Consider the following 456,788-nt stretch of genomic DNA (forward strand, 5'->3'; position numbering starts at 1 on the left):
TCAACCGGATGTGCCGTCGCGTGCTGGTCATGTCCGAAGGCCGGGTCGTCGAGGAGGGCGACACCCACCAGGTGCTCACCGCCCCCGCGCACCCCTACACGCAACGGCTGGTCGCCGCCGCCCTGCCCGGCCCGCCCGCGCAGGTGCGCGAGACGCGCGAACCGGTGCTCGCCCTCGACCGGGTCACCCGGCGCTACGGCACCACCCTGGCGCTTGACGACGTCTCCCTGGTCGTCCGCCGCGGCGAGCGCCTCGGCGTGGTCGGCGGTTCCGGCTCCGGTAAGACGACGCTGCTGCGCCAGTTCGCCGGCCTGGACTCCCCCGACTCCGGCACCGTGGCCGTCGACGCCGGCGTGCAGGTGATCTTCCAGGACCCGCAGGGCTCGCTCAACCCGCGGCTGCGTATCGGCCGCTCCGTCGCCGAGGGGATGCGCCGCCCGGACCAGACCCGCGTGGCGGAGGTCCTCGCCGAGGTGGGGCTGCCCGCCGATACCGCCGGGCGCCTCCCCCACCAGTTCTCCGGGGGCCAGCGCCAGCGCATCTCCATCGCCCGTGCGGTGGCCGGCAAGCCAGAGATCCTGCTCGCCGACGAGCCCGTCTCCGCCCTCGACGTCTCCGTCCGCGCCCAGGTCCTCGACCTGCTGGACCGGCTGGTCGACGAGTACGGCCTGACCCTGGTGTTCATCTCCCACGACCTGTCGGTGGTGCGGGAGGTGTGCTCGACCGTTGCGGTGATGCACCAGGGGCGCATCGTCGAGCACGGCCCCACCGAGCAGATCTGGGCCGACCCGCAGCACGAGTACACCCGTTCCCTGCTGGCGGCGATCCCGCGGATCTGAGAACTTTTGGGGCGCCCCTTGCGGAATGGGACCGTGTGTTCTAATGTGGGGTTCGAACATACGGGCTAAGGGGGCCGGGGTGAAAACACTAGAATCAGTTGTCGAACGCGAACTTCAGCAGCTGCTGCGCCCCAGGAATTTCTACTCGCTCTGCTCAACGGAGGACTCCGCCGCGATCCGCAGCACCCGGATCCGCCGCGCCGACCATGAGATGTGGCAGTCGGTTCTCCCTGTACAGCTCGAGGATGTCGATCTCGTCCTCGCGGACCTGGGTGCGAGTACCGGTCACGGTGACATGTACATTCAGTCGGCTCTCCACGCCCACATGCGGTTACTCGAGCTACCGGGGCTGAAAGCACTACAGGAGCGCATGTTCCACCTTGATCTGAATCGGTTGAAGACAATTGACTCGGTCCTGTGCAAGATCGACGCGAACAACCGGGAACACCTGGCCGTCATCGATGCGGAACTCACCGAATATCTCACCCCCACCCGCCCGAACCAGACGCTGCCCACAGCTCATGCGATCCGGACGAGGCTCAACGCCATCATCCAGACCCTCGATGACTCCGTGTCCGACGATGACACCCCGGAAAAGAAGAACGAGGGGCACTTCTCTGTCTACATCGACGGGAACCAGGGCTTCATCGAAGTGATCACCGATGCGGTGACCGCCCATGAGATCAATGAGCGGGTGCGTCAGCACGCAGCCTCGCAGAACATCAGCCATCCAGAGGCATTCAACCAACTCGTCCGCGGGGAGGCGGTCACGAACGTCACCCTCAACGTCTACCGTGCCAAGGACACTCCGGGGGCCCCGTCATGGATCCCGGGAGTCGGCTGGACCAGCCCCGACACTGCCGAGCAGCTGACCGGTGCAGCCACCGAGATCCGGGACATGGACGACATCCGCGACAAGGTCTCGGCGGCCTATGCCACGCCCGCCGACATCCGGGCGGTGGTCATTGGCCGGGACGGTTCCTGCAGCTACCCGGGGTGCACTCTCCCCGGAATCAGGACACAAATGGACCACCGGGTGGATTTCGCCGACGGGGGACCCACCACCGCCGCGAACTTGTCCGCCCTGTGCCAGAGGCACCACAACATCAAGACCGATGGTCGGGTGCGCTACATCATTGATCCCCACACGCAGGAAAAATACTGGCTGTTCGAGAACGGTCGCTGGGTCATCGATGAACCCACCGGGCCGTTGGCCCCGAAACAGCGGCACTGGGTGCAGACAGTCGAACAGCGGCAACAGAACCGGCGGGAACGGATCCGGATGGAATCGCAGGCCAGACGGGTGCGGGAAAAGCAGAAGCGACCACCACCCTCCTAACCCAGGCGGATGCGCTCGAGAACCTCGTAGCGGGAGCCACCGGAGCGGCCCTCCCCCAGCCTCGACTCCATGAGCACCAGTTCCTCGCAGAGGAACTCCGGCCCCTCGTAGACCAGCAGCGCGTGCACCAGCTCAGCCACCAGCCAACGCTCCCGGGTGCGGGCAATGGTGACGTGCGGCTTCTGCGCCGGCGGAGGATTGTCCAGGTCGATGACGGTGTCGGCCATGAGCGCCTTGAGCGGTGCAACCTCGCCGCCCACGCCAATCCACAGCACCCGGTTGGCGAAGGACCCCGCCCCGCGCAGCCGGAGCCGCAACGGCCCGGAAGCGCCCGCCGCCTGCGCGAGGTGCCCGGTCAGGTCGGTGTGGTCGTTGGGCTGGTTGCCGTAAAAGGACAGGGTGATGTGCCAGTTGTCGGGGTCCGTCCACCGCAGACCCTGCCGGTGGTTCTCCCGGATGGGCCTGAGTGCGTGGACGAGGTGCTCGCGGGCTTCGTCGGATATCAGCAGCGCGGAGAAGAGTCGCTTCATTACGCCAGGTTACCGGGTGACGTCGAACTCCCCGGCGCGGTCGAAGTGCAGGTGGACGGTGTCCCCCTCCGCCACCGCCAGATCCGCCAGGAAACGGGCGATCGAACCGGTCCGCACCTCGATCTCGTCCATCATCACCGCCTGCGGGCCCAGACGCGAGGACAGGGAACGGTGGCCGTGCCTGTGCAGCTGGACCAGCGCGCCGACGGCGCGGGGGACGGCCACGGCGGCGTCGTCAAGCATGCCGGCGGTGACCGTCACCGGCAGGGACCAGCGGCCCTCCCCGGCGGCGGTGAGCGCCGGCTCGATCTGCGGGAACCACGTCGCGGGGCTGGGGACCGGGGCGCGGCGGACATGGCCGTCGACGATCTGGAAATCGCCGGAGCCGGCGACGGTGCGCACCGCGGCGCGGTCGAAGGGCGCCGAGTCGAGCATGGGTTGCAGATGGGAGCGGCCGGCCTCGAGTTCGGCGGCGATCCAGTCCGGGATGAGTGTGCGGGGCATGGTCCTGGACGCTACCCGGGTTCACCGTGCCGGGCAGGGCGACTAATCCTTCGGCTCGATCTTGTTGACGACCGCTCCGAGCCCCCTCGCCGCAGTTCTGCGGCCGGTGTTGATTGCGTCCACACCGCGGTTCCGGAAATGCCCGAAGGCATCCTTGAATCCTGCGTGGTCGGCCAGCTCCCAGTCCTCCGACTGCGCCTCCCGGTAGCGGAGGAACTGCTCGACAACCTCGGCCAGGACCCTGCGGTTCGCATCCAGCGAGCGGCGGGTGAACAGGTCAAAGCCCTCCGAGGGGTGTAGGACGGCGGCCTGGTTGAGCACGCGGCGGAACTCCTCCGCAAGGTCGGTGTCCAGTCTGAGGTTCTCATCCAGGATCCGGCTGATGCTGGACAGGGTCTGCTCGATGGCCTCCGGCTCGCGGTCGATCACCCGCTCCAGGCGGACCCGCTGGTACATGGCCAGCGATTCCTGGGCGGTGACCAGCAGTTTGAGTAGATTACCCACCCTGCCCCTGTCCACCAGGCGTTTGAGTTCCTTGGCGCGGTCACGCGGGGAATCCTCCGCCGACAGACCGTCCAGCTGTGTCAACAGGTACTGACGGAGCTTCTCAGTACCCACCTCCAGGATCGGCCCCTGGGAGGCGATAGCGTCCCAGTCGGTGGTGGTGAGCACGTGCCCTTTCTGCAGCTCGGTGACCATACGGACGAGAATGCGGTGTCGCCCGTACACGTCCCCCAGACGCTCTGCGTCGGCCGCCCGCAGCAGTTCGTCGACACCTTCCTTGACCTCGTCGAGGGTCTCACGGATCTCGCCGAGTTCCTGGGTCACCGCCTGGATGGCCGCCTGCACGATGATCAGCTCGGGTGATGAGGCGAGTACGGCCAGTTCCAGAGGATTCACCAGGGTGTTGGAGGTGTACCGGCCGTCCGCCCCGCGTGTGACCCGGCGCAGTTCAGCGCTGGAGTTCTTCGCCGCGGTGCCGGGCAGGAAGACTGCCGACGCCTGAAGCACGCCCGGGAGCAGATCACCCGCAAGACCGAGGATGCGATTGTCCGGCCGCGTCATCAGCGTGGCCCGGGCGACACCCTCCGAGGCCTGCCACTCCTGCAGGGCATCCGAGGGGCCGATGGCGAGAATCCCTTCGGCTCCTTCAATGAGAACCAGATCATTCGCCGCGTCAACGTCTTGAGTCATGGGAGCATCCTAACGGAGGGCGGGGACAGGGCTACATCAACCATGCAAGTCGTTGTCCAGGACAGTCTGCTCCTTCAGACCCCGCCCGGCAGCCTTCTGCCAGGCATAGAGTGGTAGACACAACGCACCGAGCAGGAGGCCCTCCCGTGAGCAGCGACCCCACCAGCCCCGTCGACATCGTCGTCGTCGGTTCGATCAACGCCGACCTCACGGTCCGGGTGCGCCGTCACCCGCACCCCGGTGAGACTCTCCTCGGTTCGGGCGGCGGAATCACCCCGGGCGGCAAAGGTGCGAACCAGGCGGTCGCCGCCGCGCTGCAGGGCGGCGCGGTGGCGATGGTGGGGGCGGTGGGAACCGACGCCTACGCTGAACCCGCCACGGAGTACCTGCGTTCCTCCGGGGTGGACATGTCGGGCGTGGCCAGCGTCGACGAGACCACCGGACTAGCGGTGATCACCGTCTCCGATGACGGGGAGAACTCCATCGTCGTCGTCCCGGGCGCCAACGCGACCGTCACGGCGGACTTCGTCGAGGAGCGGGCCCCGCTCATCGAGTCCGCCCGGGTGGTTCTGCTGCAGGGCGAGATCCCCGCCGACGGTTTCGCCGCGGCGGTCCGCCTGGCAACCGGCCGGGTGGTGGTCAACCTGGCGCCGGTGATCGAGGTCGACCGGAAGTCCCTGCTCAGGGCCGACCCGATCATGGCCAACGAGCACGAGGCAGGCCTGCTGCTCGAGCAGCTGGGCGCGGGCATCAGCTCGGACATCCCGGAGGAGCTGGTGTCCGCGCTTCTCGACGCCGGCTTCCCCTCCGTCGTCCTCACCATCGGCGCCCGCGGCGCGTTGGTCGGCGACACTTCCGGGTTGACGAAGATCCCCACTCCCCGCATCACGCCGGTGGACACCGTCGGTGCGGGGGATGCCTTCGCCGGTGCTTTCGTGGCCCGGCTCGTCGCGGGGGACGACCTGGTCACCGCCTCGCGCCACGCGGCCCGTGTCGGCGCCTTCGCGGCCACGGGCCACGGGGCCCAGACCTCCTACCCCGGGATGGGCGACCAGCTGCCGGAGGCCTGATCACGACCACGTCACAATAGTGTGGCCAGAGTGACGCAGGATACACAATCCCCTGTCCGGTAGATATGATTTTTTCATGTCAACCATCAACCAGTTGCTCGCTGATGATGCGGTAGACCTTGAGGCCAGCGCCGCCGACTGGGAGGACGCGGTCACTCAGGCCGGCCGCCTCCTGGAGTCCACGGGCGCCATCGACCCCGCCTACACGCAGGCCATGATCGACAGCGTCCACGCCAACGGCCCCTACATTGTCGTCTCCCCCGGTTTCGCATTCGCCCACGCCCGCCCCTCGGAGGCGGTGAAGCAGACCGCCTTATCCTGGCTCAGGCTCACCGAACCCCTCGAGTTCGGCCACCCGAAGAACGACCCGGTGTCCCTCGTCGTCGCCCTCGCGGCCGCCGACGACAAGGCGCACACCACCGCCATGGCGGAACTGGCGAAGGTCCTGGGCAACCGTGCGAAGAGGGAGGCGCTCGACTCCGCGACCTCCGTAGCCGAGCTGCGGGAGGTCCTCGACGGCGCCGGAACACCCGGGCGAAGCCGGGCGGATTCCCCCGCCCCCGCAGAGGGCGCCGCCACCCGCAACAAGATCCTGACCGTGTGCGGCAACGGACTGGGCACCTCCCTGTTCCTCAAGAACACCCTCGAGCAGGTGCTCGACACCTGGGGCTGGGGACGGTTCATCACCGTCGAGGCCACCGACACCATCTCGGCGAAGGGCAAGGCCAAGGAGGCCGACCTCATCCTCACCTCCGGGGAGATCGCCCACACCCTGGGGGACGTCGGCGTGCCTGTCCACGTGATCGAGAACTTCACCTCCACCGATGAGATCGACGCAGCGATGCGCGAACTCTACGACATCTAACCCCCGCGCGGGAAGGACAACCTCATGGACTGGCTCATCGCCATCCCACAGTTCCTGGTCAACGAGATCCTCTCGGTGCCCGCATTCCTCATCGGCATCATCACCGCCATCGGTCTGGCCGCCCTGCGGCGCACCGCCGGGCAGATCATCGGTGGGGCCATCAAAGCCACGCTCGGCTTCCTGCTCATCGACGCCGGCGCGGGCCTCGTCGTCGCCTCACTCGAACCGCTCGGCTCCATGATCCAGGGCGCCACCGGCGCACAGGGTGTGGTGCCCACGAACGAGGCCATCGTCGGCATCGCCCAACAGGAGTACGGCTCCCAGGTCGCCTGGGTCATGATCCTCGGCTTCGCCGCCTCGTTGATCCTGGCGCGCTTCACCCCGCTGCACTACGTGTTCCTCACCGGCCACCACGTGCTGTTCATGGCCACGATGCTCACCATCATCCTCGTCACCGCCGGCTTTAACCTGGATCCGCCGATGGTCTTTCGGTGATCGGTTGATTTCGGCTGCGGGCACCACCAAGATTTTCGGGCAGGAATGATCCCCAGATCACGTCGTCGTCTGGTTGTTCCACGAATTGGTAGGTCGGCTCGGGCCGGAGGGTTTCGGCTCAGGTGGTCAGGAAGAAACAACAGCCGGTGGCGAGTGACCGTGCTCGAACAGCTTCCGCCACTGCGGCTCCCATTTCCAGCCCTGCGGTAGGTGCAGGACCAACCGTCGTGCCCTACGAGCAATGCGGGCCGCCACCATGACGATCCGACGCCGGATCGTCGCAGTCGTAGCCCTGGCCAGTGCCCCGGCCGCGATGGTCCCGGCAGCCCTGGTGAGGTTGAAGGCCATGACCGCCACCACCAACCACGCCGCGTTCGCGGTGAACACACCTGAAGGCATATGCGCCAGCGCACTGTTCTTCAGATCGGCGTTGACCTGCTCGATGACCGCATGCTGCCGGTGGGTCTTGTCCGCGGCCACGGTACCCAGCAGGTCTGGGTCGGCGGTGGTGAATACCGCGTGGAAGCGGTGCAGATCAAACAGGCCCGGCTGATCGATATTCTTCTTGTTCAACTCCGGGATCCGGCGCACCACCAGCCGACCGGGAACCTGATCAGCTGCCTTCTTCGACGCAAACGCGATGAAGGGGACTTCCGCGACTTCCGCTGAGGAGATCCAGGTCTGGGTGTCCTCATCAAAGAGCGCGTCGGTGTACTCAATTGTTTCCCAGGACGTGTCCGGGATCGTGGCAATCGCGTTCTGGATGTTGGGCGTCATCCGCGCGGTGATGGACACATCCGCACCGGCGGTGAGTGCTGCGTGGATGCTGGGCCGGCCGTAGAAAGCGGAGTCCGCGCGTACGAGGATTTTCTGCTGGGCCATGGCGGGTAGGCGTCGGGTGGTGGTGATGGCATCGGCAATCAACCGGCCTGCCCCACGCGCCGAACCACAGGACCCTCGGCGCAGGCGCTGGGCTACGACCACCGGGGCAGACTCTGTCGTGGTGACCGTCGCCAGCAGAGCATTGAGCCCACGGACACCGGAGTAGCCGAAGCCGGCGCCTTGTTTCTGGTGGCCGTGGACTTCGATGATGGTGTCGTCGACATCGACGAAGACATACCCGCTGGTGGCAGCTGGGGGTGCGGGTACCAGGCCCGGTGACTGGTCAGCCAGGTTGATCAGGAAGCGGGAGGCCACGGCATCCAACTGGCGCACGTGCCCGAAGGTGAAGGCCCGGAGGAAGGATCCCAGGGTCGACGGCGCGTAGATCCGGGTAAAGAGTCGGTTCATGCCGCCGTGGCGCAACAGGTCCATGTCGTCAATCGAGTCGGCACCGGCGACCATGCCTGCGACCAGTGAGGAGATCTTCGCCCCGGCGTTGGCACCCTTGTCGCCTGCGATACTCATCCTGTGCTGTGCCAGGGTCGACAGGCCAGCAGTGTCGGCCAGGCGCATGGCTGGGACCAAGCCGGCGGCCGACACGAGGTTGGGGTCATCGAATGAAATAGAGAGTGCCGCGGGAGTGTGAGATAGTTGCACCTGAGAGATGCCCTCCTGGATGGGGAATATAGACCTTCGACAAGTCGTATTATCCCAGTTCAGAAGGGTATTTCTCTTTTTCCCACGCCGCTACCCCAAAATCACATCGGTGGATCCAGGTTTAACACCTGGACCGTCGTCCTCGTCAGCGCACTGCTGCTGGGCATCCTCATGGTGTCGTTGCCGGCCATCGCCCACCCGTGGACCCGTCGGATCACGGGCGACGACTCCATCGCCATCGGCCACTTCGGCACCGCCGGCTACGTGGCGGCCGGTGCAGTCGGCAAGCTCGTCGGCGGTAGGGGCGAGAAGGCCAGCGCCTCCACCGAGGACCTCACGCTGCCCGAGGGGCTGCGCTTTCTGCGTGACTCGATGGTGGCCACCGCCCTGTCGATGGCGCTGATGTACATCATCCTGGCCATCCTGTTCATGCTGCGCGCCGGCACCGACGAAGCTTTCACCGCCTTTGACGGCGGTGCCACCGGCGTGGGCGACTACCTGATGCAGTCCTTCACCCAGGGCCTGAGGTTCGGTGTCGCCGTCGCGGTCATCCTCTTCGGCGTCCGTACCATCCTCGGCGAACTCGTCCCCGCTTTCCAGGGCATCGCGGCCAAGGTCGTTCCGGGCGCGATCCCGGCTCTCGACGCCCCGATCGTCTTCCCCTTCGCCCAGAACGCGGTTCTCATCGGATTCATCACCTCCTTCGTCGGCGGCCTGGCCGGCCTGGCGGTGCTGTCGCTGTGGCTCAACCCGGCCTTCGGCATCGCCCTGATCCTGCCCGGACTGGTCCCCCACTTCTTCACCGGTGGCGCGGCCGGCGTATACGGCAACGCCACCGGCGGCCGGCGGGGCGCGGTGTTCGGCGGTTTCGTCAACGGCCTGCTGATCACCTTCCTGCCGGCGTTCCTCCTGCAGGTGCTGGGGGCCTTCGGCTCCGAGAACACCACTTTCGGCGATGCCGACTTCGGCTGGTTCGGCATCCTCGTCGGTTCCGCGGCGAAGGCCGGCGCCGTGGTCGGCCTCGTCCTCATCCTGGTCATCGGCGCGGCGGTGCTGGGAGCGGGCATCTGGTCCCAGAAGAAGCTCGTCGACGGCAACTGGGATCCCACCCCGTACCGGCCCCACCCCAAGGGTGAGGAGAGCTCCGCCAGTGCCGGGCAGTCGACGCAGGCGGCGACGACCCGCCGGCATCCTAAGATCTCGCCCCCGCGGGGTGCACCGGCCCCGCCCCCGCCGCCCCGGGGTTAGTTTGCCCGGCCGCCGGAGAACTGCACGGCCCCGACCCGGGCCCCGGTCAGAAAAAGGGCCCCCCACTGTGACAGTGAGGGGCCCCAGGGCAATATCGGTAGCCCTTAACCTCCGTAGACCTGGGTGAGAATTCCCGGGTGGAGGATGTGTTCCTCGGAGACCTCGAAGATCCCGAGCTCCTGGGACAGTCGGTCGAACTCGGTGACCTCCGTCGTGGACAGGGCCACATGCTCACGGTTTTCCGGCAGCTTCATGCTTCTCACCGTACCTCACGGTCGACTCGATTCCAGTGGACCAACCTTAGCCCACCCGGGAGGTTTCTAGGAGACGGCCACCTTCTCGGCCGCGGGTTCCGCGGCGGCCGCGTCGGGGTGCTGCTCCCCGGGCAGGGGGAACCTGCGGGCGATGGAGGCGTAGACCGCTCCGGTGATGTTGTGCAGGACTGCGGCGACGGCACCCGGGAGCGCCGCCTCCGGGCTGAAGAACTTGGCGGACATGCCCGAGGCCAGGCCTGCGGACTGGGTGCCCACCTCGACGGCCATGGTGCGGTTGGCGGACGCGGGCATGCGGAACAGCTTCCCGGTGAAGTAGCCGAGGGCGAAGCCGAAGACGTTGTGCGCCAGCACCGCGGCGAAGAGAATCAGCCCGACGGAGGCGAGCCGCTCTGCGTTGTTGGCCACGGCCGGGAAGACGACGCCGCCGATGCCGAGGATGGAGATCCACGGCAGGACCGGGGTGATCAGGGAGATCCACTGGTCCGCGAAGTAGCGGATGACCAGGCCGCCGACGACCGGCAGCAGGACGGTCTGAACGAGGGTGAGTGCCATGCCGGCACCGTCGACGTCGGTGCGGGTGTCGGCGAGCGTCAGCATGAGCATCGGGGTGATGATCGGCGAGAGCAGCGTGGACACCGAGGTCATCGCCACAGACAGGGCGACGTCGCCCTTGGCCAGGTAGGTGATGACGTTGGAGGAGGTGCCGCCCGGGACGGAGCCGAGCATGAGCAGGCCGACGGCCAGCGCCTCGTTGAGGCCGAGCATCCGCGCCACCGCGACCGCGCACAGCGGCATGATGACGAACTGGGCAACCACGCCCAGCAGGATCGGCCACGGCCGGCGGGCGATCTCCTGGAAGTCCGGCAGGGTCAGCGTCAGGCCCATGGCGAACATGATGATCATCAGGAAATAGGTGATGTAGTTCGACAGCGGTTGGAAGGGCGCCGGAAAGAAGAAGGCGAGGGCGGTGCCGGCGAGGATGAACAGAGGGAACGCGGTGACCGCGATCGCGGCCGAGCGGTCCTCCTTTGATCGGGAGGTGGTGGTCATGAACGACTCCTTGAGTGAGACTGCTTATTCACGGGGGGAGGGTCGCACGGGGGTGGGCACGGCCCGGTGCTTGGCCGGTGGGCTCGCAGAAAGTTTAGATCACACCTTCCTGGCCAGTTCCTTCAGGCCTCGGAGCGCACCATGCCGTGCAGCCGGCGGAAGATGGCGGCACCGTCGACGCGCAGCCCGTCGTGCTGGTGCTCCGCGGTCTGCCACACCCGCATGTCGCGGAATACGGCGGCGGTGGCCAGCGAGAGTTCCCGGGGTACGTAGATGTCGTCGCGGTAGACCGCCGCCGCGCACACCGCCGCCGATCCGCTTATCGACGCCGCGTCATAGGGTCTGTCCCACTCCCTCGCCGCGAGCTTGCCCGCCGCCGGCTGGAAGGCGTGCAGGGCGGGGTCCTCCTCGAACTGCCAGGGGTAGACGTGTTCGCCGGTGAGGAAGAACTGCGCGTCCCGGACAGGGTCGAGGTTCTCCTCGAAGCCCTCGGACTCCTCCCGGACGCAGTGGGCCGACCAGGCGGTGGGGCCGGGGACCACGCCGCCGTAGATCGTCTCGTGGACGGCGGCGTAGAGGGGCGCGGCCTCGAAGGACAGACGGGAGGAGAGCTCTGCCAGGGTGTCGCCGCGCAGGCGTTTCTCGCCGCGGACGTGGTGGAAGGGGGCGTCGAGAAGCGCGGCGAGGTTCTCGAATCCGGCGGCCCGCCCCAGCTCGATGCCGATGGTGCGGAAGCGCCGCGAGCTCAGGTGCTCGCCGGTGGGCAGGCGCTCGTCGGCGTTGTTGAGATGGTGACAGATCTCGCGGACCCGCGACTGCGCGAAAGGCACCTCATCGTAGAAGGCGCGGTGGCGCTCCCCCAGCTTCCGGTAGGTGGCGCGGTAGGTCTCGTCCGCGTGATTGCCGATGCCCGGCAGCCCGCCGGTGAAATACGCGTAGCGGATCGACTCCGGATGCCGCGAGAGGTAGGTGGTGATGCAGAAGCCGCCGAAGGACTGCCCGAGCACGTCCCAGCGCCCGGCGGAGGTCCTCGGCGTCGTCGACGATGTGCTCGGCGCGCAGGAGGGCGAGGTGGGCGGCGTCGAGAAGCAGTGGGTCGGCGAAGCGGTCGATCCGGGTGGAGCGCCCCGTGCCGCGCTGGTCGAGCAGGAAGACGCGGTGATCGCTCAGCGCCTCGGCGAGCCAACCGTCGAGGGTGGTCGGGCGCGGGGCGGCATGCCCCGGGCCGCCCTGGAGGAAGAGCAGCGGCGGGAGCGAATCGTCCGGCGAGAGTTCGCGGACGAACACCTCGAGGCTCTCCCCCGGGTGCGCGCGGTCCCAGGGGACGGTGAGGGTGTGGTCCCGGACGGTGATGCCGTGGACGGTGCGCGAGGTGGTGGACAACATTGTGACCATCTTAATGGTTAACCTGGGGAGGCATGGACGACCTGTTGACCGCCGGGAGCATGCGCATGTGCCCCTCCGGCGCACACCTGACCAGCACAGACACCGACTTCGGGGAGCTGTTCTACCTCTCCTCCGCCACCGGCTCCGGACCCGGGACGGCGATCCGCGGCGGGGTGCCCGTCATCGCCCCCGCCTTCGCGGACCTGATCGCCTCCGCCCCGCGGCACGGCTGGGCGCGCACTGCGGAGTGGAAGGTGACCACCGACGGCCGCGACTTCCACGCGGAGGTGGACAACGACGGCATCCGCCTGCGGCTCGACGTCCGGGAGTTTGCCGACGGCGTCCGCCTCGAGCTCACCGCCCGCAACGAGTCGCGGGAGGACCGGAAGATCCAGTTGGCCTTCCACCCCTATTTCCGGGTCAGCCACGTCGCCTCGGTCGCGGTCGCGGGCCTGGACGGGACCCCCGTTCTCGACCGCGCCACCGGCGGGCAGACCACCCAGTCCGGGGACGTGACCGTGTCCGGGGAGTTCGACCGGATCTTCCGGGAATCGCGGGAGGTGTCCATCGTCGACGCGGACCGGGTGATCACCGTGGCCGCCGAGGACGCCGACTCCACCGTCGTGTGGAATCCGGGCGAAGAAGCCGCCGCCGACATGGGTGATGTCGGCGGCGGCGAGTGGTCGGAATTCCTGTGCGTGGAGCCGGCGCTGCTGGGGCCGGATCTGACCGGGGTGACCCTGGTGCCCTCCGGGGAGCGGCGCCTGGCCATGACGGTGACCGTGCGGGGAAGTTCCGGCTAGTTCTTGCGGATGGCGATCTGCCAACCGGCGTCGCCGGTCTGGCGGAAGTCCGTGACCTCATGACCGTTGTCGGCGGCCCAGCGCGGGATGGTCTCCGTGCCCTGGGTGCAGTCGAAGTCGATGACGAGCTCCTCGCCGACGTCCAGGGTGTCGATGACGTCCTTGGCCTCGATCAGCGGGAAGGGGCAGACGGCGCCGAGGGTGTCCAGGGCGTAGCGGCCCTGGCCCAGCGGGCGGGCCTTCTGGGTCTTCGGGGCGGCGGTCTTCAGCGCGACGGCGCCGGTGGCGACGGCGAAGCCCGGGGTGAGGACCTTATCCTCGGCGGAGGTCGGGGCCTGGTCCAGGGACTCCTCGGTGGAGTAGGTGCCCGCCGTGACCGGGGCGGTGGAGGGCTTGAGCCACAGCTTGGCGCCGGCGCCGACGCCGAGTGCGATGAACAGCAGGGCGATCCAACCCTGGTAGCTGAACAGGGCGGTCTGGACCATGCCGTTGCCGACGGTGCAGCCGCCGGCCAGCGCCGCGCCGACGCCCATCATGGCGCCGCCCGCGACCGCGCGCACGGCGGTGGTGGCGTCCGGCACGCGGAGGCGGAACTCGCCGGTGGCCTTCGCGGCGGCGAAGGCGCCGATGAACAGGCCGAGGACGAGCATGACGCCCCAGTCGACCTTGGCCCCGTCGCCGGTGACGATGAAGTTGGCGATGTTCCCGGACGGGCCGGTGATGCCCAGGCCGGAGTTGCGGCCGGCGGCGGCCGACAGGGGCCAGGCGATGACGCCGATCAGACCGACCAGTGCACCAGCGGTGTAGATGTGCAGCGGGCGGCGCCACCACGGGCCGTTGAGGCGGGCGACCTTGGGCTGCGCGGCTTCCTTGACCAGGAAGTGGCGGGCAGCCAGGGCGGTGCCGATGGCCAGCGGGATGGCGAAAAACCACACCGAGACACCGAAGGAGGCCGGCAGGGTGGTCAGCGAGGTGTCGTAGGACTTGACTCCCGCGTTGAGCCAGTTGAGGGCGCCGGTCTGCATGGCGGACGCGGACAGCGCGTAGAAGATGAGTGCGATCCAGGAGCCCACCAGGCCCTCGGCGGAGCGGAACCAGGTGCCGGAGGCGCAACCACCTGCGAGGATGATGCCCAGGCCGAAGATGAAGCCGCCGCCGATGACGGCGAGCGGGGCGAAGTTGCTGTAGGTCGGGGCGATGACCCCGGCGCTGGTCAGCGCCGCGATGCCCACGGCATGCACGGAGATGACGATGAGCAGGGCCACGAAGCTCCGCCAGGTTTTCTGGAGGAAGATGTCGCGGAGCATGCCCGTGACGCAGAAGCGTCCGCGCTGCATCACGATGCCGAGGACTGCGCCTACGGCGAGGCCGGTGAGGATCATGGATCCGCCTTTCAAGGAGGTTCAGCTGGTGTCGGGTCTCGAAGTTACCCCGCGCGAACCTTTTTGTCTACCACATACAGACCGAGTGGTTCAGTTTTCGAAGAGCACCTTTTCCACCGCGAGCTGACGAACCGGCTTCATCCCCCACGCGTCGAGCCCCACGTCCACCAGCCCGTACCCGGATCGGGGCTGCGGCGAATGCAGGTGGCCGTGGACCAGATAATCGACGTCGAGCCGCACCTCGTCGTGACGCGACGCCATCCCCGGATGGTCCATACCCGGGCGCGGAAAATGGCAGAGATGCACGTTACGGCCCCGCCACCGCAGCCGCTGGAACGGCTGCACCGACTCGAACACCTCGAGGAACTCCCGCTGCATCCGGAACGAGGAACGGTGGATGGGGTGGCACGAGTCGTGGTTGCCCGGCACGAGGTGCATCTCCAGATGGGCCCCGTGTTCGCGGAGGAGGTCCAGCGCACGCCGCTCCCCGTCGGCCGCGCCCCGGGACAGGTCCCCCAGCACCCACAGCCTGTCCCCCGCCGGCAGGTCGCGGATGCCGCGCAGCACCCGCCGGTCGTGCTCCTCCACCTCCAGCCCGCGCAGACGGGCCACAGACTGGTGACCGAGATGCAGATCAGAGGTGAACCAGACGTCCATGGACTCCACCGTAGTCGTCCCGCGCAACAGAAAACGGCGCCCCGACCCGGGGGCGCCGCACTCTACTCTGTGGCCCTTCCTTATCCCTGCCGCTCCCAGACCCGGTGCCCGCGCATCAGCGGGATGAGCTGGTCCACGGCGCCGGAAAGCGAGGACACCGTGACCACGCCCGGGGCGGAGGTGTCCACGCGGACGTTCTCCAGGCTGTCGAGGAGCACGATGGCCTTGCACTGGTGGAACACCTCGGCCCGCATCACGTCGACCTCGTAGCGGTCCGGCGTGTCGGCGACCACGACGGCGTCGAACTCGACGGACCGGGCGGTGTCGTAGGTGCGTGAGATCGGCACATCTCCCAGCTTTCCACCGTGCTCGCCGACAACCAGCGGCACCATGCCGGCGGCGTCGATCGCGGCGACGAGCTCCGCCACCTCCTTCGGCGGGGTGCCGGCGGTGGTGAGGATGCCGACCTGCCGGCCGTCGACGGGCCACTCCTGGCCGATCTGCGAGAGCGCCGGACTCGGCTCGACCTTGGCCAGCTTCGCCTTCGCAGGGGCGGGCAGGCCGAGCTTCTCGGCCACGGCGGCGGCGAGATCCGTGTCGATCTGCGCCAGCGCGGCCAGCTGACGGGTCTTGATGTTCTCCTCGTAGCACTTGCCCAGCTCGAAGGAGTACGCGTCAGCGACGTGCCGCTGTTCCACCTCGCTCAGGGACAGATAGAACAGGCGCGCGTGCGAGAAGTGGTCGTCGAAGGTGGCGGGCTGCTCCCGGACGATCGCAGATTCGGGCAGGGGCACAGGGACGTCGATACGCGCCCCCTCGGCGGCGGTGGCGGGGAACGGGTTGCCGCCGTCCAGCGAGTTCGGCCGGTACGGCGCCACGCCCGCATGGCTGGCGTGCTGGTGGAAGCCGTCGCGGAGCATGTCGTTGACGGGCGTGTGCGGGCGGTTGATCGGGATCTGGTTGAAGTTGGGGCCGCCCAGGCGGGTCAGCTGGGTGTCGATGTAGGAGAACAGGCGCCCCTGCAGCAGCGGGTCGGCGGTGACGTCGATGCCGGGCGGGAGATGGCCGGGGTGGAACGCGACCTGCTCGGTCTGCTCGAAATAGTTGGTGGGGTTCGCCACCAGGGTCATCGTGCCGATGACCTGCACCGGGGCGAGCTCCTCCGGGACGAGCTTCGTCGGGTCGAGCAGGTCGATGCCCTCGAACATCTGCTCCTCGGTGTCGGGGAAGACCTGCACGCCCAGGTCCCACTGCGGGAAGGCACCGGCCTCGATGGCGTCGGCCAGGTCCCGGCGATGGAAATCCGGGTCGACGCCGGCGGCGATCTGGGCTTCCTCCCAGACCAGCGAGTGCACGCCCAGCTTCGGCTTCCAGTGGAACTTGACCAGGGTGGTCTCGCCCTTGGCGTTGCTCAGGCGGAAGGTGTGGACGCCGAAGCCCTCCATCATGCGGTAGGAGCGCGGAATGCCGCGGTCGGACATGTTCCAGATGGTGTGGTGCTGCGCCTCGGTGTGCAGGGAGACGAAGTCCCAGAACGTGTCGTGGGCGCTCTGCGCCTGCGGGATCTCCCGGTCCGGGTGCGGCTTGGCCGCGTGCACGACGTCCGGGAATTTGATGCCGTCCTGGATGAAGAACACCGGCATGTTGTTGCCCACCAGGTCCCAGGTTCCCTCGTCGGTGTAGAACTTGGTGGCGAAACCGCGGGTGTCACGCACGGTGTCGGCGGAACCGCGGGAGCCGAGCACCGTGGAGAAACGGACGAAGACCTCGGTCTCCTTCCCCTTCCCGAACACGGCGGCCGAGCAGATGTCGCCGGCGGCGCCGTTGCCGACGAACACGCCGTGGGCGCCCGCGCCGCGGGCGTGGACCACGCGCTCCGGGATGCGCTCGTGGTCGAAGTGCGTGATCTTCTCCCGCAGGTGGTGGTCCTGCAGCAGCACCGGGCCGCGCGGGCCGGCCTTGAGGGAGTGATCGGTGTCCGGCACCCGCTGGCCGGTGGAGGTGGTCAGGTACTCGCCCTGCTGGGCGCGCGGGTCCGGTCCGGCGTCCGCCCCGGCGGTGAAGGGCGAACCGGTGGCGGTGACGTTCGCCAGATGCTGCTGGTCTTCCTTGGGCGGCAGGGGCTTCACCGGGGAGGTCGGCTCCCCCAGGCTCGGGGGCTGCGCCGCGGGGGCGCCGGGGATCACCGGCAGGGAATCACTGGCCCGGTCTTTAGCGGGCTTCTTCTTTGGGGTCATGGGAGTTCCTTGTCCTTGAGGGTCAGTCAGGGTCAGTCACAAGTCCGTCACGTCGCCTGCGTGATCGCCAGGCGCACCGGCCTGTCACCGGTGCGGCCACGCTACTACTCCCCGCATAAGCCCGCCGTTATGCCTGGTGACGGCGCCGGGCATTCCTCCCCGGCCCCGAATCGCCGTCGCGCCCGACGTGACCCGGGACACATCTTCGCCCGGGTCAGCCCTCCGCGGCAGCCTGTTCCAGCGCCTGGGCGAAGACCTCGACCGGCTGTGCGCCGGAGACCGCCAGCTTCCCGTCGAAGACGAAGAAGGGCACGCCCTGCACGCCGATCTGGCGGGCGAGCGCGATGTCCTCCATGACCTCCCGGGAGTAGGCGGACTCGTCCGCCAGCGCGGAATCGACGTCCCCGGGCCGCAGGCCGACCTCGGCGGCGAAGGCGCGCAACTGGTCGTGGTCGGCGATGTTCCTGCCTTCCGTGAAGTAGCCGCGTTTGACCAGTTCGTCCCATTCGACGCCCTTGCCGTCCTCGCGGGCCAGTTGGCCCAGCCGGTGGGCGTCCATGGTGTTGACCATGTGGGATTCGCGCCAGTTGAATTCCAGCCCGACCTCCGCGGCGCGGGCCGCGAGGCCGTCGTTCATGGCGACGACCTGCTCCTCCCCCATGCCCTTGACCCTCACCAGGTACTCGAGGGCGTTGCCCGCGGACTCCTTCGGTGCGTCCGGGTCCAGCTGGAAGCTGCGCCAGACGACCTCAACGTCATCCTTCCCCGGGAAGTCTTCCAGGGCGAGGTTGAGGTGGCGCTCGCCGACGGTGCAGAAGGGGCAGATGTAGTCGGACCAGATATCGATTCTCATGCCCGGTCAACGGCCGGGGGCCCCGTGATGTTCCCCGTATGTATCAAAGCGGCAACTTCCTTTACGCCGTGACACTCTCCCCGTAACATGTGACACACACCACTATCCCGGCGGTGAAAGGAGCGGGCAGTCGTGGAACTCAAGCAGAGCATCATCACCCAGCAGTTCACGGTGGAATTCGTCCGTGCCCTGCCCCAGTTCAGCATCCCCCAGGCGGTGTCCGCGGCGATGCAGCTCGCGGACTCCCTCGAGCTCTCCCGCTTCGAGGACTTCGGGGCGCTCGTCGGCATGGTGAACGGCCTGCAGCTCCGCCCGGCCGATGAGTGGGAGGCCTTCGGGTACGAACCCACCGAGCAGGCCGTCCCGGTCCGGCTGGAGGTGCCGCACGAGTCGGCGGCACCGGTGCCCGGCGGGAAACAGCGGCCGGACCGGGGCCGGGACGGGCGCATCCGGTTCGCGGACCACTACCTTTCCGCCCACACCCGGCGCGCCCACCAGTCGAGCGTGCACTTGAGCAGCTACCGCGATGCCGTGGGAGGGTGGCGCAAACGCCTGGGTTACGTCACTGAACCCTCCCTCGCCTACGCCGAGTTCACCTCCGCCGCCGCGGACCGGAAGATGCCGATGCGGCGGGTGGAGATGCTGGGCAACCTCTGGAAGATCGGGGCCGTGGCGACCTGGGAGACGGACTGGGAGGGGGAGACCTCCTGGTGCTACGTCGACCAGCGGCCGGTGCCGGGAGAATCGCCCGACCCCATGATCAACGAGTCGGACGCGTGGTACCGCCTGCGGATCCACCCGGACGTCGGGCGGGACGTCATCGTCGAGATCGCCCGGTGCCTGGCGGAGATTCACCTGGGTTACGTGGAAAAGCTCTGGGGTACGTCGGTCGAGGGGGGCTCGCAGCGCGGGCCGGAGTCCGAGGCCGCCGCCTACATCGCACTCGAGAGGCTGTGGATTCCGCAGCGCAGCCGCCGGACCGACTGGTACCACCGCTACGTCGCGCGGGAGCCGATGGCGGCCGAGTTCCGCTGGAGCGAGGTGTTCCGCGCCGCGGAGGCCGTCGAAGATCTGTTACGCGGGGACACCGCGCCCGTGACCGCCTAGGATGGAAGTCTGACCACCCACACATAGTCAACTCAAGGAGCGGTGCTGGAGTGCAGCGCTACACCGCCGGCGAGCAGAATCTGGCGGTGAGCTTCGCGTTCATCGCCGGTTTCGTCGATTCGATCGGCTTCCTCTTCCTCGGCGGCGTTTTTCTGTCGTTCATGTCCGGCAACACCACCCGCATCGCGACGGCCGCCGTCGACGGCAACCCGGATCTCGCGCTGCTGGCAGGCTCGGCCGTGGCGTTTTTCCTGCTCGGCGTCATGGAGGGTGCCCTCATCCGCCGCCTGGCGATGCGCCGCGTGCGCCCGGACCGGGTCCGCGAGGTGGTGATGGTCAACATGTGCGTCCTCTTCTCCCTCTCCTCCCTGCTCGTGCTTCTCGACGCCCCGCGGGCCGCCATCATCGTCGCCTCGTTGGGCATCGGCGCGATGAACTCCATCTTCGAACGCGCGGGGGAGGTCGCCATCCCGCTGACCTACATGACAGGGACCCTGGTGAAGATGGGCCAGCGTTTCGTCGACGCGTTCTTCGGCGGTTCCCATGCCGCCTGGCTGGGCCACCTGAAGATGTGGGCGGGGTTGACCGTCGGCGCGTTCACCGGGGCCCTGACGTACCGCTACCTGGGGATCGCCTCGCTGCTCCCCGTCACCCTGCTCACGTGGACGGCCACCGGGATCGCGATGCTGGTGCGCATGTACGGCCGACGTCACGGGGCAGTAGTGAAAATTCAGGTTGAACCCAGTTGATGCTAAGTTTTTGTTTATGCGTCATCTATCTCTCCGCTTTCTGACCGCCGCCGCAGTGGCCGCGCTCAGCGTTCCCGCCGTCGCCGCCGCCCAGGACCTCCCCGAGATTCCGGCCGGTTCCGACAACGCCCTGCGCGACCTTGTCGTCACGGCGAACTCGAGCCCGGCATCCTCGGGTTCCTCTCTCAACGGTCTCCTCAGCTCCCTGTCGCTCATCGGCTCCTCCGAGCTACCGCTCGGCGGCCCGCTGCTGTCCAGCGACGACCGGTATCCGCTGGCAATCGACGAGTCCATCGACGAGGTCGAGATCCTCGAGAAGAAGATCGAGCGGGCGGACGAGCGCGTCGAGCGCTGGTTCGTCACCTCCCCCTCGATGGCGCGCGTCGTCGAGGTCCAAATCAAGAAGGCCGCTGATCCGGCCGCCCCCGCCCCGATGATCTACATGCTCGACGGCATCGGCGGCTCCACCAACAACTCCGGCTGGCTCAACCACGGCGAAGCTGAGCGCGTCTTCGGCGGGGAGAACGTCACCCTCGTCATGCCCACCCAGGCCGCCGGCTCCCTCTACTCCGACTGGGAGCAGGACGACCCGGCGCTGGGCCGCCACATGTGGGAGACCTTCATCACCGAGGAGCTCGCACCCGCCCTGGAGGCGGAGGATGAGCTGAACTTCAACGGCAAGCGCGGCATCGGCGGTCTTTCCATGGGCGCGATCGGCGCGGTGCACATCGCCAACACCAACCCGGAGCTTTTCGACGCCACCTTCGGCATCTCCGGCTGCTACTCCCCCAACGACGCGGTCGGCCGCCAGATGGTCAACCTGGTCGTCGGTTCCCGGGGAGGGGCCGTGGAGAACATGTGGGGCCCCTACGGCTCGGATCTGTGGGATTTCCACGACACCACCGCCAACCCCGAGGGTCTGCGCGGCATGGCGGTCTACCTCTCCGCCGCCGACGGTTCCTTCACCGAGGAGGACCGGGCCTCCTATGACGATGACCCCTTCTTCAACATGGCGGCCGGCGCCACACTCGAACGCGGTGTACTGCACTGCACGGAGCAGCTGGACGAGTCGATGCGCGATCTGGGCATGAACCACCAGGTCGTGGACTACAAGGGTCCTGGCGTGCACAACTGGGACAACTACAACGAGCAGCTGCAGCCGGCCTGGAACGCCATCAAACCGGCGCTGCTTCCCTGACCTCAATACCCCACGGGGCATGTGAAGGAAAATGGCTAGTGGGGTAAGTTTTCTCTGTGTGAAGACACAATATTTCCCTCAACTCATCGCCGTAGCCGCGACCGCCTCGCTGGCGCTGTCCGCCGCCTCCCCCGCCCTGGCACAGAGCGAAGAGGGCGGGGCCTCGAGCGAGCTGATCGGTGAAGCCGTGGTCGGCTCCAGCCAGAACCCTGCCTCTTCGGGGTCCTCCCTCGACGCCACCCTCAGTTCACTGTCCCTCCTCGGCTCCTCCGAGATCCCGATCGGCGGCCCCTTCCTGTCCAGCAACCCGGAGTACCCGCTGGCCACGACGCCGATCGACGGGCCAGCGCGGATCGTGCGCGTCGAGCGCACACCGGGCGAGCGGCTCGAGCGTTGGACCATCGCCTCGCCGAGCATGCAGCGCGAGGTCTCCGTCCAGATCTACCGGGGAGCGAACGAGACCGCCCCCGCCCCGCTGCTCTACCTGCTCGACGGCATCGACGCCCCCTACAACTCCGGCTGGCTCGGCCCGGGCAAGGTCCAGGAGGTGTTCGAGGACGAGAACGTCACCCTCGTCATGCCCACCCAGGCCGCCGGCTCCTGGTACTCCGACTGGGAGCAGGAGGACCCGGCGCTGGGCCTCAACAAGTGGGAGACCTTCATCATCGACGAGCTCGACCCGCTGCTGAAAGATGACGCGGAGCTCAACTTCAACGGCGAGCGCGGCATCGGCGGCCTTTCCATGGGCGCCAGCGGCGCGGTCCACATCGCCAACACCAACCCCGAGCTTTTCGACGCCGTCTTCGGCATCTCCGGCTGCTACTCCCCCACCGATGCCATGGGCAGGCAGATCGTCAACATCGTCACCGGTTCCCGCGGCGGCGACGTGGAGAACATGTGGGGCCCCTTCGGCTCCGAGGAATGGCAGCGGCACGACGTGGTCGACAACCCGGACGGGTTGCTCGGCATGGACGCCTACCTCTCGGCCGCGAACGGCGAAATCACGGAGGCCGACCGCGCCTTCTACGGCGACGACGTGGTCAACATGACCGCCGGCACCGTCCTCGAGCGCGGCGTGCTCAGCTGCACCCAGGATCTCGACGCCGCCCTGCAGGAGGCCGGCAAGACCGACCACGTGGTGAACTACAAGGGCCCCGGAGTGCACGCGTGGAGCAACTTCCGCGAGGAGCTGCAGCCCGCCTGGGACACAATCGGGGACAGCCTGTTCGACGGGGTCTAACCTCAGCTCCATGGGCAGCCTGGATTCCGCGCGCGCCCGGGCCGCCGAGCGCCTCGGCGCCGGCGGCGGAGCCCGCGCCCGGTGAAACCTGCGGCAGGTTCCCTCCCTGGAACCCCCGGGCGAGGGCTGGGAGTTCCACGGCCAGTCCAACTACGATCCGTGCGCGGATCTCTCCTACGCCCTGGTGTGGGTCACCGGTTCCACGCATCCGTTGAAGCAGAACCAGCTGATACCCTTTCACCGTGGCGAGTACCTGGGGGTGGGCCTGCTGGAGCCGCAGTCGATGTATGTCGCGGACGCCGACGCAGATTCGGTGCGCACCCGCGTGATCGATTTCGAGGCGATGGAACGCGATGAGGCCCCCTCCGCGGCGGCCGAACTGTACCGCTCCGACCTGATCTTCCGGTGGAACGGGGAGCGGGTGGAGACGGCCGGAAAGATCCCGCGTCAACCGGTGGCCGGGAGCATCCTGTATTGACACAGTCTGCGTTATGTCGCGTATCCCCAAACTGCCACTTGCCCTTACTGCGGTCACAGGGCTCTGCCTGGGTCTCGCCGCCCCCGCCGCCGCCCAGTCCCTCACGGGCAGCGCCCTGGAACAGGCGGTGATCAGCTCCAACGCCGATCCCGCCTCTTCCGGCAGCGCGATCGACTCCACCCTCTCCGTGCTCGAAGGCCTCGGTTCCGCCGAGGTGCCCGTCAGCAGTCTGCCGGGGAGCAGCTTCGGCGGCGTCAACCTCCCGCTGGATGAGTCGATCAACGAAGTGAGGATCGTCGATAAGGCCACGGAGAACGAACAACTGCGCCAGGAACGCTGGACCATCGCCTCCCCCGCGATGAAGCGCAACATCGAGGTGCAGATCGTTCGTGCCGCCAACCCCACTGCCGACACCCCCATGCTCTACCTCCTCGACGGCATCGGCGCCCCGCGCGACAACTGGTGGCTGGGCGTCGGCGGCGCCCACGAACAGTTCGGCGGCGAGAACGTCCACCTCGTCCTGCCCACCCAGGCCCAGGCCTCCATGTACGCCGACTGGCTGCGCGATGACCCCTCGCTGGGGCGCCACCAGTGGGAGACCTTCATCACGAAGGAGCTCGCGCCCCTGGTCAAACGGGAACTGGGAACCACCGGCCGGAGTGGCATCGGGGGCCTGTCCATGGGTGCGACCGGCGTGGTCCACATCGCCAACAAGCACCCCGATCTCTTCAGCGCCACCTTCGGGCTGTCCGGCTGCTACTCCCCCATGGACCCGATCGGGCGCCAGAACGCACACCTGACGGTGACCACCCGCGGCGGCAACCTGGACAACCTCTACGGCCCCTACGGCACCGACGGCTGGATCTACCACGACACCGTGGGCCACCCGGAGGGCCTGAAGGACCAGAAGGTGTACCTTTCCGCCGCCAGCGGCGCCTTCGCCGCCGATGACGTGGCCAACTACGCCAACGGCAACTGGTTCGACATGTCCTCGGGGGCCGCCCTTGAGCGCGGCTCGTTGGAGTGCACCAGGCTTCTCGATGCCGCCCTGACCGAACGCGGTCACACCGACCTCAAGGTGGACTACGCCGAGACCGGAACGCACGACTGGCACACCTTCAGGGAGACACTGTCCGCCGCCTGGGAACACATCAAGCCGGCGCTGTACAGGTAGGTCCGGGATCACGCACAGTCGCGGCCGCCGCCCCATTCCGGGCCGGCGGCCGCGACTGTGTGCGTGCGGCTAGTTCTCGTCGGTCGACAGGGCGGCGACGAACGCCTCCTGCGGAACCTCCACGGAGCCGATGTTCTTCATCCGCTTCTTGCCGGCCTTCTGCTTCTCCAGCAGCTTGCGCTTACGGGATATGTCGCCGCCGTAGCACTTGGCCAGGACGTCCTTGCGCAGGGCGCGGATGTTCTCGCGGGCGATGACCTTCGAGCCGATGGCCGCCTGGATGGGTACCTCGAACTGCTGGCGCGGGATGAGTTCGCGCAGCTTCTTGGTCATCTTGTTGCCGTACCACTGGGCGTTGTCCTTGTGGACGATCGCGGAGAACGCGTCCACCGGCTCACCCTGCAGGAGGATGTCCACCTTGACCAGATCGGCCTCCTGCTCGCCGGACTCCTCGTAGTTCATGGAGGCGTAACCCTTGGTCCGGGACTTGAGCATGTCGAAGAAGTCGAAGATGATCTCGCCCAGCGGTATGGAGTAGCGCAGCTCGACGCGGTCCTCGGAGAGGTAGTCCATGTTCTTCATGACGCCGCGCTTCGTCTGGCACAGCTCCATCGTCGTGCCCACGAACTCGCTCGGCACGATGAGGGTGAGGTTGACCGTGGGCTCGTAGATCTCGCGCAGCTTGCCGCCCGGCCAGTCGGAGGGGTTGTGCACCCGGTGCTCGGAACCGTCCTCGGCGATGACGCGGTAATCGACCGACGGGGCGGTGGAGATGAGATCCAGGTCGAACTCGCGCTCCAGCCGGTCGCGGGTGATCTCCATATGGAGCAGACCCAGGAAGCCGCAGCGGAAACCGAAACCGAGGGCGACCGAGGTCTCCGGCTCCCAGCTCAGCGAAGCATCGTTGAGCTGGAGTTTCTCCAGCGCCTCCCGCAGAGCCGGGAAATCGCCCTGGGACACGGGGAACAGGCCCGAGTAGACCATCGGCTTCGGCTCTGCGTAGCCCTTCAGCGCCTGCTCGGCGCCGTTGTGCGCCCAGGTGACGGTGTCGCCGACCTTGGATTGGCGGACGTCCTTGACGCCCGTGATCAGGTAGCCGACCTCGCCGGGGCCCAGGCCGTCGCACTTCTTCGGGGTCGGCGAGACGATGCCGATCTCCAGCAGGTCATGGGTCGTGCCGGTGGACATCATCTTGATGCGCTGGCGCGGGGTCAGCTTGCCGTCCATCATGCGGATGTAGGTGACCACGCCGCGGTAGGTGTCGTACACGGAGTCGAAGATCATGGCGCGGGCAGGCGCCTCCGGCCCGAATTCAGAGGTCGGGGCGGGCACCAGCTCGGCGACCTTGTCCAGCAGCGCCTCGACGCCCTCGCCGGTCTTACCGGAGACGCGCAGCACGTCCTCCGGCTCGCAGCCGATGATGTTGGCGATCTCCAGGGCGAACTTGTCCGGGTCGGCGGCCGGCAGGTCGATCTTGTTGAGGACCGGGATGATCTCCAGGTCGTTGTCCATCGCCAGATACAGGTTGGCCAGGGTCTGGGCCTCGATGCCCTGCGCGGCGTCGACAAGCAGAATGGCACCCTCGCAGGCGTCCAGGGCGCGGGAGACCTCATAGGTGAAGTCCACGTGGCCCGGCGTGTCGATCATCTGCATGACAATCTCTTCGCCCTCGTGCGGGCCGGAACGCGGAACCCACGGCAGGCGGATGTTCTGCGCCTTGATGGTGATACCGCGTTCCCGCTCGATATCCATGTTGTCGAGGTACTGGTCACGCATGTCGCGCGCATCGACGACGTTCGACAACTGCAGGATGCGGTCCGCGAGCGTCGACTTGCCGTGGTCGATGTGCGCGATGATGCAGAAGTTCCGGATCCTCGTCGGATCGGTGAACGTCTTCTCTACGAATTTCTTCGGCATGGTGTGGTGGGAGTTCCCTTCTGATAAGACTTCCCCACTCTACCCAAGACAGGCCCGATACTTAAGTGGCCTGGCCTGATCGCCCACACCTTTACTACACTGGGCCGACAGGAACACGTGTGGAAAGAGAGCAGGCGAACACCATGGGCACCACCGGTCACGGCCACAAGGGGGTTCACCGCCCTGCACTTCCCGAGACCGATCGCCCGGGCCTCGGCGAACGCATCCGCTCCTACTTCCTGGGCACCTACGGCTCCCCACTGGACCACGGCCTTTCCCGCATCAACGAGCGCCTCGGCCTGCACGCCGACCAGCAGCCCGAGGCCGCCCGCGCCGCCGCCTACAACATCCGCGTGGAAGCCACGGAACGGGTGAGCCGGAACATCTACTACGCACCCGACATGGACGGCCAGGCGGAGCCCGGCGAAGTCGTCTGGATCTGGGCCCCCTCCGACGGGGCCGACGCACCTCCCCGGGAGCGCGCCATGCTCGTCATCGGCCGGGACCGGCACACCATCCTCGGTCTGCTCATCTCCCCCAACCCCCGGCACGCGGGCGCGGAATCCTGGCTGGACATCGGCGCCGGAGAGTGGGACCCCGCCGGCCGGCAGTGCTGGGTGCGCCTCGACCGGGTCCTGGAGGTCTCCGAACAGGGCGTGCGCCGCCAGGGAGCACTGTTCCCGCAGCGCCGCTTCGACCGCATCGCCACGCGCCTGCGCAACCATTACCACTGGGGCTAGCTTTTCTGCGTCCTCCGCCGGCAAACAGTTTGGGTTTCCGCTGGTTGGACTGGTAGGATTTCGCTGTTATTCACTTTCGGGCGCGTCGGTCGGGGCGGGCAGGACCTTGCGTCCGCTCTTCGAACACCGACGCCGAGTGGCCGCACAGCCGCGGGACATGTCCGCTGGTGGGTTACCGACACCGTTTCTTCGACACCAAGAGGTATTTTCATGGCAAACATCAAGTCCCAGCAGAAGCGCATCCTCACTAACGAGAAGGCCCGCGTCCGCAACCAGGCCGTCCGCTCCGCCGTCCGCACCGAGATCCGTAAGCTCCGCGCGCTGATCGAGGCCGGCGACAAGACCGCCGCCGAGGCTCAGCTGCGCATCACCGGCCGCACCCTGGATAAGGCTGTGACCAAGGGCGTGTTCCACCGCAACAATGCCGCGAACAAGAAGTCCTCGCTGGCACAGGCCGTGAACAACCTGGGCTAAGCCCCTTCCGCCGAAACCCGGCCCCCCGTCCGCGGGGGGCCGGGTTTTCTGCTTCCCGACGCCGCCCTGGATCCGCCCGGCCCGGCACTTCCCCGGCCTCTCTCCGGCCTCTCCCCGGCCTCTCTCCGGCCTGGTCGAGATCAGGGGGAGGAAACGAGTGGTCCCCAGGTCGAGATCAGGGGTGAATTCCCCTCCCTGATCTCGACCTGGGGACACAGCCGACCCCCGCGACCCTCGCAGCCCCCCGGCGGTTCTACCCCAGCAGGTCGACGAACCCGTTGTAGGCGAGCACCGCTCCCGCCGCGACGAAGAACACCCCGGACACGATGTCGATCCACGGTCCGGCCCGCAGGAATTTCCGCCGCATCCCCGGCGTGGAGACCATCAGCGCGATGCTCACCTGGAGGATCAGTGCCGAGACTGACAGCATCACGACCACCCCGACCGCCAGCAGCGCCGACGGGGACGCCGGCAGCAGGGGCGCGATCAGCGCGGAGAGGAAGAGCACGATTTTCGGATTCGACAGGTTCGTCGCCAGTCCCTGCCGGAAGGACTGCCGCATGCGGCCCAGGCGGGCGACGGCTTCCTCCAGGTCGACGGGCGGGTTGCGCCGCTCGCGCAGACCGCCGAGAATCATGCCGCGCCCCATCCACACGAGCCAGCTGCCGCCGATGAGCTGGAGGAAACCCAGCAGCGCCGGGAAGGCGTTGAGCAGCGCGGCGAAACCTAAGACGGTGAGGGTGCACCAGAACATCACGCCGATCTGGATACCCAGCACCGTCGCCAGCGCGTGGCGGCGGGACCGGATGGCGGTCCGCGTGATCAGCAGGATGTCAGGCCCCGGGGAGGCGGCGCCGGCGAGGTTGAGCAGGAGCAGGGTGCCCCACTGGGCCGGTGTCACCCCTCCGCGCCGAGCCGGGCGAGCATGTCGTCCAGCTGAAAGTAGCGGGCGGTCTCCAGGGCGGAGGGGGCCCCGGCGTGGGGGTCGGCGCCCGCGTCGACCAGCTTCTCCACGACAGCGCCGTACTTCTTGAATACTGCGCCGGCCAGCGGGGTCTGCCGGCGGTCGTTCTGCTTGTCGACGTCCGCGCCCCGCTGCGCCAGTGCCCCCACCAGGTTCTCGTGGCCGGAGTAGGCGGCGAGCATGAGCAGGGAGTTGCCGTCCTGATTGGTCAGGTCGGGGTTGACCCCCTGGTCGATATACTCCAGGAGAGCCTCGTCGCCGTTTCGGGCCATGTCGAAGAGTCGGGTGGCCAGTTCGCGCACGTCGTCAGGAATCTCGGTCATGCCGTCAGAGTTTAGCCCGCCAGCTCGGAGACCCGCCGCACCGCATTCTCGATCGCGTAGTGGGGGTCGCCGCCCTGGCCCTTGACCTCGGCGTCGAGGTCAGCCATGAGGATCACCGCCTGGGAGACGGCGTCGCCCGACCAGCGGCGGGCGACTTTGGAGGTCTTCTCCGCCAGCCACGGCGGCATGCCGACGCTCCCGGCCATGGCGTTCCAGTTGGTGGTGCGCGTGGAGTACAGGCGGGCGATGCCGGCGACCTTCATGCTCAGGGCCGTCGCCAGGGCCACGGGGTGCATGCCCAGCTGCAGGGCGCGGCGGGTGCTGGCGACCGCGCGGGCGGTCTGGCCCGTGACGGCGAGATCGGCGATGTCGAAGCCCGACACCTCGGCGACGCCCTCGTGGTAGGCGCGCACGGCGGCGACGGTGACGTCCCCGTCGGTGTCGGAGACCAGCTGGGAGACCGCGGAGGCGAGCTCGCGCAGATCGGACCCCACGCCCTCCAGCAGCGCGTGGACGACGTCCGGGGTGGGCCGCACGCCGTGGACCCGGAACTCGTTGGTCACCCACCCCGGCCGTGCCGCCGCCTTGAGCGGGTCGGCGGCGTGGACCTCGGCCAGCTTCCGGAACTTGGCCACCATCGCCTTCTGCCGCCCGCCGCCGGTGTGCTGGATGATGATGTGGATCCCCGGCGCGACGTCCCGGCAGGTCTGCAGGAGCAGGTCGAGAGGGTCCTTCCCCGCCAGTTCAGTGTGGGTGATCACGATTGCGCGGTCCTCGCCGAAGAGGGAGGGGCTGGTGGCGTCGATGAGCTCCGGGCCGGTGATCTCGGAGGCGCGCAGGACGGTGGTCTCCAGCTCGCCGCGGTCACCGAGTTCGGCGCGGAGCGCGTCGATGATGGAGCGGCGGGTGCGCTCGGCGATGAACTCGTCCTCGCCGAGGATCAGGTGTACGGGGGCCACAGGCATGCCCACCATCCTAGAACCTCCCGTCGCGGGCGTGCTGGGTGCCGTCCACGTGGAGGCTGACCTTCCCGTCCCGGTTCGGGAAGAGCACCGGCACCCCGTCCCGGGTGACGCTCGGACGGTCGGCGGGGGCGCCGGCCGGATCCCGCACGACGATCACCTGCGTGCCCGGCGGCGCCCGGTCCACCTCCGCCACTTCCTGCACGACATGCACGCGGAGGGTCTCCAGCGGCACCTCGGCGGGCAGCCTGGTGAAGTCCGCGCTCCATAACCACCAGCCGAGCACCACCGCCAGAGTTTTCCAGGGGTGCCCGCCCACCAGGCCGGCAATGATCCAGCCGTATGCGACAAGCACCCACTCCGGATCTGCGGGCACGCTGGCCAGGGGCAGTCCGGCGCACCAGGAGGCGACGGTGTGGATCCACCACGTGCAGGGTTCCAGGAGCTTCAGGGGCAGCCACGCCAGTGGTCCCGGGAGCAACGCCAGCCCCGCCGCGAACAGGCCCAGCACCGTCACCGGCGCGACCGCGGGGGCGACCAGCACGTTCGCCAGGACGGAGACCACCGAGACCTCCCCCGCCATGAGGGCGATGAGGGGCATGGTGACGATGTCCGCGCTGACAGCCACTGCCAGGGCCCGCACCACGATGTCGGGGAGCCTGGTCCTCGCCAGCGGACGGTAGAGCAGCGGATGAAGAGCGATGATGCCGGCGGTGGCGGCGACCGAGAGCGCGAAACCGAAGGAGACTGCCAGGTCGGGGTCCCACAACAGCAGGCCCGTCACCGCCAGGCAGAGCCCGTGGACCGGTTCCATCCGGGTGGAGCCGAGCACCGCCAGCAGCCCCACCAGGCCGGTGACCGAGGCCCGCAGGACCGACGGCTCGGCGCCCACCAGCCCGGCGAAGCCGAGCAGCGCCGCGGCGGCCGCCGCCACCTGCACCCGAGGACCGAGGGTGAGCAGCCGGCACGCGACGACGGCGGCCGTGGTGACGATCGCGACGTTCGCCCCGCTGACCGCGCTCAGGTGCGACAACCCGGTGTCGATGTAGAGCTGGAGTTCCGCGGCCGTCTGGGCGGACACGTCGCCGAGCACCATGCCCGGGACCAACCCCCGGGAGGACTCCCCCACCGTCTGGTCCACCGCCGCCCCGAGGGCGTCGCGTACCGTCGCCGCGAACAGGTCCATCCCCTGCGGCCCGGCGACGACGTGCAGCTCCCCGTTGCCCGTCTGCACCCCCACCCCGGGCCGGCCGGCGGTCGACCAGGCCGCCTCCACCACCACGCGGGAGCCGGCGGGCACCTCACTTCCCCCGAGGTCGGTGAACACGGGCAGCGGGGCGGGGTGGCCGGGGGCGTCGACACGCACGAGGTGCCCTCCGGACTCCAGCTCGACCGGGGTGCCGGACACGGTCCCCGGGAGGCGCTCCGGCGGGTCCCAGGCCGCGGCGGTGCGCTGCCGCCACCGGGTCAGCGCAGTGGCGGAGACCCCGAGCACCGCCACGAACGCGGCCTGTCCGGCCTGCCTGCACCACGCCAGGCCCACGCACCCGGCCACGAGCGCCAATCCCGCCAGGAGCGCCGAGCCATGCAGGAGCAGGATGAGCGTGGCCGCCCACACCGCCACCGCCCCGGGGACGAGCCGGAGTTCGCTCACAAGGTGACCGCGTCGCGGAGGGACTCGAACTTGGCGGGGCCGATCCCTTTGACGTCGAGAAGCTGCTCGATGTTCCGGAAGCCTCCGGTGGCCTCCCGGTGCGCGACGATCGCGGCGGCGGTGGCCGGGCCCACGCCCGGCAGGGCGGTCAGTTCGACGGCCGAGGCTGAGTTGAGCGACACTCCCCCGCCGCCGGTCTGCGCCGCCGCGGCCTCCGGCGCGGCCTGATCCCCGGGGACGGGGACCACCAGCTGCTGCCCGTCCGTGAGGCGCTGCGCCAGGTTGAGCGAGGCGAGGTCCGACTCCGGCAGGGGCCGGGCGGGGCCGAGGGCGTCGTCGACGCGCGCGCCCGGGGCGAGGGTGACCAGGCCGGGATGCTCCACCGCGCCGACGACGGAGACGACCATGTCCTCGGTGCCGGCCTCCGGGGACATCGCGGACATCTCGGACACCTCAGCTACAGCGGGCAGCTCCGGGTCGGGGGCGGGCGAGGCCCCCTCGGCCTGCAGCACCACGATGCCGGCGACGAGGACCACCACCGTCGCCGCAGCGAAAGCGGCGTGCCGAAGGGTGAGGTGGAGGCGCGGGGCGGGGTAGGCGACGTCGAGAAGCTCTTCCTCGCCGGTGGGGCGGGTGAGGTCCTTGAGGCGGTTCAGCGTGCTCATGACCCTGAACCTAGGGCTGTGCCACCGCGGGGGACAGTGCCGGCGGGTCAGCCTGTGGACAACTTTGTCCGCGTGTCACCCAACTGGGGAAGGATCCTCCGGGCGGGACATGAACACGGCCGACACGCCGATCGCGCCGGCCCCGGTGTGGACGGCGAGGGTGGTCTCCATCGGCATGGTCATGATGCTCGACCCCTCGCTGAGGACCTCCCGCAGCATGTCCTCCAGGTGGGCGGCGGATTCGGCGGCGTCGTTGTGCTGGATGGCCGCGAACACCGGCCGCCCCCCGGCCCGCTCGATGACCAGCTCGATGAGCCGGGTGAACGCCTTCTGCTGGGTGCGGGTCTTGCCCACCAGCTCCAGACGTCCCTCCTTGACCTGCATGATCGGTTTCGTCGCCAGGAGCGTCGCCGACAGCGCCGTTCCGGTGGAGATGCGCCCGGACCGGCGCATGTCCTCGATACCGTGCAGGTAGACCCACGTGGCGGAACGGCCCAGAGTATCTACCGCGATCTCCTCGCAGGTGTCCAGGTCCGCGCCTTCGGAGGCGAGCTTCGCCGCGGTCATGGCCGCCGCCCCCACAGCCATGCCCACGGAACCGGTCTCGACGACCCGGACCTGGCCCTCGGGGAACACCGCGGCAGCCTGGACAGCCGCCGACCAGGTGGAGGACAGCTCCTTCGCCAGATGCAGGGCGAGCACACCCTCGTCGTCGCCGCGCTCCAGCTGCCGGGCGTAGGCGGCGACCAGCTCCAGGGAGGACAGGCCGGCGGTCGAGGTGTCGGGGCCGTCTTCCTCATGCATGACATGCAGGTCGACGACGGTGATGCCGAGTTCCTCGATCACCTCGGGGGGCAAACCGGCGGAGGAGTCGGTGACGATGCGTACCGGCATTTAGCCCATGTTCCATCCGTCGAGGTACCACTGGGCGTCGGAGACCGTCGCGGGGGTGAAGTCCGGGGCGCCGACGGGGCCGGCGGTGCCGTTGCCGGACTCCACGCCGTGGGAGACGTCGTCGAGGGCGTCGCGGCTGCCCGGCCGGTAGCGCGGGCGGGCGGTGAGCTGGGAACGGCGGGTGTTCTTCAGCCCCGAGAACATCGGGTACATGCCCACCTCCAGATCCAGCAGGCTGGAAGTGAGTGCGGAGATGGTGCCGCCGTGGGCGACGATGAGCACCGAGTGGTCGTCCCAGTCCCCGTAGGAGACCATCAGTTCCTCGATCACGGGGCGGGCCCGCACGGCGACCGCCACACGCGATTCCCCGCCCGGCGGGGCCCAGGTGGCGTCGTGGCGCCAGGCGGCGCGCGCCCCGGGCAGTTCCTCGTCCACCTCCATGGCGGTCTTCGACTGCCATTCCCCCAGGTGGGTCTCCCGCAGGCGGGGGTCGGTGGAGACGTCGAGACCGAGGACCCGGCCGATGATCAGGGCCGTGTCGTGGGCGCGCGAGAGGTCAGAGGAGATGATGCGGGTGATGTTCTCGCTGAGGAGCTGCTCCCCGGCCGCGGCCGCCTGTTCCCTGCCGAGGTCGGACAGGTGGGTGTCCAGCTGTCCCTGCATGCGACGGGTCGCATTGTAGTCGGTCTGTCCGTGTCGGATCAGGATCAGGCGGCGGGTCATGTGGTCAGAATTCCTCTTCCGCGTCGCCCGGAGCCTCCGAAGCGAGCGGAATCTGGTCGATGGAGGAGACGTTGCGGATGTCCACGTCATCCTCGGTCCAGCTGCCCGGACGCTCGGGCGCCTCGATGCCCTCGACCTCGATGAGGGGGCAGTCGCGGTACAGCCGGTCCAGGCCGTAGAACTCCCGCTCGGCGTCACGCTGCACGTGGACGACGACCCCGCCGTAGTCCAGGAGCACCCAGCGGTTCTCGCGGTTGCCCTCGCGGCGCAGCGGTTCGGCGCCGGCTGCGCTGAGCTCGTCCTCGACCTCTTCGACGATGGCGGCGACCTGGCGTTCGGTGTCGGCGGACGCCACGACGAAGACATCGCTGATGGCCATCACGTCGGAGACGTCGATGACGGCGATGTTGCGCCCCAGCTTCTCGTCGGCGGCCAGTGCCGCGATGGTGGCGAGGCGGCGGGAATCGTCAGAAACAGTCACACAAGGTCCTTATTTTCAGGGGGAGGTGGGGAAACTTCCTTGAGTTTCCCACGGATGACGCACTTTTTCCTAGTCGTCGCGCCGTCCGGTGTCTCAGTCTACAGCGGGGATCGGACGGTAGAGGTCGTTCTTGGCGATGTACTGCACGACCCCGTCCGGCACCAGGTACCAGACGGGACGACCCGTGGCGGAGCGTTCGCGGCAGTCGGTCGAGGAAATCGCCATCGCCGGCACGTCGATGAGGTGGACCCTTTCCTGGTGCACCGCGGGCAGCATCTCCTCAGTGAGTTCGTAACCCGGGCGGGTGACGCCGACGAACTGCGCCAGCTCGAACATCCGGTCCCAGTCCCGCCACGTGACTATCGACGCCAGCGCGTCCGCGCCCGTGATGAAGAACAGCTCCGCGTCCGGGTACTGCTTGCGCAGGTCCGCGAGCGTGTCGATGGTGTAGGTGTCCCCGCCACGGTCGATGTCCACGCGGCTGACCCGGAACCGGGGGTTCGAGGCCGTCGCGATCACGGTCATCAGGTAGCGGTCCTCCGCCAACGAGACCTTCTTCTCGGCCTTCTGCCACGGCTGCCCGGTGGGGACGAAAATCACCGTGTCCAGGTCGAAACGGGCCGCCACCTCGCTCGCGGCCACAAGGTGTCCGTGGTGGATCGGATCGAAGGTGCCGCCCATGACACCGATGCGCTCAGTCATGGACGCGAAGTATATCCCGTGATCTGCTCCCGGAAGCGGTCGGCGACATGTACCTCAGCCTCCGCCGGATCCCCGTCCGTGTCCAGGAAGTACAGTCCGTGCACCCCGCCGCCGTCGCCCAGGGCCGCCTGCCCCGCGCTGGACGTGGGGTGGCAGACGACGTCCCCGTCGGCGCAGTAGTAGACCGCACCACTTTCTGACGCCAGCGGGTGCAGCGCGTGCAGCGGGTTCCCGAAGTAGAACGAGCCGGCCAGTTGCCCCCGCCGCGCCAGCTCCTGCTCCTGCGCGAGGAGCGCCATCGCGCCCTGCGAATAGCCCACGAGGAGGTATCCCGGCCGGCAGCCGGTCCCCGCCTCCCAGGCATCGATGTAGCCCATGGTCCCGTTAATCCCGGAGTGCAGGCTGCCGACGAAGCCGTCGAACGCGTCCCGGGCGATGACATGCGCCGGGGTCTCCCGCAGGATCCCGCCGAGCCGGCTGCTCGTCTGCGCCGCGTCGAGCTCCTCGCCGGGTTCGGCGATGGCCGGCAGGGGCAGGCTCGCCGGGTAGACGGTGCCGTCCAGCGCCAGGACATGCACGTCCGCGAGCAGCGATTCACCGGTCTCCGCCAGGTGCCGCGCCTCCGTGAACCGCAGGAAGGCCCGGATGTTGCCCGCCTCGTAACCGTTGGACACCCACGGCGAGGCATCGCTGTAGGAGGTCGGCTCGAGGTCCGCATTCTGTTCGCTGCCGCGGGCGGCGAGGACCACGACCTCCGGGCACTCCTGCTGCGGTTCGGCCGGACCGGCCGCGGCGGCGGGGGTGACGGCCAGCGCCGCCATTCCCGCCACCGTCGCCCATGCCGACCATGCCATCTTCCGTCCGAATTTCCCCATGTCCCCGCACGCCTTCCTGTGGTTCCCGCGCGGTGGTCCCCGCGGCCGACAACCCGAGCTTAATTGCCGCAGCAGACAACGGGGGCTCACCGGCAAGATACGGCAGGACGAAAAACCCGGCATCCACCCCCTCACGGGGACGCCTGCCGGGTTCGTGCTCTGTTACGGGCGGGTCTGTCCCGTGCCCTGCAGGATCCACTTCGTGGAGGTCAGCTCGGGCAGTGCCATGGGGCCGCGGGCGTGCAGCTTCTGGGTGGAGATGCCGATCTCCGCGCCCATGCCGTACTGCTCGCCGTCGGTGAAGGCGGTGGAGGCGTTGACCATCACGGCCGCGGCGTCGACCTCGTCGGCGAACTTCTGGGCGGTGACGATGTTGCTGGTGGCGATCGCCTCGGTGTGGCCGGTGGTCCAGCGGGCGATGTGCTCGATGGCGCCTTCCACGCCGTCGACGACCTTGGCGGCGATATCCATGGACAGGTACTCCTCACCCCAGTCGGTGTCGTCGGCCTGGCGGATGTCCTGCGCGCCGAAAGCTGCCAGCTCCTCGACGTCGCCGTGGACGGTGACGCCCGCCTCCTGGAGTGCCTGGATGATGGCGAGCTTGTCTGCGTCGGGCAGGGCGGCGTCGATAAGCACGGTCTCGGTGGCGTTGCACACCGAGCAGCGGCGGGTCTTGCCGTTGAGCATCATGTCGATGCCCTGCTGCAGGTCGCCCTCGGCGTCGATGTAGAAGTGGCAGTTGCCGGTGCCGGTCTCAATGGCCGGGACGGTGGCCCCGGTGACCACGGCCTCGATGAGCTTCGCGCCGCCGCGCGGGATGACCACGTCGACCAGGCCGCGTGCGGTGATGAGGTCCTGGACGGAGTCGTGGGACTGGCAGGGCAGCAGCTGCACGGTCTCGCGCGGCAGGTCGAAGGACTCGACGACGTCCTGGAGGATCTCCACCAGCTTGGCGTTGGAGTGCTTCGCGGTGCGTGAACCGCGCAGCAGGGGCACGTTGCCGGACTTCAGCGCCAGGCCGAAGGCGTCGACGGTGACGTTCGGGCGGGCCTCGTAGACCATGCCCATCACGCCGAGAGGGACGCGCACCTGGCGCATCTGGATGCCGTTGGGCATGACACCGCCGGCGAGCACCTCCCCGACCGGGTCCTTCAGGCCGGCGACCTGGCGGAGGCCGCCGGCGATTCCCTCGATGCGGGACGCGTCCAGGCTGAGGCGGTCGACGAGAGACTCGCTCATCCCCTCCGCCCGGCCGGAGTCGATGTCCTGCTGGTTCGCGGCCAGGATGTCGTCGGTGGCGGCGACCAGCGCGTCGGCCGCGGCGAGGAGGATCTCGTTCTTCCGGATGGTCGGCAGCTGGGCCAGGATCGGGGCGACGGCCTTGGCCGCACGGGCCTTGGTCAGTACTTCTTCACGTTCAATGGCACGGCTATCAGTCATGGCAACGAGGGTACCTGAGCGACCGGAACAGAACAGGGAATGCCGGTTCCCGCCCTCCAGGGGCGACCATGTGCCGGAAACCACCTGCCGGTCCTGAGCGAGGGCACACCGGACCCGACGGATCGAATGAGCGGAATGATGACGGCCCTCTTCCCGACAAAAAGAGCCACCACTCCTGACACAGTCAGGTGATAGCAAACTAGTTCGAAAGATGGATGTCGGGGCAGTGGGTCGGCGCTACTATAGAACACATGAACGAGGGGGTGTCATGGCCAGGCTGAGCGTCCAGGAAGCGGTGGACCAGATCGAGGCCGGAATGAGCGCGCTCTCAGCACTCATGGCGGATCCCTCTCTCGTATCCTTCGACGAGGTGGCGGGTGAGTTCGAGCGGCTCGAACAGGCGCTGGTCGCCCGGGGGCGTGTCGACGCCGCCTTCGCCTGGCTGGCGGAGTCCGCCGACGCGGGACGGCTGGTGGGATCCACCAACGTCATCGACTATCTCACCGCGCAGCTGGGAATTTCCCGGAAAGAAGCCTGGTCAAGGCTGCGGACGGGCACCTCATTGTTCAGCCCACCACCCCCGCCCCCGCCTCCTGAGCCTTCGGAAACGGAGGAGGAACGCCGGGCCCGGGAACAGTCGGAGTCCGAACGTGCGGAAAAGGCCCGGAAAGAGCGGAAGGAGGCACAGTGCAAGTCGAAAAAGGCGTCCGCCGAGATCCTGCGCATCATCGACCAGGAGCTGACCGATCTCTCCGACGCCGCCGACCCTGACCGCAGCCAGCTCTACAACCGGGCACTGAGTGAAGCCAGGCGGCGACGGCCGGAGGACCTGCGCACATGGCTTCGCCGCCAGGTCACCCTGGCCAACCAGAAAGGCGCGCCAGACCTGCTCGCCGCCTACCGCCGACGCTTCCTCACCATCGGCGAACCCGAGGCCGACGGCTCCTGCACAATCCGCGGACGGCTCCCGGCCGCGATCGCCGCCGCGCTCAAAGCGGCCCTGGCCCCGGGGGAGCGTCCCGGCGCCAACCTCAACGACGAGGAGTTGGAGGACACCCGTACCCGGGGGCAACGCCGCGTGGACCAGCTCATGACCATCCTGGGCGCGCAACCGTCATCCATCGGCCACGGGATGGGCTCGGTGCTGCTGTCAGTCACCGCCGAGGACATCGACAACCTCTCCCCGACCTCCGAGTTCACCACCAACACCGGCGATCGCCTCAACCTCATGGATATCCTGCGCCTGGGCGCCGCCAAGTTCGATGCCATGGTTCTCCACGACACCGACGGTCAGCCCCTGGCGCTGGGTCGGGGCAGGCGCACCGCGAGTTTCAGCCAGCGGCTGGCGCTGTTCGCCGCTCAGGGGGTGTGCGGCTGCCCGGACTGCGCTACCGCCGCCATCCACAATGATGCCCATCACATCACCGCGTGGGAGCAGGGTGGGCCCACCGACCTGATCAACCTGACCCTCGTGTGCCCACCGCACCACGCGGCCAATGACGATTCGCACACAGGCGCCGGCGGCAGAGGGCACCTCGACCGGTGCCTGATCACCGGGCGAGTCGGTCGGCGGGCAGGGCCCGGTCAGCCCCTCCGGTTCAACGAGACGCAGGCGGCCTCCGAATCAGCGGGAGATCGGATAAGAGCACGACAGAAACCACCACCCGCGGAAGACGACGCAGCCTAGTATCCGGTCTCCAGATTCACCTCGTTGGGCATCCGCTCCCCCGCCTCGAAGGCGGCGGCGTTGGCCACGACCAGGCCGCCCATCCGCTGCTCGATAACGGTGAACGTGTTGGCCGTGTGCGGGGTGATGAGGCACTGCGGCAAGTCCCAGAGCGGATGGCCGTCCGGCAGGGGCTCCGGGTCGGTGACGTCCAGGGCCGCGCCGCCGATCTGGCCGGAGCGCAGCGCCTCGACCAGGTCATCGGTGTGCACCAGCGGGCCGCGAGCGACGTTGACCAGCACCGCGGAGGGCTTCATCAGGGCGAACACGTCACGGTTGATCATGTGGCGGGTCTCATCGGTGAGCGGGGCCAGGACGACCACGATGTCCGCCTCGCCCCACACCTTCCCGGCGTCGGCCATGGCGAAGGACTCGTCCGCACCGGCCACCTCCCGCCCCGAACGGGTGACGGCGATGATGTGCACCCCGAAGACCGGGAGCATCTCGATCAGTTTCGCGGCGATCCGGCCGGCGCCGATGATCGCCACGGTCTTGTCGTCGAAGAGCCACTGCTTGCCCGCGTCGATCTCCCGGCGCACCGAGAAGGACTTCGCCAGCGTCACCGTCTTGTGCATGTGCATCTGGGCGAGGATGAGGCCGATGGTCGATTCGGCGACCGTGTCGTCGTAGAGCCCCGAGGCGCATGCCCAGCGGACACCGCCGGGGCGGATGAGGCCTGCGTCGTAGAGGGCGTCCACCCCGGCGAACGCCGCCTGCACGTAGCGGATGTTCGACGGGAGGGGGTCCGGGAACGTGCCCGGCCCGCCGTTGAAGACCAGGAAGTCCGCGTCGTAGACCTCCTCGACGTACTCGTGCCCGGCCGCCTCGATCTCGGCGATGGCGTCCGGCCACTGCTTGGGCTGGAAGGCGAACTTCACGGCGGGCTCCTCGAACTATCGGGGTGATGGGTGTCACCACGCTACCGGAAGACCCGCGGTCAGTACCCTCGTTCCACGTCGACCTCGGTGGGCATCCGCTCCCCCGCTTCGAAGGCCGCGGCGTTGGCGATGATCTGCGGCGCGATCATGCGTTGCGCGATCCGGCCGGTCGCGGCGATGTGCGGGGTGATGGTGCAGTTGGGCAGGCGCCACAGCGGGTGGCCGTCCGGCAGGGGTTCCGGGTCGGTGACGTCCAGCGCGGCGCCGGCGATCTCCCCGCCGCGCAGGGCGTCGACCAGGTCGTCGGTGACGATCAGTTCGCCGCGGCCCACGTTGACCACGACGGCGGAGCTTTTCATCGCCTGGAACTTCGACGCGTCCACCAGCCCGGCGGTCTCCCCGGTCAGGGGCATGGCCAGGACGAAGGCGTCCGCCTCGCGCCACACGTGGTCGGCCGCCGACATGGGGTGCGTCTCGTCGGCGCCCTCGACCGGGTGTCCGGAGCGGTTCACCGCGACCACCTTCACGCCGAAGGGCCGGAGCATGGGGATCAGCGCATCCGCGATGCCGCCGGCGCCGACGATGGCGACCGTGGCGGCGTCGAAAAGCCAGCCCTGCGCGGCGTCGATGGGGCCGCGGGCGCGGAAGGAACCGGCGAGCGAGGCTGCTTTAACGTGGTGGAGCTGGGAGAGCAGCAGGGTCAGCGCGATCTCGGCGACCGGCTTCCCGTAGACCCCGGCGGCATTCGCCCAGCGGACCCCGCCCGGACGCATGACCCCGGCATCGATGAGCCGGTCAATCCCGGAGAACACGAACTGCACGAAGCCGATGTTGGCGGGCAGCGGGTCAGGCAGCTGGCCGCCGGCGTAGATGAGGAACTCGGCGTCGTGCAGATCGGTGGTGAACTCGTGGCCGGCGGCCTCGACCTCCCCGACGACCGGATCCCAGACGCCGGGGTACATGGTGAACTTCAACGTGCGGAGCGCTCCTAGAGACGTGAGGCGTAATTGGACAGGTAATCGGCGTGCACGACCGGGCGGCGCTGCCCCTCGGGGAGGTCCTCGGTGTGCTTGCCCACCATGCCCGCCAGCACGTCCGAGTCGTAGGCGACTTCGCCGCGGCCGATGACCTGACCGTCCGGGCCGATGATGTCGACGATCTCGCCGGCCTGGAATTCACCTTCGATGGAGGTGATGCCCACGGCGAGCAGTGAGGTGCCGCCGGCGGTGACGGCGGAGACCGCGCCGGCGTCGAGACGCAGGGTGCCTCCGACGTCGGCGGCGTAGAGCGCCCAGAACTTCCAGGCGGAGAGGCGGTTCTCCCGGGGATGGAAGACGGTGCCCACGCTGGCGTCGTCGAGCGCGGGGCCGATGTTGGCGGCCGAGGTGAGAAGGACCGGTACGCCACCGAGCGAGGCGAGGCGGGCGGCAGAGACCTTGGACGCCATGCCACCGGTGCCGACGAGGCCGCCGTCACCGGCGACGACGCCCTTGAGGTCGTGACCGGTGCGCACCTCGGAAACGAACCGGGCGTCCGGCTCAGCTGGGTTGCGGTCGTAGAGCCCGTCGACGTCGGAGAGCAGGACCAGGGCGTCCGCGCTGACCAGGTGGGACACGATGGCGGAGAGGCGGTCGTTGTCGCCGAAGTGGAACTCGGAGGTGGCCACCGTGTCGTTCTCGTTGACGATGGGCACCACCCGCAGCTGCCGCAGACGGTCGATGGTGCGCTGGGCGTTGCGTGCCCGGTCGCGGCGGCCCGCATCCGAGGCGGTGAGCAGCACCTGGCCGATGGTGCGGTGGTAACGGGCGAAGGACCTGCCCCACTGGTGGGCGAGGTGAACCTGGCCGACTGCGGCGGCCGCCTGCTTCGTCGCCAGGTCCGTGGGTCTCTGCACGAGGCCGAGCGGGCCCATGCCGGCGGCGACCGCGCCGGAGGAGACCACGATGATGTCGGAGTCGTACATGCGCGCCTGGAGGGCGTCGACGATGTGGTTGATCTTGTTCGGGTCGACGGTGAAGTCGTCGTTGGTCAGAGAAGACGAGCCGATTTTGACCACGACTCTCTTAGCGTGCGCGATCCGCTCGCGCATCTCGGATTCGTGGCCGAAGGCCGGATGACCCTCCGGCTCGACGACCGGTGCCGGGTAATCCATTCCGACGTCGTCGTCGTCGTGGTTCCGGTACGGGGACAGGGGCAGTCCTTGTGAGCGTGTCGTCATGTCCACCCAGTCTACAGACCCACCCCCGAACGGGTCAGCCCTCCCAGCGCTCGCGGGAGGCGACCTCGTCCTCCCCGTAGTCGAACTCGTCGATGAGGCCGCGGCGCGCCTGCGAGGCGCGTTTGCGCTCCGCCGCGGACACGCGCTCGGTGGACAGCAGGCGGGCATCCTGGCCGCGGCCGGCCACGGTCGGATCGACACCGGAACCGGTCATCGGCTCCCAGTCGAAGGTCACGTCGCCGATGGTCACGTGCGCGCCCTCACGGGCACCTGCCTTGAACAGGGCGGCTTCGACGCCGACGGCGGCCAGACGGTCGGCGAGGTAACCGACGGCCTCGTCGTTCTCGAAGTCGGTCTGGGTGATCCAGCGTTCGATCTTGTCGCCGGTGACGATGAACCCGCCGTCGATCTCCGGGTCGGGCGCGACCGCGAACTCGGGGGCGCGGCGGCGTCGGGAATCGACGGCCTGCGGGCGGATGACCGTGTGCTCGGTGTCCACGGCCGCCTTCGGACGGCGGCGGCGGTCCTTCTTCACGATCTCCAGAAGCTTGTACTTCAACGGGTCCAGACCCTTGCGGGCGACCGCGGAGATAATGAAGACGGGCCACCCGAACTTCTCCTCCAGGTCCTCCTTGACGAACTCGGCCAGTTCCTCCGCCTCGGGGAGGTCCGCCTTGTTGAGGACGATGATGCGCGGACGGTCCCGCAGATCACCCAGGCCGATGTCGCTGTCGAGCACGGACTGGTAGGCGGCGAGCTCGGCCTCGAGGGCTTCGATGTCGCTGACCGGGTCGCGGCCCGGGTCCATCGTGGCGGCGTCGACCACGTGCACGAGCACGGCGGTGCGCTCGATGTGGCGCAGGAAGTCCAGGCCCAGTCCCTTGCCCTCCGAGGCGCCGGGAATCAGGCCGGGAACGTCGGCCATGGTGAAGGACTCGTGCCCGACGTTGACCACGCCCAGGTTCGGGGCCAGCGTGGTGAAGGGGTAGTCGGCGATCTTCGGCTTCGCGGCCGAAAGCACCGAGATGAGCGAGGACTTGCCGGCGGAGGGGAAACCGACGAGGCCGACGTCGGCCATCGTCTTCAGCTCCAGGACGACGTCGTGTTGCTCACCCGGTTCGCCGTTCAGGGCGAAACCGGGGGCCTTGCGCTTGTTCGAGGCCAGGGCCGCGTTGCCCAGACCGCCGAAACCGCCCTGGGCGGCGATGAAGCGGGTGCCCGGCACGGTCAGGTCGGCGAGGACGTCGCCCTTCTCCGACATGACGACGGTACCCACCGGCACCTCGAGGATGAGGTCTTCGCCGCGGGCGCCGTTGCGGTGCGAGCCCGCGCCGTTGCCGCCGCGCCCCGCCCTGATGTGCGGACGGAAGTGGAAGTCCATCAGGGTGTGTGCCTGCGGGGACACCTCGAGGACGATGTCGCCGCCATGCCCGCCGTTGCCTCCGTCGGGTCCGCCGAGCGGCTTGAACTTCTCGCGGTGGACGGACACGCAGCCGTGGCCACCGTCACCTGCGGCGAGGTGCAGGACCACGCGGTCTACGAAGCGGGACATGGGGGGTCTTCCTTCTGTTGTGTTTCAGGTAGCAGTCAATTCTACCCGTGTAATACGAAGACCCGCCGCTCCCCAACGGGGTGCGGCGGGCTCCATATGCTTGAACGCTGCTTAAGCGTCGACGGTCTCGTTCTCGACGATGTTGACCAGGCGACGGTTGCGCCTGATGCCGAACTCGACGGCGCCGGACTTGAGGGCGAAGAGAGTGTCGTCGCCACCGCGACCGACGTTCTCGCCCGGGTGGAACTTGGTGCCGCGCTGACGGACCAGGATCTCACCGGCCTTGACCTGCTGGCCACCGAAACGCTTCACGCCGAGGCGCTTGGCCTCGGAGTCGCGGCCGTTGCTGGAGCTGGATGCGCCCTTCTTAGTTGCCATTGGTTACCCTCCTTGGCTTACTTGATACCGGTGACCTTGATGACCGTCAGCGGCTGACGGTGACCCTGGCGCTTCTTGTAGCCGGTCTTGTTCTTGTACTTGAGAATGTGGATCTTCGGGCCCTTAGCGTGCTCGACGATCTCCGCAGCGACGCTCACCTTGGCGAGGTCCTCGGACTTGGACGTAACGTTGGAACCGTCGACGAGCAGAACCGGGGTGAGAGCCAGGGATGCACCCGGCTCACCCTCGATCTTCTCGACCTTGACGAGGTCGCCTTCGGCAACCTTGTACTGCTTGCCGCCGGTCTTGACGATCGCGTACATAGGAGGGTTACCCCTTATCTAAACTCGGCTCAGGCACGCGACTGCGCACCTGAATGGACGTATTTCAATGGCGTTTCCAGGGCCTGCAGGCTCGCTGGAACCTGTTAAGATCCAGCGGCGCAATATCCCTAAAACAGCGACTGTCAAAGACTACCGCGTGAGGCGACGAAAAGACAAACCGCTGCTAGCGACCGGTTGTGCGCCGCGTGACGCGTCGACGGCCTCGCGAGCTCCGCCTCTCGACGCCGCCTTCCGGCACGCTCCGCTCCTTCTCCGGCTTCTGCTCGCGGGCCTGCTCACGGGCCTGTTCAGGGACCCGGTCAGCTTCGTCGGCGGCCGACATGGTGCGGCGCACCGCGCGGCGACGCCCGCGGGTAGCGGCCGGCGCCCCGGAGGAGAGCTCCGAGGGGCGGTTGCGCCGCGGCTTCTCCTCCGCGACGGTGGCGGTCTCGGGCGCGACGGGCGCCTTCGCCTGCTGCTGTGCCTCCTGTGCCTGCGGGGTCTCCTCAACCCGGAAGCTGCGGCCCGCACGACGGCGTCCGCGGGTTCGGGCGGACGGACGCCCGGCGTCTGCCGGAGCCTCCACCTTCTTATCCTCCTCGACTTCGCGGACCTTGATCATGGTCTCCTCCGCCTTGGCCACGGGGCCGGTGGCGGCGGAACCCGGAAAGTCCTCCGGCTTCGGACGACGGTCCGAGCGGGAGTTCCCGCGGGTGCGGCGACGGCGGCGCGGTGAAGCCTCGAACTCGGCGATCGCCTGCTGGAAGGTCTTCTCGCCCGAGCCCTCTCCGGAGCCCTTCCCGGAGACCTCGTCGGAGACGTAGTCCGCGCCGGAGGGTTCGTCCGGATCAATCTCGGCCGCGCGCTCGACGGCGGCGGCGACGATCGCCTCGATGTCGTCGACCGCCGGAGCAGCCGGGGCAGCCGGGGCAGCGGGGGCAGCGGGAGCCTGCCTGGTCGCAGACGCCTCAGACGCCCCGGGCACTGCGGCAGCCGCAGCTTCAGCAGCCTCCGTGGCGTCAGCGGCCCGGCCGCGGCTGGTTCCGCGTCGGCCACGACGGGAGCGGTTGCGCTGGGAGGAGGACTCCTTCTCCGGAGTCTTCTCCGGGGCCTTCTCCGCCTGCTCATCCTCATCGGAGGTGACCACCACGGCGGCGGCGAGTTCCTCGATGTCGGAGGACTCATCCTCACGCTTGATGGCCACGGCCGCCGGGTGGCGGCCGGGATCGTGCGCGGCCTTCGCCTGGGAGCGGCGCGGCCGCTCCTCGAACTCGACGGGCTCCTCGACCGGATCCTCGTGCAGGATCAGGCCGCGGCCGCCGCAGTGCTCGCATTCGGTGGAGAAGGTCTCCAGCAGGCCGGTGCCCAGGCGCTTGCGGGTCATCTGCACCAGGCCGAGGGAGGTGACCTCGGAGACCTGGTGGCGGGTGCGGTCGCGGCCGAGGGCCTCCTTGAGGCGCCGGAGCACCAGCTCCTGGTTCTCGGGCAGGACCATGTCGATGAAGTCGACGACGATCATGCCGCCCAGGTCGCGCAGGCGCATCTGGCGGACGATCTCCTCGGCCGCCTCCAGGTTGTTGCGGGTGACGGTCTCCTCGAGGTTGCCGCCGGAGCCGGTGAACTTGCCGGTGTTGACGTCGACGACGACCATCGCCTCGGTGCGGTCGATGACCAGCGAGCCGCCGGAGGGTAGCCACACCTTGCGGTTGAGCGCCTTCTGCAGCTGCTCGTCCACGCGGTACTGGGCGAAGGCGTCCTGGCCGTCGTTCTCGTCGCGGTTGAAGCGCTGGACGCGGTCCAGCAGATCCGGGGCGACGGACTTGACGTAGGCGTGGACGGTGTTCCAGGCCCGCTCACCGTCGACGACGAGCGCGGTGAAGTCCTCGTTGAACAGGTCGCGGACCACCTTGACCAGCATGTCGGGCTCTTCGTACATGGTGACGGGCTTGGAGCCGCGGGTGTGCATCTCCTTGTCGGAGCGCTCCTGGATGTCCTCCCACAGACGGTGGAGACGGTCCACGTCCGCGGCGATGGCCTCCTCCGGCACATTCTCGGCGGCGGTGCGGATGATCGCGCCGCCCTGGCCCGGTACCACGCGGCCGAGGATCTCCTTGAGGCGTCGACGCTCGGGCCCGGGCAGCTTCCGGGAGATTCCGGCGCTGCGTCCGCCGGGCACGTACACGAGGTAGCGGCCGGCGAGGGAGATCTGCGTGGTCAGGCGGGCACCCTTGTGCCCCAACGGGTCCTTGCTCACCTGCACCAGCACCTGGTCGCCCGACTTGAGGGCCTGCTCGATGCGGCGGCTGCGCCCGCCCAGTCCGGCCGACTTCCAGTCGACCTCACCGGCGTAGAGGACGCCGTTGCGCCCCTTGCCGATGTCGATGAACGCCGCCTCCATGCTCGGCAGGACGTTCTGGACCCGGCCGAGGTAGATGTTGCCGATCATCGAGGCCTGCGCCTCGCTGGTCACGAAGTGCTCGACCAGCAGGTCGTCCTCGAGCACGCCGACCTGGGTCACCAGGCCGGGGTGGTCGTGCCGGGGCCGCTCCCGCACGATCATGGTGCGCGCCACGGACTCCCGGCGCGCCAGGAACTCCGCCTGGGAGACGATGTGCTTCTTCCGGCGGCCCTCCTCACGCATCTCCGCGCGGCGACGGCGCTGCGACTCCAGCCGGGTCGAGCCCTTGAGCGCGACGGGCTCCTCCGGGAGGTCCTCGTCTTCCTCGTGGTCCAGGTAGTCTTCCTCGTGCTCCTGCGGGCTGTCCTGCTTATCGACGCCCTCCTGCTCGACCTCGACCTCTTCCTGCTGTTCTTCGCTCCCGCGGCCGCGGCCGGCGCCGCGGCGGCCCCGGCGGCGGCGTCGAGAAGCAGCCGATTCCTCGTCCTCGTCCTCGTCCTCCGCCGCGGCGGGCGCGGTACCGGGGGCGCGGAACAGGGGCACGAACTGCTCGACGACGGACTCCTCCGCCGGGATCGGGGTGATCACCGGGGCGATCTCCTCGACCGGCTCGTCCTCCGGCTGCTCCTGGATGAGTTCCGCGAGGTCGGCATCGACCCGCTCCTCGATCTGGGAGATCTCGTTGGCCACGTTCTTGCGCACCCGGGTGCGGATCGTGTCTTCGTCGCGGGGCTCCTCCGCCGCCGCGGGTTCCGGCTGGGGCTGCTCGGGCGTGAGCGCCTCGACGACCCGCCGGGCCTCTTCCGGGGTGAGCGTCGACTGCGCGACCTTCTTCAGCCCCAGGCCGGCGGCCGCCTCGACGAGCTCCTTCGAGGTCCTGCCCAGCGATTTCGCCAGGACGTGCACGCGCACCTTGTCCTCGCGAGCCTTGGTCTCGTCCTGCCCGGTGGGCTGCTCGGTGGGCTGCCCCGCCTCCGGGGCGGCGGCCTTCGCGGTGGCCCTGCGGGTGGTCTTGCGTGTCGACCGGCGCTTCTTCGGCGCCTCGTTCCCCATGTCTTCTGCGGTGTTACGGTCGGTGGGTTCGGTGGATTCAGCCACGGATTCTCCTGTTGTTGTGACGGGCCGACTCCCCGGGCGCTGGCGAATGATCATCGCCGCCGCCGCACAGGGGTCGCCTGCAAAGTCCTGTTGATTGCTGCTGTATTGAGTTGTGCAATTTCTGGGTTGCCGCCTCTGCGGCCCCGGCCATGCCAGGGGGGCGACGACACAGCCCGGACACCATTGTCGCACACCGCGGCCCCCCGATGCCTCAACGCATACTCGCGGAGGCCGATGACTGTTGAATCGGCGGGGCACCGGGAGTGCGGCGCGGTCCGATTACACGGCACATCGATCCCGGCCCTGACCCCCGCAAAGTCCAGGAACGACGAAGGCCCCCGCCGGTCGGCGGGGGCCTTGAGGTCCGGCGAACTAGAGGTTCGGGAACCAGATGGAGATCTCGCGCTCGGCCGACTCCGGGGAGTCGGAACCGTGGACGACGTTCTCGCCGACGGTCAGAGCGAAGTCGCCGCGGATGGTGCCCGGGGTGGCCTTGGAGACCGGGTCGGTGCCACCGGCCAGCTGGCGCCATGCCTCGATGGCGCGCTCACCCTCGACGATGCCGGCGATCAGCGGAGCGGAGGTGATGAACTCGACGAGCTCCCCGAAGAAGGGCTTGTCGGAGTGCTCTGCGTAGTGCTGCTCTGCGGTGGCGCGGTCCGCGACACGCAGGTCCAGGGCGGAGAGCTTGAGGCCCTTGCGCTCGATGCGGGCGATGATCTCGCCGACGTGTCCGTTGGTGACGCCGTCCGGCTTGATGAGGATGAGGGTGCGTTCAGTCATGGCGGAAAGCCTACCCGAGAGATTCCCGCCCGGCGCGCTGAGGCCCCGGCCCCTGCCCGGAGCAGTCCTCAGCGCAGATCGAGAACCGCCCGGCGGGCCTCCTCCGGGGAGGCGTCGCGGAACCAGAGCTGCATCTGGCGGACGGCCGCGCCTTCGTCTCCACGGTCGAGCATGGCGCGGACGGTGGCACGCTTGCCGTCGTCCAGCTCGATCTGCCGGGGGACGCGCCGGTCGGCGGTGACCTTCAGTCCCAGGACGAGGAAGATGCCCGCCACCAGGAGGCAGGCCACTGTGGCGAGGTTGGAGACGCCGAAGAGTTTGAGGGCGAGGGCCGCCACGCTGAACGCGGCGGCGAGTCCGAGGTACAGGGCGCGCATGTGCCACAGCATAACGCCCTCACAACGCACAAGTTGTAGATATATCAACATAAGGTGCTGTAGAGTGGCCCCCATGTCCGTGACTGATCAGTTCCCGGTGGAGCAGGTGCTCTCCCCGGCGCCCCCGCACTGCACCGACGGCGCCAAGGTCGAGATCATCACCTCCCGCGAGGTTCCCCTCGGCGGCCCGCGCGCCATGACCGTCTACCGCACCCTGCCCCAGCGCCAGCGCAGCCTCATCGGCGCGTGGTGCTTCGTCGACCACTACGGCCCCGACGACGTCTCCGCCACCGGCGGCATGGACGTCGCCCCGCACCCGCACACCGGCCTGCAGACCGTGTCGTGGCTCTTCGAGGGCACCGTCACCCACCACGATTCCGGCGGTCAACACGCCGTCGTCCTGCCCGGCGAGGTCAACCTCATGACCGCGGGCGCGGGCATCTGCCACTCGGAGGTCTCCACCCAGGACACCACCACCCTCCACGGGGTGCAGCTGTGGACCGTGCTCCCCGACGCCGACCGGCACGGCCCCCGCCGCTTCGACCACCACGCCCCCGATCCCGTGCTTTTCGACGGCGGCAGCGCCCTCGTCTTCCTCGGTTCCCTCCTCGGCTACACCTCCCCCGTCCGCACCTTCAGCCCGCTGGTCGGCGCGGAGCTGCGCATAGAGCCGGGCGCCCTGCTCGAAGTGGAGGTCGACCCCTCCTTCGAGCACGGTCTGCTGGTCGACGCCGGCGACGTCGACCTGGAGGGCGTAGCCGTCGCCCCCACCGAGCTCGCCTACACCGGCACCGGCGAGACGGTGCTGCGCATCCGCAACAACGGCCGCACCCCGGCCCGGATGCTGCTCATCGGCGGCGAACCCTTCGACGAGGAGATCGTCATGTGGTGGAACTTCATCGGCCGCGACCACGCCGAGATCGAGCAGTACCGCACCGAGTGGCAGGAGCAGGACGAACGCTTCGGCACGACCCGCGGCTACATCGGCAAGGACCCGCAGGGGCCCACCTGGCTGCCCGCCCCCGCCCTGCCGCACGCCGCGATCCGGCCGCGGAAGAACCCCGCGCCCGTCGCCCGCCCCGAGGAGAGGATCTGACGTGATCACCCGCACCCCCGACCGCTTCACCATCGACGTCGACGGCGCGAACGCCGGCCACACCGCCTACCGTGACCGCGCCGGAGACCGCATCTTCCACCACACCGAGATCGGCGGGGAGTTCGGCGGCCGCGGCCTGGCCGGTCAGCTCGTCGAGGCGGCCGTGCGCGAGACCGCCGAGGCCGGTCGAACCGTGGTCGCCGTGTGCCCCTATGTGCTGACATGGTTGACGGAGAACGACCCCTCCGGCGTGACCTGGCGCAAACCCACCCCCGCCGACCTCACCTGGCTGAAGAAGGAGCTGGCATGACCCGCCGACCCCCGTACCTGGACAAGTTCTACCCCGACATCTACCGGGCGCTCAACGACGTGAACCGGAAACTGCGCATGCTCTACCCGGACGTCGATCTGCCGACGAGCCTCATCGAGCTGGTCTCCGTCCGCGTCAGCCAGATCAACGGCTGCGGCACCTGCCTGTCCATCCACGTCCCCGCCGCGCGGAAAGCCGGCGTGCCGGAGAACAAACTCGACGCGCTGCCCGCGTGGCGGATGGTCAACGAGTTCACCGAGCAGGAGAAGGCCGCACTCGACCTCGCGGAGACCCTGACCACGCTGCCCCAGGGCCGGGACAACTCCCGGGCCGGCGCCAGCGCCTGCGACGTCTTCGCTGAGGAGCAGGTCGCGGCGCTCGAGTGGGCGATCATCATGATCAACACCTACAACCGCATCTCCATCGCCTCCGGGCACCCGCTGATTTCCAGGTAGGTCCCGGGCCGCGCCCGATCCTGCCCCGCCCGGCCCGGCCACAGGTCGCAGGCTAAAGGTCGCAGGCTAAATGTCGCGGCCGCGCCATCCGGCAACGACAAAGGTCGCAGGGAGCAGTCCCTGCGACCTTTACCCTGCGACCTGTGGGCCGCGCTACATGTGCTGGGTGGTCAGCCAGCCGCGTTTCATGCGTTCGACGAGCGTGGAGCGCAGGTGCAGCAGGTACCACCACACGATGATGAAGATGATCGCCACAACGCCCACCGAGTAATGGACGAAGAACCCGCCCAGCAGCACCACCTGCAGGGCAAGGTTCGCCGGCAGCGCCCAGCTGAAGCGCTGGAGGAACGCCATGACCACGTGGGCGAGGCCCACCGCTGTGATGAACACCCAGTTGAAGATGGTCCAGTACACGCCGTCGTCGATCTTGAGGATCACGGTCAGCGCGAGCAGGATCGTGATCGCCTCGAGGATGAGCGTGCCGGCCATGACCCCGCGGATCCCCTTGAGGGGGTCCTTCTCGGGGGTGTGGCCGGGACCGAGGGGGCTGAACTCGGCCGGTCCTGCGGGGGGCTGGGTCATGCGGGGTCCTTTCCGAACAGGGTGCGTGCCTCACCTGCGGTGACCACCGATCCGGTGACCACGACACCGGCGCCGGACTGGATGTCGGCGTCCTCGGCCAGCTCCACCGCCAATGCGTAGGCGGAGGCGAGGTGTGCGTCGACGTGGACGCGTTCTTCGCCGAAGATGCCGCGCGCGTACTCCGCCAGATCGTACGCGTCGAGCGCGCGCGGGCTCGTGTTCTGCGTGAGCACCACCTCGGAGAGGTAGGGCTCCAGGGCCACGAGGATGCCGCGGGCGTCCTTGTCGTCGAGCACACCGACGACGCCGATGAGGCGGTTGAAGTTGAAGTCGCGTTCGAGCGCCTCCCCCAGCGCCTTCGCCCCGTGGGGGTTGTGGGCGGCGTCGATGAAGGTGGTCGGGGTCGAACGGACCCGCTCCAGGCGGCCGGGGGAGGTGACCTGGGCGAAGCCGGCACGCACCGTGGCGATGTCCAGCGTGCGGCCGGCACCGGCACCGAAGAACGCCTCCACGGCGGCCAGCGCCACCGCGGCGTTGCGCGCCTGGTGCTCGCCGGACAGCGGCAGGAAGATGTCCTCGTACTCGCCGCCCAGGCCGCGCAGGGTCAGCTGCTGCCCGCCGACGGCCACGGCCGCCTCGACGACGCCGAATTCCGCTCCGGCGCGGGCGACGGCGGCGTCGACATCCACGGCACGCTGCAGGATGACCTTCATCGCGGCGGGGTCCTGCTCCGCCACGACGGCGACGTTGTCCGGCGGGGTGAGCAGGTCGTCGGCGTCCCAGCGGGACTTGATGATGCCGGCCTTCTCCGCCGCGATCTCCTCGATCGTGCCGCCGAGGTAGTCGGTGTGGTCGAGGCCGACGGGCATGATCACCGCAACGTCCGACTGGATGACGTTGGTGGCGTCCCAGGTGCCGCCCATGCCGACCTCGACGACGGCGACGTCGACGGGGGCGTCGGCGAACGCGGCGTACGCCATCGCGGTGAGGACCTCGAACTTGGACATCCGGATGCCGGACTTCTCGTCGACGAGCTCGACGTAGGGCTGGATCTCGCGCCAGATGCGGACGTAGTCGCGCGGGTGGACGGGCACGCCGTCGATACCGATGCGTTCGGTGACCAGCTGCAGGTGCGGGCTGGTCGTGCGCCCGGTGCGGCGGTGGAAGGCGCGCAGGAGCGACTCGATCATCCGCACGGTCGAGGTCTTGCCGTTCGTGCCGGCGACGTGGATCGAGGGGAAGGAGTTCTGCGGGGAGCCCAGCAGGTCCATGAGCAGTTCGATGCGCTCGAGCGACGGGTCGATCTTCGTCTCGGGCCAGCGGGTGTCCAGCTCCGCCTCGACGACCGCCAGCTCGGCGAGGTCAGCCGGGGTGACCTCCACGGCGGGCGGGGCGGGATGGTCCTTGTCGCCGAGGTCGATGTTGAGTTTGAGGCCCTGCTCGGTGATCTCGACGGCCTCGTTGAGGTCGGCGATGTCGGTCAGGTTCTCGAGGTCCTCGAGGTCCTCGTCGTCGGCGGCGTTGTTGAGGATCCCGTCCTCTTCTTCCCGGCTCACTTGAGCGCCTCCAGACGGGCGGCGATGCGCTCGACCTCTTCCTGGGCGACCTGCTGCCGGGAGCGGATCTTATCGACGACCGCGTCCGGCGCCTTGGCCAGGAACGCCTCGTTGCCGAGCTTCTTGGCGGTGCCGTCGAGCTCCTTGTGGGCGGCGGCGAGGTCCTTTTCCAGACGCTTGCGCTCGGCGGCGACGTCGACGGTGCCGGAGGTGTCCAGGCCCACGGAAACGGTGGCTCGGGACAGGCGCAGCTCGATGGAGGCGGACTCCTCGAAGCCGTCCTCCGGTGCGGTGACCTTCGCCAGCGCGCGGATGAACTCCTCCTGCCCCGCCAGGTCGGCGGCGGCGAAGTCGAGGGCGGCCGGGACCTTCTGGGAGGGCTTGACGCCCTGGTCGGAGCGGAAGCGGCGGATCTCGGTGATGAGCTTCTCCGCGTCGGCGATGCGGCGGACGGCGATCTCGTCCACGGGGGCGCCGCCGTTGGTGTCGTCGACGGTCGGCCACGGCGCGGTGACCAGGGTCTCCCGCCCGGTCAGGGCCTTCCACAGGACCTCGGTGACGAAGGGCATCGCCGGGTGCAGCAGCCGCAGGACGACGTCGAGGACGCGGCCCAGGACGACCTGGGTGTTGCGGCCGCGCTGGTCGATGTCCTCGCGCGGGATCTGGGTCTTGGCGATCTCCAGGTACCAGTCGCAGACCTCGTCCCACGCGAAGTGGTAGAGCTCCTCGTTGGCCTTGGCGAACTGGTAGTCGTCGAGGAAGCCGTCGACGTCCGCGCGGACCTGCTCGAGCCGGTCGAGGATCCAGCGGTCCGCGTCGGTCAGCTCCGCGCGCTCCGGCAGCTCGCCGACGCGGGCGCCATTGAGCAGGGCGAACTTGGTGGCGTTGAAAAGCTTGGTGGCGAAGTTGCGGGAGGACTGGGCGGCGTCGGCGCCGACCGGCAGGTCCACGCCGGGGTTGGCGCCGCGGGCCAGGGTGAAACGCAGGGCGTCGGCGCCGTACTCGGCGACCCAGTCCATCGGGTCGATGCCGTTGCCCAGGGACTTGGACATCTTGCGGCCCTGCTCGTCGCGCACCAGGCCGTGGAGGAAGAGGTCGGTGAAGGGGACCTGCGGGCGGCCGTCGGCGCCCTCCCCCAGCAGCCCCGGGGTGATCTTCGCGGCGAAGGTGCCGAACATCATCATGCGGGCCACCCAGAAGAACAGGATGTCGTAGGCGGTGACCAGGACGGATGTCGGGTAGAACTTGGCCAGCTCCGGAGTCTTCTCCGGCCAGCCCATCGTGGAGAAGGGCCACAGCGCGGAGGAGAACCAGGTGTCCAGGACGTCCGGGTCCTGGGTGTAGCCCTCCGGCGCCTGCTCGTCCGGGCCGACGCAGACGATCTCGCCCTCGGGTCCGTACCAGATCGGGATGCGGTGGCCCCACCACAGCTGACGCGAGATGGTCCAGTCGTGCATGTTGTCGACCCACTCGAAGTAGCGGGGTTCCATCGACTTCGGGTGGACGGTGGTGTCGCCTTCGCGGATGGCGTCGCCGGCCATCGCCGCCAGCTCGTCGACCTTGACGAACCACTGCAGCGACAGGCGCGGCTCGATGGCTTCGCCGGAGCGCTCGGAGTGGCCGACCGAGTGCAGGTACGGGCGGACCTCCTTGACGATGCGCCCCTGCTCCGCCAGCGCCTCGCGCACCTTGACGCGGGCCTCCTCGCGGGTCAGGCCGTCGAAGCGGGTGCCGGTGCCGGCGATGCGGCCGGTGGCGTCCATGATCGTGGGCATGTCGAGGTCGTGGCGCAGACCGAGGGCGTAGTCGTTCGGGTCGTGGGCCGGGGTGATCTTCACGGCGCCGGAGCCGAATTCGGGGTCGACGTAGTCGTCGGCGACGACGACCATCTTCAGGTCGTCGCGGAACGGGTGGTCCAGGGTGGTGCCCACCAGGTGGCGGTAGCGCTCGTCCTCCGGGTGGACGGCCACGGCGACGTCGCCGAGCATGGTCTCCACGCGGGTGGTGGCGACAACGACGTGCGGCTCTGCGTCGTCCAGCGAGCCGTAGCGGAAGGAGACGAGCTCGCCCTCGACGTCCTTGTGGACGACCTCGATGTCGGAGACGGCGGTCTCCAGCACGGGCGACCAGTTGACCAGGCGGTTCGCCCGGTAGATCAGGCCCCGGTCGAAGAGCTCCTTGAAGATGGTCTGCACGGCGCGGGAGAGGCCCTCGTCAAGGGTGAAGCGTTCGCGGGACCAGTCGACGGAGTCGCCGATGGCGCGCATCTGCCCGGCGATGGTGCCGCCGTACTGTTCCTTCCACTCCCAGACCTTCGCGATGAACTCCTCGCGGCCGTAGTCGTAGCGGTCCTTGCCCTCGGTTTCCCGGAGCATGGTCTCGACCTTCGTCTGCGTCGCGATGCCCGCGTGGTCCATGCCCGGCAGCCACAGCACCTCGAAGCCCTGCATGCGCTTGCGGCGCGCCAGGGAATCCATGAGGGTGTGGTCCAGGGCGTGGCCCATGTGCAGCTGTCCGGTCACGTTCGGGGGCGGCAGCACGATCGAGTACGCCGGCTTCCCGCTCTCCGGGTCGGCGGTGAAGTACCCGGCGTCGACCCACCCCTGGTAAAGCTCAGCCTCGACGGACTGGGGATCCCAGGACTTCGGAAGGGCTTCCACCCCACTGGCGCGGTTCATCTCGTTCTGCTCAGTCACGCGCACCATCCTAGCCGGTCGACGGCGGCGCACCGCACACGCCCGGACCCCGGACGGTCACTCCCCCACGTTCACCGTGGCGGTCACCTCGAAGCCGTCCTCGGGGCACTCGATGCGGATGGCGGCGATGCCGTGGGCGTCGACGGTGACGGTCTCGACGACCTCGGGCCCGTTCTCGGTGCGTTCGACGGGGACGGCGGCCAGTTCGGCGTCGGAAAGCTGGCGCAGTGCGGGATCGAAGGGGACGAGGACCTCCGCCAGCAGCGTGAAGTCGCCCGGGTCGTCGCTGCCCGCGTCGAGGGCCGAGTACTCCACGTAACGGAACCAGCCGACGTTGTGGGCCGCGCGGTACCGGCGGGTGATGGTGATGCCCTCACCGGATCCGGCCTCGGCGTCGGGGCCGACCAGGGCGTCGAAGCTCACGGCCGCACCGGCGTCGCGCTCGCGGAACACGCCGATGCCGCGGGAGAGTCGGTCGCGCAGATGGTAATGGGAATCCGGGTCGGCCGCGATGGCCAGGCCCACGGCGGTGGAGGCGGTGGGCAGCGGCGAGCGGTGGACGCGGCGCCCGAAGCGCTCGCGCAGCATCCGGGGGACCAGCGGCAGGGCGCTGGCGCCGCCGACGAGGTACACGCCGGCGATCTCGGTGTCGGCGAGCGACTCGGAGGCGCCGATGAGCGGCTGCATGATCTCCAGGGACTGCTCGACGAGCGGGGTGACCTCGTCGTAGAACTCGGCGACCGGGACGATGACGTCGTCGTCGCCGAGCTCGAGGACCATGCGGCGCGACTGCGGCTTGAGCTGCTCCTTGGCGGTGCGTGCCTCGTCGAGAAGCTTCCGGCGGGCCCGCCGGCCGAAGACGTCGCCGGCCCGGCCGGCGGCGGCCAGGGACAGGTCGGCGAGGGCCTCGTCGAAGTCGTCGCCGCCGAGGAGGCTGATGCCCAGGGAGGTCTCCACGTTGTGCTCGGGACCGTCGATCCGCATGAGCGTGACGTCGAAGGTGCCGCCGCCGAGGTCGTAGACGATGACGTTGGAGCGGCGGGAACTCAGCGTGCGCGAATGGAGGTGGGTGTACTCGAACGCGGCGGCGCTCGGCTCGTTGACCATGCCCAGCACGGTGGCGCCGGCCCGGGTGAAGGCGTCGAGGGTGAGCAGCCGCTGCGCGGAGCGGGCGTTGGCGGGGACGCCGAGGACGATCTCGATGTCCCCGTCGCCGACATGCTCGCGCAGGTGCTCCACCACGACACCCGCGAACGCCGCGAGCACCTCGCCCAGCGGGCGTTCCTGCTCGCCCAGACGCACCGGGGTCTCCGCGGTCGCGTCGCCGGCGGAGAGCAGCCGTTTGAAGGAGCGGACGAGGGTGGAGCTGTCCAGGGCCAGCGCCTCCCAGCCGCCGACGAGCCGGTCGCCGTCCAAGGCGACGACCGAGGGGATGTACTCCTGCGGATCCCCCTCAGGGTCGGTGACGGGGAGCACGGGATAATTCCCGCGGTCGACCGCCGCAATGACAGTACGGGTGGTGCCGAAATCAATCCCGAAGCGCATGCGGACGAGAGTAGCGGAATTACGGCCGGATGCTAGTTCAAGAGGTCCGCCACGGCGTGGCGTTCCGCCTTGAGCTCATCGACGTTCTTCGCGATCATTCCGCGCTGGAAGTCGTCGAGCTCCAGTCCCCGGACGATTTCCCAGGAACCGTTGCGGGAGACCACCGGGAATCCGGCGACCAGCCCCTCGTCGATGCCGTAGGAGCCGTCGGAGGGCAGGGCGACGGAGACCCACCGGTCGGTGCCCCGGATCCAGTCGCGCATGTGGTCGACGGCGGCGGCGGCCGCGGAGGCGGCGGAGGACCTGCCCCGGACCTCGATGATCTCCGCGCCGCGCCGGGCCACGCGCGGGATGAACTCGTCGACGTACCAGTCCCGGTCGAGCTTCTCCATCACCGGCTCGCCCTTGACCGTGGCGAAGGTGAGGTCCGGGAACTGGGCCGCAGAGTGGTTGCCCCACACCGCGACGTTCTCGAAGTCGGTGGTGAGGACCCCGAGCTTCTCCGCCAGCTGGGACAGCGTCCGGTTGTGGTCCAGCCGCATGAGCGCGGTGAAACGGTCGGCGGGCACATCCGGGGCGGACTGCTGCGCAATGAGGGCGTTGGTGTTGGCCGGGTTGCCGACGACGACCACGCGGATGTCGTCCGCGGCGTGGCCGTTGATCGCCGCGCCCTGCGGACCGAAGATGCCGCCGTTGTTCTTGAGCAGGTCCGCGCGCTCCTCACCCTTGGCGCGGGGCTTGGCGCCGACGAGGAATGCGGCGTTCGCCCCCTCGAAGGCCGTCTCGGCTTTGTCGGTGACTGTGATGCCGCGCAGCAGCGGGAACGCGGAGTCGTTGAGCTCCATCGCCACGCCCTCCGCCCCGCCGACGGCGGCGGGGATCTCCAGCAGGCTCAGCTCGACGGGCGTGTCGGGGCCGTACACGTCGCCCGCGGCGATACGCCACAGGAGGGAGTAGGCGATGTTTCCGGCGGCACCGGTCACCGTAATCTTGACGGGGTTCTGGGACATGCTGAATCCTTTCGGGACCAGTTCGGGCGGATAGTGAACAATCATCGTCCAGCCTAGCTGTCGCCGGCCTTGCTGGAAACCACCCCCAGAAGGGCGTGACCGACTGCCTGAACGACCGTTTCACCTGGCATTTCACCCCCGATCCGGGTGGGTGGCGGTACTTTTTCCGGAAACGACCGCGCCGGCGAGTCCAGATTCAGGCACGATAGTTGGCAGCGCCCACCAGCGTCCCACCCCCAGACCTTTTCGGAGGGCTCACGCAGCCATGTACGACGCCGACCACACCGGCCCCGACGAGAACAGCACCGTCGCCGGTGTCGTCGAAGTCGCGATCGAGCAGTTCTCCGAGCACGGCTTCATCGAGGCCCGGCTGGACACCATCGCGAAGATCTCCGGCATGTCGAAACGGATGATCCACTACCACTTCGGCGACAAGAAGGGCCTCTACCACCGCTGCCTGGTCGAGGCTTTGCAGCGGATCACCCCGGCAGGCGATGAACTCATCCTCGACTCCACCATCCCCGTGGAGGGGGTGAGCAAGCTCGTCGACGTCGTGTACCTCCGCATGGTCAACCATCCGGAGTCCATCAGGCTGCTGGTGACGGAGAGCCTGCACAAGGTTCTCAACATCGGGGAACTGGCCAACCTGAACAGCCAGGCGGAAATCTCGCTCCACCTCGACCGGCTGCTCATGCTGGGCCAGGACGCCGGCGCCTTCCGCCCGGGCATCTCCGCGGAGGACCTCTTCTACCTGATCGGCGCGCTGGCCTTCTACCGGGTGACCAACCGGGACCTGATGGCCAACATGCTGGACCTGGACCCGACCAGCGAGGCGAACACCGAAGGCATCCACCGGCTGACGGTCGACGCCGCCCTGTCGTTCCTCACCGCCAACATCCCGGACAGCGGGCACGACAGCTACCTGAAGATCGACCGCGCGGGCGACCATGAGCCGCAGTCGGCACTGGAGATCTACGACCCGGAAGAGTTCGAGTAGTCCCACCCGCGCCCCCGACCATCCCGCCAGACCCCAGTTCCCGTTGCCTTCCCCGGCAACCCGAGCCGGGGTCTTCCTGATTCAAAGGGGCCTCGGCGGGCCGCCTACCAGCAGTTTTATATACCCCCCGGGGCATCACTTGATACCTACCGGGGTATATGTCAAGATGGGTCGCGTTCAACAAAACCATCCCGACTTACGGAGTGAACCCCATGCTGCTGCACCGCTTCTACGACGAAGACCTCGCCCAGGCCAGCTACTTCATCGGCTGCCAGGCACAGAACACCGCCGTCGTCGTCGACCCCCGCCGCGACATCACCGACTACCTCGAGCTGGCCGAGCACCACGGGATGACCATCACCGGCGTCACCGAAACCCACATCCACGCCGACTACCTCTCCGGCACCCGGGAACTGGCCGCGGCCACCGGCGCCGAGATCTACGTCTCCGGCGAGGGCGACGAGGACTGGCAGTACGGCTTCGACGGCACCCGCCTGCACGACGGCGACACCATCAAGATCGGCAACATCACCATCGAGGCCAAGCACACCCCCGGCCACACCCCGGAGCACCTGTCCTTCCTGGTCACCGACGGTGCTTTCGCCGACACCCCCGGATACCTGCTCTCCGGCGACTTCGTCTTCTCCGGCGATCTCGGACGCCCCGACCTGCTCGACGAGGCCGCCGGCGGCGTCGACACCCGCTTCGGCGGCGCGAAGCAGATCTTCCGGAGCCTCAAGGAGGTCTTCCTGGCGCTGCCCGACCACGTTCAGGTCTACCCGGCCCACGGCGCGGGTTCCGCCTGCGGCAAGGCGCTCGGCGCCCTGCCGTCGACCACCGTCGGCTACGAGCGCTCCTACGCCTGGTGGGCCCCCTACCTCGCCAACGACGACGAGCAGGGCTTCGTCGACGAACTGCTCGACGGCCAGCCCGACGCCCACGCCTACTTCGGGCGGATGAAGCGCCAGAACAAGACCGGCCCGGCCGTCCTCGGCTACCCGCTGGCCCCGCTGCCCGAGCTGAAGGGCGGCGACATCGCGGACGAGGTCCGCTCCGGCGGAAAGATCATCGTCGACACCCGCCACCACTCCGAGGTCCACGATGGCACCGTCGAAGGTGCGGTCAACGTCCCCGGAATCGACAAGGCCGCCAGCTACATCGCCTGGGTCTTCGACCCGGAGTCCGATACCGCCGATCTGGTCGTCCTCGCCGAGGACCAGGAGAAGGCCGAGGACTTCCGCAACCACTTCATCCGCGTCGGCGTCGACGAGACCGTCGGTTACGTCACCTCCTTCGAGGGCCTGCCGACCACCTCTCCGGAGGTCCTCGCCCAGGACAAGCTCGAGGGCTTCAGCTACGACATGCTGCTCGACCTGCGCAACAAGACCGAGCACGCCGACGGCCACATCCCCGGGTCCGTCCAGCTCTCCGGCGGCCGCGTCCTGTGGAACCTCGACCAGCTGCCCGACGCCGACGCCACCATCGTCACCTACTGCCAGTCCGGCGTCCGCAACTCCGTCGCAGGCTCCGCGCTGCGCCGCAAGGGCTACAACATCGTCGAGCTCGAGGACTCCTACCTCGGCTGGCTCGACCACACCAACAAGTAACCACCGCCTGCACCTCCAGCAGACCCCTCCCACAGACAGGAATTCACCACCCATGACGGCCCCCACCACCACGATCACCTCCCTCGAAGCAGCAGATCTCAAGGCACACCTGGCCAACGGCGAGCAGCCGATCATCATCGACGTCCGCACCCCCGCCGAGTTCGAGTCCATGCACATCCGCGGCGCCTACAACGTCCCGCTGTCCATGCTCGCCGAGCACACCTCGGAATTCGCCTCCCGCTTCGAGGACGGCGTGGTCCTGGTCTGCCAGTCCGGCATCCGCGCCGAAGAGGCGCGCGAGCGTCTCGCCTCCGCGGGTCTGGAGACCGCCAGCGTGCTGGCCGGCGGCACCGCCGCCTTCGCGGACGCAGGCGGCGACGTCGTGCGCGGCAAGCGGCGCTGGGCCATGGACCGCCAGGTCCGCATGGTCGCAGGTTCGCTGGTGCTCGCCGGTTTCGTCGGCTCCCGCGTGGTCTCCCGCCCCGTCGGTTACCTCTCGGCCGCCGTCGGTGCCGGCCTGACCTGGTCCGCGCTCAGCGACTCCTGCGCCATGGCCTCCGCCCTGTCGAAGATGCCGTGGAACCAGGCCTCGGTGACCCCGACCCTGGCGTCCACCGTCCAGGACATCCCGGTCGCCACCGGCAACGTCACCCTCCCCTAACCACCCAGCGGGCTGATCTCGGCCCCAAGTCTCGAAGACAGGAAATCATGAGCATCACTCTCATCGTGGTCGTCCTGCTCGCTATCGTGGTCGGGCTCAGCCTCGGGCTGCTCGGCGGCGGCGGCTCCATCCTCACCGTCCCCCTGCTGACCTACGTCGCGGGGATGGACCCGAAGGAAGCCATCGCAGCCTCGCTGTTCGTCGTGGGCACCACCTCCGTGGTGAGCACCTTCGCCCACGCGCGCAAGGGCAACGTGCAGTGGCGCACCGGACTGATCTTCGGCGCGGCCAGCATGGCCGGAGCCTTCCTCGGTGGCCTGGCCGGCGGATTCATCCCGGGAGTGGTCCTCATGATCGCGTTCGCCCTGATGATGATCGCCACCGCCGGGGCCATGCTCCGCGGCCGGAAGAAAGCGTCCGGCACGGGAGAGAAGAAGTCGCTCCCCCTGGGCAAGATCATCCTCGAGGGCCTGGTCGTGGGCCTGGTCACCGGCCTGGTCGGCGCCGGCGGCGGTTTCCTCGTGGTCCCCGCCCTGGCGCTGCTCGGCGGGCTGGCCATGCCGGTCGCGGTGGGCACCTCTCTGCTGGTCATCTCCATGAAGTCCTTCGCGGGGCTGGCCGGCTACCTGACCTCCGTCAGCCTGGACTGGCCGCTGGTCCTGTCCGTCACCGCCGCCGCCCTGGTCGGCGCGCTCATCGGCGCGCGGCTCACCTCGGTGGTCCCGGAGCAGGCGCTGCGCAAGGGCTTCGGCGTGTTCGTCCTGGTGATGGGCGTGTTCGTCCTCTCCCAGGAACTCCCCCAGCCCTGGGGACTGGTGGTCGCCGGAGTCGCCGCGGTCCTCGCGGCCGGTTACTTCGCCACCCGACGCCGCGCCCGCGCCAAGAGCGCCACGAGCACGGAGAACCCGGTCAGCGTCTGAGACGCAGCCTGACCCACAACACGCGGCAACCCGCGGGGACATTCCCCGCGGGTTGCCGCGTTTCCGGCCTTCCCGCCCGTTCAGGCGGAGATGCTAGGCCGTCTCCTTCTTCTCGCTGTCCAGGATCATCTTGGGTTCCGCCTCGCCGAGGACGACCTCGGCGGTGATGACCACCTCGTCGACGTCGTCGCGGTCCGGGATGTCGTACATCAGCGGGACGAGGAGCTCCTCCATGATGGCGCGCAGACCGCGGGCGCCGGTGCCGCGCTCCAGCGCCTTGTCGGCGATGACCTCCAGGGCGTCCTCGGAGAAGGTCAGCTGCACGTCATCCATCTCGAAGAGCCGCTGGTACTGGCGGACCAGGGAGTTCTTGGGCTCCGTGAGCACCCGGACCAGGGATTCCTGGTCCAGGTTGTCCACGGTCGCCACGATGGGCAGCCGGCCGATGAATTCGGGGATCAGGCCGAACTTCACCAGGTCCTCGGGGCGGACCTGGTCGAAGAGATCCATCTTCTCCCGGTCGGAGGCGGATTCGATCTCTGCACCGAAGCCGATGCCCTTCTTGCCCACGCGGTCCTGGATGACCTTCTCCAGGCCCGCGAACGCACCCGCCACGATGAACAGGATGTTGGAGGTGTCCAGCTGGATGAACTCCTGGTTGGGGTGCTTGCGCCCGCCCTGCGGCGGGATGGAGGCGGTCGTGCCCTCGAGGATCTTCAGCAGCGCCTGCTGCACTCCCTCGCCGGAGACGTCGCGGGTGATCGACGGGTTGTCGGACTTCCGCGAGATCTTGTCCACCTCGTCGACGTAGATGATGCCCCGCTGGGCGCGCTGGACGTCGAAATCCGCGGCCTGCAGAAGCTTCAGCAGGATGTTCTCCACGTCCTCGCCGACGTAGCCGGCCTCGGTGAGCGAGGTGGCGTCGGCAATGGCGAAGGGCACGTCCAGCATGCGCGCCAGGGTCTGCGCCAGGTACGTCTTGCCCGAGCCGGTGGGGCCGAGCAGCAGGATGTTCGACTTGGCGAGCTCCACCTCGTCCTTGCGCCCCCGGCGCGACGTGGTCGACGGGGCGGAGGTCTCCTCGGTCCGGATGCGCTTGTAGTGGTTGTACACCGCCACGGCGAGAATGCGCTTGGCCTTGTCCTGGCCGATGACGTACTTGTCCAGGAAGGAGGAGATCTCGGAGGGGCGCGGGAGCTTGTCCTCCTTCTGCTCGGCGGCCTGGGCGGCCCCGAGCTCCTCCTCGATGATCTCGTTGCACAGCTCGATGCACTCGTCACAGATGTACACTCCGCCGCCGGCGATGAGCTTCTTGACCTGCTTCTGGCTCTTTCCGCAGAAAGAGCATTTCAACAGGTCGGCGCTTTCTTGCATGCGTGCCATGAAGTGGAAGTCTCGCTTCGTGTAGGGAACGTGTCTCTTCACTCTAGTAAAGAGGTCAAACTAGTGCGCCGTCGGCGACTGAGCTGGGCATATTCAAGGTATCGGCACCCCCCGACCCGCCCCATGCACATGCCCGCCGTCGACGGCCGGCACCGGGAGTGCTGGCCGACGACGGCGGGCAGGTTCCGGGGACACACCCCCGGTACGCGGGTAGGTGAGTCTAGGCCACGCCCTCGGCGACCTTGAACGGCGCGTCGGTGACGGCGCGGACCGATTCGACGGTCTCGCCCTCGGCGACCTGCAGCAGGGTCAGGCCCTCCTGCGCGTCGACGCCGAAGACCGCGTAGTTGGTGACGATCATGTCGACGCACTTCGCACCGGTCAGGGGCAGCACGCAGGCCGGCAGGACCTTGGAGCCGCCCTTCTTGGTGGTGTGGTCCATCATGACGATGATCTGCTGGGCGCCGTGGACGAGGTCCATCGCCCCGCCCATGCCCTTGACCATCTTGCCGGGGATCATCCAGTTGGCCAGGTCACCGAACTGGGAGACCTCCATGGCGCCGAGCACGGCGACGTCGATCGCGCGGGAGCGGATCATGGCGAAGGAGTCGGAGGAGGAGAAGTAGGAGCCGCCCTCGGTGATGGTGATGGTCTCCTTGCCGGCGTTGATGAGCTCAGGGTCGAGCTCCTCCTCGGTCGGGTACGGGCCGACGCCGAGGATGCCGTTCTCGGAGTGGAGGACCACCTCGAGGTCCTCGGGCAGGAAGCCCGGGATGAGGGTCGGCATGCCGATGCCCAGGTTGACGTACTGGCCGTTTTCCAGTTCCTCGGCCACGCGGGCGGCCATCTGTTCCTTGTTCCAGGTCATTACTTGGTCACCGTCCTGTTCTCGATACCGGTCTCCTGCGGGCCGACCTCGACCACGCGGTCGACGTAGATGCCCGGGAGGTCGACGTCCTCGGGGTCGATCACGTCGACGAGGTGCTCGACCTGCGCGATGGTGACCTTGCCGCTCATGGCGGCGTCCGGGTTGAAGTTCATGGCGGTCTTGTTGAAGACCAGGTTGCCGTAGCGGTCACCCTTGTGCGCGTGGACCAGGGCGTAGTCGGCGCGGATGGACTCCTCGAGCACGTAGAGCTTGCCGTCGAACTCGCGGGTCTCCTTGGGCTTGGAGACCACGGAAACGGTGCCGTCCTCGTTGTAGCGCTGGGGCAGGCCGCCCTCGGCGACCTGGGTGCCCACGCCTGCGGTGGTGTAGAAGGCGGGGATGCCGGCACCGCCGGCACGCATACGCTCGGCGAGGGTGCCCTGCGGGGTGAACTCGACGGTGAGTTCGCCGGACAGGTACTGGCGCGCGTACTCCTTGTTCGATCCCAGGTAGGAACCGATGGACTTGGCGATGCGCTTGTCCGCCAGCAGCAGGCCGAGGCCGAAGCCGTCGGTGCCGAGGTTGTTGGAGATGATCGTCAGGTCAGTCGCGCCCTGCTCACGGAGGGCGTCGATCAGACGGGCGGGGATACCGACCAGACCGAATCCACCGACGGCGATGGACGCACCGTCGTGGATGTCGGCAACGGCCGCATCAATTGTCGGGAGAGTCTTGTCAAGCATGTCCCAGACTGTACACTGGGGTTCACTCACTGCACAAGGGTTCACATTCCGAACCGGAAAGGAGTTGAACGTGGCCGCCCCCGAGACACCGAACGTCCAGTCCCTGGTACGCGGACTGTCGGTCATCCGCACCTTCAACGCCGACCGCCCCCGCCAGACCCTGGCCCAGGTCGCCGAGGCCACCGGCCTGGCCCGCGCGACCGCCCGCCGCTTCCTCCACACACTGGTCACCATAGGCTACGCGGGCACCGACGGCACCGAATTTTGGCTGACCCCCCGGGTCCTCGAACTCGGCTACAGCTACATGTCCGGCCTGGGCCTGCCCGCCATCGCGCAGCCCCGTCTGGAGGAACTCTCCCGCCGCATCGGCGAATCCAGCTCCCTGTCGGTGCTCGACGGCCCGGACATCGTCTACGTCAACCGCGTCCCGGTGCGGCGCATCATGACGGTGTCCATCACCATCGGCACCCGCTTCCCCGCCTACGCCACCTCGATGGGCCGCGTCATCCTCGCGGGCCTGCCCCAGGATGACCTCGACGCGTACCTCGCCGAGGTCGACTTCAAGGCCTACACCCCCTCGACGATCGTGGATCTCGAACAGCTGCGCGCCGAGATTGCCCGCGTCCGCGAGCAGGGCTTCGCCATCGTGGACCAGGAGCTCGAACCGGGTCTGCGGTCTCTGGCCGCCCCGGTCCACTCCCCCTCGGGCAAGGTGGTGGCAGCGGTGAACGTATCCACGCAGACCGTGGTCCACCACCTGGACGAACTGCACAACAGCTTCCTCCCGGCCTTGATCGACACCGCCGAGCTCATCTCCGCCGACCTCGCGGCCACCGAACTCTTCTGACGAAAGGATCTTCCTCATGACCAACCCCACCGACATCGTGATCTGCTCCCCCCTGCGCACCGCCGTCGGCGCCTACGGCGGGCAGTTCACCACCGTGCCCGTCCAGGACCTCGCCGCCACCGTCATCCGCGCCATCGTCGAGCGCACCGGCCTCTCCCCCGAGCAGGTCGACGACCTCATCCTCGGCCAGGCCTCCCCCAACGGCGCCGCCCCGGCCCTGGGCCGCGTCGTCGCCCTCGACGCCGGCCTGGGCGAGTCCGTCCCAGGCATGCAGCTCGACCGCCGCTGCGGCTCCGGCCTGCAGGCCGTGGTCACCGCCGCCGCCCACGTGGCCGCCGGCGCAGCCGACCTGATCATCGCCGGTGGCGCCGAGTCCATGTCGCGCACCGAGTACACCGTCGACGCCGACGTCCGCTGGGGCAAGAAGGGCGGCAACATGGTCTTCCGCGACCGCCTCGCCGAGGCCCGCGAGACCGCCGGCGGAAAGAACCACCCGATCCCCGGCGGCATGATCGAGACCGCCGAAAACCTCCGCGAGGAGTACTCCATCCCCCGCGAGGCCCAGGACGAGATGTCCGTGACCTCCCACGCCCGCGCCGTCGCCGCGCAGGAGAACGGCACCTTCGCCGAGGAGATCGTCCCCGTCGCCGTCCCGCAGCGCAAGGGCGACCCGCTGATGGTCGACACCGACGAGCACCCCCGCCCCGGTTCCACCATGGAGAAGCTGGCCAAGCTCCGCCCGATCATGGGCCGACAGGACGCCGACGCCACCGTCACCGCAGGCAACGCCTCCGGCCAGAACGACGGCGCCGCCGCCATGATCGTGACCACCCGCGCCAAGGCTGAGGAACTCGGCCTGACCCCCGTGGTCAAGCTGCGCGGCTGGGCCGTCGCCGGCGTGGCACCGGAGACCATGGGCATCGGCCCGGTCCCGGCCACCAGGAAGGTCCTCGACCGCCTCGGTCTGACCCTGGACGACATGGACCTCATCGAACTCAACGAGGCCTTCGCCGCTCAGGCCCTGTCCGTGCTCTCCGAGTGGGGCATCTCCGCCGAGGACCCGCGCCTCAACCCGCTGGGCTCCGGCATCTCCCTGGGCCACCCGGTCGGCGCCACCGGCGCCCGGATGCTCGTCACCGCCTCGCACCAGCTGCAGCGCACCGATGCCAAGACCGCCCTGATCACCATGTGCATCGGCGGCGGCCAGGGCCTGGCCGCCGTGATCGAGAAGGAGGGGAACTAACAGCATGATCCTCCACTCCGTCGAATACGGCTCCGACAACCCCGGCGACCCGGTCGTCCTCCTCGGCTCCATCGCCTCCACCACCGACATGTGGCTCCCCCAGCTGGACGCCCTGTCCGCCACCCGCCGCGTGATCGCACTCGACCACCCCGGCCACGGCGGTTCCCCGGACCCCGACGCCCAGCCCGGTGAGACCTCCATGTCCGACCTGGCCGACAACATCCTGGCCACCCTCGACGAGCTCGGCGTGGAGCAGTTCGCCGTCGTCGGGCTGTCCCTGGGCGGCGCGCTGGCGCAGTACCTGACCGCCACCTCCGGGCGCGTCACCCGCGCCGCCTTCCTGTGCACCGCCGCGTACTTCGGCGGCACGCAGAAGTGGCACCCGCGCTCGGAACTGACCCGCGCGCAGGGTCTCGAGCCGATGGCCGACGGTGTCATCGGCCTGTGGTTCACCGAACAGTTCCGCGACACGCGCCCGGCCACCACCGCGTTCTACCGCCGCATGGTCACCTCGACCCGCGGTGTGGGCTACGCCGCCTGCTCCGACGCCCTCGCCCACTGGGACTTCTCCGGGCAGCTCAAGGAGATCACCGTACCGGTGCTCACCATCGCCGGCGCCGAGGACGAGTCCACTCCCCCAGCTACCGTGCAGGCCATCGCCGAGGGCGTCAGCGGTCTGGTCACCTCCGTTGTGGTGTCCCCTGGTGCGCACGTGCCCACCGTCGAGGTACCCGAGCAGGTCAACCAGGCTCTGGTGGAGTTCTTCGCCTAGCCGCTCGCTTTTCGACGCCGCCGTTTCCCCCTCACTGGAGGGGGACGGCGGCATCTGTCGTTGCCGTACACCGGTGGAAAGCATTCACTCCGACAGGCTCAGAATCACAAAGGTTCCTCCCCAACTTGTCCTATTCAGTTCCCACTGGGATGAGATATAATTATATTTTTATACCTCAACCGGATAGGAATTATTTCGTGAACGATTCTCGCTTGCTCGTATGGAAGTTTATCCCGCTTATTCTTCAGATAAGCGAAGATAGAAAGCTCCACAGGCACAAGGATCTACTCAGCTCTCTCCTCAATACAGCGGAACGAGACTTCCCCGATGCCGTCGCGCATATCTCCAACAGTGGTTCAAACAGGGCCCGGGACGCTGGCACCTGGGCCATCCAGTACGCGTATGATTTCGGTCTCCTTGAGCGGCCATCAACAGGCATGTACCGCTTGTCAGAGGCAGGCTGCAGCTACATTGAAAAACACCCCTATCCGCCTTCGCAGGAAGATACCGACAACCTCATTTCCTGGGGGCGAACGCAAAGAAAAAAGAGGAGGAGTTCAGCTCTTTCTTCCAGACAAGTGTGGGTGGTCCGCGCAGGGAAGGACGGCGAAAGAGAGGAATTCTCACGCAACAATGGCTTGATTGCCCCGGGCATGGATAATGTCCCCGACCTCACCGATCTGCACGACCCTAAATCAATTCTTGAAGGTGTCGTTCGACAGAACCCCGAGTACAAGAAAGCCACGGCGCAGAATTTTGCCTCGCAAGCTAACGCGCTCCGCAACCGCATCAAACTCGGCGACCATATTCTCCTCCCTCTTAAGACAGACCGAGAACTGATCCTCGTGGGAACCCGCTCCGGCGACTACTTCTTCCGTGAGGACGAGCCCGACTCGGAGAAGCGTCATAGACTCCCCGTGACCTGGGACGGCGTTATCGCCCGTAAGGACCTTCTCCCCGATCTGCTTGCGTCCATTAACGGGTCACAGACCATTTTCGAGGTCAAACGAAACAGCGCTTTAGAACGTCTGGAGTCGGTTCTGGACGGTGAGCTCGACCCCGGTGATCCCGACGAATCCACCGCCGTTGATTACGCCGAGCTGTATGCCCCGGCAAGCCAGGACTGGGTCAATTTTCACGCACAACTGGCTAATGCCCTCCGTCCTTACGCTTCTGATCGACAGGCTCTGCTCACCAAGCTTCATGAGGTCGCAGAAAAGTCCGAGCGCCCCCAGCTATTCAGGTATCTCTTCCAGTGGAAGGACCAGGGTACGGACGTCCGCGGGACGGATATTGATCCCTTCACCATTTTCGGGGCCATGAACCGCGGGATCACCTTCGACGCCCGTATCGCGGCCCGGCGCGGATTTAAGGAGGTCTTTGACCTTGAAGCACCTGTGCCGGAGGATTTTGCAGGCATCCCGGTCCTCAACAACATGCGGTCCCGTTTCGAAAGTGCCGGCGATTCGCCGGAGTCGGGATTCTATGACCGAATGTGGAACCTGTTTGTTGCAGCGCTCAACTATTCGCACGCGCCGGAAACCAACCGGGATGTGTTCATCGAGGCGTTCGACGCAGCGACTCAATCACGCAGACCCTGGATGTTCACGATGGGCCTCTACTGGGTTCGGCCGGAGACCTTTCTCAACCTTGACAGCGTGAACCGACGCTTCCTCACGTCTGACGAAGTGATTCTCCCAGAAGGCGTCTCTCCCTCCACTCCACCCGATGGTCAGACGTATCTCCAGCTCAACGATGCTGTACAAGAATGGCTCGAAGATTCGGCACTTGAGCCCCCAACACTTCCTACCCTGTCCATGGCTGCGTTCCGCTACGCCAATATGGAGGAAAGCACGGAGCCAGCGGAACCGTCCCCTGATCCATCACCGGACCCGGCCAACGACACTCCCATCAAGGAGCCTGCCGCTGAGAAAAAATACTCGACGGCGTCCATTGTCGAGGATGGTTCCTTCTATTCGAAGCCAGTCCTCGATGAGATGCTATCCAGTCTGCGGGACAAAAAGAATCTGATCCTGCAGGGTCCTCCTGGAACAGGCAAGTCCTGGCTCTCGAGGCGTCTCGCCAAAGCCTTGACAGGTGACGAGAGCACCATCATGTCCATGCAATTCCATCCCTCCACGTCATACGAGGACTTCATCCAGGGTTGGCGCCCCGCAGGGCAGAACTCACTGGAGCTCACCAACGGGCCGTTCCTTGAGGCGATCGAAGCTGCCGCAAGCCAGGATGACTCGAAGTACGTCATCATCATCGACGAAATCAACCGAGGCAATCCGGCCCAAGTGTTCGGAGAGATGCTGACGCTCTTGGAGGCAGACAAACGAAGTCCCGAAAACGCTATGTCGCTGCTTTACTCGACCAATCCAGCGGACACGGTATTCATCCCCGACAACCTGTTTGTGATCGGAACGATGAACCTGTCTGACCGTTCCTTGGCGATGGTGGACATGGCATTCCGACGTCGATTCGCCTTCTACAACCTGGAACCTCAGCTCAATGATGCGTGGTTGGAACACTGCACCACCCTGGGACGTGATCGCGACACCATGTTGGAGATCCGCCGGAGAATTGAATCGGTCAATGAGATGATCGCTGGCTACGCAACCCTTGGCGACCAGTTTGTAGTAGGCCACAGTTACGTGACCCCCGTGAAAAATCTCAAGGATCCCTCGCCACAGGCAACCTGGGACTGGTTCAGGAAGATCGTGCGGACTGAGCTGATTCCGTTGCTCCAAGAGTACTGGCTTGACGATCAGATAGCCCTCGAGCAAGCTACCTCGGTACTCACAGCGGCGAACCCTCTTGCCGAAACCGATCCAGAAGAACTCACGGACCAACCATGACAACTGTCCCCGGCCCCAGTTCGTTTGTTCCGATCCGGAACATCTGGCTGCTGCAGGTGTACGCCTCGAAGCTGTATCAAGACGGACTCATCCGAAATACCGAGATTGAGGATCCTGGTGTAGATCTCCCCCACCTTGCGACAGCCTTACTCTGCGACGCTGTCCAACGATCCCTGAGAAAAGGGTTGGCCCGTGACTTCGTGGACGCTTCGGATGATATATCGAGAGTACGAGGGAGGATCGACCTCCTGTCCACGAAACGGCGGAGCCTTCTTCAGAAAGGGAGGGTGGCGTGTACCTTCAACGAATTGAGCGTTGATACTCCTGAGAATCGGCTCCTGCGCCATGCCCTCGACAGCGCGACCCGGCTCGTAGAACGAGCCCACCACACCGCTACTACGACTGAACAATCGTCTCTCATCCAAAGGTGCCGTCACCTCTCGAGAACGCTGGTGGATATCGGTGTCCATCCACGAGACATCCCCGCAGTGATTCCTCCTGCGGTTGGCCGTCGAACGCTTGCCCACCATGCCGCAGCGTTAGCTGCCGCGCGCCTCGTCCTGGACATGGCTCTTCCTGACGACTCTGCTCCCGGAACCCACCACCTACAAAGGCCCGTCTACTCCGAGGAATCCCTCCGGAAATTGTTTGAGAAAGCTCTCGTGGGCATCTTTCGACACCACCTGCACCCGGAAGGATGGACGATCAAAGGGGCTGAGAGGCTCTACTGGAATGCCACAGGACAGACGGAGCTTCTTCCCTCCATGAAGACGGATATTTCCATGTACACGCCCGAAGGGAACAAGATCATCGCCGATGCGAAGTTCACGGGCATTACCTCCCTTCACAACAAAAAAGAAATCCTCAAGTCAGAGAATCTTTATCAGTTGCATGCTTACCTGACGCAGTCCCCAACTGTGCCTGGAAAACCTCCGACAGCAGGCGTCCTGATCTATGCGTCCATGGGCGCCGACCTACACGCCACCATGCTAATCGGTGGCCACCCGTTCCGATGTGCAACGGTGGATCTCACTGCCGACGGACCAACGATCCGCAAACAAGCCATTGCAGCCGTAACGCAGCTTTAGACAAGCATATGATCCTCGCAGGTTCTTACCCCTCGAGTGCTGTGGGATCGAGCAGCTCCCGGACCTGCTCGAACTTAATACCGACGACGCGACCGGTGGAGTCAACATCAACAATAACCTCGCCGGACATGCCTTAGAGAGCCAGTCCGCCGACAACGCAGAGACTGGGCTGAATTGAGGAGCAGGAGAGAGGCAGGCATTGTCTGCCGTGAGGTCAATGGAAAGGTCCCTGACCCCACGGCAGCGTCGACCAGCACTTAAAACGGGAACTGTGCCTCGCCCGGTGCCACGCCGACCCAGTGGTCGGTGGTGAACTCCTCGATGGCCCACTCGCCGTTGAAGCGGCCGAGGCCGGAGTTCTTCTCGCCGCCGAACATGACGTGCGCCTCGTCGTTGACGGTGATGTCGTTGACGTGGGTCATGCCTGCCTCCACGCCGCGGGCGAAACGCATGCCGCGGGCCAGGTCGCGGGTGTACACCGCGGAAGCCAGGCCGAACTCGGTGTCGTTGGCCAGCTCGAGGGCGTGCGCCTCGTCCTCGGCCTTGACGATGCCGACCACGGGACCGAAGATCTCCTCGCGGAAGATCTCCATGTCGGGGGTGACGTCGGCGAAGACGTGCGGGGCGATGACGCGGCCCTCGATGGGGCCGGCGACGACCTCGCGGGCACCCTCGGCGCGGGCCTGCTCGATCTTGGCGGTGACGGACTTGACCTGGCTGTCGTTGACCAGGGGGCCGACGACGGTGGCGTCGTCGAGCTGGTCGCCGTAGGCCAGGGTCTTGACCCGCTCGGCGTAGGCGGCGACGAACTCGTCGTAGACCGGCGCCTGGACGATGATGCGGTTGACGGACATGCAGATCTGGCCCTGGTGGAGGAACTTGCCCAGGGTGGCACCGCCGACGGCCTGCTCCATGTCGGCGTCGTCGAGGACGACGAGCGGGGCGTTGCCGCCGAGCTCGAGCGAGACCTTCTTCATGTGCTCGCCGCCGACCGCGGCACGGCCCACGCCCTTGCCCACCGGGGTGGAGCCGGTGAAGGAGATCAGGCGCGGGATCCGGTGCTCGACGAAGTGGTCGCCGATCTCCGAGCCGGCGCCGACGACGACGTTCAGCACGCCCTCGGGCAGCCCGGCCGCCTCGAAGATGGTGGCCAGCAGCAGTCCACCGGTGAGCGGGGTGTCGGACGCCGGCTTGAGTACCACGGCGTTGCCGCAGCCCAGGGCCGGTGCGACCGAGCGCATCGACAGGGTGAAGGGGAAGTTCCACGGGCTGATCACACCGACGACGCCGAGCGGCTCGCGGAAGACGTAGTTGGTCTTGCCAGGAGTGTTCGACGGCAGGATCTGGCCGGTGATGCGGGTGGGGAAGGTCGCGGCCTCGCGCAGGGAGCCAATCGCCAGGCCAGTCTCGATGTTGGCCTTGATGGCGGTGGAGCCGGACTCCGCGCGGATCAGCGCGACCACGGCCGCGCGGTTCTCCTCGATCCAGTCGGCGGCCTTGTTGAGGATCTGCGCGCGCTTCTTCGGTGCCAGCGCGGCCCACCCGACCTGGGCTGCCTGGGCGGTCTCGTAGGCGGCGTCGACGTCCTCGCGGGAGGCCTGGCGGATGGTGGCGATCGTCTCGTCGTTGAAGGGGTTGGTGTCGGTGGCGGTGCGCTCGGAGGTGCCCTCGCGCCAGCCACCGATGTAGAGCTGCTCGGTCACGAGCGAGGAGTACGGGGCGGTGGTGACGGTCATGATGTCTGTCTTCTTTCTGTTCGGGAAAACGGTTACTGGTCGGCGTCGGCGATGCGCAGGACGGCCTTGACGGTGCCGCCCTCATGGGCGTCCGCGATGGCCCGGTCGATCTCGTCGAAGCCGTAGGTGGTGATCAGGCGGTCGAAGGGGAAGCGGCCCTGCTTGTACAGCGCGATAAGCGCCGGGATGAGCTGCTGGCTCGTCGAACCGCCACCGAGGGTACCCACCACCTTCTTACCCCAGAGGGCGCGCAGGTGGTCCAGGGAGAAACGGGCTTCAGCGGGGGCGCCGCCGACGAGGATGAAGGTGCCCAGTAGGCCGACGGCGTCGGCGGCCTGCTCGATGACCCTGATGCTGCCCGTGCAGTCGAGGACGTAGTCGGCCGGGCCGCCGCAGATTTCGTTGACCGCCCCGACGATGTCACGCTCGCCGGTGTTGACGGTGTGCGTCGCACCGAACTCCCGGGCCAGCTCGAGGCGGGAATCCTGCAGGTCCATCGCGATGATCGTCGCCGCGGGGGTGTTTCGGGCTGCCATGACAGCGCCGAGCCCGACCGCGCCGGCGCCGATGATCACGATCGACTCACCCGGCTCCGGCTGGGCGGTGTTGAACACCGCTCCCGCACCGGTGGTGATGCCGCAGGCCAGCGGACCCAGCAGTTCCAGGTCGACATCCTTGTCCACCTTGACCACCGCGTTCTCCCGGGTCAGGGAGTAGGTGGCGAAGGAGGACTGACCGAAGAAGTGCCCGGACAGCGGCGTTCCGTCGGCTCGGGTGTAGGCGGAGGAACCGGCGTCGGGACCGTGCAGACGAACGCCCGCCAGCAGCTCCGCGCCGATGTTCAGGCAGTAGCGGTGCTCGCCGCGCACACAGTTGCGGCACTCACCGCACCAGGGCCAGCCCATGATGACGTGGTCGCCCGGAGCCACCGAGGTCACGCCCTCGCCGACGGACTCCACCACGCCGGAACCTTCATGGCCGAGAACGCCCGGCAGCGGCAGCGGCATGTCCCCGCCCTGGGTGTTCAGGTCCGTGTGGCATACGCCGGTGGCCACCACGCGGACGAGCACCTCCCCGGGGCCGGGTTCATCCAGGGTGAGTTCTTCGCGGGTGAAGGGTCGGTTGATCCCCTCCACGACATAGGCATCTATCTTCATGTCGACGATTCCTCTCTACATTTTCCCGCCGCTGTCCTGCGACGGCGGCCTTCGGGGCGGGTCTCCGGTTTCGTTGGCTGGCCCACCCCACAAATCTTGCCAGACGTGACATGGAACACTTCAGGACTGCAGCGCACGATGCTGCGGACTGCAGCGCAGGCGCTCAACATCCGCGGTCGCGGAACCTGCTCGGCGCGCACCCGAAACGCCGGCGGAAGCTGCGGGCGAAATAGGAGGGGTCCGCGAACCCGGCGCGGCGCACCACCTCCGCCACGGGCAGGCCGGGGTGACGCATCAGCAGCTCCCCCGCGAGCGCCAGCCGGCGCCCGCGGACCACCTCCCCCACCGTGGTGCCGACCTCGGCGAAAAGGCTGTGGAGGGTGCGCGTGGACATGAAGTGCTCCGCGGCGATCCTCCCGGGCGAGAGATCCTCGGCGAGAAGGTTCCGGCCGATCCACTGCTCGACGGCGTCGCGTTGCCGGGCGCGCCGGTCCTCCGCTTCCGGCGGTGCGGTCCCCAGGGCGGCGCCGAAGAGCATGGTGAGCATGTCCACCGTGGCCCGGGCGATCTGGTGGCCGTGGCCGCACCCGACCTCGTCGATGCCGTCTGCCAACCCCCGGAGGTAGGGCAGTGCCACCCGCCCCGGCGTCCCGTTACGACGAGATCGTGGACATGGTGGCCGGCACCATCGCCGCCGCGCCCCAGGGCGACCCCCTGGATCCGGCTACCGTGTTCGACCCCGTGGCCACCGCCGCCCAGTTCGATTCGGTGTCGGGTTTCCTCGACTCCGCACGCGTGGAAGGCGCCCGCGCCGTCACCGGCGGCCGGCCGGCGGTGCTGGGCGGAGACCTGGCGGACGGGGTGTTCATCGCACCGACGATGCTCGCGGACGTCACCCCCGATATGACGGTGGCCAGGGAGGAGATCTTCGGCCCCGTGATCACGGTCCTGCGTTACGACGACTCCGACGGCACCGCCGACGAAGCCGTCGAGCTGGCCAACAACACCGCATTCGGTCTCGGCGGTCTGGTGTTCGGAGCCGACGAGAAGGCGGCGCTGGCGGTGGCCCGCCGGGTGGACTCCGGATCCGTGGGCATCACCTTCTTCGGGTCCAACCACGCCGCCCCCTTCGGCGGCCGCCACGACTCAGGCATGGGCGTGGAATACGGCATCGAAGGCTTGAGCGCCTACCTGTCCTACAAGTCGATCCACCGGCGCATTTCCTGACCCGGCGCTGGTGGTAGCGTCATCCGCACCATGAGCACGCTTTATCTGCGCCACATCCACCGGCGGCTGCTGGACCGGGCCTCGATCCGCTCGGCCGCGGCCGGCGGGCAGATCCTGCTGGTCGACGGCCCCACGGGATCGAACCGCACGGGCGTGCTCGACGCGCTCGCCTCGCAGCTCGCGGACCACGCCCAGACGCGTATCACGCTCTTCCCCTGGCACGCCGGACAGAGCGAGTACCTCCGGGGGCTGCTGCCCACCCGGTTGGACGAGCACGTCCTGCTCATCGACGACCTCCACCACGCCGACGAGTCCTCGCTGCGGTACCTGGTCTCCCGGGTGCGGCGGCCCGATTCCACGACCACCGTGATCGCCTCGGTCGACGGTCCCGGACTCAACCATCTGGCCACGGAGGTCCTGCAGCTTCCACCGCTGACCTTCGCGGAGACCGCCGGTTACCTACAGGTGTCCACCGGGTACCGGATCCCCGCGGACACGGTGCAGGTCGTGCAGTCGATGACGCGGGGCCTGCCCGAGTTCATCGACGACCTCGTCGCCGCCTGCCCGGCGGGCCATCTCGCCGAACCCGGCGCGGCGGTGTCGGTGCCCGAGTCCTGGCGAACCCGGTGGGCCCGGATTACCGGGGACCTGACGTCGGCCGAGATCGACCGGCTCGTCGCAGGCGACCTCGATGTCGCCTCCGCCTTCGCCGCCGGGATCGTGCATGCGGTGGCCGCCTCGCCGCACGGGCGCATCGATTTCCTCGACCCCCGCGACGCCGCGGAGGCCGCGAGCCGCCGCCCCGGGGTGCCGCCGGGCGCTCCCCGCGGGCCGGAGGACCCGGCGGAATACGAGACCCGCCACCTCACCCGTGCGCTGGATCTCGCCGCCCGGCTGGAACTCCCCGCCGCGGAGGTCCACCTCAACGAATGCCGCGGGCTCGTCGACCCGGCCGAGCAGGACAGCCTGCGCGGATACCTCGCACTCAACCGTGGCCGGCGCCGGCGCGCCCAGGTGTTCCTCTCCGGGACCGGGGAACCGCCCAGACACGCGGTCCGCGGTGTCCTCCTGTCGCTCGCCGACTGGGACCTGGCGGGGATGCGGGAGAAGGTGGCGCAGATGGGCGGGCCTGTTCCCGCCGCGCAGGACGTCCGGGACGCCGACGCCCTGATGGAGGCCCGCATCCTCGGCCTCATCGCCGAGGCGGGGCTGTCGGGCACGATGCCGCCGATCGAGCTGGCGCCGCGGGACCCGCTCAACCGGCAGCGGCTCGACATGGTCCACGGTTGGCTGGCGCTCACCTTCGACGACCCTCTCACCGCCCGGGAGAAACTGCAGTTCTTCCCCGGGCAGTCCCCGTCGCTCGGGCTGTGGCAGGACGCCTGGCTCTCCCGGACCCTCTACGTCCTGGGGGAATGGTCCAACGCCGCGAGGATCGTGGAGCGCGGCCTGGCCACCGCGGAAGTCCACGGCATGCACCTGCTCGAACCGATGCTGCTGTGGACCGGCGTGCAGATCGCCGCCATGCAGGGCGACCGGGAGCTGGCGCGCGACTACCTCCAACGGCTCACGATCGGCGAGGACGCCTTCCTGCTGCAGGCGCTGCCCGCGGCAATGGGCCGGATGATCGTGTCGGCGACCAACGCCGACCTGCCGACCGCACTGCGTGCCGGTGAGCTGCTGGCCAGGACGGTGTCGTCCACCGACACGCAGCACCCCGGCTTCTGGCCCTGGGAGGACGTCTACGCGCAAACCCTCATCCGCGCCGGGCGCATCGGGCAGGCGGACGAGGTGATCACGTCGGCGGAGGCGCGCCACAGCCCCTCCGGGCTCGTCTCGCTCATGGCCAAGAACGCGGTGCCCAGGGCGACGATCCAGTTCCAGCGCGGCGAGACCGCCGCCGGTCTGCGGACCTTCGAGTCGGCCGTCGAGGCCATCGCGCGGACACCCATGCCCGCCTACGAGGCGCGCATCCTCTTCGAGTACGGAAAGGTGCTGCGCCGGCACGGGCGCCGGTCCCGCGCGGACGAGGTGTTCGCCCACGCCGCCGAGCTCTTCGGGCAGATGGGGGCGACCGTGATGGTCGGGCGCTGCCTGACGGAAAGGAAGATCGGCGGCGTGCACGGCCCCGCAGGAGGTTCCGGAGCGGGAACGCACAACCCGCACGGGCTGACCCCCCAGGAGGAGCAGATCGCCGTGCGGGTGGTGGAGGGGGCGACTAACGCGGACGTCGCCAGGGAGCTGACCCTGTCGACGAAGACCGTGGAGTACCACCTGACGCGGGTGTACCGGAAGCTCGGGGTGAGCTCCCGGTCGCAGCTGCGCGGGCTGCTCGAGCGGTAGCGCGCCGGGAGTGTCAGGACCGGGCTGATTCTCTCCCCTACCCCGTCGTTTTCCGGCGGCGCCCCGGAGAGATCAGCTCAATTCCGACAACCCCTACAGATCAGACCTTCCCCCGCACGTAGATCGGCCTGGTGAGGTCGAAGATCCCTGCGCCGAGGGGGCCCACGGCCGCACAGGCAAAGAATCTCAACGGATGCCGGTCAAACCTCGAAGCTGGGCAGGTCGAGGCCGACGTACTGCTCGGCCAGGTACTTGCGGCCCGCCTCGGTGGCCAGCACGGAACGCAGCTCGGCGCGGCTGCGCTGGGTCTCGAAGTAGGGCTCCTCCGGGACGGTGTGGAGCATGGAGGACATCCAGTAGGAGAAGTGCTGGGCCTTCCACACGCGCGGGACCGCCAGGGCGGAGTACCGGTCGAGCAGGTCGGTGTCGTTCTTCTTGATCGCCCGGGCCAGGCCCGGCGCGAGGACGGAGACGTCGGCGACCGCGAGGTTGAGCCCCTTCGCGCCGGTCGGGGGCACGGTGTGGGCGGCGTCGCCGGCGAGGAAGAGGCGGCCGCGCTGCATCGGGTCGGTCACGGCGGAGCGGAAGCGCAGGACTGCCTTGTCGAAGATCTCGCCCTCGGACACGCGCAGTTCATCGGTGCTCACGCGCTTGTGCAGCTCCTCCCAGATATGCTCGTCGGGCCACATGTCCTCGGAGTCCTCCGGGTTGCACTGGAGGTAGTAGCGCTGGACGGTGTCGGAGCGGGTGGAGATCAGCGCGAAACCGTCGGGTGAGTTGGCGTAGATCAGTTCCTTCTGGGTCTTCGGGGCGTTGACCAGGATGCCGAACCAGGCGAAGGGGTACTCGTGCTTCGAACGCACCGCCCCGGGCAGCTCGGTGACGAGCTTGCGGTTCGGGGAGGCGGAGCCGTCGCCGGCCATGACGTAGTCGGCGGTGAGCTGCTGCTGCGTGCCGTCATCCGCGGTGTAGGTGATGGTGACCTGGTCGCCGTCGTAACCGGTGACCTCGTCGACGGTGGTGTTGAACAGGATCGGCTGCCCGTCGGCCAGTCGCCGGGCGATGAAGTCCTTGAGGTACTCGTGCTGGGGGTAGACGGCCATGTGGTGGCCGGTCAGGCCCGCCAGGTCGATGCGGGTGCGTTCGCCGTCGATGGCGAGCTCAATGGCGTCGTCGATGTCGGCTTCGCGGTCCATGCGGTCCCCGACGCCGGTCTCACGCATGAGGCGCATGGTGCCCTGCTCGAGGACGCCGGCGCGGACGGTCTCCTCGACCTCCCGGCGGGAGCGGGACTCGAAGACCACGGACTCGATGCCGTAGTTGTGGTGCAGCAGGTGCGCGAGGGTCAGACCGGCGGGGCCAGCGCCGATGATGGCTACTGGGGTGTGGGTCACGTCAATTGTCCTTAGCGTTCGTTGGTGTCGTCGATGTCAGCCACGGCCGCCGAGAGCAGCTTGAAACCGTGGTTGGAGTTAGGCACGCCGGCGTAGACCGCGGTGTGCAGAAGGACCTCGCCGATGGTGTCGGCGTCCACGCCCGCCCGCAGCGCGGCGCGGATGTGCATGTCCAGCTCGCCGTCGTTGCCCACGGCCGTGAGGATGGCGATGGTCAGCAGCCGGCGCTGGGTGTGGTCGAGAGCGTCGCGGTTCCAGATGTCGCCCCATGCGGTGCGGGTGATGAAGTCCTGGAACTTCTCGGTCACCGGCGTCTGCTTTGCGACGGCCGCGTCGACGTGCGCGTCGCCGAGCACCGCCCGGCGGTTGCTCATCCCGACCTCGTGGGCCGCGGCACGGCCGTCCTGGTAACGGTCAGTCATCTCGGAGTCCATCGTGGTGTCCTTCCTGCTGGCGGAGAGCGGCGTCGACGATGTCGCCGGCGTGCCCGGTGTCGATGTTGTTCAGGTCATGGCCTGTCAAGGCGATGTTGCGGGCCATGTCGTCGGTGTCCACGCGGATGCCGTCGAGGCTGGCCCGGATGCGGGAGACCGCGGAGGCGGTGGCGGCGAGCAGGTCGCGCAGGGTCTGCCATTCGGCGTGCCAGCTGCCCACCCCGCGCTGCCAGCGGCAGTCGAGGGAGTCGAGCAGGGTGGACGCCAGGGCCGGGGTGCGGCGGGCGTAGCCGTCGCAGGCGACCGCGGCGGCCGGGTTGGCCTTGTGCGGCATCGAGGAGCTGCCGCCGGGGGCGGCCTCGGCGAGTTCACCGATCTCCGTCGCCGAGTATGCGACAACGTCGCCGGCGATCTTGCGCACCGCGCCCGCCACCTGGGCGGCGGTGAGGCCGACGTCCACGAGCGGTTGGCGGTTGGTGTGCCACACCACCGGGACGGCTGCCAGACCGAGGCCTTCGGCGAGCAGGTCGTGGACCTTCAGTCCGTCCGGGTGGGTGGCCACCAGGTTTCCGGTGGCGCCCGCGTACTGGACGGGCAGGGCGTCGGCCGCGGCGCGCAGCCGCCCGGCGGCGTGGCTCAGTCCCTCCAGCCAACCGGCGGCGACCGCGCCGAAGGTGGTGGGCAGTGCCTGCTGGCCGAGGGTCCGGCCCATGACCGGGGTGTCGCGGTGGGTCCGGGCGAGGTCGGCGAGAAGCTGCTCCACGCCGTGGAGCGCGGTGTCCATCCGGCCTACCGCACGACGGGCGCAGAGGACCAGTGCCGTGTCGACGGCGTCCTGGCTCGTCGCCCCGACGTGGATGCCGCCGGTGTTCTCCCCCGCCCGGCGCTTGAGCTCCGCCGCGATCGGGATGGCCGGGTTACCCCCGGCGGCCGAGGCCGCGGCGATGTCGGTGAGGGTGACGGAGTCAATCTCGAAGCCGGCGACGGCCTCCCGGGCTGCCCGGGCGGCCGCGGGGTCGATGACGCCGGCGCGCTCGGCGGCGTCGGCGAGCGCGCCTTCGAACTCGACGATGGCGCCGAGGAAAGCGGCGTCGGAAAGGTGCTCGTGCGCGGCGGTGTCCCCGCCGGCGAGATCCCCGTAGAGGGAACGGCTCAGGTCCATGTCTGTGGTCCCCGTCCTTTCAGTCAGATGCGGAAGAACGGGGTTTCCTGCGCGGGGTCCTCGTGCTGCACGACGATGGTCAGGCGGTAGCCGGTGCCGTCCTGCTCCGCGACGAGGAGGCCGCGGCGCGCCTCGTCGACCAGCTGCAGAACCGGGTCGGCGGCGTTGGCGTCTGTGTTCTCGGGGAAGTAGAGGCGGGTGTAGAGGCGCTCGAGCATGCCGCGGGCGAAGACGCCCAGCTTGAGGTGCGGGGCCTCGGTGTCGTGGCCGTCGACCTCGATCGCGCCGGGCAGCAGGGTGGTGAAAGTGACGGATCCGGTCTGGTCGACCATGCCGCGGCCGAGCCCCCGGAAGCCCTCGGCGGTCGCCTTGCCGCCGGTGCGGGGATCGAGCGGGGAGTTGAACACGCCCGCGCTGTCGGCCTGCCAGATTTCGATCATGGCGTCGGCGATGGGGTCGCCGTTGCCGTCGACGACGGCGACGGTCACATCCACCGCGCCTTCAGTCCCCTCGGGGACGATCTTCTCGGAGTCCTCGAGGGTGAGCCCGATGTGGACGTACGGGCCCACCGTCTGAGAGGGGGTGAGGCCGAAGCCCGCCTCGTCCTGGTCGCGGATGTCGGAGACCGGGTAGCGGAACTCGCCGGTCTTGTGGGTGTCGATCATGGTGGGTGCTCCTCGTTGCTGGGGCGTTGCTGTGGGGCGTTGCTGTCTGGGCGGGGACTACTCGAAGGGGGTGGCGTGGCGGCCGCGCAGCACGATGTCGAACTTGTAGCCCAGCGCGTAGTTCGGGCGGGTCTCGTCGTAGTCGAAGACGGCGATCATGCGCTCGCGGGCGCCCTCGGGGACCGAGTTGTAGATGGGGTCCTGGAAGAACATCGGATCCCCCGGGAAGTACATCTGGGTGATCAGGCGCTCGCCGAACTGGCGGCCGTAGAGGGAGAAGTGGATGTGCGCCGGGCGCCAGGCGTTGTGGTGGTTGCCCCACGGGTAGCAGCCGGGCATGACGGTGAGGAAGTTGTAGTGGCCGTTCTCGTCGGTCATGGTGCGCGCGATGCCGTTGAAGTGCGGGTCGAGCGGGGCCGGCCAGGAGTCGTTCTTGTGGCGGTAGCGGCCGGCCGAGTTGGCCTGCCACGCCTCGACGAGGGTGTGGGCAACGGGCTTGCCGTCCCAGCCGAGGACGCGGCCGTGGACGAAGATGCGCTGGCCGATGGCCTCGCCGCCGTTGGCCTGGGTCATGTCGTTGTCGGCGTCCCCGAGGTCGCGGTCGCCGAAGACGGGGCCGCTGAGCTCGCCGAGCCGTTCGGGGACCAGGATGAGGTCGTTGCCGGGGTTGCGCTTGATGGTGGTGCGGTACTCCGGGAAGTGGAGCGGGGCGAAGAATCCGTCCGTCGCTGCGTTCAGTGTGTCGGAGGTAGCCATGGTGGAGCCTCTCTGGATGCGGGCCGTTTAAGTGATGACGGTCACGTTAGGCCAGAAATTCACCCAGGGACAACAGGTTCGCCATGCGAACATGCAGGGCGGGGCGGCGGCCGTGCGAACTGGCCTTTTCCCAACTGTCCGACCCAGGGGTTTATTAGGGGTGGGGGCCAGGGACGCCAGCAGCTCGCGCGCCTGCACCGTGGGTTCGTGCCGGTCGTGGATGTGGAACTTCCCGTCATGGTCGCGCCAGGACAGGCTCCACAACCCGGCCGTGCCGGTGTAGCGCAGGCGGGGCCACCGGATGGGTGGACCACTCGTCCAGCCCCTGCCAGAACGGGCGGCGCTGGACGATGGTCACATGCCGGCCGGCCACCTGCACCTCCACCCGGGCCGTCTCCCACCGGAATTCGGGGGCGAGAGTGGAGCACCGTCCGAGAATCCGGGCGGCGCCGAGTTCAGGCACGGCCATGGCGGCGTTCTATGACGGCGGCTGCAGCTTCTTCCCGATGAGCGCCTTGACCTCCTCGACGTCGAGGACCTTGCCGGAGCTGACCACGGCCCCGTCGACGACCAGGGCCGGGGTGGTCATCACGGAGTACGCGGCGATCTGCGCAAAGTCGGTGACGTGGTCGATGGGTTCGGTGCTGCCCATCTCCGCCAGGGCCCGGGTCACGGACGTCTCGAGCGCCTGGCATTTCCGGCACCCGGGGCCGAGAATCTTCACCCGCGCGTAGCCGGCCGCCGGGGCGGACATGCCGACCTGGACGGTTTCCTTCTTCTTTCCGAACAGTCCCATGATGGTGCCTCTTTCCTAGATGAGGAGGTGTTGAGTGAGGTTGAAGAAATACCCGACGGTGATGATGCCGACCACGCAGATGCCGATGAACACGGCGAGCAGCCGGCCCGAGATCACGCGCCTGAGCATGATCATCGACGGCAGGCTCAGGGTGGTGGTGGCCATCATGAACGCGAGGATCGTGCCCAGCTGGGCGCCCTTGCCCAGCAGAGCCTCGGCGACGGGCAGGGTGCCGAAGATGTCGGCGTACATCGGCACGCCCAGCAGGGTGGCGATGATGACGCCGAAGGGGTTGTTGCTGCCCAGGGCGGTCTCCACCCAGCTGGCCGGGATCCAGTTGTGGATCACCGCACCGATGCCGACACCGATGAGGATGTAGGGGATCACGGAGACAAACGTCTCCCCGGTCTGCTGGACGGCATAGTCGGTCCGTTCGCGCCGGCTCAACTCCGGTCCATCCTCCACCGCCGGCTCCGGTCCGGCGCCTGGAACGGCGCCGGCCGCCATGGCCTCCCGGACCACGGGCGCGGCGAACTGCACGACGTGGGATTCCATCCGCAGCTTCTCAATGACCGTGCCGCCCACCACCGCGATGACCAGTCCGAGGATGACGTAGGCGAAGGCGGTCGGGAAACCGAAGATGCTGGCCAACAGCACGAGGCTGGCCAGATCCACCATCGGCGAGGAGATGAGGAAGGAGAAGGTCACGCCCAGCGGCAGGCCGGCGGCGGAGAAACCCATGAAGATCGGGATGGATGAGCAGGAGCAGAACGGGGTGACCGTGCCCAGCAACGCGCCCACCGCGTTGGCCCGGAGCCCGCGGAAGCGACTGAGGATCCGGCGGCTGCGCTCGGGCGGGAAGTAGCTCTGGAGGTAGGAGACCGCGAAGATGAGCACGCACAGCAGCACGGAGATCTTGATCAGGTCGTAGATGAAGAACTGCACGCTCGCGCCGACGCGGGTGGCCGGGTCGAGCCCCGCCGCGGCCAGCCCGCGGCCGACCAGCTGGTTGAGCCACGCCATGCCCAGGACCTGGCGCTGCAGGAAGTCGAGGAGTTCGCCGAGGAAGGTCATCTCACACGCCCCTCACGTTCCGCAGGGGACGGTCGGGACGGAGTCGAGCAGGCGGCGCATCGGATCCAGCGCCCCGGGGATCACCGAGAAGTGGGCCCACCGGCCGACCTGTTCGCGGCGGACGAGGCCGACGTCGACAAGCTTCTTCACGTGGTGGGAGAACGTCGGCTGACTGATGCCGAACGTCTCCGGCATCCGGCAGGCGCACACGGTCGAGCAGCAGTTGGCCGCCAGGTGCGAGAAGATGCGCAACCGGACGGGATCCCCGAGCGCCTTGGCGATCTCCGCGCAGCGCCGGGTCTGCCCCTCCGGAATCAGGAGCGGGCCGGATTCCTTGTCCATGAGTGCCACGCTACTCGTCGTATTGATGGTTACCAATACGTTTGAGCCGGAACGGACGGACATCACACGTCCGCCCCTCCACCGGCCCCGCAGCCCGGGACCCCGGACCCCTCCCCGCCCGCCGGACAGTCCCGAGATACTATCAAAACACCGCCCCACCAGCGCCGTAGATGCTTCGGCCTGCTGAATATAATTCCGGGATAACGGCGGACCCTGCCGTAACGTCCATGCAGTTCCCGCACGCACCCGCCGCTCTCCTCCCCGCGCCCCGGCGCCTGAGGACCGGCGGGACAATCCCCGAAAGACAGAAGAAACCGTGGATATCCGACAGCTCATCGACACCTCCCGGATGACCTCCTACCAGTGGTTCATCATCGGGCTGGCCTGCTTCCTCAACGCGCTCGACGGCTACGACCTCGTCGCCATGGCCTTCACCTCCACCTCCGTGTCGGAGGAATTCGCCCTGTCCGGCGCCCAGCTGGGCTGGCTGCTCTCCTCGGCGCTGATCGGCATCGGCCTGGGCTCACTCCTCCTCGCTCCGCTGGCCGACCGCTACGGCCGGAAGAAGCTCATCCTCCTGGCGCTGAGCATCGACCTCGTCGGCCTGACCATGTCCGCCCTCGCCGACAGCTACGGCGAGCTGCTGGCCTGGCGCGTGATCACCGGCATCGGGGTCGGCGGCATCCTGGCGTGCGTCACCGTCGTGGTCGCCGAATTCTCCAACCTGCGCTTCCGGGGCCTGGCCATCGCCATCTACGCCTCCGGCTACGGCCTCGGCGCGGCCGCCTGCGGCATGCTCGCCGCCCAGTTCATCCCCGATTACGGATGGCGCTCCATCTTCGTCATCGGCGCAGTCCTGACCGCCGCCGCCCTCGTGCTGACGATCTTCACCCTCCCGGAGTCCGTCGACTTCCTGCGCTCCCAGGGCCGCGACGAGAAGGTCCGCTCGATCGCGCACCGCATCGGCGTCCGTGAAGCCTTCACCATCACCCCCGCCGGCCCCGCGCCGCAGAAGTCCAGTCTCTCGGAGATCCTCTCCGGGCCGTACCTGTCCACCACGATCCGGCTCTGGATCGCCTTCTCCCTGATCACGGCGGCGTTCAACTTCGCCAACCAGTGGACCCCGAAGCTGCTCACCGAGTCCGGTCTCTCCGCCCAGCAGGGCATCATCGGCGGCGTCATGCTCTCCTTCGGCGGCACCATCGGCTCGCTCATCTTCGGCGCACTGACCACGCGCATCGACGCCCGCCGCCTCCTCACCGTCTTCTCCCTGCTCTCCGCGGTCGTCCTGGTGGTCTTCATCTCCGCGGCCTCCCTGCCGATGATCATGTTCGCCACCGGTGTGGCCGTGGGCATGCTCCTCAACGCCTGCGTCACCGGCATGTACACCGTCACGCCGCAGGCCTACCCCACGGCGCTGCGCACCACCGGCGTCGGCTCCGCGATCGGCGTCTCCCGCGCGGGTGCGGTTCTCGCCCCCATCGTCGTCGGATACCTTCTCGACGCGGGCTGGTCCCCCACCGCCCTGTACGTCAGCGCCGCAGCGCTCGTCTCGCTGACCGCGCTGGCGCTGATCGGCGTGCGGGAGTACACCGCCCCGCGCGAGGCCCAGGCCCCGGTCCCGGCGAGCGTCGGCTAGAAACCCGGCCGCAGGGCGGTCACTTCCACCCGCAGGAAGGGGAAGAGGGGCCGTTCTGCCAGCAGTTCATGCAGCCCCTCGTGGCCGGCAGACTCCAGCACGAGGAACTCCAGCTGCTCCCCCGCCGCCCGCCACTCATGGAGCAGCGCCCCGGTGTCGCGCAGTCCGGCCAGGTGCAGCCGGTCGCGCTCGAGGAAGTCCGCGCGGACCTCCGGGTCCATCCCGGCGGGCAGCTCCGCCCGGATCCGGCAGTGAAACTGAGCCATGGCGTGGGTGTCTCCTGTTCTTGTCCGCTTCGCACCCCGATGCTACGTGCCCGGCGCTACGTCGCCAGGACCCGGCGCAGATCCACCAGGACCTCCCGCAGCTTCTCCCGCTTGTGCGCGCCCAGCCCGATGACGATGCCCGCCCGGTCCGAGGCCGTCCAGTAGCTGCCCAGCCCCTCGACCGCCAGGCCCTGCGCCCGGCAGCGCTCGACGGCCCCGTCCTCGTCGCCGTCGAGTTCGATGACCGCGTGGAGTCCGCCGTTCATGGGGATGCCCCGCGGGAAGACCTCGGCGAAGATCTCCCGGCGCCGTCGGTACTCCCGGCCCATCCGCGCGGTGTGGCGGCGCACCCCGTCATTCTCGAGGAAGTTGGCCATGGCGTCCTGCACGATGCCGGAGACCGGGAGCGCGTGCGCGAGAACCTCCGCCCGGAGCCGCTCGGGCACCACCAGGTACCCCAGGCCGAGAGCGGGGGTGAGGGTCTTGGCGAAGGAACCGAGCATCGCCACCGACCCGTGCGGGTCCAGCGCGGCCAGCGCCGGGTGGGTGTGGCGCAGCTCCGAGTCGTAGTCGTCCTCGACCAAAACGGCGCCGCTGCGCCGGGCCCACTCGATCAGCTCGAAGCGGCGTGCGGCCGACATCTGGGAACCGGCCGGGTACTGGTGGTTGGGCATCACCAGCACCACCTCCGGTGCCAGCTCCGCCAACCGGCGCACGCTCAGGCCCTCCTCGTCCACCGGCACCCGGACCACCTCGCGGCCCAGGTTCCGGGGCACGCGGTGCAGCGTCGGATAGCCGGGGTCCTCCACCGCGACGACCCCCTCCGTGGCCATGAGGATCAGGCGCAGCCCGTCGCGGGCCCCCAGGGTGACCACGAGCTGCTCCGGGCTGACCGCCACCGACCGGGTCGTCCGCAGGTGCTCGGCGAGCAGCCGGCGCAGCCGCGGCGATCCCTGACCGGGGTGCCCGGCGGGCTCCGCCGCCGCCGCCCGCCACGCCTGCCGCCACAGCGTCGACGCCAGGACGGCGGTGTCGGGCACCCCGGGGCGCAGATCCCCGCGCAACCGCGGCGGGGCGGCGGCCCCGGCCGCGGGGAGTTCCGGGCGAGGGGGCCTGGGCAGGTCGGGGTTGACCCGGGTGCCGCCGCGGGTGGCCACCAGGTACCCCTCGCCCGTCAGCTGCTCGTAGGCGGCCACCACGCTGCCCCGCGATATCCCCCGCTGGCGGGCCAGCACGCGGGTGGCGGGCAGCGGGTCCCCGGGGGACAGGGTTCCGGCGGTGATGCGGGCGCGCAGGTCCTCGACGATCTGGCCGGGGAGGCTGCGGAAAGGTTCGGTAGGCATGGTGGTCCAAAATTATGGCAGGAATGTGGACTTCACGGTAGTCCAGCCGGAATGCCACGATAGACGCCATGACTGAAACTCAAGGTTCCCCACTGGTTAAGCGCGGACTCGCCGACATGCTCAAGGGCGGCGTGATCATGGACGTGGTCACCCCGGAGCAGGCCCGCATCGCGGAGGACGCCGGCGCCGTCGCCGTCATGGCGCTCGAGCGCGTCCCCGCCGACATCCGCTCCCAGGGCGGCGTCGCCCGCATGTCCGACCCGGACCTCATCGAGGCCATCATCGACACGGTCTCCATCCCGGTCATGGCCAAGGCGCGCATCGGCCACTTCGTCGAGGCGCAGATCCTGCAGACCCTCAAGGTCGACTACATCGACGAGTCCGAGGTGCTCTCCCCCGCCGACTACGTCAACCACATCGACAAGCAGGGCTTCACCGTCCCCTTCGTGTGCGGCGCCACCAACCTAGGCGAGGCCCTGCGCCGGATCGCCGAGGGCGCGGCCATGATCCGCTCCAAGGGCGAGGCCGGCACCGGCGACGTCTCCGAGGCCACCCGCCATATCCGCACCATCCGGGCCGAGGTGGCCGCGCTGGCCGCCGCCTCCCCCGACGAGCTCTACGTCCGCGCCAAGGAACTCCAGGCCCCCTACGATCTGGTCAAGGAGGTCGCCGAAACCGGCAAGCTTCCCGTGGTCATGTTCACCGCCGGCGGCATCGCCACCCCGGCCGACGCCGCCATGATGATGCAGCTGGGCGCGGACGGCGTGTTCGTCGGATCCGGCATCTTCAAGTCCGGCAACCCGGCCGCGCGCGCGGCCGCCGTGGTCAAGGCGACCGCCGCCTTCAACGACCCGGAGGTCGTCGCCGAGGCCTCCCGCGGCCTGGGCGAGGCGATGGTGGGCATCAACGTCGCCGACCTGCCCGCCCCGCACCGGCTCGCCGAGCGCGGCTGGTGATCGTCGGCGTCCTCGCACTGCAGGGCGGGGTGGCCGAACACGCGGAGATGATCCGGGGTCTTCACCACCTGCCCCGTGAGATCCGCCGGGCCGGCGACCTGGCGGACATCGACGCGCTCATCCTGCCCGGGGGCGAGTCGACGTCGATGAACAAGCTCATCGACATCTTCGGGCTGCGGGAGCCGCTCGCCGACGCCGCTCGCCGGGTGCCCACGATGGGCACGTGCGCGGGCCTGATCCTGCTCTCCCAGCTCGGGGTGCTCGATGTCGATGTGGAACGCAACGCCTTCGGACCGCAGGTGGACTCCGAATCCCTCGCCCTGCCCTGGGGGGAGGGGGAGATCACCGCCGCCTTCATCCGCGCTCCGGCGATCACCCGGACTGGCCGGGACGTCGAGACGCTCTCCACCTACCGCGGCCGCACCGTCGCGGTGCGGCAGGGCGGCGTGCTGGGGATGTCCTTCCACCCTGAGTTGACCGGGGACACCACCGCGCACCGCGCGCTTCTCGACGCCGCGCGGGACCCCGCAACGAACTGATCCCCGCCCCGGCCATGAGTGGCCGGGGCGGGGATCTCCGCCGTCATTCCCGCCTGGGTGTCAGGCGCGGGTGAAGTGGTTGATCTTGTCCCAGTCCGGCTCCAGGCCCAGGCCCGGGCCCTGCGGCAGGCGCGCGACGCCGTCCTCGTAGACGATGTCGGTGGTGGTGTAGGACTCCTTGAGCAGCATCGGGCCGAAGAGTTCCGAGCCGTAGGAGATCGCCTTGGTGGAGCACGCGAAGTGCAGGGAGGCCGCGGTGCCGAAGGGGCCCTCGAGAGAGGTCGCGCCATGGCAGGCCAGGCCGCCGGCCTCGGCGATAGCGGCGGTCTTCTTGGACTCCAGCAGGCCACCGAGCTTGGTGGTCTTGATGGCGATGACGTCCGCCGCCTGCGCCTTGACCACGGCCAGGGCGTCTGCCGGGGAGCACACCGACTCGTCGGCCATGACCGGCACGCCGATGCGGGTGGTGATCTCGCGCAGGGTTTCCAGGTCGTGGGCCGGGGTCGGCTGCTCGAAGAGGTCGAGGCCGGCGTCGGCAAGCCTGGGCAGGTACTTCAGGGCGGTGATGCGGTCCCAGCGGGCGTTGACGTCGATGCGCAGGCTCACCTTGCCGTCCAGCGCGCCGGCCAGCTGGACGATCCGCTCGGTGTCCACGGCCGGGTCGCCGGAACCCATCTTCAGCTTGAAGGACTTGTGGCCGTGGGAGGTGATGCGCTCCTCGATCTCGTTGACGGCCTCGTCGAGCGGCAGGACGCCGAGGGCCCAGGTCAGGTCGATCTCGTCGCGCACGCGGCCGCCGAGGAGGTCGCGGACCGGGATACCCAGGGCGCGGGCCCAGGCGTCGTGCATGGCAACGTCGCAGGCGGCCTTGGCGAAGCGCATGTTGGCCACGGACTTCTCGAAGTCCGCCATGATGCCGCCGAGCTCGTTGACCTCGCGGCCGACCATGATGGGGGCGAGGTTGCCGTCGATGATGACCTTCATGGTTTCGGCGTTCTCGCCGCCCCACCAGGCGCCGCCGGGGACCACACCCTCGCCGTAGCCGGTGACCCCACCCTCGAGCACCACGGAAACCAGCAGGATCGGCTGGGCGGTCGCGGTGTAGGTGGCGAAACCGTGCGGGCGGATGAGGGGGACGTCGAGAAGCCGGGTCTCAACCTTGGCGATCTTCAGATCAGACATGTCTCTTCTTTCACTAGGTGCTGATAAACGGGGAAAAGCCCCACGCCCCAGATGACTCTAGGGACGTGAGGCGGATTCCGGGAAAAACTAGTCTTCCTTGTCCAGTGCGAAGCCGTAGTTGACGACGTTGTTGCCCTGGTCGTCGGTCTGCGGGTCGAGCAGCAGCTCCGGCTTGACGGCGGTTGCGACGTCGTTGTCGGTGTAGTCGCCGCCCTGGAAGTACAGCTGGGTGGTGATCTCGCGGTAGCCCGGGTTCTTGACCTTCAGGTGCAGGTGGGCCGGGCGCCACGGGTGGCCGCCGTAGGAGTCGATGAACCAGCCGGTCGGCCCGTCGGACGGGATCTGGTACGGAGCCGGCTGGAGGGTCTTGATCTCGTACTCGCCGTTCTCGTTGGTGACGATGGTGCCGCGCAGGTTCCACTCCGGGATGCCCGGGGCGAACTGGGAGTAGTAGCCCTCCTCATCCGCGTGCCACAGCTCGATGGTGGCGCCGGCCAGACCGTTGCCGTCGACGTCGGTGACCTGGCCCTTGAAGATCAGCGGGGTGGCGGCCTTGTCCTGCTCGCGCATCGGCATCTCGCCGTTCCACGGCAGCTCCGGGGCGTTCTCCACGTAGTAGGGGCCCTCGATGGAGCCCTTGGTGCCGGTGTAGTTGTGGCGGTCGTAGTTGATCTTCTCGATCTCGTGCTCGACGAAGACGTCCAGCCACAGCGGCCACTCGCCGTACTCGCCGACCTGGATCATCCAGTTCTTCAGGACGCGGTACTCGTCGTAGGTGATCTGGTGCTTGTGGGCGACCTCGGCGATGGCGGCCAGCAGGTCGGTGTAGATCGCGTTGGCGCGCTCCTTGGAGGTGTCCGACTTGACGGCCTCGTGCTTGAACTTGTCGGTCGCGGCGTTGCCGGACCCCTTAGCGGAGGGGTCGCCCTGAACGCCGGCGAGGTTCTCGAAAGACATGTGTGGATCTCCTAGTGAATGTGGATCAGCCTGAGAAGGGGCCCAGCAGGCGATGCGGTGATGCCCCGTACTGGAGTAAGACCACTGTGTCCCACCTCACCTGTGCAGCGCAAGGGGTTCCCGTGCCGTCATGCCGGCCCCCCGCGAGCCACCCGGCCGACCCGGAACCGTCCACCGCAGGTCAGGGGCCCGCCGGGGGATGTCGGAACGCAATGGGAACAGCACCCCCTGACAATAACCTAGGAATACCCCTAATCAGCGACAGTGCCTCCGGGGGTAAATTCGGAAAAGAAAACCACCCTCTCCACCCCCGAACACCCCCGAACCACTCCCGAACCACTCCCGGCAGGGCCCCTACCCCGGGTCCGGGGCGTGTAATCCCTGCTCAACCGGGGACCCGATAGACGGGCAGCGTCAGACCACCCCCCTTCCCCACCCCCGACAGGATAAAGTTTCCTCCTACCCGACCCCGGGGACGGGCCCGTCGAACGCGCAGGCCATGGCCACTATGAGAACTTTATTCGCGTTAAATGAACGATACCCCCCTAAGATGTCCTAGGACTTACCCAGGTGTGTCTCAGGGCACAGGTGACGCATGATGGGCGTCACTGCATAACGTGCCCCTTTTCCTCCCAGATCGGAGAACCACCATGACCACCGCACTCACTGCGACGTCCACCACCCGCGAGATTCTCTCCCGCGCCCTGGAGAACCGCCCTTCCGAGGGCATCGTCCGCGTCAACCGCGAGATTTTCACCGACCAGGAGATCTTCGATCTCGAGATGAAGTACATCTTCGAGGGCAACTGGATCTTCCTCGCCCACGAGTCCCAGATCCCCGAGGTCGGCGACTACTTCACCACCAACATCGGCCGCCAGCCTGTCGTGATCACCCGCGGCAAGGACGGCGAGCTCAACTGCCTCATCAACGCCTGCTCCCACCGCGGCGCCATGCTGTGCCGCAAGAAGGTCGACAACCGCACCACCATCACCTGCCCCTTCCACGGCTGGACCTTCTCCAACGACGGCACCCTGCTGAAGGTCAAGGACGAGAAGGACGGCGGATACCCGGAGAACTTCAACACCGACGGCTCCCACAACATGCGCCGCGTCCCGAAGTTCGAGTCCTACCGCGGCTTCCTCTTCGGTTCCCTCAACGCCGACGTCGTCCCCCTCGAGGAGCACCTCGGCGACGCCCGCGTCATCATGGATATGCTCATCGACCAGTCCCCCGACGGCCTCGAGGTGCTCAAGGGCACCTCCACCTACACCTTCGACGGCAACTGGAAGCTCCAGGCGGAGAACGGCGCCGACGGCTACCACGTCTCCTCCACCCACTGGAACTACGCCGCCACCACCTCCCGCCGCTCCACCGGCGAGTCCAAGAACGAGACCAAGGCCATGGACGCCGGCAAGTGGGGCGAGCAGGGCGGCGGCTACTTCTCCTTCCCGAACGGCCACCTTGTGCTGTGGACCGACTGGGCCAACCCGGAGGACCGCCCGATGTACGACCGCCTCGACCAGCTCAAGGAGCTGCACGGCGAGGAGCGCGGCAACTTCATGGTCGGCGCATCCCGTAACCTCTGCCTCTACCCCAACGTCTACATCATGGACCAGTTCTCCACCCAGATCCGCCGCCTCGAGCCGGTCTCCGTGGACAAGACCGAGGTCTCCATCTGGTGTATCGCCCCCAAGGGCGAGTCCGACAAGTCCCGCGCCACCCGCATCCGCCAGTACGAGGATTTCTTCAACGCCACCGGCATGGCCACCCCGGACGACCTCGAGGAGTTCCGCTCCTGCCAGAAGACCTACCAGGCCTCCTCCTTCCCGTGGAACGACATGACCCGCGGCCTCCACCAGCAGGTTGAGGGCCTCAACGACAAGGCCCGCGAGCTGGGCCTGACCTCCGTGCTCTCCTCCGGTGCACGCACCGAGGACGAGGGCCTCTACCCGATCCAGCACGCCTACTGGGAGAACGTCATGGAGGCGGCTGTCGAGGCCGAGGACCGCGACGAGTCCAAGCACGTCACCGACGACGCACATTCCCAGGCCGCCACCGCCGAGTTCGCCAAGGCGCGCGCAGCCGCCCGCCTCGCCGCCAAGGGTGACGCACCGGCCGGCCGCCGCCGCCGCCGTACCCGCGACTGATCCCTCCCGCCCCACACCCGCACACCCCAGAAGGAGAACAAGACCATGACCGCTTCGCTTGCCGAGATCACCCGTTCCGAGATCGAGGATTTCATCTACTACGAGAACCGTCTCCTCGACGACCGGAAGTTCGAGGAGTGGCTCGAGCTGTACCGCGAGGACGCCGAGTACTGGATGCCGGCCTGGGACGTCGACGACACCCTCACCGAGGACCCGCAGCGCGAGATCTCCCTGATCTACTACCCCAACCGCGGCGGCCTCGAGGACCGTATCTTCCGTATCCGCACCGAGCGTTCCTCCGCCACCTCCATCCCGGAGCCGCGCACCGGCCACTACTCCACCAACATCGAGATCCTCGAGCGTCGCGACGGTGAGGTGGACGTCCGCTACAACTGGATCTCCTACTACTTCCGCTACAACACCACCGACCACTACTTCGGCACCACCTGGCTCACCCTCGACGTCAGCGGTGAGACCCCGAAGATCACCAAGAAGAAGATCGTCCTGAAGAACGACTACATCCACCACGTCGTGGACATCTACCAGGTCTAGGAGTACTCAGACATGACCCATCAGATTGCCCTCGCTTTCGAGGACGGCATCACCCGCTTCATCGAGTGCGCCGAAGACCAGACCATCGCCGACGCCGCCTACCAGGCGCGCATCAACGTCCCGTTCGACTGCCGTGACGGTGCCTGCGGCACCTGCAAGTCCTTCTGCGAGTCGGGCGACTACGACGAGGGCGAGTACATCGAGGACGCGCTCTCCGAGGACGAGGCCGCCGAGGGGTACATCCTCACCTGCCAGACCAAGCCGTACACCGACATGGTCGTGCAGATCGCCACCACCTCCGTGCTGGCCAAGACCGGCGCATCCACCCTCATCGGCACGATCACCGAGCTGGAGCGCCTGTCCGAGTCCACCGTGAAGTTCGCCGTGCAGATCGAGGACCGCGAGACCCTCAACTACCTGCCCGGCCAGTACATGAACATCGCTCCCCCGAACTCGGACTTCCACCGCTCCTACTCCTTCTCCTCGGGCCCGAGCGAGGACATCGTCACCTTCCTGGTGAAGCTGACCCGGGGCGGCCTGATGTCGGAGTACCTCACCGACACCGCCAAGGTCGGCGACCGCCTCAACCTCACCGGCCCGATGGGTTCGTTCTTCCTGCGCGAGCCGGTCAACCCGATCCTGCTGCTGGCCGGCGGCACCGGCCTCGCCCCGATCACCTCGATCCTGGAGAAGCTGTCCGAGGACGAGCTTCTCGACGTCCCCGTCCGCCTCATATACGGCGCCACCTTCGATCACGACCTCGTCGAGCTGGAGAAACTGGACGCCTTCCGCGACCGCCTCCCCGACTTCGACTATTTCACCGTCGTGTCCGACCCGGAGTCCACCAACGAGCGCAAGGGTTACGTCACCCAGCACATGGACATCGAGGAGCACCTGCACAACGGCGAGGCCGACGTGTACCTGTGCGGCCCGCCGCCGATGGTCGAGGCCGTGCGCACCTTCCTCAACGACCAGGAGAACCCGCCGCAGAACTTCTACTACGAGAAGTTCTCCTCCGCCGCCGGCACCACCGGCGACTCCTCCGTCACCGCGACGACCACCTCCACGGACACCTCCGCCGAGGTCACCATCTCCGCACCGGGTGTGGAGACCGGCCAGGTCCACCGTCTGGACGACACCACCCGCAGCATCTTCGAGGCCCGCATGGCCCTCGAGGTGGGTGTGGCCACCCTGGTGGCAGGCATCCTCGACGAGGAGGACTTCGTCGCCTTCCGCGAACTGGCTGACAAGGCGAACTCCTTCATCGAGGGCGACAAGGTCACCGACCTGGCCGGCTACATCACGGCCAACGACGCGTACCACGAGTTCCTCTTCAAGCGTTCCGGCAACGACGCGATGCTGCAGGCCTACCGCAACCTGGAGGTCCCGAAGGCCATGGACCGCGAGCTCGAGAACGAGGGCTTCATGCACGCCGACATCGCCAAGGAGCACCACGAGATCATCGACGCGCTCGAGGCCAAGGACCTCACCCGCGTTCGTGAGCTGCTGGAGCTGCACAACACCCACGCCATCGAGACCATGACCCAGGTCGGGGCAGCGAGGACGACGGCATGAGCAGTGACCCGAAGGGGGCCATGCCGACCGGCGAGGGCGTCTCCGGTCCGCCGGAGTTCTTCACCCCCGACCGCTTCGCCGGGCAGAACGTCCTGATCACCGGCGCCGCGCAGGGCATCGGCCAGGCCGTCGCCCACCGGATCGCCCACGAGAACGGCTCGCTCTTCCTCGTCGACCGGGCGGAGATCGTGCACGAGGTCGCCGCGGAGCTCGCCGAGGTCACCACCGGGACCGTCGGGTCGGCCACTGCCGACCTGGAGACCTGGGAGGGCGCTGAGGCGATGGTGGCCGCGGGCGTCGAGAAGCTCGGCTGCATCGACGTGGTCATCAACAACGTCGGCGGCACGATCTGGGCGAAGCCCTTCGAGCACTACACGCCGGAGGAGATCGAGAAGGAGATCCGCCGCTCCCTGTTCACCACCCTGTGGTCGGTGCGCGCGGAGCTGCCGGCACTGATCGACAACGGCGGCGGCACCATCGTCAACGTGTCCTCGGTGGCCACCCGCGGCGTCAACCGCGTGCCCTACGCGGCCGCCAAGGGTGGGGTCAACGCCCTGGTCAGCGCCCTGGCGCTCGAGGCGGCGGAAAAGAACGTCCGTGTCGTCGCCACCGCCCCCGGCGGAACGCTCGCCCCGGCCCGCAAGGTCGAGCGCGGTCCCGGGCCCGAGGGTGAGCGGGAGAAGGAGTGGTACCAGCAGATCGTCGACCAGACGATCGACTCCTCCCTGTTCAAGCGCTACGGCACCCTCGCCGAGCAGGCCGCCCCGATCGTCTTCCTCGCATCGCGGGAAGCCAGCTACATCACGGGCACCGTCGTTCCGGTCGCAGGCGGAGACCAGGGCTGACGATGACGGGCAGGTGTTAGCGTGGGGGCTGTGTACTCCTCCCACCATTTCGGCTCCCAGCAGACCTCCGGCAGGATCCTGCACACGATGATCGAGGAGGTCACCGACCTCGAACCCGGCGGCGGGCTGCTGTTCCTCGCCACGGGTCCGGTCGGTTCCGGCAAGTCCTCCCTCGTGCGGGAGATCGCCCGGTCGTTGCCGGGCTGGTCCGGCATCATGGTCTCCGCGTTGTCGTGGCAGGCAGGCAACGAGGGCGCGCTCATCGAGCACATCCTCGACCGCTCCGGCCACGACGGCACCTTCACCGACCTCGTCGACCGGGAGGGCGCGCGCACCGCGATCGTCATCGACGACACCCACTGGGCCGACGTCGCGTCCCTGCGCGCGCTCGTCGAGGCTTCCCGCCGCCTGCGGCGGGGCCGTCTCGCCGTCATCATGACCGCGTCCGACACGCACGACGCATCCGACGACCTGCCCATGTCCCGCCTCCGCGAGCTGGCGGACCACGCCGTCACCCTCGCACCCCTCGACGTCGAGGACGTCGCCGCGCTGGCGTTGTCCAGCATCGGCGCACACCTGTCCCCTCTGGCGGCCGCGGAACTGCGCGACCTCACCGGCGGCCGGCCCGGCCGGATCCAGGAGGTCCTGCAGGCCGCCCCCGCCGACCACTGGCGCCTGTCCAACCCGCAGATCCCCATCCCCGCCCCGTGGCGCGCCGCGCTCGACCGCCGCACCCGCGGCCTCGACGTCGGCGCGGTGCTCACGGCGATGTCCATCCTGCCCGGCACCGGCACCGGCAGCCCCGGACTCGTCCGTTTCCTCGCCGACGACCTCGACGGCTCGCTTGTCGACGCCGCCGTCACCGCCGACCTCCTCGAGCTCCTGCCGAACGCCGGCGAACCGGTCCTGCGTTTCACCCACCCCACCGACCGCGCCGTCGTCCGCGCCACCACCGGCCCGGCCCAGGTCACCCGCCTGCACCGCCGGGCCGCCCAGTACCACCGCGCCTCCAAGCACATCGACGCCGCCCTCATCCACGAGGCCCTGGGCATCGAGGGGACCGACGACGACACCGCCGAGCGGCTCTCCCGGCGCGGCGAGGAGCTCGGCGCCGCCGGGCGGTGGCTCGACGCGGCGGACGCCTTCAACCTGGCGGCGAAGGTCGCGTCCAACCCGGACGTCTCCCACGACCAGCACCTCAACTCCATCGAGGCGCTCATCGCCGCAGCCGACATCCCCCGCGCACGCCTCCACGCCGGCTCCATGTCGCGCGTGGTCCGCGACGTGAAGGTCGACTCCATGCGCAGCTACCTCGCCCTCCACGAGGGGCGCCGCTCCGAATCCGTCAGCCTCATCGACCGCGCCTGGGACACCCTCGAGGAGACCCACTCCACCGACGCCGCCATGCGCACCCGCGTCGCCTCGCGCAAGGTGCTCGTCCACCTGGCCAACTGGGAGCCGGAGAAAGTCGTCGAATGGGCGAAGATCACCGACGACTGGGCCCCGGAGACCTCCCCCACCCGCATCGAGGCGCAGTACATCTCGATGATCGGCCGCAGCGCACTGACCCGCTCCATCCCGCCGGATGTTCCGCTCCCCGGGGAGACCCCCACCCTGGCGCAGCGCCGCAACATGGCCGCCGGCTGGATCCACCTGGTCCACGACGACCCCGTCGCGGCCCGCCGCTACCTCCAGTTCAACCCCGGCAACGAGGGTTCCGAGCGCATCAGCCTCTGGATGGACGGCTGGCTCGCCCGCACCCAGTTCATCCTCGGCGAGTACCGCCAGGCGGAGCGGACCGTGGAACGCGGCCTCGCCCGCGCCGAACGCTTCGGCATCCGCTTCCTCGAACCCATCCTCCTGTGGACCGGGGCGCAGGTCGCGGGCTACAAGGGAGACCGGGAGCTGTCCCGCGCCTACATCAACCGGCTCACCCTCAGCCACGACGCCTTCGTCATCCAGCGCATCCCCTCCGCGATGTGCCGCATGTTCGTCGCGGGAATCGAGGGCGACGTCTCCGGCATGAACCGGGCCGGGGAGGCCCTCGTCGCCATCGGCCAGGAGACCGACATCTCCCAGCCCGGCTTCTGGCCCTGGGAGGACGTGTGGGCCCAGCACCTCGTCCTCTCCGGGCGCATCGACGAAGCCGACGAGATCACCACCCTCGCCGAGGAACGCGCCGCCGAGTCCGGCATCGGCTCCCTGCACGCCAAGCTGGCCGTGCCCCGGGCGGGCATCCTCATGCAGCGCGGCGACATCGAGGGCGGCATCCGCCGTTTCGAGGAGGCCATCGAACTCATCGAAACCCTCACCATGCCCTCCTACCAGGCCCGTGTGCTCTACGAGTACGGGCGGGTGCTGCGGCGTCTCGGGCGCCGCCGCCAGGCCGACGAGATCTTCGCCCGCGCCGGCGACGTTTTCGCCGCGATGGGCGCCACCGAGTTCGTCAACCGCTGCAACCGCGAGCGTCGCGCCGGCGGCCTGGGCACCCGCACCACGGGCGCCGGTGGACTGACCCCGCAGGAGGAGGAGATCGCCAAGCTGGTCGCCGAGGGGGCCACCAACCGCGAGGTCGCCCGCGAGCTGTTCCTGTCCTCCAAGACGGTCGAGTACCACCTCACGCGCGTGTACCGGAAGCTCGGCGTGCGCACCCGCAACGAGCTGCCCCGGGTGCTTGCCGAGCTCTAGGCAGGTTCCGTCTGTGGTCCCCGTCCGGTTCGGCCCCCTTTAAGCCCGGGCGACGGGTCCTGCCCGACCGCTGAGGGGGATCGAAGGGGAAGCCGGCTCCCGGAAGAAGGCGCAGAAAGAGGGGCCCGGCCGGAAAATCCCGGTCGGGCCCCTCTCGCGCAGGTGGAGAAATTAGCCGTTGAGCTTGCGGTAATCAAAGACGGTGTCGATGATCCCGTACTCCTTGGCTTCCGCGGCGGTGAGGATCTTGTCGCGGTCGGTGTCGATGCGGATCTGCTCCGCGGTCTTGCCGGTGTGGCGCGACAGGGTCTCCTCCATGAGGCGGCGCATGCGCTCGATCTCGGCGGCCTGGATCTCCAGGTCGGAGACCTGGCCCTGGGTGCCCTGGGTGGAGGGCTGGTGGATGAGCACGCGCGCGTTCGGCAGGGCGGCGCGCTTGCCCGGGGCGCCGGCGGCCAGCAGCACGGCGGCTGCGGAGGCGGCCTGGCCGAGGCAGACGGTCTGGACGTCCGGGCGGACGTACTGCATCGTGTCGTAGATGGCCATCAGCGCGGTGAAGGAACCGCCGGGGCTGTTGATGTACATGGTGATGTCGCGGTCCGGGTCGAGGCCCTCGAGCACGAGCAGCTGCGCCATGATGTCGTTGGCGGAGGTGTCGTCGACCTGGGTGCCCAGGAAGATGATGCGCTCCTCGAAGAGCTTCGCGTACGGGTTGGTCTCTTTGGTCCCGTAGGCGGACTGCTCGATGAAGCTCGGCAGGACGTAGCGCATCTCGGGCATCTGGAATCCGTTGTTCATTTTTTCTGTCCTCACAATTCCCTAGTTGCTGATCGGGCCCTCGGCGTGGCTGATCACATGGTCGACGAGTCCGTAGTCCTTGGCCTGCTCGGCGGTGAACCAGCGGTCGCGGTCGGAGTCCCTGGTGATCTGCTCGAAGGTCTGCCCGGTGTGCTCGGCGATGAGCTCCGCCATTTCGCGCTTGGTCTGGGCGAACTGCTCTGCCTGGATGGCAATGTCAGCCGCGGTGCCGCCGACGCCGGCGGAAGGCTGGTGCATCATGATCCGGGCGTGCGGCAGGGCGTAGCGCTTGCCCTTGGTGCCGCCGGAGAGCAGGAACTGGCCCATGGAGGCGGCCAGGCCCATGCCGTAGGTGGCGATGTCGCACGGGGAGTACTTCATCGTGTCGTAGATCGCCATGCCGGCGGTCACGGAACCACCCGGGGAGTTGATGTAGAGCGAGATTTCGCGGTTGGGGTCCTCGGCGGACAGCAGCAGGATCTGGGCGCAGATCTTGTTGGCGATCTCGTCGTCGACCTGCTGTCCGAGGAAAATGATGCGCTCGCGCAGCAGTCGCTCGTACACCGAGTCGCCGAGGTTCATGCCCGCTCCCGGGGACGTCATCCGGATCTGATCAGTCATGTCAGTCAAACTCCTGTGTCTGAAAATTGTCGATGGATCCCAGGGTACTAGGGCTCATCCCCGTACCGCCCTTTTGTTCGCTCACAGCGTGCCCGTGCTTCCCGACGCCCTCCCCTCCCCCGCCGCCGGGGATAGACTGGCGGAGGTACCCCCAGCCGAAACCCGAGGAGAATCCCCCCATGAAGGCATGGCAGTTCACCAACACCCACGAGCCGCTCGTTCTCAACGACGTCCCCGAGCCCGTCGCCGCCGAGGGCGAGGTCGTCCTGGAGATGAAGGCCGCCGGCCTGTGCCACTCAGACGTCGGCCTCCTGGAGGACGAGGGCTGGCTGGCGCTGCTGGCCAAGCGCCCCATCACCATCGGCCACGAGAACGCCGGTGTCGTCATCGAGGTGGGTGACGGCGTGACGGAATTCCAGGTCGGCGATCGAGTCGGAGTGTGCCCCACCGCGGACGGCGTCGGCGCACCCGGCTACGCCTTCGACGGCGGCTTCGCCCCGAAGATGGCGGTCGACGCCCGCGCGCTGGTTCCGCTGCCCGACGAGGTGGACTTCCTCTACGGTGCCGCGGCGACGGACGCGGGAATGACCTCCTACCACGCGATCATCACGGAGGGCGGCGTCAAGGAGGGCGACACCGTCGGCATCATCGGCCTCGGCGGCCTCGGCCAGCTCGGCGCCATGGCGGGGATCCTCGCCGGCGCGGACATCTATGTCGCGGAGATCAACGAGAAGGTCTGGCCGATGGCGAAGGAGCTGGGGGTCACGGACGTCAAGAAGTCGATCACCGAGTTCGAGGGCGTCGAGTTCGACGTCATCGTCGACTACGCCGGTTTCGGCAACACCACGGCGGACGCGATCGAGATGGTCCGGCCCGGCGGCACCGTCGTCCAGGTGGGAATGGGCCGCCTCGAGGCCACCATCAACACCCGCACGCTGATCACCCGGAGCGTCACGCTCAAGGGTTCGGTCGGCGGCACCAAGGAAGACGTCGCCGGCGTGTACGCGTACATGGCCTCCGGCAAGATGAACCCGCAGATCACCACGATCTCCTTCGACGAGATCCCGGAAGGTCTGGAGCGGCTGGAGCGGGGCGAGGTAGTCGGCCGTCTGGTCGCCTCCTACGAGTAACCCGCACCATGCGAAACGCCCCGACCAGTTTTGGTCGGGGCGTTTCGCATGAAAGGTGGAGACTAGGCGTCGGTCTCTGCCTCGGTCTCGGCGGCCTCGTCCTCGTCGCCGAAGTACTGGGCGGGGTCGACGTCGTTGCCGGCCTCGTCCTTGACGGTGACGCGGCAGATGGCGGCGGCCAGGGCCTTACCGCGACGGACGTCGGCGAACAGGTTCGCGATCTGGCCGGACTGCTGCAGCTGGCCGATGAACTGGTTCGGGTCCATGCCGTAGGACTGCGCGGTGAACAGGATGTGGTCGGTGAGCTCCTGCTGGGAAACCTCCGGCTCCTCCTGCTCGGCGAGGGTGTCCAGGAACAGCTGGGTGCGGACGGCTTCCTCGGAGTCCTTGCGGGACTGCGCGTCGAACTCATCGCGGGTCAGGCCCTGAGACTCCAGGACGCGGTCCAGCGCGGACTCGTCGTGGGCCATCTGGCCGAGCAGCTGGTGAAGCTGCTGGTGGACCTGCTCGTCGACGATGGACTCCGGCAGTGCGAACTCGGTCTTCGCCAGGGCGGCCTTGAGGACCTCGTCGCGGATGGCGGCGGCCTGCTCGCCCTTCTTGGACTCCTCGACCTGCGCCTTGGTGGCCTCGCGGAGCTCCTCGGCGGTGTCGAACTCGGATGCCATCTGGGCGAACTCGTCGTCGAACTCCGGAAGCTTGCGCTCCTTGGTCTGCTGGACGCGGACGGAGACGACAGCTTCCTTGTCCTTGTGATCGCCGGCGACGATCGTGGTGGTGAACTCGGTTTCCTCTTCGGACTTCAGGCCGCGCAGGGCGGTGTCCAGGCCGTCGATCAGGTCGCCCTGGCCGACCTCGTAGGACAGGCCTTCGGTGGAGGCCTCGTCGACGACCTCGCCGTCGACGGTGGCCTTGAGGTCGATGACGGCGAAATCGCCGGTCTTCAGCTTGCGCTTGGTGTCCTTGAGCTCGCCGAAGCGGGCGCGGAGACGGTCGATCTCCTCGTCGACGGCGGCGTCGTCAACCTCGAGGGCCGGGACGGTGATCTCGAGCCCGGAGAAGTCCGGAACCTCGATCTCGGGGCGGACGTCGACCTCTGCGGTGAACTCGACGAAGTCGTTGTCCTCGATCTTGGTGATGTCGATGCTCGGCTGGCCGATGGCGACCAGCTCGTTCTCCTCGACCGCGCTCTGGTAGCGGGACGGGAGCATGTCGTTGACGACCTGCTCGAGGATGGGGCCGCGGCCGTAACGGGTGTCGATGAGCTGGCGCGGGGCCTTGCCCTTACGGAAACCCGGGATGGACACCTGCTGGGCGATTGCCGAGTAGGCCTGGTCAATCTCCGTCTTCAGGTCCTCGAAAGGAACATTGACGGTGAGCTTGACGCGGGTGTCGCTCAGCTTCTCGACGGAACTCTTCACGAGTAACTCTCCTGGTTTCACATTGAATGTCAGTTCACTTGAGACCGGCGCGAACCGGCCCTACGTCGGGGCGACAGGATTTGAACCTGCGACCCCCTGCTCCCAAAGCAGGTGCGCTACCAAACTGCGCCACGCCCCGTAGGTGTGATGTGCATACTACCGACAGGCCGAAGACGTGGCCGTCATTGGGGTAGGGAAACCGCGTCGGCGCGTCTACGGATACGGCAGGGCACCCCCGGCGCCCGGCCCAAGAAAGATGCCCCGCCGCCGGTTGGAACCCGGCGGCGGGGCATCACGTGGAGGGAATGACGGGAATCGAACCCGCGTCTTCAGCTTGGAAGGCTGAGGTATTAGCCACTATACGACATTCCCCTGCTTGTGCCGGATCAGTTTAGCGCACTTACCCCGATTCCTGAAAACCGGAACTTTCCGCACGCCAGATACGTTCTAATGGGTGACAATCAATGCTGAAACCAACGAGTAACCGAGTACGGAAGTGACTTGACCCAGTGGAACTCCTTCTCCTCCTGCTGATCCTCGGCGGCGGCGCCGCCTACTTCATGAACCGCTCCACCAAGCAGAAGAGTGCCGAGCTCGAGGCCACCCGGCTTGCTGACGCCCAGGCGGAGGCCCGCCGTTGGATCGAGCGGCTCGGTTCCCAGGTGCTCACCCTGGCAGGTTCGGACGCGGCGTCGACGCAGGCCATCGCGGACGCCTCCGAGCGTTACAACGCGGCCTCCTCCGCCATCTCCCAGGCGACGACCGTCAAGCAGGCGAACCTGGCGCGTGAGTCGGCGCTGGAGGGCCTGCACTACATGAACGCGGCCCGCGAGATCATGGGCATGAACCCGGGTCCCGAGCTCCCCCTCCTGGAGGGGCAGCGCAACGCCGGCAAGGTCACCGAGCGCCGCACCATCGAGCAGGACGGCCAGACCCTGACCGCCTCCCCGGTCGCGTCCGACGAGACCCCGAACTACTACCCCGGCGGCAACGTCGCGGGTCGGCCGGTGCCGGCCGGATGGTACTCCCGCCCGTGGTGGGCTGACGCGATGGCCACCGGCATGTGGACCGCAGCGTCGATGATGATGTTCTCCGCCATGTTCTCCGGCATGGCCGGGGTCAACTACGGCGCCGACCAGTTCGCGGACGGTTCCGGCGACGGCACCGAGCCCGTCGACGGCGGCGGCGAGGACATGGGCGGCGAGGACATGGGCGGGGAAGACATGGGTGGCGGTGACGACGGCGGCGGATTCTTCGGCGGCGACGGCGGCGACGGCGGCGGATTCTTCGACGGAGGCTTCGACTTCGATTTCTAGGCGCACGCACCGCACGCCCGCAACGACAGCACGCCGATCCCCGTACGGGGATCGGCGTGTTTCACGTTCCGTCGGCCGGGGACGGAGGGGACGCCGTCATTTCACCGGATGAGGGGGAAGCCGGTCGCCCGGGGCCGCACCCGCCGGGCGCGGAGTCGTGGCCAGCTTCGAGTTCACGGCGGACCATCGGCCGTCATGGAAGATCAGCGCCCCCTCGTCGGCGAACTTCTCCAGCCAGCCCCTCATGGGCCAGAAACCCCAGATCCCGTGGAAGCGTTCTGCGTTGCGGAGGATGTCGTGGAAGTGCTCCCACGGCGGGTCGGAGACCGGGTGCCACTGGTGGTAGGCGTCCGCGCCGCCGACCCAGATGAGCGGGATGCCGTGGTGGCGCAGGTGCTGGCCGAAGTCGGTGTCCTCGGCCCCGTAGCCGGTGTAGCCCTTGTCGAAGCCGCCGAAGGTGCGCCGGATCCGGCGCCACGTCTGCGCGGTCAGGGCGAAGGACAGGGACCAGAAGAGTTCGTAGCCGCGGTCGTCGGCAGGCACGAGACTGCCGGGCAGTGGGCACGGCCGGGCCGGGTGCGGGTCGGGGCGGCTGGTGCGCGTGTCCCCGTCGGCGAGGTAGGTGACGGGGCCGGCGACCACGGCGTCCGGGCGGGCGTCGAGCGCCTGGCGGTAGTGGTTGATCAGATCGGGCCCGGGCATACAGTCAGCGTCGAGGAACACGATCATGCCGTCGCCGCCGGAGTCCCGCTTGGCCGCCACGTCCCCGCCGAGGTTGCGGGCCGCGGCGAGGGAGAACTCACCCAGTTCGATGACCTCCGACTCCGGGAGCGCGTCGGCGAGGACATCCGCGTCGGCGAGGGCGACGACGATGTGCCCCACACCACGCGGGAGTGCGGCGGCCTGGCGGAAGACGTGTGTCAACCGGCCGGCGTCGGAGAGGGTCACCACGGTCACTGCAGGATTCACTGCCCAGCCACCTTCCGGATCACGTCGGCCGCCCGCGCGGCCGCACCGGAAGTCTGCCACCGGGGCCACCTGCTGTCCAGCGATTCCGCCTGTTCCAGAAGCGCCGGCCACTCCCCCGCCGCGGGGAAGGCGTCGGCGGCGACGGCGATACCGGCGGCGTCGAGAAGCTGGGCGGTGGCGTGCTGCTCCCGGAACGGCCGCTCCTGCGGCAAGAGGATCGTCTTCGCCCCCGCGACGGCGAGGTCGGCCACCGAATTCTGCCCCGCCGCGGACACGACGACGCGGGCGGAGCTGAGATAGGGCATCGGGTCGTCGACGAAGGCGTCCCCGCCGAGGAAGAGGAAGTCCCGGTCGGGGCAGGCCGCGCGGACCTGGTCCCACTGCGCCTCGGTCCAGCCGGTTCCGCCCCGCCCGGAGAGCACCACCACATCGCAGTCCGGGCCCGGCTCGGCGGGCACGTCGAACCGGGAGATGCCGCCGACCTGATGGAGGAAACCGCTGTGCGCCCGCAGATGCGGGGGGACGGGCACCCAGTTCGGCCAGGCCGCGATGAGGGCGCTGGCCTGGCGGTACCCGAGCTGGTGGGGATCGTCGAAGCGTTCGCCGGGCATGGCCAGGGTGACCACGGGCACGCCCATGAGCCGGGCGAGCAACGCCACCTCGACGGAGACGTCGACGTAGAAGGCGGACGGGCGGTGGCGGTGGATCCATTCGGCGATCATCGCCATCCGCCGGGTGAGCCCCGTGTGGTGGTGCGGCACATAGTGCAGGGTCCCGTTGGCTGTGGGGTCGCCGCCGGAAGCGCCGGACTCGGCGGGAGCGTCGTCGGGGAGGACGACGTCGGCCCGGGGGTCGGTGGAGAGCAGCCGGGCGTCCCGGTCGAGGTTGGCCATGACGGCCCGGCAGCGCTGGATGTGCCCGCTGCCGTGGTGGTGGGCGTAGAAACCGATCATCGGGTGGTGACCTCGCTGTAGAGTCCGGCGTATCTTCGGGCGACCTCGGTGAGGCTGTGGTGGTTGATGACCCACTGGCGGGCGAGGGCGCGGTCGATGCCCGCGGCCACCAGGACGGAGGCCGCCAGGGACTCCACGTCATCGGGTTCGGCCAGGGAGGCGGGCGCGTCGGCCAGCAGCTCGCCGAGGCCGCCGCGGCGGAACGCCGCGACCGGGGTGCCGCACGACATGGCCTCGAAGGCGACGAGTCCGAAGGGTTCCTCCCAGCGGGGGGTGACCAGGCAGACGCGGGAGAGGCTGACCAGCGCCCTGAGCCCGCGGTGGTCGAGTTCGCCGACCCAGGTGGCGGCCTTGCCGGTCATCCGGGGCACGATCTGGGTGGAGAAGTACCGGTGGTCGCCCACCCGTCCCGCGAAGACCAGGGGGATGCCGACGAGGCGGCAGGCGTCCATCGCCAGGTGAAGACCCTTCTCGGGGACGATGCGCCCGAACCACACCGCAGACCGTCCGCCGGGCCCTTCCCGCCAGGCCAGGGTGTCCACCCCGTTGGGGATGACCGTCGCCGGGGCGGGCAGCTCCCAGTCGGCTGCGGTGGTGGCGGACACCGCCGCGAAGCGCCCCGCCCGCGGGCCGGCGGCGGCGATGGCCTCCTGCATCTCGGGCAGTGCCGGCGTGTGCAGGGTGGTCAGCATCGGCAGATCGACCTCCGTGCTGAACATGCGCGGGGTGAGACTGTTGTTGTGGACCGTGTCGTAACCGGCGACCGCCAGATGCCGGAGGAGAGCAACGAAGGCGGCGTCCTCCGTCTCGCGGGCGCCGGGCGGGTAGCCGGTGTCGCTGGCGGACAGGGGCTGGCCCGCCCAGTCGACGCCGGGCAGCTCGTGGCCGACGACGTGGCCCTGCGAACCGCGGGCGGCGTACAGGTCCACGCTGTGCCCCAGTTCCCGCAGCGCGCGCACCAGGGTGTGGCAGAAGGCCTCGAGCCCGCCGGCGTAGGGCTCGCGGATGGGGTAGCGGGCCGGCGCGATCAGCGCGATCCGGCGGCGCGGGGAGGCGATGGTCGTCATCGGCCGGTCACCTCCCGGTACACCTCGCGATGGGCTTCCCGGATCTGCCGGAGCTGCCGGGTGCGGTCGCCGGCGTAGGGCACGGGTCCGCGCCCGTGGAGGAGGGTCAGCGCCCGGGCGGCGTCCAGCGGGTCGCCCGTGCGGTACTTCTCGACGCCGCGCGGGTCGTCCGCCTGCCCCTCGTACATCCCGCAGTCGGGCACGGCGACGGTGACACCGAGATCGCGGCACATCTCGAGCCAGCCGGAGTGCGTCCCACGCAGGTACGCCAGCAGCACGGTGCGGCACTCCGCGACGGCGGCGTGGAGGGCGGCGTCGGGCATCGGCGGATGGACACGCAGGTCGACGGCCCCGCCGGCCTGGTCCGCGCGCAGGCCCCGGACGAGGTCCGTGGAGGCGGAGTCCTCGTGCACGTGGATCCGCAGGGGTAGTCCGAGCTCCTCGTGCACCTTGCGGGCGAGGATGCGGTAGAAGGAGGGATCGGAGACCACGTTGCCGCGCAGCGACTTGAGGAACACCCCGACCGCCGCCCCGGAGTCTGCGCCGGGCGGCGGGTCGGCCACCACCCGCGGGTGCAGGATGACGCGGGTGCCCGCCGGCAGCCGCGCGGCGGCCAGGTCGGTGAGGGTGATGCGGGCGGCGGCGGCCTCGACGAGCAGCCGGACCTTCTCGTGGTGCTCCGTCTGGTCGCTCAGGTGCGGGTTGTCCAGGTCGTGGACGGTGACCACCAGCGGGACACCCCGGCGCCGGAGCACGCCGGTGAGGTCGGCGATCTGCCCGGGGCTGAGATGGTCGAAGCCGAAGTGGAGGTGCACGAGGTCGGGCAGTTCCGCGGCGGGCAGATATTCCCACCATGCGGCGTCCAGCGCGGGATGCGGCCACCAGTTGCCGTCGATGTCCGGGTCGGGCAGGTACTCCACGTCCTCCGGCCGGATCGCCGCGGTGTAAACGTGGCCCGCCGGGATGGACAGCACCCGTAATCCTCGGCCGCCTTGATGCATCCCATTCCCTTCTCCGTGAAACACATAAGCAGGAGTTAATTTCTCCGCAAAGATCTACTGTAGCCAGTATCCCCCACGGGCAGCGCGCGAAGAGAGTATTTCATGCCGGTTTGTTGATAAATTGGCGCCATGACCTCCCCACCCGATCTGGCCCGTCGACAGCACTACGGCGACTTCTACCGGATCAGGACCACGCCGCGCGACGCGGACCGGCCGTTCGTAACAGTGCTGGGCAACTGCCAGGCCGAATCCCTGCGCATCCTGCTCGACTCCTCCGGCCGGGTCGACTCCTTCCGCATCCCGGCGGTGCACGAATTCACCGCCGAGGACGCCGAGCTGCTGCGCGGCATCCTCGCCCGCACCGACGTCCTGGTCTCCCAGCCCATCCGGGACGACTACCGCGGCCTGCCGCTGGGCACGGCGCAGCTGGCGGAGCTGCTGCCGCCCGGGGCCCGCACGGTGACCTTCCCGGTCCTGCGGTGGGACGGCCTCATGCCCTATCACGCGATCGTGCGCGACCCGGCCGATCCCTCCCTCACACCCCCGGTGGTCCCGTACCACGACCTGCGGATCCTGGTCGCCGCGTCCCGGGGCCTCGACCGGCCCGTCGAAACGCAGCCTTCCGCAGCCGCCCTGCGGACCGCCGCGGGGCTGTCCGTCGGGCAGCTGCGCACCCGCGAGCAGCACCACGGGACCGTCGCCGTGTCCGACGTACTGGAGACGGCCCCCGTCTGGCACACCATCAACCACCCCTCGAACGCCACCCTCGCGGCGCTGGCCCAGCGGGTACTCGACGCGGTCGTCGCCGGCGGGACCGTCATCGCGCCCGCCGACCGGGAGATGCTCGGCGGGTTGAGCGCCCCGGTGGACCCCGGCGCGGCGGCCGCCCTGGGGGTGGACGTCGCCGGGCGGGAGCAGTGGCGCGCCGGCGGGGTGCCCGTCGACCCGGAGCTGCTGGTGCGCGAGCAGCTGGAGTTCTACCGCCGCCACCCCGGCGTCGTCGAGGCGGGCATGGCGCGCCACGCCGAACGCATCGAGCTGCTGGGGCTCGACCGGTGAGCGCCGCCGTCACGCACCTGATCGTCGGCCCGGACGGGCACGGGGTCACCGAGTACGCGCTCGCCCTGGCCCGTCACGCCGGCGGCGCCGTGGTCCGGGACACCGGCCCGCTGCCGCCCGGCCCCGTGCACGTCACCTTCACCGACCATCTCTTCGGCCCCTCCCCGGACGAGGCCGTCGACCGGGTGCTCGCCCGGTGCGCGGGGCATCCCCTCAGCATCAGCCTGCACGACATCCCGCAGCCGGAGGAGGGCGCGGAGAGGTTCGCCCGGCGCTCCCCCGCCTACCGCCGGCTGGCGGAGGCCGGGGACCTGGTGGCCGGCAATTCGCGGCACGAGGCCTCCTTCTTCGACTCCCCCGTCGAGGTCATTCCGCTGCCCGTGCCCGTGATCGAGTCCCGCTACGAACCGGAACCCGGCACTGTGGGGGTCCTCGGTTTCATCTACCCGGGCAAGGGCCACGACGATGTCATCCGCGCGTTGGCGGGCACGGGGCTGAAGGTCCGCGCGCTCGGGGGAGTGAGCGCCGGCCACGAGAACTGGGCCCGCCACCTGCGGGAGCTCGCCGCCGAGTGCGGCGTCGACCTGCACATCACCGGCTACCTCTCCGACGCCGATCTCGCCGCGGAGATGGGCCGGATCGCGGTGCCCGTGTGCGCGCACCGCCACTACTCCGCCTCCGGCTCGCTCATGACGTGGCTGGGCGCCGGCCGCCGGGTCCTGGTCAGCGATTCGCCCTACACCCGCGAGATGGCCGGGCAGTGGCCCGGGCGCATCGGCATCGTCTCGGACTGGCGCACCTCGCTTCTCGACGCCGCCTCCTCCCCCACCCCGCCCATCGGCGCCGCCGCCGGCTGGGACTGGCCCCAGGTCGCCGACGCATGGGCGCAGGCCTGGGTGGATCTGTGGCCTGCGGTGAGTGTGGTCATCCCCTACTACAACAACGCCGACGGTCTGCGGGAGGTGGTCGCCGGCGTGCGCGCCCAGGACTACCCCGGGCCGGTGGAGATCGTCGTCGCCGACGACGGTTCCTCCATCCCGCCCCCGGAGCTGGGCTGCGTGGTGGTGCGCCAGGAGGACCTGGGTTTCCGGGCGGCGGCCGCCCGCAACCTCGGCACCGCGGCGGCGCGGGGCGAGGTGCTCGCCTTCTTCGACGGCGACACCGTCCCCGCCCCCGGCTACCTGCGCGCCGTGGTGCCCCACGTGGTGGCGGACCGGCGGGCGGTGGTGGCCGGCACACGGCTCACCGGCCCCGGGCGGACCGAACCCGCCTGGCTGAGGCAGGCCTGGGACCGGACGGGGCACCTGTCGCGACCGGATGAAACCAGCTGGCGCTTCATCATCTCCGCCGTGCTGACCTGTGCGAGGTCGTTCTTCGACGAGGTCGGGGGCTTCGACGCCACCATCGTCGGCTACGGCGGGGAGGACTGGGAGTTCGGTTTCCGCGCCTGGCATGCGGGGGCGGTCTTCATCCACGAGCCCCGGGCCGTGGCCACCCACGACGAACCAGACTGGGGCGGCCGCTCCCCGGACGCAGCCCAGAAGAACGCCGAATCGATCGCGCTCGCCCACCGGGTCACGCATCCCTCAGCCCGCCCTGCGGGCGTGTTTTTCGAAGCCGCCGACATCTGCGTCCGCGTCCCCTCTTTCGTCGCCCCGGGGGTGGCGGAGACCGTCATCGCCGGGTGGTTGCGGGCCGGCGATGTCTTCGTGATCACGGACACGGTGCCGGAACTCTTCCGCGCCGACCCGCGGGTGCGCACCGGCGCACAGGGCCAACGCATCACCTTCACGCTCGCCCTGCCCGCGGTGCCCGCCGGGCCGGTCGCGGACCTGGTCGAGCGGATCTGCGCGGCGGGAGGCGACGCGGAACTCACCGTCGGCCAAGAGGTGGCGGCGGCGGCGCGCACGCGGCGCCGGGAAGCACTCGGCGGGGAAACCGTCACCCTCCCGGTCGACTGGGAGATCGTCGAGGGACCCCGGCGCCTGGAACGCGACTTCGCCGGGTGGTGAGGCCGGGAAGGTGAAACGGCCCCGCATACAGGTGCGGGGCCGAGGTTCTGGGGGGTGCGTGCTATTCCTCCGGGAGTGCCGGGGGGATGCCGGTGCGCTCGTAGTCGGCGAGGATGTCGATGCGTCGCTGGTGGCGCTCCGCCTTCGACCACTCCTGATCCAGGAAGGCGTCGACGATGGCGATGGCCTCCTCCTCGGAGTGCATCCGGCCGCCGAGGCCGATGAGCTGGGCGTTGTTGTGCTCGCGCGCCAGGCGGGCGGTCTCCGGGGACCAGGCCAGGGCGCAGCGGGCGCCCTCGACCTTGTTGGCGGCGATCTGCTCGCCGTTGCCGGAACCCCCGAGGACGATGCCGAGGGAACCCGGGTCGTTGACGGTGCGGAGGGCTGCCTCGATGCAGAAGGCCGGGTAGTCGTCCTCGGCATCGTAGGTGTGGGCGCCGCAGTCGATGACGTCGTGGCCCTGCTTCTTCAGGTGCTCGGCGATGACGTTCTTCATGTCAAAGCCGGCGTGGTCTGCTCCAAGGTATACGCGCATGGCACTGACTCTACCTGGCAGGCAGACACCTGAAGGTTAGACCTGCGGGTTCTCCGTGCGGGAGCGCTTGATCTCGAAGAAGTAGGGATACTCGGCGAGGCGCACGGCGGCGTCGAAAAGCTCGCCGGCCTCCTCACCGGCGGGAACACGGGTGATCACGGGACCGAAGAAGGCGGTGTCGCCGAATTTGATCACCGGGGTGCCCACGTCGTCGCCGACGCCGTCGATGGCGGCCTGGTGGAAGTCGCGGAGCTGCTCGTCGACCTGCTCGGAGTTGGCCACCGTGGCGTAGGTGGCGTTGAGGCCGGCCTCGTCGAGCGCCTGCTCGATGACGCCGTCATAGGCGCCGAAACCCTTCTTGCCGCTCTCCTTGCCGGCGTGGACGATGGTGCCCATGGCGGTGTAGAGCTCGTCGACCTTCTCCGGTTCCTCGGCGGCGACCTTGGCGAAGACGCGGGCGGGGCCCCAGGCGGCCTTCATCATCTCGGTGTAACCCTCGTCGAGGTCGCGGCCGTCGTTGAGCACGGCCAGGGACATCGGGGTCCACTGGACGGTGATGTCGCGGACCTTCTCCACCTCCTTGATCCAGCGGGAGGTCTGCCAGGCGAAGGGACAGGTGACGTCGAACCAGAAAGTAACGGTGTTGGTGGTCATGGCTCCCCACGATAGCGCCGGATTAGGCTGTGGGTGATCCCACACGGCCCAACGAGCAGGAGACCGCCCCATGACCTCAACGAACCTCACCCGCGACGAGGCCGCCCACCGCGCCCGGCTGCTGGAGGTGGACAACTACGACATCGCACTGGATCTGACCGGTTCGGACACCGAGTTCTCCTCCGTCACCACCGTCTCGTTCACCGTGCGGGAAGCGGGTTCGACGTTCCTCGACCTGCGCGCCACGAGCGTCGAGGGCGTGCATCTGGACGGCCGGGACATCCGCCGCGAGGCACTCACCCTCGACGAGCAGGGTTACGACGCCACCCACGGCATCGCGCTGGAGGATCTCGCCCCGGGACGGCACACACTGCGGGTCACCGCGACCTGCCTCTACTCCCGGACCGGCGAAGGGCTGCACCGTTTCGTCGACCCGGCCGACAACCTCACCTACTTCTACACCCAGTTCGAGACGGCCGACGCCAAGCGCGTGTTCGCCTGCTTCGACCAGCCGGACCTCAAGGCGACCTACGACATCGCGGTGACCACCCCGGACGACTGGCGGGTCATCTCCAACGCGCCGCAGCAGACGAGCTCCTCCGGCGGGCGCACGCTCCACCGCTCCCGCATCGACTATCCGCTGTCCACCTACCTCATCGCCCTGTGCGTCGGCCCGTACCACGAGGTCCGCTCCACCTGGCGGGGCACGCTCACCCACCACCCGGAGACTCCGGCCGGCCAGCCGACGGACGTCACGGTGCCCATGGCGATCTACTGCCGGCGTTCTCTGGCGGAGCACCTCGACGCCGACCGCCTGTTCACAGAGACGAAGCAGGGCTTCGACTTCTTCCACGCCCACTTCGGCATGGCCTACCCCTTCGGCAAGTACGACCAGGTCTTCTGCCCCGAGTACAACATGGGCGCGATGGAGAACGCCGCGTGCGTGACCATCCGCGACGAGTACGTCTTCACCTCGAAGGCCACGCACTACAAGTACGAGCGCCGCGCGGAGACGATCCTCCACGAGCTCGCCCACATGTGGTTCGGCGACCTGGTGACCATGGAGTGGTGGGACGACCTGTGGCTCAACGAGTCCTTCGCCACCTGGTCGGCCGCTCTTTCCCAGGCCGAGGCCACGGAGTACGACACCGCCTGGGTGACCTTCGCCAACGTGGAGAAGTCCTGGGCCTACAGCCAGGACCAGCTGCCCTCGACCCACCCCATCCTCGCCGACGCCACCGACATCGAGACCGTGGAGCAGAACTTCGACGGCATCACCTACGCCAAGGGGGCGAGCGTGCTCAAGCAGCTGCAGGCCTACGTCGGCCGGGACGCCTTCCTGTCGGGTGTGCGCCGCCATTTCGCCGACCACGCCTGGGGTAACGCCACTTTCGACGATCTGCTCGGCGCGCTGCAGACCGCCTCCGGCCGCGACCTCTCCGGCTGGGCCGACCAGTGGCTCAAGACCACCGGCGTCAACCGTCTCTCCCCCGCCTTCGAGGTCGCCGACGGCAGGTACACCTCCTTCGCCGTCGAGCAGGCCGGCGCCGAACCCGGCGCGGACGAGCTGCGCACCCACCGCATCGCCGTCGGCCTCTACTCGCTTGTCGACGACCGCGTCACCCGCACCCACCGCGTCGAACTCGACGTCTCCGCGGCCGCGACGCAGGTGCCGGAGCTGGTCGGCGCCGCGAAGGCGGACCTGGTCCTGGTCAACGACGACGACCTCACCTACTGCCTCATGCAGCTCGACGAGGAGTCCCTGTCTTTCGTGGTGGACAACATCGACCGCATCGACGACCCCATGGCACGCACCCTGTGCTGGTCCGCCGCCTGGGAGGCCACCCGCGACGGCGCCATGAAGGCCCGCGACTTCGCCCGCCTGGTGGCCCGCGGAGCCCGGGCCGAAACCGAACTGGCCGTCCTCGAGCGCATCCTCGGCCAGGCCACTACCGCGCTGCGCACCTATGCGGATCCCGCCTGGGCGCACACCGAAGGCCGGGATCTGCTGGTCGACGCTTTCCTGGCCGGCGAGCGGGAGGGCACCGAGGAGACCTCGCTGGTATTCGCCCAGGCAGTGACCAGGCTCCCGCTCAACGACGCCGCCGCGGACCACCTCGAGCAGGTCCTCGCCGAATCCGACGACGCCGAACTGCGCTGGCTCGCACTGGCCGCCCTGGCCGCCTACGGCCGGGCCGGTACGGCGGAGATCCAGGCCGAACGCTCCCGCGACCGCTCCGCCACCGGCACCCAGGCCGCCCTGCGCGCCGAGGCCGCAGTGAACGACCCGGCCGTGAAGAAGCGCGTGTGGGAGGAGGTCGTCGCCGGCGACCTGGCGAACCTCGATGCCCGCCACAAGATGGCCGGCCTGGTCTACCCGGGCTCCACCGAGCACCTCATGCCGTTGGCGGAGGCCTATTTCGACGTGGCACCCAAGGTGTGGGAGCACCCCTCCCACGAAATGGCCCTGTCCACGCTCAACGGCCTGTACCCGGTGTGGGACATCTCCACGGAGGGTCTGGCGCGCGCCGACGCCTTCCTCTACCACGACCTCCCCGCGGGCCTGCGCCGCGTGATCGCGGAGCAGCACGACCGGGTGGCCCGCGCGCTGCGCAACCGGGCGGTGGACGCGGAGTAGGACGGCCGGTCCCGCATCAGATGCGGGCGGCGCTAGGCGTACTGTGCCTCGGTGACCACCCGGACGTGTGCGATGTCGGGGCGCAGCACGTCCCGGGAGTACTCGACGGGCAGCCCGCCCTCGGTCAGGAGGGTTCGGCAGATGTGCAGCAACGGCAGGTCCCGGTCCACGGCCAGGGCCTCGGCCTCGTCGTCCGCGGCCAGGCCTGGGGCGATGACCTCGGTTTTCCGGGTCAGCCGGAGGTTCCAGCGGGTGTGGAGGAGCTCCGGGATCGACTGGGAGAGGTCCTCCTCGAGCAGTCCCGGCACGAGCGCGGGCGGATAGAAGGAGTGCTGGATGATCAGCGGGGTCCCCTTCACCGAACCGAGGCGGGCGACGCGGTAGACGGGCTCGCAGGGGGCGATCTGCAGGGCTGCGGCGACGCAGGGGTCCGCGTCGACCTGACCCGCGTGGAGCACCCGGGCGGTGATCTCCAGGCCGTCCCGGCGCAGCTGCTGGGGCAGCCCTTCCATGCAGTTGAGTTCCACCACGGACGGGACAGTGCGGACGAAGGTGCCTCCGCTGCGGCCTCGTCGGCGTTCGATCAGCCCCTCCTGCTGCAGGACGTCGAGCGCGCTGCGGACGGTCATCCGGGCGACGCCGAACTCCTCGACCAGTTCACGTTCGGTGGGGAGCCGGTCCCCGCCGGTGAGCCCGCACCGGCTGATGCGTTCGCGGACGGCATCGGCGATGGCCAGGTAGGCGGGGCGTCGGGAGAGCGGGAAGTTCACGCGACCATCTTAGTTGCATTAAAACTGGGTTATGTAATTACCTCAGCCGCGCGGGGGTTTCCGGTCCCCCACCTCGATGCGCGGGCGCACGGAGATGTCGGTGATCTGGGCGCTCGGGCCGGCGTCGACGACGGTGCGGACCGCGCGGGCGACCTCCACCGGTTCGATGTAGTGCTCAGCGACGTACTCGGCGCCGCTCTGCGCCTGCAGCCGCTCGAGCATCGGGGTGTCGGTGGGCCCCGGGGCGACGGTGCTCACGCGGACGCCCGCCCCGGATTCGGCCTTGCGCAGGCCGTCGGCCACCGCGTAGAGGGCGTGCTTGGTGGCGGCGTAGACGATGTTGTCGCCGTAGGACCCGCGGCCGGCACCGGAGTTGATGAACACCACCGTGCCCCGGGCGGCGCGCAGGGCGGGCAGCACCCTCCGGGTGAGCTCGGCGGGCACCACGACGTTGATGTCCAGTGCGGTGCGCCAGTCGGCGACCCGCGCGGATTCCACGCTGAACTTCGTGGCGACGGCGGCGGCGTGCACGACGACGTCGATACGCGTGAGGTCCAGCAGCCGGGCCACCGGGGAGGGCGCCTCCGTGCCGCCGAGCAGGTCGGTGACCAGGTCGGTGGACACGGGGGTGACGTTGGAGAGCGCACCAAGTTCGGCCAGAGCGTCGTCGTTGCGCCCGAGGGCGTAGACGTGGTGGGTGCGGGCGAGTTCGGCGACGATCTCGCGCCCCATGCCGCCCGTGGCTCCCGTGACGATGGCGATTGCTTCGGTGGTCATACCATGGACTCTAGCCGGGGCCCCGTGCGCGCGGTCTCATCTGTCCGAAAGAGGAGGAGCATGTTCGGAGTCTTGTTCGGCATCCTGGTCGGGCTGGTGATGCCCGTGCAGACCAACGCCAACTCCCGCCTGCGCTTGTCGGTGGGTTCGCCGTTCCTGGCGTCGCTGGTGTCCTTCACCGTGGGTTTTCTCACCCTGCTGGCCGCGGCCCTGCTTCTCGACGGCCGCCTGCCCGACCCCGCCCTCACCGCCGGGCGGCCGGCCTGGTTGTGGTCCGGCGGGCTGCTCGGCGTGGCCGTGCTGACCGGAAACATCTTCCTCTTCCCCCGGCTCGGCAGCGTGCAGACGGTGGTGCTTCCCGTCACAGGGCAGGTGATCATGGGCCTGCTCATCGACCACTTCGGCTGGTTCAACGCCCCGCAGGCCGCACTCGGCGCCACGCGCATCCTGGGGGCGTTGCTGCTGGTCTCCGGCGTACTCGGCGCGATCGGCCTGGCGGACGCCCTGCTGCGCCGGGACCGGGTGGTCGGCACCGGGTCGAGCGCAGGCCTGAGCCTGTGGGCCTGGCGGTGTGCCGGCGTCGTCTTCGGTATGTTCTCCGCCACCCAGACCGCCGTGAACGGTCAGCTGGGCGTGGTGCTGGGCACCGCGACCGGGGCGGCACTGGTCTCCTTCACCGTCGGGGTGGCCGTCCTGCTGCTCATTGTGCTGGGCACGCGGGCGACGTGGGGGCTGGGCGTGCCGGCGGGCATGGACCGCAACCCGTGGTGGATGTGGATCGGCGGTTTCCTGGGCGCGGCGTTCGTGTTCGGCAACGCTTTCCTGTCGCCGGTCATCGGCACCGGGCTGACGGTCATGACGATCCTGCTGGGCATGATGGCCGGCAGTCTGCTCATCGACCACTTCGGGCTGCTGGGGGCGCGCAGGAAGCCGACCACCCTGCTGCGGGCCCTGGGGCTGGCATGCATGGTGGCCGGTGTGGCCGTGATCCGGCTGTTCTAGGCGGGGTGGCCGTCGGTGGACCCGGCATTCCTAGTTGCCCCCGGCGCAGAAGCACCGGGGGCAACCAGGAATGCCGGGGGTAAGGCCCCCGGGGAACCTGCCCGTCACCCGCGGAGTCCAACTACGGCGAAGAGATTTCCGCAACCGTCGAGGGGGATCATGCCCACACCTGCCGCAACCAGACTGCTCCACCAGTGCACCAGACGCCCCGATGGGCTGATTCTGAGCCGGGACCACCGGTATCTGGCCGACGCCGCCGGAATCTTCCGCACACTGTTGCGCCACGGGGTGCTGCTCAAGCTCAGCCGCGGGGCGTTCGTGGAGGCCGAGAAGTACCTCCCGCTCCCGGACTGGGGCAGATACAACCTGGATGCCCGGGCCGTCGGGGCCACTGAAGGGAGAATCCTGGCCGGGTACTCGGCCGCGGCGGTGCACGGACTATGGCGTTACCTGCCGGTGCCCGCCTCGCACACGATCTACCGGCGCAGCACCGGCCACCGGATCCGGACCGGTCCCGCGCTGGTGGAACTCCATGCGGAACTGCCCGGCCACCACCGCACCACGGTGGACAGTCAGCCCGTCACCACCATCGAGCGCACCATCGTCGATCTGACCCGGGTGCACGGTTTCGGGGCGGGCTTCGTGGCCGCATGCGGGGCGCTCCGGGCGGGCCTGGCCAGCATCGACGGCATCCGCGCGCACGCGCAGGGCCGGCGCGGTGTTACCCACCTGCCGTTACTCCTCGAACACGCCACTCCCCTGGTGGAGTCCGCCCTGGAGTCGATCTTCCTGGCGCAGACGGTGTTCTTCGGGGGTTTCGAGGTGATCCCGCAGGTCGAGGTCGAGGGGGAGAGCGGTCGGAAGTACCGGGTTGATTTCCAGGTCGAGGGCACCGACCAGTTCGTCGAGCTCGACGGCGGCGGAAAGTACGGCTCGGCTGAAGCAGAGCAACGGTTCGTCCTCGCGAAGGAGAAGACGCGCTCCGACGAACTCGTCCGGGCCAGCGTCAGGATGAACCGTTTCGGGTACCGGGACGTGGTGGGGTTCCATGCCTACCGTGGCATGCTCCACCGGCTCGAACTGCCACCGAGGCCGCACCTGCCGCCGATCCACTTCCCCTGAAGCACACACGGCCCCGGGGTTTCTGGTTGCCCCCGGCGCAGGTGCACCGGGGGCAACCAGGAATGCCGGGTCAATCGGAGGCGACTCTGGACAGGTCAGGCGTCCGCGGAGACCCCGGCGCTGGCCTCGACCGCGCTGACGGCGGCCAGTGCGACATCGATGTCGGCGAGGAGGTCCTCGATGTCCTCGATGCCGATGGAGATGCGCACCAGGTCACGCGGGACCTCCAGCTGGGAGCCGGTGGCCGAGGAGTGGGTCATGGTGGCCGGGTGCTCGACGAGCGATTCCACGCCGCCCAGTGATTCCGCCAGGCAGATCAGCTTGGTGTTGAGGCAGAACACACGGGCGGCCTCCTCGGAGTGGAAGCGCACGGAGATCATGCCGCCGAAGCGCTTCATCTGACGCTTGGCCACCTCGTGGCCGGGGTGCGAGGGCAGGCCCGGGTAGAGGACGGTGGACACCAGGTCGGAGGCCTCCAGATGCTCGGCGACGGCCTCTGCGTTGTCGCAGTGGCGGTCCATGCGCACGGCCAGGGTCTTGATTCCGCGGGCGGTGAGGTAGGCGTCGAAGGGCGAGGGGATGGGGCCGACGCCGCCCTGGAACCACAGCAGCTGCTCGTCGAAGGATGCGTCGTTGGTGACCACCACGCCGCCGACCACGTCGGAGTGGCCGCCGAGGTACTTGGTGGTCGAGTGCAGGACGTGGTCGGCGCCCAGCGCCAGGGGATTCTGCAGGTAGGGGGAGGCGAAGGTGTTGTCGACCACGAGGGCGGCGTCGCCCTTGATGGCCGCGACGGCGGCGATGTCGGTGATGCTCAGCGCCGGGTTGGTGGGGGTCTCCAGCCAGATCAGCCTGGTGTTCTCCCGCACGGCGCCGGCGACGGCGTCGACGTCGGTGGTGTCGACGACCGTGTACTCCACGCCCCACGGGCCGAAGGCCTGGTCGATGAGGCGCCAGGTGCCGCCGTAGGCGTCGTGGCCGAGGACAAGGTGGTCGCCCGGGCGCAGGAGGATGCGCAGGATGACGTCGGTGGCCGCCATGCCGGAGGAGAAGGCGCGGCCGTAGTCGGCGCCCTCCAGGTTGGCGACGGTCTTTTCCAGGGCGTCAATCGTCGGGTTGCCGCAGCGGGTGTACTCGAACCCGCCGCGCAGTTCGTTGAGGCCGTCCTGCGCGAAAGTCGTCGACGCGTAGATCGGGGTGTTGATCGGGCCGTAGAGGCTGTCGGGCTCGTATCCGGAGTGGATGGAGCGGCTCGAGAAACCATTGAGTCCGTGAGTCATGACGGCCACTATAGACCAAGCGGTCCATAGGTCCAGCACTGCTCCGGAATTATATGCAGAGCGCGAACCAGCGCCCGGAGACGGTCTCCAGGGACACCGGCAGGTCGTAGAGTTCGGAGAGATTCTCCGACGTCAGCGTCTCCCCCACCGGGCCGGCGGCCAGGATGCGGGCGTCTTTCATCAGCAGGACATCGCTTGTCGACGCCGCGATCTCCTCCACGTGGTGCGTCACCAGCACCGTGGTCAGGTCGGGGCGTTCCGCGCGCAGCTCGTCGATGACGCGCAGGAGCAGTTCCCGGCCCGGGAGGTCGAGGCCGGTGGTGGGCTCGTCGAGAAGCAGCAGCTCCGGTTCGGTGATCAGGGCCCGGGCGATGAGCGTGCGGGCGCGTTCACCCTGGCTCAGCTCCATCCACCGGCGCTCCGCCCGGCCGGCCATGCCGGTCAGTTCCAGCAGCTGCGCCAGCCGCCCGAGTTCCTCCGCCGACGGCGTCCAGCGCGGGAGCAGGCCGTTGGATCCGGCGACTCCGCTGAGGACGAGGTCGGAGACCGTGTGATCGCCGAGACGCTGGCGCGGATCGACCCAGCCGATGCACCGGCGCAGCTTGAGCAGCTCCACCCGGCCCAGGCGCCGCCCGAGGATGTCGACGGTGCCGGTCGTCGGGTACCACCAGCCGCCGGCCAGCTTCAGGGCCGTCGACTTGCCCGCCCCGTTCGGGCCCAGCACCGCCCAGTGGGAACCGGTGGGCACACGCCACGTCAGCCTATCGACGAGGCGGGCGCTCCCCCGCCGGACGGTGACGTCGTCGAGGACGAGTGCGTGGTCGCTCATGCGGGCCAGTCTAGGCTGGGGACCATGAGCACCGAGACGTCCCTCTACGAAGCGGTCGGCGGCGACGCCACCTTCTCCCGGATCGCAGCCGGGTTCTACGAGCAGGTCAAGGAAGACGACATCCTCGGCCCCATGTACCCCGACGACGACTGGGAGGGGGCGGAAAACCGCCTCAAGTGGTTCCTCGCCCAGTACTGGGGCGGACCCACGACCTTCAACGAGCAGCGCGGCGCGCCGATGCTGCGCCGCCGCCACTTCGAGTTCCCCGTCGACCGGGCCGCCGCCATCCGGTGGCTGGAAATGATGAAGGTCTCCCTCGACCGGATCGACGACGAGACGATTCCGCCCGCCTACCGCCACCAGATGTGGGACCACATGGAACGGGTGGCGGCGATGCTGATCAACCGGCCAGATCCGGGAACGCCCGGCGCACCGGCTCACTGACCAGGCTTCCCGCGCTGGTCATCAGGCCCGGGGCAAGCCCCGGGAACCGTGCGGTCGCGCCCTCGACGCCGAGCTCCGCGATGCCGCGGACATAGGGCAGGGTCGCGCCCGTGAGCGCCCGGGTGGAGGTGTTGGCCACCGCGCCGGGCATGTTGGGCACACCGTAGATGAGGGTGTCGTGGACGCGGAAGGTCGGCTCCTCGTGGCTGGTTTTGCGGGAGGACTCGAAGCAGCCGCCCTGGTCGATGGCGACGTCGACGAGCACCGCCCCCTTTTTCATCCGGGACACCAGATCGTCGGAGACCAGCGTCGGGGCCTTGGCGCCGGCGACGAGGACGGCGCCGATGACCAGGTCGGCGTCGAGAAGCTCCTCCTCGACGGTCATGGGATCCGAGAGGATGGTGCGGACGTTGCCCTGGTAGAGGTCGTCGAAACGCTCCAGCACCCGCGGGTCGAGGTCCATGACGGTGACCGAGGCACGCGCGCCCTGCGCCATGGCGACGGCCGACGCCCCCACCTGGCCCCCGCCGAGGACGACCACCTTCGCCGGCGAGGTGCCGGGCACGCCCGCCAGCAGCACGCCGCGGCCGCCCTTGTGGCTCATCAGGTGGTGGGCGCCCTCCTGCACCGCCAGCCGGCCGGCGACCTGGCTCATCGGGGTGAGCAGCGGCAGGCCGCCGCGGGAATCGGTGACGGTCTCGTAGGCCAGCGCCGTGATCCTCGAGTCGATCAGCGCCTGCGTGCACTCGCGGGAGGCGGCCAGGTGCAAGTAGGTGAACAGGACGAGGTCCGCGCGGAGGTACCCGTACTCCTCCGGCAGCGGTTCCTTCACCTTGAGCACCAACTCCGCCCGCTCCCAGGTCTCGGCGGCGGTCTCCACGATGCGGGCGCCCCGCTCCGCGTACTCCGCGTCCGGGAAGGAGGACCCCTCCCCGGCGCCTGTCTCGACCAGCACCTCGTGGCCGTCCGCGATGAGGGTGGCGGCACCGGCGGGACTCAGCGCCACGCGGCCCTCGTGAATCATGATCTCTCTGGGGATACCGATGCGCATGGCGTGACTACCCTCTCTGTGGCCGATCGATGTGACCGTGGTTTCAGAACGTTCCGACCATTGTGCCACGTCAACCCGGGCTGGCCGACAGGCGGCACCCGGCGGGTGGGGCCCCAACCGCCTAGCATGTGGGCGGTGAACAGGGAACAGGCATCCGGCCGGAATCTCGGCGAAGTGATCCGCAGTTTCGGCCTCCTGGGCGTGACCGCCTTCGGCGGTCCGACAGCCCACCTCGGATACTTCCGCGAGGAGTTCGTCACGCGGCGGAACTGGCTGAGCGAGCGCAGTTACGCCGACATCGTGGCCATCGCACAGTTCCTGCCCGGCCCCGCATCATCCCAGGTGGGCATGGCCCTGGGTTACCACCGGGCCGGCTGGGCCGGGATGTTCGCCGCCTGGGTGATGTTCACCCTCCCCTCCGCGGCGATCCTCACGGCGTTCGGCCTGATCATGTCCACCTCCGCGGTCGACGGCGGGCAGGGCTGGATCAGGGGGCTGCTCGCCGCGGCCGTCGCCGTGGTCCTCCACGCGGTCGCGGGCATGGCCCGGGGCATGGCGAACACGAGGATCACCGCCACCGTCGCGGTGATCGCCGGCCTGGTCGTGCTGGCGGTGCCGAGCCCGCTGACCCACGTCGCGGTCATCCTCGCCGCCAGCGCGGCGGGCGTCCTGCTGCTGCGGGGAAAGGGACCCGGGGACGGTGACGGCGGCGGCCTCGACCAGATCCGGCCGGTGTCCTCCCGCGCGGCGGTGGTCAGCCTGGTGCTGTTCTTCACCCTGCTGGCCGGCCTGTGGCTCGGCGCCGCCACGCTGGGCGGCGGACTGCTCGACCGGGCCTCGGCCTACTTCCAGACCGGCGCTCTGGTCTTCGGCGGCGGGCACGTCGTGCTGCCGCTGCTCGAACAGCAGACCGTGGTCACCGGCTGGGTCACGCAGTCCCAGTTCCTGGCCGGCTACTCCGCCGCCCAGGCGGTGCCCGGGCCGCTGTTCACCTTCGCGTCCTTCCTCGGCGGCGTCGACGGCGGGGTCGGGGGCGCCGTCCTGGCGACCGTGGCGATATTCGCCCCCTCCGCCCTGCTCATGACCGCAGGTCTGCACTTCTGGGGCCGCTGGCGTCGTTCCCCCGTGCTGCGCGCCGCGTTCACCGCGGTCAACGCCGCGGTCGTGGGTCTGCTCGGCGCGGCACTGTGGGACCCGGTGCTCACGCACGGCGTCACCGGGACCGCCACCCTGGCCATCGCGGCGTTGTGCTGGCTGGGGCTGGCGAAGTGGCAGCTCCCGCCGTGGTCGATCGCGCTGTTCGCGGCGCTGGCCGGCTGGATCCTGCTCTAGAAGAGCGACAAGGTCGTGGAGCGGTAGACGGTGCCGAAGGGGGCGTCGACACGCACCCACCGACCGGACACCGACACCCGCAGGTGGCGGGGGATGTCCATCGGCGCGGAGAAACCCGGGATCAGGCCGAGCGAGGTGCAGGTGAAGATCATCCGCATGGTGATCTCCGCGGTTCCTGCCTCGCCCTCGACGGTGAGCACCGTCTGGTCCAGCAGGCTGGCCGGGGGGCCCAGGGGGCCGGAGAACTGCCGCGCCAGGGCCTGGCCCTTGTCCGCGAGCTCCCGGACGACGCTGACGGGAATGTTGTCCACCAGCGTGAAACCCTCGGCGGGCGGCAGCGCGCCGGGCCAGTTCGGATCCCGGGCGGCGCCGATGGTCTCGGTGCCGGCGCGGAGGGCGTCGATGAGCTCCACTGCGGAGACCACCGCGCCGTCACGGGAGGCAGTGCCCTCGATCCGGCGGGAGGCGACGACCTGGAACGGGGTGGTGACGAACACGTCCACCCACTGGCCGAGCTGGCGGAACCGCACGGACGCGGAGGCGTCGAGATCGGCGGCGCGGCCGATCAGCGACTGGAGCCCCGGCGCGCCGTCGAGGATCCGCAGCGACTCGGTGATCACTTGCCGACGTCGCCGGACTCAAGCTGGTCGACGTCCTCGGCGCGGGTGAGGATCTTGACTTCCTTCTGGGTGATCGAGCGTGGCCGCTCGGTCGTCATGTCGATGGCAACCTGCACGCACTCGACGACGCAGGCGACACGGCCCTGCCGGTCCTTGATCTCCTGGCGGGTGGTGAAGGAGGTGTTGCCGATCTCCACGACCTGCGTTTCGATGAGCAGTTCCGTGGTGTCGGGCAGCACCGGACGCAGGTAATCGACGTCGAGGTGGCGGACGAACACGGCGAAGTCGTGGCCCCGGGCGGTGAACTCGTCCTCGGCGAACTGCAGGCGCGCCTCCTGTGCGACCTCGACGTAGTTCGCGTTCATGATGTGGCCGTAACGGTCGAAATCGGACCAACGGACCGGCACGGTCGTCACATGCAGGGCGGAGTTCTGGTCGGCGTTCATGTGGGGGCTGTTCCTCTTCAGGTGTTGCTCGCGGGATTAATCACGGAGTTGATCACGGTGTGCGCGGATTGTTCCCGTCCAATCTATACCGGATCGCCGGCAGGTGGGCCTCGGGCTGCGCCGCTCCGCCGGGAGACACCGGGAAAACGAAGGAGCGGGCCGGCTGATCCGGCCCGCTCCCCCGCTGATTGAGCATCTTCTAACGGACGGTCTGCCAGAGACCCTTCACGCGCTCGTCGATCTCATCGACGATGGCCTCCACCTGCTCGCGGCCCTGGTCGGCCGGATCTGCCAGATCCCAGTCCAGGTAGTGCTTGCCGGGGTAGATCGGGCAGACGTCGCCGCAGCCCATCGTGATGACGTAGTCGGCTGCCCGCACCACGTCGTCGGTCAGCGGCTTCGGGTAGGCGCCGGTGAGGTCGAGTCCGCGGTCCCGGAGGACCTCGACCGCCATCGGGGAGATCTCGTCGCCGGGGGTGGAACCTGCGGAACGCACCTCCACGCCGTCACCGGCGTAATGCTTCAGCAGGGCGGCGGCGATCTGGGAGCGTCCGGCGTTATGGACGCAGACGAACAGTACCTGCGGCACCACGGAGGCGATCTTGCCCTCCGCCTGGGCCAGCGCCCGCAGGCGGTCCTTGGCGAAGCGCTCCGCGAGGACCGGAAGGTAGGTCTGGACCTTGGCCGTGCGGGCCAGTGCCGTGTAGGACTCGTAGACGTAGCGTTCGATGGTCTCGGCGGAGAAAACCCCCCGGTAGGTGTCGGTGAGGTTGCCGGTGATCCGCTTGAGGAGGTTGGTGTGCAGCGCAGAAGCGTCGGTGGACATGCCGTGCCTTTCCTGGAGCATGCAGGTGACGGTGGGTGGGGTGGTCAGGGGATCAGTTCAGCGAGCAGAGCGGTGACACGGCCCTTGATGTCGTCGCGGATGGCGCGGACAACCTCGAGGTCCTTGCCGGCCGGATCCTCGAGCTGCCAGTCCTCGTAGCGTTTGCCGGGGAAGACGGGGCAGGTGTCGCCGCAGCCCATGGTGATGACCACGTCGGAGGCCTGGACCGCCTCGGTGGTGAGCACCTTCGGGGAGGCCTGCGTCAGGTCGATGCCCTCCTCCGCCATGACGGCCACCGCGGCCGGATTGAGCCGGTCACCGGGTTCGGAGCCGGCCGAGAGCACCGACACCTTCCCGCCGGACAGCTCCTGCAGGTAGGCGGCGGCCATCTGGGAGCGGCCCGCGTTGTGCACGCAGACGAACAGGACGCTGGGCCGGTCGTTTCCGGTGGCGGCCACGGCTCAGCCCGCGAGTTCCGCGACGAGCTGCTGGACGCGGGCGTCGATGTCGTCGCGCACCAGGCGCATGCGCTCGACGCCCTCGATGCCGCGTTCCGACGGTTCGTCGGTCACCCAGCGCTCCAGCGTTCCGCGCGCGTCCGCGGGCAGCTCAAGCTCTGCGTCGGCGCCGAGGATGACGGTGAGGTCGACCCCGCGCAGCAGCTCGGGGTCGATGCCCTTCGGCGTCCCCTGGGACATGTCCGCGCCGACCTCGGCGATGGCTTCGACGGACTGGGCGTTGAGCTTGCTGCCCGGCTTCGTGCCGGCGGAGTGGATCTCCAGGCGGTCGCCGGCGTGCTTGGCGGCGAGTGCGGCGGCCATCTGGGACTTGCCGCCGTTGCCGACGCAGACGAACAGGACGGAAGGTGCAGTGGTCATGATGCGACGGTTTCCTTTGCAGTGGTGTGGTTGGTGGAAGGCGTCCTGCCGGTCGGCAGGGTGGGATCGTTCGGGAAGAGCTTCGGTCCCACCCACAGCATGACGTAGACGAGGCCGACGAGCACGGGGATCTCGATGAGCGGGCCGATGGTGCCGGCCAGCGCCTGGGCGGAGGTGGCGCCGAAGGTGCCGATGGACACCGCGATGGCGAGCTCGAAGTTGTTGCCCGCGGCGGTGAAGGACACCGACGCGGACTGGGCGTAGCCCATCCCGGACGCCTTCGAGGCGAGCAGCGCGATGGCGAACATGCCGACGAAGTAGGCCAGCAGCGGGATCGCCACCCGTGCCACGGTCCAGGGCTGGGAGGTGATCTGCTCACCCTGCAGGGAGAACAGCAGGACAATGGTGTAGAGCAGACCGATCAGCGCCAGCGGCGAGATCGCGGGGATGAACTTCGACTCGTACCAGCGCCGGCCCTTGATCTTCTCGCCGATCACCCGGGACAGCACACCTGCCAGCAGCGGGATACCCAGGAATACGAGGACGGAGGTGACGATGGACCAGAAGGAGAACTCCGCGGAGGTCGTCTCCAGGCCCAGCCAGGAAGGCAGGACCTGCAGGTAGAACCAGCCCAGGACGCCGAACATGAGGACCTGGAACACGGAGTTGATGGCCACGAGCACGGCCGTGGCCTCGCGGTCGCCGCAGGACAGGTCGGACCACACGAGCACCATGGCGATGCAGCGTGCCAGGCCGACGATGATCAGGCCGGTGCGCAGCTCCGGCTCATCGGGCAGGAAGATCCAGGCCAGGGCGAACATCAGGGCCGGGCCGACGATCCAGTTGAGGATCAGGGAGACAGCCATCAGGCGTTTGTCTGCGGCGATCTCGCGGGTCTTGTCGTAGCGGACCTTGGCCAGCGGCGGGTACATCATCACCAGCAGGCCGAGGGCGATCGGCAGCGAGATGCCGCCGACCTCCAACGCACCAAGGGCGTCGCCGATCCCGGGGACGGTGCGTCCGATGATAAGGCCGGCGGCCATAGCGAGGATGATCCATACCGGGAGATACTTGTCGAGGAAGGACATACGAGGGGGTCTGACTGGTGCAGTCATGCGACACCTTTCAAGATATTGACGATTATCAATAAACAAGATACTTCCCTTATCGACATCCGTCAATATATGCTGGCCTACATGACCGCCGTGCAGATTCTCCCCCTGGCCGACCTCTCCGCATGCTGCTCGCTCGGCACCGACCCGCTCACCGACGACGAGGCCAACCGCTATGCCGCGCTGTTCAAGGTGCTCGCCGAGCCCGCCCGGCTGCAGATCCTCTCCCAGTTGGCTGCCGGGGGCTGCGGCCCGGTCAGCGTCAACGAGCTGACGGACCTCATCGGGTTGAGCCAGCCGACGGTCTCCCACCACCTGAAGAAACTGACCGAGGCGGGGCTGCTGGAGAGGATCCGGGAAGGCCGGACCGTCACCCACCGGGTCCGTCCCGAGCTCTTCGCCGAGCTGCGCACCGTCCTGCAGATGGATTAGGCGTCACGGGGACCGGTTAGTGGGGTCCGACCCCCCGGCCTTCCCGGTTGGCCTGGTTGGCCCGATTGGCCTGGCCGGCCAAACGGCGCGATCTCAACTACGCGATCGCGCCTTCTGTCACCACTATGTGCGCAATAGGCGTCATGGATGAGTGATCGCGTAGTTGAGATCGCGTCTTTTAGTCCCGTCCCGCCCCCTCGCCCCTCAACCCAGATCCACCCAGCCCCGGCCCGCACCCCGGGAACGCCGAAGGCCCGCACCCCGGATGGAGTGCGGGCCTCGCCCAAAAAGTCGTGTTAGCGGCTCAGGCGGCGGTGGGCGACGCGCGACGGACGGGCGGCATCGATACCGAGTCGCTCGACCTTGTTCTTCTCGTAGTCGCCGAAGTTACCCTCGAACCAGAACCACTGGCCCTCTTCGACGTTGCCCTCCCAGGCGAGGATGTGGGTACACGTGCGGTCCAGGAACCAACGGTCGTGGGAGATGACCACTGCGCAGCCCGGGAACTCGACCAGGGCGTTCTCCAGCGAACCGAGCGTTTCGACATCGAGGTCGTTGGTCGGCTCATCGAGCAGGATCAGGTTGCCGCCCTGCTTCAGGGTCAGCGCCAGGTTCAGCCGGTTGCGCTCACCGCCGGAGAGCACCTTGGACGGCTTCTGCTGGTCGGCGCCCTTGAAACCGAAGGCGGAGAGGTACGCACGCGACGGCATCTCGTTCTGGCCGACGTGGATGTAGTCCAGCCCGTCGGAGACGACCTCCCAGACGCTCTTTTCCGGATCGATATTCTCACGGCCCTGGTCGACGTAGGACAGCTTGACGGTCTCGCCGATGTCGACGACGCCGGCGTCCGGCTGCTCCAGACCGACGATGGTCTTGAACAGAGTGGTCTTACCCACACCGTTCGGGCCGATGACGCCGACGATGCCGTTACGCGGCAGGGTGAACGACAGGTCCTTGATCAGGATGCGACCGTCGAAGCCCTTCTCCAGGTCCTTGACCTCGACGACCTTGTTGCCAAGGCGCGGCGGGGTCGGGATCTGGATCTCCTCGAAGTCCAGTTTCCTGTACTTCTCGGCCTCGGCGGCCATTTCCTCGTAGCGCTCCAGACGGGCCTTGTTCTTGGCCTGACGTGCCTTCGGGGAGGAGCGGACCCAGGCCAGCTCGTCCTTCAGGCGCTTCTGCAGCTTCTGGTCCTTCTTGCCGGAGATCTGCAGGCGCTCGGCCTTCTTCTCCAGGTAGGTGGAGTAGTTGCCCTCGTAGGGGTGCAGCTTTCCGCGGTCGACCTCACAGATCCATTCCGCGACGTGGTCGAGGAAGTAACGGTCGTGTGTGACGGCCAGGACAGCACCCTTGTAGTCGGCGAGGTGCTTCTCCAGCCACAGGACGGACTCGGCGTCCAGGTGGTTGGTGGGCTCGTCGAGCAGCAGCAGGTCCGGCTCGGACAGCAACAGCTTGGCCAGGGCGACGCGGCGGCGCTCACCGCCGGAGAGGTTGGTGACCGGTGCGTCGGACGGCGGGCAGCGCAGCGCCTCCATGGCCTGCTCGATCTTGGAGTCGACCTCCCAGGCGTCGGCGGCGTCGAGCGCCTCCTGGAGGACGCCCATCTCCTCCATGAGCTCGTCGGTGTAGTTGGTCGCCATTTCCTCGGCGATGGCCTCGAAGCGCTGCTTCTTCTCGAAGATTTCGCCGAGACCCTCCTCGACGTTCTCGCGGACGGTCTTCTCCTCGTTCAGCGGCGGCTCCTGCAGCAGGATGCCCACGGTCGCGCCGGGCTGGAGGAAGGCCTCGCCGTTGGAGGGCTGGTCCATGCCAGCCATGACCTTGAGAACGGAGGACTTGCCGGCACCGTTGGGGCCGACGACGCCGATTTTGGCGCCCGGGTAAAAGGCCATCGTGACATTGTCCAGAATGACCTTGTCGCCGATGACCCTTCGCACATTCTTCATCGTGTAGATGAACTCGGACATTTCTCCCCTTGCGTGTAGTGCGTCAAAGACACTCCACAGGGTACATCACCGGGGGTGATCTGCTAGAACCCCGGATGGTCCCCCTCCGGAGACTGCGGCTCGTCCGGCACCGGCACACTCATGGCGGTGATGTTGACGACCCCCTCAGAATCATCTTCCCCCTCCCCTGCTCCCAGCGCGGGCGCGGGCGCCTCGACGATCACGTCGTAGAGCTTGTCAACCTCGTAGGCGGGGATATTCAACCCCTGGACCCGTTTGTCCTCCGGGTCCGTCTTCCGCGAGGACGCGATGTGCCAGCTGAGGTCCAGTCCGACGTGGGTGGCCTTGAGAATGACCTGGGTGCGGGGATGCTTCTCCCCCTCCACCTGCCACTGGGAGGGCACGAGGTGGCCGGTGGCGACGATGGGCATGCCCCGGATGAGCGAGATCTTGCAGTTGCGGGCCAGCTGGCCCCACACCTCGACGCTGATGAACAGCGTCGGGCCGTCCTCCCACTTATCGCCCTTGCGGATGCGTCGGTTGACGGCCACGCGGAGCCGGCCGCTCTCGGTGCCGGATTGCTGGAAGTACTTGAGTTCCGGGTCCCTGGTCAGGTTGCCGGTGATGGTGGTCGTTGATTGTGCCACGGTGAATTCCCCCCTTGGGTGTCATGCGGATGATCGTGACACCCCGGACACTGCCACTGACCTGGGGCGGCGGCAAGGGCGGCGCCGTCACGCCTGTGGATGAACCCCCTCCATCCACAGGCACGGGTGCGGCGTCCGGGTCAGCGCTTGCGGAATTCCCCTTCTTCCTGTCCGGGATACCCGCCGCGTCCCTCGGCCATGCGAGCGAGCATCTCGTTGTAGACCTCGTATTCATCGGACTCGCCGGACTCGACCCTCTTGTCGTACTCGACCTCGGTGACCCGGTCATCGCGGCGCCAGCCCAGGAAGAGCAGGAAGAAGACCAGCCCCAGCGGGAAGGACCCCGAGGCCCAGCCGATGCCGCCGCCGACCCGCTGGTCCTCCAGCAGGTTCAGCTCCCACGGCAACCCCAGGCTCAGGTAGAACTCCTCGCCCATGATGGTGGTCAGCTGCATGAGGTAGATGCCCGCGAACAGGTGGAAGGGCATGGAGCCCACCAGCCACGCGAGACGGATCGCGGTGGGGCGCTTCACCGGAACGGGGTCCGGCCCGACCAGCTCCCAGAAATACAGGTAACCGGAGAGCAGGAACACCCAGTTCATCGACAGGTGGCCGGCGTGCTCGGAGATCATCAGCTCGTAGAACGGGATGAAGATGTAGAGCACATAGAAGAAGAACAGGAACTGCAGCGTGTTCACCAGCGGGTGGGTGAGGAACTTCAGCAGCGGAGCCCGGGTGATCGCCACCACCCAGTCGTGCGGGGAGGGCCGGCCGGGCTCGCCCGGATCGTAGGCCGCCATGATCAGCGAGAGCGGGCCACCGAGCGCCAGGAACAGCGGCACCACCATTGACAGGATCATGTGCACGATCATGTGCATGGAGTAGGTCGCCGGCATGTTCATGCCCAGGCCGGAGCTGGTGGTCACGAGCAGCGAGAGAGTGCCGGCCAGCCATGCCGCGGTGCGCAGCCACGGCCACTGCCCGCCCCGGCGGCGGACGCGCCACACGCCGTAGAGGTATCCGGCGGTGATGAGGATGGCGATGGTGCCGAACATGACGTCGAAACGCCACATCGTGAACACGTTGGCCAGGGTGGGCTTCTCGTAGAGGTCGTAGCCCATCTGGATGGCCATCTGCGAGAGGTTCGGGTCCCGCGGCGGGGGCGGTGGGGTGCGGCCCATCGTGATGGCCACGCCCGTCACCGCAGCCATGACCAGCGCCTCCACGACCGCGAAACGCAGGAACATCCGCGGCTGCGAACCGATCCGCGGGATGGTCACCGACCGGTGCGCCCACCCCAGGAAACCCAGCGCCAGCAGCCCGACTGTCTTCGCCACCAGGATGTAGCCGTACGTGGTGGTCAACCAGTCGGACCACTCCACCCGCACCGCCGCGTTGACCAGACCCGACACGGTCATCACGATGATGGCGAACAGCGCGATCCGGGAATAGCGGCGCAACCCCAGCTCCATGTCCGGGCCGAGCCGCCGGCCGTGGGCGATCAGCGCCAGCAGACCGCCCACCCAGATCATCATCCCCACCAGGTGCCACAGGTAGGAGTTCGTGCCGTAGTCGTGCGCGCCGCCGGCCGCGGCGTGGCCCTCCATGCCCAGCGGGACGATCATCAGGATCGCGCCGACCAGCAGCAGCGGCTGCGCGATCCACTTGCGGAAGACCAGGCCCCCGAGGCCGACCACCAGGGAGAAGCCCGCCACCACGGCCCACGCCTGCGCGGTGGACACCTGGTTGATCGCCACGCCCCACATCTCCAGCGCCAACGCATCCTTGAACGGCGTTCCCGACACGTCCGAGAGCACCAGCGGAATCATCAGCAGCGCGATCAGCCCGAAGCTCAGCGCGGAGAACGCGCCCGTCCGCGCCGCGATGTCGCCGTCGACCGTCAGCGGGGCCCGGACCAGCCGCGAATTGTCATTGTCCGGCACCTTCGGCGAAATGTAGAACGCCGAGAACATGAAGGAACCCACCGACAGCGCCGCGAGCATCCATCCCACGGCACGGAAGAACGGCAGCCCCCAGGTGGTCACCGGGCCCGGATCCGGGATCCCCAGCGCCACCAGGGAGTCCGTGAGCAGACCGAAGGAGATCGTCGCGCCCACCAGCCCCGCGACAGCAAAAAACAGCAGGTAGAGCGGCCATGTCGGCCGCACCCTGCTCCCCTTGCTTATCGACGCCGTCGCTTCCCGAACTTCTGCCGTGATCTGCGGTGCTGACATGCGATACACCCTAATGCCCGCCCCGTGCGCGGCCTAGCCGGTGTGAATTGACTTACCACCAGGGAACTTTTCTGCTTCTGCGGCGTGGTGCGCTAATATCCATCCCGCATGCCTCCGTAGCTCAGTGGATTAGAGCAGTCGGCTTCTACCCGATTGGTCGCGGGTTCGAATCCTGCCGGGGGCACCGATGAAAACCCCAGGCAGAGGCCACCTGCCTGGGGTTTCTCCGTTGTCCGGGCCCGGATCCGTCGAAGGGTGGTCTTCGACGCCCGGATCCGCCGATTCTTGTCCCGAGGTCCACTCTGCGGCGGATCCCGTTCTACCCCGCCACCGGAAGTTTCTCGTGGGAGGCGGCGGCGAAATCACCGTGGTAGTACTCGGCTTCGCCGTGGACGGCGAGGGTCGCGAGCATTTCGCCCAGCGCCGGGGCCATCTTGAAGCCGTGCCCGGACAGGCCGGTGACCACCACGGCGTTGCCGAAGACGTCGATGATCGGGTCGCGCGAGGAGGTGAAGGTGTCGTAGTGGACGCTGAATCGGTTCGGCTCGGGCTGGACACCCGGGAACATCTCCGCCACCCGGGCGCCGAAGGCGGACAGCTTCGCGCGGTCGAGGCGCAGATCGCACTCCTCGATGTACGGTCCCTCCGGCCCTCCCCAGATGTCCATGCCGGAGATTTTGACGGAGTAGCCGTCGACGCTGGGGGCGCCGAAGACGTGGAAGCCGTCGCGGTCCCGGATGAAGCAGGGCAGGCGTGCCGGGTTGAAGTCAGCCAGGACGTGGGGCAGGAACCAGGTGAGTACCAGTTTCCGGATCTCCACCAGGTCCACGACCTGTGGAACGAGCTCCCTCACCCAGGCGCCGGCGGTGACGACGATCTTGTCCACGGTCACCTGCCGTTTGGCGGTGGTGATGGTGACGTTTTCGTCGTCCTCGATACGCAGGATCTTCTCGTTCTCGAAGATCGTCGCGCCGTTCGCGCGGGCCTGTTCGACGGCGCTGAGTACGGCCGACTCCGGGCGCATCGCTCCGCCGAGCAGGTCGATGATGCCTGCCTCGTCGTCCCGGAAATCCATGCCCGGGTAACGGCGGCGCATCTCCTTCGCCGTGACGCGTTCGTGGGGCAGGTCGTAGGTGTCGATGGAGTCGAGCATGCGCTGGAACGGGGCGCCGTCCTCGGGGCCGACCGTCAGGCAGCCGAACGGGTGCAGGAGGGTGCGGCCGGAGGCCTCGCCGAGTTCCTCCCACAGTTCCCGGGCGCGCACCAGGAGCGGCACGTACTTGGAACCCTCGTGGTAGGCGGTGCGGAAGAGCCGTGATTCCCCGGTGAAGGCGCCGTAGCTGTGGCACAGGCCGAACTGTTCGAAGCCGGTGACCTCGACCCCGGGAATGCGGCTGAGTTGCCAGGCGGCCATGGACCCGGTGGTCCCCAGGCCGATGACGGCGATGCGGGTGGTGGACATGATGGGTGCTCCTTAAGCCAGTTCCGGTTCGTCCCAGAGCGTGAGTTCGGTGCCGATCCCGCGCTCCATGGCGTTCAGGTAGATCTCCGTCGCCCAGGCGACGTCTTCGACGGGCATGCCTCCGACGGAGTAGAGGAAGATCTGGTCGTCGCTGGTCCTGCCCGGGAGACGCCCGGCGGCTATATCTCCGATGTTTACCAGCTTCTCCGCCGGAATCTGCCCCTCTTCCTTCATGTCCCACCAGCGGTTGCCGGGGATCCCGAAGAGATCCTCGTAGGCGACCCCGGGCCCGTTCTCGTGGAACCATTCGGCATAGAGGCCGTCATAGTCGATGACCAGGTTCGCTTCTTCCGAGGTCAGGAAGCGATCGTCGAAACGCGCGGCCGCCGGGGCGAGCACCAGGGCGCCGGGCTTGAGCCACTCCCGTTTGAAGTACGGGAATCCCGCCGGACCTTCCGGGGAGGTGGAGGTGCCGGCGATGAGGATGTCCGATCCCTCGATGGCGGCCTGCTCGGAGTCGACCACTTCGACGGACTCGAGCTGCGGGTATTTCGCCCGCAGCCACCCGGCGGCGCGCTCGGTGGAGGCAGCGGAGCGGCCCTTGATCTTCACGTGGCGGATGCCGGGGCGCTGGAAGATCGCGGAGTCGAAGCAGGTACGGGACATGACGCCGGGGCCGATGATGCCGACGGTGGTGGCGTCGATAAGCGCGAGGTGCTTGACGCCGACGCCGGGCACGGCACCGGTGCGGTAGGCGGAGAGCAGGTTGGCGGACATGATCGCCTTCGGTGCGCCGGTGACAGTGTCGTTGAGGATGAACAGGTGGATCGAGCGCGGCAGGCCGGTGGCGCGGTTGTCCACGTTGGAGCCGTACCATTTCACGCCGGTGGCATTGAAGCGTCCGCCCAGGTAGGCGGGCATGGCCATGAAACGGCGGTCGGGGCCGTCGGCGGGCATTCCGGCGTGGACCGGGTCTGCGGGGAAGTTGATCTGGGAGCCGTGGGAGTTCGCCGACTGGCCGGCCATGCGGTAGTCGCCCTGCGCCAGGAGGATGAGCGTCTCCTCCATGACGTCGACGCAGCGGGCGGAGTCGGTGACACCGGCGGCGATCATCTCGGGCTCGGACAGGTGGAGGTAGGTGATGGCGGTGTCCGGGGCGGTGGTGGTCATTTCTGCTCCTTCAGGTCTGCCTGGGCGGTGGTGACGACGGGGGCGGGGGCGGCGGCGCGGCGGTCGGAGACGGTGTCCGCCGGATCCTCGGCGGGGCGCGTGCTCAGCCCGAAGGCGGAGGTCATGCGCAGGTCGTAGCCGTACTCGGAGTGGACGGCGCGGTCGATGCCGGCGTCCTCCTCCTCGCGGGAGATACGGATGTCGATGACCAGGCTCATGGCCTTGGCCAGGAGCCAGGTGACGCCGAAAGACCAGGTGAGCGTGACCAGGATGGCCAGCGCCTCGCGCCAGATCTGGCTGACCTCGCCGCCGAGGAGGACGCCACGGATGCCCGCCGGTGCGCGGTCGTCGCCGAGGAAGGTGACGAACAGGACTCCGGCGATGCCGGCGATGCCGTGGACGGCGAACACGTCGAGGGAGTCGTCGATGCCGTGGCGGTTCTTCCAGGTGATGGCCCACGCCGCGGCAGCCGCGGCGAGGATGCCGACGGCGACGGCCCCGAAGGGGTTGACCGCGTCGGCGGCCGGGGTGATGCCCACCAGACCCGCGATGACGCCGGTGGCCAGGCCGAGGAGGGTCGATCGACCGTTGCGCAGCTTCTCGACGACCGCGAACCCGAGCATGCCGCCGCCCGCCGCGAGCAGGGAGGTCAGGACGACGTAGGTGGCGGTGAAGTTGGCGCCGCCGGCGGTGCCGCCGTTGAAGCCGAGCCAACCGACCATGAGCATGCCGGCCCCGAAGAGGGTGAGGGGGAGGTTGTGCGGGCGGGCGGGGCCGCCCCGGCGCGGGCCGAGGACGAGCGCGAGGGCCAGGCCCGCCGCGCCGGCGTTCATGTGGATGGCGGTGCCGCCGGCGAAGTCGTGGAAGCCGATGCGGTTGGCCAGCCAGCCACCGACGGTGCCGGCGTCCGGGTCGTCGAAGGCGAATACCCAGTGGGCGAGCGGGGCGTAGACGACGAGGATCCAGACGGCGCCGAAGATGAGCCAGGCCCAGAATTTCATGCGCCCGGCGGCTCCGGAAGCCACCAGCGCCAGGGAGATCCCGGCGAAGAGGATGTTGAAGGCGCCCCACAGGGCGGCGCCCGAGCCGTCGTCGGCCATCGCGTTGCCGAAGAAGAGCCACTCCCCCGGGTTTCCGATGAGTCCCAGGCCGCCGACCGAGTCGCCCACGACGAGGCCGTGGCCGACGGCGACGTAGACCACCGTGGCCACCGCCAGGGAACTCATCACCATCATGAACATGTTCAGTACCTGCCCGCTCCCGAGCATCCCTCCGTAGAGGAATGCCAGCCCGGGGAACATGATCGCCACGAGCGCAATTGCCGTGAGGATCCAGGCGATATCCGCTGCTTGCATAATTCCTCCCAATCGACCAGGTCAGGCTCTTGCCTGACGTCCTTTCTATCGGACAACAGAAACGCTAGTGGGTTTCTACCTGTCATTCAATTGGTATTGAGGAAATGTGCCGACAGTCACCTGACAGTCGGCCGGAGGCCCCCGTTGCCCCGTCGGCACTCCCCCGAATCCGTGTCCGCGCCGACCTCGACGGGAAAAGCGACGGTTTCTGCCACCGAGGTCAGCGCGAGCACCGATTTCCCGGCAGGACCCGCAGTCCCTGCGCTCGCCCGACCACGGCGTCGATTAGCGTGTAGGACATGACTCTCCCCTCCCCCAGCCCGCAGACTCATGCGCTCGTCACGGGCGCCAGCCAGGGCATCGGCATGGCCATGGCGCGCGACCTCGCGTCGATGGGCCACAACCTGATCGTGGTCGCCCGCCGAGAGGCGGTGCTCAAGGACTTCGCCGCCGAGCTCGAGGCCGCCCACGGCGTGGACGTCGAGGTGTTCGCGGCCGACCTGAGCAAGCACGACGAGGTCACCCGCCTCATCGGGCTCATCGACGCCCGCGAGGTCTCCATCCTCATCAACTCCGCCGGCATCGCCACCTTCGGCCCGCTGGTCAAGCAGGACTGGGACCACGAGGTCGATCAGTTCAACCTCAACGCCACCGCCGTCTTCCGCCTCACCCGCGCCGTCCTGGGCGGCATGATCGAGCGGAAGTCGGGCGCAATCTGCAACGTCGGTTCGGCGGCCGGCAACGTGCCCATCCCCAACAACGCCACCTACGTGTTCACCAAGGCCGGCGTCAACGCCTTCACCGAGGCGCTGCACTACGAGCTCAAGGGCACGGGCGTGACCTGCACCCTGCTGGCCCCCGGTCCGGTCCGCGACGCCGTGGTCCCGGAGGACCAGAAGTCCATCGTCGACCGGGTCGTCCCCGATTTCCTGTGGACCACCTACGACTCCTGCTCCCGCGAGACACTCGAGGGCATGTCCAAGAACCAGCGCCGCGTGGTCCCCGGACCGCTGAGCAAGGCGATGAACATCATTTCAAAGGCCGCGCCGACGGGGCTCATCGCTCCGCTGGTGGGCAAGTTCTACTCCAGGATGGGTGAATAAACAGTGATCGAGAACAATGTCGCACCGAAGAACGACCGCCTCGTGTGGGTCGACCTCGAGATGACCGGCCTCGACCCGGAGCGCCACGTCATCGTCGAAGTCGCCGCCCTGATCACGGACGCCAACCTCAACATCATCGGCGAGGGCGTCGACCTGGTCGTCCACGCCACCGAGGAGGAGCTGGCGGAGATGGACGCCTTCGTCACCAACATGCACTCCACCTCCGGCCTGACAGAGCAGATCCGCCGCTCCACCGTGACCATGGCCGAGGCCGAGACGGCAGTCCTGGCGCTCATCGCCGAGCACTGCTCCCCCGAGCACCCCGCGCCGCTGGCCGGCAACTCCATCGCCACGGACCGCGCGTTCATCCGCCAGCAGATGCCGCGTCTCGACGCCGCCCTCCACTACCGCATGGTCGACGTCTCCTCCATCAAGGAACTCGCCCGCCGATGGTTCCCCAAGGCCTACTTCTGCCAGCCCGACAAGGGCCTCGCCCACCGGGCCCTGGCCGACATCGTCGAGTCCATCCGCGAGCTCGACTACTACAGGCGCACCGTTTTCGTCCCCTCCCCCGGGCCGGACTCCGCCGCAGCACGGGAGCAGACGGCCGCCGTCAACGAGCACTACCAGCAGTTTTTGTAAAAACCCGGTCATAGGTTAATCTGTAGTCCGCTGCGCTTGAGCAGCAATGGTGGCTGTAGTTCAGCTGGTAGAGCACCAGGTTGTGATCCTGGGTGTCGCGGGTTCGAGCCCCGTCAGCCACCCCGAATAAGTACCCTTGCCTGCACAAACAGGTAAGGGTACTTTTCATGTCTGTGCCAGTTCGGCTTGACGCTACGCTTAAGCATTCAGGGTTAAGGGAAGAAATGTGTGCTTTTGCGGCGTGTCGGGTTAAGGGAAATTTCGTGTGCTCGCCGTCCCCGGCCACTGACCCCGGATAGTGGGTGTGAGCAGCCGGGACAGCTTATCTACCTAGCCAACCGCGGCGGATGCCCATAGAGTTCGTCGGTGTGGCATCGATACCGGTGTCATAGGTAGCCGGTCGACCGTCTTCACGGCCGACGTCAGGCTGCTGCTGGTTGATCAGGTCGGTGACTTTGGCGAGTCCGACCTTGCCCCACTGCTGCTGCCTGGCGATGCTGATCGGGTCGTCAGGCAGCTGCGTATGGGTGTACAGCCACCAGTCCACCGCGATGCGTTGATGTTCATCGAACATGCCGCGGTGGTGACGCGCCAACGCCTTGATCTGCGCGTTGACCCCGCCTTCCAGGCAGTTGGTCGTCGCCTTGACCGGGGTGGTGACCCCTTCCGGTGGGGTGAGGAAGGTGAACAGGTGACCGCTGGTGGCTAGTTTCTCCAGCAGTTTGTAGGCGCGGCGGTGTCGGTGGTGGGTGAACCACCAGGCCTTGTTGGTGCGTGCGAACGCCGGGACCTGGTCGGCAGGGACATCTGCCTTGTAGGTCTTCTCGTTCAACCAGGGGCCGTAGACGCCGTGGAACTGCTGCAGCAGCACCAGCCAGGTGGCGGCCTGTTCGGGCGTGGTCACCCGTAGAAGTTTCAGCGACAGCTGTCGTAGTGCCTTGCCGGCCGGTAGCTGGGGGCGGAGGGTGACGTGGGTCTGGATGTTGCGTTTGACGTGCACGATGCAGCGCTGGATGGTGGCCTGTGGCCAGGTGTCCCTGATGGCTTTGAGCGCTCCTTGTTGGCCGTCGGTGGTCACAATCAACGGGGCTGGGATCTGGTCGAACAGGCGGGTGTAGCTGTCGGAGTCCTCCCGGGTGCACCAGTGCCAGGCCACGACGTGTTCGGCGGTGCACACCACCAGCAGGCACGTGGTGTTGAAGTAGGTGCCGTCGATGAACAGCTGGTCGTGGACGCGGCGGGTATCGGTCGGGCCTGACCCCCGTTTAGTGGACACGCTGGAACTGGTCCAGACTGGACCGGAGAAAGCAGAGACACTATGCCGAAAAACACTTACTCCGATGAATTCAAAGCCGACGCGGTCCGGCTCTACGAGACCACCGAGGGAGCCTCGTATTCCTCGATCTCGGAAGACCTCGGGATCGCCCGCGGCACGCTGAAGACCTGGGTCCACAAGGCCCGTCGGGACCGAGGGCAGATTCCCTCGACGTCCCCCGCTGGTGCCGACCAGGGGCTGGACCCCGAGGATGAGCTGGTCCGCCTGCGGTCAGAGGTCCAACGCCTGAAAGCCGAAACAGCGAAGCTGACGACCGAGCGCGACATCCTGCGCAAGGCGGCCAAATATTTCGCGGGAGAGACGACCTGGTGAGCCGCTTCCAGTTCGCCTGCGACCACCACACCACCCACGGGGTGAAGCGGTTGTGCCAGGTACTCGGCCTGAACCGGTCGAGCTTCTACAGATGGCGGGCCGGACGCGACGCCCGCGCCGCCCGCCGAGACGCCGACAAAGCGCTGGTTAAGCGCATGCGCGAGTACCACCAGGAATTCGACGGCACCATCGGAGTCAGGAGAATGACCATCGAACTCAATGAGAAAGCAGATCAGCCGATCAACCACAAACGCGTGGAACGGCTGATGCGCACCCACAACATCGTCGGTGTGAACCTACGTAAACCGAAGAAGACCACGGTCAAGGACCAGGGCGCACGCGTTGTCGACGACTTCCTCAAACGCAAGTTCCGGGCTGAGGCACCGAATCAGGTCTACGTCGGCGACATCACCTACCTGCCCTGTGGCCAGGGGCAATTCCTCTATCTGGCCACCGTCATCGACGTGTGCTCCCGGCGTCTGGTCGGCTGGTCGATCGCCGACCACATGCGCACCAGTCTCGTCGAAGACGCCCTGGAAAACGCGGCCCGGGCGCGGGGCTCGTTGGCCGGGGCCGTATTCCACTCCGACCACGGACGGCAAGGCGGATTCAACTGGTCGTCGCAACACCCCTTTTGATGGAGGTGTTCAGCTGTGGCGACGAAGGATTGGATCGGCTCGAGTGCGGATAATGCGATGGCCGAGTCGTTCAACGCCTCCCTCAAGCGAGAAACTCTCCAAGGTGCTCGTGGGTGGGACTCTGCCGAGGTGTGCCGTCGCGAGGTCTTCCGGTGGGTCACCCGCTACAACACTCGCCGGCGCCACTCAGCCCTGGACTACCGCTCGCCCCTTGCCTTCGAGACCGCGACGACGGCTGCTACCGTAGGCCTCGTTGCCTAACCCGGATCTTTCACGGGTCTTGTCGTCCAGTTCTCGGCGTGGGGATGCCCGACCGTAGGGTCGGCTGAGTCCCGGCGGGTGCTGGGCCGGGGAACCGAGGGGTCCAAGTTCATCTCGTGGGCGGGGCGTGAAGGACTGCAGTGACACAAGCGCGGGGCCGGACAGGTCCAGGATCAGACTGACTGTCTGATCCTGGACAAACCGTGCTCCAACAACTCACGGTGCGGTGCAGCGGCATCACACCGCAGGATGACCTGCCGGGCGTGACGGACCACAACAGCAGCGATCGACAACATCCGCGCCCGTAGAGTCTTCGGCTCCCATACCCACCACCGCGACCGCTGGCGGGCAGCATCACCATCGGCAGCGGTAATCAACCCGGCCCAGGTGATCAGGCTCAGACTCAGCACCGCCACGTGACACCACACCTGATTCATCCGGAAGCCTTCGTGCGGGAGTTTCCCCAACCCACAGTCCTTGAGATCCCGGATCCGTTGCTCACACCGACCTCGTGCCCGGTGGATGACATCCAACCTGTTGGCATGCCCGGGCTGGTTGGTGACAAAGGCCTGCACACGGCGGCCGTCCACGTCGGTGATGCGCAGCTGCGCACCAGAGGCAGGATGCTCCACGCGGATGATGATCCGCATATCGTCGGGATAATTGTTCAAGTCGGTGCCAAGCGGTTCACCTGCCCAGGAGCCCGACTTTTATCAAATTAGTGCGGAAGTCAGTCGCCCTGGATCCCGGCGATCAGTTCGGCAATGTCTGTGGGCACCGGTGACGCCGCGTGGATCGTCTGCCCCGCGACCTGCACCTGGAAGGTCCGGTACTTCCTCAACGTCCGCACCAGCCGCTTCAACGACAACCCCGAGCGTTCCTCCAGCAGATGGCCCACAGCCATCGCGGCCATCACCACGCTCAGGTGTGCCTCGATGGATTCTCGTTTGTGGTGGTAGATCGGCCGGGCCTTGAGATCGGACTTCGACATCCGGAAAGCCTTCTCGATCTTGAGCAGCTGCCGGTAGGCGTGGATGACCTGTTCCGCGGGCAGGTCCACCCGGGAGGTCTCGTACCCCCTTGATCCCTGCCAGGGCTTTGTTCTTGTCCACCAACGTCCAGTTGACCTGTTTGTTCGGTGCCTTGAGGTCCACGAACCGGTTGCGCTTGACTGGCAGCTTGCCGGCCACGGCCTTCTCAGCTTTGGCGACCTGCTCATCAATACCCTTGAGCGTGCGGCGTGCCCTGTCCCAGGAGTACTGGTAGTAGGTAACCGAGTGCGGCACGCCGTCGGGGCCACGCCCTGTCCGGTCGGCGTAGGTCCAGATCTGTTTGTCCTCGTAGTCCTGGCCGGGATGGTGTTTACGCCACTGCGCCACCGGGTAGGGGATGTCTTTGAATTTCACACCGAGGATGTAGTGCAGGCCGGCCTCGATGATCGCGGCCTTGTTACCGGCAGAGAACATCCCGGCGTCCGCGACGACGGTGACATCCTCCACGCCGTAGGCATCCTGGAAGTTTCTGATCATGGGCAGCATCGTGCGGGTTTCGGCCATGTTCCCTTCAAACGCACCCACGGCCAGCGGAAAGCCGTGGGCATCGGAGAGCAGGCCGACGGTGATCTGCGGTTCGAGTCGGCGTTCCTTGGAAAAGCCTGGTTTGCGGAAGTCATCACCTTCGTCGGTTTCGAAATACAAGGTGGTGACATCAAAAAGAACCAGGACTCCGGGGCCGATACCGGCATGCGTGGCGCAGGCCCGGGTGAGCGCATCCCTAAAGCCACCGGTCGCGTAGGCCGGTAGCCGCCGGTTGATAGTGGGATAGCTGGCAGAGGCCACGCCGAGTTCCGCGAGGGTTTCGATGCTGTCGAATGTTGAGCCTGGCTGCACGATCCGGGCGATGAGCAGATCCCGGAACACCTGGTCACCGCCGGTGGCTGTATCCAAACCCAGTTCGGTGTAGGCATGGTGGATGACGTCGAGGAGGTGACCAGCGCGTTCCGAGGTGATCGGGACCGGCGCATCCACCGACCCGCTGCCGGAAGGTGTGGTGTCCACACCAAGAGCCAGGCTCATCTGATCGCCGTCGACCAGGCGTCGGGCCTGGGCCTTCAACAGGGCAAGATCTTCGTCGGTGTGCGCCGAGCCGAGGTGCTTCATGCTCTTAGCCTGGATCCGCCGATGGTCTTTCGGTGATCGGTTGATTTCGGCTGCGGGCACCACCAAGATTTTCGGGCAGGAATGATCCCCAGATCACGTCGTCGTCTGGTTGTTCCACGAATTGGTAGGTCGGCTCGGGCCGGAGGGTTTCGGCTCAGGTGGTCAGGAAGAAACAACAGCCGGTGGCGAGTGACCGTGCTCGAACAGCTTCCGCCACTGCGGCTCCCATTTCCAGCCCTGCGGTAGGTGCAGGACCAACCGTCGTGCCCTACGAGCAATGCGGGCCGCCACCATGACGATCCGACGCCGGATCGTCGCAGTCGTAGCCCTGGCCAGTGCCCCGGCCGCGATGGTCCCGGCAGCCCTGGTGAGGTTGAAGGCCATGACCGCCACCACCAACCACGCCGCGTTCGCGGTGAACACACCTGAAGGCATATGCGCCAGCGCACTGTTCTTCAGATCGGCGTTGACCTGCTCGATGACCGCATGCTGCCGGTGGGTCTTGTCCGCGGCCACGGTACCCAGCAGGTCTGGGTCGGCGGTGGTGAATACCGCGTGGAAGCGGTGCAGATCAAACAGGCCCGGCTGATCGATATTCTTCTTGTTCAACTCCGGGATCCGGCGCACCACCAGCCGACCGGGAACCTGATCAGCTGCCTTCTTCGACGCAAACGCGATGAAGGGGACTTCCGCGACTTCCGCTGAGGAGATCCAGGTCTGGGTGTCCTCATCAAAGAGCGCGTCGGTGTACTCAATTGTTTCCCAGGACGTGTCCGGGATCGTGGCAATCGCGTTCTGGATGTTGGGCGTCATCCGCGCGGTGATGGACACATCCGCACCGGCGGTGAGTGCTGCGTGGATGCTGGGCCGGCCGTAGAAAGCGGAGTCCGCGCGTACGAGGATTTTCTGCTGGGCCATGGCGGGTAGGCGTCGGGTGGTGGTGATGGCATCGGCAATCAACCGGCCTGCCCCACGCGCCGAACCACAGGACCCTCGGCGCAGGCGCTGGGCTACGACCACCGGGGCAGACTCTGTCGTGGTGACCGTCGCCAGCAGAGCATTGAGCCCACGGACACCGGAGTAGCCGAAGCCGGCGCCTTGTTTCTGGTGGCCGTGGACTTCGATGATGGTGTCGTCGACATCGACGAAGACATACCCGCTGGTGGCAGCTGGGGGTGCGGGTACCAGGCCCGGTGACTGGTCAGCCAGGTTGATCAGGAAGCGGGAGGCCACGGCATCCAACTGGCGCACGTGCCCGAAGGTGAAGGCCCGGAGGAAGGATCCCAGGGTCGACGGCGCGTAGATCCGGGTAAAGAGTCGGTTCATGCCGCCGTGGCGCAACAGGTCCATGTCGTCAATCGAGTCGGCACCGGCGACCATGCCTGCGACCAGTGAGGAGATCTTCGCCCCGGCGTTGGCACCCTTGTCGCCTGCGATACTCATCCTGTGCTGTGCCAGGGTCGACAGGCCAGCAGTGTCGGCCAGGCGCATGGCTGGGACCAAGCCGGCGGCCGACACGAGGTTGGGGTCATCGAATGAAATAGAGAGTGCCGCGGGAGTGTGAGATAGTTGCACCTGAGAGATGCCCTCCTGGATGGGGAATATAGACCTTCGACAAGTCGTATTATCCCAGTTCAGAAGGGTATTTCTCTTTTTCCCACGCCGCTACCCCAAAATCACATCGGTGGATCCAGGCTTAGAGCCACGCTTTTCCGAGTAGACGACCTGCACGGCAGTCGCCCCGGAGGTGGTGCGCACAGTGCGGATGTACGGGCTCATGAAAATCAATCTAACCGCCCACCCCGAACCCCACCCCCTTAGTGCGGCAATTTCTTCCCGGAGCACGCGAATCTACTGGCCTACGCGTCAATATGTTCCGCGTCACACCATTTTGATAAAAGTCGGGTTTATCGGAACCGTGCCCACAACTAGATGTCTAGCGGTCTGTGAGTTTCGGTTGAGTCATGGTCTGCAGGTTCATTGAGTACTGCTCTCGAGCGGTTTAACAAAACATCCACAGGCCCGTCACTTTTACAGAGTTTCAGGGTCTGGCGGCATCTACTTCTTGTTGGCGGTACCCGATTCTCGAAGATCCCTTTAAGGAGTATATTTAGTACCGTCTGCCCACAGCCTTTCAATCTGCGCACGGAAGTGATCGAACCATTTGCCATCATCAGCTTCCAAGAGGAAGACGGGAGCACGTTCAGTACCGTCGGGTCTGTATTCATACATCTGAACCATGATTTTTCCTGCTGGATGTTCTATGTCCCAGCCGTTGATACTTATATGAGGCATGATGTCGGTGGTGCGTAGTTCGAGATTTCCACCTGCGTTGCGGCATTCCTGTGCCAGTTCGAAAGAGTGCTTGATAGAGCTTTTGATGGTTGCGGCGCTCCTGTCGGAACGGCCCTTTGCGATGGCTTTCATCAATTCATGATTGTCTGGGTTCGGTAGAAGTATTCTTGTTGAACCTCCCTCCCTGAGGACGCGACGAATATGACGTTGCATCGCAGTCATAGTGCGCCCCATCGTTTCCCCGGCATAAAAGTAGCTCTTAGATACAGTTCTTTGCGCGTCTCCATAACCAGGTGGAAAATCATCCCAGAAGATTTCCGTCCTCGCGCGGTGCCATGTATCTACCACTTCGTCGACTTGGAATCGATTCATAAGCTGGGAAAAGGCAAGAACTCCGAGTAGAACAACAACGACGGACCTTAAAATTTCATCCGAAAAAGAGCCAAAAATACTAAATCCTGCCACAACGAAAGAAGCGATGGTTAAAACATATGTGTCAGGATTATCTTTTATTGATTTCCAGGTAAATACTTTTCTTAGTCTGGTCATTCCGTGGCCCCTTTATTGAGCACAGTTTGCCGCTCTAAATGATGAAGCAAGCTCATCTTCTCATCTGAAGTCAACGCTGGACGATGGTAACTGCTGGGGTTGATCTCCTCAGGCGAATAAACGTGGACCTTCTCCAAGATCGGCGGGGAAGTGATCAGAAGAGTCGCAGTGAACTCTCCATCGCTGATAGATGTTTCATGCGGAATCCCAGCGGCAACCTCATGGTATTTCCCCTCAGTCGCTTCCACCTCGATGGTCGGCTTGAGCAAGGAGGTCCCAGGATCGGTGACGGAATTCTTGTCTTTCAGGTATTTGATGGTTCCCCTGTAATAGTGTCTGGTCCCGACCGTTTCGGAGACAGCCTCTTCGTAGATCGTTTCTGTGTAGGTACCAGCTAAAACACGACTACATAAATGCCATGCATGCGTATGGATTGGTGCCCCATCAGGTCTGCTGACTCGTCTAGTGTCGGGCCAAATATGGAGCCGTAGGTTCCCAAGTTCGTGATGGTCGTTGAGATGGAAAACGGCAAATCCGTTTGGGTGCCATCTACTTTCCAGGGAGGAAAACTGCGCAAAGCCCTGCTCGAGCAACCGGTTTGCTTCCTCCTCGAGAACGCTTCGCGCTAACTCTCGGAATGCTTGATAATTTACTTGGTTAGGATCGTGGGTCATTCGTGCTCCGAGGTCAGGGTACAAGTAGATCGTGCGGAAAAGTTTCCTTGAACCTGTAAATATAACGAGGGTGATCAGTAATGCCACAAAGTGGTGGTCAATCTGAAAGGTTCCCCTTCCTGCCCTCAGGTCTCCTGCAATTCGGGCGCTGATCTATGCGTGTGCTTCACGGTTATCTGGTGGCCTTCCCATAGCATTCCCTACCCAGACCGGTCGGCTACATGGGCTTACTGGAGGGCTTCTTCTGCCGTGTAGGTAGTGTCCCGGCTTCTTTGCGTAGTGCCCGGTAGACGGTGGTGCGGCTGACACCGAGGACCTCGCCGATCTGGGCGACGGTCATGTCTTTTTGCTCGTAGAGTTGGCGCGCGGTGCGCAGCCTGTCCCCCGACAGCAACGGGGGCCGGCCACCCACCCGCCCCCTCGCCCGGGCGGCCTGAAGCCCGGCGTTGGTGCGTTCCCGGATGAGGTCTCGTTCGAACTCGGCGAGGGAGGCGAAGATGTGGAAGACTAGGCGCCCGCCGGAGGAGGAGGTGTCGATGTTTTCCTGCAGGGACCGAAACTCCACCCCACGCTCCTGGAGCGTGGCGAGCTGATCGATCAGGTGCCGGATGGAACGTCCGAGTCGGTCGAGGCGCTACACCACCAACGTGTCGCCGGGGCGGAGTTGATCAAGCAACTTGTCGAGTTCGGGACGCGACTGCAACGATCCGGAAGCGGTGTCGGTGTAGATCCGGTAGCAGCCGGCCCGGGTGAGTGCGTCGTGTTGGAGTCGGGCGTCCTGGTCCCCGGTGGAGACCCGGGCGTAGCCGAATGCGTGTCCCATACCCGAAAATGTAGCAGAACCCATACACAGAGCCTCGAATAGGCACATAGATTCCGGCACTGGGTTCCGCTACAGAGTTACGTGATCCCCACCTTTATATATGGGGCCGTTGGGGGATCCGGGTTTTTTGTGTCAGAAACGAACGTTTTCGACACGGCCACGCACCGGGTAGGAAATGCGCCATACCCTGCCCTTGCGCAAGGTCGAGAAAAACGTTCAGGGTCAACAATCCGTGCCATACTTCCCCTCATGGACTCCTACCAGTTTTCCTTCGCCTCGTTCCTCTCCCTGGTCATTCCGCTCGTAGTCATCCCCGCGGCGATCGGGGTGGGGATAATCTGGCTGACGACCCGCTCTGCGACGTCGGATCCCCGTCCGGCTCCCCACGGGGTCCGACCGTGGGTGGGATGGTTAACCGGTGGGCGCCTGGGCCTATGGACGACGGGACTTGCGGGTGTGGTGTGGGGGTTTCTCGCGTGCGCGGGCTGGCTGAGCTGGACCGCCTCCGATAAAGGCGGAGGGTTTACCGGCCCCGGTTTGCCGGCGCCAACTAGTTTCCCGACCTGGCAGGTGGTCGCCTGCGGGATCACGGTGGTGGCCGGGGCCGTGCTGGTCTCGGTGTGTTCTCGTCGTCTGGTCCCGGGCGCACTGGCCGCGGCTTTAGGGGTGGCGACGGGGTTTTCCACCGCTTTTGCCGTAGGCGTCGCCACGGAGGTCACCAGCCAGGAAGGAATCGGCGTGGGACTATCGATGATGGGGCTAACCATCGGCCTCGGGATGGTCACGTGGTGTGTCGCAGGTGTGCGGGACTGGCAGATCCGCCGGCACCCGCGGGACAGGCGGGCCTGAGGGGGATACGGCGCCCAGGCCAGGGATGAGGTCACTGCTCACCGACTTCGATATCACCCTGGGACAGTAACTAATCCGGTGCTGTTGCAAACTCGCGTTTTGGGCCGGGGGTGTCCCCCGATATTCCTGCCGTCCACCCGTCCCTCTGGGGTATACCCCAGGGCGACTGAACGGCTATTTATGCGATCCGGACGGTTGCTTCGAAGCGGACGGCGATGCGCCAAGATGCGAGAGCGGGAAACTGCTTCAGTATCTGATCGACACTCGGCCCTCTACCCGGCCCCGGCGCAGGTCCTCAAAGACCTCGTTGACATCTTCCAGGGAGCACTCCCGGACCGCGGGATGGATGTTGCCCCTGGCATAGAAGTCGAGCGCCTCGATCATGTCCTGGCGGGTCCCCACCAGCGAACCACGGATGGTCAGACCTTTGAACACAATGTCGAAGATCGGAGCTGGGAAATCCCCCGGCGGTAGGCCAATGAAGACAATTGTGCCGCCCTTGCGCGCCATACCGATCGCCTGACCGAAGGCGTCCGGGTGCACTGCGGTGACCTCCACCCCGTGGGCTCCGCCATTGGTGTACTCGACTACCGCGGCCACCGGATCAGTCTCGGTCGCGTTGACGGTGAACTCGGCCCCGTTCTTGCGGGCGAGTTCCAGCTTGTCCTCGGCGATATCGACGGCAATCACGCGCATACCCATGGCCACGGCATACTGCACGGCAATGTGCCCGAGGCCGCCGACACCGGAGATGACCATAAACTGCCCTGGCTTGGTGTCGGACATCTTTAGACCCTTGTAGACGGTCAAACCAGCGCAGAGGATGGGCGCGACCTCGACTGGGTCAACACCATCCGGGATGAGCGCGCAGTAGCGGGTGTCCACGAGCATGTATTCACCGAAAGAACCGTTGACCGTGTACCCGCCATACTGGGCTTCATTGCACAGGGTCTCCCGGCCGGTGCGACAGTACTCGCATTTCCCGCAGGCCGACCACAGCCAAGCGTTGCCCACAATATCGCCAACCTCAACGTCGTGCTCGCCCGGTCCGAGCTTGACAACCTCGCCCACACCCTCGTGGCCGGGCACGAAGGGCGGCGATGGCTTGACCGGCCAGTCTCCCTCGGCTGCATGGAGGTCGGTATGGCAGATTCCGCTGGCGTGGAGCTTGACCAAGGCCTGGTTCCTGCCGGGCTCGGGCAGATCAATTTGCCTGATGGTCAGTTCGGGGCCGAACTTCTCGACGACGGCGGCGGTGTACTGATCGACTGTAGCGGTCATGACGGTTCTCTCCTAGGGATCGTGATACGCCTTAGATCCAAGACACTACCTGGCAATGTGTTCCACGTCACGAAATTGGTGAAAGTCGAGTGGGTCGGCGCTGTTGCAAAGTTGGACCGGGGCCGAAGAACCCAACCTCAAGACATCAGTTGCCTTTGCCTGGGGATGCTTAAGCTGTCTTGAATATCCGGCTGACGATCACAGCGTGTGGGTTCGGGTGGCCGTAGACGAACATGGTGCCCTGGCCTTTCCGTAACGAATGCATCGCTTCCATCCTTTTCAACGTCTGGTAGGCGGAAATTCGGTTTTTGAACGCTCCTTCGGCCCCAGGATTCTCTTAAGTCGGCCATGCTCCCCTTCAATGACGGTGTTGAGGTATTTCACCTGCCACTGTTCTACTGTTGGCGGGCAGATTCCCCCCTCCTTCAACTCGGCAATTGCCTTGGCCAGGGCCGGCGCCTTGTCGGTGTTCATGGGACCTGACCCCTGTTTGGTGGGCACCCAACACCCCGGCCTCACACCCCGAATGAAAAATAGTCTGCCACCATGCCCAGCAAGACCTACTCCGAAGAATTCCGCCGCGACACGGTGGGGCTTTACGAGAGCTCACCCGGCGTGTCACTCAACGCCCTCGCCGCAGAACTCGGCGTCAACCGCAACACACTCCAGAGGGCCCGACCCCTGGAAAGTGGACACAGGGGATGTGATCAGGAAGCAGATCTCAGCGTAACAGGGGAACTGACCCCTGTTTGGTGGACACCCAACACCCCGGCTTCACGCCGGGGAGGAAAGGTAGTCTGCCACCATGCCGATCAAGACCTACACCGAGGAGTTCAAGCGCGACGCTGTTGCGCTTTATCAGAGCTCCCAGGCTCTTCGGTCCAAGAGATCGCCACTGATCTCGGGATCAGCCGCACCACGCTGAAGAACTGGATCGCCAAGTACCGCACGAGCACGTCCACCGCACCTAAGACGGCTCACGCCCTGACTGAAGTAGAACGCATCCGCCAGCTGGAACGAGAAGTACGCAGACTCCGGGAGGAACGCGACATCCTGCGCAAGGCCGCGAAATATTTAGCGGAAGAGACGAACCGGTGATCCGCTTCCAGTTCGTTGACGACACCCGACACGACCACCCGGTCAAGCGGATGTGCGAGATCCCCGAACTCAACCGGACCTCGTACTACAAATGGAAATCCTCCCTTCCTGCACGCAGGAAACGACTGGTCAGCGACGCCATCCTCGGAGCCCGGGTCAAGACCATCTTCGCCGCAGAACGCGGATGTTACGGCGCGAAACGCATCACGGCCGAACTCAACGATCAACCAGAGGACCTGAAGGTCAATCACAAGCGGGTCGCGAGGATCATGCGGTCGCTGAAGCTGGTCGGCTACACCAGGAAACGTAAGGTCACCACCACCGTGGCCGACAAAACCAAAACAGTGTTTCTTGATCCTGGTGGTCCGGAAATTCACCGCGTTGAGGCCGAACCGAACCTACGTCGGCGATATCACCTACCTGCCGATTGCCGATGGATCCAATATGTACCTCGCGACCGTCATTGACTGTTTCTCCCGTCGGCTGGTGGGGTTCGCGATCGCGGACCACATACGTACGTCCCTGGTCCAGGACGCTGTGGTGATGGCCAAGGGCCAGCGTGGAAGCCTGCAAGACGCAGTTTTTCACTCGGATCACGGCAGTGTCGGCGGATTCAACTGGTCGTCGCAACACCCCTTTTGATGGAGGTGTTCAGCTGTGGCGACGAAGGATTGGATCGCGAGGACGAGCGATGTGCACGAGGGTGCGCGGCGGCAGTGGCGTGCGGATCGGGCGTTGCGGCCCCCGATGCGGTCGCCCGGTCGTCCGGAACCCTCGCGGGAGGTGCAGCGTGGGTTCTGGCGCTTGATCGCGACGGGCATCACCTCGGCGGAGGCAGCGCTCAAAGTAGGAGTGTCCGTGCCGGTGGGTACGCGCTGGTTTCGGCATGCTGGGGGCGTGCCACCACTGAGCCTGAACGAGCCCTCGGGTAGGTACCTGTCGTTCGAGGAGCGCGAGGAGATCGCGATCCTGCGGGCTACGGGCTTGGGCGTGCGGCAGATCGCCCGTGAGCTGGGGCGTGACCCGGGGACTGTCTCGCGGGAATTGCGGCGCAACGCTGCAACCCGCAGCGGGAAACAAGAGTATCGGGCGGTGGTGGCGCAGTGGAAAGCGCAACAGGCCGCGAAGCGCCCGAAAACTGCGAAACTCGTCTCTCACGTGGTGCTGCGTGAGTATGTGCAGGAGCGACTCTCCGGCAACATTCGCCGTTCTGACGGATCCGTGGTTGATGGGCCGACACCGGTGCCGTGGAAAGGGTTGAACAAGCCGCATCGGGCGGATCGTCGCTGGTCGCTTGCCTGGAGTCCCGAGCAGATCTCTCACCGGTTGACCATCGATTTCCCCGATGATGAATCCATGCGCATCAGCCCGGAGGCGATCTACCAGTCACTGTTCATCGAGGGTCGTGGCGGCCTGAAACGTGAGTTGGTCACCTGCTTGCGTACTGGGCGGGCGCTGCGCCGACCCCGGGAACGGTCACGGAATACACCCCAGGGTCACGTCACCGCGGACGTCGTGTTGTCCGAACGGCCCGCCGAGGCCGCCGATCGGGCGGTTCCCGGACACTGGGAGGGTGATTTGATCATCGGTACGGGCCGGTCGGCGATCGGGACGCTCGTGGAACGCTCGAGCCGTTGCACTATGTTGGTGCATCTGCCCCGCCTGACGGGATGGGGCGAGCAACCTGTCGTGAAGAACGGCCCCGCGTTGGGCGGCTACGGTGCTGGTGCGATGAACGCTGCGCTGAGCACGTCTCTCACAGCGCTGCCTGTTCAGTTACGCAAGACTCTCACCTGGGATCGTGGGAAAGAGCTCTCCGGACATGCGCAGGTCACGCTTGACACCGGAACCAAGGTCTTCTTCGCTGATCCACACTCGCCCTGGCAACGGCCCACGAATGAGAACACGAACGGGCTGCTACGTCAGTACTTCCCGAAAGGCACCGACCTCTCCCGCTGGTCGGCTGAGGACCTCGAAGCCGTCGCCATCGCGCTCAACAACAGGCCCCGAAAAATCCTCAACTGGAAGACCCCGGCCGAGGTATTCGCTGAGCAGCTACAGTTACTCCAACAACCCGGTGTTGCAACGACCGATTGAACCCGCCCAATACACCTCCTCAGCCTTCCAGACCACCTGTCGGCGGTTGGGAGTCCGCCAGTCGATGGGCCGGATCGGTTCGAGTGCGGATAATGCGATGGCCGAGTCGTTCAACGCCTCCCTCAAGCGAGAAACTCTCCAAGGTGCTCGTGGGTGGGACTCTGCCGAGGTGTGCCGTCGCGAGGTCTTCCGGTGGGTCACCCGCTACAACACTCGCCGGCGCCACTCAGCCCTGGACTACCGCTCGCCCCTTGCCTTCGAGACCGCGACGACGGCTGCTACCGTAGGCCTCGTTGCCTAACTGACACCAACGCCGTGTCCACTACTCGGGGGACACCCCCGTCTGCAGAAATGTTCATGGTGGTCATTCCCCCCGACTGGTGTACCTGGTCAATGCTCATCCGGCTCCGATAAAGTCTGCGTCCCTCGCTAGCGAGTTCTGCCCGAAGCATCCCGGTTCCCCAGGCTTTGAGTCCCTTAATGAATCCTCCGTCTTCCAGCTCATCGACTGCTTCGTCAATCTCTTGACTACTCAAGCGTCCGCTGAAGTCCTCGGCAAAGTCAGTGTTCAGAAGTTCGGAGGGGGCAGAACCCGGCTGGAGGGTGAGCCATTCGAGGATCCTCCGCTGCGCCAACGAAGCGCGGTAGGTGTGCTGCATCCTCGACGCTTCAATCCGTCCTCTGGCTGTCAAGAGGAAGCTAAAGCTTCCATCAATGGTCCTGGTTTCCTCAATCAGTGAGGCGCTGACAAGCTCGTCGTACACGGTCGATAGTTCGTCCGGCGAAATCACGCTATCCGGGACTATGGAAGCTTGCTGGTTCGGCTGGTCGGTCAGCCATCGGAGAGTTCTCTCTGCAGGAAATGTGATGGACACAGTTGAGCCCCTAGTTCGGGCCCAACGGATTTCGTGGACCGGCTGCCACCATAATCGCTAACCTAGACAACCCCTGGCCATTATCGAACTAACTTTCGATCACGGATCCCGAACCGTCTGTGTACTACGTGGAATGAACAGCACCTTTATGTTTATGCAGCCCATGTCTGTCCGAGAATGAAACTCTAATGATCGACCGGGAATGTGGGGCGGGTGCAGTGATGGCCATTCGCCTCATGGTGGCGAAATAAGAGGAGGCCAGAGAGTCACTGCCTGGAAAGGAACCGGTCAGAGCGTCCTCTCCGAGCACTGGTCCGATAAGGGAGGTCTCGCGAGCGGGGCCGGTGCAGGGAGCGCGGCCGGGCCATCGCGGTCTTGCTCATTGCCTCGACGGTGCCTCCATGCTTTTTCAGATAAGGGGTCGAAAAGATGCAAGGGGTGGCTAAACTGCCTGGTAATTGGGAAAATGTCGGTAAGAACCGAGGCGTTGGAGGCGACGGTGGGAAGGACAGGTACGGGGGATAGCTCCCGGGGCCAGGGCGAGCGGAAGCATCAGCTCGTTTCCATGAAAATTAAGACGAAAAAGAGAAATGTGCTGGCTACTGCCGCCAGAGCGGCCGAGCGCGCCACCAAGCATCAGCTCGAGAAGACTGTGGTTGAGGGGTCAGACCTTCATCCAGATATGAGGTGGCCGCAAGGTGGCCGCGCCCGATTCACTACGGGCGTTCGACGCTGATGTGAGTGTGCATGGCAGGCCAGGCATCATTCGCCGCGAGTATCGACAGTGACGATCCGGCCCGATAACGGAGGAACCCCATGAAAATGAGAAAGAACATCGCCGTCCTGGCCAGCGTGGTTCTGGCGCTCGGGCTGGCTGGCTGCGGCTCGCCCGACACCGCAGAGACGGAGACGGCCACATCGACTGCGACGTTCACGACCACCACCTCTTCGAAGACATCGACGACCTCGTCCTCCTCGTCTACGGCATCCGCCATCAGCGAGAAGTCGACGACCGAGTCCGTCGAACCGTCTCCGGAGCCGGCCTATGCCGCCGAGGTTCCGACGACGGCAGAAGCCGCCCCGCAGGGCATCTGGTCTGAGACAGGCGTGGGCTACCGGTGCGGCGCGACCGACGCCTGGGTTTACGATCCGGCCAACTGCACCGCCGCCAACCTTGGCGGCGATCCTTCCTACGACCAGCTGTGGGGACCAGCGGCCGCGGTGTCGGCGGAGGAGTTTTACAACTCCCTGAACAGCCCGGCCCCCACGGAGCAGTACGTGGACCCAGCAACTGTCCCGATCGCGGACGGAGGCGCCTGTCCGGCTTACCTCTGCGGCTACGGGCACGACGAGAACGGCAATCCGAACCCTTCCAGCGGCGAGATCCAGGGCTGGTGGATGGACTGCATCGCGGTCAACACCGAGGACTACTGCCGCGCCAACGACCCGTACACCAACTAGGGAGTGTCTTATGGCTAGTGGTGGGGTCCGCCTTTTCCTGCCCTATTTCTCGGCCGTGCCCCCGGTCGGGCTGCTTCCCGCCCATGCCACACAGTCCCAGCGACAGCCGGCGGTCAGGTTTCCCGGCACGACCGTGACTGTCTCCGTGTCCAGCCATTTTCCTGTCGCACTGGGGAGCCGCCATTGTGTCCGGACAGTTTCTGGGTCTGTGGGAGTGTCCGTCTCAGCTATACGGAAATGTCGCCGTGACTGGCCGGTCAGGATCCTGGGTGTCGCGGGTTCGAGCCCCGTCAGCCACCCCGAAGAAGAGCCCCTGGCCTTGGAGACAAGGCCAGGGGCCCCTTCATGTCAGGCCCCCACCGGCGCGAACGCGCGGTCGGCGACGTGCTCATGGATCCAGGCCAGGGAACGCTCCCAGAAGTCGGGCGCGCCCAGACGCGTGTTGCGGGCGTCGGCCAGGGGGCCGTCGGGCAGGTGCAGGGCATCGGCGGTGGCCAGCGAGGTGATCTGGACCCGGCGCACCCGGTCGGCGCGCAGGTCCTGGTAACGCTGGCGCGCGTCGTCCCAGCCGGTCCCCTGCTCGAGGCCTTCCATGAGGCAGTCCGCGAGCACGATGGCGTCCTCGATCGACTGGTTGGCGCCCTGCCCGTGGTGGGGGACCATCGCATGCGCGGCGTCGCCGAGCAGGGTGATGCGCCCGCGACTCCACCGCTGCAGCGGAGGGCGGTTGAACAGCGCCCAGCGCTCCGCTGCGGGGGCGGCGCTGATCATCTCCGTGATGGCCGGGTCCCAGCCCTCGAAGGCCGCCAGGTGCTCGTCCTTTTCGGCGGGCACGACCCACGACCGGTCCGCCCACGGGCCGTCGTGCCTGCGCACCAGCAGGAAGTTCTGCACGCCGCCGCCGATGGGATAGTGCAGGAGGTGACCGCCGGGGCCCATCCAGAACTGGATGCTCTCCGGGTCGGGCAGGGAGGGGACCTCGTCCGGGGCCACCAGTCCGCGCCAGCCGTGGCATCCGGAGAACTGGGCGTCGTCGTAGCCGAGCATCTCCCGGCGCAGGCGCGAACGCACGCCGTCGGCCCCGATGACCAGGTCGGCTTCGACGGAGTCCCCGTCGGCGAAGTGCAGGACGGCCGAGTCCTCACCGTCGTCGACCCGCACGCACTGCTTGTTCAGGTGCAGCGCGTCCTCGCCCAGGGCATCCTTGAGCATCAGCTGCAGATCTGCCCGGTGGACGCCGTAGTAGGGCGCACCGGCCCGCTCGTGGTACTCCTCGCGGGAGAGCACCCGGCCGAGGACGCGGCCGTCACGCCCGTCCCGGAAGACCAGGCCGTCGACGTCGGCGGCCACCGCGGCCAGCTGCCCGCCGACGCCGATCCGGTCTCGCAGGAAGCGGACGGCGTTGGCGGAGAGCGCGACGGCCGCGCCGACCTCCCGCAGTTCCGACGCCTGTTCGTAGACCTGGGGGTCCAGTCCCCGGCGGCGCAGCTCCACGGCCAGGGTGAGTCCGCCGATACCGGCTCCGACGATGGCGATCCGCATTCCGGGGCGGGCGGCGATGGTTGACCTCATGAGTTTTCTCCTTTGAACGACGATGCCTGACAAGGAGCCTAGGTGCGACACCAGTCACAGAACATCCGCATTGTGTGGCAAGTTCCGCGCGGATCTTCCGACACTCTGTCGGAATGGATTACCGTGTCCATGTGGACCGACTACCTGAACTTGACGACGCCGTCCAGGATCTCGCCGAGACCGTGGGCCGCCCCCTGGCCGTGATGGACCCCTCGATGCGGGTGGTGGCCTATTCGATCCACGAAAGCCCAGAAGACCGACGGCGCCTGTTCCACCTGCTGGCCCACAGCGACGCCTGGCCGCGCCCCCGCACGAGCAGGCAGGCATGGCAGGTCGAGTCGTTTCCCGAGGTCGGACCGCTGGCTTTCCTGCCGTTGAGCGATCCGCAGCGACACCCCGTCGGCTATCTGGTCACCCCCGAGGACGCGGCCGACCGTCCGGCGCTCATCGACGCCGCCCCGCAGCTCGCCGAGCTGCTCCGCGCCCGGCGCCGGGAGTCCGCGGAGCGGGAGGAACGCTCACGCCGCCTCGCCGTCGACCTGACCTCCGGCAACCTGCACGCGCGGGAGTCCGCGGCCGAGTTGCTCATCACCGAACGGTTCCTCAGTGACGCCGAGGGCTACTGCGCCGTCGCGTTGGGCGTCGACCCCCGCGACCCGACTCCCCTCGCCCGGGAGAAGGCGGCGCAGGCCGTGTCGCGCACGCTCCGGTTCGTCCGGGAGACCTCGACCGCCACGGTCATCGGCGGGATCATGGACGCCCCGGTCGGGGTCCTGGTGTTCCCCCGGCCCGTGGTGGTCCCCCGTCTCATCCGCATCCTGGAACAGCCGCAGGTGGCCCCGGTCCGGGCGGGTGTGGGCACGCTGCTCCCTCTCGCGGATGTGCACCACTCCTTCGGGCAGGCACGCCTGGCGTGGCGCGCCAGCTGGCTCGCCCCCGCCGACCACCAGATCGTGACCACCTGGGACGGCGCCGGCCTGGACGCGACGCTGGCGCGTCTGCCCCTGGAGGACTTCACCCTCGCCGATCTGCCGCCGTCAACGAGAGACCTGCTGGGCACGATCGACTCCCCGCTTCTCCTGGCCACCCTGGAGGCGTACCTCGACGCCGGCGGGGACGCCCAGCGGACTGCGCGCGAGCTGAACATCCACCGCTCGACGCTCTACTACCGGCTGGACAAACTACGCACCGCCGTCCCCGGCGATCTCGCTGACGGGACCCTGCGACGCGACCTGCACACCGGGTTGCGGATGGCACGTCTGGCAGGGCTGGTGCCGCAGCCGTGAGCTACCCGCTCAGGTGCCCCCGCAGCGTGGTGCCGGTGTACTCCGTCCGGAACAGGCCCCGTTCCTGGAGGACGGGGATGACCAGGTCCACGAAGTCCTCGATGCCCGCCGGCAGGGACGGCGGCATGAGGTTGAAGCCGTCCGCGCCACCGCCCTCGATCCAGCGCTGCATCTCGTCGGCGATCTGCTCCGGGGTGCCCACGAAGGTGGCGTGCCCACCACCGGCGGCGAGGTAACCCAGCAGTTCACGCACGGTCGGGTGCGTCGACTCGATGATGCGCAGGATCGTGGCGTACCGCCCCTTCGGGCCGTTGAACTCAGCCAGCGGCGGCAGTTCCGGGACGGGGACGTCGAGTTCCCAACCGGAGGTGTCCTGTCCGATGAAGTAGGACAGGCCCTTCAGGGCGTCCGCCACCGGAAGCAGCCCGTTGAGGGCACGCTGTTTCTCCCGCGCCTCCTCCCCGGTGCGTCCGACGTAGGTGACCAGGCCCGGCATGACCACGAGCTCATCGGGGTCCCGCCCGGCCACCTCGGCGCGGCGGCGCACGTCGAGGCGGTACTCCCGGGCCATCTCGAGATCCCAGGCGACGGCGTAGACGCCTTCGGCGTACTTCGCCGCCAGATTCCGACCCGGCTCCGAGGCCCCGGCCTGGAAGAGCACCGGACGTCCCTGGGGCGGCGCCGGGATGTTGAGCGGCCCCGCGACCGTGAAGAAGTCCCCGGAGTGATCGAGCGTCGACAAGCGGGCGGGGTCGCCCCACCGCGCGGAAGGATCGTTGAGCACCGCATCAGACGGGAACGAGTCCCACAGGCGGTTGAGCACGGAGATGAACTCATCGGCGCGGGCGTAGCGCTCGGCGTGCGGGGGCAGCGCGGGCATCCCGTGGTTGCGTGCCTCGGTGTCGTTCATCGAGGTCACCACGTTGACTCCCGCGCGGCCACCGGAGATGTGGTCCAGGCTGGCCAGGAGACGCGCAGCGTGGAACGGCGGCCAGAATGTGGCGGAGGCGGTGGCCACCAGGCCGATCCGCTCGGTGGCACGGGCCAGGGCGGTCAGCGTGGTCACGGGCTCCAGGAACCACAGCGGGCCGGACCCGACGCCGCCGAGGTCGGCGGACTGTCCGTCGGCGAGGAAGACGGCGTCGAGAAGCCCCCGCTCCGCGACCCGGGCGAGGTGCTCCCAGTACGCGATGTCACCCAGCCTGTGGGAGGAGGAGTCGGACGCGCGCCACGCAGAGGTGTGGTGGCCGGCGGCGAAGGCGAAGAGGTTGAGGTGCACGCCGTCAGTCCTTCACCAGTCCGCCGTCGACGACCAGGTTCTGGCCGGTGACGGCACGCGCCCACGGGGAGGCGAAGAACAGGATCGCGTCGGCGAACTCCTCCGGCGTGGTCACGGACTGCAGTGGTGTCGACGCCGCGATGAGGTCGAACACCTCGTCCGGTGTGGCCGCACTGGCGTCCGTGGTGCGCAGCAGGCCACCGGAGAGCATGTTCACGGTGACGCCCCGGGGCCCGAGGTCCGCGGCGAAGGTGCGGGTCAGGGAGAGCAGTGCGGCCTTGGCGGCGGTGTAGTCGTGGTACGGGACCACCGGGTACTGGAAGAGGTTGGTGCCGATCGTGACCACGCGGCCCGAACCGGACTCGTCGAAACCGGGCAGTGCGGCCTGGATGACGTTGAGGGCGCCCTGGATCGCGCCGGAGAACTGGTTCTCGAAACGTCCGTAGGAGATCTCGTCGGCCTTCGGCCGGGCGTCACCGTCGAAGGAGAAGTCCACGAGGGCATTGTTGACCACGGTGGTCACCGGGGCGTCGAAAACCGCGTGTGCCTGCGCGTACAGCGCCCCGACCTGCCCGCGGTCGCGGACGTCCGCCCGGATGGCGACCGCCCGGCCCGGATGCTCCCGGGCGAGTTCCTCGGCAGCGTGGGCACTGGAGAAGTAGTTGATGATGACCTTCGCGCCCTCGCGCAGGAAGGCCTCCGAGATGGCCCGGCCGAGGCCGCGGGCCCCGCCGGTGACGAGCACGATCTGCTCGGAGAGGGCTGGTGCAGTTGTGGTCATGTGGACGCCTTTCCGGGAAAGGCGAAGGTACCCCGCTGGGCCCCACCGGGGTAGGCCTCGGCGGGGCAGTGGACATTCCCTTCGCCAGCATTAACTGGATCAGGTTCGACGGGTGTGTTCTCAGCTGCCCGCGGGCAGCACCCCGTGTCACGCGGAACTCACCGTAGCAGTCCCCGACACCCCGTCACAGTTTTCGGTAACCTCGGTCACACATCGCCCCGAACTTATAGGAGTGACCATGACCGACATGCGCGACCCCCGCACCCTCCACCCGAAGATCGACCCGCCGAAGCAGACGCAGCCCCACCCTGGCCTGGACGCCGAACTCGAGCCCAAGGGGGACCTGGGCCTGGACACCTACCAGGGCAACGGCCGACTGAAGGGCAGGAAGGCCCTGATCACCGGCGGCGACTCCGGCATCGGTGCCGCCGTGGCCATCGCCTACGCCCGGGAGGGGGCGGACGTCGCCATCGCCTACCTCCCCGAGGAGGAGCCGGACGCGGAGAAGATCATCCAGGCGATCGAGGACGCCGGCCAGAAGGCCCTGGCACTCCCGGGCGACCTGCAGGAGCTCGCCCAGTGCGAGGCCATCGTGGAGAAGACCGTCGAAGCCTTCGGTGGCCTGGACATCCTGGTCAACAACGCCTCCCGACAGATCTGGCACGACGGCATCGGGAACATCCCCGACGATGATTTCGACGCCACCATGAAGTCCAACATCTACAGCTCCTACCGGGTGACCAAGGCCGCCCTCCCCCACCTCAAGCCGGGTTCCTCGATCATCTTCACCTCCTCCATCCAGGCGTACGAGCCCTCCCCCCACCTCCTCGACTACGCCATGACCAAGGCCGCGATGAACAACCTGTCCAAGGGTCTGGCCCAGCAGCTCGCGCCGGAGGGAATCCGCGTCAATGCCGTCGCGCCGGGCCCGGTGTGGACCCCTCTCCAGCCCAGCCACGGCCAGCCGCAGGACAAGATCGAGGGTTTCGGCCAGCATGCTCCCCTGGGCCGGGCGGGCCAGCCCGCCGAACTGGCCGGGGCCTACGTGTTCCTGGCCTCCGACGAGGCGTCCTACGTCATGGGTGAGACCCTCGGTGTGACCGGCGGCTCCCCCACCCCCTAGGAACCGCCCAGCTCCGCCAGCAGCTCCTCCGAGCGGGCCCTGCCCGCCAGGTCGCTCATGCCGCCGGTGACGAGGATTTCCTCGGCGCCGGCGGCGTGGAGAAGCTCCCGGAGCCGCGCCCCGACCTGCGCCGGGGTGCCGTGGACGGCACCCGCCAGGGCCTCCTCGACGCGGCGCCGCTCCCGACTGCTGAGCGAGGCTTCCTCCAGCTGCCCCACGGGAGACAGACCGTCGAAGGACCCGGTGGAGCGGGCCCTCGCCTGCGCCCAGGCCTCGGGGAGGAGCAGGTCGCGGGCAGCCTCAGCTGTGTCGGCGACGGCGATGATGAAGGAGAGGATGATCTGCGGGGCGTCGATGAGCCCGGGCCGGAAGTTCTGCCGGTAGAGCCGGGCGGCGTCGACCTGATTGGGGCCGCCGAGGATCACGCCGAGGCCGAGTTCGGCGGCAAGCAGCACCGAGCGGAAGCCCGCCAGCAGGAACACCGGCGTGGCGCCGTGATTGGCCGGCCGGGCGGTGACCGCCGCCTCGCCGCGCAGATATCCGAGCAGCTCCCGCAGGTCATCAGGGTACCGCTTCTTCAGCTCCGCCACGTCGCCCTGGCGCAGGGCCGCGCGGACGGGCGCGGTGAAACCGAGGGAGGAGCCGATGCCGGCGTCCACACGCGAAGGGAACAGGGCCTCCAGGGTGGCTATCTGCTCCGCGACGATCAGGGGCTGATGATCAGGCAGCATGATGCCCGCGGTGCCGATCCGGATCGATTCCGTGGCGGCCCCCACCGCCGTGGCGAGCATCGCCGGCTGGGATCCCGGCAGCCCGGGGACGGCGTGGTGCTCCGCGACGAGGAAGCGCCGGAACCCCCGCGATTCAGCGGAGCGTGCATGCTCCAGCACGCCCTGGAGCACCTCCGATTCACTGAGCCCGGCGATGGCGTTGGCACGGTCGAGAACAGAAAAGCGCATGCCCCCCACCATGCCACGCGGTCACCAGCTGGAGGTCCCGTCCGCGTTGCCCGCCCGCCAGGTTTTCCAGGGGATGTTCCAGTCGCCGAGGCCGTCGTAGCCGGACAGCACCCCTCCGACGGTGTTGCGCACCTCGACCGGGTCACCGCGTTTGACCACGTCCTGGAACCATGCGGCGGCTTCGGTGGTGACGTTGATGCAGCCGTGCGAGACGTTTCTGCTGCCCTGGTCGCCCACCGACCACGGCGCGGCGTGGACGTAGATGCCGGACCAGGACATCTGCGTCGCGTACTCCACCTCGGTGCGGTAGCCGCCCTGGTCGTAACCCAGACCGAACGTGGTGGAGTCCATGACCATGGACTCCCGCTCGTCGCCGATGATGTAGGTACCGTTCGGGGTGGCCCACTTTTCGGTGCCCAGGGAAACGGGGATGGTGCGCAGGACCTCGCCGTTGCGGTAGACCGTCATCGATTTGGTGGCGTCGTCGACCACCGTGCGCACATCCTCGCCGATGGTGAAGCTCATCCGGTTGTCCTGCGAGCCGTACACTCCCCCGCCGAGGTTCGCGCCGTAGATGTCCGCCCGTACGTCCACCTGCGTGCCGGGGGTCCAGTACTCCTTCGGCCGCCAGCGCAGCTCGGAGTTGTTCAGCCAGTAGAAGGCGCCCTCGACTTCCGGGGACGTGGTGATAGTGATGGCGTCCTGCGCAGCCTGCCGGTCCTTGACTGCGGCGCCGAACCGCAGCGTGACGGTCTGCGCGACGCCGACCGTGGCGCCGTCCAGCGGCGCGAGCGACACACCGGCCGTCGACGCCGGGCTCACCGTGCTGAACGTGGTGGCAGTGGTCCGCCCCGCCCGGTCCTCGGCCTTGATCGTGTACGTGCGGTGGTAACCCAGATCCTCGGCTGTCGACCACTCGCGGCCGTCCGCCGACAGCTCAGAGTCGACGACCTTGCCGTCCTGATTGGTCATCGTGACCTTCTTCAGGCCCTCCGCCGAGGTCACAGTCACCGGCTCGGAGGGATCGACGCCCTTCGCCCCGTCCACCACCGAAACAAGCGGCGGGGCAGGCTCCGACTCCACCACCGGGGACTGCGCCTCACTCACCGGCTCCTGCCCGATCGTGCAGCCTGTCAGCGTTCCCGCTGTGAGAACCGCCGCGACGAACGCAACGAACACTGTCCTGCTCCGCCCGGCAAGGGGGATCCCGACCTTCACGCACAACCTCTTGATCCGGCACAAACCATATCGATGATTTCTTATGTACAACGATCAGGGTAACGCCCCTCCGGCCACCCCACCAATAACTTCGTTCACACCGTTCCAGAAAGTCGCAGAAAAACACCTTCTGACCTGGCGATTTTACTAGCAACACCAAAGCCTGTTATATTTTTCCTCGTTGCCGGGACAGCCCAGAACACAGGGAAGAACGGATGACGAAAGCGCCATTAGCTCAATTGGTAGAGCATCTGACTCTTAATCAGAGGGTTCGGGGTTCGATTCCCTGATGGCGCACAATAAGACCAGGCCCCCGCGGCCTGGTCTTTTTTGTTTGCCGGGAGTAGAGGCGCCACCTGCGAGGCCGCCCCGCCGGGGAATCCGGGGCGGCGGCCTGGCCGGGGTGGGCGGATCATCCGGGCGACGTGAGCGCCGCCACTCAGGTGAGGGCCTCCACCGTGTCCGCGTAGGTCCCGTCGGAGAATTCCAGGTCGGTGACCACGCCTTCGGGGTCGTAGATGGCGCAGGTGAATCCTTTCTCGCGGAGACGGCGCAGGCCCTCCTTGACCATGCGCCGGCCCATGCGGTTGAAGGAGGTGACCCGGGAGACGTCGAGAAGCAGTTCACTCCCGCCCAGTTTGTGCGAGCCCAGCTCGTGGAGGATGTTCTCGGCGGCGGTGAAGTTGATGGTCCCCTGGAGGCGGATGACGGTGGAGTCCCCGTCGCGGGTGATGGACCGGACCCCGGGGACGGAATGATGGTCGGCCGCCATCAGGTGCAGGCCCATCTCCCGGGACAGGCGCTCGAAGATCTTCACGCCCCGGACGGAGTTCCCGCTGGAGTCCAACCGGGGGGAGAACGTGGCGATGCCCAACTGCCCGGGGAGGGTGCCGATGAGCCCTCCCGCCACGCCGGATTTCGCGGGGATGCCCACCCCGGCCATCCAGCGGCCGGCACCGTCGTACATGCCGGAGGAGCTCATCACCGCGAGGGTGCGCCGGCAGACTTCGGAGGTGAGCAGCCGTTCCCCGGTGACGGGTTGGACGCCCCCGGTGGCGAGGGTGGCCGACATGACCGCCAGGTCGCGGGTGGTCACCAGGATGGAGCACTGCCGGGTGTAGCTGAGCACTGCGTCGTGGGCCTCGTCGTGGATGATGCCGTGGCTGCGCAGCATGTGCGCGATGGAGAGGTTGCGGTCGGCGCTGAGTATCTCGGAGTTGCACAGCTCCTCGTCGATGGACAGGTCGCGGCCCGCGAGGCGGGAGAGCAGGTCGCGGATCTTCTCCACGCGGTCGTCGACGCTGGAGTCCTCCCCGTTGATGAGCTGGTTCACGGCGATGGCCCCGGCGTTGATCATGGGGTTGACCGGCCGGTTGTCGTTGTCGTCGAGGGAGAGCTCGTTGAAGGCCTCGCCGGAGGGTTCCAGTCCGACGACCTCGTCGACGGCTTCGGCCCCGAGTTCCTGGAGCGCCAGTGCGTAGATGAAGGGTTTGGAGATCGACTGGATGGTGAATTCCACGTCGCCGTCCCCGGCGGAGTAGACGTGCCCGCTGGTGGTGCAGAGCGCGAGGGCGAGGCGGTTGGGATCTGCGTCGCGGAGCTCGGGGATGTAGTCGGCGGATTGTCCCCCGTCGTCGTCGCGCACGTGGTCGAGAATGTCGGCGAGGTAGTCGGGGATGGGTGGCTGCATGGGCTTCAGCCTACCGGCGGAATTCGCCTCCCCCACGTCATCGCCCGGGGGTGGTTAAGCTCTAGACCATGGCTGACGGCGTGACCATCTACGACATCGCGGAGTTGGCGGGGGTCTCCGCCTCGACGGTGTCGCGGGTCTTCTCCCGGCCGGACCGGGTGAGCTTCCGGACCGCGGAGAAGGTGCGTGCGGCCGCCCGGCAGCTGGGCTACCGCCTGGACGTGGAGACCGGCAGTTCCGGGTCCGCGCAGCGGGCAACCCGGAATCTCGGGCTGGTGGTCGCCGACATCACCAACCCCTTCTTCCAGGAGGTGTTCCGGGGGGCGGAGCACGCCGCACGCCAGGAGGGGATGCTGCTGACCATCGCCGACACCCACGAGTCCGTGCGCCGGGCGAAGGCCGCCGTGGAGCTGCTGATGCCGACGGTGGACGGGCTGCTGCTGGCGTCGACGCGGCTGGCCAACGGCGACATCCAGAAGATCGCGCGCCTGATACCCACGGTGTGCATCAACCGCCCGGTCCCGGGGGTGCCCAGCGTGCTGGTGAACAATTACGAGGGCGCGATCCGGGCCGCCGAGCACCTGGAGAGTCAGGGGGTGCGGTCGATCACCTATCTCGCGGGCCCGACCGACTCGTGGGCGGACGCCTCGCGCTGGCGGGGGCTTCTCGACGCCGTCGACCCCCATGCCCTCAGCACGGACCGGAACATGACAGCCGTCGTCGATCCGGCACCGGTGCCGTTCACCCGCAGCGCCCCGCTTTCGCCGGAGACCGTCGCCCGCCTGTCGCGGTTGACGGTGCGCCAGCAGCGGGTCGAGGAACCGACCACGGTGGGCGGGCGGCGCGCTTTCGAGCTGTGGCGCAAGAATCCGACGGATGCCGTCATCTGCTTCAACGATCTGGTGGCCATCGGTTTCCTCGATCAGGCCCGGCGGGCGGGGGTGGACGTCCCGGGCGACGTGGCGGTGGTCGGCTGCGACAACACCGAGGTCACCTCCCTCGTGCATCCCGGGCTGACGACGATCGCCGGCCCCCTCCGGTCGATGGGGCGCGTCGCCGCAGCCAACCTCATGGCCGTGATCCGCGGGCTGAAGGGGCCGTCGGCGCAGCCCCGGGTGCTGCCCACGCGCCTCATCGTCCGCGCCTCCAGCTTGCACGTGAGGGAGTGAGGCCCGCCTGACCTGCGGATAAGTGTGAGGAAACTATCTGCAACTCGTTGTCCATGGGGCGGGCCGACGAGTGGAATGAGGTCATGAGTACCTCACACGCTGCGCACCCGGACCGGCTTCTGCCGGTGGATCCCGGCACCCGGTCCATCGCACGTAGGCTGCTTGCCCACGTCGAGGATCTTCCCGTCATTTCCCCGCACGGCCACCTCGACCCGGCCATGTTCGTCCACGACGAACCCTTCTCCGACCCCACCTCCCTGCTGATCACCCCGGACCACTACGTGACGCGGGTCCTGCACTCCGCGGGCGTCGATCTGGCCGACCTCGGCGTCGGCGGGTCGGACGCCGACAAGCAGGCGGCGTGGCGGATCTTCGTCCGCAACTGGCCCCTTTTCGCGGGCACCGCGTCGGGTTACTGGCTGGAGCAGGAGTTCGAGCACGTCTTCGGCATCAACCCCGACCGGCTGGCCGACGGCGGCGCAGACACTGCGGACGAGATCTGGGCTGAGTTGTCCGAGGTCCTCGACCGCCCGGATTTCCGCCCGCGCGCCCTCGCCGAGTCCTTCGGCCTGGAGGTGCTGGCCACCACGGACGACCCGCTGGACGACCTCGCCCACCACAAGATGCTGGCCGAGGACCCGGACTTCAGCCCGCGGGTGCTGCCCACGTTCCGGCCCGACGCCTACACCAAGATGTACAACGCGGGGTTCGGGGAGAACGTCGAGAAGCTCATCGACGTCGCGGGCGAAGGCCTGACCGGCTACGCCGGGTACCTGCGGGCCCTGCGCAACCGGCGCCAGTACTTCATCGAGCACGGTGCGACCAGCGCGGACCACGGAACCCACAACGCAGATTCCCGGCCGCTGGACGACGCGGAGGCGCAGCGCATCCTCGACAAGGGCCGCGCCGGCACCGCCACCCGCGCGGAGGCCCTGGCGTTCGAGGCGAACATGACCTACCGCTTCGCGGAAATGAGCCAGGAGGACCACCTGGTGATGACGCTCCACCCGGGCGTGCACCGCAACCACTCGGCCTCCGCCTTCGAGCGTTTCGGCGCCGACACCGGCCACGATATCCCCTTCAGCCTGGACTACACCGCCGGGCTGCAGCCCCTGCTCAGCGACTTCGGCGAGAACCCCGACTTCCATTTCGTCCTGTTCACCATGGACGAGACCGTCTTCTCCCGCGAGCTGGCCCCCCTGGCCGGCTACTACCCCAGCGTGTATCTCGGAGCGCCCTGGTGGTTCATCGACGAGATCGACGCCATGAATCGCTACCGCTCCGCCACCACCGGCACCGCCGGGTTCTCCCGCTACTCCGGCTTCATCGACGACACCCGCGCGTACTGCTCCATCCCGGCGCGCCACAACACCTCGCGGCGGGTCGACGCCGCGTACCTCGCCCGTCTCGTCGGCGAGCACCGCCTCTCCGAGGACCGGGCCGCCGACATCATCGTCGATCTCATCGACTCCTCTCCCCGAAGGGTGTTCAAGCTGTGACCGCTCTCAACCGCACGACCGTCCAGGCTCCCGCCGCCCCCGTCCGGCTCGTCCACGTCGGGCTCGGCGCATTCCACCGGGCCCACCAGGTGTTCTACACGCAGAAGGCCGAGGCCGATCCGGCGGACCCGCAGTGGGGTTACGCCTCCTTCTCGGGACGCAGCGCCGGCATCACCCCGCAGCTGGCCGCCCAGGACGGGCTGTACACCCTGGTCACCCGCTCCGGGGACGGCGACTCCCCCGAGCTGATGACCGCGCTGGTGGAGGCCCGCGCCGCCGATGAGATAGAGAGGTTCGTGGAACTGCTCGCCGACCCGGCCGTCGCGGTGGTGACCATCACCGTCACCGAGGCCGGCTACCACCTCACCGGCGGGCTGACCCTCGACGAGCAGTCGCCGGACATCGCCGCCGACCTGGCCGCGCTGCGCGCCGGGGGGTTGTCCCCCTTAAAGTCTGCCGCCGGCCGGATCGTGGCGGGGCTGCAGGCGCGCCGGGCCGCCGGGGCCGGGGGCATGGCCGTGATGAGCTGCGACAACATCGCGGCCAACGGCGAGACCACCCGCGCCTCCATCCTCGGTTTCGCCGCCGCGCTCGACGCGGAGCTCGCCGACTGGATCGCCGGCAACGTCACCTTCCCGTCCACCTCCATCGACCGCATCACCCCGGCGACCACGGAGGAACTCGTCGCCGACGTGGCCCGCCAGACCGGTTACGAGGACGCCGTCCCGGTGGTCACCGAGCCCTTCAGCTCCTGGGTCATCCAGGGCGAGTTCCCCGCCGGCCGGCCCGCCTGGGAGAACGCGGGGGCGGAGTTCGTCGAGGACATCGACACCTTCGAGCGCCGCAAACTGTGGCTGCTCAACGGTGCGCACTCGCTTCTGGCCTACGCCGGCCAGCTCAAGGGGTACGAGACGGTCGACGAGGCAATCGGGGACATTGAGCTCCGCGAACGCGTGGAGCACCTCTGGGAGGACGCCGCCGAATACCTCAAGACCCCCGGGCTGGGGATCTCCGACTACAAGAAGGCCCTGATCGAGCGTTTCCAGAACCCGCGGATCCGCCACAGCCTCGCCCAGATCGGCATCGACGGCGGGACCAAGCAGCGCATGCGGGCGGTGCCCATCCTCAAGGCCCAGCGCTCCGACAACGCCATGGGCCACGGCGCGGCGTACTCCATCGCCGCCTGGATCACCTTCCTGCTGAAGACGGACACCATCGCCGACACCCGCGCGGAGGAACTCGACCGTGCCCGCCGCGCAGAGGACCCCGTCGCCGCGCTGCTCGCCGCGCTCGATGAGGACCTGGCCGCGGACACCTACACGCTGGCGCTCGTCCGCACCTTCGTCACCGAACTCTCCCGCTAGCCCCGAAAGGACCTTTATCTTACTTCCCGCCATCGAATCCTCCACCCGTGAAGTCCGCAGCCTCGACGGCATGTGGCGTTTCGCCGTCGACTGGGACAACACCGGTATCGACGACCGCCTCTACTCCGGCGCCCTGCCCGGCACCCGCGAGATCGCGGTGCGGCTCCGTCAACGACCTTTTCGCCGACGAGGACATCCGCAACCACGTCGGCTACTGGTTCTACCAGCGGGAGGTGCGTGTCCCGCGCGGATGGGACGGCGAGCGCATCATCCTGCGTTTCGGTTCCGCCACCCCCCATGCCGTCGTCTTCGTCGACGACACCGAGGTCGGCCGCAACAAGGGCGGCTACATGCCCTTCGAGTTCGACGTCACCGATCTGGTCTCCGCGGGCGGCACCTTCCGCCTCACCGTCGCGGTGGACAACCGCCTCGACAACACCTGCATCCCGCCCGGCGAGGTCCGGGAGCTTCCCGACGGCCGCCGCCAGCAGAACTACCTGCACGACTTCTACAACTACTCCGGGCTGCACCGCTCCGTGCTGCTGTGCTCCCGCCCGGCGCGCCACGTCACCGTCACCACCGGCTACGAAGGCACCACCGGCCAAGTCACCTGGGCGGTGGCCCAGTCGGAGGAGGGTCCGGTGCGGATCGCGGTCGTCGACAAGCAGACCGGCGAGGTCGTCGCCCGCGCGGGCGGCGGGAGCGGAACCGTGGAGATCGAGGACGTCACCCTGTGGACCCCCGGCGTCGGCGGCCTCTACGACCTGGTGGTGACGCTTCTCGACGAGACCGACGGCCCCGTCGACACGTTCACCCAGCACTTCGGCGTGCGCACGGTGCGCATCGACGGCTACCGGTTCCTCATCAACGAACAGCCCTTCTACTTCATCGGCTTCGGCATGCACGAGGACCACGAAACCATCGGCAAGGCACATTCGAACGCCCACATGGTCCAGGACACCGAGCTGCTCAGTTGGATCGGCGCGAACTCCCTGCGTACCTCGCACTACCCGTACTCCGAGGAGTTCATGGACTGCTGCGACCGGCACGGCATCGTCGTCATTGACGAGACCCCAGCGGTGGGCCTCAACTGGATGATGGCCGGCGGCATCCTCGACTCCGGCGGCGGGGAGACCTACGAGGAGGGCCACGTCGACGACCGCACCCAGGCCACCCACGCGGACGAGATCCGCCGGCTGGTCGCCCGGGACAAGAACCGCCCCTCCGTGGTCCTGTGGTCCATCGCCAACGAGCCGGACTCCACCAGCCCCGGCGCCATCGACTACTTCCGCCCCCTGGTGGAGCTGACCCGCGAGTGCGATCCCACCCGCCCCGTCGGCTTCGTCAACGTGATGTTCGCGCCCTACGACAAGTGCCTCATCTCCGACATGTTCGACGTCATCATGCTCAACCGCTACTACGGCTGGTACGTCGACTCCGGCGACCTGCAGACCTCCGAGCAGAAGTTCAGCGCGGAACTCGCCGGCTGGATGGAGAAGTACCGGCTGCCGATCATCATCACCGAGTACGGCGCCGACACCGTCGCCGGGCTGCACTCCATCTACGACCAGCCCTTCACCGAGGACTACCAGGTGGCCTACCTGGAGATGAACTCGAAGGTCTTCGACGAGTGCGAGGCGGTCGTCGGCGAGCAGATGTGGAACTTCGCCGACTTCCAGACCAAGTACGGCTTCGCGCGTGTGGACGGCAACAAGAAGGGCGCCTTCACCCGTGACCGCCGCCCCAAGGCGGCCGCCCGCTACCTGCGCGAGCGTTGGACCTCGATGGAGGCCGCCCGCTACGGCAGGCGCGACCACCGGGCCCGTTAGCCCCCGAAACCACCACTGATCTCCCCGAGGAGAAACCGTGTCCACCGCAACCAAGGCCCCTCCCGGCGCTCCCGCCTCCGGCAAACTGCCCGGCCACCGGGTGCTCACCTACGCCCTGGGCGACGTGGCCAACAACCTGACGTTCATGATGACGTCGATGTTCCTGACGATGTACATGACGGAGATCGCCGGGCTGTCCGCCGGTGTCGCCGGCGCCATCTACGGCATCACCAAGGTGTGGGCCGGCGTCGCCGACCTCCTCGCTGGCCAGACCGTCGACCGGGCGAACACCCGCTGGGGCCGCCTGCGACCCTGGATCCTCTTCGGGTCCACCCCGCTGGCCGTGGTTTTCGTGCTGCTGTTCAGCACCCCGGCGGGACTGTCCGGCGCGGCGACGGTCGCATGGATCTTCCTTTTCGACGCCGCCTTCCAGCTCGCCTACTCCTTCGTCAACATCCCCTACGGCTCCCTGTCGGCGGCGATGACCCAGGACCCGGTCGACCGGTCCCGGCTCTCCGGCGCCCGGTCCATCGCGTCGTCCGTCACCGGCGTCATCCTGTCCGCGGCCATCGCGCCCCAGTTCCAGGACACCACCGCCGACGGCGTCCGGCTGAAGTTCACCATCACGTGCCTGATCCTCGGCGTGATCGCCGTGGCCCTGTACCTGATCTGCTTCGCCAACGCACGCGAAGTCGTGCCTCGCTCCCCGGGCAAGATCTCCTTCAGGTCCACCTTCGTCATGCTGAAGCAGAACCGTCCGCTGCTCATCCTCAGCCTCGGCGCGTTCTTCCTGTTGGCGGCGATCTTCACCATGAACGCCGTGGGCCTGTATTACGCCCGCTACGTGCTGGGCAACGCCGCCTGGTACACCTACCTCATGCTGGCCAACTCCGTCGGCACGATCGCCGTCGCGACGGTGGTGCCCACCCTCACCGTCCGGCTGGGCAAGCGCAACGGCTACATCGCCTGCGCACTGGTGGCGGTCCTCGGCTACTCCCTGGTCTTCTTCATTCCGGCCGGCAACCTGCCCGTCGCCGTCTTCGCCTGGCTGCTGCTGGGCGTCGGCACGGGCGGCACCAACGCACTGATGTTCTCCATGCAGGCGGACACCGTCGACTACGGCGAGTGGAAGGCGGGCATCCGCTCCGAGGGCGGCTCCTACTCCATCCTCTCCTTCATCCGTAAGGTCGGCCAGGGCCTCGGCGGCTGGCTGGGCCTGGCCGTCATGGGCGCCATGGGATACGTCGCCATGGCGCCGGACCAGAGCGCAGACGCGCTGCAGGGCATCCGCATCTCCGCCGGCCTCATCCCGGCCGTCCTCGCGATCCTGGCCATGGTCGTCCTCATCGCCTACCCGCTCGACGCCAAGCTGCACGCCCAGGTCGTCTCCGACCTCAACGAGCGCCGCACTCAGGACGCCGTCGCGGAGACCAAGGCCGTCGACGTCGAGCGGGTCCGGGTTGACACGGTCGGTGACGGCCGCAGCACCCTGCTGCGCCGCGCAGGCGACGCGAACCCGCCGATCCTCACCGTCTTCGGCCAGCGGGGCTCCGGCGCCAGCGAGATCGCCCCGATGCTGGCGAAGGCGCTCAACGTGCCCTACATCGGCCAGAAGTTCGCCTCCGAGGAACTGACCCAGGTGGACCCGTCCGACCTCATCAGCGACTCCACCTTCGACCGTTGGCTGCGCACCGTGTCCTACAGCGGTTCGCAGAACACCGACCTGGCCGCCGCGACCGAGATGTCCGCGAACCGGAAGATCGCCGCGGAGAACACGCAGCACGTTCTCGCGGCCGTCGACAAGGGCGGCGTGGTCCTGGGCCGCAACGGCGCACTGGTGCTGGGCAAGGTGGTCGGCGCGATGCACATCCGCCTGATCGCCCCGCTGGGCAAACGCATCGGGCGGGTGATCCACACGACCGGGTTGCTGGCCTCAGAGGCGGCCGAGCAGTGCCGGGCGGAGGACCGCATCCGTGCCGAAATGTCGCAGGCGCTCTACCGCTGGAACCCCAACAGCGACGAATCCTACGACCTGGTCATCAACACCGGTTCCATGACCTACCAGCAGATCGTGGACCTCATCGTGGACATGTACCAGCGGAAATACCCCGGGTACCAGTCCCTGCCGGGGTACGGATTCAGCGGAAACACTGGCCATGATGCTACCAATTGAGGCATGATGTAGGCAGCGACCGTTCAACCTCCCCTGCGGATCCCCGCGGATCCCGCAACCCCCTCAGCCACCTCGGGCGCAGCCCGAAAAAGAAAGGATCGACAATGTCCGCCAAGATCATCAAGGCCGAGGTCTTCGTCACCTCCCCCAGCCGCAACTTCGTCACCCTCCGCCTGACCACCGACGACGGCGTGATCGGCATCGGCGACGCCACCCTCAACGGCCGCGAGCTCGCCGTGGCCACCTACCTGCAGGAGCACGTCGCGCAGCTCATGGTGGGCCGCGACTCCCGCAACATCGAGGACACCTGGCAGTTCCTCTACCGCGCCGCCTACTGGCGCCGCGGCCCGGTCACCATGGCGGCCATCGCCGCCGTCGACATGGCGCTGTGGGACATCAAGGGCAAGATGGCCGGCATGCCGGTCTACCAGCTGCTCGGCGGCGCCTCCCGCACCGGCTGCCGCGCCTACGGCCACGCCTCCGGCACCGACACGGAGTCGCTGTTCGACTCCATCCGCTACGAGATGGAGCTGGGCTACAAGTCCATCCGCGTCCAGACTTCCGTGCCGGGCATCGAGAAGCTCTACGGCGTCGCCGCCCAGTCGCAGTCCTCGGGCGAGCGCTACGACTTCGAGCCCGCCAACCGCGGCGACTGGCCCGTCGAGGAGGACTGGGACACCCGCGCCTACCTCCGCCACATCCCCACCGTCTTCGAGTCCGTGCGCAACGAGTTCGGCCCCGAGCTGCCCCTGCTCCACGACGGCCACCACCGCATGACCCCGCGCGAGGCCGCCCAGCTGGGCAAGTCCCTCGAGCCCTACGACCTGTACTGGCTCGAGGACTGCACCCCGGCCGAGAACCAGGAGAACCTGCGCTACGTCCGCAGCCAGACCACCACCCCGCTGGCCATCGGCGAGGTCTTCAACTCGGTCTTCGACATCAAGGACCTCATCCAGGAGCAGCTCATCGACTACGTCCGCTGCGCCTCCACCCACTTCGGTGGCATCTCCCCGCTGAAGAAGGTGATGAACTTCGCCGAGATGTACGGCATCAAGTCCGGCTTCCACGGCCCCACCGACGTCTCCCCCGTCGGCTTCGCCGCGCAGCTGCACCTGGGCCTGTCCATCCACAACTACGGGCTCCAGGAGTACATGCCGCACTCGGACCTGACCAAGCAGGTCTTCCACGAGTCCCTCAGCTTCGAGGACGGCTACCTCCACCCGGGCGACGCCCCGGGCCTGGGCGTCGAGTTCGATCCCGAGGCGGCCGAGAAGTTCCCCTACGCGCAGGCCTACCTCCCCTACAACCGTCTCGCCGACGGCACCGTCCACAACTGGTGAGCCGCATGACCCATCACATCGTGGTCATGGGGGTCTCCGGCTCCGGCAAGACGACCATCGGCAACCTCATCTCGGAGAAGCTGGATCTGCCCTACCGGGACGGCGATGACCTGCACCCGCAGGCCAACATCGACAAGATGGCTGCCGGAACGCCGCTCACCGACGAGGACCGCTGGCCCTGGCTCGAACTCGTCGGGCAATGGCTCACCGACCACCCCGACGGCGGCGTCATCGGCTGTTCCTCCCTGAAGCGCTCCTACCGCGAGCTCATCCGGGAGGCTGCACCCGAGGTGAAGTTCGTTCACGTGCACGGCACCCGTGACGTGCTGGACAAGCGCATGTCGCGCCGTCCGGGCCACTTCATGCCGACCTCGCTGCTCGACTCGCAGCTGGAGACCCTGGAGGAGCTGGGCTCCGATGAGCCCGGCCGGGTCTTCGACATCGCCGACCCGGCCGACGTGCTGGCCGAGAAGGTCGTGGACTGGCTGAACTAGGAACCTGGCCCCGCGGCGTCGACAGCTTGTCGACGCCGCGGTTGTCGTTAGGCTGGATTCCATGAACAGTCCCAAAACCGCACTCGTCATCGTCGACGTCCAGAACGACTTCTGCCCCGGCGGGACACTCGCCACCGGACGCGGCGACGATGTCGCCCGGAAGATCGGCGGACACCAGTCCGCCCGCGGCGCCGACTACGCCCACATCGTGGCCACCCAGGACTGGCACATCGACCCGGGTGCCCACTTCTCCGACCACCCCGACTTCGTCGACTCCTGGCCCGTGCACTGCGTCGCCGGGTCCGAGGGCGCCGCCATGCACGAGGACGTGGACACCGGCACCATCGAGGCCTACTTCCGAAAGGGCGAGTACACCGCCGCCTACTCCGGATTCGAAGGTGCGGCGGACGGCGTGGCCCTGGCCGACTGGTTGAAGGAGCGCGGCGTCGAGAAGCTCGACGTCGTCGGCATCGCCACCGACCACTGCGTCCGCGCCACCGCCCTCGACGCCCTCGACGCCGGTTTCGAGGTCCGCGTGCTCACCGACCTGTGCGCCCCCGTCGACGAGGCCCGCGGCGAGGCCGCGCTGCAGGAGCTGGTGAAGGCGGGCGCCCAGCTGAGCTGATGGGCCGCGCGGCCGCGCACCCGGCTGGATATGGTGGGGTCATGCCTACCCCTCATCGTCTCGTGGTCATGCGGCACGCCAAGTCTTCGTGGTCCGCCCCGGAACCGGATCATCTTCGCCCGCTGAAGAAGCGGGGGAAGCGCGACGGCCTGGCGGCCGGGCAGTGGCTCGCGGACCACCTGGGACCGCTGGACCGTGTGCTCAGCTCACCCTCAGCACGGACCCGGCAGACCTGGGAACGTGCCCGGGCCGGCGGCGCGACAGCCGGCGAGGTCACCTTCCACGACCATCTCTACGGCGAGGGGGCGGGCGCATTCACCAGGCTGCTGCGCAAGCTGCCGGAATCGACCGGCACCGCGCTGGTGCTCGGGCACTGGCCCGACGTGGAGGAGCTGACCCGCAGCCTGGCGCCGCGCGACGGGCACCCCGGCTGGGAGAGCATGGACCGGAAATTCCCCACCAGCGCCATCGCGGTGCTGGAGATCCCGGTTCAGTGGGCTGAACTCGCGCCGGGAGTCGCCACGCTCGTCGACTACGTCGTCCCGCGGGGCTGACGCCGGCTAAACCCCCGGCACCCCGCCGTAGAGCTCCTCCATCTCGCGCATCTCCGCAGTCTGGACCTCGATCATCTCGTTGGCCAGGTCGCGCAGGGACTGGTATCCGCCGTTGTCCACCTCGTCCTGGGTCATGCGGATGACCTCCTCGTGGTGGTGGTGCATGAGCTCGAGGAAGCGGGTGCGCAACTCTTCGCCCTGCAGGCGGGAGTAGGTGTCCATCACGGCGGGGTTGACCATGCCGTTGGCGATGTGGTGGGAGTGGAGTTCCATGTCGTCGTCGATCCGCCACTGGTCCGCGAGCGCGTTCATCCGGTTGTTCTCCCGTTGCTGACCGTCGCGGATCCGCTGCGCGAGATCGCGGACCTCGGGGTCCGCCACGTCGGAGGCGAGGAGGATGTCGGCCATGTCGATCGCCTGCTGGTGGTGCGGGACCATCATCCCCAGGAAGTGGATGTCGGTGTCGTTCGCCTCCGCGGGTATGTCGGCTGAGCGCTCGGACATCGCCGCCTCCACGGTGGCGGTGGTCGAAGGGCCAGCCGTCGCGCGTTCCTCCGCCGGGGAACAGGCGGTGAGGAACGCTGCGGCGGCGAGGATGAGGGCGGCGTCGACAAGCGGGGTGCGCATGGGCAACACCCTAGCCAACACCCCCGATATAAATCTATATTTATGCGCGGCCGGCGAGCAGGCGCTGGAGCTCCTTGATCTCGTTGCTGCGCTTGCGGTTGCGCGCGACCACGAGGGCGACCAGGCCGACCACAGCGACGCCCACGCCGGCGAGGACCTTCTGCACCTGCGGGTCCTGGACCTTGGCGGTGACCCCCCGCTTCGCATCGTCAACCAGGTTCTGCGGCTTCGAGCGGGTCGCCAGCTCGTCGAGAGTGCCGGCCAGCTGACGACGGGTGCGCTCGATGTCTCGCTGGATATCGTTGATGTCTCGTGCCACGTGGTTCTCCCAGTTCGATGAAGGACTTTTCGTACTCAGAGTAGTGTAACGCGACCTCGCCCCGCATGACGGTATGGTGTAGGACATGACTGTTTCCTCACGTCTTGCCGAAGGCGACACCGCACCCGATTTCACCCTCCCCGACGACACCGGGCGGGCCGTGTCACTGAAGGACTTCGCCGGCGAACGTGTGCTCATCTACTTCTACCCGCGGGCCAACACGCCGGGCTGCACCACCCAGGCCTGCGACTTCCGCGACGCCATCGAGGAGCTCAACCACCTCGACGTCCACGTGGTCGGCATCTCCCCGGACACCCCCGAGAAACTCGCCACGTTCCGCGCCGACCACGACCTCAACTTCACGCTGCTCTCGGACGTCGACAAGCAGGTCATGACCGAGTGGGGTGCCTTCGGGGAGAAGAAGAACTACGGGAAGGTCGTCCAGGGCGTCATCCGCTCCACCCTCCTCGTCGAGCCGGACGGCACCATCGGCCTGGCCCGCTACAACGTCCGCGCCACCGGCCACGTCCCCCGCATCCTGCGCGAGTTAGCCGAAGCCTGATGACCACGGAGACTCCCGCGCCGGAGCTCGAGGCCGGCCTGCTCGTCCCCCGCCGCCGCCCCGCGCAGGCCCGCAGCCGCGAGCGCTTCGACCGCATCCTCGCGGCCGCGCGCAGCGTACTTGTCGACGTCGGGTTCGAATCCTTCACCTTCGACGAGGTCGCCCGGCGCGCCGAGGTCCCCATCGGCACCCTCTACCAGTTCTTCGCCAACAAGTACGTCCTCATCTGCGAGCTCGACCGCGTCGACACCGCCGACACCGTCTCCGAACTGCAGAAATTCTCCGGCCGCGTGCCCACCCCGCAGTGGCCCGACATCCTCGACGAATTCATCGACCACCTGGCCCGCCTGTGGCGCGAGGACCCTTCCCGACGGGCCGTCTGGCATGCCGTCCAGTCGACGCCCGCGACCCGTGCGACCGCCGCCGCCACCGAGAAGCAGATGCTCGACATCATCTCCTCCGTGGTGGCGCCGCTGTCCCCGGACTCCACCCCGGAGGAGCGCCTTCAGCTCGCCGGCCTGCTCATCCACACGGTGTCTTCGTTGCTCAACTACGCCATCCGCGACCTGGAGCGCGACGACGACACCTTCGAGTCCATCGTCACCGAGATCAAACGGATGCTCGTCGCCTACCTCTTCGCGGTGGCGACGGCGTGACCCGAGTCACTATCATGGGGGCATGACCACCGACCCGAAGAACCCCGACCAGCAGCCCACCCCCATCGCCGACCCCGACGGCCGCCCCGGCCAGCAGCCCACCGACGTCCCCCAGCCCGAGGACCGCGCCGACCGCGATTCCTTCGACCACAAGGTGGCGGAAAACCCGCCCCGCGACGACGAAGTCTGACAGCCCTGGTGCCGGCGGCGGATCATTTCCGCCGCCGGCGCCCGTTTTTCTTCTCGGTGCCATCGCCCCTGCTCAGGGTCGCCCCCTTGGCCATGTACAGGGTCCGGTTGAAACGCTCCTGGTAACGCATCTGCTGGTACTTCCAGCGCTCGGCCATCGTTGACTTGGACTCCACCCGGTCCTTCGGGTGGACCGGATCCTCCCCGAGGACGGGGTCATCGCCGATCTGGTAGGTGTCGGTCCACACCTGGACGACCGACCAACCCACCGCCGCCAACGGCACCGAGAGAATCGCCCCGAAGATGCCGCCGACGATCGTGCCCACGGAAAGCGCGAGCAGCACGACGATCGCGTGGAGACTCAGAGTCCTCCCCATCACCACCGGCTGCAGCAGGTCGCCCTCCAGCTGGGTGACCACCACGACGACCGCGACCACGATCAGCGCCACCACCAGCCCGTTGGTCACCAGGGCGACCAAGGTCGCCAGGATGCCGGCGACGGTGGCGCCGATGATCGGCAGGAAGGCGCCGACGAACACGATGACGGCGAGCGGCAACGCCAGCGGCACTCCGAGCAGGAACAGCGCCAATCCGATGACCACCGCGTCCACGGTGGCGATGATGACCGTGCCCCGCACATAGCCACCGAGGATCTGGATGGTGCGGTCCCCCGACTCCGCCAGCCGCGCCCGCGTCTCTCCCCGGAACCACCGCAGCGTGAAGTTCCACAACTTCGGCCCGTCCTTGAGAAAGAAGAACAGGATCACCACCATGAGCGCCGCGCCCGCGATGAACTCCGTGGCGGCGGTGAGGCCGGTCAGCGCGCTGCCAACCACCGCCCCGCTGGCGGCCAGCTGGGTGATCTGCTCGACCAGGTTGTCGAAGACCACCGTGTCGAAGGGCAGCGGCCCCGCCCGGAAGAAGCCCTCCAGTTCCCGCCACCCTTCCACAGCAGAGGCGGAGAGCGAGTCCCATTCATTGAGCACCGCGAAGACGATGCCCGTGATGATTGCGCTCAGGAGAACGAGGATGCCGATGAATGCGGCACCTGTGGCCAGCAGGCTCGACCACCCCTTCCCCTTGAGCCATCTGACCACCGGGTAGACCGCAGAGGCGAGGATCAGGGCCACAAGAGCTGCGATTACCACGACAGACACCCGCAGCAGAAGCCACACCGATCCCATGAACACCGCGGACACGAGCAGGATCTGGGCGGACCGGGAGGCGATCTGCCCTAATGCGTCGGACCAGGGCGCGGCGGCACTCAGATCCTTGGCCGCAGAGGGCTCGGACCACCCCTCCGCGCGATGCGCACCAGTCACCGAACCGGTGGCCCCGGGCACCCCCCACCTTTCCGCGAACGGGACAGCCGATGCGCCCTCAACGACGGGGTCTTTCCGCGGAAGGGAGGGATCCTGCGCCGGGCCGGTCGGGTCGATCATCGCGGTACTCCTTCAGATGGTGTGACCTGTGGTTGAGCAGTGTGGCCGACATGCCGCCGATGATCAACCTGTCTCATCGATGAAGATCGTGGCTGAGGGGCACAACCCCTTCGCCCGGCGCAACGCGGGCCATTCCGGCTCCGGGGGATGCTCAGTTGTCAGGCTGACGAATCCTCCGTGCTCGTCGAGATTCCGGAAGACGTTCGGGGCGATGTGACCGCAGTTGCCGGAAGCTATGCAGGTGTCGTAATTCGCGACAACCCTCATGGTCCCTCACTTTCCTGTCTCAGCCCCGGAACTGGACAACCAGCGGGCAGGTGTACGGATCGCGGTTCTTGAGACCGACCTGGTTGAGGTACGAGATGATGACCCCGTACGCGGCCCCCAACGTCGTCTCCGTGTAGCGGATGCCCAGCGCCGAACAGTGTTCCCGGACCATCTTCTGCAGCGCCGGCAGGTTCGGGCGGGGCGTCCTGGGGAACAGGTGGTGTTCGATCTGGTACTCCAACCCGCCCATGAAAAAGTGCACCAGACGGTTACCGCGGATGTTACGGGACATGTATACCTGGCGACGCAGAAAATCGAGCTTCACGTCGTGGGGCACGGTGGGCATGCCGATATGGCTGGCGGCGAAGGCTCCGCCGAGGAGGAGGCCGAACACCAGCGTCTGCACGAGGATGAACGCCACCGCCAGCCAGAAGGGCAGGACGAGGAACAGGAGGAGGGGAATGCCGAGCAACCTGATCCCCACGAGGAGGATCTCCACCCACCGGAACCTGACCCGGCTGCGGCCCAGGAGGCTCCGCATCGTCGCGATGTGCAGGGAGAATCCGTCGAAGGGCAGGAGGGGGAGGAAGTACCACCCCTGGTAACGCGCGAGTTTCGCGCCCGGGCCGGTGCGCCTGTCGGCGCTCTCCGGTGTCAACGCCAGCACACCGGAGGCGACGTCGGGATCGGAGCGTTCCTTGTTGGGGTTCGCGTGGTGCCGGCTGTGCTTGTCCACCCACCAGCCGTAACTGAGTCCGATGAACAGGCCTGCGAGCACGCGGGAGGTCCATTCGTTCCACCTGCGGCCCTCGAAGATCTCCTGATGCGCCGCCTCGTGGCTGAGGAAACCGAGCTGGGACATGGCGATGCCCAGGAATACGGCGAAGAGCAGCTGGTACCAGCCGTCCCCAGCCAGGGTCACGGCGACGAGGGTGATAACCATGCCCAGGCTCCAGAAGAGGATCCGGGTCAGGTAGAAACCGGGGCGGCGCCGCATCAATCCCGCGTCGGTTACTTTGGCGGCCAGTTCAAGGAAAGACTCGACGTACGGGGTGGCGATCACCGGAACTCCTATCGCCGTGATCTACAACACATTCTTGCCCTTCATTGAACCACCCGCATTTACCCAGGTCAATAGGCGAAAGAGCGTGGCACCCTCAGACCTTTGTGAGCAGACAGGTCGCCACGGCGACATCCCCGTCGTGGCTGATCGACAGGCTGGTGGACACCTCCCCCAGGCTTTCCGCGACCGCCCGGGCGACATCGCCCCGCAGTTCGACCGCGACCCGGCCCCACCGGTCCGGCTGGATGACGATCTCCCGGAAGTCCACCAGATCCGGTGACATCGCCGGGGGGCGGCCGTAGAGCGCCTGCGACCATGCCTTGATGAATGCCTCCTTCGCGGCCCACCGGCCGGCCAGGTGCAGGACCCGGTCCGGCCGCTGGCCGGCCACCCGCAGCTCCAGTGCCGTGAAGTTCTCCTCGAACCGCGAACCCGGCATGCCCAGCTGCTCGCGGAAGCCCGGCACATGGACGATGTCGACGCCGATGTAGTGCATATGACCCATTGTGCCCGACCCGGACCGGTGGCCCGGCCACCACCTATGTCGGAAAAGGCGACCGCTCGCCCGATGTCACATCGGACGAGTGCATGTCTTTTTATAGGACGAGGTCGTGCCCCGCGGCCGCCGAAGGCGACGTCGGACAAGACGACCCCTCGTCATTTCCCGCAGCCGCACCTCCCACCGACGCAGACGGCCCGCTCTCCCCGATGGCGGGGAGGGCGGGCCGTCAGGGCCTGGCCGGGTTAGGAGGTGATCTCCGCACCCGTGCGCAGGACGCCGTCGACGAGGCGGGCGTCGTCGTCCAGCAGGACGGCGGCCTCCCGTTCCTTCACGGCATTGCCGGCACCGCCGAGGTTGCGGTCGGTCGGGCGCTCGAACAGCGGGGCTCCGCCGTACATGCCGTCGACGATGCGGCGCAGGCCGGCTTCTTCGCGGGCGACGGATGCCGCGGCCCAGTCGGCCGCCGCGTCCTGGCCGCGCTCCTGGCGCAGGGCCTCGAGGAACGCGCCCGGGTGGACGATGGCGACCAGCGCGGAGACGTGGCCGAAACCGAGCGAGGTGACCAGACCGGCCTTCGGCGCCTTAGCAGAAAGATCCAGCGGCTTACGCAGCCACACCAGGTGCTGGTGGTGCGCGAGAACCGGGTCGACGGAGTCGAGCGACCGGTTCGCCGGGAGCACACCGGAGCGCAGGACCTGGGTCAGGCCGATCATCTGGAAGGCCGCGGCGCCGCCCTTCGCGTGGCCGGTGAGCGACTTCTGGGAGATCACGTACAGCGGGTTGCCGTCCGCACGCCCCATGGAGGCGGCGATCCGCTCATGCAGGTCCGACTCGTTCGGATCATTGGCGTTGGTGGAGGTGTCGTGCTTGGAGATCACGGAGATCTCGTTGACGGCCACGCCCACGTCGGCCAGCTGGCGGGCCAGCCGGGAGTCGGCTCCGCCGCGGGCGGCGCCCAGGGCACCGAGGCCCGGGGCCGGGATGGAGGTGTGCGCACCGTCGGCGAAGGACTCGGCGAAGGCGACGACGCCCAGGACCGGGAGGCCGAGGTCGGCCGCGACCGAACCGCGGGCCAGCAGCACGGTGCCGCCGCCCTCGGACTCGATGAAGCCGCCGCGGCGGCGGTCGTTGGCGCGGGAGAAGTAGCGGTGCTCGATGCCCTTGTTCTCCATCTCGGTGGAGTCGGCGGTGGCGGCCATGTCGCCGAAGCCGGTGATTCCCTCGATGGAGAGGTCGTCCAGGCCGCCGGCGACGACAAAGTCCGCCTTGCCCAGCTTGATCTTGTCGTAGCCCTCCTCCACGGAGACCGCGGCGGTAGCGCAGGCGGCAACCGGGTGGATCATCTGGCCGTAGCCGCCGACGTAGGACTGCATGACGTGCGCGGCGACGACGTTGGGCAGGGCCTCCTGCAGGATGTCGTTGGCGCGCGGCTCGGCGAGCAGGCCGTCGAGGTAGAGGGAGCGCATGGACTCGACGCCGCCCATGCCGGTGCCCTGGGTGGAGGACACGCGGGCGGGGTGGACGCCGCGGAGCAGCTCCGCCGGGGTGAAGCCGGAGGAGAGGAACGCGTCGACGGTGCAGACGAGGTTCCACAGGGCGAGGCGGTCGAGGTTGTCGACCATGTCGGCCGGGATGCCGTAGACAGCCGGGTCGAAGCCCTCCGGGATCTGGCCGCCGACGAAGCGCGACATGGTGGTGCGGCGCGGGACGCGGACGGCGGAACCTGCGTGGCGGACGACCGTCCACTCCCCTGCCTCCTCGTCGTAGAACGCGGAGGTGTGGTCCGGTTCGGAGTCGACGAAGGTCTTGGCCTCCTCCCTGGAGGCGACGGAGAAGGAGAGATCCTTGTCCAGGTAGACGGTGGTCAGCTCCGGCGCCAGGTTGTCGACCATGAAGAAGTCGTCGTGGTAGCGGCGGACGCCGACCTTGCCCAGGACCTCGTCGTGGAAGCGGTCGTAGATCTCCTCCTCGGCGAGCTCCTGGTCATCTGCGTCGTACCAGGCGTCGTTGTCCCAGCGGATCAGACCCATGGTCCAGGCGAGCTCGATGACGCCGGCTGCGGTGAGGTCGCCGGTGAGCTCGGCGTCGAAACGCGTGCGGGCGGAGCCGTAGGGGCCCAGCTCGCCGGCGCCGACGATGACGATCATGTCGTCGAGCTTCGTGGTGACACCGCTGAAGTCCGGTGCGGTCCACTGGAAGCGGCGGTACGGGGTCGGCAGCGCGGTCAGCGTGCGCGGCTCCTCGATCTCCTGCTTCTCGACGCCCGAGGCCTCCGCCTCCGCGGCCGCCTCGGCGGCCAGCTGGGAGATGTTGACGTCGGACTCGCCGAGTCCGCCGGTGAAGTCCACGGTGACCGGGGCGTTGGCGGCCTCGGCGCGAACCTCGTCGGTGACCTGGGAGACAAGCAGCTCTGCCATCTCCTCGTTGGAGAAGGTGCGTACGCCCTTGGACTCGATGGTCTCGACGAGCGGGTCGTTGCCGCCCATCAGGCCGGTGCCGCGGACCCAGCCGATGAAGGCGTGGACGAGGCTGGTGCGCCCGCCCCAGACCTTCTCGGCGTTCCAGCGGGTGACCACGGCGTCCAGGGAGGCCTTGGACTCGCCGTAGGCGCCGTCGCCGCCGAAGCGGCCACGGTTCGGGGAACCCGGCAGGACGACGTGGAGCCGCTTGCCCACCTGGGTGTCCACGCCGATCTCGGAGAGGCCGGCGATGAGCCGCTCGACGGCCCACAGCAGCAGGCGCATCTGGGACTCGGCGGAGGGGCCTGCGTCGGCGAGTGTGCCCATGACGCGGGGTGCCGCGAACGGGAAGAGCAGCGTCGGGACGAGCGCCTTCTTCAGGACCTTCTTCTGGCCGTTGACGGTGGCGGTCTGTTCGTTGCCGATCCACTCGATGACGGCGTCGAGATCCGTGTAGGAGCTCAGGTTCGCCGGGATGATCCACAGGGCGGCGGTGCCGCGGGCGGCGCGCGCGTAGAGCTCCTTGTAGTAGCCCAGGCGGGAGTGCGAGAGGCTGGAGGTGGTGACCACGACGGTCGCGCCCCCCTCGAGCAGCTCGGCGACGACGCCGGCGGCGATCGAGTTCGGGGACGCGCCGGTGACCACTGCCACGTCGGCGGAGAAGCGCAGGGTCTCCTCCTCGCGCGCCTGGGCGGCCAGCCCGGTCAGTCCCAGGTACTCGGCCTGCTTGGCGACGACCTCGCCGGCACCGGTGACATCGATGTCGGCGGCGTCGAGCTCGCCGAGGGCCACACGGGTGAGGTCCTCGCGTGCGGAGGCCCAGCGGTCGTCGAGAAGCACTGCCTCGTCGGCGGAGAAGCGCGGCGCGACCTGGCGGGGCCAGTCGGAGCCGAGCTCGCGGGAGACGAGGTCGAACAGGGCGGCGTGCTCGTCGGCCTGCTCCTCGAGGTTCTGGGACTCGACCTGGCTGATGCCCAGCTGGGAGAGGATGGTGCGGGCGGTCTCCGCCAGCACGCCTTCCTTGCCGGTGACCTGCTCGGCGAACTCGCCGAGTGCGGCGGAGTCGACGACGCCGCCGGCGCCGCCGCCCGCGGAGGGCAGTCCGACCGCGACGCCGCGGCGGGCGGCGACGGCCTGGACTGCGCCGTCGATGAGCTGGTCGAGCTCACCGGCGTTGGACGGGGTGGCCGGGCTCAGGGTGGCCAGGTCGCCGCCGCGCAGGGAGGCTCCCTCGCGGGCGCCGATGACCACCTCGGCGACAACGTGGTCGGCCCAGCCCTGGCCGAGCTGCCAGGTGCCGGTCACGCGCTCGGTGATGTAGTTGGGCTTCTTGCCGGTGGGGCCGGTGATGCGGCGCAGCGCGTCGGCGGCGGAGTCACCCAGGACCGGGCCGAAGGCCTTGTAGCCCTTGGCCATCTTGGAGACGGTGACCTTCAGCGCGTCCAGCTCGGCGTCAGCGGCGCCGTCGATGGCGCCCAGGCCGAACTCCACGCCCAGGTCCAGCAGCAGCTGGTTGCGGCGGGAGGACACGCCCTCGACGAGGGTCTCGATGGAGTCGGTGGCGCCCATCTGGTCGGGGCGGACCTTGGTCCAGATGGCGATGAGCATCTCGGTGGCGTCGGCCGGGGTGAACTCGATGTTCTCCGGGGTGCCGGCGCCCGCCGGGGCGGCTGCGGGGGCGGGGGCGGGTGCCGCGGCCGGCACGGTGTCACCGGTCGGGGCGTTGGCCGACACGGGGGCCGGGCCGGCGGACTTCCGGGCCGGCGCGGACTCGGCCGGGGTCTCCGGCACGACGTCCTCGGCGACCTCGCGGACGACCTCGTCGGTGGCGAAGACGACCGGGCGGTCGCGCTCGACGTTGAGGACCTCGATCGGAGTGCCCGCGTACTGCGGCAGGCGCAGGGTCTGGCCCAGCATGTTGGCCAGGGTCGGTGCGGAACCGACGCCGACCTCCACGAAGCGCTCCATCTCCAGGCCGCCGTTCTCGCGGGACCGCAGGATGAGGTCCTGCGTCTCGATCCAGCGGACCGGGGAGGCGAACTGCCACGCCAGCAGCTCGATGAGCAGGGTGCGGGCGAGCTTCTGCGGGTCGGCGGCGGCCTTCTCGTAGTCGCCCAGGATCTCCTCGATGTACGGGGAGGAGACGACGTCGGTGATGGACTCCACGAACTCGCGGCTGAGTTCGAAGGGACGCGCCACCAGGTTCGGGATGTAGCGCCCGACCAGGATGTCCAGGTTGATGGCGTGCGGGATCAGCGAATCGAGGTGCTCGCGGAAATCGCCCACACCGTCGCGCAGGTGGCTGGAGTGGAAGGGCACGTCGATGCCCGGGATCATGATGAACGCGCGCTGGCCCGGGGCGCGCTTCTCGGCGTCGGCCTTGAGGGCGAGCAGCCCGGCGCGGGTGCCGGCGACGGCGTACTGGACGCCGGCGATGTTGTAGTTCACGATCTCGAGGAACTCGCCGGTGCTGGCCGACAGGTCGTTGACGTAGTCGAAGACGTTGCCGGCGGACAGGCCCATCTTGTTGGGGCGCAGGGCGGCGAGGCCGTAGTTGGAGTTGCCCTCCTCGTCGCGCTCGACCAGGCGGTGCATGGTCAGGCCGCGGCGGTAGACGATCTCCACCACGGACTCGAGGGAGAGGACGCCGGAGTAGGCGGCCAGGGCGTTGTACTCGCCGACGGAGTGGCCGGCGAAGTAGGCGCGCTGGTTGAGGGCGCCCGCCTCGCGCATCTCGGCGACCTGGGCGCAGCCCAGGGTGGCCATGGCGACCTGGGTGAACTGGGTCAGGAAGAGCACGCCGTCCGGGTGGTGGAAGCGTTCGCCGCCGACGACGACCTCGGTCGGGTTGTTCTTGACGATCTCCAGGACGGAGAAGCCCAGCTTGGTGCGGGTGTGGCGGTCCGCCCGGTCCCAGACCTCGCGGGCCGCGGCGGAATCCGCGCGGGACTCCATGCCCATGCCCTGGGACTGGATGCCCTGGCCCGGGAAGCCGTAGAAGGTGGTCGGCGCGGCCATGACGGCGGTGGCGGTGAGCACGAGGTTGCCGTTGACGGTGGCGGTGACGGTGCGTACCTCGCCGTGGCCCGGGCGGTTGTCGACGCCCGAGCGCTCGACCGTGAACTCGATCGTCTCGCCCGGCAGGACCGGGGCGAGCATGGTGGCCGTGTACTCGACGACGCGGGCCGGGCTCGTGGAGGTGGAGTCCTCCGAGAATCCGGCGCCGGCGACGAGCTCGCCGATGGCGGAGGTCCACATGCCGTGCACGATGACGCCCGGCAGTCCGGCGAGGCCGGCCGCCGTATCGGAGACGTGGATCGGGTTTCGGTCGCCGGAGACGACGGCGAAGGGGTGCATGGACTCCGGCGCGACGACGCGGGCGTAGGCGCGGAAGGAGCGCGGGCTGTCGACGACGCTCGGCAGGGCCGAGGTGTTGGTGCGCGCGGTGGTCTTTCCGTTGCGTCCGCGGATGGCGAATCGCTCGGAGAGCTTGGCCAGCGGCGCGCCGTCGGCGGTCAGCTCCGCACGGATGATGACGAGGCGGCCCAGGTCGGTGTCGGAGACCTCGTCGGCGGTGGCGGTGACCTTGAGGTCGACCGGGCCCGCAGAGACGTCCGGAAGCTCGGCGAGCATGGTCAGGTGGTGCTCGAGGTGCACCAGGGACAGCATTCCCTCGACCACGGAGGCCGAGTCGGTGCCCGGGACCACGGCGGAACGCACGGCGGCGAACACGGCCGGCCAGGCGCGGCCGACGAGGACGTCCGGGGCGGTGCCGTTGGCGGCCAGCTTGGCGGGCAGGTAACCGGCGGTGACGGTGTCGTAGTCGGCGAGGTGGCCGGCGTCGAGGGTGGTGCGCCACTCGGCGACGCCCGCGGCGGAGACCTCGGCCAGTTCGCCGCCGGCGGCCACGCGGGTCAGCTCAGCCATGGCGGCCTCAGCATCTTCCGCGGTGACCTGCGGGTTGGCGGACAGGGGGGCGTCGGCGGGGACGGTGAAACGGATGCTCAGGTCCGTGGTGGTGCCGGCGGCGGTGGAACCGGCCAGCGGGACGGTGAGCACGGCGTGCTCCGCGTCCTCGGCGACCAGGCGGGCACCGGTGGCGGCGTGGGCCGCGGAGGCGCGGTCCTCGGCCAGGGTCCACTGGTCGGTGTCGCCGAGACGCTCGATGTAGGAGGGCTGCTGGCGGCCTGCCCAGAAGGTGCCCGGGGCGGTGAGGACCCGTTCGACGACGGACTCCTCGATCTCGACCGGCTGCTCGCCGACGGCGGTCAGCGCGTCGATGGCGACCTGGTTGAAGCGGCCGAGCAGGTCGGCAACCGGCTCGTTGGCGCGGGTGATGCCGGCGACGGCGGCGGTGCCGGGGATGATGCAGACCTGGTCGGCGTCGTACCGCTCGTCGTGGGCCTGCCACAGGGAATCGGAGCGCCACCAGCGGCGCACATCGCCGTCAATGACGGGAACGAAGTTGGCCGGCTTACCCGGCTTGAGCAGCAGCTTCGAGAACCAGGCCCGGTCGGCGGGGTGCAGCAGGTCGCGCCCGGCGAAGGGGTAGAGCTCCACGAGCTTGTCGACGGCCTGCCCGGGGGCGTCCAGGTCCACCTCGATCTGCGCCTCGAACGTGCCGTGGTCGACGTCGGTCAGGCGGGCCTCGGCGCGCTCGACCATCTCGACGAAGCGGTCCGCCCAGGAGACGTCGGTCCATTCGCCCTTGTACGGGCCGGAGATCTCGAGGTAGCGGTTCAGCCACTCGACGTAGGTCATGGCTTCGAGGTCGCCGAAGTAGGGCTTGCAGGTCTTGTCGATGGCCGCGATGATTTCCGCGCGGCGGGCCGCTGCGGCCTCGTCGTCGCCGGCGACCTCGTCGAGGAGGCGGCCAGCCTTGGCGAAGGAGTTCTCGATCTCGTAGAGGTCCGCGCCGAGCTGGGAGCGGCCTGATGCGACGCCGCCCTTCTCGCGGCCGGCGCCGGCCCACTCGTCGGAACCGGGGGCGTCGACAAGCGCCTGCTTGACCGCCTCGGAGGCGGTGGACTCGAGGGTGGCCATGGTGGCGGTGCCCAGGAGGATGGCGTCGGTGGGCATGGCCGGGAGGTGGTACCTCCGGGACCAGGTGCCGGTGATGTACTCGGCGGCCCGCTCGGGGGTGCCGATGCCGCCGCCGACGGCGAGGATGACGTTGTCGCGCTCGCGGATCTCGCCGTAGGTGGCGATCAGGAGCTCGTCGAGATCCTCCCAGGAGTGGTGGCCGCCTGCCTTGCCGCCCTCGACCTGGATGATGACCGGGATCTCCGGCACGTCGTCGGCGATCTTGAGGACCTGGCGGATGTGCTTGACGGCGCCCGGCTTGAACACGACCCACGGGAAGTTCGCGTCCCGCAGTTCGCGGACCAGGGCGACGGCCTCGTCGTGCGGGGGCATGCCGGCGGTGATGATGATGCCGTCGATCGGGGCGCCGTTGGCCCGGGCGCGCGGCACGAGACGCTTGCCCTCGACCTGCATACGCCACAGGTAGGGGTTGAGGAACATGGAGTTGAACTGCGCGTTGACGCCCGGCTCCAGCAGGGAGGTCAGCCGGTCGATGTTCTCCTCGAGAACAGCCTCGGTGACCTGTCCGCCGCCGGCGAGCTCGGCCCAGTGGCCGGCGTTGGCGGCGGCGGCGACGATGGCCGGATCGACGGTGGTCGGGGTCATGCCCGGCAGGGTCATCGGGGTGTAGCCGGTGACATCGGTGAACTTGGTGACCAGGCGGACCTGGCCGTTGCGCTTCTCCAGTCGGGGGGCGAACTCGGACCAGTCGCGGGGCAGCTCGGGGGCGAGGCCGGCGTCGAAGAGCTCGGCCTGGCCGGCGGTGCCGGATACGTCGAGGGTGCCGACGCCGCGGCCGGCGACGATCCGCCTGGTCAGCGGCAGCATCCCGCCGTCCGGGCCGATCTCGAGGATCCAGCGGGCGCCTGCGTCGACGGCCGCGTCGAGCTCGGCGGGCCAGTCGACCTGGGCGGTCAGCACGAGCTGGGCGGCCTCGCGGGCGACGGCGGTGTCCAGTCCGGCCTTGGCTGCCCAGGCGACGGTCTGCTCGACGGCGGACGCCATCGCCGGGTGGTGGAAGGCGGACTGGATCGGCAGGTCGGCGAACTGCGGGTTGAACGGTTCCCCGCCGCGCTCCTTGTTCTCGACGGCCTTGGTGTCCTTCGCCGCGAACTTGCCCAGGAGTTCCCGGACCGCGGCGTTGTCCTGCGGACGTCCGACCATCACGTAGGTGTCGCGGGTGTTGCGCAGCCCGACGGCCGGGCGCAGCTCCTCCGGGACATCGGCGCACGCGTGGTCGATGGCCTGCTGCAGCCGCTCACGGGAGATGCCGCGGACCGAGACCATCGGGGAGTGCCCGCCCTGCTGGATGAGGCCGGTCATGCGCGCGGTGCGGGTCATCGCGGCGCCGATCAGCTGCGCGATGGCGAGGAGATCGTCGGACTCCGCCTTCTCCTCCGCGAGGAGGGAGGCGAGCTTGCCCTGCGAGTGGCCGACCGTGGTGACAGCCTTCTCCAGCTCCAGGCCCTGGCGGTCCAGGGACTCCAGGACCGCCAACTGGGCGGTGAAGATTCCCGGGACGCTGATCGCGACCTGGGCGGCGTCGAATGCGGGCCCCTCCTCGTCGCGTGCCCACGCGAGGGGGTCAAAGCCGTGGGGACGGGTCCCCGCCAGCTCGTCCGCGACCGGCGCGAGCTTGGCGGCGGCGCCGTCGACCAGAGAGGTGACGGCGGTGCCGACACCGGCGGCGACGGCCGCGCGCAGGGTCTTCAACCAGTCGAACCCCTGGCCGGAGAAGGCCAGGGCGTACGGCTCGCGGTCGAAGCGGTTGATCAGTCGATCCGTCCCGAAGGAGGTGCTGTATTCGGTCACGTGAGAACTCGCTCCTGTGTTTCTTACGAAGTGCATGGAGAAACCCGGGGCACAACGGTGCCCAGAAGTTTTGAAAGCCAAATATGCCACAAAACTTGAGGAAAGCGTCACCTTTATGCCGGGGTGTCGGGTGGGCGCGGGAATTGCGGTACCGTAGAGGGGTTACGCTTGAGTAGGTTCCACCACGTCAGTTCGCCCGCAAAACCACCCCTGTTCTGCGGGGCACCGGTTTTCCGCCGCTCCGCCCCACACTTTCACAAGCTTCCACTTATGTGACTTTTGATACAGGCACTGGTCCGGGAGATGATGGTCACAGCCCCACCTCCGGCGGGGCCGGGGTGGGGCTGAGGCCGAACCTGGCCCGGGGCGGGGGCCGGGCCGGAAAACTTGCCGGGCGGGCTACTGCTCCCGGGCTACGTCGCGGATGTTTTCCGCGGCGCTCCTGGAGTCTTCGCGGACGTCGGCGAGATGGTGCTGCCCCTCATCCTTGACGCGTTCCACACTCTCCCGGGCGCTCGCCTGGACGTCGGTCACGGCCTGCTCCGCCTGGGGCTGCAGGGATTCGCCCATCTCCTGGGCCACCGACTTCGCCTCCTCGACCAGCGGCTGCGCTTTGTCGCGCACTGCGGCGGCCGCCTCCTGCTCCTGCCGGCTGGCCGGCAGGAGGGAACCCACGAGCCAACCGGCGGCCAGGGCGATCGCTCCGGCGGCCAGGGGGTTTCCGCGGGTCTTGCGGCGGATGGTGTCCGGTGCGTTGCGGGCGGCGTCGCCGGCCTCCCCCGGCAGCTGTGAGGCGCGCCCCTGCCCGGTGGGCTGGGCGTCGTCCTCCTCCGACCCGAAGACGGACTCGCGCATGTCCCTCCAGCGGGACTTCAGCCGGTCGGCCTGCCGGTCGACCACCCGTCCGGGGTCGACCTTCTCCGCCAGAGCATCCACGTCGCGGCCGAGGTTGCCGCGGGTGCGCTCGATGTCGGCACGGATCTCGTCTGGGTTGTTGCTCATGGGGTCTCCTTGTTCGGGTTGAGGGTCGGCGGAATTTCACCGATGGTTTCCTGGGTCTGCGGCAGACCCTTCATGTCGTCGAACTGCTTCTTGCCCATCGACGCGAGGACCGCGGCGGCAACCGCCCACACCACCGCAACGATGACCGCGGCCCAGCCGAGGTGCATCCACTCGCCCAGCGCCCACATGAGCGCCATCGACAGGAACAGCAGGGCGAGGAACCCGCCGACTGCGGCGCCGGCGAACATGCCCGCCCCCCGGCCGCCCTGCTTCGCCGACTGGGTGGCCTCGGCCTTGGCGAGCTGGACCTCCTGGCGCATGAGGGCGGAGAGATTCGCGGAGAAACTGGCGAACATCTCCCCCAGCGATTCATTACGGGCCCGGAACTCCGCTCCGGAATCCGATTCCCGACCGGCGGCGGGATAACCGGCGCCCAGCCGGCCGGAGGTGAGATCGTCTGCGGGGGTTGATCCGCTCATCGCCGCTCCTCCGGGTGCTCGAAGCCGGTGAACGGGTCGCGGGCCGGATCAGGGGCCGCGAAACCTTCACCCCGGAGGGTGCCGGTGTGGGTGGGATCTGCGGCGGTGTCCGGGAACTCGCCGAATTCGGCGACCGGCCGCTCTGCGGGTTCGGACCCGGCGAAGCCCTGCGTTCCCGTGGTCGACGGCGGCCCGTAGGCGCCGGGCTCGGCGGGGACCCGGTAGCGGCCGTCGAACTCGTTCTCGTCGTCGTCCTCGCTGTCGCCGAGCCCGCGGGTGAGCCTGCCCGCGAGTAGGCCCACACCTGCGGCCGCGGCGAGGAAAGCAACAGGGCGGCGGGCGGCGAAGCGGCGGGCGTCACGGAGCAGGTCGGCCGGTTCCCGGGTCTCGAGCGCGCTGGTGAAACTCTCCACGCGGGTGGTGACGGTGGACAGAAGCTGGCTCATCAGATCGGACTGTGGTGCCTCCCCGCGGGAAATGCGCTGCAGGTCGTCGGAGACGGTACGCGAATGCCCCGCCAGCTTCTCCTGCTGCGTGGATGCGTGCCCGAAAGCCTCGTCCCGCGCGGAGCTGAGGAGGGAGCGGATCTGATCGGTCGCCTCCCCCGTAACCTGACGCGCCTCCCGGCGTGCGGAGCCCGCGACGTCCTGGGCCGCCTCTTTCGCGTGGCCGGCAACCCTGGCGCCCTCGTCTTTCGCCGCGTCCTGCGGACGCGAACCATGCTCGGGGTTGGTAGTCATAGAAGTTCCCTTCCGATCAGCGGGCCCACCCACCGCACAACAAGGACTCCGGTGGTTCCGTGGACCTCATTACCATTAGTTGTTTGTTGTGGTTACAGTGTTGCACATCACATCGCTTTCCTGCCGTAATTTTCGCGGCAATCTGCTCATCCGCCGGAGAAGGCCACATTCCCGGCATCACCATCCGGCCGCCTTCCACTTCGCACCCCCCTAAGCCTCCCCGGGCCACGGCGACGTCCCCCTGCGGGGGAGCGAAGCGGAAGGGCCTCCCACCGACACCGGTGGGAGGCCCTGAAAACAAGCGTGCCGTGCGAGCTGGCACCGTGCGCCCGGGGGGAATCGAACCCCCACGTCCTGGGACACTGGAACCTAAATCCAGCGCGTCTGCCAATTCCGCCACGGGCGCATACCCGGATCATGATACCCGCACCCGCATGCCGTCCCGAAACCGCCCGACTCCACCTTTCGGAGGATGGCGGGTACCCTTATATTCCGTGAGCGACAACAAAGGACAACCCCGGCAGCGGAAGAAGGTGCGCGCCTCGCACCTCGTCTTCCTGGCGCTCGCCGTGGTCGCCACCCTCGCGCTGGCCTGGTGGCAGTGGACCCGCTTCCGGGCGGGGTCAGGAACATTCCAGAACCTCGGTTACGCGTTTCAGTGGCCGCTGTTCGGGCTGTTCTTCATCTTCGCGTACCGCAAGTACATGCAGTACGAAAACGAGATGATCGCCGCCGAGAACAACACCGACGACCCCGACTTCCTGTACGAGGCCGACGCCCGGCAGTACGGGGACCGCGCCACCAGGATCGACGAGGACTTCCTGCCCGAGCGCCCCACCCTCGACGTCGACACCTACAACGAGCTGAACACGCCCCGGAGGGGGCGTCGGGAAGCAGACACCGAACAACCGGGAGACAGCAACCAATGACCACCTCGACCGCACCGAAGACCCACCCCGAGCGCCAGAAGCGTGTCGACACCGCCCTGAAGATCTTCTCGGTCACCGCCTGGATCACCGGCATGTTCCTCATCTTCCTGGTGATCCGCATGATCATGCAGTACATCCTCAAGGTGGAGATCCCCGAGTGGGCGACGATCGTGGCCATCGCCCACGGCTGGGCGTACATGGCCTACGTCCTGGCAACCCTCAACCTCGGCCTCAAGGCCCGCTGGAAGCCGGTGGTGTGGCTCACCACCGCCCTGGCCGGCGTCGTTCCTTTCCTCTCCTTCATCATCGAGGCGAACCGGCGCCGCGAGGTCAAGGAGAGGTTCCAGCTGGCCTGACCTGGAACACGCGGAACACGGGGAGGGGCGCACCGGCGATCGCCGGCGCGCCCCTTTTTCTGTCCCCTAGTCGAAGACGACGGTGCGGTTGCCGTACACGAGGACCCGGTCCTCCAGGTGCCAGCGCAGGCCGCGGGCGAGCACGGTCTTCTCCGCGTCGCGGCCCAGCCTCTGCATCTCCTCCGGAGTGTCCTTGTGCGTCACGCGGATGACATCCTGCTCGATGATGGGGCCGTCGTCGAGATCGGAGGTGGCGAAGTGGCAGGTCGCGCCGATCAGCTTCACGCCGCGGTGATGCGCCTGGTGGTAGGGGCGCGCCCCCATGAAGGAGGGCAGGAAGCTGTGGTGGATGTTGAGCACCCGGCCGGCCCACATCTCGCAGAAGTCGGGCGGCAGGACCTGCATGAACCGGGCCAGGACGATGGCGTCGGGCTCGTAGCTGTTGACGATCTCCCCGACCTCCTCGAACGCGCGCCGTTTTCCGACGGCGTCCTTCGGAAAAGGCACATGGTAGAACGGCACGCCGTGGTTCTCGGCGATGTAGGCCAGGTTGTCGTGGTTGCCCACCACGGCGACGACCTCCATGGGGTAGTCGTTCTCCGCGACGCGTCCGAGCAGGTCGTGCAGACAGTGCCCCTCGCGGGAGACGAGGATGACCACCTTCTTCAGCTCCGCGGTATCCCACAACTGCCACTGCGCCTTGGGCCCGAACTCGGCCGCGACGGGGGCGAAGGCCTCCCGCAGCTCCTCTATCGACATGCCGACGGAGTCCGCCCGGATCGCCTGGCGGGTGAAGAACCAGTTGTTCTCCGGATCCGTGAAGTAGGCCGCCTCGGTGATCCAGCCGCCGTGCCCGGCGAGGAAGGTGGACAGCTTGGCGACAATGCCGGTGGTGTCGGGGCAACCGAGGGTGAGAACGTACTGGCGTTCCACCACCGACCCGCTCGGGCGGTTCCGGGGATCGTCGATGTTGTGCGGAGTCATTCGTGGAATCCTAGTCGACTCCCCCACCGTCTTCATGCCCCAGGTGCGGCGGTGGCCGCCTACTGCCCGGCCAGCCGCCGGATGTCCCCGACCAGCTGCGCCAGCGCCTTGCCGCGGTGCGACAACGCGTTCTTCTCCTCCGGGCTCAACTGCGCCGAGGATCGGCCGGCGGCGATCTCATCGGCCGGCAGGAAGAGCGGATCGTAGCCGAAGCCGTTGTCGCCGACCGGCTCGCGCAGCAGGGTACCTTCCCACCTGCCCTCTGCAACGTGCTCCTCCCCCGCCGGGGTGACCAAGGCGCACACCGACACGAAGGCGCAGGAGCGGCGGCCGTCGGGAACGTGCGCCATCTGGCCGAGCAGGAGAGTGTTGTTGGCGGCGTCGTCACCGTGGCGCCCCGACCACCGGGCGGAGAGGACCCCGGGCATGCCGCCCAGCTCCTCAACGGCCAGGCCGGAGTCGTCCGCGATACAGACCAGGCCGGTCTCCCGGGCGCCGGCGCGCGCCTTGATCAGCGCGTTGTCGGCGAAGGTCCGGCCGTCCTCGACCGGCTCCTCGTAGGCGGGCGCCTGATTCAGCGGGATCAGCTCGACGCCCGCGACGTCCGCCTCGCGCAGGATCCGTTCAAGTTCGGCGAGCTTCTTGGCGTTGTTGGACGCGACGAGAATCTTCATCAGATTCCCAGTGCGGCGCGCTGCGCGGCGATGAGCTCCCGGCAGCCCTTCTCGGCGGAGTCGAGCATGAGACCGAGCTGATCACGGCTGAAGTCACCGTTTTCGCCGGTTCCCTGGACCTCCACGAAGTTGCCGCGCTCGGTCATGACGACGTTGAGGTCGACCTCGGCGCGGGAGTCCTCCTCGTAAGGCAGGTCGAGGCAGACGTTGCCGTCGATGAGCCCGACCGACACAGCGGCGACCGGCGGGAGCAGGGGTTCACCGGGGACGACGCCCTCGGCCTTGAGGACGGCGACGGCGTCGGCGAGCGCAACGTAGGCGCCGGTGATCGAGGCGGTGCGGGTGCCGCCGTCGGCCTGGAGAACATCGCAGTCGATGTTGATGGTGTTCTCGCCCAGCTGGCTCAGGTCCACCGCGGCGCGCAGGGAACGGCCGACGAGGCGGGAGATTTCATGGGTGCGCCCCTTGACCTTGCCGCGCATCGACTCGCGCGGCATGCGGTCGTGGGTGGCGGCGGGCAGCATGGCGTACTCGGCGGTGAGCCAGCCTTCGCCCGAGTCGCGCTTGAAGCGGGGGACGCCGTGCTCGACGCTGGCGGTGCACATCACGCGGGTGTTGCCGAATTCAACGAGGACGGAGCCGGCGGGGTTGGAGGTGAAACCGCGGGTGATGCGGACGGTGCGCAGCTGGTCGAGGGCGCGGCCGTCGGCGCGCTGGAAGTCAGAAGTCATGCCCCTCAGGCTACCCGCGGGCGGTCAGACCTCGACGACGAGACCCTGGGCGCCGAGTTCCACGGGCCCGTCGAACTCCGCGCGGGCCGCCGCGAGGGTCGCCTCCACGTCGCCCCACGGGGGGATGTGCACGAGGATGAGCTTCTTCACGCCCGCCAGCCTGGCCGCGCGGCCGGCCTGCGCACCCGTGAGGTGCATGTCCGGCGGGAAGTCCCCGTCTCCACCGCACCAGGTGGCCTCGCAGAGGAAGACGTCGGCCCCGCGGGCGCACTCCACGAGCTGCTCGGTCCAGCCGGTGTCGCCGGAGTAGGCGATGGTCTTGCCGGAGGTGTGCTCGGTGATGCGCAGGCTGTAGGCCTCCACCGGATGCAAGGCCCGGAAGGGCGCGATGGAGAGACGGTCGACGAGGTGCTCCTCGCCGACGCGCCAGGGGGAGAACGCGAAGGTGTCGGACATGTCGTCGACCTCGCCCGGGCGGTCCGCAGAGAGCCGCCCGAGGTGCGGGAGTGTGTTCAACGGGCCGAAGCACAGCTTCCGGTCCCTCGCGGGAGCAAAGGGATGGAAACGGCGCCACACCATCAGCGAGGGAAAGTCCAGGCAATGGTCGGCGTGCAGGTGGGAGAACACCACGTGCGCGTCACAGGGGTCCTGAATCTCCTGGAGCTTGCCCAACACGCCGGGGCCGATGTCCATGAGGAGCGCCGGGGAGTTGTCCACAGCCACCAGATATCCGGAGGCGGGGTTCGTGGGCCCGCTGAGGCTGCCTGAACTGCCGAGGATGGTCAACTTCATGACGCTACTGTGCCACGTAACAGAGGCTTTCTCGAACGCAACGCACCGATTGTCACCGGATTGTGAGCGCCATCCGGCACACCTACAGTCCTGTGACCTGATGCACCTGCCCGAGACCCGGCCCGAGGAAACGCTGGGAGAGAAGCGCGAATTTCTCCGGGTCACCGGTGGACTCGAACTCGCGGGTCGGCGCCGGATGGATCTCGGGGTCGGCGAGAAGGTCCTCCCGGGTGAGCACCCGGAGCACGTCCTTCGCCGTCTCCTCCGCCGAGGACACCAGCGTCACATGGTCGCCGATGGCCAGCTGAATCACGCCTGAGAGCAGCGGGTAGTGGGTGCAGCCGAGCACAAGCGTATCGACACCCGCCGCCTGCAGCGGCTCCACGTAGGCCTCCGCGACGCCCAGGATCTGGCGGCCCGAGGTGATGCCGCGCTCCACGAAGTCGACGAAGCTGGGGCACGCCCGGGCATAAGCCTCGACTCCGGGGTTGATGGCGAAGAGGTCCTGGTAGACGCCAGAGTTGACCGTGCCCGCCGTGCCGATCACCCCCACGCGGCCGTTGCGCGTGGTCGCCAGGGCGCGGCGGACGGCGGGCTGGATGACTTCGACGACGGGGACGTCGTAACGCTCGCGGGCGTCGTGGAGGAACGCGGCGGAGGCGGTGTTGCAGGCGATGACGAGCATCTTGCAGCCGCGCTCGACCAGGTCGTCGGCGATGCGGGTCGCATGTTCGCGGACCTCGGCGATGGGCAGCGGCCCGTAGGGGCCGTTCGCGGTGTCGCCGATGTAGATGATCGACTCGTGCGGGAGCTGGTCCATGATGGTGCGGGCCACCGTCAGGCCGCCGACACCGGAGTCGAAGATGCCGATCGGGGCGGTGGGGGAAGGGGTCACCCCGACCATGCTAGCGGGAGGGGCCCTTCTGCTCCTCCTGGCCCATCGCGGCGACGATCTTGCTCATGGCCGCCCCGAACTGGCGCTGCTCTTCGGGGCAGAGGTTGTCGAAGATCAGCCGCCGCACCTCGGAAACGTGCCCGGGGGCGGCCTGCCTGAGCAGTTCCACTCCCTGCTCCGTCAGCTGCGCCAGCGTCGACCGTCCGTCGTCCGGGTCTGCCAGCCGACGCACCAGTCCAGGCTTCTCCAGGCGGGTGATCACCCGGGACAGGTGCGAGAGCGTCATGTCCGACGCGGAAGCCAGCTCGCTCATGCGCAGCGTGTGATTCTCCGCGGACCACAGGCGGGTCAGGGCGAAATGGTCGTAGTGGCTGATCCCGGCGTCCCGCTTGAGCTGCGCTTCCAACCGGGTGGGCAACCACACGTGGAACGACCAGATGTTCAGCCAGGTCTGCACCTCCTGGTCTGAGAGCCATTCCTCGGGCCCGTTATTCATGCAACCTCATCCCCACAATAATTCTCATAAATGGCGCTAACAGTACTTAAGAATGATCTGAGCGTCAGGGCTGGAATCATGCTACCTCAGGCCCCGGCGGGTTCGGCTACCGCCCTGCTCCAGGGAACGCTGCCGACGCTTCGCCCGCAACGCCGGGGGATCGTCGGACGTGATGAACATGCCGGCCGCCACGCCGCCGACGGCGCCGAACAGGTGCGCCTGCCAGGAGACCCCGGGCACGCCCGGCAAAAGACCGATGACCAGCCCGGCGTAGGCGATCCCCAGGATGACGCCGAGGACCAGCTGGAGGAAATGCCGGTTGAACACGCCACGCACCAGCAGGTAGGCCAGCCAGCCGTAGACCAGCCCGGAGGCTCCGATGTGGTTGGTGCCCACGCCGCCGAAAAACCACACGCCGACGCCTCCGACGACGACCACGAAAGCGGTCACCTCCCACCACACCCGGGCACGGGACATACCTATGAGGAAGCTGAAAATTGCCCCAGGAAATGTATTAGAAACTAGGTGTTCGATGTTCGCGTGCAGCAGCGGCGACGTCAGGATGTGCCAGACAGACGACACATCCAGGGGGTTGATGCCGAAGAACACCAGATAACCGCCGAAGGCGAGGACATTGATGAGGTGGACGGCCCAGATGACCAGGACGTAACCGGCGGCGAACTTGATTCCGGAACGAACCGCGCCCCGGCCCCTTTGCGCCGCAGTCTGCACGGCCCCGGCGGGCCGGGGGGAAGGTGGGTAAGCGAGTGGCTGGCTCATGACCCCCCACTTTAATGTTTCTACGGGGATGAGCGGCGGCCGGCAGGGTCGACGAGGATCTCCGTCCACGTGCCCAGGCCGTGACCCGGCGCGGCCGCGGTGACGGCGTCGACGAGGGCGGCCTGCACCACCTCGGCGGCCGCGGCCGACAGTTCGTGCAGTTCCGGGACCCCCACCCCGGCCGCCTTTTCCGCGGTCGACACCGCGAACAAAGTGTCGCCGTCGAGCGGCGAGTGCGCCGGGCGGACCGCCCGGGCGATGCCGTCGTGCCCGACCATCGCCAGGCGGGTGGCCTGCGCGACCGTCACCGGCGCGTCGGTCGCGACCACCCCGATGGTGGTGTTCAGTGTCGAGGCCGGGTGCGCCAGCTCGCTCAACCTGGCGAGGTCCACCGGCGCGCGGGTCGGGTCACCCCAGAGCAGGCCCGACACCGGGTCGATCACCTCCCCCACCGGATTGGCCACCACCAGCGCCGAAACCACATACTCCCCCGCCCGCCGCGAGGCCTGCCCCACCCCGCCGCGCAGGACACCTGCCGTGGCACCGCAACCCGCCCCGACGCTGCCGCTGCCGCCGGACCCGCCGCCGGACAGCGCCGCGCGGACCGCCGCCGCACCGTCGGCCGCCGTCGGACGGTGGCCGGGGTCCCCGACGAAGAGATCGAAGATGACGGCGGCGGGGACGATCGGCACCCGCGGGCCGGGACGTCCCTCGCCAAGGACCGGGAAACCCCGCCCGGCGCGCTCGAGCTCCACCATCGCGCCGTCCGCAGCGGCCAGCCCGAACGCCGAACCGCCGGACAGGATGATCGCGTGAACTCGTTCCACGGTGTTGTGCGGCGCCAGCAGATCCGTCTCCCGGGTTCCGGGACCCCCACCCCTGACGTCGACACCCGCCACCATGCCGGACCCGGACTCGGCGACCACGGCCGTGACGCCTGTGTCTCCGAGGGAGACGTGGCCGAGCAGGAGGCCGGGGACGTCGAGAAGCGGATCCACGCTACCCCCCGGTCAACGCCGTGAGCAGGCTGTCCTGGTTGAAGCCGAGCCACTCGACCAGGCTCTCCCGCTCCGCGCGGGCGTCCTCCCCGCCGCTGTCGTCGGCGGACAAGTAGAGGCGCAGATCGTTGAGCCCCGCCAAGAAAGAGTGCGCCTCCTCCTCCGTGAGGTTGATCTCCACCCCGCCGTCCGGGCCGACCTTCTCCGCCACCACCTGCAGGTTCTCCAGCTTCGCACGGCAGATGTCGTTCTCGTGGAGGCTGCGCAGGAGGGAGTTGTCGCCCTCGTACTCCTCGTCGCCGGCGCGCTCGAAGTCGGGCAGCAGGCGGGCCAGCGCCGGGTCCGCCGGGGCGGACTTGTGGGCGGAAGGGATGCCGGTGAGCTCGGAGAGCTCGTCGCGGGGAGCAGACTGGGCCCTGGCGATGATCGCCTCACTCACCGCGGCGGTGATGTTCCCCAGGATCTCCCGCTCGAGCGGCTCCAGGACCGTGCGGTACCGGGGGGCGCGCATGAGCCCCTTCTTACGCTGCCATTCCTGCACTTCTACGTTTCCTCTTCCTAGCCGGCCTGCTGCATCGTGGCCCACAGGCCCGCGGTGTGCAGCTTCTTGACGTCGCCCTCGACCTTGTCCTTCTCGCCGGTGGAAACGACGGCCTTTCCTTCGGTGTGGACCTGCATCATCAACTCTGTCGCGCGCTTGCGGTCGTAGCCGAGGACCGTCTGGAAGACGTAGGTGACGTAGCTCATGAGGTTGACCGGATCGTCCCAGACGATGCACATCCACGGCAGATTCTCCGCCGTGGCGACATTGACCTCGATCGCCTCGTCGAGCTCCGGACTCGCCATCGGGGAACCCATACGGGGTGTGCTCATCATGTATGGACCTGTCATGCCCCTCAGCCTAGTCAACTGTGCGGCGGGGCGGCCGCGCAGCCGGCGCGGCGTGCCCGATGGAGGTTTCTCCCGCAGGAAGGTACGTTCTTTCCCTGGCAGCTCCACCCGCCCCGAACCCCGCCCCTTGAGGAAGTGGTCCCCCTGGTCAGCCGGTCATCCGCCCCCTGGACTTCCCCGCGGGGCATCACGGACCTGCTGTCCGCGCTGGGAATGCTCCTGTCGGTCGTCGGTCTGGTTGCGACCCTGCTGGCGGGGGCTGCAGGCGGCGCAGGCTCAGACCCGGCGGCCGGCCCCGGCGGGGAACCGTCCGGCCCGGAGGCCGGCTACGAGGTCCCGGACCTCGACACGCAAGCCGAACTCGAACTGATCCGCCACGACGTCAATCTGGCGATCAAGCTCCTGCGGCATGAGGAGGGCGCGCCGCCCGTCGTCATGGACCCTTTCAACCTGCAGCTGCAGGCCCAGCAGTGGGCGGAGCACACCGCAGTCGCGGGCAGGCAGGAGAACTCACCGCGGAACGTCACGATGATCCAGCACAACCTGCCCGAATCCGAGGCCTCCGGGCACGCTTTCGTGGACGCCTGGCTGCATTCCGAGGCGCACACCGCGGTACTCCTGGATGAGCGCTACACCTTCTACGGCATCGGAGTTGCGGTCGGCCACGGTCGGGTGTGGGTGGCCGTGCAGTACTCCGCCTGACGGCCGCCGCCCCTCCACTCCATTAGAGTGGTCGGTGTGAACGCGAACCAGCCGACCTCATTCCCGCCGAATCGCTCCACGTCCCTGTTGACGGACATGTACGAGCTGACGATGCTGCAGGCCGCCCTCAACGACGGGACCGCCCACCGGCAGTGCGCGTTCGAGGTGTTCTCGCGGCGTCTGCCCAACGAGCGGCGCTACGGCGTCGTCGCCGGGACCACCCGCGTCCTGCGCGCGGTGCGGGACTTCGTCTTCACCGAGGAGCAGCTCGAACACCTGGACTTCCTGGACGAGCGGACCCTGGATTACCTGCGCGGCTACCGTTTCACCGGCCAGATCGACGGCTACCGCGAGGGCGACCTGTACTTCCCGTACTCCCCGATCCTCACGGTGCGGGGCACCTTCGCCGAGTGCGTCATCCTGGAAACGGTGATCCTGTCGATCATGAACGCGGACTCGGCGATCGCGTCCGCTGCCGCGCGTATGGTCACCGCCGCCGACGGCCGCCCGATCATCGAGATGGGTTCGCGCCGCACCCACGAATACGCGGCGGTCACCGCGTCGCGGGCCGCCTACCTGGCAGGTTTCACCGCCACCTCCAACCTGGAGGCCTCGCACCGTTACGGCATCCCCGCTTCGGGCACTTCGGCGCACGCGTGGACCCTGCTGCACGTGAACGAGGACGGCACCCCGAACGAGGCCGCCGCCTTCCGTGCGCAGATCGAGTCCCTGGGTGTGGACACGACCCTGCTGGTGGACACCTACGACATCACCAAGGGCGTGGAGACCGCGATCGAGGTCGCGGGCACCGCCCTCGGCGGCGTGCGCATCGACTCCGGCGATCTGGGTGCCGTGACCCGCCGGGTGCGCAGGCAGCTCGACGACCTCGGCGCCCACGACACCCGCATCGTGGTGTCCTCCGACCTGGATGAATTCGCCATCGCCGGTCTGCGCGGCGACCCGGTCGACGTGTACGGCGTGGGCACCTCCGTGGTCACCGGTTCCGGGGCGCCCACCGCCAGCATGGTCTACAAGCTCGTCGAGGTCGAGGGGCATCCCGTGGCGAAGCGTTCCCGCGGCAAGGCCATGACCGGCGGCGCGAAGCAGGCGGCCCGCACCCACCGCGCCACCGGCGTGGCCGTCGAGGAGGTCGTCCATCCCTTCGGCTCCCCCACCCCGGACGTCGGCCGGCTCTCCGCCACCTGCCTGACGGTGCCGCTCGTGCGCGACGGCGCCACCGTGGAGGGGCTGCCCACCCTCGAGGATTCCCGCGCCTACCTCGCCGAGCAGCTGCTCACCCTGCCCTGGGAGGGGCTGGCGCTGTCCCGTGACGAGCCCGCGATCAGCACCCGTTTCGTCGGATTCCCCGCGCAGTGACCGAGGAACCACTGAATCATTCGACGGGGGAGCTTCTCGACGCCGCCGTCACCGCCCTCAGCGGTTCCCGCCGCGACGGGCAGGTGGCGATGGCCGACGCCGTGACCCGCGCCCTGGAGACGGAACGCCACCTCGCCGTGCAGGCGGGCACCGGCACCGGCAAGTCGCTGGCCTACCTGGTGCCCGCGCTCCGGCACGCGCAGGCGACCGACTCGACGGTGATAGTGTCCACCGCGACGATCGCCCTCCAGCGCCAGCTGGTCGAACGGGACCTTCCCCGGTTGGCGGACGCGTTGGAGCCGGTGATGCCACGCCGCCCCACCTTCGCCATCATGAAGGGCCGGTCCAACTACGTGTGCCTCAACCGGATCGGCGCGGCGGAGGATCCGGAGGACGCTCTCCTGGGCGAAGGCGACGTCTCCTGGCTGGGCCGCCACGTCGCCCGCGTCCACGAATGGGCGCAGGAGACGGAGACCGGCGACCGGGACGACCTGGAGCCGGGTGTGCCGGATCTGGCCTGGCGGCAGGTGTCGGTCACGGCCAACGAATGCCTGGGGGCGAGCCGCTGCCCGCACGGCGCGGAGTGTTTCGCCGAGCTGGCCAAACGCAAGGCGCAGGACGTCGACGTCGTGGTGACCAACCACGCCCTGCTGGCCATCGACGCGCTCGCGGACATCGACGTCCTACCCGAGCATGACGTGGTCATCGTCGACGAGGCCCACGAACTCGACGGCCGGATCACTTCCGTGGCCACCAACGAGCTCTCCCGCACCGCCCTGACCCTGGCCGCCAAGCGCGCCGGAAAGTTGGGGGCGGACGGCGTGGACGACAAACTGGTGGAACTCACCGACGACTGGCAGGCAGCGGCGGCAACGCTTCCCGACGGCCGCTGGACCGACCTCGACGAGATCGCCCGCGGCCCGCTGGCCGGCCTGCGCGACGGGCTGTGGTCCCTGCGGGAGGCCGTCGCCCGCTCCCCCGAGGGGGAGAGCGCCAACGACCCGGAAAAGGCGGCGGAGCGGGTCAACCTGGCCAACCACCTGCAGGAACTGCACGACGCCATCGTCCGCATCCTCACCGTCTTCGACGAATCCGACCCCGCCGCCCAACGCGATGTCGTCTGGCTGGAACGCGACGACCGGCGCGGCGACGTCCTCACCGTCGCCCCGCTCTCGGTCGCCGGGCTGCTGCACGAGAAACTCTTCGGCGAGCAGACCGTCGTGCTCACCTCCGCCACGCTGACCATCGGCGGGCGATTCGACGCCATGGCCGCCGCCTGGGGTCTGCCGAAAGGCACGTGGGATCGCCTGGACGCGGGAACCCCCTTCGATCCGCGGAAGGCCGGCATCCTCTACACCGCCCGGCACCTGCCGGACCCCGGCCGCGACGGCCTGCCGGAGGAGACACTCGACGAGATCCACGACCTCATCATGGCCGCCGGCGGACGGACCCTCGGGCTCTTCTCCTCCCGACGAGCGGCGGAACAGGCTGCTGAGGCCATGAAGAAGCGGTTGCCCTTCGACGTCTACTGCCAGGGGGAGGACACCACCGGCGCGCTGGTGGAGAAGTTCGCCAGGAACGAGAACGCGTGCCTCTTCGGCACCCTCACTCTGTGGCAGGGCGTCGACGTGCCGGGCCCGGCCTGCTCCCTCGTCCTCATCGACCGCATCCCCTTCCCGCGCCCCGACGATCCGCTGCTCCAGGCGCGGAAAGAGGCCGCCACCGCAGAGGGGCGCAACGGATTCATGGAGGTCGCCGCCACCCACGCCGCCCTGCTCCTGGCCCAGGGCGCGGGCCGTCTGCTCCGCTCCGTGACGGACCGCGGCGTGGTCGCCGTGCTGGACAACCGGCTGGCCACCAAACGTTACGGCTCGTTCCTGCGCGCCTCCATGCCCTCCTTCTGGGAGACCACCGACCCGACGGTGGTCCGGGGCGCCCTGAAAAGGCTGGTCAGGTAAGAATGGGCCCCGGTGCCTAGGATGGGGGCATGTCCAGCAACCCCGTCCGACAGACCTGTTCCCACCCCCACCACTGTTCCACGGACGTGCGGATGCGCGTCATGGCCCGTTCCCCCCTCACCCGGGATCTGACCCCGGAGCAGCACACGGAACTGGACACCCATCTGCGTGCGGTGGCCTGGGCGGAGGGCGAGCCGCTCATGATGGCCGGTGAGACCCCCGGCGGCGTGCACCTCGTCATGTCGGGCCGTGTGAGAGTCACCCGCGACACCGTCGACGGCGAGGAGATCACCCTCGACATCGCCGGCCCCGGCGACGTCATCGGCCCGCTCGACACCGCGCCGGTCCCGGTCGAGGACTCGGCGTGGGCGATGGAGACCACGTGCGCCCTGTTCCTGCGAGCCGAGACGCTGGGAGAGGTGGTGGCCACGTTCCCGCCGTTGGCGATGGCCCTGCTGCAGCTGCAGCAGCAGCGCCTGACGGCCGGACGGGAGCGGGAGGTCGCGCAGAGCACCCGCACGGTGGAGCAGCGCGTCGCCGGGGTCCTGCTGCAGATGGCCGGGCGCCTCGGGCAGTCCCGCCCCGACGGATCGGTGCTGCTTCAGGTCCGCCTGCGCCGCGACGATATCGCGGGCATGGCCGCCACCACGGTGGAATCGGCCTCCCGCGCGATGGCGAAGATGAAGCGCAACGGGTTGATCGATTCGGGCCGCGAGTGGGTCGTGATTCTCGACGCCGCCGGTCTCGCCGACCTCTGACGCCTACTGCCCCGCGAAGGCCAGGACCGTCAGCGAGTCCGGGGCCACCTCCGTGAAGCCTGCGTCGCGGACCGCCACCACCCCCGGCGTTCCGGCGTAGCCGGAGAACTCCCCGGATGCGACCTCCCGCACGTCGAGCTCGAAGCCCTTCTCCGCCCACGCCCTGACCCAGTCCAGGTCCCGGCTGGCGGCCAGCAGCATACTGGCGTGGCCCACCTGGGCGGCGGCCTTGCCGGTGGTCATGCGGAGCCCACGGTCGACGAGGATGGTCGGCACTCGCGGATCGACCGCCCCAGGTTCGTCTTGGGGCAGTTCCGTCCCCTGGATCTGCAGCTTGCGCACCGCGGGCGGGATGTCCGCCACCGGAGAGGGGACGAAAGCGCGGGCCTGTGCCCCGCCGACGTCGACAGTCACCCCGGGCACCGCCTGCGCATCCAGCCACGCCTTGTTCCGGGCGCGACGGGCCACCTTGCGGATGAGGTGGTCGTACCAGCCCGTCAGTCCCTCCCGCCAGTCGGAGTCGGTGGCCACCCGTTCGTCCAGACAGACCGCGACGACCGCCCGAGCGGAGGCAGCCAGCAGGTCGGTGCGGCGCGGCGGATCGGCCTTCGGGACGTGCAGAGCGATCTGCATGGCCTGCACCGTCTCCGGGCGGTCCGGGTCCTCCGAACGGTCGTGCCTGTTGTCGCTCACCCGGGCGCGCAGGAGATCGTGCGCCAGGGCGAGCGGATCAGTGCCGGACAGAGTCACTCTGCGGAATAGTCCGCACCGACGAATTCGAGCGGGACACGGCGGAAGGTGCCGTGCTCCAGGTCGGACTCGTCGATCTCCTCGCGCGGAATGCCCAGGATGTGCAGCACCTCGTCGAGGAAGGGGTAGTTGACCGACGTGTCGGCGACCTCGCGCAGCGCCGGCTTGGCGTTGAACGCGATGCCGAGACCCGCGGCGGAGAGCATGTCGATGTCGTTGGCGCCGTCGCCGACTGCGACGGTCTGGTACATCTGCAGACCGGAATCCTCCGCGAACTCGCGCAGCAGGGAGGCCTTCCTGGCGCGGTCGACGACCTCGCCGATCACCCGGCCGGTGAGCTTGCCGTCGACGATCTCGAGGGTGTTCGCGCGGACGTAGTCCAGTTCGAGGTCTTCGGCGAGGTCCTGGAGCACCTGGATGAAACCGCCGGACACGACGGCGGTGCGGTAACCCATCTTCTTCAGGGTGCGGATGGTCGTGCGCGCGCCCGGGGTCAGCTCGAGGTCGTCGGCCACTGCGTCGATGACGGATGCGTCCAGCCCCTTGAGGGTGGCGACCCGCTCGCGCAGGGACTCCTCGAAGTCGATCTCCCCGCGCATCGCGCGCTCGGTGACCTCGGCGACCTCCGCCTCTTTGCCCGCGTGCGCCGCGAGCATCTCGATGACCTCGCCCGTGATCAGGGTCGAATCGCAGTCGAACATGACCAGGCGCTTGGAACGGCGCAGGAGACCGGCCCGCTCGATGGCGATGTCGACGCCCAGCTCGTGGGTCATCTCGGCCAGCGCCTTCCGCAGGGAATGCCCGCCGCCCGGCTCGTAATTGGCGATGGTGATCATGATTTCCAGGCCGGTGACCGGGTAATCGGCGATGCCCCGGATGCGGTCGATGTTGGCCCCGTAGTTGGCCAGGGTCTGACCGATGGCGGAGACGTCGGCGGCGGTGACCGGGTCGCCCATCACCACGGCGACGTGGGTTGACCGCGGGGAGGAGTGCTGCTCCTGGGAGTACATCTCCAGCGAGACGCGCTGGCCGTGCCCGCGGAGGGTGTCCACCAGCCCCTCGCGCAGGCGCTCTTCGCGGGCAGGATCCAGCCCCACGAAGGCCGCGAGGGAGAGGTGCCCGCGGAACTGGGACTGTTCGACATCCAGCAGCTGCACGTTGTGCGCGGACAGGACCCGGAAGAAAGCGGCGGTCACACCCGGCCGGTCGTGACCGGTGAGAGTGATGACGGCCGACTCCAGCCCGGGCTGCAGCGACACCTGCAGTCCCTGGGAGTTATCGGATACGACGGAGGATGCATCAAAGTCTGCCACGGGGATCATTCTTTCATGGAGGGTTGATTCGGACACGACGGGACCCCCGGCAGAGGTTTCTGCCGGGGGTCCTGGTCAGTCGGAGGGGACTATGTCTCGCCCTTTAGCGGACTTCGGCCGGGGACGGAGTCTGGGTGATCTCCGCGCGCTCATCGCGGGAGGTCACGTGGGCCTCACGACGCATGCGCTCGACCATGTGCGGGTAGTGCAGCTCGAACGCGGGGCGCTCGGAGCGGATTCGCGGCAGGGAGACAAAGTTGTGGCGCGGCGGCGGGCAGGAGGTCGCCCACTCGAGGGAGTTGCCGTAGCCCCACGGATCGTCCACGGTGACGACCTCGCCGTAACGCCAGGACTTGAAGACGTTCCAGATGAACGGGATGACGGACGCACCGAGCAGGAAGGAGAAGACGGTGGAGATCTGGTTGAACAGAGTGAAACCGTCAGAGTCCAGGTAGTCGGCGTAGCGGCGCGGCATGCCCATGTTGCCCAGCCAGTGCTGGATGAGGAAGGTGCCGTGGAAGCCGACGAAGGTGAGCCAGAAGTGGATCTTGCCCAGACGCTCGTCGAGCATGCGGCCGGTCATCTTCGGGAACCAGAAGTACACGCCGGCGAAAGAGGCGAACACGACGGTGCCGAAGAGGGTGTAGTGGAAGTGGGCGATCAGGAAGTAGCTGTCGGCCAGGTGGAAGTCCAGCGGCGGGGAGGCCAACATAATGCCGGTCAGGCCGCCGAAGAGGAAGGTGGCCATGAAGCCGACCGCGAAGATCATCGGGGTCTCCCACGTGATGTGGCCCTTCCACATGGTGCCGACCCAGTTGAAGAACTTGACGCCGGTCGGGACCGAGATCAGGAAGGTCATGAAGGAGAAGAACGGCAGGAGGACGGCACCGGTGACGAACATGTGGTGGGCCCACACAGCCATGGAGAGGGCGCCGATGGCCAGGGTCGCGAAGACCAGGCCGATGTAGCCGAACATCGGCTTACGGGAGAACACCGGGATGACCTCGGAGATGACGCCGAAGAACGGCAGCGCCAGGACGTAGACCTCCGGGTGGCCGAAGAACCAGAAGAGGTGCTGCCACAGGATGGCGCCACCGTTGCCGGTGTCGTAGATGTGGCCGCCCAGCTTGCGGTCGTAGAGGACACCGAGTGCGGCGGCCAGCAGCAGGGGGAAGATCATCAGGGCGATGACCGAGGTGACGAAGATGTTCCAGGTGAAGATGGGGAGGCGGAACATGGTCATGCCCGGCGCGCGCAGGGTCAGGATGGTGGTCAGCATGTTGATGGCGGAGGCGACGGTGCCCACACCAGTCGCACCCACGCCGACGATCCACAGGTCAGCGCCGACGCCCGGGGTGTGGACGGCGTCCGACAGCGGGGAGTACATGGTCCAGCCGAAGTCGGCCGCACCGCCCGGGGTCAGGAAGCCGGCGAGCATGGCGACGCCGCCGACGGTGGTGATCCAGAAACCGAAGGCGTTGAGTCGGGGGAAGGCCACATCCGGCGCGCCGATCTGCAGCGGGAGGACATAGTTGGCGAAGCCCCAGACGATCGGCGTGCCGAACAGCAGCAGCATCACGGTGCCGTGCATGGTGAACAGCTGGTTGAACTGCTCGTTCGACAGGAACTGCAGACCCGGCGTGAAAAGCTCGGCACGGATCAGCAGGGCCATCAGGCCGCCGAGGAAGAAGAAGCTGAAGGACATGATGATGTACATGATGCCCAGCTGCTTGTGGTCGGTGGTGATCAGCATGTCCCAGGCACGGGAACCCTTGCGGGCTGTGCCTGTCGGCTGAGGACGGGTCGGCTCGACGTAGTCGTCAAGCCTTGGCGCCACTGCGGTCATAGTTCCTCCTGACTACGAAACAGCCCGCGAAAAACGGACTGCCAAGCTTTTACTGCGCCTCATCTTAAAGGACGCGTAAGAGTATTTTCCAGCCCATCTGGACTGGAGACGAGGATCAGTCTATCCCCATCAGCACCGCAAAACACATGGGTGGAACGGTTTCCTGTTGAATCCGCGCCTATTCGACCGACACCCTCCCCGGTTTGTGACGGGGCACACAGGAATGTACTGCGATATTTAGATTCTTCCACCCCGCCCGGAACTCTGACCCACCCCCGGTATGTATCAACCTTTCGATTGAAGGCCCGGTCGCAGCCACATCACACACCGCCCGGACAAGCGGTGCGGGCAGGGGCGGCTTCTCCCACCCAATCGATTCCTTATATATACACGGAGAAAATATTCTTCCCCGCCACTCCGCCCGCCCCAGTTGGGGACCTCCGTTCCAGAGAAAGAGACCTGCCGCCCCGGATAAACACCAGGATCACTTAGGTCACATGTCGAATTCCGTTTAGAATGACTATTAAAGACTTGATTCCCACCCGAAGGACACGAACAGCAATGACCGAGTCACCCCGCACCCCGGCTGCCCCCCTGCTGGACAACGTCCTGGACGAGCTGGGCAGGGACATTGTGGCCGGCACCCTGCCGGAGGGCAAAACCTTCACCCTCCAGGACCTGTCCAGCCGCTTCGATATCTCCCGCACCGTCGCCCGCGAGGTGATGCGGGCGCTCGAACAGCTCGGACTCGTCTCATCCTCCCGTCGCGTGGGCATCACCGTCCGCCCCCGCTCCGAATGGGCGGTGTTCGACCAGGCCATCATCGACTGGCGCCTGGCGACGCCGAAGGAACGGCGCCATCAGCTGCGTTCCCTCAACGAGCTGCGCAGCGGCGTCGAGCCCCAGGCCGCCCGCCTCGCCGCCATCTCAGCGACCGACGCCCAGCGTGAGGAGCTGACCGGTCTCGCGGCGAAGATGCGCGAGCTGGGCGACTCCGGCGAGGGATCCTCCCAGGAGTTCCTGGAGGCCGACGTTCGCTTCCACGCGCTGCTCCTCGAGGCCTCCGGCAACGAGATGTTCGCCGCCCTCGCCCCCTCCATGCTCAGCGTCCTGCACGGCCGGACCCGCTACGGCCTGCAGCCCTCCGATCCTGCGCCGGTGGCGTTGACCGCCCACGAGAATCTGGCCCGGGCTGTGGCGGAGAAGAACGAGTCCGGCGCGGAAGAGCAGTCCCGCGCCCTGCTCACCGAGGTCTCGCAGATTTTCGTCAGCGACTTCTAGCTGGCCTCTCCCCCGAAAAACGCCGGGGCGCGGGATCCCCGGAGGAACCCCGCGCCCCGGCGAGTGGCAGGTCCTGCCTTTACAGCATGCAGGACACGCAGCCCTCGATCTCGGTGCCCTCCAGCGCGACCTGGCGGAGACGGATGTAGTACAGCGTCTTGATGCCCTTGCGCCATGCGTAGATCTGCGCGCGGTTGATGTCGCGGGTGGTGGCGGTGTCCTTGAAGAACAGCGTCAACGACAGGCCCTGGTCGACGTAGCGGGTGGCCACGGCGTAGGTGTCGATGATCTTCTCGAAGCCGATCTCGTACGAGTCCTGGAAGTACTCCAGGTTGTCGTTGTCCATGTGCGGCGCCGGGTAGTAGACGCGGCCGATCTTGCCCTCCTTACGGATCTCGATCTTCGAGGCGATCGGGTGGATCGACGAGGTCGAGTTGTTGATGTAGGAGATCGAACCGGTCGGCGGGACCGCCTGCAGGTTGCGGTTGTACAGACCGTGCTGCATCACCTCGGCCTTGAGCTTCGCCCAGTCCTCCGCGGAGGGGACGGTGGCGGTCGAGGCGTCGAAAAGCGACTTGACCTTGTCGGTCTTCGGGGCGAACTCAGCCGGGTCGAAGCCGTCGAAGTAGGTGCCGTCGGCGTACTTCGACTTCTCGAACCCGACGAACTTCTGGCCGCGCTCCTTGGCCAGCTTGTTGGAGGCCCGCAGTGCCTGGTACAGCACGGCGGCGAAGTAGGCGTTGGTGAAGTCGAGGCCTTCCTCGGAGCCGTAGTAGATGTGCTCGCGGCCGAGGTAACCGTGGAGGTTCATCTGCCCCAGACCGATCGCGTGGGAGGCGTTGTTGCCCTCCCGGATCGAGGGGACGGAGTCGATGCTGGTGAACTCCGCGACGGAGGTCAGGCCGCGGATGGCGGTCTCGATCGTGCGGCCGAAGTCCGGCGAATCCATCGCCATGGCGATGTTCAACGAACCGAGGTTGCAGGAGATGTCCTCGCCGACGGTCTCGTAGGAGAGGTCCTCGTGGTAGGTGGACGGCGTGTTGACCTGCAGGATCTCGGAGCACAGGTTGGACATGTTGATGCGTCCGTCGATGGGGTTGGCGGCGTTGACCGTGTCCTCGAACATGATGTACGGGTAGCCCGACTCGAACTGCAGCTCCGCCAGGGTCTGGAAGAAGTGGCGGGCGTTGATCTTGGTCTTGCGGATCCGCGGATCCTCGACCATCTCGTCGTAGAGCTCGGTGACGGAGACGTCGCCGAAGGGCTTGCCGTAGATGCGCTCGACGTCGTACGGGGAGAACAGGTACATGTCGTCGTTGCGCTTGGCCAGCTCGAAGGTGATGTCCGGGATGACGACGCCGAGCGAGAGCGTCTTGATGCGGACCTTCTCGTCGGCGTTCTCGCGCTTGGTGTCGAGGAAGGACAGGATGTCCGGGTGGTGCGCGTTGAGGTACACGGCACCCGCGCCCTGACGGGCGCCGAGCTGGTTGGCGTAGGAGAAGGAGTCCTCGAGGAGCTTCATCACGGGGATGACGCCGGAGGACTGGTTCTCGATGTGCTTGATCGGCGCGCCGGCCTCGCGCAGGTTGCTCAGGAGGAGGGCGACGCCGCCGCCGCGCTTGGACAGCTGCAGGGCGGAGTTGATGGCCCGGCCGATGGACTCCATGTTGTCCTCGATGCGCAGGAGGAAACAGGAGACGAGCTCGCCGCGCTGCGCCTTGCCGGCGTTGAGGAAGGTGGGGGTGGCCGGCTGGAAGCGGCCAGACATGATCTCGTCGACCAGGCTCTCGGCGAGCTCCTCGCTGCCGTTGGCCAGGAAGAGCGCCGTCATGGTCACACGGTCCTCGAAGCGCTCCAGGTAGCGGCGGCCGTCGAAAGTCTTGAGGGTGTACGAGGTGTAGTACTTGTAGGCGCCCAGGAACGTCGGGAAGCGGAACTTGAACTTGTAGGCCCGCTGGAACAGTCCCTTGATGAACTCGAAGTCGTAGGACTCCAGGAGCTCCGACTCGTAGTACTTGTTCTCGATGAGGTAGTTGAGCTTCTCCTCCAGATCATGGAAGTACACGGTGTTCTGGTTGACGTGCTGGAGGAAGAACTGGTTCGCGGCCTCGCGGTCCTTGTCGAACTGGATGTGGCCGTTCCCGTCGTAGAGGTTCAGCAGCGCGTTCAGCGCATGGTAGTCCAGCTGCTCCCCCTGATCGATGGGATCCGCGGCGGCGGTCTGCTCTGTGGTCTGCATAGTCAACGTTTCTTCTGGCCTTTCAAGTTATGGGTCGGGAGCTGAGTGGATCTTCTGTCACGCGGTATCTGCCGTGCGCGCCTCGCCGCGCACCGGCTCGAGTCCCAGCGCCTCCGCGTTGGTGATGAGCCCCTCCCGAAGAATACGCACATCCTCCGAGGTGCCCATGAGCTCGAAGCGGTAGACGTACGGGACGCTGCATTTCTTGGCGATCACTTCCCCGGCGGCCCCGTAATCGGCGCCGAAGTTGGTGTTGCCGCCGGAGACGACCGCGCGGATGAAGCTGCGGTTGTGTTCGTTGTTGAGGAACCTGATCACCTGAATCGGCACCGGGCGCGAGTTCTGGTGGCTCATGGAGGCCCCGCCCCCGTAGGTGGGGCACACGAGCACGTAGGGCTCGTCGACGACGAGCGGTTCTTCAGCCTTGTACAGCGGGATCCGCACGTTCGGCAGACCCAGCTTCTCGACGAAGCGGCGCGTGTTCTCCGTGGCGGACGAGAAATACACGACGAGCATCTTCGATTGACTTCCCTTCACGACCTTCTCGGTGGGCCCGCGGCGGGCCCGGGGTGTCCCCGCGACACGGCAAACGCCGCCCGGCGTCTCGTGGGCGGCGTGGGGCGTGGCGGGCGACCTGACCCGACTCCAGGCAGCGCCAGTCGGGAGAGGGTGCGGCGACGGCTAGGCGACGACGGCGGCGAGGCCGTTGATGCGCTCCGGCCGGAAGCCGGACCAGTGCTCGCCGTTGGCCTCCACGACCGGGGCCTGCAGGTAACCGAGCGCCAGGACGTAGTCCCGCGCCTCGTCGTCGAGGCTGATGTCCACCGTCTCGTAGTTCAGGCCCGCACGGTCGAGGGCCTTCTGGGTGGCCTTGCACTGAACGCAGGCCGGCTTGGTGTAGAGGGTGATGGACATGGGACTGAACCTCATTCTCTGACGAATTTACTGACATTGTCGGTACCTGGTACCTCGTCCGGCGGTTGCTGCCGGACCCGAATTCTGGCCCTGGACCTGCTCTGGAAATCGTTCCGGCCTGTCCTGTGGCGGTACCAATAGACACTATACTTTGTGGTGATTCCATGCAACTAGCACTACATATAGTAGTTACATCGATGAAACTCCCAGCACGGCGATCATCCCCGGCCCACATGTTGACCCCCCTGAAATACCCCTCCGCACCCGCCAAACAACATCCATGGGATTTACCCAGCTCGCCCCGTAGTCGCGTTATGCAATCGTTACATAAGGCGCCCGTCGGCCCGCCCGGGACCCGCCGGACGGTGCACAAGAAACCGCCCGCCCCCACTGTCCGGAAGGACGTGGGAACGGGCGGTGTCGACGGAACGTCGGTATTCTTAGCCCTGACGGGCCTTGAAACGCGGTTCCTTCTTGTTGATCACGAAAACCTTACCGTGACGACGCACAACCTGGGCGCCCGGCTTGTTCTTCAGCGACCGAAGCGACTTGCGAACCTTCATCGGGCGCTCCTTTCTATTTGCGCGATTATGAACTTGCGGTGCGACTTGATTCAGCATGGCCAATTAAGCAGCCACGACACGAGGGAAGATGTTACCCCACCCGTCGCGGAACCTCCAAAACCAACTACGATGGCGTCCATGCAGCACGAGATCATCAAGGCCCTCCACGCCCGGCCGCGTATCGACGCCGCCGGGGAAATCACCGCCCGCGTCAGCTTCCTCGCCGAATACCTGCGGAAGACGGGTATGAAGGGGTTCGTCCTCGGAATCTCCGGCGGGCAGGACTCCACCCTGGCCGGCCGGCTCGCCCAGCTGGCCGTGGAACAGTTGCGCGCCGAGGGCCGGGACGCCGAGTTCTGGGCCGTCCGGCTCCCCCACGGGGTGCAGGCCGACGAGGATGACGCGCAGCTGGCCCTCGATTTCATCGGCCCCGACCACCGCGTCACAGTGAACATCGCCGGCGCGACCGGCGAGATGTCCGCCGCCGTCGCCGGAGCCCTCGGACAGGCGGAACTGGGCGACTTCAACGAGGGCAACGTCAAAGCGCGCCAGCGCATGATCGCGCAGTACGCCATCGCCGGGGAGAAATCCCTGCTGGTCATCGGCTCGGACCACGCCGCGGAGAACATCACCGGCTTCTTCACCAAGCACGGCGACGGCGCCGCCGACATCCTCCCCCTCGCCGGACTGAACAAGCGTCAGGGCGCGCAGCTGCTGGCGGAACTGGGCGCCCCCGCCGCGACCTGGGAGAAGGTCCCCACCGCGGATCTCGAGGACGACCGCCCGGCACTGCCCGACGAAGTCGCCCTCGGCGTCACCTACGCCCATATCGACGACTACCTCGAGGGACTCCCCGTGCCGGACGAGGCCCGGGGGCGCATCGAGCACCTCTGGCGCGTGGGCGCACACAAGCGTCACCTTCCGGCGGGCCCGGCCGACACGTGGTGGCGCTAGAACCTAGCTTCCCGCCAGGAGGCGGCTGGTCGCCCGCGCCGCCTCCACCAGGGGCCGGGCGTAGCCCGGTCCGTGGGTGAACGCGTGCACCGCCAACGGGTGGAGCTGATGAAGCGGGAACCTGTCCCGGAAACCCGGGTCCAGCGCGGAGATCTCCTGGTATCCCGCCCAGATGTCCTCCGGGAAGGGGACGCCGAACAGCGCGAGCATCGCGAGGTCGGTCTCGGGGTGCCCGCCGTGGGCCGCCGGATCGATGAGCGCGGGGCCGTCCTCCCCGAAGAGCAGGTTGCCGGCCCACAGGTCCCCGTGGATGCGGGCGGGCACGGCATCCCAGTCCTCGTCTGCGACGGCCTCCGCCGCCTGCTCGACAGCGGCCAGCCCCTCGGCGTCGAGGTTGCCGGCCGCCTGCGCCCGACGGGCGAAGGGAAGCACCCGCTGCGCGGCGTAGAACTCGCCCCAGTGGTCCGTGGGCGTGCACTCCTGCACCTGGGTGCCGATGTAGTTCGGCCCTTCCCAACCGGGCGGCGGGGCCCCGAACGCCGGCGCCCCGGCAATGTGGATACGCGCCAGTTCCCGGCCGGCCGTCCGGGCCGCCTGCGGTGTCGGCGTCACCCCCCGGACCAGGGCGGTGCTCAGTGTGTTGGCCGCAGGGTCCACGGAGATGACCTCGACGACCGCCGGAGAGGCGGCCCGCAGCCAGCGGAGCCCCGCGGCCTCCGCCTCGGCGGAACGCGGCTCGCGGGGACTCTTGGTGAAGACGGGTGTCATGGCAGGGACACTCAGTAGCGCTCCGGCTCCTCGCCGATCTCGAACTCCCGGCCGCTGATCTCCGAGGCGTTGATGCGGACCCAGTTGTACTTGAGGGTCGGCGCCCACGGCTTGAGCTCCAGAGTCTCGGCGTGATCGATGTCGGCCGCCTTCTCCAGGACCTCGGCGGTGCCGCGGACGACGACAGACCACGCGGTGCTTTCGTCGACCCCGTCGGCCTGGAAGAGAACACCGTGGTTGAGGGTCAGGGTGAACAGCTTGGAGCCTTCAGCGGTACGGAAGTAGATGTCCTCACCGTCCACGACGAAGTTCACCGGGAAAATCTCGAGGACTCCCTCGCGGTGCAGCACGATGCGGCCGGGCTGGACGTCCGCCAGCCGGGCGAGGGACTGCCCGGTGCTCAACTTGCGGAAGACATCATCATTCATGGACATGCTCGAATGCTCCTCGAAAACGGTAGGGCGCAGGGCGCTTGATTTGTACCGTCCAGACTACGTGCCGCCAGGCCCGCCGGCCCCGCAACTGTCCCCGGAAAGGTGAGAGGCCGGTCACCAGGGAAGAATTTTCCCTGGTGACCGGCCTCTACGATGGTGGAGCTAAGGGGACTCGAACCCCTGACCCCCACACTGCCAGTGTGGTGCGCTACCAGCTGCGCCATAGCCCCGTGTTGTTTATTGAGTTTTCAAGTGGAGCTAAGGGGACTCGAACCCCTGACCCCCACACTGCCAGTGTGGTGCGCTACCAGCTGCGCCATAGCCCCTTGGAACTTCTGTCAATGTACACGCCTGCGGTCCGGACAACCAAATCCGCAGGTGGATGCTCGGCGACACCCGTGCGGGGCAGGCGTCGCCGAGCAGGGGGCGGTTAGTTCAGCACCGCGTCGATCCACTGGTTGATGTCGTCGACTTCGACGTCCTTGCCGTCGCGGACCACCCGCGGCGAGGAGACCTGGCCGGTCTCAGCCTCGAGCTTGTCGGCGTTGGCGGTGGTCAGGTCGTTGGCGGCGCCGACGTTCTCGCCGCTGCGGATGGTCTCCACGACGCTGTCGGAGGCGCCGAGCTCCTGCGCGGCAGCGGCGAAGTCGTCGTTGCTCCACTTGTTGTAGATCTCCTCCTGCTCGTCGAGGATGGCGGCGCGGTAGTTCCAGTACACGTCGGTCTCGCCCGCCTCGGCGAGAGCGAGGACGGCGGCGGCCGCACGGGTGGAGTGGCCGTCGGCGTTGCCGCGGTCCAGGAAGTTGAGGGTACGCACGTTGACGATCAGGTCACCCGCCTCGATGGCGGCCTGCATCTGCTCGTCGGTGTTCTCGGCCAGCTGGGCACAGTAGGAGCAGGAGTAGTCCTCGTAGAGATCCACCTCGACGGCGTCGGCGGCCGGGTTCGCGGAGGCCAGGGTGACCGAGTTGTCGCCGAACTCCGAGTCGAAGGCCACGTCGACAGTCTCCCGGTCGGCGAGGTGCTCCGTCTTCTTGCCCTGCCCGGACATCACGATGTATCCGATGACCACGGCTGCGACGAGCACGACGGCGATGATGGCCCAGAGGAATGTGTTGCTGCCCTTGGCGTTCGGGTCGGTGACCCGGGTGGACTTGCTGCTCACTGTGTTTTCACCTTTGAGTACTTGTTGGTCTTGCGATCAGGGGTGGAGGGCGAACCTCTTGAAGGGGCGGTAGATGGTCCACACGCTCAACGCGATGTAGCCGATGTCCCGCAGAATGGTGACGAAGTAATCCATCGCCACTTTGTCCATGTTCGGCTCGATGCTGAAGCAGCCGCAGTCGATGCCCAGTCCACGCACCCAGGCCTGCGCGATGCCGATGATGAACATCACCAGCACAACGGTGGCCACCTTGCTCGCCTGCCGCAAAAAGATTCCCAGCAGCAGAAGAACACCGCCGGCGATCTCCAGCGGGCCGATCAGACGCGCAAGAAGATCCGACCACTGGGGCGTGAAGATCTCGTACGCCATGATCGCCTGGGTCATGTTCAGGTGGTTGTCCAACTTGGCCACACCGGCGGCTATCCAGGTGTAGGCCATGAAGAACCGGGCGAAGAAGCTGACGGCGTCGAGAACCCGGCGGCCGTTGGTGCTCGACCAGAAAGAACCGGAACGGGTGGATGGCCGGGGGCCCTCGACCGCGCCACCCGGACGTTCAGGTGCGCTGGCCGACGTGGGCGTTGCCTGCTGGGTGATGGACACGCTTTCAGACCTTAGTCCAACTCCGGACCGATCTGGTATGTGAATTCACCGACACCGGCCCGGATCACAGCCAACTACTGGCCGAGCACCTGGCTGACCACAGCCTGCGCCTCCTGCTGGACCAGCTTGAGATGCTCCTCGCCACGGAAGGACTCCGCGTAGATCTTGTACTTGTCCTCGGTGCCGGAAGGCCGGGCGGCGAACCACGCGTTCTCCGTGGTCACCTTCAGCCCGCCGATGGCCTGATGGTTGCCCGGGGCCTCTGTCAGCTTGGCGGTGATCGGCTCACCCGCCAGTTCGGTCGCGGTGACCTGCTCAGGGGAGAGCTGCTTGAGGATGGCCTTCTGCTCGCGGTTCGCGGGCGCGTCGGTTCGGGCGTACGCCGGGGCGCCGAACTCCTCAGCCAGCTCTGCGTAGCGCTGGGACGGGGTCTTTCCGGTGACCGCGGTAATCTCGGCGGCCAGCAGGTCGAGGATGAGCCCGTCCTTGTCGGTGGACCACACGCCGCCGTCGCGGCGCAGGAAGGATGCGCCGGCGGACTCTTCACCGCCGAAGCCGATGCTGCCGTCCTGCAGGCCGTCGACGAACCACTTGAAGCCGACGGGCACCTCGACCAGGCGGCGGCCGAGCCGGGCGACGACCCGGTCGATCATCGAGGAGGACACCAGGGTCTTGCCCACGGCGGTGTCCGCCCCCCACTGGGGCCGGTTGGCAAAGAGGTACTCGATGGCCACTGCCAGGTAGTGGTTCGGGTTCATCAGCCCGTGGTCCGGAGTGACGATGCCGTGGCGGTCGGCGTCCGCGTCGTTGCCGGTGGCGATGTCGTACTTGTCGCGGTTGGCGATCAACGAAGCCATCGCATGCGGGGAGGAGCAGTCCATGCGGATCTTGCCGTCGGAGTCCAGGGTCATGAACCGGAAGGTGGAGTCGACCAGCGGGTTGACCACGGTCAGGTTCAGTTTGTGGGTCTCGGCGATCGCACCCCAGTAGTCGACGGAAGCACCGCCCATCGGGTCCGCGCCGATGGACAGCCCGGAGTCGCGGATGGCCTCGATGTCGACGACGTGGGGCAGGTCGTTGACGTAGGTGCCCAGGAAGTCGTGGCGCAGCGCGCGCCCGTCGAGCACGCCGCTCACAGGGGTGCGCTTGACGTCCTTGAGGCCGTCGCGCAACAGCTGGTTGGCGCGGTCGGCGATCCAGTCGGTGGCGTCGGTGTCCGCCGGGCCGCCGCTCCACGGGTTGTACTTGAACCCGCCGTCGCGCGGCGGGTTGTGGGAGGGCGTGATGACGATGCCGTCGGCCAGCGGGTAGCTGGGGCCCGCGACGCCCCAGCGCACGTTCTTGTTGTGGTTCAGGATGGAGTGGGAGATGGCCGGCGTGGGGGTGTAGCGGCCGGCGGCGTCGACGAGAACCTCCACGTCGTTGGCCAGGAGCACCTCCAGTGCGGAGATCATCGCCGGCTCGGAGAGCGCGTGTGTGTCGCGTCCGAGGTACATCCGCCCGTACCAGCGGACGGCGGTCCGGTTGCGGTAGTCCACGATCGCCTGGGTGGTGGCCAGGATATGGTCCTCGTTGAAGGCGGTGTCCAGCGAGGACCCGCGGTGGCCGGAGGTACCGAAGGCGACCTGCTGGTCGGGGTTCTCCACATCGGGTGTGCGGGTGTAGTAGGCCGTGACAACCTCGGCGATGTCGATGAGGTCCTCGGGTCGTGCCGGCTGGCCCGCGCGTTCGTGTGCCATGTCTTCGGTTCTCCTTCATGTGCCTGGGCAGGGGTGCCTCCCATTGTGGTCGCGCGCCCGCACGCCCGCAGGGGCGTCGGCCCGGCGCACTCACCCGCCACCCCCGCGAGGGGGCAACCGGCGTTATCCTCCGGTTGACACCAGGCGCAAATGTGGCTGGGACCACACCCGGTCTGTACCTTGATCGCATGGAATCGCTGCAGAACGCACTCGACACCGCCGGCGGGATCGTCTGGGGACCTTTCGTCCTCATCCCGCTGCTGCTGGGCACAGGACTCTACCTCACCATCCGGCTGGGCGGCATCCAGTTCCGCACCCTGGGCCGGGCGCTGCGCCACGGGCTGTTCGACAAATCGGACACCGACGGCCAGGGCGACATCAGCAACTACCAGGCCCTGACCACGGCGCTGGCGGCGACGGTCGGCGTGGGCAACATCGTCGGCGTGGCCACGGCCCTGTCCGTCGGCGGCCCGGGCGCCTTGTTCTGGATCTGGGTGACGGGCCTGGTCGGCATGGCGTCGAAATACACGGAGTCGTTCCTGGGCGTGCGTTTCCGCACCACGGATGCCAAGGGGGAGCAGTCCGGCGGCCCCCAGTACTACCTCAAGCGCGGCATCTCCGGCCCGGTGGGCAAGACCCTGGCGGTCATGTTCGCGGTCTTCGCGGTGATCGCCTCGTTCGGCATCGGCAACCTCACCCAGGCCAACGCGGTGGCGACCAACCTGGAGAGTTCTTTCGGCCTCGACCCCTTCGCCTCCGGCGCCATCATGTTCGTCCTCCTCGGCGCGGTACTGCTCGGCGGTATCCAGGCGATCGGCAGGATCACCTCCGCCTTCGTGCCGATGATGATCCTGCTCTACGTCACCGCCGGCCTCACGGTCCTGGTCATGAACGTCGGACAGATCCCGGCCGCGCTGGGGCTGATCTTCACCGACGCTTTCACCGGCACCGCCGCCACGGGCGGGTTCGTCGGCGCGGGCATCATGCTGGCGATCCAGTTCGGTGTCGCCCGCGGCATCTTCTCCAACGAGTCCGGCATGGGTTCGGCGGCCATCGCCGCCGCCGCGGCGAAGACCTCCCATCCGGTCCGGCAGGGGCTGGTCTCGATGACCCAGACCTTCATCGACACCCTCATCGTCGTCACCATCACCGGCCTGGTGATCGTCACCACCGGGGTGTGGGACACCGGCCGTGAGAACGCGGGCGTCATGACCGCCAACGCTTTCTCCGTCGCCCTGCCCGGTGAGTGGGGCGGCACCATCGTCTCCCTGTCCATCGTCTTCTTCGCCTTCTCCACGATTCTCGGCTGGTCCTACTACGGCGAGCGCTCGCTGGAGTCTCTCATCGGTCGCCGAGGCACGGTCCCCTACCGCATGCTCTTCACCTTCATCGCCCTCATCGGCGCCACCGTGGAACTGGAGCTGGTGTGGTCCTTCGCGGACCTGGCCAACGGCCTGATGGCGCTGCCCAACCTCATCGGCCTGCTCATCCTCTCCGGCCTCGTGGCCCGCGAGACGAAGGCCTACCTCAAGTTCGACCCCGCACTGCGCGCCTCCCCGGAGGAGGTCGCCGCGTTCATGCGGGCCCAGGGAAGCGACTGGAAGTAACCCGTTGCTTCGCGACGCCGCCCTCGTCGGCGCCGGCGCCCTCCTCGGCGCCCTGGCCCGCTACGCCGCCGAGGAGTTCCTCGGGGCCGGCGCCCTGACCATCCTCTGGGTGAACATCCTGGGTTGTTTCCTCATGGGCTGGTTGCGCCCCGGAGTCTTCTGGGGCCGCGGGGTGCTCGGCGGATTCACCAGCTTCTCCACCTTCGCCCACCTCACCGCCGCGGCCGCGGCTGCCGCTCCCCCCGCGGCGGCGGGTTATCTCCTGGCCACCCTGGTGGGCTGCGTCGGGGCATGGCTGCTCGGGGACCGGTGGGCCCGATGATCGCGTCCATCCTCGCCGTCTGCCTGGGCGGCTTCGCCGGCGGCATGGTCCGGGGCGCCCTGGCGAGGTGGCCGGGTGGCCCGGCCGGCACCTTCACCGCCAATCTGGCGGCCACCGCCGTCGTGGCCGGCGTCATCGCCGCGGTCGGGCACACGGGCCTGGTGTACCTGGCCCTGGGCACCGGCTTCGCCGGGGCGCTGTCCACATGGTCCACCCTGGCGCGTGAAATCGGTCAGCTGCTGAAGGAACGGCGGTACCTTCCCGCCGCCGGATACGCGTCAGCCACGCTCACCGCCGGAGTGGCGGTGGCGTGGCTGACTGTCGTACTGACCGGTTAGGCGGAGATGGCGTCCAACGGCGGAGTCTTCGCCGCTCGTCGGGCCGGCCAGACCGCCGCGAGCACGCCGACGACCGCTGAACCAACCAGAACCACCGCCAGCATGTCGTAGGGCACGGAGATGGTGTCCAGGCCCTGGTCCTTGAGCACTTCGAGGAAGGCCCAGCCCAGGCCCAGCCCGATGAGCACACCCATGACGGCGCCGAAGACCGCGATCTGCACCGCCTCCAGCGTGATCATGGTGCGGATCTGGCCGCGCTGCGAACCCACCGCCCGCAGCATGCCGATCTCCTGGCGGCGCTCGATGACGCCGAGCGTCAGCGTGTTGACGATGCCGAGGATCGCGATGATCACCGCCAACGCCAGCAACGCGTACAGGATGTTGAGCATCTGGTCGATGGCCTGGCCCGCCTGGCCCGCCATCTCGGCGGCGCTGAGCACCTGGACGACGATGAATCCCTTCACCGCCTCCTCCAGGTTGGAGCGCAGTTCATCCTCGGTGACGGAGCCGTCGGCGACGACGCCGACCATGTTCACCTCCAGCGCGCCGGGCGGAATCATCCCGTCGACCGATTCCCGGGAGATGATCATGTTGTTCACCAGGCTGTTCGGCTCGAAGATGCCGACGACCTCGATCTCGCGGGTCTCCCCGGTCAGCTCGGGGGCCGTCAACGGCAGGACGTCGCCGACTGCCCAGCCGTTGGCTCCGGCGAACTCGGTCGACGCCAGGACGCCCGGGGTACCGCCCAGGTCCGAGGTGCCCTCGCGCATCTCCAGGACCGCCATCTGCGAAATATCCCCGTCGATGACCAGGGTCTGGGAGACGGGGCCGAACTGGTTGGTCGCGCGGCCGTCGACAAGCACGGGCGCGGTGGCCATGGTGAGCACCTTGTCCACACCCTCGACGTCGCGGACAGCGTCCGAGGTGCCCGCAGGCGTGGGGAAGCTGCCGGTCTGCGGGCCGGAGAGGACGAAGTCGGCCGAGACGTTGTTCTCCACCACGTCGGAGATCGACGCCTTCATCGTGTCACCCAGCATGCCGATCGCCGTCACCAGCGCCACTCCGAGGGTCAGGGCGAAAGCGGTGGTGGCGGTCCGGCGGGGGTTACGGCGCGAGTTCGTGGACGCCAGCTTGCCGATCGCCCCGAACGGGGCGCCGATGACCCGGCCCAGGGTGGGCACGATGGGCAGGGACATCGCCGGGCCGGCGAAGAAGAAGCCGACGATGACGCCGAGCGCGCCGACGCCGACCAGGATGGCGCGTGTCGACGTCGAGGAATCCGACATCAGGACACCCGCCAGCGCCGCGGCGGCGCCGATCAGCAGGAGTGCCGCGCCGAGCACCGTGCGGACCACCAGCGGTTGATCCGTGGAAGCCTCCGTGGAACGCATCGCCTCCACCGGCCGGACCTCGCCTGCCCGCCGGGCGGGCAGCCACGCCGAGACGACCGTCACCACGGTGCCCAGCACCAGGGGGACGAGCACGGCGGACATCGACAGGCCCAGACCCGAATCCGGCAGCGACAACCCGCGGGTGGACATGAACGCCTTGATGGCCGCGACCAGCCCCACGCCGGCGACGACACCGAGCGCGGAACCGACGACGCCCACAATGACGGACTCGAACACCACTGAGCGGGTGATCTGCTTGCGTTCGGCGCCCAGCGCACGCAGGAGCGCGAACTCCTTGGTCCGCTGCGCCACGATCATGGAGAAGGTGTTCGCGATGAGGAACGTTCCCACCAGCAGAGCCACCAGGCCGAAGGCCACCAGGAAGTAATTGACGAAGGACAGTGCCTGCGACAGGACCTTCGACATCTCCTCCGCCAGCTTCTCGCCGGTTTCGACCTCGACGCCCTCGTAGGTGCCGCTGAGGTGCGCGACCAGATCCGTGTCGCTGGTGCCTTCCGCCGCGGAGACTATGAGCTGGGAGGACGAGCCGTCCACCGTGTAGCGCTCCAGGAACGCATCCTCCGTCATGTACGCGATGAGGGACTGCCCTTGGTCGAGGTCCGTCTCGTAGAGACCGCTCACCGTCATGGTCCGGCGCTCCTGCGGATCCACCACGATGAGGGTGTCCCCGACCGAGACACCGAAGTTCTCGGCGCCCTTGGAGTTGAGCACCAGGTCGTCGGCGGCCTCGGGCCGCTCCCCCTCGACCAGGGTGCTGACCTGGCCGACCACGCTGTCCGGCTCGTACCACACGGACAGGCTCGAGGTGCCGCCGCCGGTCTGGATCGGATCCTCACCCTCCGTGGCCAGAACCACGGTTTCCGACGCCGTCACGTTGACGTCGCCGACCTTGTCGTCCCCGGCGATCCCGTCCCGGGTTTCCCGCGGAATGCTGCGCAGTCCTTCCGCAGGAGTGACGACCGCGTCGACTCCCTCGTAGGTGCTGCTCACCGCAGCTTTGAAAGTGCTGTCCAGAGAGTTCGTGAACATGAACGCACCGGAGATGAAGGCGGTGCCCAGCACCACCGCCAGCACCGTCAATGCCAGGCGCAATTTATGCGCGGCGATGTTGCGGAGACTGACTTTGCGCATCGTGCTGTTCTTAGCCATGCAGCCCCGGCCTATCGTTCGACCCCGGCCATGAAGGCCAGGATCTCGTCCATCGAGGGGTCGATGAGCTCGTTGACCAGCTGACCGTCAGCGAGGAACACCACCCGGTCCGCGTAGGACGCGGCCCGCGCATCGTGGGTGACGATGACCACCGTCTGGTCGTCCTTGTCCACCGCCGTACGGAGAATATCGAGGACCTCGGAGGCCGAGTTCGAGTCGAGGTTGCCGGTGGGCTCATCGCCGAAGATGATGTCGGGGCGCGACACCAGAGCGCGGGCGCACGCCACGCGCTGCTGCTGGCCGCCGGACAATTCGGCCGGCCGGTGAGTCAACCTGTCCGACAGACCCAAACGGGTGGTGATCTCATCGAACCAGGCCTGGTCGACCTTGCTGCCGGCGATGTCCGACGGGAGCGTGATGTTCTCCGCCGCCGTCAGGGTGGGCACCAGGTTGAAGGACTGGAAGATGAATCCCAAGCGGTCGCGGCGCAGCGCCGTCATCTCCTTGTCGCGGAGAGTGGACAGATCCGTGTCGCCGATCAGCGCCGATCCGGAGGTCGCGGAATCCAGCCCCGCCATGCAGTGCATCAGAGTCGACTTGCCGGAACCCGACGGGCCCATGATCGCGGTGAACTTATTCTTCGCGAAGGACACGTTGATGTGGTCCAGCGCAATGACGACGGTCTCGCCTTCGCCGTACTGCTTGTACAGGTCGATGGCCCGGGCGGCCGGCTCAAAGCCGGTCTCGGCGGCCTGGAAGCTCTCGACTCCCGGGTTCTCGGAGTCGGCGGACGGGGTGGACCCTTGGTCTGTCATGTTGTGTTTCTTCTCCTGAAAAGTAGGTTCTGATCATCCAGGTTAACCGTCCAGAGTCTACGGAACATCAGGGTGCCCCCTGATATTCGTGGTGAAGTGGGGGTGAACAACCTGTAAGAACACTGGCAGGGCAGGATGCGCGGACCGTGGTGCCCGGACATGAGCAGGAATATGACGGCGGGAGCAGCAGAAAGGCCCCTGACACACCGGAGAGTTCCGGCGTGCCAGGGGCCTTTGAGCTGCATGATGGAGAAGCGTCTAAGGCGCGGTCTGGTGAGGAGAAAACCTTCTCAACTCACCGGACCGCGCCTTCGACGTTTTCTCTGTGAAATTTTTAGTGTCGGCGGTAACCTACTCTCCCACACCCTCCCGGGTGCAGTACCATCGGCGCGGGCAGGCTTAGCTTCCGGGTTCGGAATGGGACCGGGCGTTTCCCTGCCGCTATCAACCACCGACACACCCTCGGAACAACACCCCCCTGGGGGGGTGTGCCCGGTGATACGGGTGTGTTGTGTCAGATACTGCATAGTGGACGCGGGCAAACCTTGAGTGTTTGCTTGATTTTGTTACGGTGCGTAAGTCCACACCTCCCACACGTGGGGGGTGGTGTGTTGTTGTCGGTGTATTAGTACCGGTCACCTCCACACATTGCTGTGCGTCCAGATCCGGCCTATCAACCCCATCATCTATGGGGAACCTCAAATGAAACCTCATCTTGAAACAGGCTTCCCGCTTAGATGCTTTCAGCGGTTATCCCTTCCGTACGTAGCCAACCAGCCCTGCTCCTGGCGGAACAACTGGCACACCAGAGGTACGTCCGTCCCGGTCCTCTCGTACTAGGGACAGCCTTCCGCAAGTTTCTACGCGCGCGGCGGATAGAGACCGAACTGTCTCACGACGTTCTAAACCCAGCTCGCGTGCCGCTTTAATGGGCGAACAGCCCAACCCTTGGGACCTACTCCAGCCCCAGGATGCGACGAGCCGACATCGAGGTGCCAAACCATCCCGTCGATATGGACTCTTGGGGAAGATCAGCCTGTTATCCCCGGGGTACCTTTTATCCGTTGAGCGACACCACATCCACTAGTTGGTGCCGGATCACTAGTCCCGACTTTCGTCCCTGCTCGAGTTGTCACTCTCACAGTCAAGCTCCCTTGTGCACTTACACTCAACACCTGATTGCCAACCAGGCTGAGGGAACCTTTGGGCGCCTCCGTTACTATTTAGGAGGCAACCGCCCCAGTTAAACTACCCACCAGGCACTGTCCCCGACCCAGATCATGGGCCAAGGTTGAGGTGTCCAGTCCGATCAGAGTGGTATTTCAACAACGACTCCCACACCACTGGCGTGATGTGATCTACGTCTCCCACCTATCCTACACAAACCGAACCGAACACCAATACCAAGCTATAGTGAAGGTCCCGGGGTCTTTTCGTCCTGCCGCGCGTAACGAGCATCTTTACTCGTACTGCAATTTCACCGGGCCTGTGGTTGAGACAGCAGGGAAGTCGTTACGCCATTCGTGCAGGTCGGAACTTACCCGACAAGGAATTTCGCTACCTTAGGATGGTTATAGTTACCACCGCCGTTTACTGGGGCTTAAATTCTCAGCTTCGGGGATTACTCCCCTAACCGGTCCTCTTAACCTTCCAGCACCGGGCAGGCGTCAGTCCGTATACATCAACTTATCGTTTTCGCACGGACCTGTGTTTTTAATAAACAGTCGCTTCCCTCTATTCTCTGCGACCCACACCAGCTCCACATGCAAGATGCTTCACCAGCGCAGGCCCCCCTTCTCCCGAAGTTACGGGGGCATTTTGCCGAGTTCCTTAACCACAGTTCACCCGAACGCCTTAGTATTCTCTACCTGACTACCTGTGTCGGTTTGGGGTACGGGCCATGTATGTACATCGCTAGAGGCTTTTCTCGACAGCACGGGATCACCGACATCACCCACAAAGGGGCTACGCATCACGTCTCACACTTGTATGAGGGGCGGATTTACCTGTCCCCTCGTGCTACACGCTTACACCACAATCCAATAAGTGGCACGGCTACCCCACTGCGTCACCCCATCACTTGGCTACTACCAGATCAGGCTCCACGCACGCCCCGACCACACCGGGCAAAGCCCGACACGGAAGGATTATGGGTGGTTAGTATCACTGATTCACCATGGGCGCACATACACGGGTACGGGAATATCAACCCGTTGTCCATCGACTACGCCTGTCGGCCTCGCCTTAGGTCCCGACTCACCCTGGGAAGACGAACTTGACCCAGGAACCCTTAGTCATCCGGCGGGCAAGATTCTCACTTGCCAATTCGTTACTCATGCCTGCATTCTCACTCGCACACACTCCACAGCCCCTCACGGTACTGCTTCACCGCGTGCACGACGCTCCCCTACCCAACGATCACTGAAGATCATTGCCGCGGCTTCGGCGGTGTACTTGAGCCCCATTACATTGTCGGCGCAGGACCACTCGACCAGTGAGCTATTACGCACTCTTTCAAGGATGGCTGCTTCTAAGCCAACCTCCTGGCTGTCTTCGCGATCCCACATCCTTTTCCACTTAGTACACCCTTAGGGGCCTTAGCCGGCGATCTGGGCTGTTTCCCTCTCGACCATGAAGCTTATCCCCCACAGTCTCACTGCTGCGCTAACTTAACCGGCATTCGGAGTTTGGCTGACATTGCTAAGATTGTAGTCCCGCTCAACCAACCAGTAGCTCTACCTCCGGCAAGCACCACGCAACGCTGCACCTAAATGCATTTCGGGGAGAACCAGCTATCACGGAGTTTGATTGGCCTTTCACCCCTACCCACAACTCATCCCCTCAGTTTTCAACCTAAGTGGGTTCGCGCCTCCACGACGTCTTACCGTCGCTTCACACTGGCCATGGGTAGATCACTCCGCTTCGGGTCCAGGACATGCCACTAATCCACACTAGTTAGTATTCGCTTTCGCTACGGCTACCCCTCACCGGGTTAACCTCGCGACATGCCGCTGACTCGCAGGCTCATTCTTCCAAAGGCACGCCATCACACACAAGAGGTGCTCTGACGGATTGTAGGCACACGGTTTCAGGTACTATTTCACTCCCCTCCCGGGGTACTTTTCACCATTCCCTCACGGTACTAATCCGCTATCGGTCATACTGGGTATTTAGGCTTACCGGGTGGTCCCGGCAGATTCACAGCAGATTTCACGTGCCCGCTGCTACTCGGGAATACGACAACACGCCACACACAGTCTTCACGTACGGGACTCTCACCCACTCCGGTGGGCCTTCCCAGACCACTTCCGCTGACCACGCATGCACGCGCAGATGGCCGGCAGACCACCCACATCGCATCCCACAACACCGCATGCGCAACCCCTGCCGGGTATCACACACACACGGTTTAGCCTCATCCGCGTTCGCTCGCCACTACTAACGGAATCATTAAAGTTATTTTCTCTTCCTACGGGTACTGAGATGTTTCACTTCCCCGCGTCAACCTCCACAACAGCTATGAATTCACTGAAGGGTGACCGCCCATCACGGCGGCCGGGTTTCCCCATTCGGACATCCTCGGATCAACGCTCTGTTGGCAGCTCCCCGAGGCTTAACGCAGCCTCACACGTCCTTCATCGGCCCAGTATGCCAAGGCATCCACCATGTGCCCTTACACAAACACACATCCACCGGCCACCCCAACGGGCGCCGGCAGGTGAACCTACTCGAACAAAACACACCGCACACACCCACCCCGGCCACACCCCCACACAGGGAACACAACCAGGATCATCGGCGCATACGGCACACAAAAAAATAAAGATGCTCGCGTCCACTATACAGTTCTCACACAACACACCACCTGCCCCACCACCCACCAGAAACACCCCACCACCCCCACAAAGAGGCAGCAGACCATCCCACCAGCAGGCGACAAGTCACAGATGATCACCGAAACAACCATGTTGTCCCAGACACCCAACAGCGTGCCAACATACCCGTCTACATGTTCATGACTTATCTTCTGGCTGTCATCGCCCACCGTGACGGTGCGCGTCCACCCGATTATTCATGCCGGCGGATTGACACTCGCAACCCCAACCGACAGGCACCTTGGACACGACCACCGGTCGTGCGGGATTTGTTTAAGCTCCTTAGAAAGGAGGTGATCCAGCCGCACCTTCCGGTACGGCTACCTTGTTACGACTTCGTCCCAATCGCCGATCCCACCTTCGACAGCTCCCCCCACAAGGGTTGGGCCACTGGCTTCGGGTGTTACCAACTTTCATGACGTGACGGGCGGTGTGTACAAGGCCCGGGAACGTATTCACCGCAGCGTTGCTGATCTGCGATTACTAGCGACTCCGACTTCATGGGGTCGAGTTGCAGACCCCAATCCGAACTGAGGCCGGCTTTGAAGGATTGGCTTACTCTCACGAGTTCGCGACCTGCTGTACCGACCATTGTAGCATGTGTGAAGCCCTGGACATAAGGGGCATGATGATTTGACGTCATCCCCACCTTCCTCCGAGTTGACCCCGGCAGTCTCTCATGAGTCCCCACCATCACGTGCTGGCAACATAAGACAAGGGTTGCGCTCGTTGCGGGACTTAACCCAACATCTCACGACACGAGCTGACGACAACCATGCACCACCTGTACACCGGCCACAAGGGAAGACGTATCTCTACGCCGGTCCGGTGTATGTCAAGCCCAGGTAAGGTTCTTCGCGTTGCATCGAATTAATCCACATGCTCCGCCGCTTGTGCGGGCCCCCGTCAATTCCTTTGAGTTTTAGCCTTGCGGCCGTACTCCCCAGGCGGGGCGCTTAATGCGTTAGCTACGGCACAGAGAACGTGGAAGTCCCCTACACCTAGCGCCCACCGTTTACGGCATGGACTACCAGGGTATCTAATCCTGTTCGCTACCCATGCTTTCGCTCCTCAGCGTCAGTAACTGCCCAGAGACCTGCCTTCGCCATTGGTGTTCCTCCTGATATCTGCGCATTTCACCGCTACACCAGGAATTCCAGTCTCCCCTACAGCACTCAAGTATTGCCCGTATCGCCTGCACGCCCGAGGTTAAGCCCCGGAATTTCACAGACGACGTGACAAACCACCTACGAGCTCTTTACGCCCAGTAATTCCGGACAACGCTCGCACCCTACGTATTACCGCGGCTGCTGGCACGTAGTTAGCCGGTGCTTCTTATACAGGTACCGTCATTTTCACTTCGTCCCTGTCGAAAGAGGTTTACAACCCGAAGGCCGTCATCCCCCACGCGGCGTCGCTGCATCAGGCTTCCGCCCATTGTGCAATATTCCCCACTGCTGCCTCCCGTAGGAGTCTGGGCCGTATCTCAGTCCCAATGTGGCCGTCCACCCTCTCAGGCCGGCTACCCGTCGACGCCTTGGTAGGCCATTACCCCACCAACAAGCTGATAGGCCGCGGGCTCATCCTGCACCGATAAATCTTTCCACCCCCCACACTAAAGAAGGTCATATCCGGTATTAGACCCAGTTTCCCAGGCTTATCCCGAAGTGCAGGGCAGATCACCCACGTGTTACTCACCCGTTCGCCACTCGAGTACCCCGCAAGCGGGGCCTTTCCGTTCGACTTGCATGTGTTAAGCACGCCGCCAGCGTTCGTCCTGAGCCAGGATCAAACTCTCCACAAAATAAACTTCAGAAGAAATCAGAGCTGTGAAAAGCCCAAAACCCAACCAAAAACAAACAACCAGCACACCACCACCCCCACAACGGAGACGATGGCACACAAAATTGTCCATCAAAAACAACCACAGACACCCCCCACCACACAACCGCGCAGCAGGAAACGCCATGATCACAAAAAACAAACGACCCCCACTCCAACCCTGACGGGGAAAAAGCATCCGGAGGCCGCCACTTTCCAAACGCGACCATGATCCATGCCTGCACCACAACAACTCACACGATCACAACAACCGCGCGCATTATTTACAGTGGCACCCATTGCAGCAGGTACCACCCGGCACACACCCACCACACACCCCCCACCAGGGGGACATGCAGCCGATGAACGACACAACCAAAGTCACAAACAAAAGTACATTGGCACACTATTGAGTTCTCAAACAACACACGCACACCATCCACCCTCACCCTCACGGGTTAAGGCTTTTTAGCGGCTTGATCTACTTTACTGTATCGGACTGACAGTGTCAAATCCAACCGGTGAAGTTCTTGTTCCGTTGCCGTCCCGGTAACCTCTCGGCAACCGTTCGTGGCGACGGGAATGACTATACGAACTCATCGACCAAAGAAGCAAATCGCCAGCTCAGGACACTCAAAGGACCCTGGAGGCCTCGTTCCCGCCGGTTATTCGGCCACGCGCTCGATCGTGGCGCCCAGCGCCTGGAGGTTTTCCACGAAGTTCGGGTAGCCACGGTCGATGTGGTGGACGTCGTGCACCGTGGTGACTCCCTCGGCCACCAGGGCGGCGAGGACCAGCCCGGCACCGGCACGGATATCGGAGCTCCACACATCCGTGGAAGAGAGCTGTTCAATACCGTGCAGGACCACATGGTGCCCGTCGACGGTGGCGTGGGCGCCGAGCCGCTGCATCTCGTCGACGAAACGGAAACGCGACTCGAAGACGTTCTCGGTGATCACGCTCATGCCGTCCGCGATGGAGGAGATGCCGATCGCCATGGGCTGGAGATCCGTGGGGAAACCGGGGAAAGGCAGTGTCTGGTAGTCGACGGCGGTCGGGCGGCGGTTCATCCGCACGCGGAAACCGTTCTCGTAGGTTTCGACGTCGGCGCCGGCGACCTTGAGCTTTTCCAGCGCGAGGTGCAGGTGCCGCGGGGAGATCCCGCCGACGGTGATGTCGCCGCGGGTCATCGCCGCGGCGTAGGCCCAGGTGCCGGCCACGATGCGGTCGCCCATGACCTCGTGCTCGGTGGGCTCGAGCTTCTCGACGCCGTCGATGGTGATGGTGGAGGTCCCCGCGCCGTCGATACGCGCCCCCATGGAGTTGAGCATCTCGCAGAGGTCGGCGATCTCCGGCTCGCGCGCCGCGTTGTCGAGCACAGTCCTACCTTCCGCGAGGACAGCCGCGGTGAGGATGTTCTCGGTGGCGCCCACCGAGGGGAAGTCGAGGCTGATCCTGGCGCCCCGCAGGGTCTCCACCTCCGCGACGACGGCGCCGTGGGAGATGCGGGTGGTGGCGCCGAGTCTCTCAAGGCCGGACTGGTGCATGTCCAGCGGGCGGTTCCCGATCGCGTCCCCTCCCGGCAGCGCGACGACCGCCCGGCCGCAACGCGCGGTCAGCGGACCGAGCACGCAGACGGAGGCGCGGAACTGCCGCACGGCATCGAAGTCGGCGTCGGACTTCAGCTCCGCCGGGGTGGTGATCCGCACGACGCCCCCCTCGATGACGACTGTGCAGCCGAGCCCCTCGAGGACGCGCTGCATGAGAGGGACGTCGAGAATCTCAGGACAGTTCGTCAGTGTGGTGGTGCCTTCGGCGAGCAGAGCCGCAGCCATAAGCTTGAGGACACTGTTCTTTGCGCCGCTGACCTTGACGGCGCCCTGCAGGCGGGCGCATCCGGTGACGAGAAATCGATCTTTCACGCTTCCCGACACTAGCCGAGTCCGCCGGTCCGGCGCGCGGCCCCGAACTTCGGCGGGATCAGCGCGTCAGGGAAGAGCGCCGATCCGGCGCGCGGCATTGACCGCCTCGTAGCGGGTGTGGGCCCCCAGCTTGCGCATCACTGAACGCAGGTAGGACTTCACGGTCTCGGCACCGATGCCCATCTCCTCGGCAGCCTCCACGTTCGTGTGGCCGAGCGCCACACAGGAGAGGACATCGAGTTCACGGGCGGAGAGCTTGGTCGACTGCTTCACCCGGACCGGGGACACCATCTGGTCGCAGAGCTGCTCGAGCTCCCTGCGGAGGAACTCGTCGTCCACCCGGTTGGCCAGCATGCGCAGCTTCGAGTGGGTGGAACGGACCTGTTCCCACTCGGCGCCGTTCATCACGCGGCCGGACTTCGCGATACCGGGTTTCCCGCCCTCGGCGCGACGCAGGGCGGAATTGACGGCGAGGTCCTGCTCCAGGGTGCGGGCGGTCATGGTGACCTCCTCGATCACCTTGTCGCCCAGACGCACGGGGGAATGGACCCCGACATAGAGCACGCCGCGGATCTCCCGGCTGACGATCACCGGCACAGCCACGATCGAATGCAACCCCTCGTCCTGGATCGCGCGGTCGTTCTCGTGGGAGATGATGTTGGCCCGCGTGTAATCGGACACGCCGACTGGCCGGCGGGTGGTCACCACCCGCCCGCCGACGCCGGAACCGGGTTCGATCACGAGGTTCTGCAGGGCCGGCGTACGCAGCCCCACCCACTGGCTGATCTGCAGCCGGTTGTCCGGCAGCAGCGTCGCGTACATGGTGACGGGGATGCCGGTCGCGGTCTTCAGGGAGGTGAGAGCCGCCCGGACGGCTTCGTCGTCATCCTTGATTCTCTGCGAATCGATCATGAATCGTCCTCCTCCGGGCACACCCGTCCAGGTGCACCCAATGGACACATTGACGGGGGTAACTGTGTCTTCAGATGGGCATTATAACGCGTTACCGGGGGTAAGTGGAATCCGATTACACAGATCACGGTCCCACCGTTGCGGAAGAGATGGCACAACGCCAGGGGGTGACGCCCCCACGGCCGTCCACACCCCCGCCCGCCTGCGGAAACCATTCTGTCTAAGTAGTGCATACCGTCCTGTCTATTCCGGTGGTGTACTATGGCTGCAGCAACGGATCAACAATGAACCTGACACTCAAGGAGAACAGTTCCATGGCCGTATACAACAACATCCTCGAAACGATCGGACACACCCCGCTCGTCCGCCTCAACGGCATCACCGAAGGCCTTCAGGCGGAGGTTCTGGTGAAGGTCGAGTCCTTCAACCCGGCGAACTCGGTCAAGGACCGCATCGGCAAGGCGATCGTGGACGCCGCGGAAGCGGACGGCACGCTCAAGCCCGGCGGCACCATCGTCGAGGCGACCTCCGGCAACACCGGTATCGCCCTCGCCCTGGTCGGCGCCGCCCGCGGTTACAAGGTCATCCTCACCATGCCGGAGACCATGTCCAACGAGCGCCGCGTCATGCTCCGAGCCTACGGCGCCGAGATCGTCCTCACCCCGGGCGCCGCAGGCATGCAGGGCGCGGTGGACAAGGCCAACGAGATCGTCGCAGAGCAGGAGAACGCCATCCTGGCCTCCCAGTTCGCCAACCCCGCCAACCTGAAGGTCCACCGCGAGACCACCGCGGAGGAGATCTGGAACGACACCGACGGCAAGGTCGACATCTTCGTCGCGGGCGTGGGCACCGGCGGCACCGTCTCCGGCGTCGGCCAGGTCCTCAAGGAGCGCAACCCGGACGCCCAGGTCTACGCCGTCGAGCCGACCGCTTCCCCGCTGCTGTCGGCAGGCAAGGCCGGCCCGCACAAGATCCAGGGCATCGGCGCGAACTTCATCCCCGAGGTGCTCGACCGCAAGATTCTCGACGACGTCATCACCGTCTCCAACGAGGACGCCATCGCCACCTCCCGCGAACTTGCGGTCAAGGACGGCATCCTCGGTGGAATCTCCGCCGGCGGCAACGTCTGGGCCGCCCTGGAGCTGGCGAAGAAGCCGGAGAACGCGGGCAAGACGATCGTCACCGTCGTCTGCGACTACGGCGAGCGCTACGTCTCGACCATTCTGTACGAGGACATCCGCGACTAGGTAGACTCTGGGACATGCTGTTGCTGCACATCGCCCGGACAATCCGCGAAGACCTCCAGAACGCACGCGAGCACGATCCCGCCGCACGCGGTGACATCGAGAACGCGATCGTCTACTCGGGTCTCCACGCCATCTGGGCGCACCGCGTGTCCCACTGGTTGTGGACCCGGGGCTTCCGCGGCCCCGCCCGCATCCTGGCGCAGGCGAACCGCTTCTTCACCGGGATTGAAATCCACCCGGGCGCGACGATTGGCCGCCGTTTCTTCATCGACCACGGTATGGGCATCGTCATCGGCGAGACCACGGAGATCGGCGACGGCGTCATGCTCTACCACGGCGTCACCCTGGGCGGTCAGGTTCTCACGCAGACCAAGCGCCACCCGACCCTCGAGGACAACGTCACCATCGGCGCCGGCGCGAAGGTCCTCGGCCCCATCACCATCGGCGAGGGTTCCGCGATCGGAGCCAACGCGGTGGTGACCAAGGATGTTCCTCCGGAGCACATCGCCACAGGCATCCCGGCGAAGAACCGTCCGCGCCGCCAGAGCGAGCGCATCAAGCTCGTCGACCCGGACTACTACACCGCGAGCGATCCGGTCGACTACAGCATCTGAAAAACGCAGAAGGCCCCGGGAGATAACTCTCCCGGGGCCTTCTCGGCGTCTCTCGACGTCCCAGCCGGCCTACTCGACGCAGATGGCGCGGTAATCCTCGTTCTTGTTGACGAAGTGCTCCACGGCCGAGCACGTCGTCCGCACGGAGGCGCCCTCGTCGCGCGCCCAGTCCAGCGCTGCCTTGATCAGTGGAGTGGACAGCCCCCGACCACGGAACGCCTGGTCGACCACGGTGTGGTTGAAGTCCAGCACGTTGCCCTCACGGGGAACATAGGACGCGTAGCCGGCCTCCCGGCCGTCCACGGCGATCTCGAAACGCTTCTTGCCCTCGTTGTGGGTGATGTCGAAGTTCTTGTCCGCCATGACGGGCGTCCTCCTCAAATAGTGACGATGTGATGTATCGAACAACCATTATGCCTTCACGACACCGGGTAGCGCACCACCTGGATTCACCCCCGCCCCCGCAGACGCAGAAAGCCCCTTCCCGGTGGATCACCGGGAAGGGGCTGAACTGTGGCCAGAGCCAGGATCGAACTGGCGACCTTCCACTTTTCAGGCGGACGCTCTACCGACTGAGCTATCTGGCCGAAGACTGTCGCAGAAGACAATCTCTGCGACCCTGACGGGACTTGAACCCGCGACCTCCGCCGTGACAGGGCGGCGCGCTAACCAACTGCGCCACAGGGCCTTGCTCCTGTGTGCTCCGGATTGCTCCGTTGCAACGAGATGTAACATTACACAGAGCCGAATAACAAAGACAAATCACCAGCTCAGGGAGCATTTTAGCGATCAGCCGAACATCTCGGCCGGGCATGCGGAAAGCCCCCGGCTGTTTCAGGGAAACAACCGGGGGCCTTGTCATCTGCGACCCTGACGGGACTTGAACCCGCGACCTCCGCCGTGACAGGGCGGCGCGCTAACCAACTGCGCCACAGGGCCAGATTTGTGTTGAGGATAAATCCTCAGTACCCCCAACGGGATTCGAACCCGTGTCGCCGCCGTGAAAGGGCGGTGTCCTAGGCCACTAGACGATGGGGGCCAGTCAAGTTCGCCAGAAACCCTCTGGGACATGCGACTGACAAGAAGATTACTTCATTATCCCCGTTGCGCAAAAACCGCTGGCCCCGGCATGTTTCAGAGGGCAGTCCTGATCTAGGCTGAGAAGCAGTAGGACGATTCGAGGACAGGCGGGAAATCATGAGCACCGGAGAGCACGACCAGAACACCGACCAGGAGAGCTGCTCCTGCCATGAGCCGAATGTCCACGGCTACAACGAGAACAAGGCGAAATACCTGGCCCGCCTGAAGCGGATCGAGGGGCAGACCCGCGGCATCCACCGGATGATCGACGAGGACCAGTACTGCATCGACATCCTCACGCAGGTCTCCGCCGTGACGTCCGCCCTGGAGAACGTCGCCCTGGCACTCCTGCAGGACCACATCTCCCACTGCGTCGCCGGGGCCGCCAAGGTGGACGGGGAGGCCGCGGAGGCGAAGATTCAGGAGGCGATGAAGGCCATCCAGAAAATGGTCAAATCCTAGAGCTCCCGGGGCACCGGCAGACGCCCCCGGTTCGCCGCCACCCAGCGGTAGGCCGCACCCCAGACCCGGTCGAGGGGCCGCAGGCACAGCACCCGGCCGGCGAACCGGACCCACGGATCCCGGCCGCCGACGGCCAGGGCGCGCCCGATGGCGCGGTGACCCAGTTCGTCGACGCCCCCGGCGCGGAAGACGGCGTGGTGCCGCAGCGGGAGCGGGGCGACGTCGATAAGCGGGGCGAGCCGGGCGAGTCTTCCCGCGGCGGCGCGGCAGAAGGTGCAGTCGCGGTCGTAGAAGAAGATCATATTCCTCAACGCTACGCCTGCGTGGCCGGGAGATCCTAGGCTGGAGGTGGCTTCGTCTCCCGCGGAAGGACACGGCATGGACAACTCTCCCGATCTCGCCATCGAGGCGGCTGGACTGGGCAAGACCTTCGGGCACGTACACGCACTCGACCAGCTGGATCTGAACGTGAGAACCGGTGAAGTGCACGGTTTCCTCGGGCCGAACGGCTCGGGAAAATCGACGGCGATCCGTATCCTGCTGGGAATTCTGCGCCGCGACGCCGGCTCCGTGCGGGTCCTGGGGCAGGACCCCTGGCGCGACGCGGTGCGGCTGCACCGCCGCATGGCCTACGTGCCCGGCGATGTCGAGTTGTGGCCCAACCTGACCGGCGGCGAGGCCATCGACCTTCTCGCGCGGCTGCGGGGGAGGATCGACGTGAAACGCCGCGACGAGCTCATCGAACGTTTCGACCTCGACCCCCGCCGGAAGGGCCGCACCTACTCCAAGGGAAACCGGCAGAAGGTGGCGCTGATCTCCGCGCTCGCCTCGGATGCGGAGCTGCTGCTCCTCGACGAGCCCACCGCAGGCCTGGACCCCCTCATGGAGGCCACATTCCAGGAGGTGATCCGCGAGGCGAAAGACCGCGGCCACACGGTCCTGCTGTCCAGCCACATCCTCGCCCAGGTGGAGGCGCTGGCCGACCGGATCTCCATCATCCGCAAGGGCCGGATCGTCGAATCGGGGACGCTGCTGGACATGCGGCACCTCAGCCGGACCGTGGTCACGGCGCTCACGGACCGCCCCACCGGGGAGCTCGTCAAGCACGAGGGCATCCACAACGCCCACCGCGAGGGCGACCAGGTGCGTTTCGACGTCGATACCGCTCACCTGCCCGAGGTGATGAGCATCCTCTCGGCTCTCGGCGTCCGCGCGATCACCGCCACTCCACCGTCGCTGGAAAGGCTGCTGCTGCGCCACTACGGTGACCATCCCGCAGAGGCGGAGCAGTGACTGCGACGACCTCCCGGCAGACCGGGGCCTTCACCGGCACAGGCATCCTCCTGCGCTTCATGCTCCGCCGCGACAGGTGGCGCCTGCCCGCGTGGGTGCTCGGGCTGACCCTGCTCATGGTGTACTTCTCCACCGCCCTGGGCACCGTCCTCGACGAAGCGAGCCTGGCCGGCATGGCGCAGCTGGCGAGAAGCCCCGTCACGGCCCTGGTCGGCGGCCCCGGGTACGGCTTCGACGCGATCACGGTGCCCCGCTTCCTCGCCGGACTCTACGGCACGTACCTCATGCTCGGCGCCGCGTTCATGTCCATGCTCACCATCTCCCGTCACACCCGCGCGGAGGAGCAGAGCGGCCGGGCTGAGCTCGTACTGGCCGGCGCCGTCGGCCGCCACGCCCAGCCGACCGCCGCGCTCGTTCTCGCGGTGTTCATGAACCTCCTCATGGCCCTCCTCATGACCGGGGTGGTCCTCACCGCGCCGCTCGATCCCGCCCCGGAACCCGCGCCCACGATCCTGTTCACCGCCAGTATCGCGGCGGTGGGGATCGCTTTCGCCGGGGTGTCCACCGCGACCGCGCAGTTGTCGCCCTTCTCCCGGACCTGCACGGGCCTCGCAGGCACCGTGCTGGCGGTGTCCTTCATCGTCCGGGGTCTCGGCGACATGTCGCGGGTGCAGGACGGCCGCCTGGCGTGGTTGTCCTGGCTCTCCCCCATCGGTTGGGCGCAGCAGACCGCACCCTACACACTCGACCGCTGGTGGCCGCTCCTCCTTCCGCTGCTCTTCGCCGGCTTCACGGCAGGGCTGGGCTTCCGCCTGCGCTCCCGGCGCGACCTGGGTGCCGGCGTCGTCGCCGACCGACCCGGCAACGACCGTGCGCCGACCTGGCTGGGTTCGCCGCTCGCGCTGGCCTGGCGGCTCCAGCGGGGCACGCTCATCGGCTGGTCCGGGGCTTTCCTCGTCGCCGGCCTGGTCTTCGGCGCGTTCACGCAGACCATCACCGACACCGCCGGGGACATGCCCCCCGAGATTCTCGCGGTCATGGGCGGCGCCACTGCCATCACCGAGGGTTACCTCGGCTTCATGGGAATCTACTTCGCGGTCATGCTCAGCGTCTACGGCATCCTCGCGGTCACGTCGCTGCGGGGGGAGGAAACCTCCTACCGCTCTGAACCGGTCCTCGCCGCGGCGGTCGGAAGGGTCGGGTGGGTCCTCTCCTGGGTCGCGGTCGCCGCTGCCGGGGCCCTGTGGTTGAGCGTGCTCGCGGGAATCGCAGAGGGACTGGGTGCCGTGCTCGTGACGGCGGACTGGTCCCTGTTCCTGCCCACCGTTCTCGGCCACGGCGTCCAGTTCGCGCCCGTGTGGTTGTTCATCGGCCTCGCCGCCGCGTTCTACGGCCTGGTCCCCCGCCTGGTGGGTCTCGTGTGGCTCGTGTTCATCGCCGGCAGCGTGCTCAGCATGTTCGGCCGGATGCTCCAGCTCAGCCAGACATGGCTGAACCTCTCCCCCTTCGAGCACGTCGGCCAGCACCCGGCCACCGAGGTCGCCTGGGCCGGGGTGGGGTTGTTGGCGGGCGGCGGCGTCATTCTGGCGCTGCTCGGCGCCCTCGCTTTCCGACGCCGCGACCTGACCGCCGTCTGATCCCCGGGGATCCTGCGGCCGCTGCCCCACCGCTCATCCTTGCGGGGATTTCCCCTCCAGGACCGGATCCTCGTCCAGCAACCCGCGGGCCCGGTCAAGGGTAGGCCGGATGCTGTCGGTGGCGACCGTCGCCAGGTCCTCGACCATGTCGCTGAGCAGAGCGGGGATCAACGCGGACTCCGAGCCGTAGAAGTGGATCTCCCGGATGACCTCGTCGAGCATGTCCGCCACGCGTTGCGGCTGGTGCACGACACGGACCCTGCCGTCATCATCGGCGATGTAGGGGCTGGGTTCGACGACAGTGACCAGGTACCGGAAGATACGGTGGATTTCCTGGACGCACTGGGCGGCGGTGGCGGGGTCGTTGATGCCGGGGGACAGCGCGCGGTCGGCGATGTCGACAAGCTGCCGGAATCCGAACGCCACGTCCTGCTGGAGTTCCCGCTCCGTCCGCACCTCGACAGTCGAACGCAGGGAACGCCGGTCCCCGTCATCGAGCTCCCCGTCCCACCAGACCCGCAACAGCGGCTGGCCGTCCACCAGGAAATCCCCCACCTGCCGGTCAACGGTGACCACGGCGTCGTTCTCGACCGCCCACGCGACCAGCTTCTTGTAGTCGACCCACACCAGCGAGCCGTGGCTGTCCGCCCGGGCCTCCTCCCGGGGGTCGCCTGGCCGCGGCGACCATCCCGGCCCCTGGACCGGGCCCGCGTCCTGGCCCCGTGCCGGGTAGAGCCGCTCCGCCAGCTGCATCGTCTCCTCCCCGATCTCGGAGATGGCGTTGGCCACCTGCATCGACGAGGTGATGAGTCGGATGAAGGCCAGGAAAAACCCCAGGCACCCCAGGACCAGCAGGAATGCGACAGACACTGAAGCGCGGGGAACGAATCCGGTGATGTCCTCCTCGTCGCTCCACACGTACCGGATGACGGTGAGCGAGAACACGAACGTCCCCAGGAATATCCCCAGGGTGGCCTGCACGATCCGGTTGCGGAGGAAACCGTTGAGCATGCGGGGGCTGAACTGGCTGCTCACCAGCTGCAGAACGACCAGCGTGATGGAGAAGATGAGGCCGGTCACCGAGATCGTGGAGGACGAGATGGTGCCCAGCACCTCGCGGGCGGCGTCCGGGCCTCCCTCGAACACGAACTCCAGGGCAGGCTCGGACAGTCCCCGCTCCCAGGTGGGCATGAGGAAACCCAGGACGAGAGCGGCAGCGACGCTGACCGCCGGAATCGCCCAGAAAGGCCGCCAGAGCTGGTCCCACCTCGTCTCGCGCGGTATGTCCGGGACCGAACCGCGGATCCGGAAACTCTGGGAGGTGCCTTCGCTGCCTTCGTCATGAGTGGTCACAGTGCAATTGTGGCATTGATCAAGCCGGTGCGGAGGGGTGCCCGCCCGGCTGATCCGTTTCGACCCCCGCAAACCTCCCGGACAGGCTGATCCGCTGTACTACGGGGGAACGAAATGACAGCACCCGCGATGCGGAAAGGGTCTCCCACCGGCAACGGTGGGAGACCCTGACTGGAAAGCATGCCCTCAGGCATGACACGGTGGGCCCCGTGGGGCTCGAACCCACGACCTGCGGATTAAAAGTCCGTAGCTCTACCAACTGAGCTAGAGGCCCGTGACAGAGATAGTAGTGCGCGGAACCCCGCTAGGGGAAACCGGCAGGCGGACAGGCGTTCCACGGAATGGGGTGCGAATGTGTGGCGCCGGATGCCCCGGCGGAGGATAATCAGGTCATCCCCTTTCAACTCGGCCGGTATAACCTGTGGAAGCCGCGCGGGCTTCGGCCACGTATCCCAAGGCGGTGCCTGCATGTCCCAGGTCCTGGAAGTTCGCCGAGCGCCCGCATCAGAGGTGATCCCCCTGGTGCTGGCGTTGCTGGTGGCGGTGTTCGCCTTCCAGCTCAACGCTTCGATGCTGTCCCCCGCGCTGGCCACGATGGAACGCGAACTGGCGGCCACGTCCGCCCAGATCGGGCTGACCCAGACCGCCTTCTTCACGGCGGCGGCCCTGTTCTCCCTGTTCCTGCCGCGGTGGGGCGACCTGGTGGGCCGCCGGAAAGTCCTGGTCGGGATGATGGCGCTGACCGCCGTCGGCTGTGTGGTGTCGGCCCTCGCGCCGAACGCGACGATCCTTTTCCTCGGCCGCGTGATCCAGGGCGTCGCAGGTCCGACCGTCCCCCTGACCCTGATCATGCTGCGCCAGCAGATCCCCAACGAGAAGCAGTACGGGCTGCTCATGGGCATCATCACCTCCGTCAACGGCGGCATCGGCGGCGTTGACGCTCTGCTCGGCGGCTGGCTGGCGGGCAACTTCGGTTTCCGTTCCATCTTCTGGGTCATGGCTGGGGTGTGCGTGGTCTCCGTGGTGACTGTGCAGCTCTTCACGCGTGAGTCCACCGCGGAGATCACCCCGCCCATGGACTGGAAGGGGGTGGCGCCGCTGGCGATCGCCATCGGAGCGCTGCTCACCGCCTTCAATGAGGCGGGCAAGCTGGGCGACGCCAACTGGCTGCTTTTCGGTGTGCTCGTTGCCGTGGGCGCGGCCGGGATCGTCGCCTTCTGGAACATCGAGAAGCGGCAGAAACACCCCCTGGTGACGGTGGAGTACATGAAGCAGCGCCGCACCTGGACGCTGCTGTTGACCACCCTGCTCACCATGACCGGCGTCTTTGCCGTGATGAACGGCCTCATCCCTAACCTCGGGCAGGACGTGGAGAACGGTGCCGGCCTGAGCGCGGATGTGGTGTCCTGGTACACCCTGACCCCGTACGCGCTGGCAGGCCTGGTGATGGGGCCGGTAGCCGGAACCCTGGCCGCCAAGCTCGGCTACAAACGCATCCTGCAGATCGGCCTGCTCGGCAGCACTCTCGGCCTGCTCGCCGCGATCTTCATCGCCGACGGCCCCAACCGCTGGGTCCTGCTGGCCATCTCGCTGTTCATCGGCGTCACCTACGCCGGTATCGCCAACATCATGCTCAACGGCCTGGGGGTGGTCCTCAGCCCCGCGGACAACCAGGGCTACCTACCCGGCATGAACGCCGGCGCCTTCAACCTCGGTGCAGGCATCAGCTTCGCCATTCTCTTCGCGGTGGCCACCATCTTCGCCGACAGCGGCGGCGGTTACGCCGCGGGCATCACCGCCGGAGCGGTGATCGTGGGCCTGGCCTTCCTCTGCTCCTTCCTGATCCCAGACCCCGAGAGCATCACCGACACCCTCGCAGCCAAGGCGAAGGCCACCGCTGCTGCGGCCGCCACCCGACCCGTCTCACCCAAGGAGTAACACCTCATGGCACGAAAGATCATCCTCGACTGCGATCCCGGCCACGACGACGCCGTCGCCATCCTGCTGGCCGCCGGCAACCCCGGGATCGAGCTGCTCGGCATCACCACCATCGGCGGCAACCAGACGCTGGAGAAGGTCACCTTCAACGCCCGGCAGGTGTGCACCGTCGCCGGGCTGGCGGACGTTCCGCTCCACGCCGGGACGACCCGGCCGCTGGTGCGCCCGGTGGAGGTAGCCGAAGGCATCCACGGCGACACCGGCATGGAGATCCACGACTATGAACTCCCCCAGCCCACCGTCGGGGTAGCCGAGGGCCATGCGGTGGATTTCATCATCGACACGGTGATGGCCCACGAACCGGGCACCGTCACCCTGGTGCCCACCGGCCCTCTGACCAACATCGCCCTCGCCGTCCGGAAAGAACCGCGCATCGTCGAGCGGGTGGCGGAGATCGTGCTCATGGGCGGCGGATACCACGTGGGCAACTGGTCCGCGGTCGCCGAATTCAACATCAAGATCGACCCCGAGGCCGCCCACATCGTCTTCAACGAGCCATGGCCCGTGACGATGGTCGGCCTGGACCTGACCCACCAGGCCCTGGCCACCGACGAGATCGAGGCGGAGATCAAGGCGCTGGGCACCGACCTCGCCGACTTCGTGGTCGCCCTGTTCGGGGCGTTCCGCAAGAACTACCAGGACGCCCAGGGCTTCGAGCATCCGCCGGTGCACGACCCGTGCGCGGTGGCCTATCTGATCGACCCCTCGGTGGTCTCCGTGCGGAAGGTGCCGGTGGACATCGAACTCACCGGCACTCTGACCCTCGGGATGACGGTGGCGGATTTCCGCGACCCGGCACCGGAGGACTGCCACACTCAGGTGGCGGTGGACCTCGACCACCGGAAGTTCTGGGACCTCGTCATCGACGCGATCCGGGCAGTCTCCAAGTAACCCCGCCCGAGGGCCCCGCCTGAAGGTGCCCGCCCGCAGGCGGGCACCCGGCCGGTCTAATGCTTGCTGAACGCCAGACGGGCCATCCGCAGGTTGTTGGCCACGAAACGGGTGAACTGGTACGGGATGTTGCGCCGGGAACGCAGGGTCGCCTCCGTCGGCAGGGGAGCCTTGCTGAAGTCGGAGACCGGCAGCTGCGGGTTCCGCTCGAGATCTGGAATGGTGCTCATGGTTGTCCCTTCTTATTCCGGGATGAGATGCCAGCCGGGCAACGCCTTGGCCTTGTAGATGAACATGTAGTGCAGCGCCAGCTTGGTCCAGTGCCCGGACAATCCGATCTCGCCGCGGGTGTACCTGAGGTCCCGGCCGGTGGGGAAACGCTCCTTGTCCGGCACGACCGGCACCATGACCATGGCGGCGGCCGAACCCGTGCGCAGGTCTGCGCCGGCGGACGCCACGCAGGCCGCGCCGAGTTTCGCCAGCGACGCCTCGTGGGGTTTCGCCTGGTCCCCCAGCCGGATCCGGTCGAGGATCGTCAGTGCGACGGCCTTGCCCATCTCGCCGGAGGGCTGGCCCGTGCGCGGGGGCGACGGGGTGATGACGGTTCCGTTCGCGGACTTCCTCGGCGTGGAGATCTGGTGCGGCGGCGCGAAAGCGATGCCCACCGCCCAGATGTTGTCCCGGCCGGGCACCTGGTACGTCGACGGCCAGTCGGCGGCCCGCCATTGGTCGTAGGGCTTGCCGGAGTAGTCGGCGTCCACCTTCATCAGGCCGTTGGGGGCGAACATCGTGTCGCTGATGTCCGTGCCGTCCGGGGCGAAGGCCTTGAGCCCGACGCCGCCGAAGGGCGGCAGCAGCATGGCGAAATCGAAATTGAGGGTGTGATGCTTGCCGTCGAGGGTCTCGAAGTGGACGGCCCCGGGCTCCACCTTCTCCACGTGAGCGCCGACGATGGCCTCGACCCCGCGCTCCCGGAACAGGGATTCGGTCCACAGTTTCGAGGTTGTCTCGTAACCGCTCTGTTTGAACACCATGCCGCCGACCCCGAAGTCGCCGAGGTCGGCCTCGTTGGTGAGGTAGATCAGCCGGGCCTTGTCCCGGACGCCGGCGGCGCGCAGCTCGTGGTCGACGTTGAACACGTACTCGAACGCGGCGCCCTCGCACGTGCAGATACCGTGCCCCATGCCGACCACCAGGGTGCGCTCGGCTCCCTGCTTCATTTCCTCGATGACGCGCTTGAGTTCCTCGGCCGTGTGGACCGCGTGGTCCGCGGTGCACACCGACAGGGAGTTGCCTTCCGGGCCGAGGCCCGGGGTCATGCCGAACTTCAGCTGCGGGCCGGTGGCGTTGATCAGGAAGTCGTAGCGGATCCGCTGCGTCTGCCCCGCGCGGCCCGGTTCGGTGAACTCGATGTCCACTCCCGGGCGCTGATCGGTCTCGTCGCCGTCCGGCCAGATGGCGGTCGCTTTCGCCTGGTGGAAGGTCACCCCGAGCCGGCGGTAGACGGGTGCCAGCTTGAACAGCACCTTCTTCGCTTTCATCCGGCCGACCCCGACCCAGATGTTGCTGGGAATCCAGTTCCAGTCGGCGTTCGGGGAGACGACCGTGATGGTGGAGCCGGGGGGAAGTTTCCGGCTGAGATGGAGGGCCGCGGTGTGCCCGGAGATACCCGCGCCCAGGATGACAATGTCCGCCATGATGGCTCCTGTCGGTGAAGCTGGGAAGTAGAAGTGTCTCTACCGTCAGCATATGCCCGCAGGGGTATCAAAGGGAGGCGTTCGCTTGTCACAGTTCGGTCCCGGGAAAAACGGCCGCCCCTCCGGCGCTGTGCGCGGGAGGGGCGGGGACGTCGAGAAGCGGCGGACTACTTCTTCATCGAGCCGGTCTCGAGGAGACGCTCGTGGAAGGACAGCGCGGTCGCGAGGTCGTGCGGGGTGTGGTGGAACTTGGACTTGTTCGCGCGCTCGACGTACTCCTCGAGCAGCGGACGGTAGTCCGGGTGCGCCACGGCGATCATCTTGGCGACGCGGTCGCGCGGAGCCAGGCCGCGCAGGTCGGCGACACCGTACTCGGTGATGACGACCATGGCGTCATGCTCGGTGTGATCGATGTGGGAGGCGAAGGGGACGACGGCGGAGATTGCGCCACCCTTGGCGTCCGACGGTGAGATGAAGGTGGAGATGCGGGCGTTGCGGGTGAAGTCGCCGGAACCGCCGATGCCGTTCATGATGCGCTGGCCGGCGACGTGGGTGGAGTTGATGTTGCCGTAGATGTCGGCCTCGATCATGCCGTTGGAGGAGATCAGGCCCACGCGGCGGATGACCTCCGGGTGGTTGGACACCTGCAGCGGGCGGGTGATGATGTGCTTGCGGTAGCGCTTGGCCTCCGCGTTCATCTTCTCCGCGTACTCCGGGGACAGCGAGAAGGAGGTGGCGGACGCGACGGTCATCTTGCCGGCGTCGATCAGGTCGACCATGCCGTCCTGGATGACCTCAGTGTATGCCTCGATGTTCTCGAACTTGGAGTCCAGCAGGCCTGCCATCACGGCGTTCGGGACGTTGCCCACGCCGGACTGCATGACGTAGTTGTCGTACGCCAGGCGGCCGCCCTGGACCTCGCCCTCCAGGAAGTCGAGGAAGTAGCCGGCGATCTTCTGGGACTGCTCGTCCACCGGCTTGAAGGGGGCGTTGCGGTCCGGGGCGTCGGTCTCGACGACGGCGACGACCTTGGTCACGTCGATGTCGATGTAGGTGTTGCCGATACGGTCGCCGGTGTGGACGATCGGGATCGGCGTACGGTTCGGCAGGTGACCGATGCGGTGGATGTCGGCCATGCCCTCAAGGTCGAGGGACTGCCAGGAGTTAACCTCGATGATGATCTTCTCGGCCGCGTCCAGGTAATCGACGTTGTTACCGACGCCGGAGGACGGGATCAGGTGCCCCTCCTCGGTGATGCGGGTGACCTCGACGATGGCGACGTCCATCTTGCCGTAGAAGCCGTGCTCCACGTACTGGCCGGAGTGGGACAGGTGGATGTCCTGGTACTTCATCTCGCCGGCGTTGATGGCGTTACGCATGATCGGGTCGGACTGGTAGGGCATGCGGTAGTTGATCGCGCCGGCCTCGGCCATGACGCCGTCACAGTCCGGTGCGGTGGAGGCGCCGGTGAAGACGTCGATCTTGTAGGAGTCGCCCTTCGCCTGCGCTTCCTTGGCGCGGTTGGCGATCGCGGTCGGCAGCGCCTTCGGGTAGGCGGCGCCGGTGAAGCCGGACATGCCGACCTTGTCGCCGTTGTCGATGAGCTGGGCTGCCTCATCGGCGGACATGACCTTGCCGCGCAGAAGTGCGTTGGCGATCCGATCGGACATGAAGTACCTCCTGATTATCGGGCCACCACATGGGTGTGTCCCGCAGTGTCTGAATGCGTAGTTCGGCTGGCTCCAACCTCGACTGTCGGTGTCGGATCGGTTACATCCAAGCCATCTAGTTACGGTGACCACATTAGCGGATCTCGCGTGCCCCCGCGGAAATGTGTGTACCTGTGTTAATGCTACGTCACCAGCTGCGGGAATCGCCGGAGGTCGCCCGCCGCAGTTTGGGCGCAACCACCCCCACGGGGGAGAATGAGGGGGTGACTGTGAAGATCGGATCCCTGACGCTCAATTCCCCTGTGGTGCTCGCCCCGATGGCAGGCGTGACCAACGTGGCGTTCCGCACCCTGTGCCGCGAGCAGGAGATCGAGAAGACGGGCACCGTCTCCGGCCTCTACGTCTGCGAGATGATCACTGCCCGCGCACTGGTCGAGCGCAACGAGAAGACCCTCCACATGACCACCTTCGCCCCGGACGAGAACCCGCGCAGCATGCAGCTGTACACCACGGACCCGGAGTACACGTACAAGGCGGCGAAGATGATCGTCGACGAGAACCTGGCCGACCACATCGACATGAACTTCGGCTGCCCCGTCCCGAAGGTGACCCGCAAGGGCGGCGGCTCTGCCATCCCCTACAAGCGCCGCTTATTCGGAAACATCGTCGCCGCAGCGGTGAAGGCCACCGAGGGCACCGACATCCCCGTGACCGTCAAATTCCGCGTCGGCATTGACGACGAGCACCATACCCATCTCGACGCCGGGCGCATCGCCGTCGACGAGGGTGCGGCCGCCGTCGCGCTGCACGCCCGCACCGCCGCGCAGCGTTACTCGGGCGACGCCGACTGGTCGGAGATCGCCCGGCTGGTCGAGCACCTCGACGGCTCCGGCATCCCCGTGCTGGGCAACGGCGACATCTTCGCCGCCGGCGACGCCCGCCGGATGATGGACGCCACAGGCTGCGACGGCGTCGTCGTCGGCCGAGGCTGCCTGGGCCGACCGTGGCTCTTCGCCGAACTCTCGGCCGAACTGCGGGGCGAGGCACTTCCCCCGGCTCCGAACCTGGGCGAGGTCACCCGCATCATCGTCCGCCACGCCGAGCTGCTCGCCGAGCACGACGGCGAGGCCCACGCCAGCCGAGACCTCCGCAAACACATGGGCTGGTACCTCCGCGGCTTTCCCGTCGGCGGCGAACTCCGCGCCAACCTGGCGCGGATCTCCAGCCTGGCGGAGCTCCGGGAGCAGCTCACCCCGTGGGCCGATTCGGAGTTGACGGCGGAGGATTCCGACGGTGCCCGCGGCCGCCAGGGTTCCCCATCCAAGGTCGCCCTCCCCGAGGGCTGGCTCGACGACCCGGAGGACGCCACAGTCCCCGTCGGCGCGGAAATCATGCACTCCGGGGGGTGACTGCCGGCCGGTTTCCGGCGGTCGGGCAAGCAGCTCTGCAGCGGTCATCTTATGATGGGACCCATGCGTATCGCCTACCGTGAACACCTGGACAATTTCGCCCACGATCTCATCGTGATGTGCGACACGGTGCGCTCTATCATGACCAACGCGTCAGAGGCACTGCTCAACGCTTCGCTCGAGCCGGCCGAGGACGCCATCGCCAGCGCGGACAGCCTGAACGAGATCAAGCTGCGCTGCGAGGACCGCGCCGTCGAACTGCTCGCCCTGGAAGGTCCCCTCGCGCGGGATCTCCGGCAGGTGGTCTCCTCGATCTACATCGTCGAGGATTTCGCCCGGATGGGGGCCCTGGCAGTGCACATCGCCAAGTCTGCCCGCCGCCGTCACCCGGAGCACACCCTCCCGACGCCCCTGCAGGGCTACTTCGAGGAACTGGCCCGGCTGGTCAACGAGATGGGCGAGAAGACCCGCGACATCCTCGTCGACCCGAACGCGGACGTGGCCATCGTTTTGAACGCGGACGATGACGCGGTCGATGACCTCCACAGCTACATCCTCACCACCCTCACCCAGCGGGACTGGCCCCACTCCACACGCGAGGCCGTGGACGTGTCCCTCCTGGCGCGTTTCTACGAGCGTTACGCCGACCACTGCGTCAACGTGGCCGCCCGCATCGTGTACCTCTCCTCGGGGTTGAGCCCCGACGAGTACGCCCGGAAGAAGGAACGCGACCGCGAGGACGCCGACGTCGCAGCCCGCTTCGCCGAGCTGGAGCGCCAGTTCTCCCGCCGCGGGGACTAGCGGCGTTCCAGTTCCACCGGGAGGCTGTGCCACCCGCCGACCGGGTGCACGGAGCGGACTGCGGGGTCCGCAGACGGTGCTACCGCCGCCAAGGCGAGCAGCTCCTCGACCAGCGCCTGCAGCTCCAGCATGGACAGCGCCTTGCCCGGGCAGTAGTGGGGGCCTGTCCCCCACACCAGGTTGTGCGCGGCGTTGCCCACCGGGTCGAAGCCGTCCGGATCGGGGAACCTCGCCGGATCCCGGTTGGCGGCCGTCCAGTGGATGCGCACGCGCTGCCCCTCGGGCAGCTCCACCCCGCCCACCGTCACAGGGCAGGTGGTCACCCGGCGGTTGCTCACGAAAGGGTTGTCGCGCCGCAGCAGCTCATCGGCGATGGCGGTGAACTCGGTGCGGGAGACACCCTTCCGCAGCCGTTCCTGCAGCGCGGGGTCCTGCGCGAGGCCCCGGAGGATCACGCCGATGCTCAGCGCCATCGAGCCGAGGTCGCCGCCCGTCCAGTTGCGCAGAACAGAGACGATCTCCGGGAACTCCAGGGTCCGGCCCAGGCTGGTGTCGTGCACGAGTTCGGCGGTCACGTCGTCGAAGGCGTCCGGTTCCTCCTGCCGGGGGCGAACGACCTCGCCGATGATCTCGTCGAACTCCGCCGCGACAGCTGCGGTGCGGGCCGGATCCCCCGAGCGGGTGGCCCGGGAGTTGGCCACCACCCAGCCGATGAGCCTGTCCTCGAGTTCATCCGGCCAGCCCAGCCACTCGGTCATCGCCCGCACAGCGAAACGCGCACCGATGTCGAAGACCGCGTCCACCCGGCCGTTGTCGCCGGCGAGGCCCTGCTCGACGACCTCCCGGGCGATGCGTCGGAAAGCTTCCCCGTGCCTGTCGACGACCGCGGGCGCCAGGTAGGCGTCGATCAACGCGCGGTACCGCGCGTGCTCCTCCCCGTCGAGCCCGTTGGGGAGCTGGAGGTGCGCGGAAACCCCGGAACTGAACTGCTCCGGACTGGTCGCCACCTCCACCACTTCCGCGTGCCCGGCCACCAGCACCTCCCCGGAGGAGGTGCGCGCGACGGGGCAGCGCTGCGGGGACGGAGAGGCGAGAAGCTCGTTGCCGAACTCGCGGGGATCTCTGCCATTCGGGTCAACAATCACGTCTGTTCCTCTTCCTCCATCGGGGTCTGCATTCCTCCCCCAGCCTAAGACGACGGGCCCCCGACGCGCAGTGTGCGTCGGGGGCCCGTCGTGCCGGGTGCCTCGGGGTTATCCGAAACGGCCGGCGATGTAATCCTCGGTCTCCTTCTGGTCCGGGTTCTCGAAGATCTTCTTCGTGTCACCGAACTCGACGAGACGGCCCGGCTTGCCGGTGGCCTCGAGGGAGTAGAAGGCGGTCTTGTCGGACACACGGGCCGCCTGCTGCATGTTGTGGGTCACGATGACGATGGTGAAGTCTTCCTTGAGCTCGTGGATGAGGTCCTCCACTGCCAGGGTCGAGATCGGGTCCAGGGCGGAGCAGGGCTCATCCATGAGGAGAACCTCCGGCTCAACCGCAATGGCGCGGGCGATGCACAGACGCTGCTGCTGGCCGCCGGAGAGGCCACCGCCCGGCTTGTCCAGACGATCCTTGACCTCTTCCCAGAGGTTGGCGCCGCGCAGGGACTTCTCCGCGACCTCCTTGAGCTTCTTCTTGTTCTTCTCGCCGGACAGCTTGAGGCCGGCGACGACGTTGTCCTCGATGGACATGGTCGGGAACGGGTTGGCCTTCTGGAATACCATGCCGATGGTGTTGCGGACGGATACCGGGTCGACCTTCGAGCCGTAGATGTCCTCGCCGTCGAGGAGGATCTCACCCTTGACGTAGGCGCCGGGGATGACCTCGTGCATACGGTTGAGCGTGCGCAGGACGGTGGACTTGCCGCATCCGGACGGGCCGATGAAGGCGGTCACGGCCTGAGCCGGGACCTGCAGGTTGACGCTCTGGACGGCGTGGAAATCGCCGTAGAAAATATCGACGTCGTTGAGTTCGAGCTTGGACATCAGTAACTCCTGTGGTCTGTGTTTCTGCTGTGCGAAGGGGCGAAGCTACTGCTTAACCGAGAACTTCGCGGAGATGATTCGGGCGCCGACGTTGAGCAGCGCGATGATGAGGACCAGGGTGAAGGCGGCGCCCCACAGCTTGTCCAGGACGGCCGGGGAGGTTCCCGCCTTGTACATGTCGAGCATCATCAGGGGCAGCGAGGACTGCGGGCCGGTCATCGCGTCCCAGTTGAGGGCCTGCGTGGAACCCACGAGGATGAGCACCGGCGCGGACTCGCCCATGACGCGGGCGACCGACAGCATGATGCCGGTGACGATGCCGGACAGCGCGGTCGGGAGGACGATCTTCGCGATGGTCTTCCACTTCGGCACACCCAGCGCGTAGGAGGCCTCACGCAGGTCCATCGGGACGACGCGGAGCATCTCCTCGGTGTTGCGGACGACGACCGGGACCATGAGCAGAACCAGCGACAGCGCGACAGCCATGCCGGAACGCTCGAATCCGAAGAGGGTGATCCAGGTGGTGAAGACGAACAGCGCGGCGACGATGGAGGGGACACCGGTCAGGATGTCCACCATGAAGGTGGTGATGCGGCCGAGGCGGTTGCCGTTGGCGTACTCGACCAGGTAGATCGCGGTGAACAGGCCGATCGGGATGGACAGGACCGAAGCGATCAGCGTCTGGGTGAAAGTGCCTACGATGGCGTGCAGTGCACCGCCGCCCGGGGAATGGTAGAGCACACCCTGCTGGGAGGCGGTCCACCAGTCGAGGGTGAGCACAGGGGCGAGGCCGCGGGAGATGACTGTCCAGAGAACCCACACGAGGGGGATCATCGCAATGACCATGGTGGCGTACACCAGGAACGTGGCGAGGGAGTTGGTCGTCTTACGACGCGAGGAGATGTGGCTGAATACGCTCTGGGATTCCAGCGGGGTGGATGCGGGAGCGATGGCGTTGTTGGTCATGGTGTTTTCCTCCGCCTTCTACTTCTTGGCCACAATGGCGCGGGCGATGGAGTTGACGACGAAGGTCAGGAGGAACAGCACCAGACCCGCGGCGATGTAGGCGCCGGCTCGAATATCATCGTTGAACTCAGGGGCAGCGTTGGCGATGGCGGTCGCGAATGTCGTGCCGCCGTCGAACAGGGAGAAACGGAACGCCGAGGACGGGGAGACGACCATGTAGAGAGCCATGGTCTCACCCAGCGCTCGACCGAGGCCCAGCATGGAGCCGGAAATGTAGCCGGAGAGGCCGAAGGGCAGCACGGTCATCCGCACGACCTCCCAGCGGGTGGCGCCCAGCGCGAGCGCGGCCTCGATCTGGCCGCGCGGGGTCTGGACGAAGACCTCGCGTGCAGTCGCCGCGATGACCGGCAGGATCATCACTGCAAGGACGATGCCACCAGTGAGGATGTTGCGTCCGGTGGCGAAGGACGGGGAGTTGGAGTAGACGGTGAACAGGAAGAAACCGCCCGCCCAGCTCTCCATCCAGGTGTAGAAGTTGGTCAGGAACGGACCCAGCACCTGCCAGCCCCACAGTCCGTAGACGATGGAGGGCACCGCGGCCAGCATGTCGACCAGGTAGCCGATCGGCTTGACCGCGCGCTTCGGCGCGTAGTTGGAGAGGAACACCGCGATGCCGAGGGCGATCGGCATCGCGATGAGCAGCGCCACCACAGAGATGAGCACCGTCGCCGCGAAAAGGTTCGGGATACCGAACTGCATTGCTTCGGTGTTGGAGGTGTCCCAGGGACCCGAGTAGGTGAAGAAACCGATGAAGCCCTCGGAGTTACGGTTCAACGACGGAACGGCGCGCCAGATGAGGAAGGCGCCGATGGCGGCGATGAGGACCGTGATCAGTGTCGCTGAGGCGGTGGACAGGAACTCGAAGATCCGGTCGCCGGGGCGCTTGACGCTTCCGGACGCCTTCAGGCCCGAGTGGCCGGACGTGTTCGGCTGCTCCGAGTTTCCGATGGTGGCCACGGAGTTGGCGATGACGGGCTCTCCGGCCTTGGTCACCTGACCCTCTGTGGTGGGACGATTGCTTGCCATAAGGGCAGTTCCTTTGAAACTAAAGGGAGAGGATTGGATAAATCACGGACCCGTATTCTGAACGTGACAACGCCCCCGAAGGCGACGATGCACACGGGGGCTGCTTCATGTCTGACCGCGACAACATGTAAGCGGTCCGGCCCCCTCCCCGGGTGGTAACGGTCACCCGGGGAAGATGCCTGCTACGCCTTACTGGATGGCCTCGACGGCGGTAGACAGACGCTCAGCGTGGGCACCGGTGACCGGGATGTAGCCCAGCTCGGCGAGGCCCTCATCCTGGGACTCCAGGGCGACGTTGAGGAAGTCCTTCACCATGGCGGAGGTGGTCTCGTCATAGCCGGCGGAGCAGACGATCTCGTAGGTGGTGAGGATGAGCGGGTAGGAACCCTCGGCGTTGGAGGCGAAGAGTGCGTCGGTGTCGACGACCATGTCGTTGCCCTCGGTGGCGAACTCGAGGTTGTCCAGGGCGACACCCACGGATTCGGTGTTCAGCTCGACCGGACCGGCGCCGAAGTCAAGGTTGGCTACGCCCAGGCCCTGCTGGGTGGCGAAGCCGGACTCCACGTAGGTGATGCCGCCGTCGATGGCGGACACCTGGGAGGCGACACCGTTGGAGCCGTTGGCGCCCTCGCCGACACCGGCCGGGAACTGCTGGCCCTCGGTCTCCCAGACGTCGCCGGCGGCTGCGCCGAGGAACTTCTGGAAGTTGTCGGTGGTGCCCGACTCGTCGGAACGGTAGACGACAGAAATGTCGGTGTCCGGCAGCTCGACACCCTCGTTCTCGGCGGAGATGGCCTCATCGTTCCACTTGGTGATCTCGCCCTTGAAGATCTTGGCGACGTTCTCGATGGACAGGTTCAGCTCGTCGACGCCCTCGAGGTTGTAGGCGATGGCGACCGGGCCGATAACGAAGGGCAGGTGCCATGCGTCGTTGCCCTCGCAGCGCTCTGCAGCCGGTGCGACCTGGTCCTCGGACAGCGGGGAGTCGGAGCCCGCGAAGGCAACCTGGCCACCGACGAAGTTCGTGCGGCCGGAGCCGGAGCCGGAAGCGGTGTAAGCCAGGGTCGCGCCGGACACAGCCTCCTGGTACTTCTGACCGAAGTAGTCCATGGCGTTCTGCTGCGAGGAAGCGCCCTCGGCGACGAGCTGGCCGGTGGTGCCCGACAGGCCCTCAATGGCGGCTGCGGTGGTTTCGGTGGTGGAGCCGTTGTCGGAGTCGCCACAGGCGACGAGGGTGACAGAGCCAGCGGCGACGACGCCCAGGATGGCAGCGGTGCGCTTGAAGTTGCGGATCACAGGAGAACCTTTCCGATACAAATCAGTCAGTAAGTGGGTCCGAGCAACCCGCAAAACCGGTGAAGGCGTTGCACACCTGACGATTCTCAGCGTTCTCACACCGAAAAAATGCAGGATTGTTGCTCGTGACAACTAAAGTTAGAGGGCTGAGATTAACTGGAGTGGTCCTGTTTGGTTAACGGACTGTAAACAGTTAGCAATCATTTCACGAACTTTCACGCCTGACCGGGCGTTTTGTTAGCACGGTCACGTGCGGAAAGTTATGGATCGCACCCCACATAACCACGCCGCTCGGGCGGGACACCGCTGCGGCTCCCCCACGCATTCAGCTCTGCGACCACACGGCATGCTCCTCGACGATCGCGAAACCCAGGTTCCGGTAGACCCGCACGGCAGGCTCATTCTCCGCCTCCACATAGAGGATCACCCGCCCGGCGCCCTTGCCCGCCATGTGCGCGAGACCCAGGCGCAGCAGCGGATCACCCAGTCCCCGCCCGCGGAACGCCGAGGCGAGGCCCACCACATATACCTCGCCGAAGGCGGGGTCTTCTTCGGTGTGCCACTTGGTCCAGTGGAAACCCGCCATCACCGGCTCACCCGCGGCCCACAGGAAGAGGACGTCCTCCTCCGCGAACCAGTCGGCCTCCTGCGCCCGGGCGAGACGTGCGCGGTCCCAGCCGCCCTGCTCAGGGTGCCAGGAGAAGGCCTCGTTGTTGGCCGACAGCCACGCTTCTTCGACCGCGTCCCGGCCGAAACGCTCCACCGACTCCGCGAGGTCGAGGGCCTCGACGTCCGCCCGCGGCTCGAAGCGCGCCACCTCCTGCAGCGCCTCGCCCTCCACTGCCATGACCAGCAGCCGGCGCGTCATGGTCCGCCCGAGACCGTCCGCCAGGGAGCGGGCGGCCGGAAGGTTGCCGTGGGCCCACACGTCGCGGCCCCCCAGTTCCGCGAGCAGTGCCGTCGCGACACCCCTCCTGCGCGCGTCGGGCGCGACGGCCAGCTCGCAGGAGGAGCCGTCGCAGGCCGCCAGGCCGAGCAGCCGCCCCTCGTCGAGTGCGAGGATATGCCGGTGGCCCAGGCGCGCGTCGGCGAGGCCGAGCAGGAACTGCTCGGAAAAAGCGTCGACGCCGTCCGTGCGGGCGGCGTCGATGAGCAGGGCGCGGGCGGCGTCGGCGAGTTCGGGGCGGGCGGGCAGGTCAATGGGCTCGATCTTCATGGTCCCCACCCTAACGCTGGTAGATATAGAGAGGTGTACGTTCCCCGTCTGCCGTTCATCATTCTCACCGCCCTCGCGGTCCTGATCGGCGTGGGCTGGCTGGCCGACAGCGTCGCCGCCTCACGGGTCGAACGGCACATCTCGACGGCCGTCGAGGAGCAGGCAGGCCTCGAGGTCAGCCCGCGCGTCAACGTCGGCGGAGCGCCCTACCTCGCCGCCCTGTTCACGGGGGAGATCCCCTCAGTGAGCGTGCACGCCCTCGACGTCGATGTCGAGGGCCTCGGGATGGTCAACGCCCAGACGGAGTTCACCAAGGTCACCGTCAGCCCCGGGCAGGTCCTCAGCGGCGAGATCGCCGGCGCCCCGGCGTCGTCCTTCACCCGGACGCTGCGTCTCGACGGGGTGGCCCTCGGCAGGCTCCTGGACATGACCGACCTGGACATCGCCCACCCCTACGACGTCTCCCCGGCCGGCGGCACAGCGGCGGAGGCGCAGCTCACCGGAACGCCGTTCAACCGGCGCGAGCCGGTCACCGTCATCGTCGACCTGCGGCTCGTGGGCAACGAATTCCACATGACGCCCCGCGAGCTTGTCGACGCCCCCGCCGACCTCTCCCCCACCGGAGCCGACGACGTCCGGGCGGCTTTCACCCTCTCCCTGGACACCAGGACGCTGCCGTTGGCGGGGCGGGCCAGCAGGGTCAACATGTCCGGCGGCTCCATCTTCTTCGAGGCGGAGCGCCCCAACGTCCCGGTGCGCCTGGCAGATCTCTCCCCTGTCGATGCTTCCGGTACCGGGTGAGGGACCCGATGATCCGGACGCCGTCCCGGAGCACCTTCCACCTGCTGCGCGCGACCGGATAGGCCTGCTTCGGGGCGAACACCTCGATCGCGTTGGTCCGGCTGCCCAGCACCGCCGCGGCGAACTCGCCGACATACTCCCCGTCCGCCTGGAAGCGTTGGGGCCGCCGGCACCGCAGCTCCACGTCGGCGGCGTCGTCGAACTGCACTGTCCGGCCCCTGATCCACTCCTCGAAGAAGGTGCGGTGGCCGAATCCGACCAGGTGCAGCATACTTGCCGCGCCCCGCACACCCCGCAGGCTGGTCAGCCCGAAGAGCCCCAGGCCCTGGTCGAAGCTGTTGCGCGGGTTGGTCACCACCGGCAGCGGACCGAGGAAGGTCCAGGGGTTGGTGTTCGACGCCACGAAGAGGGGGACATCCCGCAGGTTCAACTCCCGCCCGTCGGCGCTGCGCGCGTGGACGTCGATGTGCGGCGGGTCCCGCCGCGCCCGCAGCCACACCAGCAGCGACACCCGGAGGTACCGCAGCGGAGTGGCTGCGAAACCGTGCTGCCGGGCATCATGCACCCGGGCGACGACATCGGCGTCCATTCCGAAACCCGCGTTGACCGCGAACCACCGGTCGTTCCACGTGCCCAGGCAGATCGGGCGCCGCAGGTCCGCCCGCAGCAGCCCCGCGAGCCGCCTGGCCGCCAGCACCGGGTCCGGCGGGAATCCCAGTGCCCGGGCGAAGACGTTGGCGGAGCCCGTGGGAATCACCGCCAGGGCAGGAAGTCCGAGGGGGTCCCGGGCCTTCCCGCCCACCGGCCCGAGCAGGCCGTTGACCGCCTCGTGGACGGTGCCGTCGCCGCCGACGACCACGATCACGTCCCAGTCCCGCCTGGTCAGCCCCGTGCAGATCGCCTCCGCATGCCCGGAATGATGGGTGAAGCGTGCGGTGAGGCGAAGCCCCCCGACCGAGCGCAGCAGCGGGATGATCCGGCGGAAAAGGCGGTCGCTCTGGCTGGTCGAGTTCGGGTTCGCTATCAACAGGACGCGCACGATATACCAGCCTAGCCCTACGGATACTAAGGTGGTGGCCATGAATCAGGACCCGAAGAACACCCCGTCCGACACCCCCGGCGACGCCGCCGCGGCCGCCGCGGCCGCCTCCGGCCAGCCGCAGGGGCTGAGCGGCAGTGACGCCGTGAACCTCGCGGCGGAGCAGTCGAAGAACACCGCCCACCGAAACATCCCGCCGCTGAGCCTGGGCGACCTGCCCATTCCGGATGACACCGCCAACCTCCGCCACGGCCCGAACATCCACGACGGCCTGCTCGCCCTTCTCCCGCTGGTCGGAGTCTGGCGCGGCGAGGGCCAGGCCGACACGAAGACGGACGGCCTGTACGCCTTCGGCCAGCAGATCATCTTCGCCCACGACGGCGAGAACTACCTCACCTACGAGTCTCGCATCTGGAAGATCGACGAGGAAGGCAACCCCGTCGGCCCCGACCAGCGTGAGTCCGGCTTCTGGCGCATCTCGTCCTCCGACGACATCGAGTTCATCTGCACGCACTCCACCGGCGTGGCAGAGATCTTCTACGGCGAACCCGTCAACGAGCGCGCCTGGGAGGTCGAATCCGCCTCCTGCATGGTCACCTCCACCGGCCCCGCGGGCCTGGGCCCCGGGAAGCGCCTCTACGGCCTCATGCCGAACAACGATCTCGGCTGGGTCGATGAGCGTGTCGTCGACGGCACCCTGAAGCCGCGGATGTCGGCGCAGCTCACCCGCGTCGCGGGCTAGCGCTACTCCGCCCCGAGGGCCGCGTTGATCAGGGCGCGGACCTCCTTCTCGTTGCCGGGGACCGGCAGCTTGCGCCCGTCGATCTGGGTGACACGGACCGCCACCCGGACGGAGGAGACGAGCCAGACGGACTCGGCGTCGAGAAGCCGCTGCACCGTCATGTCCTTGGCCTTGCACCGCCAGCCGTGCGCGTCCGCGTACTCGAACAACGCGGCCTGGGTGGTGCCGGGGAGAACCTCGCCGCCCGGGATGGGAGTGCGCAGCTTCCTCCCCTCCCGCACGGCTATCACCGTCGAGGTCGCCCCCTCCAGGACCCGTCCTGTGCCGGGGTCGACGTAGATGACGTCGTCGAAACCGCGCGAGCGTGCGTGGCGCAGCGCCGCCATGTTGGCGGCGTAGTTGAGGGTCTTCGCCCCCACCGTCAACCAGGGGGCGGGCTCCGGCGAACCGCCCTCCGTGGCCTCCCCCACCCCCGGCAGGGAGGTGTCGATGGTGAAGCCCCGCGGGGAGGTCATCACCTTCACGCCGGTTGTGCGTTGTTCGAGCACCTTCTCGCCGATCGCGGAGATGGTGATCCAGGCGCTGGGGCGGCCGGTGGACTCCCGGCCGCGGGTGTAGGTCCACACGCATTTCGCGTCCCGGCCGCTGCGCTCGGTCCACTCCTCCACCGCCTGGCGGGTGGCTTCGATCCAGTACTCGCCGTTGGGCTCGGGCAGGTCCAGCAGGCGCGCGGAGGCCTGAAAACGGTCGAGATGGCGACGCAGGTTCGCAGGATGGCCGTCGCGGATGAGCAGCGTCTCAAACACGCCGTCCCCGCGGGTGACGGCCGCGTCGTCCCAGTAGACCAGCGGGAGGGCGGGATTATGTCGGCGGACGGAACCGCCGTAGGGCTCGACGACGTAGATGACGGGGGAGGATGAGTCCATATCCTTGCATTATGCCCCGTTTGGCGGGCTACCATCGGGTGTGTGACTTCCCCGACCTCTTCTGACTCGTCCGATTACCGCTCCCCGCTGCTCGGCCGGCCCGGTGCCGCCGAAGCCCAGGGAACCGACGCCGCCGTGGATTCCGCCGGCGTCGCCTGGCACTACGGCGACCCGTTGGGGGAGCAGCGCGCCGCCCACTCAGGCCTGATCGTGGTCGACCGCTCCCACCGTAAGGTCCTCCGCGTGACCGGCCCGGATGCCGCCCATTTCCTCAACAACCTGCTGTCCCAGAAGCTCGACGACGCCGCCCCCGGCTTCGCCGCCGCCACCCTCGACCTGGACATCCAGGGACGGATCCTCCACCACGCCGATGTCCTGCGCACCGACGATGCCTTCTACCTCGATCTCCCCGCCTCCCAGGCGTCGACGTTCCTCGACTTCCTGCAGAAGATGGTGTTCTGGTCCCAGGTCGAGGTCGCCGAGGCGGATCTCGCGGTGCTCACCCTGCTCGGCGACGCCGCGCCCCCCGCCGTTGCAGCCCACGCCTCCCGCGACGTCCCGTGGGGCGGTGTACCCCGCCGCGACCTGCTGGTGGAGCGTGCCAGCCTGGCAGAGACCGTCGCCGCGCTGGAGTCCGCAGGCGCACGCCTGGCCGGACTGATGGCGTTCACCGCCGAGCGTGTCCGCGCGTTGGAGCCGGAGAAGGCCGCAGACCTCGACGACAAGTCCATCCCGCACGAAATCCCGTCGTGGATCGGCCGGGACGACCTGCCGGGCGCGGTGCACCTGGAGAAGGGTTGCTACCGGGGCCAGGAGACCGTCGCCCGGGTGGAGAACCTCGGCCGGTCCCCCCGCGTGCTCGTCATGCTCCAGCTCGACGGCTCCGCCCCCGAGGACCCGGTGCCCGGCGCCGAGATCACCGGCCCCGCGGGCGGGCGCGCCCTGGGCAGGTTGGGCACCGTCGTCCATGACTGCGATTTCGGGCCCATCGGGTTGGCCCTGGTGCGCCGTAACGCGCTGGAGGGCCAGCAGTTGAGCATCGGGCCGACCGCCGTCATGGTCGACCCGTCCTCCCTGCCGCGGGAGAAGGGCGAGCAGGCCGGGCGGGCGGCCGTCAACCGGCTGCGCGGCCACTAAAAACAGGGGGGAACCGCGAATTTCCCCTCCTCCCCCAGCCACCCCCGGATTCGTCACAGTGATCTTGTGTTTTTCCCTATTGATGCCCCCTTTCAGCTGCTCAGGGGCACGGTAAGGCATTTTCGGACTCGACACGCTATTGTGTTCAACAGGAATACACACAGACGTAAAGCCGATGGGGCATCCGAATTCCCTGGATAGCCTTCACATACCTCAAGGGGGTCAGGCCATGGGACGCGGTCGCGCGAAGGCAAAGCAGACCAAGGTTGCACGCCAGCTCAAGTACAACACACACGAAATGGATCTGGATTCGCTCCAGCGTGAGCTTGCCTCGCAGAGTCCTCGCCGTTCCTACGACGACGCTGCAGCAGATGACGACCATGACGACCAGTACGCCGACTACGCGGACTGGGTGGATGAGGACGAGGACGAGGACGAACCACAAGGCTCGTCCTACGCTGGACGCTAACTCCGACCACGCGGCTTACCCCGAACTCAGAACAATGGCGCGGTACCACCCCACTCCAGGGGCCGGTGCCGCGCCGTTGTTCTGTGTGTGTTGCTCCGCCGCCTGGGCGGCAGGGTCACCCAGGACCGCCGGGTGACCCTGCCGGGCTTCCTAGTAGCCGGGGTGCGTCCCGCTGAGCGACGCGCGCTGCGTGTCCTCGGCGGTGGCGGTGCGGACAGTGCCGAGCTCCCAGGCGTCGATGTGACGTGCGGTGAGCATGGCCAGGGCGCGGTCGCGGTCCTCGGGGGCCACGATGGCCACCATGCCGACACCCATGTTGAAGGTCTTCTCCATCTCTTCGCCGGGGACCTTGCCCAGGTCGGCGATGGTGCGGAAGATCTGGCTCGGAGTCCAGGTGGAACGGCTCATGTCGCCGACCAGCCCCTCGGGGATGATGCGCTCCATGTTGCCGGCCAGGCCGCCGCCGGTGACATGGCAGAAGGTGCGGACCTTGCACTCGGAGGCGAGAGCGAGGCAGTCCTTGGCGTAGATGCGGGTCGGCTCGAGGAGTTCTTCGCCGAGGGTGCGGCCCAGTTCCTCGATGTGCCCGTCGAGCGGCAGGCCGGCCTTCTCCAGGAGGACGTGGCGGGCCAGGGAGTAGCCGTTGGAGTGCAGGCCGGAAGAGGCCATGCCGATGATGATGTCGCCGGAGCGGACCAGGTGGGGGCCGAGAAGATCATCCGCCTCGACCACGCCGACCGCGGTGGCGGACACGTCGTAGGCGCCCGGCTCCATGAGGCCCGGGTGCTCCGCGGTCTCGCCGCCGAGGAGGGCGCAGCCCGCCTGGATGCAACCTTCGGCGATGCCCGCGACGATCTGCGCGACGTGCTCGGGGACGACCTTGCCGATGGCGATGTAGTCCTGGAGGAAGAGCGGCTCGGCTCCGCAGACGACGAGGTCGTCGACGCACATGGCGACGAGGTCGATGCCGATGGTGTCGTGCTTGTTCATCGCCTGGGCGACGGCGAGCTTGGTGCCCACTCCGTCGGAGCCTGCGGCCAGGAGGGGCTCCTTGTACTTGCCCAGCGCGAAGAGGCCGGCGAAGCCGCCGAGTCCGCCGCGGACCTCGGGCCGGGTGGCCTTCTTCGCCAGCGGGGCGAACAGCTCGACGGCGCGGTCGCCGGCCTCGATGTCCACTCCGGCTGCTGCGTAGGAGGCGCCCTGGTGGTCGGTCTCGGTCATGGGTTCTCAGTTCTCTTTCTTCAGGGAGTCGAGCGGATCTAGTTGGCCTGCATCTTGGCGACCAGTTCCGCGTTGGCGCTGCCGGTGGGCAGACCGAGCGGGTAGGTGCCGTCGAAGCATGCGGTGCACAGCTGCTCACGCGGCTGTTCGGTCGACTCCACCATTTCATCAATGGAGACGAATCCGAGGGAGTCCGCGCCGATGGCGGTGCAGATCGACTGGGTGAGGGCGTCGCCGTTCTGGGCGTCGCCGGCGCCGGCGTTGGCGATGAGTTCGCCGGGGCTGGCGAAGTCGATGCCGTAGAAGCACGGCCACTTCACCGGCGGGGAGGCGATCCGGACGTGGACCTCCGCCGCACCCGCCTCGCGCAGCATGCGGATCAGGGCCCGCTGGGTGTTGCCGCGGACGATGGAGTCGTCGACGACGATGAGCTTCTTGCCGGCGATGACCTCGCGCAGCGGGTTGAGCTTGAGGCGGATGCCCAGCTGGCGCAGCGTCTGGGAGGGCTGGATGAAGGTGCGGCCGACATAGGCGTTCTTGACCAGGCCCTGGCCGAAGGGGATGCCGGATTCGCGGGCGTAGCCCACGGCCGCGGGGGTGCCTGAATCAGGCACCGGGATGACCAGGTCGCCTTCGGCGGGGAACTCCCGGGCGAGACGGCGGCCGATCTCGATGCGCGTGGCGTTGACGGAGCGGCCGCGGATGTTGGAGTCGGGGCGCGCCAGGTAGACGAACTCGAAGACGCAGCCCTTGTGGGTGGTCTCCGCGAAGCGTGTGCTGCGCACGCCGCCCTCGTCGATGGCGACGAGTTCGCCGGGCTCGATCTCCCGCACGAAGGCGGCGCCGATGATGTCGAGCGCGCAGGTCTCGGAGGCGACGACCCAGCCGCGGTCGAGCCGGCCCAGCACCAGGGGGCGCACGCCGTGGGGGTCGCGCGCCGCGTAGAGGGTGTGCCCGTCGGTGAAGGTGAGGCAGAAGGCTCCCTTGACCCGCGGGAGAAGTTCCTGGGCGGACTCGAAGACCGTCCGGCCCTCGGCGACGGATTCCGCCAGCAGGGCGGTGATCACGGCGGTGTCGGAGGAGGCCGCCTCCGCGTCGCGGAACTCCTTCAGCCCGCGGGCGATCGCCTCTTCCCGGAGCTCGACGAAGTTGACGAGGTTGCCGTTGTGCCCGAGGGCGACGTCGGTGCCGTCGGGGGAGGTGCGGAACATCGGCTGGACATTCTCCCACTTCTTTCCCCCGGCGGTGGAGTAGCGGGTGTGTCCGAGCGCGATGTCGCCGTGCAGCGCACCGAGGGAGGATTCGTCGAAGACCTGGGAGACGAGTCCCATGTCCTTGAACACCACGATGCGTTCGCCGTCGCCGACAGCGATGCCGGCGGCCTCCTGGCCGCGGTGCTGGAGGGCGAACAGCCCGAAATAGGTCAGTTTGGCGACTTCTTCGCCTGGGGCCCACACACCGAAGACCCCGCACTCTTCACGGGGCTCGGTCTCACCACGGTCGTCGAGGCCGTTGAGCGGGGCGGATTCGGTCCGGGAACGGTCCATATTTACCACGACCTACACTCTAGTCCGTGACCTCGTCACAAACTAATGACCGGCAGCAAACGCCCCACCTCGGTGACCCGCTGGCCCGAGGCCTGGACGCGGCCGTCGGCGAGCGCGGCGTCGAGAAGCAGCTCCCCGGTGGCCAGCTGGAGCCACGTCAGCGGGTCGGTCTCGAAGACGTTGGGCGGGGTCCCGCGCGTGTGTGCGGGACCGGCGATGCACTGCACCGCGACGAAGGGCGGGACCCGCACCTCGACCGTCCTCCCGGGCGCGTCCTGCGCGAGCTGGCGGACGGTGCCGCGGACGGCGTCGGCGAGCAGGGCACGGGGCGGCTTCTCGACGCCCGACGGGTCCCGGACCCAGTCAAACACCGCGGCCACTGAAGAGATGTCCATGACCCCGCATTCTACCCAAGGTAATGTGTGCCCCTAACCCCGATAGTTCGCTGAGAGAAAGCACGTCCGCATGACGAACAACCAGAAGTCCCCGAAGGTCACCCTGCGATTCCTCGCCGCCCCCACCGACGTCCTCATGGCCGGAAACCAGGGTGTCAGCGGTGGCCGCGTGCTCGAGTGGATCGACAAGGCCGCCTACGCCTGCGCCGTCCAGTGGTCCGCCACCTACTGCGTCACCGCCTACGTCGGCCACATCCACTTCAACCGGCCCATCCCCTCCGGCCACATGGTGGAGGTGCGTTCACGGATCGCGATGACGGGGCGTTCCTCGATGCACATCGTCAACGAGGTCTACTCCGCCGACCCCCGCGAGGGCGTTTTCACCCGGGCGTGCGACTGCCTGGTCATTTTCGTGGCCAAGGACACCGCCACCGGAAAGACCCAGGCGGTGCCCGAGTTCATCCCGTCCAACGAGGAGGAGCGGCGCGTCCTCGACGCCGCGCTCTCGCGCATCGAACTGCGCAAGGCCATCGAGTCGGAGATGGAGCAGCAGACCTACAACGGCCCCTCCGAGGCCCCGCGCGTGATCCACCGCTTCCTGGCGAAGCCCACCGACATCAACTGGGGCGGCAAGGTCCACGGCGGCACCGCCATGGAGTGGATCGACGAGGCCGGCGCGGCCTGCACGATGGAGTGGTCTGGCGAGCACACCGTCGCGGTGTACGCCGGCGGGATCCGCTTCTACCGCCCTATCAGCATCGGCGACCTCATCGAGGTCGACGCCCGCATGGTGCGCACCGATTCCCGCTCCATGCAGCTGAGCGTCCACGTGCGTTCCGGGAGCCCGCGCGGCGGCCGCGAGCACCTCCAGACCGCGATCCATGCCACCGTGACCTACCTGGCCATGGACGTCGACGGCAACGCCCTGCCCGCCCGCCAGTTCACCCCGCGCACCACCGAGGACGTGCGGCTCGCCGAGCACGCCACGACCCTGCGCGAGCTCCGCGCGAAGTACGCGCCGACGCCGCTGGTGCCGCAGAGCACCCCGTCGCACATCGACTAGGAGCGGGAGTCAGGCCGCTACAGGAGGTGCTGCGCCAGCATCCCGGCGGCCACGACCATCATCGCCACGCCGGCCACGCCGGTCAGGATCCGCGAGCCCCGTTCCGAACCCGCGAGCACCCTGCCCGCGAACAGTCCGAGCAGCGCGTAGAAGGTCGTCGCCGACGCGATGAACAGCAGCCCCAGCGCGAACATCTGCGCCGCGGCGGGCCAGCCGGCGGGGGCGATGAACTGCGGCAGCAGCGCGATGAACAGCATCAGCCCCTTCGGGTTGAGGCCGCTCACCGCTGCGCCGGTGGCGACGGTTCCCGCCCGCTTCTCGACGGCCGTCTCCGCCCTCGTCAGCGTCGCAACTCCCCCGCCGCCGGGCTCCTCGTCCGGTGCGGCAGACAAAGCCGTGTCGACCTCGACGCTGACCGGGCCGGCCAACGCCGCCCGCACCATCGTCCAGCCGATCCGCAGGAGCACGAGCACGCCGAGGACCGTCACAACGGTCAGCAGCACCGGATGCCGGGCCACCAGCGCACCGAGGCCACCGGAGACGACGACCGTCAGGCCGAGGTAACCCAGCCCGATCCCCAGCAGGGGCAGGACGAGGGAGCGGCGCCGGAAGGCGTGGCCGAGCACGAACGCCCAGTCCGGGCCCGGGGTGACGATCAGCAGCAGGCTGACGGCCCAGAAGCTCAAGAGGTGCGCGATATCCATGCCAGTGATGATGCCGACGATCCGGCGGGCCGGAAACTTCCGCGCTTTTCATTCATCCCGGGTTGACCAGGCGCGCCTTATGGCAGAATCAGGCGCATGGACGCTGTCGACCGCACGATTCTGTCACTGATCCAGGACAATGCGCGGATCACAGCCGCGGAGCTGGCGCATCATACGGGGGCGTCATCAAGCACCTGCCTGCGGCGCCTTCGGGCGCTGGAACGCGGGGGCGTGATCACCGGATTCCACACCCGCCTGGACCCCGCGACGGTCGGCTACGGCGTGCAGGTGATCGCGTTCATCACCCTGGACCAGGAGGACCGGGCGACGGTGGCGGCGCTGGAGGACGGGCTGGCGGCTATCCCCCAGGTGCTGTCGGCGGAGCGGCTGTTCGGCGACCCGGACTTCCTCGTACGTCTGGTGGCGCACGACCTCGCGGACTACCAGCGGCTGCGCGACGAGCACCTGAGCGAACTGCCAGGCGTCGCGCGGATCACCTCCACGCTGGTCATGCGGACCATCGTCGCCGACGGGCCGATTCCGCTCTAGACGACGACCATCCACACCGCGACCTGGTGCACCGCCGCCGCGACGATCGTGGCCGTGTGGAAGTGCTCGTGGTAGCCGATGACGCTGGCGTCCCGGCCCGGCCAGCGGAACCCGTACATCAGCGCGCCGAGCGAGTAGACCATGCCGCCGGCGAACAGCAGCCACACCACCGCCGGGCCGACCCCCGACCACAGCTCCGGAACGAGGGGAACGATGAGCCAGCCCAGCGTGAGGTAGACGACCACCGACAACCAGCGGGGATGGTCGATCCACACCAGATTGAGCGCGATTCCGAGCGCCGCGCCGGTCCAGGCCGAGACGAGCATCCAGGTGGCCTGCGTGGACTCCAGGGCAATGAGGCAGAAGGGCGTGTACGTGGCGGCGATGAAGAAAGCGATGGTGGCGTGGTCGGCTCGCCGCCACCCCTCGACCGTGCGCTGGCTGCGCCACCGGCCGAGATGGTAGGCGGCGGACACACCGAACAGGACGACCACCGAGACCGCGTAGAGGGTCACCCCGAGCGCCTGCCACCAGACGATGGTCATCCATGCGTAGGTGGCCAGGACGGAGCCTGCGACGACGGAGGCCAGCGCGGCGATGAAGTGGAACCAGCCGCGCGTGACCGGGCGCGGGCCGCGGTCGAAGACCGTCCTGGTGATCGTGATGGTATCTGCCACTGGCCCAACCTTCCTTCGCGTAAGTTACGCGAGCGTAAGTATCTGCCAGTGTACGCCCGCGCCCCAGGGTCCGGCAACAGTATTCCGGACGCGAACCGTCACAGGCCCTCCGCGGGACAGAAAGAGCCCGGGAGGTGATCCTCCCGGGCTCTTCCACTCGAACGGCTACTCGACGACCGAGTTGGCGCCCACCGCGTGACCGAACAGGTCGGGCAGGGTCGCCTTCCAGGCGGCCTTGAGCTCGTCCAGATCGACGGCGACGTCGCCGAAGACCAGCTCGCGGCCCTGGGTGGTCTCGCCGATGACGGCGGCCGGGACACCCTTCTCAGCGGCGCGGGCCAGGACGGCGTCGACACGCCCGGCGGTGGTGGCCACCACCGCGCGGGACGCGGACTCGGAGAACAGTGCGACGAACTCGTCCTCGTGCACTGCGGAGAGGTCGAGCTTCACGCCGCCCTCGGTGCGGAACGCCATCTCCACGACGGTCTGCGCGAGGCCGCCCTCGGAGATATCGTGCGCGCCGGTCAGGTCGGTGTTGCCCACGAAGAAGTCCGCCAGGCGCTCCTCGTCGGCCAGGTCGACCTGCGGGGGCAGGCCGGACAGGCCGCCGCCGGAGATCTGCTGCCAGATGGAGCCGCCGAACTCGTCGTCGGTCTCGCCCAGGAGGATGAGGACCTCGGCCTCATCGACGGTGCCCAGGTCGTGGCCGATGGCCTGGTGGACATCCTCGATGACGCCCAGGACGCCGACGACGGGGGTCGGCAGGATCGGCTCGTCACCGGTCTGGTTGTAGAAGGAGACGTTGCCGCCGGAGACCGGGATGCCCAGCTCCTTGGCGCCGTCGGCCAGGCCGTGGACGGCCTCGCGGAACTGCCACATGACGTCGGCGCTCTCCGGGGAACCGAAGTTGAGGCAGTTGGTCACCGCGACCGGCTTCGCGCCGGTGACGGCGACGTTGCGGTAGGCCTCGGCGAGCGCCAGGCGGGCGCCGGTGGCCGGGTCGAGCTTGGTGTAGCGGCCGGAGGCGTCGGCCGAGACGGCGACGCCCCGGTTGGTCTCCTCGTTGATGCGCAGGACACCGGCGTCGGAGTACTTGGCCTTGACGGTGTTGCCGCGGACGTAGCGGTCGTACTGCTCGGTGATGAAGTCACGGGAGCACAGTGCCGGGGAGGACACCATGTCGAACAACGCCTGCTTGAGGTCCGCCGGCCGTTCGACCGGGGCCTGCTCCTGCAGCTCGTCCTGCCACTCGGGGCGGGCGAAGGGGCGCTCGTAGACCGGGCCCTCGTCGATGGTGGACGCCGGGGCGTCGACCACCAGCTCGCCGTTGTGGTACACGAGGTAGCGGTCCTTCTCGTCGATGACCTCGCCGATCTCGGCGACGGGCACCTCCCACTTCGCGCAGATCGCCTGGAACTTCTCCACGTTCTCCGGGGTCACCACGGCGCACATGCGCTCCTGGGACTCGGAGGCGAGGATCTCGGCGGCGGTCATGTTCTCGGCGCGCAGCGGCACGGCGTCGAGGTTGACGCGCATTCCGCCGTCGCCGGCGGCCGCCAGCTCGGAGGTGGCGCACGCGAGGCCACCGCCGCCGAGGTCCTGGATACCGACGACCACACCGGCCTGGTAAAGCTCGAGGCAGCACTCGATGAGGACCTTCTCGGCGAAGGGGTCGCCGACCTGGACGGCCGGCAGCTTGCGCTCGGCGCCCTCCTCGAAGGACTCAGAACCGAGGACGGACACGCCGCCGATGCCGTCGAGGCCCGTGCGGGAGCCGAAGAGCATGACCTTGTTGCCGGTGCCCGAGGCGAAGGCCAGCTTGAGGTCCTCCACCTTGAGGGTGCCCACACACAGGGCATTGACCAGCGGATTGCCGGAGTAAGCCTCGTCGAAAACGGTCTCGCCGCCGATGTTGGGCAGGCCGAGGGAGTTGCCGTAACCGCCGACGCCGTGGACGACACCCGGCAGAACGCGCTTGGTGTCCGGGGCGTCCGCCGGGCCGAAGCGCAGCTGATCCATCACGGCGATCGGGCGGGCGCCCATGGCCATGATGTCGCGGACGATGCCGCCGACGCCGGTCGCCGCACCCTGGTAGGGCTCGACGAAGGAGGGGTGGTTGTGGGACTCGACGCGGAAGGTGACGGCGTCTCCGCCGCCGATGTCGACCACGCCGGCATTCTCGCCGATGCCGGCGAGGATCTTCTCCGCCATCTCCGGGGTGGTGGTCTCACCGAAGTAGCGCAGGTGCACCTTGGAGGACTTGTAGGAGCAGTGCTCCGACCACATCACCGAGTAGACGCTCAGTTCCGCGTCGGTGGGTCGGCGGCCGAGGATCTTGGTGATCTTGTCGTACTCGTCGTCCTTGAGGCCGAGCTCGACGTAGGGCTGCGGGGCATCCGGGTTGGCCTTGGCGGCGTCGACGGTGTCGTTATGAACTGTCATTGTGTGTTGCGCCTCCTAGGCTGCGATCGTGCCGATGGCGGACAGGAACATCCCCAGGCCGTCGATGGACGGGCCGGTGAGGATCTCGACGGCGTGCTCCGGGTGCGGCATGAGTCCGACGACGCGGCCGGTCTCGTTGGTGATGCCGGCGATGGCGTTGAGGGAACCGTTGTAGTTGTCGGTGTAGCGGAAGACCACGCGGCCCTCCCCCTCGAGCATGTCGATGGTGTCCGGGGCGGCCTGGAAACGGCCCTCGCCGTGCTTGGCCGGGACGAGGATCTTCTGGCCGGCCTCGTAGTGCGAGGTCCACGCAGTGTCGGCGTTGACGACCTCAAGGTAGGTGTCGGTGCAGTGGAAGTGGAGGCCCTCGTTGCGGGTGAGGGCGCCGGGCAGGAGGCGGGCCTCGGTGAGGACCTGGAAGCCGTTGCAGATTCCCAGGACCGGCATCCCCTTGCCGGCCGCCTCGACGACAGCCCGCATCACCGGCGCGATCGCGGAGATGGCGCCGGAACGCAGGTAGTCGCCGTAGGAGAATCCGCCCGGGACGACGACCGCGTCGACGCCCTTGAGGTCCTCGTCGGCGTGCCACAGGTTGACCACCTCGGCGCCGGCGATGCGGACGGCACGGGCGGCGTCGACGTCGTCGAGCGTGCCCGGGAAGGTGATGACACCGATCTTGGCGGTCACTTGGCGACCTCCACGCCCACGACCTCGAAGTCCTCGATCACGGTGTTGGCGAGCAGCGTCTCGGCGACCTTCTCGAGGTCGGCGGCGGTGACGGAGTCATCCACCTCCAGCTCGAAACGCTTGCCCTGACGTACGTCGCTGACGCCGGTGACACCGATGCGCCCCAGCGCTCGGTGGACGGCCTGTCCCTGGGGGTCGAGGATCTCCGCCTTCGGCATGACATTCACAACAACACGGGCCACAGTTTTCCCTTATCTTCGCCGGAATTGGTCGGATTTCATTCTAGCCTGCCGCACCAAACCCAGTTACTTCGCGAGACGCAGGGCACATACCAGAACCGGTTAATCGGGGGTACCCCTTCATTGAAAGTGAGATGAACTCTGTGTCAACGCCCGGTCAAATGGCCAGTAGAGCACCCCGGACGGGGTGAGTTTCCGGAGCAAGCATCCGGCAAAAAGGTGAGATCAACGGTTAGGTATCCGGGCGGACACATCTGTCCGGGTCACGTCCTCTTCTCCCGATTATCGAAGGTACCCCCCATGCTCCGTCCCGCCAGCGGGCTGATCGCAGCCGCCGCTACAGGCCTCTCCCTCATTCTCGTCCCCTCCACCGCCCTGGCCGCACCCGCCGGCGACAACGTCGTCATCAACGAGGTGTACGGCGGCGGAGGCAACTCCGGTGCCACCTACACCCACGACTTCATTGAGCTGTACAACCCGACCGGCGAAACCATCGTGCTCGATGGCTGGACGGTCGAGTACTACTCCGCAACGGGCACCAGTGCGACTGCCACCACGCTGTCCGGTTCCATCGGACCCGGCGACTTCTACCTCATCCAGCAAGCCAAGGGCAGCGGCGGCACCGAGGCCCTGCCCACCCCGGATGCCGTCGGAAACGCCGCGATGAGCGGCACCAACGGCAAGGTCGTGTTCAAGGACGCCGTCGGAAACACCGTCGACCTCGTCGGCTTCGGCTCCACCGCCAACCTCTACGAGGGATCCGGCCCCACCCGGACCCTGTCGAACTCGACCTCCGCGCAGCGCGAGCCCGTCGGCCATGACACGGACGACAACGCCCTCGACTTCACCGTCGCCGCCCCCACCCCGCAGAACTCCGGCGGCATCGGCCCCGTCATCACCGAACCCGAGCCGGAGCCCGAGCCCGGCGCGGCCGTCTCCATCGCCGAGATCCAGGGCACCGGCGCGGTGTCCCCGCTCAAGGGCCAGCAGGTCACCACCGAAGGCGTGGTCACCGCGGTCTACCCGGAAGGCGGCCGCAACGGCTTCCATCTGCAGACCGGCGGCACCGGCGGCGCACCGAAGCAGACCGGCGAGGCCTCCGACGCCATCTTCGTCTACCTGGGCAGCCAGGGGACCTACCCGGAGATCGGCGACTCGGTCATCGTCACCGGCCAGGCGGACGAGTACTACGACGTCACGCAGATCTCCGGCCCGACGATCACCGCCCCCGACACGGACTTCGCCCCGGTCACCCCGGTCGAGATCGGTCACCTTCCCGCGGGAGATGAAGCCCGCGAAGCCTACGAGTCCATGCTGGTGCTACCCACCGGCGCCCACACGGTCACCAACAACTACGCGCTGAACACCTTCGGCGAGATCGGCCTGGCCCCGGGCACCGGGGCACACCGCCAGCCGACAGACGTCCATGCCCCGGACACCGACCTGGCTTCCCCCGCCCAGCAGCTCGCCGCGCGGCAGCAGGCCGAGCTGGTGCTTCTCGACGATGGCCGCACCCGCAACTACATGACCGGCGACAAGACCACTCCCCTCCCCTGGGTCGCCGTCGACGGCGCGGCGGGCGTCTCCATCCGCACGGGTGCCGCGGTGGACTTCCAGCACCCGGTCGTGGTCGGCTTCTCCCACGACCACTGGCGCTTCCAGCCGACCACCCCGGTCACCGGCAACAGCTCCGCCGTTGAACTCCCCATCACCTGGGAGGACACCCGCGCCGCCGAGATCGGCGCCATGGACACGGTCGAGGGCGATTACTCCGTCGCCTCCTTCAACGTCCTGAACTACTTCACCTCCCTCGGCGAGAACGAGGAGGGCTGCCGTTCGTACAACGACATGTACGGCACCCCGGTGGGCACCAACTACTGCGACGTCCGCGGCGCCTGGTCGCAGGACGCCTTCGACGACCAGCAGACGAAGATCGTCGCCGCGATCAACGCTCTCGACGTCGACGTCCTCGGCCTCGAGGAGATCGAGAACACCTACGCCCTCACCGGCGACATCGAGCGCCGGGATGAAGCCCTGTCCGCGCTTGTCGACGCCCTCAACGCCGACGCCGGCACCACCCGCTGGGCCTACGCCCCCTCCCCGGCAGTCGTCGGCACAGACGAGGACGTGATCCGCGTCGGTTTCCTCTACGACCCGGCGACCGTGGAGACGGTCGGTGAGTCCCGCGTCTTCGACGACGCCCGCTTCACCGGCACCGCCCGCCAGCCGCTGGCCCAGGAGTTCGCCGCCGTCGACGGCGGCAAGTCCTTCGTCGCGGTGGTCAACCACTTCAAGTCCAAGGGTTCCGTCGCCGCCGGCGACAGCGACAAGGGCGACGGCCAGGGCAACAACGCCACCGTCCGCGTCAACCAGTCCCAGGCGCTCCTCGAGCACCTCGGGGACCAGTCGGACTGGGACGACCTGCCGGTCTTCATCCTGGGCGACACCAACGCCTACTCACGGGAGACGGCCATGTCCGTCCTGGAGACCGCCGGTTTCACCAACATCGCCGCGCAGTACGACCCGGAGCACACCACCTACCAGTTCGGTGGCCTCCTCGGTTCCCTGGACCACGCCCTCGGCAACGCCGCGGCGATGGAACTCGTCGCCGACGCCCGCATCTGGAACATCAACGCCGATGAGCCGGTCGTCTACGAGTACTCCCGCCGCAACTACAACGTCATCGACTTCCACGAGGACAACTACTTCCGCTCCTCCGACCACGACCCGGTGAAGGTGGGCTTCAACCTCCCCACCGGCGCCGAGGGCAACGGTCGTCCGGCCCACTCCTTCGAGCAGGGCCGCCCCGCCCACTCCTTCGGGAACAACGGCAACAACTAAGCCCCGCTCCTCCCGCACGACACCCCCGGAGAACCCTGCTGTTCAGGTTCTCCGGGGCTGTCGTGTTTCCGGCGGGCGGATCAGCCCGGCAGGTTCGCCTCGATGAGCGAGACCAGCGCGGGGTCGTTCGGTTCGGTGCGCGGCCGGATGCGGGCGAGCACCTCGCCGGAAGGCGAGATGAGGAACTTCTCGAAGTTCCAGGCGACGTCGCCGGCCTCGCCCTGCGCGTCCGCCACCGAGGTCAGCTCCCGGTAGACCGGGTGGGCGTTCTCGCCGTTGACATCGAGCTTGGACAGCAGCGGGAAGCTGACGCCGTAGTTGAGGGAGCAGAAGTCGGCGATCTGGGCGTCGGAACCCGGTTCCTGGGCGCCGAACTGGTTGCAGGGGGCGCCGACGACGGTGAGGCCGCGCCCGGCGTAGTCATCGGCGAGCTGCTGGAGCCCGGCGTACTGCGGAGTCAGGCCGCACTTCGAGGCGGTGTTGACCAGCAGGAGGAGATCGCCCCCGGCGATCTCCCGCAGGGTGGAGGTGGTGGAGTCGGGGAGGTTGACGGGGATGTCGAGAAGCTCAGTCATACCCTCAGACTACGGCGCGGTAGTCGCTCGGCGCGGCGCCCGCCCCGACTGCGGCGACGGCGGCGCGGAGAAAGTCGGAGGCCACCTTCTTCTCCTGCAGGTTGCGGCCCGACACGGACAGGCGGATGGTGTTGCCGCTGGCGGCGCCGCGCTCGGCGGCCCGGATCACGTTGCGGCGCCACCACTTGGCCGCGCCGAAACCCTCGCCGACGGACAGGTTGCGGCACTGCTCGAAGGAACCGTCCGCGAGGTTGTGTATGCCCCGGGTGCTGGCGGCGAGGACGAAGTTGAACTCCGGCAGCACCTCGAGGGTGCCCGGCGACATGCGCCAACGGGGCGGGGCGAAGATGTCGGGCTCGAAACCGATCTTCCTCATCTGGCGGGTGGCGCCGGCCAGCCGCAGACGGGCTTCGTGGGAGTCGAGGGTGGCGAACTCGGAACGCCGGCCCTGCACGGCCTGGTCGAAACCGTTGAGGATGAGCACCCGGCCGGCCTCCTGCTGCCCGAGCAGCCAGTCGCGGGTCTTCGGGTCCCGGGCCAGGTGCCAGTTGCCGTCGATGTGCGGGGCGACCAGCAGAGACACGGGGATGGTCTCCGCGTCGAGGGCCTTCATCATGTCCGCCACTGCTCCCCTGGTGTCGGAGAAGATACTGGAAACTGAAACCAGGAGGCGGCCGCGCATAGGGGGAATTATCGCACGCCAGCACCGCTCTGTCGCGGCAAGTTTTCCCCGGCGCCCGCGGTATGCAGCGTCCATGCGTACTCGAAGGCGGTCTGCTGCCAGCGGGCGTACCGGCCGGACACGCCGCCGTGCCCGGCGGACATCTCGGTCTTGAGCAGGAACTCGCCGCCGGTGGCGGTGGCGCGCAACCGGGCGATCCATTTGGCGGGCTCGACGTAGAGGACGCGGGTGTCGTTGAGCGACGTGATCGCCAGGATGTCCGGGTAGTCCTTGGCCTCCACGTTCTCGTAGGGGGCGTAGGAGGCCATGTAGTCGTAGACCTCCGGGTCGTGGAAGGGGTCGCCCCACTCGTCCCACTCGGTGACCGTCAGCGGCAGCTCCGGCTTGAGCATGGAGGTCAGCGGGTCCACGAAGGGGACCACCGCCTGGATGCCCGCGAAACGGTCGGGCGCCAGGTTGGCGATCGCGCCCATGAGCATGCCACCGGCGGAGCCGCCCTCGGCGACCAGCCGGTCGGGGGCGGTCAGTCCGCGGGCGATGAGGTCGTCGGCGACGTTGACGAAGTCGGTGAAGGTGTTCTTCTTCTTCGCCAGCTTGCCGTCGTCGTACCAGGCGCGGCCCATCTCGCCGCCGCCGCGGACGTGCGCCACCGCGAAGATCATGCCGCGGTCCATCACGGAGAGCCGGGAGATGGAGAATCCCGGGTCGATGCTCGACTCGTAGGAGCCGTAGGCGTAGAGCACCATCGGGTTCGGCCGGCTGACGTCCAGGTCGGCGCGGTGGACCACGGAGACGGGGATCTGCTCGCCGTCGGCGGCGGTGGTCCACAGGCGGTAGGCGGTGTAATCCTCACGGTTGTAGCCGCCGAGGATCTCCTGCTCCTTGAGCAGGGTGAACACGCCGGTGGCGATTCGGTAGTCGTAGAGGCGCGCCGGGGTGGTGAAGGAACCGTAGGAGATCCGGATGACGGGCGCGTCCCACTCCGGGTTGCCCAGGGAACCGGCGGTGTAAAGCTCCTCGTCGAACTCCAGCTCTTCGAAGGTGCCGTAGCAGCCGTCCGCGGGCAGCTCCATGACGGCGAGGCGGCCGATGGCACCGCGTCGGTAAGCTGCGACGATGTGTCCCTCGAACGTGTCCACCCCCTCGATGCGGGTCTCCGCGGCGTGCGGGATGAGGGTCTCCAACCCGCGCAGTGGCGGCAGTTCGGAGACGGGGCACTCGCCCACCTCGAAGTTCGGGCCGGTGGCGTTGTGCGTGACGATCCACCTGTCCGCCCCGCCGTCCAGCCCGGCGACGACGGCGTGGTCGACGGAGTACTCGACGCCCTTCTCCCGCGGCCACAGAACCTGGAACTCGCCCTCCGGGTCGTCCATCGGCAGAACCCGGGTCTCGGAGGTGATCTTGGAGGCGGATTCGATGATGAGGTACTTCTCGCTGCGGGTGGAGCCGACGCCGGTGAAGTACTGCTCGTCCTCCTCCCGGAAGACGCAGACGTCTTCGGCCGGGTCGGTGCCGATGCGGTGGCGCCACACGGTGTCCGGCCGCCAGGCGTCGTCGACGCGCTGGTAGAAGAGGTGCTCCTCCCCCGCCCAGGTCGCGCCGTAGTAGATGTTCTCCAGCACGTCATCGAGCAGCTCGCCGGTCTCGAGGTTCCGGATGCGCAGAGTGAAGCGCTCCTCGCCGGTGGTGTCGACGGAATAGGCGAGGAGACGGCCGGAGGTGGTGACCGAGGAGGCGCCGAGGGAGAAGAACTCGTGCCCTTCGGCGAGCGCGTTGAGGTCGAGGATGACCTGTTCGCCTTCCGGGCGGCCCTCTTCGGGGATGACCGGCGGGGTCCACGGATCGTGGGCCTCGTTGACCGGGATGCGGCAGGAGTAGCCGTAGTCCTTGCCCTCCTCGGTCCGCCCGTAGTACCACCAGTCGCCGGAGCGCTGCGGGACGGACATGTCCGTCTCCTTGATGCGGGACTTGATCTCGGTGTAGATCTGCCCGGTCAGGTCCTCGATGCCGGCGGTCTGCTGTTTCGTGTAGGCGTTCTCCGCCTCGAGGTGGGCGATCGTCTCCGGGGAATCCTTGTCCCGCAGCCATTCGTAGTCATCGACGAAGGTCCGCCCGTGGAATTCACGGACGACCGGGTGGCGGGGAGCGATCGGGGGCTGCAGAGTCATGCCCACCGATCGTAGTCACCTGCTACACGCACTCCCCGACCCAGGTGCAGAACTTCTCGCCCGACAGGCGCTCGTAAGCCTCGATGTAGCGCTCCCGGGTGGCCTCCACCACGGAGCCCGGCAGCGCCGGAGGCGGGGTGGTGTCGTCCTGCGACCAGCCGGACTTCGGGGAGGTCAGCCAGTTGCGCACGTACTGCTTGTCGAAGCTCGGCTGCACCTTCCCCTCCTCGTAGCTGTCCGCCGGCCAGTAGCGGGAGGAGTCGGGGGTCAGGACCTCGTCGGCCAGCACGAGGGTGCCGTCCGTGTCCAGGCCGAACTCGAATTTGGTGTCCGCCAGGATGATGCCCTTGGATTCCGCGAGGGCGGCGGCCTGCGAGTAGATGCGCAGGGTGGCGTCGCGCAGCTCGTTGGCGCGGGTCTCGCCCAGCTTGTCGACGACCGCGTCGAAGCTCACGTTCTCGTCGTGGTCGCCGAGCTCCGCCTTCGTGGCGGGCGTGAAGATCGGCTCCGGCAGCTTCGAGGACTCGACCAGCCCGGCCGGCAGCTCGATGCCGCAGACGGTGCCGTCGGATTTGTACTCCTTGAGCCCCGAACCGGTGAGGTAGCCGCGCGCGACGCACTCGAAGGGCAGCATCTTCAGCTTCTTCACGATCAGCGCGCGGCCAAGCACCTCCTCCGGGATCCGCGGATCGTCGACCGGGCCCGCCAGGTGGTTCGGGAAGTCGATGGCGTCGAAGAAGAACACGCTCATCGCGGTGAGCACCCTGCCCTTGTCCGGGATCTCGGGATCCAGGAGGTGGTCGTAGGCCGAGATGCGGTCGGAGACCACCATCAGCAGGGTGTTGTCATCCACTTCGTAGATCTCGCGGACCTTGCCCGCGGAGAGGTGGTTATAGTCGGACAGCTCAGGACGCATGATGTGAGAGTCTAGACCCGTCGATGGTGGTTGTGAAATGGAACTAGAGGATCTCGCCCGGCTGGTAGGCGGCGGCCTCGGGGTGGGTGTCCACGAGTCCCTGGATGCGGCGCAGGACGTGGTCGACCTGCGACTCCGCGGCGCCGATGAAGGCGTTGCGGTCGGTCAGGGCGGCATCGAGGTCCTCCCGGGTCATGGGCAGACGCTCGTCAGCGGCCAGTCGCTCGACAAGGTCCTGGTCGCCGCCGTTCTCGCGCATGTTGAGGGCCACGGCGACAGCGTTCTCCTTGATCACCTCGTGCGCGGTCTCCCGGCCGACGCCCGCGCGGACGGCGGCCATGAGGATGCGGGTGGTGGCCAGGAAGGGCAGGTAGCGCTCCAGCTCGCGGTTGATCATCGCCGGGAAGGCGCCGAATTCCTCGAGGACGGTGAGGAAGGTCTCGAACATGCCGTCGATCGCGAAGAACGCGTCCGGCAGGGCCACACGGCGGATGACGGAGCAGAACACGTCGCCCTCGTTCCACTGCTGGCCGGCCAGATCCGCCGTCATGGTGAGGTAGCCGCGCAGGATGACCTGCAGGCCGCCGACGCGCTCGCAGGAACGGGCGTTCATCTTGTGCGGCATCGCCGAAGAACCGACCTGGCCCTCCTTGAAGCCCTCGGTCACGGTCTCCGTGCCCGCCATGAGGCGGATGGTGTGGGAGAGCGAGGACGGGCCGGCGCCGAGCTGCACCAGGGCGGAGACGGCGTCGAAATCCAGGGAACGCGGGTACACCTGGCCGACGGAGTCGAAGATGCGGGCGAAGCCGAGGTGATCGGCGATGGAGGTCTCCAGCGCGGTGAGCTTGTTCTCGTCGCCGCCCATGAGGTCCAGCATGTCCTGGGACGTCCCCATCGGGCCCTTGATGCCGCGCAGCGGGTAGCGGGCGAGCAGGTTCTCCACGCGCTCGATGGCCACGAGCATCTCGTCGGCCGCCGTGGCGAAACGCTTGCCCAGAGTCGTGGCCTGGGCTGCGACGTTGTGGGAACGGCCCGCCATCACCAGGGACCGGTACTGCGCGGCGCGGTCGCCCACGCGGGCGACGACCGCGACAGACTTGTCCCGGACGAGCTCCAGTGAGCGGTAGATCTGCAGCTGCTCGACGTTCTCGGTGAGGTCACGCGAGGTCATGCCTTTGTGGATGTGCTCGTGGCCCGCCAGGGCGTTGAACTCCTCGATGCGCGCCTTCACGTCGTGGCGGGTGACCCGCTCACGGTCCGCGATAGAGGCCAGGTCCACCTGGTCGATGACCGCCTCGTAGGCCTCGACGACCCCGGCGGGGATGTCGACGCCGAGGCCCTGCTGCGCCTTCATCACCGCGATCCAGAGCTGCCGCTCCAGAATGATCTTATGCTCCGGGCTCCACAGCTCGGTCAGCTCGGCGGAGGCGTAGCGGTTGGACAGGACATTCGCGATCTTCTTCTTATCAGCCACAACTGCGATTATCGCACGCCCCTCGCCGGGGGTGTACGGAGGCATGAAGGGGATACGGCAGGTTCAGGCATTCCGCCCGAGGCATATCAGTCCATGAGGAGGATGAATGAACCACTGCTGAGCGCCAGGCATGAGTCGCTCTACTCATGGACTGGTATGCCTCGGGTGGAGCTGGCGCCCTGAGTCACGCCGCCTTCCTCTGCTGCGCGCGGAGGGTCTCCCGCACCGTGCCGACGAACACCGACTCCCCGTTCCGCCTGGTCACCAGATCCCGGTAGTCGGCATGGAGCATCGTGAAGCCGGCGTTCTGGATCTCCCGTTCCCGGTCGCGATCCTTCCTCATCTGGGCGATGGCACCGGTGCCTGTGGTGACGTTGTCGTACTTGACGTCACCGTGCAGCTCATTGGCGATGTCACCGTTGAGCACATGGTCAATCCGGTATCTTCCCCCCAGCACATTGACCTGCACCTCCAGGGACTCGAGCTCCGGCAGTTCAGCAGTGACAATCTGTGCCCTGCCCCAGGACTCCAACGGGCTCTCGGATCTCCCATCCGCGAGTTCCAGAGCTCTCCGCGCCTTTCGGATGCCCGGGACGGGACCGAACGCGAGGAACCTGTCGAGGAGCAGCTCCTTGGTCGCCCCCTGCATGGACAGCGCTGCGTCGAACGTGACAATGGCCTCCTCAATTCCCTGGTGCCGCGCCAGATCCAGCAACGTCCGGGGAATGCTGGTGACACGAACCCCGTTCACAACCTGAATCTGGCCCTCCGGAAGATAGCCTGACCAGTACTTGACTCCCGACGGCCACTGCCGCCGAGGTGGCCGGATGTTCTTGCCAGGGAGATTCAGTTCCACGAATCTGTCCCGTCCCGGAACCGGGAGACCATGCACGCGGGCCGCCGACCGCCCAACGAGAACCGCCCTGTCCACGCTCATCCCCACCGCCTGGACCCGTACCTCTTCCTGCTGCCAGACGGGAAGCTTCTCCCACATGTCCCGTCGCACCACCACCTCCGGGCACAGCCGGACGTAGTACCTCCCCTTCAGGTTCTCCCAGAACGCCCTGTCAGTCAGTGACACCCGGGGAATGTGAATGAGTCCGAGGGCTGCGCTCCAGTCCCGCATGGGTTCGATGAATCTCCGCAATGGTTCGCTCATACCGGCAGTATCGACTCTCGGCCGGGGGTGGGGAAGGGATCGGGACGCACTGTGGATAACCAGGGCGAATCGCTGAAAACCTATCCACAGGCCCGCCGACGCCGGAGGCATATCACCCGATGAGTGGACCGAAAGGCCGTCAGCCCCACAGCGGGTCCTTCGCGCTCTACCCATGAGGAGCTATCCATGGGGTGATATGCCTCAACACCCCTGCTCCGGATGCCACAGGGAACTACGACCGGCGGTTCACGTACTCGCCCAGGCGCCGACAGGCCTCCCGCGTCTCCTCCTCCGGGGCGCACAGGCTCAGGCGCACCCAGCGGTGCCCGTGGACCGGGTCGAAGTCGACGCCCGGCGCGAAGGCCACGCCGATCTCCTCGACGAGGGTGTGACACCAGGCCTCGGAATCGTCGGTGACGTGGGAGACGTCGAGCCATAGGTAGAGGCCGCCGTCCGGTTCGGCGAAGCGGGGGAAACCGATCTTCGGCAGCTCGTCGAGAAGCACCCGGCGCGCCGCGCGGTAGGTCTCCACGTGACCGTCGAGCTCCGTGCGCGCCTTTTCGGAAAACGCCGCCCGGCCCGCGACCTGCGAGATCGCGGGGGCACACAGCGCGAGCGAGGCCTGCAGGTTCTCCACGGGGGTGAGCAGTTCATCGGGGAGGATGAGCCAGCCGACGCGCCACCCGGTCATGGAGAAGTACTTCGACAGGGTGCCCACCACGACCGCCCGGTCGGAGAACTGCCGGGCGGTGGCCAGCGGCCGGCCGAAGCTCATCCCGTGGTAGTCCTCGTCCGAGATGAGCACGGTGTCGTTGTCCTCGCACCAGCGGGCGATCCGGGCCAGCTCCTGCGGGTCGATGATGGTGCCCGACGGGTTGCCCGGGGACGTGACGATGACCGCGCGCGGCCGGTCCTCCGCGGGAAGCGCCTCGAGCATGTCAGCGGTCGGCTGGAACCTGGTCGCCTCGTCGCAGACCAGGTCCACGACGCGGGCGCCGAGGGACTCGAGGATGTTGCGGTAGGCGGGGTAACCGGGGCAGGACAGAGCCACGGTGTCCCCGTGGTCGAGCACCGCCAGGAAGGCGGCGACGAAACCGCCGGAGGAACCGGTGGTGATCACCACGTTGTCGGCCGGGGTCTGCACCCCGTAGGTCCCGGAATGCCAGCGGGCGACCTCCTCGCGCAGCTGACGGTCGCCGAGCACCTCGGTGTAGCCCAGCGCCGAGGCGCGCAGCTCCTGCTCCGCGGCGTCGAGGGCCGCGGCGGGCGCGCCGGTGGCGGGTTGGCCCGCGCACAGCATGATCGTGTCCCGCCCTTCCCGGCGCCGGCGGTGGACCAGGTCGAGCATCTGCATGACGCGAAACGGTTGGACGTCGCTCCGGTCGCTCACGAGTCTCATAGCGAGATGCGCCCCTCCACGGCCGGCAGGGCGATGTCGTTGCGGTAGAAGGACCCTTCGAGGGTGATCTGCCCGATGGTCTCGTACGCGTCGTCGCGTGCCTCCTCCAGCGTGGCTCCGACACCGACGATGTTGAGCACCCGGCCGCCGGCCGAGACCAGCTCACCGGCTTCGTTGCGGGCGGTGCCGGCGTGCAGCACCTTGTCCGGGTCGTCCACCACGGCGCCCGAGATGACGCCGCCGGTGACCGGGGAGGCCGGGTAGTTCTCGGCCGCCAGCACCACGGTCAGGGCGAAGGCGTCCTCCCACTCCAGCGGCGGGTGGTCGGCGAGGGTACCCGACGCGACGGCGTCGAGAAGCGAGGCGAGCGGGGTCTTCAGCAGGGCGAGCACCGGCTGGGTCTCCGGGTCGCCGAAGCGGGCGTTGAACTCCACGACCCAGGGGCCGTCCGCGTCCCACGCCAGGCCGGCGTAGAGCAGACCGGAGTACGGGGTGCCGCGGCGGACCATCTCCCGGGCGACCGGGACGCAGACCTCGTCGACGATGCGCTGCACACCCTCGGCGGGCAGCCACGGCAACGGGGTGTAGGCGCCCATGCCGCCGGTGTTGGGGCCCTCATCGTTGTCATAGGCGCGCTTGTGGTCCTGGGCGGGAAGCAGCGGGACGACGGTCTCGCCGTCAACCAGACAGAACAGGGAGATTTCCGGGCCGTTGAGGAAGGACTCGAGGAGCACGGGGTTGCCCTGCTCGTGGACCGCGTGGACGTGCTCGAGGGCGGCGGCACGATCGGGGGTGACCACGACGCCCTTGCCGCCGGCCAGTCCGTCGTCCTTGACCACCCAGGTGGGGCCGAAGCGGTCGAGGGCCGCCTCGATGTCCGTCTCCGGGATGCCCGGCGCGACCTGCTCCGCGCGGGCCGTCTTCACGCCCGCATCCGCCATGACGTCCTTGGCGAACTGCTTCGAGCCCTCGATCTGGGCGGCGGCGGCGGAAGGGCCGAAGACCCGGAAACCGGCGTCGCGGAGATCGTCGGCGACGCCCGCGACCAGCGGGATTTCCGGGCCGATGACGACGAGGTCGGCCTCGATGCCGCGGGCGAGGGCCACCATGGCGGCGCCGTCGTCGGCGTTGCCGGCGTCCGAGTGGACGGTGGCGAGGCCGGACATACCGGCGTTGCCCGGGGTGACGTGGAGGTCAGTGGTGGCGGGGTCGGCTGCCAAGCCCTTGAGCAGGGCGTGTTCGCGGCCGCCCGATCCGATCACGAGAATGCGCATGACCATCAAGTCTAGAGGTAGCCTGGCTGGCATGAGTAGCGTGTTCACCAAGATCATCAACGGCGAGCTCCCGGGCCGCTTCGTCTACCGCGACGATCTGGTCGTCGCCTTCCTCACCATCGAGCCGCTCCGGTACGGCCACGTGCTGGTCGTGCCCGTCGAGGAGACCGACCGGTGGACCGACCTCTCCCCCACCGTCTGGGGCCACCTCAACGAGGTCGCGCAGAACGTCGGCCGTGCTGTGAAAGAGGCCTTCAGCGCCGCCCGCGCCGGGTACATCATCGCCGGTTTCGACGTGCCCCACGCCCACATCCACGTCTTTCCCACCAACCGGATGAGCGAGTACGACTTCTCCCGGGCGATCGCGGCCGACGCCACCGACCCGGCGAAGATGGACGAGGCCGCCGGGAAGATCCGCGCGCTCCTGGAGACGGACGCCGACGGCCACCCGCGCTAGTGTCCCTGCTGCGTTGGGTGCCGCACCGCGGGACCCTGCCGCCGCTTCCCCCGCTGGAGCAGACGCCGGGCACCCCGGTGCTGCTGCTGCACGGGCTCATGGGGTCGCCGGGAAACTTCGAACGCACCGCCCGCGGGCTGCTTGAACTGGGCGTAGCGTTGGCCGCGCCGCTGTACGGCCTGCGCGGCACGGTGACCCTCGAGAGTTCCTTCGGCGAACTGGCCGGTGTCGCCGGAGACATCCTGGCCACGAGGGAGCGGATCGACATCGTCGGCCATTCCCTCGGCGGTCACCTCGGCCTCCGGCTGGCCCACGAGTTCCCGGGCCGGGTGCGGACCCTGGTCGGCATCGGCGCCGCCTTCCGCGGGCTGCCCCTGCCGCCGAACCCGGTGGTGCGCCGCGGGGTGGGTATCGTGATGGGCCGCGGCGCCGGCGATCTGATGACCGCGACCCCCTTCGAGGCGGAGGTGCCGGCGGGCACCCGCGTGGTGTCCCTCATCTCGGACGCCGACCGGGTCGTCCCCTCCGCGTCCTCGGAGCTGGGGGAGATTGTGCGGATCCACGGGGTGCGCCACGAACACCTGCCCGGCCTGGCCGGGGACATCATCGACGCACTGGAGTGGAGACCGTGACCGACCACACCGCCGACATCGACGGCACCGGGTACACCTTCGACTGGCCGCAGGGGCAGACCCTGCTCGACGCGCTGCTGGCGGAGGCGATTCCCGCCCACTACTCCTGCATGGAGGGGCACTGCGGAACCTGCCAGTGCACCCTGACGGGCGGGCCCTCCCACATGCTCAACAACGAAGTGCTCTCGGCGTACGAGATCCGGAGTGAGGACCAGACCCTGGCCTGCCAGACCATCCGCGACGGGGAGGGCCCCTACCGGATGAGCCAGGACTAGCCGGCGGAGGTCAGGACCAGGCCGGGACTGCTCCCCCGGCGCCCGTGTCACCGCTTTCCCGGAAAATCCCGGCTTGCACCCGACACCTGGCGTCCGGCCACCCCCGGAGACCGGCAAACCGGCCGTGGGACACAGGGCCGCGCCCTATGGTTAGTGCATGGATATGACTCCCCGCCTGCATGCGAACCCCGACCTGCCCGAGGGCGAGGCCCGCCCCACCATCCTCCCCGCCTACTTCGGCAAATTCGGTGGGCAGTTCGTCCCGCCGCAGCTGCTGCCGGTGCTCGACGAGCTGGAGCGCGCCTACGCCGAGGCCCTCGAGGACCCCGGATTCATCGCCGAGCTGAACAAGCTCTACACCTCCTACCTGGGCCGCCCGACACCCGTCACCGAAACCGTGAACCTGCCCCGCGAGGGCAGGGGCAGGGGGCGCGCCCGGATCTTCCTCAAGCGCGAGGACCTCGTGCACGGCGGCGCCCACAAGGGCAACCAGGTCATGGCCCAGGCCCTGCTGGCGAGGAAACTGGGCAAGACCCGCCTCATCGCGGAGACCGGCGCCGGACAGCACGGCACCGCCACCGCCATGGCCGCCGCCCGTTTCGGCATGGAGTGCACCATCTACATGGGAGCCCGCGACGTCGCCCGCCAGCAGTCGAACGTCTACCGCATGCGTCTGATGGGAGCCGAGGTCATCCCCGTCGACGACAACGGCAACGGCCTGCAGAACGCCGTCGACGTCGCGCTGCAGGACTGGGTCGAGTCCTACGGGAACACCCACTACCTGCTGGGCACCGCAGCCGGCCCGCACCCCTTCCCCAGCCTGGTCAAGGAGTACCACCGGGTGATCTCGAAGGAATCCCGCGCCCAGATGCTCGAGGAGGTCGGCCGCCTCCCGGACGCCGTCATCGCCGCCGTCGGTGGCGGCTCCAACGCCATCGGCGCCTTCGCCGAATACTACGACGACGCCGACGTCGCGCTCATCGGCTGCGAACCGGCCGGCGAGGGGCTGGACACGGACAAGCACGGCGCCCCGCTCAACCGCGGCCGGGTGGGCATCCTCCACGGCTCCCGCTCCTACGTCATGCTCGGGGAGGGCGAGGAGGACGTGCTCAACTCCCACTCGATCTCCGCCGGCCTGGACTACCCGGGCGTGGGGCCCGAGCACGCCTGGCTCATGGAGACCGGGCGCGCCACCTACGTGGGAGTCTCCGACGCAGATGCTCTGCAGGCCTTCCGCATGCTCACCCGCTACGAGGGCATCATCCCTGCGCTGGAGTCCTCGCACGCCCTGGCGTACGCCCTCAAGCTCGCCGAGCAGGACGAGTCCGAGGGCAACCGGGACCGCGTCTACCTGGTCAACCTGTCGGGCCGCGGCGACAAGGACGTCGACTACGTCCGCCGCATGCTCGGCGACGCTGCTGACCTGGATCCGGAGGAGCACGGCGTCGAGAAGATCGATGTCGCCGGCGCTATCGCCCAGCTGGAGGCGGAGGCGGATTAGTCGGCGGGACCCGCCGGGGACGTCACCGCCCCCGGCGATCACTCCCCCTGTTCCTTCCTCCGGGGCAACCGCACCGTGAACGCGCTGCCCTCCCCCTCGACCGAGTCCACGGTGATGGTGCCGCCGTGCTTTTCCACCAGGGATTTCACGATGGCCAGGCCCAGCCCCGAGCCGCCGGACGCCCGTGAGCGGGAGGCGTCCTCGCGGTAGAAACGCTCGAAGATGTGGCTCGCGGTCTCCGGGGACATTCCCCGGCCGTCGTCCTCGACGGTGATGAGCACGTCGTCGTCCTCGAGTCCGAGCGTGACCCGGACCGCCGCCTCCGGGCCGCCGTGGGTCAACCCGTTGGAGATGAGGTTGAGCAGCACCTGGTGCAGCCGGGAGGCGTCGCCCTCGACGACGGGGACCGAGGAGGTTTCATTGCTCACGCTGACCTCCCGTCCGGGGAAGGCCGCGCGGGCGGAGGACGCCACGGACAAGGACAGCTCCAGCAGATCCACGGGGGTGAGATCCAGGCGGGAGCCCTCGGCGCGGGTCAGCGCGAGGAGGTCCTCCACCAGCAGGGACATGCGGCGGGATTCGTCGTCGATGCGGGTGAACACCATCTCGACGTCGTCGGTGGCTCCGGAGCGGTACAGCTCGGTATAACCGCGGACGGAGGTGAGCGGGGTGCGCAGCTCGTGGGAGGCGTCGCCGACGAAACGGCGCATCTGCTCCTCCTTGCTCTGGGCGGTCTCTACCGATTCCTGGAGCTGCCCGATCATGGTGTTGAGCGCGTGGGCGAGCTGGCCGACCTCCGTGGTCCGCGGCCAGGCGGGCACACGCCGGTCCAGATCTCCTGCGGCGATCTCGCCGGCGGTGCGCTCGACCTCGCGCAGCGGGGCCATGGCCTGGCGCACGACGTAGTAGCTGAGCAGGGCGAGCACGGCAAGGACCAGCACGCTGATGATCACCTGCACCAGCGCCAGGCCGTAGAGCAGCGCCTGTTCCCGGGCGAGGTTCTTCGCCACGACGGTGGTCACCCCGTCCTCGCGGCTGGCGATGACCCGCCAGCGGGTGCCGGAGTCGCTCCCCGGGGCGGAGGTCACCGACTGGGGCGGGCGCCCCACGACCACGTTGGAGAGCTGCGGCAGTTCGCCCGGGTCGTTGAAGACGACGGAGGTTCCGTCCTCGAAGAGTTTGATCACCACGTAGTCCGAGGGCGGCCGGGAGGAGCTCTCGGACTTGAAGAGCTCCGAACTCTTCGCCCAGCCCCCGAGGGAGTTGATCAGGTCCTCGTCGACGCGCGAGTACGTGACCTCGCGCATGATCGAGGACACCGCCACCGAACTGGCGGCCAGCCCCAGGCCGGACAGGACCACGATGATGACCACCAGCCACGTCCGCAGGGGCCACGCACGTTCGTGGACCCGGGGGGCGGGCGGCGGGTGCAGGGCGTCGCGCGGGTCGAGCCTGGCGTAGGGGTTGTCCACCGCCGCCCCCTGCCCGCCGTCCTGCGGAGTGGAGGGGTAGGGCGGGAGCGTCACTGGCGGGGCGTCCGGAGGACGTACCCGACGCCGCGGACCGTGTGGATCAGCGGGACGTCACCGGTGTCGATCTTGCGGCGGAGGTAGGAGATGTAGGACTCGACGACGTTTCCGTCCCCGCCGAAGTCGTAGTGCCAGACGTTGTCCAGGATCTTCGATTTGCTGAGCACCACCTCCGCGTTGAGCATGAGGTAGCGCAGCAGGTTGAACTCGGTCGGCGAGAGTTCGACGATGTTCCCGGCCTTGGTCACCTCGTGCGTCTCGTCGTTGAGGGTGAGGTCGGCGTAGGAGATCGTCGCGTCCTCCGGGTCCTGCTCGTTGATGTGGCCCCTCCGCAGGATCACGCGCAGACGGGTGATCACCTCCTCGAGGGAGAAGGGCTTGGTCACGTAGTCGTCGGCGCCGATGGTCAGCCCGTGGATGCGGTTCTCGACGGCGTCTTTGGCGGTCAGGTAAAGCACCGGGCCGTCGAGCCCCTCGCTGCGCAGCTTGGTCAGCAGCTCGAAGCCGTCCATGCCGGGCATCATCACGTCGAGGATGTAGGCGTCGGGGTTGAACTCCCGCGCGATGCGCAGCGCCTCGGGGCCGGAGCGCGCCGTACGGACGTCGAAACCCTGGAATTTCAGGCTGACGGTGAGCAATTCGACGATGTTCGGTTCATCGTCGACGACGAGGACCTTGATGTCGGAGGGGTCTGCCTGGTTGTCTTTCATGTCTTCCATTGTCCATCACTTTCCCTGTAGATGCCCCCGAGTCAACTCCCCCGCTCTTCCGGCCGGCTGAACAGAGTCTGGGAGTTTGCTGGACCAGGGAAATGAGGAGAAGTCAGCGCCACTGCACGTCGGCCGGGTCCACCCCCTCCTCCTCCGCCTGCGCCTCGATCAGCGCCAGCAGATAGGCGGAGTGCCCCCGGTAGGTGGCGTCGAAGCGCTGATCCTGGGTGTACATCCGGGCCAGCAGCACCTGTTTCTCCCTCGACACGGCGTAGAAGCGTCCGATGGACGCCCGGTGCTTCTCGACGATCGCGGCCGCCTCCGCCGAGCCCGGCTCCACGCGGCGGTCGGCGGCGTCGGCGAGCAGGGCGACGAACTCGTCCTGTTCCCGTTTGACCTCCTCCCAGTCTGCCCGCGACATGCTCGCCCCGACAGCCTGGGACTGCTCCCACTCCGGGGTGCCTCCCCAGCGCTCGCGGGCCTCCTCGCGGTAGCCCGGCCAGTCCCCGCCGAACAGCTCAACTTTCTCGTCCATGCTCATGGTGTCTCCTCCTTCAAGGAGTTCATCGACTGCCCGGACCATCCGGTGCAGGTGGCCGATCCGGTCCACGAGGACCTCCCGCTGCCGGCGCAGTTTCGCGGCGGCGTCGACGGGGGCGTCGAGAAGCTCCCTGATCTCCCGCAGCGGCAGCCCCGCCGCGCGGTAGACGAGGATCTGCAGGGCCCGTTCCAGGTCGTCGTCGGTGTAGAGACGGTGGTCGGACCAGGTGCGCCGGGTGGGCACGAGCAGCCCGATCTGGTCCCAGTGCCGCAGAGTGCGGGTGGTCACATGGAGGATGTCGGCGGCTTCGCCGATGTGGTGGTCGGTCACGTGTCCCAGTCTGCTCGTTGACGCCGCGTCAAGCGCAAGACCCGCAGGCGCTACGCCTTCCCGGCGGCGCCGATGTTGCGCAGGTTGCCGCGGGCCAGATCGACCATGCGGCCGACGCCGCCCCCGAAGACGGTGCGGGTCGCGGCCTTCGTGAAGCCCGTCAGCATGTCCCAGGTGATGTCCGGCGGGATGGACAGGGCGTTGGGGTCGGTGACCACGTCGACGAGCACCGGGCCGGGGTGCGCGAATGCTTCCGCCAGGCCCCTGCGCACCTTTTTCGGGTCCTCGATGCGGATCGACCTGATGCCCATGGCCGCGGCGATGGCGGCGAAGTCCACCTTCTCGTGGTCGGTACCGAACTCCGGCATGCCGGCCACCAGCATCTCGAGCTTGACCATGCCGAGCGAGGAGTTGTTGAACACCACCATCTTGATGGGCAGGTCGTGCAGCTTCACCGTCAGCAATTCCCCGAGCAGCATGGCCAGGCCACCCTCCCCGGAGAAGGTGACCACCTGCCGGTCCCGGTCGACCAGCTGCGCGCCGATGGCCTGCGGGAGGGCATTAGCCATCGTGCCGTGGCGGAAGGACCCGAGCTCCGCCCGCCGTCCGTTGGGGGTGAGGTAGCGGGCGGCCCACACGTTGCACATGCCTGTGTCGACGGTGAAGACGGCGTCCTCGGCCGCCAGCTCGTCGATGAGCGACGCCACATACTCGGGGTGGATCGGCCGGTGCTTCTCCACCTTCGAGGTGTAGGCCTCCACGACGGACTCCAGGGTCTCGGCGTGCCGACGCAGCTGGCGGTCGAGGAAACTGCGGTCCTTCTTCTCCTCGACGTGCGGGAGGATGTTGTCGATGACAGCGCCGACGTCGCCGACCACGGGATGCCGGACGGTGGTGCGGCGGCCGATGTGGGAGGCGTCGAGGTCCACCTGGGCGACGTTGTCCCGGGGCAGGAATTCGGTGTAGGGGAAGTCGGTGCCCAGGAGGATGAGCAGGTCTGCGTCGTGCATCGCGCCGTGGCAGGCGCCGTAGCCGAGCAGCCCGGACATCCCCACGTCGAAGGGGTTGCCGTACTGGATGTGCATCTTGCCGCCGAAGGCGTGGCCCACCGGCGCCTTGATCTTCTCCGCCAGCGCCAGGACCTGTTCCCGTGCGTCACGCACGCCGGCGCCGCAGAACAGGGTGACCTTCTCAGCGTCGTTGATGGCCTGCACCAGCGCGGCAGCCTCCGCCGGATCGGGGTAGACGACGGGACGTCCGGTGGCGATGGTCGACTCCAGGAACATGTCGTCGCCGGCCTCATCCTCGGAGATGTCGCCCGGGATGACCAGGACGGACACTCCCTTCCCCGCGACAGTGGACTGGATGGCGTGGTGGAGGATGCGGGCGCCCTGGTCCGGGGAGTTGACCATCTCGCAGTAGCCGGAGCACTCCTGGAAGATCCGCTCCGGGTGGGTCTCCTGGAAGTAGCTGGAGCCGATCTGCAGGCTGGGGATGTGGGAGGCCAGGGCGAGGACCTTGGCGCCGTTGCGGTGGGCGTCGTAGAGTCCCTGGATGAGGTGGGTGTTGCCGGGTCCGCAGGATGCGGCGCAGACGGCCAGCTCCCCCGTGACGAGCGATTCGGCGCCCGCTGCGAAGGCGGCCGCCTCCTCGTTGCGGACATGGATCCACTCGATGGACGAGTCCCGGATCGCGTCGACGATGGGGTTGAGGCTGTCCCCGACGACGCCGTAGACGCGTTTGACGCCCTGCTTCTCCAGGGTCCCGATCAGCTGCTCCGCATAGTTGTGTGCCATGTCACAACGGTACCTTCTTGCGTTGTAACTGTAACGAACGGTCGGTACAGTTCTGCTGCGTGAAACATCTGGACAACGTGGATTCCACACCCGCCCAGCGGTGGACGTTCCTGCTGGTCGTCTCGCTCGGCCTGCTCATGATCGGGGTGGACAACTCCATCCTCTACACCGCCCTGCCCGAGCTGCGCTCCCAGCTCGGGACCACTGAAACCCAGGCCCTGTGGATCATCAACGCCTACCCGCTGGTCCTCGCCGGCCTGCTCCTGGGCACCGGCACCCTCGGCGACCGCATCGGCCACCGCCTGATGTTCCTCATCGGGCTGGTCATCTTCGGCGCCGCCTCCCTGGCGGCCGCCTTCGCGCCCGGAGCCTGGCCCCTCATCGCCGCCCGCGCCTTCCTCGGGCTGGGCGCGGCGACGATGATGCCCGCCACCCTCGCCCTGATCCGCATCACCTTCAGCGACGAACGCGAACGCAACACCGCCATCGGCGTGTGGGGTTCCGTCGCCGTGGTCGGTGCCGCCCTGGGCCCGGTCCTCGGCGGTCTGCTGCTCGAATACTTCTGGTGGGGTTCCGTCTTCCTCATCAACGTGCCCATCGTGGTCGCCGCGCTCGTCCTGACCGTGGCAGTCGCCCCGCCGAACATGCCGAACCCGGTAAAACGCTGGGACGCACGAAGTTCCCTCTACGCCCTGGTGACCCTGTCGTCGCTGGTCACCGCCATCAAGGAGGCGGCCAACCCGGACCGCACCGGGTGGCTCCTGGCGGCGGCCACCCTGTCCGCGGTTCTGGGGGCATCGGCGTTCGTCCACCGTCAGCGCCGCCTCGACGATCCCCTGCTCACCTTCGACGTCTTCCGCTCCCGCATCTTCAGCGGCGGGGTGCTCGCCGCCAGCGGCGCGATGTTCGCCGTCGCCGGGCTGGAGCTGCTGACCACCCAACGTTTCCAGCTCGTCGCCGGCTACAGCCCCCTTGAAGCGGGCCTGATCGTCGTCGCCGTGACGGTGGCGGCCTTCCCGTTCTCCCTCCTGGGCGGCGCATCGCTGCACCGGGCCGGTTTCGCACCGCTGATCTCCGGCGGCTTCCTGGCCGTGGCCGCGGGCGTCGGGACGGCCGCCTGGGCGGGAGGCCACGACGCCCTCCCGCTGTTCATCGCGGCGCTCGCGCTGGTCGGTGCGGGAGCGGGCGCCATCATGTCGGTGTCCTCGACGGCGATCATCGGTTCCGCACCGATCCGCCGCGCGGGCATGGCCGCTGGAGTGGAGGCGGTCTCCTACGAATTCGGCACCCTGTTGTCCGTGGCCGTCCTGGGCAGCCTCCTCCCCCTGTTCTACGCCCGCTCCGCCGGCGGGGACATGCTCACCGGACTCAACGGCGCCGCCTACGACGACGCCTACCTGACCATTCTGCTGATCATCAGCGCGCTGGCGGCCGTCTTCGCCGCCGTCACCGGCTGGTGCTTCCGCGACAACCCGAAGGGTGCCCATGCGCCGGAGTAAACGCGACCTCATTCTCGACGCCGCCGTGGCCCTCATCGCCGCCGAGGGCCTCGAGCACCTGAGCTACGAAACACTCGCCGACGCCGCCGGCCTGTCCAAGTCCGGCCTCATCTACCACTTCCCCTCCCGTCATGATCTGCTGTTGGGCATCCACCGGCACCTCGCCGACGCGTGGGAGACGGAGCTGCGGACCATCGCCGGCGCCCCCGCCGAAGAATGCACCGATTCCCAGCGCCTGCGCGCCGTGGTCATCTCCATGGGCCGCACCGCCGACCTGGCGGAGCTGATCATGATCCTCGACGCGCGCAGCGACCCGGAGTACAAGGCGGTGTGGGCGGACGTCGACACGCGGTGGATGCCCGCGCCGGACACCTCCGACGCCTACCTCGTCCAACTGACCGCCTACGGGCTGTGGGCCCACGACCACGTCCACCACCGGCCGCTGTCCACGGACGACCGGGAAAGGCTCATTGCCGCTGCACTGAAGCAGATCCCGACCTAGACTCACGGTTCATGACCGACCGCCGAACCGTCCTCGCATGGGGCCTCTGGGACTGGGGATCAGCCGCCTTCAACGCCGTGCTGGTCACCTTCATCTTCTCGGTGTACCTCACCGACTCGGTCGGCCGGAACGTCTCCGGCCCCTTCACCCCGGCGCAGTACTACGGCTTCGCCATCGGCCTGGCCGGCCTCCTCATCGCCGCCATCACCCCGGTGATGGGCCAACGCTCCGACCTGCGCGGCACCCGCCGCCGCGCCGTCGGGGTGTGGACGTTCATCACCGTCGCCCTGATGGCGTCCCTCTTCTTCGTGCGTGACGACGCCGCCGTCTGGTTCTGGGTCGGCATCCTCATCATGGCGGTCGCGTCGATCACCTTCGAGATCGCCGAGGTCAACTACTTCGCGCAGCTCACGCAGATCTCCACGCCGGAAAACGTCGGCCGGGTCTCCGGTTTCGGCTGGGGCATGGGCTATCTCGGCGGCATCGTCGTCCTGCTGGCCTGCTACATCGGCTTCGTCGCCGGTTCCGGGGACACCCGCGGCCTGTTCAACCTGCCGGCCGAGGGCGGGTTGAACATCCGGGTGGTCGCCGTGTTCGCGGCAGCCTGGTTCGGCGTCTTCGCCCTGCCGGTCCTCTTCCGGGTTCCGGAGATCTCCCCCTCCGGCGCGCAGACGGAGTCCTTCCGGGAGTCCTACCGGCGCCTGTTCCGCGACCTGAAGAGCCTGTGGAGCCAGGACCGCAACTCGGTGTTCTTCCTCATCTCCTCCGCCGTGTTCCGCGACGGGCTGGCCGGGGTGTTCACCTTCGGGGCGATCCTCGCGGTGAGCGTCTACGGCCTCAGCGCCGGCGACGTCCTGCTCTTCGGCGTGGCCGCCAACGTCACCGCCGCCCTCGGCGCTCTGGCCGGCGGCTGGCTCGACGACCGGACGGGCCCCAAACCGGTGATCCTCGGCTCCCTGGGCATCATGATCGCCGTCGGGGTGACCCTGCTCTTCGTGCAGGGGCCGGTGGGATTCTGGATCTTCGGCCTCATCCTGTGCACCTTCGTGGGTCCGGCGCAGTCGGCCGCACGCTCCTTCCTCTCGCGTGTCGCACCCGAGAACCGGGAGGGCCAGATGTTCGGCCTCTACGCCACCACCGGCCGGGCCGTCTCCTGGCTCGCGCCGGTCGCCTTCGCCGCCTCCGTGTTCCTCGGCGGCGGGGACGACCGCTACGGAATTCTGGGCATCGTCGCCGTCCTGGCCGTCGGCGCCCTACTGCTGCTCCGTGTCAGCGATCCGGCGCGGGGCCGCCGCGCGGCGGAGACAGGCAGAGTGGAGTCATGAACGTCACCGAACTGATCCAGGACATGGCCTCCCGCCCCGTGGCGGCGGCCGAACAACTGCCCCGGTTGAGCGCCGCGCAGCTCAACGCCCACCCCGGGAACCACCCCAACTCCATCGCCTGGCTGCTGTGGCACAGCGGCCGCGAGGTCGACGTCCAGCTCTCCCACCTCAGCGGCCGCCCGGAACTCTGGGCGGACTTCCGGGAGAGCTTCGGCCTGGGCGAGGTGGGGGACACCCTCGGCTACGGCCACGACGAGGATGAGGCGGGGGAGGTCGTCGTCGAGGACCAGGAGCTGCTCACCGATTACCTCCGGGCCACGCTCGAGGCACTGAGCGGCTATGCCGCCGGGCTCCGCGCAAAGGAGCTTTCCGAGGTCATCGACCACAGCTGGGAGCCGGCCGTCACCCGCGGGGTGCGGCTGGTCTCCATCATCGACGACGCCGCCCAGCACGTGGGCCAAGCGGCATACGCCGCGGGAATACTCACCCGCTGAGCCGGACCAGGTCCAGCCGCTACACGTCGCGGGCGATGAGCTCCTCGAGCGGCGTCGCGGAGATGAGGTACGGCGCGACCTCGAGCACTGTGTAGGCGCCCGACTGGCCGGCTTCGCGCATGCGGTGGGCCGCACGGGCGTAGGCCAACGCCACAGCACCGGTGAAGTCGGGGTTGCGCTCCAGCTCGAGGGTGTACTCGATCGACTGGGTGTAGCCGCCCGTGTCGCCCGCGGTGATCACGTGGCCGCCGTGCGGCATGCCGGTGTGTTCTGCGTCGAAGGTGGCCTCGTCGATGAAGTTGACCTCGACCTCGTAGCCGACGAAGTAGTCGGGCATGGTGCGGATCTCGTTCTCGATCCGCTCCTGGTCCGACTCTTCGCAGACCACGAAACAGCGGCGCAGGTGGGTCTGCTTGCCGGTCAGGCCCTCGGCCTCGCCCTTGCGCGCCTTCTCCAGGGCGTCCGGGGAGGGGATGGTGTACTGGACGGCCTTGCGCACGCCGTCGATGCGGCGCAGTGCATCCGAGTGCCCCTGGGACAGGCCCGGCCCCCAGAAGGTGTTCTGGCTGCCGCCCGGCAGGAGCGCCTGGCCGATGGTGCGGTTGAGGGAGAACATGCCCGGATCCCAGCCGGTGGAGACGATGGCGACGGTGCCGTTCTCCTTGGCCGTCTTGTCCATCTCGGCGCGGTGGCGCGGGACGTCGCGGTGGTTGTCGTAGGTGTCCACCGTATTGGCGTGGCGGATGAACTCCGGGGCCTGCTCGGGGATGTCGGTGGCGGAGCCGAGGCAGAGCACGGCGACGTCGAAAAGCTCCGTGTGCCCGGCGAAGTCCGCGACGGGCAGCACCGGGGTGTCCGGGTCGAGGGTGTCCAGGCTGTCGCGGCGCGAGAACACTCCCGCAAGCTGCATGTCCGGCTGCTGACCGATGAGCTTCTCCACGGACCTGCCGAGGTTGCCGTATCCGACGATTGCCACCCTGATATCTGCCATGTGCGCTCCTTAGTGAAGGGTCGGGAAATGTCGCACGCCATTCTACGGGGCGCGGGAGCATCCCCCGCAGAAACCGCGTGGGCGGGCGGCCTGCCCACGCGGCCCGGCACTGCGTCTACGGGGTCGCACCCTCCAGGGGAATGACGGTGAGGCCGGCCAGCGCGTCTGCTGCCCCCTCCGGGGAGAGCTGGGCGGCCGACCCGCCGTCGAGCGGCGTGACCTCGACCTGGAGGACATCCTGGTTGCCGACGTCCGGGGACTGCGGCTCCTCCGTGAGAGCGCGGGTGCGCATCGGGGACACGGCATCCTCCGGCGTGATGCCGAAGAATTTGTCCAGGCCCTTCACGTTGAACTGGGTGGACATGTAGCGGCTGTTGTCGCGGGTGTTCCACTGTGAGACCACCAGATCCATGTTCGCCAGCGTGGAGCCGGGGACGATGTAACCGCCGTAGAGCTGGGTGAAATTGCTCGCGTCCTGGGTGGACCCCCAGCCGCCGGTGCCGGCGACGACCACGTTGGCGGGGGCGATCTCGTTCCAGTCGCGGGCGATCTCGGGGGAGATGCGCACCTCGATGGCCATGGTCTCGGCGTTGAACATGCTCAGCACCCAGTGCCCCTCGATGTAGCGCAATGACATCTCCCCGGCGCGGACGGCGTCGCTGAGAACCGGCGTGTAGGCGGTGCCCCACGTGCCGGAGCCGTCCCGGTTCAGGGAGTAGTGCTCCCACGCCGCGGTGTCATCGATGTCCGCGGGGAGGAAGCGGGAGAGGTAGACGTCGCTGAGCCGGTTGAACTGCGAGGACATGACATAGACGTAACCGTCGGGCCCCAGCTCCCAGGTGATGAGGTTGCCCATGCCGCCCATGTAGTCCTTCGACGTCGTGCCCAGGGTCTCCCAGGTCCGGCCCTGGTCCCCGGACATCCAGATCTCGGTGCTCAGGACGTTGCCGACGCCCTCGTTCCACATGCCCTGCAGGTAGAGGACGCCGTCGATGTTGATCACGTCCGAGGGCAGCATCGTCAGGCCGCGGTTATTGTGCTCGTAGTCGATCAGCTGCTCGACCACCTCGCCCTCGTTGAGCGGGCGCAGGATGTTGACGGTGCCGTCCGCTTCGTACACGGCGACAACCCCCACCGGGCTCATCCACTCGCCCTCGCCGAATCCCGGGCCGCGGAAGGAGTCGCCGAAAATGATGGCGAACTCCTTCCCGGTCCCGATGTACGCCATGACGCCGAGGTCGCCGAGCAGTACCCCGAGGCTTTCGGAGATACCGGGACCCAGCAGATCGCCGACCAGTGCCACATCCAGCCCCTCGGAGGGTCCGTCCGCCCGGGGCGCGGTCTGTGAGCCGGAGGAACCGGAGGAACCGGAAGAGCTCTGGGCCAGAACCGGAGTGGACAACATGATGCTGCAGACGACCGCGCCGGTGACGGTGAACGCAATGGTGGAGAGGGACTTCCGCACGACAATCTCATTTCTGGATTCGGTCCACCCGCACATCGACGCAGGTGGGAGGGCCGAGCGGTGAGTTTAGTCCAGTGGAGGAGGCCCGAAGAGGTGATCGACCTTCCGGTCGATGCCCGCCACCCCCGCGGGCGTCGACCGGACGCATTGTCCACCAACCCGACATCGGCTGACCCGGTCAGTTCCCCCGTGATCTACCCGCAGCTGCGGAACACCGCTTTCCGCCACGACGTCCCGCCCCCGGCCGAGCCCTCCCGGTTCCATGAGCTCCTGACAGGAAGGATCCTCGTACGGCCCAGCAGCTCACGCCGAGGGGTTGCGGATCACCTCTCGACGAATGGCCTCGAAGGCGCCCGCAGAAACCGCATTCACCACCCAGTACGGCCAGGGCAGGGCAGGTATCAGTCCCAGGACCCAGGCCTGCGCCCACCGCAGTGACCCGGACACCCGACGGCCGCGCAGCAGTTGGTAGGCGACAGCCGCCTGAAAGGCAGCCGAGCCGAGGACAACGGCAGGGGCCACCGGTACCAGGGCGCCGAGGACCGGCCGGTAGGGCGGCAACCAGGTGTTGTCACGCAGCCACTGCAGGAAATCGGGGGCGATGCGCACCGTGTGCACCGTGTTCAAAACAGCCATGCTCCCGAAATACACCCCTACGGCTCGGGCGCCGATCCTCCACGCCCGGCCGGAAACTCGTGGAGCCGTGCGGTGTCGTATCCGTCGCGAAGTGGTGTCCATGATCAATTCTCCTGGGGTGGTAGTCGATGGACGTCCAGACAGATGACCGAAGTGTGACCCGGATCATTCTTCCATCCATTCTGCCCGATGCGGAACCCCGAGGAGGGACAGTCTCCTGATACTCGGTCAAGGTCCCTGCCAGCTTGTCCCCACCGCCTGGAATCCCATGAATTCGTGGATGCCTTGTGCGCATGACAGTCCGGGGATCCCGCATAACCCCTACCTTCGCCCAGAGCACCCGCTCAGTCGAGTGCTGGGAGCGCGCCGTACGGTGCGCGGCGAACGCCAGGACACTGCCGATGAGCGAGGTGACCCCCACCGGGGAATCTACGTTGACCTCCTGAGCAAAAATCCCCGGGCCGATGGCCCGGGGAGTGTAAGAGCTGGAGACGAGACTTGAACTCGCAACCTACGGTTTACAAGACCGTTGCGCTACCGATTGCGCCACTCCAGCAGGGGCGGGAACGTGGTCCCCGTCCGCCTGAAATCGTACCCGAGGGGGCGGGTGTGTCAGAAACCGCCCGGGCGACTAGGGTGGCGCCCGTGTCCTCCCTGTTAGACAGCCTGAGATCGACGTTCACCGCGTCGGGGCGCATCGCCACGATCGATGCCGCCAAGGCCGCGCCGCCGCCGTCCCCGCTCGCCCCCGTCGATCTGACCGATCAGGCGCAGGTGGCGGCGGTGATGGACATCGCGGCCCGGATCGGTGACATTCTCCTGTCCTCCGGCACGTCGAATTCGGACACCAGGGCGCAGATCCATGCGGTGACGTCCGCCTACGGTCTGCACTACTGCCACGTCGACATCACGATGAACACCATCACGATCTTCACCACGATCGGAACCACCCGGAAAACGCCGGTGAACGTGTTCCGGGTGGTGCGCCGGATGACCACCGACTTCTCCCGGCTCTCCGAGGTCGACCGGCTGATCCGGTCCATCCAGGCGGGTGCGACGCCGCCCGAGGTGGCCGAGAACATTCTCGACGACCTGTCCGCCAAGCCCACGGCCTACGGCATCTGGACGGCGATCATGGGCTGGGGCCTGTTGGGCGGATCCGTGGCCGGCCTGCTGGGTGGCGGGGCCCTGGTGATCATCACGGCGTTTCTGACCGCGGTGCTCATCATGACGCTGAACACGTGGCTGGACCGCAAGGGTCTGCCCTATTTCTTCCAGAACATGTTCGGCGGGATCATCGCCACGCTGCCGGCCGCGATCATCTACAACCTGGCCGCCGACGTCGGCGTGCGGATCTCGCCCGGCCAGGTCATCGCCTCTGGCATCATCGTGCTGCTGGCCGGCCTGACCCTGGTGCAGTCGCTGCAGGACGGGATCACGGGGGCACCGGTGACGGCGTCGGCGCGCTTCTTCGAGGCACTGTTGTTCACGGGCGCCATCGTGGCCGGCGTGGGTGTCGGCATCCAGGTCTCCGTGTTGATCGGGGTGCCGCTGCCTCCGCTGGAGATCATCCCCACCTCGGGGTTCACCACGTCCACCGTCCGGGTGGTGTGCGGCGGGCTGGCGGCCGCGGGATTCGCCATCGCCTGCTACGCAGAGTGGTCGTCGGTGTTCATCTCGGGGCTGAGCGCGCTGGCCGGGTCCGCCTTCTATTATTTCCTGCTGGTTCCCGTCGGTGTCGGGCCGGTGATCGGTGCGTCGCTGTCCGCGGTCGTCATCGGCCTGGCGGGCGGTCTGCTCGCCCGCCGTTTTCTCATCCCTCCGCTGATCACCGCAATCGCCGGCATCACCCCCTTTCTTCCCGGTCTGACGGTCTACCGCGGCATGCACTCGATGATGAACGAGCAGACCCTGCTCGGTTTCACCAGCATCGTCGTCGCCCTGGCCACCGCCGGGGGCCTGGCCGCGGGCGTGGTGCTGGGCGAATGGGTGGCCCGCCGGCTGCGCCGCCCGCCGCCCCTGAATCCCTACCGTTATTTCCGCGCCGCCCGCCGCAACACTTTCCAGCAGATGGCCCGGCAGAAGGCTGCGGCGCGGCGGGCCCAATCCGAGCGTCCGCGCGGGCGGGTGCGGAAATTCCCGCGCCAGTAGCGTAGAATCAACAATCTACTGCGCCCTGACCACCACTTTCTCAGGAGGATATGTGCCGCCGAAGGTCACTGATACCCGCCCCACCCCCGAAGCTCTGCATGCTGTGGAGGAGGAGACCGCCGCCTCCGCCCGCCGGATCGTCGCCACGTACTCGCAGGACTTCCTGGACGGCGTGACCCTCATGTGCATGCTCGGCGTGGAACCGAAGGGCCTGGTCTACAAGAAGGTCGCCGCCGAGCTGGAGGACGCGGAGCCGAACGTGGCGAAGCGGACCCGCAAGAAGGCCACCAAGAAGGCCCCCGCCAAGAAGGCCCCCGCCAAGAAGACGACGAAGAAAACCACCGCCAAGAAGACGGCCAAGAAGGTCTAAGCGTCAGGCATGAGCGGCGACAACAGCTTCGTGGTCGTGGCCAACCGCCTGCCGGTTGACCTGCACACCGCACCTGACGGCACCCGGACGTGGACACCCAGCCCGGGTGGCCTGGTCGCGGCGCTCTCCCCTGTCCTGGAGCACCAGCAGGGCTGCTGGGTGGGGTGGCCCGGAGTGTCCGACGAGGCGCCTGAGCCGTTCCGCACCGACGCAGGGGTGCTCCTTCACCCGGTCCGCCTCACCGAGGCGGACTACGAGGGTTTCTACGAGGGTTTCTCCAACGCGTCGCTGTGGCCCCTCTACCACGATCTGATCGTCACCCCGGTGTACCACCGGGAGTGGTGGTCCGCGTACCGCGACGTCAATCTCCGTTTCGCCCTGGAGGTGGCGGAGGTCGCCGCCGAGGGTGCGACCGTCTGGGTGCAGGACTACCAGCTGCAGCTGCTCCCGGGCATCCTGCGCCAGATGCGCCCCGACCTGCGCATCGGGTTCTTCCTTCACATTCCTTTTCCGAGCCCGGACCTGTTCCGGCAGCTACCCTGGCGCGACGAGATCATCCGCGGCCTCCTCGGAGCGGATCTCATCGGCTTCCACCTCGAATCCAACGCCCGCAACTTCCTCGACCTGTGCGCGGCGACGGAGGGCCTCACTGTGGAGGGGAACGCCGGCACCCGGCGCACCGACGCCCACGTGGTCACCCACGACGGCCACCGCGTGGCCGTCGGCGCGTTCCCGATCTCGATCGACGCAGCCTCGCTCGGAGAGGGCGAGGAAGGCGGTGTCGACAAGCTCCGTGCGGAGCTGGGTGACCCGGAGACGGTGATCCTCGGCGTGGACCGGCTCGACTACACCAAGGGCATCCTGCAGCGGCTGCTGGCGTTCGAGGAGCTGCTGGAATCAGAGGCCCTCGACCCCGCGACGACTGTGCTGATGCAGGTGGCGACCCCCTCGCGCGAGCGCATCGAGCAGTACCGGGTGGCGCGTTCCCAGGTGGAGGAGGCCGTCGGCCGGATCAACGGCACCTTCGGCGCCATGGGCCGGCCGGTGGTGCACTACCTGCACCAGTCGCTGCCGAAGAGCGAGCTGCGTACCTACTACGAGGCCGCCGACGTCATGCTGGTGACCCCGTTCAAGGACGGCATGAACCTGGTGGCCAAAGAGTACGTCGCCTGCCACGGCGACGGTTCTGGCGCGCTGGTGCTCTCCGAGTTCGCCGGGGCGGCGGTGGAGCTCAACGAGGCGCACCTGTGCAACCCCTTCGACCTGGAGTCCATCAAGCGTGCCCTGCTCACAGCGGTCCAGGGGTTGGCAGGGGCCCCCGAGGCGACGGCGGAACGGATGCTGGCCATGCACCGGCAGGTGGCGGAGTACGACGTCAACCGCTGGGCCGACGCCTTCCTCACGTCCCTGGAGGAGACCCGGTGAGGCGGCCGCTGTCCGCAGCTGCTGCCGGGCTGGCCGCCGCGTTGCTGCTGGCCGGCTGCGCCGTAGAACCCACCGCCGATGTCGTGGGCTCGTCGTGGCTGGTCACCGACATCTGGACCACCCCGGGCGAACCCTCCGCGCTACCTGACGGCGCCGCCGGCCTCGCCCGGCTGGCCTTCGGCGAACGCTCGGTGTCCGGGTACACCGGTTGTGCCCCGCTCCAGGGCACCGTCCACTTCACCGGCGAGGGTGCGGGGACCGGCGTGGAGAACGCCCGCACCCTCACCGTCGACCGCCTCGAGGTCGGGGAGACCGAGGAGAACTGCCACGCGGCCTGGTCCCACGGGCAGTTGACCGAACTGATCGAGCCCGGCGCGGTGTTCGACGTCCGACACGATGACCGCGCCCTCGTGCTGACGCTGCGCACCGACGCCGTCGACCGCCCCGCGATCGGCCTCGCCGCCATGTAGGGGTCGGCCCATCTAGAGTGGGCCCATGAGCATCACGCCAGCCGCCCTCGCCCGCCTCGTGGACGCCGAGAAACTGCTCGTCGTCTCCGACTTCGACGGAACCCTCGCGGGCTTCTCCCCCGACATCTACGCCGTTCCCGTCAACCTGGATTCGGTCGCCGCGCTGACCCGGCTCGCCGGCCTGCCGGACACCCACGTCGCGTTGCTGACCGGCCGCCACCTGGAGGGTCTGGCCCGGGTGTGCCCGCTGCGGGACCCGGTGGTCCTGGCGGGATCGCACGGTTCCGAGTCCGCAGAGCACGCGGTGGCGCTCACCGGCGAAATGCGCGCGAAGCTCGACGCCGTCGAGGAGCAGCTCGCCGAGTTCGCCTCCCATCCGCAGACCTACATCGAGTTCAAGCCCTTCCAGCGGGTGGCGCACGCCGCGGCGCTCGCCTCGACCGACCAGGCGACGGCTGACGCGCTGCTCGAGGCGGTGATGTCCGTGGAGGTGCCGGGCGTCCGTGTGACCCGCGGCAAGAACATCGTCGAGTTCTCGGTCAGCGACGCCACCAAGGGCACCTGGCTCGCCGCGGAGATCGCCCGCGTGCAGCCCACCGTCGCGCTGTTCATCGGCGACGACGCCACCGACGAGGACGGCTTCCGTGTCCTGCGCGCAGGCGACGTCGGCGTCAAGGTCGGCGCGGGCAATACCGCGGCGGGCGAACGCGTCGCCGATATCCCGGCCGTCGCGGAGCTGCTCACCTCGCTCGCCGACGGCCGAGCCGCCCGCCTCGGCCTGCCCCGCCCCGTCGCCGAGCGCTTCGAGGCCGTCGCCGCCGGATTCTCCGCCGAGGTCCACCGCGTGCACGACTGGTCGGCCGCGACCCCGTGCGAGGGGTGGTCCGCCCGGGACATCGTCAACCACCTGCTCACCTGGTACCCGGCCAACCTGCGCGACGCGGGCATCGATCTGGCGTTCACCGCCGACCTCCAGGCCGACCCCGCCGGCGCCTGGTTCGAGTTCGTCTCCGCGGTCCGCGGGGTCCTCGCGGATCCGGCGCGTGCCGACGCCGTGTTCACCGCCGGGCCCGACGAGGGCGGGACCGTGGCCCGTGCCACCGCCGGGTTCCTCCTGCCCGACATCTTCATGCACACCTGGGATCTGGCCCGCTCGCAGGGGCGGGACGTCGAGCTCGACGCCGATTACGCCGCCCGCAACCTCGCCGGGATGGAATCCGTGGGCGACGCCCTGCAGGACTCCGGCAGGTTCGGCCCGCCGGTGCCCGTACCCGCCGATCAGCCCGCCGGCATCCGCCTCATGGCCTACGCCGGAAGGGACCCGGGTTTCGGCCTGCGGGCCTAAACTCGGGGCATGAGCATCCGCGCTCTCGCCGCCAGCGCCCTCGTGGTGTCAGCTCTGCTGCTGCAGGGCTGCTCCTCGGCAGTCTCCCCCGTCGACACCTGGGGAGACGGCGACATCCTCCATGTCCACGACGCCGGCGGGCGCGAACCGGGAACCCTCCGGCGAAACTAAGACGCCGCCCCGCCGGCCTCCTTCACCGCCGTCCGACGGGCGATACCCGCGCCGAGGATGAAGACGCCCCAGAGGATCGCGCACACGCCCAACCACTTGCTCACCGCCAGGGCCGCGGTGCCGGGGTTGGCGATGAAGATGACTCCGGCGGTGACGAAGAGGATGCCGCCGAGCAGCAGCAGCCACCGCGATGTCTCCCGCTGCTGGGAGAAGGCCGAGACCAGCTCGGACGCGCCCTTGGCGAGGAGCCAGACACCCAGAATCCAGGCGAGGGCGATCCCGCTGTCGAGCGGGCGGAAGATGGTCAACAGGCCGGCGGCGATACCGATGGCGGCGATGACGATGAGGAACACCCGGGAGTCCCGGTTCCGGGGGCGCAGTCCGGCCGCGAGGGCCAGGAGGCCGTCCACCAGCGCGTACCACCCCCAGATGAGCACCAGGGTCAGGATGGTGAGACCTGGCCATGCGACGGCGACGACTCCGACGGCGATGGCCAGCAGACCGGAGACAATGAGGACAGTGGACGAACGGCGGGCGAAATCAAGCATCGTGCCTATCCTTGCTGCTCAGAAGAGTTGAGGCTGTCGGCACTGATGCTACTCCGGCGGTCAGCGCCCCGGGGGCGCGATGGTGGTGCCCGCGTGGAAGGAAGTGTCCAGGATCTCGCGCGGCGGCGGGCCGGCCGGGGGCTGGTCCGCCAGGTGTGCGTCGAGAAGCGAGAGGAGCATCCTGCCCGCCGCGGCACCCTTGGCGCGGTTCGGCTGGAGGACGGTGCTCAGGCCCATGATGAGGGCGTTGCGGATGCCGTCGAAACCCGTCACGGACAACTCCCGCGGGACGGCGATACCCTGGTCCCGGGCGTATTCGAGCACACCCAGCGCCATCGAGTCGGTGGTGCACAGCACGGCCGTGACGTCGGGGTGGGTGGTGAGCATCTCCCGGGCGGCGGACAGGCAGTTGGCGTGGTCGTTGATGTGCCTGGTGATCACGGGCACGCACTCCGTCGCGATGCCGGCCGCCCCGAACTCCTCCAACGCCCCGAGAACACGGTCGCGCTGCACGTGCAGGGCCGCCCCGGGCAGGACGGCCGGGTCGACGGGGCCGTCGTGGCGGTCGCGTTCCAGACGGATCGCGAGGATGCCGATGCGGCGGTGGCCCGCCTCAACGAGGGCGCGGGCGGCGGGCCGGATGGCGGCGCGGTCGTCGATCCCCACGAACGGCAGGTCGATGACGTCCTTCGGCTGATCGCACACCACCAGCGGCAGCCCCCGGGCGCGCGCCGCCGCGAGGTGCGGGTCCGACTGCGCCACCGAATACACCACCACCCCGTCGACGGCGGCGCGCCCCACCAGGGCGGAGGCGTCCGTTTCCGAGGGACCCGCCGGGATGAGCGTCAACGAGGACTCCGACCCGGATGTCGCCTCCGCCATGCCCGCCAGGAAGTCCACCGACGCGGCGTCCTCGAAGGCGTAGGTCAGATGCTCGGTGAGCAGCACCCCGATGGACCCGGCCCGGCGGGTCCGCAGGGACCTGGCCATGGGGTCCGGCCCCGGGTAACCGCGCGCCGCGGCGGCCGCGAGGATCCGCTCCCGCAGCTGCGCCGACAGCTGGTCCGGGTGGTTGTACGCGTTCGACACCGTCGTCCGCGACACCCCCAGCTCGGCGGCGAGCGAGGCGAGAGTCCCGCGGCCGCGGGCACGTTTGACCATGCCCCCAAAGTAGCAGGAGGGTGCGGCTACACTATGCGTCGTGAGAATCCAGCAGCCGTACACCTCCGAAAGAGTCGTCCTGCGCCATCAGGGGCGCGACCGGACCTTCGTCGTGGTCACCCCCGACGACCTGCCCGCGAACCCGCCCGCGCTGCTCTACTTCCACGGCTCCCTGCAGAACGGCAACGTCGCCCGCAACTTCACCGGCCGCATCTTCGACGACATGGCGGCCCGGGCAGGGGTGGTACTCGCCTACCCGGACGGCGTCGACAGGCATTTCAACGACACCCGCCTGCGCCTCCGGGAGAAGACCCGCGAGCTGGGGGTCGACGACGTGGGATTCACCCGCGCGATCGTCGACTGGCTGGGCGAGCACCGCGGCGTCGACACGTCCCGCGTGCACGCCTGCGGCTACTCCAACGGCGGCCAGATGGTGATGCGCCTGCTCCACGACGCCCCCGGTCTCCTCGCCGGCGCCGCCACCTTCGCCGCCACCATGCCGGCGAAGGGCAACCGCGTCGACGGACTCGGCGAAGCCGACACGCCCACCCCCTACCTGGCGATGCACGGCACGGCCGACCACATCGTCAAGTACGACGGGGGTGTCGCCGGGCTCGACGACGCGCATTCCCGCGGCGTGCTCGTCTCCGCCTTTGAATCCGCGCGCTATTTCGCGGCGACCAACGGCCTCGACGATTCCGACCACAAGGCCGTGGCCGGCCCAGAGGGCGTCACCGTCGACCGGTGGTCCCGCGAGGGGGTGCCCACGGTCGAGCTGTGGAGCATCGAGGGCATGGGGCATGTCGTTCCCACCCCGAAGCAGCTGCCGGCCAGCATCGGCCCGGGCACCGACTCGGTCGTCGCCTCGGACGTGCTGGCACGATTCTTCGGCTGGGAGTGAGGGCGTTGCCGGAGGCGTGACCCTCCGCCGCACTGACACGGGGGTCCGGATCCGGCCCCGACCGGCGCGGAGGTCCACCCTGCGGCGGGTTTTCCGCCGGGACGCTGGGCCGCCGGGCCCCTGAAGGCCCGGCTCCGCTAGCTCCCCGCCGCCCCGAGCACGCCGGCGGCGCGGCGCTGGCGGGCGAACTCGGAGAGCACCACACCGGCGGCGACCGAGGCGTTGAGCGATTCGACCCAGCCGATCATCGGCACGGACATGATGACGTCGCAGTTCTCGCGGACCAGCCGGGAGATGCCCTTGCCCTCGGAGCCGACGACGATGACCACCGGCTCGGCGCCGCCGTCGTAGGTGTCCAGGGTGTGCTCGCCGCCGGCGTCGAGGCCGACGACCTGGTAACCGTTGCGCTTGAACTCCTGGATGGTGCGGGTCAGGTTGGTCTCGCGGGCGACGGGCAGCCGGGCGGCGGTACCGGCGGAAGTGCGCCAGGTGACGCCCGTGATGCCGGCGGAGCGGCGCTCGGGGATGACCACGCCGTGCCCGCCGAAGGCAGCGACGGAACGGATGACCGCGCCGAGGTTGCGCGGGTCCGTGATGTTGTCCAGGACGACGAACATGCCGGGTTCGCCGGTCCCGGCCACCGAGGAGATCAGGGAGTGCACGTCGGTGTACTTGAACGGCGGGATCTGCAGGCCCAGTCCCTGGTGCATGCCGTTGCCGGTCATCTTGTCCAGCTCGAAGCGGGAGATCTCGGTGATGGTGATGCCGCGGGTGGTGGCCATCTGGACGGCCTCGGAGAGGCGGTCGTCGGCGCCCGTGCCCTCGGCGACGTACAGCGTGGTGGCGGGCACCTTCGCGTGGAGGCACTCGATGACGGGGTTGCGCCCGACGACGAGCTCGAACGTGTTCTCCTTGACGTGGCGCCCGGAGGACCGGCGCTCCGCCACCTTCTTGCGCTTGTGGGCGGCGTGGTACTCGCGGTCCTCCGCCTTGGGGGTGGGCCCCTTGCCCTTCAGTCCGCGGCGGACCTGCCCGCCGGAGCCTTTGACGGCGCCCTTTTTGTTGGTTTTCCGCGTCCCGGGTCGTCCCTGGTTCGTCATGTCTTTTCAGTCCTTAAGAGTTCTTCAGCGACCACTGCGGGCCGTCGGAGGTGTCGGTGACGTCGATGCCGGCGGCAACGAGTCGGTCGCGGACGGCGTCGGCTGTGGTCCAGTCCCTCTCGGCACGGGCCGTGGTACGTCGTTCTAGTTCGGCGTCGACGAGGACGTCGAGCGCCGCCATGGCGCCGTCGCTTGTCGACGCCCCCTCCGCCCACTGTTCGTCCTGCGGGTCCACGCCGAGCACCGCGGTCATGGCGCGGACACGGGAGGCGATCTCGGCGGCGTCCGCGCGCGCACCCTCGGCGAGGGCGGTGTTTCCGGCGCGGACGGCGTTGTGGATTTCGGCGAGCGCGCGGGGCACGGAGATGTCATCGTCCATGGCCTCGGCGAAGGCATCGGTCCACGTGCCGATGTCGACGGGGCCGACGCGGCGGAGGAAGTCCTCGATGCGTCGGTAACCTGTGGCGGCCTCCTGCAGCGCGGACTCGGAGTACTCTAGCACGCTGCGGTAGTGCGCCGAACCGAGGTAATAGCGCAGTTCGACCGGCCGGACCAGCGTGAGGATGTGCGGGACGCTGAGCACGTTGCCCAGCGACTTGGACATCTTCTCGCCCGCCATGGTGACCCAGTGGTTGTGCATCCAGTAGTTGGCGAATCCGTCGCCGGCGGCGTGGGCCTGGGCGATCTCGTTCTCGTGGTGCGGGAACTGCAGATCGAGGCCGCCGCCGTGGATGTCGAAGGTCTCCCCGAGGTACCACGTGGCCATTGCGGAGCACTCGAGGTGCCAGCCGGGGCGGCCCTCGCCCCACGGGGTGGGCCAGGACGGCTCGCCCGGCTTGGCCGCCTTCCACAGGGCGAAGTCCTGCGGCGAGCGCTTGCCCCTGTTGTCGGCCTCGCCCTGCTCCATCTCCTCGACGCGGTTGCCGGACAGGGAGCCGTAGTCGGAGCCCTCGGCGGCGACCCACGCCGCCACGTCGAAGTAGACGGAACCGTCGACCTCGTAGGCGTAACCGCGGTCCATGAGCCGCCGCATGTAGGTGACCATCTGCGTGACGTGCCCGGTGGCGCGGGGTTCCACGGAAGGCGGCAGCACCCCGAGCTGGTCGTACGCCCAGGTGAAGGCCCGTTCGTGGGTGGAGACCCACTCCCACCATGGGCGGCCGTGCTCGGCCGCCCTGGTGAGGATCTTGTCGTCGATGTCGGTGACGTTGCGGACGAAGGCGACGTCGAGCCCCTTCGCCAGCAGCCAGCGGCGCAGGATGTCGAAGGCCACTCCGGAGCGGACGTGGCCGATGTGCGGCTGGGACTGCGGGGTCGCACCGCACAGGTAGATCGAGGCGTGCCCTTCCTTGACGGGGACGAAGTCGCGCAGCGATCTGGTGGCGGTGTCGAAGATTCGGAGAGTCACGGCCTTCAGTCTAGACGAGGCCGGCAGCACCGATCACCGCCGATCACCGGGCTGGTCACGCACGCGGCCGACCGTCGACGCCCATCCACTCCGGGCGCGCGGCGTCCATGTGGCGGTAGTACTCCGCGTCCTTCAGCCCGGCGGCGGCCGCCTCGTCGACGATGATGGTGGCGTGCCGGTGAAGTTGGAGCACCGAGGCCGGGCAGGACGCAGACAGCGGGCCCTCCACCATCTTCGCGACGGCGTCGGCCTTGCCCGCGCCGGTGGCCAGCAGCAGCGCGTGGCCGGACCGCAGGATCGTGCCCAGACCCTGGGTGATGGCGTGGGTGGGGACCTCATCGGGGGAGTCGAAGAAACGGGCGTTGTCGACGACGGTCTGCGGGTGCAGGGTTTCCACCCGGGTCAGGGCGTTCAGGGCGCTCGCCGGTTCATTGAAGCCGATGTGGCCGTTGGTGCCCACGCCGAGCAGCTGGACGTCGATGCCGCCGGCGTCGGCGATGGCCTGCTCGTAGCGCTGCGCGGCCTCCCACGGCCGGGGGTCCATGGCGTCGGGGCTGTGGACGTTGCGGTCGGCGATGTTGATGTGGGAGGTGAACTCCGTGCGGATCGTGTGGTGGTAGCTCTGCACGTGCTCCGGCGGCAGACCCAGATACTCGTCCAGGCAGAAGGCCGTGCAACCGGAGAAGTCCAGGGCGCCGGCCTCCTGCCGCGCGATGAGCTCGCGGTACGTCGCCAGCGGGGTGGAACCGGTGGCCAGGCCGATGACGGCGCCGTCCTTTACGTATGAGCCGATGATGTCGGCCGCGGTGCGGGCGACGTCATCCACGCCCGCCCGAATGAGAATGTCCATGACCAACACCCTATTCCCCCGCGCCCCGGACAGAAGCTCTCCCCCGCGGCCGGGTTCGGCCACAGGGCACCCCCGGGCCACCCAAGGGGGCAGATTGCGTCGGGCGGCGGCGGTCAGGCCCGCCAGACCACGGCCGTCGCCACGGCGGCGCGGCCCTCTTCCCGGCCGGTGAAGCCCATGTGGTCGGTGGTCGTCGCCGCCACGGACACCGGCGCCCCGAGAATCCCGGAGAGCACCTGCTCCGCCTCGGCGCGGCGCGGCCCCATCTTCGGGGACTGGCCCACGAGCTGGGCGGCGGCGTTGCCGATCACGAAGCCCTCCGCCTCGACCGCCTCCCGCGCCTCGCGCAGCAACTGGGCACCGGAGACCCCGTCGTACTTCTTCTGCCCCACCCCGACCAGAACGCCGAGATCACCGAGCTGGGCGGCGGAGAGGAGGGCGTCGACCAGCGCGTGGGCGACGACGTCGCCGTCGGAGTGCCCCTCGCAGCCGTCCGCGTCCTCGAAGAGGAGGCCCGCGATCCAGCACGGCTTGCCCGCCTCGATCTGGTGCGCGTCGGTGGCGACGCCGACGCGCGGGATGATCATGTCAGTCACCGGGTACCTCGAAAATTGTCGGTTCGGCCTCGTCCGTGATGGTGCGGGCCAGGGTCATGTCGATGGGGGTGGTCACCTTGAAGGCCATGGGGTCGCCCTGGACCGTGACCACGGGGACGCCCTGCCACTCCAGCAGGGACGCGTCGTCCGTGGCGGTGAAACCGGGGTCTGCGGCGGCGAAGTAGGCCTCGTTGGCGGCGCGCAGCTCGCGCAGCCGGAAGCCCTGCGGGGTCTGCACCGCACGCAGGGAGGACCGGTCCGGGGTACCCGCCACCACGTCGCCGTCGACCTGCTTGACGGTGTCGGGCACCGGGACGACCGGGACCACGCCGGGCGCGCCCTCGAGCACGCGGCGGGCGACGCGCGCGATCATGCCCGGCGGGGTCAACGCGCGGGCGGCGTCGTGGATGAGCACCACCGCGTCCTCGTCGGTGATGGTCCGCAGCCCCGCCCACACACTGTCGGCGCGTTCCCCGCCGCCGAGGGTGAGCTGGACGGGGACGCCGGTCACCGCGGCGTCGAGAAGCCCGGTCTGGCCGAGCATCTCCTCCGCGTAAGCTTCCATGTCGGGGCTGACCAGCACGATGATCTCGTCGACCACCGAGGAGTTGATCATCGCGGCGACCGATCTCTCCAGCAGGGAGCGGCCGCGCAGCCGCACGAACGCCTTCGGCACGGACGCCCCCAGCCGCGTGCCCCGCCCGGCGGCGGCGACGAGCGCGATCACCCTCACGGCAGCCGTCTCCCGCCTACTGGTCGTCGTCTTCGTCGTCGAAGGTGAGGTCGTCCAGGTCGACGTCGATGTCGCCGTCCTCGGCGTTCTCCGGCGCATCCTCGGGGTCGACCTCGATGTACGCCTCGATCTTGCCGAGGAACTCGTCCGCCTTCTTCTCGTCGACGGTGTCCGCCAGCGCGAGCTCGCCGACGAGGATCTGCCGGGCCTTGCCCATCATCCGCTTCTCGCCGGCGGACAGGCCGCGGTCCTGGTCGCGGCGCCACAGGTCGCGGACCACTTCGGCGACCTTGTTCACGTCACCGGAGGCCAGCCGCTCCTGGTTCGCCTTATAGCGGCGGGACCAGTTGCCCGCTTCTTCCACATCCGTCTCGCGCAGCACTCCGAAGACCTTCTGCAGGCCCTCCTCGCCGACGACGTCGCGGACGCCGACGATCTCGGAGTTCTTGATCGGGACACGGACAATCAGGTCAGACTGGTTGATCTGCAGAACCAGATACTCCAGTTCTTCCCCTCCCATCACACGCTTCTCGATGTCAGCGATCACGGCAGCGCCGTGATGCGGATAGACAACGACGTCTCCGACCTTGAAATTCATTCCCACTCCTCTGGTGCGATTGGCAGCGCACTGGACATCGGATTCTATCACGTCACCCACCAGCGCTAATGGGCGCCACGCCCCCACCCCCGCTTCCCCCCGCTTCCGGCGGCCGGTTCGCCGGGAACTGTGTGCCGGGGGACACGAGAGACTAAGGTAAGCTGCTGAAACAGCATCATGAACTTGAACTGATGGAGGACACCCCCGTGAAGTCCCTGAAGTCGGCCGCCCGTCGCGGCGGCATCATCTCCGCCGCCGCTCTGTCTGCGCTGGCACTGGCGTCCTGCTCTGCAGGCCAGGTAACCCAGACCGCCTCGCAGGTCGCCGCCGTTAACGGCGCGGAGGGCAACACCGAGGACGGTACCGTGGCTGTCCGCGATGTCACCGTCGTGGTGGACGACCAGGGCGAGGCCGCCCTGAAGTTCACCGCCATCAACCAGGACGCCACCATGACGGAGCACACGCTCGAGTCCGTCGAGGTCGACGGAACCCCGGTCGAGGTCGACTCCGCCACCCTGCGCCGCGACTGCGTCCTCGTCGCCGACTCCGCCGCGGGGCTGGAGGTCACCCCCCGCTCGGAGAACACCGGCTGCATCGAGTACGCCGAAACCTCCCTCCCCAACCAGGACTTCGCCTACGGCGGCAACCTCCCGGTGACCTTCACCTTCGACTCTGGTGAGATCACCGTCAACGCCACTGTCTCCGCGCAGCAGCTGCCGGCCGGCACGTTCCACCGTGAGCCGGAGACGGCGAACGACTACACCGCCAACTAGCCGCACCTGTTGGCCGACGTCCACGCTCCCCACCCGGGGGCGCGGACGTTTCGCGTTCTAAGGTGGTCCCCATGGCGCGCAAACCCCGATCCGTCCACACCTGCTCCGAATGCGGGTACTCCTCCCCCAAGTGGCTCGGCCGCTGCCCGGAATGCGGCTCCTGGGGAACGCTGGTCGAATCCGCGGCCGGCCCGAAGGCCGGCGCCGCCGCTTCCGCGGCGGTGTCCGGAGCGGTGCCGCAGGGTCTGACCCCGGCGACCCCGGCCACCCCGATCACCCGGATCAGCGCGACCGCCGCCACGTCCGTGCCCTCCGGCATCGGGGAACTCGACCGGGTCCTGGGTTCCGGCGTGGTGCCCGGGTCGGTGGTGCTCATGGCCGGTGAGCCGGGCGTGGGCAAGTCGACGCTGCTGCTGGAGGTTGCCAGCCGCTGGGCGTCGCAGCCGGCGGCGGACGGGGCCGGGACGCGTAAGGCGCTGTACGTCACCGCGGAGGAGTCCGCCGGCCAGGTCCGCGTCCGCGCCGAGCGCACAGACGCGCTGAAAGACACCCTGTACCTGGCCGCCGAGGCCAACCTGGACGTGGTGTTCGGGCACGTGGAACAGCTCAAGCCCTCCCTGTTGATCGTCGACTCGGTCCAGACCATGCACGCCCCGGGCGTCGAGGGGGTCGCGGGTGGTGTGGCCCAGTCCCGCGCCGTCACCGCTGCGCTGACCACCCTGGCCAAGACCTCCGGCATCCCCGTCCTGCTGGTCGGCCACGTGACCAAGGACGGCAACGTCGCCGGCCCCCGGGTGCTCGAGCACCTGGTGGACGTGGTGCTCCACTTCGAGGGCGACCGGCAGTCCTCCCTGCGTATGCTGCGCGGCATCAAGAACCGCTTCGGCGCCACCGACGAGGTGGGCTGTTTCGAGCAGACCGCCGACGGCATCCGGGAGGTGCCGGACCCGTCGGGGCTGTTCCTCTCGCACCGCGGGCGCACGCCCGACGGCTCCGCCGTGACCGTCGCCATGGACGGCGTGCGCCCGCTGCTCGCCGAGGTGCAGGCCCTGACCGTGGACCCGGTGGCCAAGAATCCCCGCCGCGTGGTCACCGGCCTGGACACCAACCGAGTGCCCATGGTGCTCGCCGTGCTGCAGGCCCGCGCGGGCGAGCGCACCAACGAGAAGGACGCCTACGTGGCCACCGTCGGCGGCGTGCGCATCATGGAGACCGCCACCGACCTCGCCGTCGCCCTGGCCACCTGGTCCTCCCTGCACGAGCAGCCGCTGCCGGAGAAGACCGTCGTCATCGGCGAGGTGGGGTTGGCCGGTGAGCTGCGCCGGGTCCCCAACCTGGGCCGCCGTCTGGCGGAGGCCGCCCGGTTGGGGTACGAATACGCCGTCGTCCCCGAGGGGGAGACCCTGGATGTGCCCGGCATGCGGGTGGCGCAGGCGGGCACTCTCCGGGAGGCCATCGGCCTGGTTTCTCCCCGGCGCGGGTAAGGGAACTCCCTCTCCTGCCTCATCAACCACAGGAGTAGAATCGTTCCCCATGACTGCTCTCCCCAGCTCCCCCGCGCCCGCCACCCTGCGGGAGACCCTCCAGCACCTGGCCCCCGGCACCGAGCTGCGCGACGGACTCGACCGGATCGTGCGGGGCCGCACGGGCGCTCTCATCGTCATCGGCGACGGCCCAGAGGTCATCGACCTGTACGACGGCGGCATCGAGTTCGACGTGCCCTTCGCACCGACCCGGCTGCGGGAGCTGTGCAAGATGGACGGCGCGGTCATCCTCTCCGACGACGCTTCCCGCATCAGGCGCGCGAACGTGCAGGTGGTGCCCTCGCCGAGCTTCTCGACGTCGGAAAGCGGGACCCGCCACCGTTCCGCCGAACGCACCGCGCTGCAGTCGGGGCGGCCGGTGATCGCCGTGAGCCAGTCGATGAACGTGATCACCCTGTATGTCGAAGGGCAGCGCTACGTGCTGGACAGCCCGGCGACGATCCTCACGCGCGCGAACCAGGCGCTCGGCACGCTGGAGCGCTACCGCTCACGCCTGGACCATGCGAATCAGCGCCTGTTCGTCTCGGAGGTCAACAACTACGCCACGGTCGCCGACGTGGTGGCGGTGATGCAGCGGGAGCTGCTGGTCAAGCGGGTCGGCATTGAACTCGACCAGAACGTCCTCGAACTGGGCACCGACGGACGCCAGCTCAACCTCCAGCTCACCGAGCTGCGCGGCGACAACGACCGCCAGATCGACCTGCTCATCCGCGACTACCTGGTGGCCGAGGGTCCGCCCTCCGACGAGGACGTGCGGGAGGCGACCCTGGCGCTCGACGCGCTCGCCGACGCCGACCTGCTCAAGCCCGCCAACGTCGCCCGGATCCTGGGACTGCCGGCGACGGAGGAGTCGCTGACGCAGTGGATCGTGCCGCGCGGCTACCGGGTGCTCAGCCGGGTGCCGCGGGTGCAGATGTTCCTCAAGCACAAGATCATCACCGCGCTGGGCGATGTGAAGGCCCTGCTGGCGGCGACGGAGGAGGAACTGGCGGAGATCGACAACGTGGGTTCCCTGTGGGCCCGCCACGTGCACGAGGGGCTGACCAGGCTGAACTAACTAGCCCAGGTTGAAGGTGTGCGCGTCGGAGGGGTTGTCCCCGATGACGGCGTGGACGAAGAAGGAGCCGGTGCCCACATCCTCGCGGTTGGAGCACTGGCCGGGCTGGGAGCCGAGCCGCGACCAGACCGCCTGGAAGCGGCGCTCATCGCCGGCGCTGAAGGTCTCCTCGCCGGTGAGGATGGAGGGGAAGCAGTCGGTGTCCGCCCAGACGCGCGCGTTGGACTCCAGGTTGTAGACCTCGAAGCGCAGCTCGTCCTCGTCGAGGTTGATCTCGCAGTCGACGTCCGTGGGGTTGGTCACCGTCATGTAGAAGGTGGGCTGTACGCCGGCACCGTAGGAGGGCCGGTCGGAGGAGGCCACGATCCGCAGATCGCCCAGCCCACAACTGTCCTTGGCCTCGGCCCGCGGCTCCTCGCTCTCCGACGCCTCGGTGCTCTCGGGGGCCTCCGTCTCCGATGTCTCGGGCGCCGCGCTGGTTGAGCTCCTGACCTCGGAGGTCACGGCCGCGGCGGCGGTGGCGGTGGACGTGGGTGTCGGCGTCGGGGCGGTTTCCTCGCCGCCCCCGCCGGCCACGGCCACCAGCCCCCAGACCAGCAGCCCGACGAGCACGAGGATGCCCACGGCTGCGGCCACGCGGCGGCGGACGTAGATCTCTTCGGGGAGTCGGCGGGGGCTACGGTTGCTCACGCCCTCCACTCTAATTCGCGTGGTCCGGGGCGGGTGGCAACCTGCAGTCCCCCGCGTGTCCTGCTACTCGACGCCGTCGGCGATGACGTGCTCGACGGAGCCGTCGGAAAGCTTGTAGCGCAGGCCGACGATGCCGCAGCTGCCCTCGGCGATGCCGTCGCGCAGCGGGGCGAGGCGGTGCTTGATCTGCACGACCGTCTCGATGATGTGCTGCCGTTCGAAGTCGTCGCTGGAGTTCATCCCCCGGGCGCGCGCCTCGAGGATGGAGGGGGCGACCTTCTCGATGAGGATGCGTTCCAGACCGTTGGGGATCGTCCCCCCGGACAGGGCCTCCGCTGTGGCGGCGACCGCGCCGCAGGATTCGTGCCCCATGACCACGACCAGTTCCACGCCGAGAGACTTGATGGCGTACTCGAGGGAGCCGAGGACGCTGGGGTCGAGGATCTCGCCGGCTGTGCGGACGACGAAGAGGTCGCCCAGGCCGACGTCGAAGATCATCTCGACGGGGACGCGGGAATCGGAACAGGAGAGGACCGCCGCGCGGGGGTACTGTCCGTCGCGCAGCTCAGTGCGGCGGACGATGTCCTGGTTGGGGCGTTCCTGCTGCTGGAGGACGAACCGTTGGTTTCCGGCCTGCAGCGCATCCCAGACTGCCTGGGGTTCCTTTGCGACATCTTTCAGGGGCATGACCGCAATTGTCGCACGCCAGCCTAAACTCGACCAACATGTTCGTCTCCCCCCTGCTGACCTGGTTCGACCGCAATGAACGCCCGCTGGCCTGGCGGCATCCTGACACCGGCGCCTGGGGCATCCTGCTCAGCGAGGTCATGAGCCAGCAGACCCCGGTCGCCCGCGTGGAACCAGTGTGGCGGGAGTGGATGGCCCGGTGGCCGGACCCGGCGTCGTTCGCTCGGGCCTCCCCAGACGAGGTGCTGCGCGCGTGGGGCAAGCTGGGCTATCCGCGCCGCGCCCTGCGGCTGCTGGACTGCGCCGGGCAGATCGTGTCGCGTCACGACGGCCGAGTCCCCGACGACGTCGAGCAGCTCCTCGCCCTGCCCGGCATCGGCGACTACACGGCGCGGGCCGTGGCGTGTTTCGCGTACGGGAAGAATGTACCGGTCGTCGACACGAACGTGCGCCGGGTGCACCGCCGGGCAGTGGAGGGGCGCTTTCTGGCGGGGGCGGCGTCGAAAAGCGAGCTGGCGGCGGGGGCGGAGCTCTTGCCCGGGGACGGCCGCGGACCGCGGTTCTCCGCCGCGCTGATGGAACTCGGCGCGCTGGTGTGCACGGCGGCCTCACCGGCGTGCGGCGAATGTCCGCTGCGTGCCGGGTGCGCCTGGGTGGCTGCCGGCAGCCCCCGACCGAGCCCGGAGGAACTGGCGAAGAAGAAGGTGCAGAAGTTCGTCGGCACCGATCGCCAGGTGCGCGGGCTGATCATGGACGTGCTGCGCGCCAACGACGCGGCGGTGCCGCAGTCGGCCATCGACGTGGTGTGGCCCGACGGGGCGCAACGCTCACGCGCCCTGCACTCGTTGCTCGAGGACGGGCTGGCGGAACAGGACGGACGGGGTTACTTCCACCTGCCGCGGTAGTTCAGGCCGCCGGGCAGGTTCACCCAGAGGCCGCCGCGGCTGTTGATGGTCACCGGGCCGACCCGGGTGGAGGCGGACGCGCCGGACCCCGAGAGATTCAGCCAGCTGTTTTTGCCCAGCTTCTTTCGCTTGCGGAACGTGATACCCATGTGCCGGTCTCCTGTCTGGTCACTGTGCTGCGGCTTCTCCGCCGAGTATAGGAGGAGTGACGGGGTCTCAGCCCTCCCGCAGCACCCCCAGGATCTCGGCTCCGGCAGGAAGGCGCTGCACGTCTCAGAACACCACGGTGAGGAGGATCAGCGTGCCGGGGATGATCAGGAAGATCAGGAGCATCCAGCCCAGCACGTAGAGTTTGTTCTCCGTTGCCAGCCGCGCCAGGATGTCCGCCCCCTCCGGCGGAAGCCGCCGCAGCCAGGGGACCAGCAGGATCAACGCAGCGGCCAGCAGATTGTAGAACAGGTGGACCAGGGCGGCGCCGAGAGCCGCCCGCGCCTCGATGCCGGTGAAACCGAAGGCCGCGATGAGCGCCGTCAGAGTAGTGCCGATGTTGGCGCCGACCACGAAGTAGAAGATCTGCCGCAGGCTGAACTTGCCTGTGGCCGCGAACGGCACCGCCAGCGAAGTCGTGGTGGTCGAGGACTGGACCAGCATGGTCACCACCGTCCCGGAGAGCACCCCCGACCACGCGCCCCGGCCCAGGGCGGTGGCGAAGATCTTCTCCGCGGTGCCCACCAGCAGCTGCTTGAGCATCTTGCTGATGAGCGTGATCACCGCGAGGATCATCACCACACCCACCGCCACCAGGGTGATGCCGCCGGCCACCTCGCCGAGCGGCGAGGCCGCGCCTTCCAGCAGGACCACCCCCGGCCTGGTGAGGTAGCCGACCGCGGCACCCGCGGCCTCGAAACCTCTTCCCGCCGGTCCCACGTCCTCCCCCGCGATCCTGGCGGACGCCCAGGCGGAGAGCCTTTCCAGCGGGGAGAACAACAGCTCCAGCGGGAAGAAGATCGCCACGGAGAGCAGGTTGTACATGTCGTGCACGCTGGCGGCGGCGAAACCCCGGCGAAACATGACCTTGTCTTTGGCCATGCCCAACGCGACGAACGACGACTCATCGTGGTACCCACGTTCGCTCCGAACAGGATGGGGACGGCGATCCCGATGGGCAGCCCGCCGGCCGCCATGCCCACCGTGATCGAGGTGGTGGTCGTGGAGGACTGGGTGAGCACCGTCGCCAGGACGCCGATCATGAGGCCGATGAAAGGGTTCTCCGCGAACTGGAACAACTGTTCCGCCCGGCCACCGGAGGCGGTGCGGAAACCTGAGCCGATGGCCCCGACCGCGGTGATGAGCACCCCCACCGCCAGGACGACGACCGTCCAGTCGACCGCCGTCTTCGTGGCGCCGCTCAGCCGGAGGAAACCGAGCGGGTAGCTCTCGTCCTTCACGGCCGTGGACCGGCGGTCGGGGAAATGCTCACGGGTCTGCGCCTGCGATTCACAATCGGTGCCGTGGGCACGCCGACTTCTCAAGTCGCGGACGTTCAACCAACGGCAGGCCCACCCGGTGACCGGAGTTCCTGCGCAACAGAAACCGTCGCGACCTGGGGAAATCTTAACACGCAGAAAGCCGGCCGCCCTCCCCTCTTCCGGCTGGAACCGGGGGAAGGGAGGGTGGCCGACGGCGGACCCTGTGACGTTAGCGCTGGGGCTGCGAGCTCCCCGCGCCTGCGGGACCCTCGTCGAGACCCTCAGTGAACAGGTCGTCGGTGATCTCGGGGACATCCGGGACATCCGCGGCTATGGTGTCCGCTTCGACGTCGCGCACAGCCTCAGCGGCCTCCGGAGACATCTCCGAGAAAGTTCCCTCGGGCAGCGGCTTCGGGCGCGGGGTGAAGGTGAAAGTGGCGCTGTCGGTGTCCTTCGACTCCCCGTCCCAGCCGTCGACGTCGACCGTGACGATCTCGCCGGCACCGAGCTCGCCGAAGAGGATCTTCTCGGACATGGTGTCCTCGATCTCGCGCTGGATGGTGCGGCGCAGCGGGCGGGCGCCGAGCACCGGATCGAAACCGCGCTGGGCCAGGAGAGCCTTGGCCTTGTCGGTGAGCTCGATACCCATGTCCTTGGCTGCCAGGGCCTTCGCCACGCGGTCGATGAGCAGTTCGACCATCTGGACGATCTGGTCGCGGGTCAGCTGGTGGAAGACCACGATCTCGTCGATACGGTTGAGGAACTCCGGCCGGAAGTGCTTCTTCAGCTCGTCGTTGACCTTGTTCTTCATCCGGTCGTACTGCGCGACGGAGTCCGTCTCATTGCTGCCGGTGAAGCCCATGCCCACGGCCTTCGAAATATCCTGGGTGCCCAGGTTCGAGGTGAAGATGATCACCGTGTTCTTGAAATCGACGACACGGCCCTGGCCGTCGGTGAGACGGCCGTCCTCGAGAACCTGGAGGAGCGTGTTGTAGATCTCCTTGTGCGCCTTCTCGATCTCGTCGAAGAGCACGACGGAGAACGGCTTGCGACGGACCTTCTCGGTGAGCTGGCCGCCCTCCTCGTAGCCGACGTACCCGGGGGGAGCGCCGAAGAGGCGCGACGCGGTGAAGCGGTCGTGGAACTCGCCCATGTCGATCTGGATCAGGGAGTCCTCGTCGCCGAAGAGGAAGGCCGCGAGAGCCTTCGACAGCTCCGTCTTACCCACTCCGGACGGGCCGGCGAAGATAAAGGAGCCGGAGGGGCGCTTCGGGTCCTTCAGCCCGGCACGGGTGCGGCGGATCGCACGCGAGACAGCCTTGACCGCCTCGTCCTGGCCGATGATCCGCTTGTGCAGCTCATCTTCCATACGCAGCAGTCGGGAGGACTCCTCCTCCGTCAACTTGAACACCGGGATGCCGGTCCAGGCGCCCAGGACCTCGGCGATCTGCTCCTCGCCGACCTCCGCGATCTCCTCGAGATCGCCGGAGCGCCACTGCTTCTCCTTCGCGGAGCGCTCCTCGCCCAGCTTGCGCTCCTTGTCGCGCAGGCCGGCGGCCTTCTCGAAGTCCTGCGCGTCGATCGCCGCCTCCTTCTCGCGGCGGACGTCGGCGATGCGCTCGTCGATCTCGCGCAGACCCTCCGGGGCGGTCATGCGCTTGATGCGCATGCGGGCGCCGGCCTCATCGATGAGGTCGACTGCCTTGTCCGGCAGGAAACGGTCGTTGATGTAGCGGTCGGAGAGGTTCGCGGCGGCGACCAGCGCACCGTCGGTGATGGAGACGCGGTGGTGCGCCTCGTAACGGTCGCGCAGACCCTTGAGAATCTCGATCGTCAGCTCGACGGAGGGCTCCGGCACCTGGACGGGCTGGAAACGTCGCTCCAGGGCGGCGTCCTTCTCGATGTGCTTGCGGTACTCGTCCAGCGTGGTGGCGCCGATGGTCTGCAGTTCGCCGCGGGCCAGCTTCGGCTTGAGCAGCGAGGCCGCGTCGATCGCGCCCTCGGCCGCGCCCGCACCGACCAGGGTGTGGATCTCGTCGATGAACAGGATGATGTCGCCGCGCTGGTTGATCTCCTTGAGCACCTTCTTCAGGCGCTCCTCGAAGTCGCCGCGGTAACGGGAACCTGCCACCAGCGAACCCAGATCCAGGGAGTAGACCTGCTTGTCCTTGAGGGTCTCCGGCACCTTACCGTTGACGATGTCCAGGGCCAGGCCCTCGACAACCGCCGTCTTGCCCACACCGGGCTCGCCGATGAGGACCGGGTTGTTCTTGGTTCGACGCGAGAGCACCTGCATGATGCGCTCGATTTCCTTCTCGCGGCCGACGACCGGGTCGAGCTTGCCGTCCTTCGCCGCCTGGGTGAGGTTCCGGCCGAACTGATCGAGCACGAGCGAGCTGGAACGGTCGCCGGGTCCGCCCTGGCCGGCGCCTCCCCGGGCCGCACCGGTGCCGGCGCCGACCGGGCCTGCGCCCGCCTCGGGGGTGGACTCCGGGTTCGCGCCCTGCCCGCCCTCGTAACCGGAGAGCAGCTGGATGACCTGCTGACGCACGCGCGGCAGGTCGGCGCCCAGCTTCACCAGGACCTGGGCTGCGACGCCCTCGCCCTCACGGATGAGGCCGAGCAGCAGGAACTCGGTGCCGATGTACTTGTGCCCCATCTGCAGGCCCTCCCGGAGCGAGAGCTCCAGGACCTTCTTGGCGCGCGGGGTGAAGGGGATGTGGCCGGTGTGCGGCTGAGTGCCGTGACCGATGATCTCCTCAACCTCCTGGCGCACGGCGTCCAGCGAAATGCCCATGGACTCCAGAGCCTTCGCCGCCACACCCTCGCCCTCATGGATGAGGCCGAGCAGGATGTGCTCGGTGCCGATGTAATTGTGGTTGAGCAGCCGCGCTTCCTCCTGCGCCAGCACGATGACGCGGCGTGCACGATCGGTGAACCGTTCAAACATGTCGTTACCCCTGTCTTTTGTGCCTAACTTGTCATCCACTCTAACGCGCGGGAGTAGCAAACTATTTGCACTCTTCCGTTTCCCGTGCCATCACTGGGCTGTATTCGCAGGTCACGGGCATGTACGCCTTTAGCGAACATCGGCCAGAGGCCCGGAATGGCGCGAAGCCGGGACGCTTAGGCGGCGAACTTGTAACGTCGGCCACATGCGCTTCCTCAACAACTCCGTCCCGCCCCACGAGCTGACCTACTCCGACGTCTTCATGGTGCCGTCCCGCTCGGAGGTGCGTTCCCGGTTCTCGGTGGACCTGTCCACGGACGACGGTTCCGGCACCACGATCCCCCTCGTGGTCGCCAACATGACGGCGGTGTCCGGGCGGCGGATGACCGAGACGATAGCCCGGCGCGGGGGCGTGGCGATCCTGCCGCAGGACGTGCCCGCCGACATCGCCGCGGAAACCATCTCCAGGGTGAAGCAGGCGCACCTGGTCTACGACACCCCGATCACCGTCAAACCCCACCACACGGTCGGCTACGCCCGCAACCTGCTGCACAAACGGGCCCACGGGGCGGCCGTGGTCGTCGACGGCGAACGCCCGATCGGTCTGATCACCGCGAAGGACCTCCTCGACGCCGACAACTTCACCCAGGTCCGGACCCTGATGACCACCTCCCTGATGACCCTGCCCGACGGTGTCTCCCCGCAGGAGGCCTTCGACGAACTCGTCGCCGCCAGCCGCAGGCTCGCCCCCGTGGTCGACCCGGACGGGCGCCTCGTCGGCCTGTTCACCCGCTCCGCCGCGCTCCGCTCCTCCGTGTACCGGCCCGCCGTCGACGCAGCCGGCCGGTTGCGGGTCGGCGCGGCCATCGGCATCAACTCGGACATTGAGGCGAACGTGGCGACGCTCATCGACGCCGGCGCCGACATCCTCGTCGTCGACACCGCCCACGGCCATCAGCAGTCCATGATGGACGCGCTCCGGCGGGTCCGCGCCCTCGGAGTAGAGGTCCCGGTGGTGGCCGGCAACGTGGTCACCGCCGACGGGGTGCGCGACCTGGTGGCAGCGGGGGCGGACATCGTCAAGGTCGGGGTGGGGCCGGGCGCCATGTGCACCACCCGCATGCAGACCGGGGTGGGCCGCCCGCAGTTCTCGGCTGTTCTCGAATGCGCGGCGGCCGCCCGGGAACTCGGCGCCCACGTGTGGGCCGACGGCGGTGTGCGCGACCCCCGCGACGTTGCCCTCGCCCTGGCGGCCGGAGCGTCGAACGTCATGATCGGATCCTGGTTCGCCGGCACTTTCGAATCCCCCGGCGACCTGCACATCGACGGCGAAGACCGGATGTACAAGGAGTCCTTCGGCATGGCCTCCCGGCGCGCCGTCGAGCGTCGCAACGCGGACGCCGCCGCCTTCGAGCTGGCCCGCCGGGCGATGTTCGAGGAGGGCATCTCCACCGCGCGCATCTACCTCGACCCGCGCGACGGCGGCGTCGAACACCTGGTGGACCGCATCACCTCCGGCGTGCGCTCCGCCTTCACCTACGCGGGCGCCGCCGACCTGGCGTCGTTCCGGAAACGCGCGGTCGTCGGGGTGCAGTCCGAGTCCGGTTTCGCGGAGGGCCAGCCGAGAGGTTAGGCCTGGCCCTCCTCCTGCTGCTCCTCCGCGACCTTCGTCACGAAGGGGCTGGCCACCAGAACCAGGATCGCCAGGACACCGGCCACCATGAAGGCGGTGTGCGCGCCGTCGGCGGTGGCCTGCGCGAGGTCGACGCCCCGGTCGCGGGACGCCTGAGTGCCCGAGGCCAGTGCCGCGATGAGCACCGCGGTGCCCGTGGCACCCGCCAGCTGCTGCAGGGTGTTGAGGATCGCGGAGCCGTGGCCGTACAGGCGCGAGGGCAGGGAACCCAGCGCCGTCGTCATCAGCGGGGTCATCATCAGCGCCAGCCCCAGGGAGAATACGATGTGCATGGTGACCACCTCGCCGACGGTGGAGTCGATGCCCAGACGGGTCATCGCCCAGACCCCGCCGGCGAGCAGCACGGCGCCGGGGATGAGCAGGGGGCGGGGACCGACGGAGTCGTAGAGCCGGCCGATGAAAGGTGCCAGCAACCCGGAGGCCAGGCCGCCGGGCATGAGCATGAGGCCGGTGACCAGCGCGGAGATTCCCAGGGCGGTCTGGAGATAGATCGGCAGGACCATGATCACGCCGAGCAGAGTGCCCATGACCAGGAGCGCGACGACGACGGAGACCGTGTAGTTGCGGATGGCGAACGGGCGCAGATCGAGGAGCGGGGTCTCGAGCCTGAGCTGACGCCACACGAAGACGACGAGAGCCAGGATGCCGACAGCCCCGATCGCGAGCGCCAGCTGCGGGTTCGTGCCGAGCGTGCTCAGCGCGTAGACCAGACCACCGAACGCCAGCGCGGCGAGCACCACGGACGGCGGATCGAAGGGCGCGCGCACGGTTTCACCGATGTTGCGGATGAAGAAGCCGCCCAGCAGCAGCGCGACGACGATGAGCGGGACGACCAGCCAGAACAACCAGTGCCACGTGAAACGGTTGAGGATGAAGCCCGAGACCGTCGGGCCGAGCGCCGGGGCGACCGACATGACGATCGAGATGATGCCCATGATCGATCCCCGCCGGTTCGCGGGAACGACGGTGAGCGCCACCGTCATGAGCAGCGGCATGATCAGTGCCGTGCCGAACGCCTGGACAATGCGGCCGGTCAGCAGAATCCCGAAGGTCGGTGCAGCGGCCGCCACCACCGTGCCGGCCAGGAAACTCGACACTGCCGCGAGGAAGACCTGCTTGGTGGAGAAGCGCTGCAGCACCCCGCCGGTCGTGGGAATGACCACCGCCATGGTGAGCATGAAGCCGGTCGTGAGCCACTGGGCGGTGGTGGCCGGGATATCGAAGTCCGTCATGATCGACGGCAGCGCCACCGACAGAATCGTCTCGTTGAGGAACATCACCAGCGCCGAACCGACCAGCACGGTGAGGATGACCTTCACGTCGGCCGGCAGCCGGGTCGTGGTGTTTTTCGGGGAACTCAAGCTGAAACCTTCCGGGCGGGCCTGAACAAAGAGGTTCACTCTAGCGCCACCACCGCGAACATTCCACTTGGCCTGACCGGGACTCCCGGAAACCGTGCCTGACCTGACCGGTCGACCCGGAAGGCTGAGCCCGGAATCGGCGTTGGGGTGGACCCCGGGCCCGATATCGATGAATATCGGGGCCGGGGTCCACCCCACGGAGGATTCAGCGCGGCCCTCAACCGGCTCGGCTGAGCGGGCTGCGCCGATGGCCCACGACGTGATGGCCGGGTTTAACGCACCCCGCCGGAGGTTATTTCTGTTCCGGCTTGACCAGCGGGAAGAGGACGGTCTCGCGGATGCCCAGGCCGGTCAGGGCCATGAGGAGGCGGTCGACGCCCATGCCGCAACCGGCGGTCGGGGGCATGCCCTGCTCCATGGCGGCGAGGAACTCCTCGTCGAGGACCATCGCCTCATCGTCGCCGCCGGCGGCGAGGCGGGCCTGATCGGCGAAGCGCTCGCGCTGGATGACCGGGTCGACGAGCTCGGAGTAGCCGGTGGCCAGCTCGAAGCCGCGGACATAGAGGTCCCACTTCTCGGTCAGGCCGGGCTTGGAACGGTGCTGGCGGGTGAGCGGGGATGTCTCCACGGGGAAGTCCTTGACGAAGATCGGGCCCTGGAGCCGGTCCTCGCAGAGCAGCTCCCAGATCTCCTCGACGAGCTTGCCGTGGCCCCAGCCGCCGTCCGAGGGGACGCCGAGGCCGACGACGTCGGCAAGCTCTTTGAGTTCCTCGACGGTCGAGTCGACGGTGACCTCGGGCTGGCCCGGGAACTTCTTCTGCAGCTCCTCGTTGAGGGAGGGGTACATCTCGATGACGGGCCACTCGCCGCCGAGGTCGAACTCGGTGCCGTCGGCCCAGGTCACGGTGGTGGAGCCGAAGACCTCCAGGGCGATGGCCTGCACGAGGCCGCGGATCATGTTGGCGCCGTCGATGTAGTCGCCCCAGGCCTGGTAGGTCTCCAGCATGGCGAACTCGGGGCTGTGGGTGGAGTCGCTGCCCTCGTTGCGGAAGTTGCGGTTGACCTCGAAGACCCGCTCCAGGCCGCCGACGACGGCGCGCTTGAGGAAGAGCTCCGGCGCGATGCGGAGGTAGAGGTCCAGGTCGAAGGCGTTGGAGTGGGTGATGAAGGGCCGTGCCGCGGCGCCGCCGTGGAGGGTCTGGAGCATCGGGGTCTCGATCTCGTAGAACCCCTCGGACTCGAGGTGGTTGCGCAGTGCGCGCATCACCTTGATCCGGGTGATGGCGGCGTTGCGGGCCTGCTCGCGCATGATCAGGTCGGTGTAGCGCTGGCGGACGCGGGTGTCCTCGCTCAGGTCGGCGAAGGCGACGGGCAGCGGGCGCAGGGCCTTGGCCGCCATCTGCCAGGTGGTGGCCATGACGGAGAGCTCGCCACGTCGGGAAGCGATGACCTTGCCCCGCACGGACACGAAGTCGCCGAGGTCGACGTCTGCCTTCCAGGAGTCGAGCGCCTCCTGGCCGACCTCCGCGAGGGAGAGCATGGCCTGCAGCTGGGTGCCGTCTCCGGCCTGGAGGGTGGCGAAGCAGAGCTTGCCGGTGTTGCGCATGAAGATCAGGCGGCCGGTGACGGCGACCTCGACGTCGGTCTCCGCGCCGGGGGCAAGGTAGGTGACGTCCTCGGCCTGCTCAGGTTCCTCCCCCTCGGCGAGGACGACGAACTTCTCGCGCAGCTCACGCAGGGAGATCGTGCGGTCGACGGTGACGGGGTAGGGCTCGACGCCGGATTCGAGCAGACGGGCACGCTTCTCGCGGCGGATGCGCAGCTGCTCGGGAAGGTCGGTGCCGGAATCTGCCTTGTTTGCCTGGGATTTCTTCTGCTCGCTCACGGTCACCAAGGATAGTCCACGGTGCCCCCTACTGCGGAAACGGGCCGTCGGGGAAGATAAGGGGCGGGACAGGTGGGACACTTGCCCCATGGACTCCCCCACTTTCGACGCCGTCGTCACCGCCGTAGTCGGCCTGCTGCTCGCCGTCGGCGTCACCGGCACGATCATCCCGATCCTGCCCGGCTCGATCCTGACGGTGGCCGCCCTCCTCGCCTGGGCCTGGCTGATCGGCAGCACCGCATCATGGACGGCCGGCCTCATCGGTGCGGCGCTGGCCCTGATCGGCATGAGCGCCTCCCTGGTGCTGACCGGGCGCAAGATGCGCGCGCACAGGATCCCCAACGGGCCGGTGCTGGTCGGCGTCGCGGTGGGCGTCGCCGGAATGTTCATCGTCCCGGTGGTCGGGCTCTTCCTGGGATTCGCCCTCGGCCTGCTGCTCGCCGAGTTCGCCCGGCGGCGCGATCTCGCCGCCGCCTGGCGCTCGTCCCTGGAAGCCATGAAATCCATGGGCCTGGGGATGCTGCTCGAATTCGCCTGCGCGTCGCTGGCCGCGTTCGTGTTCGCCGTGGGGGCCCTCATCCACTTCTCCGGATGAGGGCCTGCGAACTAGCCCAGGAGCCAGTCGTTCGGGCTGAACAGCTCGAAGTGCACGGACTTCGGCGCCTTGTCGTCGGGCAGGTTCGCCAGGTCGTCGCGGACGGCCTGGAGGAAGCCGTTGCCGCCGCAGAGGTAGACGTCCGCGCCGCGGAGGTCGTGCTTCGCGACGTCGACAAGCACTCCCTCGGTGCGGTAGCAGGCCTCGGCCGTCACGTTGGGCAGCTTCTCCAGCAGGGTGGTGGTGTGCGCGCGCTGGGCGTGCAGCGCCTCGGAGTCGTCGGCGTGCAGGTAGAGCGTCGGGCGTCCGGAGCCGGTGCGGGCGAGGTAGCTGAGCATGCCGACCATCGGGGTGGAGCCGATGCCGGAGGAGACCAGGACCAGGGGGTTCTCGTCCTCGGCGTTCTTCAGGACCAGGTCGCCGGCGGCCAGGGTGGCCTGGATGGTGTCGCCGACGTTGACCTTCTCGCGCAGGTGGGTCGAGACCTCGCCCTCGGTCTCCACGGCGATGGTGTAGCGGCCCGGTTCCTGGGCGATGATCGAGTACTGGCGCAGCTGGCGCGCGCCGTCCTCGAGGATGACGCCGATGGAGGTGTACTGGCCCGGCAGGGGCTGGCTGAGCTCGCCCTCGAGGACGTAGACGGTCACCTGGTCGGAGACGGCGTCCTTCTCCACGACGGTGACGTCGCGGAAGACATCGCCCGGCTCGACGCCGTCGGAGGCGTAGAGCTCCTTCTCGAAGGTGATGAGCACGTCGGCCATGATCCAGTAGACCTCGCTCCAGGCCGCGGCGACCTCTGCGGTGACGACGTCCGCTCCGAGCACCTCGACGATCGCGGCGAAGAGGTTCTCGTAGACGACCTGGTACTGGTCCTCGGTGATGCCGAGCGAGACGTGCTTGTGGCCGATGCGCTTGAGCAGGTCCACCGGGTCCGGGGCGTCCGGGTTGACCAGCATGGAGGCGAACGTGGCCACAGAGGCGGCCAGTGCCTTCTGCTGCTCGCCGGACTTCTGGTTGCCGCGGTTGAAGGTGTTGGCCAGCAGCTCGGGATGCTTGCCGAACATGGTGCGGTAGAAGGTTGTGGCGATGGTCCCGATGTTCTCGCCGACGGCCGGCAGGGTGGCCTTGATGATCTCCTCGTTCTCCGGCTTGAGGTGGCGGTTGCGGGAGGTGGGCTCGGTGGTGACGAACAAGTGGTCTCACTCCTAAGGAGGTGGGCAGTGGCGGTCTGCCACGATATTACACAGTTAAACCCGTACTTATTCAACCCTTGCCCGAATTTTTTCCCGAGTTATTTTGAGTTAACCAACACTTCTTCTAGATATCACCATCGGGACACCCGGCATCCTTAAGGTCCCTTCAGTCTCAATCGATATTTCTCAGACTCCGGAGGACACCATGACCCTGAAGGGTCTCAATCTTTTCAGCAGCAAGTTCACCTCTTCCCGCAGCTCCGTCACCTGCACCTACAAGTGCGGCAACGCCTGCTTCGGGGAGTGCGAGAACAAGTCGGACAACCCCTACTTCGGCGACATGATGTCCCGCCGCTCCGCCCTCAAGGCCGGCAGCCTCACCGTCCTCACCGTCGGCGGCGGCGCCGCGATGGCCTCCCTCGCCCCCGCGGCGGCAGCGGCGCCCTTCGGTTCCTCCGCACTCCCGGGCTCCTCCTCCCGGAACGCGGCACCGGCTTCCGTCAAGGGCATGCAGTTCGCGCCGGTGGCCCCCAACGAGCGGGACGAGGTCGTCATCCCGGCCGGGTACCAGCAGTCCGTACTCATCGCCTGGGGAGATCCGGTCATCGAGGGCGCCGAAGAATTCGACATCAACAACCAGACCGCCGCACAGGCCGAGAAGCAGTTCGGCTTCAACAACGACTTCGCCGGACTGCTCGATCACCCCACCGACCCCGACCGCATGGTCTACGTGGCCTCCCACGAGTACACCACCGAGCCGCACATGCACCCGGGGTACGACTCCGACAACCCGACCGAGGAGCAGGTGAAGATCGGCTGGGCCAACCACGGCCTGACCGTCCTCGAGGTGTCCAAGGACGCCCGCACCGGCGAGCTCAGGCGCGAGTTCGGCGACCTCAACCGCCGCATCACCGCCACCTCCCCCTTCAAGCTGGTCGGCCCGGCCGCCGGCTCCGAGTACGTGAAGACCTCCGCCGACAGGAAGGGCGAGACCGTCCTGGGCACCCTCAACAACTGCGCCGGCGGCGTCACCCCCTGGGGCACCATCCTCTCGGGCGAGGAGAACTTCGACCAGTACTTCGCCCACTCCGCCTCGGTCACCGACGAGCGAGTCAAGACCTCCCTCGACCGCCTGGGCATCCCGAAGGGCGAGTCGGGCCGCAAGTGGGAGCGTTTCGACGCCCGTTTCGACGTCTCCCAGGAGCCGAACGAGGTCAACCGCTTCGGCTACATCGTCGAGCTCAACCCCTTCGACGCCACCTCCACCCCGGTCAAGCACACCGCCCTGGGCCGCTTCAAGCACGAGGCCGGCAACATCCATGTCACCGGCGACGGCACCGTGGTCTGCTACTCCGGCGACGACGCCCGCTTCGAGTACCTCTACAAGTTCGTCTCCTCCCGCAAGATGATCGACGGCGACATCGATCACAACCTGACCATCCTGGACCACGGCACCCTGTACGTCGCCGTGATGGAGGGCAACTCCCCGCAGCACGAGTTCGACGGCTCCGGCCTGCTCCCCTCCGACGGCGCCTTCGACGGTTCCGGCCGCTGGGAGCCGCTGCTCAGCGTCGACGAGAAGGGCAAGGCGAAGTCCCACGTCGAGGGCTTCAGTGCTGAAGAGGTGGCCATCTTCACCCGCGAGGCCGCCGACGCCAAGGGCGCCACCAAGATGGACCGCCCCGAGGACGTCGAGGCGTCCCCGGTCACCGGCAAGGTCTACATGGCCCTGACCAACAACAAGTACCGCGGCGCGGCCGAGGAGAGCCACCGCCAGAACTGGGAGGACGTCACCGAGTACGCGCCGGTCAAGGAGAACAAGAACGGCCTCGTCATGGAGCTCGACGACGAGCACGCAGGCACGAGCTTCACGTGGAACCTCATCCTCGTCTGCGGCGAACCGGAGGAGGCCTACACCTACTTCGGCGGCTTCGACAAGACCAAGGTCTCCCCGATCTCCTGCCCGGACAACCTGGCGTTCGACGAGTACGGCAACCTGTGGGTCTCCACCGACGGCAACGCCCTGGGCTCCAACGACGGCCTCTACGCACTGACCGTCGAAGGCCCGAACCGCGGCGAGCTCAAGTGCTTCCTCACCGTGCCCTACGCGGCCGAGACCTGCGGCCCGATCGTCGACAAACAGCGCGTCATCGTCAACGTCCAGCACCCGGGGGAGGCGGACGGCGCATCCGTCGCCAACCCGGCGTCCAACTGGCCGGAGGGCGGCAACTCCAACCCGCGCCCGGCTGCGGTCGTGGTGTGGAAGGCCAACGGCGGCGAGATCGGCGTCGAGTAGCGGCACCTGAACGAACCCCCGGCGGCAGCGGACGGCGCCCCGGGGGTTTTTCATCCCCGCCACGAGGGGCCCGGCCCCCTTCCCGAACTCCGGGTTTTCCCGGAGCAAAACAAGTGGTACTACCAGTCATTTGGTGGTCTGTACCACTGGATATGGCAAAATAAGGGACGCAACACAATCACCGGCGGCCGATGACCCTTCCCACGCGGGAGCCCTCAGGGCCGCCCCTAGCCAATTAAGGGACGCTCCATGAACTCACTGATCCTGGTTGTGATCGGCGTCGGCATGATGATCGGCGGCTACCTGCTGTACTCCCGTTTCCTCGGGAGCAAGGTGTACCAGCTGTCCGGAAACTACCGCACCCCCGCCCACACGATGAACGACGGCGTGGACTACGTCCCCACCAACAAGTTCGTCCTCTGGGGCCACCACTTCACCTCCGTCGCAGGTGCCGCACCCATCGTCGGCCCGGCCGTCGCGGTGATCTGGGGCTGGTTCCCCGCATTCCTCTGGGTGACCATCGGCACCGTCTTCATCGCCGGCATGCACGACTTCGGCGCCCTGTGGGCGTCCCAGCGGCACAAGGGGCAGTCGATCGGCACCTTGTCCGGCCGCTACATCGGCGCGCGCGGGCGCAACCTCTTCCTCATCGTCATCTTCCTGCTGCTGCTCATGGTCGTCGCCGCTTTCGCGGTGGTCATCTCCGGCCTGCTGGTCTCCACGCCGACGGCGGTCATCCCGACCTGGGGCGCGATCATCGTAGCGCTGTTCATCGGCCAGGCCATCTACCGTTTCAAGTGGAGCCTGCCGCTGGTCTCCGTCGTCGGCGTCGTCGCGCTGTACGCCCTCATGATCATCGGCGACCGTTTCCCCGTCGTCCTCCCGGACTCCATCCTCGGCCTGTCCCCCAACGCCTTCTGGATCATCGTCCTGTTCATCTACGGCGGCATCGCCTCCCTGCTGCCGGTGTGGGTGCTGCTGCAGCCGCGCGACTACATCAACGGCCTTCAGCTGTTCGTCGGCCTGGGTATTCTCTACGGTTCCTTCCTGGTCACCGCCCCGACGCTGGTCGCCCCGGCGATCAACACCAACGTGCCTGAGGGCACGCCCTCGATGTTCCCGCTGCTCTTCGTCACCATCGCCTGCGGCGCGATCTCCGGTTTCCACGGCATCGTCTCCTCCGGCACCTCCGCCAAGCAGCTGGACAAGGAGACCGACTCCCGCTTCGTCGGCTACTTCGGCGCCGTCGGCGAGGGCCTGCTGGCGCTCGGCACGATCATCGCCACCACCGCCGGTTTCCGCACCCTTGCCGACTGGGAGGCCATCTACACCGCCTTCAACCAGGGCGGCGTCAACGCCTTCGTCGCCGGCGGCGGAAGCCTCATCAACGAGGGCCTCGGCATCCCCACCTCCCTGTCCGCCACCATCCTGGCGACCATGGCCGTGCTCTTCGCCGCCACCACCATGGACACCGGTGTGCGTCTGCAGCGCTTCGTCGTCCAGGAGATCGGCGAGATCGTCGGCGTGAAGCTCAACGCGCTGGTGGCCACGGCCATCGTCATCGTCGTCGCCCTGGGCCTGACCTTCTCCGCCGGCGGCGACGGATCAGGCGGCATGCTCATCTGGCCGCTGTTCGGCACCACCAACCAGCTCATGGCGGCGCTGACCCTGTCGATCATCGCGGTGATCCTCACCCGCCTGCGCCGCCCCACCTGGCCGGTGCTCATCCCGCTGGTGTTCGTGCTCGTGATGTCCCTGTGGGCCGCCGTGGTTCAGCTGCAGTCCTTCTGGGACGCGCAGAACTGGCTGCTGCTGGCCATCGACGTGGTCATCCTCATCTCCGCCATCTGGGTCACGGTCGAGGCGTTCGCCGCCATGCGCCGCGCCCGCACCGAACCGGCCGTCGTCTGGTCCGACGACGACACCGACGCCCCGGCACCGGCCGTCGCCGGTACCGGCACCGCCGACCAGAAGCTGTGACGCCGTGAGCCTCCGGGACAGGCTGAAGGCCTTCACCGACGGGTTGACGGAGTTCTACGCCGGCCCGTACCGGGCGACCTTCATCAAAGCCCGCCAGCAGGAGGACGACCTCTTCATGATGCTGGTCCTCTCGGAGGCTCTCGGCGTGCCCAACCCCGCCAGCTACTACACACTCGAACTGCTCCCGATCGTCTACGAGGACTTCCACGCCTGGCACCGCCGCATGGGCATGGAACATTCACCCCTGGAGAACATCCAATGCTGCTAGATCTCGTCGATTCCACCCGCATCATCTTCTTCGGGGGCAAGGGCGGCGTGGGTAAGACGACCGTCGCTTCGGCCACCGCCACCGCGCTCGCCGCGGCCGGGCGCAGCGTCCTCCTCGTCTCCACCGACCCCGCCCACAACCTGGGGCACCTGTGGGACCGGCGGATCGGGGACCGGGTGACCACCGTCCGGGAGAACCTCGACGTCCTCGAGCTCGACCCAGCCGAAACCACCCGGGCCCACCTCAAGGCCGTCGGCCACACCATGCGCAGGATGATGCCCGAGCACCTCCACAGCGAGGTGACCCGGCATCTGGAGCTCTCCGCCCAGTCCCCCGGCACACACGAGGCGGCGGTCCTGGAGCGCATCGCCGAGATCGTCGAGGGATCCGGGGACTACGACCACGTCATCTTCGACACCGCCCCCTCCGGCCACACCTCCCGCCTCATGGCGCTGCCGGAGCTCATGGCCGCCTGGACCGACGGTCTCCTCGACCGCCGCGACAAGTCCGAGCACCTCTCCGCCGTGGTCCGGGGTCTGTCCCCGACCGGCCGGGACCGGGTGGCGGCCGCCGAAGACCCCGTGGACCGCCGCAACCAGGAGCTGCGTTCCGTCCTGCTGAAACGCCGGCAGCGCTTCACCCACCTGCGCGACGTGCTCACCGACCCCGCGCAGTGCGTCTTCTTCATCGTGCTCACCGCCGAACGGCTGCCCGTCCTGGAAACCCGCGAGTTCCACGACGAACTCCGCACCTCCGGGGTGCGCATCGGCGGCCTGGTGGTCAACCGCCGCTCCCCCGCGGACCAGGGCGAGTTCCTTGCCGGCCGCCGCGTCCTCGAAGAGGAGGCCCTCGCCGGCCTGCTTCTCGACGTCCCCGTCATCCAGCTGCCCCTCCTGGCCACGGAGGTCACGGGCCTGGCAGGCGTCGAGGCCTTCGCCGAGCTTCTCTGAGGCCGGGTCGGCAGGTCGATAAAGACGGGCCGTCGTCAGATGTCACATCCGACGACGGCCCGTCTTTTCATTCATGCAGCTCAGGGCGTTATGGACTTGGTCGCGGCGTCACATGTGACGCTGCATCGTCTCTCCTGCCCCTACCCCTCGATGTTGCGGAAGCCGATGCCCAGCGGCAGGCCGACGTTGTCGATGAGCCGCACGCCTCCGACGTCGGCCGACAGCAGCAGCCGCGCGTCCCCGGTCTCGGGGGCATCGCCGAGGTCCAGACCGCGGAGCTCGAGGTAGTCCACCGCCACGCCCGCGGTGTCCAGGACGCTCCGGGCGACTTCGAGGACGGCGGCGGCTCCGTGCTCGGCGGCGTGAGCGCCGGCGGTCAGCGCGGCGGACAGCGCCATGGCCTGGTCCCGGGCGGACTCCTCGACGCCCGCGTTGCGCAGGGAGACCGCCAGACCGTCGGGCATGCGGACGGTGGGTACGCCGTGGAGCTTGACCGGCAGGTGCAGATCGGTGATGGCGGCCTGGAGGGCGCGCATCTGCTCGTAGTCCTTCTCGCCGACCACCACGTCGGAGGGGCCCACCAGGTTGATCAGGGTCAGTTCGAGGGTGAGGCGGCGGGCCACGTCCCCGACCGGTTCGAGGTCGAGATCGACGGGCTGGACCAGGGTGCGCAGGCCGCGAGGCCACAGGGAGTCCTGGTCGTAACGGAAGACGGCGTCGACGCCCTCGGCCGCGAAATCACCGGGAATCTCCTCCCCCGCCCAGGCGACGACAACCACGCCCCGCGGAAGGCGCCGGGCGGCGCGCACCAGCGCGATGTGTCCGGCATGCAGTCCGGCACCGAGGGGGACGAGTGCGACCGGGCGGCCGCTTTTGCGCATGGCGCGGGCCAGCACGGCGATCTGCTCGGACCCGAACTCGGTGGCCTGACCTGGTGTGAAGCTCAAAGTTTCTCCTCTTGAATGGCCCAGAGCTCTGCGTCCTGGTTGTACTGGGTCTCGGCGACGCGCCGGGATGCCTGCCGGAAGGCGCGCGCCTGGCCGGGGTTGTCGATTGCCGCCCACTGGGCGCGCAGAGACGCGACGTCGGGAAGCCGGCGCAGGGTGCCCGAAGCGTCGGCGACGTCGGCGGCCTCCTGGGCATCGCCGAGGACGTCGGAAAGCAGACGCACGGCATCCTGCCGGAGGGTGTGCACGACCTGGAGGTAGGTGACGGCCGCGCCGAGGCGGAGCCGGTCGGCGTCGGTGAAGTGGAGGGCGCTGGCCCCCATTTCACCGATGATGAGGTCCGCGATCGTCTCCCCGACCTCGTCGACCGTGGTCACGGCCCACCGCCGGGGGCTGAGGGGTCCCAGCGCGATCACGACTGCGCCGGTCACCTCGAGGGGGTCCATGATCTGCACGCCGTGGGCGAGCGAGGTGTGGACGAAGATCTGGCCGCGCCGCGCCCGGTCCGCGAGCCTCTCGACGGCCGCCTCCAGCAACGGCTCACGCACCTCCAGGATCACCATGTCGAGGTCTTCCACGCTCGGTGGATCCGGGTCGTAGTCGAGGTAGCTGACGTCGTGGCCGACCTGCGCGAGCTGGTCGGGCAGGGGCGACAGGCGCGAGTCGCCGTAGACGCCGACCCGCATGCGGGGAGCCTGCACTGCTACTCCTCGTCGTCGCGGGAACGGGCCAGCAGTTCGGCCACGGAGACGCCTCCGGTGTTCTCGTCGCGACGACGGCGGCCGCGGCGCGCCTCCGCCTCTGCTTCGGTCTCCTCCTCGACGACCGGCTGGGCCTCGGCCGAGTGCTTCCTCGTGCCGCCCTCGTCCCACTTGACGGCCTGGAAGGAACCGGTGTCGAAGACGCGGGTCTCCTCCACATCATTGTCCGCGTCCCCGCGCCGGGCCTTCTCCGCGATGAGGTCTGCCAGGGGGTTGGCCTGCGGGCGGGTCGGCTGCTGGCCGAGCATCCCGGCGATGGCATCCGGGGAGGGCGCCCCGGAGATACGGCCGTCGGTCTTGGGCGGGGCGGCGGGCTCCGGGACCTCGGACTCCGCGGGTTCATCGAACTCATCGAACTCATCGGAGTCGTCGGGGTCGGACAACGTGACGCGCTCAAGCTCCATGATGCGGCGGGCCTCCGCGTGCAGGGCGGCGGGCTCGTACTCGAACTCACGGCCAGCCAGTTCCTCCAGCTGGGCGCGGATGCCGGCGAGCTCCCGCTGGATGTCCTTGAGGACCTCCGAATCCCGTTCGTGCTGCTTGTCGCGCAGCTCCAGGGCGCGGGAATCCGCGCGGGCCTCGCGCTCGGCGGAGGCACGGGCAACCTCGACGTCGTGAAGCTCGGAATGGTGGGAGAGCTCACGCCGGGCCGTCTCCGCGTCCCGGCGGTAACGGAACACCAGGAAGAAGCCGAGGATCGCCGCCCACAGGGCGGCGAGCAGGGCTAGTTTGAGCGCGCCGGCGCTGTCCGTGAACAGCATGACGATACTCGCGATGAAGGCGAGGACGATCAGCACGACCAGCATCACCTGACCGCGATCCACACCACCTGACGTCTGCTCCTCAATCATGGACTCCACTCTATCCAACTGGTTCCCCCTCGGCGGGCGGCGGTGTCTCGCAGTGTCGTTCGAGATAGAGGCCGGAGGCCGACATGGCGGCTCCGCCCAGGACGCAGGCCAGCACACCGGGCAGGTCGTCGGCGGCCGCGACCAGCTCGCCCAGCCGGGGCACGATGTACGTGGCGACGCCCAGGTAGCCACCGCCAATGATCGCGCCCGTCCACGCTGATGCCTTGCCGATCACCAGGAACAGCGCCGCCGTCAGCGGGTTGAGCTGGCTGCGGTCCTGGCCGATCCGGCCGTCGGCCAGACGGTCCCGGACCCGCCACGCGAGGACGAGGCACACCGCAGCAGTCAGCCAGAGGGTGAGGGACACGCTGACGGGGATGGTGCTCATCGAGCCGTAGAACCGCCAGGTGAGGATCGCCGCGACGGCGGCCGTGAAACCGCCGGCGGCGACCAGCCCGATGATCGGTGTGCGCTGCATGCCTACAGTGTCCCAGCCTCGACGATTCCCGCCACTTCGGCAGGGTCGAGCCGGGCGAGGAGATCCGCGACGGGAACGCCGCCCAGGGTTGCGGCGGGGTCCGCCGCGAGCCAGGGCACGAGCACGAACGCCCGCTGGTGGGCGAAGGGGTGCGGGAGGGTGAGCACCGGGTCGTCCGAGGTCAGCTCTCCGCCGTCGTCGACGGCCACCACGTCGACGTCGAGGGTGCGCGGCCCCCAGCGGCGTTCCCGGACGCGTTCGGCGGCGTCCTCCAGCCGCTGGCCGCGCCGCAGAAGTTCCAGCGGGGTGGATTCGACGTCGACGATGAGCACGGCGTTGAGGAACTCGCCCTGGTCGGTCACCCCCCACGGCGGGGTGGAGTACACCGGGGACGCGGCGACGATCTCCCCGCGGAACTCCTCGGCGACCCCCCGGAGCAGGCTCCACCGGTCGGCGAGGTTGGAGCCGAGGGACAACACGGCGCGCATCAGGCGTTCCTGAACTGGGCCTGGGAGCGGCGCGAGCGGCGTGCGACCACGGCGACGTCGGCGAAGGTGTGCGGGATGGGCGCCTCGGGCTTGTGGATGGTCACCTCCACGGCGTGCAGCAGCCCGTGGGCGGCCATCGCGCGGTCGGCGATCTCGACGGCGACCGTCTCGATGAGGTCGCGGGGCTCGCCCTGCACGACCGACACGGCCAGGTCGGCGAGTTCGCCGTAGTTGACGGTCAACGCCAGGTCGTCGGTGGCGGCCGCCCCGGCGACGTCCAGCCAGCAGGTGACGTCCACGATGAAGGTCTGCCCGTCGCGCTTCTCGTGGGGGAAGACCCCGTGGTAACCGAAGCATTCCAGGCCGCGGAGTTCGATGCGGTCAGCCACGGGCACCCCCCGGGGCGCCGCCGGCGTTCCAGGCCGCGGCGACGTCGACGGCGTCGCGGGAGACGGGCACGTTGTGCACGCGCACTCCCCACGCCCCCATCTGGGCGGAGATCGCGGTGACTGCCGCGGTGGCGGGGTCAGCGTCGGCGGGCGCTCCCTGCAGTCCCCGGCCGGTGCGCACGGCGGCGAGGAAACGCTTCCGCGAGGCGCCGACCAGCACGGGGAATTCCCCGGCGAGGAAGGTGGGCAGCGCGTGGAGCAGGGCCCAGTTATCCTCCCGCGACTTGGCGAAGCCCAGCCCCGGGTCCAGCACGATGTTCCCGCGCACGACTCCGGCGGCCAGGGCGTTGTCCACGAGCTGACCGAGGCTCTCGTGGACGTCGCGCACCACGTCGCCGCCGTGCTCGGCCCGCCCGGCGGCGTCTCCGAACTGGACGGTGCGCCAGTGCATGAGGCACACCGGCAGGTCGGTGTCAGCCATGACGCGGTACATCTCCCGGTCCGCGAGGCCGCCGGAGACGTCGTTGATCATGGCGACGCCCGCCTCGGCGGCGGCCGCCGCGACGGAGGCGCGCATGGTGTCCACCGAGGTGGGGATGCCCTCCTGCGCCAGGGCGCGGATGACGGGGGCGACGCGGGCGGCCTCGACCTCGGCGTCGACACGCGTCGCCCCGGGGCGGGTGGACTCGCCGCCGACGTCGATCATGTCGGCGCCCTGCGCCGCCAGCTCACGGCCGTGGGCGACGGCGGCGTCGACGTCGAGCCACTGCCCGCCGTCAGAGAAGGAATCCTCCGTCACGTTGACGATGCCCATCACCAGGCACCGGCCCGGCACGGTCAGATCGTTCACCCGCATACTGATCCCCCTATCCCCGGATGAGGCTGAGGACCTCGGCGCGGGAGGCGGCGTTGGTCTTGAAGCCGCCGCGCACCGCGGAGGTGGTGGTCGTCGACCCCGGCTTGCGGATGCCGCGCATCGCCATGCACAGGTGCTCGCACTCGATGACCACGATGACGGCCTGCGCGCCGAGCGTCTCCACCAGCGCATCCGCGACCTGGGAGGTCAGGCGCTCCTGGACCTGCGGGCGCTTCGCGTACATGTCGGCCAGCCTGGCCAGCTTGGACAGACCCGTGACATGGCCCTCCTTGCCCGGGATGTAGCCGATGTGCGCCTTGCCGTAGAAGGGCACGAGGTGGTGCTCGCACGTGGAGTAGATCGGGATGTCGCGCACCAGCACCAGCTCCTGGTGGTCCTCGGCGAAGGTGCGGTGCAGCACCTCGGTCGGGTCGCAGTGCAGCCCGGCGAAGATCTCGCGGTAGGACCGCGCCACCCGGGCCGGGGTGTCCTTGAGCCCCTCGCGGTCGGGGTCCTCGCCCACCGCGATGAGCAGTTCCCGCACGGCGGCCTCTGCCCGCTCCTGGTCAAAGAAATTGCTCAAATCTACTGCTCCTTAGGAAACTGGGTGGTGTCGGTGCCCTCCGGCGAGGCGATCTCGTCGGCCCCGGGTTGCGGCCGTTCGCTCGGCGGGTCCTGCTTGTCGACGCCCGTGTTCTCCGGCTGCTCGTGGGCCGGCAGGCGGAAACCGATGACCTCGGTGGGGGTGTCGGGTGCCTCCGGCGTGTCCGGCGCAGCCGGGGTGTCCGGCGCGGCCGGGGGCTGCCCCGTGCCGTAGTTCTTCATGCCCGGGTGCTCGCCGCCCGCCGCGTAGGGATTGTCCTTCGGCGTCCAGCCGGGCACGGTCCAGTCCGCCGGCGGCGGGGTGCCGCCGTAGCGCGGGGCGGGCACGGAAGCCGGGGCCGGGACGGCGGCGTCGGTGCCGGAATCCGCCGCGTCCGGGGCCGCCAGGGATGACCCCGCGACGGCGAGCTCGGTCTGCCGCTTCTCGCGGGCCTGACGGGTCGCCTCGAGGAGGGAGAACCGCTTCGGCGGCTCCTCGCCGCGCTCGATGGCCAGCTCCACCGGCGTCTTCACCGGCTCGCGGCCGGCCTGACGGGGGAAACGGTCATCCTGGCCGGGGAAGATCTCCAGGGCCTCGCGCGGTTCGATGCCCTCGAAGAGGACCTCCAGGTCGGGCCGGCGCAGGGTCTCCTTCTCCAGGAGCTTCTCCGCCAGGATGTCCAGGTAGCCGCGGTGCTCGGCGAGGATGTCGTAGGCCTGGCGGTGGGCGGCGTCGAGAAGCATGTGCAGCTCCTCGTCGATCTTGGCCGCCACGGCCGGGGAGTAGTCCAGGGTGCCGCCGCCGGGGCGGCCGGTGAAGGGATCGCCCTGCTCCTCGCCGTACTTGACGGTGCCCAGGCTCGGCGACATGCCGTACTCGGTGAGCATGGCGCGCGCGATCTTGGTGGCCTGCTCGATGTCGGCGGAGGCGCCGGTGGTCGGCTCGCCGAACACCAGCTCCTCGGCGGCGCGGCCGCCCATGGCGAACACGAGGCGGGCGAAGAGCTCGTCCCGGTTGTACATGCCGCGGTCGTCCTCCTGCGAGGTCATGGCGTGGCCGCCGGTGCGGCCGCGGGCGAGGATGGTGACCTTGTACACCCGCTCGATGTCCTTGAGCGCCCAGGCGGCCAGAGTGTGCCCTCCCTCGTGGTAGGCGGTGACCTTCTTCTCCTTCTCGGAGATGACCTTGCCCTCCCGGCGCGGGCCGCCGATGACACGGTCGGTCGCCTCCTCGAGCGCGTCCGCCGTGATGACGGTGCCGCCGATGCGGGCGGTGAGCAGCGCCGCCTCGTTGAGGACGTTGGCCAGGTCCGCGCCCGACATGCCGGCGGTGCGCTTGGCCAGGGACTTCAGGTCGGCGTCGGGGCCGAAGGGCTTGCCCTTCGAGTGGACCTCGAGGATCTTCTCGCGGCCCTTGAGGTCCGGGTTGGTCACCGGGATCTGGCGGTCGAAGCGGCCCGGTCGCAGCAGCGCCGGGTCGAGGATGTCGGGGCGGTTGGTGGCGGCCATGAGGATGACGCCCTCGCGGTCGCCGAAACCGTCCATCTCCACCAGCAGCTGGTTGAGGGTCTGCTCCCGCTCGTCGTGGCCGCCGCCCATGCCGGAGCCGCGCTGCCGGCCGACGGCGTCGATCTCGTCGACGAAGATGATGCAGGGGCTGTTCTCCTTGGCCTGCTTGAACAGGTCGCGTACGCGGGAGGCGCCGACACCGACGAACATTTCCACGAAGTCGGAACCGGAGATGGAGTAGAACGGCACGCCGGCCTCGCCGGCGACGGCGCGGGCGAGCAGGGTCTTGCCCGTGCCGGGCGGGCCGTAGAGCAGCACGCCGCGCGGGATCTTCGCGCCGAGGGCGTGGTACCGGCTGGGGTCCTGGAGGAAGTCCTTGATCTCGTCGAGCTCCGCGACCGCCTCGTCGGCGCCGGCTACGTCGGCGAAGGTGTTCGTCGGCATGTCCTTGGTCAACTGCTTGGCCTTGGAGCCGCCGAAGCCGAACATCCCGCCTCCGCCCTGCATGCGGGACATGAAGAAGAAGAGCAGGCCGAAGAGCAGCAGCATGGGCAGCAGGAAGCTGAACATGCTCATGAGGAAGCTGTCCTGCGTGACCTTCGTGGTGTAGTTCTCGGCACCGGAGGACTGCACTGCGTCGAAGATCTGCGGGGAGGTCCGCGCCGGGTACTGGGCGATGATCTCCTCGACGCCCTCGCGTTCCTCGTAGGTGATCGGTTCGCGCAGCTCAACGCGGATCCGCTGCTCGCGGTCGTCGATCTGCACTTCCCGGGCGTTCTGGTCCGCGAGCTGCTCCATGACGACGGAGGTGTCCACGTCCTGGTAGCCGCGGGTGTCGTCGGTGAGGAGGGTGAACGCGAAAAGGGTGACCAGGGCCACTGTGGCGATGAGCCCGATCTGGAGGATTCTCTTGTTGCTCATGAGTGCGACCGCCGAAGGGCAGACTCGTCAGCCTGCCTTCGCGACCATTGCCTTTCGTGTGCGGTTCCGACCTGGAGGGCGTCTATTACGTACTGGCATCAACGGTCGGGGCGCGGGATTCGTTCCCTCCGCCCGCCGGCCGCCGTTAGTTCGAGGTGTACACGCGCGGGTGCAGGGTGCCCACGTAGGGCAGGTCGCGGTAGCGCTCGGTGTAGTCCAGGCCGTAGCCGATGACGAACTCGTTGGGGATGTCGAAGCCGACGTCGAAAAGCGCGATGTCCGCCTTGACCACCTCGGGCTTGCGCAGGAGGGTGATCACCTCCAGCGTCCTCGGGTTGCGTGCCTTGAGGTTGCGCATGAGCCAGGACAGGGTCAGGCCGGAATCGATGATGTCCTCGACGATGAGGACGTCGCGGCCCTCGATCTCGCGGTCGAGGTCCTTGAGGATGCGGACCACCCCCGAGGACGTGGTGGAGTTGCCGTAGGAGGACACCGCCATGAACTCCATCTCCGAGGGGATCGACAGCGCGCGGGCGAAGTCGGTGAGGAAGAACACCGCACCCTTGAGCACACACACCAGGATCAGCTCATCCTCGGCGTCACGGTAGGTCTCGGAGACCCTGTCGGCGAGTTCCTGGATGCGGGCGGCCAGCTTCTCCTCGCTGATCAGCACCGCCTCAACGTCCTCGCCGTAACGGTTTGCGGGGACGTTGAAGTCTTTGTCATCGTGCACGCTCATCATGCCTTTCCTAGCCGGCCGGGAATAACGCCAGTCTGCCACTTACTCTCCGGACTTCCAACCTTCCGGTGGCGGTCCGCCCGACCGCCACCCCGCCCTGTCCCCGCCAGTCGGTGCACAGGGCCTCGATCGCGCTTATCGACGCCCCCGTGACCCCCACCTCCCGCTCCCGCAGCCACGCCGCGATCCGCCGACGCCGCAGCGGCCCCGCCTGGGCGGCGAGTTCCCCGCAGTCGTCGGTCGGGGGGCCGGCGAGCTCCTCGAGCAGCGCGTTGTCGGCTGCCACCCGGTCGGCCGCCTGCGCCAGCGGTTCCACCGCGTCCCCGCCGATCAGTTCACCCAGCCGGGGGATGAGCTGCCGGCGCACGGCCACGCGGCGGAAGGCCGGGTCGAGGTTGTGGGGGTCGTGCCAGGGCTCCAGGCCCAGCTCCGCGCATGCCCCGAGGGTGTCCGTGCGGCGGACCGTGAGGAAGGGCCGCACCAGCCGCCCGGTGCGCGGGGCCATGCCGGAGGGGTTGCCGCGCAGCGCCCCCAGCAGCAGGGTCTCGGCCTGGTCGTCGCGGGTGTGGGCCACCCAGACCTCCCCGTCATCTTCGAGGAGTGCGGCGTAGCGGGCCTGACGGGCGGCGGCCTCGAGGCTGCCCGAGCGTTCGACGGCGACGGTGCGCACCTGGGCGCCGGCGCCGAGCTGCTCCGCCTGCGCGCGGGCCTGCTCCGCGACCTGCGCCGAACCGGACTGGAGCTGATGGTCCACCACCACCGCCCGGACTACCTGGCCTTCCGCGACCGCGGCGGCCAGCAACGCCAGAGAATCCGCCCCGCCGGACAGTCCCACGGTGACCGCTCCGGGGCGGAGGAAGGGGCGCACGGCCACCCGGCACGCCAGAAAGTGCGGGCTGACGCGGGGGTACCGCACGTCAGGAATCCCGGATGGCGGAGGCGAAACGGTCCAGCGCCGCCCGCGCCGCCAGGATGTCCGAACCGTTGGACAGCAGTGCGAAGGAGTAGACCCGGCCCGAATCCGCGGTGACCACGCCCGCCAGCGCCGAGGTCCCGGTCAGCGTCCCGGTCTTGGCCCGGACCCAGCCGCGCCCGGGGAGATCCTGGTAGCGGTCGGTGAGGGTGCCGGAGCCGCCGGCGACCGGCAGGGTCGCGAGCAGATGGCGGAGCGGGGTGTCGGAGGCGGCGTCGTGGAGCACGTCGTCGAGCACCCGGGGCGGGATGAGGTTGTAGGTGGACAGTCCCGAGTTGTCCGCGAGGGTGACACCCGTGATATCGAAGCCGTGCCCGGTGAGCACGTCGAGGGTGGACTGGGTGGCCGCGGATGCAGAGCCGGGTTGGCCGCGGTGGACGGCGAGTTCATGGCCGACGGCCTCGGCCATCACGTTGTCGGACCAGATCATCATGGATTCGAGGCGGTCGATGAGCGGCGGCGACTGGGTGGCGGCGAGCACCTGCGCGTCGGCGGGAGCGGGGCCCAGGCCGACGGTGGCGGCGCCGACCCGGTCCGCGAGCGCGCGGGCGACGTCGAGGGCCGGGGTGTGGGAGCGGGGGACGTCCCCCTCTGTGCCGCCGATCCGCGCGCCGTGGAGCATGGCGGGTTCCAGCGGGGCGATGTATCCGGCGTCGACGTCCGCGGGGTCCCAACCGGGCATGAACGGGTCGCCGTCCCAGACGGAGGTGTCGATGGTCACCTGGTCCGCGGTTCCGATCTCCTCGGCGAGGCGGTCGAGCTGTTCCTCCGTCAGCCATACGTCGCCGGCGGCGCGGATGACCACGGTGCCGGGGGTGTTCCCCGCCACCACCTCGGTGGTGATGACGTCGTCGGGCCCCAGCTCGAGGATGGCCGCGGCGGCGGTGAGGATCTTTGTCGCGCTGGCCGGGCGCAGGGGGGCGCCGGAGTCCAGGTCCCACACGGTTTCGCCGGTGACGGTGTCGGTCACCCGGCCGTGGAGGGTTCCCAGTGCGGGGTCGTCGGCGAGCGTTGACAGGGCGGTAGCCAGGGCGGCGTTGTCCACCCCCGCCTCGGCCTCCGCGGGCACGAGCGCCGGCGACGGGGCCCGGACCGCGTAGGCCGGGCCGTGGGTGAGGTCGTCGTAGTGCTGCTGCACCAGGACGCCGAGCCCCGCCACGCCGGCGACCGCGGCCGCGACCACACCGGCAGTCACCGACCACCACAGCTTCTTTCCGCTCATTCTCCACAGGGTAGCGCCCCGGCGGCCCGGCCCGGAGGTCGCCGGGTGGGCCCGGTGCCCGGGGGCGTGCCGGGTGTTCGGCGAAACGGGGGGCGGCGACGGTAAGATGAGGTGCGATTCCCCGCCTTATTCCACTGAAGGAGACACTCCATGCAGGTTGAAGTCATCGTCGAGATCCCGAAGGGCTCCCGCAACAAGTACGAGGTCGACCACGAGACGGGACGGGTCTTCCTCGACCGCTACCTGTTCACCCCGATGGCGTACCCGGCGGACTACGGCTTCATCGAGCACACCCTGGGCGAGGACGGCGACCCGATGGACGCCCTGGTCATCTCCCCCGAGCCGGTGTACCCAGGTGTGGTGGTCTCGGCCCGCATCGTCGGCGTGTTCAAGATGACCGACGAGGCCGGCGGCGACGACAAGCTGCTCTGCGTCATCGACGACCCGCGTTTCGAACAGTTCCAGGAGCTCGAGGACATCTCCTCCTTCACCCGCGACGAGATCGAGCACTTCTTCGTCCACTACAAGGATCTGGAACCGAACAAGGAGGTCACCGGTTCCGGCTGGGGCGGCCGCGAGGAGGCCGTGCGCATCCTCGACGAGTCCATCGAGCGCTACAAGCAGGTGGGCACCAACACCCGCGAGGGCCTCGAGGAGGAGAAGGACGCGGAGAGCGACGTCGAGAAGAAGCTCGCCGAGTAATCAGGCGCGGAACTTCCACGTCACTCCGCGGGCAGCCGGGGAGAGGACCCCTCATCGGGGTTCATCTCCGGGCTGGCCGCGGTTTTTCTTCGCCCGGCCCCGGCCGGCCCACCGCCACCGAGGCGATGAGCCCGACGATCAGCAGCCACACCCCGACCGCCAGAACCAGAATGGCGGGCACATGTCCGGGAGAGGCGAGCAACCACACCAACCCCGCGGCGGAACCCGCGGCGCCGACCGCAGTCAGCCAGCGGGGGACCGCCACCGCCCGGCGGCGCAGCACCCAGGCGAGCGTGGTCACCGCGGCGACCGGAACGATCAGCACCGCGATGGTCACCAGCGCCAGGCCCAGACGGATCCCGAGCCACACCAGCCCCCCGCCCGCCACGCCGGTCACCACAGCCGTCAACCAGAGACGGCCGGCGATCATGCCGGTGAGACGGCGTAGCTCGACCGGGTTCATGCATTCCAGTGTGGCACGGGAGTACCATCACCCCCATGAAGACAGTGAATGTAAATGAGGTGCCGTCCGACGCCCAGCTCATCGATGTCCGGGAGGCGGACGAATACGCCGACGTCCACGCCGCCAACGCGAAGCTCATCGCCCTCTCGGAGTTCACCTCCCGGGTGGGGGAGCTGGACATCGACCGCGACATCTACATCATCTGCCGTTCCGGCAACCGTTCCGGCCAGGCCTGCGAGTACCTGGAGCAGGCCCACGGCATCGACGCCATCAACGTCGCCGGCGGCACGATGGCCTGGGTCGACGCCGACCTTCCCGTGGAGAAATAAATAGTGGGAATAAACCCATGATTTAACTTCGCCACGGTGGGTGGCCTAAGGTTGATGGCATGTCACAAAAGAAAGCCACCCCCACCGTGGAGGTCGCCGCCGCCACCGGCGTTCCCCTGACCCTGCTCGAATCGCCGAGCTTCCAGATAGAGCGCCTGCGCCGACGCACCCGCGAGCAGGTGGAATCCGCCCTGTCCACCCGCGACACGACGCTGCGCGAGTACTGGGTGCTCACCTGTCTCGCCGACCGGGACGCGGCCTCGCAGACCGCCCTGTCGGAGACCCTGGCCATCGACGCCTCCGACATGGTGCGGCTGATCGACGGTCTGGAGGAGAAGGGCTGGGCGCAGCGCGAGCGGGACCCCAAGGACCGCCGCCGCCAGATCGTCACCACCACCAAGGCGGGCCGCAAGGCTCAGACCGAGTTGGCGGACATGGTCGCCGAGGCGGAGTCCCTCGCGCTCGACGAATCCACCGGCAAGCAGCTCAAGCACCTGCGCAAGCTCACCCAGGCGGTGCTCACGACGGAATCGGTCGACCCCTGCCCGGATGCGCCGGACGACCCCGTAGCGAAGGGCGCCTAGAACGCATGTCGCTGCACAATGTTCCCCGCCAGTTCCTCCGCGCCGCGGAGGCCCCCGCGAAGCGCACGCTCTACGACATTCTCGCGTCCACCGCCGCCGAGAACCCCGAGGCGGCCGCCATCGACGACGGCGAGATCCTCACCTACGCAGAGCTGATGGACGAGGTCCACGCGCTCGCCTCCGAGCTGCACGCCAACGGCATCCGCCGGGGCGACCGCATCGGCATCCGGATGACCTCCGGCAGCCGCGACCTCTACATCGCGATCCTCGCCACCATCGCCGCCGGCGCGGCCTACGTGCCGGTGGACGCCGATGACCCGGAGGAGCGCGCCGAGATGGTGTTCTCCGAGGGGAAGATCAACGGCGTCTTCACCGACGAGGGTTTCCGTATGCTCGCCCCGCGAGCGGGCGGCGACAAGCACCGCCCGCAGCTGGCCGACACCGCCTGGATCATCTTCACATCCGGCTCGACCGGTAAACCGAAGGGCGTGGCCGTCAGCCACCGCTCCGCGGCCGCGTTCGTCGACGCCGAGGCCCAGCTCTTCCTGGTCAACTCCCCCGGCGGCCCGCTCGGCCCGGAGGACCGCGTCCTCGCGGGCCTTTCCGTCGCGTTCGACGCGAGCTGCGAGGAGATGTGGCTGGCGTGGCGCCACGGCGCCTGCCTGGTGCCCGCCCCCCGCAGCCTCGTGCGCTCCGGCATGGACCTCGGCCCGTGGCTCATCCGCCGCGACATCACCGTGGTCTCCACCGTCCCCACCCTGGCCGGCCTCTGGCCAGCCGAGGCCCTGGACAACATCCGCCTGCTCATCGTGGGCGGCGAAGCCTGCTCCCAGGAGCTCGTCGAGCGTCTGGCCACCGAGGACCGCGAGATGTGGAACACCTACGGCCCGACCGAGGCTACCGTCGTCGCCTCCGCGACCCGGCTGCGCCCGGACCGCCCGGTGGGCATCGGCCTGCCGCTGGCTGGTTGGGACCTGCTCGTCGTCGACGAGCAGGAACGCCCGGTCGAGGTCGGCCAGGTCGGCGAGCTGGTGATCGGCGGCGTCGGCCTGGCCCGCTACCTGGACCCGGAAAAAGACGCCGAGAAATACGCGCCCATGCCCACCGTCGGCTGGCCGCGCGCCTACCGTTCCGGCGACCACGTGCGCCTGGAGGAGGACGGACTGTATTTCATCGGCCGCGTCGACGACCAGGTGAAGATCGGCGGCCGCCGCATCGAGCTCGGCGAGGTGGAGGCGAACGTCGCCGCCCTGCCGAACGTGTACAACTCCGCCGTCGCCGTGCAGAAAACCGGCGCGAACCAGTCGGTGCTGGTCGGCTACGTCTCCCTGGACGACCCGGAGGCGGGTTTCGACCATCAGGCCGCCCACGAGCGCCTCGCCGAGACCATGCCCGCCGCTCTCGTCCCGCGCATCTGCGTGATGGAGGAGCTGCCCATCCGCACCTCGGGCAAGGTCGACAAGAAGGCCCTGCCCTGGCCCCTGCCGGGCGTGGGCGTGGAGGCCACCGACCTCAACCCCACCGAAACATGGCTCGCCGAGCTGTGGGTGGACGTCCTGGGCACGTCCGTCGCCGATGCCGACGCCGATTTCTTCACCCTCGGCGGCACGTCGCTCGCCGCCGCGACGCTGGTGGGACGCATCCGCCAGCAGGTCCCCACCGTCGCGGTCCGCGACCTCTACGACCACCCGCGCCTGGGTTCCCTGGCCGAGGCCGTCGAATCCATCGCTGAGAAATCAGGCGTCTCGCTTTCCGACGCCACCCCCGTCGAACCCCGCGAGGTTAACCCGGTGGCCACGGGCACGCGCCTGGCCCAGCTGCTCATCCAGGTGCCGATGATGACGCTGCAGGCCACCACCTGGCTGGGCTGGATCCTGCTGGGTGGCAACCTCGCGCACCTGGCGGGTGTGGAGTGGGCGGTGCACACCTCCTGGTGGCTCGTCGCGTTCCTGCTCGTGGTCTTCGGTTCCCCCATCGGCCGTCTGCCGCTGGGCGGCCTGGGCGCCCGCCTGCTCACCGCCGGTATCGCCCCCGGCCAGTACCGCCGCGGCGGCGCCACGCACCTGCGTATCTGGGCCGCCGAGCGCTGGGTGGACGCCTCCGGTTCGCAGTCGATCTCGGGTGCCACATGGGTCAACTACTACGCGCGTTCCCTCGGCGTGAAGATCGGCAAGGGGGTGGACCTGCATTCCCTGCCCCCGGTCACCGGCCTGCTCACGCTCGGTGCGCACTCCGCCGTCGAACCCGAGGTCGACATGTCCGGCTACTGGGTCGACGGCGACATCGTGCGCGTCGGCACCATCGAGATCGGCCCCGAGGCCCGCATCGGCGCCCGCTCCACCCTGTTGCCGGGCACGGTCATCGGCGCGGACGCCCACATCGAGGCAGGTTCCACTGTCACCGGCGACCGCCCCGTCAAACCCGGTTCCCGCTGGTCGGGTTCCCCCGCGGAGAAGGTCGGCCGCTCCAAGCACCGTTTCCCCGACGAATACCCTCCGCGCCGCACCCGCTGGGTGCCCATTTACGGGCTGACCTCCGTGCTGCTCAGTCTGCAGCCCCTCGCCGCCATCGCGCTCGGCGCCCTGGTTGTTCTCGGGCTGGTCGACTACACCGCCGGCAACCCGTTGCTGGGCGGCCTGCTGTTCGCCCCGCTGGGCGGGCTGGTGGCGTTCGGTTTCTACATGGCGGCCACCTGGCTGGGCGTGCGCCTGCTGTCCATCGGCCTGAAACCGGGTGTGATCCCGGTGCGTTCCTTCCACGGCTGGCAGCTGTGGACCATCGAGCGGCTGATGGACGACGCCCGCACCTACCTCTTCCCCCTCTACGCCGGCCAGCTCACCTCCGTGTGGCTGCGCAGCCTGGGCGCAAAAATCGGCCGCGACGTGGAGATCTCCACCGCCGTGATGGTGCCCAAGCTCACCGAGATCCGCGACGGCGCCTTCCTCGCCGACGACACCCTCGTCGGCGGTTACGAGCTCGGCGGCGGTTGGATGCTCACCGGTGAGACCCGCGTGGGCAAGCGCAGCTTCGTCGGCAACTCCGGCATCACCAGCCCCGGCCGCAAGCTGCCGAAGAACTCCCTCGTGGCGGTGCTGTCTTCGACGCCGAAGAAGGCCAAGGCCAACACCAACTGGTGGGGTTCCCCGCCGGAGCGCATGCGCCGCGTGCAGGTGGGCGCCGACGGCGGCGAGACCCTCACCTACAGCCCCGGCACGAAGGTGAAGATCTTCCGGGGTTTCATCGAGACGATGCGCATGCTCGCGCCGATGACCTCGGCCATGCTGCTGGCGGGGGTCGTCGGCACGCTCTACTGGCTGACCGTCAACGTCGGCGTCTGGGCCGCGTGGCTCGCCGGCGGCGTCACCCTCATGGCGGCGGGGCTGCTGGCCATGGTCGTCACCGTACTGGTGAAGTGGTTCTGCGTCGGAAAGCACCGCCCCGGCGACCACCCGCTGTGGAGCGAGTTCGTGTGGCTCAACGAGCTGCAGGACGCCTTCGTCGAGACCGTCGCCGGGCCGTGGTTCCTCATCCCGAGCCTGGGCACCGGCGAGCTCAACGTCGCGCTGCGGGCCCTCGGCGCGAAGATCGGCCGGGGCGCGTGGATCGACTCCTACTGGTTCCCCGAAACGGACCTGTGCGTCGTCGGCCGCGGCGCGACCGTCGGCCCGGGCACCGTCGTGCAGACGCACCTCTTCCAGGATCGCGTCATGAGCCTCGACTACGTCACGATCGCCGAGGGCGCCACGCTGGCCGCCCACTCGGTGGCGCTGCCGGCGGCCACGCTCGGCGCGGGCGCCACCGTCGGACCGGGCTCGCTGGTCATGCGCGGCGACCAGGTGCCCGCCAACACCGTGTGGCAGGGCAACCCGATCGAGCCGTGGACGGGCACGGCGTCATAGGAGGCCGCCCGGCGTTCCTTCTTCCGGCCCGCACCAGTCAGCGACTGGCACGGGCCGCCACATTTTCCGGGCTTTCCGTCGGTGCTGAGGCCTGGGGGTGGCGGCACCACCGCGCACATCGAACCATGCGGGCGGACGGACGGCTAGGAATAGAACGGACCCGCCCTGCCCGGACGGGGGAGGGCGGGTCCCGATGCTGACCTGGCTGATGGGGGTCAGTCGCCGATCTGGTCGCGGCCGCGCAGGACGATGAGCGGGTCCGGAGTGCCGACCACCTCATGGTCCTTGTTGGTGTACTCGAACTTCGACAGAATGTAACGCATGGCGTTGATGCGCGCGCGCTTCTTGTCGTTCGACTTGATGGTCACCCAGGGGGACTCGTCGGTGTCGGTGTAGCGGAACTGCTCCTCCTTGGCGCGGGTGTAGTCGTCCCACTTGTCCAGGGACGCCAGGTCCATCGGCGAGAGCTTCCACTGGCGCACCGGGTCGACCTGACGGATGGCGAATCGGGTGCGCTGCTCCTTCCGGGTCACGGAGAACCAGAACTTGGTCAGGGAGATGCCCGAACCCAGGAGCATGTTCTCCAGCATCGGAACCTCACGGAGGAACTCGGCGTGCTGGGACTCTGTGCAGAAACCCATGACCCGTTCGACGCCCGAGCGGTTGTACCAGGAGCGGTCGAAGAAGATGATCTCGCCTGCGGAGGGAAAATGCGCGATATAACGCTGGAAATACCAGGAGGTGGACTCCCGCGGGGAGGGCTTCTCCAGGGCGACGGTGCGGGCGCCACGGGGGTTGAGGTGCTCGTTGAAACGCTTGATGCTGCCCCCCTTGCCAGCGGCGTCACGGCCCTCAAAGAGGATGATGTGGCGCTGACCGGTTTCCTTGGTCCAGTTCTGCCACTTCAGCAGCTCTATCTGGAGTGAGCGCTTCGTCTTCTCGTACTCCTCGCGCGTCATCCGCTCCTCGTACGGGTAGTTCTCGCGCCACGTCTCAATCGGAGTGCCGTCCGGGCGGAGGAGAACCGGGTCGTCCTCGTCGGAATCGTCGACGATGTACCCCTCGGTCTTCGCCAGGTCGATGACGGGAAGTTCGTCGTCCTTATGGTCAGCCATGCCGATCAGTCTAGCCACTGACTTCCCGGGGAGCGCGACGAACCCGTGCGTGACCCGCGACTCCCCTGTCCCCACGAATCCGCCCGGACCCGGAAACGCAAAAACTCCGATCCTTGCGGATCGGAGTCTTCAGTGACCGCGCAGGCGGCCGGAGGCTCTTAGGAAGCCAGGCCGATCAGGTCGGCGATGGCGCCGGCGATGTCAGCCAGCGGACCCAGAACGTTGACGAGGACAGAGCCCAGGGAGGAAAGTTCAGCCATTGTGTACTCCTAGTACTAGTGAAGTGAAGAAAAACTCGGATGGGGGTGCCGGGGCCGTCAGACCCCGGCGAGACTCAGGAGAGTCTTATTAGGCCTCGAGGTCAGCCTCAGCCTTGACGGAGGAACCCTCGAACTCGGAGGAGGACTCGGAGGACTCGAACTCGGAGGAGGAGTCGCCCTTGGGGCCGTTCTCGCCCTCAACGGAGCTCTCGTAGGAGGACAGCTGATCCAGGGTACCGCCGTCGACGTCACCCTCGCCGCCGAAGAGCTTGACGATTGCCTTGAAGATGTCCTCGATTGCGCCGCCGAAGGTGGCGAAGTTGTCGAGCTGATCCTGGATGAAGGAAAGATCCATGAATTTTTCTCCTTGAGTGCGCCAGCAGAAGCCGGCTGTGAGTTTCCAGTTGACTGACACCCTCAGGGCGTCACAGGGAGCTATTCTGCCATACCTTCCCACCCCGTCAAGTGGTCAAATGCAGCCTGCGGCAGATATTCTCCCGTGGCCCGAAAGTTACCATCTGTGCGGATCGTCACAATACCCGCAGGCAGGAGACGGTGAACTGCGAAAAGCCATGATCACGGGTGAATAACACGTGAACTAACCGTTAATCCTGTAACGGCCCTCCGTCCAAGTCCGATCTTGGCGCCGCGGGCAAAAAACCGCCCCCGCCGACCACCCCCGGAAAGGGGGAAATGCCGCCCCCTCCCCCTGAGAGGGGGCTGGGGACGGCATGAAAATGAGCGGCGAAAGCTGAGGGCTAGAAGCCCATGCCGCCCATTGCGTCGGCGTCGGGAGCGCCCCCGCCAGCGCCGGCCGGCTCCGGCTTGTTGGCGACGACAGCCTCGGTGGTGAGGAACAGCGCGGCGATGGACGCGGCGTTCTGCAGCGCGGAGCGGGTGACCTTGACCGGGTCGTTGATGCCCTCGGCCATGAGGTCGACGTACTCGCCCGTGGCGGCGTTGAGGCCCTGACCGGACGGCAGGCCGGCAACCTTGTCGGCCACGACACCGGGCTCAAGGCCGGCGTTGAGGGCGATCTGCTTCAGCGGGGAGGAAAGCGCCTGGCGGACGATCTTGACGCCGGTAGCTTCGTCGCCGGTGAGGCCGAGATCATCGGCGAGCACCTCAGCGGCCTGCAGCAGCGCGACGCCGCCGCCGGCGACGATGCCCTCATCCACGGCAGCCTTGGCGTTGCGGACGGCATCCTCGATGCGGTGCTTGCGCTCCTTGAGCTCCACCTCGGTGGCGGCGCCGACCTTGAGCACTGCGACGCCGCCGGCCAGCTTGGCCAGGCGCTCCTGCAGCTTCTCGCGGTCGTAGTCGGAGTCGGAGTTGTCGATCTCGGCACGGATCTGCTTGACGCGGCCCTCGATCTGTTCCGGGGAACCGGCACCCTGGACGATGGTGGTGTCGTCCTTGGTGATGACCACCTTGCGGGCGGTGCCCAGCAGCGGCAGATCGGCGGTCTCCAGGGTCAGGCCGACCTCCTCGGCGATGACCTGGCCGCCGGTGAGGATGGCGATGTCCTGCAGCTGCGCCTTGCGGCGGTCACCGAAGCCCGGGGCCTTGACGGCGACGGACTTGAAGGTGCCGCGGATCTTGTTGACCACGAGGGTGGACAGGGCCTCACCCTCGACGTCCTCGGCGATGATCAGCAGCGGCTTGCCGGACTGCATGACCTTCTCCAGCAGGGGCAGGAGGTCCTTGATGTTGGCAATCTTGGAGGAAACCAGGAGGATGTAGGGATCCTCCAGGACAGCCTCGCCACGCTCCAGGTCGGTGGCCATGTATCCGGAGATGTAGCCCTTGTCGAAGCGCATGCCCTCGGTGACCTCGAGCTCGACGCCGAAGGTGTTGGACTCCTCGACGGTGATGACGGAGTCCTTGTTCACCTGGCCGCTGCCCACGGCGTACATAGCCTTGGCGATCTGCGCGCCGATCGCCGGGTCAGCGGCGGAGATGCCGGCGGTGGCGGCGATCTGCTCCTCGGTCTCGACCTCCTTGGCGGAAGCCAGCAGAGCCTCGGTGACCTTCTTGGTGGCGGCCTCGATGCCGCGCTTGATGCCCATCGGGTTGGAACCGGCGGCAACATTGCGCAGCCCCTCGCGGACGAGAGCCTGAGCCAGGACGGTGGCGGTGGTGGTGCCGTCGCCCGCGACGTCGTCAGTCTTCTTGGCGACCTCCTTGACGAGCTCCGCACCGATCTTCTCGTAGGGATCCTCGAGCTCGATCTCACGGGCGATGGACACACCGTCGTTGGTGATGACCGGGGCGCCCCAGCCGCGCTCGAGAACGACGTTGCGACCCTTGGGGCCGAGAGTGACCCGGACGGCGTCGGCCAGGGTGTTCAGGCCACGCTCCAGGCCACGGCGTGCTTCCTCGTCGAAGGCGATGATCTTTGCCATGTGTTTGTGCTCCTCATAGTTATTAGGACGACACTCGGCGTCTGCACTCCAGAAGGCGCCCGCGACGGCACGGTCGGTGAGTGTGAACCAACCTCACCCGCTGAAGTCATCGTTTCTGGCACTCGAATGAATCGAGTGCTAGTTCCCTTTTCTAGCACTCGCAGCGGTCGAGTGCAAGGCATCCGGCACCGGGCCTCGGTAACGTGGGGCGGCATGAGTCTCCCCGTCGATGCCACCACGCACTCAACCCACCTCGAAGGCCAGCGCGAGCGGATCTTCTCCGACCTCTCCACCCTGGTGGCCTTCAACTCCGTCCACGCCGAGCCCGGCTGCGAGGCCGACTACGCCTCGGCCGCCGCCTGGGTCGAGGAAGCTCTCGCCGAGCTCGGCCTCGACACCACCGCCCACCTCACCGCTGACGGCTCCACCGCGGTGATCGGGCGTCGAGAAGCAGCGGAGGGTATGCCCACCGTCCTCCTCTACTCCCACTTCGACATCGTCCCCGCCGGCGATCCCGCCCGCTGGACCTCTGACCCGTTCACGCTGACCGAGCGCGCGGGCCGCTGGTACGGCCGCGGCGCCGCCGACTGCAAGGGCAACCTGGTCATGCACCTCGCGGCCCTGCGCGCGGTGGAGGCCTCCGGCGGCACCCGCCTGGGCATCATCGTCCTGGTCGAAGGTTCCGAGGAGCGCGGCGGCGCCGGCCTGGAGGCGCTGCTCCAGGAGGACCCCGAGCTTTTCCGGGCCGACGCGATCCTCATCGCCGACTCCGGCAACGCCGCGGTGGGGGTGCCCACCCTGACCACCATGCTGCGCGGCGGCGCGCAGGTCACGGTCACCGTCGACACCCTTGAATCTCCGCTGCACTCCGGCCAGTACGGCGGCGCCGCCCCCGACGCCGTCGCAGCCCTGGTCCGCATCCTCGACTCCCTGCGCGACAAACACGGCCGCACCGTCATCGACGACGTGGCCAACGACGGCGCATGGGGCGGAGACCCGTACACGAAGGAGGACTTCCGGCGCGACGCCGGCATCCTCGACGGCGTGGCCATCATGGGCACCGACGCCGACGAGCCCGCCGACATGGTGTGGGCTCGTCCCGCCGTCACCGTCACGGGTTTCACCTCGACCCCCGTCGCCGAGGCCGTCAACGCCGTGCCCGCCACCGCCGCCGCGCAGCTCAACCTGCGGGTGCCCCCGGGGATGGACACCGTGGAGGTGGTGGAGAAGCTCGAGAAGCACCTCAGGTCCCGCACCCCCTGGGGCGCCCACGTGGACGTGCAGATCGGCGACATCAGCAACCCCTTCGCCACCGACGTCGGCGGCCCCGCCCTCACCGCGCTCGGGGACAGCCTCGCCGCCGCCTATGGCGCAGACCAGACCGCGACCGTGGGCTCCGGCGGATCCATCCCGCTCACCCTCGCCCTCCAGGAGCAGTTCCCCGCCGCCGAAATCGCCGTCTACGGCGTGGAGGAGCCGCAGTCGACGATCCACTCCCCCGACGAATCTGTGGATCCCACCGAAATTATCTGCATCGCCGCGGCCGAGGCCGCGTTCCTGCAGGCCTGGGAAGGAAAATAGTGCGGGGTTGTGTTATCGACGCGACAGGGGTTACCCTGTCGGTGTGACGTACAACATTTCTCTTCAGCGAGTAGCCGAGGCTACACACCCCAGTGCGGGCTAGGGACTAGCTCCCCGCACCTGGGGTAGTAGTCCTTAAGCCACACACCGCTGAAGAGCCGGTCCACTCAACCACAACTTCCTTCCCGAAGATACGAGGACCGTCACCATGTTCCACACCACAGCTCCCGCCACCGTCACCACCCGCACTTCCGCCGACACCGAGCAGGATCCCTTCAGTTCCCGCTTCGGCGCAGACCACCGTCTGCCCCGCGGACTGCGCGATGAAGCAGCCGGCATGTCCTGGCCGCTGTTCACCGCCACCTACGCCCCGGCCGCCGACATCCGTGTCACCGGCCTGGAGGCCACCCGCGGACGCGGCGGCAAGCAGCACTACACCGCCGAGCTGACCCACACCTCGAAGACCACGCAGCCGGTCACCGAGACGCGCGAGATCACCGCCATGGGCCCCGCCTCCGCGGTCTCCCACCTGCTCGCAGACTCCGGCCGCCACGTCGAGATCCTCTCCTTCCACCAGGCCGAGCTCTTCGAGGCGACCGTCACCTTCGTCAAGGTCGCCCACCAGCACAACGAGAACCGCCGTTCGTGGGCCATCGGTTTCGGCCCCACCCCGGAATCCTCCATCGCATCGGCACTGGCCTCCGGCGCGCAGCGCATCTACGGCTGAACCCCCGCGGAGTGAGCGCGCCCCCATCCTCCCCCGAGTACCTCTCAAGGGCGGAACCTGACACCAGGTTCCGCCCTTTCCCTTTTTCCCGCCACGAAAGCAGCGTATGGGAATAAACACATAAATAGGGCCCCTCCCGGGAATGTGGCAGAACCATATATAACAGTCATCAGTTACACTGGTTCCTCGTTGGCCGCGCCGTCTTCGACGCCGCCTTTAATCTTGGGTGTTTCTCAGTGCTCTCGTCTACCCGCCACCACACCCGGCGGGGATTCGCGGGGAAGCTACTGCCGCTGGGGGCAGCACGCACGTTGGCGACGACAACAGCGGAACGCGGTTCTCGCCTTGTCCTGCCCGCCCACCAGCGAAGGGGAACCACGCAGACGTGCTGTTACTTCTCGCCGCTCTGACCATCGCCGCCCTGGTAGCCCCCCTGCTCATCCGCACAGTCGGCCGAGCGGCCTTCGCACTACTCGCCCTCGTGCCGGCCGCCGGATTCTTCTGGGTGCTGTCCCTGTTCGCCGGCGGGACGTTCGCCGACGACGGAGCGCTGTTCTTCACCATGGAGTGGATGCCGGCGGCCCACCTGAATCTGGAGTTCCGGCTCGACTCCCTGGCCGGGCTGTTCAGCCTGATCATCCTGGGCGTCGGCGCCCTGGTCCTGTTCTACTGCTGGGGCTATTTCGACTCGAACCCCCGCCGCCTGGCCATCTTCGGCGGGCAGATGGTGGCTTTCGCCGGGGCCATGTTCGGACTGGTGATCTCCGACAACTTCCTGTTGATGTACATCTTCTGGGAGATCACGTCGGTGCTGTCGTTCCTGCTGGTCGGCTACTACGGCGAGCGGGCGTCGTCCAGGCGTTCCGCCGGCCAGGCACTCATGGTGACCACGCTGGGCGGACTGGCGATGCTGGTGGGCATCATCGTCCTGGGCCGGCAAACCGGCATCTGGCGGCTCTCGGAGCTGCAGACCTTCCCCGAAGTGTCCACGACCCCGTACATCACCGCCGCAGTCGTGCTCATCCTGGCGGGTGCCCTGTCGAAGTCCGCCATCGCCCCGGGCCACTTCTGGCTGCCCGGCGCGATGGCGGCACCGACTCCGGTGTCCGCCTACCTGCACTCCGCGGCGATGGTGAAGGCGGGCATCTATCTCGTCGCCCGCCTCGCCCCCGACTTCAACGTCGTCAATGCCTGGCATCTGGTGGTCATCCCGCTGGGACTTCTGACCATGCTCATGGGTGGCTGGATGGCGCTGCGGCAGCGCGACCTCAAGCTGATCCTCGCGTACGGCACTGTCTCTCAGCTGGGCTTCATCATGTCGACGGTGGCGGTGGGTTCGCGGGAGGCGATGCTCGCCGGTCTGGCGCTGACATTCGCGCATTCGCTGTTCAAGGCGACGCTGTTCATGATCGTCGGCGTGATCGACCACACTACGGGCACACGCGACATCCGCGAGCTCAGCGGCCTGGGGCGGAGGCAGCCGCTGATCGCGGGGCTGGCGGTGCTCTCGGCGGCGTCGATGGCCGGTGTACCTCCGCTGCTGGGTTTCGTGGCGAAGGAGAGCGTGTTCGAAGCGGTCCTCCATGAGCAACTGCTGGTGGGCATGCCCCGCAGCCTCATGCTCGTGGGCATGGTGCTCGGTTCGGTCCTCACCGTCGCGTACTCGCTGCGGTTCCTCAACGGCGCCTTCGCCACCAAGCTGCCCAGGGACGGCGCCGACGGAGGCGCTTCGGAGCCCGTGGCGAACATGGCGCCGATCGGCCCGCGCCTGTGGCTGGCGCCGCTGGCGCTCACCTCGCTGACGCTCTACTTCGGCATCTACCCGGCGCAGCTGTCCGGCGCGATCACCTCGCACCTGGACAACATCTTCACGCTCCAGGCGGGTGAATCCGGCGGCTACCTGGCCCTGTGGCACGGCTTCAACATTCCGCTGCTGCTCTCCGCGCTGATCATCCTGGCCGGCGCGGCCATGCACTGGCAGCGCGAAGTGGTGTCGAGGGCCCATTTCGCGGAGCCTGCCCTGGGCGACGCGGATTCCGCCTACGACTCGGTGCTGGACTTCCTGCGCCACCTCTCGCTGCGCCTGACGGCCTCCACGCAGCGCGGTTCCCTGGCAGTGAACCTGGGCATCATCTTCAGCGTGCTCATCGTGCTGCCCAGCGCGGCACTGATCCTGGGAGACCGACCCGACGTGCGGATGGTGCTGTGGGATTCACCCTGGCAGGCCCTGGCCTCGGCCGTAATCATCGTCGCGGCGATCGCCGCGACGCAGATGGACAACCGCCTCTCCGGCGTGATCCTGGTGGGTGTCACGGGTTACGCCCTGGCCGTGCTCTTCGCGCTGCAGGGCGCCCCCGACCTGGCGCTCACGCAGACCCTGGTGGAGACGGTCCTCATGGTCATCTTCATGCTGGTTCTGCGCAAGCTCCCGACGACCACGGAATGGACCCAGTCCCCCAAGGCGAACCGGTTCCGGGCGTGGCTGTCCGTTGCGGTGGGCCTGTCTGTGACGGTGGTGACGATGTTCGCCATCAACGCCCGCTCGCACGACCCGATCTCGGACTACATGCCCGACCTCGCCTACGACATCGGCCACGGCGCCAACGCAGTGAACGTGCTGCTGGTGGACCTGCGGGCCTGGGACACCTTCGGCGAGATCTCGGTGCTGGTGATCGCGGGAACGGGCGTCGCCTCGCTGATCTACCGGACCCGCTCCTTCAGCCGCGCCTCGAGGCGCCCGACGCTGGCTGTCACCGGCCGCCGTTGGCTGGCCGCAGGCGTGGAGACCGAGCGCGCGCAGAACCGTTCCCTCATGGTCGACGTGGCCACGCGCATCCTGTTCCCGTCGATGATGGCGCTGTCGCTGTACTTCTTCTTCGCCGGTCACAACGCCCCCGGCGGCGGTTTCGCGGGCGGCCTGGTCGCGGCGCTTGCCTTCACGCTGCGCTACATCGCCGGCGGCCGCGCCGAGCTGGAGGAGGCGCTGCCGGTCGACGCCGGCCGCATCCTCGGCGCCGGTCTCGCCCTGTCCGCGGTCGCGGCGATCTGGCCGATGTTCCTCGGCCACCCGCCGCTGACCTCCGCGTACACCTCGGTCGATCTGCCGTTGATCGGCAACATGTCGCTGCCCAGCGCACTGCTTTTCGACGCCGGCGTCTATCTCATCGTCGTCGGCCTCATGATGCACATCCTCTCCTCGCTGGGAGGCCAGCTCGACCTGGAGGAGGAGATGCGCAAGCAACGCGCCCGCGACCGGGCGCGCTCCATGGCCCGGGCTGCCGAGCTGCGCCAGTTGACGGGCCCTACCACGGAAGGAGACAAGTAGATGGTGGCGAACCTCGTCCTGCTGCTGGCGGCGGGCACCCTGATCTCCGCCGGTGTGTACCTGGTGCTCGACCGCGCGATGACGAAGATGATGCTGGGGCTGATGCTCATCGGCAACGGCGCGAACCTGCTCATCCTGCAGGCCGGCGGCTCCGCCGGCTCTCCACCGATCATGGGTCGCGAATCGTTGCGCTACGGAGACGAGATCGCGGACCCGCTGGCGCAGGGGATGATCCTGACGGCCATCGTCATCGCCATGGCCATGACCGCGTTCATCCTCACCCTGGCCTACCGCCAGTACCGTTACCGTACAGCGGACGTCATCGAGGACGACCTCGAGGACGCCGCCATTGCGGCCCGCCCCGCCACCGCGAGTGCGGCCCCGGACCACGACGCCTCCGACGACCCGTCGACCGGCCGTCTGACCAGCGAAGGCGACTCCTTCGGACCCCGCTCCTTCGAGGCACCCGTGAAGGCGGACGAAGATGACTGAGATTCTCACACCGTTCGTGGAGGCGCTGCTGCCGCTGATGCCTTTCCTCATCCCGCTGCCGGTGATCCTGCCGGCCGTGGCGGCGGCGCTGGCGCTGCTGGCGGGCAGACACCCCAACATCCAGCGCGTCATCGCGCTGGGCACCCTCATCGCGCTCATCGTCCTCACGGCGTCGATGGTCGTCGTCGTGGACCTCGAGGGCATCCAGACCGTCCAGCTCGGCGGCTGGGACGCCCCCGTGGGTATCACTCTGGTGGCCGACCGGCTGGCCACCGTGATGCTCACCGTCTCCTCCGTCGTGCTGTTCTGCGTCATGTGGTACGCCATCAGCCAGGGCATCCGCGACGGAGGGAAGGACGAACCCGTCGCGGTGTTCCTGCCCACCTACCTGCTGCTGAGCATGGGCGTGAACATGTCCTTCCTCGCCGGCGACCTGTTCAACCTGTACGTGGGATTCGAGGTGTTCCTGGTCGCCTCCTACGTGCTGCTCACGCTGGGAGCCTCGCCCGCCCGGGTCCGCGCCGGTGTGTCCTACGTGATGGTGTCGATGGTCTCGTCGATGATCTTCCTCTTCGGCCTGGCGATGGTCTACGCCGCCGTGGGCACGATGAACCTGGCGCAGATCGGCATGCGGATGGAGGACGTGCCCACCGGCACCCGGGCGGCCATCTTCGGCACCCTGCTGGTGGCGTTCGGCATCAAGGCCGCCGTCTTCCCGCTGGACGCCTGGCTGCCGGACTCCTACCCCACCGCCCCCTCCCTGGTCACCGCCGTGTTCGCGGGACTGCTGACCAAGGTCGGCGTGTACTCCATCATCCGGATGCGCTCGGTGGTGTTCACCGACGGCTCACTGGACGGGATGCTCATGTGGGTCGCGCTGGCGACCATGCTCGTGGGCATCCTCGGCGCCATGGCGCAGAACGACATCAAACGTCTGTTGTCTTTCACCCTGGTCAGCCACATCGGCTACATGATCTTCGGCATCGCGCTGGGCTCAGCCCAGGGGTTGTCGGGCGCGATCTTCTACGCGGTGCACCACATTCTGGTGCAGACAGCGTTGTTCCTGGTCGTCGGGCTCATCGAGCGTCAGGCGGGCACCTCCTCGCTGCGGCGGATCGGTTCCCTCGCCTACACCGCCCCGGTCATCGCCGTCCTGTATTTTATCCCCGCCGTCAACCTGGGCGGCATCCCGCCCTTCTCCGGCTTCCTGGGCAAGATCATCCTGCTGGAGGCCGGCGCGAACGAGGGCGGCTTCATGGCGTGGCTGCTCATCGGCGGCGCCGTGGTCACCTCTCTGCTCACGCTCTACGTGATGGTGCTGGTCTGGTCGAAGGCCTTCTGGCGCGACCGCAAGGACGCGCCGGAGGGCAACGTCGCCATGGCGCGGCCCGCCCCGCTCGCCGACGTCACCGACGAAGTCGAGTTCCTCGAGCGTGACGACGTCGGCCGCATGCCCGTCGGCATGGTCGCCTCCACCGCCACACTCATCGCCGCCTCCCTGGCGGTGACTGTTCTGGCCGGCCCCATCGCCAGCGTCACCGGACGCGCCGCGGAGTCCGCGCAGGACGTGAGCATCTACCGCTCCGCGGTCCTCGGGACCACCGCCGACGACCCCGGCCGCACCGTGGACCAGCGGCGCCTCGACGACGGTTCGGACACCCTCCGCAACCGGGACCACATGCTGCCCGAACCCCAGCCCGCCATCGAGGAGGAACAGTCGTGATCGACGGAATCCGCCGCCGTTTCCGCCCGTGGTTCATCGTGTGGATCACCCTCATGTGGTGCCTGCTCATGGGTGAATTCTCCTGGGCCAACTTCATCAGCGGCCTGCTCGTGGGCGGCCTCATCGTGTTCGGTCTTCCCCTGCCCGCCATGCCCATCGCCGGCCTGCAGGTCCACTGGTGGGCGCTGCTGCGGTACATGGTTTCGTGGGTGCGGGACCTCCTGGTCGCCTCGGTGAAGGTCGCCTGGCTTGCCCTGCGCCCGGCCGACCCGCCGAAGTCCGCCATCGTGCGGGTGCCCATGCGGGTGTCCAACGAACTGGTCCTGTCCTTCGCCACCTCGCTGTACAACCTCCAGCCGGGTGGTGCGGTCAGCGACATCGACATCGCCAACCGCATGTGGACCGTGCACCTGCTCGACGCCGGGGACGAACGCGCCCTCGCGCGCGAGATCGAGAACGTCGCCGCCCTGGAACGCAACATGATCCGCATCTTCGAGAGGAGCTGACATGGACCCCGCCATCTACAACTCGCTGCTGCTCATCCCGGCGGCCTTTTTCGCCGCCGCCTTCGTCATCATGGTCTGGCGGATCCTGACCGGGCCCAACTCGATGGACCGGATGCTCGGCCTGGACGGTTTCGTCGCCATGCTGCAGTGCGCCCTGGCCACCTACATCGTGTGGACGCTGGACACCACCGTCGCCAACGCCATGCTCGTCATCGCGCTGCTCGGTTTCATCGCCTCGGTGTCCGTCGCCCGCTTCCGCAAGAGGGACGGTTCCTGACATGACCTACCAACTCTTCGCCGACGTCGCCTCACTGGTGCTCATCCTGGCCGGCTCGTTCCTCGTGTTCTCTGCGGCGGTCGGCGTCGCGCGGTTCCGGGACACGATGTCGCGCATCCATGCAATCACCAAACCGCAGACCACGGGCCTGATCCTGACGATCCTCGGCGCACTGCTCAAGGTCACCGGCTCGCCGGAGTTCGGGATCGCTGAGCGCAGCGATCTCGGGGTACTCATCCTGCTGGTCGTTTTCGCCGCCATGACCTCCCCGGTCACCGCCCAGCGTCTGGGGCGTGTCTCCCGGCGCGAAGGCCTGTACGGTGCGGCCGCGGACATGTCGCGTAACGACGCCCCCGCCGACCGCTCGCTGCGCCGACGGTAGCACCGGCAAGAAGCCGCCCCGTTCCACCCTCCCCGGCGGACTGGACTTCAGGATGCGGTCCCCACCGACCTCAACGTCTACCTGCCGGTCGCCGCCGGCACCTTTGTGAGGACGGTGCCGGCGGCGGCTGCTGTTCACGGGGGCCGGCCTGGTGTTCATCGCCGGATATGTACTCTATGCCGGGTTGCTGGAGAGGAAATCGTTGATCTCCGCGACGAAGCGGGCGGGGTCGGCGGAGTAGTCGGCGTCGTCGATAAGCAGCGTCGGGGCGGTGATGCCGGCGAGGTCGAGGTCACGGGCCTCGGCGAGCGAATCAACGAGCGCGCCCTTGTCCACCCCGCGGCGGCGCAGCAGGAACTTCGGCAGCAGCTTCGCCGCCTTGACGTGGGATTCCTCGGGGCGGGGCAGCCCGGAGAGCACCACGTGGCTGACGCGGTGCGGCTGCTGCTTCGCGATGCCCGCCGCCACGAGCGCGCCGGTGCCGTGCCCTACGAGCACGACTCTCCGCAGCTCCTGCCGGTCCAGGTACTGCTCGGCGACGACGCGCTGCTGCGCAGGTGGGCCCGCGCCGAGGTGGGGCAGCCAGGGCTTCCAGTCGGCCGGCAGGGAACGGACCACGTCGGTCCACGTGTCCGGCATCAGACCCGCCGGGTGGAGCAGGACGATATCACGCATCGGGGACCAGCTCCTCCAGCTCGTCGCAGGTTTTGTCGATGACGTTGCGCCAGTCTCCCGTGCGCTGGTGGATCCGGCGCTGGCGCTGGTACCCGGCGCCGCGCTCGAGGATCTCCCGGACGAGGTGGAGCTCGTTCAGGCAGCCGAGTTCCTCGGCGAGGGGGGAGAGGTCGTCGACCAACTCCGCCAGCTCCTGGGTGACCCACCGCTCGTCGGTGTCGCGCGTGGTGATCACCAGGGCCTCCAGGCCGTACCGGGCGGCACGCCACTTGTTCTCCGCCACGTGCCACGGCTGCAGAATCGGCAGTTCCTCACCGCGGTCGAGCATCCGGTCGTAGTGGACGACCAGGCAGTGCGTCAACGCGACGACCGCAGCCAGCTCCCGCAGGTTCGAGGTGGCGTCGGAGACCCGCACCTCGATGGTGCCCCACTTCGCGGCCGGCCGGATGTCGAAGTGCATCGATCCGGTGTGGTTGATCACCCCGGAAATACCCTGGTCGTTCATGTAGGACTCCCAGTCCGCCCAGGAGGTGAACTGGTAGGGCATGCCCGCGGTGGGCAGCTGCTGGTAGAGCATCGTGCGGTTGGAGGCGTAGCCGGTGTCGATGCCGTCCCATCCCGGCGAGGAGGCGGTGAGCGCCAGCAGGTGCGGGTACCTGGTCATCATCGCGTTGATGATCGGCCACACGCGGTCCTCGTGGGAGATGCCGACGTGGACGTGGATGCCCCAGATGAGCATCTGCTGCCCCCAGTACCGGGTGCGGTTGATGATCTCGGCGTAGGTCATCTTCGCCGAGATGGGGTTTTTCCGGAAGTCCGAGAAAGGGTGCGACCCCGAGGCCCACAGGCGCAGGCCCAGGGTCTCTGCGGCCTCTTTCACGCAGGCGAGATCGTGGGCGAGTTCCCCGATGGCCGCGGGGACGGTCTCGTGCACGCCGGTGACCAGTTCGACGGTGTTCTGGAGGAACTCCTTCTCCAGGTGAACTTCGGGGTGGGCGGCCTTGACCAGGTCGATGACCTCCTCCGCCTTCGGTGCGAGGTCGCGGGTCTCCGGGTCGACCAGCGCGATCTCCCACTCAACGCCGAGGGTGGGCTTCGGGGAGCGGGCGAAGGGGATGGGCGGGACCATCATCAGAGGGCTACCTGTTCCACCAGCACCAGGGTCAGGTCGTTGCGGCCGGCGGTGCCGTCGGGCAGGGTCTCGTCGTACTCCCGGGCGACGCCGCCGACCCGGTCCGCCAGCTCCCGGGCGCGGGTCTCCGCGTCCTGGTTGCCGGGCTGGAAGAACACGGTGTTCTCCGGCAGGATCACCTCCGCGAGGTTGCCCACTTCACCGAGCTCGTAGCCGTCCCGGTCGAGGGTGCCCGCGATGTCGGCGGCCAGGTTCGGCACCGTGGAGTTGTTGAGCACGTGCACGCGCTCCGGATCCGCGGCCGGGGTAGCGCCGCGCGGAGCGGGCTGCGCCCCGGCCGGGGCCGGGGCGCCCGACGTGGGCGAATCGGGCGACTCGGACTCAGTCTCCGCCTCCGCGCCGGCCGCACGCTCCGTCTCCTCCGGCCGGGTGCTCTCGGCGGCACCGGTGGTGTCCTCCGCATCGGTGCTCTCCCCCGGGGACTCCTGCACGGCGGTGGCCGCCTCGGTGGTCGGGGCTGCGGCGCCGCCGGAGGAGTCCGAGTTCTGCGTCGTGGCGTACACGCCCCACATCGCCAGCAGGACGGCGACGGCGATGAGCACCATCGCCAGGCCGCGCAGCGGCAGGCCCGAACCCGCGGCCGCGCCCGGAGCCGGCCCTGAACCCGGACCCGGGTCGGCGGACTCTGACGTATTATCAGGATTCACATTAGTCACAGTAGTCACTCTAGCTTTCGTGGTTGCCTTCGGCGCGCTGGCGCTCCCCGGCACGCCGGTCGCGGATGCGCCGCAGACGTCCGAGCAGGACAGGATGGGCGGCCATGGCCGCGGGGACGTCGATAAGCAGGTTGAGACGCTGGTAATAACGCACCGGACTCATACCCAACTGCCTGCGGATCAGCTCCTCCTTCGCGCCCGCGGACCGCGGCGCACGCTCCTCGAAGTCGAGGAGGCGGGCGTCTGCGTCGCTGAGTTCGGGCATGCCTAAACTGTAGGCCATGAGCATCCGCCCGATTGTGATCCACGGCGACCCCGTGCTGCACACCCCCACCCGCCCCGTCGACCCCGCCGACCTCCCCGGCGAGGAGATGCAGACCCTCATCGCGGACATGTACGAGACGATGGCCGTGGCCAACGGCGTCGGCCTGGCCGCCAACCAGGTCGGCGTCGACTTGCGGTTGTTCGTCTACGACTGCCCCGACGACGACGGCGTCCGCCACCGGGGCTGCGTGGTCAACCCGGTCCTGGAAACCTCAGCCATCCCCGAGACCATGCCCGCCGACGACGGCTCCGAGGACGAGGGCTGTCTGTCCGTCCCCGGCGAGGGCTGGCCCACCCCGCGCGCCGACTGGGCGAAGGTCACCGGCCTCGACGCCGAGGGCAACCCCGTCGAGGTCGAGGGCACCGGCTTCTTCGCCCGCTGCCTGCAGCACGAGGTCGGCCACCTGGACGGCTTCCTCTACACCGACGTCCTCCTCGGCCGCTACAAGCGCCAGGCCAAGAAAACCCTCAAGGCCTACGGCTGGAACGTCCCCGGCCTGACCTGGCTGCCGGGCGAGGACGAGGATCCCTTCGGTCACTAGATGGGCATCTTCCACTCCGACGAGGTGGCAGTCGGCGACCGGGTGGTCGTCCGGCGCCGGCTCCCCGACACCCCCGGGCACTACACCGACGTCATCGGCCACGTCCTGTCGCTCACCCCACTGACGGTCAGGCCACAGTCCGTCGGCGGCCTGCCCTCCGCCGCCGAGGCGGTCGAAATCCCCGCCGGACAGGTCAAGGTGGTCAAACGGCTGTCTCCGCGCACCATCCGCAACTCGGATATCCGCGCCGTCGAGGTCGCCACGGCGAAGGCCTTCCCCGGCATCGAGCACACCTGGACCACCGACGGCCAGTGGCTCATGCGGGCCGGGGACGGCATCACCGAACGCTCCAACTCGGCCGCCCCCCTCGGCCGCTCCGCCGGCTTCGGCCACGTCCCCCTCGACGAGATCACCTCCTTCTACCGGCGCCACGGCCTGCCGGTGACGGTGCTCATCCCCGAGCGCATCGGCCGCCCCGCGGAGCGGCTCGTCGAGGCCGGCGGCTGGCAGCTCGGCCCGGAGATCATCGTGATGACCCGTCCCCTCACCGATCTCCCCGCCCCCGCCGAAGCCCCCGAGCTGCTTTTCCGCCTGGACGAACAGCCCGACGACGCGTGGCTGGCACTCTACAACTTCCGCGGCAGTCCCCTGCCCGTCCACGCCCTGGATCTGCTGCGCGGGCAGATCGACGGCCGCATGGGTTTCGGCCGCCTGAGCACCGCCGACGGGGAAACCGTGGCCATCACCCGCGGCACGCTCACCTCCTCGGACGACGGCCGCCGGTGGCTCGGCTACTCGGCCGTCGAAGTCGCCGCCGCTTATCGACGCCGCGGCCTGGGCACCCGCCTCGGCGCCGAGATGCTCGCCTGGGGGGCCGGGGCCGGCGCCACCGACGCCTACCTGCAGGTCATCGCCTCCAACGAGGCCGGGCGGGCCCTGTACACGAAGCTGGGATTCATCGAGCACCACCGCCACCGCTACGCCCGGCTGGAGGGGTAGCGGACCGGACAGGAAGGGCCGTAGAGTGTGACCTGAACCACCCCCTCCCCCCAGGAGCTGCCATGAGCGCCCAGTTCACCCCCTACATCTCCTTCCCCGGCAACGCCGCGGAGGTTTTCCGCTTCTACCACGAGATCTTCGGCGGGGAACTGGAGGTGATGACCTACGGCGAGATGCCCATGGAGGGCCTGCCCTTCGATCCGCCCGCCGACGCCGTCGCCCACGCCACCCTGCGCTCGGGCACTCTGCACCTGGCCGGCGGCGACGCCATGGGCCCCAATGCCCCGGGCCTGGCCTCCGACGTCTACTCCTTCATGCTGCAGCTCGACTCGGCCGCCGAGGCCGAGGAGCTCATCGGCAGGTTCACCGCGGCGGGCGGGGAGGTGTCCATGCCCTTCGAGAAGGCCCCGTGGGGCGACCACTACGGCCAGGTGACCGACCGGTTCGGCGTCCTGTGGGCCTTCAACGCCACGGAGGCCTGAGCGCCCGCACCTCCGGGCACCGTATCCCCGCAGCCCAGGTAGGGTGTACGGCATGCGCATCGTCAACTGGAACGTCAACTCCGTGCGCACCCGCGCGGACCGGATCGTGGACTTCCTCGTCCGCCACGACGTGGACGTCCTGGCGATCCAGGAGACCAAATGCACCGACGAGCAGTTCCCCTGGGAACGCTTCCACGAGGCGGGCTACGAGGTGGCGCATGAGGGCCGCAGCCAGTGGAACGGCGTGGCCATTGTCTCGCGGGTGGGATTGACGGACGTCGAGAAGCAGTTCCCCGGACAGCCCGGATTCGATAAGGACCCGGACAATCCGCAGGTGGTGGAGTCCCGGGCGATCGGGGCGACATGCGGCGGGGTGCGGGTGTGGAGCCTGTACGCGCCCAACGGCCGGGAGATCGCCGACCCGCACTACGACTACAAACTGCGCTGGCTGTACAACCTGGGCTTCCACGCGGAGAATTCTCTGCTCGGGGACCCGCAGCAGAAAACCGTCTACCTCGGCGACTTCAACATCGCCCCGCTGGACGAGGACGTGTGGAACATCGCGTTCTTCGATGGGAAGACCCACGTGACGGAGGCCGAGCGGGTCGTGTTCGAGGGGCTTATCGACGCCGGACTGGTCGAGGTCACCCGCCCGCTCACCCGTGAGCGTTTCACCTACTGGGACTACCAGGGGCTGCGTTTCCAGAAGGGTGAGGGCATGCGGATCGACTTCCAGCTGGCGACCCCGGCGCTGGCGAAGCTGGCGGAATCCGCGTTCGTCGACATCGAGGAGCGGGCCGGCAAGGGCGCCTCCGACCATGCGCCCGTCGTGGTGGACTACGTGGAGAAGCCCAACTTCGACGAGGTCCGTTAACCGCCGTGAACCTGGCCCTCGACCTCAGCAGCTGGCAGTTCATCGGCCTGATCATCGACTACACGATCAAGGTCCTGGCCATCGGTTTCGTCCCCGAGGGCCGCCGCCCGAGCTCCTCGACAGCCTGGCTGCTGGCCATTCTGCTGCTCCCCTTCGTCGGCCTGCCGCTGTTCCTGCTCATGGGTTCGCCCTACATCAACCGGCGGCGGCACCGTATCCAGCAGGAGGCCAACGTCATGATCGAGGACGTCCAGTCGGATGTCCCGGACTGGCCCGAGGCCTCCGATATCCGCCCGGAAGTCCAGTCCATCATCCGGCTGAACCGGCGCCTGACCAACCTGCCCGCGGTGGTGGGCCACAACCACGGGGTGCTCGGCGACTACGACGGGGCGATCCGCCGGATGGCCGCCGCAGTCGACGAGGCGGAGAACCACGTCCACGTTGAGATCTACATCACCGCCTGGGACGACACGACGGATGTGTTCTTCCGGGCGCTGGAGCGCGCGGTGCAGCGCGGCGTGAAGGTCCGCTACCTCTTCGACCAGATCGGCTCCATGAAGTACCCGGGCTACCTCCGCCTGGGACGCCGACTCACGGAGATCGGCGTGGACTGGCAGCTGATGCTGCCGCTCAAGCCCTGGCGGCTGCGCTTCCGCCGGCCGGACCTGCGCAACCACCGTAAGCTGCTGATCATCGACGACCGGGTGGGATTCATGGGCTCGATCAACATGATCGACCGTTCCTACCTGATCAGGCGCAATGTGTCGGCCGACCGGAAGTGGGTCGACGTGATGGTCGAGCTGACGGGGCCGGTCGTGGCGTCGATGGCGTTCGTGTTCGCGGTGGACTGGTACTCGGAGACCAACGAACTCCTCGACATCGCCCCGCCGCTGGAGGGGCCCGACACTCCAGGGCCGGAGGACAACACCAACGTCGTGCAGCTGCTGCCCTCCGGCCCGGGGTACACCACGGAGCCGAACCTGCGGATGTTCAACTCCATCGTGCACCTGGCCCGGCACCGGCTGGTGCTGTGCTCGCCCTACTTCATCCCCGACGAGTCCCTGCTCGAGGCGGTCACCTCGGCGTGCTACCGGGGGGTGCAGGTGGATCTGCTGGTCTCCGAGAAGTCGGACCAGTTCATGGTCCACCACGCGCAGTCGTCCTACTATCAGTCGCTGTTGGAGGCCGGGGTCCGGATCCACCTCTTCCCGGCGCCCTACGTGCTGCACGCGAAGTTCGTCCTGGCGGACCCGGACACACCGGGAAGCTCGGTGGGGACCATCGGCTCCTCGAACATGGACATACGCAGCTTCGGCCTGAACTACGAATCGACGCTGATGATCACCCGCGGCAACCTGCTCGCCCAACTCGACGAGCTCGCCGACGCCTACCTCGCCGTCTCCCGCCGCCTCTCCCTCGAGGAGTGGAACGACCGGAGTTTCTCCCGCCGCTACCTGGACAACGTCATGAAGCTCACTTCCGCCCTGCAGTGACCCGCCCGGCGTACAGGGCCCCGGACAGGGCGACGAGGGAACCGACGACCATGCCCAGCGCCATGGTCACGCCGGCGTCGGAACCCAGGCCCATGAGCGGGCTGACCAGGCCGGCCAGCCCGAACTGGCTGAAGCCCATGAGCGCGGAAGCCGACCCCGCCCGCTCCCGCACCAGGCCGGTGCCCAGGGCCGTGGCGTTGCCGAGGATGACGCCGTTCTGCGACACCGCGACAAACAGCAGCGCCATGATCAACCAGAGGCTGGGATACACGACGACCACGAGCAGCAGTGCCAGCGAAGCAGCCACGAGGATGCCCAGCGCGACGAGCAGGATACGGCGGACCTCCAGCACCCCGATCAACCGGTTGTTGAGCATGCTCCCGCCGATGAGGCCCACCCCGTTGACCGCGAACATCACGGCGTAGGCCTGCACCGACAGCCCCAGCTGCTCCTGCATGAGGAAGGGGGAGGCGGAGATGTAGCTGAACATGGCCGCGAAGGAGAAGGAAAAGACGACCAGGTAACCCCGGTAGCCGCGGCTGGCGAGCACGTAGGAGTAGTTGCCCAGGATGCCGCGCACCGTCGCGGGGCTGCGCTCCTCCGGGGGCCGGGATTCCCGGATGACCAGGACCACCACCGCCAGCTGCACCGCCGCCAGGCCGGCGAGAATCCAGAACAGACCCCGCCAGCCGACCGGCCCGGAGAGGAATCCGCCCACGACCGGCGCGATGATCGGGGCGACACCCTGAATGGTCATGAGGAGGGCGAACGCCTTCGCCGCCTTCTCCCCCTCCGCCAGGTCGGGGACGACGGCACGCGAGAGGACGATGCAGGCGCCCGACCCGAACCCCTGGACCAGCCGGGCGGCGATGAGCCAACCGATGCCGGGAGCCGTCGCGGCGAGAACCGCCGCTGCCAGCGCGACGGCGGCGCCCAGCAGCATGAGGCGGTGGCGGCCGAGGGAATCGGAGAGCGGGCCGATGATGAGCTGCCCGACGGCCAGCCCCGCGAGGAACCCGGAGAGCGTGAGCTGCACCATAGGCCGGGTGGTGTCCAGATCACCGGCGATCGCCGGCAGCGCCGGCAGGTACATGTCGATGGAGAAGGGCGCCGACGCCGAGAGCAGCGCCAGCGCCAGGAGCAGCGGAACCGTGAGCCGCTGGCGCCCCGGATCCCCGGGGGCCCTGGAGTGGGGAGTCACCATTCCGGCCACGATAGCGCAATCGTGAAAAGATGTTACCGGTGATAGATTCTGATGTACGTGCAGTGTCCGGCAAGTGTCCAGAAGGTTAAGGGGTGAGATGTGACGGCTGAGCGCCCCCGCCCCCTCCCCCTGCCCGGCACGCAGCACTCCGTGAACCCCAAGAAAATTCCCGCCGAACGGGACTTCGTCGCCCTCTCCACGTTCGGCGCCTCGGCGCGCTGGACCGTGGTCGCCGCGGCCGTGCTGCTGATGATCACGTCGATCTACCTCATCCTCGACGGCGCGCAGGGCATCGGAGCCGGCCCTATTTCGCACCTTTTCGATCTGGCCACCAACCCCCTCATCGGCCTGCTCATCGGCGTCCTCGCCACCGCGTCAATCCAGTCCTCGACCACCATCACCACGCTGACTGTCGCCGCGGTGGGCACCGGCGGAGTCTCGGTGCCCGTGGCCATCCCGATCATCCTCGGCGCGAACATCGGCACGACGATCACGGCGTCGATAGTCTCCTTCAGCTACATCGGCCACCGGGCGAACTTCCGCAGGGCTTTCACCTCCGCCTCCCTGCACACGTGGTTCAACGTCACCTTCGTGGCGATCGCCTTCATCCTGGAATCACTCTTCCACCCGTTGCAGCGGATCACGGGCAGCGTCTCCGACTCGTTGGTGGGCGAAGGTGCCACCAGCACCGGCCGCGGCCTGTTCACCGTGTTCGCCCCGTTCATCGAAAACGTCGGCGCCGACGGGTTCCTCGGGGCATTCCTGCCCCACCGGGTCGCCTCCGTGGTGAGCATCCTGCTGGGCACCGCCCTGGTCCTCGCCGCCGTGCGCATCCTCAACTCGCAGCTCTCGATTCTCACCGCCGCCGCCACCCGCACCATGCTCGAACGCGCCTCCGGCGCCTCGGACGCGCTGGGAGTCCTGTCCGGAAGCGTGATCACGGCGGCCGTGCAGGCCTCCTCCGTCACGGTGTCCTCGCTGCTGCCTTTCGCGGTGTCGAAGTCCCTGAAGCTGCGCGAGATCCTCGCCATCACCCTCGGCGCGAACGTCGGCACCACCCTCATGGCGCTGCTCACCGCCCTGGCCGTCCCCGGCGCCCTCGGCCCCTACGCCGTGCAGGCCGCTCTGGTGCACGTCACGTTCAACACCATGGGCGCGCTGCTGATACTGCTCGTCTCCCCGCTGCGGGAATGGGTCATCCGCCTGGCAGAGCTCTCCGGCAGACTCGCGGCCCGGGGTTACTCCGTCGCCGCCGGCACCATGTTCGCCGGCTATTTCCTCATCCCGGCGGTCATCGTGGTGGTGTACACGCTGCTCACCGGTTAACACCGGGTCAGGCGTCCCGGCGCTGCAGCACCACCACTCCCGCAGCCCACGCCACCACAGCCCAGAGCAGGAAGAACGCGCCGGAGCCCTTAACATCCCAGGGCACCCCGTCCAGGGCAAAATCGTTGACGAAGGCGTTAAGGTTCTCGAAGGGCAGGAACCCCACGATGTCCTGCCCCACCTTCGGGACCACCCGGAAAATCTGCTCCAGCCCCATGAACCAGATGAGCATGAGCGCCACGCTGCCCGCCGTCTGCCGCAGCAGGAGCGCCACACCCTGGCTGATCATGACGATCATCGCCGCCGCCGCGGGGTAGACCCACAGAATCTCCGCCGCCGCCGCATCTTCGAAAGGCACGAACATCGCCGCCGCCGACTCCGGTGCCATCGCCTTCGCCAGGAAAAAGCCGGCGACCACCACGAGAAACGTCAACGCCGCCGCGAAAGCCGCGTACAACAGCAGCTTCGCCAGTGCCACGGTCCAGCGCCGGGGCGTGGCCAGGTAGGTCGCCGACTGGAGGTGGTAGCGGTATTCCGTGGTCACCAGCATGATCGACTGGATCATGAGCACCGGGAATCCGATGAGGAAGACGGCCGCCACCACTGAGGAGGCCCACAGGGTGGGGAACCCGCCCTCCGCCTCCAGGGTCGTGGTGCCGGTGAGCGCCGCCCAGCCGAGCCCGATGACGATGAACAGGAGGGTGGTCCACCAGAAGGACGCAGTGGTCCGCAGCTTCGTGAACTCCGCCGCCAACGTGTTGAGGAACATTGACTAACCCGCCGCCTTCCGCGCGTGGTACTGCACCGCAGCGCCCGTGGAATCCATGAACGCATCCTCCAGCGACGCCTGCCGCATCGACAGTTCCTGCAGACGGAACCCCCCGGTGAACGCCAGCGAGCCCACCTGCTCGGTGGTGGCGTCCGCCACCTCGAGCGCCGGCCCGGGTACCTGCACCGGGCTGAGCCCGGCGCGGGTGAGATGCTCCGCGAACTCCGCCAGACGTTCGCTGCGAACCACCACCGTCGACGCCGAATGCTCCCGGATGAACTCCGCCGTCGAGGTGTCCGCCACCAGCCGCCCGCGGCCGATGACGATGAGCCGGTCGGCGGTCAGCGCCATCTCGGAGAGCAGGTGAGAGGAAATGAACACCGTCCGTCCCTCCGCCGCCAGCGCCTTGAGCAGGTCTCGTACCCAGCGGATCCCCTCCGGGTCGAGACCGTTGACCGGTTCGTCCAGGACGAGGATCTTCGGGTCGCCCAGCAAGGCCGCGGCGAGCCCCAGGCGCTGCCCCATGCCGAGGGAGAAACCCCCGGTCTTCTTGCGGGCGACATCCGTCAGGCCCACCAGCCCCAGCACCTCGTCCACCCGCTCCGGCGGGATACCGTTGGACTGCGCCAGCCACCGCAGATGATTCGCGGCGGTGCGGTTGGGGTGGACCGCTTTCGCGTCGAGAAGCGAACCGACCACGGTGAGGGGACGGCGGAGGTCGCGGTAGGGGCGGGCGTCGACCAGCGCGGTGCCCGAGGTCGGGGCATCCAGGCCGACGATCATCCGCATGGTGGTCGACTTGCCCGCCCCGTTGGGACCGAGGAACCCGGTGACAATGCCGGGCTGCACCGTGAAGGTGAGGTCCTCGACGGCCCGAACCGGACCATAGTCCTTGGTCAGAGCTTCAACGTGGATCATGTTCTCCACCCTGCCACAGCATCCGGGGACATCTAGGGACGGAGCCTGCCAATTTCCTGAACAAGTCCCGGGAGCGCATCGGCGAAGGCGGGCATGAGCGGCAGCTCCCCGATCTTCGACAGCGGCACCCACCGCAGGTCGAGGGATTCTTCGTTGCCGAACGTCTTCAGCGTCCGCCCCGACACCGTCCGGGCGAGGACGGTCGTGTACGTCCATCCGCCGGCGAGCTCCGGCTGGCGCGGATCCGCCGGGTACGGCCCCGCGGTGACCACCTCCCCGAGCACCTCGACGAGCGACGGGTCGATGGAGCACTCCTCCACCGTCTCCCTCACCGCGGCGTCCGCCGTCGACTCGTGCGAGTCACGCGCGCCGCCCGGCAACGCCCACGTGCCGCCGTTGTTCGTCCACACCGCACGGTGCTGCATCAGCACCATCGGGTCCTCGCCGCCGGCCAGGAGCATGAGCCCCGCCGCGCCGTGGCGGCCCCACACCTTCACGCCGCCGGGACCTGCGGCCCACCCGTTTCCGTCACCGTTCATGTTCTCGAGCGTAGTCGGCGCGGGGGGGGGAGCATTCCGGGGGACACGGGCGCGGCCCGGCCGGGGGCGGGTCGGACATGGCGCAGCACACACCAGGCGGGTTATCATGTGGTAATGACCGGCGCGACGGAAACCCCTGATCCAGCGCAGCCAGATACGGGGGCGGAACCTGTGCGCCCCTCGGAGCGGGTCTTCTCCGGCCCGGCGGGCACCCTGCTGCACTACCGTCGGACCCGACTGCGCAACCAGGCTTCCGACGCCCCCCGGAAGGAGGCGGCGGAGGATGACGCCGCCGACGTCCCCGAGGACACCCGGGACCACTGGCTCGACGAGGTCACCTCCGACGATGACCACCAGCACCGCGGCATGTGGGCCCGCACCAGGACCACGTTCGCGGTGCCCTACCTGTGGTTCCGCCGCGTCTTCGCCTTCCTGGTCACCACTCCCGGAAAGCTCGTGGGCATCTCCGTCATCCTGTCCATGTCGATCTTCGCCGCCGGCTACTCCATGTCCCAGTCCTCCTCCGAGCGGGAGTCGGAACTCGACTTCCTGCTGACCACCACCGAGCCCATGAGCTACGCGGCGCACAACCTCTACACCTCCCTGTCGCTGGCGGACACCATCGCCACCACCGGATTCGTGCAGGCCGGCGTGGAATCCGCCGGCACCCGCGCCCGGTACAACGCCGCCGTCGACCGGGCCATGGTGTCGGCCACGGAGTCCGCCGCGGGCATCTCCCCCTCCGACGGGGAGACCCTCCAGCTCATCGCGGACATCGAACGGCAGATCCCCGTCTACACGGGGCTGGTGGAGACCGCGCGCACGAACAACCGCATGGGTAACCCCGTGGGCGTCGCGTACATGGCCGAGGCGTCCTCCCTCATGCGCGAAACGATCCTGCCTGCGGCAGCCCGCCTGTTCAGCCTCACTTCGACCGAGGTGCGGAACCAGCAGAACCAGCTCACCCGTCCGCAGTGGGTGCCCCTGTCCGGTCTGCTCGCCGCGGCACTCTTCCTGGTCGTCGCACAGTGGCTGCTGTGGCGCATGACCCGCCGCCGGCTCAACCGGGGCTTCCTCGTCGCCACCGCGCTCATGCTCATCGCGGTGGTCTGGGTCTCCGCCTCCAACTTCGGCACCTGGCAGGCCGGCACACGCGGCTTCGAGGAGGCGTCCATGCCGTGGGACTCGCTGACCGCGTCGCGGATCCAGGCGCAGCAGGCCCGGACCTCGGAAACCCTGGCCCTGGTCCGTCGGCAGTCGGTCACGGACAGCAACATCTCCTTCGAAGCGACCGCCGACGCCGTCACCGTCGCGCTGAACGACTTCGAGCAGGCACAGGGGCACAACCCCAACGCCTCCAGTGCCAACCGCATGCAGATCACGGAGGCCCGCTCAGCGCTCGCGGACTGGGAGGCCGCCCACGAACGCTTCACCTCGGCCATGACCAACGGGAATTACCCCGAGGCGGTCCGCCTCGCCACCACCACGACACTCATTCCCGGCTCCCCCGCCACCTCCGCCGCGGCCTACGACCGCCTCGACGGCGCCTTGTCGCGCCTCATCGCCGACGCCCGCTCATCCATGCGCGCCTACATCAACGACGGCCTCGCGGCCACCAAGCTGGTCTCCACCGCGGTGCTGCTGCTGTCCGTCCTGGCCATCATCTCCGTGTGGCTCGGCGTGCGCCCCCGTCTGCAGGAGTACCTGTGATGCGCCGATTCCCGCTCCTCCTCGCGGCCGCTCTCCTGCTGAGCAGTTGTTCCCTGCCCGGCCTCGATCTCCCGCGCGACCCTGCGGGCCCGGACCCCGCCCAGCCCGCCCGGCCCCTGGCGCAGGCCTACGGACCGCCGCTGCCCGACGGCGCGACCGTGGAGGAGCCCGGCGAACAGGAACCCCGCGAGATCAACACCTGGGACATCACCGGTTCGCTACGGCCGGAACCGGGCGAGGTCAACCTGGAGGAGACCATCCCCCGCATCATGGAACGCGGCCGCATCATCGTCGGTGTCGACCAGTCCCAGAACCTGCTGAGCTACCGCGACGGAGTGACAGGAGAACTCCGGGGCTTCGAGGTCGACCTCGCCCGGGAAATTTCCCGCGACATCTTCGGCGATCCCGACCGCGTCGACTTCCGCTTCGTCGAATCCTCCTCGCGCGTCGAGGCGCTGGCCCACCGTGAAGTCGACATGATCATCCGCACCATGACCGTCACCCGCACCCGCCAGCAGGACGTCGCCTTCTCCACCCCGTACCTGACCAGCGACTCCCGCCTGCTGGTGATGCGCAACTCCGACATCGAGGACGTGAGCCAGCTGCCCGGCCGCACCGTGTGCGTCACCGACGGTTCGACCGCGTTGGAGAAGGCCCGGATGTACGCCCCGCAGTCCAGGATCCTCAAGACCCGCAGCTGGGCCGACTGCCTCGTCGCGCTCCAGCAGAACCAGACCGACGCGATCCTCTCCGACGACACCATCCTCTCCGGCATCGCCGCCCAGGACCCCTACACCACCATCATCGGCAGCTCGCTGGCCTCCGAGTCCTACGCCGTCGCCATGCCCATCCCCGGCGACGAGTACGACTCCTCCGGCCTCATCCGGCAGGTCAACACCACCATTGAAAGGATCCGCGAGGACGGGACGTGGTGGCGCCTCTACGACCGGTGGTTCGCCGTGTACCTGGCGACCTCCGGCCCGCCACCCCTGTCCTACCGCCCCGAGGCCGCCGCCCAGGAGGAGACACCGTGAACGACCGCGAGCTCAATTTCCCCGGGGACCTCCCCGAATCGCTGGAGCCCAGCGGCACCCAGTCGGTCCACTTCGATCCCTTCGCCGACGACGATGACGAGATCGACCCCGGGATCGACCCCGGGATCTCCGCGCTGATCGCTGACCTGGGCCAACTCCGCGACCAGCACGACGCGCAGGCCACCCATGCGACGGCGGTCGGCACGGTGGGCACGGTGGCGGGCGTCGGCCCGGCCACTGCACCGACTGCCGCCTCCAAACGGGACGACACCTCCGCCCGGGCCCGCCAACTCGCTCTGTCCACCTTCCGACAGCGCCGCGGAACCGAGCGCGGCGACCGCTCCATCGCCGACGGCATGGTCGAGCTGCCCTTCGTCGTCCCCACCCGGCCGGAGGACGCGCTGCAGGATCCCGCCGAAGCTACGGGGGTCCCCGCCCCGCAGCTGAAGCCCGGTGACATCGTGGCCAGCCAGTACGAGATACTGGGTGTCATCGCGCACGGCGGCATGGGATGGATCTACCTGGCCAACGACCATTTCGTCTCCGAACGCCTGGTCGTGCTCAAGGGGCTGCAGTCGGAGAAGTCCTCCGACGAGCAGGGGGCCGCCGTCGCCGAACGGGAGTTCCTCGCGGACATCACGCACCCCGGCATCGTGAAGATCTACAACTTCATCGACGACCCGCGGGTGCCCGGCGGGTTCATCGTCATGGAGTACGTGGGCGGGCCCTCGCTGCGCAGCCGCCGCAACGAGCAACCCGACCGTGCCCTGCCCATTGACCTGGCGATCGGCTACATCATCGAGATCCTGCCCGCCCTGGACTACCTCCACTCCCGCGGCGTCGTCTACAACGACCTCAAGCCCGACAACATCGTGGTCACCGAGGACCAGGTCAAACTCATCGACCTGGGAGCGGTGTCGGGCATCGGCGCCTACGGCTTCATCTACGGCACCAAGGGTTTCCAGGCCCCCGAAGTCGCCTCCCACGGCCCTTCCGTAGCCAGCGACATCTACACCATCGGCCGCACTCTTGCCTCCTTGACCATCCGGCTGCCGAAGGGCGACACCGGCGCCTACCTGCCCGGCCTGCCCACGCCCGGTGAGGAACCGTTGTTCCGCAAGCATCTGAGCTACTACCGGCTGCTGCGCCGCTGCACCGCCGAGGATCCCGCGCGGCGTTTCCGTGACGTCGACGAGCTGTCCACCCAGCTCCACGGCGTCCTGCGCGAGGTGATCGCCGTACGCTCCGGGCTGCAGTTCCCCGCCCAGCACTCGTTGTTCTCCCCGCAGCGAACCACATTCGGCACCAAGCACCTGGTTTTCCGCACCGACCAGCTCATCGACGGCATCGACCGCACTGTCCGCATCACCGCCCCCGAGGTCGTCTCCGCCCTACCCGCCCCGCTGATCGACCGCAGCGACGTCGGCGCCGCCATGCTCTCCGGTTCCTCCTACACCGAACCGCAGGAGGCGCTGGAGACCCTGCGCCAGGCGATGAAGACCAACGACTACGAGAATTCCGCGGAGATTCCGCTCGGCGTGGTCCGCGCGATGCTCGACCTCGGCTTCACCGGCCAGGCCCGCACCTGGCTCAGCTCGCTGGAGGGGCGTCTCGGACATGACTGGCGTTTCCAGTGGTACTCCGGCGTCACCGCCCTGCTTCTCGACGACTACGCCAACGCCCAGCAGCATTTCGCCGAGGTCCTCAGCCTCCTCCCCGGCGAGGCCGCCCCCAAACTGGCGCTGGCGGCCGTCGACGAGCTCATCCTCCAGCACCTGGGCCACCACCACGCCGCCCTGCTCCCGGAGAAGCTCGCCCGCTCCGCCTCGCTGCTGAGCACCAGTCTGGAGACCGTCGACGCAGACGTCTTCGCCGGCTTCAACCCCACGTGGACCCACATCACCCAGGACCCGGCCATCCTGCGTTTCAACACCATCGGCCTGTACGGGCTCGTGTGGGCGACCAACCCCACCACCGTGTCCTCCGCCTTCGGGCTGGCCCGTCAGCTGATGGCTGAAGGCCAGATCGAAATGGCGGTAGCCGCCCTCGACCGGGTCCCGCAGGCCTCCCGCCACCACCGCATGGCCCAGCTGACGACCATCCTCCAGCTCATCTCCGGAGGCCTCACCGAGTCGCGGATCCGGCGCGCCGCCCGCCGGCTCGAGGAGATCCCCACCAACGAACCGCGGTTCCTGCAGATCAAGATCGCCGTCATGTCCGCCGGCCTGAACTTTCTCCGAGACGCCGACGTCGAATCCGCGGCCTCCCCCAACGACCTCTTCGACTACCCCTTCACCCAGCGCGGCCTGCGCTACGGCCTCGCCTACACCCTGCGGCAGCAGGCGCGGCAGGCCCCGTTCGCCCGGCACCGGTACGCGCTGGTGGACCTGGCGAATCAGGTGCGGCCGGTGACGTGGTTCTGACTGCGCACACCCGTTCATTATTCATTCATCACACGTAGGCCCACGAGGGTGGGAAACTCTCCATCAATTCCACCCGGCCGTTGAAGGACATGCGGGACCTCTCGCTGGCATACACCCCGGGTGTGGCCACCGTCTGCCAGGCGATAGCCGAGGACCCGGCCGTCGCCCGGCCCCACACCGGCGTCGGCAACACCGTCGCCGTCATCTCGGACGGCAGCGCCGTCCTGGGCCTGGGCTACATCGGACCGCAGGCCTCCCTTCCGGTCATGGAGGGCAAGGCCCAGCTGTTCAACGCTTTCGCCGACCTGAAGGCAGTGCCCCTGGTGCTCGACATCCGCGACGTCGACGAGCTGGTCGACACCATCGCCGCCCTCGCCCCCTCCTTCGGCGGCATCAACCTCGAGGACATCTCCGCCCCCCGGTGCTTCGAGGTCGAACGCAAGCTGATCGAACGCCTCGACATCCCCGTGATGCACGACGATCAGCACGGCACCGCGGTGGTCCTGCTCGCCGCGCTCCGCAACGCCGCCGGACTGCTCAACCGTGACTTCGCGGACCTGCGTGTCGTCCTCTCCGGCGCCGGGGCCGCCGGCATCGCCTCCGTGAACATGCTTCTCGACGCCGGCGTCCGCGATATCGTCGTCCTCGACTCCCGCGGCGTCATTCACGCCGACCGTGCCGACCTCACCCCCGTCAAACAGGCACTGGCCGAGAAGACCAACCCGCGTGGCGTCACGGGCGGCGTCAACGACGCCTTCACCGACGCCGACACCTTCATCGGGCTGTCGGGCGGGTCCATCGGAGAGGAGGCCCTGCAGCTGATGGCTCCGGAGCCGATCCTGTTCCCCTCGCCAACCCGACCCCGGAGATCGACCCCGAGCTGTCCCGCCGGTACGGGGCCGTCGTGGCCACCGGCCGCAGCGACCTGCCGAACCAGATCAACAACGTCCTGGTATTCCCCGGCATCTTCCACGGCGCCCTCGCCGCAGACGCCACCGCCATCACCGGGGAGATGAAGCCGGCTGCCTCCCGCGCCATCGCGGACATCGTCGGAAACGACCTCGCGGCGGGGTACATCGTCCCCTCGCCGCTGGATCCGCGGGTGGCACCGGCCGTGAGCGCCGCGGTTCAGGCCGCGGCCCTGGGCGGAGGCCACCTCCCGACGCGCGAAGACCCGCGATCAGCGTGATCGCGGGTCTCTGTGCCACGGGCCCCCGCGGGACCGGGCCCGGGTGGAAGGGCTTAGACCTGCGCGGTGGCCAGGGCGGTGGCCTTCTGCGCGATGGCCAGTTCCTCGTTGGTCGGGACGACGAAGACCTTGACCGCGGACTCGTCGGTGGAGATCTCGCGCGGACCGTCGTTGGGCAGGTCGTTGCGATCCTTGTCGATCTGGATGCCGTACATCTCCAGGCCGGCCAGCGCGTCCTCGCGGACGAACTTGGCGTTCTCGCCGACACCTGCGGTGAAGGTGATGGCGTCGACGCGGCCGAGCGCGATCATGTACGAGCCGATGTAGCGGCGGAGCTGGTGGATGTAGATGTTGTAGGCGGACCAGGCGTCGGTGTCGCCGTTCTCGATCATCTCGCGCAGCTGGCGGAAGTCGTTGACTCCCGACAGCCCCTTGATGCCGGACTTCTTGTTGAGCAGGGTGTCGATCTCGTCGATGCTCAGGCCCGCGGTGCGGTAGAGGTGGAAGATGATGCCCGGGTCGATGTCGCCGCACCGGGTGCCCATGACCAGACCCGCCAACGGGGTCATGCCCATGGAGGTGTCGATGGCGTGGCCGCCCTTGACCGCGGAGGCCGAGGCGCCGTTGCCCAGGTGCAGGACAATCTGGTTGACGGCCGACGGGTCCTTGCCCAGGAGCGCGGGGACCTGCTGGGAGATGAACTCGTGGGAGGTGCCGTGGAAGCCGTAGCGGCGTACCCCGTTCTCCCCGGCGACCTCGCCGTTGATGGCGTAGAGCGCGGCTGCGGGCGGCAGGTCGGCGAAGAAGCCGGTGTCGAACACCGCGACGTGCGGGATGTCCGGGAGGATCTCGCGGGCGACCTCGATGCCGTCGACGTTGGCGGGGTTGTGCAGCGGGGCGAGCGGGATCAGGTCGCGGATCATCTCGACGACCTGGTCGTTGATGATCTCGGGCGCGGAGAACACCTTGCCGCCGTGGACGACACGGTGGCCGACGGCGGTGAGGTCGAGGTCCTTCGGCCCGACGCCGTGCTCCGCCATGATCCCGAAGGCTTTCGCCAGTCCGGCGGAGTGGTCCGGGATCGACTCCTCGGAGGTGTACTTCTCGCCGCGGATCTTGATGACGAGCTTGCCGTTCGGCTCCCCGATCTGCTCGACGAGGCCGGAGACCAGCGGCTCGTCGGACGCGGCGGCGGCCGAGTCGAGGACCTGGAACTTGATGGACGAGGAACCGGAGTTCAGGACGAGTGCGTAGGTCATTTAGTTTCCTCCGGCCTGGATGGCGGTGATGGCGACGGTGTTGACGATGTCCGGGACGGTGGCGCCGCGGGACAGGTCGTTGACGGGCTTGTTCAGACCCTGCAGGATCGGGCCGATGGCGAGGGCGCCGCCGGTGCGCTGCGCTGTCTTGTAACCGATGTTGCCGGCCTCGAGGTCGGGGAACACGAAGACGTTGGCGTGGCCGGCGACGTCGGAGTCCGGCATCTTCTTGCGTGCCACGCCCGGGTCCACCGCGGCGTCGAACTGCAGCGGGCCGTCGACGGCGAGCTCCGGATCGATGCGCTTGGCGGCGTGCAGCGCCTCGATGGCGCGGTCGACGTCGGGGCCGGAGCCGGAGGAACCGGTGGAGTAGGAGAGCATGGCGACCCGCGGTTCGATGCCGAACTGCGCGGCAGTCCTGGCGGAGACCACGGCGATCTCACCCAGCTGCTCGGCGGTGGGGTTCGGGTTGACGGCGCAGTCGCCGAAGGCCCAGACATGGCCGCGGAAGACCATGAGGAAGATCGACGAGACCACGGAGGTCTCGGGGGTGGTCTTGATGATCTGGAAGGAGGGCTTGATCGTGTGCGCCGTGGTGTGGGCCGCGCCGGAGACCATGCCGTCGGCAAGACCCTTGTGCACCATCATGGTGCCGAAGTAGGAGATGTCCTTCATGGTTTCGCGCGCCTCGTCGAGGGTCACGCCCTTGGCCTTGCGCAGCTCGACGAACTCTTCGGCGAAGTCGTCCAGCAGCGGGGAGGTGAGGTGGTTGATCACGTGCGCGTGGGAGAGGTCGATGCCGAGCTCGTCGGCGCGGTTCTCGATCTCCGCCGGGTCGCCGAGGATGGTGAGTTCGACGATGTCCTGCTCCAGGAGCTCGCCGGCGGCGAGGAGGATGCGGTCGTCCTCCCCCTCCGGCAGAACGACGTGCGCATTGGCGGCCTTGGCGCGGCCCAGCAGCCACGTCTCGAACACCGGAGGCGACATGACGGGGTGGACCTCGACCTTGAGGGCTTCCTTGAGCTTCACGATGTCGCGCAGGCCGTCCTCCGTGACCGCCGCGGCGATGACCGCGTCGAGCTCCTTGGCGTGGCGCTCCGCGAGGTGGACGTGGCGGCCCTTGGCGTCGGCGAGGAGAATGATCGGGAGGCCGAGAGCGGCTGCGACCTCGGAGTCGAAGTGGAGGTTTCCGGTACCGACAACCAGAACCGGCTCGTCGTCGACGAGGCTGGCTGCGTAGATGGGACCGACCTTCGGCTCGTAGTCGTCGAGACGGCGGACGCTGAGACCGAGAGAAGCGGCGAGTCCGTCAATATCGACTCCGTCGAAGTTGCGGTTGACGACGCTGAGCAGTGCTGATCGAGGGCCAGACATGCAGAACCTTTCTGTCGCTGAGCGGAGTGTCGGAAACTACACAGCACGCCGCCCTTGTGGGATCGGTCGCCATTCTATAACCAATGTCGCCTCCACCACACTGCTACTGCGAGGAATTTCCAGAATTAACATGACATAACTGGACGCGCCGGGCTCCCGCACCCCGGATGGGCGGCAGGACGGGGACTGGCCGGACGTTCCGGAGAAGAACATCCGACCAGGTCAGAGGCGAGGAAACGACTACAAGAACCCAAGCTACACCGCATGCGGGGATGCCGCCCGGCCCGATCCCCGCACCATCGGGATCTCCCTCACACGCCCCTCAACAACCCTGTGAATTTCGGCGAATCGGCCAGTCAAGGCCCCTCTCTCCCACCCCATCGGCACCCCCGCCCCGGGATTCATGGCCACCGGCGGCGGCCAGTAGTATGGATCAGAAGAAAGCCCGTCCCCGAACGTCAAAGGATGTCACACCACCATGTCCCGACCCCTGCGCGTCGCCGTAGTCGGAGCCGGCCCGGCCGGTATCTATGCCTCGGATCTGCTCGTCAAGTCCGGGGAGGACGTGACCGTCGACCTCTTCGAGCGCATGCCCGCCCCCTTCGGCCTCATCCGGTACGGCGTCGCCCCGGACCACCCGCGCATCAAGGGAATCGTCAAATCCCTCCACGCGGTGCTGGAGAAGCCGGAGATCCGCCTGCTGGGCAACATCGAGGTGGGCAAGGACATCACCGTCGACGAGATGCGCGAGTACTACGACGCCGTCGTCTTCTCCACCGGCGCCACCGGCGACCGCGAACTGCGGATCCCGGGATCGCAGCTGGAGGGCTCCCACGGCGCCGGCGAATTCGTCGGCTTCTACGACGGCAACCCTGACTTCTCCCGCGACTGGGACCTCTCCGCCGAGAAGGTCGGCGTGATCGGTGTGGGCAACGTCGCCCTCGACGTCGCCCGGGTCCTCGCCAAGACCGCCGACGAGCTCAAGGTCACCGAGATCCCGGACAACGTCTACGACAACCTGTCCCGCAGCGCGGTCACGGAGGTCCACGTCTTCGGGCGCCGCGGCCCGGCCCAGGCGAAGTTCACCCCCTTGGAACTCAAGGAGCTCGACCACTCCGAGAACGTCGAGGTCATCGTCGACCCGGAGGACATCGACTACGACGAGGCGTCCGAGGCCGCCCGCCGCGAGTCAAAGTCAGTGGACCTGGTGTGCCAGACCCTGGAGGGTTACGCCATCCGCGAACCGAAGGGCGCCACCCACAAGCTTTACCTGCACTTCTTCGAGTCCCCCGTGGAGATCCTCGGCGAGGACGGCCGCGTCGTCGGACTGAAGACCGAACGCACCGAGCTGGACGGCACCGGCAACGTCCATGGCACCGGGAAGTTCACCACCTGGGATGTCCAGGCGGTGTACCGCGCCGTCGGTTACCGCTCCGAGGCCGTCGAAGGCGTGCCTTTCGACGCCGAGCGTGCCGTCATCCCCAACGACGGCGGCCGGGTCCTCGACCCCTCCACCGAGGCACCGGTCCAGGGGCTGTACGCCACCGGCTGGATCAAGCGCGGCCCCGTCGGCCTGATCGGCAACACCAAGTCCGACGCAAAGGACACGACGACCATGCTGCTCGAGGACTTCAACGCGGGCCGCCTGAGTGCCCCGGCAAAGCCTGAGCCCCAGGCCGTCCTGGAGCTTCTCGACGCCCGCGGGATCGCCGTCACCACCTGGGAAGGCTGGCGCAACCTCGACGCCGCCGAGCGTTCACTCGGCGAGGCCGAGGGCCGGGAGCGCAAGAAGATCGTCGAGTGGGACGAGATGGTCGTCTCCTCGCACCCCGAGTACGAGATCTAGCGGCACGACGACGCCGGGCCGGGGACTTCTTTCATGTTCCCGGCCCGGCGTCGTTTTTTCTGACTGTTTAGAAGCGGATGCCCAGGTTGCCCAGGGCGTCTCGCAGCCAGTTGACAACGGGGGCGAGAATCTCCGGCACCGGGAAGGTCTGGCTGCCGATGCTCACGGTGTTGGCCTGGGCCTGGGCGGGTGCCTGGGCGGGTGCCTGGGCGGGAGCCTGTCCGGGGGCGGGGGTCTGAACCTGCTGGCCGCCCTGCTGGACGGGAGCCGGGGCCTGGCCGTTCTGGGCGGCGGGGGCGGTTGCACCTCCCCCGATGAGGCCGCAGCGGTGGGCGGCTTCGTCGACACGTGCGAGCGCGTCGCGGATTTCGCCGCCGCGCGGATGGAAGTTGGCGGCCAGCAGCGCCTGGCTGCGCTTGCTCTGGTAATCGCCGGCGTCGGTCCAGTAGTTGTTTGCCTGCTGGCAGGAGATCTGGCCGGCGGGGATGGCCGCGAGGTAGGTGTCCACGACGTCGGCGTGGGCGACAGCGGGAGCGGCGGCAACGAGACCCGCGACGGCGAGGGTGGTCATGGTGTTACGGAACTTGCGCATGGCCACCATGAAACCACACGCCGGGGAATCTCACACTCCCACCCTAATAATCTTCTACGGGTGCACGGCGGGTCAGACCAAGGTTATGAGGCCAAAACAGGTCGCACTGACTTCGGAACCGCGCCGTCGACGAATGCGGCGAGCCAGTTCCACGGTTCGGGCGAAGCGCGGGTCGTGTCGGTGGGACTGGCCAAGTCGGCCACCCTGGCGATCCGCGAACGCCGCCGTGACCATGCAGTTCTGCAGAACATTGGGGAGGACACCGCGGGGCGCTCGTCCGCACCGGTCCCGTCGGGCTTTCCGCGGCCCCGCTACCCCGGGGAAGACTGGCCCAACGGTCCGGGACCGGCCGCCGGAAAACACACCCGTACGCAATGCATACGGGGCATTTTGGTGAGGGAGGAACTACTCGGCGACAACTTCATCCGCACTGGGGTGAATATCACATCCCCAATTGCTTTGATCATTGAGCCCCTCGGAGTTCAATAAAAGGTGTTATCTTCCGCTGGAAATGGAGCAGCCATGACAATCCAGAACATCGTTTCCCATCTCGACACCACCAGAAGCGCCCGCGAAGAGCTGTACAAGGAATTCCACCGAATCCCGGAGCTCTCCCTCCAGGAACACAAGACCTCGGCGAAGATCCGGGGAGAGCTCGACCGCATCGGCGTCGACGAGCTCAACCCGGTCGGCAGGACCGGCCTGGTCGCCATCCTCCGCAACGGTGACGGCCCCGTTGTCGCGATGCGCGCCGACATCGACGGACTACCCATGGCCGAGCAGTCCGGCAAGGACTACTCAGCCGAGGGAGTGACCCAAGTCGACGAGAACACCGGTGTGGAAACGCCGGTCGCGCACACCTGCGGCCACGATGTGCACATCATGTCCCTGCTCGGCGCCCTCGAGGCCCTGGCCGCCGCCCGCGGAGAGTGGTCCGGCACCTTCGTCGGCGTCTTCCAGCCGGCCGAGGAGATCGCGGCCGGCGCCCAGGACATGGTGGACAACGACATCGCCGCCAAGATGCCCACCCCGGACGTCTACCTGGGCCAGCACGTGCTCGGGATGGTCCCGGGCGGGGCTGTCGGCACCCGCCGCGGCCCGCTGTTCTCCCAGGCGGCCTCGATCAAGATCACCATCTACGGAAAAGGCTCCCACGGCGCGATGCCCAACCTCGGCGTCGACCCGATCGTCCTGGGCGCATCCATCGTCACCCGCCTGCAGACCATCATCTCCCGCGAGGTCGCGCCCAAGGAGACCGCGGTGGTGACCGTCGGCTCCTTCCACGCCGGCACGAAATCCAACATCATTCCGGATTCGGCGATCCTGCTGCTCAACACTCGCGCCTACAACGCCGAGGTCAGCGCCTCGCTGCACGAGGCGATCGAGAGGATCGTCAAGGCGGAGTGCGAAGCCTCCCGCAGCCCGCGGGAACCGGAGTTCGAGTACTTCGACGTCTACCCGCTGACCAACAACGACGACGACGTGACGGACACTGTCGCCGCCGCCTTCGACGACTTCTTCGGTGAGAACTCCGTCGAGATGGGTCCCGTGCCCGCCTCCGAGGACTTCTCCGTCATCCCGGATTCCCTGGGTGTGCCGTACACCTTCTGGGGCCTCGGCGGGTTCGCCGACACCGCGACCGCGCCCGGCAACCACTCCCCCTTCTTCGCACCCGACATCCAGCCCACACTCGACCGCGGCGCTGAAGCCATCATCGTCGCCGCGTCCCCGTGGCTCCTGAAGGAGAACTGAGCATGACCACCACGACCACACCAGTCAGGACCGATTTCAAGGGCAACGACCTCTCCCTCTTCGGCATCGTCCTCGCGGTCATCACCTTCTGGCTCTTCGCCCAGACGACAATGAACATCGGCCCCCTCATGGCCGACGACATCGGCATGCCGATGGAGGTGATGAACATCGCGATTTCGCTGTCCGCCCTGTTCTCCGGCATGTTCATCGTCATGTGGGGCGGCTTCGGCGACAAGTTCGGCCTGAAGAAGATCGCCACCCTCGGCAATGTCTTCGGCATCATCGGCTCCCTGCTCATCGCCTTCGCCTTCAGCGAGGCCGCCTCCGGCATGGTTCTCACCGGCCGCGTGCTCCAGGGCCTGTCGGCCGGCGCCATCATGCCGACCACCATGGCGCTGCTCAAGGTGTACTGGGAGGGTCCCGCCCGCCAGCGCGCCGTGTCCATGTGGTCCATCGGTTCCTGGGGCGGCTCCGGCCTGACCGCCATCTTCGGCGGTTTCATGGCCTCCACCGCCCTGGGCTGGCGCTCGATCTTCATCATCAGCGCAGTCGTCTCCGTCCTCTCGATCATCCTCATGCGCCAGATCCCCGAGGCGGCGCCGGGCGCGGGCAAGCCCGGCCGGACCGACTGGATAGGCATCATCTCCCTGGCGGTCGCTCTGGCGTCCCTGCTCATCGTCGTCACCCAGGGTTCCTCCATCGGCTGGACCAGCTGGATCACCTGGGCCCTGCTGGCGGTTTTCCTCGCCGCGTTCGGCGTCTTCATCAACCAGGAACGCAACACCGGCACCCCCTTCGTCGACTTCGCGCTGTTCAAGAACGCCGTGTTCACCGGCGCGACGATCTCGAACTTCCTCATCAACGGCACCGCCGGCGCCCTCACCGTCTCCCTCTGGGTCCTGCAGGGCGCAGGCAACATGTCGGCCGCCGAGGCGGGCTACCTGACCCTCGGCTACGCCATCTTCATCATCGCGTTCATCCGCGTGGGTGAGAAACTGCTGCAGAAGTTCGGTCCGCGGAAGCCGATGATCTGGGGAACCCTCATCGTGCTGGTCTCCATCGCACTGCTCATGGCCACCAACACCATGCAGGGCACCTACCAGATCCTCGCGGTGATCTCGTACTCCCTGTTCGGCCTGGGACTGGCGTTCTACGCCACTCCCTCGACAGACGCCGCACTGTCCAACCTGCCCAACGACCAGGTCGGCTCGGGCTCCGGTATCTACAAGATGGCCTCGTCCCTGGGCGCCGCTTTCGGCGTCGCCGCGTCCGCAGCCATCTTCACCGCGCTCCAGACCTCCGGCCTCGACATCGTCGGTGCGGCTATCGAGTTCTCCGGCCGACAGGACAATGTGGCGGTCCGTGAAGCCGGCTTCGTCGGCCTCGCCTTCAATGCCCTGATGGCGATCGCCGCCCTCATCTCCATCACCTTCTTCATCCCCAAGGGCAAGAAGGCCGAGGCGGAAGCCTAGACTTCGGCGAGCTCCGGGCAATGACCGCCGCTGCGGGAATCACCTCCCGGGCAGCGGTCATTGTGGTTCAGCACCCGACAACCATAAGGAATGCCAATGTCAACGCCCACCGCAGACACCGGCCCCACCGGCGCGGACCGTGAGTTCACAGGCACGAACCCGACCCTGCTCGGCCTGGTCCTGGCCGTCCTGACCTTCTGGTTGTTCGCCCAGTCGGCGCTCAACATCGGCCCCGTCATGGCCGGCGACACCGGCATACCGCAACCGCTGATGAACACCGCCATTTCCCTGGCGGCGCTGTTCGCCGGAATGTTCGTCGTCATCGCCGGCGGTTTCGGCGACCGGTACGGCCGGGTACGGTTCCTCACGATCGGGCTCGTCATCAACATCGTCGGTTCCCTGCTCGTGGCCGGAGCGTTCAGCGACCTGTCGGCGGTGATGATGCTGCTGGGCCGTGCGCTGCAGGGCCTGGCCGCGGCGTTCATCATGCCCACCTCTCTCGCGCTGGTGAAGACCTACTGGCAGGGTAAGGACCGCCAACGCGCCGTGTCGATGTGGTCGATCGGCACCTTCGGCGGGTCCGGGCTCGCAGCCCTGGTCGGTGGTTGGCTCACCGGCACTGTGGTCGGCTGGCGCGGGCTGTTCGTGCTCAGCGCGGCCGTGGCCGTCGCCGCGATAATCCTCATCCGGCCACTGCCGGAGTCCCGGCCCGCCGCGGGGCTGGAGCGCAGGCTCGATGTCGCGGGCATCGCCAGCTTCCTCGTCGCCCTCCTGTCCGCCCAGGTGGTGGCCACCCAGGGATCCTCCCTCGGTTGGGCCCACCCGATCATCCTCACGCTGGCAGCTGTCGCCGCCGCCGCGCTGATCGTCTTCTTCCGGGTCGAGTCCGGTAATCCGGATGCCTTCATCGACTTCCGGCTCTTCCGCAGCCGCTCCTTCTCCGGTGCCGTGCTGGCGAATTTCCTCATGAACTCCTGCGTGGGTGTGATGACGGTGGCGCTGTGGATGCTGCAGCAGGCGGGAGGCCTCTCCGCCGCCGACGCCGGTTACGTCACCCTCGGCTACGCCGTGTGCGTCATCGCCTTCATCCGCGTGGGCGAGAAGATGCTGCAGAAGCTCGGCCCCCGCAAGCCCATGGCGTTGGGCGCGGCGACGATGCTGGTGGCCGTCAGTTTCCTCATGTTCACCAACCTCTACCAGACCTCCTACATCATCATGGCCGCGATCGGTTTCTCCCTGTTCGGGCTGGGACTGGCCTTCTTCGCCACCCCGGCGACGGACACCGCCCTCTCCTCGCTCCCGGACGAGTACGCCGGTTCCGGCGCGGGACTGTTCAAGATGGCTTCTTCCCTTGGCGCGGCCTTCGGTCTCGCGGGTTCCACCGCCATCTTCACCGCGCTGGAGGAGACCGGGGTGCCTGCCCTGCGGGAGCTGATCCCCTTCGTGGGCGTGCAGTACAATGTGGCGTTACGCGAGGCAGGCATGGTGGGCATCGGATTCAATGCCCTCCTGGCTTTCATCGCCCTCGTCGCCATCCTCGTCGTCGTGCCCCGCCAGAAGCGGCCGGCCGACCAGATCGCCGTCGATTCCCCCACGACCCACAAGAGTTGAGGCTCACCGTGCACACTCTCATCGCCGCCCACCCCCTCGCGGCGTTGTCACCGCTCGAGGTCCACAAACTCTACAAGCTGCGGGTGGACATCTTCGTCCACGAGCAGCGCTGCCCGTACGCGGAGATCGACGACGTGGACGCGGATCCGGACACCGTCCATCTGCTGGCCTGGGACGTCGCCGGGCGGCAGCTACTGGGGACTGCACGGGTCTTCCCCGACGGCGCCCGGCTGCGGCTGGGACGGGTGTGCGTGACGCCGTCGGCGCGGGGCACGGGACTGTCCGGACAGCTCGTTGAAGCAGCGACCGGGCTGGCCGAGGGCCGGGACGTGGTCCTGGACGCCCAGGTTCCGCTGGTGGCGTTCTACCGCGGGTTCGGGTTCGAGCCCGTCGGCGACGTCTTCTACGACGAGGGAATCCCGCATCAGCCGATGCTGCGGGTCGCCGCCTCCGAGGCCTGAGCCGCCCGGCTGCGGGCGCTGTCAACGGTTTCTGCGGTGACCAGGACCATGGCCCGCTCGTCGCGGTAGAGACGGACGTCGGCCTCCGGCACCGCGAGAGCGGCGGCGAGGTCGTTGACCGGCCCGTAGAGCATCGTGCAGGCGCCCGGGGAGACGAGCGTGGTGTCGATGGGCAGCCCGAGGACCGCCCGTGCATGGAGGTCGTACTGCGAGAAACGCTGGGAACTCAGCGTCACCGTCGCCACGTCGTGCGGGCGGGGGGTGACCCCGGAAAAGTACACGTCGTCGCCGGACACGAACATCTCTACCGCGAAGACACCCCGGCCGCCGAGCGCATTAGAGATCCGCGCGGCCATGGAGCGGGCGTTGTCCAGCGCGGCGGGGCTCAGGGCCGTCGGCTGCCAGGATTCGAGCAGCCGACCGTCGTGGTTGATGTGGCCGATCGGCTCGCAGAACCAGGTGGCCAGTTTGCCGGTGGCCGGGTCGACGGAGCGCACCGCCAGGAGCGTGATCTCGGAGTCGAAATCGACGAAACGTTCGACCATCACGTCGTCGCCGTCGCCGCGCGCGTTGTCCCACGCCGCGTCGACTTCCCCTTCTCCGCGAATGACGGTGTGCCCGTGCCCGGCGGAGAAGGTCGCCGGCTTGACGATGCAGGGCAGGCCGAGGTCCGCGACCGCCTGATCGAAGTCCGCCCGGTTGTCCACGAAGCGGTATGCCGTCGTCGGCAGCCCCAGATCCTGGTTGGCGGTGTGCCGCAGCGTGTCGCGGGCGACGGTGAGCTCGCAGCCGTGCGCGGAGGGTACGACGACGACATCGCCCGCAGCCTCCAGCTCAGCCAGGACCTCCACGGCGGTGTTCTCGATCATGGGGAGGATGAAGTCCGGGTGGTGCTCGTCGACGAGCGCCCGGAGCCCCTCCGGGTCGCGGGCGGCGTCGTTGTCCGCGGTACGGACCTCGACGCCGAGCCGGCGGAAGGCCACGGCGAGTTCCTCGGCGAACTCCCCGCTCCCGAGGAACAGTGCGCTGGTCGGCGGCATAGGCACTGAGTTAATCCGCCAGGACGTCGTGGCGCACGATCGTCTGGTCGCGGCCGGGGCCGACGCCGATGTAGGAGATGCGGCAGCCGGAGAGCGCCTCCAGGCGCAGGACGTAGTCCTGGGCCTTCTGCGGCAGCTCCTCGAAGGTGGTGCAGCCGGTGATGTCCTCGTCCCAGGCGGGCATGGTCTCGAAGATCGGCTCCGCGTGGTGGAACTGGGACTGGGTGAGCGGCATCTCGTCGAAACGCTCCCCGTCGACGTCGTAGGCCACGCAGATCGGGATCTCGCCGATGCCGGTGAGCACGTCCAGCTTGGTCAGGAAGTAGTCGGTGAAACCGTTGACGCGGGAGGCGTAGCGGGCGATCACCGAGTCGTACCAGCCGCAGCGACGCTTGCGGCCGGTATTCACGCCGATTTCGCCGCCGACGGTCTGCAGGTACTCACCCCACTTGTCGAAAAGCTCCGTCGGGAACGGGCCGGCGCCGACGCGGGTGGTGTACGCCTTGATGATGCCCAGGCTGGTGGTGATGCGGGTCGGACCGATGCCCGCACCCACGCTGGCGCCGCCGGCGGTCGGGTTGGAGGAGGTGACGAACGGGTAGGTACCGTGGTCGACGTCGAGCATCGTGGCCTGACCGCCCTCCATGAGGACGCGCTTGCCCTCGTCGAGGGCTTTGTTGAGCATGTACTCCGCGTCGACGACCATCGGGCGCAGGCGGTCCGCGTAGGACAGGAAGTACGTGACGATCTCCTCCGGGTCGATCGCCTTGCGGTTGTACATCTTCACCAGGACCTGGTTCTTGATGTCGAGAGCGGAGGTGACCTTCTGCCGCAGGATCGACTCGTCGAAGATGTCCTGCACGCGGATGCCGATGCGCGAGACCTTGTCCGCGTAGGCGGGGCCGATCCCGCGGCCGGTGGTGCCGATGGCGCGCTTGCCCAGGAAACGCTCCTGCACCCGGTCCATCACCTGGTGGTATGGGGCGACCAGGTGGGCGTTGGCGGAGATGCGGAGGCGGGACGCATCCGCGCCGCGGGCTTCCAGTCCGTCGATCTCCTCGAAGAGCGCCTCGAGGTTGATGACGACGCCGTTGCCCAGGATCGGGACGGCGTTCTCTGAGAGCACTCCCGCGGGCAGCAGCTTGAGTTCGTACTTCTCGCCGCCGACGACGACGGTGTGGCCGGCGTTGTTGCCGCCGTTAGGCTTGACCACGTAGTCGACTTCGCCGCCCAGGATGTCGGTGGCCTTGCCCTTGCCCTCATCGCCCCACTGGGCACCGACGATCACGATTGCAGCCATTATTGGGTCACTTCCGCTCAAGTTTCGGGAACGCGTGACTGGTTGCAGCCACGGACGGCTTATCATTCTACCCCCTCGGGCCTCCCTTGTAGTATCAAACCCCATGCGAGTGCTCATCCTGCGTTGCGGCGACGCGCCCCTTCCGGACGATCTCCCCGGCACCGTCCTCGATCTGCCCGCCGTCCCCGGCCGCCGGAACCTGAAGCTTCTCGACGACGCCGCCGCCAACCTCCTCCCCGAGGATCCGACTCCTACCCTGGACGAGATCTCCGCCCAGCCGGATGTCCCCCACCTGGCGACGCCGGGCCCGGCACCCCAGGCCGAGCACCTTCCGGAGGCGCTGCGCACGGTCGTGGTCGGCGGAGATGCGGCACTGTCGGCGGTCCTGACCAGGATGATGCGCGGAGACTACCTGTGGGCGGAGGTCGGCTTCGTCCCCGTCGGCGAGTCCGCGGCCGCCCGGAGCTGGGGCCTCACCGGCGCGGATGCCTGGCAGGTGGCGCTGAACGGCACGGTCCGCCCCGCTCCACTCATCCGCTCCGACCTGGGCATCGCCCTCGCCGGCTCCGCCACGATCCGCGCCTGGGACGACGGCGAGTTCACCGGCGAGATCATCGTCGACGACCATGTTCTTGTCCGGCACGAGGCACGCGACGGCGTCCGTTTCGACGGCGTCTTCGGCGCACGCCTCGTACCCATGGTGGATGCCCCGGGCATCGCCGCAGTGCGGGCCACCGAGCCGGAAACGGTGTCGTTGACCTGGCGGGAGAAGATCGCCCGCAGACTGTCGGGATCCTCCCCGCTGGACGCAGATTCCCTGGCGACGGGCCGCGCCGTCCAGGCGGGCGGACCTTCCCTGGCCGTAGCTATTGACGGCGTGCGCCACAAACGACCCCTGGAGCGGGTGACTTTCTACCGGCATCTGCGAGATCTGCAGGTCGTCCGCCCATAGTGTGATTTAAATCACCTTTTAGATTAGGTAGGGAATAGGACCCATATCACACCGAATGCCCCTGACGCTAATGCCCGGCAGCTGCCCCGAGCAGCACATTTGGTCCGGATGCGACAAAATCCCCTGCATTATACCAGCTAGAAGGCCAGAAACAAGATCTTCCGGACCTCCCCCCGAAACCGTCGCGGGGGTGCGGCGGGGTGCCTACTGTCGGGATTAAGAACCCCGCGAAAGGACCCCCCACCATGAGCCACCGAAGCATCAGGCAACTCGGCCACGCCACCGCCTACGACCGGGACGGACACAAGCTCGGCCACGTCAAAGAAATCTACATCAACAACCAGACGGGTGAGCCCGACTACATCGAGGTCAGCCACGGACTCTTCGGACTCCGCTCCAGCATCGTCCCCCTCCGGGGGCACACCCTGGAGGACAAGACCCTCACCCTCGCCTTCAGCAAGGATCTGATCAAGGACGCCCCCCACATCACCAAGGAGGAGCACCTGCCCAAGCGCAGGGGCGAGCACGACGAGATCTGCGACTATTACGGCCTGGACTTCGTGGACGACGTGCACACCTACACGGACGAACCCCTCGACTACTCGACAGGACAGTTCGACGACGGCCACACAGCCCGGGGCTTCGGCGACGGCCCCCTCCACGGCGGCTCGGCCGACCGCCTGCGCGCCACCTCCGACCACGAGCTCGGCCTCGACCGCACTCCGGAGGACCGCGCGATGCGCGGCACCAGCGCCCACGGCATGAGCGACGAACCCCGCGAGTACCGGCGCGGCCTGGGCAACGCCGACGCCACACCGCCCGAGAGGGGCGAGACCGCCTGACAAGACACCCTCCACGCTACCCGGCTACAATGTGTTCAAGGTCACATTCCCTGCCCGGGGTGGCCGAGTGGCGCCGGCGACGGCGCCGCACGCCCGTCGAGGAGGGGGCGTCGACAAGCATCAGCCCTGCGCAATCCTCCGGACCGCCCGGATGTGATCCAGTCCACGGCGGGATTGTCATGAACCTGCCGGAGATATTAAGACCCCGCCGGACCTCCCTACAGTCGGACATCACCACCCAACCAAGAAAGGACCGCACATCATGACCCTCCACAACATCCACGACCTCACCGAGGCCACCGCCTACGACAGCAACGGCGACAAGCTCGGCAGCGTCAAGGAGGTCTACATCAACGACACCACCGGCCAGCCCGATTTCGCCGAGGTGGGGCACGGGCTCTTCGGGCTGCAGTCCAGCATCGTCCCCCTGCGCGGCCACACCCTCCGGGGAGGGGAGCTCCACCTCGCATTCACCAAGGACCTCATCAAGGACGCGCCGGACATCAAACATGATGAGCACCTCTCCGAAGAGGACCATGCCACCATCTACCGCCACTTCGGCCTCGAGCAGGTCACCGACGTCCACAGCTACGAGCGCCCGGGACCCGACCAGCCGGCCGGACACCTCGAGGACGACCGCAGGGAGGGCGGGCTGTACCAGGACCCCGTACGAGAGGCGCCCCTGCCCGGTGCATCCTCCGACCGGCAGCGGGCTGAGTCAGACCATGAACTCGGCCTCGACCAGACCCCGGAGGACCGCGCGATGCGCGGCACCAGCGCCCACGGCATGAGCGACGAACCCCGCGAATTCGACCGGGATCTCCGGGAGGGTGGCGACGCCGCGGAGGGCCAGGTCCACGACCAGCGGGCCAACCTCGGCCAGGACGGACCCGTCGACGCCGACGGCCGCCCACTGGCCGAGGGCGACCGGAACTACCCGCGCTCCGAGTACTAGGGGGCGCCGGGAATCACCGGTCAGTCCTCCTCCAGGACGCCCGGCCACACCTCCGGCGGGTAGGCGGGCGTCTCGGAGGTGGGCGCGAGGGCGGCCAACGCCGATTCGCGGGACCAGCCGCAGACTTCGAGAAGATCCGCTGTGATGGACCGAGCCTGCGCGAGGATGACGTATTCGGACAGGACGCCGTCGTCGCTGATCACGCCCATGTCCGAACGGGCCCCGATGATCTGGAGACGGCGGACCAGTTCCGGGATGTCCTGCGCCTCGTTGGCTTCGGTGCGGGCGTCGAAAACGTCGGAGAGCGATGCGGCGATGTCGGCCAGCTCGTCCACGATGTTGATCAGGCGGGTGGAGACTGAATCCCCGTCCTGGGACAGGACCATGGCGCGGCGGGCGATGACCCGGGTGTTGCGCATGGCGTTCTCGACGGGGGGAATGAGCCGTTCCAGGGAGCGGACCCGGCGGCGTGAGCCCCACATCAGCGGCGAGATGTTCGACACTTCCCGTCCGACCTTGGCCGCGGACACCATGTTGTCGATGTCCGGCTGCGAGTTGTGGACGGCGTCGAGCGCCTGGTCCAGTTCATGGGCGTCGCGGGTGCCGTGGGCGTCGAGGGCCACGGCGACGTCGTCCAGCACGGACGAGACGATGCCGAGGAGTTTCGAGACCTCCTGCCGGCCGGAGGTCAGCGGCGAGGACGGCAACAGTGCGATGGTGGCCAGGCCGATGACGGAGCCGATGAATGCGTCGATCATCCGGTCGGGCCCGCCCCCCTCGGTGCCCGGAGGAAGGATGGTGGCGATGAGGATCGAGCCGATTGCCACCTGGTTGCTCACCAGCGGGGATTTAGACAGGAAAGACGCGACGAGCAGTGAGATGCCCACGATGAGCGGGATCTGCCACATCCCGCCCGGCAGGTAGTGCACCAGCAGGTCACCCAGCCCCACCCCCACAGTGACCCCCAGCGAGAGTTCCAGGGCGCGGCGAATGCGGTCGCCGCCTGTCAACCCCAGGATGATGACCACGGTGATCGGCGCGAAGAACGGGGCCGGATGGTCGAAGAAGTAGCGCGCCACCCAGAAGGCGAGACCGGCGGCCACGGCGACCTGGACGATCGCGAAAGTCCGCTTCCGCACCCGGTTGACCCGGGACTCCAGGGAACCCTCCACCTGGCGGAGGCGTTCGAGGGTGCTGATTCTCAGTTTCGCCATGACCTAGACCCTAGTGAAAAAAACGGAAGCCCCGCACAGGGCGGGACATCCGGGAGTTGCGGGCGACTACTTGACGGTCTTGCCCACGGAGTGGAGGTCCTGGCAGGCCTCGAGGACGCGGGCGGCCATGCCCTGCTCCGCCTTCTTCAGGTAGGAGCGCGGGTCGTAGGCCTTCTTGTTGCCCACCTCACCGTCAATCTTGAGCACGCCGCTGTAGTTCTCGAACATGTGACCGACGATCGGGCGCGTGAAAGCGTACTGGGTGTCGGTGTCCACGTTCATCTTGATGACGCCGTAACGCAGGGACTCCTCGATCTTCTCCTTCTCGGAGCCGGAGCCGCCGTGGAAGACGAAGTCGAAGGGCAGCGCGTCGTCAGACAGGCCCAGCTTCTTGCGCGCGACCTGCTGGCCCTCGAGCAGGACCTCCGGGCGCAGCTTGACGTTGCCCGGCTTGTACACGCCGTGCACGTTGCCGAAGGTGGCGGCCAGCAGGTAGCGGCCGTTCTCGCCGGTGCCGATGGCGTCGATGGTCTTCTCGAAGTCCTCCGCGGTGGTGTAGAGGTTGGCGCCGGCCTTGGCCTCGACACCGTCCTCCTCGCCGCCGACGACACCGATCTCGATCTCGAGGATGATGTTGGCGTTGCGGGACTTCTCCAGCAGCTCCTGCGCGATCTCGAGGTTCTCGTCGATCGGCACAGCGGAGCCGTCCCACATGTGGGACTGGAAGAGCGGCAGCTGGCCGGCGTCGACGCGCTCCTGGGAGATGGCCAGCAGGGGGCGGACGTACTCGTCGAGCACCTCCTTCTGGCAGTGGTCCGTGTGCAGCGCGACGTTGATGCCGTAGTGCTTCGCGGCCTCGTGCGCGAAGGAGGCGAGAGCGACTGCGCCGGCGACCTTGTTCTTCACTCCCAGACCGGAACCGAACTCGGCGCCGCCGGTGGAGAACTGGATGATGCCGTCGGACTCCGCCTCTGCGAAGCCCTTCAGAGCAGCGTTGATGGTCTCCGAAGAAGTGCAGTTGATCGCCGGGAAGGCGTAGCCGCCCTCCTTGGCTCGATCGAGCATCTCGTTGTAGACCTCGGGAGTTGCAATAGGCATAGAGTTATCCTCCAGATAGATACTGTGTAATCACAGTCGACGTAACTGACACGCGTACGGGCCAGCAGCCCGGCACTGGATCCCAGTATGCCCGCAATTTCCCTGCCCCGCCGGGGAACATACCCCCTCTTGGGCGCCCCGGGGCCCCGGGGTCCTTCGACCTGCACGCCCGGAGGCTGGACCGCCGGAATTGCCCGGCCACCCGCCCCATCTTCCGCCGAAATGAGGGGCCGCTCCGAAGATACGGCGCGAGATGATGCGGCCAGTGCCGAGGACGCAGGAATCTACGGGTCCTGCGACGGTCCAGCCGCACAAGGTCGGCCGGGTGGTTCACTACAGCCTCACGGACCCCCGGATCCACGAGCTCCTGCACCACCTGGGTGGCACACACTCCCACGACAATCCACTGCCCGGAGAGTGATCAAGCGGCGACCGGGGCCGCCCTACATGCTCCGGGAGCGGTCCCGGTCGGCCACCACGCGGGCGGCCGCCTCGAGCAGCATCCAGCCGGAGAGCTGGACGGAGAGGTCGCGCTCGTCGATACGCAGGACGCCGAGAGCCTCGGGCAGTGTCGAGGGTGCGAGCCCGTAGTTGTGCGGCAGTCGGGCATCGGCGGTCCAGTCGGTGGCGAAGACCGGCAGACCGTCGACCTCGAGGCGGCGGTTCCAGACCGATTCCGCGGAAGCGAGGACGAGACGGGAGGCGATCCTCTTCGCGGCCCGGTTGGCGGGGCTGTCGGAGGGCAGGCGCACAGCGACATCGGCGAGGTACCGGACGAGTATGCCCTTGAACAGCCCGCCGTCGCCGTCGCCGGTCTGCCAGTCGATGACGCCGGCCGGAGTGGCCATGCGGGTCGCCACGGCCTGGACCAGGGAACGGATGCGGGTGATGTAGGGCATCGCCACGTCGACGGCCTCCGCGTCCGCCACACCGTCAATCTCATCGGCATGCTCGAAGCCGGCCTGCGTGCGCAGCGCCAGGGCGATCTCCAGGTTCGCGCCGAGGGTCACGCCCTGGCAGTAGGGGTGCAGGTCCTTGACCAGCTCGGGGCCGTGCATGCGCATCCGGATGCCATCCATGATCAGCCCGTGGTCGTCGACGAGGTTGTCGTGGATCCACTCCACGATGGTGCGGGCCTGCCCGAGCCGGCCTGTGCGCGCCATCATGATGGCGGCCGGGCCGTTGGAGGGCACGTTGTAGAACGTCTCCCCGGTCCGCCAGGGCAGGACGCCGGTGAGGGAGTCGATGCCGTCGACGAGGTTGTCCTCCAGCCGAGTGACCTGGGCCGGCATGGGGACCTGGGACAGTGCCCCGGCGCGGCGCATCGCCAGCGCCAGCCAGGCCTTGTCGTCGTAGTACCGGTTGGCGGTCAGGGGGCCGAGGTTGCGCAGACGGATGCCGTTGACGGTGTTGCGGATCGTGCTCCGGCGCGCCCGGGTGGGGCGCCGCTCGCCGGCGTCGACGAGGCAGTCGAGATAGTGGGCCTGCCACCAGTAGTGCCAGTGATGGAAGAGGACTTCCTTGGTGGTGGGGGGCCAACTCACCACGGCGAGGTTCGTGCGGGGCAGACCCCACAGCCGCCTGGCGTGGCGCTCATTGATGGCGGATTCGGCCAGATCCGCCCGATGGGCCCAGGTTTCCTGCACGTTTCTTCCGTCGCTCCCGAGGGTCAAGGTGTAACATCTTTTATGTCACACCAGGATAACGATTTGCTCTTCACGGCGTCACCAGGCGTGGCGGAGATCTCCGTGTTGGCGGATCCACGTGTGCATCGCGATGCCGGCAGCCACACCGGCGTTGATCGACCTGGTCGAACCGAACTGGGCGATCGAGCAGGTCATCAGCGCACTCTCCGCAGCCTCCGGGGTGATGCCCGGCCCCTCCTGCCCGAAGAGCAGGAGGCACTCGCGCGGCAGCTGGGCGGTCTCGAGCGGAACAGAACCCGGGGTGTTGTCGATGGCCACCACCGTCAGATCGTTCCGGATCGCCCACACCAGCAGCGAATGGACGTCCGGGTGGTGCATGAGGTGCTGGTACCGGTCGGTGACCATCGCGCCCCGCCGGTTCCACCGCCGCCGGCCGACGATGTGCACCGTGTCCGCCGCGAAGGCGTTCGCGGTCCGCACCACGGTGCCGATGTTCGCGTCATTCTCGAAGTTCTCGATCGCCACGTGCAGTGGGTGCCGGCGCTTGTCGACGTCCGCCAAGATCGCCTCGCGCGTCCAGTAGCGGTACGCGTCCACCACGTTGCGGCGGTCGCCGTGCTCGAGCAGGTCGGGGTCGTAGCGCCCGTCAGCGGGCCAGGCGCCTTCCCAGGGACCGACCCCGTGCCGCCCCTCGCCCCATTCCGTCGGCCCCTTAGACGAGTCCAAGGTCATCCAGCCCCAGCAGGGACCGGTACTCCAGGCCTTCGGCGCGGATGACCTCGTCCGCGCCGGTCGCCCGGTCGACGACGGTGGCCACCCCGATGACCTCGGCGCCCAGCTCGCGCAGAGCGGCCACGGCGGTCAACGGAGAGTTGCCGGTGGTGGTGGTGTCCTCGACGACGAGGACCTTCTTCCCGACGACGTCCGGACCCTCCACGCGGCGCTGCATGCCGTGTTTCTTGGCCTCCTTGCGCACCACGAAGGCGTCGATCGGGCGGCCGTCGGCGTGCATGACGGCGGTGGCCACCGGATCAGCACCCAGGGTGAGACCACCGACGGAGACGAAGTCCCAGTCCGCGGTCAATTCCCGGAGGAGCTCGCCGATGAGCTTGGAAGCCCGGTTGTGCAGGGTGGCCCGCCGCAGATCGACGTAGTAGTCGGCTTCCCTGCCTGAGGACAGGGTCACCTGGCCGTGGACGACGGCGAGTTCCTTGACCAGCTCTGCCAACTCGGCGAGCTTCTCCTGGTCGACGGTGGGGTTCGTCATGGCTGATGTCCTTCTCCTGCCGGGGATGTCTTGACAGTCCCAGCATAGATTCCGCGTCCACCCGACGGGTCGATCAGGCCCCGGGCTCGTCGTCGAAGATCGAGGATCCGCGCCGCAGGTCCCGCGGCATCTGCACACCCCGGGGATGATCGACGTGCGAACCGTCCGCGATCGGCGCCACCTCGTCGGCGCCCACCCCGCGGGGCTCCACCACGCCGCGGGCCACAGGCTGCCGGCGGCTCGGCATGTCGAGCGGCTCCTCCGGGCGCTGGACCAACGGACGATCCCCCAGCTCCGGCCCGTCCCCGACCAGCTCCAGCACCCCGAACCCGGGCTGCGGCGGCTCCGGCATCTGCCGGGTGGGATCAAGATCGTCCAGCTGCAGCACCTGCGCCGCCACACCTCTCGGAGGGAGGGCGCGGGCGGCGTCCGCGAGCAGGCTGAGCGGGGCGAGCATCGCCTCCCAGTCGGCCGAGTGCGAGCCGCGCGCCGTCTGCGCCAGCACCCAGTCCGATTCCATCCACACGGCGGTGACGACCTCCGGCATCACCTCGAAGGCGGTGGTCACCCGTTCGTCGACCAGCCGCTGAGCAACACCCGTGTCCGTGGCCAGCACACGGAACTCGCCCAGCGTGAGAGCTTCGATGAGATCGGCGGAGGACTCCTCCTCCGGGGCCGAGATCCGGCGCGCATCGATGACGACGTCCGACGCCGCCCCCCGGCGCACCGCCATCACGTTGACCCCGCCCAGGTCCATGAGCAGCATCTCGTGCCCGTAGGCCTGGCCGCTGACAATGTCCTTCGCCGCCGCCCCGCCGGCCGCGGCGCCCCGCGACCATTCGTCGTTGAGCCAGTCGTCGGAGCGGGAGAATTCGAAACCCTTCTCCTCCGCCCAGGCGCGGCGCTCCCGGCGCAGGGCGAGGGGCAGGGTGAGACCGTGGCGGCGCTCCGGGGCCGGAGCCGAGGCCGGCTGCTCCTCCGGTGGCTGCGGCGGCGGCTGCAGCTCCACCTCCGCCTCCGGCTCCCGTTCGGCAACCGGCTCCCGCTCCGGCCGGGGCCTCTGCCGGGCGTCGAAACGCCACAACAGGGCCGCCGCACCGGCGGCGAACGCGGCGAGAGCAAAGGCAATGGTGGACATCACCCTCGACAATAGTGCGCAATGGCGGTGCGCTCTAGAAGCCGCGCTCCACCGGGTTGGCCGTGTCGGCCGACCACTGGGACCACCCGCAGACGTAATGGCGGGCGATGCCCATTCCGGCATGCTCCATCGCGGCGAGCAGCAGGGCCGAATGGTTGCCGGAACCGGAGTACACGATCACCCCTCCGCCGGAGGTGATCCCTTCCCGGGCGAAACGGTCCCGGATCTCCTCGGGGCTGCGCACCAACCGGTCCTCGTCGTACAAGTCGGCTGCCGGGATGTTGACGGCGCCGGGGATGTGGCCGGCCTTGAGGTCCAGGATCTCGCGGAGGCCTTGAAAACGGCGGGAATCCCGGGCGTCGACGAGCACTCCCCCCTCGGCGAGATGCTCCCGCACGTCGTCGATGTCCGCCACGGGTAGCATCCCTGCGCGGACCTCGGCGCCGTTGGCGGTGGCGAAGTTGCCCGGCCCGCCCACGATGGGGAAGTTGAGGCGGTCCCAGGCCCGGAGTCCGCCGTCGAGCAGCTGCACGTTGGTCAGGCCCGCCCAACTCAGGATCCACCAGGTGCGGGCCGCCATGAGGCCGCGCCCCTCGTCGTAGACGACCACCCTGCCCCCGTCCGACAGACCCCAGCGCCGGAACCAGTCCTGCAGGTGGTGGGGTTCGGGAAGGGGGTTGCGGCCGTCCTCCGAACTGGGGACGCCGGCCAGCGCGTACGCGGGATCGCAGAATAGTGCGGTGGGCACGTGCTCGGATTCGAAACGGTGGAGGCCCGCGCCTTCCCTCGGCTCCCAGAAAGCACCGAGCACCGTCTGCCGGTGGCCATGGTAGATGTCGTCGCGGAGGGACTGTGCGCTCACGAATGGGCTCATCCCCGCAGTTTAGAGGCGGTTCGGGCTGGACGCAGCATCCGGCGGGACGCCCCCTCCGGCGCAACGGCCGCGAAACAGGAGGCGGCCCCTTTCCACCGCGGCAGCGCCGGGCATACCCTGTCCCTGTGAGGCCTTTCCACCACGTTCTGGTGAACACCATGCTCGCGAACATCACCACGAGCTACCTCTGGTTCTGCCTGGCCTTCTGGGTCTACCTGGAGACGCGCAACGTCGGCCTGACCGGCCTGGTCAACGGCCTCTACATGGCCCTGATCGCGGTCGGGTCGATCTTCTTCGGTTCCGTTGTCGACCACCACCGGAAGAAGACGGTGATGGTGATCGCGGCCGCCGCCACGCTGGTGGCGTTCGGCCTCGCCGCCCTCGTGTGGGTCCTGTGGGTCGACCCGGCGCAGGTGCGTGCCGACGACCCCGCCATCCTCGCCTTCGCCGCCCTCGTCCTCGTCGGCGCTGTGGTCGAGCAGATGCGCAACGTGGCACTGTCCACGACCGTGACGCTGATGGTCCCCGAAGCCGGGCGCGACAAGGCCAACGGTCTGGTCGGGATGGTGCAGGGCATCGCGTTCTTCCTCACCTCGGTGATCTCCGGCCTGTCGATCGGCTACCTCGGCATGGAGATCTCCCTGTGGATCGCACTGGGGCTGACTGTGCTCGCGCTGGTGCACCTGGCGCCCATCCGGATAACGGAGACCCAGATCGTGACCTCGGGAACTGCGGACGGCGCAGCTGACGTGACCACTGCCGGCATCGACCTGCGCGGCTCGTGGGCGGTGATCCGGGTGGTGCCGGGGCTGCTGGCGCTGATCCTGTTCTCGTCCTTCAACAACCTCATGGGCGGGGTGTACACCGCACTCATGGACCCCTACGGGTTGGAGATGTACGGCCCGCAGCTGTGGGGGATCGTCCTCGGCGTGACGTCGGTCGCGTTCATCCTCGGCGGTGCGCTGGTGTCGAAGGTGGGCCTCGGCGGCAACCCGGTCCGCACCCTGCTGTTGGTCAACCTGGCCGTGGCGGCGATCGGCACGGTCTTCGCGCTGCGGGAGTGGTGGTGGCTCTTCGCCCTCGGCATGCTCGCCTTCATGGCCCTCATTCCCGCCGCGGAGGCCGCCGAGCAGACGATTCTCCAACGCGTCGTCCCCTTCCGTCGGCAGGGGCGGGTGTTCGGACTGGCGATCGCCATCGAGATGGTCGCCAACCCCGTCTCGGCGATCACCGTGGCCGTGGTGGCGCAGTCCTACGTGATCCCGTGGATGGACTCACCCGCCGGCCGTGATGCGTTCGGCCGGCTTCTGGGTGAGGGCGGGACACGGGGCATGGCGCTGATGTTCCTGGCCTCCAGCGCAGTGATGGTGGCGGTCGTCGCGCTCGCATTCTTCTCCCGCCCGTACCACCGGCTGTCGGAGTATTACGCCTCCACCAGCCAGGATGTGGCGGGGCAGGCGGACACCCCCGTCAGTTGAGGCTGTTGACAGCCTTGGCCAGCAGGTCGGAGACCTCTTCGGCGGCGGCGGTCAGCTCCTCGTTCCCGGCGGCGGCCATGAGCGTGCGGGGATCGACGGCCTCGACGAAGATCTCCTCGGCGTTCTCCGGGTTGCGGCGGACGGTGACGTTGCAGGGCAGGAGCGCCCCCACCTGGCGTTCGACCTGCAGCGCCCGGTGGGCGAAGCCCGGGTTGCAGGCGCCGAGGATGAGGTAGTCCTCGATGTCGGCGTCGAGCTTCTTCTTCAGGGTGGCGGTCATGTCGATCTCGGTGAGGACACCGAAACCCACCTCGGCGAGCGCGTCGCGGGTGCGCTGGACGGCGTCCTCGAAATCGGTGTGGAGGGTGGTGGCGATGGTGAGCGACATGCAGGTTCCTTCCGATACAGCGGGATGGATGACATCGCCCACACTACCGGCGGGAAACCCCCGTCGCAGGGACCCCGGCTCACTCCGCCGCGATCTGCACGACCCCCTGATCCGCGAGGTCGGCGAGGTGCGCCCGGATCCCCTCCCCCGGTGCATCTGGCCCGACGCTGAGCACCAGCAGGCCCGGCAGCGGCTGTTCCACCCGGCACCCGAGGTCCTCCAGCCGCTGGCGGAGCGCGGCGGCGAAGGGGGCGTCGACAAGCACGCGCACCGTGGTGTTCCCGCCGGCCACGACGACGCGGTCGACGTTGGGCCGCCCGTCCAGGGTGACGCAGGAGACGATGTCGCCGAGTGCCAGGCCCTCCGCGACGACCGGGATCGAACAGAGGACGAAATGACCGCCGCCGAGGGGGTCGGCGGCGAGTTCCTCGGAATCGACGCCCGGGAGCGCCACCGGCGCAATGAGAGTGACCATGATGGACCGCACCCTACGGGGTGAGGGCGTCGCCCCGGTCGGTCGAGCCGCCCTCGACGAGGACCGTGATGTTGCCCGGCCCCGGTTTCGTTTCCCCGGTGCGCCCGGCGGGGATGGTCACCCCGTGGTCGGCGATGACCGATTCCAGCCTCGCCCCCGCGGGCACCAGGACGTCCCCGATGAGCACGCAGCGGGACACCGTCGCGCCCTTCTCCACCGTCACGCCGGGACCGATGAGGCTGTGCTCGACCGTTCCCCGGATGCGCGCGCCGGGGCAGATGAGGCTGGCGGCGACGGCGGCGCCGGCGTCGATGCGGGCCGGTGAACTCACCTGGAAGTTGCTCAGCAGCGGCCAGTCCGGGCGGTTGAGCTGGATGCCGGAACCGTCGATGAGTTCCATGTGTGCCTGGAAATAGGCGTCGATGGTGCCCAGGTCCCGCCAGTAGCCGGTCATCCGGTACTCATGGACCCGGGCGTGCTCGACCAGGTGCGGGACGATGGTCTCGCCGTAGTCCCCCAGGTCGGTGCCGTCGGCCCCGGTTTTCTGCGCGAGCAGCTCACCGATGGCCCGTTTGAGTGCGGCCACCCGGTAGACGAAGACCTCGGTGGCGACGATGTTGCCGACCGGGTCCGCGGGTTTGTAGTCGTAGGAGGTGACCGCCCCCTCCCCGTCCGCGCTGACCACCCCGTACCGGGAGGGGTCCTCCGCCACCTCGGTGGTGACGACGGTCAGGTCGCTCCCGCGTTCATGGTGCTGGGCGAGGACCGGCCGCAGGTCCAGCTGGTAGAGATGGTCCGCACTGAGCACCACGACCGTTTCCGCCCCGAACTCGGTCAGGGCGTCGAGCTGCTGGTAGAGGGCGTGGCCGTTGCCTTCGGAGAATCCGTCCCGGTCGTCGTCGTCCCGCTCTTCCGGCGGGATGATCCGCAGCCCGCGGCGCGTGCCGTCCAGGTCCCACGGCCGACCGCCAGCCAGGTGCCGGTTGAGCAGTCCAGGGCGGTACTGCTCGACGATCCACACGTCCCGCAGGCCCGAGTGCACCAGGTTGGACAGGGCGACGTCAATGAGCCGGTAGGTACCCGCGAGAGGGACGGCGGGCTTGGGGCGGGCATCGGTGAGCGGGGACAGTCGGCTGCCGGCCCCGCCCGCCAGGATCAACGCGACCACGGTCCGGGAGTTGTCGTTCATGCCCTCATGCTAATGAAAACCGGACCCGTGCGACCAGCGGTCGCACGGGGCCGGGATCGCCGGTGCACCTCAGGCGCGGCTCACCTCCAGGGATTCTCCGCCGTCGGCGAGGTCCACGTGGACCGTGTCGCCGTCGCGGATGTCGCCGGAGAGCAGTTCCTTGGCCAACCGGTCGCCGATCGCCTGCTGAATGAGGCGGCGCAGCGGGCGGGCGCCGTAGGCCGGGTCATAACCCCGGTCCGCGAGCCACGCCTTCGCGTCATCGGCGACGTCCAGGCTCAGCCGGCGGCCCGAGAGCCGGGCTGCCAGCTGGCCGATCTGGATGTCCACGATGTGGGTGAGCTGCTCCCGGGAGAGCGGGTCGAAGATCACCACGTCGTCGAGGCGGTTGATGAACTCCGGCTTGAACGTCCGCTTCACGGCCTCCATCATCTGCTCCCGGGCGCCGCCGGCACCCAGGTTCGAGGTGAGGATGAGGATGGTGTTGCGGAAGTCCACCGTGCGGCCCTGGCCGTCGGTGAGCCGGCCCTCATCGAGGACCTGCAGCAGCACGTCGAAGACGTCCGGGTGTGCCTTCTCCACCTCGTCGAAGAGCACGACCGTGTACGGCCGGCGACGGACGGCCTCCGTGAGCTGGCCGCCGGCGTCGTAGCCGACGTAGCCCGGAGGGGCGCCGACGAGACGGGCGACGGAGTGCTTCTCGCCGTACTCGGACATGTCGATGCGCACCATGGCGCGCTCGTCGTCGAAGAGGAACTCCGCCAACGACTTCGCCAGCTCGGTCTTGCCCACGCCGGTGGGGCCGAGGAAGAGGAAGGAACCGGTCGGGCGGTTGGGGTCGGCGACGCCGGCGCGGGCCCGGCGGGTCGCGTCGGAGACGGCCTGCACGGCCTCCGCCTGGCCGACGACACGCCGGCCCAGGAAGGACTCCATGGCCAGCAGCTTCTCGGTCTCGCCCTGCAGCATCTTTCCGGCGGGGATGCCGGTCCACGCGGAAACCACCTCGGCGATGGTGTCGGGGGTGACCTCCTCGCTGAGCATGGCGTTGTTCGCGCCGTCGGCGACCTCCCGCTCAGCCTCCTCGACCTCCTTCTCCAGCTCGGGGATGCGGCCGTAGCGCAGCTCGGCGACCCTGCCGTAGTCGCCCTCGCGTTCGGCGATCTCGGATTCCTGGCGCAGCTGCTCCAGCTCCTCCTTGGCGCCCCGGACCTTGTCGATGGAGCCCTTCTCGTTCAGCCAGCGGGCCGTGAGTTCGCCGAGCTTCTCGCGCTCGTCGGCGAGCTCGGAGCGCAACTTCTCCAGGCGGTCCCGGGAGGCGTCGTCGGTCTCCTTGGCCAGGGCGACCTCCTCGATCTCGAGGCGCCGGACGATGCGCTCGAGCTCGTCGATCTCCTGCGGGGAGGAGTCGATCTCCATGCGTAGCCGGCTGGCCGCCTCGTCGACCAGGTCGATGGCCTTGTCCGGGAGGAATCGGTTGGTGATGTACCGGTCCGACAGGGTCGCGGCGGCGACGAGGGCGGAGTCCTGGATGCGAACACCGTGGTGGACCTCGTAACGCTCCTTCAGGCCGCGCAGGATACCCACCGCATCCTCCACGCTCGGCTCGCCGACGTAGACCTGCTGGAAACGGCGCTCGAGGGCGGCGTCCTTCTCGATGTACTTCCGGTACTCGTCGAGGGTGGTGGCGCCGACCAGACGCAGCTCACCGCGGGCCAGCATCGGCTTGATCATGTTGCCGGCGTCCATGGCGGACTCGCCGGAGGCGCCGGCGCCGACAATGGTGTGCAGCTCATCGATGAAGGTGACGATCTGCCCGTCCGAGCCCTTGATCTCGTCCAGGACGGCCTTGAGACGCTCCTCGAACTCGCCGCGGTACTTCGCGCCGGCGACCATGGAGGACAGGTCGAGCGAAATGAGGGTCTTGCCCTTCAACGACTCGGGCACGTCCCCCGCCACCATGCGCCGGGCCAGGCCTTCCACGATCGCGGTCTTGCCCACGCCGGGCTCGCCGATGAGCACCGGGTTGTTCTTGGTGCGGCGGCTGAGCACCTGCACGACGCGGCGGATCTCCGAGTCGCGGCCGATCACCGGGTCGATCTTGCCTTCGCGGGCGCGTGCGGTGAGGTCGGTGGAGTACTTCTCCAGCGCCTGGAACTGACCCTCCGGGTCCTGGCTGGTCACCTTGGAGGCGCCGCGCACGGACGGAAAGGCCCCCTTTATGGCGTCGTAGGTGGCCCCGCGGCCGGTGAGCAGCTTCGCCGCGTCGGATTCGCCGCGGGCGATGCCCGCCATGAGGACCTCGGTGGAGACGTACTCGTCGCCGAGCTCGCCCGCCAATTCCTGGGCGGCGGTCAGCGCGTTGAGAGCCTCCCGGTTGAAGTTGGGGTTGGCCAGGTTGGCGCCGGCGGCCTTGGGGTAGCCGTCGACGAGCGCGCGCGCCTCGCGGGCGACGGTCTCGGGGTCGACGCCGGTGGCCTTGAGCACGGGGGCGGCGATGCCGTCCGGCTGGTCGAGGATAGCGGCCAGCAGGTGTGCCGGACGGATGTCCGGGTTGCCGTTGGCGGATGCCTGCTGCAGTGCGGACTGCAGGGCCTCCTGGGTCTTGGTGGTGGGATTGAACGAGGTCATACCACGTTTCCTTTCTCTTTTATTCGTCTACTAACAGTAGTAACGCCTTAAGAGTTGAGTCTGTTCCACTCAAGGGAAAAATATTTGAGCCGTGCACGCTCAAGTTTAGACCCGCCGGGAGGGAGCCGCCGCCCCCGCGGGCGACGCGACTGTCAGGCGTCCGCGGCGGCCGGCGCGCCCGCCGCCGAGGCCGCCTTCCGCTGCCTGCCCGGCGTCCGCTTGAGGAAGATGGGCACCAGCAGCACCGCCAGCGCGATGAGCAGCGCCAGCCAGCCGAGCCCGGCGGTCAGGCCGACGATGACGGCGATGGGGGCGAGGATGGTCATGCCGATCTCGAAGGGGGCGAAGCCGACGTAGGCGACGCCGTACTCGTTGAGGGTGCCGGACTTCAGCTTCGGGTCGACGATCTTGAGCAGGGCGATACCGGTGGCGACGGCAGCGGTGGACCAGCCCCAGGAGAAGATGCCCCGCTCCAGCCACTTCTCGCCGAAGAACTCCGGCGAGAGCACGAAGAAGACGAACAGGCAGTAGGCGATGCCGAGGACGAACAGGACGACCAGGGGAACCCAGTAGTCGGCGATGGCCGCCGGGACGATGGAGGCGACACCGAAGGCGATGAGGTAGTCGGTGGCCGCGCCGGACATGGAACCGACGGTCGCCTTGTCCAGGAACTCCTTCCTCCCCAGGACCCCCAGCAGGATGCGGCCCAGCAGGCCGATGACGAAGGACATGGCGAAGAGCGGGACGGAGACGCTGGGGAAGATGTCGTTGATGAAACCGTTGACCAGGTAGGCGATGAGCACGGTCAGCATGACGAAGCCCAGGTGGAGGGCGAGCGGCTCAATCGCGGAGGGGTTGGTCGTGGCCCTGCCGATCGACGGCCGCGCCTTGAGGTCGTCGATGTAGCCGGAGCGCAGGTCCCAGGGCAGCTTCTTCGGCATGGTGGACGTGCGGCCGGTACGGATCCCCCAGCTGGTGAAGATGAGGCCGCCGACGATGGCGGAGAGCGTGCCCACGGTCGCAGCCATGAAGCCCAGCGAGCTGGCGGCCACCGCACCAGCCTCCTCCAGGGAGGTGCCCACGGCCGCAGCCGTGCCGAAGCCGCCGACGAAGCCGACCGGCAGCATCATGCCGAACCAGTTCTCGGTGTCGAACACCGGCTGGAAGAGGTACACGCCCAGGAGGATGAACAGCCCCCACTGGCCCATGAACATGCCGGTCGAGTAGGACCACATGTTCTTCGCGCCGGTCCGCACCGAGGGGGTGAGGTCCATCGAGTACGCCATGGAGGCGAAGACGAAGGCGATGAGGATCGAGGTGTAGGTGCCGATCTGGTCGGAGAAGTTGATCCAGCCCAGCACCTGCGGCCCGAACAGCAGGCCGAGCAGCCCGGCGGTGATCGAGGCCGGCATGAGCAGCCGCTGGAACAGGCCGACCTTGCGCCTCAGAAGGTTGCCGATAACCATGAGCAGAGAGATCCATCCGACGTCCACGAGCAGGCTGTAGGGGGTGTAGTCCACGGCGCTATTCACTTCCTTCCGGTGCTGCACGCCTCCCGGGCAGGGTGAGACCGGGGCGTTGCACGATTTTATGTGTCTGCCCTCACTGTATCCTGCAGGCCCGATCATGCCCGGACCATCCCGGTCGGCCATATTGTTGACCCATCACCAATGTGGGATAAGGTTAAGTCCATGAAGTTCTCGGACGTGCTCAACCGCCACTACCGGGCTGTGGTCATCGGCGCAGGCCAGGCAGGCCTGGCGGCGGCGCACGAACTCCACCGGCGAGGGCTCCGGCCCGGCCCGGACGGGGATTTCCTCGTCCTCGACGCCAACGACGGCCCCGGCGGCGCATGGCGCCACCGCTGGGACTCCCTCACCCTGGGCAGGGCCCACGGGATCGCCGATCTGCCGGGGCTCCCCATGCCCCACCCCGACCCGGCCGCACCGGCGGCCGCCCTGGTCGCCGACTACTACGGCGGCTACGAGGACGAGTTCCACCTCGCGGTCGTCCGGCCCGCACCCGTGTCCAGCGTCGAAGCCGTCGACCCGGATCCGGCCTCCCCCCTCCGCATCACCGCGGGCACTGCCGGCGCCGGGGACGGCGCCCACGAACTCACGGCCGACATCGTGCTCAATGCCACCGGCACGTGGGACAACCCGTACATCCCGTACGTCCCGGGCATCGGCGACTTCCGCGGCCGCCAGCTGCACACGAAGGACTACCGCCGGAAGGAGGACTTCTCCGGCCTGCGCACCCTGGTCGTCGGCGGCGGCCTCTCGGCCGTTCAGTTCCTTCTGGAGCTCGCCCCCGCCACCGAGACGGTCTGGGCCACCCGCCGCCCGCCGAACTTCACCGGGCGCGAGTTCGACGCCGGCTGGGGCCTCGCGGTGGAGAGGGCGGTGCGCGAGCGCACCCACGCCGGGCGGGCGGCGGCGTCCGTGGTCCGCACCACCGGTATCCCGCAGTGGTCCGAGTACCTCGACGGTGTCCGGGACGGCGTCCTGGTCTCCCGCGGCATGTTCGACCGGGTCACGGAAGGAGGGGTCATGTTCGGCGCCGCGGACCGGACGCGGACGGAGGGGCTGGGGCCGTCGAGAAGCAGGCAGCTGCAGGTCCCGGCGTCCTGGGACCCGCTGCCCGCCGGGACCGCGCTGGAGGTGGACGTGATCTTCTGGAACACCGGATTCCGCCCGTCGCTGCGCCACCTCGCGCCGCTCAAGCTGCGCGAACCCGGCGGCGGCGTGCGCATGGCCGACGAGGTCACCCCGGCGCGCGATGCCCGCATCCTGCTCGTCGGCTACGGATCGACCGCCTCCACCGTCGGCGCCACCCGCGCGGGCCGTCTCGCGGGCCGGCGGGCCGCCCGCCACCTCGAACAGAAAGTAGTATCAGCAGCGTGAAAGCATTCGGATTCCTCAGTTTCGGCCACTACGCCATCGGCAACCAGCCCGGCCCGGACGCCGGCCAGACCCTGAAGCAGGCCCTCGAACTGGCCCGGGCCGCCGACGAGCTCGGCGTCAACGGCGCCTACTTCCGGGTCCACCACTTCGCCCCGCAGGGCGCCTCCCCGATGCCGCTGCTCGGCGCCGTCGCAGGGTCAACGAAGCACATCGAGGTGGGCACCGGCGTCATCGACATGCGCTACGAGAACCCCCTCTACCTCGCCGAGGAGGCGGCGTCCCTCGACCTGCTTTCCGACGGCCGCGTGGCCCTCGGCGTCTCCCGGGGGTCGCCGGAGCCCTCCCAGCGCGGCTGGGAGTCCTTCGGCTACAGCGCCGGGACCCCCAACGGCGCGGACATGGCGCGCGAGAAATTCGAGCGTTTCCTCCATGCCGTCGACGGTTACGGCGTGGCCGTCGCCGCCCCCGCCGAGGAGCAGTACCCGCGCATGTACCAGGCCGGCACGCCGCTGCCGATCTTCCCCCACGCCCCCGGGCTGCGCCGCCGCATCTGGTGGGGCGCCGGTTCGCACGGCACCGCCGAGCAGGCCGCCCGCGACGGGGTGAACCTCATGAGCTCCACGCTCGTCTCCGAGGCCGACGGCTCCTCCCTCGGCGACATCCAGGCCGAGCAGATCGCCCGCTACCGCGCGGAGTGGAAGGAGGCCGGCCACGACTGGACGCCGCGCGTCTCCGTTTCCCGCTCGGTGTTCCCCATCGTGGACGACCGCTCCCGCGAACTCTTCGGCCTGCAGGCCACCGGCCGCGACCAGATCGGCTCCCTCGGCGAGGGCGCGCCGGTCACCTTCGGCCGCACCTACGCCGCGGAGCCGGACAAGCTCATCGAACAGCTACGTGCCGACGCCGCCGTGATGTCCGCCGACACCCTCATGCTCACCGTCCCCAACCAGATGGGCGTGGAGGTCAACGTCTCCATCCTGGAGGCCTTCGCCGGGCACGTCGCCCCCGCGCTGGGCTGGATCCCGGCGGACAAGGGCCCCGTGGAGGGTTACCCGATCGACTAGTCCAGGGACCCGGACAACAGGTCGAGCGCCTGTTTCAGGGCCGCCGTATCGAGGCCGGGCACGCGGTAGAGGCGTTCCAGCTGCCCCGGGATGTCCGCCGCTTCCCGCCTGAGATCGCGGCCCCGGTCCGTCAGGGCGATGAGCAGCCTCCGCTCGTCCACGGGGTCTCGATCCCGAGTGACGAGTCCCGCCTGCTCGAGGCGGCGACACACCGGCGTGAGCGTTCCGCTGTCGAGGCCCAGCCTCTGCGTGATCTCCTGCAGGCTGTGGGGCCGGTCGTCCTCCCAGAGGACGAGCATGGTCAGGTACTGCGGGTAGGTCAGGCCGAGATTCTGCAGCAGCGGCTGGTAGGCGCGGGTCACGGCGCGGCTCGCCCGGTACAGCGAGAAGCACAGCTGGTTGTCGAGGGCGAGCTGGGGATGGTCGTTCATGCGCTCGAGAATACCCGAAACGGCACAATTTGATTATCCACAATTAACTTGCGCACAATCTAATTGTGGTGCATGATGGGACCCACCCGATCGAGCGGGCCGCACACACCAGCTGTCCCGCTCCCGCCGCACCCAAGGAGAAGACCATGGAACCTCTGTACACGACCGAATCCCTCGCCACCGGGGCGGGACGCAGCGGAAACGTCAGGTCCGCCGACGGCTCCCTCGACTTCGCCCTCGCGGTGCCGGAGGAGATGGGCGGCAGCGGCAACGGCGCCAACCCCGAGCAGCTGTTCGCGCTCGGCTACGCGGCCTGCTTCCATTCCGCACTGCAGGCCGTCGCCCGCGCCCAGAAGAAGGACCTCGGGGACTCCTCCGTCGGAGCCAGGGTCTCCATCGGCAAGGAGGGCGAGGGTTTCGCCCTCGCGGTCGAGCTGGAGGTGGTCATCCCGGCCCAGCCGCACGATGAGGCCCAGGCTCTGGCCGACGCGGCGCACCAGGTTTGCCCGTACTCCAACGCGACCCGGGGCAACATCCCCGTCACGGTCACCGTCTCCGAGGACTGAGAGCCCGGAGACCTCGTCAGGCGTTCTCGTCGACGAAGTCCCGAGCGATGACCGGGGCCTCCGCCTTCTCCTCGCCGATGTTGCGCAGGTTCATCTCCACCAGGGCCTCGGTGGTCATGTGCTCGTTGATGCCGTTGATCACGTCGATGGCCTCTTGCGGGACGGCGTCGGCACGCATGAGCGGGAGGACGTTCTGCGGCAGGATGAGCTGCTCCGGATCCTCGAGGGTGACCAGGTCGACCTCGCTCCCGGACACATCCAGGGTCGGCGAGGTGGTGTAGATGTCCGCCACCTCGGCGGTCCCCTCGGTCAGCGCCGCAATCGTCAGCGGGCCGCCGCCGTCGGAGATGGGCACCATGGTGATCTTCTCCGCCGGAACGCCGTAGACCTCGGTCAGGCCGGGCGGACCGTAGGGGCGTTCCGCCAGCTCGGGGTTGGCGGCGACGCGGACCTGGTCGAGCTTGGCCAGGTCACCGAGGGAAGCCAGCCCGTACTCGTCCGCCAGCCCGCGGGTGACGCGGTAGGAGTCCTTCGACTCGCCCTCCGCGTAGTCTCCCGCGGCCAGCTCCCCGGGCAGCGCTCCCTCGAGCGCGGCATAGACCTCATCGGCGTCCGAACCCGCCCCCAGCTCCGCGGAACCGGATTCGCTCAGGTAGTACTGCGCCAGGTTGCCCGAGTACTCCGGCACCAGATCGATGCTGCCTTCCTCCAGGGCGCGGAGGTAGACCTCGCGGGACCCGATGGCGGAGCTGACCTCGACGTCGAAACCCGCGTCCTCGAGGGCCGCGGCCCACACCTGGCCGATGATCTCGGATTCCGGGAAGTTGGCGGTGCCGATGACGATGGTCTCCGCGCCGTCTGACCCGGTGTCCTGGCCGTCCGAGGCCAGCGGATCCTCGGAGGAGGAGCAGGCGGTGAGCGTCAGGCCGAGCAGGGCGGTGGCGGCCGTGATGGTGGTCAAACGGATCTTCATGTCGCACGTCCTCGTGGTCGGAGAGTTCTCTGCAGGCCCGCCAGCATGAGATCCACCACGAGTGCGAGAGCCGTGACCAGCACGGCGCCCGCCAGCATCTGCGGGTAGTCCCGCAGGGCCAGTCCGTCGATGAGATAGCGGCCGAGGCCTGACAACCCAATGTAGGCGACCACCGTGGCCGTCGCCAGCACCTGAACCACGCAGGACCGCAGGCCGCCGACCATGACCTGGGCGGCCAGGGGAAGCTCCACCCCGGTGAGGATCTGGCGTTCGCTGAATCCGCTGGCGCGCGCCGAGTCGACCACCGACCGCGGCACCGAGACCATGCCCGCCACCACACCCGCCAACAGCGGCGGCACCGCGAGAATGACCAGCACGATGGTCGCCGGGATCACCGGCATGCGCACGCCGACGCTCAGCTCCACGGTCAGCCAGGTCAACAGGCCCAGCGAGGGCAGCGCACGCAGGGCGCCGGCAACGGCGAGCACACCGTCGGCCGCCCGGCGCGTGTGCCCCACCCACAGGCCCAGCGGCACAGCGACGAGCAGCGCCACGCCGACCGCGAGGGCAGTGTAGAAGAGGTGGTCGAGGGTCCGTTCGAGGATCAATGCCCCGTTCGCGGGGTCGACGATGTACTCCCAGGCCTGCTGCAGCTGGTTCATCCGACCCTCCCCCGCCAGGGCATGAGCAGGCGTCCGAGGAGGACCAGGAGGACGTCGAAAAGCACGGCGAGCAGGACCGTGCCCACCAGGCCCACCAGGATCTGCGTGGGGAAGGAGCGCTGGAAGCCCTCGGTGAACAGGGTGCCCAGCGAAGCCACGCCGATGAGCGCGCCGACGGACACCAGGCTGATGGTCGAGGCCGAAACCACCCGGATGCCTGCGAGCAGCGTCGGCCCGGCCAGGGGGAGATCGACCGTGAGCACCCTGCGCCAGGGGCGGTACCCGGTGGCCACGGCGGCCTGCCGGATGCTGTCGGGCACCGTGTCGAAAGCGTCGGCGGTGGTCCTGACCTGCAGCGCGACGCCGTAGAGGGTCATGGCGGCGATCACGTTGACCGGGGAGAGGATGGAGGTCCCCAGCAGCAGCGGCATCACCACGAACAACGCCAGCGAGGGGATGACGTAGAGCAGCCCCGCGGCGATCACCAGCACCTCCCGGGCGGGACGGTAGCGGTGCGCGAACCAACCGACGGGCAACGCCAGCAGGAAGGAGGCGAGGATCGGCGGCCAGGAGAGATTGACGTGCGCCCAGGCCAGATCGAGGATGCGCCCGGAATTGGCCCAGACCCAGTCCCACCTCATTCCAACACCCCCCGCACCCGGCCGTTCCGGTCGACGACCATACGCCTGCCGTCGTGCTCCCGGACGCTGAGGAAGCGGGAGTCCGCCCCGGTGAACTCCCGGACCGCCTCCGAGGCGGGGGCGGTGATGAAATCCTCGGCTCTGCCGACCTGCTCGATGGCGGCGGCGTCGCCGAGCAGGACGATCTCGTCGCCGAGGAGGAAAGCCTCGTCGATGTCGTGGGTGACCATGAGGATGGTCGTGCCCATGGATTCCTTGATCGCCAGGACCTCCTCCTGCAACCCGCGGCGGACCACCGGGTCCACCGCGCCGAAGGGCTCGTCCATGAGCAGGATGTCCGGGTCGGCCACCAGACCGCGGGCCACACCCACCCGCTGGGCCTGCCCGCCCGAGAGCTCCGCCGGGTAACGCGAGCCCAGGGCCGGGTCCAGGCCGACGAGCCGGAGCAGCTCGGCGGCGCGCTCGCGGGCTTCGCCGCGCCCCGTGCCGTTCAGTCGGGCGACCACCGCCACGTTGTCGTTCACCGTGCGGTGCGGCAACAGCCCGGAGTGCTGCATGACGTACCCGATGGACCGGCGCAGCCGGACGGGATCGCTGTCGGCGATATCCTCGCCGCGCACCAGAACCCGCCCCGAATCCGGGGAGATCATCCGGTTGACCATCCGCAGCAGGGTGGTTTTCCCGCAGCCGGAGGGGCCGACGAACACCGTCGTCGTGCCGGGGCGGACCCGGTGGCTGAACTCCCCGACGGCCGGCCGGCCCGCACCCGGATAGGTTCTGCTGACCTTCTCGAATTCGATCATGCCCATGCTCTTCCCACGGTCGGCGGACGTTGGAGGCCCAGTCTAGGTGCCCGGTGGCCCCTGCGGCGCGATGACGTGGCGGGGCGCCGGCCGCCCGGCCCGCGCCCCGCGGTTGACCGGGCAGGCACAATGGGAGGCATGGAATCGGCGACCCTTCTCGACACCGGAACGGTCCTGCGTGAACGGGGCGGGGAATTCCGGGACGCGGTGCAGCAGCACCTCTACCAGGAGGTCCTGGAGTCCCGTCAGGTCTTCCCCCTCTCCCTGCGGCACACGCACCTGGAACTCGCGGACGCCTGCGCATGGGTGCTCGAACGCACCCCGCGCACCGGTGCGCTTCCGCCGGAGCTGATCGAGCGGCTGCGCCGGCTGGGCCGTGACCACCGCCGGCACGGTTTCCCCGCCGACGTCTACCCCGCCTTCGCCCGGGCCCTGCGCCACGGCCTGCAGGTGCTCGGGGCGCCGGCCGCCGACGCCGCGTCCCGCGCCCTGGAGACCGTCTGCTCCGTCATGGCTGACGCCGCCCGCAAGGCCGACCTGGAGGGGGTGGCGCCGGCGTACTCCGCCGAGGTACTCGGCGTGCAGCGCCGCACCCGGCACATCAGCGTGGTGCGGCTCGAAGCGGGCGTGCCCGTCCCCTACCGCGCGGGCCAGCACCTCCCGGTGACCACCTCCTATCTGCCCGGCGTGTGGCGAATGTTCTCCCCCGCGCTGCCACCCAACGATTTCGGCCAGCTGGAGTTCCATGTCCGGATCCTCCCCGATTCGGACGTCTCCCAGCTCCTGGCCACACCCAGACCCGGCGACTACTGGCTCTTCGGCGCCCCCCGCGGCGAGCTGCAGGTCAGCGGGGAACGTGACGTCCTCATGATCGCCCACGGCACGGGACTCGCCCCCCTGCGCGCCATACTCTTCGACATGCTCGCCTGGGAGCGCCGCCCGCGCGTCCACCTGTTCGTCGCCGCGGAATACCCCGGCGAGCTCTACGACCTCATGGGCCTGTGGAACCTGGCGGCGGTCAGCTCCTGGCTGTCGGTGGTCCCCGTGGTCGAGCACGCAGAGGACGCCTGGTGGGTCGGCGCGACCGAGGACTCGCGCACCCCGCGGGGCCTGCACCTGCAGCAGACCGGCCGCGTCGGCGAGCTGGTGGCCTCCTACGGCGCGTGGGCCGACCGCGACGTCCTGGTCGCGGGTGACGCCGCGGGGGTCGGCGACACCGTGGCCGCGCTCATCGCCGGCGGCACCCCGCAGGACCACATCCAGGCCGAAGCATGGGAGGGCGCCGAAGAGTGGCCGCGCCCGTAGTGCCCGCGGCAGCCGCGTCTACAGCACCGGCAGGGATTTCCGCGCCTTGTCCACCTCCGCCGGGTCGAGGTCGCAGACAATGATCTCCGGCTCGTAGCCCGCCTCCGCTTCCCGACGCCCCGTCGGCCCCACCACGCACGAATGCCCGATGCCCGTCGGCCCGCTCGACTGCCCGGCCAGTTCCTGCCCGCCGGGGCGCGCCTGGCCGGCGGCGACGATCCAGCTCGTCGAATCAAGCGCCCGGGCGGCGGTGAGCGTGCGCCACTGGTACAGCTTCTCCGGCCCGTCCGCCCAGCTGGTGGGCACGACGATGACCTGCGCCCCCGCACGCGCCAGGTCACGGAACTGCCCGGGGAAGCGGATGTCGTAGCAGATGGCCACGCCGACTGTGACGCCCTCGACCTCGAAGGTCACCAGCTCGGTTCCCGGCCGGACGGTGTCGGACTCGCGGTAGTCGAAGGCGTCGAAGGTGTGGATCTTGTCGTAGCCCAGATGGATCCCGGGTCCCGTGACCAGGGCGGTGTTGGAGACGCGGTGGAGTGTCTTCCCGTCGCGTTCGACGGTGTCGGCCGGCCGGAACATACCGGCGACAACCGTGACGCCGAGTTCCCCGGCGAGTTCCCGCAGGCCCGTGGCGTAGGTGCCGTCGAGGTCCTGGGCCTGCGTGTCCAGCCGGCCGCTGTCGAAGGACTGGCTGGCGGCCTCGGGGAGTACGATAAGCCGGGCTCCGCGTCCGGCGGCCTCACGGATCTTGTCCTTGGCGAGCGCCAAATTACCGACAATATCTTCACCAGAGGTGAGCTGCACGATTCCGATTCGCATGGCACCCACACTATGTGGATAAGGGGCGGTTATCCACAGGCCCACGCGGCCCGGGTTGGCGGGCGGCCCGGGCCGCCCCACACTGGCGGCATGAAGAGCATGCAGATCACCTCCGCCGCCGTCGACCACCTGTCCTCCCTGCTGCGCCGCACGTCGGATCCGTCGCCGCCGTCGCTGCCGCCGGGTTCGCGCACCTCTTCGGCCCTGCAGCGGGCCGCGCGGTCCTGGACCGACGCCCACCGCCGGGCCGACGATGCCCTGCACGGGCACGTCCAGGAAGTCCGCGTCTTCACCGGCCGGGTGCGGGAACTCGACACCCTGGAGCCCTGATGCTCGCCGACGCCCCCTCGTTGCGCCACGCAGCGCATCTGCTTACCGTGGACGCCGACTGGCTCACCGCGCAGACCGACTGGCTGTCACGGAACGTCGACGCCCTGCCGGCCGCCGGGTTCCGCGGCGAGGCGGCGGACACGGCCGTCGCCCGCCTGCACACCCTGGTGCGGCCGATGACCCTGCCACCGGAGCAGATGCTGCGGGTCGCCCAGGTGCTGTCCATGACGGCCGGACTCCGGGAAGAACTGGACGCCGCCGCCCGCCGGGCCCTCGCCCTGGCCGACCACGTCACGGGGGCCGCTCCCCTGGCCGCCCTCCTGCTGCGGGATCTGCGCGCGCTCGGCGACGTGCTGGATTACACGTGCGCCCGGCAGATCGACCTGTTGTGCACACCCATCCCGGATGAGACCCCGGCCAGGTTGTCGGACACCCCGGACCTGGACCTGGCGGCCGTCCACGAACTGAACATGCTCTCCTCCCCCGTCCCCGAGCACCCCGACGTGCAGGTCCTGGAATCCGCCGACGGGCGGCTGGTGGCGGCCGTCGGCGACCTGGCGTCGGCCGCTTCGGTGACCACAATCGTCGCCGGGGTCGGCTCCTCGGACCCCGCCCACCTGCCGGCCCACCTGGACCGGGCCCGCACCGTCGCGGCGGCCACCGGCGGGGCGGCGGTGCTGTGGCTCGGTTACCCGGCGCCGGGCAGCGTGGGGCGCGCCCTCGCGCAGGAACCGGCCCGGGCGGCGGGCGCCGAGCTGCAGGCCTTCCAGCGCGAACTGGCGCGCCGTTTCCCGGACCAGCGGCGTGTGGTGGTCGGGCACAGCTACGGCTCGGTGGTGGCGGGGGCGGCGGCGTCGCGAGGCGGGGGCCTGTACGCGGATGACCTGGTACTCATCGGCAGCCCGGGCGCCGGGGTCGACCACGCCGGGCAGTTGACGCTGCTCGGGGATCACCCGCAGGTCCACGCCATGACGAACCCCTCCGACCCGATCGCGTTGACCGTGACGGAGGGGGCGGGCGTCCACGGGCCGGATCCCACGTCCCCGGGGTTCGGGGCGCAGGTGTGGCCGGGCGACCCCTCGGGAAACCACGGCAGCTACTGGGAGGATCCCCGGTTCCTGGCGCGGCTGAGGGGCCTGGCGGATCAGAAGAATCCCATGGCGTCTTCCGAATAGGAGACGAGGAGGTTCTTGGTCTGCTGGTAGTGCGCCAGCATCATGAGGTGGTTCTCACGGCCGATGCCGGACTCCTTGTACCCGCCGAAGGCGGAGTGCGCCGGGTAGGCGTGGTACTGGTTCACCCAGACACGGCCGGCCTGGATGTCGCGGCCGGCGCGGTAGGCGATGTTGCCGTTGCGGGCCCACACGCCGGCACCGAGACCGAAGTTGGTGTCGTTGGCGATGTGGATGGCCTCGTCATAGTCCTTGAAGGTGACCACCGAGAGGACCGGCCCGAAGATCTCCTCCTGGAAGATGCGCATGTCGTTGGTGCCCTTGAACACGGTCGGCTCGATGTAGAAACCGTTGTCCAGGCCCTCGATCTGGTTGATCTTGCCGCCGGTGAGGGTTTCGGCGCCCTCCTGCGGGCCGAGCTCCAGGTAGCCGGAGATCTTGTCCATCTGCTCCTGGGAGGCCTGCGCGCCCATCTGGACGTCGGTGTCGAGGGGGTTGCCCTTCTTGATGCGGTTCACGCGCTCCACGCCCAGCGACAGGAACTCGTCGGCGATGGACTCGTGGACGAGCGCGCGGGAGGGGCAGGTGCAGATCTCGCCCTGGTTGAGCGCGAACATGGCGAAACCCTCGAGCACCTTGTCCCGGAAGGCGTCGTCCTTGTCCATGACGTCCGGGAAGAAGATGGACGGGGACTTGCCGCCCAGCTCGAGGGTGACGGGGATGATCTTGTCCGCGGCGGCCTTGTTGATGATCTTGCCCACGCCGGTGGAACCGGTGAAGGCGATCTTCGCGATGCGGTCCGAGGACGACAGTGCCACGCCGGCTTCTTCGCCGAGGCCGTTGACGATGTTGAGGACGCCGGGCGGCAGGAGGTCGGCGATCTTCTCCACGAGGTAGAGAAGGGAGGCCGGGGTCTGCTCCGCGGGCTTGAGCACGATGGCGTTGCCGGCGGCCAGGGCGGGGGCGATCTTCCAGGTGGCCATGAGGATGGGGAAGTTCCACGGGATGATCTGCGCGACGACGCCCAGTGGCTCGTTGAAGTGGTAGGCCACGGTGTTCTCGTCGAGCTGGGAGAGGCGGCCCTCCTGCGCGCGCAGGGCGCCGGCGAAGTAGCGGTAATGGTCGACGGCGAGCGGGAGGTCGGCGGCGAGCGTCTCCCGGACGGCCTTGCCGTTGTCCCAGGTCTCGGCGACGGCGATCTCCTCGAGGTGCTCCTCGATGCGGTCGGCGATGCGGTGCAGGATCAGGGCACGCTCGGCGGCGGGTGTCTTACCCCACGCGGGGGCGGCCTTGTGGGCGGCGTCGAGGGCCAGCTCGATGTCGGCGGCCTTGCCGCGGGCGACCTGGCAGAACACCTCACCGGTGACCGGGGTGATGTTGTCCATGTACTCGCCGTCGACGGGGGCGACCCACTCTCCTCCGATGAAGTTCTCGTAGCGGTCGCGGTAATTGACGATCGAACCCTCGGTACCGGGGTTGGCGTAGACAGTCATGGCGGATGTTCCTTTCACAGGGATGGGAGGTCTGCCACCACACCTTACTGTGACCAGCGCCACTATTGCGAAGTTTTGGCCGCCCCCTTTGCGAAGGGGTCAACCAGCAAACTTCACAGTCTTTGTCCGCTGGAGATTCACTTCACGACCGACGCCCGCGGCCACCCCCTCCCAGGGGGCGGCCGCGGGCGTTGGGAAGCTGCGGTGCCGCGACACTGCGGGCTCAGAAGTGGCGGCGCCGCCGAACCCGGCGGGGCTCCCACATCACGAGCGCGGTGGAACGCGGCACGTGGACCAGCTCCCCGCCCCGCACACCGACGCGGGTGAGCAGGCGCTCCCTCTCCTCGCGGAGCTCCTCGACCTCCCCGCGGAGGCGTTCGTTCTCCTCGGAGAGCTCGATGATCGCTTTAATGCCGGCCAGGTTCACGCCCTCCTCCTGGGAGAGCTGCTGGATCCGGCGCAGCAGGTCCACGTCCTTGCGGGAGTAGCGGCGACCGCCGCCGGTGGTCCGCCGCGGAGTGACCAGGCCCATGCGGTCGTAGGTGCGCAGGGTCTGGGCGTGCATGCCGGCCAGCTCCGCCGCCACCGAAATGACGAACACCTCGCCCAGCTCCTCCGTCGACGACTTGTCCCTGTCACCGATCACGGGTCATACACCTCCTTCCGCGCTGCTCGCTCGTCACTTGTTCCCGGCCCACCCGGCCCGCGGGTTGAAGCCGGAGTCCTTCTCCGCCTGCGCGTAGGTGCGCAGGGCGCTGGTGGCGGCGGCGTCGAGATTCCTCGGGACCGCCACCTCGACGGTAACCAGCAGGTCACCGGCGTTGCCGCCGCTCTTGGGCACCCCCCGGCCGCGGACCCGCAGAGTCCGGCCGTCGGGCGTGCCGGCGGGGACCTTGACCTTGACGGGGGCGTCGAGAGTCGGGACCGTGATGGTGTCGCCGAGGGCCAGCTCGGCGAAGGAGACCGGCACGGCGACCTCGAGGTCGTCGCCCGAACGGGTGAACACCTTGTCAGCGCGCACGTGCACGGTGACGAAGAGGTCGCCGGCGGGTTTGCCCTGCGGCCCCGCCTCGCCCTGGCCCGCCAGGCGCACCTTCTGGCCGTCTATGACGCCGGCCGGGATACGGACGGTGAGCTGGCGGGTGCGCCGGACGGTGCCGGATCCGTGACAGGTGGTGCACGGGTCGGTGATCACCTGGCCGCTGCCGCCGCAGTTGGTGCACGGTGCGGAGAACCCGAAGGCGCCGCGGTTCTCGGAGGTGAATCCGGAGCCGTGGCAGACGGAGCAGGTCGTCGGGTTGCCCGACTTCGAGCCGGAGCCGTGGCAGGTGTTGCAGGGGGCGTCGCCGGTCAGCTGGAGCGGGATCGTCGTGCCCTTGGCCGCTTCGCGGAAGTCAAGGGTGATGTCCGTTTCGACGTCCGCCCCCCGCGTCGGCCGAGCTGTTGGGCGAGGACCGCCGCCGCGGTTGAAAAGGCCACCGAAGATATCGCCCAGACCGCTGTCCGCAGAAAATCCTCCACCGGATCCTCTTCCGAAGATGTCCGAGGCGTCGAAGTCCTCCGTCTGGCGAAACCCGCCGGGGAATCCGGCACCTCCGCCTCCGCCGAAGCCGCCGAAGCCTCCGCCGGAGCGGAGCATCGACTTCAGCTCGTCGTATTCCTTGCGCTTGGCGTCGTCGCCGACGACATCGTAGGCCTCGGCCGCCTTCTTGAAGCGCTCCTCGGCGGCCTTGTCCCCGGGATTCTTGTCCGGGTGGTTCTCCCGGGCGAGCTTGCGGTAGGCCTTCTTGATGTCCTCGGCGGAGGCGGATGAGGAGACCCCCAGATCCGCGTAGTAGTTCTTGTCTGCCCATTCGCGTTGAACGGCCACTGGGCATCTCCTCCTTTCTGAGTGAGTTGTTCTCGGGTGCTGCTAATTAGTTTTTGTCGTCGTCTAAAGCTAACTAAAAGGGTGCGCCGCCGCCCGAGGGCGGCTGGAGGTGCGTCTCGGGCGGCGGTGCGGGTCGGGAGGTGTCTCCCGGGTTATTCGGCGGAGTCCGCCGGGTCGACAGGGTCTGCGATGATGACCATCGCATTGCGGACCACCCGGTCGCCGAAGCGGTAGCCGCGGCGCAGGACGGTGCCCAGCGCCTTCTCCTCGCCGGTGGACAGGTCCTGGACGGCCTCGTGGATCTCCGGGTCGAAGCTCTCGCCCTCCTCGCCGAAGGACTCCAGTTTCAGCCCTTCGACGGTGGTGGTGAACTTGTCGGCGAAGACCTTCAGCGGCCCGTTGTCCAGGTCACCGTGCTGGCGGGCCAGCTCCAGGTCGTCGAGGATCGGCAGCAGGCTGGTCAGCACCGACGCCTTGGCGGCGTCGATGATGCCCTGGCGGTCGCGCTCGGTGCGCCGGCGGTAGTTGGCGTACTCGGCGCTCAGGCGCTGCAGGTCCTCGGTCCGTTCGGCGAGCTGCGCCTCGACGTCGGTGACCACGCCGTCACCGTCGGCGTCGGGGTCGACATCGGCGAGTGCCGCCTCGATCTCCGCCTCGAGTTCGGCGTCGATTTCGGCCTCGGTTTCGGGGGTGGCCTCCGGCGCGGGGTCCGCCTCCGGGTCGGCGTCCTGGCCCCGGGCGGCCTCCTCGGCGGCCGCCTCGGCGCGGTCCGCCGAGGTCGCCTCCGGGTCGGTGTGCTCCGGATCGCCCGGGTTGTCGGGCATCGGGTTGGGGTCAGTCACTACTTCTTCTCCTCCTCGGTGCCGGTCTCGTCCTCGACGACCTCGGCGTCGACGACGTTGTCGTCGGCGGAGGTGGCGTCATCCCCGGCCTGCGCCTGGGTGGCGCCCGCGTTGGCGTCGGCCTCGTAGATGGCCTTGCCCATCTCCTGGGACTCCGTGGAGAGCTTCTCCACGGCGGCCTTGATGGCCTCGAGATCCTCGCCCTTGAGCGCCTCTTCGACGGCCTTCGCGGCTTCCTCAACCTTGGTCTTGATGTCCTCGGAGACCTTCTCGGAGTTCTCCTCCACGAACTTGCGGGTCTGGTAGACCATGGACTCCGCGTTGTTGCGGGTCTCCTGCTCCTCGCGGCGCTTCTTGTCCTCCTCCGCGTGAAGCTCCGCGTCCTTGACCATCCGGTCGATCTCCTCCTGGGACAGGCCGGAGCCGTCCTGGATCTTGATCGTGTTCTCCTTGCCGGTGCCCTTGTCCTTGGCGGTGACGTGGACGATGCCGTTGGCGTCGATGTCGAAGGTGACCTCGATCTGCGGCACGCCGCGCGGAGCCGGGGCGATGCCGCCGAGCTCGAAGGAACCGAGCAGCTTGTTGGCCGCGGCCATCTCGCGCTCGCCCTGGAAGACCTGGATCTGCACGGAGGGCTGGCTGTCCTCGGCGGTGGTGAAGGTCTCGGAACGCTTGGTCGGGATGGTGGTGTTGCGCTCGATGAGCTTGGTCATCACGCCGCCCTTGGTCTCGATGCCGAGGGAGAGCGGGGTGACGTCGAGAAGCAGGACGTCCTTGACCTCGCCGCGCAGAACGCCGGCCTGCAGAGCGGCGCCGACGGCGACGACCTCATCCGGGTTGACACCCTTGTTCGGCTCACGGCCGCCGGTCAGTTCCTTGACCAGGTCGGTGACGGCGGGCATACGGGTGGAGCCGCCGACGAGGACCACGTGGTCGATGTCCGCGACGGACATGCCGGAGTCCTTGATGACCTGGTTGAAAGGCTCCTTGGTGCGGTCCAGCAGGTCCTGGGTGATCTTCTGGAACTCGGTGCGGGACAGGGTCTCGTCCAGGAACAGCGGGTTCTTGTCGGAGTCGACGGTGATGTAAGGCAGGTTGATGTTGGCCTGCTGGGAGGCGGAGAGCTCGATCTTGGCCTTCTCCGCGGCCTCGCGCAGACGCTGCAGGGCCATCTTGTCCTTGGTCAGGTCGATGCCGTTGGAGGACTTGAACTTCTCCACCAGCCAGTCGACCACGCGCTGGTCCCAGTCGTCGCCGCCGAGGCGGTTGTCGCCGGCGGTGGCGCGGACCTCGACGACGCCGTCGCCGATCTCCAGCAGGGAGACGTCGAAGGTGCCGCCGCCCAGGTCGAAGACGAGGATGGTCTGCTCCTTGTCGCCCTTCTCCAGGCCGTAGGCGAGAGCGGCCGCGGTGGGCTCGTTGACGATACGCAGGACGTTGAGGCCCGCGATCTGGCCGGCCTCCTTGGTGGCCTGGCGCTGGGCGTCCTCGAAGTAGGCGGGGACGGTGATCACGGCGTCGGTGATCTCCTCGCCCAGGTATGCCTCAGCATCGCGCTTCAGCTTCATCAGGGTGCGGGCGGAGATCTCCTGCGCGGTGTACTTCTTGTCGTCGATGTCGACGGACCAGTCCGTGCCGATGTGGCGCTTGACGGACCGGATGGTGCGGTCGACGTTGGTGACCGCCTGGTTCTTGGCGGACTGGCCGACCAGGACCTCGCCGTTCTTGGCGAAGGCGACGACGGACGGGGTCGTCCGGGCACCCTCGGAGTTGGCGATAACGGTGGCCTCGCCACCCTCGAGAACGGAGACCACCGAGTTGGTGGTTCCGAGGTCAATTCCTACTGCTCGTCCCATAATGTGTTTCCTCCTGTTGTGCGGGTTTCACCTAAGTTGACAGCTCAAGGCTCAACTTCCGGCACCTACCGTAGCAGATACCTTGAGTCGGCTTCACTCAAGCCTACATCCCTCTCAACGGACGGCTCCGCAAAGTTGTTCCCGCTCGGCTCAAGTTTCTTGTTTCCGCTGCTCAGAGGAGTCGATCTGCCTCTCCCCACGTCCGCGCCGGCGCGAACAACCACGCCATCGCCCTCGTCCACTGTTCGGCGATCTCGGGCAACTCACCCTCCCCCTCCTCCGCGGACAGTCCGTGGTGCAGGATGTGGGCGAGGTCGAACGCCTCCAACAGGGGCGTGGCCCCCCGCAGGCCCGGAGACTGCGCCAGCAGCGCCGCCGTACCCCGCTCGAGCACACGTGCCCCTGCGGCCGCCGACGCCCCCGACCGCCACACCCCCGGCTCGAAATCCCACGCCCGTGTCCGGGCGGGCGGGAGGTCGTCGAGCTGCAGCGCCCAGCACAGCGCCTCGACCGCATGGCGGGAGCGCCCCAGCAGGGCGGCCCGCCTCCGCAGCGGGGCGGGGATGCGGGGGCGGTCGGCGGCGTCGAAAAGCTGGCGGCGGGCCCGGCCGACGTCGTCGAGGAAGCCTCGCTCCAGAGGGGTCAGCGCCGGACCGACGAGCCGGAGCTCCGCGATCACGTCGTCCGCCGGATGGAATGTCCCGTCGAGCAGGTGCGCGGCGGTCACCGCCACCACTGATAGCGCGCCGATGCGGTAGACGGCCTCGGCAGGGTCACGCAGTTGAACCTCTGCCTCGGCGGGAATGACCGGAATTCCCTCGTCGAGCTCCAGGCCAGCCTGCCGCAGGGAACGGAGATTCCTCACTCGGCGCCGGTACGCGTCGACGTGCACGGGCACCTTGACTTCGTTCCCGGGCGCCGCGAGGTTCTCCCCGTCCATGTTCCGGAACGGTCCGTTGCCCACCCGGAACACCAGATTGTGCGCCTGCGCCCAGGGCGCAAACTCGGCCAGCCGGCGCGCGGTGTACCCGCTGTCGCGCTCGAAGCGGTAGATCGCGGCCGAGCGGGAGATGTGGCGGGTCAACGGGTGGACCTGCGTCACGGACGGCCCGGTGACGGTCAGGCCCGCCTCCGCGAGGTCGTTGAGCGAATCGCCGATCAACTGCCCGATCTCCTGCGGCCGGGTGAACACCTCTTCCGCACCGACGTCGGGGGCGAGCCTGGGCACCGTGGAGAACGCGAGGACATGCATGCGGCACATCCAACCAGACCACGGGCGGGCCAGCCCCCCAACCCTGGCGCACACCGTCCCTGCGCTGCCCCTATACTGGCCCGGTAGAGATCCACATCACATCGCGGGGCGACACCCATGCTCCGCCACATGAGAAAGGTGTCAGCCGGTGAACCTGCAGCTGCCCCGCACCCGCCACGCCAGTGACCGTCCCCCGGTGGTCGGCTGACAACCCCCAGCCGATCCAGCATCACACCACCGAAGTCTGAAGGACGATCCCCATGACCGAGCACACCACTGTCGAAGCCATCCTCGAACCCGCCGTCGACCGGGCCCGCACCTGGCTCAGCGCCAGCGCGGGCGGAGACGGGTCCTCGGCGACCGAACGCCTCGCCGACCTGGTCCGCGACCCCGCCGGGGTGTCGTTCACCATGGACTTCGTCGACCGGGTCATGCGCCCGGAGGACAACCGCACGGCGGCGCAGGCGCTCCGGAGCATGGACACGCCGCCGGATTTCCTCGGCCGCCTCAACCAGGCCGCGCTGCGCCTGGGCGGCCTCCTGGGGCCGAAGCTGCCCGGCGTCGTCATGCCCGCGGCCCGCGCACGGATGCGTCAGATGGTGGGCCACCTGGTCCTCGACGCCGACGGCAAGGCACTGAACAAGCTGCTGGACAAGGCTGCCGCGGACGGAAACCACCTCAACCTCAACCTGCTCGGCGAGGCCGTGCTGGGCGACGGAGAGGCAGACCGCCGTGCCGGACGCACCCTGCAGCTCATCGAGAATCCGCGGGTGACCTACGTGTCGGTGAAGGCGTCCAGCCTGTGCGCCCAGCTCAACCCCTGGGACCTGGAGGGCAACCTCGTCCGGTTGAAGGACCAGCTGCGGCCGATGTACCGGGCGGCCCACGCCTCCGGCACCTTCGTCAACCTGGACATGGAGGAGTACAAGGATCTCCGCCTGACCATCAGGTTGTTCACGGAGCTGCTCGGCGAGACCGAGTTCACCGATCTCAAGGCCGGGATCGTCCTGCAGGCCTACCTCCCTGACTCCCACGCCGCCCTGCAGGAGCTGGCGGAGTTCGCCGCCGGACGGGTCGCGGCCGGCGGAGCGCCGATCAAGATCCGGTTGGTCAAAGGTGCCAACCTCTCGATGGAAAAGGTCGAGGCCGAGCTCCACGGCTGGGAACAGGCCCCCTACGCCACCAAGGCGGAGGTGGACGCCAACTATGTCCGCCTCCTCGACTTCATCCTGCGACCCGGGCACGCGGCGAACGTGCGCATCGGCGTGGCCAGCCACAACCTCTTCACGGTGGCGCTGGCCTGGGAGCTGGCACTGGCGCGCGGGGTGACCGACCAGATCGACGCCGAGATGCTGCAGGGCATGGCACCCGCCCAGCAGGACGCGGTGCGGGCGGAGATCGGCCGGATGATCCTCTACACCCCGGTCGTGCACGCCGAGGATTTCGACGTCGCCGTGTCCTACCTGGTCCGCCGACTGGAGGAGAATGCCGCGGAGGAGAACTTCCTCCACGCGCTGTTCGCCCCCGACATCGAGCCGCCGAGCCCGATGGACCTGCAGGAGCAGGGCCTGCGCCGGGCCGTGGCCGAGCGGGAGAGCACCTCGGCGCAGCCCCGACGGAGGCAGGACCGCCGCGACGAGGAGGGCCGCCAGGCGCCCCGCACGGGGCGCTTCGAGAACGAGCCGGACACCGACCCGGCGCTGCGCGCCAACCGCGCGTGGGCACTGGACGCCCTGGCCGCGTCCCCGCACCGCCTCCGGGCCGAGGAGATCACCGATCCGGCCGTCGTGGATGAGGCGGTGCAGAAGGCGCGCGACCTGGCGCCCGCGTGGGCGCAGCTCAGCGGCGAACGGCGGGCCGAGGTGCTCGAGAGCATCGCCGACGAGCTCGCCGACGCCCGCGGCGAGCTGCTCACCGTCATGGCGCATGAGGCGGGCAAGACGGCCGAGCAGTCCGACCCGGAGATCTCGGAGGCGATCGATTTCGCCGCCTACTACGCCGAATCCGCCCGCAACCTGGACCGGGCGCGCTCGCAGTTCACCCCGCACGCGCTCACCGTGGTCGTGCCGCCGTGGAACTTCCCCGTCGCCATCCCTGCGGGCGGTGTCCTCGCCGCCCTGGCCGCCGGTTCGGCGGCGATCATCAAACCCGCGCCCCAGACCGTGGCGTGCGCCGAGGTGATGGTCGACGCGGTGCACCGCGGCCTGGCCCGCCACGGGATCGACGAGGACCTGGTGCAGTTCCTCCGCGCGGACGAGGCGGACGCCGGAAAGCGGCTGATCTCCCACGAGGACGTCGACCACGTCATCCTCACCGGCGCGACCGAAACCGCCGAGCTGTTCCGGTCCTGGCGCCCGGAGATGAATCTGAGCGCGGAGACGTCGGGCAAGAACGCGATCATCGTCACCCCGGCCACGGACCCTGACCTGGCGGTCGCCGATATCCTCCGCTCCGCGTTCGGCCACTCCGGACAGAAATGTTCGGCGTCCTCCCTGGTCATCCTCGTGGGCCGGGCCGGCGAGTCGAAGCGGCTGCGCTCGCAGCTCATCGACGCCGTGGCCACGCTCCGCGTCGGCCCCGGCACCGACATCTCCACCACCATGAACGGGCTGATCGAACCGCCCGGCGAGAAGTTGCGCCGCGGCTTGACCCGCCTCGACGCCGGGGAGACCTGGCTGCTGGAGCCGGAACAGCTCGACGAGGAGGGCCGCTTCTGGTCGCCGGGCATCCGCGACAACGTGCGCCCGGGGTCCTGGTACCACACCCACGAGTGCTTCGGTCCCGTGCTGGGCATCATGCACGCCGCCAACCTGGACGAGGCGATCGAGTGGCAGAACTCCACCGGATTCGGGCTGACCGGGGGCATCCACTCCCTCGACGGGGCGGAGATCGACCACTGGATCGACAACGTCGAGGTGGGCAACGCCTACGTCAACCGCGGCATCACCGGGGCGATTGTGCAGCGCCAGTCCTTCGGCGGCTGGAAGCAATCCGTCATCGGCGCGGGGGCGAAGGCCGGCGGACCCAACTACGTCGCCCAGCTGGGGACCTGGGCGGACGGCGGCCACGACCACGCCGAGGTGGAACTCACCCGGGAGGTCGCCGACCTGCTCGCCGACGCCGCCGCGCACCTCTCCCCCGAGGATCACACCTGGCTGCGCTCGGCGGCCGAGCTCGACGAACTCGCCTGGCGCGAGGAGTTCGGCCGCGAGCACGACCTCAGCGGCCTGCGCAGCGAGGCCAACATCTTCCGCTACCGCCCGCTGCCGGAGCCGCTGTCCGTCCACGTCGGGGCCGGCGCCCGGGAGCGGGACCTGTGGCGCCTGCGGCTGGCCGGTCTGCGGGCCGGGGTCGGTGTCGAGGTCCTCGAGGGCACGGACCTCGCGCCCGGCAGCCGCGTGCGCGCCCTCGGCGAGGTGGACCCGTCCCTGTACGCGGCCGCAGCCGCGACGGGGTCGGTCGTCCTCGACCAGCCCGTGCTCGCCGACGGCCGACGCGAGCTGCTGCCCTTCCTCCTCGAGCAGGCGGTGTCGGTGACCCTCCACCGCTTCGGCGTGCTGAGGCAGGTGGGTTCCGTCCGCCGCTGACGCAGCGGGTTTCTCTGGCAGAATGAGAGTCCTGATGAGCACCTCCACTGATCCCCACGAACCCGGCGAGACCGGCACCGACACCCGCGACTTCGCGGAGACGGTTTCCGACTACGCCGAACTCTCCGACAACCCCCAGGACGTCACCAACCGGCAGGATGACGATGACGTCACCGACCGCGCGGTCTTCATCGGCCGCGACGGCCGGTGGGCCGCTGGCTGGGCGCTGCGTTTCATCATCTTCGTCGCCGCCACATACATTCTGGGCCGGATCCTCGGTTTCATCTGGGCGGGCATCCTGCCGATCGTCCTGGCGCTGCTGGTCGCCACCGTGCTCTGGCCGCCGACGAAGCTGCTCCGCGACAAGCTGAAATTCGCTCCCGCCCTGGCGACGGTCGTCGTCCTGGTCGGATTCTTCGCCGTCATCGGCGGCATCTTCGCCGCGATGGCCCCCATCGTCCGGAATCAGGGCGCCGACCTGGTCGAACAGGCCGCCGCAGGCATCCGGCAGGTGTCCGAACGGATCCAGGGGCCGCCCTTCAACGTTGATCTGGGAGAGTTCGACGGGGTTCTCAACGACCTCACGGGATACCTCCAGGACCAGTCCTCGCAGATTGCGTCCGGGGTGTTCACGGGCCTGAGCGCGGCGACGTCGGTGGTGGTCACCCTCGTCGTGATGCTGGTGCTCACGTTCTTCTTCCTCAAGGACGGCGACAAGTTCCTGCCGTGGCTGCGCAAGTACACCGGAGCCAACGCGGGCTGGCACCTCACCGAGGTGCTCACCCGCTCCTGGAACACGCTCGCCGGTTTCATCCGCACCCAGGCGATCGTCTCGTTCGTCGACGCCACGTTCATCGGCATCGGCCTGCTGCTCCTCGGCGTGCCGTTGGCCTTCGTGCTGGCCGTGATCACCTTCTTCGCCGGGTTCATCCCCATCGTCGGCGCCTTCACCGCCGGCGCGCTGGCGGTGATCATCGCCCTGGTGACCAACGGAGTGACCAACGCCCTGTTCGTGCTACTGCTCATCATCGCGGTGCAGCAGATCGAGGGCAACATTCTCCAGCCGGTGCTGCAGTCCAAGGCCATGAACCTGCACGCCGCCGTGGTGCTGCTGTCGGTGACGCTCGGCTCCACCCTCTTCGGCATCGTCGGCGCCTTCCTCGCGGTCCCGGTCGCCGCGGTCGGCGCCGTGTGGTTCCGCTACCACTCCGAGCTGGTGGCCCTGCGCGCCGGTGAAATCACCATCGACGACATCGAGATCGCCACCGCGAAGGGGAGCACCCTCACCTCCTGGGAGGCGTTCACCGCCGTCCGGGAGAAACTGATCTCGGTGGGCCGGCGCAAGTCCGAGGCCGGGCAGAAAGAAGAAGACGCCGCCGTCGACGAGGACAGCGGCGCCGAGTCCGGTTACCGCACGGTCGCATCGACCAGGCCGGAGTAACCGGGACGGAGCAGTTAGGCCTGAGTGGTGGTTTCCACCAGCAGGCGGACCGCCTCGGCCAGCTGGACAGCGCCGGGGTCGACGGCTTCCGCCCAGCCCGAGGCGGTCTCCTCGTCCGCGTTGTCCGAGATCTGCTTGAGCAGGGTCACCGGGATGTTGAAGTGGTACGCCACGGCGCACACCGCGTAACCCTCCATGTCCACGAGGCCGGCGTCCTGCGCCAGTCGGTCGCGGGTCGCGGAGTCCTCGACGAACGTGTCGCCGGTGGCGAGCTGGGCTGTCGGGAAGCGGCCGGAGGTCTCCGGCTCGAAGGTGAGCGGCAGTGCCTCGCCCGTCACGCCGGGGATCTCGGCGGACTGGAAGTCGTGCTTGTGCACGCGGTCGATCTCGTAGACGCCGACGGTGTGGTCGTCGCGCAGCGCTCCGGCCGTGCCGATGTTGATGATGCGGGAGGGCAGGTTGCCGGCCGCGCGGCGCTCGGCGAGCGTCAGGGTCAGGGAGATCGCGGCCGGCAGGGTGCCGATTCCGGTGATCAGGACGTCAGAGCCCTCGGGAAGGTGGGCGGCCTCGCCCGCAACGGCGGCGACGAACAGGGGTGCGGTCATGGTCGGTGAGTGTAGTGGCCCCCGGGGCGGAATCGGAAAACATACGTGACGAACTCCCCCGCCGCTTCTCGACGCCCGCGGCTGTCACCGCAGTCCCCCCGCTCAGCGCGTCCGCTGGCGGGCGAGCACGCCCTCGGGGGCGACCGTCTCCCCGGTCAGCGGCGGCACGTCGTGGGCGCGGGCCGCCTTCGCACGGCGGTAGCCGAGGACGGCGAAGCCCAGACCGGCGATGACCGCAGCGATCCGCACGCCGACGACGGCGGCTCCCTCCACGCCCGCCACACCCAGGACCGCCGGCAGGTTCAGGACCACGAGCAGGGTGCCCACGACGCCGCCGAGCAGCACGGCGTCCAGGCGGCTGACCAGCCAGGCGGCGACGGGCGCCGCGACGCAGCCGCCGATGAGCAGGGCCAGGACCGCCGGCAGGTACTGGACGATCTCGTCCCACATCCCGATGGCGAATCCCAGCGTCGCCGCGGCGGTGACGAGGAACTCCGCGGTGTTGACGGTGCCGACGATCCGGCGCGGCTCCGCCTTTCCCATGGTCAGCAGGGTGGACGTGGTCACCGGGCCCCAGCCGCCGCCGCCGGAGGCATCGATGAATCCACCGAACACTCCCAGACCGCCGAGGAACCCCCGCCGGTAGGAGCGGTCGCCGGCCGCGCGTCTGACCCTGCCCCGGGAGAAACGCCACACCAGGTTCATGCCGATGAGGGTGAGGATGGCTGCTGTGACAGGCGCGGCGGCTTCGGTGGAGATGTTCGACAGGAAGGTCGCGCCGGCGAAGGCGCCGAGAGCGCCGGGGACGCCGAGGCGCAGCACCACCGACCAGTCGACGTTGCCGAATTTCCAGTGGCTGAACCCCGAGACCAGGGTGGTGCCCAGCTCCGCGGCGTGGACCACGGCGGAGGCGTGCGCGGGGCCGAGGCCGGCGAGCACGATGAGGATGGTGGTGGAGGTGACGCCGAAGCCCATGCCCAGGCCGCCGTCGACGAGTTGGGCGGCCAGGCCCGCAATGGCGATGAGGATGAGTGCCTTCACGTGGCTGCCCTCTCCGTGTGCCTGCCCGCCACCAGGGCCGCGAGGTCGGCGGCCAGGGGGGTCGAGTGGGTGATGCGCGCCCCGGTGGCGTCCTGGATGCGGGTGATGAGGGTGGTGATCCGGTCCAGCAGGAGGCCTTCGGTGACGAACAGCGGCAGGATGTGCACGGAATCGTGTTCGGCCGCCACCTCGATCAGGCCGGCACCGGGGTCGACGGGGCCGGTGGCGGGGACGACGGTGACCCCGCGTCCGGACAGTGCGGCGATCAGTTCACCCAGCTGCGCGAGCGCCGCCACCCCGCCCGGGTCCGAGGTCCCGGCCGGGTAGAGCGCCACGTGTGCCCCCTCGGGGGCGTCGGCGGCCAGTCTCTCCGCCAGCACGGCGGCGATCTCGGGGCCGGTGCCCAGCCCTTCTGCCAGCCGGAGGTTGATGCCCGTCGCCGCCCGCGCCTGTTCCAGCGCCTCTGGCACATCGTGCCGGGCGTGGAAGGCGCGGGTGAACAGCAGCGGCACGACGATGGCGTCGTCGTGGCCGCGTTCGGCGGCGAGGGCGGCGGCGGCGGCGAGGGAGGGCTCGTCGAACTCGAGGTGCGCGGCGAGCGCATCCACGCCGGCGATCTCCCCGGCCAGGGCCGTGAGCCGACGGATGCCGGGCTCCGCCTGCGGGTGGCGGGATCCGTGGGAGAGGGTGATCAGCGCCGTCACGGCTACTCCCCGCGCAGCCGGTGGCCGACGAAACCGGCGGCCAGCGTGTTGCCGCTCGCCGGGTCGATGAGCAGCAGGTTGCCCACCGCGCCGCGCGCGGCGTAGGGCTCGACGGGCAGCTCGGCGGCGGTCTCGATGCGGACGTGGGCGATGTCGTTGAGGTTCACCGCGTCCGGCTTCTCGACGTCCGCGTTGCCGTCCAGGTCCAGCACCCGCTCCACCGCGGCGATGCGGCCGCGGACGAGTGCCGTGCCGTAGCGGACCTTCACGGCCGCCCCCTCGGCGAGGGGCTTTTCGGTCAGCGCCACGAGGGTGGCGGGGAAGGTGCGGACCTCGGTGGGGCGGCCGGCGCCCGCGATGAGGTCGCCGCGGGCCAGGTCGATGTCGTCGGCCAGGAGCAGGACCACCGAGTCACCGGCGGCGGCCTCCCCGACGGGACCGTCGGCGGTGTCGATGCCGGTGACCTGCGTGGTGCGCCCGTGGGAGAGGTGGACGGTGTCGCCGGGGCGGATGCGCCCGGCGTCGATACGCCCGGCGTAACCGCGGTAGTCGGTGGCGTGCTCGCGGATGACGTGCTGGACGGGCAGCCGGAAGTCGAGGTCGTGCGAACGGCCGCGGTGGACCTCCACGCTCTCCAGCAGCTCGAGCACGGTCGGGCCCGGGTACCAGGGCAGGTTCTCCGAGGGGACGACGACGTTGTCGCCGAGCAGCGCGGAGATCGGCACGACGTGGGGGTCGTCGACGCCCAGGCCGGAGGCGAGTCCGGTGAACTCGGCCTCGATGCCCCGGAAGACATCCTCGGACCAGTCGACCAGGTCGATCTTGTTCACCGCGAGGATGACGGTGCGCACACCCAGCAGCGCAGCGACGGTGAGGTGGCGGCGGGTCTGCTCGACGACGCCGTGGCGGGCGTCGACAAGCAGGACCACCACCTGGGAGGTGGAGATGCCGGTGACGGTGTTGCGCGTGTACTGCACGTGGCCGGGGGTGTCGGCGAGGATGAAGGCGCGCTGACCCGTGGCGAAGTAGCGGTAGGCGACGTCGATGGTGATGCCCTGCTCGCGCTCGGCGCGCAGGCCGTCGACCAGCAGGGACAGGTCCAACCCGTCGAAGCCGCGGTCGGCGGAGGTCGCCGCGACGGAGGCGAGGGTGTCCGCCAGGACGGACTTCGTGTCGTGCAGCAGGCGGCCGACGAAGGTGGATTTGCCGTCGTCGACGGAGCCGGCGGTGCACAGCCGCAGGGTCTCGCGGTCGGTCAGGGTGTCGCGGACGGTGGACGGGGTTGCTGTGGGCGCGGACATCAGAAGTAGCCCTCCTTCTTGCGGTCTTCCATGGCGGATTCGGACAGTCGGTCGTCGGCGCGCGTGGCGCCACGTTCGGTGAGGGTGGAGGTGGCGATCTCGGCGATGACGGCCTCGACGTCGGCGGCGTCGGAAAGCACGGCGCCGGTGCAGGACATGTCGCCGACGGTGCGGAAGCGCACCTGCCGGGTCACCAGCTCCTCGCCTTCGCGGGGGCCGCCCCACTCGCCGGCGGTCAGCCACATGCCGCCGCGCTCGAAGACCTCGCGGTCGTGGGCGAAGTAGATCGGCGGGAGCTCGATGCCGCGGGCACCGATGTACTCCCAGATGTCGGCCTCAGTCCAGTTGGAGATGGGGAACACACGGATGTTCTCGCCCGGCAGCTTGCCGCCGTTGTACAGGTCCCACAGCTCGGGGCGCTGGCGGCGGGGGTCCCAGCCGCCGAAGGAATCGCGCACGGAGAACACTCGCTCCTTGGCGCGGGCGCGCTCCTCGTCGCGGCGGGCGCCGCCGAGGACGGCGTCGTAGCCCTGCTCGGCGATGGTTTCCACCAGCGGGACGGTCTGCAGGGGGTTGCGGGTGCCGTCGGGACGTTCGACGAGGTCGCCGCGGTCGATCCAGTCCTGGACCTCGGCCACCCGCAGCCGGGCGCCGGTCCGCTCCACGAGGCGGTCGCGGAAATCGATGACCTCGGGGAAGTTGTGGCCGGTGTCCACGTGCAGCAGCTCGAAGGGCACGGACGCCGGGGCGAAAGCGCGGCGGGCGAGTTCGAAGACGACGACGGAGTCCTTGCCGCCGGAGAAGAGCAGCCCGATCTTGTCGAACTGCCCCGCTACCTCGCGGAGGATGTGGATGGACTCGTTCTCGAGGTCCTTGAGGTGGGGGGAGAGGGAGGTTGTCACGGCAGTGGTCATGAGTGGAGCCCGCATTCTGTCTTGTTCTGTCCGGCCCAACGGCCGGCCCTGGGGTCTTCGCCTTCGGCGACGGGGAGGGTGCAGGTGGCGCACCCGATGGACGGGTAGCCCTGCCTGGTCAGCGGATGGACGATGAGGTTGTTGTCGTCGATGAACGCCTCGGTGGCCTCGAGCGACCAGGTGATGATCGGAGAAATCTTCAACCGGCCGGTGGGGTCGAGGCTGAGTGCCGGAGCGGCGGCCCGGGTGGGGCCGTCGGCGCGGCGCAGCCCGGTGACCCACCCCGCGTAGGGGGTGAGGTTCACCGCGAGCGGCTCGACCTTGCGCATCCGGCAGCAGGCGGCCGGGTTGGAGCGGTACAGGTTCGCGCCGTAGGTGCTGTCCTGCTGGGCGCGGCTCAGCCGCGGCTTCGCGGTGACCAGCAGCTGCGGGTACCGGGCGTCGACCCGGCCGGCCACCTCGAGCGTCTCGTCGAAGTGGTAGCCGGTGTCCAGGAAGAGCAGGTCCGCCTGGGGCAGGTGGCGCGCGGCCAGCTCCGCGAGGACGGTGTTCTCCATCGACAGCGTCACCGCGGTCCGCCCGGGGACGTGCTCGGCGGCCCACTCCAGGATCGTGGCCGCATCGGCGTCGTAGAGCTCGTCCGCGTGCTTCTCGACGAGCCGCGCGTTCTCCTCCCGCACCTTCCCGGACAGCTCACCCGTGGTGGTGGGCCCTCCGGGGCTGACCCCGGGGTCCCGCAGGTCGGCGACCGCGGCGGCCGCGGTGGCGTTCAGCAGATTCATTTCGGCTCCTCCTGCAGATGACCGTGGCGGGCGAGGGAATTCTGGATGGCCTGGCTGGTGGAACGCGCCGGCGCCGGGCGGTGTTCGGGTGCATCCTGGCCGTAGTAGCGGACCGAGAACACGCGTGTGCAGTCGCGGCACAGCCAGCCGAAGTCCTCGATCTCGTTGGGGAAGAGGTCCTCGCCGGCGCACCAGGGGCAGTGCAGCGGGTGGTTGCGGTTGGGGTTGGGTTCGCGGCGCAGCACGGGGCGGGTGAAACTCATTTGAGGTCCTCCTCGTCGGCGCGCTGGACCCACTCCTGGAAGGTCTCCCCGTCCAGCCGCTGGTCGCGGAACTTCTCCACGACGCGGGTGACGTAGTCGCCGACCTCGTCGGCGAGTACCTTGTGGCCCTTGACCTTGCGGCCGAAGTTGGCGCCCAGGTTCATGGAACCGCCCAGGTGGACCTGGAAGCCCTCGACCCGGTTACCGTCCGCGTCGGTGACCGTCTGGCCCTTGAAACCGATGTCCGCGACCTGGGTGCGGGCGCAGGAGTTGGGGCAGCCGTTGAGGGCGATCCGGACCGGCACGTCGATGTCGCCGATGCGCTCCTCCAGCTCGTCGACCAGTTCGACGGCGCGGGACTTGGTGGTGGTGTGCGCGAGCTTGCAGAACTCCAGGCCGGTGCAGGACATGATGTTGCGGCGCCACTCGGAGGGCTTCGAGTACAGGCCGGTCTCATCCAGTGCCGCGGCCAGTGGGGCGAGGTTCTCGCGCTCGATGTCGAGGAAGAGCAGCTCCTTCTCCGCGGTGGTGCGGATGCGGGAGACGCCGAATTGCTCGGCCACCTCGGCGATGGCGATGAGCTGCTCGCCGGTGGTGTGGCCGACGGTCGGCTTCACGCCCAGGTAGAACCTGCCGTCCTTCTGCGGGTGGATGCCGATGTGGTCGCGGTAGCCGGGGTTGATCGGCTGGCGGGGGCCGTCGATGAGCTTGCGCTCCAGGTATTCGTCTTCGAGGACCTCCCTGAACTTCTCCACACCCCACTCCGCCACCAGGAACTTCAGGCGCGCCCGGTTGCGCAGGCGGCGGTAGCCGTAGTCGCGGTAGGCCTTGGCTACGGCCGCCCACACCTCGGGGACCTCGTCCAGCGGGATCCAGGCGCCCAGGGACTGCGCCAGCATCGGGTTGGTCGAGAGGCCGCCGCCGACGTAGCACTCGAAGCCGGGGCCGTGCTCGGGGTGGACGGAGCCGATGAAGGAGACGTCCTGGATCTCATGGGTGACGTCCTGGCGGGAATGCCCGGAGATGGCGGACTTGAATTTGCGCGGCAGGTTGTGCAGCTCCGGGTCCGGCAGGTAACGGCGCTGGATCTCCTCGATCGCCGGGGTGGCGTCGATGATCTCCTCCGCGGCCACACCCGCCACGGGAGAACCGAGGATGATGCGCGGCACGTCGCCGCAACCCAGCTCGGAGTTCAGCCCGACGGACTCGAGCTTCTCGAAGATGGCCGGGAAATCCTCGATGCGCAGCCAGTGCAGCTGGATGTTCTGCCGGTCCGTGAAGTCGGCGGTGGAGCGCGCGTAATCGCGGGAGACCTCGCCGACGGCGCGCAGCTTTTCCGGGGTGACCAGACCGCCGTCGAAACGCACCCGCATCATGAAGTACTTGTCCTGCATCTCCGAATCCGGGATCTGGCCGGTCAGCTCAGTGCCCAGATCCTGCCGGCGCTGCGTGTAGATGCCCAGCCACTTGAAGCGCGGTGCGATGTCGTCGGCCGGGATCGAATCGAAGCCCTGCTTGGAGTAGATGTCGATGATCCGCTGCTTCACCGCCAGGACGTCCTCCTCCTGCTTGACCTCCTCGACGTGGTTCAGCGGGGCGGTGCCGTCGATCTTCCACTGGCCCTCCGGCTTCCGGGCGCGCGCCGGGCGCTTCCGGGTGGTGGTGCTCACTGTCATGGCTTCTCCAATTTACGTACCAGTCTGTCTATCTATTCTTTTTGACGCCGCCCTGTAGCGGCCCGTCGATGTTCGCTGTCCGCAGTCTGCCGTACCGGACGGTCTATGCCAACAGTTTCTTTCATTCACAGTCGCGCGGATGGGGGATTGTCCCGGATTTCAGGGCTTTCAACTGGACATACGCCATGAACGCGGGAATGAATAGAAAAAGACCACAGCATGAGATCCCGCCAAAAAGGGCGAAACCCTTGGCAGTCGAACCGGATGGTGCTAACTTCACAGACCAACCGGTCTACGAAAGGACTTTCCTTGAGCACCCAGCAGTCCCTGCGCGTCGCAGTCATCGGCGCCGGCCCCGCCGGCATCTACGCCTCCGACCTCCTCATCCGCAACGAGGAGCACGAGATCTACGTCGATCTCTTCGAGCAGATGCCCGCCCCCTTCGGCCTGATCCGCTACGGAGTCGCCCCCGACCACCCGCGCATCAAGGGCATCGTCAAGTCTCTCCACAACGTGCTGGACCGCCCGCGCCTGCGGCTGCTGGGCAACATCGAGGTGGGCAGGGACATCACCGCAGAGGAGCTCCGCGAGCACTACGACGCTGTCGTCTTCGCCACCGGCGCCGTGCGCGACCGGGCGCTGGACATTCCCGGCGTGGAGGCCGAGGGCTCCTTCGGTGCCGCGGACTTCGTCGGCTTCTACGACGGCAACCCCCGCTTCTCCCGCGACTGGGACCTCTCCGCCGAGCAGGTGGCGGTGATCGGTGTGGGCAACGTCGGCCTCGATGTCGCCCGCGTCCTGGCCAAGACGGCCGACGAGCTGAAGGTCACGGAGATCCCGGACAACGTCTACGCCTCCCTCAAGCAGAACCAGGCCCGCGAGGTCCACGTCTTCGGCCGCCGCGGCCCCGCGCAGGCCAAGTTCACCCCGCAGGAACTCAAGGAGCTCGACCACTCCCCCACCATCAACGTGGTCGTCGACCCGGAGGACATCGACTACGACGCCGCCTCCGAGGAGGCCCGGCGCGCCTCGAAGTCCCAGGACCTGGTCTGCCAGATCCTCGAGGGCTATGCCCTCCGCGAGCCCAAGGACGCCCCGCACACCCTGCAGATCCACCTCTTCGAGCAGCCTGTCGAGATCCTGGAGAAGGACGGCAGGGTAGTCGGGCTGCGCACCGAGCGCACCGAACTCGACGGCGAGGGCGGCGCCCGCGGAACGGGCAGGTTCACCGACTGGCCGGTCCAGGCCGTCTACCGGGCCGTCGGCTACGAATCCGACCCCGTCCCCGGCGTGCCTTTCGACGATCGCGTGGCCGTGATCCCCAACGACGGCGGACACGTCCTGGACAACGCCGGTGAACCGCTGCCCGGCCTCTACGCCACCGGCTGGATCAAGCGCGGCCCCATCGGCCTGATCGGCAACACCAAGTCCGACGCCAAACAGACCACCGACATGCTCTTCGCCGACGCCACCGCCGGCCGCCTGTCCCGCGAGGTCTCTGACCCGGACGCCATCATCTCGCTTCTCGACGACCGTGGCATCGCCTACACCTCCTGGCAGGGCTGGTACCAGCTCGACGCCGAGGAGCGTGCCCTGGGCGAGGCCGAGGGCCGCGAGCGCAAGAAGATCGTCGACTGGGAGGAGATGGTCCGCCACGCCCGGGCAGTTCCGGTCTGCGTGTAATCGCCGCCCCGCGGCCGTTCACCCGCCACCGCAGAAACCTTTCCCACCGCAGGTGAGGCTAATTTTCAGCAGAATTCTCCATGATGCACACCACAAACTTGAAGTTCATGGTTAGAATCGGATGAGAACAAACCCATGAAAGGAGAATGACATGCGTGGAAGTGGATTGATCTGGACCATCGTCGGCGTTCTGGCAATCATTGCCCTGATCATTTGGATTATGTCGGCGATGTAAGACCGTGGGGCGCAGCCATCTGAACCTGGGTGGCATCCAGCGCCGACACTTTCCCCTGTTCGCCCCCGTGCCCTGCATCCCTTGGATGCAGGGCACCTTACGTTGCCTCGGCAACCATCCGGGCAGGCACCGAAGGCCCGTTCACGACGATCACCGTGAACGGGTGTTGAGCAACCGAGATGCGGGGAGGATCAGGCCAGGGATGCCGCGGCGTAGCTCTCCACCCCTCCGGCGTGGGGCATGAACACCCGGGGCTTGCCCGGCGCGGAAATGCCGACCACCACCTCGCCCCCACTGTCTATATCGCAGAGCGATCAAAACCCCCCGACCCAGCTCGACCATCTGCGCCATCAACAGCCGTTCCGCCGCACGCCCGAAGTGCAGTTTCTCGGCCACTGCCACGAAGTACTCGAGCTGGCGTCGGTCCACGGCGGCTCCCTCCGTCGAAACACCACAGGAAATACGGCGCGGTTATCCCATCCCCCGGAAAGCGCCTGCCTCACAGACGAGGCGGGGCCGGGCGCCAACCACGACGGCGTCGATAAGCAGGGGCAGACAGGGAGGCGCAGGAAGGTCTAGCCTTGACTTCGCCTTATTCCTCCGCGTTGTAAGGAACCCCGTGGAACTGATCAGAATCCTCGTCACGCGCTCGAGACCTTATGCGGGATACGTGGCGGCGGTCGTGGTGCTGCAGACCATAACGACGCTGGCCACCCTCTATCTTCCCTCGCTGAACGCCGAGATCATCGACGGCGGCGTCTCCCGGGGTGACGTCGCCTACATCTGGGACCGCGGCGCTGTGATGCTCATGGTCTCGTTTGTGCAGGTCATCGCAGCTGTCACCGCGGTGTGGTTCGGTGCACGGACCGCGATGGGGTTGGGCCGGGACCTGCGCCGGGAGGTCTTCGACCGGGTCTCCTCCTACTCGGCGGAGGACATGGGCCATTTCGGCACCCCGACCCTGATCACGCGCGGCACCAATGATGTGCAGCAGGTGCAGATGGTCTACCTGATGATCCTCAACTTCATGGTGGCCGCGCCCATCATGAGCATCGGCGGCATCGTCATGGCCACGCGGGAGGACGCCGGCCTGTCCTGGCTCGTGTGGGTCTCCGTGTTCGTGCTGGCGGCGATAGTGTCGGTGCTGGTGGCGAAGTTGATGCCGCTGTTCACCGGGATGCAGGCCCGTCTGGACCGGTTGAACGGCATCCTCCGCGAACAGATCACCGGCATCCGCGTCGTCCGCGCCTTCACCCGCGAGGAGCACGAGACGCGGCGTTTCGACGACGCGAATCGCGAGATCACCGACATCTCCGTCCGCATCGGGCGGATCTTCGTGCTCATGGGGCCCGTCATCACGCTCATCCTCCACCTCTCCACCGGCGCGGTCCTGTGGTTCGGCGGTCATCGTGTCGATCAGGGCCTGGTCCAGGTCGGTTCACTGACCGCTTTCCTGCAGTATCTGCTGCAGATTCTCGTCGCAGTCATGATGGGAACGTTCATGGCGATGATGCTGCCGCGCGCCATCATCTGCGCCCGCCGGATCGATGAGGTGCTGGGCAGGGAGGCGTCGATAACCGAACCGGCGTACCCGGTGGCCCCGCAGTACCTGCGGGGTGAGGTGGAGCTGCGCAACGTCACCTTCACCTACCCGGGCGCCGATCAGCCGGTGCTTTCCGACATCTCGTTCCGCGCCGTCCCCGGCCAGGTCACCGCAGTCATCGGCGCAACCGGATCGGGTAAGACGACGCTGCTGTCGCTGCTCCCGAGGCTGTACCGCGCCACGGGAGGTTCCGTGCTCATCGACGGCGTCGAGGTGACCGACCTGTCCCGTGCCGACCTCGTCGAACGGGTCTCACTGGTGCCGCAGAAGCCCTACCTTTTCTCCGGGACGGTGGCCTCCAACCTGCGGCTCGGGGCCCCGGACGCCACCGACGAGGAACTCTGGGAGGCACTCGACGTCGCCCAGGCGGACTTCGTGCGCGAGCACGAACTCGGGATGGAGATGCCGATCGCACAGGGCGGCACGAACGTCTCCGGCGGTCAGCGCCAACGTCTGAGCATCGCGCGCATGCTGGCGGCGAAGCCGAAGGTCCACCTCTTCGACGACTCATTCTCCGCCCTCGACCTGATCACCGATGCCAGGTTGCGCACCGCACTGGCTCCGCGCATGGCCGAGGCGACGATGATCGTGGTCGCCCAGCGCGTCGCCTCGATCATCCACGCCGACCAAATCCTGGTCATGGAGGCCGGGCGGATCGTCGCGCGCGGCACCCACGAAGACCTGCTCGAGTCCTCGCCCACCTACCGCGAGATCGTGGAGTCCCAGCTCACCCCGGAGGAGGCACGATGACCGAGCACCTCTCGGAACAGGAGATTCTCGAGCTGGAGGAGAAGGTCGGCGAAACCGGCTGGGGCGAATCCGCACCACGCCAGGCCAGGGCCTTCTGGCCCTCCGCCCGGCGCCTCATCGGACTGCTGGCACCGCACCGCATGGCGCTGACGGCCGTCTTCGCGCTGGTCGCGGTGTGTGTGATGCTCGTCGTGTGGGCACCGAAGGTGCTGGGCCAGGCGATGGACGTCATCTTCTCGGGCGTGATCTCACGGCAGTTGCCGGCCGGGTTGTCGAAGGAACAGGTCATCGAGGGCCTGCGCGCCCAGGGGCAGGACACTTTCGCGGACATGGCCTCGGCGATGGATCTCACGCCCGGCCAGGGCGTCGACTTCACCCGCCTGGGCTGGCTCATCGTGGCGGTGATCGGCATGTACGCCGGTTCCTCAGTGTTCATGTGGCTGCAGGGGCGCATCCTCAACGACCTGGTGATGAAGGTCGTCTACGGCCTGCGCGCGGACGTCGAGGCCAAGATCAACTCCCTCCCCCTGAGCTACTTCGACGCCCGGCAGCGCGGCGACCTGCTCTCGCGCACCACCAACGACGTGGACAACGTGCAGCAGGCACTGCAACAGGCGTTCTCGCAGCTGGTGTACTCGGTACTGCTGATCATCGGCATCGTCATCATGATGTTCTCCGTGTCCTGGCAGCTGGCGCTGCTCGCGCTCGTGGCGATTCCGATGACCGGCGTGGTGGTGGCGGTGATCGGTCCCCGTTCGCAGAAGCAGTTCGCCGCCCAGTGGAAGTCCACCGGCCACCTCAACGGCCACATCGAGGAATCCTTCTCCGGCCACGCCATCGTCCAGGTCTTCGGCCGCGGCGAGGTCATGGCCGCCGAGTTCAACGAGCGCAACGAGGAACTCTACCGCTCGTCCGCCTCCGCGCAGTTCCTCGCGGGCACCATGATGCCGATCATGCAGTTCATCTCCTACCTCTCCTACGTCGGCATCGCCGTCGTCGGTGGGCTCCGCGTGGCCCAGGGGCAGCTGACGCTCGGTGACGCCACCGCCTTCATCCAGTACTCACGCGAATTCAACCAGCCCCTGGGCCAGCTCGCCGGCATGATGCAGATGCTCCAGTCCGGCGTCGCCTCCGCTGAGCGCGTCTTCGAGCTTCTCGACGCCCCCTCCCAGACCCCCGACGACGTCTCCGCCACCGTGGGTGGCCGGGCCCGGGGCCTGGTGGAGTTCCAGAACGTGTCATTCTCCTACTCCCCGGAGGAGGAACTGATCCGCGACCTCAACCTGCGGGTCGAACCCGGACAGACCGCCGCCATCGTGGGGCCCACGGGGGCCGGGAAGACGACCCTGGTGAACCTCATTATGCGCTTCTACGACGTCACCTCGGGGAAGATCCTGCTCGACGGCGTCGATGTCTCCACGCTGTCCCGGGAGGATCTCCGCTCCCAGGTGGGCATGGTGCTCCAGGATGCCGTGCTCTTCGAGGGCACCATCATGGACAACATCCGCTACGGGCGTCTCGACGCCACCGACGAGGAGGTCGTTGAGGCAGCCCGGGCCACCTATGTGGATCGCTTCGTCCATTCCCTGCCGGAGGGCTACCACACAGCGATCTCGCAGGACGGCGGGTCGCTGTCCGCCGGCGAACGCCAGCTCGTCACCATCGCGCGCGCCTTCCTCGCCCGGCCCGCGCTGCTGATCCTGGACGAGGCAACCTCCTCCGTGGACACCCGCACCGAGGTCCTGGTCCAGCGCGCCATGAGCGCCCTGCGCGCCGACCGCACCTCCTTCGTGATCGCCCACCGCCTGTCGACGATCCGCGACGCCGACCTCATCCTCGTCCTGGAGAACGGCCGCATCGTCGAACAGGGCAACCACAAATCCCTTCTCAAGGCGCAGGGTCCGTACTTCCGCCTGCACCAGTCCCAGTTCGAGTCGGAGGGATAGGGAAGGCCCCACCCGCGCCTTGCGAGGTCCGTCCGGCGCGCTGGCCAAATCTAGACTTCTTAGTACTGTAAATATAGACTATGCAGTTCATATTTCCGGTGGTCGAGATCCGTTGATATTCGCCCCACCAGGGAGGGAATCGAAGTCCGCGGAAATATGGAGATTATTTCTCCGGCAGATAACCTCGTCACTGAAGATTGCCCCGCATGACACGTCCCGACAACACTTCCCCGAAGCTCCCGAATCCACCCTCGACCCCTGCAGCAGGAAACGACATTGACTATGGACGGCACCTCAGAAGGTAAGAAGAACAACCAATTCCCGCCCCCACCCGGATCCGCCGTCCCAGCTCCCGGTGGCGCCGTTCCCACACCTGGTGGAGCCGTTCCTGCTCCCGGCGGTGCTGTCCCGGCACCGGGTGGAGCTGTCCCCGCACCGGGTGGCGCCGTTCCCGCACCGGGTGGCGCCGTCCCAGCTCCCGGTGGCGCCGTTCCCGCACCGGGTGGCGCCGTCCCAGCTCCCGGTGGCGCCGTCCCCGCACCGGGCGGAGCCGTCCCCGCACCCGGTGGTGCCGTTCCCGCACCGGGCGGAGCCGTCCCCGCACCCGGTGGTGCCGTTCCCGCACCGGGCGGAGCTGCTCCCGCACCCGGTGGTGCCGTTCCCGCACCGGGCGGAGCTGCTCCCGCACCCGGTGGTGCCGTTCCCGCACCGGGCGGAGCTGCTCCCGCACCGGGCGGAGCTGCTCCCGCACCCGGTGGTGCCGTTCCCGCACCGGGCGGAGCTGCTCCCGCACCGGGCGGAGCTGCTCCCGCACCGGTTTCCGCTCTACCCGTCGCCGCCCCCCTCCAGAAGGGATCCCCGGCCGACGACGACCATGTGGAGACCCAACCGAAGAAGGAACGCTCCGTCCGACTGCGCCTTCTGACACCGCTGTCCCGGAAGCAGTGGGCCGCAAGCGCCGCTGCCGTGTTCGTGGCACTCCTCGTGGTGGCCGCCATTGCAGTGCTGTTCGCACGTTGGCTCATGGGGCTGGAGGCCGTGGATGAGTTCGTCACCAGGTACCCGGGCGAGTACGCCCTGCCTGAGAACGCCCCGGTGGGCATCCCCGCATGGCTGGGCTGGCAGCACTTCTTCAACATGTTCTTCCTTTTCCTGATCATCAGGACGGGCATCCAGATCAACCGGGAACGCCGGCCGCAGGGTTACTGGCGGTCGAAACGTGGGGGGAAGAAGATCAGCCTGACACTGTGGACGCATCTGATTCTGGATCTGCTGTGGATCATCAACGGTGCACTCTTCTACGTACTGTTGTTCGCCACCGGCCAGTGGATGCGGATCATCCCCACCAGCTGGGACGTGTTCCCGAATGCGGTGTCGGCCGGCCTGCAGTACCTGTCCCTGGACTGGCCGACCCACAACTCCTGGGTCAACTACAACAGCCTGCAGGAGCTGGCCTACTTCATCACCGTGTTCATCGCGGCCCCGTTGGCCATCGTCACGGGATACCGGCTCTCCGCGTACTGGCCCAAGGACAACAGCTCGCTGAACTCCGCATTTCCGATCGCTCTCGCCCGAAATCTACACTTCCCGGTGATGGTCTATTTCGTGGTATTCACCGTCATCCACGTCTTCCTGGTCTTCGCCACCGGAGCCCTGCGCAACCTCAACCACATGTACGCCGCGGAGGATTCCACCAACTGGACCGGATTCGTGCTCTTCGTGCTCTCCATGGCGGTGGTCGCCGTGGCTCTCGTCATTGTCCGGCCGTCGCTGGTGGCTCCGCTCGCCAGGAAGTTCGGTGAAGTGACTGCCCGGTGATCAGGCCGGCGCGGATGCGCCCCACGTCATACGAGGGCGCGCTCTGAGGGGAGATATCGGGAACATCCCCGATTTGCCGCTCATGTGGACGCAGTAGGATCAGGGCATGAGTATGAGGTACCCCGCGAACCAGCCGGACATGAGACTGAGCGACGCCGAACGCAACGCCGCCATGTCCACCCTGGGGCGGGCGTTCTCGGAGGGTCGGCTGACGGTCGACGAGTACGACCAGCGGTGCGTGGAGATCGCCAAGGCGGAGGTCCACTCGGATCTGGAGCCCCTGTTCCGGGATATCCCACAGTTCCAGGGGAAACCGGGCACGGAGGTCGGCCGGCTCTATTCCGCCCAGGAAATTGAGAGCGCTTACCGCGAGGGGCGCAAGACCAGGCTCGGCCTCCTGGGCCTGACCACTGTGGGCAGCATCGCGGGCTCGGCGATCCTCGCCGGCACCACTCCCCTGGCGGGCCTGCTGATCTTCCTGATTCCGACGGTGTGGATCCTGTTGTACATCATGAAGATCGGGCCGAAGTCCTGGCATGTGCCGAGCGCGCGGGCCGTCGATAAGCAGCGGATCAAGGAGCTGCGGACGACGGAGCAGTTGCGCGCGGCCGAGCTGCGGGTGGCTGAGCAGGATAAACTGGCCGCCCTCCGGGCGGAACGGCGCGCCCAGACCGCGGAGCTGACGAACAAGGCCATGGATTTCGTGAACAAGGCGCTGGACCGCGGGAAAAAGTAGCCTTCCTTTCCCAACCGGACCCGCTAGTGGCAACATGGAGCGCATGAGCGAGACCGACTCCCCGACCCCTAACCGCCGACGTCCCCGCGTGTTCGACCAGTCGAACAAGATGAAGGACGTTCTCTACGAGATCCGAGGCCCGGTGGCGGCAGAGGCGGAGCGTCTGGAAGCGGACGGCCACCACATCCTCAAGCTGAACACGGGGAACCCGGCGACCTTCGGTTTCGACGCTCCCGACGTCATCATGCGGGACATGATCGCCGCCCTGCCGACCGCGCAGGGCTACTCCACATCGAAGGGCATCATCCCCGCCCGCCGCGCCGTGGTCACCCGTTACGAGCTGATCGACGACTTCCCGGACTTCGACGTCGAGGACGTCTTCCTGGGCAACGGCGTGTCCGAGCTCATCACCATGACCACGCAGGCCCTGCTCAACGACGGCGACGAGGTCCTCATCCCCGCCCCCGACTACCCGCTGTGGACCGCCGCCACTTCGCTGGCGGGCGGCAAGCCGGTGCACTACCTCTGCGATGAGGAGGACGACTGGAACCCCTCCATCGAGGACATCCGCTCGAAGGTCAACGAAAAGACCAAGGCCATCGTGGTGATCAACCCGAACAACCCGACTGGTGCGGTGTACTCGCGCGAGGTGCTGCAGAAAATTGTCGACGTCGCACGCGAATACCAGCTGCTCATCCTCGCCGACGAGATCTACGACCGGATCCTCTACGACGACGCCGAGCACATCTCCCTGGCCACGCTCGCACCGGATCTGCTGACCATCACCTACAACGGCTTGTCCAAGGCCTACCGCGTCGCGGGCTACCGGGCGGGCTGGATGGTGCTGACGGGTCCGAAGGAGCACGCCCGCGGCTTCATCGAGGGCCTCGAGCTGCTCGCCGGCACCCGCCTGTGCCCGAACGTGCCCGCGCAGCACGGCATCCAGGTGGCGCTGGGCGGACGGCAGTCCATCTACGCGCTCACCGGCGACGGTGGCCGCCTGCTCAACCAGCGCAACGTCGCCTTCGAGAAGCTCAACGAGATTCCCGGCGTGAGCTGCGTGAAGCCCATGGGCGCGCTCTACGCCTTCCCCCGACTGGATCCCAACATCTACGAGATCCACGACGACGCCAAACTCATGCTCGACATCCTGCGCGCCGAGAAGATCCTGCTCGTCCAGGGCACCGGCTTCAACTGGCCGCATACCGACCATTTCCGCCTGGTCACCCTCCCGTGGGCGTCCCAGCTGGAGAACGCCATCGAACGGCTGGGCAACTTCCTGGTCAGCTACAAGCAGTAGCGCTCAGGCCCGGAAGTCCGGGAGGACGTGCTCGATGAGTTCCTCGAGCACCTCGTCCGCGGGCCGGGTGCCCCGCTTGAGGCCGAGGATGACATGGTCCACGCCCATGTCCTCCAGCTCGTGCAGGATACGGATCAGGTGCCGCGCGCCGAGCCGCCAGCCGAATTTGATGGGGCCCGGTTCGGCGTCGACGTCCGGGTGCAGGTCGAGGGACATCGACATGGCGAAGGGTTTGTCATTTCCCTCCTCCCGCCAACCGGCCACATACTTCTGCTGGACGGGCAACGGGCGCTGGTAAGTGACGTGAGCGTCCGCGTGCTCGCGGTGCCAGGCCATCGACTGCAGGCATGAACCAACCGTGAGCAGCGGCGGACGAGTCGCCAGCGGCTTGGGGACGACGTCGCCGCCCCACATCCGCCCGCCTGACCGGCGGATGCCCCGTTTCTCGGTGGTCCATGCCTGCTGCATCACCCGGAGATGTTCGCGGAACACCTCGTTGCGACTGCCCTCCTCCACCCCGAAGGCGGGAAATTCGCTCGACCTGTCGCCGGTGGCCACCCCGAAGAGGAAACGCCCGCCGCTGAGGTGGTCGATGCTGGCAGCCTGCTTCGCCAGGTGCAGCGGGTGGCGAAGCGGCGCCACCACGGCGCCGGTGCCCAGCGCGATCTCGCTCGTCGACGCCGCCAGGTACCCCAGGTAACTCACCGGGTCCCACACCTGCCCCACGTCGCCGAAGTCGGGATCCCGGAGCGGGATGTCGCGCAGCCACACGGCGGCGAACCCGGCCGCCTCTGACCGCCGGACCAGCTCCACCTGCCTGACGATGTCCACCTCCGGGTGTTCCGCCCGACCGGCGTCGAGGGGAAGGAAGAGCCCGAGGGTGAGGCGCCCGCGGGGGAACACGCGGCGGAAACCCGGCAGGGAGGTGACGGGGGCGTCGGAAAGCGAGAAGGGCGTCATGCCCTCCAGGCTAGAGGGTTCGGCCGAGGGCCTGGATGTTCCAGCCCGCGTCCTGCCACTTCCCAACGGGCAGGACGTTGCGGCCGTCAATGATGACTTTCCGGCCGACAATCCCGCCGACCTCGACCGGATCGAGCTCCCGGAACTGGGCCCACTCCGTGGCCAGGACCACCACGTCGGCGCCCTCGAGCGCCTCCTCGGCCGAATCCGCGTAGTTCAGCGTCGGGAACACCTTCCGCGCGTTATCCATGGCCTGGGGGTCGAACACGGACACATCCGCACCCGCCAGCGACAGGGAACCGGCCACCGACAGCGCCGGCGAATCCCGCACGTCGTCCGAGTTCGGCTTGAACGCCGCCCCCAGGACGGTGACGCGGTGGCCGAGCAGGTTGCCGTCGCACAGCTGCCGGGTCAGCTGCACCACCCGGTCGCGGCGGCGCATGTTGATCGCGTCGACCTCCCGCAGGAACGTCAGCGCCTGATCTGCCCCCAGCTCGCCGGCGCGCGCCATGAACGCCCGGATGTCCTTGGGCAGACAGCCGCCGCCGAAGCCCAGACCGGCGCCGAGGAACTTCCGCCCGATGCGCTCGTCGTAACCGATGGCGTCGGCCAGCTTCGTCACGTCGCCGCCGGCGATCTCGCAGATCTCGGCCACGGCGTTGATGAAAGAGATCTTCGTGGCCAAAAAAGCGTTCGCCGAGACCTTCACCAGCTCCGAGGTCACCCGGTCCATCACGAGGAACGGC

General features: G+C 68.0%; 408 protein-coding genes, 14 tRNA genes, 3 rRNA genes, 13 pseudogenes and 1 riboswitch (2 of these 439 only partly in view). Of the genes and pseudogenes, 172 read left to right on the plus strand and 266 right to left on the minus strand.

Annotated features, from left to right (window positions below; translation table 11 throughout):
* Both B840_RS09155 and B840_RS09160 read left to right on the plus strand, forming a co-directional pair.
* Positions 1-839 carry the 3' portion of an ATP-binding cassette domain-containing protein gene (locus B840_RS09155; protein WP_042621891.1) on the plus strand. The gene continues 592 nt to the left of window position 1, outside the view, so only the last 839 of its 1,431 coding nucleotides appear in the window; its start codon lies beyond the left edge, outside the window; its stop codon occupies positions 837-839.
* A 79-nt stretch (positions 840-918) separates the two neighbouring features.
* Positions 919-2,178, plus strand: coding sequence for an HNH endonuclease signature motif containing protein (locus B840_RS09160; protein ID WP_156971888.1), 1,260 nt, complete (start codon positions 919-921; stop codon positions 2,176-2,178).
* Here B840_RS09160 and thpR read toward each other — a convergent pair.
* From thpR to B840_RS09175, 3 genes are read right to left on the minus strand one after another with little or no spacing between them, the layout of a single operon-like run.
* The gene (thpR, locus tag B840_RS09165; RefSeq protein WP_042621892.1) at positions 2,175-2,708 is read right to left on the minus strand and encodes an RNA 2',3'-cyclic phosphodiesterase; all 534 of its coding nucleotides are present in this window, start codon (positions 2,706-2,708) and stop codon (positions 2,175-2,177) included. The genes B840_RS09160 and thpR overlap by 4 nt on opposite strands.
* 9 nt (positions 2,709-2,717) lie before the next feature.
* On the minus strand, positions 2,718-3,212 hold the full coding sequence (locus B840_RS09170; protein WP_052491156.1) for a hypothetical protein: 495 nt from the start codon (positions 3,210-3,212) through the stop codon (positions 2,718-2,720).
* A 42-nt stretch (positions 3,213-3,254) separates the two neighbouring features.
* Entirely contained in the window at positions 3,255-4,406 is a 1,152-nt protein-coding gene (locus tag B840_RS09175; protein ID WP_052491157.1) for a hypothetical protein, read from the minus strand.
* 146 nt (positions 4,407-4,552) lie between these two features.
* Between B840_RS09175 and B840_RS09180 the strand changes: the two genes are divergently transcribed.
* The 3 genes and pseudogenes from B840_RS09180 to B840_RS09190 form a co-directional block, all read left to right on the plus strand.
* Positions 4,553-5,476, plus strand: coding sequence for a ribokinase (locus B840_RS09180; protein WP_042621893.1), 924 nt, complete (start codon positions 4,553-4,555; stop codon positions 5,474-5,476).
* Positions 5,477-5,552: 76 nt separating this feature from the next.
* Positions 5,553-6,341 (plus strand): PTS sugar transporter subunit IIAB, encoded by a 789-nt coding sequence (locus B840_RS09185; RefSeq protein ID WP_042621894.1) that lies wholly within the window; start codon positions 5,553-5,555, stop codon positions 6,339-6,341.
* 24 nt (positions 6,342-6,365) lie between these two features.
* A pseudogene (locus B840_RS09190) lies at positions 6,366-6,806 on the plus strand (PTS transporter subunit IIC); the annotation flags it as partial.
* Between the two features lie 156 nt (positions 6,807-6,962).
* Here B840_RS09190 and B840_RS09195 read toward each other — a convergent pair.
* Complete coding sequence (locus tag B840_RS09195; protein ID WP_018297647.1) at positions 6,963-8,375, minus strand: IS1380-like element ISCli1 family transposase; 1,413 nt, start codon at positions 8,373-8,375, stop codon at positions 6,963-6,965.
* Positions 8,376-8,495: 120 nt separating this feature from the next.
* Between B840_RS09195 and B840_RS09200 the strand changes: the two are divergent.
* Positions 8,496-9,623 (plus strand): annotated as a pseudogene (locus tag B840_RS09200) (PTS ascorbate transporter subunit IIC); the annotation flags it as partial.
* A gap of 104 nt (positions 9,624-9,727) precedes the next feature.
* On the opposite strand, the gene B840_RS13535 reads toward B840_RS09200, so the two are convergent.
* The 3 genes and pseudogenes from B840_RS13535 to B840_RS09210 all read right to left on the minus strand — a co-directional run bounded on the left by B840_RS13535 (position 9,728) and on the right by B840_RS09210 (position 12,334).
* Positions 9,728-9,877: a hypothetical protein gene (locus tag B840_RS13535; RefSeq protein WP_156971889.1), complete on the minus strand. Its 150-nt coding sequence runs from the start codon at positions 9,875-9,877 to the stop codon at positions 9,728-9,730.
* A 66-nt stretch (positions 9,878-9,943) separates the two neighbouring features.
* Positions 9,944-10,948, minus strand: a complete 1,005-nt coding sequence (locus B840_RS09205) for a bile acid:sodium symporter family protein (RefSeq protein WP_042621895.1) — start codon at positions 10,946-10,948, stop codon at positions 9,944-9,946.
* Between the two features lie 122 nt (positions 10,949-11,070).
* Positions 11,071-12,334: pseudogene (locus tag B840_RS09210) on the minus strand (alpha/beta fold hydrolase).
* Between the two features lie 32 nt (positions 12,335-12,366).
* On the opposite strand from B840_RS09210, the gene B840_RS09215 reads away from it, so the two are divergent.
* Positions 12,367-13,137: an aldose epimerase family protein gene (locus B840_RS09215; RefSeq protein WP_042621896.1), complete on the plus strand. Its 771-nt coding sequence runs from the start codon at positions 12,367-12,369 to the stop codon at positions 13,135-13,137.
* On the opposite strand, the gene B840_RS09220 is transcribed toward B840_RS09215, so the two are convergent.
* The 4 genes from B840_RS09220 to B840_RS09235 form a co-directional block, all read right to left on the minus strand.
* Positions 13,134-14,519, minus strand: coding sequence for a YeeE/YedE thiosulfate transporter family protein (locus B840_RS09220; RefSeq protein ID WP_042621897.1), 1,386 nt, complete (start codon positions 14,517-14,519; stop codon positions 13,134-13,136). The two genes, B840_RS09215 and B840_RS09220, sit on opposite strands and share 4 nt — an antisense overlap.
* Positions 14,520-14,609: 90 nt before the next feature.
* Positions 14,610-15,176 (minus strand): metallophosphoesterase family protein, encoded by a 567-nt coding sequence (locus tag B840_RS09225; protein WP_042621898.1) that lies wholly within the window; start codon positions 15,174-15,176, stop codon positions 14,610-14,612.
* 80 nt (positions 15,177-15,256) lie between these two features.
* Complete coding sequence (locus tag B840_RS09230; protein WP_042621899.1) at positions 15,257-17,413, minus strand: catalase; 2,157 nt, start codon at positions 17,411-17,413, stop codon at positions 15,257-15,259.
* A gap of 214 nt (positions 17,414-17,627) precedes the next feature.
* The gene (locus B840_RS09235; RefSeq protein ID WP_042621900.1) at positions 17,628-18,266 is read right to left on the minus strand and encodes a DsbA family oxidoreductase; all 639 of its coding nucleotides are present in this window, start codon (positions 18,264-18,266) and stop codon (positions 17,628-17,630) included.
* 132 nt (positions 18,267-18,398) lie between these two features.
* On the opposite strand from B840_RS09235, the gene B840_RS09240 reads away from it, so the two are divergent.
* From B840_RS09240 to B840_RS09265, 6 genes are all read left to right on the plus strand, one after another.
* Entirely contained in the window at positions 18,399-19,373 is a 975-nt protein-coding gene (locus tag B840_RS09240) for a hypothetical protein (protein WP_042621901.1), read from the plus strand.
* A 50-nt stretch (positions 19,374-19,423) separates the two neighbouring features.
* Positions 19,424-20,122, plus strand: a complete 699-nt coding sequence (locus B840_RS09245; RefSeq protein ID WP_042621902.1) for a YoaK family protein — start codon at positions 19,424-19,426, stop codon at positions 20,120-20,122.
* 16 nt (positions 20,123-20,138) lie between these two features.
* Positions 20,139-21,320, plus strand: a complete 1,182-nt coding sequence (locus tag B840_RS09250; RefSeq protein WP_042621903.1) for an alpha/beta hydrolase — start codon at positions 20,139-20,141, stop codon at positions 21,318-21,320.
* A 58-nt stretch (positions 21,321-21,378) separates the two neighbouring features.
* Complete coding sequence (locus B840_RS09255) at positions 21,379-22,560, plus strand: alpha/beta hydrolase (protein WP_229676638.1); 1,182 nt, start codon at positions 21,379-21,381, stop codon at positions 22,558-22,560.
* A gap of 106 nt (positions 22,561-22,666) precedes the next feature.
* Complete coding sequence (locus tag B840_RS09260; protein ID WP_268236895.1) at positions 22,667-23,038, plus strand: LppP/LprE family lipoprotein; 372 nt, start codon at positions 22,667-22,669, stop codon at positions 23,036-23,038.
* Positions 23,039-23,051: 13 nt separating this feature from the next.
* A complete protein-coding gene (locus tag B840_RS09265) occupies positions 23,052-24,212 on the plus strand; it encodes an alpha/beta hydrolase (protein ID WP_042621905.1) in 1,161 nt (386 codons plus the stop codon).
* 69 nt (positions 24,213-24,281) lie between these two features.
* Here the strand turns inward: B840_RS09265 and lepA are convergent, their stop codons facing one another.
* Positions 24,282-26,129 carry a translation elongation factor 4 gene (gene lepA, locus B840_RS09270; protein WP_042621906.1) on the minus strand — a complete coding sequence of 616 codons (1,848 nt, stop codon included), beginning with the start codon at positions 26,127-26,129 and terminating at the stop codon, positions 24,282-24,284.
* Positions 26,130-26,272: 143 nt separating this feature from the next.
* Here lepA and B840_RS09275 point away from each other — a divergent pair, with 143 nt between their 5' ends.
* Positions 26,273-26,869: a type II toxin-antitoxin system PemK/MazF family toxin gene (locus B840_RS09275; protein ID WP_156971964.1), complete on the plus strand. Its 597-nt coding sequence runs from the start codon at positions 26,273-26,275 to the stop codon at positions 26,867-26,869.
* Positions 26,870-27,079: 210 nt separating this feature from the next.
* Positions 27,080-27,343, plus strand: a complete 264-nt coding sequence (gene rpsT, locus B840_RS09280; RefSeq protein ID WP_042621907.1) for a 30S ribosomal protein S20 — start codon at positions 27,080-27,082, stop codon at positions 27,341-27,343.
* A 253-nt stretch (positions 27,344-27,596) separates the two neighbouring features.
* Here the strand turns inward: rpsT and B840_RS09285 are convergent, their stop codons facing one another.
* From B840_RS09285 to B840_RS09335, 11 genes are all read right to left on the minus strand, one after another.
* On the minus strand, positions 27,597-28,244 hold the full coding sequence (locus tag B840_RS09285; RefSeq protein ID WP_042621908.1) for a LysE family translocator: 648 nt from the start codon (positions 28,242-28,244) through the stop codon (positions 27,597-27,599).
* Positions 28,241-28,630, minus strand: coding sequence for an ankyrin repeat domain-containing protein (locus B840_RS09290; protein ID WP_042621909.1), 390 nt, complete (start codon positions 28,628-28,630; stop codon positions 28,241-28,243). The genes B840_RS09285 and B840_RS09290 overlap by 4 nt, the downstream gene beginning before the upstream one ends.
* 11 nt (positions 28,631-28,641) lie before the next feature.
* Positions 28,642-29,604 (minus strand): DNA polymerase III subunit delta, encoded by a 963-nt coding sequence (gene holA / locus B840_RS09295; protein ID WP_156971890.1) that lies wholly within the window; start codon positions 29,602-29,604, stop codon positions 28,642-28,644.
* A gap of 1 nt (position 29,605) precedes the next feature.
* Positions 29,606-31,246 (minus strand): ComEC/Rec2 family competence protein, encoded by a 1,641-nt coding sequence (locus tag B840_RS09300; protein WP_042621910.1) that lies wholly within the window; start codon positions 31,244-31,246, stop codon positions 29,606-29,608.
* The gene (locus tag B840_RS09305; protein ID WP_042621911.1) at positions 31,243-31,911 is read right to left on the minus strand and encodes a helix-hairpin-helix domain-containing protein; all 669 of its coding nucleotides are present in this window, start codon (positions 31,909-31,911) and stop codon (positions 31,243-31,245) included. The genes B840_RS09300 and B840_RS09305 overlap by 4 nt, the downstream gene beginning before the upstream one ends.
* Before the next feature lie 75 nt (positions 31,912-31,986).
* Positions 31,987-32,805 carry a DegV family protein gene (locus B840_RS09310; protein ID WP_042621912.1) on the minus strand — a complete coding sequence of 273 codons (819 nt, stop codon included), beginning with the start codon at positions 32,803-32,805 and terminating at the stop codon, positions 31,987-31,989.
* Positions 32,806-33,528 (minus strand): histidine phosphatase family protein, encoded by a 723-nt coding sequence (locus tag B840_RS09315; protein WP_042621913.1) that lies wholly within the window; start codon positions 33,526-33,528, stop codon positions 32,806-32,808. It lies immediately after the preceding gene.
* Between the two features lie 4 nt (positions 33,529-33,532).
* Positions 33,533-34,009 (minus strand): ribosome silencing factor, encoded by a 477-nt coding sequence (gene rsfS / locus B840_RS09320; RefSeq protein WP_042621914.1) that lies wholly within the window; start codon positions 34,007-34,009, stop codon positions 33,533-33,535.
* A 93-nt stretch (positions 34,010-34,102) separates the two neighbouring features.
* Positions 34,103-34,711 (minus strand): nicotinate-nucleotide adenylyltransferase, encoded by a 609-nt coding sequence (nadD, locus tag B840_RS09325; RefSeq protein WP_042621915.1) that lies wholly within the window; start codon positions 34,709-34,711, stop codon positions 34,103-34,105.
* Positions 34,708-35,586 carry a hypothetical protein gene (locus B840_RS09330; RefSeq protein ID WP_156971891.1) on the minus strand — a complete coding sequence of 293 codons (879 nt, stop codon included), beginning with the start codon at positions 35,584-35,586 and terminating at the stop codon, positions 34,708-34,710. The genes nadD and B840_RS09330 overlap by 4 nt, the downstream gene beginning before the upstream one ends.
* A 162-nt stretch (positions 35,587-35,748) precedes the next feature.
* A complete protein-coding gene (locus B840_RS09335; RefSeq protein WP_042621916.1) occupies positions 35,749-37,026 on the minus strand; it encodes a glutamate-5-semialdehyde dehydrogenase in 1,278 nt (425 codons plus the stop codon).
* A gap of 268 nt (positions 37,027-37,294) precedes the next feature.
* Between B840_RS09335 and B840_RS09340 the strand changes: the two genes are divergently transcribed.
* The gene (locus B840_RS09340; protein WP_042621917.1) at positions 37,295-38,713 is read left to right on the plus strand and encodes an HNH endonuclease signature motif containing protein; all 1,419 of its coding nucleotides are present in this window, start codon (positions 37,295-37,297) and stop codon (positions 38,711-38,713) included.
* Here the strand turns inward: B840_RS09340 and B840_RS09345 are convergent.
* From B840_RS09345 to B840_RS09385, 9 genes are all read right to left on the minus strand, one after another.
* Positions 38,710-39,630 carry a D-isomer specific 2-hydroxyacid dehydrogenase family protein gene (locus B840_RS09345; protein ID WP_042621918.1) on the minus strand — a complete coding sequence of 307 codons (921 nt, stop codon included), beginning with the start codon at positions 39,628-39,630 and terminating at the stop codon, positions 38,710-38,712. The two genes, B840_RS09340 and B840_RS09345, sit on opposite strands and share 4 nt — an antisense overlap.
* A gap of 59 nt (positions 39,631-39,689) precedes the next feature.
* On the minus strand, positions 39,690-40,604 hold the full coding sequence (locus B840_RS09350) for a D-isomer specific 2-hydroxyacid dehydrogenase family protein (RefSeq protein ID WP_042621919.1): 915 nt from the start codon (positions 40,602-40,604) through the stop codon (positions 39,690-39,692).
* A 14-nt stretch (positions 40,605-40,618) separates the two neighbouring features.
* Complete coding sequence (gene proB / locus B840_RS09355; RefSeq protein WP_156971965.1) at positions 40,619-41,719, minus strand: glutamate 5-kinase; 1,101 nt, start codon at positions 41,717-41,719, stop codon at positions 40,619-40,621.
* Between the two features lie 163 nt (positions 41,720-41,882).
* On the minus strand, positions 41,883-43,400 hold the full coding sequence (gene obgE / locus B840_RS09360; RefSeq protein ID WP_042621921.1) for a GTPase ObgE: 1,518 nt from the start codon (positions 43,398-43,400) through the stop codon (positions 41,883-41,885).
* A 111-nt stretch (positions 43,401-43,511) separates the two neighbouring features.
* A complete protein-coding gene (gene rpmA / locus B840_RS09365; protein WP_042621922.1) occupies positions 43,512-43,778 on the minus strand; it encodes a 50S ribosomal protein L27 in 267 nt (88 codons plus the stop codon).
* A gap of 17 nt (positions 43,779-43,795) precedes the next feature.
* Positions 43,796-44,101 (minus strand): 50S ribosomal protein L21, encoded by a 306-nt coding sequence (rplU, locus tag B840_RS09370; RefSeq protein WP_042621923.1) that lies wholly within the window; start codon positions 44,099-44,101, stop codon positions 43,796-43,798.
* A gap of 184 nt (positions 44,102-44,285) precedes the next feature.
* On the minus strand, positions 44,286-47,597 hold the full coding sequence (locus tag B840_RS09375; protein WP_373285108.1) for a translation initiation factor IF-2 N-terminal domain-containing protein: 3,312 nt from the start codon (positions 47,595-47,597) through the stop codon (positions 44,286-44,288).
* A 372-nt stretch (positions 47,598-47,969) separates the two neighbouring features.
* On the minus strand, positions 47,970-48,380 hold the full coding sequence (ndk, locus tag B840_RS09380) for a nucleoside-diphosphate kinase (RefSeq protein ID WP_042621924.1): 411 nt from the start codon (positions 48,378-48,380) through the stop codon (positions 47,970-47,972).
* A gap of 68 nt (positions 48,381-48,448) precedes the next feature.
* On the minus strand, positions 48,449-48,757 hold the full coding sequence (locus B840_RS09385; protein ID WP_042622688.1) for a hypothetical protein: 309 nt from the start codon (positions 48,755-48,757) through the stop codon (positions 48,449-48,451).
* A gap of 73 nt (positions 48,758-48,830) precedes the next feature.
* On the opposite strand from B840_RS09385, the gene B840_RS09390 reads away from it, so the two are divergent.
* Genes B840_RS09390 through B840_RS09400 form a run of 3 tightly spaced genes read left to right on the plus strand, consistent with a single transcriptional unit; the run spans position 48,831 to position 50,618 of the window.
* Positions 48,831-49,853, plus strand: coding sequence for a pirin family protein (locus tag B840_RS09390; protein WP_042621925.1), 1,023 nt, complete (start codon positions 48,831-48,833; stop codon positions 49,851-49,853).
* A gap of 1 nt (position 49,854) precedes the next feature.
* Entirely contained in the window at positions 49,855-50,163 is a 309-nt protein-coding gene (locus B840_RS09395; RefSeq protein ID WP_211255105.1) for a GNAT family N-acetyltransferase, read from the plus strand.
* On the plus strand, positions 50,160-50,618 hold the full coding sequence (locus tag B840_RS09400; RefSeq protein ID WP_042621926.1) for a carboxymuconolactone decarboxylase family protein: 459 nt from the start codon (positions 50,160-50,162) through the stop codon (positions 50,616-50,618). Before B840_RS09395 ends, B840_RS09400 begins: the two co-directional genes overlap by 4 nt.
* 153 nt (positions 50,619-50,771) lie before the next feature.
* Here B840_RS09400 and B840_RS09405 read toward each other — a convergent pair whose 3' ends face one another.
* The 5 genes from B840_RS09405 to B840_RS09425 form a co-directional block, all read right to left on the minus strand.
* Positions 50,772-51,200, minus strand: a complete 429-nt coding sequence (locus tag B840_RS09405; protein ID WP_042621927.1) for a DUF4233 domain-containing protein — start codon at positions 51,198-51,200, stop codon at positions 50,772-50,774.
* Positions 51,197-52,684 carry a bifunctional tetrahydrofolate synthase/dihydrofolate synthase gene (gene folC, locus B840_RS09410; protein WP_156971966.1) on the minus strand — a complete coding sequence of 496 codons (1,488 nt, stop codon included), beginning with the start codon at positions 52,682-52,684 and terminating at the stop codon, positions 51,197-51,199. The genes B840_RS09405 and folC overlap by 4 nt, the downstream gene beginning before the upstream one ends.
* 68 nt (positions 52,685-52,752) lie before the next feature.
* On the minus strand, positions 52,753-55,461 hold the full coding sequence (locus B840_RS09415) for a valine--tRNA ligase (protein WP_042621929.1): 2,709 nt from the start codon (positions 55,459-55,461) through the stop codon (positions 52,753-52,755).
* A 48-nt stretch (positions 55,462-55,509) separates the two neighbouring features.
* On the minus strand, positions 55,510-56,997 hold the full coding sequence (locus B840_RS09420; protein WP_042621930.1) for an Hsp70 family protein: 1,488 nt from the start codon (positions 56,995-56,997) through the stop codon (positions 55,510-55,512).
* Positions 56,998-57,029: 32 nt separating this feature from the next.
* Positions 57,030-58,007 (minus strand): malate dehydrogenase, encoded by a 978-nt coding sequence (locus B840_RS09425; RefSeq protein ID WP_042621931.1) that lies wholly within the window; start codon positions 58,005-58,007, stop codon positions 57,030-57,032.
* Positions 58,008-58,272: 265 nt separating this feature from the next.
* Here B840_RS09425 and B840_RS09430 point away from each other — a divergent pair, with 265 nt between their 5' ends.
* From B840_RS09430 to B840_RS09445, 4 genes are all read left to right on the plus strand, one after another.
* Entirely contained in the window at positions 58,273-59,004 is a 732-nt protein-coding gene (locus B840_RS09430) for a TetR/AcrR family transcriptional regulator (protein WP_042621932.1), read from the plus strand.
* A gap of 212 nt (positions 59,005-59,216) precedes the next feature.
* Positions 59,217-60,611 carry an MBL fold metallo-hydrolase gene (locus B840_RS09435; protein WP_042621933.1) on the plus strand — a complete coding sequence of 465 codons (1,395 nt, stop codon included), beginning with the start codon at positions 59,217-59,219 and terminating at the stop codon, positions 60,609-60,611.
* Between the two features lie 52 nt (positions 60,612-60,663).
* A complete protein-coding gene (locus B840_RS09440; RefSeq protein WP_042621934.1) occupies positions 60,664-61,272 on the plus strand; it encodes a rhodanese-like domain-containing protein in 609 nt (202 codons plus the stop codon).
* Positions 61,273-61,319: 47 nt separating this feature from the next.
* Positions 61,320-62,192 (plus strand): sulfite exporter TauE/SafE family protein, encoded by an 873-nt coding sequence (locus B840_RS09445; RefSeq protein ID WP_042621935.1) that lies wholly within the window; start codon positions 61,320-61,322, stop codon positions 62,190-62,192.
* Between the two features lie 93 nt (positions 62,193-62,285).
* Here B840_RS09445 and clpX read toward each other — a convergent pair whose 3' ends face one another.
* The 3 genes from clpX to B840_RS09460 form a co-directional block, all read right to left on the minus strand.
* Entirely contained in the window at positions 62,286-63,575 is a 1,290-nt protein-coding gene (gene clpX / locus B840_RS09450) for an ATP-dependent Clp protease ATP-binding subunit ClpX (protein ID WP_042621936.1), read from the minus strand.
* Positions 63,576-63,795: 220 nt separating this feature from the next.
* On the minus strand, positions 63,796-64,443 hold the full coding sequence (locus B840_RS09455) for a 3-oxoacid CoA-transferase subunit B (protein ID WP_042621937.1): 648 nt from the start codon (positions 64,441-64,443) through the stop codon (positions 63,796-63,798).
* On the minus strand, positions 64,443-65,186 hold the full coding sequence (locus B840_RS09460) for a CoA transferase subunit A (protein WP_042621938.1): 744 nt from the start codon (positions 65,184-65,186) through the stop codon (positions 64,443-64,445). Before B840_RS09460 ends, B840_RS09455 begins: the two co-directional genes overlap by 1 nt.
* Before the next feature lie 70 nt (positions 65,187-65,256).
* Here B840_RS09460 and B840_RS09465 point away from each other — a divergent pair, with 70 nt between their 5' ends.
* The 5 genes from B840_RS09465 (at position 65,257) to B840_RS13180 (ending at position 71,997) form a co-directional block, all read left to right on the plus strand.
* The gene (locus B840_RS09465) at positions 65,257-66,033 is read left to right on the plus strand and encodes an IclR family transcriptional regulator domain-containing protein (RefSeq protein ID WP_042621939.1); all 777 of its coding nucleotides are present in this window, start codon (positions 65,257-65,259) and stop codon (positions 66,031-66,033) included.
* Between the two features lie 16 nt (positions 66,034-66,049).
* Complete coding sequence (locus B840_RS09470; RefSeq protein ID WP_042621940.1) at positions 66,050-67,276, plus strand: acetyl-CoA C-acetyltransferase; 1,227 nt, start codon at positions 66,050-66,052, stop codon at positions 67,274-67,276.
* Positions 67,277-67,280: 4 nt separating this feature from the next.
* A complete protein-coding gene (locus B840_RS09475) occupies positions 67,281-68,048 on the plus strand; it encodes an alpha/beta fold hydrolase (protein ID WP_042621941.1) in 768 nt (255 codons plus the stop codon).
* Positions 68,049-68,245: 197 nt separating this feature from the next.
* Positions 68,246-70,909, plus strand: coding sequence for an AAA family ATPase (locus tag B840_RS09480; RefSeq protein ID WP_169745274.1), 2,664 nt, complete (start codon positions 68,246-68,248; stop codon positions 70,907-70,909).
* Positions 70,906-71,997, plus strand: coding sequence for a 5-methylcytosine restriction system specificity protein McrC (locus tag B840_RS13180; RefSeq protein WP_084602948.1), 1,092 nt, complete (start codon positions 70,906-70,908; stop codon positions 71,995-71,997). Before B840_RS09480 ends, B840_RS13180 begins: the two co-directional genes overlap by 4 nt.
* Before the next feature lie 257 nt (positions 71,998-72,254).
* Here B840_RS13180 and B840_RS09485 read toward each other — a convergent pair whose 3' ends face one another.
* The 3 genes from B840_RS09485 to B840_RS09495 form a co-directional block, all read right to left on the minus strand.
* Complete coding sequence (locus B840_RS09485) at positions 72,255-73,733, minus strand: aldehyde dehydrogenase family protein (RefSeq protein WP_042621942.1); 1,479 nt, start codon at positions 73,731-73,733, stop codon at positions 72,255-72,257.
* A 32-nt stretch (positions 73,734-73,765) separates the two neighbouring features.
* The gene (locus B840_RS13185; protein ID WP_084602950.1) at positions 73,766-74,890 is read right to left on the minus strand and encodes an NAD(P)-dependent alcohol dehydrogenase; all 1,125 of its coding nucleotides are present in this window, start codon (positions 74,888-74,890) and stop codon (positions 73,766-73,768) included.
* 163 nt (positions 74,891-75,053) lie between these two features.
* Entirely contained in the window at positions 75,054-75,527 is a 474-nt protein-coding gene (locus B840_RS09495; protein ID WP_156971893.1) for a helix-turn-helix transcriptional regulator, read from the minus strand.
* 2 nt (positions 75,528-75,529) lie between these two features.
* Between B840_RS09495 and B840_RS09500 the strand changes: the two are divergent.
* Positions 75,530-76,117: pseudogene (locus tag B840_RS09500) on the plus strand (aldehyde dehydrogenase family protein); the annotation flags it as partial.
* Positions 76,118-76,147: 30 nt separating this feature from the next.
* A complete protein-coding gene (locus B840_RS09505) occupies positions 76,148-78,460 on the plus strand; it encodes a helix-turn-helix domain-containing protein (protein WP_052491163.1) in 2,313 nt (770 codons plus the stop codon).
* A gap of 200 nt (positions 78,461-78,660) precedes the next feature.
* Here the strand turns inward: B840_RS09505 and B840_RS09510 are convergent, their stop codons facing one another.
* Genes B840_RS09510 through B840_RS09550 form a run of 10 tightly spaced genes read right to left on the minus strand, consistent with a single transcriptional unit; the run spans position 78,661 to position 85,083 of the window.
* Positions 78,661-79,854, minus strand: a complete 1,194-nt coding sequence (locus B840_RS09510) for a 4-hydroxybenzoate 3-monooxygenase (protein ID WP_042621943.1) — start codon at positions 79,852-79,854, stop codon at positions 78,661-78,663.
* A gap of 11 nt (positions 79,855-79,865) precedes the next feature.
* On the minus strand, positions 79,866-80,276 hold the full coding sequence (gene pcaC / locus B840_RS09515) for a 4-carboxymuconolactone decarboxylase (protein ID WP_042622695.1): 411 nt from the start codon (positions 80,274-80,276) through the stop codon (positions 79,866-79,868).
* Complete coding sequence (locus B840_RS09520) at positions 80,269-81,450, minus strand: lyase family protein (protein ID WP_156971894.1); 1,182 nt, start codon at positions 81,448-81,450, stop codon at positions 80,269-80,271. Before B840_RS09520 ends, pcaC begins: the two co-directional genes overlap by 8 nt.
* A 23-nt stretch (positions 81,451-81,473) precedes the next feature.
* Complete coding sequence (pcaG, locus tag B840_RS09525; RefSeq protein ID WP_042621944.1) at positions 81,474-82,115, minus strand: protocatechuate 3,4-dioxygenase subunit alpha; 642 nt, start codon at positions 82,113-82,115, stop codon at positions 81,474-81,476.
* 57 nt (positions 82,116-82,172) lie between these two features.
* Positions 82,173-82,871, minus strand: coding sequence for a protocatechuate 3,4-dioxygenase subunit beta (gene pcaH / locus B840_RS09530; RefSeq protein WP_042621945.1), 699 nt, complete (start codon positions 82,869-82,871; stop codon positions 82,173-82,175).
* 27 nt (positions 82,872-82,898) lie between these two features.
* On the minus strand, positions 82,899-83,135 hold the full coding sequence (locus B840_RS14065; protein ID WP_169745275.1) for a hypothetical protein: 237 nt from the start codon (positions 83,133-83,135) through the stop codon (positions 82,899-82,901).
* Positions 83,107-83,340 carry a hypothetical protein gene (locus B840_RS13540; protein WP_042621946.1) on the minus strand — a complete coding sequence of 78 codons (234 nt, stop codon included), beginning with the start codon at positions 83,338-83,340 and terminating at the stop codon, positions 83,107-83,109. Before B840_RS13540 ends, B840_RS14065 begins: the two co-directional genes overlap by 29 nt.
* A 9-nt stretch (positions 83,341-83,349) precedes the next feature.
* Entirely contained in the window at positions 83,350-83,667 is a 318-nt protein-coding gene (locus B840_RS09540; protein WP_052491164.1) for a thioredoxin family protein, read from the minus strand.
* A 15-nt stretch (positions 83,668-83,682) separates the two neighbouring features.
* Positions 83,683-84,741 carry a permease gene (locus B840_RS09545; protein WP_042621947.1) on the minus strand — a complete coding sequence of 353 codons (1,059 nt, stop codon included), beginning with the start codon at positions 84,739-84,741 and terminating at the stop codon, positions 83,683-83,685.
* A 12-nt stretch (positions 84,742-84,753) separates the two neighbouring features.
* Positions 84,754-85,083: an ArsR/SmtB family transcription factor gene (locus B840_RS09550; protein WP_052491165.1), complete on the minus strand. Its 330-nt coding sequence runs from the start codon at positions 85,081-85,083 to the stop codon at positions 84,754-84,756.
* 316 nt (positions 85,084-85,399) lie between these two features.
* Between B840_RS09550 and B840_RS09555 the strand changes: the two genes are divergently transcribed.
* Complete coding sequence (locus B840_RS09555; RefSeq protein WP_042621948.1) at positions 85,400-86,722, plus strand: MFS transporter; 1,323 nt, start codon at positions 85,400-85,402, stop codon at positions 86,720-86,722.
* On the opposite strand, the gene B840_RS09560 is transcribed toward B840_RS09555, so the two are convergent.
* Both B840_RS09560 and pdxR read right to left on the minus strand, forming a co-directional pair.
* Positions 86,719-86,988, minus strand: a complete 270-nt coding sequence (locus B840_RS09560) for a muconolactone Delta-isomerase family protein (RefSeq protein ID WP_042621949.1) — start codon at positions 86,986-86,988, stop codon at positions 86,719-86,721. The genes B840_RS09555 and B840_RS09560 overlap by 4 nt on opposite strands.
* A gap of 56 nt (positions 86,989-87,044) precedes the next feature.
* Positions 87,045-88,331, minus strand: a complete 1,287-nt coding sequence (gene pdxR / locus B840_RS09565) for a MocR-like pyridoxine biosynthesis transcription factor PdxR (RefSeq protein ID WP_042621950.1) — start codon at positions 88,329-88,331, stop codon at positions 87,045-87,047.
* A 68-nt stretch (positions 88,332-88,399) separates the two neighbouring features.
* Between pdxR and pdxS the strand changes: the two genes are divergently transcribed.
* Both pdxS and pdxT read left to right on the plus strand, forming a co-directional pair.
* Complete coding sequence (pdxS, locus tag B840_RS09570; RefSeq protein ID WP_042621951.1) at positions 88,400-89,287, plus strand: pyridoxal 5'-phosphate synthase lyase subunit PdxS; 888 nt, start codon at positions 88,400-88,402, stop codon at positions 89,285-89,287.
* On the plus strand, positions 89,284-89,826 hold the full coding sequence (gene pdxT / locus B840_RS09575; protein ID WP_042621952.1) for a pyridoxal 5'-phosphate synthase glutaminase subunit PdxT: 543 nt from the start codon (positions 89,284-89,286) through the stop codon (positions 89,824-89,826). The genes pdxS and pdxT overlap by 4 nt, the downstream gene beginning before the upstream one ends.
* A 60-nt stretch (positions 89,827-89,886) precedes the next feature.
* Here the strand turns inward: pdxT and B840_RS09580 are convergent, their stop codons facing one another.
* Positions 89,887-91,008: a muconate/chloromuconate family cycloisomerase gene (locus tag B840_RS09580; RefSeq protein ID WP_042621953.1), complete on the minus strand. Its 1,122-nt coding sequence runs from the start codon at positions 91,006-91,008 to the stop codon at positions 89,887-89,889.
* Between the two features lie 87 nt (positions 91,009-91,095).
* A complete protein-coding gene (catA, locus tag B840_RS09585) occupies positions 91,096-91,965 on the minus strand; it encodes a catechol 1,2-dioxygenase (RefSeq protein WP_042621954.1) in 870 nt (289 codons plus the stop codon).
* A gap of 650 nt (positions 91,966-92,615) precedes the next feature.
* Between catA and benA the strand changes: the two genes are divergently transcribed.
* From benA to B840_RS09615, 5 genes are read left to right on the plus strand one after another with little or no spacing between them, the layout of a single operon-like run.
* Entirely contained in the window at positions 92,616-94,112 is a 1,497-nt protein-coding gene (benA, locus tag B840_RS09595; protein ID WP_042621956.1) for a benzoate 1,2-dioxygenase large subunit, read from the plus strand.
* A 45-nt stretch (positions 94,113-94,157) separates the two neighbouring features.
* Positions 94,158-94,664 (plus strand): benzoate 1,2-dioxygenase small subunit, encoded by a 507-nt coding sequence (gene benB / locus B840_RS09600; RefSeq protein ID WP_042621957.1) that lies wholly within the window; start codon positions 94,158-94,160, stop codon positions 94,662-94,664.
* A gap of 12 nt (positions 94,665-94,676) precedes the next feature.
* Positions 94,677-96,239, plus strand: coding sequence for a benzoate 1,2-dioxygenase electron transfer component BenC (gene benC, locus B840_RS09605; RefSeq protein ID WP_042621958.1), 1,563 nt, complete (start codon positions 94,677-94,679; stop codon positions 96,237-96,239).
* 20 nt (positions 96,240-96,259) lie between these two features.
* Entirely contained in the window at positions 96,260-97,084 is an 825-nt protein-coding gene (locus B840_RS09610; protein WP_229676641.1) for a 1,6-dihydroxycyclohexa-2,4-diene-1-carboxylate dehydrogenase, read from the plus strand.
* Between the two features lie 30 nt (positions 97,085-97,114).
* Entirely contained in the window at positions 97,115-99,772 is a 2,658-nt protein-coding gene (locus B840_RS09615; protein WP_052491166.1) for a helix-turn-helix transcriptional regulator, read from the plus strand.
* A 171-nt stretch (positions 99,773-99,943) separates the two neighbouring features.
* On the opposite strand, the gene B840_RS09620 is transcribed toward B840_RS09615, so the two are convergent.
* The gene (locus B840_RS09620; RefSeq protein WP_042621961.1) at positions 99,944-100,570 is read right to left on the minus strand and encodes an ATP-dependent Clp protease proteolytic subunit; all 627 of its coding nucleotides are present in this window, start codon (positions 100,568-100,570) and stop codon (positions 99,944-99,946) included.
* 21 nt (positions 100,571-100,591) lie between these two features.
* Positions 100,592-101,191, minus strand: coding sequence for an ATP-dependent Clp protease proteolytic subunit (locus B840_RS09625; protein WP_042621962.1), 600 nt, complete (start codon positions 101,189-101,191; stop codon positions 100,592-100,594).
* 179 nt (positions 101,192-101,370) lie between these two features.
* On the opposite strand from B840_RS09625, the gene B840_RS09635 reads away from it, so the two are divergent.
* Entirely contained in the window at positions 101,371-102,321 is a 951-nt protein-coding gene (locus B840_RS09635) for a zinc-binding dehydrogenase (protein ID WP_042621964.1), read from the plus strand.
* Between the two features lie 62 nt (positions 102,322-102,383).
* Here B840_RS09635 and tig read toward each other — a convergent pair whose 3' ends face one another.
* The 3 genes from tig to B840_RS09650 form a co-directional block, all read right to left on the minus strand.
* On the minus strand, positions 102,384-103,742 hold the full coding sequence (gene tig / locus B840_RS09640) for a trigger factor (protein WP_042621965.1): 1,359 nt from the start codon (positions 103,740-103,742) through the stop codon (positions 102,384-102,386).
* A gap of 65 nt (positions 103,743-103,807) precedes the next feature.
* Positions 103,808-103,881, minus strand: a tRNA-Pro gene (locus B840_RS09645).
* Between the two features lie 158 nt (positions 103,882-104,039).
* Positions 104,040-104,114, minus strand: a tRNA-Gly gene (locus B840_RS09650).
* Between the two features lie 188 nt (positions 104,115-104,302).
* On the opposite strand from B840_RS09650, the gene B840_RS09655 reads away from it, so the two are divergent.
* Positions 104,303-105,058 carry a DUF1542 domain-containing protein gene (locus tag B840_RS09655; protein WP_229676640.1) on the plus strand — a complete coding sequence of 252 codons (756 nt, stop codon included), beginning with the start codon at positions 104,303-104,305 and terminating at the stop codon, positions 105,056-105,058.
* A 96-nt stretch (positions 105,059-105,154) separates the two neighbouring features.
* Here B840_RS09655 and B840_RS09660 read toward each other — a convergent pair whose 3' ends face one another.
* Genes B840_RS09660 through B840_RS09675 form a run of 4 tightly spaced genes read right to left on the minus strand, consistent with a single transcriptional unit; the run spans position 105,155 to position 109,021 of the window.
* Entirely contained in the window at positions 105,155-106,027 is an 873-nt protein-coding gene (locus tag B840_RS09660) for a glycosyltransferase family 2 protein (protein ID WP_084602956.1), read from the minus strand.
* Positions 106,024-106,980 (minus strand): glycosyltransferase, encoded by a 957-nt coding sequence (locus B840_RS09665; RefSeq protein WP_042621967.1) that lies wholly within the window; start codon positions 106,978-106,980, stop codon positions 106,024-106,026. The genes B840_RS09660 and B840_RS09665 overlap by 4 nt, the downstream gene beginning before the upstream one ends.
* Positions 106,977-108,047, minus strand: coding sequence for a glycosyltransferase (locus B840_RS09670; RefSeq protein WP_042621968.1), 1,071 nt, complete (start codon positions 108,045-108,047; stop codon positions 106,977-106,979). The genes B840_RS09665 and B840_RS09670 overlap by 4 nt, the downstream gene beginning before the upstream one ends.
* Positions 108,044-109,021: a glycosyltransferase family protein gene (locus tag B840_RS09675; protein ID WP_229676636.1), complete on the minus strand. Its 978-nt coding sequence runs from the start codon at positions 109,019-109,021 to the stop codon at positions 108,044-108,046. Before B840_RS09675 ends, B840_RS09670 begins: the two co-directional genes overlap by 4 nt.
* A 156-nt stretch (positions 109,022-109,177) precedes the next feature.
* Here B840_RS09675 and B840_RS09680 point away from each other — a divergent pair, with 156 nt between their 5' ends.
* On the plus strand, positions 109,178-110,107 hold the full coding sequence (locus B840_RS09680) for a WcbI family polysaccharide biosynthesis putative acetyltransferase (RefSeq protein ID WP_169745276.1): 930 nt from the start codon (positions 109,178-109,180) through the stop codon (positions 110,105-110,107).
* Positions 110,104-112,119 carry a glycosyltransferase gene (locus B840_RS13195; RefSeq protein WP_042621970.1) on the plus strand — a complete coding sequence of 672 codons (2,016 nt, stop codon included), beginning with the start codon at positions 110,104-110,106 and terminating at the stop codon, positions 112,117-112,119. The genes B840_RS09680 and B840_RS13195 overlap by 4 nt, the downstream gene beginning before the upstream one ends.
* Positions 112,120-112,180: 61 nt before the next feature.
* Here B840_RS13195 and B840_RS09690 read toward each other — a convergent pair whose 3' ends face one another.
* Positions 112,181-112,654, minus strand: coding sequence for a ribose-5-phosphate isomerase (locus B840_RS09690; protein WP_042621971.1), 474 nt, complete (start codon positions 112,652-112,654; stop codon positions 112,181-112,183).
* A 36-nt stretch (positions 112,655-112,690) separates the two neighbouring features.
* Complete coding sequence (locus tag B840_RS09695; RefSeq protein WP_042621972.1) at positions 112,691-113,308, minus strand: mycothiol-dependent nitroreductase Rv2466c family protein; 618 nt, start codon at positions 113,306-113,308, stop codon at positions 112,691-112,693.
* A 70-nt stretch (positions 113,309-113,378) separates the two neighbouring features.
* Here B840_RS09695 and pepN point away from each other — a divergent pair, with 70 nt between their 5' ends.
* Entirely contained in the window at positions 113,379-115,946 is a 2,568-nt protein-coding gene (pepN, locus tag B840_RS09700) for an aminopeptidase N (protein WP_042621973.1), read from the plus strand.
* Positions 115,947-115,978: 32 nt separating this feature from the next.
* Here the strand turns inward: pepN and B840_RS09705 are convergent, their stop codons facing one another.
* The gene (locus B840_RS09705; RefSeq protein ID WP_042621974.1) at positions 115,979-116,716 is read right to left on the minus strand and encodes a GntR family transcriptional regulator; all 738 of its coding nucleotides are present in this window, start codon (positions 116,714-116,716) and stop codon (positions 115,979-115,981) included.
* Positions 116,717-116,758: 42 nt separating this feature from the next.
* Entirely contained in the window at positions 116,759-117,493 is a 735-nt protein-coding gene (locus B840_RS09710; RefSeq protein ID WP_042621975.1) for an SDR family oxidoreductase, read from the minus strand.
* A gap of 60 nt (positions 117,494-117,553) precedes the next feature.
* Between B840_RS09710 and B840_RS09715 the strand changes: the two genes are divergently transcribed.
* Positions 117,554-118,495 (plus strand): DMT family transporter, encoded by a 942-nt coding sequence (locus tag B840_RS09715; protein ID WP_042621976.1) that lies wholly within the window; start codon positions 117,554-117,556, stop codon positions 118,493-118,495.
* 159 nt (positions 118,496-118,654) lie between these two features.
* A complete protein-coding gene (locus B840_RS09725) occupies positions 118,655-119,617 on the plus strand; it encodes a hypothetical protein (protein WP_156971895.1) in 963 nt (320 codons plus the stop codon).
* A 95-nt stretch (positions 119,618-119,712) separates the two neighbouring features.
* On the opposite strand, the gene B840_RS09730 is transcribed toward B840_RS09725, so the two are convergent.
* Positions 119,713-120,897, minus strand: a complete 1,185-nt coding sequence (locus B840_RS09730) for a cystathionine gamma-synthase (RefSeq protein WP_042622701.1) — start codon at positions 120,895-120,897, stop codon at positions 119,713-119,715.
* Positions 120,898-120,946: 49 nt separating this feature from the next.
* Entirely contained in the window at positions 120,947-121,726 is a 780-nt protein-coding gene (locus tag B840_RS09735) for an ABC transporter ATP-binding protein (protein ID WP_042621979.1), read from the minus strand.
* 24 nt (positions 121,727-121,750) lie between these two features.
* Between B840_RS09735 and B840_RS09740 the strand changes: the two genes are divergently transcribed.
* Positions 121,751-122,170, plus strand: coding sequence for a globin (locus B840_RS09740; RefSeq protein WP_042621980.1), 420 nt, complete (start codon positions 121,751-121,753; stop codon positions 122,168-122,170).
* On the opposite strand, the gene ald is transcribed toward B840_RS09740, so the two are convergent.
* Positions 122,127-123,221 (minus strand): alanine dehydrogenase, encoded by a 1,095-nt coding sequence (ald, locus tag B840_RS09745; RefSeq protein WP_042621981.1) that lies wholly within the window; start codon positions 123,219-123,221, stop codon positions 122,127-122,129. The genes B840_RS09740 and ald overlap by 44 nt on opposite strands.
* 126 nt (positions 123,222-123,347) lie before the next feature.
* Between ald and chrA the strand changes: the two genes are divergently transcribed.
* A complete protein-coding gene (chrA, locus tag B840_RS09750; protein WP_042621982.1) occupies positions 123,348-124,553 on the plus strand; it encodes a chromate efflux transporter in 1,206 nt (401 codons plus the stop codon).
* On the opposite strand, the gene B840_RS09755 is transcribed toward chrA, so the two are convergent.
* The 6 genes from B840_RS09755 to arsB form a co-directional block, all read right to left on the minus strand.
* The gene (locus tag B840_RS09755; protein ID WP_042621983.1) at positions 124,550-125,173 is read right to left on the minus strand and encodes a DUF8185 domain-containing protein; all 624 of its coding nucleotides are present in this window, start codon (positions 125,171-125,173) and stop codon (positions 124,550-124,552) included. The two genes, chrA and B840_RS09755, sit on opposite strands and share 4 nt — an antisense overlap.
* Positions 125,170-125,619, minus strand: coding sequence for an acyl-CoA thioesterase (locus B840_RS09760; protein ID WP_042621984.1), 450 nt, complete (start codon positions 125,617-125,619; stop codon positions 125,170-125,172). The genes B840_RS09755 and B840_RS09760 overlap by 4 nt, the downstream gene beginning before the upstream one ends.
* A gap of 199 nt (positions 125,620-125,818) precedes the next feature.
* Positions 125,819-126,466, minus strand: coding sequence for an arsenate-mycothiol transferase ArsC (locus B840_RS09765; RefSeq protein WP_373285107.1), 648 nt, complete (start codon positions 126,464-126,466; stop codon positions 125,819-125,821).
* 23 nt (positions 126,467-126,489) lie between these two features.
* Complete coding sequence (locus tag B840_RS09770; RefSeq protein ID WP_042621986.1) at positions 126,490-126,903, minus strand: arsenate reductase ArsC; 414 nt, start codon at positions 126,901-126,903, stop codon at positions 126,490-126,492.
* 3 nt (positions 126,904-126,906) lie between these two features.
* On the minus strand, positions 126,907-127,323 hold the full coding sequence (locus tag B840_RS09775) for an arsenate-mycothiol transferase ArsC (RefSeq protein ID WP_042621987.1): 417 nt from the start codon (positions 127,321-127,323) through the stop codon (positions 126,907-126,909).
* Positions 127,320-128,438 carry an ACR3 family arsenite efflux transporter gene (gene arsB / locus B840_RS09780; RefSeq protein WP_042621988.1) on the minus strand — a complete coding sequence of 373 codons (1,119 nt, stop codon included), beginning with the start codon at positions 128,436-128,438 and terminating at the stop codon, positions 127,320-127,322. Before arsB ends, B840_RS09775 begins: the two co-directional genes overlap by 4 nt.
* Positions 128,439-128,519: 81 nt before the next feature.
* Between arsB and B840_RS09785 the strand changes: the two genes are divergently transcribed.
* Entirely contained in the window at positions 128,520-128,867 is a 348-nt protein-coding gene (locus tag B840_RS09785; RefSeq protein ID WP_040087615.1) for an ArsR/SmtB family transcription factor, read from the plus strand.
* Between the two features lie 296 nt (positions 128,868-129,163).
* Here B840_RS09785 and ettA read toward each other — a convergent pair whose 3' ends face one another.
* From ettA to B840_RS09800, 3 genes are all read right to left on the minus strand, one after another.
* Positions 129,164-130,834, minus strand: coding sequence for an energy-dependent translational throttle protein EttA (gene ettA, locus B840_RS09790; protein WP_042621989.1), 1,671 nt, complete (start codon positions 130,832-130,834; stop codon positions 129,164-129,166).
* 62 nt (positions 130,835-130,896) lie between these two features.
* Positions 130,897-131,460, minus strand: coding sequence for a single-stranded DNA-binding protein (locus B840_RS12935; RefSeq protein ID WP_052491168.1), 564 nt, complete (start codon positions 131,458-131,460; stop codon positions 130,897-130,899).
* Positions 131,461-131,600: 140 nt separating this feature from the next.
* Positions 131,601-133,694, minus strand: a complete 2,094-nt coding sequence (locus B840_RS09800) for a bifunctional copper resistance protein CopD/cytochrome c oxidase assembly protein (RefSeq protein WP_042621990.1) — start codon at positions 133,692-133,694, stop codon at positions 131,601-131,603.
* Between the two features lie 110 nt (positions 133,695-133,804).
* Between B840_RS09800 and B840_RS09805 the strand changes: the two genes are divergently transcribed.
* Positions 133,805-133,878: transfer RNA gene (locus B840_RS09805), tRNA-Arg, on the plus strand.
* 135 nt (positions 133,879-134,013) lie between these two features.
* Here B840_RS09805 and solA read toward each other — a convergent pair.
* From solA to B840_RS09820, 3 genes are read right to left on the minus strand one after another with little or no spacing between them, the layout of a single operon-like run.
* On the minus strand, positions 134,014-135,156 hold the full coding sequence (gene solA, locus B840_RS09810) for an N-methyl-L-tryptophan oxidase (RefSeq protein WP_042621991.1): 1,143 nt from the start codon (positions 135,154-135,156) through the stop codon (positions 134,014-134,016).
* 12 nt (positions 135,157-135,168) lie between these two features.
* Positions 135,169-136,326: an ornithine cyclodeaminase family protein gene (locus B840_RS09815; RefSeq protein WP_042621992.1), complete on the minus strand. Its 1,158-nt coding sequence runs from the start codon at positions 136,324-136,326 to the stop codon at positions 135,169-135,171.
* Positions 136,323-137,681: an ammonium transporter gene (locus B840_RS09820; protein WP_042621993.1), complete on the minus strand. Its 1,359-nt coding sequence runs from the start codon at positions 137,679-137,681 to the stop codon at positions 136,323-136,325. The genes B840_RS09815 and B840_RS09820 overlap by 4 nt, the downstream gene beginning before the upstream one ends.
* A 299-nt stretch (positions 137,682-137,980) precedes the next feature.
* Between B840_RS09820 and cmrA the strand changes: the two genes are divergently transcribed.
* The 3 genes from cmrA to B840_RS09835 all read left to right on the plus strand — a co-directional run bounded on the left by cmrA (position 137,981) and on the right by B840_RS09835 (position 139,548).
* Positions 137,981-138,784, plus strand: a complete 804-nt coding sequence (cmrA, locus tag B840_RS09825) for a mycolate reductase (protein WP_042621994.1) — start codon at positions 137,981-137,983, stop codon at positions 138,782-138,784.
* A gap of 6 nt (positions 138,785-138,790) precedes the next feature.
* A complete protein-coding gene (gene orn, locus B840_RS09830; RefSeq protein ID WP_042622703.1) occupies positions 138,791-139,426 on the plus strand; it encodes an oligoribonuclease in 636 nt (211 codons plus the stop codon).
* Positions 139,427-139,475: 49 nt separating this feature from the next.
* Positions 139,476-139,548, plus strand: a tRNA-His gene (locus B840_RS09835).
* Between the two features lie 200 nt (positions 139,549-139,748).
* On the opposite strand, the gene B840_RS09840 is transcribed toward B840_RS09835, so the two are convergent.
* A complete protein-coding gene (locus B840_RS09840) occupies positions 139,749-140,702 on the minus strand; it encodes an IS1249 family transposase (RefSeq protein WP_042621995.1) in 954 nt (317 codons plus the stop codon).
* A 42-nt stretch (positions 140,703-140,744) separates the two neighbouring features.
* Between B840_RS09840 and B840_RS09850 the strand changes: the two are divergent.
* Positions 140,745-141,973, plus strand: a pseudogene (locus tag B840_RS09850) (IS3 family transposase).
* Between the two features lie 173 nt (positions 141,974-142,146).
* On the opposite strand, the gene B840_RS09855 reads toward B840_RS09850, so the two are convergent.
* From B840_RS09855 to B840_RS09870, 6 genes and pseudogenes are all read right to left on the minus strand, one after another.
* Positions 142,147-142,623, minus strand: coding sequence for an IS1380 family transposase (locus B840_RS09855; protein WP_042621997.1), 477 nt, complete (start codon positions 142,621-142,623; stop codon positions 142,147-142,149).
* Between the two features lie 80 nt (positions 142,624-142,703).
* Positions 142,704-144,132: pseudogene (locus B840_RS14025) on the minus strand (IS1634 family transposase).
* A gap of 162 nt (positions 144,133-144,294) precedes the next feature.
* The gene (locus B840_RS09865) at positions 144,295-145,707 is read right to left on the minus strand and encodes an IS1380-like element ISCli1 family transposase (protein WP_018297647.1); all 1,413 of its coding nucleotides are present in this window, start codon (positions 145,705-145,707) and stop codon (positions 144,295-144,297) included.
* Between the two features lie 522 nt (positions 145,708-146,229).
* The gene (locus tag B840_RS13550) at positions 146,230-146,976 is read right to left on the minus strand and encodes a hypothetical protein (RefSeq protein WP_156971898.1); all 747 of its coding nucleotides are present in this window, start codon (positions 146,974-146,976) and stop codon (positions 146,230-146,232) included.
* The gene (locus tag B840_RS13555; protein WP_156971899.1) at positions 146,973-147,650 is read right to left on the minus strand and encodes a hypothetical protein; all 678 of its coding nucleotides are present in this window, start codon (positions 147,648-147,650) and stop codon (positions 146,973-146,975) included. The genes B840_RS13550 and B840_RS13555 overlap by 4 nt, the downstream gene beginning before the upstream one ends.
* 217 nt (positions 147,651-147,867) lie before the next feature.
* A pseudogene (locus B840_RS09870) lies at positions 147,868-148,473 on the minus strand (recombinase family protein).
* A 249-nt stretch (positions 148,474-148,722) separates the two neighbouring features.
* Here B840_RS09870 and B840_RS09875 point away from each other — a divergent pair.
* Positions 148,723-149,322 carry a hypothetical protein gene (locus tag B840_RS09875; RefSeq protein ID WP_052491169.1) on the plus strand — a complete coding sequence of 200 codons (600 nt, stop codon included), beginning with the start codon at positions 148,723-148,725 and terminating at the stop codon, positions 149,320-149,322.
* Between the two features lie 246 nt (positions 149,323-149,568).
* Here the strand turns inward: B840_RS09875 and adhP are convergent, their stop codons facing one another.
* Complete coding sequence (gene adhP, locus B840_RS09880) at positions 149,569-150,603, minus strand: alcohol dehydrogenase AdhP (RefSeq protein WP_018023036.1); 1,035 nt, start codon at positions 150,601-150,603, stop codon at positions 149,569-149,571.
* A 169-nt stretch (positions 150,604-150,772) separates the two neighbouring features.
* A pseudogene (locus tag B840_RS13205) lies at positions 150,773-151,077 on the minus strand (DDE-type integrase/transposase/recombinase); the annotation flags it as partial.
* Positions 151,078-151,408: 331 nt separating this feature from the next.
* On the opposite strand from B840_RS13205, the pseudogene B840_RS13560 reads away from it, so the two are divergent.
* The 4 genes and pseudogenes from B840_RS13560 to B840_RS13840 all read left to right on the plus strand — a co-directional run.
* A pseudogene (locus tag B840_RS13560) lies at positions 151,409-152,307 on the plus strand (IS3 family transposase); the annotation flags it as partial.
* A gap of 141 nt (positions 152,308-152,448) precedes the next feature.
* Positions 152,449-153,798, plus strand: a complete 1,350-nt coding sequence (locus B840_RS09890) for an IS30 family transposase (RefSeq protein ID WP_425304735.1) — start codon at positions 152,449-152,451, stop codon at positions 153,796-153,798.
* A 4-nt stretch (positions 153,799-153,802) separates the two neighbouring features.
* A pseudogene (locus B840_RS13710) lies at positions 153,803-154,099 on the plus strand (transposase); the annotation flags it as partial.
* A 1,396-nt stretch (positions 154,100-155,495) separates the two neighbouring features.
* The gene (locus B840_RS13840; protein ID WP_229676673.1) at positions 155,496-156,134 is read left to right on the plus strand and encodes a hypothetical protein; all 639 of its coding nucleotides are present in this window, start codon (positions 155,496-155,498) and stop codon (positions 156,132-156,134) included.
* 348 nt (positions 156,135-156,482) lie between these two features.
* On the opposite strand, the gene B840_RS09910 is transcribed toward B840_RS13840, so the two are convergent.
* Positions 156,483-157,706: an FAD-dependent monooxygenase gene (locus B840_RS09910; RefSeq protein ID WP_229676674.1), complete on the minus strand. Its 1,224-nt coding sequence runs from the start codon at positions 157,704-157,706 to the stop codon at positions 156,483-156,485.
* A gap of 131 nt (positions 157,707-157,837) precedes the next feature.
* On the opposite strand from B840_RS09910, the gene B840_RS09915 reads away from it, so the two are divergent.
* Positions 157,838-158,992 carry a PucR family transcriptional regulator gene (locus tag B840_RS09915; protein WP_042621999.1) on the plus strand — a complete coding sequence of 385 codons (1,155 nt, stop codon included), beginning with the start codon at positions 157,838-157,840 and terminating at the stop codon, positions 158,990-158,992.
* A 1-nt stretch (position 158,993) separates the two neighbouring features.
* Here B840_RS09915 and B840_RS09920 read toward each other — a convergent pair whose 3' ends face one another.
* A complete protein-coding gene (locus B840_RS09920; protein ID WP_042622000.1) occupies positions 158,994-160,271 on the minus strand; it encodes an LLM class flavin-dependent oxidoreductase in 1,278 nt (425 codons plus the stop codon).
* A 4-nt stretch (positions 160,272-160,275) separates the two neighbouring features.
* Positions 160,276-161,052 (minus strand): 3-oxoacyl-ACP reductase, encoded by a 777-nt coding sequence (locus B840_RS09925; protein WP_042622001.1) that lies wholly within the window; start codon positions 161,050-161,052, stop codon positions 160,276-160,278.
* 58 nt (positions 161,053-161,110) lie between these two features.
* Positions 161,111-161,207: riboswitch (TPP riboswitch) on the minus strand.
* A gap of 83 nt (positions 161,208-161,290) precedes the next feature.
* On the opposite strand from B840_RS09925, the gene B840_RS09930 reads away from it, so the two are divergent.
* Positions 161,291-162,175 carry an SDR family oxidoreductase gene (locus B840_RS09930; RefSeq protein ID WP_042622002.1) on the plus strand — a complete coding sequence of 295 codons (885 nt, stop codon included), beginning with the start codon at positions 161,291-161,293 and terminating at the stop codon, positions 162,173-162,175.
* Here B840_RS09930 and B840_RS09935 read toward each other — a convergent pair.
* A complete protein-coding gene (locus tag B840_RS09935) occupies positions 162,172-163,134 on the minus strand; it encodes an MsnO8 family LLM class oxidoreductase (protein ID WP_042622003.1) in 963 nt (320 codons plus the stop codon). The genes B840_RS09930 and B840_RS09935 overlap by 4 nt on opposite strands.
* Positions 163,135-163,155: 21 nt before the next feature.
* Positions 163,156-164,241: a L,D-transpeptidase gene (locus B840_RS09940; protein WP_373285118.1), complete on the minus strand. Its 1,086-nt coding sequence runs from the start codon at positions 164,239-164,241 to the stop codon at positions 163,156-163,158.
* A 335-nt stretch (positions 164,242-164,576) separates the two neighbouring features.
* On the opposite strand from B840_RS09940, the gene B840_RS09945 reads away from it, so the two are divergent.
* A tRNA-Lys gene (locus B840_RS09945) sits at positions 164,577-164,649 on the plus strand.
* Positions 164,650-164,791: 142 nt separating this feature from the next.
* Here the strand turns inward: B840_RS09945 and B840_RS09950 are convergent.
* Positions 164,792-166,042: a glutaminase gene (locus B840_RS09950; RefSeq protein ID WP_042622005.1), complete on the minus strand. Its 1,251-nt coding sequence runs from the start codon at positions 166,040-166,042 to the stop codon at positions 164,792-164,794.
* Between the two features lie 68 nt (positions 166,043-166,110).
* On the opposite strand from B840_RS09950, the gene B840_RS09955 reads away from it, so the two are divergent.
* The 9 genes from B840_RS09955 to B840_RS10000 all read left to right on the plus strand — a co-directional run bounded on the left by B840_RS09955 (position 166,111) and on the right by B840_RS10000 (position 177,089).
* Positions 166,111-167,211: a LacI family DNA-binding transcriptional regulator gene (locus tag B840_RS09955; RefSeq protein ID WP_042622006.1), complete on the plus strand. Its 1,101-nt coding sequence runs from the start codon at positions 166,111-166,113 to the stop codon at positions 167,209-167,211.
* Positions 167,212-167,294: 83 nt separating this feature from the next.
* A complete protein-coding gene (gene uxaC, locus B840_RS09960) occupies positions 167,295-168,710 on the plus strand; it encodes a glucuronate isomerase (RefSeq protein ID WP_042622709.1) in 1,416 nt (471 codons plus the stop codon).
* On the plus strand, positions 168,707-170,074 hold the full coding sequence (locus B840_RS09965; RefSeq protein WP_042622007.1) for a mannitol dehydrogenase family protein: 1,368 nt from the start codon (positions 168,707-168,709) through the stop codon (positions 170,072-170,074). The genes uxaC and B840_RS09965 overlap by 4 nt, the downstream gene beginning before the upstream one ends.
* A 47-nt stretch (positions 170,075-170,121) precedes the next feature.
* Positions 170,122-171,903 (plus strand): beta-glucuronidase, encoded by a 1,782-nt coding sequence (gene uidA, locus B840_RS09970; RefSeq protein ID WP_229676675.1) that lies wholly within the window; start codon positions 170,122-170,124, stop codon positions 171,901-171,903.
* Between the two features lie 145 nt (positions 171,904-172,048).
* Positions 172,049-174,076: a glycoside-pentoside-hexuronide (GPH):cation symporter gene (locus B840_RS13230; protein ID WP_373285119.1), complete on the plus strand. Its 2,028-nt coding sequence runs from the start codon at positions 172,049-172,051 to the stop codon at positions 174,074-174,076.
* Between the two features lie 104 nt (positions 174,077-174,180).
* Entirely contained in the window at positions 174,181-175,416 is a 1,236-nt protein-coding gene (manD, locus tag B840_RS09985) for a D-mannonate dehydratase ManD (RefSeq protein ID WP_042622008.1), read from the plus strand.
* A gap of 5 nt (positions 175,417-175,421) precedes the next feature.
* The gene (locus B840_RS09990) at positions 175,422-175,910 is read left to right on the plus strand and encodes a gluconokinase (protein ID WP_229676676.1); all 489 of its coding nucleotides are present in this window, start codon (positions 175,422-175,424) and stop codon (positions 175,908-175,910) included.
* 61 nt (positions 175,911-175,971) lie between these two features.
* The gene (locus B840_RS09995) at positions 175,972-176,535 is read left to right on the plus strand and encodes a nicotinamidase (protein WP_042622009.1); all 564 of its coding nucleotides are present in this window, start codon (positions 175,972-175,974) and stop codon (positions 176,533-176,535) included.
* A 41-nt stretch (positions 176,536-176,576) separates the two neighbouring features.
* Positions 176,577-177,089 carry a SixA phosphatase family protein gene (locus tag B840_RS10000; RefSeq protein ID WP_042622010.1) on the plus strand — a complete coding sequence of 171 codons (513 nt, stop codon included), beginning with the start codon at positions 176,577-176,579 and terminating at the stop codon, positions 177,087-177,089.
* A 6-nt stretch (positions 177,090-177,095) separates the two neighbouring features.
* Here B840_RS10000 and B840_RS10005 read toward each other — a convergent pair whose 3' ends face one another.
* The gene (locus tag B840_RS10005) at positions 177,096-177,716 is read right to left on the minus strand and encodes a DUF305 domain-containing protein (protein WP_042622011.1); all 621 of its coding nucleotides are present in this window, start codon (positions 177,714-177,716) and stop codon (positions 177,096-177,098) included.
* 40 nt (positions 177,717-177,756) lie between these two features.
* The gene (locus tag B840_RS10010) at positions 177,757-178,035 is read right to left on the minus strand and encodes a DUF3618 domain-containing protein (RefSeq protein WP_042622012.1); all 279 of its coding nucleotides are present in this window, start codon (positions 178,033-178,035) and stop codon (positions 177,757-177,759) included.
* Between the two features lie 85 nt (positions 178,036-178,120).
* On the opposite strand from B840_RS10010, the gene bcp reads away from it, so the two are divergent.
* From bcp to B840_RS13565, 3 genes are read left to right on the plus strand one after another with little or no spacing between them, the layout of a single operon-like run.
* On the plus strand, positions 178,121-178,597 hold the full coding sequence (gene bcp / locus B840_RS10015; protein ID WP_042622013.1) for a thioredoxin-dependent thiol peroxidase: 477 nt from the start codon (positions 178,121-178,123) through the stop codon (positions 178,595-178,597).
* A complete protein-coding gene (locus B840_RS10020; protein WP_042622014.1) occupies positions 178,597-179,253 on the plus strand; it encodes a TetR/AcrR family transcriptional regulator in 657 nt (218 codons plus the stop codon). Before bcp ends, B840_RS10020 begins: the two co-directional genes overlap by 1 nt.
* 22 nt (positions 179,254-179,275) lie before the next feature.
* Entirely contained in the window at positions 179,276-179,443 is a 168-nt protein-coding gene (locus tag B840_RS13565) for a hypothetical protein (protein ID WP_156971901.1), read from the plus strand.
* 22 nt (positions 179,444-179,465) lie between these two features.
* Here B840_RS13565 and B840_RS10025 read toward each other — a convergent pair whose 3' ends face one another.
* From B840_RS10025 to B840_RS10065, 9 genes are all read right to left on the minus strand, one after another.
* Positions 179,466-180,884 (minus strand): AI-2E family transporter, encoded by a 1,419-nt coding sequence (locus tag B840_RS10025; protein ID WP_084602972.1) that lies wholly within the window; start codon positions 180,882-180,884, stop codon positions 179,466-179,468.
* 63 nt (positions 180,885-180,947) lie between these two features.
* Positions 180,948-181,151, minus strand: a complete 204-nt coding sequence (locus tag B840_RS10030; protein ID WP_042622015.1) for a ferredoxin — start codon at positions 181,149-181,151, stop codon at positions 180,948-180,950.
* 19 nt (positions 181,152-181,170) lie between these two features.
* Positions 181,171-182,214 carry a fatty acid desaturase family protein gene (locus tag B840_RS10035; protein ID WP_229676677.1) on the minus strand — a complete coding sequence of 348 codons (1,044 nt, stop codon included), beginning with the start codon at positions 182,212-182,214 and terminating at the stop codon, positions 181,171-181,173.
* Positions 182,215-182,308: 94 nt separating this feature from the next.
* Entirely contained in the window at positions 182,309-182,710 is a 402-nt protein-coding gene (gene acpS / locus B840_RS10040; RefSeq protein ID WP_042622017.1) for a holo-ACP synthase AcpS, read from the minus strand.
* A 248-nt stretch (positions 182,711-182,958) separates the two neighbouring features.
* On the minus strand, positions 182,959-192,069 hold the full coding sequence (locus B840_RS10045) for a type I polyketide synthase (protein ID WP_042622018.1): 9,111 nt from the start codon (positions 192,067-192,069) through the stop codon (positions 182,959-182,961).
* Positions 192,070-192,468: 399 nt separating this feature from the next.
* Positions 192,469-193,071: a DUF3618 domain-containing protein gene (locus tag B840_RS10050; RefSeq protein WP_042622019.1), complete on the minus strand. Its 603-nt coding sequence runs from the start codon at positions 193,069-193,071 to the stop codon at positions 192,469-192,471.
* A complete protein-coding gene (locus B840_RS10055; protein ID WP_084602975.1) occupies positions 193,068-193,550 on the minus strand; it encodes a phage holin family protein in 483 nt (160 codons plus the stop codon). Before B840_RS10055 ends, B840_RS10050 begins: the two co-directional genes overlap by 4 nt.
* Complete coding sequence (locus tag B840_RS12940) at positions 193,547-194,290, minus strand: hypothetical protein (protein ID WP_052491171.1); 744 nt, start codon at positions 194,288-194,290, stop codon at positions 193,547-193,549. Before B840_RS12940 ends, B840_RS10055 begins: the two co-directional genes overlap by 4 nt.
* Before the next feature lie 324 nt (positions 194,291-194,614).
* Positions 194,615-194,696, minus strand: a tRNA-Leu gene (locus B840_RS10065).
* Positions 194,697-194,784: 88 nt separating this feature from the next.
* On the opposite strand from B840_RS10065, the gene B840_RS10070 reads away from it, so the two are divergent.
* Positions 194,785-195,219 (plus strand): membrane protein, encoded by a 435-nt coding sequence (locus tag B840_RS10070; RefSeq protein WP_042622020.1) that lies wholly within the window; start codon positions 194,785-194,787, stop codon positions 195,217-195,219.
* The gene (locus tag B840_RS10075; RefSeq protein ID WP_042622021.1) at positions 195,216-195,575 is read left to right on the plus strand and encodes a DUF3817 domain-containing protein; all 360 of its coding nucleotides are present in this window, start codon (positions 195,216-195,218) and stop codon (positions 195,573-195,575) included. The genes B840_RS10070 and B840_RS10075 overlap by 4 nt, the downstream gene beginning before the upstream one ends.
* A 66-nt stretch (positions 195,576-195,641) precedes the next feature.
* Here the strand turns inward: B840_RS10075 and purU are convergent, their stop codons facing one another.
* From purU to clpS, 10 genes are all read right to left on the minus strand, one after another.
* Entirely contained in the window at positions 195,642-196,559 is a 918-nt protein-coding gene (purU, locus tag B840_RS10080; protein WP_042622022.1) for a formyltetrahydrofolate deformylase, read from the minus strand.
* 59 nt (positions 196,560-196,618) lie between these two features.
* The gene (rdgB, locus tag B840_RS10085) at positions 196,619-197,233 is read right to left on the minus strand and encodes an RdgB/HAM1 family non-canonical purine NTP pyrophosphatase (protein ID WP_042622023.1); all 615 of its coding nucleotides are present in this window, start codon (positions 197,231-197,233) and stop codon (positions 196,619-196,621) included.
* Positions 197,233-197,964: a ribonuclease PH gene (gene rph, locus B840_RS10090; RefSeq protein ID WP_042622024.1), complete on the minus strand. Its 732-nt coding sequence runs from the start codon at positions 197,962-197,964 to the stop codon at positions 197,233-197,235. The genes rdgB and rph overlap by 1 nt, the downstream gene beginning before the upstream one ends.
* A 24-nt stretch (positions 197,965-197,988) precedes the next feature.
* Positions 197,989-198,756: an MBL fold metallo-hydrolase gene (locus B840_RS10095; protein WP_042622025.1), complete on the minus strand. Its 768-nt coding sequence runs from the start codon at positions 198,754-198,756 to the stop codon at positions 197,989-197,991.
* Positions 198,757-198,838: 82 nt separating this feature from the next.
* Positions 198,839-199,651, minus strand: coding sequence for a glutamate racemase (gene murI / locus B840_RS10100; RefSeq protein ID WP_229676678.1), 813 nt, complete (start codon positions 199,649-199,651; stop codon positions 198,839-198,841).
* Positions 199,652-199,661: 10 nt separating this feature from the next.
* Entirely contained in the window at positions 199,662-200,147 is a 486-nt protein-coding gene (locus tag B840_RS10105) for a MarR family winged helix-turn-helix transcriptional regulator (RefSeq protein WP_042622027.1), read from the minus strand.
* An 81-nt stretch (positions 200,148-200,228) separates the two neighbouring features.
* Positions 200,229-200,927: a rhomboid family intramembrane serine protease gene (locus B840_RS10110; protein WP_084602977.1), complete on the minus strand. Its 699-nt coding sequence runs from the start codon at positions 200,925-200,927 to the stop codon at positions 200,229-200,231.
* A gap of 20 nt (positions 200,928-200,947) precedes the next feature.
* Positions 200,948-201,925 carry a P1 family peptidase gene (locus B840_RS10115; RefSeq protein WP_042622029.1) on the minus strand — a complete coding sequence of 326 codons (978 nt, stop codon included), beginning with the start codon at positions 201,923-201,925 and terminating at the stop codon, positions 200,948-200,950.
* Between the two features lies 1 nt (position 201,926).
* Positions 201,927-202,466, minus strand: coding sequence for a DUF2017 domain-containing protein (locus B840_RS10120; RefSeq protein ID WP_042622030.1), 540 nt, complete (start codon positions 202,464-202,466; stop codon positions 201,927-201,929).
* 17 nt (positions 202,467-202,483) lie between these two features.
* Positions 202,484-202,771 carry an ATP-dependent Clp protease adapter ClpS gene (clpS, locus tag B840_RS10125; protein ID WP_042622715.1) on the minus strand — a complete coding sequence of 96 codons (288 nt, stop codon included), beginning with the start codon at positions 202,769-202,771 and terminating at the stop codon, positions 202,484-202,486.
* Between the two features lie 180 nt (positions 202,772-202,951).
* On the opposite strand from clpS, the gene B840_RS10130 reads away from it, so the two are divergent.
* Genes B840_RS10130 through B840_RS10145 form a run of 4 tightly spaced genes read left to right on the plus strand, consistent with a single transcriptional unit; the run spans position 202,952 to position 207,611 of the window.
* Positions 202,952-203,518 (plus strand): CAP domain-containing protein, encoded by a 567-nt coding sequence (locus B840_RS10130; protein ID WP_042622031.1) that lies wholly within the window; start codon positions 202,952-202,954, stop codon positions 203,516-203,518.
* Positions 203,519-203,554: 36 nt separating this feature from the next.
* Positions 203,555-204,895 carry a nicotinate phosphoribosyltransferase gene (locus tag B840_RS10135; RefSeq protein ID WP_042622716.1) on the plus strand — a complete coding sequence of 447 codons (1,341 nt, stop codon included), beginning with the start codon at positions 203,555-203,557 and terminating at the stop codon, positions 204,893-204,895.
* Positions 204,892-206,853 (plus strand): ATP-dependent DNA helicase, encoded by a 1,962-nt coding sequence (locus B840_RS10140; RefSeq protein WP_042622032.1) that lies wholly within the window; start codon positions 204,892-204,894, stop codon positions 206,851-206,853. The genes B840_RS10135 and B840_RS10140 overlap by 4 nt, the downstream gene beginning before the upstream one ends.
* 29 nt (positions 206,854-206,882) lie before the next feature.
* Positions 206,883-207,611, plus strand: a complete 729-nt coding sequence (locus B840_RS10145) for a Crp/Fnr family transcriptional regulator (protein WP_188656974.1) — start codon at positions 206,883-206,885, stop codon at positions 207,609-207,611.
* Between the two features lie 3 nt (positions 207,612-207,614).
* Here the strand turns inward: B840_RS10145 and B840_RS10150 are convergent, their stop codons facing one another.
* The 3 genes from B840_RS10150 to ctaD all read right to left on the minus strand — a co-directional run bounded on the left by B840_RS10150 (position 207,615) and on the right by ctaD (position 211,520).
* Positions 207,615-208,355 carry a peptidyl-tRNA hydrolase gene (locus tag B840_RS10150; RefSeq protein WP_042622718.1) on the minus strand — a complete coding sequence of 247 codons (741 nt, stop codon included), beginning with the start codon at positions 208,353-208,355 and terminating at the stop codon, positions 207,615-207,617.
* A gap of 2 nt (positions 208,356-208,357) precedes the next feature.
* Positions 208,358-209,683 carry a phosphoserine phosphatase SerB gene (gene serB / locus B840_RS10155; RefSeq protein WP_042622033.1) on the minus strand — a complete coding sequence of 442 codons (1,326 nt, stop codon included), beginning with the start codon at positions 209,681-209,683 and terminating at the stop codon, positions 208,358-208,360.
* A gap of 94 nt (positions 209,684-209,777) precedes the next feature.
* Positions 209,778-211,520, minus strand: a complete 1,743-nt coding sequence (gene ctaD, locus B840_RS10160) for an aa3-type cytochrome oxidase subunit I (RefSeq protein ID WP_042622034.1) — start codon at positions 211,518-211,520, stop codon at positions 209,778-209,780.
* Positions 211,521-212,081: 561 nt separating this feature from the next.
* On the opposite strand from ctaD, the gene B840_RS10165 reads away from it, so the two are divergent.
* Positions 212,082-212,801 carry a FadR/GntR family transcriptional regulator gene (locus B840_RS10165; protein ID WP_042622035.1) on the plus strand — a complete coding sequence of 240 codons (720 nt, stop codon included), beginning with the start codon at positions 212,082-212,084 and terminating at the stop codon, positions 212,799-212,801.
* 79 nt (positions 212,802-212,880) lie between these two features.
* Here B840_RS10165 and nrdE read toward each other — a convergent pair whose 3' ends face one another.
* From nrdE to ykgO, 4 genes are all read right to left on the minus strand, one after another.
* A complete protein-coding gene (gene nrdE / locus B840_RS10170) occupies positions 212,881-215,040 on the minus strand; it encodes a class 1b ribonucleoside-diphosphate reductase subunit alpha (RefSeq protein ID WP_042622036.1) in 2,160 nt (719 codons plus the stop codon).
* Between the two features lie 57 nt (positions 215,041-215,097).
* The gene (gene nrdI, locus B840_RS10175; RefSeq protein WP_042622037.1) at positions 215,098-215,556 is read right to left on the minus strand and encodes a class Ib ribonucleoside-diphosphate reductase assembly flavoprotein NrdI; all 459 of its coding nucleotides are present in this window, start codon (positions 215,554-215,556) and stop codon (positions 215,098-215,100) included.
* A gap of 165 nt (positions 215,557-215,721) precedes the next feature.
* The gene (nrdH, locus tag B840_RS10180) at positions 215,722-215,955 is read right to left on the minus strand and encodes a glutaredoxin-like protein NrdH (protein WP_042622038.1); all 234 of its coding nucleotides are present in this window, start codon (positions 215,953-215,955) and stop codon (positions 215,722-215,724) included.
* Positions 215,956-216,395: 440 nt separating this feature from the next.
* The gene (gene ykgO, locus B840_RS10185; RefSeq protein ID WP_018341343.1) at positions 216,396-216,518 is read right to left on the minus strand and encodes a type B 50S ribosomal protein L36; all 123 of its coding nucleotides are present in this window, start codon (positions 216,516-216,518) and stop codon (positions 216,396-216,398) included.
* 129 nt (positions 216,519-216,647) lie between these two features.
* Here ykgO and nadE point away from each other — a divergent pair, with 129 nt between their 5' ends.
* Entirely contained in the window at positions 216,648-217,472 is an 825-nt protein-coding gene (nadE, locus tag B840_RS10190; RefSeq protein WP_042622039.1) for an ammonia-dependent NAD(+) synthetase, read from the plus strand.
* A gap of 3 nt (positions 217,473-217,475) precedes the next feature.
* Here nadE and B840_RS10195 read toward each other — a convergent pair whose 3' ends face one another.
* The 7 genes from B840_RS10195 to pgm all read right to left on the minus strand — a co-directional run bounded on the left by B840_RS10195 (position 217,476) and on the right by pgm (position 222,178).
* On the minus strand, positions 217,476-218,240 hold the full coding sequence (locus B840_RS10195) for a fructosamine kinase family protein (protein WP_042622040.1): 765 nt from the start codon (positions 218,238-218,240) through the stop codon (positions 217,476-217,478).
* Between the two features lie 11 nt (positions 218,241-218,251).
* Positions 218,252-218,674 (minus strand): pyridoxamine 5'-phosphate oxidase family protein, encoded by a 423-nt coding sequence (locus tag B840_RS10200; RefSeq protein WP_042622041.1) that lies wholly within the window; start codon positions 218,672-218,674, stop codon positions 218,252-218,254.
* 154 nt (positions 218,675-218,828) lie between these two features.
* Positions 218,829-218,904 (minus strand) — tRNA-Ala (locus tag B840_RS10205).
* A 23-nt stretch (positions 218,905-218,927) separates the two neighbouring features.
* Positions 218,928-219,000: transfer RNA gene (locus tag B840_RS10210), tRNA-Ala, on the minus strand.
* A 104-nt stretch (positions 219,001-219,104) separates the two neighbouring features.
* A complete protein-coding gene (locus B840_RS10215; RefSeq protein ID WP_042622042.1) occupies positions 219,105-219,839 on the minus strand; it encodes a DsbA family protein in 735 nt (244 codons plus the stop codon).
* A gap of 36 nt (positions 219,840-219,875) precedes the next feature.
* Positions 219,876-220,439 (minus strand): DoxX family protein, encoded by a 564-nt coding sequence (locus B840_RS10220; RefSeq protein ID WP_268236901.1) that lies wholly within the window; start codon positions 220,437-220,439, stop codon positions 219,876-219,878.
* A 74-nt stretch (positions 220,440-220,513) separates the two neighbouring features.
* Positions 220,514-222,178 carry a phosphoglucomutase (alpha-D-glucose-1,6-bisphosphate-dependent) gene (gene pgm, locus B840_RS10225; RefSeq protein ID WP_042622043.1) on the minus strand — a complete coding sequence of 555 codons (1,665 nt, stop codon included), beginning with the start codon at positions 222,176-222,178 and terminating at the stop codon, positions 220,514-220,516.
* A gap of 188 nt (positions 222,179-222,366) precedes the next feature.
* Here pgm and B840_RS10230 point away from each other — a divergent pair, with 188 nt between their 5' ends.
* The 3 genes from B840_RS10230 to B840_RS10240 are packed head-to-tail and all read left to right on the plus strand — an operon-like array spanning position 222,367 to position 224,445.
* On the plus strand, positions 222,367-223,785 hold the full coding sequence (locus B840_RS10230; RefSeq protein WP_042622044.1) for an alanine/glycine:cation symporter family protein: 1,419 nt from the start codon (positions 222,367-222,369) through the stop codon (positions 223,783-223,785).
* A gap of 4 nt (positions 223,786-223,789) precedes the next feature.
* Entirely contained in the window at positions 223,790-224,107 is a 318-nt protein-coding gene (locus B840_RS10235; protein WP_042622045.1) for a fluoride efflux transporter family protein, read from the plus strand.
* Entirely contained in the window at positions 224,077-224,445 is a 369-nt protein-coding gene (locus B840_RS10240; RefSeq protein WP_229676679.1) for a fluoride efflux transporter FluC, read from the plus strand. Before B840_RS10235 ends, B840_RS10240 begins: the two co-directional genes overlap by 31 nt.
* Here the strand turns inward: B840_RS10240 and B840_RS10245 are convergent.
* From B840_RS10245 to ramA, 7 genes are all read right to left on the minus strand, one after another.
* Positions 224,442-227,006 carry an ABC transporter permease gene (locus B840_RS10245; RefSeq protein ID WP_042622047.1) on the minus strand — a complete coding sequence of 855 codons (2,565 nt, stop codon included), beginning with the start codon at positions 227,004-227,006 and terminating at the stop codon, positions 224,442-224,444. The genes B840_RS10240 and B840_RS10245 overlap by 4 nt on opposite strands.
* A gap of 11 nt (positions 227,007-227,017) precedes the next feature.
* Complete coding sequence (locus tag B840_RS10250; RefSeq protein WP_084602980.1) at positions 227,018-227,821, minus strand: ABC transporter ATP-binding protein; 804 nt, start codon at positions 227,819-227,821, stop codon at positions 227,018-227,020.
* 338 nt (positions 227,822-228,159) lie between these two features.
* Positions 228,160-228,277: ribosomal RNA gene (gene rrf / locus B840_RS10255) — 5S ribosomal RNA — on the minus strand.
* A gap of 148 nt (positions 228,278-228,425) precedes the next feature.
* Positions 228,426-231,508 (minus strand): 23S ribosomal RNA (locus B840_RS10260).
* A 474-nt stretch (positions 231,509-231,982) separates the two neighbouring features.
* A 16S ribosomal RNA gene (locus tag B840_RS10265) occupies positions 231,983-233,500 on the minus strand.
* The 16S, 23S and 5S rRNA genes sit together here, the layout of an rRNA operon.
* A 682-nt stretch (positions 233,501-234,182) precedes the next feature.
* Positions 234,183-235,439, minus strand: coding sequence for a UDP-N-acetylglucosamine 1-carboxyvinyltransferase (gene murA / locus B840_RS10270; RefSeq protein ID WP_042622048.1), 1,257 nt, complete (start codon positions 235,437-235,439; stop codon positions 234,183-234,185).
* Between the two features lie 66 nt (positions 235,440-235,505).
* The gene (gene ramA / locus B840_RS10275; RefSeq protein WP_042622721.1) at positions 235,506-236,348 is read right to left on the minus strand and encodes an acetate metabolism transcriptional regulator RamA; all 843 of its coding nucleotides are present in this window, start codon (positions 236,346-236,348) and stop codon (positions 235,506-235,508) included.
* A 317-nt stretch (positions 236,349-236,665) separates the two neighbouring features.
* On the opposite strand from ramA, the gene cysK reads away from it, so the two are divergent.
* Together cysK and epsC are read left to right on the plus strand one after the other, a co-directional pair.
* Complete coding sequence (gene cysK / locus B840_RS10280) at positions 236,666-237,598, plus strand: cysteine synthase A (protein ID WP_042622722.1); 933 nt, start codon at positions 236,666-236,668, stop codon at positions 237,596-237,598.
* A 14-nt stretch (positions 237,599-237,612) separates the two neighbouring features.
* Positions 237,613-238,212: a serine O-acetyltransferase EpsC gene (gene epsC, locus B840_RS10285; RefSeq protein ID WP_042622049.1), complete on the plus strand. Its 600-nt coding sequence runs from the start codon at positions 237,613-237,615 to the stop codon at positions 238,210-238,212.
* 69 nt (positions 238,213-238,281) lie between these two features.
* Here the strand turns inward: epsC and B840_RS10290 are convergent, their stop codons facing one another.
* The 5 genes from B840_RS10290 to B840_RS10310 all read right to left on the minus strand — a co-directional run bounded on the left by B840_RS10290 (position 238,282) and on the right by B840_RS10310 (position 239,251).
* Positions 238,282-238,575, minus strand: coding sequence for a GNAT family N-acetyltransferase (locus B840_RS10290; protein ID WP_042622050.1), 294 nt, complete (start codon positions 238,573-238,575; stop codon positions 238,282-238,284).
* 151 nt (positions 238,576-238,726) lie between these two features.
* Positions 238,727-238,799, minus strand: a tRNA-Phe gene (locus B840_RS10295).
* A gap of 27 nt (positions 238,800-238,826) precedes the next feature.
* A tRNA-Asp gene (locus tag B840_RS10300) sits at positions 238,827-238,900 on the minus strand.
* A gap of 177 nt (positions 238,901-239,077) precedes the next feature.
* Positions 239,078-239,151: transfer RNA gene (locus B840_RS10305), tRNA-Asp, on the minus strand.
* Between the two features lie 27 nt (positions 239,152-239,178).
* Positions 239,179-239,251: transfer RNA gene (locus B840_RS10310), tRNA-Glu, on the minus strand.
* 158 nt (positions 239,252-239,409) lie between these two features.
* Here B840_RS10310 and B840_RS10315 point away from each other — a divergent pair.
* On the plus strand, positions 239,410-239,754 hold the full coding sequence (locus B840_RS10315; protein ID WP_042622051.1) for a metal-sensitive transcriptional regulator: 345 nt from the start codon (positions 239,410-239,412) through the stop codon (positions 239,752-239,754).
* On the opposite strand, the gene B840_RS10320 is transcribed toward B840_RS10315, so the two are convergent.
* Positions 239,751-240,056, minus strand: coding sequence for a hypothetical protein (locus B840_RS10320; protein ID WP_052491173.1), 306 nt, complete (start codon positions 240,054-240,056; stop codon positions 239,751-239,753). The genes B840_RS10315 and B840_RS10320 overlap by 4 nt on opposite strands.
* Before the next feature lie 76 nt (positions 240,057-240,132).
* Here B840_RS10320 and B840_RS10325 point away from each other — a divergent pair, with 76 nt between their 5' ends.
* A complete protein-coding gene (locus tag B840_RS10325) occupies positions 240,133-241,047 on the plus strand; it encodes an ABC transporter ATP-binding protein (protein ID WP_042622052.1) in 915 nt (304 codons plus the stop codon).
* Positions 241,044-242,684, plus strand: a complete 1,641-nt coding sequence (locus B840_RS10330; protein WP_042622053.1) for an ABC transporter permease — start codon at positions 241,044-241,046, stop codon at positions 242,682-242,684. The genes B840_RS10325 and B840_RS10330 overlap by 4 nt, the downstream gene beginning before the upstream one ends.
* 33 nt (positions 242,685-242,717) lie before the next feature.
* On the opposite strand, the gene B840_RS10335 is transcribed toward B840_RS10330, so the two are convergent.
* Together B840_RS10335 and B840_RS10340 are read right to left on the minus strand one after the other, a co-directional pair.
* Complete coding sequence (locus B840_RS10335; protein ID WP_042622054.1) at positions 242,718-244,037, minus strand: DUF2254 domain-containing protein; 1,320 nt, start codon at positions 244,035-244,037, stop codon at positions 242,718-242,720.
* Positions 244,038-244,238: 201 nt separating this feature from the next.
* Positions 244,239-244,311, minus strand: a tRNA-Lys gene (locus tag B840_RS10340).
* Positions 244,312-244,505: 194 nt separating this feature from the next.
* Here B840_RS10340 and uriT point away from each other — a divergent pair.
* Both uriT and uriH read left to right on the plus strand, forming a co-directional pair.
* Positions 244,506-245,975, plus strand: coding sequence for a uridine transporter UriT (gene uriT, locus B840_RS10345; protein ID WP_042622055.1), 1,470 nt, complete (start codon positions 244,506-244,508; stop codon positions 245,973-245,975).
* Positions 245,976-245,981: 6 nt separating this feature from the next.
* The gene (gene uriH, locus B840_RS10350) at positions 245,982-246,926 is read left to right on the plus strand and encodes a uridine-preferring nucleoside hydrolase UriH (protein WP_042622056.1); all 945 of its coding nucleotides are present in this window, start codon (positions 245,982-245,984) and stop codon (positions 246,924-246,926) included.
* A gap of 56 nt (positions 246,927-246,982) precedes the next feature.
* On the opposite strand, the gene B840_RS13715 is transcribed toward uriH, so the two are convergent.
* The 3 genes from B840_RS13715 to B840_RS10360 form a co-directional block, all read right to left on the minus strand.
* Entirely contained in the window at positions 246,983-247,156 is a 174-nt protein-coding gene (locus tag B840_RS13715; protein ID WP_169745278.1) for a hypothetical protein, read from the minus strand.
* 12 nt (positions 247,157-247,168) lie between these two features.
* Positions 247,169-248,623 carry an NAD(P)/FAD-dependent oxidoreductase gene (locus B840_RS10355; protein ID WP_042622057.1) on the minus strand — a complete coding sequence of 485 codons (1,455 nt, stop codon included), beginning with the start codon at positions 248,621-248,623 and terminating at the stop codon, positions 247,169-247,171.
* Positions 248,624-248,790: 167 nt separating this feature from the next.
* Positions 248,791-250,293: a succinyl-CoA:acetate CoA-transferase ScpC gene (locus tag B840_RS10360; RefSeq protein ID WP_042622058.1), complete on the minus strand. Its 1,503-nt coding sequence runs from the start codon at positions 250,291-250,293 to the stop codon at positions 248,791-248,793.
* A 263-nt stretch (positions 250,294-250,556) separates the two neighbouring features.
* On the opposite strand from B840_RS10360, the gene dusB reads away from it, so the two are divergent.
* On the plus strand, positions 250,557-251,702 hold the full coding sequence (gene dusB / locus B840_RS10365) for a tRNA dihydrouridine synthase DusB (RefSeq protein WP_042622059.1): 1,146 nt from the start codon (positions 250,557-250,559) through the stop codon (positions 251,700-251,702).
* A 63-nt stretch (positions 251,703-251,765) separates the two neighbouring features.
* Entirely contained in the window at positions 251,766-252,503 is a 738-nt protein-coding gene (gene phoU / locus B840_RS10370) for a phosphate signaling complex protein PhoU (protein ID WP_042622060.1), read from the plus strand.
* On the opposite strand, the gene B840_RS10375 is transcribed toward phoU, so the two are convergent.
* The 6 genes from B840_RS10375 to mshD all read right to left on the minus strand — a co-directional run bounded on the left by B840_RS10375 (position 252,500) and on the right by mshD (position 259,094).
* Positions 252,500-253,648: a cytochrome P450 gene (locus B840_RS10375; protein WP_042622061.1), complete on the minus strand. Its 1,149-nt coding sequence runs from the start codon at positions 253,646-253,648 to the stop codon at positions 252,500-252,502. The two genes, phoU and B840_RS10375, sit on opposite strands and share 4 nt — an antisense overlap.
* Before the next feature lie 108 nt (positions 253,649-253,756).
* A complete protein-coding gene (pstB, locus tag B840_RS10380) occupies positions 253,757-254,530 on the minus strand; it encodes a phosphate ABC transporter ATP-binding protein PstB (RefSeq protein WP_042622062.1) in 774 nt (257 codons plus the stop codon).
* Positions 254,531-254,575: 45 nt separating this feature from the next.
* Positions 254,576-255,496: a phosphate ABC transporter permease PstA gene (pstA, locus tag B840_RS10385; RefSeq protein WP_042622063.1), complete on the minus strand. Its 921-nt coding sequence runs from the start codon at positions 255,494-255,496 to the stop codon at positions 254,576-254,578.
* 18 nt (positions 255,497-255,514) lie between these two features.
* Complete coding sequence (pstC, locus tag B840_RS10390) at positions 255,515-256,582, minus strand: phosphate ABC transporter permease subunit PstC (protein ID WP_042622064.1); 1,068 nt, start codon at positions 256,580-256,582, stop codon at positions 255,515-255,517.
* Positions 256,583-256,771: 189 nt separating this feature from the next.
* Positions 256,772-257,878, minus strand: a complete 1,107-nt coding sequence (gene pstS / locus B840_RS10395) for a phosphate ABC transporter substrate-binding protein PstS (RefSeq protein ID WP_042622065.1) — start codon at positions 257,876-257,878, stop codon at positions 256,772-256,774.
* 325 nt (positions 257,879-258,203) lie between these two features.
* Positions 258,204-259,094 (minus strand): mycothiol synthase, encoded by an 891-nt coding sequence (mshD, locus tag B840_RS10400; RefSeq protein WP_042622066.1) that lies wholly within the window; start codon positions 259,092-259,094, stop codon positions 258,204-258,206.
* Between the two features lie 33 nt (positions 259,095-259,127).
* Between mshD and B840_RS10405 the strand changes: the two genes are divergently transcribed.
* Positions 259,128-259,895 carry an LmeA family phospholipid-binding protein gene (locus B840_RS10405; RefSeq protein WP_042622067.1) on the plus strand — a complete coding sequence of 256 codons (768 nt, stop codon included), beginning with the start codon at positions 259,128-259,130 and terminating at the stop codon, positions 259,893-259,895.
* Here the strand turns inward: B840_RS10405 and B840_RS10410 are convergent.
* Entirely contained in the window at positions 259,795-260,934 is a 1,140-nt protein-coding gene (locus tag B840_RS10410; protein ID WP_084602982.1) for a diacylglycerol/lipid kinase family protein, read from the minus strand. The two genes, B840_RS10405 and B840_RS10410, sit on opposite strands and share 101 nt — an antisense overlap.
* A 40-nt stretch (positions 260,935-260,974) precedes the next feature.
* Between B840_RS10410 and B840_RS10415 the strand changes: the two genes are divergently transcribed.
* Positions 260,975-261,676 (plus strand): heme-binding beta-barrel domain-containing protein, encoded by a 702-nt coding sequence (locus B840_RS10415; protein ID WP_042622068.1) that lies wholly within the window; start codon positions 260,975-260,977, stop codon positions 261,674-261,676.
* A gap of 2 nt (positions 261,677-261,678) precedes the next feature.
* On the opposite strand, the gene B840_RS10420 is transcribed toward B840_RS10415, so the two are convergent.
* The gene (locus tag B840_RS10420) at positions 261,679-262,602 is read right to left on the minus strand and encodes an aminodeoxychorismate lyase (protein ID WP_042622069.1); all 924 of its coding nucleotides are present in this window, start codon (positions 262,600-262,602) and stop codon (positions 261,679-261,681) included.
* Positions 262,603-262,644: 42 nt separating this feature from the next.
* On the opposite strand from B840_RS10420, the gene ygfZ reads away from it, so the two are divergent.
* Together ygfZ and B840_RS10430 are read left to right on the plus strand one after the other, a co-directional pair.
* Positions 262,645-263,739 (plus strand): CAF17-like 4Fe-4S cluster assembly/insertion protein YgfZ, encoded by a 1,095-nt coding sequence (gene ygfZ / locus B840_RS10425; RefSeq protein ID WP_042622070.1) that lies wholly within the window; start codon positions 262,645-262,647, stop codon positions 263,737-263,739.
* Between the two features lie 229 nt (positions 263,740-263,968).
* Positions 263,969-264,208, plus strand: a complete 240-nt coding sequence (locus B840_RS10430; RefSeq protein ID WP_042622071.1) for a DUF3073 domain-containing protein — start codon at positions 263,969-263,971, stop codon at positions 264,206-264,208.
* A gap of 150 nt (positions 264,209-264,358) precedes the next feature.
* Here B840_RS10430 and purM read toward each other — a convergent pair whose 3' ends face one another.
* From purM to B840_RS10445, 3 genes are read right to left on the minus strand one after another with little or no spacing between them, the layout of a single operon-like run.
* Positions 264,359-265,429, minus strand: a complete 1,071-nt coding sequence (gene purM, locus B840_RS10435; protein WP_042622072.1) for a phosphoribosylformylglycinamidine cyclo-ligase — start codon at positions 265,427-265,429, stop codon at positions 264,359-264,361.
* Positions 265,430-265,467: 38 nt separating this feature from the next.
* Positions 265,468-266,976: an amidophosphoribosyltransferase gene (gene purF / locus B840_RS10440; RefSeq protein WP_042622073.1), complete on the minus strand. Its 1,509-nt coding sequence runs from the start codon at positions 266,974-266,976 to the stop codon at positions 265,468-265,470.
* Between the two features lie 35 nt (positions 266,977-267,011).
* On the minus strand, positions 267,012-267,371 hold the full coding sequence (locus B840_RS10445; protein WP_042622074.1) for a sterol carrier family protein: 360 nt from the start codon (positions 267,369-267,371) through the stop codon (positions 267,012-267,014).
* Between the two features lie 70 nt (positions 267,372-267,441).
* On the opposite strand from B840_RS10445, the gene B840_RS10450 reads away from it, so the two are divergent.
* Entirely contained in the window at positions 267,442-268,434 is a 993-nt protein-coding gene (locus B840_RS10450) for an acyl-CoA thioesterase (protein ID WP_042622075.1), read from the plus strand.
* Between the two features lie 17 nt (positions 268,435-268,451).
* Here B840_RS10450 and B840_RS10455 read toward each other — a convergent pair whose 3' ends face one another.
* Positions 268,452-269,138 carry a LysE family translocator gene (locus B840_RS10455; protein ID WP_042622076.1) on the minus strand — a complete coding sequence of 229 codons (687 nt, stop codon included), beginning with the start codon at positions 269,136-269,138 and terminating at the stop codon, positions 268,452-268,454.
* 96 nt (positions 269,139-269,234) lie between these two features.
* On the opposite strand from B840_RS10455, the pseudogene B840_RS13975 reads away from it, so the two are divergent.
* Positions 269,235-269,366, plus strand: a pseudogene (locus B840_RS13975) (Lrp/AsnC family transcriptional regulator); the annotation flags it as partial.
* 3 nt (positions 269,367-269,369) lie between these two features.
* A complete protein-coding gene (locus tag B840_RS10460; protein WP_244878199.1) occupies positions 269,370-269,687 on the plus strand; it encodes an Lrp/AsnC family transcriptional regulator in 318 nt (105 codons plus the stop codon).
* Here the strand turns inward: B840_RS10460 and trhA are convergent.
* The 4 genes from trhA to purS all read right to left on the minus strand — a co-directional run bounded on the left by trhA (position 269,684) and on the right by purS (position 273,735).
* Positions 269,684-270,364: a PAQR family membrane homeostasis protein TrhA gene (trhA, locus tag B840_RS10465; RefSeq protein WP_042622078.1), complete on the minus strand. Its 681-nt coding sequence runs from the start codon at positions 270,362-270,364 to the stop codon at positions 269,684-269,686. The two genes, B840_RS10460 and trhA, sit on opposite strands and share 4 nt — an antisense overlap.
* 165 nt (positions 270,365-270,529) lie before the next feature.
* Positions 270,530-272,806 (minus strand): phosphoribosylformylglycinamidine synthase subunit PurL, encoded by a 2,277-nt coding sequence (gene purL / locus B840_RS10470; protein ID WP_042622079.1) that lies wholly within the window; start codon positions 272,804-272,806, stop codon positions 270,530-270,532.
* A 15-nt stretch (positions 272,807-272,821) separates the two neighbouring features.
* Entirely contained in the window at positions 272,822-273,493 is a 672-nt protein-coding gene (gene purQ / locus B840_RS10475) for a phosphoribosylformylglycinamidine synthase subunit PurQ (RefSeq protein WP_042622080.1), read from the minus strand.
* Positions 273,490-273,735: a phosphoribosylformylglycinamidine synthase subunit PurS gene (purS, locus tag B840_RS10480; RefSeq protein ID WP_042622081.1), complete on the minus strand. Its 246-nt coding sequence runs from the start codon at positions 273,733-273,735 to the stop codon at positions 273,490-273,492. The genes purQ and purS overlap by 4 nt, the downstream gene beginning before the upstream one ends.
* A 297-nt stretch (positions 273,736-274,032) precedes the next feature.
* Between purS and B840_RS10485 the strand changes: the two genes are divergently transcribed.
* A complete protein-coding gene (locus tag B840_RS10485; RefSeq protein ID WP_052491174.1) occupies positions 274,033-276,573 on the plus strand; it encodes an ExeM/NucH family extracellular endonuclease in 2,541 nt (846 codons plus the stop codon).
* An 80-nt stretch (positions 276,574-276,653) separates the two neighbouring features.
* On the opposite strand, the gene B840_RS10490 is transcribed toward B840_RS10485, so the two are convergent.
* The 8 genes from B840_RS10490 to purD form a co-directional block, all read right to left on the minus strand.
* A complete protein-coding gene (locus B840_RS10490; RefSeq protein ID WP_042622082.1) occupies positions 276,654-277,148 on the minus strand; it encodes a glutathione peroxidase in 495 nt (164 codons plus the stop codon).
* A 4-nt stretch (positions 277,149-277,152) separates the two neighbouring features.
* Entirely contained in the window at positions 277,153-277,830 is a 678-nt protein-coding gene (locus B840_RS10495) for a DUF2334 domain-containing protein (RefSeq protein WP_042622083.1), read from the minus strand.
* Between the two features lie 8 nt (positions 277,831-277,838).
* Positions 277,839-279,998 carry a S9 family peptidase gene (locus B840_RS10500; protein WP_042622726.1) on the minus strand — a complete coding sequence of 720 codons (2,160 nt, stop codon included), beginning with the start codon at positions 279,996-279,998 and terminating at the stop codon, positions 277,839-277,841.
* A gap of 22 nt (positions 279,999-280,020) precedes the next feature.
* A complete protein-coding gene (locus B840_RS10505; protein ID WP_042622084.1) occupies positions 280,021-280,914 on the minus strand; it encodes a phosphoribosylaminoimidazolesuccinocarboxamide synthase in 894 nt (297 codons plus the stop codon).
* Between the two features lie 43 nt (positions 280,915-280,957).
* Positions 280,958-282,397 carry an adenylosuccinate lyase gene (purB, locus tag B840_RS10510; RefSeq protein ID WP_188656923.1) on the minus strand — a complete coding sequence of 480 codons (1,440 nt, stop codon included), beginning with the start codon at positions 282,395-282,397 and terminating at the stop codon, positions 280,958-280,960.
* Between the two features lie 175 nt (positions 282,398-282,572).
* On the minus strand, positions 282,573-283,547 hold the full coding sequence (locus B840_RS10515; protein WP_156971902.1) for a hypothetical protein: 975 nt from the start codon (positions 283,545-283,547) through the stop codon (positions 282,573-282,575).
* 232 nt (positions 283,548-283,779) lie between these two features.
* Complete coding sequence (locus B840_RS10520) at positions 283,780-284,901, minus strand: pyridoxal phosphate-dependent aminotransferase (RefSeq protein WP_042622087.1); 1,122 nt, start codon at positions 284,899-284,901, stop codon at positions 283,780-283,782.
* Between the two features lie 41 nt (positions 284,902-284,942).
* Positions 284,943-286,220: a phosphoribosylamine--glycine ligase gene (gene purD / locus B840_RS10525; protein WP_042622088.1), complete on the minus strand. Its 1,278-nt coding sequence runs from the start codon at positions 286,218-286,220 to the stop codon at positions 284,943-284,945.
* Positions 286,221-286,251: 31 nt separating this feature from the next.
* On the opposite strand from purD, the gene B840_RS10530 reads away from it, so the two are divergent.
* The 4 genes from B840_RS10530 (at position 286,252) to trpB (ending at position 289,085) form a co-directional block, all read left to right on the plus strand.
* Positions 286,252-286,677 carry an HIT family protein gene (locus tag B840_RS10530; RefSeq protein WP_042622089.1) on the plus strand — a complete coding sequence of 142 codons (426 nt, stop codon included), beginning with the start codon at positions 286,252-286,254 and terminating at the stop codon, positions 286,675-286,677.
* Positions 286,677-287,309 (plus strand): alpha/beta fold hydrolase, encoded by a 633-nt coding sequence (locus B840_RS10535; RefSeq protein ID WP_042622090.1) that lies wholly within the window; start codon positions 286,677-286,679, stop codon positions 287,307-287,309. Before B840_RS10530 ends, B840_RS10535 begins: the two co-directional genes overlap by 1 nt.
* Complete coding sequence (locus B840_RS10540) at positions 287,306-287,584, plus strand: 2Fe-2S iron-sulfur cluster-binding protein (protein WP_042622091.1); 279 nt, start codon at positions 287,306-287,308, stop codon at positions 287,582-287,584. Before B840_RS10535 ends, B840_RS10540 begins: the two co-directional genes overlap by 4 nt.
* Before the next feature lie 163 nt (positions 287,585-287,747).
* Positions 287,748-289,085, plus strand: a complete 1,338-nt coding sequence (gene trpB / locus B840_RS10545) for a tryptophan synthase subunit beta (RefSeq protein WP_042622092.1) — start codon at positions 287,748-287,750, stop codon at positions 289,083-289,085.
* Positions 289,086-289,123: 38 nt separating this feature from the next.
* On the opposite strand, the gene B840_RS10550 is transcribed toward trpB, so the two are convergent.
* The 4 genes from B840_RS10550 to B840_RS10565 all read right to left on the minus strand — a co-directional run bounded on the left by B840_RS10550 (position 289,124) and on the right by B840_RS10565 (position 293,991).
* Entirely contained in the window at positions 289,124-290,611 is a 1,488-nt protein-coding gene (locus B840_RS10550; protein WP_308422552.1) for a sensor histidine kinase, read from the minus strand.
* Positions 290,608-291,333: a response regulator transcription factor gene (locus B840_RS10555; protein ID WP_042622093.1), complete on the minus strand. Its 726-nt coding sequence runs from the start codon at positions 291,331-291,333 to the stop codon at positions 290,608-290,610. Before B840_RS10555 ends, B840_RS10550 begins: the two co-directional genes overlap by 4 nt.
* A 103-nt stretch (positions 291,334-291,436) precedes the next feature.
* Positions 291,437-292,195 (minus strand): MerR family transcriptional regulator, encoded by a 759-nt coding sequence (locus B840_RS10560; protein WP_042622094.1) that lies wholly within the window; start codon positions 292,193-292,195, stop codon positions 291,437-291,439.
* A 50-nt stretch (positions 292,196-292,245) separates the two neighbouring features.
* Entirely contained in the window at positions 292,246-293,991 is a 1,746-nt protein-coding gene (locus B840_RS10565) for a pyruvate dehydrogenase (RefSeq protein WP_042622095.1), read from the minus strand.
* 59 nt (positions 293,992-294,050) lie between these two features.
* On the opposite strand from B840_RS10565, the gene B840_RS10570 reads away from it, so the two are divergent.
* Genes B840_RS10570 through B840_RS10585 form a run of 4 tightly spaced genes read left to right on the plus strand, consistent with a single transcriptional unit; the run spans position 294,051 to position 297,811 of the window.
* A complete protein-coding gene (locus tag B840_RS10570; protein ID WP_042622096.1) occupies positions 294,051-295,490 on the plus strand; it encodes an MFS transporter in 1,440 nt (479 codons plus the stop codon).
* Positions 295,477-295,992 carry a TetR/AcrR family transcriptional regulator gene (locus tag B840_RS10575; protein ID WP_042622097.1) on the plus strand — a complete coding sequence of 172 codons (516 nt, stop codon included), beginning with the start codon at positions 295,477-295,479 and terminating at the stop codon, positions 295,990-295,992. The genes B840_RS10570 and B840_RS10575 overlap by 14 nt, the downstream gene beginning before the upstream one ends.
* Positions 295,993-296,003: 11 nt before the next feature.
* Positions 296,004-297,317, plus strand: coding sequence for an MFS transporter (locus tag B840_RS10580; protein ID WP_042622098.1), 1,314 nt, complete (start codon positions 296,004-296,006; stop codon positions 297,315-297,317).
* Positions 297,314-297,811 carry a mycothiol transferase gene (locus B840_RS10585; protein ID WP_042622099.1) on the plus strand — a complete coding sequence of 166 codons (498 nt, stop codon included), beginning with the start codon at positions 297,314-297,316 and terminating at the stop codon, positions 297,809-297,811. The genes B840_RS10580 and B840_RS10585 overlap by 4 nt, the downstream gene beginning before the upstream one ends.
* 19 nt (positions 297,812-297,830) lie before the next feature.
* Here the strand turns inward: B840_RS10585 and B840_RS10590 are convergent, their stop codons facing one another.
* The 4 genes from B840_RS10590 to B840_RS10605 form a co-directional block, all read right to left on the minus strand.
* The gene (locus B840_RS10590) at positions 297,831-298,802 is read right to left on the minus strand and encodes a diaminopimelate dehydrogenase (RefSeq protein WP_042622100.1); all 972 of its coding nucleotides are present in this window, start codon (positions 298,800-298,802) and stop codon (positions 297,831-297,833) included.
* Positions 298,803-298,917: 115 nt separating this feature from the next.
* Complete coding sequence (locus tag B840_RS10595; RefSeq protein ID WP_188656928.1) at positions 298,918-300,099, minus strand: DUF4185 domain-containing protein; 1,182 nt, start codon at positions 300,097-300,099, stop codon at positions 298,918-298,920.
* Positions 300,100-300,570: 471 nt separating this feature from the next.
* Positions 300,571-300,903: a hypothetical protein gene (locus tag B840_RS10600; protein ID WP_156971904.1), complete on the minus strand. Its 333-nt coding sequence runs from the start codon at positions 300,901-300,903 to the stop codon at positions 300,571-300,573.
* A 483-nt stretch (positions 300,904-301,386) separates the two neighbouring features.
* Positions 301,387-301,459 (minus strand) — tRNA-Thr (locus B840_RS10605).
* An 89-nt stretch (positions 301,460-301,548) separates the two neighbouring features.
* On the opposite strand from B840_RS10605, the gene thrE reads away from it, so the two are divergent.
* From thrE to B840_RS13575, 6 genes are read left to right on the plus strand one after another with little or no spacing between them, the layout of a single operon-like run.
* Entirely contained in the window at positions 301,549-303,054 is a 1,506-nt protein-coding gene (gene thrE / locus B840_RS10610) for a threonine/serine exporter ThrE (protein WP_042622103.1), read from the plus strand.
* Between the two features lie 52 nt (positions 303,055-303,106).
* Entirely contained in the window at positions 303,107-303,424 is a 318-nt protein-coding gene (locus B840_RS10615; protein WP_042622104.1) for a hypothetical protein, read from the plus strand.
* Positions 303,425-303,433: 9 nt separating this feature from the next.
* Entirely contained in the window at positions 303,434-304,849 is a 1,416-nt protein-coding gene (locus B840_RS10620; RefSeq protein WP_042622105.1) for an alpha,alpha-trehalose-phosphate synthase (UDP-forming), read from the plus strand.
* Positions 304,846-305,319 (plus strand): hypothetical protein, encoded by a 474-nt coding sequence (locus B840_RS10625; RefSeq protein WP_052491175.1) that lies wholly within the window; start codon positions 304,846-304,848, stop codon positions 305,317-305,319. The genes B840_RS10620 and B840_RS10625 overlap by 4 nt, the downstream gene beginning before the upstream one ends.
* A 25-nt stretch (positions 305,320-305,344) precedes the next feature.
* Complete coding sequence (gene otsB, locus B840_RS13850) at positions 305,345-306,664, plus strand: trehalose-phosphatase (RefSeq protein WP_084602984.1); 1,320 nt, start codon at positions 305,345-305,347, stop codon at positions 306,662-306,664.
* A 9-nt stretch (positions 306,665-306,673) separates the two neighbouring features.
* Positions 306,674-306,835 carry a hypothetical protein gene (locus B840_RS13575; protein ID WP_156971905.1) on the plus strand — a complete coding sequence of 54 codons (162 nt, stop codon included), beginning with the start codon at positions 306,674-306,676 and terminating at the stop codon, positions 306,833-306,835.
* Here the strand turns inward: B840_RS13575 and B840_RS10640 are convergent.
* Both B840_RS10640 and B840_RS10645 read right to left on the minus strand, forming a co-directional pair.
* Positions 306,832-307,383 (minus strand): HdeD family acid-resistance protein, encoded by a 552-nt coding sequence (locus B840_RS10640; RefSeq protein ID WP_042622106.1) that lies wholly within the window; start codon positions 307,381-307,383, stop codon positions 306,832-306,834. The two genes, B840_RS13575 and B840_RS10640, sit on opposite strands and share 4 nt — an antisense overlap.
* A gap of 60 nt (positions 307,384-307,443) precedes the next feature.
* On the minus strand, positions 307,444-308,544 hold the full coding sequence (locus B840_RS10645) for a LacI family DNA-binding transcriptional regulator (RefSeq protein WP_042622107.1): 1,101 nt from the start codon (positions 308,542-308,544) through the stop codon (positions 307,444-307,446).
* Positions 308,545-308,584: 40 nt separating this feature from the next.
* On the opposite strand from B840_RS10645, the gene B840_RS10650 reads away from it, so the two are divergent.
* Complete coding sequence (locus B840_RS10650; RefSeq protein WP_052491176.1) at positions 308,585-309,445, plus strand: CE1 family esterase; 861 nt, start codon at positions 308,585-308,587, stop codon at positions 309,443-309,445.
* 137 nt (positions 309,446-309,582) lie between these two features.
* On the opposite strand, the gene rlmB is transcribed toward B840_RS10650, so the two are convergent.
* The 6 genes from rlmB to B840_RS10680 all read right to left on the minus strand — a co-directional run bounded on the left by rlmB (position 309,583) and on the right by B840_RS10680 (position 314,730).
* Positions 309,583-310,545, minus strand: coding sequence for a 23S rRNA (guanosine(2251)-2'-O)-methyltransferase RlmB (gene rlmB, locus B840_RS10655; RefSeq protein WP_042622108.1), 963 nt, complete (start codon positions 310,543-310,545; stop codon positions 309,583-309,585).
* Between the two features lie 13 nt (positions 310,546-310,558).
* Positions 310,559-311,953 (minus strand): cysteine--tRNA ligase, encoded by a 1,395-nt coding sequence (gene cysS / locus B840_RS10660; protein ID WP_042622109.1) that lies wholly within the window; start codon positions 311,951-311,953, stop codon positions 310,559-310,561.
* Between the two features lie 55 nt (positions 311,954-312,008).
* Complete coding sequence (gene nagB / locus B840_RS10665; protein ID WP_042622110.1) at positions 312,009-312,803, minus strand: glucosamine-6-phosphate deaminase; 795 nt, start codon at positions 312,801-312,803, stop codon at positions 312,009-312,011.
* A 113-nt stretch (positions 312,804-312,916) separates the two neighbouring features.
* On the minus strand, positions 312,917-313,399 hold the full coding sequence (gene ispF, locus B840_RS10670; RefSeq protein WP_042622111.1) for a 2-C-methyl-D-erythritol 2,4-cyclodiphosphate synthase: 483 nt from the start codon (positions 313,397-313,399) through the stop codon (positions 312,917-312,919).
* Positions 313,392-314,126: a 2-C-methyl-D-erythritol 4-phosphate cytidylyltransferase gene (ispD, locus tag B840_RS10675; RefSeq protein ID WP_229676625.1), complete on the minus strand. Its 735-nt coding sequence runs from the start codon at positions 314,124-314,126 to the stop codon at positions 313,392-313,394. The genes ispF and ispD overlap by 8 nt, the downstream gene beginning before the upstream one ends.
* A gap of 22 nt (positions 314,127-314,148) precedes the next feature.
* Complete coding sequence (locus tag B840_RS10680; protein ID WP_042622113.1) at positions 314,149-314,730, minus strand: CarD family transcriptional regulator; 582 nt, start codon at positions 314,728-314,730, stop codon at positions 314,149-314,151.
* A gap of 191 nt (positions 314,731-314,921) precedes the next feature.
* On the opposite strand from B840_RS10680, the gene B840_RS10685 reads away from it, so the two are divergent.
* From B840_RS10685 to disA, 3 genes are all read left to right on the plus strand, one after another.
* On the plus strand, positions 314,922-315,503 hold the full coding sequence (locus B840_RS10685) for a hypothetical protein (protein ID WP_042622114.1): 582 nt from the start codon (positions 314,922-314,924) through the stop codon (positions 315,501-315,503).
* A 71-nt stretch (positions 315,504-315,574) separates the two neighbouring features.
* Positions 315,575-316,987: a DNA repair protein RadA gene (gene radA, locus B840_RS10690; protein WP_042622115.1), complete on the plus strand. Its 1,413-nt coding sequence runs from the start codon at positions 315,575-315,577 to the stop codon at positions 316,985-316,987.
* Positions 316,988-317,036: 49 nt separating this feature from the next.
* A complete protein-coding gene (gene disA / locus B840_RS10695) occupies positions 317,037-318,104 on the plus strand; it encodes a DNA integrity scanning diadenylate cyclase DisA (RefSeq protein WP_042622116.1) in 1,068 nt (355 codons plus the stop codon).
* On the opposite strand, the gene B840_RS10700 is transcribed toward disA, so the two are convergent.
* The gene (locus B840_RS10700; RefSeq protein ID WP_042622732.1) at positions 318,105-318,794 is read right to left on the minus strand and encodes a hypothetical protein; all 690 of its coding nucleotides are present in this window, start codon (positions 318,792-318,794) and stop codon (positions 318,105-318,107) included. It lies immediately after the preceding gene.
* A 63-nt stretch (positions 318,795-318,857) separates the two neighbouring features.
* Positions 318,858-319,481, minus strand: a complete 624-nt coding sequence (locus B840_RS10705) for a carbonic anhydrase (protein ID WP_042622117.1) — start codon at positions 319,479-319,481, stop codon at positions 318,858-318,860.
* Between the two features lie 38 nt (positions 319,482-319,519).
* Between B840_RS10705 and B840_RS10710 the strand changes: the two genes are divergently transcribed.
* Positions 319,520-320,386 carry an HhH-GPD family protein gene (locus B840_RS10710; protein ID WP_042622118.1) on the plus strand — a complete coding sequence of 289 codons (867 nt, stop codon included), beginning with the start codon at positions 319,520-319,522 and terminating at the stop codon, positions 320,384-320,386.
* On the opposite strand, the gene B840_RS13240 is transcribed toward B840_RS10710, so the two are convergent.
* From B840_RS13240 to B840_RS13980, 4 genes and pseudogenes are all read right to left on the minus strand, one after another.
* A complete protein-coding gene (locus B840_RS13240; RefSeq protein WP_084602988.1) occupies positions 320,365-320,535 on the minus strand; it encodes a DUF4236 domain-containing protein in 171 nt (56 codons plus the stop codon). The two genes, B840_RS10710 and B840_RS13240, sit on opposite strands and share 22 nt — an antisense overlap.
* A 124-nt stretch (positions 320,536-320,659) precedes the next feature.
* Positions 320,660-321,475 carry a Na/Pi symporter gene (locus B840_RS13855; protein WP_052491177.1) on the minus strand — a complete coding sequence of 272 codons (816 nt, stop codon included), beginning with the start codon at positions 321,473-321,475 and terminating at the stop codon, positions 320,660-320,662.
* A gap of 80 nt (positions 321,476-321,555) precedes the next feature.
* Positions 321,556-322,179, minus strand: a pseudogene (locus B840_RS13860) (hypothetical protein); the annotation flags it as partial.
* Complete coding sequence (locus B840_RS13980) at positions 322,085-324,805, minus strand: ATP-dependent Clp protease ATP-binding subunit (protein WP_042622119.1); 2,721 nt, start codon at positions 324,803-324,805, stop codon at positions 322,085-322,087. The gene B840_RS13980 and the pseudogene B840_RS13860, both read right to left, overlap by 95 nt.
* Positions 324,806-325,010: 205 nt before the next feature.
* Between B840_RS13980 and B840_RS10725 the strand changes: the two genes are divergently transcribed.
* On the plus strand, positions 325,011-326,438 hold the full coding sequence (locus tag B840_RS10725; RefSeq protein ID WP_042622120.1) for a GuaB1 family IMP dehydrogenase-related protein: 1,428 nt from the start codon (positions 325,011-325,013) through the stop codon (positions 326,436-326,438).
* Here the strand turns inward: B840_RS10725 and B840_RS10730 are convergent.
* Together B840_RS10730 and lysS are read right to left on the minus strand one after the other, a co-directional pair.
* Positions 326,435-327,859, minus strand: a complete 1,425-nt coding sequence (locus tag B840_RS10730; RefSeq protein ID WP_042622121.1) for an MDR family MFS transporter — start codon at positions 327,857-327,859, stop codon at positions 326,435-326,437. The genes B840_RS10725 and B840_RS10730 overlap by 4 nt on opposite strands.
* A gap of 292 nt (positions 327,860-328,151) precedes the next feature.
* The gene (gene lysS, locus B840_RS10735; protein ID WP_042622733.1) at positions 328,152-329,744 is read right to left on the minus strand and encodes a lysine--tRNA ligase; all 1,593 of its coding nucleotides are present in this window, start codon (positions 329,742-329,744) and stop codon (positions 328,152-328,154) included.
* Positions 329,745-329,832: 88 nt separating this feature from the next.
* Here lysS and B840_RS10740 point away from each other — a divergent pair, with 88 nt between their 5' ends.
* Positions 329,833-330,339 carry a DUF456 domain-containing protein gene (locus tag B840_RS10740; protein WP_042622122.1) on the plus strand — a complete coding sequence of 169 codons (507 nt, stop codon included), beginning with the start codon at positions 329,833-329,835 and terminating at the stop codon, positions 330,337-330,339.
* 11 nt (positions 330,340-330,350) lie between these two features.
* Here the strand turns inward: B840_RS10740 and B840_RS10745 are convergent, their stop codons facing one another.
* Positions 330,351-331,532, minus strand: a complete 1,182-nt coding sequence (locus tag B840_RS10745; RefSeq protein WP_042622123.1) for a globin domain-containing protein — start codon at positions 331,530-331,532, stop codon at positions 330,351-330,353.
* Positions 331,533-331,737: 205 nt separating this feature from the next.
* Between B840_RS10745 and B840_RS10750 the strand changes: the two genes are divergently transcribed.
* The 4 genes from B840_RS10750 (at position 331,738) to B840_RS10765 (ending at position 337,026) form a co-directional block, all read left to right on the plus strand.
* A complete protein-coding gene (locus B840_RS10750; RefSeq protein ID WP_042622124.1) occupies positions 331,738-333,828 on the plus strand; it encodes a PhoX family protein in 2,091 nt (696 codons plus the stop codon).
* Between the two features lie 249 nt (positions 333,829-334,077).
* On the plus strand, positions 334,078-335,808 hold the full coding sequence (locus tag B840_RS10755; RefSeq protein ID WP_042622125.1) for a carbon starvation CstA family protein: 1,731 nt from the start codon (positions 334,078-334,080) through the stop codon (positions 335,806-335,808).
* Positions 335,809-335,812: 4 nt separating this feature from the next.
* Complete coding sequence (locus B840_RS10760) at positions 335,813-336,076, plus strand: cory-CC-star protein (RefSeq protein WP_042622126.1); 264 nt, start codon at positions 335,813-335,815, stop codon at positions 336,074-336,076.
* Positions 336,067-337,026 (plus strand): ArsA family ATPase, encoded by a 960-nt coding sequence (locus tag B840_RS10765; RefSeq protein WP_042622127.1) that lies wholly within the window; start codon positions 336,067-336,069, stop codon positions 337,024-337,026. The genes B840_RS10760 and B840_RS10765 overlap by 10 nt, the downstream gene beginning before the upstream one ends.
* Before the next feature lie 140 nt (positions 337,027-337,166).
* Here the strand turns inward: B840_RS10765 and B840_RS10770 are convergent, their stop codons facing one another.
* From B840_RS10770 to dacB, 12 genes are all read right to left on the minus strand, one after another.
* Positions 337,167-337,973, minus strand: a complete 807-nt coding sequence (locus B840_RS10770; protein ID WP_042622128.1) for a pantoate--beta-alanine ligase — start codon at positions 337,971-337,973, stop codon at positions 337,167-337,169.
* Positions 337,970-338,674 (minus strand): 6PGD fold domain-containing protein, encoded by a 705-nt coding sequence (locus B840_RS10775; protein ID WP_042622129.1) that lies wholly within the window; start codon positions 338,672-338,674, stop codon positions 337,970-337,972. Before B840_RS10775 ends, B840_RS10770 begins: the two co-directional genes overlap by 4 nt.
* Before the next feature lie 2 nt (positions 338,675-338,676).
* A complete protein-coding gene (locus tag B840_RS10780; RefSeq protein WP_084603107.1) occupies positions 338,677-339,585 on the minus strand; it encodes a DUF6779 domain-containing protein in 909 nt (302 codons plus the stop codon).
* A gap of 10 nt (positions 339,586-339,595) precedes the next feature.
* A complete protein-coding gene (locus tag B840_RS10785) occupies positions 339,596-340,063 on the minus strand; it encodes a DUF3180 domain-containing protein (protein ID WP_042622130.1) in 468 nt (155 codons plus the stop codon).
* A 2-nt stretch (positions 340,064-340,065) separates the two neighbouring features.
* A complete protein-coding gene (gene folK / locus B840_RS10790; RefSeq protein ID WP_042622131.1) occupies positions 340,066-340,551 on the minus strand; it encodes a 2-amino-4-hydroxy-6-hydroxymethyldihydropteridine diphosphokinase in 486 nt (161 codons plus the stop codon).
* The gene (folB, locus tag B840_RS10795; protein ID WP_042622734.1) at positions 340,551-340,940 is read right to left on the minus strand and encodes a dihydroneopterin aldolase; all 390 of its coding nucleotides are present in this window, start codon (positions 340,938-340,940) and stop codon (positions 340,551-340,553) included. The genes folK and folB overlap by 1 nt, the downstream gene beginning before the upstream one ends.
* Entirely contained in the window at positions 340,933-341,796 is an 864-nt protein-coding gene (gene folP, locus B840_RS10800; protein WP_042622132.1) for a dihydropteroate synthase, read from the minus strand. Before folP ends, folB begins: the two co-directional genes overlap by 8 nt.
* Positions 341,797-341,806: 10 nt before the next feature.
* Positions 341,807-342,379: a GTP cyclohydrolase I FolE gene (folE, locus tag B840_RS10805; RefSeq protein WP_042622133.1), complete on the minus strand. Its 573-nt coding sequence runs from the start codon at positions 342,377-342,379 to the stop codon at positions 341,807-341,809.
* Between the two features lie 2 nt (positions 342,380-342,381).
* A complete protein-coding gene (gene ftsH, locus B840_RS10810) occupies positions 342,382-344,808 on the minus strand; it encodes an ATP-dependent zinc metalloprotease FtsH (protein WP_042622134.1) in 2,427 nt (808 codons plus the stop codon).
* A 145-nt stretch (positions 344,809-344,953) separates the two neighbouring features.
* A complete protein-coding gene (gene hpt / locus B840_RS10815; protein WP_042622735.1) occupies positions 344,954-345,541 on the minus strand; it encodes a hypoxanthine phosphoribosyltransferase in 588 nt (195 codons plus the stop codon).
* Positions 345,542-345,557: 16 nt separating this feature from the next.
* Complete coding sequence (gene tilS / locus B840_RS10820) at positions 345,558-346,472, minus strand: tRNA lysidine(34) synthetase TilS (RefSeq protein ID WP_042622135.1); 915 nt, start codon at positions 346,470-346,472, stop codon at positions 345,558-345,560.
* Positions 346,465-347,742, minus strand: a complete 1,278-nt coding sequence (gene dacB, locus B840_RS10825; protein ID WP_042622136.1) for a D-alanyl-D-alanine carboxypeptidase/D-alanyl-D-alanine endopeptidase — start codon at positions 347,740-347,742, stop codon at positions 346,465-346,467. The genes tilS and dacB overlap by 8 nt, the downstream gene beginning before the upstream one ends.
* A 150-nt stretch (positions 347,743-347,892) precedes the next feature.
* Here dacB and B840_RS10830 point away from each other — a divergent pair, with 150 nt between their 5' ends.
* On the plus strand, positions 347,893-348,444 hold the full coding sequence (locus B840_RS10830; protein ID WP_042622137.1) for an inorganic diphosphatase: 552 nt from the start codon (positions 347,893-347,895) through the stop codon (positions 348,442-348,444).
* Positions 348,445-348,505: 61 nt separating this feature from the next.
* Here the strand turns inward: B840_RS10830 and B840_RS10835 are convergent, their stop codons facing one another.
* Positions 348,506-348,907, minus strand: a complete 402-nt coding sequence (locus B840_RS10835) for a hypothetical protein (protein WP_042622138.1) — start codon at positions 348,905-348,907, stop codon at positions 348,506-348,508.
* Between the two features lie 35 nt (positions 348,908-348,942).
* Between B840_RS10835 and B840_RS10840 the strand changes: the two genes are divergently transcribed.
* Genes B840_RS10840 through B840_RS10850 form a run of 3 tightly spaced genes read left to right on the plus strand, consistent with a single transcriptional unit; the run spans position 348,943 to position 353,719 of the window.
* Positions 348,943-349,236 carry a rhodanese-like domain-containing protein gene (locus B840_RS10840; RefSeq protein WP_042622139.1) on the plus strand — a complete coding sequence of 98 codons (294 nt, stop codon included), beginning with the start codon at positions 348,943-348,945 and terminating at the stop codon, positions 349,234-349,236.
* Between the two features lie 59 nt (positions 349,237-349,295).
* On the plus strand, positions 349,296-349,820 hold the full coding sequence (locus B840_RS10845) for a MarR family winged helix-turn-helix transcriptional regulator (RefSeq protein ID WP_042622140.1): 525 nt from the start codon (positions 349,296-349,298) through the stop codon (positions 349,818-349,820).
* A 5-nt stretch (positions 349,821-349,825) separates the two neighbouring features.
* Positions 349,826-353,719 carry a Pls/PosA family non-ribosomal peptide synthetase gene (locus B840_RS10850; RefSeq protein WP_084602990.1) on the plus strand — a complete coding sequence of 1,298 codons (3,894 nt, stop codon included), beginning with the start codon at positions 349,826-349,828 and terminating at the stop codon, positions 353,717-353,719.
* A gap of 215 nt (positions 353,720-353,934) precedes the next feature.
* Here B840_RS10850 and ppk2 read toward each other — a convergent pair whose 3' ends face one another.
* The 3 genes from ppk2 to groL form a co-directional block, all read right to left on the minus strand.
* Entirely contained in the window at positions 353,935-354,834 is a 900-nt protein-coding gene (gene ppk2, locus B840_RS10855) for a polyphosphate kinase 2 (RefSeq protein ID WP_042622142.1), read from the minus strand.
* 348 nt (positions 354,835-355,182) lie between these two features.
* Positions 355,183-355,449: a PorH family porin gene (locus tag B840_RS10860; RefSeq protein ID WP_042622143.1), complete on the minus strand. Its 267-nt coding sequence runs from the start codon at positions 355,447-355,449 to the stop codon at positions 355,183-355,185.
* 403 nt (positions 355,450-355,852) lie between these two features.
* Complete coding sequence (gene groL, locus B840_RS10865; RefSeq protein WP_042622144.1) at positions 355,853-357,499, minus strand: chaperonin GroEL; 1,647 nt, start codon at positions 357,497-357,499, stop codon at positions 355,853-355,855.
* 213 nt (positions 357,500-357,712) lie between these two features.
* Here groL and B840_RS10870 point away from each other — a divergent pair, with 213 nt between their 5' ends.
* The 8 genes from B840_RS10870 (at position 357,713) to B840_RS10905 (ending at position 366,512) form a co-directional block, all read left to right on the plus strand.
* Positions 357,713-359,080: a dipeptidase gene (locus tag B840_RS10870; protein ID WP_042622145.1), complete on the plus strand. Its 1,368-nt coding sequence runs from the start codon at positions 357,713-357,715 to the stop codon at positions 359,078-359,080.
* A gap of 208 nt (positions 359,081-359,288) precedes the next feature.
* Complete coding sequence (locus B840_RS10875; protein WP_042622146.1) at positions 359,289-359,807, plus strand: hypothetical protein; 519 nt, start codon at positions 359,289-359,291, stop codon at positions 359,805-359,807.
* A 385-nt stretch (positions 359,808-360,192) separates the two neighbouring features.
* Positions 360,193-363,132, plus strand: a complete 2,940-nt coding sequence (locus B840_RS10880; RefSeq protein WP_042622147.1) for a Na+/H+ antiporter subunit A — start codon at positions 360,193-360,195, stop codon at positions 363,130-363,132.
* On the plus strand, positions 363,133-363,624 hold the full coding sequence (locus B840_RS10885; RefSeq protein ID WP_042622148.1) for a Na(+)/H(+) antiporter subunit C: 492 nt from the start codon (positions 363,133-363,135) through the stop codon (positions 363,622-363,624). It abuts the gene before it with no gap.
* Positions 363,617-365,347, plus strand: a complete 1,731-nt coding sequence (locus B840_RS10890; protein ID WP_042622149.1) for a Na+/H+ antiporter subunit D — start codon at positions 363,617-363,619, stop codon at positions 365,345-365,347. The genes B840_RS10885 and B840_RS10890 overlap by 8 nt, the downstream gene beginning before the upstream one ends.
* Complete coding sequence (locus tag B840_RS10895; RefSeq protein WP_042622150.1) at positions 365,344-365,853, plus strand: Na+/H+ antiporter subunit E; 510 nt, start codon at positions 365,344-365,346, stop codon at positions 365,851-365,853. The genes B840_RS10890 and B840_RS10895 overlap by 4 nt, the downstream gene beginning before the upstream one ends.
* A gap of 1 nt (position 365,854) precedes the next feature.
* Positions 365,855-366,130 carry a monovalent cation/H+ antiporter complex subunit F gene (locus B840_RS10900; protein ID WP_042622151.1) on the plus strand — a complete coding sequence of 92 codons (276 nt, stop codon included), beginning with the start codon at positions 365,855-365,857 and terminating at the stop codon, positions 366,128-366,130.
* Position 366,131: 1 nt separating this feature from the next.
* Positions 366,132-366,512, plus strand: a complete 381-nt coding sequence (locus B840_RS10905) for a monovalent cation/H(+) antiporter subunit G (RefSeq protein ID WP_042622152.1) — start codon at positions 366,132-366,134, stop codon at positions 366,510-366,512.
* A 174-nt stretch (positions 366,513-366,686) separates the two neighbouring features.
* Here the strand turns inward: B840_RS10905 and B840_RS12950 are convergent, their stop codons facing one another.
* Genes B840_RS12950 through B840_RS10925 form a run of 4 tightly spaced genes read right to left on the minus strand, consistent with a single transcriptional unit; the run spans position 366,687 to position 369,300 of the window.
* The gene (locus B840_RS12950; RefSeq protein WP_052491180.1) at positions 366,687-367,187 is read right to left on the minus strand and encodes an alpha/beta fold hydrolase; all 501 of its coding nucleotides are present in this window, start codon (positions 367,185-367,187) and stop codon (positions 366,687-366,689) included.
* Positions 367,180-368,319, minus strand: coding sequence for a glutamate--cysteine ligase (locus B840_RS10915; protein WP_042622153.1), 1,140 nt, complete (start codon positions 368,317-368,319; stop codon positions 367,180-367,182). The genes B840_RS12950 and B840_RS10915 overlap by 8 nt, the downstream gene beginning before the upstream one ends.
* Positions 368,319-369,026, minus strand: a complete 708-nt coding sequence (locus B840_RS10920; protein WP_042622154.1) for a LytR C-terminal domain-containing protein — start codon at positions 369,024-369,026, stop codon at positions 368,319-368,321. The genes B840_RS10915 and B840_RS10920 overlap by 1 nt, the downstream gene beginning before the upstream one ends.
* 19 nt (positions 369,027-369,045) lie before the next feature.
* Positions 369,046-369,300 carry a DUF3263 domain-containing protein gene (locus B840_RS10925; protein ID WP_229676613.1) on the minus strand — a complete coding sequence of 85 codons (255 nt, stop codon included), beginning with the start codon at positions 369,298-369,300 and terminating at the stop codon, positions 369,046-369,048.
* A gap of 16 nt (positions 369,301-369,316) precedes the next feature.
* On the opposite strand from B840_RS10925, the gene B840_RS10930 reads away from it, so the two are divergent.
* From B840_RS10930 to B840_RS10950, 5 genes are all read left to right on the plus strand, one after another.
* Positions 369,317-369,901 carry a peptide deformylase gene (locus tag B840_RS10930; protein WP_042622155.1) on the plus strand — a complete coding sequence of 195 codons (585 nt, stop codon included), beginning with the start codon at positions 369,317-369,319 and terminating at the stop codon, positions 369,899-369,901.
* Positions 369,902-370,900 (plus strand): N-acetylglutamate synthase, CG3035 family, encoded by a 999-nt coding sequence (locus B840_RS10935; protein WP_042622156.1) that lies wholly within the window; start codon positions 369,902-369,904, stop codon positions 370,898-370,900.
* 62 nt (positions 370,901-370,962) lie between these two features.
* On the plus strand, positions 370,963-371,382 hold the full coding sequence (locus B840_RS10940; RefSeq protein ID WP_042622157.1) for a VOC family protein: 420 nt from the start codon (positions 370,963-370,965) through the stop codon (positions 371,380-371,382).
* A gap of 52 nt (positions 371,383-371,434) precedes the next feature.
* Positions 371,435-372,256 carry an exodeoxyribonuclease III gene (locus B840_RS10945; RefSeq protein WP_042622158.1) on the plus strand — a complete coding sequence of 274 codons (822 nt, stop codon included), beginning with the start codon at positions 371,435-371,437 and terminating at the stop codon, positions 372,254-372,256.
* Between the two features lie 5 nt (positions 372,257-372,261).
* A complete protein-coding gene (locus tag B840_RS10950; protein WP_042622159.1) occupies positions 372,262-373,749 on the plus strand; it encodes a phospholipase D-like domain-containing protein in 1,488 nt (495 codons plus the stop codon).
* Here the strand turns inward: B840_RS10950 and B840_RS10955 are convergent.
* On the minus strand, positions 373,730-374,953 hold the full coding sequence (locus B840_RS10955) for a multidrug effflux MFS transporter (RefSeq protein ID WP_042622160.1): 1,224 nt from the start codon (positions 374,951-374,953) through the stop codon (positions 373,730-373,732). The two genes, B840_RS10950 and B840_RS10955, sit on opposite strands and share 20 nt — an antisense overlap.
* Positions 374,954-375,103: 150 nt before the next feature.
* Here B840_RS10955 and B840_RS10960 point away from each other — a divergent pair, with 150 nt between their 5' ends.
* Positions 375,104-376,279 carry a Na/Pi symporter gene (locus tag B840_RS10960; RefSeq protein WP_211255106.1) on the plus strand — a complete coding sequence of 392 codons (1,176 nt, stop codon included), beginning with the start codon at positions 375,104-375,106 and terminating at the stop codon, positions 376,277-376,279.
* Between the two features lie 7 nt (positions 376,280-376,286).
* Here the strand turns inward: B840_RS10960 and B840_RS10965 are convergent, their stop codons facing one another.
* Genes B840_RS10965 through B840_RS10975 form a run of 3 tightly spaced genes read right to left on the minus strand, consistent with a single transcriptional unit; the run spans position 376,287 to position 378,505 of the window.
* On the minus strand, positions 376,287-377,048 hold the full coding sequence (locus tag B840_RS10965; RefSeq protein WP_042622161.1) for a multidrug ABC transporter permease: 762 nt from the start codon (positions 377,046-377,048) through the stop codon (positions 376,287-376,289).
* A 3-nt stretch (positions 377,049-377,051) separates the two neighbouring features.
* Complete coding sequence (locus B840_RS10970) at positions 377,052-377,966, minus strand: ABC transporter ATP-binding protein (protein WP_042622739.1); 915 nt, start codon at positions 377,964-377,966, stop codon at positions 377,052-377,054.
* A 32-nt stretch (positions 377,967-377,998) separates the two neighbouring features.
* Complete coding sequence (locus B840_RS10975; RefSeq protein WP_042622162.1) at positions 377,999-378,505, minus strand: NUDIX domain-containing protein; 507 nt, start codon at positions 378,503-378,505, stop codon at positions 377,999-378,001.
* Positions 378,506-378,619: 114 nt separating this feature from the next.
* Between B840_RS10975 and B840_RS10980 the strand changes: the two genes are divergently transcribed.
* The 4 genes and pseudogenes from B840_RS10980 to B840_RS10995 all read left to right on the plus strand — a co-directional run bounded on the left by B840_RS10980 (position 378,620) and on the right by B840_RS10995 (position 384,861).
* Complete coding sequence (locus B840_RS10980) at positions 378,620-380,215, plus strand: hypothetical protein (protein WP_084602994.1); 1,596 nt, start codon at positions 378,620-378,622, stop codon at positions 380,213-380,215.
* The gene (locus B840_RS10985) at positions 380,215-381,249 is read left to right on the plus strand and encodes a glutamate ABC transporter substrate-binding protein (protein ID WP_042622163.1); all 1,035 of its coding nucleotides are present in this window, start codon (positions 380,215-380,217) and stop codon (positions 381,247-381,249) included. Before B840_RS10980 ends, B840_RS10985 begins: the two co-directional genes overlap by 1 nt.
* Positions 381,246-383,672, plus strand: a complete 2,427-nt coding sequence (locus B840_RS10990; protein WP_042622164.1) for a serine/threonine protein kinase — start codon at positions 381,246-381,248, stop codon at positions 383,670-383,672. Before B840_RS10985 ends, B840_RS10990 begins: the two co-directional genes overlap by 4 nt.
* 62 nt (positions 383,673-383,734) lie before the next feature.
* Positions 383,735-384,861: pseudogene (locus B840_RS10995) on the plus strand (NAD(P)-dependent malic enzyme).
* Positions 384,862-384,914: 53 nt separating this feature from the next.
* Here B840_RS10995 and B840_RS11000 read toward each other — a convergent pair.
* Both B840_RS11000 and pta read right to left on the minus strand, forming a co-directional pair.
* Positions 384,915-386,120 carry an acetate kinase gene (locus B840_RS11000; protein WP_042622165.1) on the minus strand — a complete coding sequence of 402 codons (1,206 nt, stop codon included), beginning with the start codon at positions 386,118-386,120 and terminating at the stop codon, positions 384,915-384,917.
* On the minus strand, positions 386,121-387,494 hold the full coding sequence (gene pta, locus B840_RS11005) for a phosphate acetyltransferase (RefSeq protein ID WP_042622166.1): 1,374 nt from the start codon (positions 387,492-387,494) through the stop codon (positions 386,121-386,123). It abuts the gene before it with no gap.
* Positions 387,495-387,972: 478 nt separating this feature from the next.
* On the opposite strand from pta, the gene B840_RS11010 reads away from it, so the two are divergent.
* Entirely contained in the window at positions 387,973-389,340 is a 1,368-nt protein-coding gene (locus tag B840_RS11010; RefSeq protein ID WP_042622167.1) for an FAD-dependent oxidoreductase, read from the plus strand.
* Positions 389,341-389,407: 67 nt separating this feature from the next.
* Here the strand turns inward: B840_RS11010 and B840_RS11015 are convergent, their stop codons facing one another.
* The gene (locus B840_RS11015) at positions 389,408-389,932 is read right to left on the minus strand and encodes a hypothetical protein (protein WP_042622741.1); all 525 of its coding nucleotides are present in this window, start codon (positions 389,930-389,932) and stop codon (positions 389,408-389,410) included.
* A gap of 522 nt (positions 389,933-390,454) precedes the next feature.
* On the opposite strand from B840_RS11015, the gene B840_RS11020 reads away from it, so the two are divergent.
* From B840_RS11020 to B840_RS11035, 4 genes are all read left to right on the plus strand, one after another.
* Positions 390,455-391,684, plus strand: coding sequence for an amidohydrolase (locus B840_RS11020; RefSeq protein WP_042622168.1), 1,230 nt, complete (start codon positions 390,455-390,457; stop codon positions 391,682-391,684).
* A 2-nt stretch (positions 391,685-391,686) separates the two neighbouring features.
* Positions 391,687-393,156: an MFS transporter gene (locus B840_RS11025; protein WP_042622169.1), complete on the plus strand. Its 1,470-nt coding sequence runs from the start codon at positions 391,687-391,689 to the stop codon at positions 393,154-393,156.
* A gap of 96 nt (positions 393,157-393,252) precedes the next feature.
* The gene (locus B840_RS11030; RefSeq protein WP_042622170.1) at positions 393,253-394,767 is read left to right on the plus strand and encodes an MFS transporter; all 1,515 of its coding nucleotides are present in this window, start codon (positions 393,253-393,255) and stop codon (positions 394,765-394,767) included.
* Between the two features lie 8 nt (positions 394,768-394,775).
* A complete protein-coding gene (locus tag B840_RS11035) occupies positions 394,776-395,228 on the plus strand; it encodes a GNAT family N-acetyltransferase (RefSeq protein WP_042622171.1) in 453 nt (150 codons plus the stop codon).
* Here the strand turns inward: B840_RS11035 and purT are convergent.
* Both purT and B840_RS11045 read right to left on the minus strand, forming a co-directional pair.
* Positions 395,192-396,268 (minus strand): formate-dependent phosphoribosylglycinamide formyltransferase, encoded by a 1,077-nt coding sequence (gene purT, locus B840_RS11040; RefSeq protein WP_042622172.1) that lies wholly within the window; start codon positions 396,266-396,268, stop codon positions 395,192-395,194. The genes B840_RS11035 and purT overlap by 37 nt on opposite strands.
* A gap of 10 nt (positions 396,269-396,278) precedes the next feature.
* Positions 396,279-397,568, minus strand: a complete 1,290-nt coding sequence (locus B840_RS11045) for an adenylosuccinate synthase (protein WP_042622173.1) — start codon at positions 397,566-397,568, stop codon at positions 396,279-396,281.
* A 103-nt stretch (positions 397,569-397,671) separates the two neighbouring features.
* Between B840_RS11045 and B840_RS11050 the strand changes: the two genes are divergently transcribed.
* From B840_RS11050 to B840_RS14030, 3 genes are all read left to right on the plus strand, one after another.
* Complete coding sequence (locus tag B840_RS11050) at positions 397,672-398,520, plus strand: diacylglycerol kinase catalytic domain-containing protein (RefSeq protein WP_042622174.1); 849 nt, start codon at positions 397,672-397,674, stop codon at positions 398,518-398,520.
* Positions 398,521-398,765: 245 nt separating this feature from the next.
* Positions 398,766-399,362 carry a PRC-barrel domain-containing protein gene (locus B840_RS13880; RefSeq protein ID WP_052491183.1) on the plus strand — a complete coding sequence of 199 codons (597 nt, stop codon included), beginning with the start codon at positions 398,766-398,768 and terminating at the stop codon, positions 399,360-399,362.
* Positions 399,363-399,624: 262 nt separating this feature from the next.
* Positions 399,625-400,317 carry a PRC-barrel domain-containing protein gene (locus B840_RS14030; protein ID WP_084602998.1) on the plus strand — a complete coding sequence of 231 codons (693 nt, stop codon included), beginning with the start codon at positions 399,625-399,627 and terminating at the stop codon, positions 400,315-400,317.
* A gap of 20 nt (positions 400,318-400,337) precedes the next feature.
* Here the strand turns inward: B840_RS14030 and B840_RS11065 are convergent, their stop codons facing one another.
* The 7 genes from B840_RS11065 to B840_RS11095 form a co-directional block, all read right to left on the minus strand.
* Entirely contained in the window at positions 400,338-401,531 is a 1,194-nt protein-coding gene (locus B840_RS11065; protein ID WP_042622175.1) for an FUSC family protein, read from the minus strand.
* Positions 401,532-401,597: 66 nt separating this feature from the next.
* Positions 401,598-402,629 carry a class II fructose-bisphosphate aldolase gene (gene fbaA / locus B840_RS11070; RefSeq protein ID WP_042622176.1) on the minus strand — a complete coding sequence of 344 codons (1,032 nt, stop codon included), beginning with the start codon at positions 402,627-402,629 and terminating at the stop codon, positions 401,598-401,600.
* A gap of 443 nt (positions 402,630-403,072) precedes the next feature.
* Positions 403,073-404,275 (minus strand): glycoside hydrolase family 76 protein, encoded by a 1,203-nt coding sequence (locus B840_RS11075; RefSeq protein WP_042622177.1) that lies wholly within the window; start codon positions 404,273-404,275, stop codon positions 403,073-403,075.
* Between the two features lie 78 nt (positions 404,276-404,353).
* Positions 404,354-405,007 carry a TrmH family RNA methyltransferase gene (locus B840_RS11080; protein WP_042622178.1) on the minus strand — a complete coding sequence of 218 codons (654 nt, stop codon included), beginning with the start codon at positions 405,005-405,007 and terminating at the stop codon, positions 404,354-404,356.
* Positions 404,988-405,542 (minus strand): orotate phosphoribosyltransferase, encoded by a 555-nt coding sequence (gene pyrE / locus B840_RS11085; protein ID WP_042622179.1) that lies wholly within the window; start codon positions 405,540-405,542, stop codon positions 404,988-404,990. Before pyrE ends, B840_RS11080 begins: the two co-directional genes overlap by 20 nt.
* Positions 405,543-405,615: 73 nt before the next feature.
* Positions 405,616-406,680, minus strand: coding sequence for a type III secretion system chaperone family protein (locus tag B840_RS11090; protein ID WP_042622180.1), 1,065 nt, complete (start codon positions 406,678-406,680; stop codon positions 405,616-405,618).
* A 34-nt stretch (positions 406,681-406,714) separates the two neighbouring features.
* Entirely contained in the window at positions 406,715-407,554 is an 840-nt protein-coding gene (locus B840_RS11095) for a sulfurtransferase (RefSeq protein WP_042622181.1), read from the minus strand.
* A 158-nt stretch (positions 407,555-407,712) separates the two neighbouring features.
* On the opposite strand from B840_RS11095, the gene B840_RS11100 reads away from it, so the two are divergent.
* On the plus strand, positions 407,713-409,032 hold the full coding sequence (locus B840_RS11100) for an MFS transporter (protein WP_373285105.1): 1,320 nt from the start codon (positions 407,713-407,715) through the stop codon (positions 409,030-409,032).
* Here B840_RS11100 and B840_RS11105 read toward each other — a convergent pair.
* The 5 genes from B840_RS11105 to B840_RS11125 form a co-directional block, all read right to left on the minus strand.
* The gene (locus B840_RS11105; protein WP_042622183.1) at positions 409,025-409,420 is read right to left on the minus strand and encodes a DUF302 domain-containing protein; all 396 of its coding nucleotides are present in this window, start codon (positions 409,418-409,420) and stop codon (positions 409,025-409,027) included. The two genes, B840_RS11100 and B840_RS11105, sit on opposite strands and share 8 nt — an antisense overlap.
* A 79-nt stretch (positions 409,421-409,499) precedes the next feature.
* Complete coding sequence (locus B840_RS11110) at positions 409,500-409,895, minus strand: DUF4265 domain-containing protein (protein ID WP_042622744.1); 396 nt, start codon at positions 409,893-409,895, stop codon at positions 409,500-409,502.
* Between the two features lie 13 nt (positions 409,896-409,908).
* Complete coding sequence (locus B840_RS11115; protein WP_042622184.1) at positions 409,909-411,084, minus strand: glucose-1-phosphate adenylyltransferase family protein; 1,176 nt, start codon at positions 411,082-411,084, stop codon at positions 409,909-409,911.
* Between the two features lie 69 nt (positions 411,085-411,153).
* Positions 411,154-413,712: an ATP-dependent chaperone ClpB gene (gene clpB / locus B840_RS11120; RefSeq protein ID WP_042622185.1), complete on the minus strand. Its 2,559-nt coding sequence runs from the start codon at positions 413,710-413,712 to the stop codon at positions 411,154-411,156.
* A 152-nt stretch (positions 413,713-413,864) separates the two neighbouring features.
* A complete protein-coding gene (locus B840_RS11125) occupies positions 413,865-415,232 on the minus strand; it encodes a sodium/glutamate symporter (RefSeq protein WP_042622186.1) in 1,368 nt (455 codons plus the stop codon).
* A gap of 171 nt (positions 415,233-415,403) precedes the next feature.
* Between B840_RS11125 and B840_RS11130 the strand changes: the two genes are divergently transcribed.
* Positions 415,404-416,615: an NAD(P)-binding domain-containing protein gene (locus B840_RS11130; protein WP_042622187.1), complete on the plus strand. Its 1,212-nt coding sequence runs from the start codon at positions 415,404-415,406 to the stop codon at positions 416,613-416,615.
* Positions 416,612-417,679 carry an LLM class flavin-dependent oxidoreductase gene (locus tag B840_RS11135; RefSeq protein WP_042622188.1) on the plus strand — a complete coding sequence of 356 codons (1,068 nt, stop codon included), beginning with the start codon at positions 416,612-416,614 and terminating at the stop codon, positions 417,677-417,679. The genes B840_RS11130 and B840_RS11135 overlap by 4 nt, the downstream gene beginning before the upstream one ends.
* On the opposite strand, the gene B840_RS11140 is transcribed toward B840_RS11135, so the two are convergent.
* Positions 417,676-418,110, minus strand: coding sequence for a MarR family winged helix-turn-helix transcriptional regulator (locus tag B840_RS11140; protein ID WP_042622189.1), 435 nt, complete (start codon positions 418,108-418,110; stop codon positions 417,676-417,678). The two genes, B840_RS11135 and B840_RS11140, sit on opposite strands and share 4 nt — an antisense overlap.
* A 146-nt stretch (positions 418,111-418,256) precedes the next feature.
* Between B840_RS11140 and B840_RS11145 the strand changes: the two genes are divergently transcribed.
* Entirely contained in the window at positions 418,257-418,676 is a 420-nt protein-coding gene (locus B840_RS11145; protein WP_042622190.1) for an organic hydroperoxide resistance protein, read from the plus strand.
* 16 nt (positions 418,677-418,692) lie between these two features.
* Here B840_RS11145 and B840_RS11150 read toward each other — a convergent pair whose 3' ends face one another.
* Genes B840_RS11150 through B840_RS11165 form a run of 4 tightly spaced genes read right to left on the minus strand, consistent with a single transcriptional unit; the run spans position 418,693 to position 421,755 of the window.
* Positions 418,693-419,649, minus strand: coding sequence for an ABC transporter substrate-binding protein (locus B840_RS11150; RefSeq protein WP_052491185.1), 957 nt, complete (start codon positions 419,647-419,649; stop codon positions 418,693-418,695).
* Complete coding sequence (locus B840_RS11155; protein ID WP_042622191.1) at positions 419,646-420,311, minus strand: ABC transporter permease; 666 nt, start codon at positions 420,309-420,311, stop codon at positions 419,646-419,648. Before B840_RS11155 ends, B840_RS11150 begins: the two co-directional genes overlap by 4 nt.
* Positions 420,308-420,952 (minus strand): ABC transporter permease, encoded by a 645-nt coding sequence (locus tag B840_RS11160; RefSeq protein ID WP_042622192.1) that lies wholly within the window; start codon positions 420,950-420,952, stop codon positions 420,308-420,310. The genes B840_RS11155 and B840_RS11160 overlap by 4 nt, the downstream gene beginning before the upstream one ends.
* Positions 420,949-421,755: an ABC transporter ATP-binding protein gene (locus B840_RS11165; RefSeq protein ID WP_042622746.1), complete on the minus strand. Its 807-nt coding sequence runs from the start codon at positions 421,753-421,755 to the stop codon at positions 420,949-420,951. The genes B840_RS11160 and B840_RS11165 overlap by 4 nt, the downstream gene beginning before the upstream one ends.
* Positions 421,756-421,893: 138 nt before the next feature.
* Here B840_RS11165 and B840_RS11170 point away from each other — a divergent pair, with 138 nt between their 5' ends.
* Entirely contained in the window at positions 421,894-423,060 is a 1,167-nt protein-coding gene (locus tag B840_RS11170; protein ID WP_042622193.1) for an FAD-binding oxidoreductase, read from the plus strand.
* An 18-nt stretch (positions 423,061-423,078) separates the two neighbouring features.
* On the opposite strand, the gene B840_RS11175 is transcribed toward B840_RS11170, so the two are convergent.
* A complete protein-coding gene (locus B840_RS11175) occupies positions 423,079-423,882 on the minus strand; it encodes a carbon-nitrogen hydrolase family protein (protein ID WP_042622194.1) in 804 nt (267 codons plus the stop codon).
* Positions 423,883-423,972: 90 nt separating this feature from the next.
* Between B840_RS11175 and B840_RS11180 the strand changes: the two genes are divergently transcribed.
* The gene (locus B840_RS11180) at positions 423,973-424,212 is read left to right on the plus strand and encodes a hypothetical protein (protein WP_156971909.1); all 240 of its coding nucleotides are present in this window, start codon (positions 423,973-423,975) and stop codon (positions 424,210-424,212) included.
* Positions 424,212-425,387: an alpha/beta hydrolase gene (locus tag B840_RS11185; RefSeq protein WP_042622196.1), complete on the plus strand. Its 1,176-nt coding sequence runs from the start codon at positions 424,212-424,214 to the stop codon at positions 425,385-425,387. The genes B840_RS11180 and B840_RS11185 overlap by 1 nt, the downstream gene beginning before the upstream one ends.
* On the opposite strand, the gene exaC is transcribed toward B840_RS11185, so the two are convergent.
* The 6 genes from exaC to B840_RS12960 form a co-directional block, all read right to left on the minus strand.
* Positions 425,357-426,877, minus strand: a complete 1,521-nt coding sequence (exaC, locus tag B840_RS11190; protein ID WP_042622197.1) for an acetaldehyde dehydrogenase ExaC — start codon at positions 426,875-426,877, stop codon at positions 425,357-425,359. The genes B840_RS11185 and exaC overlap by 31 nt on opposite strands.
* 223 nt (positions 426,878-427,100) lie before the next feature.
* Positions 427,101-427,520 (minus strand): heat shock protein transcriptional repressor HspR, encoded by a 420-nt coding sequence (locus tag B840_RS11195; RefSeq protein WP_042622747.1) that lies wholly within the window; start codon positions 427,518-427,520, stop codon positions 427,101-427,103.
* Between the two features lie 36 nt (positions 427,521-427,556).
* The gene (gene dnaJ / locus B840_RS11200) at positions 427,557-428,747 is read right to left on the minus strand and encodes a molecular chaperone DnaJ (protein ID WP_042622198.1); all 1,191 of its coding nucleotides are present in this window, start codon (positions 428,745-428,747) and stop codon (positions 427,557-427,559) included.
* 152 nt (positions 428,748-428,899) lie between these two features.
* Positions 428,900-429,589 (minus strand): nucleotide exchange factor GrpE, encoded by a 690-nt coding sequence (gene grpE, locus B840_RS11205; RefSeq protein WP_042622199.1) that lies wholly within the window; start codon positions 429,587-429,589, stop codon positions 428,900-428,902.
* The gene (gene dnaK / locus B840_RS11210) at positions 429,589-431,445 is read right to left on the minus strand and encodes a molecular chaperone DnaK (RefSeq protein ID WP_042622200.1); all 1,857 of its coding nucleotides are present in this window, start codon (positions 431,443-431,445) and stop codon (positions 429,589-429,591) included. Before dnaK ends, grpE begins: the two co-directional genes overlap by 1 nt.
* Positions 431,446-431,617: 172 nt before the next feature.
* Positions 431,618-432,697: a DUF4272 domain-containing protein gene (locus B840_RS12960; protein WP_052491186.1), complete on the minus strand. Its 1,080-nt coding sequence runs from the start codon at positions 432,695-432,697 to the stop codon at positions 431,618-431,620.
* A gap of 260 nt (positions 432,698-432,957) precedes the next feature.
* On the opposite strand from B840_RS12960, the gene B840_RS11220 reads away from it, so the two are divergent.
* Positions 432,958-436,284: a bifunctional proline dehydrogenase/L-glutamate gamma-semialdehyde dehydrogenase gene (locus B840_RS11220; RefSeq protein ID WP_042622201.1), complete on the plus strand. Its 3,327-nt coding sequence runs from the start codon at positions 432,958-432,960 to the stop codon at positions 436,282-436,284.
* A gap of 34 nt (positions 436,285-436,318) precedes the next feature.
* Positions 436,319-437,725: an AI-2E family transporter gene (locus tag B840_RS11225; RefSeq protein ID WP_084603002.1), complete on the plus strand. Its 1,407-nt coding sequence runs from the start codon at positions 436,319-436,321 to the stop codon at positions 437,723-437,725.
* A 14-nt stretch (positions 437,726-437,739) separates the two neighbouring features.
* On the opposite strand, the gene B840_RS11230 is transcribed toward B840_RS11225, so the two are convergent.
* The 8 genes from B840_RS11230 to B840_RS11265 form a co-directional block, all read right to left on the minus strand.
* Positions 437,740-438,330, minus strand: a complete 591-nt coding sequence (locus tag B840_RS11230) for a nucleosidase (RefSeq protein ID WP_042622202.1) — start codon at positions 438,328-438,330, stop codon at positions 437,740-437,742.
* 102 nt (positions 438,331-438,432) lie between these two features.
* Positions 438,433-439,371, minus strand: a complete 939-nt coding sequence (locus tag B840_RS11235) for a sulfite exporter TauE/SafE family protein (RefSeq protein WP_042622203.1) — start codon at positions 439,369-439,371, stop codon at positions 438,433-438,435.
* Positions 439,368-440,075, minus strand: coding sequence for a sirohydrochlorin chelatase (locus B840_RS11240; RefSeq protein ID WP_042622204.1), 708 nt, complete (start codon positions 440,073-440,075; stop codon positions 439,368-439,370). The genes B840_RS11235 and B840_RS11240 overlap by 4 nt, the downstream gene beginning before the upstream one ends.
* 2 nt (positions 440,076-440,077) lie before the next feature.
* Complete coding sequence (locus B840_RS11245) at positions 440,078-441,376, minus strand: sulfate adenylyltransferase subunit 1 (protein ID WP_042622205.1); 1,299 nt, start codon at positions 441,374-441,376, stop codon at positions 440,078-440,080.
* Entirely contained in the window at positions 441,376-442,290 is a 915-nt protein-coding gene (gene cysD / locus B840_RS11250) for a sulfate adenylyltransferase subunit CysD (RefSeq protein ID WP_042622206.1), read from the minus strand. The genes B840_RS11245 and cysD overlap by 1 nt, the downstream gene beginning before the upstream one ends.
* Positions 442,287-443,072, minus strand: coding sequence for a phosphoadenylyl-sulfate reductase (locus tag B840_RS11255; protein WP_042622207.1), 786 nt, complete (start codon positions 443,070-443,072; stop codon positions 442,287-442,289). Before B840_RS11255 ends, cysD begins: the two co-directional genes overlap by 4 nt.
* Positions 443,069-443,335 (minus strand): hypothetical protein, encoded by a 267-nt coding sequence (locus B840_RS11260; protein WP_042622208.1) that lies wholly within the window; start codon positions 443,333-443,335, stop codon positions 443,069-443,071. Before B840_RS11260 ends, B840_RS11255 begins: the two co-directional genes overlap by 4 nt.
* Positions 443,332-445,011 (minus strand): nitrite/sulfite reductase, encoded by a 1,680-nt coding sequence (locus B840_RS11265; RefSeq protein WP_042622209.1) that lies wholly within the window; start codon positions 445,009-445,011, stop codon positions 443,332-443,334. The genes B840_RS11260 and B840_RS11265 overlap by 4 nt, the downstream gene beginning before the upstream one ends.
* Positions 445,012-445,320: 309 nt before the next feature.
* On the opposite strand from B840_RS11265, the gene B840_RS11270 reads away from it, so the two are divergent.
* Positions 445,321-446,694, plus strand: a complete 1,374-nt coding sequence (locus B840_RS11270) for an FAD-dependent oxidoreductase (RefSeq protein WP_229676614.1) — start codon at positions 445,321-445,323, stop codon at positions 446,692-446,694.
* A gap of 385 nt (positions 446,695-447,079) precedes the next feature.
* On the opposite strand, the gene B840_RS14070 is transcribed toward B840_RS11270, so the two are convergent.
* Positions 447,080-447,358, minus strand: coding sequence for a LysR family transcriptional regulator (locus B840_RS14070; protein WP_373285102.1), 279 nt, complete (start codon positions 447,356-447,358; stop codon positions 447,080-447,082).
* A 190-nt stretch (positions 447,359-447,548) separates the two neighbouring features.
* On the opposite strand from B840_RS14070, the gene B840_RS11275 reads away from it, so the two are divergent.
* From B840_RS11275 to B840_RS11295, 6 genes are all read left to right on the plus strand, one after another.
* Positions 447,549-449,282 carry an ABC transporter ATP-binding protein gene (locus B840_RS11275; RefSeq protein WP_042622210.1) on the plus strand — a complete coding sequence of 578 codons (1,734 nt, stop codon included), beginning with the start codon at positions 447,549-447,551 and terminating at the stop codon, positions 449,280-449,282.
* Positions 449,279-451,228 (plus strand): ABC transporter ATP-binding protein, encoded by a 1,950-nt coding sequence (locus B840_RS11280; protein ID WP_042622211.1) that lies wholly within the window; start codon positions 449,279-449,281, stop codon positions 451,226-451,228. Before B840_RS11275 ends, B840_RS11280 begins: the two co-directional genes overlap by 4 nt.
* Positions 451,229-451,583: 355 nt before the next feature.
* Positions 451,584-452,153: a hypothetical protein gene (locus B840_RS13895; RefSeq protein WP_229676615.1), complete on the plus strand. Its 570-nt coding sequence runs from the start codon at positions 451,584-451,586 to the stop codon at positions 452,151-452,153.
* A gap of 41 nt (positions 452,154-452,194) precedes the next feature.
* Positions 452,195-453,046: a cytochrome b/b6 domain-containing protein gene (locus B840_RS13900; RefSeq protein WP_229676616.1), complete on the plus strand. Its 852-nt coding sequence runs from the start codon at positions 452,195-452,197 to the stop codon at positions 453,044-453,046.
* Between the two features lie 106 nt (positions 453,047-453,152).
* A complete protein-coding gene (locus B840_RS11290; protein ID WP_042622213.1) occupies positions 453,153-453,782 on the plus strand; it encodes a DUF1707 SHOCT-like domain-containing protein in 630 nt (209 codons plus the stop codon).
* Between the two features lie 43 nt (positions 453,783-453,825).
* Complete coding sequence (locus B840_RS11295) at positions 453,826-455,082, plus strand: pyridoxal phosphate-dependent aminotransferase (protein ID WP_042622214.1); 1,257 nt, start codon at positions 453,826-453,828, stop codon at positions 455,080-455,082.
* Positions 455,083-455,085: 3 nt separating this feature from the next.
* Here B840_RS11295 and B840_RS11300 read toward each other — a convergent pair whose 3' ends face one another.
* The gene (locus tag B840_RS11300) at positions 455,086-456,042 is read right to left on the minus strand and encodes an LLM class oxidoreductase (protein ID WP_042622215.1); all 957 of its coding nucleotides are present in this window, start codon (positions 456,040-456,042) and stop codon (positions 455,086-455,088) included.
* 10 nt (positions 456,043-456,052) lie between these two features.
* Positions 456,053-456,788 carry the 3' portion of a UDP-glucose dehydrogenase family protein gene (locus tag B840_RS11305; protein ID WP_042622216.1) on the minus strand. Its footprint extends 587 nt past the window's final position, so 736 of the gene's 1,323 nt are visible here — the last part of the coding sequence; its start codon lies beyond the right edge, outside the window; its stop codon occupies positions 456,053-456,055.

The sequence above is a fragment of the Corynebacterium marinum DSM 44953 genome, from assembly GCF_000835165.1.
In the GTDB taxonomy this organism is placed as follows: Bacteria; Actinomycetota; Actinomycetes; order Mycobacteriales; family Mycobacteriaceae; genus Corynebacterium; species Corynebacterium marinum.

What these genes read in the sequence shown, in the direction of transcription:
- pstA (WP_042622063.1), bottom strand. Translation starts at nt 255,496, where the DNA reads ATGACCAACAACGCCATCGCTCCCGCATCCACCCCGCTGGAATCCCAG.
- B840_RS13180 (WP_084602948.1), top strand. Translation starts at nt 70,906, where the DNA reads ATGACAACTGTCCCCGGCCCCAGTTCGTTTGTTCCGATCCGGAACATC.
- B840_RS09215 (WP_042621896.1), top strand. Translation starts at nt 12,367, where the DNA reads ATGGACGACCTGTTGACCGCCGGGAGCATGCGCATGTGCCCCTCCGGC.
- B840_RS10450 (WP_042622075.1), top strand. Translation starts at nt 267,442, where the DNA reads ATGACGAACAACCAGAAGTCCCCGAAGGTCACCCTGCGATTCCTCGCC.
- cmrA (WP_042621994.1), top strand. Translation starts at nt 137,981, where the DNA reads ATGACTCTCCCCTCCCCCAGCCCGCAGACTCATGCGCTCGTCACGGGC.
- B840_RS10750 (WP_042622124.1), top strand. Translation starts at nt 331,738, where the DNA reads ATGACCCTGAAGGGTCTCAATCTTTTCAGCAGCAAGTTCACCTCTTCC.
- pta (WP_042622166.1), bottom strand. Translation starts at nt 387,494, where the DNA reads ATGTCTGGCCCTCGATCAGCACTGCTCAGCGTCGTCAACCGCAACTTC.
- clpS (WP_042622715.1), bottom strand. Translation starts at nt 202,771, where the DNA reads ATGGCGAGTCCGGAGCTCGACGAGGCGATCGAGGTCAATGTCGCCACG.
- B840_RS09455 (WP_042621937.1), bottom strand. Translation starts at nt 64,443, where the DNA reads ATGACCTGGAACAAGGAACAGATGGCCGCCCGCGTGGCCGAGGAACTG.
- clpB (WP_042622185.1), bottom strand. Translation starts at nt 413,712, where the DNA reads ATGACCTCGTTCAATCCCACCACCAAGACCCAGGAGGCCCTGCAGTCC.
- rpsT (WP_042621907.1), top strand. Translation starts at nt 27,080, where the DNA reads ATGGCAAACATCAAGTCCCAGCAGAAGCGCATCCTCACTAACGAGAAG.
- B840_RS10555 (WP_042622093.1), bottom strand. Translation starts at nt 291,333, where the DNA reads ATGGAAGACATGAAAGACAACCAGGCAGACCCCTCCGACATCAAGGTC.
- B840_RS09785 (WP_040087615.1), top strand. Translation starts at nt 128,520, where the DNA reads ATGACCGCCGTGCAGATTCTCCCCCTGGCCGACCTCTCCGCATGCTGC.
- B840_RS10495 (WP_042622083.1), bottom strand. Translation starts at nt 277,830, where the DNA reads ATGCGCGGCCGCCTCCTGGTTTCAGTTTCCAGTATCTTCTCCGACACC.
- B840_RS10915 (WP_042622153.1), bottom strand. Translation starts at nt 368,319, where the DNA reads ATGATGGTCCCGCCCATCCCCTTCGCCCGCTCCCCGAAGCCCACCCTC.
- rlmB (WP_042622108.1), bottom strand. Translation starts at nt 310,545, where the DNA reads ATGACGAACCAGGGACGACCCGGGACGCGGAAAACCAACAAAAAGGGC.
- B840_RS13575 (WP_156971905.1), top strand. Translation starts at nt 306,674, where the DNA reads ATGAGCATCCGCGCTCTCGCCGCCAGCGCCCTCGTGGTGTCAGCTCTG.
- B840_RS11020 (WP_042622168.1), top strand. Translation starts at nt 390,455, where the DNA reads ATGACAATCCAGAACATCGTTTCCCATCTCGACACCACCAGAAGCGCC.
- B840_RS13880 (WP_052491183.1), top strand. Translation starts at nt 398,766, where the DNA reads ATGAGCCACCGAAGCATCAGGCAACTCGGCCACGCCACCGCCTACGAC.
- B840_RS09765 (WP_373285107.1), bottom strand. Translation starts at nt 126,466, where the DNA reads ATGCTCCAGGAAAGGCACGGCATGTCCACCGACGCTTCTGCGCTGCAC.
- B840_RS12960 (WP_052491186.1), bottom strand. Translation starts at nt 432,697, where the DNA reads ATGCATGTCCTCGCGTTCTCCACGGTGCCCAGGCTCGCCCCCGACGTC.
- purF (WP_042622073.1), bottom strand. Translation starts at nt 266,976, where the DNA reads ATGGACCGTTCCCGGACCGAATCCGCCCCGCTCAACGGCCTCGACGAC.
- otsB (WP_084602984.1), top strand. Translation starts at nt 305,345, where the DNA reads ATGAGCATCACGCCAGCCGCCCTCGCCCGCCTCGTGGACGCCGAGAAA.
- B840_RS09815 (WP_042621992.1), bottom strand. Translation starts at nt 136,326, where the DNA reads ATGACCACCACCGCCCCGGACACCGCCATCACCTACCTCCACCTGTCC.
- B840_RS09475 (WP_042621941.1), top strand. Translation starts at nt 67,281, where the DNA reads ATGATCCTCCACTCCGTCGAATACGGCTCCGACAACCCCGGCGACCCG.
- B840_RS11295 (WP_042622214.1), top strand. Translation starts at nt 453,826, where the DNA reads ATGAGCGAGACCGACTCCCCGACCCCTAACCGCCGACGTCCCCGCGTG.
- rpmA (WP_042621922.1), bottom strand. Translation starts at nt 43,778, where the DNA reads ATGGCAACTAAGAAGGGCGCATCCAGCTCCAGCAACGGCCGCGACTCC.
- B840_RS13185 (WP_084602950.1), bottom strand. Translation starts at nt 74,890, where the DNA reads ATGAAGATAGATGCCTATGTCGTGGAGGGGATCAACCGACCCTTCACC.
- purD (WP_042622088.1), bottom strand. Translation starts at nt 286,220, where the DNA reads ATGCGCATTCTCGTGATCGGATCGGGCGGCCGCGAACACGCCCTGCTC.
- B840_RS10145 (WP_188656974.1), top strand. Translation starts at nt 206,883, where the DNA reads ATGTCCAGCAACCCCGTCCGACAGACCTGTTCCCACCCCCACCACTGT.
- B840_RS09550 (WP_052491165.1), bottom strand. Translation starts at nt 85,083, where the DNA reads ATGGACAAGGAATCCGGCCCGCTCCTGATTCCGGAGGGGCAGACCCGG.
- B840_RS10245 (WP_042622047.1), bottom strand. Translation starts at nt 227,006, where the DNA reads ATGGCTAAGAACAGCACGATGCGCAAAGTCAGTCTCCGCAACATCGCC.
- B840_RS09910 (WP_229676674.1), bottom strand. Translation starts at nt 157,706, where the DNA reads ATGAGGTCAACCATCGCCGCCCGCCCCGGAATGCGGATCGCCATCGTC.
- B840_RS09665 (WP_042621967.1), bottom strand. Translation starts at nt 106,980, where the DNA reads ATGATCGGTTTCTACGCCCACCACCACGGCAGCGGGCACATCCAGCGC.
- pyrE (WP_042622179.1), bottom strand. Translation starts at nt 405,542, where the DNA reads ATGACGAACCCCACCGTCGACCAGGAGAAGCTCGCCGAGTTGGCAGAG.
- B840_RS09775 (WP_042621987.1), bottom strand. Translation starts at nt 127,323, where the DNA reads ATGACCACTGCACCTTCCGTCCTGTTCGTCTGCGTCGGCAACGGCGGC.
- radA (WP_042622115.1), top strand. Translation starts at nt 315,575, where the DNA reads ATGGCGCGCAAACCCCGATCCGTCCACACCTGCTCCGAATGCGGGTAC.
- B840_RS09670 (WP_042621968.1), bottom strand. Translation starts at nt 108,047, where the DNA reads ATGACGACCATCGCCTCCCCGCGCCGCCGGATCGCGCTGATCGCGCCG.
- B840_RS09485 (WP_042621942.1), bottom strand. Translation starts at nt 73,733, where the DNA reads ATGACCGTCACCACCGCCCCGTACTCCTCGCTCGTGACCGAGCAGCTC.
- nagB (WP_042622110.1), bottom strand. Translation starts at nt 312,803, where the DNA reads ATGGACATTCTCATTCGGGCGGGCGTGGATGACGTCGCCCGCACCGCG.
- ctaD (WP_042622034.1), bottom strand. Translation starts at nt 211,520, where the DNA reads ATGACCGCAGTGGCGCCAAGGCTTGACGACTACGTCGAGCCGACCCGT.
- purU (WP_042622022.1), bottom strand. Translation starts at nt 196,559, where the DNA reads ATGACTCCGCACAACATCGACGATCCCCGGAACCGCCCGAGCGGGTCG.
- B840_RS10840 (WP_042622139.1), top strand. Translation starts at nt 348,943, where the DNA reads ATGAAGACAGTGAATGTAAATGAGGTGCCGTCCGACGCCCAGCTCATC.
- B840_RS09400 (WP_042621926.1), top strand. Translation starts at nt 50,160, where the DNA reads ATGACCCGCCGACCCCCGTACCTGGACAAGTTCTACCCCGACATCTAC.
- B840_RS10195 (WP_042622040.1), bottom strand. Translation starts at nt 218,240, where the DNA reads ATGACACCCGTCTTCACCAAGAGTCCCCGCGAGCCGCGTTCCGCCGAG.
- B840_RS11095 (WP_042622181.1), bottom strand. Translation starts at nt 407,554, where the DNA reads ATGAGCCCATTCGTGAGCGCACAGTCCCTCCGCGACGACATCTACCAT.
- B840_RS10900 (WP_042622151.1), top strand. Translation starts at nt 365,855, where the DNA reads ATGGACCCCGCCATCTACAACTCGCTGCTGCTCATCCCGGCGGCCTTT.
- B840_RS10420 (WP_042622069.1), bottom strand. Translation starts at nt 262,602, where the DNA reads ATGGACTCATCCTCCCCCGTCATCTACGTCGTCGAGCCCTACGGCGGT.
- B840_RS11230 (WP_042622202.1), bottom strand. Translation starts at nt 438,330, where the DNA reads ATGACCGCACCCCTGTTCGTCGCCGCCGTTGCGGGCGAGGCCGCCCAC.
- B840_RS09800 (WP_042621990.1), bottom strand. Translation starts at nt 133,694, where the DNA reads ATGTCAGCACCGCAGATCACGGCAGAAGTTCGGGAAGCGACGGCGTCG.
- B840_RS10250 (WP_084602980.1), bottom strand. Translation starts at nt 227,821, where the DNA reads ATGACAGACCAAGGGTCCACCCCGTCCGCCGACTCCGAGAACCCGGGA.
- B840_RS11180 (WP_156971909.1), top strand. Translation starts at nt 423,973, where the DNA reads ATGAAGAGCATGCAGATCACCTCCGCCGCCGTCGACCACCTGTCCTCC.
- B840_RS10725 (WP_042622120.1), top strand. Translation starts at nt 325,011, where the DNA reads ATGCGCTTCCTCAACAACTCCGTCCCGCCCCACGAGCTGACCTACTCC.
- B840_RS09520 (WP_156971894.1), bottom strand. Translation starts at nt 81,450, where the DNA reads ATGGACCTGAGCCGTTCCCTCTACGGGGATCTCGCCGGCGGGGACACC.
- B840_RS10875 (WP_042622146.1), top strand. Translation starts at nt 359,289, where the DNA reads ATGTTCCACACCACAGCTCCCGCCACCGTCACCACCCGCACTTCCGCC.
- B840_RS09540 (WP_052491164.1), bottom strand. Translation starts at nt 83,667, where the DNA reads ATGGGACTGTTCGGAAAGAAGAAGGAAACCGTCCAGGTCGGCATGTCC.
- lepA (WP_042621906.1), bottom strand. Translation starts at nt 26,129, where the DNA reads ATGCCGAAGAAATTCGTAGAGAAGACGTTCACCGATCCGACGAGGATC.
- B840_RS13230 (WP_373285119.1), top strand. Translation starts at nt 172,049, where the DNA reads ATGATGACGTCGATGTTCCTGACGATGTACATGACGGAGATCGCCGGG.
- B840_RS09275 (WP_156971964.1), top strand. Translation starts at nt 26,273, where the DNA reads ATGGGCACCACCGGTCACGGCCACAAGGGGGTTCACCGCCCTGCACTT.
- nadD (WP_042621915.1), bottom strand. Translation starts at nt 34,711, where the DNA reads ATGACTGAGCGCATCGGTGTCATGGGCGGCACCTTCGATCCGATCCAC.
- B840_RS10955 (WP_042622160.1), bottom strand. Translation starts at nt 374,953, where the DNA reads ATGGTGACTCCCCACTCCAGGGCCCCCGGGGATCCGGGGCGCCAGCGG.
- B840_RS09415 (WP_042621929.1), bottom strand. Translation starts at nt 55,461, where the DNA reads ATGGTGCGCGTGACTGAGCAGAACGAGATGAACCGCGCCAGTGGGGTG.
- B840_RS11080 (WP_042622178.1), bottom strand. Translation starts at nt 405,007, where the DNA reads ATGACCTTGGACTCGTCTAAGGGGCCGACGGAATGGGGCGAGGGGCGG.
- B840_RS11300 (WP_042622215.1), bottom strand. Translation starts at nt 456,042, where the DNA reads ATGACGCCCTTCTCGCTTTCCGACGCCCCCGTCACCTCCCTGCCGGGT.
- cysD (WP_042622206.1), bottom strand. Translation starts at nt 442,290, where the DNA reads ATGACCACTGCCGTGACAACCTCCCTCTCCCCCCACCTCAAGGACCTC.
- B840_RS10165 (WP_042622035.1), top strand. Translation starts at nt 212,082, where the DNA reads ATGACCGAGTCACCCCGCACCCCGGCTGCCCCCCTGCTGGACAACGTC.
- B840_RS11165 (WP_042622746.1), bottom strand. Translation starts at nt 421,755, where the DNA reads ATGATCGAATTCGAGAAGGTCAGCAGAACCTATCCGGGTGCGGGCCGG.
- B840_RS09625 (WP_042621962.1), bottom strand. Translation starts at nt 101,191, where the DNA reads ATGACTGATCAGATCCGGATGACGTCCCCGGGAGCGGGCATGAACCTC.
- B840_RS10740 (WP_042622122.1), top strand. Translation starts at nt 329,833, where the DNA reads ATGGACTCCCCCACTTTCGACGCCGTCGTCACCGCCGTAGTCGGCCTG.
- B840_RS10415 (WP_042622068.1), top strand. Translation starts at nt 260,975, where the DNA reads ATGAATCAGGACCCGAAGAACACCCCGTCCGACACCCCCGGCGACGCC.
- B840_RS10050 (WP_042622019.1), bottom strand. Translation starts at nt 193,071, where the DNA reads ATGAGCAACAACCCAGACGAGATCCGTGCCGACATCGAGCGCACCCGC.
- B840_RS10765 (WP_042622127.1), top strand. Translation starts at nt 336,067, where the DNA reads ATGCTGCTAGATCTCGTCGATTCCACCCGCATCATCTTCTTCGGGGGC.
- B840_RS09505 (WP_052491163.1), top strand. Translation starts at nt 76,148, where the DNA reads ATGAGCACGCTTTATCTGCGCCACATCCACCGGCGGCTGCTGGACCGG.
- B840_RS09460 (WP_042621938.1), bottom strand. Translation starts at nt 65,186, where the DNA reads ATGCTTGACAAGACTCTCCCGACAATTGATGCGGCCGTTGCCGACATC.
- folP (WP_042622132.1), bottom strand. Translation starts at nt 341,796, where the DNA reads ATGCGGGTGAACGATCTGACCGTGCCGGGCCGGTGCCTGGTGATGGGC.
- B840_RS11100 (WP_373285105.1), top strand. Translation starts at nt 407,713, where the DNA reads ATGCTCGCGAACATCACCACGAGCTACCTCTGGTTCTGCCTGGCCTTC.
- B840_RS10455 (WP_042622076.1), bottom strand. Translation starts at nt 269,138, where the DNA reads ATGGATATCGCGCACCTCTTGAGCTTCTGGGCCGTCAGCCTGCTGCTG.
- B840_RS10430 (WP_042622071.1), top strand. Translation starts at nt 263,969, where the DNA reads ATGGGACGCGGTCGCGCGAAGGCAAAGCAGACCAAGGTTGCACGCCAG.
- purT (WP_042622172.1), bottom strand. Translation starts at nt 396,268, where the DNA reads ATGCCGCCGACCAGCGCACTGTTCCTCGGGAGCGGGGAGTTCGCCGAG.
- B840_RS10945 (WP_042622158.1), top strand. Translation starts at nt 371,435, where the DNA reads ATGCGCATCGTCAACTGGAACGTCAACTCCGTGCGCACCCGCGCGGAC.
- B840_RS10030 (WP_042622015.1), bottom strand. Translation starts at nt 181,151, where the DNA reads ATGAGGGTTGTCGCGAATTACGACACCTGCATAGCTTCCGGCAACTGC.
- B840_RS10640 (WP_042622106.1), bottom strand. Translation starts at nt 307,383, where the DNA reads ATGCTTGATTTCGCCCGCCGTTCGTCCACTGTCCTCATTGTCTCCGGT.
- B840_RS11225 (WP_084603002.1), top strand. Translation starts at nt 436,319, where the DNA reads ATGAGCACCTCCACTGATCCCCACGAACCCGGCGAGACCGGCACCGAC.
- B840_RS10005 (WP_042622011.1), bottom strand. Translation starts at nt 177,716, where the DNA reads ATGCGCACCCCGCTTGTCGACGCCGCCCTCATCCTCGCCGCCGCAGCG.
- nadE (WP_042622039.1), top strand. Translation starts at nt 216,648, where the DNA reads ATGGCGTCCATGCAGCACGAGATCATCAAGGCCCTCCACGCCCGGCCG.
- B840_RS10505 (WP_042622084.1), bottom strand. Translation starts at nt 280,914, where the DNA reads ATGCGTCCTGAGCTGTCCGACTATAACCACCTCTCCGCGGGCAAGGTC.
- B840_RS10445 (WP_042622074.1), bottom strand. Translation starts at nt 267,371, where the DNA reads ATGGACATCTCTTCAGTGGCCGCGGTGTTTGACTGGGTCCGGGACCCG.
- manD (WP_042622008.1), top strand. Translation starts at nt 174,181, where the DNA reads ATGTCCGCCAAGATCATCAAGGCCGAGGTCTTCGTCACCTCCCCCAGC.
- B840_RS09950 (WP_042622005.1), bottom strand. Translation starts at nt 166,042, where the DNA reads ATGCAGCCACCCATCCCCGACTACCTCGCCGACATTCTCGACCACGTG.
- pcaC (WP_042622695.1), bottom strand. Translation starts at nt 80,276, where the DNA reads ATGACTGACCGTTACCAGGACGGCCGTGCCGCGGCCCACGAGGTCGGG.
- purL (WP_042622079.1), bottom strand. Translation starts at nt 272,806, where the DNA reads ATGACAGTTCATAACGACACCGTCGACGCCGCCAAGGCCAACCCGGAT.
- B840_RS09620 (WP_042621961.1), bottom strand. Translation starts at nt 100,570, where the DNA reads ATGAACAACGGATTCCAGATGCCCGAGATGCGCTACGTCCTGCCGAGC.
- benB (WP_042621957.1), top strand. Translation starts at nt 94,158, where the DNA reads ATGACCGCTTCGCTTGCCGAGATCACCCGTTCCGAGATCGAGGATTTC.
- B840_RS12950 (WP_052491180.1), bottom strand. Translation starts at nt 367,187, where the DNA reads ATGCGTGATATCGTCCTGCTCCACCCGGCGGGTCTGATGCCGGACACG.
- B840_RS10780 (WP_084603107.1), bottom strand. Translation starts at nt 339,585, where the DNA reads ATGATTGAGGAGCAGACGTCAGGTGGTGTGGATCGCGGTCAGGTGATG.
- B840_RS09560 (WP_042621949.1), bottom strand. Translation starts at nt 86,988, where the DNA reads ATGGCTCAGTTTCACTGCCGGATCCGGGCGGAGCTGCCCGCCGGGATG.
- B840_RS10000 (WP_042622010.1), top strand. Translation starts at nt 176,577, where the DNA reads ATGCCTACCCCTCATCGTCTCGTGGTCATGCGGCACGCCAAGTCTTCG.
- B840_RS11065 (WP_042622175.1), bottom strand. Translation starts at nt 401,531, where the DNA reads ATGGCGAAACTGAGAATCAGCACCCTCGAACGCCTCCGCCAGGTGGAG.
- B840_RS10830 (WP_042622137.1), top strand. Translation starts at nt 347,893, where the DNA reads ATGCAGGTTGAAGTCATCGTCGAGATCCCGAAGGGCTCCCGCAACAAG.
- B840_RS09695 (WP_042621972.1), bottom strand. Translation starts at nt 113,308, where the DNA reads ATGACCACCAACACCGTTACTTTCTGGTTCGACGTCACCTGTCCCTTC.
- B840_RS09230 (WP_042621899.1), bottom strand. Translation starts at nt 17,413, where the DNA reads ATGACCCCAAAGAAGAAGCCCGCTAAAGACCGGGCCAGTGATTCCCTG.
- B840_RS09930 (WP_042622002.1), top strand. Translation starts at nt 161,291, where the DNA reads ATGACCGACATGCGCGACCCCCGCACCCTCCACCCGAAGATCGACCCG.
- B840_RS10585 (WP_042622099.1), top strand. Translation starts at nt 297,314, where the DNA reads ATGAACGTCACCGAACTGATCCAGGACATGGCCTCCCGCCCCGTGGCG.
- B840_RS10355 (WP_042622057.1), bottom strand. Translation starts at nt 248,623, where the DNA reads ATGGCGGACATTGTCATCCTGGGCGCGGGTATCTCCGGGCACACCGCG.
- ykgO (WP_018341343.1), bottom strand. Translation starts at nt 216,518, where the DNA reads ATGAAGGTTCGCAAGTCGCTTCGGTCGCTGAAGAACAAGCCGGGCGCC.
- chrA (WP_042621982.1), top strand. Translation starts at nt 123,348, where the DNA reads ATGTGGGCGGTGAACAGGGAACAGGCATCCGGCCGGAATCTCGGCGAA.
- B840_RS09820 (WP_042621993.1), bottom strand. Translation starts at nt 137,681, where the DNA reads ATGCAAGCAGCGGATATCGCCTGGATCCTCACGGCAATTGCGCTCGTG.
- B840_RS13840 (WP_229676673.1), top strand. Translation starts at nt 155,496, where the DNA reads ATGAGAAAGAACATCGCCGTCCTGGCCAGCGTGGTTCTGGCGCTCGGG.
- B840_RS09445 (WP_042621935.1), top strand. Translation starts at nt 61,320, where the DNA reads ATGAGCATCACTCTCATCGTGGTCGTCCTGCTCGCTATCGTGGTCGGG.
- B840_RS12940 (WP_052491171.1), bottom strand. Translation starts at nt 194,290, where the DNA reads ATGACTACCAACCCCGAGCATGGTTCGCGTCCGCAGGACGCGGCGAAA.
- B840_RS10240 (WP_229676679.1), top strand. Translation starts at nt 224,077, where the DNA reads ATGGCTGCTCGGGGACCGGTGGGCCCGATGATCGCGTCCATCCTCGCC.
- B840_RS11255 (WP_042622207.1), bottom strand. Translation starts at nt 443,072, where the DNA reads ATGAATCTGCTGAACGCCACCGCGGCCGCCGCGGTCGCCGACCTGCGG.
- disA (WP_042622116.1), top strand. Translation starts at nt 317,037, where the DNA reads ATGACTGCTCTCCCCAGCTCCCCCGCGCCCGCCACCCTGCGGGAGACC.
- B840_RS09875 (WP_052491169.1), top strand. Translation starts at nt 148,723, where the DNA reads ATGGACTCCTACCAGTTTTCCTTCGCCTCGTTCCTCTCCCTGGTCATT.
- B840_RS11185 (WP_042622196.1), top strand. Translation starts at nt 424,212, where the DNA reads ATGCTCGCCGACGCCCCCTCGTTGCGCCACGCAGCGCATCTGCTTACC.
- B840_RS11155 (WP_042622191.1), bottom strand. Translation starts at nt 420,311, where the DNA reads ATGAACCAGCTGCAGCAGGCCTGGGAGTACATCGTCGACCCCGCGAAC.
- B840_RS11130 (WP_042622187.1), top strand. Translation starts at nt 415,404, where the DNA reads ATGAAGTTCTCGGACGTGCTCAACCGCCACTACCGGGCTGTGGTCATC.
- B840_RS10845 (WP_042622140.1), top strand. Translation starts at nt 349,296, where the DNA reads ATGTCACAAAAGAAAGCCACCCCCACCGTGGAGGTCGCCGCCGCCACC.
- ftsH (WP_042622134.1), bottom strand. Translation starts at nt 344,808, where the DNA reads ATGAGCAACAAGAGAATCCTCCAGATCGGGCTCATCGCCACAGTGGCC.
- B840_RS09470 (WP_042621940.1), top strand. Translation starts at nt 66,050, where the DNA reads ATGACCAACCCCACCGACATCGTGATCTGCTCCCCCCTGCGCACCGCC.
- B840_RS09390 (WP_042621925.1), top strand. Translation starts at nt 48,831, where the DNA reads ATGTCCGTGACTGATCAGTTCCCGGTGGAGCAGGTGCTCTCCCCGGCG.
- B840_RS09690 (WP_042621971.1), bottom strand. Translation starts at nt 112,654, where the DNA reads ATGCGCGTATACCTTGGAGCAGACCACGCCGGCTTTGACATGAAGAAC.
- B840_RS10620 (WP_042622105.1), top strand. Translation starts at nt 303,434, where the DNA reads ATGAGCGGCGACAACAGCTTCGTGGTCGTGGCCAACCGCCTGCCGGTT.
- B840_RS09435 (WP_042621933.1), top strand. Translation starts at nt 59,217, where the DNA reads ATGCTGCTGCACCGCTTCTACGACGAAGACCTCGCCCAGGCCAGCTAC.
- B840_RS09990 (WP_229676676.1), top strand. Translation starts at nt 175,422, where the DNA reads ATGACCCATCACATCGTGGTCATGGGGGTCTCCGGCTCCGGCAAGACG.
- B840_RS10965 (WP_042622161.1), bottom strand. Translation starts at nt 377,048, where the DNA reads ATGTTCCTCAACACGTTGGCGGCGGAGTTCACGAAGCTGCGGACCACT.
- B840_RS11145 (WP_042622190.1), top strand. Translation starts at nt 418,257, where the DNA reads ATGGAACCTCTGTACACGACCGAATCCCTCGCCACCGGGGCGGGACGC.
- B840_RS10500 (WP_042622726.1), bottom strand. Translation starts at nt 279,998, where the DNA reads ATGACTCTGCAGCCCCCGATCGCTCCCCGCCACCCGGTCGTCCGTGAA.
- B840_RS10055 (WP_084602975.1), bottom strand. Translation starts at nt 193,550, where the DNA reads ATGAGCGGATCAACCCCCGCAGACGATCTCACCTCCGGCCGGCTGGGC.
- B840_RS09725 (WP_156971895.1), top strand. Translation starts at nt 118,655, where the DNA reads ATGCCCACACCTGCCGCAACCAGACTGCTCCACCAGTGCACCAGACGC.
- B840_RS09235 (WP_042621900.1), bottom strand. Translation starts at nt 18,266, where the DNA reads ATGAGAATCGATATCTGGTCCGACTACATCTGCCCCTTCTGCACCGTC.
- B840_RS13565 (WP_156971901.1), top strand. Translation starts at nt 179,276, where the DNA reads ATGACCACCGACCCGAAGAACCCCGACCAGCAGCCCACCCCCATCGCC.
- cysK (WP_042622722.1), top strand. Translation starts at nt 236,666, where the DNA reads ATGGCCGTATACAACAACATCCTCGAAACGATCGGACACACCCCGCTC.
- B840_RS10095 (WP_042622025.1), bottom strand. Translation starts at nt 198,756, where the DNA reads ATGAAGTTGACCATCCTCGGCAGTTCAGGCAGCCTCAGCGGGCCCACG.
- folK (WP_042622131.1), bottom strand. Translation starts at nt 340,551, where the DNA reads ATGCGCGCCGTGTTGTCCCTCGGCTCCAACCTCGCCGACCGGTGGAGC.
- pepN (WP_042621973.1), top strand. Translation starts at nt 113,379, where the DNA reads ATGACCTCAACGAACCTCACCCGCGACGAGGCCGCCCACCGCGCCCGG.
- pcaG (WP_042621944.1), bottom strand. Translation starts at nt 82,115, where the DNA reads ATGATCGACACCCACAAGACCGGCGAGTTCCGCTACCCGGTCTCCGAC.
- benC (WP_042621958.1), top strand. Translation starts at nt 94,677, where the DNA reads ATGACCCATCAGATTGCCCTCGCTTTCGAGGACGGCATCACCCGCTTC.
- B840_RS10515 (WP_156971902.1), bottom strand. Translation starts at nt 283,547, where the DNA reads ATGAGCGAACCATTGCGGAGATTCATCGAACCCATGCGGGACTGGAGC.
- B840_RS10075 (WP_042622021.1), top strand. Translation starts at nt 195,216, where the DNA reads ATGACCACCTCGACCGCACCGAAGACCCACCCCGAGCGCCAGAAGCGT.
- B840_RS10315 (WP_042622051.1), top strand. Translation starts at nt 239,410, where the DNA reads ATGAGCACCGGAGAGCACGACCAGAACACCGACCAGGAGAGCTGCTCC.
- obgE (WP_042621921.1), bottom strand. Translation starts at nt 43,400, where the DNA reads ATGTCCCGCTTCGTAGACCGCGTGGTCCTGCACCTCGCCGCAGGTGAC.
- B840_RS10020 (WP_042622014.1), top strand. Translation starts at nt 178,597, where the DNA reads ATGACCACGGAGACTCCCGCGCCGGAGCTCGAGGCCGGCCTGCTCGTC.
- B840_RS09730 (WP_042622701.1), bottom strand. Translation starts at nt 120,897, where the DNA reads ATGACTCACGGACTCAATGGTTTCTCGAGCCGCTCCATCCACTCCGGA.
- B840_RS11105 (WP_042622183.1), bottom strand. Translation starts at nt 409,420, where the DNA reads ATGTCGCTCACCATCGCCACCACCCTCCACACCGATTTCGAGGACGCC.
- B840_RS10530 (WP_042622089.1), top strand. Translation starts at nt 286,252, where the DNA reads ATGAGTAGCGTGTTCACCAAGATCATCAACGGCGAGCTCCCGGGCCGC.
- B840_RS10565 (WP_042622095.1), bottom strand. Translation starts at nt 293,991, where the DNA reads ATGGCACACAACTATGCGGAGCAGCTGATCGGGACCCTGGAGAAGCAG.
- B840_RS09890 (WP_425304735.1), top strand. Translation starts at nt 152,449, where the DNA reads ATGCGGTCGCCCGGTCGTCCGGAACCCTCGCGGGAGGTGCAGCGTGGG.
- B840_RS09680 (WP_169745276.1), top strand. Translation starts at nt 109,178, where the DNA reads ATGACCTCCCCACCCGATCTGGCCCGTCGACAGCACTACGGCGACTTC.
- B840_RS10835 (WP_042622138.1), bottom strand. Translation starts at nt 348,907, where the DNA reads ATGAACCCGGTCGAGCTACGCCGTCTCACCGGCATGATCGCCGGCCGT.
- B840_RS09735 (WP_042621979.1), bottom strand. Translation starts at nt 121,726, where the DNA reads ATGAGCGACCACGCACTCGTCCTCGACGACGTCACCGTCCGGCGGGGG.
- B840_RS13855 (WP_052491177.1), bottom strand. Translation starts at nt 321,475, where the DNA reads ATGGCCAAAGACAAGGTCATGTTTCGCCGGGGTTTCGCCGCCGCCAGC.
- B840_RS10200 (WP_042622041.1), bottom strand. Translation starts at nt 218,674, where the DNA reads ATGTCCATGAATGATGATGTCTTCCGCAAGTTGAGCACCGGGCAGTCC.
- B840_RS09855 (WP_042621997.1), bottom strand. Translation starts at nt 142,623, where the DNA reads ATGCGGATCATCATCCGCGTGGAGCATCCTGCCTCTGGTGCGCAGCTG.
- groL (WP_042622144.1), bottom strand. Translation starts at nt 357,499, where the DNA reads ATGGCAAAGATCATCGCCTTCGACGAGGAAGCACGCCGTGGCCTGGAG.
- B840_RS10860 (WP_042622143.1), bottom strand. Translation starts at nt 355,449, where the DNA reads ATGGATCTTTCCTTCATCCAGGATCAGCTCGACAACTTCGCCACCTTC.
- B840_RS09545 (WP_042621947.1), bottom strand. Translation starts at nt 84,741, where the DNA reads ATGACCTTCCTCGGCGAACTCCTCGACTTCCTGCAGCGCCAGGTCCTG.
- bcp (WP_042622013.1), top strand. Translation starts at nt 178,121, where the DNA reads ATGACTGTTTCCTCACGTCTTGCCGAAGGCGACACCGCACCCGATTTC.
- B840_RS10940 (WP_042622157.1), top strand. Translation starts at nt 370,963, where the DNA reads ATGAGCGCCCAGTTCACCCCCTACATCTCCTTCCCCGGCAACGCCGCG.
- B840_RS09710 (WP_042621975.1), bottom strand. Translation starts at nt 117,493, where the DNA reads ATGACCACCGAAGCAATCGCCATCGTCACGGGAGCCACGGGCGGCATG.
- B840_RS11290 (WP_042622213.1), top strand. Translation starts at nt 453,153, where the DNA reads ATGAGTATGAGGTACCCCGCGAACCAGCCGGACATGAGACTGAGCGAC.
- ettA (WP_042621989.1), bottom strand. Translation starts at nt 130,834, where the DNA reads ATGTCCGAGTTCATCTACACGATGAAGAATGTGCGAAGGGTCATCGGC.
- B840_RS09430 (WP_042621932.1), top strand. Translation starts at nt 58,273, where the DNA reads ATGTACGACGCCGACCACACCGGCCCCGACGAGAACAGCACCGTCGCC.
- rplU (WP_042621923.1), bottom strand. Translation starts at nt 44,101, where the DNA reads ATGTACGCGATCGTCAAGACCGGCGGCAAGCAGTACAAGGTTGCCGAA.
- B840_RS09635 (WP_042621964.1), top strand. Translation starts at nt 101,371, where the DNA reads ATGAAGGCATGGCAGTTCACCAACACCCACGAGCCGCTCGTTCTCAAC.
- B840_RS09715 (WP_042621976.1), top strand. Translation starts at nt 117,554, where the DNA reads ATGTTCGGAGTCTTGTTCGGCATCCTGGTCGGGCTGGTGATGCCCGTG.
- pdxS (WP_042621951.1), top strand. Translation starts at nt 88,400, where the DNA reads ATGACTGAAACTCAAGGTTCCCCACTGGTTAAGCGCGGACTCGCCGAC.
- exaC (WP_042622197.1), bottom strand. Translation starts at nt 426,877, where the DNA reads ATGACTGTCTACGCCAACCCCGGTACCGAGGGTTCGATCGTCAATTAC.
- arsB (WP_042621988.1), bottom strand. Translation starts at nt 128,438, where the DNA reads ATGACTGCACCAGTCAGACCCCCTCGTATGTCCTTCCTCGACAAGTAT.
- pdxR (WP_042621950.1), bottom strand. Translation starts at nt 88,331, where the DNA reads ATGCCTACCGAACCTTTCCGCAGCCTCCCCGGCCAGATCGTCGAGGAC.
- B840_RS13980 (WP_042622119.1), bottom strand. Translation starts at nt 324,805, where the DNA reads ATGTTTGAACGGTTCACCGATCGTGCACGCCGCGTCATCGTGCTGGCG.
- B840_RS09315 (WP_042621913.1), bottom strand. Translation starts at nt 33,528, where the DNA reads ATGACCCGCCGCCTGATCCTGATCCGACACGGACAGACCGACTACAAT.
- acpS (WP_042622017.1), bottom strand. Translation starts at nt 182,710, where the DNA reads ATGCACTACATCGGCGTCGACATCGTCCATGTGCCGGGCTTCCGCGAG.
- proB (WP_156971965.1), bottom strand. Translation starts at nt 41,719, where the DNA reads ATGCGCGAGCGGATCGCGCACGCTAAGAGAGTCGTGGTCAAAATCGGC.
- B840_RS11015 (WP_042622741.1), bottom strand. Translation starts at nt 389,932, where the DNA reads ATGCGCAAGTTCCGTAACACCATGACCACCCTCGCCGTCGCGGGTCTC.
- B840_RS09655 (WP_229676640.1), top strand. Translation starts at nt 104,303, where the DNA reads ATGAACCGCTCCACCAAGCAGAAGAGTGCCGAGCTCGAGGCCACCCGG.
- B840_RS09420 (WP_042621930.1), bottom strand. Translation starts at nt 56,997, where the DNA reads ATGCGCTTCGGGATTGATTTCGGCACCACCCGTACTGTCATTGCGGCG.
- dnaK (WP_042622200.1), bottom strand. Translation starts at nt 431,445, where the DNA reads ATGGGACGAGCAGTAGGAATTGACCTCGGAACCACCAACTCGGTGGTC.
- ald (WP_042621981.1), bottom strand. Translation starts at nt 123,221, where the DNA reads ATGCGCATCGGTATCCCCAGAGAGATCATGATTCACGAGGGCCGCGTG.
- B840_RS09385 (WP_042622688.1), bottom strand. Translation starts at nt 48,757, where the DNA reads ATGCGCGCCCTGTACCTCGGACTCGCCGCCGCGTTCAGCGTGGCGGCC.
- holA (WP_156971890.1), bottom strand. Translation starts at nt 29,604, where the DNA reads ATGGTGGGCATGCCTGTGGCCCCCGTACACCTGATCCTCGGCGAGGAC.
- B840_RS10325 (WP_042622052.1), top strand. Translation starts at nt 240,133, where the DNA reads ATGGACAACTCTCCCGATCTCGCCATCGAGGCGGCTGGACTGGGCAAG.
- B840_RS11260 (WP_042622208.1), bottom strand. Translation starts at nt 443,335, where the DNA reads ATGAGTTTCACCCGCCCCGTGCTGCGCCGCGAACCCAACCCCAACCGC.
- B840_RS10705 (WP_042622117.1), bottom strand. Translation starts at nt 319,481, where the DNA reads ATGCCCCTGAAAGATGTCGCAAAGGAACCCCAGGCAGTCTGGGATGCG.
- B840_RS10105 (WP_042622027.1), bottom strand. Translation starts at nt 200,147, where the DNA reads ATGAATAACGGGCCCGAGGAATGGCTCTCAGACCAGGAGGTGCAGACC.
- rph (WP_042622024.1), bottom strand. Translation starts at nt 197,964, where the DNA reads ATGACTTCTGACTTCCAGCGCGCCGACGGCCGCGCCCTCGACCAGCTG.
- pcaH (WP_042621945.1), bottom strand. Translation starts at nt 82,871, where the DNA reads ATGGCTACCTCCGACACACTGAACGCAGCGACGGACGGATTCTTCGCC.
- uriT (WP_042622055.1), top strand. Translation starts at nt 244,506, where the DNA reads ATGTCCCAGGTCCTGGAAGTTCGCCGAGCGCCCGCATCAGAGGTGATC.
- B840_RS09340 (WP_042621917.1), top strand. Translation starts at nt 37,295, where the DNA reads ATGGCCAGGCTGAGCGTCCAGGAAGCGGTGGACCAGATCGAGGCCGGA.
- fbaA (WP_042622176.1), bottom strand. Translation starts at nt 402,629, where the DNA reads ATGCCTATTGCAACTCCCGAGGTCTACAACGAGATGCTCGATCGAGCC.
- B840_RS09955 (WP_042622006.1), top strand. Translation starts at nt 166,111, where the DNA reads ATGGCTGACGGCGTGACCATCTACGACATCGCGGAGTTGGCGGGGGTC.
- B840_RS10850 (WP_084602990.1), top strand. Translation starts at nt 349,826, where the DNA reads ATGTCGCTGCACAATGTTCCCCGCCAGTTCCTCCGCGCCGCGGAGGCC.
- serB (WP_042622033.1), bottom strand. Translation starts at nt 209,683, where the DNA reads ATGATCCCCGTGGCAGACTTTGATGCATCCTCCGTCGTATCCGATAAC.
- B840_RS13240 (WP_084602988.1), bottom strand. Translation starts at nt 320,535, where the DNA reads ATGGGTATCACGTTCCGCAAGCGAAAGAAGCTGGGCAAAAACAGCTGG.
- B840_RS11280 (WP_042622211.1), top strand. Translation starts at nt 449,279, where the DNA reads ATGACCGAGCACCTCTCGGAACAGGAGATTCTCGAGCTGGAGGAGAAG.
- B840_RS11045 (WP_042622173.1), bottom strand. Translation starts at nt 397,568, where the DNA reads ATGGCTGCAATCGTGATCGTCGGTGCCCAGTGGGGCGATGAGGGCAAG.
- B840_RS11150 (WP_052491185.1), bottom strand. Translation starts at nt 419,649, where the DNA reads ATGAAGATCCGTTTGACCACCATCACGGCCGCCACCGCCCTGCTCGGC.
- thpR (WP_042621892.1), bottom strand. Translation starts at nt 2,708, where the DNA reads ATGAAGCGACTCTTCTCCGCGCTGCTGATATCCGACGAAGCCCGCGAG.
- nrdI (WP_042622037.1), bottom strand. Translation starts at nt 215,556, where the DNA reads ATGCTCGTCGTGTATTTCTCGTCCGCCACGGAGAACACGCGCCGCTTC.
- B840_RS09265 (WP_042621905.1), top strand. Translation starts at nt 23,052, where the DNA reads ATGTCGCGTATCCCCAAACTGCCACTTGCCCTTACTGCGGTCACAGGG.
- B840_RS11140 (WP_042622189.1), bottom strand. Translation starts at nt 418,110, where the DNA reads ATGAACGACCATCCCCAGCTCGCCCTCGACAACCAGCTGTGCTTCTCG.
- nrdE (WP_042622036.1), bottom strand. Translation starts at nt 215,040, where the DNA reads ATGCAGACCACAGAGCAGACCGCCGCCGCGGATCCCATCGATCAGGGG.
- B840_RS11000 (WP_042622165.1), bottom strand. Translation starts at nt 386,120, where the DNA reads ATGACCTACGCACTCGTCCTGAACTCCGGTTCCTCGTCCATCAAGTTC.
- B840_RS10490 (WP_042622082.1), bottom strand. Translation starts at nt 277,148, where the DNA reads ATGACTGAGCTTCTCGACATCCCCGTCAACCTCCCCGACTCCACCACC.
- B840_RS10980 (WP_084602994.1), top strand. Translation starts at nt 378,620, where the DNA reads ATGACCGGCGCGACGGAAACCCCTGATCCAGCGCAGCCAGATACGGGG.
- B840_RS10785 (WP_042622130.1), bottom strand. Translation starts at nt 340,063, where the DNA reads ATGCAGCGCACACCGATCATCGGGCTGGTCGCCGCCGGCGGTTTCACG.
- B840_RS09425 (WP_042621931.1), bottom strand. Translation starts at nt 58,007, where the DNA reads ATGTCCCAGAACCCCGTCAAGATTACGGTGACCGGTGCCGCCGGAAAC.
- B840_RS13555 (WP_156971899.1), bottom strand. Translation starts at nt 147,650, where the DNA reads ATGACCCACGATCCTAACCAAGTAAATTATCAAGCATTCCGAGAGTTA.
- B840_RS10520 (WP_042622087.1), bottom strand. Translation starts at nt 284,901, where the DNA reads ATGCAGATGCTCGACCTGGTCCACCGCCGGCGCCGGGAAGGGCGGGAC.
- B840_RS10985 (WP_042622163.1), top strand. Translation starts at nt 380,215, where the DNA reads ATGCGCCGATTCCCGCTCCTCCTCGCGGCCGCTCTCCTGCTGAGCAGT.
- B840_RS09305 (WP_042621911.1), bottom strand. Translation starts at nt 31,911, where the DNA reads ATGAGCACGCTGAACCGCCTCAAGGACCTCACCCGCCCCACCGGCGAG.
- trpB (WP_042622092.1), top strand. Translation starts at nt 287,748, where the DNA reads ATGACTCCCCGCCTGCATGCGAACCCCGACCTGCCCGAGGGCGAGGCC.
- B840_RS10575 (WP_042622097.1), top strand. Translation starts at nt 295,477, where the DNA reads ATGCGCCGGAGTAAACGCGACCTCATTCTCGACGCCGCCGTGGCCCTC.
- B840_RS09580 (WP_042621953.1), bottom strand. Translation starts at nt 91,008, where the DNA reads ATGTCTGATCTGAAGATCGCCAAGGTTGAGACCCGGCTTCTCGACGTC.
- rdgB (WP_042622023.1), bottom strand. Translation starts at nt 197,233, where the DNA reads ATGAAGATTCTCGTCGCGTCCAACAACGCCAAGAAGCTCGCCGAACTT.
- B840_RS09250 (WP_042621903.1), top strand. Translation starts at nt 20,139, where the DNA reads ATGCGTCATCTATCTCTCCGCTTTCTGACCGCCGCCGCAGTGGCCGCG.
- B840_RS10905 (WP_042622152.1), top strand. Translation starts at nt 366,132, where the DNA reads ATGACCTACCAACTCTTCGCCGACGTCGCCTCACTGGTGCTCATCCTG.
- B840_RS11050 (WP_042622174.1), top strand. Translation starts at nt 397,672, where the DNA reads ATGCGAGTGCTCATCCTGCGTTGCGGCGACGCGCCCCTTCCGGACGAT.
- adhP (WP_018023036.1), bottom strand. Translation starts at nt 150,603, where the DNA reads ATGACCGCTACAGTCGATCAGTACACCGCCGCCGTCGTCGAGAAGTTC.
- purM (WP_042622072.1), bottom strand. Translation starts at nt 265,429, where the DNA reads ATGACCGAGACCGACCACCAGGGCGCCTCCTACGCAGCAGCCGGAGTG.
- B840_RS10885 (WP_042622148.1), top strand. Translation starts at nt 363,133, where the DNA reads ATGGTGGCGAACCTCGTCCTGCTGCTGGCGGCGGGCACCCTGATCTCC.
- B840_RS09170 (WP_052491156.1), bottom strand. Translation starts at nt 3,212, where the DNA reads ATGCCCCGCACACTCATCCCGGACTGGATCGCCGCCGAACTCGAGGCC.
- B840_RS11010 (WP_042622167.1), top strand. Translation starts at nt 387,973, where the DNA reads ATGTCCCGACCCCTGCGCGTCGCCGTAGTCGGAGCCGGCCCGGCCGGT.
- pstB (WP_042622062.1), bottom strand. Translation starts at nt 254,530, where the DNA reads ATGTCCAAGCTCGAACTCAACGACGTCGATATTTTCTACGGCGATTTC.
- B840_RS10890 (WP_042622149.1), top strand. Translation starts at nt 363,617, where the DNA reads ATGACTGAGATTCTCACACCGTTCGTGGAGGCGCTGCTGCCGCTGATG.
- B840_RS10710 (WP_042622118.1), top strand. Translation starts at nt 319,520, where the DNA reads ATGTTCGTCTCCCCCCTGCTGACCTGGTTCGACCGCAATGAACGCCCG.
- B840_RS13550 (WP_156971898.1), bottom strand. Translation starts at nt 146,976, where the DNA reads ATGACCAGACTAAGAAAAGTATTTACCTGGAAATCAATAAAAGATAAT.
- B840_RS11170 (WP_042622193.1), top strand. Translation starts at nt 421,894, where the DNA reads ATGGAATCGGCGACCCTTCTCGACACCGGAACGGTCCTGCGTGAACGG.
- uxaC (WP_042622709.1), top strand. Translation starts at nt 167,295, where the DNA reads ATGAGTACCTCACACGCTGCGCACCCGGACCGGCTTCTGCCGGTGGAT.
- pstC (WP_042622064.1), bottom strand. Translation starts at nt 256,582, where the DNA reads ATGGCAAGCAATCGTCCCACCACAGAGGGTCAGGTGACCAAGGCCGGA.
- B840_RS09995 (WP_042622009.1), top strand. Translation starts at nt 175,972, where the DNA reads ATGAACAGTCCCAAAACCGCACTCGTCATCGTCGACGTCCAGAACGAC.
- B840_RS09760 (WP_042621984.1), bottom strand. Translation starts at nt 125,619, where the DNA reads ATGAACGCCGACCAGAACTCCGCCCTGCATGTGACGACCGTGCCGGTC.
- B840_RS13715 (WP_169745278.1), bottom strand. Translation starts at nt 247,156, where the DNA reads ATGAGCACCATTCCAGATCTCGAGCGGAACCCGCAGCTGCCGGTCTCC.
- B840_RS11220 (WP_042622201.1), top strand. Translation starts at nt 432,958, where the DNA reads ATGACCGAGCACACCACTGTCGAAGCCATCCTCGAACCCGCCGTCGAC.
- B840_RS09925 (WP_042622001.1), bottom strand. Translation starts at nt 161,052, where the DNA reads ATGACCACAACTGCACCAGCCCTCTCCGAGCAGATCGTGCTCGTCACC.
- B840_RS11245 (WP_042622205.1), bottom strand. Translation starts at nt 441,376, where the DNA reads ATGTCCGCGCCCACAGCAACCCCGTCCACCGTCCGCGACACCCTGACC.
- B840_RS10290 (WP_042622050.1), bottom strand. Translation starts at nt 238,575, where the DNA reads ATGGCGGACAAGAACTTCGACATCACCCACAACGAGGGCAAGAAGCGT.
- B840_RS11030 (WP_042622170.1), top strand. Translation starts at nt 393,253, where the DNA reads ATGTCAACGCCCACCGCAGACACCGGCCCCACCGGCGCGGACCGTGAG.
- B840_RS10645 (WP_042622107.1), bottom strand. Translation starts at nt 308,544, where the DNA reads ATGGTCAAACGTGCCCGCGGCCGCGGGACTCTCGCCTCGCTCGCCGCC.
- B840_RS09310 (WP_042621912.1), bottom strand. Translation starts at nt 32,805, where the DNA reads ATGCCGGTACGCATCGTCACCGACTCCTCCGCCGGTTTGCCCCCCGAG.
- uriH (WP_042622056.1), top strand. Translation starts at nt 245,982, where the DNA reads ATGGCACGAAAGATCATCCTCGACTGCGATCCCGGCCACGACGACGCC.
- B840_RS11115 (WP_042622184.1), bottom strand. Translation starts at nt 411,084, where the DNA reads ATGAACGACAACTCCCGGACCGTGGTCGCGTTGATCCTGGCGGGCGGG.
- B840_RS09740 (WP_042621980.1), top strand. Translation starts at nt 121,751, where the DNA reads ATGAGCACCGAGACGTCCCTCTACGAAGCGGTCGGCGGCGACGCCACC.
- B840_RS09610 (WP_229676641.1), top strand. Translation starts at nt 96,260, where the DNA reads ATGCCGACCGGCGAGGGCGTCTCCGGTCCGCCGGAGTTCTTCACCCCC.
- B840_RS14030 (WP_084602998.1), top strand. Translation starts at nt 399,625, where the DNA reads ATGACCCTCCACAACATCCACGACCTCACCGAGGCCACCGCCTACGAC.
- B840_RS10935 (WP_042622156.1), top strand. Translation starts at nt 369,902, where the DNA reads ATGGGCATCTTCCACTCCGACGAGGTGGCAGTCGGCGACCGGGTGGTC.
- B840_RS11090 (WP_042622180.1), bottom strand. Translation starts at nt 406,680, where the DNA reads ATGTCCACCATTGCCTTTGCTCTCGCCGCGTTCGCCGCCGGTGCGGCG.
- pgm (WP_042622043.1), bottom strand. Translation starts at nt 222,178, where the DNA reads ATGGCACACGAACGCGCGGGCCAGCCGGCACGACCCGAGGACCTCATC.
- B840_RS10580 (WP_042622098.1), top strand. Translation starts at nt 296,004, where the DNA reads ATGACCGACCGCCGAACCGTCCTCGCATGGGGCCTCTGGGACTGGGGA.
- B840_RS10485 (WP_052491174.1), top strand. Translation starts at nt 274,033, where the DNA reads ATGCTCCGTCCCGCCAGCGGGCTGATCGCAGCCGCCGCTACAGGCCTC.
- B840_RS10975 (WP_042622162.1), bottom strand. Translation starts at nt 378,505, where the DNA reads ATGAACGGTGACGGAAACGGGTGGGCCGCAGGTCCCGGCGGCGTGAAG.
- B840_RS09405 (WP_042621927.1), bottom strand. Translation starts at nt 51,200, where the DNA reads ATGACCCAGCCCCCCGCAGGACCGGCCGAGTTCAGCCCCCTCGGTCCC.
- B840_RS10600 (WP_156971904.1), bottom strand. Translation starts at nt 300,903, where the DNA reads ATGGCTGTTTTGAACACGGTGCACACGGTGCGCATCGCCCCCGATTTC.
- B840_RS10110 (WP_084602977.1), bottom strand. Translation starts at nt 200,927, where the DNA reads ATGAGCCAGCCACTCGCTTACCCACCTTCCCCCCGGCCCGCCGGGGCC.
- B840_RS09935 (WP_042622003.1), bottom strand. Translation starts at nt 163,134, where the DNA reads ATGCGCTTTTCTGTTCTCGACCGTGCCAACGCCATCGCCGGGCTCAGT.
- phoU (WP_042622060.1), top strand. Translation starts at nt 251,766, where the DNA reads ATGCGTATCGCCTACCGTGAACACCTGGACAATTTCGCCCACGATCTC.
- B840_RS11175 (WP_042622194.1), bottom strand. Translation starts at nt 423,882, where the DNA reads ATGCGAATCGGAATCGTGCAGCTCACCTCTGGTGAAGATATTGTCGGT.
- solA (WP_042621991.1), bottom strand. Translation starts at nt 135,156, where the DNA reads ATGTCCACCACCCGCATCGCCGTCATCGGCCTGGGGACCACCGGGTCC.
- B840_RS10680 (WP_042622113.1), bottom strand. Translation starts at nt 314,730, where the DNA reads ATGAATTTCAAGGTCGGAGACGTCGTTGTCTATCCGCATCACGGCGCT.
- ndk (WP_042621924.1), bottom strand. Translation starts at nt 48,380, where the DNA reads ATGACTGAACGCACCCTCATCCTCATCAAGCCGGACGGCGTCACCAAC.
- B840_RS09290 (WP_042621909.1), bottom strand. Translation starts at nt 28,630, where the DNA reads ATGACCGAGATTCCTGACGACGTGCGCGAACTGGCCACCCGACTCTTC.
- B840_RS10590 (WP_042622100.1), bottom strand. Translation starts at nt 298,802, where the DNA reads ATGGCAGATATCAGGGTGGCAATCGTCGGATACGGCAACCTCGGCAGG.
- clpX (WP_042621936.1), bottom strand. Translation starts at nt 63,575, where the DNA reads ATGGCACGCATGCAAGAAAGCGCCGACCTGTTGAAATGCTCTTTCTGC.
- B840_RS09220 (WP_042621897.1), bottom strand. Translation starts at nt 14,519, where the DNA reads ATGATCCTCACCGGCCTCGCCGTAGGCGCAGTCCTCGGCATCGTGATG.
- epsC (WP_042622049.1), top strand. Translation starts at nt 237,613, where the DNA reads ATGCTGTTGCTGCACATCGCCCGGACAATCCGCGAAGACCTCCAGAAC.
- B840_RS10970 (WP_042622739.1), bottom strand. Translation starts at nt 377,966, where the DNA reads ATGATCCACGTTGAAGCTCTGACCAAGGACTATGGTCCGGTTCGGGCC.
- ppk2 (WP_042622142.1), bottom strand. Translation starts at nt 354,834, where the DNA reads ATGGCTGACCATAAGGACGACGAACTTCCCGTCATCGACCTGGCGAAG.
- B840_RS11110 (WP_042622744.1), bottom strand. Translation starts at nt 409,895, where the DNA reads ATGGTCACTCTCATTGCGCCGGTGGCGCTCCCGGGCGTCGATTCCGAG.
- B840_RS09335 (WP_042621916.1), bottom strand. Translation starts at nt 37,026, where the DNA reads ATGACTGATAGCCGTGCCATTGAACGTGAAGAAGTACTGACCAAGGCC.
- benA (WP_042621956.1), top strand. Translation starts at nt 92,616, where the DNA reads ATGACCACCGCACTCACTGCGACGTCCACCACCCGCGAGATTCTCTCC.
- B840_RS13535 (WP_156971889.1), bottom strand. Translation starts at nt 9,877, where the DNA reads ATGAAGCTGCCGGAAAACCGTGAGCATGTGGCCCTGTCCACGACGGAG.
- B840_RS10755 (WP_042622125.1), top strand. Translation starts at nt 334,078, where the DNA reads ATGAACTCACTGATCCTGGTTGTGATCGGCGTCGGCATGATGATCGGC.
- B840_RS10025 (WP_084602972.1), bottom strand. Translation starts at nt 180,884, where the DNA reads ATGATCGACCCGACCGGCCCGGCGCAGGATCCCTCCCTTCCGCGGAAA.
- nrdH (WP_042622038.1), bottom strand. Translation starts at nt 215,955, where the DNA reads ATGTCCATCACCCTCTACACCAAGCCGGCCTGCGTTCAGTGCAAGGCC.
- B840_RS10925 (WP_229676613.1), bottom strand. Translation starts at nt 369,300, where the DNA reads ATGCCCGAACTCAGCGACGCAGACGCCCGCCTCCTCGACTTCGAGGAG.
- B840_RS10685 (WP_042622114.1), top strand. Translation starts at nt 314,922, where the DNA reads ATGGAGGACACCCCCGTGAAGTCCCTGAAGTCGGCCGCCCGTCGCGGC.
- B840_RS11265 (WP_042622209.1), bottom strand. Translation starts at nt 445,011, where the DNA reads ATGACAGTGAGCACCACCACCCGGAAGCGCCCGGCGCGCGCCCGGAAG.
- B840_RS09225 (WP_042621898.1), bottom strand. Translation starts at nt 15,176, where the DNA reads ATGGACGTCTGGTTCACCTCTGATCTGCATCTCGGTCACCAGTCTGTG.
- catA (WP_042621954.1), bottom strand. Translation starts at nt 91,965, where the DNA reads ATGTCTTTCGAGAACCTCGCCGGCGTTCAGGGCGACCCCTCCGCTAAG.
- mshD (WP_042622066.1), bottom strand. Translation starts at nt 259,094, where the DNA reads ATGAAGATCGAGCCCATTGACCTGCCCGCCCGCCCCGAACTCGCCGAC.
- B840_RS11025 (WP_042622169.1), top strand. Translation starts at nt 391,687, where the DNA reads ATGACCACCACGACCACACCAGTCAGGACCGATTTCAAGGGCAACGAC.
- B840_RS10360 (WP_042622058.1), bottom strand. Translation starts at nt 250,293, where the DNA reads ATGTCCGATCGGATCGCCAACGCACTTCTGCGCGGCAAGGTCATGTCC.
- B840_RS09185 (WP_042621894.1), top strand. Translation starts at nt 5,553, where the DNA reads ATGTCAACCATCAACCAGTTGCTCGCTGATGATGCGGTAGACCTTGAG.
- B840_RS09330 (WP_156971891.1), bottom strand. Translation starts at nt 35,586, where the DNA reads ATGGGGAAATTCGGACGGAAGATGGCATGGTCGGCATGGGCGACGGTG.
- B840_RS10230 (WP_042622044.1), top strand. Translation starts at nt 222,367, where the DNA reads ATGGAATCGCTGCAGAACGCACTCGACACCGCCGGCGGGATCGTCTGG.
- B840_RS13540 (WP_042621946.1), bottom strand. Translation starts at nt 83,340, where the DNA reads ATGGCCGTGCCTGAACTCGGCGCCGCCCGGATTCTCGGACGGTGCTCC.
- B840_RS11160 (WP_042622192.1), bottom strand. Translation starts at nt 420,952, where the DNA reads ATGAGGTGGGACTGGGTCTGGGCCAATTCCGGGCGCATCCTCGATCTG.
- dacB (WP_042622136.1), bottom strand. Translation starts at nt 347,742, where the DNA reads ATGAGCGGAAAGAAGCTGTGGTGGTCGGTGACTGCCGGTGTGGTCGCG.
- B840_RS10930 (WP_042622155.1), top strand. Translation starts at nt 369,317, where the DNA reads ATGAGCATCCGCCCGATTGTGATCCACGGCGACCCCGTGCTGCACACC.
- B840_RS10870 (WP_042622145.1), top strand. Translation starts at nt 357,713, where the DNA reads ATGAGTCTCCCCGTCGATGCCACCACGCACTCAACCCACCTCGAAGGC.
- B840_RS09205 (WP_042621895.1), bottom strand. Translation starts at nt 10,948, where the DNA reads ATGACCACCACCTCCCGATCAAAGGAGGACCGCTCGGCCGCGATCGCG.
- B840_RS09440 (WP_042621934.1), top strand. Translation starts at nt 60,664, where the DNA reads ATGACGGCCCCCACCACCACGATCACCTCCCTCGAAGCAGCAGATCTC.
- B840_RS09175 (WP_052491157.1), bottom strand. Translation starts at nt 4,406, where the DNA reads ATGACTCAAGACGTTGACGCGGCGAATGATCTGGTTCTCATTGAAGGA.
- B840_RS10320 (WP_052491173.1), bottom strand. Translation starts at nt 240,056, where the DNA reads ATGATCTTCTTCTACGACCGCGACTGCACCTTCTGCCGCGCCGCCGCG.